The sequence below is a fragment of the Thalassospira povalilytica genome, from assembly GCF_002844235.1.
Classification (GTDB): domain Bacteria; phylum Pseudomonadota; class Alphaproteobacteria; order Rhodospirillales; family Thalassospiraceae; genus Thalassospira; species Thalassospira povalilytica.
In genome coordinates this window covers 1-380,674 of sequence record NZ_PGTS01000005.1, presented here as the reverse complement: position 1 = coordinate 380,674, position 380,674 = coordinate 1, and the positions used below count along the sequence as shown (strand labels likewise).

The following is a 380,674-nucleotide window of genomic DNA, read 5'->3' as shown; positions in this document are numbered from 1 at the left end:
GGTTGCCCGAAGAAGACTGAACAGCCAGCGTTTTCATACGAACCAGGATGTCATCGATGGTTGCCATGCCGCCATCGGCGATCTGGAGCATCGAGTTGGCCTGACCAACGTTAACCGTTGCCGTTTTAAGTGCCTGGGTGGTTGCGTTCAGACGTGCGCCGATGGCCATGGAGGCGGCATCGTCACGTGCGGAAACAACACGGGTACCAGAAGACAGTTTCGACAGCGAACGGGTCGCCATCTCGTCAGATGCGGAAAGGTTACGGTGCGCAACGTTTGCAGCGTAGTTCGAAATGATATTAAGAGCCATTTTATCTCTCCTACTTGGATAGCTCATAGTGGCATTGCCACCATAAATTTTCGGCCTCTTGCCGAAAGCGGACTTGAAGATCTTCCTGATCAGACGGGTCCATTCGAGTAGCCTTAATATACGTAAGTATGTGTATCCTGTCCAGAAGATTCTTTAGTGTAATCTAATGTAATAATTTCAAATGGTTATTATGATTTTTGCAGTCTTGCCTTTCGGGGCTGCAGTTGTTTGTCGCCCGAAATAGCAAGGGCGCCTTCAATTTGGCGAATCCATTTTTCGGCTTTTCATAATGAAAAAGGCGATCCGAAGACCGCCTTTTATCAATGCATTTCAAGTCGCCAGGATTACTGGAGCAGACGCAGCAGGTTCTGCGGCATCTGGTTTGCCTGTGCGAGCATGGCCACACCGGACTGAACCAGGATCTGCTTGGAGGTGAAAGCGGTCATTTCCGCAGCCACGTCAAGGTCCAGCAGGGTGGAACGTGCCGATTCAGTGTTTTCCTGCGTGGAAGCAAGGTTCTGACCAGCAAAGTCCAGACGGTTCTGCGAGGTACCAACCGCAGCACGTGCGCGCTGCAAGTCGTCAATCGCACGGGTAACAACTTCAACAGTGTTCTGGGCAGCAGCAGCGGTTGCAATGTCAACAGTTGCGTCATTCAGAGCTGTTTCAGTGCCACCAACGCCGGTTCCAAGGGATCCGGAGTCAACAGATGTCAGACTGATCGACAGGCGGTCGTTTGCGGTGTTACCGCCACCAACCTGGAACTCGATGCTGTTTGCCAACTGCTGACCGTTGTCGGCTGCCATGGTGACGACGTTACCAGCAGCAGAGTCAAGGCCCGAGCCATTGAAGTCCGTGTCGGTGCCGAAGTCGGATGCGCCGGTGTTATCGGCGCGGATTGCAGCGACCGAAGCCGAGAAGTTGGTGTTAACCGTGAAGCTCAGACCAAGTTCGTCAAAGTTCAGGGTTGCACTTTCGCCTGCGCCAATCGCCGTGGTGCCGGACGTCCGGAAGTCGGTCACGTCGATCGACTGGGTACGGTCAGCGGCGCCATCAATGGTGCTGGTGACGGTCATGATGACCTGGTCGCCGGCGCCGTAATTGATGTTCACGGTGAAGCTGTTATCGGTCACACCGCCTGCGTTGGCATCCGTTGCCCAGTAGTTGTTGTCGGTGATGGCAAAGTTGTCAAAGCCGTTCACGGCAACAAGGGCTTCGCCGCCCTGACCGGCAGCAAGGTCGCCGAACTCGATAGCGACATCGCCACCGTCACCCAGCAGCTGAATGCCGTTGAAGTTGGTGGAAGATGCGATACGGTCGATCTCGTCACGCAGTTCGGTGAATTCGTCGTTCAGGAAGCCGCGTTCGGTATCGGACAGGTTGCCCGAAGAAGACTGAACAGCAAGTGTCTTCATACGAACCAGGATGTCATCGATGGTTGCCATGCCGCCATCGGCGATCTGGAGCATCGAGTTGGCCTGACCAACGTTGACCGTTGCCGTTTTAAGTGCCTGGGTGGTTGCGTTCAGACGTGCGCCGATGGCCATGGAAGCGGCATCGTCACGTGCGGAAACAACACGGGTACCAGAAGACAGTTTCGACAGCGAACGGGTCGCCATCTCGTCAGATGCGGAAAGGTTACGGTGCGCAACGTTGGCAGCGTAGTTCGAAATGATATTGAGAGCCATATTGTAACTCCTACATGGATAGCTCTGGTGGACATGTCCACCAAAAGAGTCTGGCAAGCGCCAGTGCTGCAATTGCAGCCTGCGCAGTCATCCTGACTGCACTAAGCAAAGCCTAGCTTTATCATGCTATACTTAAGGTTGATGTGTTGTCTATGAAAAACTTAAGCAACCATTAATGGGTACTTTTGATCATTAATCATGAAAATGAAAAAGGGGGCGGTTATGACCGCCCCCTTTGTAAGGTCGATTAAGACTAAGTACGATGTTATCCCTGAAGCAGACGCAGCAGGTTCTGCGGCATCTGGTTTGCCTGTGCGAGCATGGCCACACCGGACTGAACCAGGATCTGCTTGGAGGTGAAGGCGGTCATTTCCGCGGCCACATCAAGGTCCAGCAGGGTGGAGCGTGCCGATTCAGTATTTTCCTGCGTGGATGCAAGGTTCTGACCAGCAAAGTCCAGACGGTTCTGATAGGTGCCGATATTGGCGCGCGCGCGTTGCAGGTCGTCAATTGCGCGTCCGATAACTTCAACAGCACTTTGTGCATTTGCAGCAGTATCGATCGCGTTGTCGGTAAGATCTGCAATAGAGTCCTGTGTGCCGGCGGAACCGGATCCAAGAGTCTCAGAGTCGACCGCGGTAAACGAAATTGCCAGACGATCATTTGCCGTATTGCCAGCGCCAACCTGGAAGTCGACGGTTTGTTGCAATTGCTGGCCGTTGTCGGCCGCCATGGTGACGACGTTGCCAGCAGCAGAGTCAAGGCCCGAGCCATTGAAGTCCGTGTCGGTGCCAAAGTCGGATGCGCCGGTGTTATCAGCGCGGATTGCAGCGACCGAAGCCGAGAAGTTGGTGTTGACCGTAAAGGTCAGGCCGAGTTCATCGAAGTTCAGTGTCGCATTGTCACCGGCACCGATCGCGGTCGTTCCACCCGTGCGGTAATCAGTGATATCGATCGACTGGGTGCGATCAGCGGCGCCATCAATGGTGCTGGTGACGGTCATGATGACCTGGTCGCCAGCGCCGTAATTGATATTGACCTCGAAGCTGTTATCGGTCACGCCGCCTGCGTTGGCGTCCGTTGCCCAGTAGTTGTTGTCGGTGATGGCAAAGTTGTCGAAGCCGTTCACCGGAACAAGGGCTTCACCACCCTGACCGGCAGCAAGGTCGCCGTATTCAAGCGCAACGTCACCACCATCACCGAGCAACTGAATGCCGTTGAAGTTGGTGGAGGAGGCGATACGGTCGATTTCCTCGCGCAGCTGAACGAATTCGTCGTTCAGGAAGCCGCGTTCGGTGTCCGACAGGTTGCCCGACGATGCCTGAACGGCCAGCGTTTTCATACGCACAAGGATGTTGTCGATGGTTGCCATACCGCCATCTGCAATCTGCAGCATCGAGTTGGCCTGGCCGACGTTAACCGTTGCCGTTTTAAGCGCCTGTGTCGTTGCATTCAGTCGGGCGCCAATCGCCATCGACGCTGCATCGTCACGTGCGGAAACAACACGGGTACCAGAAGAAAGCTTTGCAAGCGACCGTGTCGCCATCGTGTCCGAATTGGTCAAGTTGCGATGGGCGACGTTCGCTGCATAGTTGGAAATAATATTGAGAGCCATTTTTTTCCTCCTACACGGATAAGACTGAATGGCCCGGCCATTCGATCTCTCGGCTACATTGCCTTGTGGAACATCAAAGCAATGCGCGTGCCAGTTATGCTAGGCAAAAATTACAGGTCATGCTGCACGGAGTATTTCTCGTTCGGCAGAATATGCTGCCAGGCGACCTGACGGCCGGTATCGACAAGAATGGGGGCGCGCAGGTTGGTTGACATCGTGATGCCCTGGCCACCCGGTGCGCTGCGGATCGTCACAACCATCAGAATGGCCATGTCCGCGCTGTCAATCGCCAGGCTTTTTTGCGCATTCGTAAGGTCTTTTTCTGCGTAGACGCCGCTTTCCATATTATAGGGTGCGACGATGAAGGACAGATTGGCGTCCGTCAGGCTTTGATACAGTTTGAACTGATCAAGCGACGTGTTCGGGATATTCGCCAGACCGAAGACATGATGTTCAGGAAAGCCAAGAAGGCCAACCGGCATATAAATGCCCTTGTCCCAACTGAATTCGATATCGCCAAAGCGTGTTTCCACTGTGACGGATTCAGGTGTTCCGTTTTCGGCGACGTTTTCGGTATCCATTCCCGTTATACTCCGGCGGTCGAAAAGTTCTGTCTGCTTGCACGTTATGCGCTATTAAGCGGACAAAACAGTTAAAGAAGCAATTAAATATCGAGGCCCAGCCCCCATTAACATGCTTGCAATGGCAGATCAGAATTCAAAAGATGCTTCAGGCAAGATATCAGAAAGATCGCATTCTTTCAAAAACTTGCAATTGAATGTTCCCCGAATTCCCCGTCATCTCAAAGAACAACCGCACTTTTCGAAACCTTTGCCACCATCCGTGAACCCGGAATGATCGCCCGGATGCCGTGAAACGGTGCCATGTTTTCGAAAATAGCGGTTGTCATCACATTCATGTTAATGAGGTCTGACCCGTTGAATAATCAACGCAAATAGTTAGCCAAAGATAAATCTGACGCCCGCGAAATGGCAATAAAGCTTGCCTGCAGGGCAGTTTCATACTGCGACAGTTCGGCAAGGGTCAGCGGCACGTCAACAGTTTCAATGTCACTGATCGCCTGGGCAGCAAAAACCTTGAAGTCCTGATGGCGTGTTTCAAACCGTTCGACATTGGCGATATCAAGCCCGATCTGGCCCTGGACGTTGGGCAGGTCGTTGATGGCTTCGTTGATAAAGCCGATCGCAACCGTCATTGCATCCTGATCTTCGGTGCCGGCGGCAATGCCAAGCCCCTGGATCAGTTTCTGGAATGCAGGATTGTCGGCCAGAATGCCATAAGAGACATTGTATTGTTCATCGACACGCACTTCGAGGATTTGCTTGTCACCGTCATAATAATCGGCATCCGGACGCGGGTTCGGGATCTTTTCCATCCCCAGTTTGGTCAGGAAATCACCCGCACCGCTTTCGGTGATCGTGATTGTCCCGTTGCCGACATTTTCGATATTGAGCAACGGATTGCCTTCACCGCCAAAACCGCGCAGCGATGCAATCGCGCCATTGGTCGTGACACTGTTGATGGCATCGAGAATATCGTCAATGTCATCGGTCGCAGCGTTATAGTTGACGTTGGTTGTTACACTGTTGCCGTCAACATCGGTGCTAACGATCTGAAGCTGTCCGGTGGTAACGCCAAGTGCGGCAAGGGTCGTCGTGCCGGTCAGCGCGACGTCAAGGTTGCTCATATAGTTGTCGGGCGCGCCGATCTTGTCGATATCGACAGCCGGGTCTTCGGAACGGCCACCGGCAAACAAATAGCGCCCGTCAAGATTGGTGTTGAGCAGGTTGGCGATCTGCTGCAAGGCCTGTTCGGCCTCGTCCATGATGTTGACGTCGTCGGCCTGCTGGGCCGAACTTGCCTGAATAAGCAGCGTCTTCATCTGGGTTGCAATTTCCAGCATGCTGTCAACAGCTGTTTCCATGCTTTGCAAACGCAGCTTGGCCTGTGTCGTGTTGCGCAGATACTGCTCGGTACGGGTATATTCGCCCTCAAGATTGAGCAGGCGCTGCGCACTGTCGGCAATACCGGCATAGTCGCGCGATTTATAACCGCTCGATGCCTGGTTCTGCAAATCCGTTACCTTGGCCGCGTTCCGGATGGCCAGATCCGACAACAAGGTATGGTTTGTATAGGTTGCGACACGAGATACCATGATATCCTCACTTCATAAGCCGCAGTTTAAACTGCATTGAGCAATGCATCAAACATTTCATCAACCGTAGAGATCACCTGGGCTGATGCTGTATAGGCGCGCTGGAAGATGATGAGGTCTGACATCTCTTCATCAAGGTTGACGCCTGCTTCGTTCTGGATGCGGGTGCTCAGATCCGTGACCAGTCCGGACTGGAATTCATAGGAGCTTGCAGCCACCTTGGTCTTGGTCGCAGCGGTTGCAACGATGCCGGCTGCATAATCGGTCAGCGACGTGCGTTCACCAGACAGACCGTCGGTTGCTTCGAAATCGATATCGGTGCGTTCAAAGGCGTGGCTTAGCGAAAGGGCCGCGCTGTTGTCGCCTTCATGGACACCGAACTGAATGCCAAGCCCAAGCACCGTGGTCAGGGCGTCCGCATTCGGCAGGCCGCTGTCGGTGAAATAGAATGCATCGCCATCTGCATCGGTGACGCTGAGCTTGTAGCCGCCGATCTGGCTGTCAAACACGACTTCGGCGGTAATGTTGTTATCGGTCAGGGTCGCGCTGTTATTGATCGCATCGGCGATATCCTGAAGCGATGAGGTGCTGTCATAGGTGATGTTGACATCGGTGAACTCGCCACTGACCGTAAGGGTATAGTTCAGGGGCGGCGGCACCAGCGGACCCAGGTTGGGAATGGCATTGTCCGGATTGACCACTGCGGTCGTGGTTTCATAGGTGTCGGCATTCATCTGACCGCGCACAATACGTGACGGGTCGTTCTGAATGGCCGAGGAAACGCTCATATTCCCGGAAAGGTTCGGCTGGTCCTCTGTCAGGCCAAGCTTGCTTGACAGAGCACCGGAATCGGTAACCGTCAAGTTGGCGTTATATTCAATGACAAGACGATAGCGATCACCATCCTCGACGATAAAGGCTGTAGACTCTGAATCCGCGACGGTCATGCCGGCCCCCTGCAGGGCCGTACGGATATTGTCACGGATGTCTTCAAGGGAATCTGTTGCCGTGTAATTGACGGTGACCCCGCCAACCAGCACGCCGGACCCTGCCGAGATCGTAAAGGAATTGGCCGTAATATTCAGCGCGTCGGTCGAACTGCGTTGTGCGGACGTCGTAATGGTGTCCGACTGCTTGACGGTCGCGATAAAGTCGTTCAGGCCGAAATAGTGCGACATGCCCTGTTTGCGACCGTCACCGGTGGTGATCTGACTGTCCATTTCGTTGATGGCAACACGGTTGCCATCTGTGCCTTCGATGACAAGCTTGTTGTCAATCAGCGACGCCGTCAGATAGCTGCCTGCATCAGAGTTGTTAATGGCATCAACAATGCCCTGAACCGTCGCCGGGGTCGTCGGCAATGCGATATCGGCCCAGCTGTCACTTGCGACAAGCTGCCCGTCGGCATCCAGTGCCGCCACACGAAACGCACCGGTTGCAGTCAGCGGATCACTGGCTGCGACGATACGGTTACCGGAAAGGTTGGCCGGGGGCGGGAATGCGGTGCCTTTGTTATGCTCTTCATTCAGGGCATCGCGCAATTCGCCGGCAAGTTCGTTCACCTGATCGTTGATTGCCGGGATTTCAGAATCACGCATTTCAAACAGGCCCTTCAGCGTACCGGTGCGCAGGGTGTCCGTGATGTCTTCACCATTTAGGGTGATACCAGAACCACCGGTTCCAGGTTCGAAGCCGGCCGTTTGGGTAAAGGTCAGTTTGTTGGGCGTGCGATCAAGCAGGGTATTTGCACCCGCAGCCGAATAAATCACCATCGAACCGTCGCTGCGGCTAAACGTGGTGATGTCAATGATCTTGGATAGCGCGTTGAGTTTCTGGTCGCGCTGGTCTTCAAGCTCGGTGGTCGGCTGCCCAAGGTTCTTGAGGCGGATGATGCCGGTATTCAGATCGGCAATCTGACTGAGCAGCGTATTGGCGGAATTGACCTCGTCCGTAATCTGGTCGTCGATGTCATCGCGCATATCCTGAAGCTGACTTGACAGTTTCTCGAAGGATTCAACAACCTGAATGGCGCTTTCGATGGCCTCGATCCGGGGGGAGTTCTGGTCCGGGGTGACGCCAAGCTGTTCAAACGCATCGGCAAGATCGTTGATGCGCTGACTGATCGCTGCATCAGACTGAACCGTGCCAAACAGCGTCTGGACACGCTGGAAAAACTCGTAGCGCGCTTCTTCGCGACCGGCTTTGCCCAGTTCACCGCGAACTTCGCGCAGAAGGCCTTCATTGACGTTGCGATAGATGTCGGCGATCTGGGATCCGGCACCCGTGCCATCGAGTGTCAGGGTTTCCTGCCCGGCAATCTTTTTGGAATAGCCTTCGGTATTCACGTTCGAAATGTTCGAAGACGTGATGGCAATGCGTGCCTGGGCCGTGTTGAGGCCGGAAATCGCAGTATTGAGTGCCTGGGTCAGTGACATGATACGCGCCTTTACACTTAGAGCGTTTCATTGACGCTGTATGCGCCGCCGGATTTGTTTAACGTACGCCCGTAACCGCCAAGCGATGCCTTGCTGGTTTTCGCCGACCGGTTATAGGTGGTGCAGTCTTCCTTGGCCTTGTCATTTACAGCGCGGACAATGGCCTGAACGACACGTTCATTGGTCGCCTTGGCTGCCTGGAGTGCCGTCATGTTGCGACGGGCGGCTTCCTGGAACTCGGCCTGGAGTTCACGCAGTTCAGCGCGGTCTTCTTCGGGCATGGCACGAAGTTCTTCACCGCGGCCGCGCAATTTCACGACCAGCTGCTCATACTGCATCGACAGGGCAGATTTTTCCGACAGGAACTGCTCATATTCGCCGCGTGACAGCGTCCGCAGTCCCGTGGTTTCACGTTCCAGCAGGGACATGAGGTCATAGGTGACGCTTTTCAGTTCTGTAACCAACTCTTGAGTGGTCATTTTTTACCCCTCCTGGATTTTGAGGATCTCGCGTGTGACAGCATCTGCAATTCCGATGCCACCTGCGCGGGTCATTTCTTTGGCATATTCATCAACCAGCATGGAGCGCATCATCGTTTCGCCGTGACCACCACCAAACATTTCGTTGGTTTCGATCCCGGAAAACATGTGGCTCAGCATCTGGCCGAGGAACATGGATTCAAATTCTTCACCGGCTTTGCGGGCTTCGGCTTCGGTCTTGATGTGACCATCCGTAAGCGAATTCATCCGCGCGGCCATATTGTTCTGGGTGCCGTATTGTGCGCTGGCCTGGGCCTGCGCCATCAGGGCAGTTGCGCCGTCGGTCATCATCACATCACCTCGATTTCAGCCTGAAGGGCGCCCGACGTCTTGATCGCCTGCAAGATGGTGATCATGTCGCGCGGCCCGACGCCAAGGCTGTTAAGGCCATTGACCAGTTCCTGAAGGCTGACACCGCCGTCCATGATGCCAAGCTGATTGTCTTCGCCTTCGTCAACCGCAACATTGGTGCGATCAACCGTCTGGGTGGTGCCGGTCTGCGAGAAGGGCGACGGCTGGGACACCTGCTGGGTTTCGGTGACCCGGATGGTCAGATTGCCCTGGGCAATGGCAACGCGGTTGATCCGGACATTTTCACCCATGACAATGGTGCCGGTATTTTCGTCAATCACCACGCGGGCAATCTGGTCGGGTTCAACACGCAGCTGTTCGATATCGGTCAGCAGCGAAACCACATTCTGATTATAGCGTTCCGGGATGCTCAGTCGCACGGTGCCCGGATCGCTCGGACGGGCGGCGACTTCGCCCAGATAGGCATTAATTGCATCTGATACGCGGCGCGCAGTGGTAAAATCAGGGTTGCGCAAGACAACAGACATGTCCTGCATGGAATTCAGGTTGAAATCGATTTCGCGTTCAACAATCCCGCCATTGGCAATGCGGGCCGAGGTCGGAACACCTTTGACAACCGTTTCGGCATTGCCGCCGGCCGAAAAGCCGCCAACCGCCAGATTGCCCTGGGCCACGGCGTAAACTTCGCCGTCTGCACCAACCATCGGGGTCACAAGAAGTGTACCGCCCTGAAGGCTTTCAGCCGTACCGATTGCGCTGATATTGACGTCGATGCGCGATCCCTGACGGGAAAATGGCGGCAGGGTCGAGGTCACCATAACAGCTGCGATATTGTCAGAATCAAGGTCGTCGATCTGATCGCGCACATTGATGCCAAGACGTTCAAGCATGGCCACAAGGCTCTGACGGGTGAAGTCGGCATCGCCAAGATCATCACCGGTGCCGTTCAGGCCAACCACAAGACCGTAACCAACCAGCATGTTGTCACGTACGCCTTCGAAATCGGCGATATCCTTGATACGTGACTGGGCCTGTGCCGGTGCAGTGCCAAGCTGCAAGACGGCGAACAAGCCAAGTGCGACGACCATTGTCGCTTTGCGTGCTGTTTTGCCAAGACCTGTGATCATATTCTCAATTCCGCTTTGACGTGGGATGCAACTGCATCCGGCAAATGGTGCGATTGAAGATGTGAACCGCGTTTGTCAGCTGTTTTGCGAAAATCATGCCAAGTGAGGCTTTCCGCGACCTGTCGGACCAAGTCCGCAGAAAATGGCGGCAAAACATGTTCATATGCAGATATGGGCGTGCACCGGGGCGATTGTTTCGTCCAACCCGGCATTTTTTTCCCGTTGCGCGCTTTCCGCGATTGAGGGAGACTCCACTTTTCCAGTGAACTGAACGGTAAACGGTTATGTTCAGTCTGGCGAACAGGGCGCGCAAAGCCGACACGGCAGAAACCGGGTGCCTGTTTGCGATAGTGAATATGATCTTACCACAACGAGACGGATACGGGTCATGAAGGTTAGCGGGTCCAAAGCAACCGGGACGAGCGGAACATCACGCAAAAAGGCGTCAGGGTCATCTGGCGGCAGCGGTTTTGCCGATACCATGCGTTCGCTTGACTCGTCGGGCGATGCCGGTGGTTCTGTCGGTGTCCACAGTACGGGCAGTGTCAGTGCCCTTGATGCCCTGCTTGCGCTTCAGCAAAGCGGAGATGCATTGGACTCCCCGCGCAAGGCCGCCGTGCTGCGTGCCAAAAGTCTGCTGGAACAGCTTGAAGCTGTTCGGGACGGTTTGCTAAGCGGGGCGCTTTCTGGTCCGCGTCTCAAGCAACTTGTCGGTCTGATGGATCAACAGCGCGAAATGATTGATGATCCTGAACTTTCCGCGGTTCTCGACGAGATTGACCTGCGGGCACGGGTCGAACTTGCAAAACTTGAGGTTTCAGGCCTGATCTGACTGTTTAATTTACAGTATTTTTCAGCTGAAAATCGCAGTTTTCTGCCCGTTTGGTGGCAATTTACGATTTATTTGTTCAATCGGCTTGCACCACCCGCTGGCTCCCTCTATATTGCCGCGCGATCGATGAGTCCTGTATAGAGGGCATACATGACTATCACACTACCACCTGACTATCGTCCTGCTGAGGACGAAGAGTTCATGAACCCGCGCCAGCGGGAATATTTCCGGCAGAAACTTCTGACCTGGCGGGCAGAACTTCTGCACGAATCTTCGGAAACATTAGCGAACCTGCAAGATGGCGGGCTGCAAGAACCTGACCTGACCGACCGTGCGTCGGCTGAAACGGACAGGGCGCTTGAGCTTCGCACTCGTGACAGGGCGCGCAAGCTTATTTCAAAAATTGATGCTGCTTTGCGTCGAATTGAAGACGGGTCATATGGTTACTGCGAAGAAACCGACGAGCCGATCAGCTTGAAAAGACTTGAAGCTCGTCCAATTGCAACCCTGAGCATTGAAGCCCAGGAACGCCACGAACGGATGGAGCGCACGCGTCGCGACGACTGATCGCGCCGGGTGACCAAAAGATCAGGAGCCGCAAAGTCGGCCCTTACCATGTAACATCATGGTCTTGTGGGAGATTACTGGTTAGGGATAACCAAATTCAAAAGCCCGGCCCTTTGGCCGGGCTTTTCCCGTTTTTGGACCGGACACAAAAAAAAGACCGCCGGCAAGGGGCGGTCTTTTCGGATGTCCTGGTCGTCTTTTGTATCCTGTCTGACAGGAACCCGGGAATGCGGATCAGACAGGGATCATAGACGCTGCCTTAGAACGGCAGAATGATATCAAGCACTTCGCTGCCATAGCGCGGCTGCTGGACATCGGAAATGGTGCCGCGTCCGCCGTATGAAATGCGGGCTTCGGCGATCTTGTCATAATTGACTTCGTTGGCCGAACTGATATCGGCAGCGCGGATGACCCCGGCAATCTGGACTTCACGGACTTCGCTGTTTACCCGGATTTCCTGACGCCCGTGGATGACATAGTTTCCGTTGGGCAGGATCTGGATCACGATGGCCGCAACGCGAAGATCGATGGCTTCGGTTCGGTCAAGCGACCCGGTACCACGGTTGGACGTGTTGCTGTCCATATTGAACATGTTGCTCGGATCAATTGTCTCGGGCAGAACTTTGGTGAATTCGGACTCAAGCCCGAACAGGTTCGGCACTGCCAGGTCTTCGCTGTTGGTGCGCGACCGGGTTGTGGTGTTGGCCAGTGCCGCACTGTCAGACATGTCGACAACAACGGTCAGGATGTCGCCAACCTGATTGGCGCGCTGATCCTTGAAGAATGACCGTGCCCCGGCCCGCCACAGCGAGTTCGGGTTGCTTTCGGCAAGTTGCGGTGCAGGCATCGGCAGGCTGACCGGACGATAGCTTTCCGACTGGGTCGGATTGTCGATCGAGGACAGTTTCGGCGGTTCGCCGACTTCCGAAAGACGTTTCATCGCATTGCAGCCCGAAAGCAGCGCTGTTGCGCCGATCAGGCCGGTGACAAGCGCAAGGCGCCGCCAAGAATTCTGTGTGGTTTTACTAGGCATGGGGTCCTCCTGGGTTCCTGCGCCTATTTACGCAAGGATCATGCCAGTTCGGATGCCCTGATCTGGGAAAAGCTTGCCGGGTGGTGCGGGGCAACGGGGCAGGACACGACACGACGGGACGGGACGGGGAGTGCGGAGCAGGTGCGCCTTATTGCGACATGGCGGGCAGGGCGCGGACTTCGTTTTCGGCGACAACTTCAACCTGGATGGTTTTGTTGCTTGACTGATTGACCACGCGGATCACGTCCCCTTTTGACCCGTTTTCAAGCGCCTTGCCGCGTGCGGTCAATGACATGTTGGCCGTCACCAGCCGGATGGTGACCAATGCACCGCGGCGCACCAGGATCGGATTGGTCAGATCGCGGAACAAAAGCGGCTCGTTCGGTGTGCCGGCCCGCACAACTTCCTTGCCGATCACATCATTGATATCGCGGATCGCCCCGGACGGAACGCGTTCGGATCTGAAATCACGATATTCGACCTGGTCGGGGCGGATGATCTGGCCGCGTGACACCGGTTCGACCAAAACCGGCACGGATGACAGCGGGTAATATTTGCCGCTGATGCGATATGTGCGTTGCTGGGCGGTTTGCGCGGCCGCCGTGACGCTGGCAACAAAACGCTGGGTGCGCGAATTGACTTCAAGTGCGGTCACATCAACATTGTTCAGCGCATCAACCGGCAGATGGATCTGGAAATTCTCGCTCGACAGGTCAACGGTGAATGGGCGCTGGATGCCATGGTCAACCAGGGCGATTTCAACCGCATCGCGGATTTCATCAATGGTGATGATCTGGCTTGCGCGTGTTACCAGAACCTGATCGGCGGTGGTGCGCGGACGCCAGTTGATGTTGTGGCGCTGGGCGATGCCATAAAGCCAGCGGTAATCAAGAACAACCTGCTTGCCCGGTTGCGGCGCATGGGCAACGGCGATATCGGCCTGTTGCGGATCAATGCCGGTAAACAAATCCCCCAGCGTCACATACTGTCCTTCGACCAGCGCATCTGGTTTCAGAAGGATGTTGGCTTCGAGTTGCTGGCTGTTATTGCGCGAATTGCCACCGTTCGAGGATTGCGCAAAGGCCGTCCCGACCGGAACAATAAGCGACATAATCGCGAGCGAGAGGATTATTTTCTTTATTTTCATGCGCCTAGGGTCAGGGCCTGTTTGTTTTCGTGTGACAGTCAATCAGGTTTGCGCTGACTTAAAAAGCAAAACCGCAAAAAAGATATGAACTTTCGGGATCTTGCGACCAGTCAACTTGTACCGATCCGACCGGCTTTGCAGACAGCCATTATGTTTGAAAACCCGGTTTTGTGGCGTATTCGGGGCGTTGCAGGGCAACGTACCCGGGGCTTGCAAACATAACGGTTGCCATTGCATCGGATGGCATCGGATCGGGCCACTATAGCATGGAACAGTATACGTGGCGTAAATACAGTTTGCGCAAGTACGCGATGGATCAGACCGCGACTTGCGCACACAAACTGCATTACCGATATCGCGAAATTAACGCAGGTTACTGACTGCGCTCATCATTTCGTCGGTAGTGGAGATGGATTTGGAATTCATTTCATAGGCACGCTGTGCCTTGATCAGGTTGGTGATTTCCTGAACCACGTTGACGTTCGATGATTCAAGATATCCCTGCTGAACCGTGCCATAACCGACATCACCCGGTGCGCCGGTATTGGCCTGACCCGATGCCTCGGTTTCAAGGAAAAGGTTGTCACCCAGCGCATCAAGACCGGCCGGGTTGATAAAGGTCGCAAGCTGGATCTGACCCAGATTGGAAAGCGCGACCTGACCATCGATCTCGGCATAGACTTCGCCGTTGGTGTTGATGGTCACGGATGTTGCGTTGCTGGGCACGGTGATGCCGGGCTGAACCGCATAGCCATCCTTGGTGACCAGCGCGCCATTGGCATCAAGTTTCAGCGTACCGTCACGGGTATAGGCGGTTTCACCACTTGGCAGGTCGATCTGAAGATATCCGCGGCCCTGAATGGCGATATCAAGTTCGTTTTCCGTCAGGGTCAAAGTGCCCTGACCCATATAGCGGCCGATTGCCGCGGTCTTGACACCCAGACCAACCTGAACACCGGTGGGCACAATGGTGCCGGTATCAGATGACGGTGAACCGGCGCGGCGCAGATCCTGATACAGCAAGTCCTGGAATTCGGCGCGCTGGCGTTTATAGCCGGTGGTGGTCATGTTGGCGATGTTGTGCGATGTGACGTCCACGTTGGTGGACTGGGCCTGCATCCCCAAAGCACCGATATCAAGTGACCGCATCTGTCTTCTCCTTGGCTTGCGCTGTTTGTGCGCTTAATTTCCGTAAAAGGGGTTCAGCGACCGGATCAGGCGCGAACATCCCCGAGTTTGCTGATCATGTTACGCATGCGCTCGTTCTCGCTTTCCAGAGAGCGGGTAACAGACTGATAGGTCCGCAAAACGTCGATCATCTGCGTCATGGCGCTGATCGGATTGACGTTTGATTTTTCAAGTGCACCCTGAACAATGCCGGCATTGTCGACCTGTTCGATGGTGACTTCCTGGTCATCGCCAGCTTGCAGGCTGGGGGCACGATAAAGGGTGTTTCCGGTAACCACCATGCGCTGGACGTTATCAACCGATACGACCTGCAATTTGCCGATCTGGCCGATATCGGTCGAAACGGTGCCATCGCCCTTGATTTCAATCTGGCCATCCGCCTGATTGAAGAAAAGCGGCTGACCGGCATCGCTCAGAACAGGATAGCCGTCATTGGTGATCAGCTGCCCGCCCGGATCCAGCGTGAAATTGCCGTTGCGCGTATATTGAACGCCCGACGGGGTTTCGACGGCAAAGAACATGTCCGGCTGGCTGAGTGCGACATCAAGCGGGCGGTTGGTATGTTCAATATTGCCGACCGTTGTATTGCGATATTGGGAAATGTCCTGAACAAGGGAAATTTCACGTTCGCCGCGGAACGGAGCGTCTTTGTTTTTCGCAATCCAGTCGGTGAACATCATGCGCTCTTCTTTGTACCCGGTCGTGTTCATGTTCGCCAGGTTCTGCGAAATGTTGTTCATCATGCTGCGAAGTGTCTTCTGACGAGACAGCGCGATATATGAAACGTTTTCCATAGTCAGTATCCCATTTGGGGGCAGTGATTTGCCCAACACAAATGCGAAAGCCGTGCCAGAGTTGTTAAGTAGATGAAAAATAACAATTAAATTTGAATTCGGCATTTGTTGCCGGGGGGGGATTTCACCATGTCTGGCAGAAACTGCCGTGATCAGGACGACAAGCAGGGACAAAGTTTTCCGGGTGGCTGCGCGGCAGTTCTTTCCGATGTCGCCCGGATGTCGCCCGGAAAGGGGCAGGAACGGGATCGGGAACGGGGATTTGTTTATCCGGGCCCGCTCAAATCAGCAGGAACGCATGCCCATATTGATGGTAGCGGCCAGACGGCGCGGCCAAATGGCGTGGTAAGACTGCGCGGTAAGGCGGGCCGGGTGTCGCGTTGGGCGACCGAACGCAGGTGTGATTATGGCATCGTCCCTTACGGCGTCGTGGTCGATTGATGGTCCTATGGTCGCCATCAGGTCATCGGGGCGCCGGGGCGGGATGGCATGGAATTGTTGGTCGGTATGCGTAGCCTTTTGGCGATGGCAGTGACCGATCGGAAAATTTCACCTGATGACGGCTTTGACAAGCTAAATGACAAAGCCGAACCATGGGGCCAAACCATGGTGCCAAACCGTGATGCAACTCATGGTCTAAGCTATGGGAAACGAAACGGATTTTTAACGTGATAGCGTTATGGCTGGTATTCCGGCACAGTGTTTGCTGGATATAACGGCATAACTTCAAGCGCAGGAATTTGCGAAGCTATGGGCGACGACGTCGACGAAATCGATATGGATGAAGGTGGCGGTGGCCGCAGCAAGAAGATGCTTGTTGTGGTGATCCTGCTTGTGTTGCTGCTTCTTGGTGGTGCGGCGGCGGCCTATTTTACCGGGCTGCTTCAGCCGGTGATTGATATGCTGACCGGCGGTGACGGCGCGCAGACCGAAGAAGTGATTTCCGAAGATTCCATCGAAGAAGCACCGGGCGTTCCCGAGAATGTCGGCTTTGTGGATTTGCCGGAAATTCTGGTCAACCTCAATACTGGCGCAGGCAAGCAAAGCTATCTGAAAATTCGTGTCAGCCTTGAAGTTGCCGATCAGGCAATGCTGCCGCAGGTCGAACAGATGATGCCGCGCATTGTTGACAATTTTCAGGTCTATCTTCGGGAATTGCGGCCCGAAGATCTGTCGGGCTCCGAAGGCATGTTCCGGTTGCGTGAAGAGTTGCTGATCCGGGTCAGTGCGGCGGCAAAGCCTGCAAAAATTAACGACGTTCTGTTTAAGGAAATGCTGGTACAATAAGCCTGTACCGGCGCGAATGCCAAAATCAGGAAGCAATCGCTGATGGCTGATGAAGAAGATGATGATGCACTCGCCGCTGAATGGGAAGCCATGGCGGGTGGAGATGACGAGGGTGGAGACGACGGCGGCGAGGATATGGCCGCCGAATGGGAATCCATGCTCGGCGATGACGATGAAGACGACGGTGGCGGCGATGACATGGCCGCCGAAATGGGCGGCGGTTCTGCGCGTGTTCTGAACCAGGACGAAATCGACAGCCTGCTTGGCTTTGACGATGGTTCTGGTGCGGGTGACCAGTCGGGCATCCAGGCGATCATCAACTCGTCGATGGTGGCCTATGAACGTCTGCCGATGCTCGAAGTCGTCTTTGACCGCCTTGTGCGTATGATGTCGACATCGCTTCGTAACTTCACATCCGACAACGTCGAAGTGTCGCTTGATAACATCCTGTCGCTGCGCTTCGGTGATTATCTGAACTCGATCCCGCTGCCTGCGATGCTGGGTGTGTTCAAGGCGGAAGAATGGGACAACTACGGGCTTCTGACGGTTGACTCGGCCCTGATCTATTCGATCGTGGACGTGCTGCTGGGCGGGCGTCGCGGTACGGCGGCAATGCGTATTGAAGGCCGCCCCTATACCACGATTGAACGCAATCTTGTCGAACGAATGATCCATGTGGTCCTTGGGGACCTTTCGGCTGCGTTCGATCCGCTAAGCCCGGTGACCTTCCGGTTTGAACGACTTGAAACCAATCCGCGTTTTGCCACCATTGCCCGTCATGCCAACGCCGCCATCGTGGCCAAGTTGCGCATCGATATGGAAGACCGTGGCGGGCGGCTTGAACTGCTGATCCCGTATGCGACGCTCGAACCGGTTCGTGAACTTCTGCTTCAGATGTTCATGGGTGAAAAGTTCGGCCGTGACTCAATTTGGGAAAACCACCTCGCAAACGAACTGTGGCAAACCCATGTTAACCTGTTAGCAGTGCTGGACGAACAGGTGATGTCACTTGGGGATGTGCTCAATCTTGAAGTTGGCAACCGTCTGGTTCTTAATACCAGTCCGACCTCGCCGGTTGAGGTTCGGTGTGGCGATGTCCCTTTGTTCAAGGGCATGATGGGACGTAAAGGTGATCGTATCGCCATTCAGGTGCGTGATCGTGCGCGCATAACCGAGGAAGACAAGTGATGGACTTCGCGTTCTACCTGGATCTTTTGATGATCGTCCTGCTGGTGGTGACGATCGTCTATGCGATCATTTTGAACCGCAAGCTCGCGGCATTCCGCCGCAGCCGTGAAGACATGCAGAATTTCCTGACCGCCTTTAATGCGGCCAATGAACGGGCTGAAAGCTCGATCACCGCCCTTAAGGACATGGCTGAACAGTCCGGCGAAAAACTGCGCGAAAATATCGAAAAGGCCAGCGGCCTGAACGAAGATCTGAGCTTCATGGTCGATCGCGGCGAAAGCATTGCCAACCGTCTTGAAAAGGCCGCCAGTGACGCCAACGCGGTTCGCCGGTCCGGTGTTTCGGGGGCGGCGGCTTCTGCCGGTGCAGGGGCTGGTGCATCTGATGGGGCGCGTGCCGGCAAGTCTGGCGGTGCCGGGCTTGGGGGCATGATGGGCGGTGGTGCGGATCGTCCTGATGTGATTGATGATCGTGATCGTGTCGGTGTTGAAACGCGCGCCGAGGAACTGGCTGCGCGCATGGTTGGCGAATTTGAACGCAGCGGCAATGCCATGGCCGATCGTGATGACGGATCGCGTCCGGCATCGGCTGGCAATGGTTCGGGAAGTTATGGCGACGGCAATGGCGGGTCTGATCTGTATGATCAGGACGAGGATGCCGGTCGTTCAGAGGCCGAGCGCGAGCTTCTCGCAGCATTGCGCTCGGTTCGATAAGAGACGGAATTTGGCCGGGATTGCGGTTCCGGTCTTGAGATCATGACATTTCTTTATATCTAAAGAGTGATCGGTCATTCTGACAGAATAAAGATAGTTCGAGCGTGAAGGAGCATGGGCACAAGGTGCCGCATTGCTTAGGTGAATAGATGTCTGGTGTGCGTATCTTGCCATTGGTTGTCCTGGTTGGGCTGATGGTGTTGTCAATGCGGGTGGTAAACCTGTTTTCCGGCGGCGGGGAAGTTGCGGCAACTTCTGAGTCCCAGCCTGCTGGTGTCAGCATGGTCCAGATGGCACAGGCCCAGGCACCGGCGCCGACCCCGGGCGCAACCCCGGAAGGCCAGGGGGCAGATGTGTCTGCTGCTGGTCCGGGGTTGGATGATCCGGCCGGACTGACGATGGAAGGAACCCCGCTTGAAGGTGAAGGCGGCCCGAACGATATCGCGCCGACCCTTGGCGGTGACCCGACCCTGTTCACCCAGGAAGAGATTGATCTGCTTCAGAATCTGTCGGTGCGTCGTGGCGAGCTTGACCGCAAGGAACAGCGTCTTGATGAACGCGAAAGCCTGATTGCCGCCGCCGAAGCCCGGATTGATGCCAAGATCGAAGAAATGAAATCCTTGAAAACGGCCATCGAAGGACTGGTCGAAACCAAGGAAGCCCAGGAAGATGATCGGATCAAGAAACTGATCAGCGTCTATGAAAAGATGAAACCCAAAGACGCGGCCAGGATCTGGAACGATCTGGATATGGATATCCTGTTGCAGGTGGCCCTTGGCATGCGCGAAGCCAATACTGCGGCGGTTTTGTCGCAGATGACGCCGGAACGCGCGCGGGCGTTGACAGCCGAACTGGCATATAAGCAAGATATCAATATGCTGCCATTGCAATAGGGCAAACGAGAAGACGTTGGGGTGGATCTTCGCCTGTTTCAAGTGAAGAACCAGCCAAAATTTCGAGAATAGTCAATGTGATGAGATGATTTGATCTCTGGTTAAAAACCTTGATTAACCAATATTAAATATGTACATCACGATTATTAGGGGCCTTGTCTGTATTCGTAGGAATATGCGGCAAGGGTGGGAGATCAGATAGCTGATGGAGTTGTGAATGGCCGTCGATCCGAATATGCCGATCCTGATTGTGGATGATTACAAAACGATGTTGCGTATCATCCGTAACCTTCTGCGGCAGCTCAACTTTACGAATATTGAAGAAGCGACCGATGGTAGCATGGCGCTTCGTAAGCTGCGTGAAGCTCCGTTCAGTCTTGTGATTTCCGACTGGAACATGGAGCCGATGACTGGCCTTCAGCTGTTGAAGGAAGTCCGTGCCGATGCCAAGTTGAAGGATATGCCCTTCATCATGATTACCGCCGAAGCCAAGACCGAAAACGTCGTTATGGCGAAAAAGGCCGGTGTCTCCAATTACATCGTGAAGCCGTTCAACGCTGAAACGTTGAAAGGCAAAATGAAAACGGTTATTGGCGATTTCTGATCAGGAGCGCGGGGCCTGTGTCCCGCGATACCGCTATGTCCAAAGCGTCCAAGGACGAACTCCGGAAGTTGCTTAACGATCTTCGTGCGCGCCTTGATGGTGACGATCTGAAGGTCGAGCAACTGTCTGATTTGATGGATCAGCTGTCCCGCTTTATGGGGGATGCGCCGTCCGACGATCAGAAACGTCTGTTTGGTGAACTTGATGAATTGTCGGGCATCATCCGCAAGATGAAGTCCGAAATCGCATCGCTTCGTCCCGATGACATCAAGGCCGAATATATCCCGAACGCCACCGATGAGCTTGATGCCATCGTGGATGCGACGGCCGGCGCCACGCATGAAATCCTTGACGCCATGGATGCGCTGGAAGAATTCGCCACGACCTTGCCGCCCGAGCAGGCCAAAGTCGTTACAGATGCGACAATGCGTGTCTATGAAGCCTGTAACTTCCAGGACATCACCGGTCAGCGCACGACCAAGGTGATCAAGGCGCTGAAATCCATCGAAGAACGGGTTGAGGGTCTGGTGACCGCATTTGGCGACGAAATTGCCAAATATGCCGCCGCCAATCCAAAGCAGAAAAAAGAACCGGAAGGCGAAGAAGCATTGCTCAACGGGCCGCAGCTTGAGGGCAAAGGCGTTTCGCAGGCTGACATCGACGCGATGTTCAATTAAGTGGCGTTGACATGGCGGAGATAGAGGACGACGGACCAACACCACCATCCCCCCCTGCGAACGGGGCGGTGGCGCTGTTTCTGGCTCTCTATCTTTTGCTGCTTGCCTTCTTTATTCTGCTCAATACCATTTCGACCTTTGAAGAGGTCAAAACCCGCGAGGTGCAGGAAAGCCTTTCCTCTGCCTTTGCGGCCATCCTGCCACCAACCACCAGCCTGCAAACCGTGACTTCGATCGAAGGTCCGGTTGTTGCCGCAGAGGATGTGCAGGAAAAGCTTGGTCAATTGTTTGAAACCGCCATCAAGGTTGTCCGGGTTGAAGTCATTCAGCCCGGCAAACTGATGGAAATTATCATGCATGTCGATCAGCTGTTTGATCCCAATTCCATTCTGATCCGCGAACGCCAGGCAAGCTTTATGAAACAGCTTGCCGCGGTTCTGGCTGATGATGAAGGCTATGCCTCCTACGAGATGGAAATGGTGATGGGCAGCCAGATCGAATCAAAGGGCGTGATTGAAATCGACAACAATCTTCAGATCGCGCGGGCCGGATCGTTTGCCCGCGAACTGATTGATGTCGGCGCGCCCGAAGATCATCTTTATGTCGGCATTGATCCGGGGGCGGACCCGTTCATTGTCACATTCCGTTTCTTCTGGAATTTCGGCCCGAAAGAGCCGCCAACGCCGATTGAACGCACCAATGCCAATGGCTCGGACCTGCCTGCCGGGTCGGGCAACGGCAACGGTTCGTCAAACGGTGCAGGCAACGGTGTGCCAAGCGGTACACCGGGTCAGATGATGATCCCGCCGAAAATGGCCATTCCGCTGCCGGGTAACAATCAGCCCGCCGTGAACCAGCCTATTCCGCTTGGACCGCAGGCCGGAGGAGGTGGCTGATGAGCGATGAAGTCAAAAAGGATACCGGACCCAACGGGCCACCGGTCTGGATGCTCAGCCTTGCGGATCTGATTTCGCTGCTGCTGACATTCTTTGTGATGCTGTTTGCCATGTCCAAGGTCAAGATCGACCGTTGGGACGAGGTTGTTGATGCGCTGTCGCAAAGCATCAAGCCCGCCCCGAAGGAAGAAAATGACGAGCCGATGGCAAGTCTGAACATCCCGCGTGTTTATCGCAAACCGGCGATGAACCTTGATTATCTCAGTGCGGTGATTGACGACGCGATTGATGACAACCCGGTACTTGGCGATGCGCGCATGTCGCGCGATGCAGACAAACTGGTCATTTCCCTTCCTGGGGATATTCTTTTTGTTTCGGGCAGTTCGGATATGACCCCCAAGGCAAAGCAGGCCTTGTTCGTGCTTGGCGGTGTTTTGCGCAATATCGGCAACCGCATCGGTGTGCAGGGCCATACCGATCCGCGACCGCTAAGCGGGCGGGGGCAATATGCCTCGAACTGGGAACTGTCACTGGCCCGTGCCGGGGCAGTCGCCAACGAGTTGAAAAGATCGGGCTACACAGATTACATAAATATTTACGGATTTGCGGCATCAAGGTACGACCAGCTTCCGAAGCTGCTTGATGAAGAGGCGCGCTTTGTGATGGCGCGACGCGTTGATATTGTCATCGAGCCGCATGGTGGAAGCGGTATCGGAGGCACGTAAGTATGGCAAAATTTGCCGTGCGCGTCCTGCTGGCGGTTGTAGTCGCGACCACCACGGCAATGTTGTTGCCCGTTAGCGGAATGCGCCCTGCAATGGCCCAGGTAGTGGATCCTGTTATCATCCGCTCCGGGCTGCATAGCGGTTATGGACGAATTGTTCTGCAATGGAACAAGCCGGTCAATTACAGCGCTGAAATCATCGGCAACCAGCTTGTCGTGCGTTTCGACGAACCGCTTGTGGCATCCTTGCGCGGGGTTTTGAACCCGGTTTCCAAATATGTTTCGGACGGCTTTTTTGATCCGGATGGCCGGACCGTCGCCTTTGTGCTGAGTGACGATTACGAAGTGCGCGCCTTTAATGTCGGCAGCAACGTCGTACTCGATATTCTTGACAAACCACAGGCTGCACCAGCCCCGACCCCCACACCGCCAACCCGGCCCGGTCCCGATCAAACACCGCAAATTACCCCGGCCCCGGTCAGTCCGGTTGAAACCGTTGCGACCGAAAATACGGCACCGGCGGCATCAGACGCGGCGGAGAACCTTCTTGATGTGCGGGTCGGCCGCCATCCGACATTTTACCGGCTGGTATTTGACTGGCCAAACCGGACCGATTACGCCCTTGAAGGCGATCAGGGGGCGGAAACCATTGCTTTTGACGCCGCGGCACGGATTGATGCCACCGGTTTGTCACGCCGTCTGCCCGAAGGTGTCCGCATCCGTCAGGCTGCCACCAACCCGCTTGATGTTGTGATTGAAACAAATCCGGCCCGCCCACTGCGCCATTTCCGGTCGGGCAACAAGGTTGTGGTCGATATCATGGGCGCGCAGCGCGCCCCGGCGGCAGAAACGGCACAGACGCGTCCGACAAACCAGACGCGCGGCAATAATGCGGCGACCGGGACGGATGCACCAGCCGCCCCTGCCGCACCAAACGCACCGGCACCACAACCGACCACCCAAACCGCCTCAGAGAATGCGACAGGGACCGGCACAGCTACATCAGATACCGCCGAAGCCCCCGACGAGGCACAGGCAGCCGATGCGGGACAGACCGCCACCCCGGGCGCAAATGGCGAACCACAACAACAGGCAAGCATTGGCGACCTGTCGGTAACGGTCGAGCAGACGACAACGGAAATGACCCTTGGCTTCCCGTTCGGGCAGCAGGGTGGGGCCGCTGTCTGGTCGCGCGCCGGGTTCCTGTGGATGGCCTTTGATGTGCGGGCAAATCTTGATCTTGATACCGTCCGTCAGGAAGCCGCCCAGATCATCGGCGTGATCGAACAGATCGACAGCCCCTATGCCACGGTATTGCGCATGACCATCCCTGACGGGATTGGCCTTTATACGACACGAACCCCGACCGGGGACTGGCGCGTGACCCTGCAACAGGGCACGATGCAGCCGGTTGAAAAACTTGGCCCGTCGATCGAACTTGATGACCAGACCCGGGCGCGCCTGATTGTGCCGCTTGAAGATGTCGGACCGATCATTCCGATCGATGATCCCGAAGTCGGCGACACCTTGCGGGTCGTGACCACCACGCAATCGGGTTACGGCATTGAAGTTGCCCTGCGTTATCCGGAATTCGAAGTCCTGCCATCGGTGCAGGGCGTGGTCGTTGCCCCGATGAATGAAAGTGTCCAGGTTGCCGATCGCGACGATGGGCAGGCGGTTATTGTGACCGCGGCCGATGGTTTGAACATTTCGCCCGAAGGCGCACGGTTGCTGGCATCGGCCACCGGGGTCCGCGCCAGCACGGGTGACGGGCGCGAAGGTCTGATCTTTGATCTGGATACGTGGCGCCGGGGCGGACTTGACAATTTCAATAAATCGATCCGCAAGTTGCGCCGTGAAATTGCAGAAAGCGGGGATGAACACCGCAACAAGGCCCGCCTTGATCTGGCGCAGTATTACATGGCCAATGGCCTTGGTCCCGAGGCCGACGCGGTTGTATCGGCCATGGAAGGTGACGATCCGCTGATTGCCCAGAAATTGCAGTTCCGCGCCCTTAAGGCCGCGGTCAAGTTCCTGGATCGGGATTATGCCGAAGCCGCCCGGTTGCTTGAAGATGAGCGCCTGCGTGCCATTCCGGAAATGAAGCTGTGGCGGGCGGTGACCCTTGCGGCCCTTGGTCGTCCCAACGAAGGGGCGCGTGACCTGCTTGAAAGTTTCCATATTCTTGATTTCTATCCGCCGGAATTGCTGTCGCGGCTGGGGCCGCTTGCGACCGAACAGGCGCTTATTGTCGGCAACCCGGATGCGGGTATGGATCTGATTGAAAAGATGCTGGTGACCGATGGACTGTCAGAATCCAAAATCATGGATGTGCAGTATCTCAAGGGGTTCTTCGAAGAAGAAGCCGGCGAACTTGAACAGGCCGTCGCGACCTGGGACCAGGTGGCCGAAGGCGACAACCGCAAAGCCCGCGCCCATGCGATCTTTGACCGCACCGAATTGCTGATGCGCTTGCAGCGCCTGACGGTGGAAGACGCGATTGAACAGCTTCAGCAACTGCGTTTTGCATGGCGTGGTGACGGGTTCGAAATGGCGTTGCTCAAACGGATTGGTGAACTTCAGATCGAGAACAAGGATTTCCGCGACGGGCTGAATACGCTTCGTCAGGTGGCGATCTTCTTCCCGAACAAGCCGGTCGCGGCCGAGGCCACCGACCTGATGCACAAGACGTTTGAAAATCTGTACCTTGGCGAGGACATCAACAATATCTCGGCGATCAAGGCGGTTGCCCTGTATGACGAGTTCCGCGAATTGACCCCGGCTGGCGACAAGGGCGATGAACTGATCCGGCGTCTTGCCGATCGCATGGTTGATGTCGAACTGTTTGAACGCGCCGAAAGCCTTCTGGAACATCAGGTCGATTTCCGCCTTCAGGGGGTGGAAAAGGCCCGGGTGGGCGCGCGCCTTGGTCTTGTCTATCTGCTTGACAGCAAACCCGAAGAAACCATTCGCGTCATTGATAACACCGACGATCCGGCGATATCCGAAGAACTGGCAACCCAGCGCCGCCATCTTAAGGCGCGTGCCTTGCTTGATACCGATCGCGGGGCAGAGGCCATCGCATCGCTTGACGGTGATTTTTCCAAGAATGCGGAATTGCTGCGCGTCGATTATTACCGCCAGACCCGCGACTATATGTCGGCGGCCGAAACCTTCCAGCGTCTGGTTGGCGATGATGAAAAAAGCCCGACCGGCGAAATCAATGACGAACGGGCGCGTTATCTTTTGAACTGGGCGGTCAACCTTGCCATGGCGGGGCAGGAACGCACGCTTAACATGCTTAAACGCCGCTATGGCGAAGGCATGGCACAAAGCCCGTTTGCCGAGGCATTCAACCTGATCACGTCATCACCAACGCAGGGGTTGATTGACTATCGCACCCTTGCCGACAAGGTGGATGAGGTCGAAAACTTCCAGGGCTTCCTTGCGACCTATCGCGATCAGTTGGAAAAGTCGCAGCTTAGTGCTATAAATTAACGTTCGATAAATCTGTAACGTGGGTGAGCTTCGCCAAACTGTGGAGTTTGCGCCCGTTTTCTGCTGGTTTGAACGTGTGATTGCGAGTGTCGTGCTGTGATGGATCGTGCTCTTAAAATGGTCTATTACGATGAGGCGAATGTCGAAAAGGACATTTTCGCGCAGCTTTCGCTTGCCCAAAAGCATTTTCAGGGCGATGGCATGCCGCGTGACGAGTCCGCGACCCGTCGTATTCTTGACCAGATTCACCGTCAAAGCCGTGCGTTTGCCGCCGTTTGCTATGGCTATATGCGCAGCAAGGGACTCGGGGTTTCCGAAGACCTTGGCGAAGGCCAGCAATGGTACCGCGAAGCGGCTTACTGGTTCCACGAAGAAGCATCATCGGGCGAACCGATTTCGGCCAACAATCTTGGCTATCTTTATGCCAAGGGCCTTGGTGTTCAGGAAAATGCCGAAACCGCCGCGCACTGGTTCGAAGAAGCCATCGAATACGGATCGGTTGCAGCCCTTTATAATCTTGGTGTTTGCTATCTCAATGGCTGGGGCGTTGCCCAGGATGATGAAAAGGCCATCGAATATTTCGAGCGCGCAAGCGATCTGAACGATCCGTCCGCGGCCAGTGTTCTTGCCTATCTTTATCTTGAAGGGCGCGGTGTGAACCGTGATCCGGCCAAGTCATTTGAATTCAACATGCGTGCCGCCCGTGCCGGCAGCATTGAAGCCGCATCCGCCCTTGGCTATGCGCTGGGGGTCGGGCTTGGTGCGGAACGCAATATTGCCGAAAGCATCAGCTGGTTTGAACTGGCCGCAAGCGAAGGCGATGCCTATGCGCAGGCCAATCTTGCGATGTATTTCTGTCATTCCCCGGAACTGAAACTGTTCAACCGGGGCTGGACGATGTTGATGAATGCCTGTGATCAGGGCGATGCATCTGCGAAATATCAGATGACGCAAATCCTGATCTTTGGGGTGCCGCACCGCGAACCCGATTATGCTAGTGCGCTTGATCTTGCCATGGATCTTGCCGAACTTGGCCATCCGGGCGGCTATCACCTGATCGGGGTCATGTATGAACATGGCCTTGGTGTGCCGGTCGATATGGCGCGATCTGCAAGCTGGTATGAACGTGCCGCGCGTAAGGGATCGTCGAATGGTCAGGCCGCACTTGGTCGGCTTTATGCGATCGGAAGCGGTGTCGAGCAGGATAATATTCTGGCTTATTACTGGCTGCGCATGTCCTCACCGACCGAAGGCAGTCAGGCCCAGCGTGAAATGGGCGCGATCCATGCCCGCATGACCGAACGCGAACGCCAGATCGCCGAAAAGTTTGTTGCCGACAACCCGGGTCCGCGCCGGGGCAGCTTTGGCCTGAAGCCGCTTGAACAGGATGTGTTCAAGGCTGCAAAACGGCGGTCCTGACAGGTTTCGCACACTGACGTTGTGCGCACCGCCATCTGGCAAAAGCCGGAGTGCCTGAGTCTAGGGAACCAATGGGCAAAGCCCGTAAAAAAGCCGCCAGCTTGTGCTTGGCGGCTTTTATAATTCCGGTTCTTGTCTGTGGTTGGCAGGGGCTATGCGCCCGCTAACGGCCGAAACTTTCGACCAGCGATCCGGCAATCAGATACCAGCCATCAACCATCACAAAGAAAATCAGCTTGAAGGGCAGGGAAATGATGACCGGGGGCAACATCATCATGCCCATCGACATCAGGATACTGGCCACCACCATATCGATGATCAGGAACGGGATGAATAACAGGAAGCCGATTTCAAAGGCGCGACGCAATTCACTGATCATGAAGGCCGGGATCAGCGACCGCAACGGAATGGTTTCGGGTGTCGTGACTTCAACCCCGGCCAGATTGACAAACAGCTGAAGATCGCGTTCGCGAACTTGCGTCATCATGAAATCATGAACCGGTTTGACGGACCGTTCGAACCCTTCGAATTCGTCAATATTGCCATTGATCATCGGTTCCAGCCCCTCGTCCCAGACGCGTTCAAGGGTCGGCATCATGATGAACAGAGTCAAAAACATCGCCAGACTGATCAGAACCTGGTTGGGCGGGGATTGCTGAATACCCAATGCCGTTCTGAGCAAACTCAGGACCACGATGATACGGGTAAAGGACGTCACCATCATCAGGATGGCCGGGGCGATGCTCAGAACCGTGATCAGGCCGATCAGCTGGATCAAGCGCCCGGAGGATGTAACCCCCGGTCCATCGCCCAGATCAAAATTGAATGTCTGGGCCTGAACCGTGTCGCCACCGGCAAGCAATGCGATCATGGGGATCAGTGACCAGATCGCACACAACGTCAACCAGCGCGGCGCGCGCCATCCGGTTTTGGCCGGACGCGGGGCGGGGGTTGACTGGGAATGTTGCTCGGTGCGGTTCATGCAGGGTTTTTCCTGTCGTTGGGATCGGAATCCTGTGTGCTGTTGCTGTCGGTGGTGTGATCGGGGGCTATGTCGCTATCAATCAGATCGACAAAATGTGTGCCGATATTGCGTTCAATTACGGTATCGCCTTGTGGGCCAAGCATCACCAGATGTTCGGTGTCATCACGCCGCAACAGAACCAGTCGTCTTTTGGTATCAACGGGAACAACTTCGACCACCGAAAGCCGGCGCTTTGCCCCGCGCCGGTTGATGTTACGCGCACCGGGGATGATGCGCCGCGCCACCAGCGCGAATATACCGATAATCCCCAGCACAAAGACCAAGGCGGCAACAAACCGGTAATAGGCGCTTAATTCCATCAGGTATCTTTCCCCGTCAACACCCTGTAAAGGCCATCAGGCCCGGCAGCCGGGCCATATCATGACCATTGGCAGCCTTTGATCATTCTGTTTACCGTGCCCCTTGCACGCAGGCAAGTTGCCATCGGCACAAATGGCTTGGCCGGGCCGTTTGAAATCAGTCCTTTGGCGGACTTTTCGCGGCCTGATAGCGGTTATTTCGTGCGTGCAGCCTGTGCATAGGCATTTGTTGCCTGTGCGGTGTTGCTGATGCCGCGCAGCTGACGTTGAATATCGGAATATTCCTGCTGCATGTTGCTTTCGAGCTGGCCCAGTTCATCGGTCAGAGCCGCCAGCAACGGGGCAATTTCACGGCGTTGCTCGGTTCCCATCGCGCGGGCCTGATCACACAGATCGGCAATCCGGTGTTCAAGGGCCGAAAGTTCGACAACCTTGCCGTCTTCCAGATAACGCTGCCCGGTCCGGATCAGGGACAGAACGCGCTTGAGATCTTTCTTGAACTGATCGGGCTTGAATTGTTCAGGGCTCATGATTGGCCTTCCCCGTTGCGATCAAATGATGTCGTTGCCGCGACCTCGTCTTTCGGCTCGGTCTGGCTGCGTGACGAACCACCGTAAATGCGGTTGATCCGGTAAATATAGTTCAGAATTTCCGCGACCGCGGCAAAGGCCTCCAGCGGGATTTCGCTGTCGACATCCACGGCCATCAGAATTTCCGTCAGATCCGTATCCTTGCGGACCTTGATCCCGTTGGCAAAGGCGACTTGCAAGATCTGTTCCGCAACGCTGCCTTCGCCCTTGGCACTTAATATGGGGGCATTGTCACGCCCATGGGCATACCGAAGTGCGACGGCCTTCTGGCCGTGCTCGCCCGGTGCGGCAAGATTTTCCGTCTTGCTTGCCGGTGTATCGGTAATGTCATAGGTGGGCTTTTTCCCGCTCATAAGGCCCTTCAATTCAGGACACAGGTGCCTGGCTGTCATGATCAAGCGTCGACCATAGATCAAAGATGGTCAACAAATCGTTGTCGGCACAGCAGATCGCCAGCCACAACAAAATCAGTGATAAATGCCAAGTGAGAGCGAGATGAAGGTCAATATCCGGGCTACCTGCCTGGAAGATGACGGTGCCTGAAATCAGGCGATATGTTTGTCTTGCGCGCCGGACATCCCGGCATTGCGTGGATTAATCAGCTGTTACCAACATTCTCGTCGGTATCTGATTCCTTGTCGCTGCTGCCCTTGGCAGGACTGTTTGATCCTCCGAGATGGCGGATGATGTCTTCGCTGACCGCAGCCGAACGGTTTTCTTCCTGAATACGGTCATAAAGTTCGCGTCGAAGAACCTGAACATCTTCGGGGAAAGTAAAGCCAAGCTTGACGGTCTTGCCACGGACCTCAACGACGGTGACTTCGATATTGTCGTCAATGACAACGGAGTCGCCGACTTTTCGTGTGAGATAGAGCATACAGTGTCCCGGTTTCGATAGATGGCAACCTCAATTTGCCAGATCGGTCACAATATGCCTGCTTTCAAACGCGGGGTCTAGTACCCGCCGTCAATTGCCCGCAATCCGGGGGATTTCAAAGCACTTTCATTCTTTGGCACGCTTCATGCATTTCATTTGGCAGGATCATCAGGGGCGGCAAAATCAACCGTCCGGGCGATCGGGCCCCGATCAGGGCGATGGCGTTAACGTCGGCTTTACCCGCGCGATCAATACTCGAAAGCGCAGACAAGGAGCAGGAAATGGATATCGGCAAACTTGGCATGTTCGCCAATCTCAAGGAAAAGATGGACTGGCTCACCCAGCGCCAGGAAGTCATTGCGCAGAATATCGCCAACTCCGATACGCCGAACTACCGCGCCAATGATCTCAAGAAATTCGATCCGGACAATATCGGCCGTGACCGCCAGTTCATTCTGGCCATGCAGGCGACCACGCCGGGCCACAGCCAGGGTCTGAACAAACCGCAGAACTTCAAGGACGAGGAAGTGCGCAAGAACTACGAAGTCGCACCGGGCAAAAACGCCGTCATCCTTGAAGAACAGATGGTCAAGATGAACGAGAACCAGGTCGATTATCAGACCATGACCCGTCTGTATGCCAAACAGAAATCAATGTTCATTTCGGCCCTTGGCCGCGTGTAATCCAAGCATAGAGAGTTAGAAACATGGAACTTTACAAGGCTTTCAAAATCTCTGCTGCTGGCATGCGTGCCCAGGGTACCCGTCTGCGCATTGCAGCGGAAAACGTTGCCAACGCCGACAGCCTTCCGACCGCACCGGGCCAGGACCCGTACCGCCGCAAGCTTCTGACGTTCAAGAATGTCATGGACCGCGAAGTCGGTGTTGAAATGGTCAAGGTCAATAAGGTAATGCCAGACCGTTCCGATTTTGGTATGAAATACGAACCAAGCCATCCGGCAGCCAACGATCAGGGCTATGTTCAGACCCCGAATGTTGAAACGCTTGTCGAAATGATGGATATGCGCGAAGCCCAGCGGTCTTATGAGGCCAACCTCAATGTGATCCAGTCATCGCGCAGCATGTTGCTCAAGACCCTTGATATTCTGCAGTAAGCACGCGATATCAAGCAGGACTGAAGAAGTTTAAGGATTGATACTCATGGTCTCCAGCTTCAACGATGCCATTTCTGCCTACCGCAATGCGGCTGCGGGCAAGACCAATACCGTTGCGGAAACCGTAACCGGCACCGGCACGAAGGTGAACCCGGGGGAAAGTTTTGCCGACATGGTACGCGGTGCGGCACATGATGCCCACGCAACCATGGTCAATAGCGAACAGATGACCCAGAAGGCCATTACCGGGGATGCGGAACTTCATGAAGTGGTGACCGCCGTTTCGGCCGCCGAAGTCACCCTGCGCACGGTGGTCTCGGTCCGTGACAAGGCTGTGGAAGCATATCAGAGCATCCTGAACATGCCGGTCTGATCCCTGTGATCCCGGCCTGATAACGAAACCGCACGTCATTCGTGCGGTTTTTTGTTTGCCGATACCGGTTTGCCGATCAGGAAATCATGGCAATGGCCTTGCCAAATCCTGTATGAATAACAGTGGTACTTCAAGGTACTGCGTGAATGTGAAGGCGGGAAGACCAATGGATCAAGCTGAAATCATGGATGTGGCCTATGATGCAGTATGGACGCTGCTGAAGGTGACCACACCGCTGATGTTGATTGCGCTTGGGGTTGGTCTGATCATCGCGCTGTTTCAGGCCCTGACACAGATTCAGGAAATGACCCTGACCTTCGTTCCGAAAATCCTTGTGATTTTCATTGCACTTCTGGTGTTGCTGCCCTGGATGATTACGGAAATGACCGAATTCATGGGGCGTATGGTGGACCATTTCATTGGCCTGCCCAATTAGCGGCGAAACGCCGGGCTGACGCGTTGATGTAAGGCGGTCGAAGACATATGGATCTTCAGGAGATTCTTACTCTTAATGTCTATGTTGTCCTGATGGCATTTGCCAGGGTCGGGGCGGCCTTTGCCTTTATGCCGGGCATCGGGGCACGCACGGTTCCGGCGCGCGCGCGGTTGATTTTCGCCTTTTGGGTTGCGGTGGTCATCTCGCCGCTGGCAGGGCCGCTTTTCCCGCCGCAACCGGCCGATGCGCCGTCGCTTTTGCTGTTTATCGGTTATGAGGTTACGGTGGGCTTGTTCTTTGGCCTGTTTGGTCAGGTCATGATGGCCGGGCTTCAGACTGCCGGGTCGATCATTGCCTATTTGTCATCAATGGCAAACGCCTTTACCGCCGATCCGTTATCGGGGGCGCAAAGTGCGGTAACCGGCAATTTCCTGATGCAGGTCGGGCTGGTTTTGCTGTTTGCGACCGGGATGGATCATCTGATGATCCAGGCGGTTTTTGAAAGCTATTCACTGTTTCCGCCGGGCGGGGTGCTGCCGGTCGGGGATATGAGCGAATTTTTCGCCAATGCGCTCAATGACAGCTTCATCATCGCCGCCCAGTTATCCGCGCCGTTTCTGATTGTGGCGATCTGCTTGCAGATTGCGCTCGGCTTGCTGAACAAGCTGATGCCGCAATTGCCGGTATTCTTTGTGGCCATGCCGATTCAGATCGCGCTGGCCTTGCTTCTGTTGACCTTGGCCCTGCCATCCATGATGATGGTCTATCTCGGTTATTTCGAGAACGGGCTTGAGGCGTTTCTCAATCCCTAGGGCGGTGATGCGCAGCAAAGCGCGACTGTCCGCCAAGCACGGGTTAGCCAATGGCAGAAGAAGACGACAGCCAAAAGACAGAAGACCCCACAAGTAAAAAGCTTGAGGATGCCCGAAAAAAGGGTCAGGTGCCGGTTTCCAAGGAAGTCGGCAACTTCATGCTGTTGTTTGGTGGTGGTCTGGTTACGGTGATGATGGGCCCGACCATGGCCGAAAGCGTCCGTGATCTTGCCGTCGGTTTTATCGAACATCCGCACATGTATGATGTGTCGGATGCCGGGCTGCCTCTTTTGTTCAAGGATATCATTATCGGCATGCTCTGGGTGCTGGGCATTCCGTTTGTGCTGCTGGTGTTTTTTGCCGCGGCCGGGCATCTGGTGCAAAACGGCATCGTTGTTGCGGTTGAACGTATCGAACCCAAACCCGACAAGCTCAATCCCCTGAACGGGCTGAAAAACCAGTTTTCTCTCAAGACGCTGGTCGAATTTGTCAAGAATGTCAGCAAGATCGTTCTGGTCGGGGTAGTTCTGGCATTGGTCATCATGCCAGAAATGCTTGATATCGAACTCTATCCCCAGATGTCGCTGGGGCTGACCCTTGAACGGCTTTACGACATGATCGTGATCCTGCTGATCGCGACGATTTCACTGACGGCGGTGATTGCCGGGCTCGATTTCGCCTATCAGCGATACGAGTTCAACAAACAGATGAAAATGTCCAAGCAGGAGATCAAGGACGAATACAAGCAGACCGAAGGTAGTCCCGAGATCAAGGCGAAGGTCCGCCAGATCAGGATGGAGCGCGCCCAGCAGCGCATGATGTCAAGCGTGCCCAAGGCCGACGTGGTCATCACCAACCCGACGCACTTTGCCGTCGCCCTGCAATATGACATCGATACCATGGGTGCACCGATGTGCATCGCCAAGGGGCAGGACAATGTCGCGCTTAAAATTCGTGAGGTCGCCGAAGAACATGACATCACGATCATGGAAAACCCGCCGGTAGCCCGTGCGCTTTTTGCAACCGTCGAGATTGATCAGGAAATCCCGCCGGAACATTACAAAGCGGTTGCCGAGATCATTTCGTTCGTGTTCCGCCAACGCGGCAAAAAACTGGGATAATTGGCTTCTTTAGCCGAATAAATCCCGCAAAACACCCCATTGAAACCTTTTAATAATTTTTGATTGCAACGATCTAGATCAATATGCAACTGCCGCTTTGGTAGTATTTTAAAATTAATGGTTCCCATTACGTGTTACCGACACTATACGTATGGCGATTCAAGTTTGATCCAGTCTTTTATATCTTTGCTTTTGCGAATAGGAATACCTTGATGAAATTGAGGATTGCCGGGCAGATCGCCCTTTCAAATGCGATCATCGTCGTCATGCTGATTGCTGTGGCCGTTGGTATAGGTGTGGTCAATAGTCAGAGTCGGCAAGCGACTCACGAGGCTGCTCAGATCGGTGTTGTGGTCAGTACGGATGTGCCGAATCTCATCAAGGCGATTGAGCGTGCGCGCTACAACGTCATTCAGGTGCAGCAATGGCTGACCGATATTTCGGCAACGCGCGGGCTTGATGGACTGAATGATGGTTTTGACGAGGCCGAAGCCGCCGCGCAAGGTCTTGCCGAAAACCTCGCAACTTCAAAGGCGCTCAGTAAGAAGCTTGGTCAGACCGAACTTCTGGCCGCCCTTGAGCAGATTGAGGCCGCATTCCCCGATTATTACGCCACCGGCAAAAGAATGGCCCAAGGCTATATTGATGGTGGCCCGGAAGTCGGCAACAAGATCATGGGTGACTTTGATGCAACGGCAGCCCGTCTTGCCGACGCACTCGAGGCAGCGGTCGAACTTACCGATACCTATAGCCGGTCTATTGAAACCACCCTTGTTGACAAGCTGAAGGGGCTTGAAAGCAACGTTGAGTCGGTCTTTGTGCTGACCACTGCGGTGACGATTGCCTCTATCATCGTTTGCGCATTGATTGCCTGGGTTATGCACCGTCGCATTTCGGCGCCAGTGGCCGAAAGTGTCACTACATTGGCGCAACTGGCTGACGGCAAGTTTGATGTCAAACTGTCAAAGTCTGAGCGCAATGACGAAGTCGGCGATCTGGTGCGTGTCATGCATGTGTTCCGCGAGACAGGCTTGAATAACCTGAAAATGCGCGAACAGCAGGAAGCCGATCGACTGGAATCCGAAGAACAGCGTCGTAAATCGCTGCGCGAGATGGCGGAGCGGGTTGAAAGTGAAACCCGTCGCGTTGTTGATACCATTTCGGGTCAGACTGGCGAACTCGCCGAAGCCGCCCAGCGGATGTCGAGCTCTGCTGATCTTGTTCAGGGCAATTCCCAGACCGTGGCTGCTGCGTCCGAGCAGGCATTGGCTACCGTTGAGGCAGTTGCCGGTGCGGGTGAAGAGCTGAATTCTTCACTTGGTGAAATCAATAATCAGATTTCGCGTGCCAACCGGGTCAGCGAAGATGCCGTTGAGGCCAGTCGTTCGACGGAAGCGACTGTTTCGCAACTGGCTGACAGCGTGCGCGGTATCGGCGAAGTGGTTGAACTGATTTCCGGCATTGCCGAACAGACCAACCTGCTTGCTCTTAACGCAACCATCGAGGCCGCCCGTGCCGGTGACGCCGGTAAGGGCTTTGCTGTTGTGGCGCAGGAAGTCAAAAACCTCGCGACCCAGACCAGCCGTTCGACCGATGAAATCACCCGCCAGATTGCTGAAATTCAGGCGGTGACGGATTCTGCCGTGACCGCAGTGGCAACAATTGCCGAGAAAATCCACGAGATGGATGAAGTCTCGACCGCGATTGCCGCTGCTGTTGAAGAACAGAGTGCTGCGACCTCTGAAATCGCGCGTAACGTGAATGAAACGGCGGCTGCTTCCCGTGAAGTTTCCAGCCGGATTAACGAGGTGTCCGAAGAGGCGTCTGGAACCGGTCGTTTGGCTTCCGAAGTCGGTACGCTCTCCGAACAGGTTGCTGTTGCCGTCCGTGATTTGCGTAATGTACTGGTTGAGGTTGTCAGGACTTCGACCGCTGATGTTGATCGCCGTAGCTCAAAACGTCATCCGTCTTCGCAGGAAGTTTCCGTCCGGTTTGGTGGCAAGGCGTCAAAAGCACGTCTTGAAAACATTTCGGAACGCGGGGCGATGCTTGTGTGCAATGACAGTATCGCTTCGGGTACGAAGATCGAGGTTGAACTGCCCGGCATCAATAGCCCCGTGCGCGCAATCGTCCGCAATGTCAGCGAAGAAGGCGTCAGTGTCGAGTTCGATGGATCCAAGCTTGACGAAGCGCAGGTCAAACGTCTGAGCCGTTAAGCCGGCTTCAAATGACTGGCGCCCGATAAATGCGCCTGGATTTACGTTGTGAAAGGCAGGGCCAATTCCGGTTCCTGCCTTTCACGTATCTGGCGGGAATTGCGGGCTGTTTTGTCGCGATTGCCGGGCGGCGTGATGGACGATAAACTTGCCGGTAGCCAGTCAGGCGATAAGCAGCTAAAAGTATAGACTATTTTGTTAAGTTATTGTCGTTAAAGGCGGTCGCGTGCTGTTTCGGGGGCTCATCCTTGCTGTAAGTGTCGCATTCGTTGCGTTTGTCTTCGTCCTGATGGACGTGTTGGCAAAGGCAGGGCTTGATGCGCGCCTGATGTGGATCATCGGGGCTATGGTCACCGGTGTGGCCGTGGTCGCCGTGGCATCGCTTACGCTTTCGGCAAAGCTTCGCAATGGTGGGCATGATGGCCTTGGTCCGCTGATTTCCGGGTTTGCCAATTCCGATATCGGCGTTGCGCTGATTGATGCCTATGGCCGGACGATCTATGCCAATCCGGCCTTTTCATCCAAACTTGGTATCGAAGCCGGATCGGACATGCTTTCTGCGCTGGAAGCGCGCCTGTCCTTCCTCGGCATCGGCAGTGAAGAACTTGCCGAACTGCGCACCCGTGCGATGCGCGGTGAAGGCGGGCAGATGTTTGTCGATCTGTCGCGTTCTGAAAAATTTGCAAGCCAGCCCGATGGTGAAACGCAAGCCCCGGCAACTGACGGGGCCGAAAATCCCGCCCCCGGTGATGACGCGGCTTCGGATGATAAAACATCATCCCGGGCAACCTGTTTGCGCATTTCCGTGGCCGAGGCCAATGCACGTGCCGGTCAGATGTTATGGACTGTTGACGGTGTTGATCCGTCCGTAATGGCGGATGCCGATGCATCGATGTTGTTGCCATCGGGTGAAAGCCCGTCTGCATTCGCGCTTTCGGCACCGGTGGCACCCGACCTTGTTGCCAATCTTCCGGTTTCGGCGGCCGCTGGCGGCTTTGAACATGCCGATCAGATGATCGAACGGCTGCCGGTCGGGGTCTGTGGCCTTGATGAAGAAGGCCGTATTCTTTATCTCAACCGCCGTCTGGCAAGCTGGCTTGGCGGTGAACCCGAAGACTTCAATAACGGCACCGTGGAACTGGCCGACCTTATCGTTGGTGACGGTATCAATGGCGAGGTCAAATTCAAGGTTGCCGGGGGCGAACCGATCCGGTGCTTTGTCACCCATTCGATCAATGCGCCGGGCACTGGTCCGGTCCGCAGTCAGGCCGTGATCTTCCCTGATCCGATGCCCGCTCATGAATGGGAACATGCGCTGGCCGAAACCGAACGCCGGGTGCGCTGGTTCTTTGATGAAAGCCCGCTTTCGATTGTTCTGGCCGACATGTCGGGCACAGTTACCGATGCCAACCGCGCCTTTATCGAAACCGCCGGGCAGAACCATGCCAATGTGGTCGGGCGTTCGATCCTTGAACTGATTGTTCCCGAAGACCGTGACGAAGTGGCGCGTTATCTGTCCAAGGCCGTGATGGGCATGGGCAAGGGCGGTCAGATCGAAGCCCGTCTTGCCGGCGCGCGCGGCGTTGCGGCCCAGATTTATCTGCAACGGGTTGCGGGTCGTTCGGGCGAAGCAGGCGCGTTGCTTCTGAACTTCCTTGATACGACCGAACAGAAGAATCTTGAGGAACAATTTGCCCAGTCCCAGAAAATGCAGGCTGTCGGTCAGCTTGCCGGCGGGGTGGCGCATGATTTCAACAACCTTCTGACGGCGATGATCGGGTTCTGTGATCTGTTGTTGTCGCGCCACGGGCCGGGTGATCCGAGCTTTGCCGACATCATGCAGATCAAACAGAATGCCAACCGTGCTGCCAACCTTGTCCGGCAGCTTTTGGCGTTCTCGCGTCGTCAGACCCTTCAGCCGAAAATCATCAATATCACCGATGCACTGGCTGAAATGTCGAACCTGCTGCGCCGCCTGATCGGCGAGAAGATCGATCTCAAGGTCAGTCACGGGCGCGATATCGGTCTGGTAAAGGTCGATCCGGGCCAGCTTGATCAGGTGATCATTAACCTTGTCGTCAATGCGCGCGATGCCATGGCCGGCGAAGGCGGGACTTTGACGGTTCAGACCAGCAGCGAAATTGTTGATGAACCGACCGCAACCGGCACCGAAATCATCCCGCCGGGCGATTATATCGGCATCAAGGTCACCGATACCGGCATCGGTATCCCCAAGGACAACCTGACGCGGATTTTCGAACCCTTCTTCTCGACCAAGCAACGCGGCGAGGGAACGGGTCTTGGTCTTTCGACGGTTTATGGCATCGTCAAACAGACCGGCGGCTTTATTGCGGTCAACAGCGAAGAAGGCAAAGGCACGACCTTTACCATCTATCTGCCGCGCTATGAGGCAACCGAACAGGAACTTGCCGAAACCCAGGCCGTCACCGAAGAAGCCCCGTCACGCGATCTGACCGGAACCGGTGCGATCCTTCTGGTCGAGGATGAGGATGCCGTGCGCACATTCGGCGCGCGCGCCCTGCGCAGCAAGGGCTATGACGTGCTTGAAGCCAATAACGGCGACAACGCGCTTGAGGTCCTGAATAACACCGACAAGACGATTGATCTGGTGATTTCCGATGTCGTAATGCCGGGTATCGATGGCCCGACACTTGTGCGTATGCTGCGCGAAAAGAAACCCGAACTCAAAGTCATCTTCATTTCCGGTTACGCCGAAGATACCTATCGCGACGAACTGGACGAAGAAAACGGTGTTCACTTCCTGCCCAAGCCCTTCTCGCTCAAGGATCTGGCGACCAAGGTCAAGGAAGTCCTGTAAGGTTTTGGCCGACCAGGCGGCATTATTGTCGCTGGGTGACCGGATGATCATCCCGCAAGATAAAATGCCGACGCCCCGTAAAGGGCCAGTACCACAAAGCTTTCCCAGCCGATATTGGCAATGCCGCGCCGTTCGCGGTTGAGCATCCCCAACAGCAACACCCCGCTCATCAATATGACCAGTGCGATGGTAAAGACGTGCTGTTGGCTAAAGGCCGCATAGATTGATCCTTCGCGATAGGCGATGTCTGATGCCGCCAGAAACAGCACGTCAAAGGCGTTGCCGCCGATAATGTCCCCAACCGCCAGATTGACCGCCCCCATGCGAACCGCGGCAATTGCAGAGACAAATTCCGGGAAGGACGTTGAAATTGCGGTCAGGAAGGTGCCAACAGCGGTTTCGCTGATATCTGTCACGGCAACAATCGCAAGCCCGGCCTGACCGATAATGTGGCCGGCAACGGCTGTTACAAGCGCAAAGGCAAGGAATTCGCCCCACAGTCGCGCGGTGCTTTCGGGGTGGGTATCGGCGCTGTCATGTTTGGCGTCTTCTTCGGTCAGATCGGTTTTCTTGGGAAGCCACATCGGTTCATCACGGATCGCCGATAAAAGATTAAGGCCAAGCGGATAGATCACCAGAAGCAGGATGGATGCCGGGTGAATGTGAAAAATCATCCAGTCCGGCCCGGCATAGGCCAGAAGCGGCAAGGACAGCATGCTGAGCAAAAGGGTGGTCTGGGCAAGGCCGGTGGCGCTGGCCGCGGCATGTTCAAGATTGCCTTTGCGATAAAACAGATCGGCAATCGCCAGAAACGTCGTCTGGGCAGCAATCCCGCCAAGCGCATTGCCAATGGCAAGATCGGTATGTCCCTGCCAGGCGGTGGTCACAGATAACACGCTGCCCGGCAGGCTGGTGGACATGCCAACAAACAGGGCACCGGCGATGATTTGTCCCATGCCGGTGCGTTCAGCCAGTTTGACGGCAATGCTGGCCAGTCGGGTACCGGCAAAAATGATGATCAATGTGCAGACCGTAAAGGTCGCGACAATAACGCCGAGCGACTGCTGACCAAGGTCAAAGGGCATGCAATGCTTTCCGTGATCAAAGAAGACTACAATGTGTAACTTCCGACAGGGTAGCTTGTTCCCCGGCTGCTCTCTTTGCGTTGGCTCAGGGGATTTCAGGAACGCTTTGCCGCGGCCGCATCCAGGCCGGTAAAAGATTAAGAACAAGCGCACATCCGGCCATGATCGTGATCCCGCCGACAAGCTGCATGGCCGAAAGCCTTTCGCCCAATGCCGTGGCACCGATCAGCACCGCAATCACGGTAACCAGAAATTCGACACTGATCGCGCGGGTCGGGCCGATTGATGCCACCAGCCGGAAATAGACGATATAGGTGCAAACACTCATCAAACAGGCGGCAATGACCAGATATAAATAGTCCATGGCAACCGGAATGCGTTCAAGTGGCACGGCAAAGATCATCGGCAAGGTCACAATCCCGCCAAACAGAAATGCACCGATTGTGGTTTCCCAGTTGCCGCTTTGGCGCAAATGACGGCTGGCATAATTGCTGCCAAAGGCCGCGCACAGGGCCGACAGGATCGATGCCACGCAGCCAAGGACAAATTCCGGTGTGACGGCAACCGCGGGAAACCCGACCAGAAGCACAATCCCGCCAATGCCAAGTGCCAGACCGGCGAAACCTTGTTTGCTTGCGCGTTCAATGCCCCAGAACTGGCTGATGATCATGGAAAAAAGCGGAATAGCCGCAACAAATATCGCCGTCATCGCCGTTCCGATGCGCGGTGCTGCATAGGACAACCCGATCAGCTGTCCGGCAACGGTGGTCGCTCCGACAATGGCAAAGGGCCGCCAGCCCGCACTGAAATCAAGTTTGCGGCGGCAAAGCCTCGCAACCAGGTAAAGCGACCCGGCCGCAATCAGGGCGCGGAATGTTACCGCCCCGACCCAGCCAAAGGCATCAACAACCTTTACGACGACAAGAAACGAAAGTCCCCACACGACGGCAAGGAACAGATAGCGGGCGATATCCCCTGGTTTCATTTGTGATGCACTTAAAACGGGGCGTGGGCATCCTTTGTTGATGCGCAGGCGATGTTGACGGGAAATCGGGTGGTGGCAGGTAGCAGGTGGCAGCTGGCGCGGGGCCCGATATTCCGGCTGACCGCGGACCTGATGGTGCGACCGGCCTCGTTTCCGGTCAAGCGCGAAATGCACGTCCGGGATGCAAAAGTTCCCTTAAGCCTATAGGCAAACCGGGCAATCCTGAGTATCGTTTCAGACAACAGACCAAAAAGGTCTGACAAACAAGGTTTTCATCCGGAATGGAAACCGATTGCGGAGTGGGCGGCATACCGGTATCGGGTGCCGTAATGGGAATTTATGGCAGTCGTCATTTGCGATGGGTCGCATCGACCTTGGGGCTTGTGCGCGCATCTTTTGCGCGGATTTATCCTGTCCGTTCTTTTGGTCCCGTCCGTGCAGGCAAAGGATGCCTGTCTTCGGATTGCAATGCCCGAAATTCATGTCAGCCCCGAAAATATGGCGCAATATCGCCGCGTGATGGCGGATGCCGGACTGTGTGTCGAACCCGCATCACTGCCACAGATCCGGGCGGTTGCGGCCTTGCGGGCGGGTAAGATTGACGGGGTGTTTGCCGGACAGGATGATTTTCCCGAACTTGTTGATATCCCGGTCGTGCCGGGCGAAGTCATCCTGGGGAAATTGCCGGGACTTCTGATTGTGCGCAAAGGCCCGGTCACCGGTTTTGATAATTTGACCAATGAAGTTCTGGGTGTGCCGCTTGGCGCGACCTGGCCCAGAAAGCTGATTGCGGGATATGCCAATATTGTCCGGGTGCCGCGCGGGGCGGAAATGTTAAAGGAAATGCTTCGCGAAGGGCGGATCGATGCGATGTTGCTTGATGGCTATTCCCTGAACTGGGCCGGTGGGGTGCCTGATGGCTATAACGCCATACCCGTGGCAACGATCACGGTTCACAGCTGGCTGCGTGCGGAATTTGCAGAACATATCCCGAAATTCGATCAGGGAACGCGGGCCTATCTCAAGGCCGTGCAGGAAGAAGAATAGGCAGGGCCATGCGTGATGTGAAAAAACCGGACCGGATCACCAGAATGCAAGAAATGCCGCCCGCGTGCCGGTGTTTGACGCCGGGCATATTTGCGGAAAATACAAAAAGCCGTGGGGGGGATGAATGGCGCGTGATCTGAATTTCAGGGTGTTCAGGGCCTGTTTGTTTGCCATCTGCGTCGGGTTGGCCGGGCTGAGCAGTTTGTTGGTGTCATCCGGTGCGCGGGCTGATGAATTCTGTCTTCGCATGGCGATGCCCGAGGTCACCCGCGATGCCGTTGGTGTCGAAGCCTATCGCCGGGCCATGGCCGATGCCGGGCTTTGTATTATTCCGGTATCAATGCCCAATGCGCGTTCCGTGGTTGCCATGCGCAATGGTGAAGTCGATGGTGTATTCGCCGGTCTTGATGATTTTGCCGAACAGGTCGGTCGTCCGCTGATCCGTGGGGATCTTCCGGTCGGGGCGGTATCCGGCGTGCTCGTTGTACGCGACGGCGATATCAAATCGCTTGATGATCTGACCGATCAGGCGGTGGGGATCTGGCTTGGTTCAAGCTGGGCTGAAAAGCTGATGGCGGGGTACCCCAATGTGATGCGCTGTCCGGCCGGTCCCGAAATGATGCAGGAACTGATGCGTGCCGGGCGGCTTGACGCCATGCTGATCAATGAATTTTCGCTGATCCTGACAGGCGGCTTGCCCGATGGCTTTGTGTCGATCCCGGTGATGGAACTTGAAGTCTATACATGGCTGCGTGGCGAATTTTCCGGCTATTTGCCACTTATTGAAAAAGGCAATCAGGCCTATGTCGATATCCTGAAGAAATGGCGGAAAAAGGCATCATGATGCCCGGCGCGTGACGGGGACGAAAAATTCGAAAATGTTTGTTTAGATTTCTTGCATATGTCTTTTCTTTTTATCTATAGTTGATCAGCACAGCAGACGGAAAAACGGTGGCTGTGCGTTAAAATGAACAATGAAGAATTCCGGTCATGACAAGGTGACTGGCACAACAGGCGAGGCCCGGTATCGGCACAAGGTTCATCAAAGAATCAGGCGTGATATCGGCTTGGGGGTTTGAATGGTAAAACGCAAATCAACCGGGATCGTGCGATCCTGTATGGTGGTTGCTATTTTCGTGACGGCATTGCTGTTGTCATTTGAATTGCTGCCCTCGGCCCAGGCCGATGCCGCAAACCAGCATGCAAAAACCATTACCTGGGTTCAGAAATAACTGCCGACGGCCTGCATTGGGAAATCGGTTATCGCCAACAGGACAAAGCACCAGGGACCTGGCACCTGACACCTGGCACTTGGCACTTGGCACCTGGCACTTGGCACACAGCCTGTGTGTGATCAGACCTTCCTGGATCAAAGGTCTGTCTTGTCCGGTGTCTGGACGTGGGATTCAATGGCCTGATCCGATCCCAGATGGGTGATGTCGATCGGCGTGTTTGTATCCCGGTTGGCATAGACGCGCCCGAAAAAGTCCGACAATTTCTTGGCGACATCTTCGGGCTGGCTGACCTGATGCAGGGTGAATTTGTGGCCGATGCGATCGGTAATATGAAGATCGCCATAATCAAAGATATTGCCAACGACACTTTTGCTGATGCGGGTTGATTTGATGGCTTCGAACCCGCGATCATCCTGATCCTTGCGCAGGACGCCGCTGCGCGTGATGATGCGGTTGCTGGTAATCACGCGTTCAAAAAAGAACAGATCGCGGATCGCAGTCAGCGGCAAAAGAAGACTGTCCTTTGCTGCGCGTGTCGATGCGCCAAGCACACGGCGCAGAAGGCTCCAGACAATCGAAATCGCTGCGAGGATCAAGCCGATCAGCGCAAATGAAAACACGAATTCATACTGTTCCCAGATTTCATCAAGGGCTGAAAAGGCTTCGGGGCCGGTCAAAAGATTTCGAAATTGCGGCATCAGGAAATTGTAAATTTCGCGCCAGTGATAGGATGCGTAAATCAGGGCCGCGATCCAGACAATCTTGATCAGGCCGGGCACCAGCACCGATACCGGGGCAATCGGCAAATCCATGATCACCACTTCACCATCCTGAAGATAGCGGCGAATTCCCTTGAACGGTTTGCCGTTATTGTCGGTCTGCTGGGCCTTGGTCATGCCGGTTTCCTTTTGCACGCAATTTCATGAACATACGGTGCGGGCAAAAAATCGCAAGCAGTTGCAAATTTTCGAATTCTGACCGGCGATAATTCTGATTACAAACGCCTGAAAATTTGCGCTTATAGATTTATTGGCCACGCCACCATGGCCACAAACCGGTACATCGCCGGAACAACAACAATGACAGGAAATGCGCCCCATGATCCCCCTGTTTGGTGAGGCCGCCGCCTTTACCGCCGCCCTGTGCTGGGCAACATCAAGCATGATCTTTTCCAATATTGGCGGCAAGGCCGGTGCGCAGACGGTCAATCGCGGGCGTCTGGCCTGTTCGATTTTTTGTCTGACGGTTTTGCACTGGCTTCTTTTGGGAACACCTTGGCCCGAATCAGTTACCTGGGAACAGCTGGGCTGGCTTAGCCTGTCATCGATTGTCGGGCTGGTGATTGGTGATGCCATGCTGTTTCAGGCCTTTGTCCTGATCGGGGCACGGTTGTCGATGTTGTTGATGTCGACAGTGCCGATCATGGGGGCGGTACTGGCATGGGTGCTGTTTGATGAAACGCTCCGCCCGATTGAAATTCTGGGCATCGCCTGTGGGGTGAGCGGGGTCCTGATTGTCATTCTGGGTAAAAAGGGCCGCCCGGTCGGGCTGGTCGGACGCAATTATGTGATCGGCATCCTGTTCGGACTGGGTGGTGCCATCGGTCAGGTTGCCAATCTGATCACGGCGAAATATGCGCTGATTGATGGCTATTCCGCATTGTCCGCGACCTGGATCCGTACCCTTGTTGCGGTGATTGCCATGTGGGGAATTGCCCTTGTCTTCGGGCGGGTGCGCCGCACGGTGACGGCGTGCCTTGCCCCGGATGTCGGCAAGTGGCTGTTGCTGGGGGCTTTGATCGGGCCTGCGGTCGGGGTCTGGCTTTCGATGTTGGCGGTTCAGAATGCCAATGTCGGGATTGCATCGACCCTGATGGCCTTGCCGCCGGTTTTGCTGATTGTCTATGAAGGCGCGATCCTGCGCCGGCCTGTGGGCTGGCAGGCCGTTATCGGGACCTGCCTTGCCTTTGCCGGGGTGGCGTTGCTGTTCCTGCATTAGGGATCAAAAGATCAAGGTGTTTAGGCATTTAGGCAACTAGGACTGATGTGCCTTTCGCATGCGTCCCCACAACAGCAAACCGCCATAAAGGTTCGCCAGCAAGCTTAACCCGAACAACATCCCCGCCCAGACCGGCAAATCAAACATTGCCGTCGTGCCACGCATTGTTGTGTTGGCAACTGGCGCGGTCGGGGTAGTCGGGTCTGGTGGGTCGGACGTTATGTCGGGTTTGCTCTGATGGGTCAGTTGCACCACATGCCCCATGCCATCATCCACCCGGATGTGCCAGTTTTGCGGTTGTGTCATGTCAAGGCCCGGCTGATCCGGGGCAAAGGCAAAATGGCCGCTGCGGTCGGTGCGCGCCTTTTGCCAGATCTTGCCATCAGGGGCGGTGACGATGACTTCGGCAAATCCCATGGGGCTGCCGTCGGTATAGCCAAACCGGTATCGAACCGTATTCTCATTGCCAACAGCCTGCCAGCCAGCCCCGTGGGCACGGGCATCTGTCGGTTCCGATACGATCAGAACCGACAACGCCACAAGAAGCATGATAACCGGCACCCGGCTGATATCCGCTAGATGCATTTTCCTAGCCGTCCACATGGAAGCTTAGCGTCGCACGAAGGTTATGAACCCGTACCCCGTCTGCGGCATCGGGGATATCGGTTGCAACCCGCACGATCCACAGGCCGGGTGCAGAAATGCGGACCTTGGCAATGGCACTGCCGCGGTCATCGGCAAGGGTTTCGGTATAATAGGCCCAGGAAGACGGGGTTTGGGTAAACCCGGCATAGGTCGCAAGAACGGTGGTGGTCAAAGGCTGCCCGTCAAGCAGGATGCGGAATTCGGCGTCCGTGCCGATTTTGGTCCGCCGCGGATCGCCAAGCGGAACGATTTCAAGCCGATCACCAAGCGGGGTTGTGACCACGGTGTTATCATCAGATGGCTGCGGGCCGATCAGATGTTTTGCAAATTTCTCGTAACGCGAAGCGGTCAGGGCAGCGGGATGCTGTTCAAGCCCGCCTTCCTGCCAGCCATCGGGCGTCTGTGACCAGACAACCGGCAAACGGTGGGCAGCAATCCAGCCGGTTTGCGCATGATCATCAACAGATGCAACAAGGTTCGGGGCGTTCGGATTTGGTGTGACATCAAGTTCGGTCTGCCCGGCATCGGTGATCAGGCGGGCGCGCACATTTTCGATGGCTTCGGCTTCTTCAGGCGCGCCGAACTGATGGGTCGAATCAAGAAATATCGATGCGGGTTGGTCCGGCGTAATGGTGCTTTGTGCGGTGCTGGCGATGAATTCATGGGCGGTTGTCGCACTGCTGATCAGGCACCCGGTCATGCCAATTATCAGGGCGCGTGCGAACTTTGATTGAAACATCTGCTATCCTTTGGGAAATTAGGTCTATGAAATGGCGGTATGAACTTTTCAAAATTGTTCATACGAGTCAAGCTGATGATTCTGAAAGGGAATTGATATGACCCGCGTGACGGTATCAATCGAAGATGATCTGATGGAAGCGTTCGACACCTTCCTTGAAGGGCGGGGCTATACCAACCGGTCCGAAGGATTCCGTGATCTGATCCGTGAAAAGCTTCAGAATGCCAAGCTTGACGAAGACCCCAACGGGGTGGGAATTGCCGTTCTGAATTATGTCTATGACCATGAGGAACGCATGCTGGCATCGCGTTTGATGAGCACCCAGCATGAACATCACAATCTGACAGTCTCGACCGTGCATTTCCACATCGATCATGACACCTGTCTTGAAAGCGTGACCCTGCGCGGGAAGCTTGCCGAAATTCGCGCCTTTGCCGACAAGGTCCTGGCACAGCCCGGTGTGCGCCACGGGCAGCTTTATTCCGTTCCGGGGGAACTACACATTGAATCCCATCATCACGGGGATGAAGACCACGGCGCGGCCCATACCCACGAACATCTCAAAATTACCACCTGATAAAATTGCCGTTCGGTACGGAGCAGCCCGGTCCGGACAGGGCCGGGCTGTTGTCGTTTGAAAACGCGATTTTTGTTCTCGGGAACGAGAACAAACTTGCAACATCCAAAATTTTATGACAGTGTTCGCATTATGTTCTCAATTCGGCTGCTGACGTGAACAGGGAAACTATTCTGTCTGGGCAGCAGGTTCTTCAAGCGGTGGCGTTCCGCATTTAGGTCCGGGGAACCGCCTGCGTTGCATCCTACCCGGCCCTGTGGAATAAGAGAGTTCGAGCAATGATTCAGACCGCGCTGCATTTGGTGGATAAGGATACTATGGATAAGCAGAAGGCACTCGAAGCCGCCCTTGGGCAGATCGAACGGGCATTTGGCAAAGGTTCGATTATGAAGCTGGGTCAGCGGGAAAGCGCCGTTGACATTTCAGCCATTTCAACCGGATCACTCGGTCTTGATATCGGACTTGGTATTGGTGGTCTTCCGCGTGGCCGTATCATCGAAATCTATGGTCCGGAAAGTTCCGGTAAAACGACCCTGGCCCTGCACACCATTGCCGAGGCACAGAAACTTGGCGGGACCTGTGCATTTGTCGATGCCGAACATGCGCTTGACCCGGGCTATGCCCGCAAGCTTGGCGTGAATACCGACGAACTTCTGATTTCGCAGCCCGATGCCGGTGAACAGGCACTTGAAATCGCCGATACGCTGGTGCGTTCCGGTGCGATTGATGTTCTGGTCGTTGATTCGGTCGCGGCCCTTGTTCCGCGGGCCGAACTCGAAGGTGAAATGGGCGATACCCATGTCGGTCTTCAGGCCCGCCTGATGAGCCAGGCCTTGCGTAAACTGACCAGCTCGGTGTCGCGGTCGAACTGCATGGTGATCTTCATCAACCAGATCCGTATGAAAATCGGTGTGATGTTCGGCAGCCCGGAAACCACCACCGGTGGTAATGCGCTTAAATTCTATGCGTCTGTTCGTCTGGATATCCGCCGTATCGGCCAGATCAAGGACCGTGACGAAGTCGTGGGTAACCAGACGCGCGTCAAGGTCGTCAAAAACAAGATGGCCCCGCCGTTCAAACAGGTCGAATTTGACATCATGTATGGCGAAGGCGTTTCCAAGATGGGTGAAATCCTTGATCTTGGTGTCAAGGCAGGCATCGTTGAAAAGTCCGGTTCCTGGTTCTCCTATAATTCGACCCGGATCGGTCAGGGCCGTGAAAACGCCAAGAACTTCTTGCGCGAGAATCCGGAAATGACCCAGGAAATCGAAAACAGCATTCGCGAAAGTGCCGGCCTGATCGCCGAAAGCATGACGAATATGAGCGAAGATGACCCGGTCAATGATGATTGATCGCGCTGTTTTTGCACGATGATTTTAAAAAGGCGGGCCGTGATTTCGGTCCGTCTTTTTTGTTTGGCCATCAAACCCTTCACCCCGTTCAAAGGTGCAGCCATGATTACCTGCTATTTGAAATACATAATCGACAGTCACAAAATTCCCGAGTTCGAGGCATATGCCAAACGCTGGATTCCGATTGTCAATCGTATGGGCGGGACCCATCACGGCTATTTCCTGCCCCATGAAGGGGCGAGTAACGTTGCCTATGCGCTGTTCAGTTTTCCAAGCCTTGCCGAGTATGAAGATTACCGCAATCGCATGGCTGACGACCGCGAATGTCAGGATGTTCTGAATATGGAAATCCGCAATCGCAGCATCATTTCCTATGAACGGAGTTTCATGCGCCCGGTCCTGGACTAGGGGCGGGCGGGGCTATGATCCGCGCCGCGTTGCGGTCGTCGCCACTGCCGCTGCCGGGATTTGCTGCTGTTGCCACTGGCTGGGTGTTTGGCCGGTAATGCGCAGGAATTCGCGATTGAAATTCGACTTGGTGTTAAAGCCGCTTGCTAGCATGGTGGTTGTGACATTCTGTCCGCGCGCAAGTTCTTCGCAGGCATAATCAATCCGGAACCTGTTGATATAGCGTGACACATTTTCCCCGGTACTTTGATTGATCGCTGTGGATACCTGTTTCAACGGATAGCCCAGCCGCCGCGCAATCCGCGCCAGCGTCAGATCGGGATCAAGAAACAGCTTTTGACCACTTATAAGCTGCTCAACTGCCGCCATGATTTCATCGACCGGGATATCGGGCGTATCGGGCGCGGTTTTGTCAGGCGCGCTTGACGGTTCGATATCATCAACCCCGTTGTCATCATCGCCCGATCCGATGGCAAGATCGGGCGAAAGTGCCAGAAACCCGATGGTCAGCACCGCCAGCGACGAAAAGATGCTTAAAATCACACCGGTTGCGCCTTCTGCCCTGAATTGCAGGGCTGCTGCGATCAAAAGATCACTAAAGGCCGACACAATCAGCGCAATGGCAATCACCCGCCAGATCAATGCCGGTACATGCCCGGATGCCAGACGCGAATGGGCCAGATCATTGCCCTGACGATGCAGGGCAATCAGGATGGCAGACGCATAGCCGACAAACAGCCCGCCAAGCAGGGCATCAATCAGGACCGGCATGGCAAGGATCACGATCACCATCACCACCGGGGCCAGAAAATGGCAAAGATCGGTGCCGACAAGGCGCGACCGCAAACTGCTTTGCAAAAAGGCCATCCAGGCCAGCGCCGGGATCATTGATGCCATGACCGGCTGCAACAACCGGATGGCATCAAACCCGTAATAATGAACAAGCGACACCGTCACACTCTGACAGGCGCAGGCCAGCAGCAAGGCAGCAAGCAACCGGCTGGTCTTTTCAAACAGGATTGCCCGCAAAAACAGATAACCCAGCAACAGGGCGACGATCATGGGTACGGGAAGTGCGATCATGTTTTGTGGCGATCCGATCATAAAACGTCCGAAAACCGGTTTTGCACGTCCTATAACCGGTTCAAGGACGCCAGCCCCCAAAATCAGGAGCAATTTCAACCCGGTGAAGATTAAAACACGGATTGAAATCATGAAACATGTAACTTCTGCGGCCCTTCTTTCACTTGGTCTTGCCAGCGTTCCTTGCATCGCGTCCCCGTCTGCGGCACAGGAACTGGCGGGCTATGACCGGTTCGATGTCACCGCATCACACAGATCCATGCCGCTTTCTGCGTCCATCTGGTATCCGGCCGGGACTTATATCTATCGTGCGCCGGTCACCAAAAGCGCGATCTGGCAAAGCACCGATGCCTATATCGGGGCGGCGATTGCACCGGGAAAACACCCGCTGATCCTGCTCTCGCACGGATCGGGCGGCAATATGGATGCGCTGGGCTGGCTGTCATCGCAACTGGCACTTCGCGGGGCAATGGTGCTGGCGGTCAATCATCCCGGCACGACATCGGGGGATTCATCGCCCCGGCGCACCATTCATTTGGCGCCGCGTGCGGCCGATATCACGGCCCTGCTTGATCAGGTTCTCGCCGATCCGGATTTTGCCCCCTATATCGACCGGGACCGGATTTCGACGGTCGGCTTTTCGTTGGGGGGCACAACGGTCCTTAATCTGGCGGGGGTGCGATTTGATGGCGACCTGTATCGTGATTTTTGCAAGACACATGGCGATGCGATGCAGGATTGCGCCTTTTTGAAACGTGGCGGGGTCGATTTCGATCATCTGTCTGATGACATTGCCATCGATGCCAAGGACCCCCGGATTTCGCGATTTGTCGCGATCGAGCCCGGCATGACCTATGCGGTTGATGACAACAGCCTGAAAAACACCGATCAGGATTTGATGTTCATCCGGCTTGGCAAAGAACATGGCTGGCCGGCTGCTGATCTTGAGGCGACCGGAAGCAACTTGTTGGGCAAGCTTGATCATCCGGCCTATGCGGTTTTTGCCCCGGCCAACCATTTGACCTTTCTGGCGGAATGTGTGCCCGGTGCGGCCGAACTTCTGGCGCGGATGGATGACGATCCGGTCTGTTCGGACCCGGCGGGGACCGATCGCGGTCATATCCACCAACAGATCATTGATGAAATCAGCGGGTTTCTCGACCTTGGCGCGTCGCCATCCTGATTGGCGCATATGATGGCGGATATCACGGATCATCCCCCGGAAAGCGGCCCGGTTGACGGGTTTCTTTCCGGTGCCCCAAAATGATCACGATTTCGCATAACTATATGAAAAATATGTCATTAAATAGTGTCGAATGGGGTGAAAAACAGCCTTTAGTGATATGGGGGCGGAACAATTTTGAGTTGTCCCCGTTTGATATCCTGTGAGCAACACATCACGAGCAAACAGGAGAACAAACATGTCAGACCTGATGAAAAAAATTCTCGCCGTTCTGATGATTGGTGGTCTTGGTCTTGGCCTTGCGGCCTGCGAAACCGCCGAAGGTTTCGGCGAAGATGTCGAAGATGCCGGTGAAGCCATCCAGGACAGTGCTTCGTGATCCGGGCTGATTAAACAGGTCGCTTTACCCTCAAAGCACCCAATAACTGCAGGAGAATTCCCATGATTGGTTGGGCCGTATTCTGTCTGATCCTTGCCCTGATTGCCGCCGTATTGGGTTTTGGCGGCTTGGCCGGGACTTTCGTTGGCATTGCGAAGATTCTGTTCTTTGTCTTCATCGTGCTGTTTGCCGTTTCACTTCTGGTGAATGCATTGCGTGGCCGCCGCCCGCCGATGTAACCGGCAACGAAAGACAAAAAGGGTTGGGATAAAAACCGAACCGACGAGCACACAAAAGGGCGCCATATTGGCGTCCTTTTGCTGTGTCTGGATGGGGCCGGGCAATGGCGATATCGGTTGCAACCAAAAACCGGTCGCGCCAAAATGGCGTATATACTCAAAGGCGGTATCCGAACCGCACAGCGTTGGAGCATTCAACAAACATGGTAACGATCACAAAACGTCTGTTGGCAGTTGCGATGGTTCTTGGCTTTGGCATGGCGTTGTCGGCCTGCGAAACCGCCGAAGGATTTGGCCGCGATATGGAAAAGCTGGGTCAGCAGATCCAGGAAAGCGTGAATGAGTAACCGATCAAGCGCCCTTGCCAGCCAACGTTTATATTATGCCCCGGTAAAGGTCGCCGATATTGGCGACCTTTTTGTGTTTCTGGGGGATGCTGCGGCAATGCGCTTTACCCATTGCGATCAATCGCTTGAAGATTGCCAGAACAGATTGCTGGCCTTTGAAGCACGTCGCAATCAGGATGGCTTTGCCCCCTGGGTCGTACGGCACAGGGAAACAGACAGAATCATCGGATGGGGCGGGCTTTATATCGACCCGTTCGATCCCGACTGGGGACCGGAAATCGGTTATTTCCTTCATCCCGACCATCATGGTCGCGGCTTTGGCCGTGAACTTGCCGAAACTGCCATCGCCTTTGCGCGGGCCCGAACATCCTGCCGCATGCTGGGTGCCTTTGCCCATCCCGACAATCATCCATCGGCCAAGCTATTGTCCCGATTGGGGTTTGTGCAGATCGGTTTTGTCGCGTCAATGAACCGCAACCGGTTTCGCCTGATGATTGACCGGGCCTAGCGCGCGGCGATTCTTGCCTTGTTGCAATCACGCAATTCATAAAACTTGATACATTTGCGGCCCAAGCCCTTCGCCTGACTGGACAGGGCAGGGCCGAGCCGCTAAATAGGGCAGTCCGTCCGCCAACATGGCGGATGAATTTGTTCCGCGTTTTCCGGGTTGGAGAGATATGCAGACCGTTAACGATATCCGCACCACGTTTCTGGAGTTCTTCCGCAAGAACGGCCACGAAGTCGTTTCCTCCAGCCCGCTGGTGCCGCGCAATGACCCCACCCTGATGTTTACCAATGCCGGGATGGTCCAGTTCAAGAACGTTTTCACCGGTCAAGAGCATCGCGATTATTCACGCGCGACCACCTCGCAGAAATGCGTGCGTGCCGGTGGCAAACATAACGATCTTGAAAATGTCGGTCATACCGCCCGCCATCACACCTTCTTTGAAATGCTCGGCAACTTCTCGTTTGGCGATTATTTCAAGGAAAACGCGATTGAATTCGCCTGGAACCTGATCACCAAGGAATATGGTCTTCCCAAAGACAAGCTTCTGGTCACGGTTTATCACACCGATGACGAAGCCCATGGTCTTTGGAAAAAGATCGGCGGTCTGTCTGATGACCGCATCATCCGTATTCCGACCTCCGATAACTTCTGGTCGATGGGCGATACCGGTCCGTGTGGTCCGTGTTCGGAAATCTTCTTTGACCATGGCGATCACATTTGGGGTGGGCCTCCGGGCAGTGCCGACGAAGACGGCGACCGTTTCATTGAAATCTGGAACCTCGTCTTCATGCAGTATGAACAGATGGCAAATGGCGATCGCATTGATCTGCCCAAGCCGTCGATTGATACCGGCATGGGTCTGGAACGTATTGCCGCTGTCCTTCAGGGCAAGCACGACAACTATGACATCGATCTGATGCGCGCCCTGATCGAAGCATCGGCCGATGCCACCAACACCGATCCGGATGGTCCGCATAACGTGTCGCACCGTGTGGTTGCCGACCATCTGCGTTCGACCAGCTTCCTGATTGCTGATGGTGTTTTGCCGTCCAATGCCGGTCGCGGTAACGTTCTGCGCCGTATCATGCGCCGCGCGATGCGTCACCTGCACATGGTCGGCACCCAGGATCCGGTCATGTATAAACTGGTCCCGGCACTCGTCCGCAAAATGGGCGGGGCGTTCCCGGAACTGGTCCGTGCCCAGGCACTGATCGAAGAAACGCTCAAGCTCGAAGAGCAGGGCTTTAAAACCATGCTTGATCGCGGTCTCAAGATGCTTGATGACGCGACCGACGGCATGAATGAAGGTGCCACCCTTTCGGGCGAGGTTGCCTTCAAGCTTTACGACACCTATGGCTTCCCGCTTGATCTGACGGCCGATGCGCTCAAGGCACGCAAAATCGGCATTGATGAAGACGGTTTTACTTCCGCCATGGAAGAACAGAAGGCCAAGGCACGTGCCGCATGGTCCGGTTCGGGCGAAGCAGCCACCGAAGAAGTCTGGTTTGACATCAATGATCGTGATGGCGCGACCGAATTCCTTGGCTATGAAACCGAAACCGCCGAAGGTGTTATCACCGCCCTGATCAAGGATGGTGCCGAGGTCAAAACCGTATCAAAAGGTGACGAGGTTGCCGTTCTTGCCAACCAGACCACCTTCTTTGGTGAGTCCGGTGGTCAGCAGGGCGATGCCGGTGTGATCAAAACCGAAAAGGGTGCGATCATTGAAATCACCGACACCCAGAAAAAGCTCGGCGCGCTGCATGTGCATCTGGGCAAGGTTGTCGAAGGCGACGTTTCGGTAGGCGATGCGGCTGAATTCCGTGTTGATCATGCCCGCCGTTCAAGCTTGCGTGCCAATCACTCGGCAACCCACCTTCTGCATGCGGTGATGCGCAAGCATCTTGGCGATCACGTCACCCAGAAGGGCTCGCTGGTCGCACAGGATCGCCTGCGCTTTGACGTTTCCCATCCCAAGGCCGTAACCGCCGAAGAAGCCGCAATCATCGAAGCAGACGTCAACCGTCTGATCCGTGAAAACAGTGAAGTCACCACCCGTCTGATGACCCCGGACGAGGCGATTGAACTGGGTGCGATGGCGCTGTTTGGCGAGAAATATGGGGATGAAGTCCGCGTTGTTTCCATGGGCCTTCCCGAAAGCAACGAACATGCCTACTCGCTTGAGCTTTGCGGTGGTACGCATGTCAAACGCACCGGTGACATCGGCATGTTCAAAATCGTGTCCGAAGGTGCGGTTTCAAGCGGGGTTCGCCGTATCGAAGCCCTGACCGGTGCCGATGCTGCCAATTACATGGCAGCCCGTGAAAACGTGCTGGCAACGGTTGCTGCCGACCTTAAGGCCGTCCCCGAAGATGTCCCGGCACGCGTCAAGGCGCTTCAGGAAGAACGCCGTCGTCTGGAACGCGAGGTTTCCGACCTGCGCAAGAAACTTGCGACTGCCGGTTCCGGTGGTGCGTCGGGCGGTGATGCCTTCAAGGAAGTCAATGGCGTAAAACTGGCCCTGCGTTCGCTTGACGGCATTCCGGCCAAGGAACTCAAAGGCATGGTTGACGAACTGCGTGACCAGATGGGTTCTGGCATTGTTGCCCTTGTTTCGGGTGATGGTGGCAAGGCATCCATCGTGGTTGGCCTGACCGAAGACCTGACCGCGAAATTCAGCGCGGTTGACCTTGTTCGTATCGGGGTTGAGAAGCTCGGCGGCAAGGGCGGCGGTGGCCGTCCGGATATGGCGCAGGGCGGCGGTTCCGACCCGTCGCAGGCCGATGCCGCACTGGCCGCGATCGAGGCACATATCGCCGGCTGACGCGATCCGCGATCAAAAGTATGACGAATAAAAAGGGCCCCGACCGGGGCCCTTTTGTTTTGTCTGATGATTGCGATTTGGGCAGGGATTGTCGGGGATTGTCAGGGCGCCACATTGCGTTGTGAGCGAGGGCGGATGATTTGCCAGCCAAGGTTCATGCCTGCTGCGGCAATCAGGATGGCTATGGCGCCGATGATCTGAGCGGTATCGGGGCGATAGCCAAAAGCGATCAGGTCAACAATGATCGCCACCACCGGATAGATGAAGCTGAGCGATCCTTGCAGATGGGTCGGCAATTTCTGAACTGCGCCATACATCAACACATACATGATCCCGGTATGGACCACCCCGACCGTGATTAGCGAACCCCAGCTGATTGCCGTGATTGGCAGGTTTTCAAAATCGGCAAATGGCGCAAGCATCACAATACCGATACAGACCTGAACAAGCGCGATCAGATGGGGCGGGGTGCCTTTGAGCTTTTTGGTGATGATCGCCGCTGTCGCCCAGAAAAACGCCGCCCCAAGCGCCATCAGAATGCCACCGGCATAATCCGATCCGCCAAGGCCGCCCCGGGGTTTGCCAGAAATGATCAAAAGCAGACCGGCAAAGGCAATGCCAAGCCAGACGAATTTGTTGATGGTCAGTTTTTCACCGAAAAAGGCCGCACCAAACAACACCAGCATAAAGGGCTGGGTGTTATAAACCGCGGTCGAGACCGAGATTGAGGCCATCGAATAGGACTGAAACAGCATGTACCAGTTGGTGACGATGGCAACCCCGCCAAGGGCGGCCCAGCCCAGCATGCGCACATTCAAAAGCCCGCGCAAAAGCCCCATGGTCGCACAGATTACCAAAAGCGAAAGCGCCCCAAAGAAGCAGCGCCAGAAAACCACATCCATGGCCGGGCGGTCCGCCATCACAACAAACCAGCCAATGGTGCCCAAAATTGTCATGGCAGCCGTCATTTCGATCGTGCCGCGGACTTGTTCTTTCATCGGAAAGCTCCGTTCAGGAAATCATTTGATGGGATTACTTTCCGCTTTTTGGGCCGGGTTTTATATGGCTTGTGAAAGGTGAATTTGGCATGTAGCCTTTTTAATCAAGGCCGGATCGCCAATTTTGTGGAATTTGTAAAGTTATGGATGAGATCGATCAGAAGATTCTGAAAATCCTGATGCGTGATGCCCGGATTTCGCAAAAGGAACTGGCCGCCAAGGTCGGACTTTCCGCCCCCGGTGTTGCCGAGCGTGTCCGGCGGCTTGAAGAACGTGGGGTCATTCGTGGTTTCACCATTGATGTCGATCCCGAAGCCCTGGGATATCCGTTGCAGGCGATTGTGCGCATTCGGCCCTTGCCCGGAAAATTGCATATCGTGCAGCAACTGATTTCCGAAATTCCCGAATTTGGCGAATGTGACAAGGTGACCGGCGATGATTGCTTTGTCGCACGGCTTTATATTCGGTCGATGAAGGAACTGGACGGGTTGCTTGACCAGATTGTCGACAAGGCCGAAACCAACACTGCCATCGTCAAATCCAAGCCGGTCGAACGCCGGATGCCGCCACTTTCGCCGAAATGAGTGTGCGGCCTTGCACGAGGCATCCGGTGCCATACGCTAAACGCTAAACGCTAAACGCTAAACGCTAAACGCTATACGTCATGCGTCATGCGTCACGTGCGATGTGTGATGCCCACGGGTTGCCTGTGCGCACGGTGTTCTATGCCAGTGGCAGCAGGATATCGGTAACGGCCTGATGGTCCGGGACGTCGGGGAAAAAGGCGACGCGCTGGAAAACAAGCGGGAAGTCGCCGGGCGTTTCACCGCTTTGTGGCAACCAGTCGCGATAGAGCGCAAGCGCGCTGTCACCAAGTGTCTGGTCGCTTCCGACATGACGCAATTTCGCATATCGCCCGGCCGGAATTATCAGGGAATAAAGACCGGCTTTTTCATCCTCGGTTGTCAGGGGCCGTGTTGTGGCAACGCAAAGCCCCATGCGAAAATCATCGGGCGGCGTATCATCGGGATTGCACCAGACAATATTGAATGTCGCGTGTTTTGACGGATGCAGATGATGGATTTTGCGCCAGGCAATAAAACGTTGAATGGTTTCGCCGATGCGCGCAGGCGGGCCAACATGATCCAGACAGGCGGTGGGTGTTTCCGGGAATTCGATGATTGAAACGGCAGTGTGATCAGGGCTGGTCATCGTGTTTCTCCTGATTGTCTGCAACCCGTCATAAGGGGCCTGCCAATTGTCCCAATCGGTGGATTTGCGAAAGTCGCGCGGGGCGATCCCGTGGATCTGGCGAAAGGCGCGGGCAAAGGATTCCGGCCCCTCGTACCCGGCATCAAGGGCGATTTGCAAAACCGGGACATCTTGGCGAAAGGCCAGCATATGGGCGGCACGGCGCATCCGGATCAGGCGAATATATTGCCCGACATTCATCCCGTAAAATGCCGCAAATTGCCGATGGAAATGAAAGACCGAAAAGGCAGCAATGCCGGCCAGGGTTTCAAGCGACAGGGCCTTGTCATCCCGAATTTCGGGACTGGCATCAAGGCCGGTATCAAGACAGGTATCAATATGGGCAATGACCCGGTCAAAACGGCGGGCGATGTCTGATTTTGCCGGGACATTCATGATGGCGTGGCCTGACGGTTGCGATTTCTGATTACGGGCTTGATCCTGTGCCATCATGCACAAATCCGATGACCAATACCTGACCGATCTTGCGGATTTGTTTCGGGTGTTCGGAGATACGGGAATGTGGTCCTGTGCCGAGCTGACTGCATGTTGGTCGGGATGCTTCAGGAAACCGAATAATCATCTTTGGCCTGTTGTTGGCGCAAGACGCGGTTAACGGCGCGTTCGACGGCCTTGCGGTCAGTGGCGTCCGCAATATCGCGCGCAGCGGCCCGACCGATCAGGCGCGCATGTTCACGCAGGATTTCCAGATGTTTTGGATGTTTGGCAAGGCCGGTCAGGCTTTCAAGGACCTCTGCCATCGGCAACAGGACGTCGGGTTTGGCGCTGGCCGATTGGCGGATCTGGTTGAAGGCGGCGTTCATCATGCCGCCGAAATCCGACAGATGGGCGCAGATGCGTTCCTGTCCCTGATCATCGCGCCACAGTCCCATCGGATAATGGAAATCCATCGCCTGTGGCAAGGCACGACCGAGCCGATGGATCACGGCAATCGCGGTGAACGGATCATTGATCCCGGGGGAAAGGGCGCGCAAGGCGACCTCGACCAGTTGTCGCAGGGCAAATTCGATATCAAGCATGGCGGTGCGCTGACTGCCGATCATGATCTGTTGGGCGATGGCGTCATGTATTGCATCTGGTCGGGTGTCAGTAGGCTCGGTGTCGGAAGGCCCGGTGTCAGAGGGCTTGGTGCCGTTGTTTTCATCCTTGCCGATTTCACCGATAATATCACCGGCAATCACATGCTGTCCGGCGCGGACAGTCAGTGCGACACGAATATTGTGCTTGATGGCAACTTCAAGCAGGTCGTCATAATCAATGCCCTGCACATAGCCCGATTTTGCTGCCGTGATCGTGCGATCCGACGTGTTGGCACCCGCATCGGGCAGGGTGCAGCTTTCCGTGGCGGCATTGTCGATCGGCCCTGACAGGGTTTCAAGCGACGAGGAAATCGTTTCTTCAAGATTGGCGCCGACCTTCTGGATCACGTGATCGGCAACGATGGAACGTCCCAGATGATGGACAAACAAAATCAGCACAAACAGACTGACGACAAAAAGCGCAATGCCGGTCATGGCGGCGATCTGCGGGACCGCGCCATCATCGGTCTGCCCGCCCATCAGGACCAGGCCTGTAATCAGAAACAGGATCGTGCCGACGAAACTGCCCAATGCATTTTGGGTTTTGGGATCGCCCATGAAGTTGCGAATGGTGCGCGGCCCCAGCGACCCGGCCGCAAGGGTAAGCACCACCATGGTGACCGACAGCGCAAAGGTGGTCATCGTCACAAGCGTCGCCAGCAGCGTCGATGTCAGATCCTGGACCGTTTCAACCGTTTCAAAGCGCGGCCAGAAATCGGGCAGGCTGGCAATGATATCTTCGCCCGGTAACCGGATGGCCAACAGTGAAAGCACCGCACCGCCAATCGCATAAAGCAACGGGGTGAACCACAGGCTGTGGCCGACAAATTCCCATATTCGGATAAAGCGGTGAAACATGTGCCGTGATCCTGTTGTGAATGCGTGCCCGGGCGACAAATGCCGCCCGTCGGCAAAACCGGACCGGGACAGCGATCAACATATAAACGTCTGGAACTGTGGCCGGTTCCCGGTTTGCTGTTGTGCTGGTCCGGGTCGATATCGCGCAGATCATTTTTGCCGGTTATTGCGGTCAATGTCTCCTGACTTTTTGGGGGAATGACACCTATGCAAAAATCACGATTGCCCGTGTTTGAAAAATGAACCAAATTCGATTTTACGTCAAAAATGATCCAACGGGTAGAAGGCCGCATTGGCATGGTTGCGCAAAACCGCATGGAAAAACGCCAGCAACGCGAAGAAATGATCCTTGATGCCGCCGGGAAACTGATTTCAGAAGTCGGCTTTTTCGAGCTCAAGATGTCGGATATTGCGCGGGCCTGTGACATTTCGGTCGGTACCCTTTATGGCCATTTCGCCAGCAAGGAAGATTTGCTGATCGGGCTTGCGGTCATGGCCGGTGCCAAACGCGCCGAAAAGTTTGATATCGCGCGCAATCATGATGGCAGCGCGATTGAAAAATACATCATCGCCAATCTGCTGGATCTGGGTTTTTCCATCGATCATCCGCAATTGTTCGAGGCCGAATATCTTGCCCTTGCGCCGTCGGTCTGGAAACGCGCAACCCCGGCCCGCCATCAGGCCCAGCTTGATCAGATCAATGCCATCACCACGATGTTTCAGACCTTCCTGACCGAGGGGGAGGATGAACTTGGCATTGCCCCGGATATGACCAGCCGCAGCCGCAACCTTAACCTTGGCAGTTGGGGGCTTGGTTACGGGATCAATGTGCTGGTTCTATCTGAAATCACCGACCGTCATTATGGACAGGAACTGCGCAAGAATGCGGTCAGTATCCTGTGCGACGGTCTGGCCGATCTTATGATCGGGGCGGGTTGGCAAGTCGATGATGCCAGGGCCAAGGTCCGTGCCCTTGCCGCCACCTATGTCGATGCCCCCGGTTTTGACCAATGAATTGAACTAACTTCTATCGCCCTTTTGCCCACCAATAGCCCCTAACAATTGTCGCTTACCAGCGCAGCGCCCCACGGAGTTCCCCATGTCGCAAGAAAACAAGGCAATGTCGGCGGTCTTTTTGACCGTGCTGTTCGGCTTTGCCGGGTTCAGTTTGCCCTATCCGGTCTTTGGACCCATGTTCCTGAAACCTGAACTTGGTTTTCTTGATCCATCCATTCCCGAACAATATCGCACCATCCTGTTGGGTGTGGCCATGGCGCTTTATCCCATCGGGCAGTTTATCGGTGCGCCATGGCTTGGCCGGTTGTCAGACCGGGTTGGCCGCAAACCGGTTTTGATGGCATCGCTGTTCGGGGCGGCCAGTGGCTATATCGTTGTTGCCATCGGGGTGGCGAGCGCCAATTTGCCGCTGGTTCTGGTCGGGCGGTTTGTATCGGGCCTGTGCGAAGGCAATATGGCAATTGCCCAGTCGATTGCATCGGATATCAGCACCCCGGCAAACAAGGTCCGCAATTTCGGCCTGATCACGGTGGCGATCAATGTCGGCTGGATCGTCGGGCCGTTGATGGGGGGCTTTTTCTCGGACCCGTCCATTCATCCGTCCTTTAACGTGTCCTGGCCGTTCTTCTTTGCCGCAGGCATGTACGGCTTCAACCTTCTTGTCGTTGCGGTGGTGCTGCATATTCCGGAATATGCCCGCCGTCGCGGACGGACCAAGGATGATCAGGCGATTGCCGGACGAACTGTCTGGGCGACCCTGACCGATCCTGTGCTGTTGCCGGGCTACGCGGTTTCATTTGCCAGCTATTTCGCGATCTATCTGTTTTTCTGCTTCTTCGGGGTTTACCTGGTACAGACCAGCGATGTGACCAGCAGTTTCCTTGGCATGTGTTCGGCGATCATTTCGATCCCGCTTATTCTGGCCGGATTGACTGTGGAACGTGCGCAGCGCCCCTTGGGCCTTCGCGGGGTGGCGGCCCTTGGGCATATGTTGCTGGCCATCGGTTTGATTACCTTTGTCCTGCCTGACGGGCTGGTCTGGGTGTTTGTGCCGATGTGCATTGCTGCCTTCGGGATTGCATGGTGCGAAGTTACCACCAGCCTGTTCATTTCAAACGGGGCCGGTGCCCACGAGCAGGGGCAGGCATTGGGCATTTACCGGTCCGTGCACGTTTTGGCCGAAGCCGCAGCAGTTTTGACCGGCGGGGTTCTGGCCGGGCTTGATAATACATCGCCCTTTATGGTCGGCGGGATCGCGGCATTGATTTGCGTGATCGGCATTCTGGGCTGGGTGAAATCATCCGCCCTGATCCCGGCCCGTGCGGATGGCGCAGCCGAATAGACATCCGGAAAATGAAACGCCCGCATATCAATGCGGGCGTTTCCCATCAGATATCGGTCGGATCATGCGGGGCCAGTGCCGCACGCCGGATCAATGCCTGTGCAGTATCATTTTCCTGACGGTTTTTATCGGGCAGCTTTGCCACCTGATCGGCAAGGGCGCGGATATCGTCCAGATCTTCCATATCGCCACAGATTTCCATGACCCGCCCCCAGATCGCATCATGATCCATGCCGCCCATCACGGTAAGGGTGATGGCGCGGTTAAGGGTGGCTTCGCGGTGTTCGGGATCTTGCGACAGGATTTGTTCAAAGGTTTCAAAACCTGCGATCAGGTGACCTTCGCGCAGATTGATCACACCAAGATCGTTTGATGCGGTCAGTGATGATGGATCAATGCGCAGCAATTGTTCAACAGCGCGTCTTTCCCCTTCAAGATCGTCACTGGCGCGATAGCACGCCGCCATCAGCCGGTGAATGGTTTCCGATCCCGGACTGTGATGTGCCGCGGTCTGAAGGGCAGAAAGGGCATTGTCACTTTGATCAAGTTCAAGCAATGCCTGCGCGCGCAGGGTCAGAAGTTCCGGGTCGGTCGGTTTGGCGCGCAAAACGATGTCGACATGATTAAGCGCGTCGCGCGCATCACCGTTTTCAAGCAGGGCGCGTGCAATGTGATAGAGGCAATCGGCATTGTCCCCATCAGATTGCAGCACCGTGCGATATTCGCCGAGTGCTTCGGTAATCGAACCTTTTTCATGTAGGGCACGGGCCAGACCAAACCGTGCCTCAAGATTGTCCATATCTTCGCCAAGTGCCTGACGAAGCATATTGATGGCGGCGTTATATTGCCGCCTTTTCAAGGCAGCAAGCCCCATGTCAGCAAAGGACATGGCATTCATTTTTCGTCTCCTAATCCATACGAAATCCGTTCCCCGGATCATCAGATTTATCGATTTACGATGGGATTATAATGGCCGGGCCGGGCATTGCCACTATTATGTCATTTGGGAACTTTTTACGGCGATGGCACCTGCTGGTTGCAAAAAAGACAGGGCCCCGGAATTGTCCGGGGCCCTCCGCGATGTGCCATGTGAAATGTGCAATGTGCCGGAATGCGTGCCGGGCAGATCACGGCTTATGCAGCATTTTGATTTCCATGAAATCTTCAAGACCAAACAGACCGCCTTCGCGCCCGATGCCCGATTGCTTATAGCCGCCAAACGGGCTTCCCGGGCGGGGGAAGGCACCGTTGATACGGATCATGCCCGCACGCAGTTTGCGGGCAACGCGGTCGGCCTTGGCATCATCGGGGGTCTGGATATAGGCCGCCAGGCCATAGGGCGTGTCATTGGCAATTTTGATGGCTTCTTCCTCGGTGTCGAACGGGATCATGGCGACGACCGGGCCAAAGATTTCTTCGCGGGCGATGCGCATAGTGTTGTTCACATCGGCAAAGATCGTCGGTTTGACGAAATAGCCTTCATTCACCCCGTCGGGTTTGCCAACCCCGCCAGCCAGAAGGGTTGCACCTTCGTCAATGCCGGCCTGAATAAGGGTTTGCACCCGGTCAAACTGGATGTGGCTGACCAGCGGGCCGATATGATCGCCTTTGACCCGCGGATCGCCGACCTTGGCAGCATCGCCGACACGTTTGGCAACCTTGACGGCTTCGTCATAAATCGATCGCTGAACCAGCATGCGGGTCGGTGCATCGCAGGTCTGGCCGGAATTGTTGAAAACATCAAGAACGCTAAACGTGATGCGGTCTTCGACATCCACATCGTCAAACACGATGTTTGGCGATTTGCCACCCAGTTCCAGGGTAACGCGTTTGACGTTTTCAGCCGCATCCTTGGTGATGGCCTTACCCGCGCGGGTCGATCCGGTAAAGGACATCATCGCGATATCGGGGTGGCGTGAAAGTGTCGCACCGGCCACCGGACCCGCGCCCTGCACAAGGTTGAAAGCCCCGGCGGGGAAGCCTGCCTCGTGGATCATTTCGGCATAAAGCGTTGCATTAAGCGGGGTGAATTCGGATGGTTTGAGAACACAGGTGCAGCCAGTTGCAAGAGCCGGGATGACTTTCAGAACGATCTGGTTGATCGGCCAGTTCCAGGGCGTGATCAGGCCGCAAACCCCGATCGGCTCACGCAACAGCGTTTCCCCGTTATGCAGGGTTTCTTCTAGTTTGAGTTTTCGCAAAACATCAATGAAATCGGCAAGATGGTCGGTTCCGGCCGCGGCCTGCTGTTCATGGGCCATGGTTGTGGGCGCGCCAAGTTCGGCGGTGATGGTATCGGCGACCTCAGAATAGCGGCGCTTATAGATCGCAAGCAGATTTTCAAGCCAGCCAAGGCGCTGTTCGATGCTGGTCTGGCTATAGGTTGCAAAGGCGCGTTTGGCCGCGGCAACCGCAAGATCGACATCTTCTTCGCTGGCGAGCGTGATTTGGGTGATGACTTCTTCGGTGGCCGGGTTGATCACATCCATTTTCTCGGACGAAATCGGATCAATCCATTTGCCATTGATGTAAAATTTGCCTGCGTTTTCCATAGGAAGCCTTCCTGATCGTATGGGTGTATCTGGCGCGGTCTGATGCGGTCGGCATCAAACCGGTATCTTCAGGTCCGTTCCCTCAGCCAGCTTTTTATAATCTCGCGGTGGCGTTCGCCGCTGTAACTGGCAAAATGTCCGCCATGGACGACACGAACCGGCAAGTCATAAAGCCGTTCCATCGATCGCACGTAATCCTTTGCATTCGCATGATAAGTGTCTTCGATCAAAGGTCCATCATAAACAATATCGCCCGAAAACAGGATGCCGGTCGATGCTTCCCAAAGGGCAATGCCGCCCGGCGAATGGCCCGGTGTGTGGATGACTTCGAAATGCCGGTCGCCAAGATCAATCACGTCGCCATCTTCGACAATCCGGGTCGCCGGGGCGGCCTTGACCGCATAGGTGGTCGAGGCATAGGGAAGCGGTGGCAATTTGGTAAAGATCTCGTCCGTGACATAGGGATCGGCAAGGGTGTTTTGGCGCGTCGGGTTGGCAAGAAGGTTTGCCTCGCAGCGATGGCAGATGCGGTTTTCAAATTCGTGATGGCAGCCGATATGGTCAAAATGCGTATGGCTGGCGACCGCCTGAACCGGGCGTTCGGTGACCAGCGGTACCCAGTCGGTCAATGACACCACACCCATGCCGCTATCAACCAGCATGTCACCATCGCGCCCGCGAATGTGCCAGATATTGCAGCGATAAAATTCCTCGATAAACGGTTCACCGATATAGGTGACATCATCGCCAACGGATTTGGTGCTGTACCAGTCTTCGGGTTTGGCATGTTCAAGGGTCATGATGCCACGGTCTCCTGCGGCCGGGCGGGGGTGGCGTGACCGGGCAGAATTACCACCGATGACGGATCAATGGTCAGGTCAATCCATGCGCCGGGCTCGATCATTGCCGATTGCGGCATATGGGCGGTGATCGTCATGTTGGGATAATCAGCCGGACTTAGATGCGCACGGTGATGGGTGCCAAAAAACGACCCGTCTTCGACCTTGGCAGCGCCAAGCATGATGCGCGGGCCGGCCCCCGTACTGGCGCGGAAATGTTCGGGGCGAATGGCCAGGGTGATTTTCTGTCCGGCGGAAATGGCCGGATCGGCCAGTGCCGTTTCGGGCAGTTTGACCGCGCCCAGAACCGTATTGATGTGAATGCCGTTATCGGTTTTGGCATCAACCGTGCCGGGAATGAAATTGACCTCGCCCATGAAGCTTGCCGAAAACACGGTTTTGGGCCGCATATAGATTTCTTCGGGACGACCGACATCTTCGATCTTGCCTGAATTCATCACGACAATGCGGTCGGCAATTGCCATGGCTTCTTCCTGATCATGGGTAACATGAACAAAGGTGGTACCAACGCGTTTCTGGATGGCTTTCAGCTCATCCTGCATCTGGCGGCGCAGTTTCAGATCAAGCGCGCCAAGCGGTTCATCAAGCAACAGCACATCTGGTTCAACCGCAAGCGCACGGGCAAGGGCAACGCGCTGGCGCTGCCCACCGGAAAGCTCGTGGGGCTTTTTGGATGCCGACGCCTTAAGCCCGACCATCTCAAGAAGTTCTTCGGCCCTGGCATGGCGTTCGGCCTTGCCGACCTTGCGCATTTTAAGGCCAAAGGCGACATTGTCGCGCAAGGTCATGTGCGGAAACAGGGCGTAATCCTGAAACATCGTGGTGGTCGGGCGTTTGGATGGGGCCACGGACCCCATATCGCGCCCGTTAATTTCAATCACCCCGCGGGTTGGTGACAGAAACCCGCCCAGAAGCGACAGCAAGGTGGTCTTGCCACAGCCCGACGGGCCCAGAAGAACGATGAATTCACCCGCCGCGATTTCAAGGCTGACGTCATCAAGTGCTGTAAAATCGCCAAAGGTTTTGGTGGCATTGCGAATGGAAACAGAGGCGGTCATTTCTTTGCCGTCCTTCTAAAGACAATCAGTTCAAGAATAAGCAGCAGCGCAACCGATACCAGGAAGACAACGCTTCCGACCGCGTTGGTTTTCGGGTTCAGGCCCGATCGCAGCATGCTCCAGATTTCAACAGGCAGGGTGACGTCAAACCGTGACAGCAGAAACGCGATGATAAATTCGTCCCAACTGAACGTGACCGACAGGAAAAATGCCGCCAAAATCGATGGCATCAACATCGGGGCAGATACCTGTGTCATCACCTGCCATTCAGCCGCCCCAAGATCGCGCGCGGCCCGTTCGATGTTTTTTTGATGATCGCCCATCGATGCATAAATGATGGCAAAGCACAGCGGCAAATTGATCACCACATGCCCGATGCCAACCGTCCACAGCGACAGGGAAACCCCCACCCAGTTAAAGGTCGACAGCAAACCAAGGGCGATGATCAGGTAGCTGACCGTCATCGGTGCCACCAGAAGCCCGCGCTGAAGCCGGGATGCCGGAAGAACAAAGCGCGCCAGCCCGTAAGCGGCACAGAAACCGAGCACACAGGCAACAAGTGACGACCCGATGGCCACCATCAAGGAATTGCCAAGGGCGGACATCAGTCGACTGTCAGCAAAAACCTCGCCATACCATTTAAGGGTCGCGCCGTTAAATGGCGGGACGGGAAGGCGCCCGTCCTGAAATGAAAACAGCACAAGGACCGCGACCGGCAAAAAGATAAAGCCGTAAAGAACCGCCAGATATGCCCAGGAAGCGATTTTGGAAATGCGTGAAGAGATCATTTTATGTTCTCTCCATCTTGAGCCAGCGCGCACAGGCAATATAGGCCAGCGTCACCACCGCCATCAGAATGATCGACAGCGTTGCCGCCATCGGGAAATCGGCCCGTCGGCCCAGTTGCAACATGATGACCTGTGGCAGGGCCAGTTCATTATTGCCGCCCAAAATCTGGGGCGTGATGTAATCGCCGATACACAGCACAAATGTCAGAAACGCGCCAACCATGATGCCCGGCAAGGTCAGCGGCAAGACCACATGCCAGAAAACCTGAAACCCGTTGGCGCCCAGATCGGCCGCCGCCCGGCGATAATTTGGCGGCATCTGCACCAGATTGGCATAGATGGTCAGGGTCAAAAGCATGACAAAGAAATGCACGAACCCGATCACGGTGGCGGTGCGCGTGCTGGCCAGTTCAAGCGGTTCGGCAATCAGGCCGATATGCAAAAGCGCGTTATTGATCACGCCGTTTTTGGCCAGAACCAGAAGCCAGGAATAGGACCGCACCACATAGCTGGTCCAGAATGGCAGGATCGCCAGAATCAATGCCATGCGCTGCCATTTTTGCGGGACGCGCTCGGCAATGATCCAGGCCAGCGGATAGGCAAGGATCACGGAAATGATGGTGACGGTAAACGTAATTTCCAGCGAGACAAAAAGCCCCTTGAGCAGATGGGCCTTTTCAAAAAACGTAATGTAATTATCCAGATTCCAGGCCATCACGATGTCGCGGCCCTTGCGGGTGGCAAGGCTGATCGCGGCCATGACAACAAACGGAATGACGAAAAACGCGACCGTCCACAAAAGTGCCGGGGTGACAAATCCCCATGCGCGGCGATTTTCGCGTGTTTCAAGGGTGGCTTGGGCCATCACGGTGTCCTTTGTCGCAACACAGGCAGTTTGCCCGGTTACCGGTCTTGGTGTCGTGGAAGGTTGGTCGCCGTTTTGGCAAGCTTAGCAGAACCATTGCCCCGCAAAAAGCGGGGCAATGGCGGGTGGCAATAAGCAAGGGATGCTTACTGCTGGAGCATCTCGACCCAGGCATCCTGCATCTGGGCGTCCAGATCGGCATCCGGGATCGGATAAAGCTGCGAGTTTTTCAGATATTCGGGCTGATCATCCCAGCGAAGGGCTGCTTTTTGCGCATCGGACAGGTTTTCCCCTGCCTTGGAATTGGCGGGCATGCCCCAGTAACAGGACGATGTCGCAAGACGCGCCTGACCTTCGGGGCTCAGGATGTATTGCACGAATTTCAGCGCCAGGTCGGGCTTGGCAGATTCCTTCATCACGCCGATCGACTGGGCCCAGCGCAGGCCGCCCTGTTTCGGGATGACCCAATCAAGGTTCGGTTTGTCTTCGGACAGAACCGCCGTGATCCATTCACCACCACCCACAAGGATATCGACCTCACCCGTGGCCAAAGCCGTCTGGGAGGAAACCACTTCGCCAACCTGTTTGGAGACCTTTTTCATCGCAAACAGCTTTTCCTTGATGGCGTCCATATCGTCCGCCCCAAGATCGGCCGTATCAATGCCAAGTCCCAGCCCGACAAGGCCGATAACCGGCAGGTAATAATCATAAATCGCGATGCGTCCGGCATATTTGTCCGACCAGATCACGGACATATCTTCCATGTCCTTGGGGTCGACCTTGGTCTTGTCGAACGAAATGGTGTTGTAGCCGAACTTTTCGGTAACGGCATAGGTTTTGCCATCAACCACATTGTTTTCGGCCATCACGACTTCCGGGAAAAGATCGGAAGTCGGAAGGGCATCGGCCGGAATTTCGGCCAGAAGATCCATTTCAACCGCACGATGGACATCAACGCCGTCAATCACGAACACGTCCCAGTCCCCCGGGCGGGATTGTTCGATGATCGAAAGGCCCGCACCCGTGCCTTCATATTCCTTCAGATTGACTTTGACGTCGTATTTCTTTTCGAACGGTTCGATCAAGGCCGGGTCGGTATGATCGCACCAGACAAGCGCGTTGAGTTCTTCTGTGGCCTGTGCGCTGTTTGCAACGGCAATGGCACCAAGCAAAAAGGTTGCGGCACCGCCTAAAAGCTTATTGCGGGTTTTCCCCGTGGAAACGTGACGAAACATAGGCTCTCCCTGATTTCATATTGAGGCCTCCCTTTTATTGGGTAACTCGGCACTCATTCTGGCACCGTTGAAAAAATATTGAACGCGTTCATTTTTTGAGTCAATGTAATTTTTGAACCCGTTCAGTTTTCCGGAGTGACCATGTCAGGTCTGCGCGCCCAGAAAAAAGCCGATAAAAACCGCCGTATTCTCGAGGCGGCGACAACGCTGTTTCGCAAGGTCGGCTATGACAGTGCCCGCATCGAAGACATTGCCGAAATGGCCGGGGTATCGGTCGGAACGTTTTATAATTACTACAAAAACAAGGGCGACATGCTGATGGCGACGGTCTCGATGGAGGTCGAGGAAGTGCTGGCAGCGGGCGAGGGGATCATTGCCAAAAAGCATGATCAGGTCGCATCGGCCCTGTTTGATCTGATCGGTAAATATTACGACCATTCCCTGACCTATCTGTCCAAGGAAATGTGGCGAACGGCGATGTCGCTTTCCATTGCTCAGCCCGAAACCCCGTTTTCCAAACGCTATACCGCGCTTGATCACCGGCTTTCCAAACAGGTCTGCGACCTTTTTCGGTCGTTGCAGGATCGCGGCATTGTTCGCAAGGATGTCGATTGCATGGCACTGGGCGAGCTTGTCTTTAACAATGTGAACATGATGTTCATCGAGTTTGTCAAAGACGAGGACATGGATGTTGATGGCCTGAAGGCAAGCGTGGCAAAGCAAAATTTGCCTGTGGCATCGCTGATATCTGTTGGTGCGCACTGACCTGCCATTAAGTTTGTCCGGTAAATCATCTGCCTTCTCCAATGCATCGCATTGGCGGATGGGCGCAGATTTCCATACCGATTTCGGTGTTATCCGCGCCTGACCGGAAAATTTTCGCTAAATCAATTCGTTATCCCGGCCTTCGGAGCACAGCCAATTTCCTTTGCATGTTTTGCGCGAAATCGTGAATTATCTTGCTAATATAAATAGTTGCCCCTAAAAAATAGATATTATTCAAGGGGGTACTTATGCAATGTCTCTTTTGGCAGTTGTAAAAGAGCATGTTGTGCGTCGCGTGAAAGCGGCATCATGCATGCAAAGCATGTCCGGTCGCGGTGGGGATTTCGTCCGGAACTTGTTTGTTCTGACAATATTTTGTCTTGTTGCCGACCTCGGCATGGCGCCAAGCAGCGTTCATGCCGCAACCGTTACTTGCACCGGTGCCGCGGCCGATAACCCGTCAACCGTAACATCTGTTCTTTATTCTGCTGCGGGCAAGACGTGCACCATTGCCAATACTACGCAAACCCAGAACACAGGTGATATTCTGTTTGTGTCATCTGGCGGAGTCAATAACGCCCAATTCTTTGGCGATAGCAGTTTAGATGGGATACCGCAGCTTACAGATCATCTCGGATGTACCATCGGTGATTTGGGTACGGTTACGGCCGGCGGGTCATGTAATGACGGGTCTGTGGCCAATGGAACCTATGCAAACACTCTTAAGGCCAATGTTTCCGCCGGTGTTGTCGCCACAATGACGGTAAACTTTACGGTTTCCGGGACTGACGTTGATATTACCTCTGCCAGTGTTTCGCTCCCTGATGACGAATCATCATCTTCGTCATCGAACGAATCTATATCCCACGAATTGCAGGCTTCTGTGTCGCGGTCTCAGGCGACGGTTGTTGGCAAGAATTTCGAGGCACGCGTTCTTGCCATTTCGCGGGCCTCCGCCACGGGTGGTGTCGCAGCACCCAATACGGGTGGTGTGCCTGCTCCGACGACCGGTGATCAACCTTCGTCCAGCAGTTTCTCGGGCCATACCGGTTCGACGACCCTGGCCAAGCCAGCGATGGTCATGAAGTCGCGTGGCACCTCGCTGCGTGAATTGGCCATGCAGGCCTCATTTGACAGCTCGCAAACCACGCTGTCAGCGGCCGGTGATGCAAACGCGGGCGATGATCCGCTGCGCGGGATCGAGCAAAGCCTGGGTCTGCTGGCACAGCAGGGTTATACGGTCTGGGGACACGGGTCTTATACCTCGGTTAACAATGACCGGAACAATGCCACGGGCGACAGCCGCTATGACGGGGATGTGTGGGGCTATAATCTGGGGTTTGATGTGCGTTTGCGCCCGGAACTGGTCGGCGGTATCTCGATGGGATATTCGCAAACGGCCCTGACCACGACCTATAATTCCGGTTATTACGATGAAACCAACTGGACGCTTTCGCCCTATATTGTCTATCAGCCGGCCGCAGGCGTGACGCTTTCGAGCATTATTGGCTACAGCCTTGGCGATATTGACCTTAGCCGCGATAGTTCGGTCACAGGCGATACAGAGTCAGATATGTGGTTCGGGTCGCTCAGCGGGGCATATGCCATGCGTCCGTCAGAAGCATTGCCACTGGATGTGACCGTTAATGTCAGCTTCTTGGCGGCGCGCAAAACCGTTGATGCCTATACCGAAAGTGACAGCACACAGGTTGGCAAAACCGTGTCCAACACCCGCCGCCTTAAACCGGGGATCGAGGCGGCCTATAGCTTTGATGCCGCAGAGACAATCTTGCAACCATTCGCCAAAACAGATTTCGTCTATGACATGACCGACGAAACAAACGGGGACAAGACGGCATTCAATCTGGGCGGGGGGCTTCGCATCATATCCGGTGCAACCGGGCTTTCCGGTTCTATCGAAGGTGAACAGCAATTGGGCACCGATGATTATAGCGAATACACCATTGGTGGCCTGATCGCGTATGCATTTAGCGTCAATGGCAGCGAGGGCGCTTCACTTGGTGTCGTTTCGCCCTATGTTCGCAGCAACTTCACCCCCGACAGCGGTCAGACATTCGGGACCGGTTTTACCTTCACCGCCGAAGATGACGCATTTAGCACCGAAGTTAACCTGACCCACACCAATGCGGTTTCGTCTCGCGAAACAGTCGCAGAGATCAATATCACTCTTGCATTCTAGGGGCGGGGCATCTCAAACCGGTATGTTTGATACAGACGCATCTTTGACACCGGCGGCGTGAAATACGTTGCCGGTGTCAGCAAGATGATTGCGCGCCGGGGGCTTTTGAGTGCGCACACATCGCACAGCCACACAACTGCGCGCAAACACCTCCGAGGTTAACCTGACCTGATTTATGACGCTGGCAATCCGATACATGGCCTTGGGCCGAAGTCGCCCGTCAGAATGCGCTGGCGGTTGTGGTGCCGGTTTCACGCGGTGGTGGCGTGGATTGATCAGGGTTAAAAGCGTTACGTGAATACAGGCAGCGGCTTTCGTTTTTATCCCCTGATCCTAGTCGAGAAATTCCGTTTCGATCCGTTCGGCATTGGCCCGTGCCCAACGAATAACAGCTTCAGCATTTTCGGTTTTCTCTTTGGGAGAGAATGCGCGCGGTAGCGAGATTTCTTCGCCTGTTTCATAGCCAGGTGCCATTTCGGCGGCGTCCTGCCGGTAGTCAAAGCCATACTCGACAACCAGGAATTTATTGCGCCGTGTGATGCGGAATTCGGCGCTGATCATGTCATAGGGGCGATCAACATCCATCGCGTAAAGATTGCTTGTGCCGACTTTCACAAAATCATCGAAATTGGCAAAGGCACTGATGGTTTTCTTTTTGACGCTAAAGCAGCTCTGATTGCCCAAATCGACATTGGCATTGGTCTGGTGATACAGCAAAGTCACATTTGGATTACAGAAGGACGAAGAATAGAACGAATATCTGATCGGAACGCTGAGCGGGCTGGAGATGGTGATAAAACCGCGCAAAAACTTCTGATCGTCAATCCGGCCCAAAACCATGTTTCCGAAAGGATGGTAGTTGTTGTTGCGGTAAAGTTCGTTGGCAAGAACAGTCCAGTCACCGGGCGGCAGTACCACATCGCCTTGTGGCATGGTTACTTTGTCCTGCACCACTTTCCCGACTGGAAAATCGTTCTGGAACTGGTTGTCGACTGTAGCAAGGCAGGCTGAAAGCAGCATCGCAAGCCCGATCGCCAGTAATTTCGTTTGCATCGTTTGTTGTCCCCTGATCCTGTTTTCCCAGATACTAATGCCATGAAAAGAAATAAAAAACTGTCCAAACGGGCAGGGTGAAGACAGGTGTATTGTCGTCCGGGGAACATGGAACGCTGATGCTTGACGTGACAGTAGTCACAAGTAACCCTGTCCGGGAATGATAACAACATCAACAATATGATCGTTTGGCACGTATGTGATCTGGCGACAATTTTGGTAAGGACAGGTTGGGGATGGGACGGATGGACGAACAGGCCGGAGACGGTTTTGGCTTTGTATCGGGCCATGAACCGGATGCAGATATTGGTGAGCTACGTCTTGCCGACGGGGATTTGTTCGAATTGCCCGGTGTCAGCGGGCGTCTTGAACGCATTGATTTTAGCAATGGCATTTGTTTGCACCGTGCGGAGCTCAATGTCCGCGATGATTCCAGATTTGATGTGCAAAATGCCTTGCCACCCGGATGGCTGGCGGGGTCGGTTAACATTCTGGGGCGTCACGATTTTGAATGTCCGGATGGCCAGAAACAATCCATGTCGCCCGAAACCGGATTGATGATGCGGGTAGACCCGCCCGGCACCCGATATTTCCTACCCGGTGGGCAATTGATCCGCCATGCCGGGGTGACCATTGACCTTGATGCATTACGTGCCCGATTTGGTGACGGGATGCCAGATGCCTTAACGCCGTTTCTTTCTGATAGTCACGATGTAATTGATGTCAGACCGCTTGCCCTGAACAACAAGATCAGAAGTATCGTCAGTGCAATGTTCTCGGCGCAAATGACCGGTTTGGGCCGCAAGTTCAAGCTTGAAGGTTTATCGACCCTGTTTCTGGCTGAGATGATTGATGCCTATTGCCTGCTGTGCGAAGGCAGTGAAAAGACGCCGGAACCAAGTGTTCTTGAGCAGACCGTCACGGAAGAGGCAATTTCAAAGATCACCAATGATCTGGCCGCACCGCTTTCCGTTGCGCAACTTGCAATTGCCGCAGGCATGACCGAAAGCCGGTTGAACAGCTTGTTCAAGTTGGAAACCGGCAAGACATGCGCTGATTTCGTCCGTTCCAAACGTATGGAGCGGGCCAAGGAGCTTCTGGCAACTGGTGATAGCAACGTCAAACAGGTCGCAGCCGCTGTCGGGTTTAACCATGTCAGCAATTTCTCACGATCCTATCGTGACTGGTACGGCGAAAGCCCCGCTCAGGCACTTAACCGCAGCAGCGGGTGATTGTGGTTCTGGGGTTCCCGCATATCTTTGCCCTCTTGCTCAAGTCGCTTTAACCCCCTAGGTTAACGTAAACGTCAACTTATGTTGCAGGGCAAAAATGAAGTTTCAGGGTACGGAAAATTACGTCGCAACCGAAGATCTGATGGTGGCGGTCAATGCCGCGATCACGTTGCAGCGTCCGCTTTTGGTCAAGGGTGAACCCGGTACCGGCAAGACGGTGCTGGCCGAAGAAATTGCCAAATCACTTGGCAAAAAGCTGATCACCTGGTCGATCAAATCCACCACCCGCGCCCAACAGGGGCTTTATGAATATGATGCGGTTTCGCGTCTGCGCGACAGCCAGTTGGGCGATGAACGCGTTCATGACATTGCCAATTACATCGTCAAGGGCAAGCTGTGGGAAGCATTCGAGGCCGAGGGTGAAGCGCCGGTTCTGCTGATTGACGAGATCGACAAGGCCGATATCGAGTTTCCCAACGATCTGTTGCAGGAACTCGATCGCATGGAATTCTTTGTTTACGAGACCCAGCAAACGGTCAAGGCGACCAATCGCCCGATCGTGATCATCACGTCAAACAATGAAAAGGAATTGCCAGACGCGTTCCTTCGGCGTTGCTTCTTCCATTACATCCGCTTCCCTGATGCCGATACCATGGCCGAGATTATCGAGGTTCATTATCCCGGCATCCGGAAACGTCTGGTCGCCGAGGCGCTTAACCTTTTCTATGACATCCGCGAGGTATCGGGGCTCAAGAAAAAGCCGTCAACGTCCGAGCTTCTGGACTGGTTGAAGCTTCTGATGGCCGAGGACCTTCCGCCCGAGGCCCTGCGCGCCAAGGATGCCAAAACAGCCGTGCCGCCCCTTCATGGGGCGTTGCTTAAAAACGAGCAGGATGTGCATCTGTTTGAACGGCTGGCCTTCATGGCGCGCCGCGAAGGACGTTAGATGCAGGGTGGTTCCCGGCCTTAATAAGCAGGGAAGGTCGCCTTCATTGCCGCTTCTTCCGCCCGAATACGACGCCACAGGATGGCGGCGTAAACCGGCAAACCGACAATGAGTGTTCCCCATGCCTGAAGGGCCAGGCCAAAGCCGATCAGCTCAGGGGCGATATTCAGGAAGTAATTGGGATGCTTGCAGATTTTATAAAGGATGCTGGTGCGGATCTCGTGATTGGGCGAGATGAAAAGCTTGACCGTCCAAAGGTCACGCAGCGTGGCAATCACGCCTGCAAGCATGATGATCGAAACCGTCCAGATTGCGATACCGGCATAGGTCATGGTGCTGATCGGGGCTGCTCTGAATTCGCTTTCGATCATGCAGGCAACATAAAATCCAACATGCGCGATGGTCAGAATACGTGTGGTGGCAACATCATATTCGGTGGCACCGGCCGCGCGCAAACGCGCTTCGTTTCGTTTGGAAATGGCCAAGGAAACCAAGCGGGCAATGATGGCAATGGCAACAAAGCCATACAGAAAATCAGTCATGAAAAGAATGCTCGTGCGTTTGTTTTTGATAAGCCGCGGCAATCACGCCCGGTATGTGCGGGCGCAAAGTGCCCGATGGGGACTGACTTGTCCAGAAGCTGGTTGCATGGATTGATGTTTTGTATCGCAAAAGTTTCAGTTGTGCCTTTTGCTTCTGCTGGATCGGGGTGTAAGTAATGTTCACCGGCTTCTTCTATAAGCTCAAGGATGTCCGTATCCCGGTTTCACTGCGCGAATATCTGACGCTGCTTGAGGCGGTGGAAAAGGGACTGGCGGGCTATTCGGTCGAGGATTTCTATTATCTGGCGCGCGCGGCCCTGGTGAAGGACGAACGCCATCTTGATAAGTTTGACCGGGTGTTTTCCGAACATTTCAAAGGCATTGCCGATCTGGCCGCGGGCATGGACGAAGTTGCCCAAACTGATATCCCCGAAGAATGGCTGCGCAAACTGGCCGAAAAATTCCTGACCGACGAGGAAAAGGCCGAAATCGAAGCCCTTGGCGGTTGGGAAAAACTGATGGAGACGCTTAAACAGCGTCTTGAAGAACAAAAGGGCCGCCATCAGGGCGGCAATAAATGGATCGGCACGGCCGGAACATCGCCGTTTGGTGCCTTTGGCTATAACCCCGAAGGGGTGCGGATCGGACAGGACAAATCCCGGCATCGGCGCGCGGTCAAGGTCTGGGACAAGCGCGAATTCAGGAACCTTGATGACAGTGTCGAAATCGGTACGCGCAATATCAAGGTCGCCCTGCGGCGTTTGCGTAAATGGGCGCGGACCGGGGCGGCAGACGAGCTTGATCTGCCCGGTACGATCACATCAACCGCACGTCAGGGATGGCTTGATGTGCAAATGCGCCCGGAACGCCATAACGCGGTCAAGGTGCTGATGTTGTTTGATGTCGGCGGATCAATGGATGATCATATCAAGGTCTGCGAAGAACTGTTTTCTGCGGTCAAAACCGAGTTCAAGCATCTTGAATATTATTACTTCCACAACTGCCCCTATGAGGGGCTTTGGAAAGACAATGCACGGCGCTGGAACGAGCAGGTTTCGACATGGGATGTGATCAATACCTATGGCGCGGATTACAAGCTGGTGATTGTCGGGGATGCAACCATGAGCCCCTATGAAATCACTTATCCCGGCGGGGCGGTGGAACACTGGAACGAGGAAGCCGGTGCGGTCTGGATGCAAAGATTGCTTGAACATTTCACCCATGCGGCCTGGATCAACCCGCAACCGGAAAACTGGTGGCGTCATCATCAGTCGATCCAGATCATGCATAAACTGATGGAAGGCCGGATGTTTCCGCTGACGCTTGATGGATTGGATCGCATGACCGGGGAACTTAACCGCTAGGCCCGCGTTACCCGGATAGAGTAACAGTTTCATGAAGATTGTCTCGGGATGCCCGACAGGGATTTCTGAGCCGTGAAACCGCGCCTATAGTCCAGAATCCCCGAAAAAGGGGCCGTGATAAAAAGGAAATCTGGGATGCCGGTGAAAAATTTGATCAAGTCGAGTGTTCTGGCCGTCGGGCTGTTGATGGCTGGTTCTGTCAGCCTGGCCCAGGCGCAGGATATTCAGGCCGAGCAGGTCGTGATCGCCCATCGCGGGGCATCGGGATATTTGCCCGAACATACACTTCCGGCCAAGGCGCTGGCCTATGGCATGGGGGCTGATTACATCGAACAGGATGTGGTGCTGTCCAAGGACGGGGTCCCTGTGGTTCTGCATGATATTCATCTTGATACAACCACCGACGTTGCCCGCAAATTCCCCGATCGCAAACGGGATGACGGGCGCTATTACGTGATTGATTTCACCCTGGCGGAGCTCAAATCCCTGACGGTGACCGAACGGTTCAAGGCCGATAGTGGCAAGCAGGTCTATGAAAACCGCTTCCCCGGTGATTTCGCCATGTTTGAAATCCCGACCCTTGAAGAAGAAATCAAACTTATCCAGGGTCTTAATCATTCGACCGGCCGCGATGTCGGCATTTATCCGGAAATCAAGGACCCGGCATTCCATCGTGGCGAAGGTCAGGATATTGCCAAAACCGTGATCTCGGTTCTTGAAAAATGGGGCTATAACAACCCGAATTCGAATTCGTTTGTGCAATGCTTTGACTGGGCCGAGACCCAGCGCATTCGCAACGAACTGCATTACCAGGGCAAGCTGGTGCAGCTTCTGGGCGAGAACCGCTGGGGCGCACCGGCGGGAACCGATTATGACTATCTGAAATCGGGCGAAGGCATTGTTGAAATGGCCAAGGTGGTCGACGGTATCGGTCCGTGGTTGCCACAGGTGATTTCAGGCCTTGGTGAAAATGGCAAGGCCACCATGACCCCGACCTTGATTGCCGCCCAGCGCGCGCAACTGCTTGTTCATCCCTATACCCTGCGTGCCGATCAGCTGCCCAAATGGGCCGGGGATATGAACATTGCCCTGACGGCGATTTTTGACGATGCCGGGATCAATGGCATTTTCACCGATTTCCCTGATCAGGTTGTCCAGTTCCTGGCGCGCAATCCGGCATCCTGACCGGTCGGAGCGCCGGTTCGCTCGATATTTTCGATTTTCGAAGCAGTCTGTTTCCAATCTGAGCGTTATCAGACAGGCACAGGCAAGTCATCATTGCTGTTCATGAAATTCAACCAAGGAGGCAGAAATGGCAAAGGTACTGGTTCTTTATTATTCGATGTATGGTCACATCGAAACCATGGCAAATGCCGTGGCAGAAGGCGCACGTGGCGTTGCCGGAACGCAGGTCGATGTCAAACGCGTCCCTGAAATCATGCCCGAAGATGCGGCCAAGGCCGCCGGCGCGAAACTTGATCAGGTGGCACCGGTCGCATCCGTTTCCGATCTTCCGGAATATGATGCCATCATCTTTGGCGTGCCGACCCGCTTTGGCAATATGTCCGCCCAGATGCGCAATTTCCTTGATCAGACCGGTGGTCTTTGGGCCAAGGGTGCATTGATCGGCAAAATCGGTTCGGTGTTTGCATCGACCGGCACCCAGCATGGCGGTCAGGAAACCACCATCACCTCGACCCATACGACGCTTTTGCATCATGGCATGGTGATTGTCGGTGTGCCCTATAGCTGTTCGGGGCTGACCAATATGGACGAAATTACCGGTGGTTCGCCCTATGGTGCAACAACGCTTGCCGGGGCGGACGGATCGCGTCAGCCGTCTGAAAACGAACTTGATATTGCCAAGTTCCAGGGCAAACACGTTGCCGAACTCGCTGCCAAACTGGCGGGCTGATTTTCAGGCTTTATCACGATCAAATGGCAGTGCCGGTTTCCGGTGCTGCCATTTTTTTGTTGCCGCCTGGTAAACAATCAGATGCCTGATTACGTCTTGTTTGGCGACAGTTTTGTGCGACAGTGATGGATATGAAATTCACCCGGTGGCTGCACCGGCACGCACAGGAGATTTGACATGTCTGACACAGTGGCAAATGCACGCGCCGTCAAACGGGTTTTGCGCGCCATGGATACATCCGATGGTGCGGGGGTGTCGCTGAAACGGTCAATCGGAACGCCGCAGCTTGATATGCTTGATCCGTTTCTGATGCTTGATTCCCTGTCGACCGACAATCCCGATGAATATATTGCGGGCTTTCCCGAACATCCCCATCGCGGCTTTGAAACCGTGACCTACATGGTCGAAGGGGCCATGCGTCACAAGGACAGCATGGGCAATGAAGGCATCCTGCGGTCGGGCGGCGGACAATGGATGACAGCCGGCAGCGGCATCGTCCATTCCGAGACCCCCGAACAGGAAAATGGTCTTTTGCAGGGTTTCCAGCTTTGGATCAACCTGCCGGCCAAGGACAAGATGATTGATCCGCGCTATCAGAATATGGAACCCGATGAATTACCGGAAATCGAACCGGTGGCGGGTGCGCAATTGCGCTTGCTTGCGGGATCGATGCATGGGGCAACCGGGCCGATCAACGGCATTTCGACCGATCCGGTCTTTGTCGATGCCAAACTTGATGCCGGGGCCGAAGTCACGGTGCCGCTACCCAAAGGGCACACTGCGGTGGTTTATGTCTTTATCGGCGATGCGGTGGTTGGCGGCAAGGATGTGCCGACCCATCATCTGGCCATTCTTGACGATGGTGATGGCGTGACCCTTAAGGGCGGCTCGGACGGCGGGCGCATGCTGGTGATTGCAGCCCGTCCGATCAATGAACAGGTGGTCCGCTATGGCCCGTTCGTCATGAGCAGCAAACAGGAACTGATGCAGGCCTTTGACGATTATCAGCGCGGCACTTTCGTGCGCAAGGCGGCATCGTGATGATGCGGTGATCGAAAAAATTTCCCGATGAATTCAACGCAAAACGCCCTGATTTTCGTGATCAGGGCGTTTTGCATGCGGCTAAAGGATAGCATCGGGTGCGGGGCTGTTGCCTTGAAACCGTGCCTCTGCTGTCTAACCTGTAAAAGGAACGCAACAAAAGGATAGCGATCCGCATGAACAGGTCGCACTGGCGCGCATTGAAATGGGTTTTGATCCTTTGGGGGAGCATCCTTGCCGTCTCCGCCCAGGCCAGGGAGTTGCGCTTTGTCACCGGCGATGCCTTTCCCCCCTTTACCGACCGCGATATTGCCGGTGGCGGCATTGTTACCGAGATCGTGCGCACGGTGTTCGAACGCGCCGGGTATGAAACCGTCACCATCATCTGGCGTTCATGGCTTAAGGGATATGAATTGACGGTCGAGGGAAATGTCGATGGCACATTCCCCTATGCCTTTACCCGTACCCGCGCCAAATCGGTGCTGTTTTCCGACCCGATCACAAGCCTTAAGGCCTATGGCTGGTATTCGCGCAACGGGGTACGTTTTGATGACAAGGTCGATCTTCTGGGCAAAAGCCTGTGCCTGCCGCTGGGCTATGCCGAACTTGGCTATGCCGGGCGGCTTTTTGGCAATGGACAGGCAAAACGCGTGTCGCCACCCGATATGAAAACATGTTTCAAACTGCTCGATGCCGGGCGTGTTGACAGCGTCATCAGCCCGATCCCCGAAGCCCTGGGCGCAATCCAGGCCGCCGGACTGCCCTTTGACGATTTCGGCCATATCGAAGAAGGCCTGTCGGACATGCCACTTCACTTCATTGTTGGCAAAAACAATGCAGATGCGGCAAAAATCATCGCCGAATTCAATGTTGGCTTGTTGCAACTACGTCAAAGCGGCGAACTGGACAGCATCCTGGCCACGGCGGAATATTGACGGGCAGGACAGTCGAAACTGCGCCGGATCCGGTTTGCATCCAGTTTAAGGCACCGGCCGATTTCACATCTCTGTTGTCTTGACTTCAGCAACCTGATCTTCAATCACCCAACCCGTTTCCGTACGGCACGCCGATTTGACCTGTTGGCTGGTACGTTTGCGGGCGGTCAATTCTTGACGATACGTTCTGCACCAGATGCCTTTGTCGGTTTGAACGGTTTTGATGGGGGTGACCACAATCTCGATTGATCCGGCATGCGTTTTTTCTGCGTCGCCCGAGTTATTGTTCTCAAGTGCGGTTTGAACTGTTTTGGCCAACTGTTCTTGTGCGTTTTTCGCTATTTTTGTTGGTGCGGGGCCATAGGTCAGAAGTTCCTCGCTATGATCGGTTCCCGAGTTCCAGGAACGATCACGTTTGACATAAAAGCCGATCTCGGGCGCGTACCACCATTTGGTGGTTTGCATCCACCACTGCTTATAATAGCGCGAACATTCGATGACATAGGTGTCAAAGGTGCCGGCAGGGACTTCGATCCGTTCGGTTGCGGGCACCTTGCAGGTCAGCCACTGGTCATAGCTGTTGACCTTGCCGGTGTCAGGATCGATGTTTTCGGACTTGGTCGAAATCCGAACCATCTTGTCATATTCAAGTGGCCACAGGGATTGCGAGCCCTCCTTGATGGTTGTGGTGCCCGACCGTTTGCGGTCTTCCTTGTCGGTATAGGACCATTCCAGATTGGGGCCGGTGAAATCGGCACTGGTTTCAAAGCGATAGTCGCCACCACCATTCCAGACAAAGTTATCGCCGCTTATTTTTTCGACATAGATGGCACGACCACTGTCAAAGACAAAGGCATCACCAATTCCGAAATCGGGGAGGGTGGCGGGCGCCAGTTCGGGACCGGTATTTACCGTCTTCTCGGCATATTGCCCCATGCCGTCATTCAGTTCATTCAGCTTGGCACCAAAATCATCAAGGGTCTGACAGGCCCCCAATGATGAAAGCGCCAAAACGCATGAAAGCGCCCCGAAGTGACGCGAAAGTGTCGGCATCTTCATAGTCCTGATCCTGCTTATTCTTTTTGGTCGATATTTGCGTCGTGTTTTTTTGTTGTGTCGTTGAGCATGACAGACAAGGACGAAGCCCGGCCTTCGTCCCAACCGGGCAATTACAATTTATGATCTGGTGCGGGCGGTTCCAGATCAGGCAAATCAACGCCCGGGATCAGGCGATAAACCGTTTCCCATTGACCTTCGCCGGTACGACATGCCCGCCCGTAGAACGCTGTTTCACTGCCCGTTATCTGGTCAGTAGCGAAGCTGACCTGGTATTCGCGGCAGAAACGGCCTCCTTGTCTGAAGGTTCGAAGGGGCTCGATCAACGTTTCGGAACCGCCTTTCTGGTCGCTATCCAGCGCTACATGGCGAATTTCACCGCTGAGTGTCTTTTCCAAAGTCAGGCTGATTTCCTGATCAAGAACCGGATTGCCGATCGGGGAAAAGGCCGTCATTTGTGCCGCGTTTTGTGATCCGCTTGCCTGCGGGTCATTGACAAGATTTTCGTTAAACCAGTTACCACCAACGAATGCGATCAGGACGGCGGCGGCCGCACCGATACCGGTCCAGATTGCATTATTGTTGTTCGCGGCACGTGGTCCCGTATGCACATTGCCTGCGTCATGCATGGTGCCACGTTTTTCAACCGGCTTCTGATCAAGGATATCCTGGATGCTTTTGCTCAGCTCCGGATAGACGTGATCATCAAGAAGTCGATTGGACTGGTTGCGCAGAACAACTGCCTGTCCGGCCATGATATTGAACTGGCGGCTCAGCTCCGGGCAATTGGCGATCCGGTCTTCAAGCTTGCGGCACTCGGCCGGTGCAAGTTCGCCGTCGATATAGGCTGACAACAGAATGTAGTCCTGTTCCATAAGTTCAGTGGTCATGGCGAACCTCTTTGGATGCCGTCATTATTTGTCAAATTGCTATCATCGTCATGCAGGGCGGCCAGTGTCTTGCGGGCCCGTGCAACGCGGCTCATCACGGTTCCATCGGGCACGCCCAGAATGTCAGCAGCTTCGCGATAGCTGTATCCTTCAATCAAAACCAGTGTCATGGCCGCACGCTGATCTTCGACCAGTGATGCCATGGCAGATTGCAAAAAGATCCGGTCGGTTCCGCCATGTTTTTGCATGGGCATGACGGTGTCACGGGCATCTTCAAATGAAACAACATTGCCGCGTCTTTGGTCGCGACGTTTCTCATCGATCCAGCTTGTCTGGATGATGCGATACAGCCAACTGTCAAGCCGGGTGCCAGGCTCAAACTGATCAATACGTTCGACGGCCTTGATATAAGCAGTTTGCACCAGATCCTCTGCTGCCACCGTATCGCGAGTCAGAGACCTTGCAAATCGCATGGCACGCGGGAGTAGGCCGGTCAATTCTGAGCGAAGTGCAGTCTCCAAACCAAAAGTTCCATTTCCGAATTTGTGGTCCTGTTGTCTAGATAACGCCTGCATGTGGCTATTTCTTCCGTCACAGATGAAAAAAATATTTGGAAATTATTTGCCGGGGTGCGGAAGAAATTGTTCAGCCGGTGCGTTGTCCCTGCAAACAATGCGAAATCCCGGACAATGGACAGGAGCCTGAAGATGACGACCGAAATGAAAAAATCACTTCGCACCAAGATTGTGACGGCCGGAATCCTTGGTTTTGGCGCTTTTGCGTTGATTGCCGCGCCGGTCTCTTTTGATCTCTCGAAAATGGATCTGACCGATAACGCAGCCTTTGCGCAAGGTAATGGCAATGGCGGCGGCAACGGTAATGGCGGTGGAAACGGAAACGGTGGCGGCAATGGCAACGGTAATTCCGGTGGCAATGGCGGCGGCAACGGAAATGGTAATGGTGGCGGCAACGGCGGTGGCGCGAATGGCGACAGCGGTTCTGGCGGCCCTGATGGTCCGGGTAACAGCGGCAATGCTGGTGGCAATGGTAATGGCGGTGGTAACGGAAATGGCAATAGCGCGGATGGTCCGGGCAACAGTGCCGCTGCACGGTCCAATGCAAAGAGCCTGGGTCTTCAGTCCAATGGTTTAGGTCGTAGTGCTGCGACAACCGACGAAGGTGAAGAAGGCGAGGAAGCCGAGCTTAATGGAAAATCGATGCCACGTGGCATTACCAACGCACCGGGTCTTGCGGGTGCGCTTCCTCCCGGTATCCAGCGGGTCTTTGGCGCACCGGCTGGTCCTGACGTTGATCCTGATGTCGAACAGGAAATCATTACCCATGGCTGGAAAGAACTGACCCGTCCCGACGCTGGTGATGATGTCGATACGCCAGACGATGGCGAACCGAACACTGGTGATACGGGTGACACCGGCGATACTGGAGATACTGGCGATACCGGTGGCACGGGCGACACGGGCGATAGCGGTGACACCGGAGATACCGGCGAAACTGCCGCATAATAATCCCATTCAAGGCAGCTGATCCTGCTTTGACCGCCGCGGCCCGTATCGGGGTCGCAAAACTGGAAACCCCGTCAGGTCCCCCGGCCGACGGGGTCCTTTTTGTTCGGACCAAACAGACAGAACCGGATTGATCAGACCTCTACTGCTGCCGGACGTTCATCCAGTTTGTCGATGGACCAGTATAAGTTCAGCCATTTTCAGGTTGGGTTGATCTGCAATTGGGTAATGATTTTGTTGACAATAAATTGGTTGGAAACACCGCACCTAGTCCTTGGCGCGTTTTGCATCCGTATTGCTGTTGGTATCTGTGATCCAGGGGCGGCCATCGGAAAGCACGTCGACCTTGTCGGCATTGATGTTGTTGACCTTGTCAAACGAGCTGTTGGTGGCATTCCATTTTTTCAGCACATACGCGTTCCCATCCAACACCGTGACATAGATGCTGCCGTCCGACCCGGCGCCGATATCCTCGATCTTGGTGCTTTGGCCCAACGGGCGGTTTTCGAACCTGGTTCCGGTAAATTGCTGTACGATGTTGTTGGCATCGGCAATCCACAAATCACCAGCGCGGCCAACGGCAACCTTGCGGACATCATCATTGTTGAATTTGGTAAACGCGTTTGTTCCCGGTTTAAGGTGATAAAGCCTGTCGTCAATAACGACATACACCGTGCCATCCGACCCGATCGAAAGGTCTCTGATATTGCCTGATGTGACGGAATAGGTGCGCTGGACAGTGCCGTTCGATGACAGTCTGTAAATCGAACTCGAACTGTTTCCATTGGTCCAGATGCTGTCATCGCTTGCCACGTCGAACACGATCAGGTCCTGACTGAATGACAGGGAAACTTGCTCAAACTTTTTGGTCTTGGTGTTGAACTTCAATAACTGTTTCGCCCCTTGCGAAAGTGGCGAGCCAAATATGTAGAAACCGTCATTTTGTCCGACGGTCATTGCGTCAACCGTATTCAGGTTCGTGGTAAATGTTTCAAAGGTTATGTTTTTTGAAAATGTAAAAGCGTTGTCTGACGGGATATCGACAACGGCGGCTGTATTGCCGCTGCCGGTGGTATCCCCGGCGGTGGATGCGGCAATGCGACGGTCTGCCTGTTCGTCCCGGTCAAAGAATTTCGAGGCCAGAACATGGGTATCTTTGGTTACTACCCAGGGAAAGCCGTTCGGTCCGACCGCGGCACTTTCCGGAATATGGCCCGGTGTCAGAACAACTTCAAAATCTTCGCCATTCGCAGCCAGTCGCATCAGAAACTGGGTATCTGACACCACATAGACGCTGCCATCCGGACCGATCGAGATGCTTTTGGCCCGCTGCCGGATGATCTTGCATGGCGATGTATCGCATCTTTGTACCAGCCCGTCAGAACGGATGGTCCAAGGGGTTCCATCGGGGGCAACCGCAACCGAAATACCCTGGCCGGGAATGCGATCGAACCGGGTCATTGTGTCATTCAGTTTGGATAAATTGCCGCTGGCATCGGCGATCACCACCGATCCGTCCCCGCCAATCGCGATGTCTGATCCGGTCGCACCGGGAATTTGTTTCCAAAGATTTCCTGTATGGCGAAATACCCGGCCCAAGGTGGAAATGCCCCACGGGTTGCCATCGGCATCAACAGCGATGCGCACCAGCGTTCCCGGAAAATCTTCAAACCGGCGACGACTGTTGGACCAGCGATAAATGCTTCCGCCAGCATCAAGACCAAACACACTTCCGTCCCGTCCGATTGAAACGACCTTTGCGGTCTGCCGGGTATCGGTAAAGGTAATATCTTCACTGGTTGTGATGGTTGCAGGATCAAGCACCGGATCATTGCCGCCTGACGGGGCGACTGTTCTGCTGCTGGCCTGACTTGCCCCATTTCCAGTGGCATCGGCGGACACACCAGATGCGCTTACGATGCCAGGGACCGGAACAGGGGCACTTGACGGTGCCGCGACAGCCGGGGGCGGGGGCACGGCACCTGGTGGTGATATTAGTGTTGCGGCAACCCCGGATGCGACGGCTGCGGGGGCGTTTTCGACAGGGGCAACGGCCTGGGGCGCTCTGCTTTGCGGGGCGCGGCCTTTTTCGGTTTTGATCTTTTCGGGGGCGACCAGCAAGGTTGTCGCCATGATGGCACCGCCTTCGATAACGGCCCATGGGCCACCATCTGGGGCGGCGGCGGTGGCTTTTGCGCCATTGACCCCGGCGACAATACGCCAACTGCGTCGCGCTGGGTCCCATATCCTGATCTGGCCTTCGGCATCGACGATCACCACTGCATTGTTGCCGCCAATTGCGATGTCGGTTGCGCGGCCGGGCAGGGTGATCCAGTCCTTGCCGTCAAAGGAACGAACCCGCCCGTCCCGGGCAACTGCCCAGGGATTGCCGGTCATGTCGAGCGCAATGCGATACGCTGTTCCGTCAACCTGTCGCCATTCGCTGCGCAACGGGTTCCATTTTTTGAGCGCACCATCAACCTTGGCAATATAGACATTGCCAAGCGTATCGGCGGCAACATCCACAACGTCGGTATCCTTGTTTTCCCACCACAGCCCGTTATAGCGATAAACAACGCCGTCAGAACTGACAGCCCAGGGCCGGTTTCCTTCTGCGGCGGAAATCCGGACGAAATCCCCCGACATTTTACGCCAGCGCTGTTCCTCGGCATCCCAGCGCCATGGTGTGCCATCCGGGGCAACGACATAGGCCTGCCCGTCGCTGTTGATCGATATATCGACAGCTGTGCCCGGCAAACGGGTCCAGTTTTGGGATGCGGGGCTGTTTTGCGCATGCAGGTGCGATATCGGATGAATGGTCGCAAATGCGATACAAAGCAGAACAACACAGGACCGCATGATCAGCAGCGTCATTGGGTAACCTCGCATCACCGTTTTCGAAAACAAATGCTATTCACCAAGCAATCGGTTCTGCACCATCGCGATGTGTTTCTGGTTGCTGGCGTCATTTTGCCAGGAATGAACTTTGACGTCCCCGGACCGGAATTCTTCGAAGAATTCGCGGCCTTGCAGTTTTTCGATCACTTCGTTGAACGTTGCACGCGGGGTGAACCAGTCCTTGTGGCGATGCTGAAGACGTTCGATGTCGCGTTCAAGATCCGACATTTCCTCGATCGTGACATCGCGATCTGCCTGGGCCCGGCGGGTGTAATGGGGACGGCGCGGGGTCATCAGGATAAGGACCGACCGTTCGAACTGGCGTTCGACACGCTGTGAAAACAACAGATTAAGGATCGGCACATCCATCAATCCCGGGACACCGTCCGCAGATTTCGATGTTTCGCGTTCACTCAGTCCGCCCAGAACAAGGGTTTCACCGAATTTCATCGTGACGGTGGAATTGACATTGGTTTTGGTGGTGTCGAGACGAAATTCAAACACAACCGAGTTGGACGGGTCCGTCAGGAAGGTCCGTTCCGCGACCACATGCAACCGGATCATGTCATCGGGCAGAATTTCCGGCGTCACCGCCAGTTTGACGCCGACCTCCTTTTGCACCGAAACACTGTCACCATTCCCCCCCGAAACCGCAGCGGCCAGAATTTCCGTGCCAGAGAAAAATTCCGACGTTTGTCCGGCCTGGGCCACCAAACTCGGCTTTGCCAGAACCTGATTGTTGGCATCGGCGGAATTGGCGATATTCAGTGAATATGTGACGGCGGGAATGCTGATGGCCCGGGTGATTGTCTGGGTGCTTTGTTCAAGCCCGGTATCAAGATAATCCTTGGTTCTGGTTGATCCATAACCAAAACCGGCGGTCCCGGTCAGCGGATCCCCGAATTGCAGCTGCAAACCGTTCAGAAGGTTGATGCCGCGTGAATTGCGCACGTCTTCCTGTGTGCCGATCAGAACGACATCCACCACGACCATGCTGGAATCGGCAAAGCCCTGCTGCATCGGGTCGTTGGCGTTATATTGCCCGGGTTGTGGTGCGCTATAGGGATCAGATGACGATCCATAGGGATCCGCGCCATACGGGCTGCTTTGACCATATGGGTTGCTTGATCCGTAAGGATCGCTGCCATACGGGTCACTGCCATACGGATCATTCCCGTACTGGGCCATCAGAATTTTGGCGTCGCTGTCATAAAACGACTGCCAGCCCTGAATACGACGTTCAAGATAGGCAACGCTTTCCGGTCCCATGACTGCGTCGCGATAGGCCGAGACAAAGGCCGATGCCCCGGCACGATCATCCATTGCCGCCAGGGACAAGGCCGTCGCCTTGAGAATTTCGGGCTGTTGTCTTGCTTCCGGTGCGACTGCAAGCAATCGTTTCAGGGCAGCTTCCGAAGTTCTCGGGTCCCGGGCGTAATAGGATGCAGAGGCCAGGCTATAGAGAACGGACGGGTCGTCATCGCGATGAAGGGCGACCGCTGCGAAATATCTCTGTGCCAGGCCATAGCGCCGCTGATCCATATAGAGAAGGCCCAGCTGATATGTCGCCGAAAGATTTCCCGGATCAAATTTCAGCGCCTGCTTGTAACCCTGTTCTGCCAGATCAAACTTGCTGGCGTCACCCTGAACCCCCATCAAATGGTAAGTCAGTCCGTTCAGAAACTGCAAATCCGGGTTGGTGACATCAAGCTTCAGGGCCAGATTGATCAGCCGTGATGCTTCATCCATCTTTCGGGCTTCCAGTGCCTCGATACTTTGGCGTACCAAAACCTGAACGGCATCTTGCGAGGCAGCTGATTGTGTAAAGGATGATTGTTGCGTGCTGTCATGCGTCGATGACGCAGCCGTGCCGAACCCCACAGAGCGATCCGGTGTCAAACCCGCAGTTTGACACCCCGCGACCAGAATTGTTGATAAAATCAATGCGCCGCGAAGCGATGTCCCAAGCAACTGGCTTCGCTTGAATTCTTTCGTTAAGTCCCGCAACCGTCATTTCCCCACAAAAATCAGACGATGTGTGATCAAAACCGATGTGCCCCGATCAATTGTTCCGGATATCGCCGATGTCAGACGCACTGCCTTTCGGTGAAAGCAGGCAATCCGCACCGCATGATCCAAAAATGTAAAGTTGAAAACCGGCAAGAGTGCCAAAGCCGAGATCGCGTCGGCACTCTTGCCGGTGGTCGTCAGCGCAGCCGATAAATGTCGTTATTTTTGGTAACCCGCCATACCTGTCCACCACCGGCACCGATTGCCAGGGCATCCTTTTCCCGGGAAGTCGCAACCCAATTTCGTTTGGCGCCGTCAAAGACAAATGTGTTGCCATGCTTATCGATCGCTCTGGCCTGACCAGGGACGTCTATCGCGATGTCGATGCCCTGACCGGGTACTTTTTGCCATCTTTGATCGTTGCCATGGACCCAGATATCTCCCTGCTCGCCGATTGCCCAGGGCCGACCATCCTGATCAATGTCGATGCGCGAAGCCGTCCCGGGAATGTTTTTCCATCCATTTCCTTCGCGTTTATGGATTTTCCCTTTGAAATCGACGATCCACACGCCTTTGGCGCTGGCACCGATATCCTTGGCTTGCGGGCCTCGAACAATTTGCCAATCGGAACCGGACAGGGAGTAGATCTGACCGCGGAGATTGATAACCCAGGCCGTCGTATCTGAAACAGCAATCCGGTATCCGGCCCCTGGAAGTTTGGTCCATTTATTCGCCGCGCTCTCGCGTTTATATATCTGATAGCCGCTTCTGTTGGCTTTGGTCGGGCTAATCACATAGGCCGTGCCATCGGTGCCGATGGCAATGTCGGTAGCTTTGCCTGACACGCTTTCCCAACCATCGCTAGCATTTGCACCGGCGGTGGTTGTCGTCGTGATTGCATTAATCTGCGCCATCGGGATGACCGGGATATCGGGCGCGCCTACGATCACTTTTTCACCGTTAAGAACAACCCGTGACTCAGTCGTCGAGGTCTCGCTCGGCATCAGGCGTGCCCAAAGCGCTGTATTCGGCTTGATTGGCTCCTGGGTCATCATAGCCCAGTTGTTTGCAATTTCGATCCGGCCTTCTTCGGTCATTATCAATCGGCTCAAATTTACCGGACGTTGCGCAACAATCAGTGCATCGTTGACGATGGCGTCCTGTTTGTTTTGCTCCAGTGCGATGTCGGTTGCCATCGAGAAAATGACCGAAGAAACAGCCAGCGATGCAAGTGGGGCAGCAAGCGGCCCCATACCGGTGATGGGTGAGGCCGCAGCCTTGGCTAAGCTGCTTGCACCCTGAGATAGTATTTTGTTGGCGGAGTATATGACATGACTTACTTTATGGGCGATGTGAGCGACTGTGTTCGAGGCAAGAGACCCTCCATAGCCGCCAAGAAATGTCAGGGCCATAATGCCAGCAGGTGCCAGATGCATCGCGTCGGCCACCATCGTTTGGATCTTGGGTGGGGCAACGCCGGTATCATGTGTATTTGCCCTTGTGCTTCCGAATTGTGTCTTCCAGGCGGCTCGGCCGCGCTTCCAGCTTTCCCATACATCTCTCATTTCATTTGCAAGAAATTGGCGGGACTGTTGTACATACACCGCGAGATAGTTAAGCAGGTCGCGGTCAGCTTTGGTTTTTGCGCCATTTTTGATCGCATTGAAAATATGCTCGAAGACGACCGCCTTCAAAATCGGCGAGTTTTCAGGTGTCTTGTTAATCACTATCCAGGAATCGGTCGCAAATTCTTCGCCTTCGGCTTTGTTGAGCTTATTTTCCGATATGAATTTGGCGATCATGGCATCAATGCCGGTGCGGGCCTTGATAACCTGTGCTGCGATTTCCGGGGCGCCGGGTAAAGCGAATAAGCCATTTGGGGTTCGTTTGGCCGATACCCAACGCATGGTCGTGTATTCGCAAGCTTTGTCGGTCCTGACATCATAGACCGATCTTACCGCGTCTTCCGGGCACGTCCAGCAGGTGCCGCCGTCAATGAAGTCGAAATGTTCACCGGGTTTACATGTCAAAGCCGCTGTTTTTTCAGCAGGCATCAAGCTTTCGTTTCGGAAACAAGCATTGCCGGCAGTCACAGCAGCAGCTGTACGGCGAAAACCTTCGGGACAGGTATAGCAACTGCCATTGAGATCGGTAATCGTGCCGTCTGGACACACGCGACTAATAAATTCTGCACGACGGGCGGTTTGGCCAGCTTTGCCACAGGCATCCCATGCATCAACAGCCGACCAGGTGCGGCCAAAGCCAGCCGGGCACGACCAGCATTCGCCGCCATTGCGCGGGTCTCTGAACGAACCGGACGGGCAGGATCTGTGTGAGCCAACACGCGTGGCCGGTTTGTATTGGGCTGATACCTGCTTTGAACAGGCCATGGGCGTATCCACGGCAAAACCGGTCCGGTTATAGCCGGCCGGGCATGAGAAGCACGACCATGTCCCGATATCAAAGAATGATCCCCGCGGGCACTCGCCAACGGCCTTGCCGGTTTTGGTGGCGCTGCTGAAACTGCATGGTCCCAGAAGCTTGTTTGTGCGCAAATTCAGCGCGCCGCAAATGGGGTAACCCGGCTCTGTGAAGGCTGCTTGGGTTTGTTGCGCTGCTGCATTTGATGAACTTGCCAGAATGCTGGCGGCAAACACAGTTACAAGAAGCAATGCCCGCCACACTATGTGGCCAGACTTGAAACAGCTTTCCATGGATTCATCCTCAAGCAAACAACGCGCGCGATATCACTGTTGTCCCCTGACTGCGGTCAAAGCAGACAAGGTCACGGTGCAAATGCCATAAGGGCTGCCCTATGGTTTGCATTGGGGATGAGAAGGCGTTCCACGTCAGGTTTTCTGGTCTGACGGCGCCATCAGACTGCGACATCCCAGGGTTTTTCAAACCCCGGTCAACGCAGAAATGAGCGCCGTCAGACACGTCTTTGTTGATGCTTCAACTTCCGTCAAGCAAAGACACCCCAAGACCGGTCAAAGACCGATCAAACCTTTGAATGAACAAAAGATGCCTCAACCCCCGCACCGAGAATTGAACAGCATCATCGAGAATGGAATACGCAAATCAGCGCCGTCATACGTTTGATGCGCTTTGGGGATATGCCGGACGTTTTTTGGATATAGCGGAATGGTTCTAGACGTATTTGCGAATTGTCTCGGATGGAAGTTCGCCAAATTCCCGCTGATAATCCTTGGCAAATCGTCCCATATGCGAGAAGCCCCATTGTCTGGCGACTTCTGCGACGGTTTTTCCGTTCAGCTCCGTCTTGAGAATGGTCCTGACGCGTTTTAACCGAACGGTTCGCAAATAGGCAATCGGGGGCTTGCCATAGGCATCCATGAAGCCCTTTTGCAATCCTCGATACCCGCATCCGGCGGCTGCCGCGATGTCGGCAAGGCCGAGTTTTTTGTGTGCATGGGCATGGATATGGTCGCGCGCGCGTTTGACGTAATAGGGAACGATTTCTGTTACCGCGCGCCCGTTCATGACATCCTGATAGCTGTTGGGCAACAGGCTCAGGCACTGGGTGAACAGCATGTCTTTCATCTGGGTGGTTATGAACGGGTTTTGCACATCGCGTAACGGCCCATCAAGATTGTGGGCCACATAATCAACTGTGTGACGAAACACATTCCATCCCGGTGTCGCCGGATCAATGACCGGATTGAAACGCAATCCTTTCAAATCGACATCGTCGCCAACCAGCGAACGGGCATGGTTTTTCAGTTTGTTCTTGGAAAGGCGCAGGACCACTGCGCCAAAATCGTCTTCTGTGGCGCTGACCGGCACAGCCAGATCACGCATGAAGCCAGCATTGGCGGAAAATTCCAGATCTTCGCCGCAATGTTGTGCGACACCCGTACCACTGGTGACAAGATAGAGTAACAGGCCGTCATCATCTTCTTCGGAGGATTCGACACTTAGTCGTGCATTGCCAAATGTGACATGCATCAGATTGATGTCGTCACGTTCCACCGCGGCAACACGCGCATGAAAGTCCGCCTGCCGTCCCTTGACGTCAAGGTCGTGTCGCGCGGCAAGGTTCTTTATCGACTCACGAACCTCGTCAAGATCGCCCGAAGACAAAATCGTATGATTTTGCAGATAGGTCATCGTCGTCCCCCGACGTCCATACCCCAAAACAATTGTTCATCATGCCAATGACAGCGCATTCAAGGCTCGTGTTGCCCGTCGATGAACATATGCGGATGATAGTCTTTCGTAACGTAATAATCTATTGTTGATTGATTTTATGAATGACGCAATCGCTTCGTTCCGCCATTGCGGGCAAACGTACTTGCTGCAAGCGTGGCCGGAGTGGGGGCCGGGTCTGGGTCTGGGACTGAGGCTGAGGCTGAGGCTGAGGCGCGCAAGACGACAAGACAAAGAAAAAGCCCCTGCCGGTTTCCCGGCAGGGGCTTCTTTATTTTGGCAAACTGCCAGTCTGATCAGATGGATCAGGCCATTGCAGCTTTCAGACCTTCGTCCAGTTTGTCGAGGAACTGGGTGGTGGTCAGCCATTTCTGGTTCGGGCCGATCAGCAGGGCCAGATCCTTGGTCATGAAGCCGGCTTCGACGGTGTCTACGCAAACTTTTTCAAGGGTTTCGGCAAACTTGACGACTTCCGGGGTGCCATCGAATTCGCCACGGTACTTAAGACCCTGGGTCCAGGCAAAGATCGACGCAATCGGGTTGGTCGAGGTTTCTTTGCCCTGCTGGTGCTGACGGTAGTGACGGGTCACGGTGCCGTGTGCAGCTTCTGCTTCGACGGTCTGCCCATCCGGGGTCATCAGAACAGAGGTCATCAGGCCGAGCGAGCCAAAGCCCTGTGCGACGGTGTCGGACTGAACGTCGCCGTCATAGTTCTTACAAGCCCAAACGAAACCACCGTTCCATTTCATCGCACATGCAACCATGTCGTCGATCAGGCGGTGCTCGTAGGTGATGCCAGCAGCTTTGAACTTGTCGGCGAATTCTTCCTGGAAGACTTCTTCGAACAGGTCCTTGAAGCGGCCGTCATAGGCTTTCATGATGGTGTTCTTGGTCGACAGGTAAACCGGCCAACCGAGCGACAGACCATAGTTCATGCAAGCCCGTGCAAAGCCCTTGATGGAATCGTCAAGGTTATACATCGACATCGCAACGCCCGAAGACGGGAAGTCGAAGACTTCGTGTTCGATGGCTTCACCGCCGTCTGCCGGCTGGAACTTGATGGTCAGTTTACCTGCGCCCGGAACCTTGAAGTCGGTCGCACGGTACTGGTCACCGAATGCGTGACGGCCAATAACGATCGGCTGGGTCCAACCCGGAACCAGACGCGGAACGTTCGAGCAAATGATCGGCTGACGGAAAACGGTACCGCCGATGATGTTACGGATGGTGCCGTTCGGCGACTTCCACATCTTTTTCAGGCCGAATTCTTCGACGCGCTGCTCATCGGGGGTGATGGTTGCGCATTTGACGCCAACGCGGTGTTCCTTGATGGCATTTGCCGCATCAATGGTGATCTGGTCGTCGGTCTCGTCACGTTTCTGAACCGAAAGATCGTAGTATTTCAGGTCAACGTCGAGATACGGCAGAATCAGTTTGTTTTTAATGAAGTCCCAGATGATCCGGGTCATTTCATCGCCGTCAAGTTCGACGATCGGATTCTTAACTTGAATCTTGCTCATAGAATACTCCCTTGCTGGCCGCTGCCGACTTGCAGCGCGGCTGCCATTCAAGATGGTTAATCTTTGTCTTCCGGCGCGCGAGGGAGCGCCCTGGCCGCGTCGGGAGCCCGCAACATACAGGAAGCCACCAGAAAATCAAAGAGGGCGACGCAACATCATTACTTTCTTTGATGAAATCGCCGCTTTCTGCGCGCGGAAGCGCCGGTTTTGCGCGCTTTGAGCGTGTGAAAAAGGGTAAGTTTGTCCGTGATTTACGCGGTTCTTTTTCAAAAACCGGTTCGGGGGATTTGAAAATGTGTCGTGCAATCATTTTCACGCCCCCTGTGATCAGGATCAAGGAAGCCGTCCTTTAAACAGGTCTAAAGTGATGGCGTGACGGGAAACAGACCAAGACTCCGATATCGTCACATCAGAAAAAAGGGGATAGACATGATCATGACGACCGAAAACATCATCATTCTTGTCGTATGTGTGATCGGCTTTTGTCTGTTGGGGTTCGGCTTTAACAACCGCAATCAGAATTGGGGCGTTGCCCTGATGTGGGTTGGGGTTGTCACCATGCTGGGTCCGATTGCCTATCGCTTGCTGACCTTGTTCTGAGCCGGACAGCCCGCAAGGAACAATCAGCCAGGCACAATCAGAAAAAGGGCACACAACAGATGGCAAAACAGGGTCGGGGGGCCATGTTGCCGGATGTCTTGGCCCGAATGTCAAACCCGCAATTGGGGTTATTCCATTTTTTGGGGATCAAGCCCGTAACCGCGCAGGAACATGTCAACTGCGGCAATCACATGGGCATGCAAATCCTTGGCCTGCGGTTCCCAGCCGACATAGGTCATCTGCCGGAAATCGTAATCCGCCTTGAGCAGACTGGTAAAGAACACAGCCGCCTGTTTCGGATCGTTTTTCGGAAAATTGCCTTCTGCCATCTGGCGTTCGAAAAAGGATGTGATGATCCGCCGACCGGTCATCAGGCCGCTTTCATAAAACACCTTGCCCAGATGCGGGAAACGCGGAACTTCCGATAAAAACAGCCGCATATACCGGATGGTGTCGGGCGTGGTCAGAAGCGTCATCAATGTTTCGCCAAAATGGATCAATGCCTGGCGCAGGGGTAATTGCGACAGTTCCAGATCCGCCATGATCGATGTGACTCGCCCCGTGCAATCGCGAATGACCGCTTCAAACACACCGTCCTTGTTGCCAAACAGCTCATAGATCGTGCGACGTGACCCGCCGGCCTCGGCCGTGATCATTTCCAGTGTCGTCCCGGCAAGCCCATGTTCGCAAAACAATTCCCGCGCGGCCTCGATCATGGCTTCGCGGCGTTTGAGCGTTCTGGGATCGATCTTTTTGGCTTCAGACAAACGTTTGTTCCAATTCGGTACTTGACGGTTGGTACTGATTGGTACCATAAAGACACAAATGGTACTGATCAATACCAAAAGGATTTACCAAGACGATGAGTGTGAAGAAAATCATTCTGCCCCTGATCGCAGCGGCGATTATCGGTGGCGGTGGATATTACGGGTTCTATTGGGTGACCGAGGGTCAGTACTTCGAAGGTACCGACAATGCCTATTTGCAGGCCGATGAAGTCGCCATTTCCCCCAAGGTATCGGGCTATGTCGGTGAGTTGGCGGTTGCCGAAAACCAGCCGGTGCGCAAGGGCGACCTGTTGCTGACCATCAAGGACGAAGATTACCGGCTTGAAGTTGCACAGGCGACTGCAACGCTTGAAGCCCGCCAGTCTGCGGTGACGACCATGGATGAACAGATCGCCTTGCAGGAAGCCGCGATCTCGCAGGCCGAAGCCAATCTGCGCATTGCCCAGGTCGAACTCGACCGCACGACAGAAGATTACGAACGCTACAAGGATCTTGTGCAAAAGGGTGCGGCCAGCCGTCAGAAATTCGACTATGCCAAGGCTGATCGCCAAAAGGCACAGGCACAGGTTGCGGCTGCCAATGCGACCCTGTCGGTTGAAAAAGGCCGGCTTGGTGTGCTGCGCGCACAAAAGATCGAGGCCGAACGCGCGGTAACCCAGGCCAAGGCCGCCCGCGATGTCGCGATGCAGGCCCTTGAAGATACCAAAATCTATGCACCGTTTAACGGGGTTGTCGGCAACCGGTCGGTTCAGACCGGCGCGCTGGTGCAGCCGGGGGAACAGCTTCTGGTACTGGTGCCGCTGCCCGGTGTGTATGTGGTTGCCAATTTCAAGGAAACCCAGATCGAACACATGGCCCATGGCCAGAAGGTCAAGGTATCGGTTGATGCCTTCCCCAATGCCGATATCACCGGCACGGTCGAAAGCTTTGCCCCGGCAACCGGTGCGCAATTCAGCCTGCTGCCCCCGGAAAATGCCACGGGCAACTTCACCAAGATCACCCAGCGCGTGCCGATCCGTATTTCGCTTGATGACAGCAAATGGGCGGCTGCCCTGCGTCCGGGTCTTTCGGTGGTGGTCGATGTCGATACCCGCGATCCTGACGGGTCGCAGCATGTGGCGGGCAGCGGTCTTGCGCAGAATGTGCTTCCGGCAACGGAAGTATCGGAGCTTAACTGATGAGCAGCGCCACCAATACCGGTAACCCGACTGCCATGCCCCAGGCGGGCGATCATGCCGGTCATGTCGACCGGGCCAAGCTGATTGGCTGGGTGGCAATGGTTGTCGGTATGTTTCTGGCGATCCTTGATATCCAGATCGTGGCAAGTTCGCTTGAAAACATTCAGGCCGGCCTGTCGGCAAGCCCCGATGAAATCGGCTGGGTTCAGACAAGCTATCTGATTGCCGAAGTCGTGATGATCCCGCTTTCGGGGTTCTTGTCGCGGCTGATGTCGACGCGCTGGCTGTTTGTTATTTCGGCCATCGGGTTCACGGTGATGTCGGTGGCTTCGGCCTTTGCCTGGTCGATTGAAAGCATGATCTGGTTTCGCGCAGCCCAGGGGTTCCTTGGCGGGGCGATGATCCCGACCGTGTTTGCGACAACCTATATCATTTTCCCGCCCGAAAAGCGGAACACCGCATCGGTGATGATCGGGCTGATTGCCACCATGGCGCCGACCATCGGTCCGACCCTTGGCGGGTTTTTGACCCAGTCACTTTCATGGCACTGGCTGTTTCTGATCAATGTGTTGCCCGGCCTTGCGATTGCCGCTGTGGTGGCGATGACGTTGCGCGTTGACCGCGGGGACCGGTCGCTTCTCAAGGGGTTTGATCTTTGGGGGCTTCTGGCGATGGCGGTGTTTTTGGGCAGTCTGGAATATGTTCTGGATGAAGGCCCGAAAGATGACTGGTTTGATGAAACTGCGATCATTTATGGCACCATCGTTTGCGCGATTGCCGGCATCTATTTCTTCTGGCGGATGTTTACCTATGACAAGCCGATTGTTGATCTGAAATCCTTTGCCGATCGCAATTTTACCATGGGCTGCGTGTTCAGCTTTACACTCGGCGTCGGGCTTTATGGCAGTGTCTATATCATGCCGCTGATGTTAAGCCGTGTGCGCGGCTATGACAGTCTTGAAATCGGCATGATCATGGCGGTGACCGGGATTGCGCAGTTCCTGTCGGCACCGATCGCCGGGAAAATGACAGCCAAATATCCGCCACGGGTGGTTCTTGGCATCGGGCTTGGTCTGTTTGCCACCGGTCTTGCCATGCATGGTTTCAATAACAGCGAAGTGTCATTCAATGAATTGATCCTGCCGCAAATCGTGCGCGGGGCTGCTTTGATGTTCTGTATGTTGCCGGTGACCAATCTGGCCCTTGGGACCTTGCCGCCCGAAAAGATCAAAAATGCCAGCGGGCTTTATAACCTGATGCGCAATCTTGGCGGGGCTATCGGGATGGCGGCGATCAATACGTTGCTTGATAAGCGCATTGATTATCATTTCTCGTTACTGTCCGAACATATCAATCCGGCCAGCACCGCCTTCAAGGAATATCTGGCCACCATGATGGCGCGTTATTCGGAAATGGGCATCGCCGATCCCAAGGCCGCTGCAATGAAATTCATCGTCAATCTGGTGACCCGCGAAGCATCGATCATTTCATTCAACGATATCTATCTTGCGATGGCGGCCACCTTCTTTATTGCCTTTTTGCTGTTGCCTCTTGCCCGTCCGCCACGGGCAACTGCGGGTGGCGGTGGTGACGCACACTGATCACAAAGGATCCAAAAAAGCCGAAATCAGGCCGCACAAGCATTCCCCCGACCCCGCGAGCTTTTCCCGCTCGAGTGTGGCCTGGCCGGTCCCCGTCCCCCGGGGACCGGCATTTTTGTTCTGGAAATGGAAACACCCGGGTGGGGACCCGGGCGTTTCGACCTTTCGGGGGAGACTCCGAAAGGGACAAGATGCGATTGGCACGTAACGACCGGGGAAGTCGTTTGGTGCCACCCTGGGACAAGGCGATACGCATCTTGCAGGGATCGACAACACAAAAAGCAACAGGTCAAAACCGCGCCAAAAGCCGTGCCAAAAAATGCGCCAAAAATGCAAAGGGATCGGGCCCCGGCATTTTGAGACTAGCCTGCATTTTCCGGTGTTGCGGCCGCCGCCGCGATCCGGTCCCGTGCCTTGCGTTTGGCCGCATGACGATGTTTCGATACTGTTATCTGAATAATCCCGATCATCACCAGAAGGGAAGAGATCCAGAACACACTGTCATGGGTCGGCATCGGGGTAAGCCCGAACTGTGCCGCGACCATTTCAAGGCCAAGCAGCACAAAGGGCAGAACGCTGGTCGACAGGATGTATTTTTCAATGCCGGCGGTTTTGATTGATCGGAGCGACAGCACCATCGCCGGTCCACGAAACAGGATCCCGATCAGAAGTCCGGCAATCAGCGTTTCGGTGCCAAACAATCCGCTGGTCGAAATATAGGGGATCGGCACCGGACTGATCAGCGCGATCAGGGGCGGCACAATCAGAAAGATCGATGCGGTAATCAGCAACAGCACCCCGGTAAAGCGCAGATGCGCCCAGGTATCCTTGATCTGGTTGTCGGGATGAAGTTCGGCCAGAACCGATGATGAAATCGCCGTGACCTCGGATGCCAGCATCAGCAATACCGCCGGATTGCCAAACCCGCCCGGCAGATGCCAGGCCAGCCAAAGCGCCCCGCAAATCAGGGTCGCATGACCAAACCATTCATATCGCCCGGGCGCCCGGCCCAGAACAAAGGTCGCGGCAAGGGCGGCCAACGGCATCCCGGTCTGGGACAAAATGCCGCTTTCCGGTGCGCTGATATATAAAAGCGACGCCGTCCAGGTAACCCCGGTCATGACACGCAAAAATCCATATGCCCAATTGATCGGCAAGGTGAATTGCCGCCACGGGATGCTGCGCCCCGGTGCCAGAAGCACAAGCGCGATCCCGCCAAAGACCAGCTGCCAGCAGGTCATGGCATAGGGATCAATATCAAAACTGGTAAGGGCAATGCGGTTGCATACCAGAAGCATGGCCCAGATGAATGTGGTGCCAAACAGCAGGAACAGGACAGGCATATGAAGAATTCTTAAAAATTATGATGGCGAGGGTCATGATGCATGAATTACACGTTTTTGACGACGGAAATTTAACCCGACCAGAAGTCCGGCCAGAATCCTGTGGCGCAAAACGATGCCGCGATCAAAGCAAACCCCGCCGCGGCTTGGGGACGCGACGGGGTATTGTGTCCTGATTGTTTGACGGGGTCGGGGGAACAGGCCCCCTTACCGGATGCCTGCACGCAGGAAGGCCTGGATAAACTGGCGCTGGAAAATCAGAAAGGCGATCAGAAGCGGCGCGATGGTCATGATGGTCGCGGCACTGATCACTGAAATATCGACCCCGGTTTCCGGTGCCCCGAACAGGGATAAGCCGACGGTCAGGGGCCGGGTGTCGGGTGAATTGGTGACAATCAGCGGCCACAGGAAATTGTTCCAGTGCGTGGCGATCGAGACCAGCGCATAGGCGAGATAGACCGGCTTTGCCGCCGGGACATAGACCTTCCACAAAACGCCCATCCAGCTGCATCCTTCGATCCGGGCGGCTTCTTCAAGTTCGACCGGGACTGATTTGAAGGCCTGTCGCAACAGGAAAATGCCAAAGGCACTGGCCATGTAGGGCAACCCGATGCCAAGGGCGGTGTCAAACAGGCCAAGCTTGGAAACGATGGCATAGTTTTCGACAATCAGGACTTCGGGCAGGATGAAAAGTTGCAGCAATACGAGGATAAAGATCGTATCGCGGCCCCTGAATTCAAAGCGCGCAAAGGCAAACCCCGCCAGCGTGCAAAGAACCAGCTGCCCGGCAAGGATCAGGGTAACCAGAATGACCGTATTGGTGAAATAGCCAATCCACGGCACCGCATTCCAGACATAGGTAAAGTTCTCGAATGTCAGCGGATTGGAAAAATCCAGACCAAGTGCGGTGCCCGATGGCTGCAAGGCCGCCCATGTCGCAAACAGAAGCGGCGAAATCCAGACAATCGCCAGAACCCAGGCGCCAAGGGCATCGAGAACCTTGTCAAAATCGGGCAGGGCGCGTTTGGCATGATGCGAGGCAAATGCAGTATTCATCGGTAATGGGTCCGTTTTTCAACCAGTCGGAACTGCGCAACGGCAACAAGGCCAAGTGCCAGAAGAACAAGGATGGTCATCGCAGCCGCATGCGGGCTGTCGAAATAGGCAAATGCCATTTCCCAGATCCAGTAGAGGATCAGTTTGGATGCATTGTTCGGCCCGCCCTTGGTCAGAATGAACAGATGGTCGATCAGTTTGACCGAATTGATCATCGCATTGACGAACACAAAGATCGTGGTCGGCATCAAAAGCGGTAAAAGCACACGGCGCGTATAGGTCCAGCGACCAGCCCCTTCGATCCGGGCGGCTTCACGCAAATCAGGCGGAATGGTCTGAAGGGCTGCCAGGTAAAAGATCATGAAAAACCCGGCCTCTTTCCAGATCGTCACCACAATCACCGAGGCAAGGGCGGTATCGGGCTGCCCCAGCCAGTTGGTCGGCGACGCCCCGAAAAAACCGGTGATCTGATCAATAACCCCAAGATCGGGCGTATAGAAAAACAGCCACAAATTGGCCGCGGCAATCATCGGCAGGATGGTCGGGGTGAAATAGGCACTGCGCACGAATGATCGGGCGGGAATATGGGCATTGGCCCACAGCGCCATGATCAGCGCAAAGATGATCGAGACCGGAATGGTCACCCCGGCATAGATCAGATTGTTCCACACCACGGTCGCGAATGTCGGATCGGCAAACAGGTCTTGATAGTTTTCAAACCCGGCAAAAACCGACGGGCGGCGCGTCGTGCCCCGGGTAAACAGGCTGTGCCAGAATGTTGCAATGGCCGGGTAAAAGGCAAACAGGCTCATCAATGCCAGGGCCGGTGCCGCAAGCATCCAGCCATAAAGCGCAAGCCTTTGTTTTTGAAGTCTTGCCATGTCATTCATGGTCGGCACGTCCGTCAAAATGGATTAAGCAAAATCACAAACAAAAGTGCCGAAGCAGGCATTGGGGGCCTGCTTCGGCGTGCAGATCGGGTTAGTGGAACGCCCGAAGAAGACGGTTTGCTTCGGCCTGTGCACCTTCAAGGGCTTCTTTCGGTGATTTTTCACCGGTCAAAGCCGCCTGAATGGCGTTGTTCAGACCTTCGCGGACGCGTGCCGTGTCATAGGTCGAAAATTCCGGGATCGCGACTTCAAGCTGATCACGGGCAACAACGGCCTGCGGGAATTCGGCCGCATAGGATTTCAGCGCATCGGTTTCATAGGCGTCCGGCGTGACACCGACATAGCCCGTGGCAATCGACCATTCCGCCGCACGTTCCGGCGCGGTCATGTATTTGATCAGCGCAAGGGATGCTTCTTTCTGTGCATCGGTCGAGTTTTTGAACAGATAGAAGTTGCCGCCACCGGTCGGAGAACCGGGCTGTTTGTGTTTCGGAAGCATCGCAACGCCGAAATCAAATTTGGCTTCGCGTTTGACAGCCGACAGGTTGCCGGTCGAATGCCACATCATCGCGGTCTGGCCCTGAACAAAGGCCTGACGCAGCGTACCCCATTCAATCGTGCCTTCGGGCATGATCTGTTCTTTGGTGGCAAGGCCGCGCCAGAATTCAAGCGCCTCGATCACGGCCGGATCATCGAAATAGGTTTCCGTGCCATCCTTGCTCATCAGTTCCTTGCCATTCTGGATGGCAAAGCACTGGAACATCCAGTACGGATAACCGGTCGACGGCACCATAAGACCCCATTTGCCGTCTTTTGAAAGGGCCTTGCCAGCCGAGACCAGTTCTTCCCAGGTGGCCGGTGCGTGTTCCGGATCAAGACCGGCTTCGCGGAACATGTCCTTGTTATAGTACATGACGATGGTTGAACGCTGGAACGGGATGCCCCAGGTTTTGCCATCAACTTCACCATTGGCCATCAGGGCCGGATAGAACGAGTTGAGCCATTCCTTGTCTTCGGCGGTTTTGACAACGTCATCAAACGGTACAATCAGATCCTGTTCGATCAGGTCATAGACATCGATCGAGAACATGACCGAAAGCTGTGCGGGGTCGCCGCTTTTAAGGGCGGAAACCGCACGCAGACGGGTATCGTCATAGTTGCCGGCATAGATGGCATTGACTTTGACATCCGGGTTTTCGGATTCAAAACCTTCGATCATGCCGTCAATGACGTCGGTCAGCGGGCCGCCAACCGCGATCGGGTAATACATGGTCAGTTCGGTTGCGGCAAAGGCCGGTGATACCGCCGTTGCCATCAGTCCGGCCGCAAAGGCGGCACTGGTTACGATGTTCCGCATGGATTTGTTTTCCCTGTTACAAACTCGGAATTGCAGTGTCAGTTTCGAAGGAGGTATTTGGTTCGCGCGCTGCTTCGCGGGTCGCCGTCGGTGCAAGACGTTGACCGTCTTCGCCAAACCAGTGGGCCGCAGCGCCAGCCCAACTGAGCGAAACCTGTGTGCCCGGTGCGATATGGACCTGACCGGGCAGGCGGGCGGTGGCCCCGGATGTTCCGGGGATCGCGACATAGACAAATGTCTCTGCGCCCAGAAATTCACTGCCGGTCACCGTGGCGGAAATGCCCCACGCCTTCGTGCTGGTGTCTGTGCTCAGAACCAGGTCTTCGGGGCGGATGCCAAATGTCAGGCGCCCGGCATCGGTTTTTGGCGGGATAACCGCATCGGGAAGTGCAGAGGCCGGAAGCAACGCCATGGGCGGGCTTCCGACAAAACCGGCGGCAAAGGCCGTGGCCGGTTGCAGATAAAGATCGGCCGGATTGCCCGCCTGTTCGATACGGCCATCCTTCATCAGGATGACGATATCGGCCATGCTCATGGCTTCGGTCTGGTCATGGGTGACATAGACAACCGTAATGCCAAGGCGCTGTTGCAGATCGCGGATATCCTTGCGCACCGAATGGCGCAATTTGGCATCAAGATTTGATAACGGTTCATCCATCAGACACAGCGGATGCCCGGCAACAATGGCGCGCGCAAGGGCAACGCGCTGGCGCTGGCCACCGGAAAGTTCGGCCGGTTTGCGGTCTTCATATCCCTCAAGCCCGGTGACATTCAAAGCCTCGGTCAGGCGGGACTTGATTTCGTCCTTGCCGGTTTTGCGGACCTTGAGGCCAAAGATGATGTTTTCGGCAACGCTCAGATGCGGGAACAGCGCATAGGATTGAAACACCATCGACAGGCCGCGTTTGGATGGCGGAACGTTTGTGACATCCTTGCCATCAATGGCGATTGTGCCGTGATCGGCGGTTTCAAGACCGGCAATCAGACGAAGTGTCGTTGATTTGCCACAGCCCGACGGCCCCAGCAACACGACAAAACTGCCGCGCGGAATGTCGATGGACAGATCATGGACCCCGTTGCCGCCATTAAAAACACGCGAGACGGACCTGATCTGGATGAAAGGCGTTTGGGCAGTCATTTTGAAGTTTCGCTTTTTGCAATTTGCAGACGGGCGCGGACGTCCTGACGGTTGAACAGCGGGTCGAACACCCCGCCGGGGATGCCATCGACAACAATCACGTCCGGGTCGGTGATGTGTCCGCCCTTGGCCGGGGCCGGGCGGCCGAATTTCGATTGATCGGCAACAAGGATGGAATTGCGGCAATTGCCGGCAATGGCCTGACGCAACGAGACTTCGCGATGGTCAAAGTCGGTCAGCGTGCCATCGGGTTCGATGCCGCCAACCCCGAACAGGCCGTAATCGACCTTGTAATTGTTGAACATCGTTTCGGCATCCGGGCTGATGACATCACGGTCAGGCAGGCGCAGCGTCCCGCCGGGAATGACGATCCGGTTGCCGGTATTGTTGCCAAGGGCCATGGCCGCATTGAGATTGTTGGTAATCACCGTCAGATGACGATGTTCAACAAGGTTCAGTGCGACGAGTTCCAGCGTGCTGCCAATCCCGATCAGGATCGATGCCCCGTCCGGGATCATATTGGCGACATGAAGCGATATGGCGTGCTTGGCGGCGATATTGGTGACCTGGCGACTGTCATAGGACAGGTTCATGCCCGGTTCCCCGGCATATTCAACACCACCATGGCGGCGGCGCACCAGATTGGCATCGCTCAGCATATTGACGTCGCGGCGGACCGTTTGCGGCGTCACGTCAAAATGGGCCGCCAGCTTGTCGATCGAGGCAAAGCTGTCACGGCGCAGGATGTCGATGATGTCGCGTTGTCGTGCAGAAATATTCATTTGATCGTTCAATTTGTTGCTTTGAACATAAAAACGATCATACGCGGCTTCGTTGTCACTAAGATTTCAGAAGCATGACATTCATATGAATGTTGCCAGAGCCCGTTGAATTGGCGGAATTATGCGGATTTTTGATGCCTGTTGTGCAAATGCGCCCGCCGATTGTGCGGGTGAACATAAAAAAAGGCCGCCTTGCTGCGGGCGGCCTTGAGGTTGCCGGATCGGATGACAACCGATCCGGGCTCTGGGGGACGTGATGATCAGTTCGCGATCATCGCTGCGGGTTTCGGGGTTGTCGGGCTGCTGACCGGCAAAACCGGATATTCAACGCTTGGCGTTTCCCCGGTCAGGGTATGCAGGAAGGCAGTAATGGCCTGGACTTCGGCATCATTCAGTTCCGTGCCCAGCTGGGACGAACTCATGATTGCGACCGCCTGTTCAAGGTTCCAGACCTTGCCGGAATGGAAATAGGGGGCGGTCAGGGCAATGTTACGCAGTGGCCCGGCACGGAAGACATAGTCATCGGTCGCCGTCTGGGTAACTGCAAACCGTCCCTTGTCATCGGGCGGCAGGATTTCGGCCCCGGGCTGTTCGACAACGCCGAACGGATAATAACCGGTGCCGCCGACATTCACCCCGTTGTGACAGGATGCGCAGCCGGTATCGATGAACAGTTCAAGCCCGGCCAGCTCGGTTTCGGTCATTATGGTGTCATTGCCTTCGAGGAACTGGTCAAACCGTGATGCCGGGGTGATCAGGGTTGCCTCGAATGCTTCGATCGCCATTGCCATATTGTCAAAGGTGACCGGGTCGTTTTGCCCGGGGAAGGCGGCATTGAACTGTGCGACATATTCGGGCATCGAATTCAGAACCGTCACAACCCGTTCGGGTGTGCTGGCCATTTCGACCCCGGCCTGAACCGGGCCCTTGGCCTGTGCTTTGAGGTCTTCGGCACGACCGTCCCAGAACTGGGCTTCGTTAAAGACGGCGTTGTAAACGGTCGGGGCGTTGCGCGGGCCTTTCTGCCAGCCATGCCCGATCGATGTTTCAAGATTGTCATCGCCGCCCATGCCAAGATTGTGACAGGTATTGCACGAAATGATCGCGCTGGCCGACAGGCGCGGATCAAAAAACAGCTTCTTGCCCAGATCGACTTTTTCGCGGGTCACGGCATTTCCGGCGATGGCGGGAACCATCGATGGAATGACTTCGAAATAGTCTTTGGCACTTTCGCGGAGCTGGGCGGGATCAACGGCAAGTGCGGCATTGCTGATGCCAACCAGTGTGCCGCCAGATATCAGGATCGTCGCGAGAAATTGATGCGGTCTCATGTTCTCTCTCCCAATTGGTGGAGAAAGTACAAGATCAAATTCTACGTCGGCGTGTGGTGATTTACATCAAGATTCAAAAAAATATTTAATATCAACAAGTTAGTTGAAATTTGACTAAATCGAGATTTTACGTCTTGTTCTTGTAATATCACGGATATTGCCAATGGACCGCAAACGGCCCATTGGCATGACCGGATCAGAAAAGCTTTTCGCGCGGGTCGAATTTCGGTGCCGGTTCGGCGGAAAGTTGTTCAAAGATTTCATCAAGCGTGTTGGCGACGGTATAAAGATTCTTGTGGCTTTCGCGGGCAAAGCCTTCGTCAATGATGCCGTCAATCATGTCAAAGCACTTGTCCCAATAGCCAAGCGCATTCAGGAACACCATCGGTTTGTCATGAATGCCAAGCTGACGCAGGGTCATGGCTTCGAATGCTTCATCAAGGCTGCCAAGACCGCCGGCCAGCGTCACAAAGGCATCGGAACGACGGAACATTTCAACTTTGCGCTGATGCATGGATTTGCAGACAATCAGTTCCGAAAGCCCGGTATGACCGACTTCGATATCATGCAGATGTTCGGGGATGATCCCGATCACTTCGCCGCCATTTTTCATGACGCCATCGGCAACAGCCCCCATAAGGCCGATACGGCCCCCGCCATAAACCAGCGCGATGCCCCGTTCAGCCATCATTTTGCCAAAGGTGATGGCATTTTCCATATGCTGGGGATTTTTCCCGTTCGAAGCGCCGCAGAATACACAGATTGATTTTACTTTAGTCATGGCGACCTGCCTTTTGTTTCTTATTTCGCAGGTAGCGGGGCGATTTTGGTGCTGTCGCCCCGTACGGAATTTGAACATAGCCGATCAAATCGCCAAGAGGTCAGGAATTTCCGCATGACAGCAATTTAAATTTCAATGACGCTATTGCGCCGTATTTCCGTTGCTTTTGTTTGTCACAACGGCCCGGCCATCCGGCAATCTGGTGAAACGATCCGGCGATCGGGCGAAACCATCCAGCGTAACGAGCTGATCGCGCGCGCTGCTTGTTCTGTGCGGAATTCGCACGAGAGTTAACAAGTTATGAACCTGATTGTGGGATGGGTAATGCTGTGCACATCATCGTGCCCGGCAAAAGCAACAGATAACCAACCAACGAAAAGAAGGCAGGATCGCCCACCGTGTTTGTCGACAATCCCTTATTACTTGCCATTCTGGTGTCGGGCATTATTGCCGCGGTTCTGATGCTTGCGCTGTGGCTTGGCCTTGAACGGGCGGTGGCGCGCCGTCTTGTTCTGGGCGCGATTATTCCGGCAGTCGCGGTTGCCGTGCCAGCCGCAATCGGTCTGCCCGATACTGCGCGCGGGGGTGTCGGGGCGGCGTTGCTGATGCTGGTTCTGGGCGGTGTCTGTGGCGCGATCCTTGATTTTTCGCGATTGTCCGAACGGGTATGTCTGGTGGTTTCGGCGGTATTGCTGCTGTTGGGGGCATGGCTTGTGCTTGCGGCCCCGATCAGCGGGCTTTCCTATCATCCGGGCGGGATCAAGATCCTGGCATGGTTGGCCTTTCTGATTATTGGCGGCTGTTTCCTGTGGGTGACACGCCCGGACTTTGATCAGGATGACGACCCTTCCGACAAACCGGCAAGGGGCAAAAAATCCAAGACGGCCAAAACCCGAAATACCAAATCATCCACCCAGGATGCCGGTGCGGGACCCGCGGGCGATGCCAAGCCTGGCCCGGTTGCCATGCTCATGACGCTGGCATTGGGGCAGGGGATCATTGCCCATCAATTCGGCCTTGGCCAGCATGTGGTGTTTCAGGCCGCCCTGTGGATCGCACTGGTGGTTGCACTGGTGTCGGAAAAGGCCGCCCCGCAATATCGTGCGACGGTGTGGCTGGGCGTTGTCGGGGCCCTGATGGCCAGTGCGGCGGCGATGATGATCCTGATGCCGGCATCATGCTTTGCCTTTGCGGTGTTGTTGCTGGTGGTGTCGGCCGGGCGCGGTGCGGCCCGGATTGGCGCATTGGTGCCCGATGCCAATCCGGCACAGGCCGTGCTGGTGCGCAGCGTGATCCGGTTCGGGGTGCTGGTTCTGCCCCTGATCATGACGGCACTGGTTGCCTATGTCGCAGCCCAGATGGCCAGCAGCCTGTAATCCGGATCCGGGCGGTGGCGCGTGACCGGCGATTGATGATTGCTGTGGCGATTTGACTGATTAAGCATTCTGTTATTTAAGCAAACAGACTGATTCTATTCATCTTTACCTAACGGTTGCGCGATATCGTTTGTTCGTTACGTTATGGAAACTGTGATCTGAAAGTAGTACAAGTTTCTAATTAACGCGTCCAAAGGGGTTGTTTGAGGGGAATATGGCAAGCAATTCCAACGATTTGGCCGCGACCATGGGGGTAAAACCCTGATAACATAAACATCGTTCAAGGATATTTCCGGTGAAACGACCCTATATCCTCGTCATTGTCGGCGTTGTACTGATCATTGCGGCGATTGCGCTGAATTACATGTTGACCCAAAGTGCAGATGAAGACACTGCGCCGGTCACACAGGCGCCCGCGGTTACGACCACAGATACCTCTGAGGTCAAGGCTCCGGAACCGGCAGCATCGCCGGAATCTTCGGCACCGGAAATCACCAATCCAAGTTTTGATGTTGTGCGCATCGGTCCGGACGGCAATGCCGTGATCGCCGGTCGTGCCGCCCCCAACAGCAAGGTCCGCATCCGCGAAGGCGAAGAAGTCATCGGCGAAGCAACAGCTGACGAGCGTGGCGAATGGGTCGTTCTGCCGGGCAAACCGCTGGCAAGTGGCGACCGCGAACTTTCCCTTGAATCCGAAGATGCCAGCGGCACGGTTGCCAAGGCCGACGACAAGGTCGTGGTGCTGATCCCCGATGCCAAACCCGATGCCGCAACGGCGGACGGTGCATCGGAAGGTAACGCTGAAACGGCGGAAACCAAGGAAGAAAGCGCACCGATCATCGCCCTTAAGGTTCCATCCGAAGGCGACGGTGCCGCAACCGTACTTCAGGGCCCGGCCAAGCTTGAAGAACCGGTCGATGCCAAAAGCGAAGATGTCGGCACTGACGAACCGGGCATGCCGCGCCTGTCGATCGATGTTGTCGATTATGACGAACAGGGCCGCGTTGCCATGTCGGGCAAGGCTGACATGAACCACAGCGTTCAGGTCTATCTTGATAACCAGCATGTCGGGACCGCCCCCGCCGATGAAAACGGCAACTGGGCGCTGACCATTGGTGAGCCGATCGAACCGGGCAATTACACCATGCGTGCCGATCAGCTTGATGATACCGGAAAGGTGACGGCACGTGTTGAAATTCCGTTTGAACGTGCCCGCCCTGATGAAATTCTTGAGCCGGGGTCACGCTATGTCGTTCAGCCGGGCAACAGCCTATGGCGGATTGCACGGCGCACCTATGGTGACGGTTTGAAATACTGGGTGATCTATCACCAGAACCGCAAGCAGATCCGCGATCCTGACCTGATCTATCCGGGCCAGATTTTCGCCCTGCCCAACGAAGAAAAAGCTCAGTAAGCATCGCTTTTCTTTTCGAGGCGCAAAACACATGATAAGTGTGTTTTGCGCCTTTCGATTTTTTGGCGAACAGTTTTGTCGGGTTGCGTTGCCCTTTGTCATCACTAGATGCTAAGAACGCGCCCGCATGATACCGATGGTATCGATTTGATATGCCCGATCCATGGCAACCAGGGAATTAAGACTTTGAAATCCGTTCTTGTACCGATCAATCCTGAAGGCTGGAAATTCGTTGCGATTTTCGCGGCAATTACTGTGGGCTTGTTCCTGATTGCGGAACCATTGGGCTGGATCGGCGTGATCCTGACGCTGTGGTGTGCCTATTTCTTCCGTGATCCGGACCGCATCACCCCGACCGATGAAAATCTGGTGATTTCGCCGGCCGACGGGCGTGTCTGCATGATTTCGCAGGCGCCGCTGCCCAAGGAACTGGAACTTGACGACAAGACCCCGCGCACCCGCGTTTCGATCTTCATGAACGTTTTCAATGTCCATGTGAACCGTTGCCCGGTGAATGGCGAAGTCGTTGGCGAGGCCTATGTTCCGGGCAAATTCGTCAATGCCGAACTCGACAAGGCATCGGAAAACAACGAACGCCAGATCCTGCTTGTCCGTGACAAGGAAGGCCGCGAATTCGGTGTTGTCCAGATCGCCGGTCTGGTCGCGCGTCGTATTCTGTGTGATGTCGGTACCGGATCCCAGCTTAAGGCTGGTGAGCGTTTCGGCCTGATCCGCTTTGGCTCGCGCGTTGATGTCTATCTGCCCGAAGGTGTGTCGCCGAACGTGATTGTCGGTCAGACCACGATTGCCGGTGAAACTGTTCTTGCCGATGTTTCGGTCAAGGGCAAGGAAGCCGCCGTCGGGGAGATCCGCTAATGGCTGGCGGCATCGAACCGACCCGTCGTCCGCGTCGTTTCAAGGCGATGTCGCTTACGCGGCTGGTGCCCAATGTGGCGACGATCATGGGTATGTGTGCCGGTTTGACCTCGATCCGCTTTGCGATGCAGGATCGGTGGGAAGCCGCGGTTGCCGCCATTCTGATTGCCGGGATCATTGACGGCCTTGATGGCCGTCTGGCCCGGATGCTTAACGCGTCAAGCCGCTTTGGCGGCGAACTCGACAGTCTGTCGGATTTTGTCTGCTTTGGCGTCGCACCGGCGATGATGCTGTATTTCTGGTCGCTTCATGAATTCGGTGGCATCGGCTGGGCTTTGTCGCTGCTGTTTGCGGTTTGCATGATGCTGCGTCTGGCACGGTTTAACACCCAGATGCTGGGTGAACCGGAATTGCCGACCTGGGCTTATCGCTTCTTTACCGGGGTTCCGGCCCCGGCGGCAGCCGCCCTTGCCATGTGGCCGATTGTCCTGACTTTCCAGTTTGGCGAAGGCATCTTTGACAGCCCCTATATCGTTGCACCTTATGGTGTTCTGATTGCCGGTCTGATGGTGTCGCGCCTGCCGACCTTCAGCTTCAAGAAGGTCAAGGTCCCGCGCGCATGGGTATTGCCGTTGATGCTGGCCTTCGGGGCGTCGGTGGCGTTTCTGGTGTCCTCGCCGTGGCTGACGCTTTCGGCGATTGCCGCGATCTATTTCATCACCTTCCCGCTATCCTATCGTTCCTATCGCCGCATGGGTGTCGAACATCAGCAGGAACAGGATACCCCGGACGAAGAAGATGATGATGGCGAACCCGATGATGATCCCGACGAGGGGCTTAATCGCGTCCATCAGAACTGATCCGAATTGATCCGCAAAAAGCCGACAGTCTTGTCGGCTTTTTTTGTTTGTGACGGCTGGGAAGGTTGTGCTGGCTGTGAGGGAAGGCGGAAACGTATCGGGACGCAAAGGCGTCATCCGGCTTACTGATCAATCACCTGTGACAGGCTTGATCCGGGTGCACGTTGATAGTTGCGCAGTTTCTGCTGATAGCGGATCTGGTCCTGTTCGGACAGGGACGAGGCATAAAACCGGGTCCAGGGCATGTCGGGATTGTCTTTGACCAGGGTATTGATCGCGGCAACAATCGCATCGCCGACCACGGTTTTGCTGCATGCAATCGATGCCGGCATCAGATAGTCATTGCCCGCGATATGCCAGCTTGAAAAGATTTCACCGGGCAGTTTGGTGCGGCGGTAATATTCTGCTTCGGCGGGCAGATACAGCGTCCAGTCCAGCCGGCCAAGCGCAATAAGCTGCAAGAAATTGGCGTCATTGCCAATAAAGCTTAGGCCCGGATTGTTGATGTTTCGCCGCAGGATTGCGTCAATCGTCGCCCCGTAGGAACGCTGGGAGCGCAAGGCACCATTAAGCTTGCCAAACGTGATCATGCGTTCAAGATCGATTTCCCCATCCGGATTGAGAAACGGCTTGATCTGTTCTTCGCGGTGCGGGCTTGTGATCAGGCTGACCGGAAGGTGTGGGAGCACCGCTTCGCTGAAATGCAGGAACTTTTTGCGTTCTTCGGTCGGGTTCATGCCGATATTGCAATAGGTGCCCGGCCCGGTAATGGTTTTGACCAGCCGGGGCAGGGGAATGATTTCCTTTTGATGCTGATAGTCGGGAAGGCGGGCGGCAAACCAGTCCAGAATGTCCACCCCGTAACCGACAATCGCCCCGTCCTTTTCGAGCATCGCGGGCGGCAGGGGTGTCAGCGCCCAGGTGACGGGTTGTTTGGTCTGGGCATGGGCGGTCATTCCCGCCCCGACCAAGGTCAGGCAGATTGCCAAAAACAGCACAGCAAAACTGGATCGCGCAACCCGGCGCACATGACGGTTCCCGATGGGGCGCATTATCATTTCTCCCCGTTCAAGCAGGAAATTCAACTGCTTACTTATAAGGGAATTCGGGGCGCTAAATGCAAATATTTATTGGTGAAATTCTATTTTTCCGGCCGGTGATGATATTGCAGCCGGGCTTCGAACTGGTTGGGATTGATGAATTGGTCGCGCGCGGCCTTGAACCAGTCGCGGTCCTGCGGGCTTAGCCATTCGGCATAGAAATCGGTCCAGGGCATGGACGGGTGATCATCGATAATCCTGTTGATTTCGGCAATGGCTTTGCGTCCGGCCGGGGTGTTGGCACAGCCGATGGTCGCTTCGAGCAAGGTGGTGCTGCCGGCAATCGGAAGCGCCTTGATTTTTAGCTCCGGGGTCTGGTCGCGGCGGTAAAATTCGGCCTCTGACGGGAAATACAGCGTCCAGTCAATGCGATGAAGTTCAAGCATGCGCAGGAATTTGGTGTCATCGGCGACCTGCATGACATGGACATCATTGCGATGGGCCATCAATTGTTTGTCGACCTGGGTGCCATAGGCCCGGCCGATGCGGATCGCCGTCGTAAGATGCTGATCCGAGACAAGACGCGACAGTTCGACATGGCCGGCATCATCAAGATAGGGCGCAAACAGGTCCTGGTCTTCGACCCGGATGACAACCGAAATCGGCAGATGCAAAAGGATCGTCTTGGCAAAGGTAATATATTCGCGGCGTTCCGGTGTGGGGATCAGGGTCGCCGAACAGCGCAATTCGCCATCGCCGCTTTTCATTTCGGCCAACAACCGGGCAAGCGGTACTTGCAGGATTTCGTGATGATAGTGCGGAAGACGCTGGGCAAACCAGTTCTGGGTATCGGCGGCGTATCCGGTCAGTTCGTCCTGATCTGTGATAAAGGCCGGGGCAAAGGGCGGCACAGCCCATGTGAATGTCGGACTGTTTTGCGCCCGAACATCACCGGATGCCAGCAATATGCACAGCCATGCTCCAGCCAGCAGGCACAAGCTGGTCGGGCCGAGTTTACCCCTCGCCATTGCAATCCCCTGTTCCCGATTACGAATTCTTTTTTGTATTTTGTTTAACGATACACGCAACTTCCTTAGCAAAGTGTGTATTAGCTTTGCCCGGCATTGCATTGCAATAACGGCCTGTCTACGCCTTTTGTCGAAGGCAGAACGCTGATTGCGCATGTGAATTCGTTTATACGTATATTTAGATATATTGTCTTGAAGGCAAATGGTTAGGGTCCCTGTTTTCTTGGCCGGAAAATAAATCACCAAAATAAATTACCAAAATAAATCACCGGCCCCCGGGGAAGGGGGCCGGTGTAACCGCGCGGCGGGGTCGGGGGAAAAAGTCGCGCGGCTATGGTGATCAGGCCGTCGGGCCGGACTGATTTTTGGGACCACGACCAAGCCAGGTCGCACTGACCGATTTCACCCACGGGCCAAGATGGCGGAACTTGCCACCAAGCTTGTGACGCATCATCAATGCGCAGGGCGTAAAGATCAGGGTCAGGGCCGTGGCAAAGGCCAGACCGAATGCGATCGAGGTCGAAAGCTGTACCCACCACTGGGTTGACGGTGCGCCGATTGAAACATCCCGGGCGGCAAAGTCGATATTGATCTGAAGCACCATCGGCACCAGACCAAGAATGGTGGTCACCGTGGTCAGCATCACCGGGCGCAAACGCTGTGCACCGGTTTGCAGAATGGCGGCCTCGATGCTTCCGGCGGTGTGTTTAAGCCGGTCAAAGGTATCGATCAGAACAATATTGTTGTTCACAACAATCCCGGCCAGTGCGACGACGCCAATACCGTTCATCACGATCGAGAAGGCCTGCCCGGTGATCATAAGCCCCAGGAACACACCCGCCGTCGACATGATGATCGCGATCATGATCAGAAGCGAGCTCGAGATGCTGTTGAACTGCGTTACCAGAATGATGAACATGATGAACAGCGCGACCGTAAAGGCATTCATCAGGAAGTCCGCAGACTTTTTCTGTTCTTCGTCCTGTCCCTTGAATTCGACTGAAATTCGCGGATCGATATCAAGCGTCTTCATCCATTCCTTGACCTCGCCCAGTTTGGTATCAACCAGCACCCCGTCCTGAACGTCGGCCTTGACCGTCAATGCACGACGGCTGTCCACACGGGTCAGGGTCCCGGTTTTGGGTTTGGGAGTACGTGTGATGAAGTTCGACAGCGGCACCAAACCCTTGTCGGTCACGATCTGAAGGTTTTCAAGTTCATCAAGCGACCGGTACTGTGCGGGATAGCGCCCGACAATATCGATTTCCTCGGTTGAATCATCCGGACGATAGGTCGAGAAATTGATGCCGTTGGTCACCAGTTTGACGACATTGCCGATCTGGTTGATATCGGCCCCGAATTTAAGCGCCTGGGCACGGTCAACCGTATATTCCCAGTCAATGCCCGGGGGCGATTTGCCGTCTTCGAAGTTATACATGCCGCCCATTTCCTGCAAACCGTTGACCAGCATGGTCGCGGTTTCATCCAGAAGTTCGGGATAGAAGGAACGCAGCTGTATCTGGATGTCCTTGCCCTGGGGCGGACCTGCTTCCTGGGCGCGGACTTCGACATGGATCCCGGCAAGATCGGCCGTTTCGGCCAGAATGCGTTTTTCGATCTCGGTTGCCTTGGGGCGGTTCTGCCAGTCGGCATATTCAAGCTGCACGACACCGATCACATCTTCGGAGGCCTCATTACCACCGGCATTCTTGCCCGACCGGGCATAGACCGTATCAAACCAGTGTTCGCCTTCGTGACGGGCATCAAGGTCAAGAATGCGGTCTTCGACTTCCTTGAGCAACGCATCCTGTTCATAATAGGACAGGTTGCCGCGCGCACGGACCTGGACAACGGCGACTTCCGGTTCAACCGCCGGGAAGAATTCCACACCCTTGCCCAGCACGCCAAACGCACCCCAGACCACAATCAGAATGACAAAGGCCGCAGGCACCACCAGCCAATAGAAGCGAAGTGACGTCCTGAGCATCCGGACATAAAGCCCGGTGCCGCCCTTGACCTTGTGAATGTCATCGGCATGGTCGGCAGCAATGGCTTCTAGGCTTTCATTGCTTTCACTGCCCGGTTTGCCAAACCATGCTCCGACCGTCGGGACAAAGATCAGCGCCATGACAAGCGATGCCGACAGGGTAAACAGAACCGTAATCGGCAGGAATTTCATGAATTCGCCGACGATGTCGGGCCAGAATGCCAGGGGCAGGAAGGCCGCAAGCGTGGTGGCGGTCGATGCAATGATCGGCAATGCCATGCGTTTTGCCGCAAGCGGATAGGCTTCCTTGCGATGCAGGCCGTCAATCATTTTACGATCGGCATATTCGGTGACAACAATGGCGCCATCCACCAGCATCCCTACCGCAAGGATCAGACTGAACAGAACGACGATATTGACCGTCATGCCCAGCGCCCAAAGGATCAGGATCGCCGTCAGGAATGACCCCGGAATGGCCAGCCCGACCAGAAGTCCCGACCGCCAGCCCAGCGACCAGATCACCACCACCATCACCAGCAGGATCGCCAGGATCACACTGTTCTGAAGATCGGTCAGCATGGTGCGGATGTCGGATGACTTGTCCTGTGAATAGCTGACCGTCAGGTTGGGCGGAAAGGCTTGCTGTGCCTCGGCCGTGGTGGCCTTGATCGCATCGATGACCTCGATGATGTTTTCACCGACACGTTTGGAAACCTCGATCGCGATTGCCGGTTCGCCATTCAGGCGGGCAAAGCTTTCGGCATCCTTGAAGGTTCGGCGCACATCGCCGATATCCCGGAACCGGATGACGGAATCCCCGTCAACAATCAGCGGCATGTCAAGAATGTCGGACACGCTTTCAAACAGGCCGGGCACCTTGATGTTGAACCGTCCGGTGCCGGTATCGACCGCACCGGCGGCGACAAGCGCGTTGGAATTGCGCACCAGCGATACGATATCGATGCCGTTCAGGCGATAGGCCTCGACCTTCATCGGGTCGATGACAAATTCGACAAGTTCTTCGCGGTCCCCGGCAAGATTGGCTTCGAGAACCGCCGGGATGCCTTCGATTGAATCCTTAAGGTCGCGGGCCATGCGCAGAAGCGCACGTTCGGGCACATCCCCCGAAAGGGTCACGACCAGAACCGGGAACAGCGACAGGTTCACTTCGTGAACTTCGGGATCGTCGGTATCTTCGGGCAGTTCGGATTTGGCGATATCGACCCGTTCGCGGACATCTGCCAATGCCTCGTCGATTTCAACATCGGAATAGAATTCAAGCGTCACCGATGCCCCGTCCTGATAGGACTGGGAGCTCATTTCCTTGACACCTTCGATCGAACGCAATTCCTGCTCCATCGGGCGCAGCAACAGCCGTTCGGCATCTTCGGGCGAAACACCGTCATGATGCATGGTGACATAAAGAACCGGGATCTGGACGTCCGGATCGGCTTCTTTCGGGATGGTGTTATAGCCAACCCAGCCCGCCGCCAGCAGCAGGATCAGAACAAGGATAACGGTTCGCGACCTGTTTAACGCGTGATCAATCAGGGACATTTTCTATCTCCTCATGCACGCGCTTATTGCGCGGTCCGTTCCGAAAGTGTCGTGGCGGTATCGGCATTGCCGGTCGCGGATGCCGCCGCCGGTGCCGGTGCAATCGGAAGACCGTTTTCATCGGTTTCCAGATGCACAACATCGACAATCGCACCTTCCTTGACCCAGTCATGGCCAACCACGATCAGCTCGAACTCCTGGGGCAGGCCGCCGATCCAGACGCGGTCACGCGATCCGCCCTGCAATTCTGCGGGCAGGAAAACGACCTTGTTGCCGTCGGTCACGGCCCGCACACCAAGTTCACCGGCATCATTAAGGGTCAGAACCGATGGCAAAACCTGATGGGCGCGCTTGGTGCCGACCGGGATTTGCAGCTCGGCCGTCATGCCGTCAGGGATATGCTGATCGCGATTGTCGATTTCGACTTCGACCCGGAATGTGCGGGTATTGTTGTCAGAAACCCGCGCGGTATAGCGCACAATGCCATCATGACGGGTGCCGTCATAAAGCGTCACACTGGCAAGCTGGCCCAGTTCGATGGCACCGATCGAATGTTCGGGAACCTGTGCAACCACCAGCATCGGGTCCGTCTGGATCAGGGTCGCAACCGCATCGCCAATCGACAAAAGATCGCCGACCTCGGCCGGGCGCGTTTCGACGATACCGTCAAACGGCGCGCGGATTTCAGTATTGTTCAGCTCGGTCCGTGCAATGGTCAGATCGGCCTTGGCTTCTTCAAGCAATGCCAAAGTCTGGGCAACACCGGTTTTGGAGCGATAGTTCTTTTCGGCCAGACTTTTGGCCGCCGAGTGTTCAAGTTCGCGCTGGGCGACAAGGGCGCGCGCCTTTTCGACCCGTGCCAGCCGGTCATCAACGGCAAGTTTGGCAATCAGGTCGCCCTTTTTGACAGCCTGGCCTTTGGTGGCGCCGATTTCGATTACGCGGGCTTCGGTTTCTGCGCGGATATCAACGGAAATGACCGCTTCGGTCCGCCCGGAAATGCGCAGATAATCGACATGATCGACCGCCTTGCTGGTAATGGTGCGGACAGAGGCGCGCGGTTTGGCGGTTTCCTCGGTCGCGTGTTGTTCGGACGGGTTTGCGGCCTCTGCGGAATCTTCACCGAGATAGGCGCTGCCGATCCAAATAACGGTCCCCAAGACCAGTAAAATTGCGATCAGGCGTGAAGCGTTCATGTTCTTGTTCCCTCAAATATTCCGGTGACGGAATGCGTCCTTGGCACTTGGCAGGCACGTCTTTTTGCGTCAATTCGCAGCAGGTCGGGCTGTTTTCCGATCAGATATGGCGATCAGGGTTTCCGCGCCTTGAAGTTTCGCAATTCATCAAGCAGGCCCTGTTTGTTTTCCCGGATGAATTTCAACGTCGCGTCGCACATCGCCTGTCCCAGTCCGGCAACAAAACAGCATCCCGGTTTGGGATTGCCATTTTCATCACGGCCATAAGTTGACGGGCTTCCTTGCTTGTCTTCGTTATCCGGATCGATCTGGTGGCTCATCAATTCATGACGGGCGGCAAATTCATCAATCAGGGCTTCGGTCAATTCGATCGGCATTTCTTCGGCAAAGGTCAGCATGAACAGAATGTCCGAACGATAACGATCCTCGGCCGGGCGCGTTTGCAGCAGGGTACGCAGGAATGTCCGTCGGCCTTCCTGGGTCAGTTGATAGACCTTCTTGTCCGGGCGGTTTTCCTGTTCATGTTCGACAAACGTAACCAGGCCATCCTGCGTCAGTTTGGTCAGGGCCGGATAGATCGAGCCAAGGGATGCGATTTGAAAATGGCTGAAAGTGCCATCCTCGAACATCTTGCGAATTTCATATCCCGTTGCCTCGCCACCCATCAGGGCGCCCAGACAGAGTGTGCGTACGTCCATCTTCTGTTCTGTGTCCTTGTTTCTTCCCCCGGACTGATCACGACATGGCGGGGGAAGGTGCCAAAATCGTTATATCAGTCCGATATATGTCGGACTATCATATATCAGTTCGATACAGTCAATCGAATATGATAGAAATTTTTATGACACGGACTCTACCTGGACGATTGGTGCGGGCGATCTGTTACATAACAGGATCGCGCATCAACCGGCCGCATCGGGTTGGTGTCTGTTCGGGAATGTGACGCAAAGCGGTGTGCGATGCGTCCGTCTGTGCATAGTCGGACGCCTTTTGTGTCCGATTGTGTCTATTGAAACGATATAGTCGGTTTGTGCGGTAAGCTTGCACCAAACCCGGATAACAGCAGACCGCAGCAAAGATCAGGAGCACACCGGAATGACCGGTTGGACGGAATATATAAGTATCACCGTGGCCGTCGTTGGATTGATACAGGCAGTTTTCCTGTGTCTTATTCTGCGTTCGGAAGGTGCGCGTGCCTTCGGGGCGAACCGCTGGATGATGATTTTCATCTTTGCGATTGCCTGCAACCTGATCGAAGACGTTATCGAACATTTTGTCTCTCCCGATGTCGATCGGGCGCTTGAACTGTTTTTCGGTCCGATCAATTTTGTCATCGCCCCGGCGATCTATCTTTATTTCCGCGAAATTTCGGGCAAGCCATCGCGGCGGCCATGGATCCATGCGATTTTGCCGATGGTGGTGTTCAACCTGATTGCCTGGATCATCACCCATGATGGCGGGCGGACCATTGCCCTTGATGGTGGCTATACGGTGCGGCAACTGATTGCCGTGTTCTGCTGGACGGCGATTTTTGTCCAGATATCACTTTATATTGCGCTGCTGTGGCGTGTCGCATGCCGCTATTTCCAGCAAACCCAGGAACAGCTCGGGGCTGACCGTGATCTGATGCGGCGCTGGATCGGGGTTATTCTTGGCGGTTTGACGCTTGTTTTTGTCACGGTCGCGATTGGCAAGATTGTGGGTCTTTATCTGCCGCGCAGTACCGAAATGTTCGGCACTGAAATGGCCTTTGTCGCGGTTCTGTTTGCCATGACATATGAAATTGCCACAAGGCCGGCCCTGTTTGTGATGGCCGACTGGCCATCCGATACCGATATCGATGATGCCGATGACGGGCCTGTCATCATCCGTCAGGACCGCTTCTTGCGATCCGGCCATCCCGATCCGGTTCCGGCATCGACACAGGTATCGCCATCGGCACCTGCATCGGAACAGGGGCAGACCGCCCGAAAAACCGATGGCCCGGTCACCAACCCGGTCACAAGCCCGGTCACCAGTCCGGTGCGTCCGCTTCTTGACGAGGAGGGGCTGGCACGCGCCATTGCCCAGTTAACGGACATTCAAAATCGCGGTGACATATTGCTTGATCCGCTGGTTTCCCTGCCAAAGCTTGCGCGTGCGGTCGGGGTGACCCCAAATCAGCTGTCCTATGTTCTGAACCATCATATCGGGCAAAGCTTCTTTGATTTCGTCAATGCGGCGCGCATCGCCGAAGCGCGGTCTGTTTTGTTGCTCGAACCGGATCGCACCATTCTTGATATCGCGCTGAGTGTCGGGTTCAATTCGAAATCGACCTTCAATCTGGCCTTCAAGAAAATCACCGGCGAAACGCCAAGTGCATTTCGCGAAGCCGGGCGCGACAATGCTGTTGCGTCTCCCGCGGATCAGCCCCTCGATCAACCGGCTGATCAGCCAGCCGCGACCAAGATTGCCGCGTCACTGGCCCAAAAGGCGGCCGTGCTTGCCAATCCCGGTTCCGGCCCCAATCCTGGCAACGGGGGCACAGCACAAGGTGCAGTTGGCAAATCATGAGCAACGGGGTGCTGGATTATCTTGATGTGACAATTGCCGTGGTCGGGCTGTTGCAGGGCGGGTTTTTGTGCCTTTTGCTCAGATCCGAAGGCGTGCGCGCACTTGCCGCCAACCGGTGGATGATGCTGTTTCTGTGTTGCCTGATGCTCAATCTTCTGGCCGATGTTGGCGACACATTCGGATCCGATCAGGTGCAGGACCTGATTGTTCTGTTTTTCTTTCCATCCAATTTCGTGATTGGTCCGGCGATCTATCTTTATTTCCGGGAACTGTCCGGAACGCCGGATCGTCGTGCGTGGGTGCATTTTGTTCCGGCCGCGGTGATTTTCAATCTGCTGGCCTGGCTGTTCACCATTGATGGTTTCGGGGCGGTTCCGGCGACAAACGAACAGTCGGTGATTGTTGAAACGGTCAAGGCGGTGTGCTGGTTGGCGATTTTTGTGCAGGCGGCGTTTTATATCCATCGCCTGTGGCGGTTGTCAGAAACCTATTTCCGTCAGACCCAGCAACAGCTTGGCGCAGACCGCCGGGCCATGCGGCGCTGGATTGCCGTCATTCTGGGCGGTGTTTGCCTGATTTTCGTGACCGTCCTGTTGAGCCGCATCATCGCGTTTTACATTCCTGAACCCATGGCAATGACCGGGACCGGCCTTGCCTTTGTGCTGGTTCTGTTTGCCATGACCTATGTGATTGCCACCAGACCGGCGCTGTTTGTCATGGCCGACTGGCCCGATGGTGACGCAGGCAAAACCGCATCTGCACGCGCAACCACACCAGCAATCCCCGCAACCACCGGCCGGGCACAAGCCGCATCGCCAAACCCGGTTAATAATCAGGGCGATGACGCCGGGGATGAGGTGCGTGACAGCCCGGATGCTGGCCTGCATGGTGGCCTGAATGGTGGCCTGAATGGTGGCCTGACTGGTGGACCGGAACGTGCGACGGCATCTGACGTCCGGCCGACACCTTTGGACGCCGCACGGTCGCTGCTTGATGATGACGGGGTGGAACGCGCACTTGCCAAGCTGGCCGATATCCGGGCACGGCGGGAATTGTTGCTTGATCCGCTGGTATCCTTGCCAAAGCTTGCCCGTGCGGTCGGGGTGTCACCCAATCAGCTTTCCTATGTTCTGAACCGGCATCTGGGGCAGAATTTCTTTGATTTCGTCAATCAGACCCGGATCGAAGAAGCCCGTGCAGTGCTTGTGCTGGAACCGGAAAGAACGATCCTTGATATCGCGCTGAGCGTCGGGTTCAATTCCAAATCGACCTTTAATCTGGCATTCCGGAAATTTACCGGCGAAACGCCAAGTGCGGTGCGCGATGCCGCTTTGAACAACACCGCCGGATAACGCTGTCCGCCCCAAAAAAGGCGGCGGTGATGTTGGCGGGGAAATCCGCAGTCAACGCCATTGCCTGCGACCGAACCGGCATCCGAACGACCGGATACGCAGCACCGGACGCCAGATGGACCGGGCAGGGGATAGGGATTCTGTGTCACAAATTTACAGGAGCCCGCAAATGTCCCCGGCATCATTTTACCCGCCGTCATTTTCCCCGGTCACAACCGACGCATGCGCACAAGCCTTGTCGTGCCAAACGCCATTGCCGTTACCACCCATTGCCCGCTGCGATGCCCATCACCGCGAAATGACAAACCGATCCGCCGGGGACGCCGATTTGCAACGTCTTCAGCGCCGGCGCAAAAAAGTGATCCGGGTCGGGATTGGCGGGCTTTTGCTGCTTGTGTTGCTGAGCCGGTCTGTCCTTCCGGTGGACAGTCCCGCCCATGACGGGGTCGAGGCCATCGGCCTTGCGGCCATTGCGATCTGTATTTTCGGGCGGGGGTGGTGTTCGCTTTATATTGGTGGACGCAAAAAGAACGAGCTGGTGACAACCGGCCCTTATTCGATATGTCGCAATCCGCTGTATCTTTTCAGCATCATCGGCGCGTTTGGCATTGGTGCTCAGACCGGAAGCCTTGTGATCGCGGTGCTGTTTGCGATTTTGTGCTGGCTGGTATTTCGGGCGGTTGTCCTGCGCGAAGAAGCCCATCTTGCCGCCCGGTTCGGGGTTGCATTCACGCGCTATAAAAACCTTGTGCCGCGGTTTCGCCCGACCTGGCATCGCTGGCGTGACGAGGCCGATCTGGTGTGTCGGCCATCGCTTTTTCTAACGACCACGCGCGATGCGCTTTGGTTCTTGATGGCAATACCGGTGTTTGAAGGGATCAAGGTTTTGCAGGATCACGGCTGGATCGTGCCGGTCATTCATGTGCCCTAGGGGGAGGGCGGTTTTGGACCGGTAAAGTCCGAAAACTCGGAAAAAGGCCAGAAATGACTGTGAAAAATCAGCCGGGATGCGCCGGGACGCGATGGCGCAGTTTTCAATGATGATGGCGATGGCGCGATAGGCTGTATCGTGCGGGCGTGTTACGCCGCGTCATTTTCGGGCAATCCGCCAAATGATTTGATCATCTTGTTGCGTTCATCTTCGCGCAGCGGATCGGAATCAAGGGCCAGGGCCGCCTCAAGGTCACGCGGATTGACCGTCAGGACCTTTTCGCCCTGATCCTGCTTTCCGGTGCGCCTGGTGTCGCCATCCGACCAAAGATGCAGGTGGCATTCCAGTTTGATATAGCTGCGCGTTGCGGCCTCTGTATCAAGCTTTTCAAGTGTATCGACGTCATATTCACCCGCCGGCAGCAATCCGTCATGGCAGGACAGATGGAACGGATGAAAGAACGTCACCGTACGATGGGTTGTGCGGGTAATGCTCATGATCATGGCTCCTTCGAGCATCCGGAAGATGACCGCGTGCGGGGCTGATCTGGTTTTTATTGTGAATGCGCCCCCTTGCGGGCGATCAGGGTCCGGCAATGAAACCGGGTGCTGTGACCGTCCGGCTGCTCAAACCGTCGGGCTGATGATAAAGCACCTGCAAGACCCGCGCACCGTTCCGGCACAACCGGGCTTGCATATTATATATGGTATGGTGATTGCCAAAACGCAAACCAGCACTTTGGTGTTGCCAAGCCCAAGCCCAAGCCCAAGCCCAAGCCCAAGCCCACGCCCAAGCCCACGCCTACGCCCCAAGCACGATGCCCCATGCGCGATGCTGATGCCTCCGCCATCGTTTGCTGAGATCCAGCAAGTGTCCCGTGTGCTGTGTGCTGTATGCCGTGTCTGTGTATCCGGTGCCGAGTGCCGAGTGCCGAGTGACAAGTGATAAGTGACAAGTGACAAGTGACAGATGCCGGGCTTGGTGTACCGCGTTCGTTGCGCCGTTTCCAGGCACAGCACGGTGGTCACAAGTTGCCGGCTTATACCCCGCGCAGATTGCCCCAGACATGGACGTGCCATTGCGGCAAGACACGCACATCAAACCACTGGCGTTTGGCGATTTCATCGACCAGCCAGCGATAGCGGGCGGTCAGGTCCTCGATATCAACGCCGTCTTTGCCATCCGGGTGCGGTTCGGCGGGGGTTGTGTTGACCGGCTGCACACAGACCGGAATACCAATGTGAAGGTTCCTCACATAATCGGCAAACATCAGGTCGGCCTCGTCACGGACCGGGAATTTCAACGTAATTGCAGGACCATCGAGCATCCCGCGTGACTGCGCGGCTTCAATGCAGGCGGTCAGGGCATCGGCATCAAAACTGGTTGAGGCGCTGGGCGGTTTCGGGCTGATTGTCAGGTAGTTAAGGTCGGCAAACCAGTCCTTGGCGATGCTGCCCTGGGTTTCGATGGCAAAGGTGAAACCTTCCTGCTTGCCCATGGCAATCAGTGCGCCCAATGGCTGGATCGCCGGGTTGCCGCCCGACAGGGTGATCAGGATCGGCTTGCCACCTGAAAGCTTTTTGACGTCCTCAAGAACCTCGGCCGCAGTCATCGGTTTCCAGTCAGCCCGAAAGGCCGGATCAACCGCATAAAGCGTATCGCACCAGGAACAGCGAAAATCACAGCCACCGGTGCGCACAAATACGGTCGGCACCCCGATCAGCGCGCCTTCGCCCTGAACGGTCGGGCCGAAAATCTCGGATATGCGGATTTTACCGCGATGCTCGGCCGGGTCCGACATGGCTGCCAGAGTGCGATCAATCACCGTCATGGACGATATTCCGCCCAGGTTTTCGGTGTTTCGGAAACGCGCACTGCGCTGACTTCGGGCCAGCGATCATGGGCCCATTCATAAAAGAACAGGGCAAGCTTTTCGGCGGTCGGGTGATCATGGCCCAGAACTTCGTTCAGGTGACGATGATCAAATTCATCATCAATCAGACGTTTAAGCGGCCCGAGTTCACGGTAATCGCGCACAAAACCACGTGCGTCAAGGTTTGCGCCTTTAAGTTCGACCTCGACGATATAGTTATGGCCATGCAGGCGCGAACAGGGGTGATCTGCTTCCAGTCCGGCCAACTGGTGGCTGGCGGAAAAGGCGAATTGTTTGGTGATGGTGAACATCAATCTGTCTTTCATGGCGCTACAGGCCGGGTGCGAGCCGGATGGAAATCCATCGGCGCAAGCCCGGTCAAATCACGGTATTTCAGGAATTATTCGGCGGCGTTATTGGATGCAGATGCCGTTTCATGTGCGGCAAGCTGACGCGCACGGTGATCGGCGCGGGCCTGTTTCCAGTATTCGCGATCGACATAAACGGTCGGGTCCTTGACCCCGGCCAGTTCAAGGGCCTCGCGCCGTTCGACACAGGTGCCGCAACGACCGCAATGGGTTTCCCCGCCCTTGTAGCATGACCAGGTCAGATCGACCGGCACGCCAAGCCGACCGGCTTCAAGCGCGATGTCGGCCTTCGAGACATTGACAAACGGGGTATAAAGGGTGACGTCGCGAACCCCTTCAAGGGCGTGGTCCTGCATGGCCTGGAACGATTTGATGAAATCGGGACGGCAATCGGGATAGATGAAATGATCCCCGCCATGAACGGCCGCGGCAACCGCATCGGCCCCGGCACTGGCCGCCGCCCCAAAGGCCACCGCCAGCATGATGGCATTGCGGTTGGGCACGACGGTGACGCGCATGGTTTCTTCGGCGTAATGGCCATCGGGCACATCGATATCATCACTGGTCAGTGACGATCCGGTCAAAAGCGCACCAACCGGTGTCAGATCAACAATGTGATGTTTGACGCCAAGATCGCGTGCAGTGCGCGCGGCAAAATCGAGTTCCTTTTTATGGCGCTGGCCATAATCGAACGAAATCAGGGAATGCAAATTGTGCTCGGCTGCAACCTTATAGGCCAGCGTGACGGAATCCAGTCCGCCAGAGCAGACGACAATCGTCTTCATAATCATATGTCTTTCGTGTTTTTAACCTGGTGCTACGACAGGGAAGCAATCATCGCTTCAGGGCGGGCATGTGCCATGATGGCCGCCAAAAGGCAAGCAAAAATCACCGCATGCAACCATGCGTTTGGCGCAGGAATGCTGCGATTTTGGCCTTGTCATGTGATGGGAGGCGGGTGTCTGTCAGGCCCGCTTGCCACTAAGCACATGAAAACAAATCGGAACCTGAAAATGGCCGTCTTCGATATAGGGTGAAAGTGTTTCAAACATCGCCGCATCAATCGCGCCGCGATCCATATCCGATGCATCGCGCAGAACATTGCCAAACAGCATGTCCATTTGCGGTTTCCAGAACGCGACCTTTTCGGGGATGCGTCCGGCCGGGCTGTGGGTGGTGGCAGTAATGCCGGTAAAGCCCGCCGTTTCCATCCGGTCCATGGATTGATCGATATTGCCAAACGAAAACGGATCAAGTCCGGCCTGATCAAAGCCGATGCCCAGTATATTGCCCAGAACCGCATCCATCGCGGCAAAAAGCGGGTTATCAACCATCGGTGCCCAAACCATGTAAACCGCGCGCCCGCCGGGCCGCAAAACCCGGTGGCTTTCCCGTAATGCCCGATCCGGATCATTGCAAAACATCACGCCAAACCGACATGACACGACATCAAAGCTGTGATCGGAAAATGGCAGATTTTCCATATCGGCCGGGATTACGGAAATATTGGCGATGCCTTCTTCTTCAGCCCGCGCGGCCAGCCCGTCACACATTTCAGGCACGATATCGGATGCGGTTACATGCCCTGATGGGTGGGGCGTGTTAGCGCTAACATCATTGCTGTTCGCCGGTCCTGCGTCATTAGCAGCCCCGCCACCCGTCGCCGTTTCGCCGGTCGGTGCCGCGAGTGCACGGGCAAAGGAAAAGGCCGGTTCCCCAACCCCGGATGCCAGATCAAGCACATCAAGCGGCGCATCACCGCGCAACCGCGCCAGGGTCTCGAGATCCGCGGCCTCGATCATATGGCGGTTGATTTTCTCGGCTGCCGGGGCAAGCCGGTCGGCCCAGTTGATCCAGTCAGAAGAAAGGTGCTGCCAGGTGTTCGGGGAATTGTTGGTCATGTCGATCCGGTCTTTTTCTGATTGTGGTTTTGACAATAGGATCAAATCCTGCCGGACGCAAAGCCCGCAACGGGATTTTTGTGCCCTCACAAGCATTTCGCCTGTCCGTCGATAAAAGGTTCGCAGCGATGGCAGGTAACAGATGGGTCAGGCACAAGAGGATGGTTTCAATATCTGGAGAATGGCCGGATCGATCATTCTGATCGCGCTGACCAGCGCCTTTTATTTCGGCTTTGTGATTACGCTTTTTGCCGGGTTTACCGCCGATATTCAGCGCGATGCACTGCGCCGGGAATTGGGGGCATCGTCCCCGGGGACGCTGGAACGGCTGGTGCTTCAGGCCTATCACGAGGCCGTCGCCCTTGAGGAACAGGCAAGATTGCGTGCCAGCATCCGCGAACTTGACGCCCGCGCCCTTCAGGACACACGCAACGGCCTGATCATGCAAAAGGACGCGGTACTGGCCTGGTGGGAAGCCTTTGACGGCTATTCCCGACTGGCCGCGACCGTGACAAAACACCGGGCATCCTTTGATGGCGACTTTACCGCAGTCTTTTCCGATGTCATGAATTCCGCCTATCAGCTGGTGTCGGACCAGAAAACGGCCGTCACCATGGACGGGGCGCCCACACCGCAAAACAGGGCCAATAGCAGCGGCATTACCGGGAATGCCGGCAATCCTTTTGCTGCTGGTGGTGCTTCTGATGCGGGTGGCGTTGGTGGTGCTGGCATTGGTGGCGCTGGCGTTAGTGATGCTGATAGTGCGGGCAGTAGCGATCAATCCGGCGGCGATGTGGCACCACCGGATTTTCTGGTCGATGAAATCACAACCGACACAACGCGCCAGGCCGAGGCCGCCGAAGTCATGGCCAGTTTGCATGTGCTGCTTGATAAGCCGAAATTTACCAAGGATGCCTCACCAGCCCTTGTCGAACAGGTCAATCTGCAAGTCGATGCCATTCGTGCCGCGATGATCCGTTATGACGAGAAAAATGCCCGCGCACAGGTCGAATGGGCAAATATTCATTCCGAAAACCGGCATGCGGCACTTTTGCGCAAAAGTCTGGAAAACGAACTTGAAGAAACACAGGCGCAATTCATCCATCAAGGCGATGATCTGCGTCTTGAAATGCAGTCGCTTGTCGCGCTGTTTCAACATCCGGTCGGGCGTATCCTGTCCTATCTGATCCAGCTTCCGACCATCATGCTGACCTTGCTGGTCACCGTGGCCGCAGGCGGGCTTGGTGCTGTGGTGGCCTTTACCCGGCAGAATTTCGGCCGCCCGATCACGCCATACCCCGCCGGTCCCGGTGCGGGGCAGGATGAAAGTATCGGTGATGCCAATGCCCGTAATCCCGATGCCCTACATGCCAATACGGGCCGAACGGATGTGCAAAGACAGGGCTGGACACATCTGGGGGAACGGGTGTTGCCCGCCGCCCGATTGTTTGTCATGACCGGAGAAGGTATAGCCGCCGCCATGGCCATTTTCCTGTGTGCGGAGGCCGGGATGCTGATGGTCAGTCAGGGCGGACCGGACGGCACCGGACAGATTGATATCAGCCCGTTTCTGGTGACCTTCATGGCGTTTGTTTCGGGCTTTATGGCCGAGGATGCCTTTGCGCGCATCCAGTTTGCCGGCAAAAAGATCTTTCGCATGCCCGGTGACGAAGGCGATCACGATCCCAAAAAGCCCGATGCGCCAACGCCATAAGCCAAAAGAAAACCGGCGTGCAATGACGCCGGTTGAAGTTTCGTTGGATAAATGCAGGCACGCTTTAACGGGGCGAGAAACCGGTCGAAAAACGGCGCGATCAGCCTTGCAGCAGGCGCAAAAGATTTTGCGGCATCTGGTTGGCCTGGGCCAGCATGGCAACGCCGGACTGCACCAGGATCTGCTTTGATGTGAAGATCGTCATTTCGGCCGCGACATCCAGATCAAGCAGGGTAGAACGGGCTTCTTCGACATTTTCAAGCATGGTGGCAAGGTTCTGTCCCGCGAAATCAAGCCGGTTCTGATAGGTACCGACATTGGCACGCGCGCGTTGCAGATCGTCAATCGCGCGGGTGACGACCTCGACCGCGTTCTGGGCCGATGCCGCGGTTGAAATGGCATTGACGCCAAGATCATCAAGCCCGTCTTCGGTGCCGGCCGCCCCGGTGCCAAGGGCGGCACTGTCAACCGACTGAAACGAGATCGCCAGCCGGTCATTGGACGTATTGCCCGCCCCGATCTGGAACGAGATATTGGCTGGCAGTTTCTGTCCGTTATCGGCCAGCATGCGCACGGTGCTGTTATCGCCGGGCGTCGCACCGCCACCAATCACCTGTGCGGTGGCAAAACCGTCCGCCCCGGCCCCGTCGGAACCAAGTGTGATGGTGTTGGCGATGATGGTGCTGATATTGTTGTTAAGATCAAAGCTTAACCCCAGCTCGTCAAAGGTCAGTGTTGTCTTTTCACCGGCCGACAGGGCCTTGGTCCCGCCGGTGGCAAAATCGGTGACATCAATGCTTTGCACCCGGTCATTCACGCCATCAATCGTCGTGATGACATTGATCAGTGCCGAATTCCCGACCTTGACGAAATGAAGCTTGAATGAGTTGTCATTGACGCCGTTATTGTTGGCATCCGTCGCCCAGTAATTGTTGTCGGTAATCGCAATGCCATCAAACCCGTTGGCCGGCGAAATATCTTCGCCCTGGTTGCCGGAATTCAGGTTGGCATAGTCAAGCGACACATCGCCGCCATCGCCCAGCAATTGAATACCGTTGAAATTGGTCGAGGACGAGATACGGTCGATTTCGTCACGCAGCTGGGTGAATTCGTCATTGAGAAAGCCGCGTTCGGTATCGGAGAGGTTGCCCGACGATGCCTGCACCGCAAGCGTCTTCATCCGCACCAGAATATCGTCAATGGTCGCCATGCCGCCATCGGCGATCTGCAACATCGAATTGGCCTGACCGACATTGACGGTGGCTGTTTTAAGGGCCTGGGCCGTGGCATTCAGGCGCGCGCCAATTGCCATCGAGGCCGCATCATCACGCGCGGAAACCACACGCGTTCCCGAAGAAAGTTTGGCAAGCGAACGGGTTGCCGCAGCATCGGACGCCGTAAGGTTCCGATGGGCAAGGTTCGCCGCATAGTTTGATATTATATTCAAAGCCATGACGCAGTTCCTACCTGAACAAGCAAGGCGTAAAGAAGATTACGATAAATAACGCGCAACGCCCTACATGAGCGTTTTCGCATCTAGACCCTACGTGACTTTGTTCGGGAATACAAGTGTATAGGGTTTCAAAGGTGTCAGTATAAGGGTGTGATTTTTAACGATTTAAGTCAGGGCTATCCTTGAGTGTAGGCCGTGTGAAATCAGTAATTCCCACAAAAAAAACCGGTGACCATGGTCACCGGTCTTGTGTTTTGCAGAAGGTGGTCTGTCCGGGGTGATTATCCGGAGGAATCATTGCGCGGTGGTACAGGTTCCCAGATGTGCACAGACTTCATTCTTCGCGTCATTTTTTTAGTTTTGAGACGATCGCGAAAATCTCTTCCAAGTATACTGTATGGGTGGGGGATGTTTTCACCCGGTCCACTCCAGATACTTTCATTTTATAGTCTTCGTGAGAGGTGATTTTCTGATCTAGAAATGTCGCGAGCATCGTTTTGCGCAAAATTCCCTTGGACGGTTCGACATCTGGATGATTATTCGCGATTTTTGTACGGAGATTTATCAGCTCCTGGCGCACTTCAGCCACTGATGCTGACTGATGTGCTGCCCTCGGCGCAGCTTTTCGGCTTGCGGAGGAATGCTTCGGCTTCATTCTTGAGCGGGGTTTAGAGTTCCGTCTAAGGTCTGTGATTGTTGAACGCACTTCAGGCTTGACGTGCATGTGTTTGTGCATTGGTTGTTCAGCATGGCAGAGTGCACAGAGTACTTCGAGGTTTGACGGAGAGTTGTCGCCCCGTACACCGTTCTTGTGATGCACGTGAAGCAGTTTTCTGTTCTCCGGCGCAGAGCAATCAACGTGACATGATTGGCAAGTCCAGCCTGTCTTTCTTCTTAGCTCTGCAGAGAGATCCTGCCAGTCCTCAGAGTAACCAATAGGAGGAGCTGTAACGTCGCTATATTTTGGTTTCGACTTGAAGAGCGAACGGTATTCTTCGAAGAACTCCGCGATGTCAAAATTGGCGACTAACTCGTTTCGGGCACGTTGCTGCAAGCTGTTGTAGTTTTTGTAGTTCAGTTTCTTCATACAGTTCTTGCAAGCATGAAGATCTGCTTGGACGCGTCCCTTTCTGGGAGGATAGTCTTCTTCAAACTCTACATTGAACGTGCCAGATGTATTGGATGTGACTACGTATCGATCAAATCTTCCCTGGCCACGCATTTTGTCGAGTGTTGAACACTCTGCGACGTGAAATTTCGGGGAGTTTTCCGGTTCGTTTAGCAGTGTGTATTCTGATCGTCTCGGTTGAAGAATGTAAAGTATAACTTGCTCTCCTTTGTAGGTCAGAAGACCAAGCGGTCCAGTTTCTACTTCTTCGATATTAACTTCGAGACTTTGCCAGAGTATTTGACGAATATCAGGTGCCGCAAGTTTTGCTGCATTGCTTGACCATTTGATAGCGGTAGCACCCATCCTACGAACGAGGGCATCAAGTTCCGGAAATTTGATGTCTAGTTTCATTCGCTTGCCTGCAGGATATTCACGATCTTCTGTTCAGCATTGGTTCTTACGCGGAACTCTACACGACGGGACAAGTCGGCGAGTTCTTCACCTTGTTCATCCAAAATTGGATTGCTTGACGAGAGGCCATTCGCGGTGATGTTCGCTATCGCCCAAGTCCGGTATGCCGCGATCTCGGGAAGTTCGAGCACGAACTGCAGGACAGACCGTGTTCTGCCTTGCGACAGTTCCATGTTCTTGAAATAGGCGTCGATTGGGCTCGTTGCTCCGTTCCATGCAGAGGAAGTATGACCTTCGATGCGTACCTCCGCTAACTCGTTTCGGTATTGGTCGAGCACAGCTAGGTAGCGCGGGAAGAAGTCCCGCAGGATGTCTTTGAATTGATCGTTTAATACAGCCTCACCCGATGAGAACAGAACACTTGGTTCCTTGAACCGGATAGACAGAGTTTCTCGATCTAGCGAGGCATCCCACTTGGGAAGATCGTCTGAAAACTCCTCGCTGAGGTCATTATACAGCGCGTTCTGCGTCTCGTTCCAAGTGACGGCAATAGCCTCGATACGCTCTTTCTCGGTGACGATATCTTTCATGTAACTAATAGCGATGAAAAGGAAAACCACCATAAGTCCAGCCATCAGGTCTGAAACGGAGATCCAATGGTCTTCGTCGTTTTGACGGCGATTTTGGAAAAGATGATTGATTGCCATCGTTTACGCTCGCGACGGTGCTCTTGAGGCGACATTAACCAGTTCGCGAAGTTTTTCAGTTAACGGCGCGTAGTCTTGCACAAACTGATTGGAGAGAGAGGTAAGATGACTGCCCATCGCCTCAATGGTTTGTTTGATCTCTTCTTGCATCTGGTGGTCAAAGGTACTGAATGATTCTTTGATGACTCCATTCGTCTCTGACATGTTTGTGACCACACTTTCTTGCAGTGAAGTGATGGTCTTGCGCATTTCTCCAGTTTGCTCTGTGATTGCCCGTGAAAGTTCTTCTGAGAGTTGGGTTCCGATTTTCTCCACAGTGCTGTGTAGTGCTTGGGCAGATTGATCGAGTGCAGAGGGAAGGGCGGTCATTTGAGTTTGAAGATTTTCAAGTGCTTCTTCGTATTTTTCTGTTGTTTGTTTGAAAGCGCTTTCTGATGTTTCGATTGCGCGGGTGATGGTTTCTGTCTGGCGCGACAGTGTCGAGGCGGTAGTTTCAGCAGCCTCCGTTACTGCATTACTGAAGTCGACGGTTAGTTTTGAAACTGTATTCTCGATCTGCGGCAAGGCCTCAACTGCTTGGTTGCGAATTTCAGCAAAGGAAGACAGGTGATCTTCAAGTTGGTTTAGCTGGGTTGCAGTAAGGCCGATCACTTCCTTCAGATTATCCATTGAGTTCGGAATTTCTTCGGCAGATTCCCGGATGGCGACAAGAGACGTTTCCGATTTCGAAATGGCTTCCTGTGACAGTTCAATTTGGGAGATCAAGTCGCTCATTTGTCGCTTGTGCTCATCTTGCCAGGCGAGCAAATTGCCGACTGCCTCATTGAGGTGTTTGAAGTTTTCGCCAAATTGTTCCGTGATCTTGTCGTTAAAGTCGCGAATGACGTTATTTAGGGCCTCGATCAGTTTCTCGGAACCGTCCTCGGCTACCTTCTCTGCAAATGCCTTAAACTCCGCCGCCAGTGTTTCAAAACCGGCATTGATGGATTTCACCTGATCGCTGCTTGTATCTTGAACGGATGTTCTCAGTTTTTGTAGCTGTGTGATCAACGAGCTGTCTGCATCGCCGACAATAGCGGATTTAAGTTCATTAAGGTTGCCGTCAATCTTGGAGTTGCCCGTCTTCGTTTCGGTAAGAAGATCATGCAATACCGCGATAAATGCAGCCGCAGAAACGTCAGAGGGGGCTGTCTTTCTGAACTCAACGGTTTGGGATAGTTTTAGAACAACAGCAAGAAACATCCCCAAAATGCTTGTGGAGAAGGCAATCTTCATTCCAGAGAGTAGAGCAGGAACGCTTTCGTCAATGTTTTGGACGTCAAACTGAACCAAGCCGATGTAAATGCCGGTGAAAGTGCCGATCACACCAATTGTGGTCAGCGCGTTTGGTGCGTAGCGCGCAAATCCCTGAAGTCGCTCAATTTTGAAGGCCCCTGATACAAATGCGATTACAAAAATCGCAAGCATTGTAAGGATGAACTTGAACGACACAGGATCGTCGATTGGCGCAAGAACATAAGAGAGCATGTTGTTCCCTCAATTCGGTTTATCAGTAGTTCAGATTTCATACATAAACCGACCTTCTAAGATTGAAAATAGCTCCGTTGCTGCTCGTAAGGGTAGGTGTTTGTTGCGTTTAGTATATCGGGTTTAGTCATTCATCGCGGAGCAATGGATTGAGGTGCTTACACCCTATTATGCATGGCTTTTAGATGAGGCCTATCAATGTCGGGATGTGGCAGCAGTGAAATTTGCCAGGCCCAGTGATATTTGGCGCCAGAGTCTTCAGTTCCATTTGCGCTCTCACTGCTTCTCGGCATAGCCGCTCATATTCAGCAGGATCTGCTTGGTCAGAGGGCTGGCGTTCGACCAAACGGAAGTCCTGGGCCTGTCTAACCTTGAGGGGATAGCCGAAGCCGGGATGCGCGAGGAATTGGGGGGCTGCTCTATGACATCCGGAAAATTGTTGAAGTCTTACGACCCATCAACTTGTGGAATCTGTTCCGTATTATCTGAAAAATAAAACCGGCGAAACATGTCGCCGGTTTTGTTCTTTTAAGATGTCTTATGGAGAGATGTTAGCCAGTGGTGCCGTAGCGCGGGGAGTTGCGCTGGGCGCTGGTGCCGGCTTCGGCGTAGGCCTGGCTTGCCTGAGCGGTCTGGGTGATCTGCGATTGCAGGACCTGTTCATCGCGTTCAGGGGTTATGGATTCGGCGGCTTCTTCTGACGTGCTTGAGTTATAAAGCTCGGTCAGGCGCTGCTCGATCGATTTGAGGCCTTCATTCAGGCGTTCTTCGGTCTCGGTGATGTTGCCGTTGATTTCTTCGTTAAGGGCGCCAAGACCCTCAAGGAATTCGCGGGCGTCATCAAGACCCTTTTGGATGCCTTCGCTGGCCTTGTCGAAAATCTCGCGGGCTTCGGCTTCTGAATCGGCGTTTGATGCGATCAGGTCGCCAACGCGGGCAAGAATGCGGTCGGCCACGGCTTCGGGGGTGTATTCGCCCGGATCGACATTGCCAATTGAAATGCCGGTCGAAGACAGGCTTTCATTAATCGCAGAGACGATCTGATCCGTGGTCAGGCGGTTGGCCGACCCGGATGACAGGGAAACCGACGTTGCCGCAGCAAAGGCCGAGGTTCCGTTATTGCCGGTTTTTTCAGAATCACTCTGACCGGGAACAAAGGATTGGGCCGAGCGCACCGAGTTTCCGGACTGGGCACCCGATTGCTGGGACGTGAGGCCGCCAATGGTGATATCCATAATCGTCCTCCCTGGACGAAGTCTTTTGAGAGCTGTGCTGGCAATCAGCACTTTTGCCAGACAGAAAATGCACAATTTTTCATGCGCGATCAGCTGTCTGGCGAATTTCACCCCCTAATATGGCATGGTATGGGTGAAAAATCCAGTCCTGACACACAAGTCGGGGTTGATGGGGGCGCAAGGGAGCTGTGCAGATTGTCATGGCAGTTGCGCGAAAATCGTCTGCATTTCCGCTGATTTCAGTCGATCTGATGTTGCACAGTGATCAAAGCGCGCTTATGAACACTGCTGAGGGCGTAAACTTATTCACATGACGGCTGCGCAAACGGATCGGCATCATGTGAAAGAGTTTGGCACCCAATATTATTTTAAAACCCGGTTCGGGATGGCGGGCGCGATGTGAAGCGGTGCCCGGGCCACCGACGGGTGTGACAGGCAGGAGTTGAGAGAGCGTGGCGAACTATCAGGAAAGTGCGCGGGAATTTGAAAAGCGCTGGCAGGAATATTGGCGGGAAAACGATACCTATCGTACCCCCAATCCCGGTGATGCCGACTTTGATGCTTCGAAAAAGAAAAGCGTCATCCTTGATATGTTCCCCTATCCAAGCGGGGTTGGCCTGCATATCGGCCATCCGCTGGGCTATATCGCGACCGATGTAAAGGCGCGGTTCGAACGCATGCGCGGGCACAATGTTCTGCATTCCATGGGCTTTGATGCCTTTGGCCTGCCGGCAGAACAGTTCGCCATCCAGACCGGTCAGCATCCGCGCATCACGACCGAAGCCAATATCGAAAATATGCTGCGTCAGCTTCAGGTGATTGGTCTTGGCCATGATCCGCATCGCCGGTTCGCCACCACCGATGTGGATTATTACAAATGGACGCAGTGGATTTTCCTTCAGCTTTTCAACAGCTTCTATGACCCGACTGTCGAATGGAAAGGCCCGCAGGGGCAGACCATCACCGGCCGCGCCCGCCCGATTGCCGAGCTGCGCCCGCTTCTGGAAAGTGGCGAATGGTTGCTTGACGAAGATGGCGTGCCGCAGCCGAAATCCGTGATTGGCGAAGGTGTCAAAGCCGAAGGCAAGGAGATCGACCGGGCGATTGATCGCGGGCGTCTGGCCTATGTCGATGAGGTGCCGGTCAACTGGTGCCCGATGCTGGGTACGGTTCTATCAAACGAGGAAGTCACCAACGAAGGCAAGTCCGAACGTGGTGATTATCCGGTTTACAAGCGTCCGCTGAAACAGTGGATGTTGCGCATTACCGATTATGCCGATCGTCTGGTGGCCGACCTTGAAGGGCTTGATTGGCCCAATGGCGTGGTCGAAATGCAGAAGGGCTGGATTGGTCGTTCTGTTGGCGCGCGGGTCAATTTCCCGGTCACGACTGTCGATGGTGCGGACGAGAAAATCGCGGTTTACACCACCCGCCCGGATACGATTTTTGGTGCGACCTATATGGTTCTGGCACCCGAACATCCGCTGGTGGACAAGCTGTGTGCCGAGGATAAAAAAGGCGATGTTGCCGCCTATCGCGCGCAGGCGTCCGAGCTTAAGGCCGTTTCGGCCAAGGATGATGCCGAACGCGAAAAGACCGGTGTATTTATCGGCGCATATGCGACCAACCCGGTGACGGGTGAAGAAATCCCGGTCTGGATTGCCGATTATGTCCTGATGGGCTATGGCACCGGGGCGATCATGGCGGTTCCGGCCGGCGATCAGCGCGACTTTGAATTTGCCCATAAATTCGGCCTGCCGATCAAGGCAACCACCAAGCCGTCCGAGGGTTGGCTTAAGGATAATGCACCGGCCGATGCGGGTGATCTTGACGGGCCTGCGTTGGCAGCCCTTTATGAAGCAAATCCGGGCAGCTTCAAAACAGCCCAGACCGAAATTGGCGAGACGATCAATTCCGCCAATGACGAGGTTTCGATCAACGGTCTTTCGACCCCCGATGCCAAGGCCAAAATCATCGAATGGATGGAAGCCAAGGGTATTGGTCGCGGTCGCGTGCAGTATAAATTGCGTGACTGGCTGTTTTCGCGCCAGCGTTATTGGGGCGAGCCGTTCCCGGTTTTGTTTGATAAGGAAACCGATCAGGTTCACGGCATTGCCGAGGCAGCGCTTCCGGTTGTTCTGCCGGAAATGACCGATTTCAAACCGCAATCGAACGAAGACCCGAATTCCGAGCCGGAGCCGCCATTGGCACGTGCCAAGGAATGGATGGAAGTCACCGGTATTGTCCTTGGCGATGGTTCGGTTCTTCCGGTTGATGCGGCGGTTGGGTCAAAATACGCCCATGACGGTGCGGAATATGAAGTGCGTGCGTTCAAACGCGACGCCAACTCCATGCCGAACTGGGCGGGGTCGTGCTGGTATTATCTGCGCTATTTCGATGCGAAGAACGATGCGAAATTTGCATCAGACGATGCGGCGGCCTATTGGGCGAACAGCACCGACAAGGATGGCAAGGCGCTTCCGGGGGCGGTTGACCTTTATGTCGGCGGAGCGGAGCACGCAGTACTTCATCTGCTGTATTCGCGTTTCTGGCACAAGGTTCTGTTTGATCTTGGCTATGTCGCAACGCCCGAGCCGTTCCAGAAGCTGTTTAACCAGGGCATGATCACGGCTGATGCCTATACCGATGCGCGCGGTGTTTATGTCGACATTCATGATGTCGAAATGCGCGATGTCGATGGCAAGAAAGTCCCGTTCAATGCCAAGACGGACGAACAGCTGACGACCGTGCCGGGCAAGATGGGCAAACGTTATAAAAACGGCATCCCGCCCGAGGAAATCTGCGACCAGTACACCATCGATACGTTCAGAACGTACGAGATGTATATGGGCCCGCTTGACAGTTCCAAGCCGTGGCAGTCCGATGCGATTGTCGGCATGATGCGGTTCCTGTCCAATGTCTGGAAAGTTACCACCCAGATGGAACGCACCGACAGCGTTGATGGCAAGATCGAAACGCTTGTGCACAAGACGATTGCCAAGGTGACGGGCGATATTGCCGATCTTCGTCTGAATACGGCGATTGCCGCCTTGATCGAACTGACTAATGCGCTGACCAAACAGAATGCGGTTCACGATGACCATGCCAAGGCTTTGGCCTTGATGGTTGCACCGTTTGCGCCGCATCTGGGCGAGGAACTGATGAGCCGGATGGCTTCGGATGAATTCGGCGCCAAGAAGTCGGTGATCAAGTTCGACTGGCCAGCATTCGATGCCGAAAAGGCCAAGGATGACGAGTTCGAAGTCCCGGTTCAGGTCAATGGCAAAAAACGCGGTTCTGTCATGGTGGCCGCCGATGCCGATCAGGCAACGGTCGAAGCCCTTGCCAAGGCGGACCCGAATGTTGCGCGCCATCTTGAAGGCATGCAGATCGTCAAGGTGATCTATGTCGCCAAGCCGACACCGAAACTGGTCAATATTGTCGTGAAGGGTTAAGTCCCGTTCACGCAGCGATTTCAAGGCAGGGCATCAGAAATTCTGGTGCCCTGTTGCTTTTTGATCTCGATTATTGACGGTCGGGATGGGGCTGGCTAGAAGTCAGTTCAGCGTATCTTAGTAAGGGTTGAGCAATGAGCCACGGGCGCAAGATTTCTGTTATCGGTTTGGGCTATGTCGGGTTGCCGGTTGCGGTTGCATTCGGAACGTCGACAGGTCGGACCGTGGCCTTTGATATCAACAAGGCCCGTATTGCGCAGCTCAAGGCCGGACATGATGCGACGGGCGAAGTCGATGATCACGAACTGGCAGCAGCCGACCTGTTGTTAAGTGACAATCCCGAAGATCTGCGCCAGGCCGATTTCCATATCGTCACCGTGCCGACCCCGATTGACAGTTCAAACCGCCCGGATCTTTCGCCGTTGCGTTCGGCATCGAAAACCGTTGGGGCCGTCCTGAAAAAGGGTGACATCGTGGTCTATGAAAGCACGGTCTATCCCGGGGCGACCGAAGAGGTTTGCGTTCCGATCCTGGAACAGCTTTCGGGTCTTAAGGCCGGGACCGATTTCACGGTCGGCTATTCCCCCGAACGCATCAACCCGGGTGATCGCGAACATCGTTTCACCACCATTACCAAGGTCGTATCGGGTCAGGATCAGGCGACCCTTGATATTGTCGCCGAGGTTTATGGCAGTGTCGTCACCGCAGGCATTCACAAGGCGCCGACCATCAAGGCCGCCGAAGCCGCCAAGGTGATTGAAAACACCCAGCGTGATCTCAATATCGCGCTGATGAACGAGCTGTCGCTGATCTTTGACCGGGCGGGCATTGATACCCGTGATGTGCTCGAAGCAGCCGGGACCAAGTGGAACTTCCTGAAGTTTACCCCGGGTCTGGTTGGGGGGCACTGCATCGGTGTCGATCCCTATTATCTGACCCACAAATCAGAAGAGCTTGGCTATTACCCGCAGGTGGTTCTGGCCGGTCGTCGCGTGAATGACGGCATGGGCGAAGTTGTCGCCAACAAGGTGATCCGGGCATTGCTGCGCGAAGGGGCTACCAAGAACCCGACCGTGACTGTGCTTGGCCTGACCTTCAAGGAAGATGTTCCTGATATCCGCAATACCCGTGTGATTGACATCATCCGGTCGCTTGAAGATGCCGGGATCAATGTTCAGGTCCACGATGTTCATGCCGATGCCGAGGAAGTCACCCACGAATTTGACGGTTTGAAACTGTGTGGTGATGATGATCTGAAACCGGCAGATGCGCTTGTCCTTGCCGTGTCGCACAAGGAATATGTCACCAAGGGCTGGCCGCTGGTTTCGGGGCTTCTGAAAGACGGCAAGGGCTTTGTCGCCGATGTGCGCGCGGTTCTGCCGCGTGACGCGGTTCCGGCCGGTATTGATCTCTGGCGTCTGTAAGCCCGGCTTTAATCAGCTTCATCCTGATAAAGATCAAGCTCGCGCTGCATTTTCTTCGTCAAACCCTTGGCGACAATGCGGTGCGAGCTTTTTATATGATCGCAAAGATCAGCATCGCCAAGACCCGGCACATCATGATGCTGGATCCATTTCATTCCGCGTGATGCCAGATAGGGGGCAGGGCGCAGACCCGGCATTTCCTTGAGCACCTCATAGCCGATTTCAGATGTCTTGAAGGTGATGCCAAGGGTCTCGTTCCGGGTCCATCCGGCAATGGCAAAGACCTTGCCGCCAACCTTCCATACATCGGCACCGCCCCATTGCACGACATGCGTGGTGTGGGGCAGTGATTTGCAAAAGGCATTGAATTCTTCGCGGGTCATTTGCGGTCATCCGGATTGGGGTTCCCGGCATTCTGATGGGTGGCGCCGGTGATGGGAAGTGTGTTTTGCAAAACATCCATAACCGTCATTTGGATTTGATCGGCAAACCGCGCGCGGTGAAAACGGTTCTGACACATCGTCCGGGCATTTCGACGGATCATGTCGGTGCGGGCGGGATCACGGGTCACGTCGATGATAGCACGGGCAAGCAGATCGGGATCGTCTGGCGGGCATAGCCAGCCGGTTTGACCCGGGATGACAAATTCCGGCAATGTGGCGATATCGCTGGTAATTACGGGAATGCCCGCTGCCATGGCCTCAATCACGACTAGCGGCTGCGCTTCGTTGCCATAATTGGTTGGCAACACAAACAGATCGCAGTTTTGATAAAGGGCCGTGCGCGCATTTGGGGCAATCGGACCGACATAGTTGGAAAATGTTCTGATGCCACAGGATGCCAAAAGGGTGTCGAGTTCGACCGTGGTTATATCACCCGGTGCCCCGGCAATGGTCAGGTTAAAGGAAACACCACGTTTACCGAGCAGCGCGCACGCCGCGATCAGGGTTTCAATCCCCTTGGCGCGAAACAGATTGGACAGCCATAAAATGCGCACAGGCGATGCCGGATACCAATCAGGGCCGAGCGACCTGGCAAAGGCATCATCATCCAGGCAATTGGCAATGATAACGGACCGGCAATCCAGACCGGCAATTTCAGAGCGCAGCGTTTCGCCAAGCAAAATGGCGGTCTGGCCAGAAAAGACCCGTTTTTGAAACCATGCTGACCCCGCGGTTTGGCGCATGGCGCAAAGACCACGGCCATGCAGATGGATGATGGCGGGAACGCCAAACAATCTGGCCAGCAAGACATAAAGGCAATCACGGTAATAGGCCCCGCCCGTCGGGGCAAAGCAGATATAAAGGACATCCCGACCGGGAAGGGCAAAAACAAGCCGGATGGCAAGCCAAAGCGCACGCAGGACTTTCGCGACAGTTGGTCGGGAAATGTCTGAAAGCTTGTTGGCAAAGCGCATTTCGATGACACGCGTGTCGAACTTTTCCGATAGCGCATCAATCGCATGCCGGTTCATTTTGGCTGCCCCGTGCATGGGCGGGGGCAATTGAACCATGGCAACAAGCCGGTTGCGTTTTGTCATCATCCGGTCCCCCGCGCAATGCCAAGTTTTGTGCGCATCATGGCCAGAATCATCCAGTGTGAAAAGCCGACATCGGCCCGATAACGGTCCAGAACAGTTTGCAAGGTCGCCCGATAGATATCAGACGGGATCGCGGCATAAAAACGTTCGGCCGGATCAAGGTTGCGGGCAATGAATGGGGTGTCGAGCTGCCAAAACGATGCGCCAGCCCGGCAGGCCGCGCGCAAATAGAAATCAAGATCGATACAGCACGGAAGGTTGGTGTCATAGCCGCCTGCACCCACCCAGATATCGCGGTGAAACGCCAGGGATGAGTGATGGAACGGATTACTGACATAAAGGCGGGACGGGGCAATTTTCCGTGATCCTTTGCGGCAGATGACTGGCCGGTCCGATTGCGCCGGGGTGAATGACAGCGCGTCCGGTCGGGCGGCAAGAAAGTCCGCCTGTGCGTCGAGACGACCGGGAAGTGAAAGGTCGTCGATGTCCTGAATGGCAATCAGGCCGTTTTTGCAATTGCCGATCGCCAGATTTAAGGCCGCCCCGCGCCCAAGCCGTTTGGCTGTGATCAGCTTTATTCGGGCATCTGAACGAAGGATGTCTGGTAGTACAAGCGGCGAATTTGATCCATCATCAAGCAGGATGGCGCGATCTTGCGCACGCAGTGTTTGAACAAGGTTGCGGGCAAATCCGTCGATAAAACGCGATCCGTTATAGATGGTTGTGATGACCGTGACCGGATCAGTCATTTTGCCTGTTCTCCCACCGGATAATAAGGGTTGCCTTGTTTGTCTTCGGGGCCGTGATGCGCTGGGCCGGGCCCGCAACCGTAATCGCGTCATTGTCATCAACCACGATCGGCTGATCGCACATCAAAAGAATGCCGGTGTGTGTGATGGACAGTTCGGTATCGGAAACGCGGTTCAGCTTTGCATCCGCGGTGGCAAGAACGCGCAGCAAATCGGGTTTTGGTGAAAGACGTGCATCGCAACTGTCTGTAATCCGGATTTCGGTATCGTCAAAATCAATGATCCGCTGCCCTGTTGTTCCCTCTAATTGAAAGGTTACAACAACCCGCCGGTCCGATTGGCACGTGGCAGTGATAAAACGTGCGACCGTGCCATCCCGGGTCGCCGGAAGCGGTATGGTTGCCGGGACATACAGGCTTGGCTGATCCTGTTCACCGCCGGTTGGCGGGAACAGTATCATCGCACCGCTCCCCTTTCCCGATACAATGACAGGGGCGGGCGTTACATCAAAAATCCGGGCGCCTGAAAGAAGCATCTGTGCGTCATAATGTGCCGATGTGGTGGTAAAAAGCATCCGGGATTGGTGTGGATGATTGGTCGGCGTGCTTTGCGGCGTTTCTGGTGAAAGTCCGGCTGCCTGCAACAGCCAGTAACCGCCAAAAGCCAGATAATCGTCATGACGGTTATAACCATACCAGCCCGGTGTTAAGCGGTTTGTCGGACCGGGATTTTCGGGAACGGGGCACGGTGCAAGAAGATTGAGTGGCAAGGTCGCGGCATTTAGCATGGCATCTTCGATGCGATAAAGAACCGCATCGGCCGCGTCATGAAAACCGTATTTCAACAGAACATAAAACGCACAGACCGCCCCGAAGCTTTGCCCCGCACCACGACCGGCCAAATTCGCATATCCGTGGTTTTGGCATATGGTGGCAATCAGGTGCGTTGCCTTGCGTGCCAGTGCCTGATCGGTCCGGTTAGCGCTTTGCGAGAGCAGGGCCGCGCAAAAGGCATGATATTGCGCGGAAAAGCATCCGGGTCGATCAAGCAACAGATCGGATCGCCAATAACGCATGCGAATAAAGCAGCGATGCAAGGAAGCAGACAACCGGCTGAATGCGCCCGAATTTTTTGCCTGACGGTTGCGCAATTGCAGGATCTGCCAGTTTGCAACATCGGGATTTTGATTGCGGGAATTTTTCAGGATGGCGCGACGGGCGGTTGCCGGCATGCCCGGCATTGAAAACAAGGCATATTCGATGAATTCACGGTGATAGGTTTTGTCGGGAATTTCGCGTTGAAGGGCGGTTTGTGCGCGGGCGATCTGTCGATGATACTGATCGTGATCAAGCCCGGACCAAAGCGCGCAGGCAAAGGCCTTGCCGTAAAAATCGGGAAGCACGAAATCGCCATCCGGTTTCTGACGGCGAACCAATTCATCGGCAATGATTTTTGCCAGTCTGAGACAGCGGTCGGTCATCCCGGCATGGGTCAGTGGAAGTGACATGTGACCTCCATCCCGAGTGTCTGACCAGCCGTGAGCCGGTTGAGCGGTACGGCTTGAATTTCCGGAAAATGTCGGCCCCGACGTTCGCGAAGCCGCCATAAAAATCGCCGAACCGGTCCCATCCTCCAAAGTCGTTTGGTAACCCAATCCGGGGCGGAAAGGGTAAAGAACCGGTTGGCCCAGCGCAGCCAGACCTGATCAACCGGACCGGAGGGTAATAGACGGGCATGAATGATCCAGTGATCATCGCGATCACGCAGATAAAGATACGGATCAAAGCGCCCCGCGCCATCGGATCGGGTCAGGGTAAGGACTGCCCGATGGTTGGCATGGCTGACCAGTTCGGCCTGTCTGACAGGGTAAAGACGGTATTTGTCGCTATTGGCATGTTTAAACGATTGATCGGCAATTATGCCGTGATCAATGCCGGTTTTGGCAAAGACAAACCGGATCACCGCATCCTGAAGCATGATGTCATCGAGCGCAGTGAAACTTGCCGACACGGCAAGGCATCGGGGGGCCACAAGATGCGTTTTCAGATCAATCTTTAACCGCCCGCCCGACAGATGCCAGATATTGCCGGTGTTATGGGCATTGCGCGGGGTATCGGTCAGGGTGACAAATGAATGCCGATCCGAACATTCAATGCCCCAACCGGCAAACGAGATATCGCCAAATTGGCCATCCATAACCCGGTTATCGGTAATCGAAACGTCGAGTTTGCTCATGTGCGCACATCCTTGCGCATCAGACAGACCTGGCAGCCCGCCAGTATGACGCACAACACACCGAGCCTGATCTGGGCAATGATCATAAGGTTTGCCAACAAGCCCGGTGTTTTCATTGGTTCGGAAAACAGCGGAAGCGTTACAAACAACAAGATCAGAAGAAGCCACCCCAGCCAGATCACCCGACCGCTTTCCTGCAAGACAAGGCATTGGCGAATGATGATGGCCAAAAGAAGCGGCCAGAACGCGCCGGTGCGCAGGATTGCGACAAGATGCGTGTCCGGTGCTGCATAGATCAGATGTGCGATCAGGTCGGGGAAAAACAGCAGCAACATGGTGACAGATGCCATCGGTACAACCAGCCAGAATTCCCGTATCAGCCCTTCCTGGCGTTTGGCAAACAGGGTGGCCGCAATCGCAGTTATCAAACCGGCACAAAACAGAAAAACACGTTGCGCAAGGAACAACGCGTGCGATCCATCCCCCAACAACACAAAATCAAGGTTGGGCAGGAAACCGGCCAGAAGCGTAAAGCCGATCAGGCCGCATATCTGTTTGATATCAGGTGCAGGCGCGACCATAGATGTCTGCGGTTTGCTGCGCAAGCGCGCTGCAAAGCAGATTGATGCAATAAAGGCCGCGATCGAGATCGCCGGTGCGATGGTAAACAAAATAAAATTGTTGTTCGTTGCGACGGCCAAAAATGCAGCCCCGATACCGGCAAGCTGGGCGATCACGGCAATCTGGCCAAGATGGGAAAATGCGGTCCGGGCGGTAATGATCCAGTCGGGCGACAGGGCCGCAGAAATCGGCATGATCACGAACGGCCAGTGGATTGGAAGATCAAATTCCGACCGGGTCACAAGCAGCGCAATCGCGGCAAAAGCGACCAAAAGCCGGAATGTGATAATGAAAACAGCGGTGGTGTGCGCCCCGGTCTGAACCAGCCGGATCAAAAGCGGGCCGGTGCCCGCCTGTGTTGCGGTAACGGCAAGTCCGGTCATTGCCAGCATCGCAAAATACCCGCCAAGGATATCGGGGGCAAAACCATGCCCGATCAGCAAAAGAATGATCATGCCGCCCAGTCTGGCGATCAGGTTCGCCGCGACCATCCATAACGGAAACAGATTGGCCGTTATTGCCAAGATGATTTTATCAATGACTTTATCGCTAGCTTTATCCATGGCGTGACAACACGGCTTCATAGGCCAGATCAACCCGATTGCCATAGCCGGTGACAAGATCCCGGCTGATCTGGTCCCGGGCGGCGTGCGACAGGTTTTTGCGCATGGCCGGATTTTCAATCAGGGCCGACAGGGCGGTTGTCATTGCATCGGCATCACGTGGCGCAATGATCAGGCCGCTTATGTGATTTATTACCGGGCTTCCGGCATCAAAGGTGGTGACAATGGCGCAACCGGCTGCCATGGCCTCCATCACGGCAAGGCTGCTGCCTTCTGACAGGCTGGGAAACACAAAGATGTCAGAGCCCAGCATCCGGTCGGCGACCACGGTTCGAGGTTGGGGACCAAGCCATTCACAGCCGTCTGGCAGGTTGGCCAAAAGTGGTCTGGCACAAGGTTGCGCAGGCCCGATCAGGGTCAGGCGGACACGCAGGCGATATTTGGCCCGAAGGGTCGACCAGGCGCGCAGAAGATGGGCAATCCCCTTGGCCAATGACAGATTGCCAACATAAAGCAGCCGGATAACCGTCCCGGTACGACCGGTGCGGGCGCGGTGGACCAGTTCCTGGCATTGCGGGGATATGAAGGGCACCAGATAAATCTTGTCCGGATTGATGCCACATGTTTGCAGACCGTATGCGACCGCATCGGATGGTGCCAGAACCGCATCGGCAAACTGTGCTTCGAAGGTTCTGCGACGGGCAAGGAATGCGGAAATTTCGCGATATGTCAGACCATGTGACTGATATTCCGTGGCGAGTTGGCAATGCCGGGTCGGGGCCAGTTGGCCGGTAATATCGGCAATGGTCACCATACCGCGTGCCTTGGCGCGGCGCATGGCAGGAAGGCTGTAATTGCCCTGACCGTGGAAAATATCGGCCTTGGGATTGTGAAGCGATGCCAGAACCGACAACGGAATGTCGGAATAAAGGTTGGCGGCGGGCAGGCGCAATTTGCGGGCGATCTGCCCCATAAGATCGGGCATCAAATGCCGACCGGGAATTTGTGCAAGGACGGGGTCGGTCGCGCGCGATGGCGGGGTTGGAAAGCCATGCCCGTCATGGCGCCAGAAACTGTCCCAACGGATCAGGCGGTTCTGCCGGGCAAGGTAACCTGCCAGAATTGCCGACTGATCAACCCGGCTGACCATCCACACAGATGGGCCGGTTTTGGACGATGTCGGAACCGGGTGGATCAATTCCATTGGCAATGACCCCGGTTCCTGGCGATGCCGTGACAAACGGCCTGCCACAGAGTGTCGGCATGATGTCGGGCGGTGTTGGCGGTAATCCGGCTTGCCTGTCTTTGCCGGGTTTGACGCCAAAGATCAGGATTGCGCAGAAGGTTTGAACAAGCCGATACCCATGCCGATGGCGCGTTCGTCAAAAGGGTATCATCGGGATCGAGTATATCGGGGGCACACCCGACAGCATCACTGGCAAGTGCGACCGCGCCACATGCAATCGCCTCAACCACGCCAAGGCCATAGGCATCATTGTGGCTTGGAAACAGGCAAAGCCTGGCCGCACCAAGATGTGCGGGAAGCTGTGGCGGGGGAAGTTGACCCCATGTTTGGGTGATGTCTGCAAGACCTGTACGGCGAAGGCGATCCTTGATCTTCCCGGTATCGGTACATCCGACAATGCCGATCTTGTGCACAATGTTTGATCGCACCAGTGTTGCGGCAATTTCAAGGAAGGTGTCGAAGCCCTTGCGACGGGTTGTCCGACCACACCACACAAGGTCAAAGGGGCGTTCGAAAAAGCCGCGATTGGAAAAGGCGACCGGGATTGCATCATTGCCAAAGGACACGGGTATCGGCGTAACAAAGATATCTTCGGTTTTGGCGCCGTGGGTGGCAAACCAGTCTTTGCCGCGTGTGCTGGCAGCAATATGGCCATCAGCCGTGCGGACCATCTGGCGGCGGATGAAACGACGTACCGGATTGTCATAAAGGGCGTCCGATGCGGACCATCCGTCAAACTGGACAATGACGGGAATGCCGGATTGTGCGGCGAGATTTCGCGCCCGCCATTGCGCCATGCCAAATCCGGCAAGGATCAGGATATCGGGCCTTGTTTTCCGGATGGTCTTTGTGACGCCAACCGGGAAAGTCAGATTGCGGTTTTCACCGAGATATAGATTCAAACCGGCAAGATTGATCTGCGCAAAGGGGGGCGGACGGTCGGGCCAGTTGCGTTGCGGTTCGGTGCGGTTGGTGCAAATGACGGTCAGGCCGCCACCGGCGTTTCGGGCGTGGTGATGCAGGGCGCTGTAACTGTCAAACCGGTACGGCGCAACAATGTTGGTCAGCAACGCTATTTTCACCAGAAGCTCATCCGTGGATGCTGTTGTTGCTGTTTAATCAATCATAAGTTACCTTTTCCATCAACGATACAAAAGTGCAGCCATGGGCATAAGTATCTATGGATGCTGAAAAAAATGTGATCTGGTTGGATTTCCGGGCAGTTGGTTCTGGACTGGCGGGGACGATGAATGCGACAGGGGAAAGCTGCGATTTTCGGGTTGCGTCTTGATCTCAGGCAGCGCGAAAAACTATGCGCAGATATCTGTAATTGGCTGGCATCTCGTGACCGGTATGCCAATGGTCCCTGTTTTCGACAGCAATCCCTGAATGCATTGAAATTGCCACAGGCACGCGACGATGTCCGGTTGTTTCGGGCATTGGCAAATGCCGACAGCCTGAATGCCGATGGCATGGGCATTGTTTGGACCGCGCGGCTTTTGGGCATCAAGGTGCCCGAACGGGTGACCGGCATTGACGTCATGACCGCATTGTTGCCCCGGTTTGAAAAACAGGGGGTGCGGATTTTCCTGCTTGGGGCGCGCCCCGATGTTGTGCGCGAACTTCGGGCGCGCTTGATGCGCCGTTATCCCGATCTTCAAATTGCCGGCATTCATCACGGATTTGATCCCGATGACGCCAAACTGGCCGCGATTGTCCGGCAAAGCGGGGCGGACGCGGTCTTTGTTGCCCTGCCATCGCCGCGCAAGGAGATCTTTGTTGACCGGTTTGGTGAACAGACCGGGTGCGGCTTTATCATGGGGGTTGGCGGGGCATTTGATGTTCTGTCGGGCCGAATAAGGCGGGCACCGGTTGTCATGCAAAAGGCCGGGCTGGAGTTTTTGTGGCGGATTGCCTGTCAGCCCCGATACATGTTGCCGCGTTACGGGCGCGGGCTTTGGGCATTTGCGCGGCTGGTGATGCCGAAAATCATTGCCCATCGCGTCGGGCACATGCCCGGTTGGGTCAGGCTGGCGGCAATGATCACACTGGCAACACCGGTGATCCTGTTTGCGCGTGATGGCGGTTCGCAAGTCATCACACCTGCCGCCGATGCACCCCCGGCTGTGCCCACCGATGCGCGCCCCGGGATTGAAACCCCGGATATGCGCACGCAGATCGCAGAAAAGATCAGCGCCCTTACCACCCCGCAGGACGTCCGGGACATGATTGATCGGCTGCTTGATCTGGCGCTGTTTGGCGAGACGGCGGAAATGACCGATCAGGCCGATGCCCGTCAGACCGATAACCGTCAGATCGATTGGCAGAGTGCGGATGCAACGATTTCGGCGGTGCTTAAAATGATGGAGGTGATCCTGAGTGCTGCGGGGGGAAACGGTTTTTTGGTCGAGGCGGTTTTTGGCGGCGTGTTAAAGCAGCTTCTTGGTCTGCATCCGGAACCAAGCCGCCTGACCCGCATGATTGAAAATGATGTGCCGACCCTTGCATCACGCTTTTTCGGTGACGGGGCCGTTCGGTTTGTGCCGGGGGATGACCGGTTTGATGATGATATCGCGGTTGTCGAAACAGGGATAAGCACCCCGTCATCGGGCATAACCGTTCCGCCCGCCCAAGTCCGACAGGCGGTTTCCTATGACGTGATTTACCGCGTTGTGCAGACAGGCGGGCAGGCCAGCCCGGTCTGGCAGGATCTGGTGGACGAGCTTGGTGATGCGACATTTCAGCAGGAGGATGTCAGTCCAAGATGACGGGCCCATCATTTGAACAGTTTGACCCGTCCTTGCGTGAACTGGTTGCGATCTTGTGGCGGCGACGTGGCGTCGCAATTCTTGCCTTTGTCATTGTGCTGTTGGCGCTGCTTGGCGTGATTGCCAACTGGCAGCCGGGATATCGTGCGACGGCGGAAGTTGGCCTGATACCGGTTGTCACGGCGTCTGGTGATCGCGCCAGTGACGGCGCAGGCCCCCGCGCCGGTGAATTGACCGCCCAGCAAATCGAAACCGTGATTGCCGAAATGCGCAGCGAGGAAACCCTGGCGACCGCCCTGGCGGTCCTGCGTGGTGCGGGTATCGGTTTCGATCCGGGTGGTGTCGAAAACAGTTTGGCAAATGGTCCTGCGCCCCGAACAGGGACATCTGAAACGGATGCAATCAACTGGTTGCGTGCCCGGTTCGGGGCCGAACGGATCGGTCATTCCGCCGTGATTGAGGCAAGCTTTGTCACAACGGATGCGACCGTCAGTCAGGCCGCACTTCAGGCAATTGTCGAAAGCTATGTCTGGCAGCGCGAAGATCGCCAGAAACATGTCATTCGATCCCGTCTTGAGGATACGGACAATCAGCTTGCCACCGCCCGAGGCGACCTTTTTGCCCGCGAAGGTGATTTGCTGGCCTGGCAACAACAGGCCGGGATGCTTGATCAGGAAGAAGGCGCATTGATGCTTGAACGGGTCTATGCGCTTGACGAGCAGGCCGAAAAAATCGGTCAGGAGGTTGCAACCCTTGAACTGGCGGCCCGTCGCCGGGCAATGGCAAACGGGCTTGATGATCTTTTGGCCATTCCTGATATCGCCGGGCATCCGATGGTCGCACAGCTTTCGCAACGCTATGAAACCGAACGTCAGGAGTTTGACAGGCTTGACCAGCGTTACGGACCCAAACACCCGATAATGCAAGGCCGCCAGAAGGTGCTTGATGATCTTTATGCGCAGTTGGTGGATGCGGCGATGACGGTATCGGGGCAGATGGGGGATGCGCTTGCCAGTGCGCGGGAAAGGCTTCGTCTGATCACCGGGCAACGTGATCTTTGGCAAAGCCGATTGAATGACCGCCATGCCCGTACACAAGGTCAGGGTCAATTGCAGCGTGCGGTGGCACTGGCGCGTGACAATGTCGATCAACTTTCCCGGCACGTTCAGACATTGCGTCGTGAACTGGCATCCTTTCGCGGCGATTTTGAAATTCTGCAATCACCGACCCTTCCGGTGTCGGCGGAATTTCCGGCCAAACGCGATCTGATGGCGCTGGCCATCATGGTGGCATTGTTTGCCGCGGTGATTGCCGCTTTGTTGCGGCACTATTTCGATCAAACCATTGCCGATGATTTCGAACCGCAAGACGTTTTGGGCGTGCCGCTTTATGCGCGCATCCCCGCCCGCAATATGACGGATGGCAGGGGCCTTGCGACGGATGGCGGGGGTGATGAAGCAATCGGCCATCTGGCGGTTTTGATGCGCATCGTTGATCAGAACCGAAAACCCCCGCCAACCGGATCAACCGCACAGATCATTGCCATCGGATCGGCACAAACCGGCGAAGGCAAAAGCCACATCGCCCACGCGCTTGCATCATGTTTTGCCGGGCTTGGTCACAAAACCCTGCTGATTGATGGTGACCTTCATGATCCGACCGGCGGGGAAAATACCAACCGTGTCTTTGCCGATCTGGTCGCCCTTCTTTCCGGCGAGACGGATGTGACCGGATTTAAAGACACCGCTGCCAAGGCCGACGGGCACACCGGGCAATATTGGCATCTGGGGGCAAGGATGGCGGTGCCCGGATCCATCGCGACCGGACTGATTGAGCGACATCTGAGACCGCTTGTTGATCAATTGCGCAATCAGTTTGATTACATCATCCTTGATACGCCGCCGATCCTGTCGGTTGCGGACGGGCTGGTGGCCATGGGGCTTGCCGATGTCAGGCTGTTTGTTTTGCGACACGGATCAAGCAAAAAGCGCGACGCCAAGGACGCGCTTGATCGTCTTGCCACGGCGGGAATTGTTGCCAGCGGCATCGTCTTGAATGGCGGCCCGGCGCGACCGGCCTATGGACGGGCCGATATGCCCCAAACGATGGGGGGCCGGGTATGATGCGGGGCATGATGCGGGGCATTGTGATGGCCGGGGCACTGGCCGTGATCCTTTATGCCGGCTGGCAACTGGCGACAGAAGCGGCCGCATTGCGCAAACTTGATGACCCGCGTGCCGGATTTGCCAATGCAAACGGATTTGAAGCCGCCCTTCGAACAGAGGCATTGCACATGGCACTGACGACTGGTGACCCGAAAATCCTTGATCAAACCATCACCGATCAGCGCAGCCATGCCCCGTTCGATCCGTTTTTGATGGCGGTTTCCGCCCTGTCGGGGATGGTTAGGGATGACCGTGATCTGCAACGGCGTACGGCCCTGTTTGACCGGGCCTTGTTGCTTGCCCCGCATGACCGGCGGATAAGGAAGATGCGCGATGCCGGGCAATTGATGCTTCAAACCCGGCCCCAGAATGGCGACAACCGGCAAAATCAGGGCCGGAAGCCCGATGACCCAGTCAAATATCGTGCTTGTCAGAAACAGACTGATCACGGCTATCACAAGCCCCCGAAATGGCTGGTTCCATGTGGCGCGCATGATCAAGGCTGCACTGAAAATCACGGCAATTGCCAGTGCCAAAACGACCGGCACCCCAAAGACAATTGCACCATCAAGCCACAGGTTATGCGTACTGAACCAGTTGGCATCTTTATTGAGTTCCGGGGTCGCAAAATGACCCATGACAAGGGCAATGCTGTCTGGTCCAAAGCCGGTGAATGGTCGATCGGAAATGGCCCGAAGGGCCGTCGCCCAGGCATCATCGCGCTGGATCAGGTCAAAGCGCGTCAGATCATGAAACCGCGATACCAGTTCAGGCACACTAACCGATGCGACAAGCCCGATGCCGACCACCCAGAAACCGGCAAAAAGCAGCTTTCCCCAATGCCATGCGCGCGTCGATCTGCCCGGATGCCGGGCAAAGCCGATCATGAAAAAGGTCGCGATCAGAACCAGGGCAAATGCCAGGCGCGAATGGCTTTGGGTCAGGGCTGCGACAAACAGAATGGCAAGTGCAAGATAGCCGCCCGACTGATCAAGGCGTCGTCCAATCGGCACATGATGACGGGCACCAGCATCAGCGCCAGCATGACGGTAATTGGTATGGGGGACCATAAACAGATAGATGCTGGCGATATATCCGATCCCCATCAATCCGCCAAACGCACTGCGATTGGCAAGGCTTCCGGTCCAGTCCCCGATATGGGCGGTCTTGGCAAACCAGAATGTTGTTTGTGCGTCAAAAACCGCATTGCCAAGCGCCAGCACCATCTGAAGGGTGCAAGCAATGATGATGGCATGCAAAATTGCCAAAAGCCCGCCATTGGGGGCCTTTTGCGCGATCAGGGATATCAGGGTGACGGTCGCGCAAAGCCAGATGATATCAAAGGTCTGTTTGATCCAGGCCGCGGGATACAGGGCAACAAATGGAACATCAAACGGAAAGGCTTGATCAGGCCAGACCGGGGATGCCTGTGTGATCATCCAGATGACGATAATGGCGGCAAACAGCCAGACACCGATCACGTAGCGGGGCAGGGATATGGTGTGCATTCGCCAGCATATGGCGATCAACCCAACCCCGGTCAGGATGGCGAGAACCGAAATTGCCCAAGGCCGAGCCCCGCCCAGCATCACGGGGGCAAGAATGATTTCCGCCATCAGACAAAACTGCGCCAGTCGCACCATCGACCTGTGCCAATCTGCTTTGAAATGAAGGAGATGACCCTAGCCCAATTTGATCGGCCTGTCGCCAGCCAAACCGGCAATCCTGACCACAAGCAGCGTGGGGATAGCCATGAACGGGAATAGGACGACGGCATCATTTGCCAAACCGGGAATTGGCAAACCACACCTTGGTAAACCGCACCTTGGCAAAACCGATCGGCGTTCCGGCCAGAATGCCCGGCGTCGATTGCCGATATGGGTGGTGATTGCTGGCAACGGGGTGATGGCAACATCATTCTGGTTGCTGGGAGCCGGGGGGATGTTGGCCAAGCTGGTTTTGCTGGTCTTTTGGGTGCTGATGGTGGCGGGTTCGCTCCGCACGATCCGGCTTGGCCCCGGTTTGCTGACCGGTTTGCTGGTCCTTGCCGGATTGACCGGGCTGATCATGTTCGGGAATGGCGCAGGTGATGAAAAGATCCGCCTGATCGGCAATCTGATGATGGTGCCGGTCGGGCTTGTGGCCGGGGCGGTGATCGGGCGTGATTGTTTGCGCATCCTGATGCCCGCCATGCTGTTTTACCTGATCCTTTCAAGTTCGTTTTATCTGACCCATGAAGGGGCGCGGCTTAATCACGCCTTTTTGTTTCTGGGATTTTTTGCGCTTTGTTCTGTTTGCAATTTCGGCCATCGGCGCTGGTTGATGATGGCGACTGCGGGTGCGGTTTTTCTGTCCCAAACCCGGATTGCCGTGATTGCGATGCTGATCAATGCCATTGGCATGATCCGGTTTTCACGGGCGATGACGTGGATTGCGGGCTTGATCGGTGCCGGCATCGTGGTCGGGGGTGTGATGGCGTATCTGCCCCGTCTTGTGATGACCCATGACAGCGGGCGGCTGGCATTCTGGAAGATGTTTGCCGAAATCTGGCGTGACGGATCAGACGGCCAAAGGTGGCTGGGCTTCGGGGCCGGGTCGGTGGAAGAAATCCTGTCTCAGACCGCATCGTTCGGATCATTTGGCGCACTTCACAACGATCATTTCCGTATTCTGTTTGAAACCGGGATTGTCGGCGCGCTGCTGTGGGGGACGGGATGGGCTGTCGTGATTTTGATCGTGCGCCAGACGCGGTTGGCGGTTTGTATTTTGCTATCGGTTTTCGTCACCATGATTACGGACAACAGTCTGAATTACGGGCATTATCTGATCTGTTGTGCCATTGCGGCCGGGATCAGCGCGCAAGAAGGAAAGAATGGTGAACCGGTCCGAAATGATTGATATCCGCGATCGGGTTTTGGCCAGAATGGCGCAAGACGATTTTGCCGGTGCCGATCCGTTTGACGGGCTTGAAAGCCGCCTGTTTGCAGCAAGCGGGCTTGGCCGGTTTCGGGCATGCCGACTGATCTGGCTTCAGGCAATCAAGCGCGGACCACGCTTTTTGCGCCGGTTGGCCGATATTGCCCCGATGATCAATCCCAAGACATTGGCATTGCTGAACGGGGCAGGCGAGGGGATCAGGCTTGGTGATTTTTCAGACCGGTTGCGTTCCATGCAACAAGCCGATGGCGGGTGGGCTTATCCATTTGAATGGCAGGCGCGCGCCTTTCACGCCAAGCGACATCAAAGCAACGCAATCGTTACAAGCTTTGTCATGGACAGCATCATGGATGGCATCTGCAAGGGCGCCGTCACCCCCGATGACCCCGCCCTGATCCGGGCCGCAGATTTCATCGAACGGGATCTTTGGCGGGATGGGTATTTCGCCTATTTCGCCGATGATGATACTGAAATCCATAATGCCAGCCTTTGGGCGGCCTTTGCCCTGAACCGCATCAGGCCGGGAAATGCGAAATCGGAAAGGGCGTTGCACCGGGTTGTCGACGCCCAAGGAGCTGACGGCAGTTGGGTTTATGGCACACGCGGGCATCATGGCTTTGTTGACGGGTTTCACACCGGCTATGTGCTTGATCTTTTGGGCCGGTTTCGGGCGGCGGGTGTGGACGGCCTTGATGACGCGATTGCACGCGGATGGGCATTTTATCGCAAAGCCTGTTTTGACGATGCTGGCATCCCGCGCAGCTATGCCGGCCGGGGCGGATATCTTGATGCCCATGCGGTCGCACAGGCAATGGCAAGCCTGTGCAGGTTTGGTGATCTTGGGGGGGCAATCCATGTGGCAGAATGGGCGGTGCAGACCCTTTATGATCGCAAACGCGATGTGTTTTATGCCGGGATTGGACGGTTGGGGCGCGATAGGCGCGTTTATATGCGATGGACACAGGCCTGGATGGTCTGGGGGCTGTCAATCGTGATAGAAGCAATGAAACCCACGCAGCAAGAATGACCAATGCCGGAATTTGATCCAACCGCACCGCTTTCATTTTCCCATCCCGATCCGGACCGCCCGGCAAAGGAGGCGGCTTTGCGGGCCTTGTCCGAGGATGCCTTTCGCACCCTTTATGCAATCACGCGGGCCGAGGCCACGCGCATGAAAGCCGCCGGTGATATGGAAGCCCTTTATGGCCTGACCCGCGGGATGAAGACCCTGCAACGGATTGGCGGGGAACGCGGGATCATTCTTAAAGCAACCCGCATCGGCTTTCTGGAGGGGGCGGGGATTGAAGTGCCCGGTGATTTTGATCAGATGGGGCAAGCCGAAACCCTCAAGACGTTTGAAGGCGGAAACTAGTCCCGCGCGCTGATATTGCGGGTAGGGCGGCTTTGCGTCATAAACAGCCAGAACCCTGCTGACTGATGAAAGCCAACATGCCCGAATTTCCAGCCCTTCCGATTGACACCGTCCTGCCCGATCTGTGTGCGGCGCTGGAAACCGGGACCAATGCGGTTTTGCAGGCCCCGCCGGGCGCGGGTAAGACGACCAAGGTGCCCTTGGCGTTGCGTAATGGTGGATGGCTTGGTGATCAGAAGATCATCATGCTCGAACCCCGAAGGCTTGCCGCCCGTGCGGCTGCGCGCCGTATGGCGCAGCTTTTGGGCGAAGGTGTTGGTGAACGGGTTGGCTATCGCGTTCGGTTTGACAGCAAGGTATCGGCAAAAACCAAAATCGAGGTCGTGACCGAGGGTATTCTGGTCCGGATGATCCAGGACGACCCGGAGCTTTCAGGGATTGGTGCGATCCTGTTTGATGAATTTCACGAACGATCCCTTGATGCCGACCTTGGATTGGCACTGGCCCTGGAAACCCAGGGCGCGCTTCGTGATGATCTGCGCATCCTTGTGATGTCGGCAACCCTTGATGGCGGGCCGATGGCATCGCTTATGGGTGATTGTCCGGTAATCACGTCCGAAGGGCGCGCCTTCCCGGTCGAAACCCGGTATTTCCCACCCAAGCCCGATAAATGGGGCAATATCCGCATTGACGGGGAAATGACCGCCGCGATCAAAACCGCCCTTCGCGAGGAAAGCGGATCGATCCTTGCCTTCCTGCCCGGACAGGGGGAAATCACAAGGGTCGAGGCAGCACTTAAGGAAGCGGTCGGCAGCGATATCATCATCGCCCCGCTTTATGGCGCTATGGATGCCAAGGCACAGGATATCGCGATCCAGCCCGCACCCGATGGTAAGCGCAAGGTGGTTCTGGCAACCGCGATTGCCGAAACGTCGCTAACCATTGATGGCATTCGCGTTGTGGTCGATAGCGGGTTGCAACGCCTCCCGCGTTTTGATCCGGCATCGGGCATGACCCGCCTGATCACGGTGAAATCATCACAGGCAAGTGCCGAACAACGCCGTGGTCGTGCCGGACGTCTGGAACCGGGTATCTGTTATCGTCTGTGGGCGGAAAATGAACAACGTGCCCGTGCGCCCTTTACCGCGCCGGAAATTGCCGAGGCCGATCTGGCACCATTGACGTTGGAACTGGCGCGTTGGGGTGTCACCGATCCCAAAAGCCTGCCGTGGCTTGATGTGCCCGAAGCCGCCAAAATTGATCAGGCCCGCGATATTCTGCGCGGGTTGGAAGCGATTGATCATGAAAATCGGATTACCGCGATGGGGACGGCGATGGCGGGCATACCGGTCCATCCCAGACTGGCGCACATGATGTTGCGCGGGGCGGCATTGGGGCTCGATCAGGTTGCCTGTGCCTTGGCTGCCCTTCTTTCGGATCGGGATTTCATGCGCGGGCGCGGGGCGGATTTGCGGTTGCGGATTGACGCCATCCTGCGCGGCCATGCACCCAAAATGATCAGCGAGGCCGCCAAGCAGCTTGCGCGCAGGCTTGGCGATGTCATGCGTCAGGCCAACCTTCCAAAAGGCAAAAATACAAAGGTTGATCGCGCTGACGAGGTCGGGTTGCTTCTGGCCTTTGCCTATCCCGACCGGATTGGGGAACGGCGCAAGGGGGCCGATGCCCGTTATCGCCTGTCGGGCGGGCGCGGCGGCGTTTTGCCCAATGAAGACAGCCTTGCGAATGAAGCCTATATCGCCGTTGCCGAACTGGACGGGCAGGCACGTGAGGCCAAGATATATCTTGCTGCCCCGGTGGCGCGCGCAACCCTTGAAACCCATTTCGCCGATCAGATTTCCGAAGGCACCGAGGTTTTCTGGGACATGCAATCAGACGCGGTACAGGCCCGTTGGCAACGCCGGATCGGTGCCTTGGTGCTGGATGAAAAGGCCACCCATGACGAAGCCGATCCCGATGCGATTGCAACCGCGATGATCGAAGGCATTCGCAAGATCGGCCTGCATTGCCTGCCATGGGACAAAGCATCGGAAGGCCTGCGCCAACGGTTATCCTTCCTGCATCGGGTCGATGGCGATCATTGGCCTGATATGTCTGATGACGGGTTGATGGCATCGCTTGAAGACTGGATCGCGCCCTATTTGACCGGGATTACCAAACGCGGGCAGCTTAAACAGATCAATCTGTCCGAGGCACTACTGGCCGGGATCGACTGGAACCAGCGTCAGGAACTGGACCGTTTGGCACCCACTCATTGGCAAGTGCCGACCGGATCAAATATCCGCATTGATTATAGCGGTGAAACCCCGGCCTTGCCGGTGCGGATGCAGGAAATGTTTGGCGCGACCGAAACGCCAAAGGTCGCTGGTGGCAAGGTTGCCGTGACCTTGCATCTTCTGTCCCCGGCCCAGCGCCCGATCCAGGTCACAAGTGATCTGGTGGGCTTCTGGAACGGGTCTTATGCACAGGTCAAAGCCGAGATGAAGGGACGTTATCCCAAACATTACTGGCCCGATGACCCGCTTCAGGCGGAACCCACACGCCGGGTTAAAAGCCGGATGTAGGTTCCTGCCCGAAATCAGAGATGACGGGAAATCCAGTCCGCCGCCTTAAGCATGCGGGCATCATCGCCAAAGCGGCCAATCACCTGCAAGCCGACCGGCATGTTGTTCGGGCCAGACAGGCCCGGAACGTTGATGCAGGGCACGCCAGAGAATGTCCAGATACGGTTAAACACCGGATCACCCGTGGCGTTCAGGCCAAGCGGGGCCTCGCCCGGGGCACTCGGACAGATCAGGATGTCATAATCGCCCATGGCATCGGCAAGGGCCGTGCGGCTTTGCTTGGCCTGATCCAGTGCCTTGTCATAATCAGATGTCAAAACCTTCATCCCGGCATCAAACCGTTCGCGGAACTTTGCGCTGACCTGACCCGGGTGGTTTGAAACATCATAAAGACCGGTGAAGCTGACTTCGTAATCCATAGCCAGGCCATGGGAATTGGCAAGCGTTTCAAAGATTTCGGGCAGGGCAAAGCTGGAAAGTTTCGCACCGGCATTGCCCAATCTGGTTGCGGCATCTTCAAGAAGCGACTGTGTCGATGTCTCGGCCGCGTCCCATTGCGGTGTCTGGCAAAAACCGATGGTAGGGACGAAATCATCGCTATCCTGATGAATGGCGAGTTCGGGGCGACGCCCAAGGATAGAAGCAAGGAAACCGGCATCCTTCACCGTGCGGGTCATAACCCCGAGGTGATCCATCGATGGCGCGAGGGGACGGATGCCGGTTAGCGGCAAGAAGCCGTAACTGGGTTTATAGCCAACAACCCCGCAATAGGATGCGGGACGAATGATCGAACCGGCGGTCTGGGTGCCCAAGGCAGCCGGAACATGATAATCGGCAACGGCCGCGGCCGAGCCACTTGATGACCCGCCCGGTGTGCGGCCAAGGTCATTGGGATTGGCCGTTTTGCCAGGCTGGAAATAGGCAAATTCCGTCGAGACAGTTTTGCCAAGAACAATCCCGCCGGCATTGCGGATGGCTGCAACGCATGCGGCGTCCTGTGCCGGTTGATGGCCGTCATAGATCGATGATCCATAGCCGGTGGGCATATCGACGGTATCAATCAGGTCTTTGATCCCGAAGGGAAGACCCGAAAGCGGGCCGGTCGCAGGATTGCAGGCCCGTGCCTTGGCGCTGTCGGCGTTAATATGCATCCATGCGCCAACATCGCCTTCACGTTCGGCAATGCGGTCAAGGCAGGATGCCAAAAGCGTTTCGGGCGTCAATTGACCGTCGGAAATCGCACTGGCCGCATCCAGAAGCGACAATCTGTTTGGCTGTGACATCATTGATTGTTCCAGTTTTCGGCCAGTGTGCGGTAAATGCCAACCGCCTCTTCGATCCGCGAGACATAGCAAAACTCGTCGGTCTGATGGGCCATGGCGGCTTCGCCCGGGCCAAGAATGACGGTGGGGGCAAAGTCATAGGCACGGGTGAAAATCGACGCATCGGTGAAATAGGCCGCGGTCTTGTTGACAATGGGATCGTCATGAAGCGGTGCAACCACCTCGAACACTGACTGCATCCACGGATCTTCCGGTGACGTCCAGACCGGTTCCAGATTGACCGTCGGGGTCAAGGTCACCTCATCCCCCAGATAGGAAGCGAGCTGTTTCAAAATGACATCATTATCCTGACCGGGGATGGTGCGCACATCGATGCCGATTTCGGCCCGGTTGGGTACGGAATTGACGTTGATACCGCCATCAACCGTCCCGACATTCAGGGTCGCAGGCCCCATGACCGGATGGCGGGCAACATTGAAGTCATAGTCTTCAAGCTTGGTGATCGCACGCGATGCCTTATAGATGGCATTTACGCCAAGTTCGGGCATCGAACCATGGGCGGTAACACCATCAGTCACGGCCTTCATCCACAAGGCCCCCTTGTGCCCGACATAGGGATAATTCGATGTCGGTTCGGCGACAACGATGGCACCGGCCTTGCCAATTACATCGCCAAGGCCCGCGATATAGGCTGCACCTTCGCACCCGGTTTCCTCGCCGGCAGTAATCAAAAGAACCACACCGGGACCCTTGGCCAGATCAGAAGCAATTTCAATCACGGCGGCGACAAATGCCGCCACACCCGATTTCATGTCGCTTGATCCGCGACCATAAAGTTTGCCGTCCGCAATATCGGCACCGAATGGCGCCATCGACCATTCGGTGTGACCAAGCGGGACGGTATCAAGATGGCCGGTAAAGCAGATCGGCGGATGGGTTGCCGACCCGCCGATCCGGGCAATCAGATTGGTTCGACCCGGTGCGAAGTCATGGTAGGAAATGTCAAAACCGTTTTCGGCCAAAAGCTTGCCGACATATTCGACGCAATCCTTTTCGGGATTGACCGGATTGATGGTTTCAAACCGGATCAGTTGACGGGTCAGTTCGACCGCATCAATTTTGGTGTTGGGCACGTTGTTTCCTCTGCGTTCTTTGGGCGCTGAATTTCGAATTTGGATCAGCCGAAATAAGCCTCGTGGACTTCCTTGTTTTCCGACAGTTCCTGTGCCGTACCTTCGGCGACAACGCGCCCCTGCGACATCACATAGCCGTAATGGGCGATGGCCAGCGTCTGGTGCACATTCTGTTCAACAAGGAACACGGTGATGCCCTGATCGTTGATCCGTTTGATGATGTTGAAGTTTTCTTTGACGAACAGCGGCGACAAACCAAGGGACGGCTCATCAATCAACAGGACCTTGGGGGCCGCCATCAGGCCGCGCCCGATGGACACCATTGCCTGTTCACCACCCGACATCGTCCCGGCCAACTGATTGCGGCGTTCCTTGAGACGGGGGAAAATCCCGAACACCTGATCCATGCGATCACGCAGGACGGCTTCGGTATTTTCTTGATAGCCGCCAAGACGCAGGTTATCGACCACCGTCATTTTCGGAAATACCTTGCGGCCTTCGGGAATGCAGGCGATGCCCGCTGAGATGATCTTGTGGGTCGGAAGCCCGATCAGGCTTTGGCCGTCAATCTGGATGTCACCGGAACGCGGTGGCGTCAGGCCAAGAATGGCGCGAATGATGGTCGATTTACCCGCACCGTTTGATCCCAGCAGGCAGGTGATTTTGCCTGCTGGAACCTTAAGCGACACGCCTTCGAGAACGTCGGCGGAATCATAGGCCGCATAGATGTCTTTGACTTCAAGTGCACTTGCCGTGGCCATGATTATTCTCCCCCCAGATAGGCTTCCTGGACAAGCTTGTCCGAGGCGACGTCACGATAGGCGCCTTCACAAATTTTCTGTCCGAAGTTCAAGACAATGCATTTGTCTGTGACACGTTCGATCATGCCCATTTCATGTTCGACCAGAATGATCGAAAGACCGTCGATCATTTCGCGGACTTCAAGAATATCATCCATCAATTCGCGGGTTTCTTCGTGAGTCATGCCAGCGGATGGTTCATCAAGAAGCAACAGGCGCGGGTGACTGATCAGGGCACGGCAAATTTCAATGCGGCGACGATCAATCATGCGCAGGCTTCCGACCGGATCGAACATCTTGTCGGCCAGGGCCGGATCAAAAATCTTAAGAAGCTTGCGGGCTTCTTCGTGATTTTCCCGGATCTGTTCGCGAAGGGCCTTGCGCTTGAAAATGTTGAACAGCAATCCCTGATCAAGGCGCTTGTGATTGCCGATCATGATGTTGTCAAAAATCGACAATTCAAGGCACAGGCGCGAACGCTGAAACGTGCGGGCAACGCCAGCTTCGTAGACTTTCTGGGCAGGCCAGCTTGTGATGTCCTGTCCGAGAAATTCGATGCTGCCGCCATTGGCTTCATAGATGCCGGTCAAAACATTGAACGACGTGGTTTTACCCGATCCGTTCGGCCCGATCAGGCCCAGGATCTGGCCATTGGTAAGTTCCATGTCGAACTTGTTGAGTGCGACGACACCGCCGAAACGCCGGGTCAGTTCGCGAAAGGCCAGTACGGTTTCTTGTTGCTGGGCCATATCAACCTCTCCAGCCTGGAATATATGCACGCAAACCACGCGGAAGGATGCCCTGCGGACGGAACAGCAGGATCAGGATCATCACCACCGCATAGATCAGGAACCGGTATTCCTGAATGACCTGAAGCTTTTCAGGCAGCAGAACGACAAGACCGGCAGCAAGGATCGTGCCCCACAGGCTTCCCATCCCGCCAAGCAGAACAATCGAAACCAGAATAAGGGAGTCCGAAAATGCAAAGTTCGACGGTGCAATAAAGCCAAGCATCATGGCGTAAAGCGCGCCAGCGGTTCCGGCCAGGAAGTTGCCAAGGGTAAAGGCAACAATTTTCCAGCGTTTGATGTTGATGCCAAAACAGGCAGCAGCAGTTTCATCAAGACGCACGGCATCGAAATTCAACCCGATCCACGACCGTTCGATACGACGCATCAGAACAAATGTCAGAATGACCATGACAAGAGCCAGGATCACGTAGTTCAGATAGAATGAAAGTTCGATGTTTTCGGTGATTTCGATGTTGTTGTTGAAATCCCAACCAAACAGGTTCATGCCCGAAACGCCCAGTCCCTGCGGACCACCAAGCGTGTCATTGACTTCAAGGAAGGTGCGGAACAGAAGCCCAAAGGCAATGGTGACAACTGCCGCATAATGGCCACGTGTACGCAGAACCGGAATAATCAGCACCGATCCGACAATGGCGGCAATGACGCCCCCCAGAATGATGACCAGCAAAAGCGGAATGGATGTATCGCCAAGAACCGCGGCGGTATAACAGCCAACCCCGAAGAAGGCCGCACCGGCAAAGTTAACGACACCGGTATAGCCGAACTGCATGTTCAGCCCGCAACAGGCAATCACGTAAAGCATGACAGTCGCGATCATCAGCAACGGGAAATGGTCTTCGCGGAACCAGAAAATAACGACCAGGGTTGCGGCAATCACCGCCACATTCATCAGCCGTTCATTGCGCGAAAGCGATTGAGCGATTGACCGGGTAAAGCCGAACTTTGCACCGGCAAAGACCAGGGCAGCGGCGAATAAAATCAGTGCGAAAATCTCGGCCTGTTCTTCGATGGCGATGAATGTGATCGTGAACGCCGCCGCAGCAGCGGCCAGCAGAACAATCACGGCCTTGTCTTTAAACGATTGCGTCATTGATCAGACCCTTTCGCTTGTTTTTTCGGCGATCAGGCCGGTCGGGCGCCAGGCTATGATGGCAATGACCACTGCAAACGCGAAAACGTCTTTGTACGCACTGGCAAAGGGCAGGGCGACGGCACCAAGGGTCTGCAATCCGGCAAACAGGAAGCCGCCAAGAATGGCGCCATAAATGTTGCCAAGACCACCAACGATGGCGGCACTAAAGCCGATCACGCCAAGCAGAAGGCCCATGCCGAAGTTGATTTCATTGTAGTAAAGACCGTTCATCACCCCGGCAAAGGCGGCAACACCGGACCCCAGCGCAAAGGTTAGAAGCACGATCATCTTGAAATTGATGCCCATGCATTTGGCGGTTTCTTCATCCTGTGCCACAGCACGGATCGCCAGACCAAGACGGGTGCGATTGATCAGCACATTCACGCCAATAATGACCAGAAGTCCGCCAATCAGAAGGATCACGCTGTCCGCGCGCAATGTGAAGGATCCCAAAGACCAGGATTCCGTCGGCAACAGCGACGGGAAGTGTTTGGGGTTGGAACCGTCGGGATAAAACAGACGGATCGCTTCGCGCAGAACGGTGCCAAGCATAAGTGTCACCAGCAGCGTATTCAGCGGCGGTGCCGATTTAAGCGGAAGCACAAGATAACGTGCAATAATGGCCCCGAGAATGGCCATCGACCCGACGGCGATCACCAGAACACCGACAAGCTGAATGAACGCGTTATCGATCCCGATCGCGGTCATACCGAGATAGGTCGAAAAACCCGCAAAGGTGCCGACCATCAGGACATCACCATGAGAAAACTTGATGACATCAAGCACACCGAAAAACAGCGTGAAGCCAACAGCAACAAGGGCATACATCATGCCAAGCATCATGCCGTTAACAACAAACTGACCGAGAAGGCCCACATCCATGGCCAACCTACCTCTTTGATTTGATTAGTTGAGTTTCTTGCGAAGAAAACAGCCCGTCCTTCCCCGTCAGGAACAACCCGACAGGGAAGGGAGCGTTTCAACCGGCTTATTTGCCTGCGAGCTTGCGCTTGCCTGTTGCGTATTCGCTGTCTTCCCAGACAACCCATTTGCCGTCCTGGACGACATATTTGGTGATGGCCGCAACGGTGTTCTGACCGTGATCGTCGAACGAGATTTCGCCGACAATTGACTCATACCCATGGATGTCACCAAGGTATTTGGTCAGTTTTTTGCGGTTCGGGCCGACTTCCTCGATACCATCAAGGATCAGGTTCATCGCCGCAAATGCAAACGGTCCATAGGCTTCTTCGGACTCAGCAAAACCGGCTGCCTTGTATTTTTCGGTGAAATACTGGCCACCTGGCAGTTTGTCGACCGGTGCACCTTCGAGGAAGCTTACCACGCCTTCGGACAGGTCGGCACCGACACCGTCAATAAAGGAGTCAGACTTGATGCCCGAAACGCCCTGGAACTGTGCAGTGATGCCAAGTTTTTCCATCTGGGCACGGATGCGCACGCCAAGCGGGGTCAGACCGCCGAAATAAATGACATCCGGGTTAAGCTGCTTGGCTTTGGTCAGTTCGGCGGTAAAGTCCTGCTGATCGGCCGGAACACCGAAATCAGCAAGGATTTCGCCACCGTTCTGGGTGAGGTATTCAGAAAAATACTTGTCGTGGCCTTTGCCGTAATCGGTCGTGTCATGAATGATGACCCAGGTTTTGTAACCCTGTTCCGTCATGAACTTTGCCGCAACATCGTTCTGGTTGATCATCGTGCCGTTGACACGGTGAATTTCCTTGTAGTCATTGCCATAGGTGACATCTGGCAGAACCGCACCCCAGACCGACATTGGCAGGTTGAATTTGTGATAGATATCAACCGCGCCCATTGCGACCGCCGAACAATAATGTCCGACAAGGCCAATGATCGATCTGTCTGCGGCAATCTTGGTTGCGACCTGAACGCCAACGTTCGGTTTGCATTCGGAATCCATTGCAACCAGCTCGTACTCGTATTTGGCATTCGGGTCGGCATTGCGAAGCTGAACTGCCAGTTCTGCCGAGTTACGGCCACCCACACCCACTGCGGAAACACCGCCGGTCAGCGGGCCGATAAAGGCAACTTTTACCTTGTCTTTGGCGTCGGCGAAATGCGCGCCAGCGGTCAGCGCCATCGAGAATGCAATCGCAGAAACAGCCGATTTGCTTAGAAATTTCATAAAGATAAGCCCCCTGTTGGCTTTTTTGAAAACAGCCCGGAAAGACCCTTTGAAAAGGGTTCCGAGGTTTCGCCAGCCACATCGATGCGAGAGTTATGTTTCTTCCCGAACCTGGGTCATTTTGACCTGGCCACCTTGTGTGCGGTGGGTTTGCGAGTTAGCCAGCAGGGGGCATACTGACCAAGTCTTTCCTATTGGTCAAGTCACTTGCCTAATACGCAAGTAATTTTACTTAGGCCTGAAAAATCAGAAGGTCGGCGGGGTGTTGACCCAGAGAACCCGGGTTTCCTTATCCGTCGGATTGCGATAGCCATGTGGCATTCTGGACGGGAAGAAGAATGAGTCGCCCGGCATCAGATGGTATTCGACGCCATCGACATTCAGATCAAGTTCACCTTCGAGCACATAGCCAAGTTCTTCGCCTTCGTGAACGATGGTGCCCGAACTGCCGCCACCGGCGCGGACAATATGGATTGTGCCAAACAACAGATGCCCCGATGACGGGGAAACCAGCGTTTCAAGGCTGACACCTTCGCCCGGACGGATGTTGCTGGTATGCAGCACCTGTCTTGTTCCCGCACGCGAAACGATGCTGTCACTGGCTTCGCTGAACAGGGCGCTGATGGATGTTTCCAGTACCGCGACAATGCGATGCAACAGTTGCAGTGACGGTTTGACCTTGTCGTTTTCAAGTTTTGACAGGAAGCCTTCGGAGCATTCGACCTGATCGGCAAGATCGCACAGTCTCATTCCTTTGAGCTTGCGTGCATGGCGCAGTTTCATGCCAATCGGGAACGTAGAATCACTCATTTTCAATTTCCGGCCGTTTTCTTGAATGTCGATAAAGTTCGTCAGAAATCACGTATTTCGGGGGAAGCAATCCATCTTCAATCCGCCGCGTTTTACGACCCAATCATGGGCGCGAATTGATTGATTGCGCAAGACTTCTCAGCACAAATTGTTTCGTCCTGTCCGCCAAAGTAACGATTTGACGTCCATTCATGACGCCTTTTTCTGACAAAAGATATGCAACTTTTGCCAGAAAAAGATGCCGGGAAAAGCGGCCTGAAAAAGCTGCCAGAAAAGCTAGAGGCTGAACATGGGCCTGCATGTGCCGATTGCGGGCAATTGATGCAGGAATTCTTGCCGGTCAGGCAGGATAGCGGATATCGAGGATTTCGAGTTCGTCCTCGCCAGCCGGGGTGCGGACCGTTACGACATCGCCGACACCCGATTTCATCAGGGCGCGGGCGACCGGGGAAATCCAGCTGATCTTGCCATTCAGGCTGTCGGCCTCGTCCTCGCCGACGATGCGGATGGTTTTTTCCTCGTCACGGGAATTGACGTAAGTCACCGTCGCGCCAAAGAAAATACGGGAATGATCGGGCTGTTCTTCGGGGCGGACAACCACCGCATCCTCGATCCGTTTGCGCAAATAGCGCACCCGGCGGTCAATTTCGCGCAGGCGCTTTTTGCCATAGATGTAATCGCCATTTTCCGAACGATCGCCATTGCCCGCCGCCCAATGCACAACGGCAACCACTTCGGGCCGTTCCTTTTTCCAAAGGTGGTCGAGTTCGGATTTAAGGGCGTCGAGGCCCTCGGGCGTGATGTAAATCGGTCTGTCCATGACCGGCTTTTACCCCAAAGAACCTGACACGAAAAGACCGTAAAAAAGGGGCGACCTGCCAAAACAGATCGCCCCGGTTTTCAGATATTCGGACAGCGATCAGGCCGCTTTGGCCGTGCTGCGCAATTCCTTGTCATCAATCGGCATATGGACAAGGGCCGCAAAGATGCCAAGCGCAACCGATGCCCACCAGACCGCATCGAAATTGCCGGTCAGGTCATAGACAATCCCGCCCATCCACGCGCCAAAGAACGCCCCGATCTGATGGGACAGCATGACGATGCCAAACAGGGTCGCCATATAGCGCGGGCCGAAAACCTGTGCGATCAGGCCACTGGTCAGCGGCACGGTCGAAAGCCACAATGCCCCCATCGATGCCGAAAACAGCAAGATGGTTTCAGATGTTTTGGGCGCAAAGATAAAGGCGACAATCACAAGGGCCCGCATGCCGTAAATCACCGACAGGCCATTTTTCTTGCGCCATTTGCCACCGGCCCAACCGGCCGTCAGGGTGCCAAAGATGTTAAACAGCCCGACCAGTGCCAGACCTTCGGCGGCGACAGAACGCGGCAAGCCGCACAGTTCGGTAAAGGTCGGAAGGTGGGTGGCGATCACGGCAATATGGAAACCGCAGACAAAGAACCCGGCATTCAAAAGCAGGAAGCCGCGATGTTTGCGGGCCTCATGAAAAGCCGCGGCCAATCCTTGCGGGCCAAGATCGGGGGCCGCGGTCGGGCTGTTGCCTTCGGCCTTGCCGGTCAGCGCAAAGGCGACCGGAACGATCAGCATTGAAATCGCGGCAAGAATGGCAAGGGTCGTGACATAGCCAAGCGATCCGTTAAGCGCCTGTGCAGTTGGGGCCATGATGAACTGGCCAACCGAACCACCGGCCGATGCCAGGCCAAGGGCGAAGCTTCGGCGTTCCGGGCTGAATACCCGGCTGATGGCAGCAAGGATCACCGGGAAACTGGTGGCACCAACCCCGGTCCCGATCAGGAAGCCCGCGGTCAGGTGCAATTCGCCGGGCGATGATGACGTGCCCATCATATAAAGGCCAAGACCATATAACACTGATCCGCCAATCAGGGTACGCGTGGTGCCGAACCGGTCGGCCAGCGCCCCGGCGATCGGGGCCGAAATCCCCCACATCAGGTTCTGGATGGCAAAGGCCAGACCAAAGGTGGCAGCATTCCAGCCGGTATCATTGAGCATGTCGGGAATGAACAGGCCAAGCGACTGTCGCACGCCAAGGTTCAGCGACAGAACAAGGCAGCCGCAAAGCAGAACCAGCCACGGGAACCATTTGGTCGCGCGCATGATGGTCATGCGTCCCGGACTGTTTTGCGGGCTTTGGGTGGGGCTCATCAGGTGTCCTCCGAAAGGCAGATTGCAAGTTGGTGGCGATTGTGGCGGCGGATCGTCAATGCGTCCAATTCATTCGGTTCATAATGCTGATAACATTCGTGCATGATCGAGGTTGGACATCTCGCCGGCCCGAATGACGATTTCACCAACCTTGTCGATAATGTCGTTAAGATCCCCGCTGGAGGCCCGCCTAATCAGCGTGATTGCCATGCCCCAGTTCATGCCGGGAATGTCAAGAATGCGGATGCGGTCATGGGCGGGACTGTGCATGCAAAAACGCCGTGCCATGATGCCATAACCGGCCCCGGCGGCGACCATTTCGATTTGCAGTTCAAGTGCCGATACTTCCAGAACGGAATTGAATTCGACCCCGTTCTTGTGGGCCCAGGCATTCCCAAGGGCGCGAAAAGTGCAACCTTCGGGCATCAGCACCATCGGGTGTCTGGCAAGTTCGGCGATGGTGGTCGGGTGCTGACGCGCCGATTTCGGGCCGATGGCAACGATATGATCATCAAGCAGGGTTTCCGGCAGCAAGCTTGCCGGAAGGTCGCGGCTTTGAACACCGCCGACAATGCCGTGCGGCCCATCAAGCGACAGCATGGCATCGATTTCACCCCGGCGCAAAAGCGGCAGAAGTTCGGCTGACCAGCCGCTTTTGATCGTCAGCGACATGTCGGGGAATGCCTGATGAAGATCGCGCAATTCGCGGGCGGCAAGCAGCGGGGCGGCACCGTGACTGACGCCCAGGCGGAACGGACCATGACAGCGCGCCATGCCGGTAACGGAATCACTGAACCCGTCGAGCCTGCGCAACAGATCGCGCGCCTCGGTCAGGGCACGATGACCGGCCGGGGTGGGTTGCAGCGGCTTGGTCGAACGGTCAAACAGCGATGTGCCGATGCGTTCTTCAAGGCGTTGAATACGCCGGGTCACCGCAGGCTGGGTCAGGCCCAGCCGGTTTGCCGCCCCGTGAAAGGATTGGGCATCGGCAACAGCAATCAATGCTTCGAGTTCGCGGGTATCCATGATCCATATCCACAGCTGCCAAGGGTCGCGACAGTGTCATGGATTTTTTATCGCGATGCAATCAATCTATTGGTTCGAAATGATTGATGCATTTCATGCATGTTATGCAGGGTCGGCATTGGGAATTTTGGCCTTATAGGCCGATGCGGCGGCAGTATAACCGCCTTCGCCGCCATCCAGAAAATGGAAATGGGCATCATTGGTGATGGACGGCACGATACAGGTCATGATTGCAGTGCGCTGACGATGAAGGCCAAAGCGGATATCACCGCGATCTTCGGCAGCCCGCAAAAAGGCATCGATTTCTTCGCTACGCTGTACCGTGCAATTGACGGTCATCCAAAGACCATCCCCGAACTTGCGAAAATCGGTGTTGTAGCCGGTAAAATCGCGATAGCGTTTGGGGTCAAAATCCCCCAGTTTCCAGCCGGTTTTCATCAGAACCAGCGCAATCAGCGAAATATAAAGTGCCTTGAGCCAGGCCTTGATATAGCCGCCTTCCTTATGCTGGGTCGCCAGGGCTTCGAGTTTCAGGCCCTTGGGAGGAAAGGAAAAGTCGGGACCACGCGCCGGGATCGGGCTGCTTTTGCGCGGGCTGTCATCGAGAATGTCAAAAAGACCCGTGACAACATGATCAAACCGGGCGCGGTCATCGGCGGGATGAACAATGATCGACAGGATATGGTCGCTGCCGGTTGCGCGGATCGGTGACCAGCGACAGGACAGACCCGACAGATCGGGCCGTGTGCCCGCCGGGGCTGGCGGGATCATGTTATGGCCTGATTTCATCTGGTCTTCGGCCCATCTGAGGCCGCGACCATTGAACATGGCATAGGATACCGGCGGTGAAACGGCAAAGCGTGCCACCCGCACATCGCGGCCGGTCGCGCGGATATCGGCAATCGGCACAAGCGCGATGCGCAACTCAAAGCCAAGGGTTTCACGCGCCCATGTTGCGGTTGCCGCCATTGCGTCACGGACCGCATCAATGCGGTCGGGCGCACAGGCAAAACTTGCGCCATCGCCGCCAAACATGAACGGATAATCGGAATGGCCCAGGGCATTGCCAACCGCACAGATCACCGATGCCCCGACCATATTGACATCCTTGAACCGGCCCGCGGCAATGGCCCCGGTCGATCCGACTATATCGGATGTGCCAACCCACCAGTCATCGGGAATGGACCGATAGACAGACCCGTCAAGAACCTTGGCAAAGTCGTCAAAGACGGGAATGTCGAGATAAGGGTTGGCGTTGGGGCTGGTCACGTCTTTCTCGCAAACTCGGTGGCGGGGCGCGATCAATCAGGGCACAGCCAAAAGATCGCGCGATACGAAGCCCGTCCTTAATAATGGGGCGGCGGGGCGTCGTCTTCGGGGGCTGTACGCAGAAAATCGATCATGCGCTTAATATCAGAAGACATCAGTTTGTTCTGACGTTCGAGAAGATCGATGCGGTCCCACTGGGATTTGATCATGTCAGAAAGGTCGCTTACCACGGAATCCATGTGGGCGAGCTGGGTTTCAAGTTCGGTGATGCGGTTTTCCGTATCGTCGTTATGCATGCTTGTATCTTCTGGATTTGGATGCCGCCATATGGCAGGACTGTGATTGAACCTGGGTCGGAACCTATGGCGGACAGTAACATATTTCGCGGATATATGACGGATTTATCGGTACTTGTTTTTGTTGTGATCATTCTGGCGCTGATTGCGATCTATTCGGTTCGCCTGCAATCGGTGCCGATGCCGACTTTGCGTTCTGCGGCTGATGAAATTATCGCCTATATCCCCGCAGATATCCGGTCGGTGACCGATTTCGGATCGGGCTGGGGGGATCTGGCGATCGCGATTGCGCGGGCCCGTCCCGATATTTCGGTCACCGGGATTGAACTTTCGCCCGTTCCCTATGCGATCAGCCGGATGCGCGCGGTTCTGGCGGGCAAGCCGAACCTGCGTTTTATCCGTGGCGATTTTCGCAAACTTGATCGTGATCCCGGGGATGTTGTGGTGTGTTTTATTGATCCGCGTGTGATGAGCGATGTCGCCGATGTCTGTTCGCAGCGCCTGCGTGACGGGGCGATTGTCATATCGCGCGGCTTTGCCATTCCCGGATGGCAGGCGTTTGGCGAAGTGCCGATGAAAACCAGCACCGATCGCCTTTACCTGTATCGGTTCGGCAAACATAAACCGGCCTGATTATCGTTGGGGAAAATCGTGCGACAGCCTAGTCGTGCTGTGGAACAGCCGACGGGGTCGGGGCGCAGCAATCGGCATGTTTGCCATGCAGCTGTACCGGCGGGCAGGGGACGGTGCCGTATGAGCAATACACACAGCAATCCCCCGGAAGCGGGCGCAAAACCGCACCGCATCCCGTGCAGTCATAGAAATACTGGCAGGCGTCGGTCGGCATGGTTTCGGTACTGACATGACCGCATTCCGGACAGGTCAGTACCGATGTCAGTTCGATGCGGTTTTCGTCAGTCTTCTTCATAGACTTTGATCAGGGCCGAATGATCCAGGTCACCGTCCCCCATGGCGATGACTTCGTCATACAGTTCCATCACCAGACGGGTGATCGGCAATTCAAGGCCAAGCTCGCCTTCGGAGAAATCAAGCGCCTGATACAGGTCTTTGCGCTGGGTAACGACCTTGCCGCCCGGTTCGAAATTGCGTTCGATCATGCGTTCGCCATGTTTCTGCAAGATCGCAGAATCAGCAAAGCCCCCGGTCAATGCCGAGCGCAGCTTGCCAAGATCGACACCGGCTTCATCAGCCATGGAAAAGGCTTCGGCAACAGCGCCGATGGTAATGCCGACAATCATCTGGTTGGCGGCCTTGGCGATCTGACCCGATGTGACATCGCCAACATGGGTCACGCGGGCGCCCAGAACTTCAAAGACGCGGTGGGCGCGTTCGAAATCTTCGGGATCAGCACCGACCATGATCGACAATGTGCCGTTTTCCGCACCATGGGTTCCGCCCGATACCGGGGCGTCGATCCATTTGCCACCGGCATCTTCGACCGCATCGGCAAACCGGCGTGTCGCATCAACTGCCGTGGTGCCCATATCGATGACGATTGTGCCTTCTTCCATGCCGTCAATGACCCCGTCTTCGCCCAGAAGGACGTTTTCAAGGGCCGGGGTGTTGGCAACACAGATGATGACGATATCGGCATCGGACACGGCATCGGCCGGTGTGCCGGCCGTTGCAATACCAAGATCTTCAAAGGCATTGAGCGTTTCGGGATTGCGGGTATTGACCGTCAGGTGGGCACCCGCCTTTTCAAGGTTCAGCGCCATCGGGCGCCCCATCAGTCCAAGTCCGATAAAGGCAATCTTTTCCCCGGAAAGAGCAGTCATGACAGCAGTCCCTTTTTGGCGGTGGGCGAAAACAGTTACGTCGATACGCAACCGCACCTGCGCCTGACGGGCACATGTGCGGCAAAACATGTTGGCAAGGCCATATCACATTGCGGCATGGATGAAAGCTGCGATTTCAAGGGGACCATGCCCGAAATGCGCTTGTTATGCCACAACTTCAATCAGACGGGGCCTCGTTCTTTCAGGTAATGCTGATTTATAATGTTGTGTTTTGTATTGTCCCGTGCGGGACGGTTACGGTCGGCAGAGCCGGACGATCCGGACCATACATTGAGCATAACAGTGAGCATACAGTCTGGTGTGCCGGGTCGGACTTAAAAATCGCCGGGGCGGACATAGCGGGCGGCCATGGCCCGTTCGATTGCCGCACCCACAAGCCGATCGATATCAAGCCGGTGACGCAGGAGTTCAAGGATACGCAATTCTTCCTGGCTGATTTCACCGTCAGATAAAACAATTTCGCAGGCAAAGACATAGGCGGTCTCGCGCAATTTGCGCGGCAGGGCGTCGCGAATCATCGTCAGGGCACGGTCCATCCCGTCTTCTTCGCCAAGCAGACTTGCGCAATCGCGGGCAACCGTGGTCACCCCGTCATTGTCAAACCCGGCAAAAATCGGAAGGTAACGCACCCGGCGTCCCATCGCAGAAAGTTCGGCATCGGTAATGTCGTTATCGGCGGCCGAAACCATAACCATTGTGTAGATCAAGGCGTCCTGATGCGAAATCACGTTGGTTACTCCTTTCCAATATGGGTGTCAGAAACGCGTCTCTGCGGACATTTGACGGGGATACCGCCAAACTGTGACAACCATTAGGCGTTCAAATGGTAAGCTGATAACAATTTACGGGCAACAGTTAAGCAATTAAATTTTTTGGATTTTAATGATTGCGTAGGAAAATCTGGCGCAATCTGTTTGCGCCGGTCACGCGGGGGTTAAAAATGCGTCGAATGACGCACGTGTCTCGGGCAAAATAAAAAAAACACGTCGGATCAAAATAATAGCGAAATAAAATGGCTGCCTGCTCTCTTTGGGGAAAAATTGCCTTTGCAGTGCATGGGGTAGCAGTTATGGTCTCGCAGCGATAACGAATATGACGATTAAAGCGGATATGGGAGACATCAAAGCAATCAATTCCGTCGACACATTGGCGGCATTGATCAGCCACCTGCGTATGCCGGCTGGATTGTTTGATCCTGTCCGCAAGCGACTTCTTGTCAATTCGTTATGGATTCCCTGGTTCGACAAGGCCCTGGAAGAGTCCGAATGGCACAAGATCGATGATCTTGGCTGCCTGGCGCAACTGTTGCCCGATCTGGCAGACGAAATCCTTGAAAAAGGCGGTTATCACAGCCGCACATCAGAGGTCAAAGGCACCGACAGGGTTCTGTTTGGCTGGAAATTGACCGTGGGCGGACAGGATTATATCCGTTTGCTGGTGATGGATGATGATGTGTCTTCGGGCATGGGCAGCCTGATATCGCCGCAACCGGTTTTGATTTTCGAACGTGGCGGTGCGTTGCGCTGTGCCAACAGTGCGGCCGAACAGGTTGCGCTTGAAATGGGGTTTGTCACCCCGTTTGCCTTGGCCCATCCCAGCGATCAGCGCGCCCTTGTCGATCATGACGGACCGCAATTTGATGCGGAAAATTCGCGCACGGTCCATTACGGACAGCGTTTCTTCCAATGGCAATGCATGCCGTTGTTCGGGGCCGATTTCGTGGTTCTGTTCGGACAGGAACGCACCCGCGAGGAAAGCTATCGCCGTGCACTCGAACATGCGGTTCACGGGATCATTGAACTGAGTGCCGATGGCACCATTACCAGTGTGAACGAAGAAACCGCGAGCCTGTTTAATTATGATTCCGTGCGCGAGGTCATGCAGGCCTATTTGCGCCGTCCGGAATCCTTCTATGCCCAGGACAGCGACCGCATCCAGTTGCGCCGTGATCTGGCGAACGGCATCGGTGTTCAGGCCCGCGATATTGAAATGCGCCGCTCGGACGGCAGTCAGATCTGGGTGCGCTTCAACGCAACCGAAATCCGCGGCGAGGGCGGCGGGCTTCTGGGATATAGCGTCACAATTACCGACATCACCAAAAGTCGGCAGGCGGAATATGATCTGCGTCGTCGTCAGGAACGCTATCGTGCGCTGGTTCAGACCGCGGGCAGCGTGATCCTGTTTTTGGATTCCGAAGGACGCATTCTTGAATATAACCGCGAATGTGAATGGACCTTTGGCTATTCCTGGATGGAGGCCGCCGGTCAGAACTTCTTTGATTTTCTGTTGATCGAAAGCGACCGTGCGCGGGTGCGCATGGCTGTGCGCCGCCTGTTATCGGGTGAAATCATCAAGGATGAAGTGTTTTCGTTCAAACGGCGCGACGGGGAAATCCGCCTGTTGCAGTGGAATGCGCGTGCGCATTTCGGCGAGGATGGTGATGTTGCCGGTGTGATCTGTATCGGGCAGGACGTGACCGAAAAGCTTGCGGTTGAACGCGCGTTGCGTCATGCCGAGGAAAAATTCCGCGGGATTTTCGAAAACTCTGCCGAAGGTCTTTATCAAAGCCGGCCACTTGGCCCGGTCCTGTCGGCCAACCCGGCCTTTGTGTCGATCCTGGGATATGAATCCGTTGATGAATTGATGGCCCAGGGTGAGGAACTTCAGCATCATTACCTTAATCCGGTCAGCCGGCTGCGCCTGACGGGGCGGTTGATGCGCGATGGCGCGATCCACGGTTTTGAAACCGAACTGCGCCGCACGGATGGCAAGATCATCTGGGTCGAGGAAAATGCCCGTCTGGTCCGCGATGAAAAGGGCCGGCCGAGCCTGATCGAAGGATCGATCACTGACATTACCGACCGCAAACGCAGCGAAGCCCGCATTCAGTTTTTGGCCCATCATGATGGGTTGACGGGGCTTCCCAACCGCACCCTGTTCCAGGAACGCCTTGCCGCGGCGGTCGAACGGTCCAAACGCGAACGGCGCAATTTTGTGCTGATGATGTTCGATCTTGATAACTTCAAGGATATCAACGACACGCTTGGTCATCCTATCGGCGACCTACTCTTACAGGGGGTGGGGGAGCGCATGCGCGTCTGTCTGCGCAACGAGGATGTGGTGGCCCGGCTTGGTGGTGACGAATTTGCGGTTCTTATCCATGAACCGGGTTCGGTCGAGGAAGTTACCTTTGTCGCCCAGCGTCTGATTGAACGGGTTTCCGAACGCTTCATGCTTGATGGCAACGAGGTGCAGGCATCGACATCGGTCGGGATTTGCATGTATCCGCAAGATGGTCGCGACGAAAAGGACCTTTTGCGCAATGCCGATCTGGCGCTTTATTGCTCCAAGGCCGAAGGCCGCAACCGGTATCATTTCTTTGAACCGAAATTGCAGGTCGAAGTCCAGGAACGCAAGGCGATGGAACGCGATCTGAGCCATGCGATCGAAAATGATGAACTTGAACTGTTCTATCAGCCGATCATTGATATGGGCGGGCATCGCATCATCGGGATGGAGGCACTTGTACGCTGGTTCAGCCCGTCGCGCGGGCCGGTCAGTCCGGTCGATTTCATTCCGGTGGCCGAACGCATGGGCATTATCGGCGATATCGGCAAATGGGTTTTGACCCGTGCATGTGAACAGACCCGCGCCTGGCGCGATGACGGATATGGCGACTTGACGATTTCGGTCAATCTGTCGCCGCTTGAACTGGCCCGTCATGAAGATCTGATCGAAAGTGTCGGCGAAGTTCTGTCGCGGTCGGGGCTTAATCCGCGCCAGCTGCAATTCGAAGTCACCGAAGGTGCGGTGATGGATAACCCGCGCGAAGCCGCCATTACCCTTGGCATTTTGCGTAATCAGGGCATCCGGATCGCGATTGATGATTTCGGTACCGGCTATTCGTCGCTGGCCTATCTGAAACGGTTCCCGGTCGACAAGATCAAGATCGACCGGTCCTTTATCATTGATATCGACAGCTCAGACGGCAATGCCGCGATTGTGCGTGCGGTGGTGTTCCTGGCGCGGTCATTTGGCATGGCGGTCAATGTCGAAGGCATCGAAACCGAAACCCAGCTTGAACATATTGCGTCCGAGGGTGTCGACGAAGTTCAGGGCTTCTATTTCAGCAAGCCGGTTTCGGCAACCGATATGGAAGCGTTGCTCAAGGCCAACAAAATCGCGCCGACCCACTTCCCGCTTAGCGGTCATGGCAATACCGCCCACTAGCCCGTTAGCCTGCCAAGCCAATAGTGCCGCGGGCCATTTCCCGAAAAACCATGAAAAAGGTGCATGACACAATGCCATGCACCTTTTGGTTTGACCGGATCGGCCTGAATCGCCCGGATCGGCATTTTAGGCCAGTGTTTCCGGCAGGCGGTTCAGGCCGCAGACTGTTGCGGGGCTTCGCCCGCCCCCTTGCAGAGTTTGTCACGATTGATCTGCATGACGGTCGGCAAGGCCGGGCTTTTGGAAATGGCCCCTTCACGTTTGAGATTGGCGATCATGCGACTGGCCGTTTCGGTCGTGGTCGCAATGATATTGCCAAGCTTTTCGCGGTTGGGCAGGGCAACCTGATCCTTGTGCGACGCCCAAAGCAGGAACCGGCAGATGCGCCGCATCGCCGATCCGGTGCCGAAGCTTATTTTAAGCTGCTGGGCGTCCATGACTTCGGTCGCAAGCAGTGACATGACCGCGGCCTGTATATGCCGATCCTTTTGCTGGGCGGCTTGCACCCGCTGGATCGGCAGGCGTTTGATGATCGATGGCGCAATGGTTTCGATCACCAGTGACGGATCACTGACTGCCAGCATTTCAAGCCCGATAAAGTCACCTGGGCGATAAACCCGGCAGACCTGTCTTTCGCCGTCTTCTGTATATTTGCACCGAAGTGCAAGGCCGCTTGCCAGAAGATAGATATAGGTCTGATCTTCGGCATGGTGGCCGATGCTGGCATCTGCGGGCAGATTAAGAGCTGCCGGTTCCGCCAGTTTTTCAAGCAGTTCAAAGGCGTCTTGTTTGTTCATGGGTTGTCCCCCATTGGCAAAATCAGGATACGCGGCAAGTGCGGGGTCGCGTATCGACACCAGTCTTTTGACCCGGCATGGCATCCGGGATGGCCCGATTGGATGGGCAAGGACAACTGTTTCAGGCACGGATTCCGGGCGTCTGGATACATCAGTGGCGCAAAACCGCCCAACGCAGCCGAAACAAAATCAGATCAAAGCGGGCGGGGCGCGCGGTGATGCCGCAATCGGGCAGAAATCATGCAGGCGGGCCGTAATATGAAGGGCCGTAACCTGATTTGACAGCCGGATGCGGTGAACTTGCGGAAGTTCCGGTTCGACGGGCATGCCCACGGCATGATTGCCAAGGCCGCAACTGGCGCACTGAAAGCCTTCATAAGCGTCCGAGCTGTGCGGCGATGTGCCGCCATCCTTGGCGATCTCGGCGGGAACCGAAATGGTTTTGATGCCGTTTGCCGTACAGATGATCAACGGCACATAGGTCACATCGGAAGTTTCAATGCCGCTTGGAACCGATGCAAGGGCGACAGGCGCATGCATGAACCCGAACATCAGGGCATTCACCAGCAACAGCCACCCGACAAAGAGTGACAGTGTGCGTCGAACGACCGGTATGGTGTTTCGGGTGGTTCTCACGGCTTTCTATCCAGATTGGAAAGATACGGATTTTCAATAGACCTTTGAAACCGGCCTGTCAAAGCCTGCATTTGTGAACCAGTTATCACTATTTCTTTATAATACTTCCAGAAAGGCCCGCAATGGCAGGCCACCCGTAGCCTGTGCATCCGCATGACCATCAGACGGCGCAAAACGGGGGTGAAATTTTTTCGCCAAAGGCCGGGTTTCAAGACCTTGCCGGGGCGGTTTCAGGGCCGGTTTTTCACCCCGGTTTTGGTTGGGAACACCGCCAATCACAGCTTCCCAACATATTGCAATTCATAAACTTTTGTATTCAGTCGGAACAAAATGAACTATTTTGAGTTGAAGCTGTTGATACAAACCGCAGTCAGGCAGGAGCAAGCCAATGACCCAGATCGTAAATGACGGCACCCCGGAAATGCGCGGACTTCTTGACAAGGGCCGCAAGCGGCTTCGCAATATTGGCGTGGTCATGCTGGTGCTGGGGATCCTTGCGGTGGCGTTTCCGTTTGCGACCACGATTGCGTTCAAGACGATCATTGGCTGGCTGTTTATCATCGGCGCACTTGGCCACTTTTACGGGGCCTGGAATGCAGATACCCCGACGCGCCGCGGTGTTGATATCATTCAGGGGCTTGTATTTGGCGTGATCGGTGTGTGGCTGGCGTTCCTGCCGCTTGGCGGGATTGTGACGCTTACCGTGTTGCTGGCGATCGGCTTTATCCTGCATGGCTTGTTCGAGCTTGTCATGGGGATGTGGCTGCAACAGTTTCCCGGCTGGAAATGGATGCTGTTTTCAGGCGCGATCGCCATTCTTGCCGGTATCCTGATCTTTGCCGAATTGCCAAGTTCGGCCACCTGGGCGATCGGATTGCTTTTGGGCATCAATCTGTTGTCTTCGGGCTTCAGCTATTTGATGGTGTCGATGGCAATGGGCAAGGTCGCGCGCGTCTGACCGGGATTTGATCGGTCTTTGATCCGTCTCTGACCGCCTTTTTGCTGTTTCCTGAACGCTGGCGTTATCATTCATTTTACGCCATGATAATGTAATGATGTTCGGAGGCGGCATGACGGATCACGCGATTGACAGGGTTCTTGTGCGGATTGATGACGCCCTGTCTGCGCCCGCGCTGAACCGGGCCATTCTGGCGGTGACGCTGATTGCCATGGCGGGGCATTTTGTCCTGATGTGGGGCGCACCCGAGCAGATCGGGGCATATCGAACGGCCGACATTCCACTTTTTATCCTGTTTGTATTGGGCGGCTTGCCGATCCTTGGGCAGCTTGCCATCAAGTTGCTCAGACGGGAAATGGGGGCGGATTTTCTGGCCGCGATTTCCTTTGTCACGGGCATTGTGCTGGATGAATATCTGGCGGCCAGTCTGATCATTCTGATGCTGACCGGCGGGCAGGTTCTTGAAAGCTTTGCCATGCGCAAGGCATCCTCGGCCCTGAATGCGCTGGCACGTCGCATGCCCAGTGTCGCACATCGCAAGAATGCCGATGGCGATATTGCCGACATTGCCCTTGATGATATCGCAATCAATGACCTGATTGCGGTCTTTCCCCATGAAACCGCCCCGGTCGATGGCACGGTTGTCGACGGGCATGGCACGATGGATGAAAGCTATCTGACGGGGGAACCCTATGTCGTGTCAAAGGCACCGGGAACGGCAGTCCTTTCAGGTGCGATCAATGGCGAGGCGGTCCTGATCATCCGGGCGGAAAAACGCGCACGTGATTCCCGTTATGCCCAGATCATGAATGTCATGGCCGAGGCCGAACAAAAACGCCCGCATATCCGCCGCCTTGGCGATCAGATCGGGGCGTGGTTTGCCCCGGCGGCTTTGTTGTTTGCCATTATTGTCGGGTATTTGAGCGGGGATTCATCGCGGTTTCTGGCGGTCCTCGTGGTGGCGACACCCTGTCCGCTTCTGATTGCCATTCCGATCACGGTGATGAGTGCGATTTCGATTGCAGCACGGCGGGGCATTGTCATTCGCGACCCGACCGTGCTGGAACGATTGCCGACCTGTCAGACCGCGATTTTTGACAAGACTGGCACCCTGACCTATGGCCGACCCGAACTGGTCGATGTTTTGGCGGGGCCGGATTTTGATGCCGATCTGGTGTTGCGTTTGACGGCCGGGCTTGAACGTTATTCCAAGCATCCGCTGGCATCGGCGGTTCTCAAAGAAGCCCGGCTTCGCAATTTGCCGCTTGATGAAGTCTCCCACGCATCCGAAAAACCCGGACAGGGTCTAAGCGGGCAGGTCGACGGCCATGATGTGGTGGTGACCCATCGCAACAAGCTGGTGAAATCCGATCCGAAAATCGCGGCCCTTCTGCCGGAAACGGCGGCGGGGCTGGAATGCGTGGTGCTGATTGACGGGCAATATGGCGCGACTTTCCGTTTCCGCGATACCCCTCGGGCCGAGGGCGAAAATTTCGTCGGGCACCTGGGCGCGATCCATCATTTCAAAAAAGTCATGCTGCTGTCGGGCGATCGCGAAAGCGAGGTCAGCTATCTTTCCGACCTTCTTGGCATCCGCGACAGCCTTGCCTCGCAAAGTCCGGAACAGAAAGTCGCCATCGTCCGGGCCGAGGCTGCCAAGGCTCCGACCCTATTCATGGGCGATGGCATCAATGACGCCCCGGCATTGGCGGTCGCCACGGTCGGCATTGCCTTTGGCAAGGAAAGTGCGGTGACCGCCGATGCGGCCGGGGCGGTCATCCCCGAAGCATCACTTGTGACCGTCGACGAGCTTCTTCACATCAGCATGGCAATGCGCCGCATCCTTTTGCAAAGCGTGATTGGCGGTATGGTTTTATCCATCCTTGCCATGGGCTTTGCCGCCGCAGGCCACATCACCCCGGTCGCCGGTGCGCTGTTGCAGGAAGGCATTGACGTGATCGCGATCCTTAATGCGCTAAGGCTGGCGATCCGGCACGATATTGATGCGGATATTGTCGAGGAAACCAGGTTTTGATGATGTCGATGCGCAGCCCGAGTGTGACCCGGGCTGCACCATTATTTCCGAATTTCCGATCAGGCCCGAGCAGCACGCATTTTGCGTTGCGGACGGACAACGAACAGGTAATCAAGCAGCCAGATCACAATCATTGATGCGCCGACCATCGGATAGATGATCCCGCCAATGGCAAGGATCGCGGTCACGACCGTGAGGTTGCGGGTATCACGCGGCATCGGCGGGACGCCAAGGGCACCAACGGGGCGGCGTTTCCACCACATTACGCCCGCAGATACAGACATGAAAATGATCAGGGCACAGATCACCAGCAACAGGATCTGGTTGGCGATACCAAATTCCTGTCCCAGATGGACATTGATGCCAAATTCCATGATTTTTCCAAACGGCCCATAATCGTCATATCCCATGTCGATCAGTGGCCGCCCGGAATATTGATCAAGGTGAATGACCCGTTGCAGGGACAGATCATCAGGATAGATCGAAGCGGAATAAACGCCGGTTTCCCCGCGCGGGAGCGAGATGGCATAGCCCGGTGTCAGGCCCATTTCGTTAAAAATCGACATCGCACGATCAATGCCAATCGGGCCCGGATTTGCGGTTTGTCCAATCCCGCCATCAACCGATTGCGGCAGCGGGATGTTTTCATTGGTCCAGCTGGTTTCGCCAAAGGCCTCGATCATGGGGATGGTCGAAAGCGGCACGTCAACCCGCACCCCGGATGGGTAGCCATTGGGCGTGCCATTGGCAAATTCGTTGGCATATTTGCCCCAGAATACCGACCAGAACATGCCGGTTGCGGCCATGAAGATGATGAAAATGCCGATGAAAATGCCGGTCACCGCATGGGCATCACGCCACCAGCGCCGACGTTTGGGCGTGTCGCGCAGTGTGACAACACCGCCTTTCTGATCACCACGCGGCCACCACAAATAGGTGCCGGTCAGCACAAGCAGGATGGCCCAGCCCGATGCAATTTCAATCACATAGTTCGGGATGGTGCCGAATTCGGCCAGACTGTGGATACGTCGAACCACCCACATCAATGTGGTGCGATCCGGCATATGGCCAAGCACATCCCCGCGATAGGGATCAATATAGACCGCCTGACGTCCGCCAGCATCGGCGGCAATGACGATCTCGGTGCTGCGCGTCGGATCGGCGGGCGGAAGAACCTTAACCGGGGTGCCCGGAACGGGAAGAAGGGCCGCGTCGATCTGTGAACTGATTGGAAGGACGGCATTGCCGGATGCCTCAACAAATTTAAGATCGGCGTGATACCAGTCGTCAATTTCATCGCGATAAATATAGGCCGCGCCGGTGACCGCCATCAGGATCATGAAGGGCAGGATCAAAAGACCGGCATAGAAATGCCAGCGCCAGACAGCGCGATAGAGGCTTGTATTCCCCTGATTTTCAGGGGATCGGGAATTGTTGGTCATGTTTCTTGTCCAGATGCGTGCATTCCCGGTCGAAACTTTGTCGACCCGGCAAAGGCACTTGAATTTCAGGAAAAGCAGACCGGAAAACGCCAGGACCGATGGATCTGGTCCGATCGGGTGCGTTTTCTCAGACGTGCTTGGTCACAGGACAGGAAACAGCAGGCGGGGCACGCGGTGACGGGGCAATGGCGCAAAAGCCATGCATTGTCGCGGTGATATGAAGGGCGGTAACGGCGTTGCTAAGCTCGATCACGGCAAGCTTGGGTAATTCCGGTGCGACGGGCATGCCAAAGGCATAATTGCCCAAACCACACAGCGCGCATTCATAACCATCTGGCGTATCGGCATTTTGGGCCGGTTCATCTGGCAGGCCGTCGGCACGGACCAGAATGGTTTTGAAGGTGGAGCCGGTACAGATCACAATCGGAATGCGGACCACGCCATCCATCATGGATGCCAGCGACGCCCCGTTGGCCTTGGCCATCGGAATATGCATGAAGCCGAACATGATGGTATTGGCCAGGAACAGGACGCTGACCAGCGCCAAAAGGCACTGTCTGCAGATCAGGCTGATATGCCAGCAGCGTCGCACGTATCGCGTTCCATCACGGTTTGACCATGATGCTGTTTATGGGGTTTGGGCGCTGCTGTCAAAGGCTTGCAGTCCGGGTGTGGTCGGTTTCTTCGACCGCACGGGTGATTTCGGCAATTGCTGTGTTGATCCCGTCTTGGGCAGCAATCCTGCCCGCGAGATGTTGGGCATTGGTGCGATAGGACGGCGTTTGAAGAACGGTCTTGATCCGATCTGCCAGAATTGCGGCATCGAGTTTTGCCGGCTTTATCGGCTTTGGTGCAACGCCCAGCGTCCAAAGGCGTTTGGCCCAGAATGGTTGATCGCCAAAAAACGGAATGATGATTGACGGGCGTCCGGCGCGAAGGGCCGCCGCACAGGTGCCAGCGCCGCCGTGATGAAGAACGATTTTGACCTTGGGAAACAGCCAGTCGTGGGGGACCTCGCGCACCGCAAGGATATTGGATGGCCAGTCAATGTTATCCATGCCACCCCAGCCGGTTGCGACAATGGCTGCCAGATCGGATTTGCCGGTTTGTGCAACGGCATTTGAAATCATCTGTGCCATTGCGGTCGGATCATTGCCATGCATCGATCCAAACCCGATATAAATCAGGTTCTTGTGGCGTTCGACAAAGTCTTGCAACGCGCGATCGGGAATGCCGGTTTGCGGATCTGTATCGAGAAACCAGTACCCCGTGACACTGGCATGTTCCGGCCAGTCGGACGGGCGCGGGATCACGGCGTTGCCAAAGGCATGAGTGATCCGGAGGCCACCGGACTGGCATGATTTCACGATGTCCAAAGACCTGCCATCAATGCCGTTCTTGCGTCGGGCCGCCCAGCGACAAAATTGCCGACGCAATGTTGCGTTCAACAACCTGTAAACAAGCTTGCCGGTCAGACGGTTATAGCATCGTGCGAACCGGTTTCGCAGACCAGTATCGGGGACGCCCATATGGGGATAATCGCCGGTCGGGATAAAGCACGGGATCAGTTGCGCCATGACCACCGGAATGCCGAAATGATTGGCAATCGGAAATGCGCCAAAGGTCTTGGGATGAAACACAATGACGTCGGGTTTGTTCTGATCAATTGCGCGGAAAATATCATCGATCAGCCCGTCCTGAAGTCCGCGCGCCTTTCTGCCAATCGCAAACAGAGAAATCAGTTTTTGCAACCATGATGCTTTGGGATCGGACGCCCGGCCAAAGTGCGGATCATCCATAAGCGCGATCAGCGCATCGCCAAGGGCCGCGAATTCAAGATCGTGACCCGTAACAAAACCGGCAAAGCGTTCAGGGGCGGCAAGTGTGACCCGATGCCCGTTTTCGATGAGACCACGGCCAAGGGCGACAAAGGGCTGCACATCACCGCGTGTCCCATAGGTCATCAGCATGACATGCATGATCTATCCTTTTTGCCGTTCGCAAAAGCGGTTCACGGATCAGAAGCCTGACAGACTTTAATGCGCAATTCCGGCAGTGAAAAGGCGGTCGGACGGATGATCAGTTTTCGCTGTTCTGCACATTGCCAAGGAAAAGACGGGTCTGTTCAATCGCCTCGCGCAGGCCAACACGCTGGACTTCGACATCTTCGGGGAAGGCGCCCAGAAGCCGTGATGGCATGCGGTTATCAAGAAGGACAAACACACCGCGATCTTCGGCACGGCGGACAAGGCGGCCAAAGGCCTGCTTCATGCGCAGGCGTGTAAGCATGTCGTCATAGCGTGCGCCGTGGAAGGCCGATTTGCGCGCACGATGCAGGATATCGGGGCGCGGCCATGGCACGCGGTCAAACACGATCAGACGGAGGCTGTCGCCCGGAACATCGACCCCGTCACGCACCGCATCGGTCCCCAGCAGGCAGGCATCGCGTTCAACCCTGAAAATATCAATCAGGGTCGAAACATCCATGCCGTCAATATGCTGGGCCAGCAATTGCAGGCCGGCATCATCCATCGGCCCGGTCAACCGTTCGTAAATCGCGCGCAAGCGTGAAATCGCGGTAAACAGGCCAAGTGCGCCACCGCCGGAGGCCAGAAACAGTTCGCGATAGGCCGCGGCAATATGGTCCGGGTTATCGCGGCCCAGATCATTGACGATGAAAACGCGGGTCTGTTCGCGGTAATTATAGGGGCTTTTCATCGCCGCCCGGATGGCCGGAAGCGGCATGTGCGATGCCCCGGTGCGGTCTTCAGCCACGGCCCAGTCAAAATCTTCGTCCCCGGTGCCATCGCGAAGGGTGGCCGATGTCACCACCATGCCATGCGCGGTGGGGGCCAGTGCCGATGTCAGCGGCAATGTCGGGTCAAGATAATGACGATGCATGCCGACATCAAAATCCCGGCCAAACTGGCGTTCAATCGCAAACCAGTCGACAAAGGTTGGCGGCGTTTCTTCGACCAGGGATGCCAGCATTTCACGCCATGCCGCGACCTGCATGATTGCACGGCGTTCAAGGGATCGGATCGCGGCATCAAGGCGCTGGCGTTCGGCACTGTCAAGTTCGTCGGCCTTTTCATCAAGCATATGGGCGATGATCTTGATCAGCGATCTGGCCGGCTTTTCCATGGCTTCAAGCGCACGGTCAAGGTCGGCCGCACTGGCCAGGACTTCGTTCAAGGCCGGTTTGCAATCGGTTTCAATCGAATAGCCACGATCCCCATCGGCGGACCGTGCCATCACCTGTGCACGCACATGGGCCAGAAATACTTCTGCCGGGCCTTTGGCATGTTGCGATCCGTCGTGAATACGGCCAAGCCATCCCTGTTCGGGAAGGCATTGGGCCGCAACGATGACCGCATTGACCGCATCGCGCAATTCATCGCGATCATGGATCAGGGTTTCAAGCCGCTGCTTAAGACCACGCGCGCGCGATGATCCCTTTTGCTCGGCCCCCAGCAGCCAGCGGCGCAATTCCTGTCCTTCCTGCCCGGTCAGGTGGGATGAAAATGCCTTATCCGCTGCATCAAACAGATGATGGCCTTCGTCAAAGACGTATCGCGTCGGCATGGAGCTGTCATCAAGCCCGCCAAGGGCCGCCTGCACCATGACGAGGGCATGGTTGGCGACCACGATTTCAGCGGAACGGGCGCGACGCACGGTCTTTTCGATAAAGCATTTCGAATAATGCGGGCAGGCGGCATAGATGCATTCGCCGCGCTGATCGGCCAGTGCCCCGGTAAAGCGATTGCCCAGAAGTTCGGTCAGCCAGGCCGGAAAATCCCCGCCGACCATATCGCCATCGCGCGTGGTCGATGCCCATCTGGCAATCAGGCCAAGCGGGGTGGCCTGATGGGGTTGCTGGGCCAGCGGCCTTTGGGCTTCTTCGAAGTTCAAAAGACAGAAATAGTTTTCCCGACCTTTACGCACCACGGCCTTAAGGCGCTTGTCATTGGGGTCGTCATAGAGGCGATCAAGTTCCTGATCGATCTGACGTTGTAGGTTACGGGTATAGGTCGAAATCCATACCGCCCCGTCATTTTTCTGAGCCCAAAGCGATGCCGGTGCGACATAGCCAAGCGTCTTGCCGGTGCCTGTTCCGGCCTCGGCCAGAACGATATTGGGGGCACCATCATGCAGGCGCGGGCCAAAGGCCGAACAGACAGACGATGCATAATCGGCCTGTTGCGGGCGTTCTTCGGCTCCTTCGCCCAGAAGTTCTTTCAGGCGCTTGCGGGCATCCTTGGGATCAACCGGATAATTGGCGGGCGGTGGCGGCGGGGCATGTTCGGCCCATTCGCCGAGCTTTTTCCAGACCTTAAGCCCTTCATACACCGCATAGCGATGCGGGCCATCCCCATCCGCGCCAAGGGCGGCCAGAACCGAAACACCCCACGGCCAATGACCACGCGCCATCGGCCACGCGATGGATAGGGCCGGGCCGCGCTTGTTACGATGAAGGGTGGCAAGTTCCTGCAAAAGGCGTTTCATGGCTTCTGCAAGGGCCTCGGCCTGACCGATCAGGTCATCGGCCGGTTTTTGCCCGGTGGCAAGCGCAATGCCGCGCGGGGTCGGTACGCAAAACTGTGCCGGACGCACAAAGGCAAACAGTTCAAGCAAATCATGCGCTGCAAACGGATCAATTTTCAAACGCCGCGCACAGGCCGGGGTATGGACCAGAATGGGCCGCGTTGCGCGTGCCCGCTTGGCCGCCGCCCCGTGCGGCAGTTCCTCGATCTCGCCATCGGGTGACAGAAACACAGCATGGCGCAATCCAACGACCATGACAGGTGCATTGGGCGGCATGAAACGCGGCTGGGCTTCTTCGGAACGATCATCGAACATTTGGGGCACTATAAGGGCGCACGTGCAGTGGCGCTACCGGGGAAATTGACCTATCTTGGAATTTATCGAGCTTGACTGTAATCGCAAGAAGATCACACCGCATGAGTGCCCCCAACACCCGCAATCAGCATTTCTGGCGCGACCCGGCTTTGCCGTTTGTCGAATTGCGGCGAGTGGCGGACGGGCATGCGGTTTGTTACGAGCGCCACAGCCACGATACCTTTTCGATCGGCACGGTGAAGGACGGTTACAGCACCTATTGGAACCGTGGCAAAACCCATGAAACGCAAGAAGGATCGGTGGTGATCCTTAATCCCGAGGATGTTCATGGCTGCAACCCGGTCAAGGGGGCGGACTGGTGCTATGACATGCTGTTTGTTGATCCGGACTGGCTTTTGGATTTGCAGATCGAAAACGATGCCGATGCGGCCGGCAAGTTTGCGATGTTTTCCGATACGCTAAGCCATGATCCCCATCTTTATGGCGGGTTGCTTGATCTGGCCGATACGCTGGTCAATGCGGATATTGATATTCTTGGCAAGGAAACGGCACTGGTGTCGTTCTTTGGCGATCTGCATGTGCGGCTGAACCGGCGCGGGGTGCTGGACGGATCGGGCAGGACGGGTGGGTCGGTGCATGACCGCAAAATGATCCGGGTCGGCGATTATATCCAGACCCATTATGCCGAAACAATCAGTCTGGATGATCTTGCCGATCTGGCGGGCTATTCGCGGTCCTATCTGGTGCGGGCTTTCAAAAAGACCTTTGGCATGACGCCCTATGCCTATCTGATCAATTGCCGGGTGCAGCGCGCCCGTCATGCACTCAGGCGCGGGGAAAAGATCGTTGATGTCGCGCTTGAAACCGGCTTTGCCGATCAGGCGCATTTTCAACGCATGTTCAAACGCCTGATGGCAACCACACCACGCCAATATGCGCGCGTGCAGGCCGCCTGATTTTCGTGATCTTCGTCCTCCATGGCCCGTTGATCCGGCACCCGGTCAAGCCCGGTGCGCGTTTGTGTGTTCGTGTGTAATCCGATGTGGCCCGGCGATCCGGGATGAGGCCGGTTTGGCGAGGTGGTGTCTGGGTGCCTGTCTGATGCCGGTCGTGGGGCGGCGCGGATGCGGTCAGGGTCGGGTTCAGCGTTTGGTTGGTTTTGATTTAAATCTACTTGATCTTAATCAACCAAAACGTGTTTCATTTTAGTTATTCTATTTTAAAGAAGGGGCGAACAGATAAATCGGGTGCGGCTTTTGGTATGGATCGGGGTGCCAAAACCAGCCGCGCCGAAAAGGAGACCGTTTGGAATGATTTCCTGTGTCAGGGCCGGTTTTGGTCTTCAGTCCTTATTGCTGGTGGTTGCAACAATCAGCATTTTTGCTGGCCCGTCGCGGCATGCCATGGCCGAGCGGGTGTTTGCCCTGATCACCAAGAATGTCGGTGATCCCAATTTCATCGAGGCCTGGCGCGGATGCAATGATGCTGCGCGCATCAAGGGGGATCGGTGTGTGCATCTGGGCGGCGACAATCTGGGATATTTCAGGGCCCAGAACCGCGCGATCGAAGATGCGGTTGGCGAAGGTTATAGCGGGGTTGCCATTTCGGTCACCAAATCGGAATTCATTGCTGAAAACGGGCTGCCCAAGCTGATTGAAACCGGTGTGCCGGTCATTACGTTTGATTCCGATCTGATTGCGCCGTTTCACCATCTCAGACAGGCTTTTATCGGTGTGGAAAACCATCTGATCGGGCGGATGCTTGCCCGTGAATTGCAAAACCGCCTGCCATTTGGCGGGAATGTCTGTTTGATGAGTGCCGGGCCTTATGACCCCAATCTGAATGAACGGATCAACGGGTTTCGAAGCGAAATCAGAAAGACGTCCGATCTGGGCAGTCAGCCGCCGTTAAATGGCAGTGGCGGCTGGTTCGAAAGTCCGCGCTGTCCGTGGTTCAACAAGGACAATCTTGATCTGGCAATGACGCAGTTCCGCCAAAGCATGCTGGATGACAGGCTTGATGCCTTTATCACGGTCGGATCATGGCCGTTGCATGATCCGCAGCGATATGTGCAGACCTTTCGCAATTTACCGGCAGACGCACGCCAGAACCGGCCGTTGATCCTGATTGGCGGGACAGGCGCGCCAACACCCGAACATGTGTCGATCCTGCGCGATAAAATGGTCGACGGGCTGGTGGCGATTGATTTCTATAACCTTGGCAATGTTGTCTATCACTATCTGGTGTCGCTAACCCAGGACAAGGTGCTGGGCGATCTGCCGATTGTTCAGCCGCACTTTATCGGGGAGGATGCCTACAGCAACAAGGACGACACCCAGTAATCGCACGGTCGGCTTATAGTGTCAGATAGATCGCACTTGCCGCCAGCAGGGCCGCCATGATGCGGTTAAAGATGCGGATGCGGGCAGGATCCCCCAAAAAGCGTGACAAAAACGCCCCGGCATAGGCCCAGCAGGCAACAGAAGCAAAACAGATCACGAAATAGATCGCGGTAAATTCCCAGATCAGGGTCGGCGCACCGGACGCGGCATAGGCGCCCATCCCGGCGATTGATGCCAGCCAAGCCTTGGGATTAAGCCATTGCATCACGGCACCGGTCATGACCGACGGGCCCGTGCCGGCATCGGATTTTCCCAACTCGCCATTTGATGAAAACAGCTTCCAGGCCATGAATAGCAAGAAGGCAACACCGGCCCACTGAATGATCGTGGTCAGCTGCGGAAAGGTTTCAAGCAACTGATGCAGGCCAAGCCCGATCAAAAGCAGCAAAAGGCAAAAGCCCGCCGTCGCCCCGAAGACAAGACGAAGCGAAGGGCGAAACCCGTACTGGACGCCGGAACTCAGCACCAGAATATTGACCGGGCCCGGCGTGATCGAGGCGGCGAGCGCGAAACTTGCCATGGAAAGATAAAGGCTGAGGGTGGCGGTCATCGGATGTTTCCTGCTGGCTGGTGTCCGCTTTGTGGGGCCGGAGCGGTTAAATTGTTGGAGGCAGGATGAGACCGTTTTGCCGTGATTTATTGAACGATATTGTCCTGTCGGGAATTTTGCCCCGGCGGATGCAGTGCCCAAGCGGATTGCCCGTGCCGACTGCCCAAGCAGATTGCTCAAACCGGTGGCCCAAGCCGATGGTTTGTATCAGTGCAGGGTGTGCCGTGATGGCATTATGACAGCATCGATGCCAGTGCCGATGCCCCGCCGGCAATCATGGCATAGCGCGCGGCCTTGCCAATGGTGACCAGGATCAGAAACGGGACGAAACGGACCCGCATCACCCCGGCAAACAGGGTCAGCGGATCGCCAATGATCGGAAGCCACGCCAGAAGCAGCGACCAAAGCCCGTATTTCGAAAACCATCGTGCCGCACGATCAAGTGCCGCGCCCGATACCGGGAACCAGCGACGATCGCGAAACCGGTCGATAGAAAGGCCAAGCGCCCAGTTGATGATCGATCCGATGACATTGCCCGCAGTCGCAATCATGACAAGCAGCCAGACCGCGTGATCCCCCTTGGCGACAAGGGCGCCCAGTGCCGCCTCGGACGTGCCGGGCAGGATGGTGGCCGAGGTCAGGGCAGAAAAGAATAACCCGGCAAAAAGGGCGATATCGGTTGTCATCGCACCGGATTAGCCTGCTTTTGCGGCGCGGTCCAGCATCGAAGACATAAAAAAAGCCCGGCTCATTGACGCCGGGCTTTGGTCGGTCCACCCCCAGAAGCGATAATCTGAAAAACAGATTATGCCGCAGGACCGATAGCGCGATCATTTGGTGCCAGCTGAACCCCATAACGGATGGCCGCGATCAGGCTTTCGTAACGGGCAATGCCCTTGCCGGCGATGTCGAATGCGGTGCCGTGATCGACCGACGTGCGGATAATTCCGCCCTTAAGACCGACGGTGATATTCACACCTTCGTCAATCGACTGCACCTTGACCGGGCCGTGACCCTGATCGTGATAGCAGGCCACCACGACGTCAAAATCACCGCGTGTCGCACGGTAAAACAGGGTATCGGCCGGAAGCGGGCCCTGAACATCAATGCCTTCCTTTTGGGCGCGTTCGATGCCGGGGATGAGTTTTTCCTCTTCCTCGCCCTCGCCAAACAGGCCGTTTTCACCGGCATGCGGGTTGATGCCGCAAACGGCAATGCGCGGTGATGTCTGACCGGCCTTGGACAGGGTGTCATGGGCCAGCCGGATCACCTGATAGGTCCGTTCCGGGTTGATGCGGCGGATGGCTTCGATCAGACCAACATGGGTGGTCAGATGAATGACCTTCATCTTTGGGGTCGCCAGCATCATCGAATAGCTTTCGGTCCCGGTCAGTTCCGCCAGGATTTCGGTATGGCCGGGGAAGATATGGCCACCGGCATGCAGGGCTTCCTTGTTGAGCGGAGCGGTGACAATTGCTGCCACGCGCTCTGCCTTGGCCATATCGATGGCGGCACTCAGATATTCAAAGGCGGCATGACCGGCCTTGGCATTGACTTCGCCAAACGGAAGATCGGCAAGATCAAAGCCCGGATCGGCACAAAGAACGGTGCCCATTTCCGGTTCTTGCGGAACCGGATCGGTTGGCAGGAACGTCTTGATGTCGAATTTTGCACCGACGATATCGCGGGCGACGGCCAGTTTGCCTGCATCGCCAATAACGATCGGGCGGGCCATTTCGTAAGTTTGCGGATCGGCAACGGTGCGTGCAACGATTTCCGGACCTACGCCGCAAACATCGCCCATGGTGATTGCTACGATCGGTTTCATGTTTTTACCTTCTTTTATCTGCGTGCCGGGTGATCAGGCGGTGGTTTCGCCCGACCCGGTTGTGGTTTCTGCCTGCTGGTCGGTCATCCCGGTCAAGTCGGTGCGGCGAACAAGGAACGAGATATAGATCGGCAGCAAAATGGCCGTTGTCACGGTCGATGCCGCGACCTGAACGGTTGCAAGATCGGCCAGCTGGCCAAACAGCGGGTTGGCCGCCGCAATCGCCATCGGGGTGGCAACAGCGTTACCGGCGGTCGATCCTTCGGATGCGCCGACAATCGGGTTCCATTTCATGACACGGAACACGATATAGCCCGCAGTACCGGTAACAAAGACCGTCAGGATACCGATCAGAATGCCGGCAAGGCCGCCTTCGATGATGGCCTGGAAATTGATGCCCATGCCAAGCGCAAAGGCAAAGAACGGGATCAGCATGTCGCTGCCCTTGGCAAGGAATGCGCGCAGTTCATGATCAAGGTTGCCAAGCACCATGCCAACAACAATCGGCAGCAGCACGGCAACAAACGAAATGATCGAGAAGAAGCCTTCGACAAAGCCCATCGCACCAAAGACCGTCAGCGCGATCATGGTCAGGAAAGGACCGTCATTCAGGGCAAGGATTGAATAGGCAGCCTTGTCATCGGCGCGTCCGTACTGACCGACAATCGCGACATAAAGTCCGCCGTTCGAGTTGGTCATTGCCGCGATGATGGCAATCGGCACCATGCCAAAGAACAGACCGCCACTATCGGCCATGGCATAGGCCAGAAGACCGACCGCAGCACCGGCAATCCATTTGACAACCAGAAGGGTCGCGCCCTTGGCCGCCGCCGTTCCGACATTTGACAGGGTGATCTGTGCACCGGCACAGAGCAGGAAAAGTGCGATCAGTGCGCCAGCACTATTGACGAACAGGGCTTCGGTGAAATTGCCGATGCGCAGCAAGTCCGGCGCAAAGGTATTGATGGTCGCGCCAAGCAAAAGCGGGACAATCATCATGCCGCCAGGAATGCGTTCGAGTGTGTGTTTGATTTTCATGGGTTCCTCCCGAAGGACCGCTGTGGGGAAATTAATTTCCCGATTGATTTTGATTGATCGTGGGAGAAATTGACACTAAATGGAATTTATTGGAAGAAAATATTCATAAAAATATCCAAAATTTGTATCCGTTGGGTGATTTTGGAAGATATTGGCTCGTCTTGGCGTGCGGAGATGTGCTAACACAAAGAAAAAACCAAGGAGGCGTTCATGTTGCCAGCCAAGCGACGTGCCAGAATTATCGAATTCCTGCGCCGGGAGGAAATGGCGTCACTCAAGGAGCTGGCCGAACGGCTGGACATGTCGGTGTCCACGATCCGGCGCGATGTGGAATATCTGTGTTCCACCGGGCATCTGACACGCACCCATGGTGGGGCGATGATGAATGTCAGCGACCGCAAGGGATTCGAACCCGAAGCCGCGATTTCGTCCGAACTGGAAAGGGATGCCAAGAACCGCATCGGCCAACGCGCGGCTGCACTTATTCAGCCCGGTCAGACCGTTTTGGTAGATAGTGGAACAACCACCCTTGCCGCGGCACATGCCATGGTCGAACGCGATGTGCCTTTCACCGCCTTTACGAACGATCTTTCGATTGCGTCGGTTTTTTCCCAAAGCAACACGATCAATACCTTTGTCGCGGGTGGAAATGTGCGCCCCGGGTCATCGACATTGCTGGGGGCGTCGGCTGTGCGCATGATCGAACAGCTTCGCGCCGATGTCGCGATCATCGGGGCCCACGCGGTTTCAAACGATGGTCTTTCCGACAGTTCAATCGAGCTGTGCGAAGTCAAACGCGCAATCATTTCGGCGGCGGAATTCGTGGTTCTGCTGGTCGACAGCAGCAAATTTTTCAGCCGCAGCTTCAGTCTGTTTGGCGGTCTTGAGGAAATCGGACTGATCATTACCGATGACCGGATCAGCCCGGACATGCTCAAAGAACTGAAACAAAGAAACATACCGGTCGAAACGGTATCGCAAGAGGTGCCCAATGAGTGACGTGCGTATTCTGGCCGATGATTTGACCGGTGCACTTGATGCCGCTGCCCCGTTTGCGTCGCCTGATGCGCCGGTGCGCCTGATTTTGTCGGATGGCGGAATGCTTGGCGCCAAGGTGACGATCAGCAGCGAAAGCCGCGATCTGCCCGAAGATCAAAGCCGGGCAGCGGTCGGGCGAGCCTTTCAGTTGCTTGGCGATGGCGGGGATAATGTGAACCGCACGGCTCAGGATCGGGCCTTGTGGTTTAAAAAGGTCGACAGTGTCCTGCGCGGCAATTCGATCCTGGAAACCATCGAGATGATGCGATGCGGGGCGTTTTCGACCTGTATCTTTGCGCCGGCCTTTCCCGAAATGGGACGCCGGACACGCGATGGCATGCATGAAGTACGGTCCGGCAATGACTGGGAACCGGCATCGGTCCATGATTTGCGCCAGGCGTTTGCCGATTTTGGTGTCGAAGCACAGATATTTTCACCCGAGAACCCGGTCAAAGGCGTTGTGATCGGCAATGCGGTGACGCAATCAGATCTTGATGTGCTGGTGGCGCGCTGTCGCGATGTGCCCGACATCCTGTGGGCGGGAAGTCGCGGACTTGCACAGGCACTGACCCCGGAATTCACAAGCCGCCCGCAACCGCGGTTATCCGTCATTGTGGCCGGTACGGCCCATCCGGTGACCCGAAAGCAGATTGCAAATGCCGTGCGTCACGGTCTTGGATCCGTCGCGAACGGGCCGGTCCTGCTTGATCCGGTGCCGACGGCAAAAAACGCCGAGGAAACAGTCGCCGCACTGATGGAAGAAGTCCCGAAACTTTCGGTGCATCCGGGAACCGGGCTTATGGTGATTGGCGGGGATACATTGTCGGCCATTCTTGCGGCCAGCGGCGCACAATCGATGGAATGTTTTGGCGAAGTCGGACCGGGATTGCCGGTGTCGCGCATTCTGGGCGGGCAGTTTGACGGTGTCGATATCGTGACGAAATCCGGTGGATTTGGCGACGAAGCATTGATCGAACGCATGATCGCCTGAACACGTCATAAAAAAGGCCCGGTGCGGGGGACACCGGGCCTTGCAACGCCGATCAGCTTTCGGGGGGGAGTGCCGATCAGCAGGGGGGGGCCTTGTGATCAGGCAATGACCGATTTGACATCGACATTGCCGCGCGTTGCATTCGAATACGGGCAGATCTTGTGGGCTTCTTCGACCAGTTTTTCGGCCTCGGCCTTATCAAGGCCCGGAAGCGAGACGGTCAGGGTCACGGCAAGGCCAAAGCCGCCGGCCGAACGCGGGCCGATCCCGACATCGGCGGTTACCGAAACATCGGCCGGGATTTTCGGGCCGCCCTGGGAAGATACGAATTTCATCGCACCGATGAAGCAGGCGGAATAGCCCATGGCAAACAGCTGTTCGGGGTTGTTGCCGTCGCCACCCGCACCGCCAAGTTCCTTGGGCGTGGTCAGCTTGACATCAAGCGAGCCATCAGCCGTTTTGGCGCGACCATCGCGGCCACCGGTTGCAGAAGCTTGTGCGGTGTATTTGACATCTACAGACATGGTTTTCATCCTTTGTTTGAACCGTATTTCAGTTCTGGTTGACGACCCGGCTGTCCATCGCATCTTCTTGCATATGTCGCCGGGGGTGGGCAGGCGCAACCGCGCCTACCCGAAAGAGAGTGTGAAGGTTTCGTGTCAGACCGGGTGATCAGTTGCCATGAAGGGCCGTGTGCAGGTACTGGGCTGCCTGGGCAATCGCGCCTTTGGCGGCCGGGGTATCGGCAAGGGCATTAAGCATGACAAAATCATGGATCGTTCCGTTATATCGGGTGACCGTGACATCGACGCCAGCCTGGGACAGTTTGCGGGCATAGGCTTCGCCTTCGTCACGCAGCACGTCATTTTCAGCGGTAATCACAAGAGCAGGTGCCTGTCCGGAAAGCTGTTCGGCGCTGGCATGGATCGGGGTTATTTTCGGGTCCTTACGATCAACGCCTTCGGGCAGGTACTGGTTCCAGAACCATTCCATTGCCGGTTTGGTCAACCATGGGCCATTGGCAAAGGCACGATAGGAGCCATTGTCAAAATCGGCATCAGTCACCGGATAGAACAGGACCTGGGCTGTGATCGCCGGGCCTTTGCGTTCCTGGGCCAGAAGCGAGACCACCGCGGTCATGTTGCCCCCGACACTGTCACCGGCAATCGCAAGACGGGTTGGATCGATGTTAAGCTGTTCACCATGTTCGGCGACATATTTGGTCACGGCGTAATCCTGTTCGATGGCGATCGGATAACGCTGTTCGGGTGAACGTTCGTAATCGACAAAGACAAGGGCGGCATTAGCGCGCACGGCCAGTTCACGAACCAGGCGGTCATGGGTGCCGGTATCGCCCATCACCCAGCCAGCGCCGTGGAAATAGACAATCGCAGGCAGGCGATCCTGATTTCCGGCCGGGCGGATGATGCGGACTTTAGTCTGGCCGGTCGGACCGACGCCAAAGACGGTATCGGTAATATCGACTGCCGGTTTGGCAATTTTGCCGGACTGGGCACCGGACAGGACATTGCGGGCCTCGGTCGGGGTCAGGGTATAGATCGCCGGGCCGCCCGATGCTTCCAGGGCATTGATGAAGTTCCGGGTGGTCGGTTCAAGAACCGGTTCAGCAAAAGCAGCAGAAGAGGCAATCTCGGTCGAAAAGGCCAGTGCGGCAGATACTGCGGCGGTGGCAATTTTTGATTTCAATGGGCTCATGAGTCTGTTCCTTTGATCGGCCCGGTAGCGGGCGCTGTGTGTCTGTGTGGAATTATGTATCGCACACAATTTAATCGTACACGATATAAAAAACGAAATAGCAGACATGCAAATGAATCGCTTGTAATTAAATCGTGCGCGATATAAATTGTTGGGCTTTGTGTTTCACGCCGATCCGGATTGCGCCGAAAGTTTCGTGAAGCAAACGGCAGAAAGCTTAAGAAAAAAGCAGAAAAACCCGCAGGAAACCGGCAGGAAAGCCGAAAGTGATCCTGCTACGTCGCCCAAAGGTCGGGCCGCGGGTTTGACCATAACCGCCGCCCGATATATGTCAGGGCACCATATATACAGATGTCAGGATACCGTGTGGTGATCTGACAAAGACGCGATGCCCGACAGTTTCAGACAGGATGAACCGATGAAAGACACGTCAAAGGAAGACTTTTTGCAGCTTGAAAAGTTTCTGTGCTTTTCGGTTTATTCGGCAAGCCATGCCTTTAACCGGATCTATAAGCCGCTGCTTGACCAGATTGGCCTGACCTATCCGCAATATCTGGTGATGGTCAGCCTGTGGCAGGAAGACGACCAGTCGGTTCGCAGCATCGGCGAAAAGATGTATCTGGAATCCAGCACCCTGACACCGTTGCTTAAACGGCTCGAAGCCAATGGTCTGGTCATGCGCAACCGTGATCCAAATGATGAACGGTCTGTGCGCATCCGCCTGACAGAACAAGGCAAGGCATTGCGCGAAAAGGCCGAAGAAATTCCGACCTGCATTCTTGAGGCCACCGGCCTTGATATTGAAACTGCCAAGCGCCTTAATCGCGATTTGCGGGCATTGCGCGATCAGATCGAAAAACCGCGCCGCGCCTGATCATCTGGTCTGCGCAAGTGTCGGCACACCAAAACGGGGCGGTCATATGACCGCCCCGTTTCACCACCACTCCCAATTCATTTTATGATTATGCAGCCTGTTTGTTGTGTGTGGTGAGTGTATCGATATGGGCGCGCATCACCGCAAGATGGTCACCATCAAGCGGGAATTGCAGAATGCTGTGTCCGTCTTCATGGCGGGCAACACGGGCATTGATCGGCTGGTTGATGCCATCAATCACCAGTTCGACCACTTCGCCCGGGCGCAGATCCGGTGACGGCGAAATCCGGACATGGGCACAGGAAATTTCCGACAGGGTGATGTTCATCGCCTGTTCGCCAAACGTGATCCTGCCGCCGACATTAATGTCATGGACGCTGTAGGTATCGTCATGAATGTCGGAATTCTGCACCGCAGCCAGGAAAATATCGACCTCGCGGCTCAGAAGGGCAGCTTCTTTGGCGGTGGTTTCCGCAACGGTGTGGACTTCGGAGGCATTGCCGCTGACATCTTCGACCTGACCGCGGATTTCACCCATATTGCCGGCCACCCGTGTCGCGCTTTCCGATACAAAGGTCACGTTGCGCGAAATTTCGCGGGTTGCGGCATTTTGCTGTTCGACGGCCCCGGCGATCCCGGTGACATATTCATCGATGCTTTCGATCACGGCAGCAACATCGCCAATCGCACGGGCCGAACGGTCGGCGACTTCCTGAATGCGGGTGATGCGCTGGGCGATTTCATCGGTGGCGTTTGATGTTTGTTTGGCAAGGGTTTTGACCTCGCCTGCGACCACGGCAAAGCCTTTGCCCATTTCACCGGCACGGGCGGCTTCGATGGTGGCGTTGAGTGACAGCATGCTGGTCTGTTGCGCGATCGAGGTGATCAGGCTGACCACTTCGCCGATTTCGCTTGCCACTTCCTGAAGGTTTTTCATTTCTTCGCGCGAGACTTCGGAATGGCGCACGGCATCACGCGACACATCGGTAAAGTTCGAAACATGGTTCGAAATTTCTTCGATCGATGCCACCATTTCCTCGACCGCGGAACTTAGCGAACTTGCATTGCCCGACGATTGTTCGGCTTCGGTCGCGACCGTCAGGGCCAGGTCATAGGTCCGGCCCGAATTGTCACGCACACCGCTTGCACGGTTTACCATGCTTTCGGAACTGTTGAGGATACGGCCGAAAACCGCACCGATCGAGGACCCGAAGACGCTGACCAGATGGTTGCGTTCATCCTGGCGGCGCATTTGAAGGGCATCGATTTTCTTTTGTTCTTCTTCAAGTTCGCGGGCGCGGATCATGTTGGCCTGGAACACTTTCATTGCATCGCCGATATCGGCAACCTCGTCGCGATACTTGCTGGCCGGGATCGGGGTATCGAGTTTGCCATCAGCCAGCGCACCGAGTGCCGACGTCAGGTTCTTCATCGGGCCGGAAATGCTGCGTCCCAGCAGAACCGACAAGATGATGGCAAGCACGGTCGCCGCACTTGAAAGGATGGCGATCATGGTCTGACCGCGAATTTCATCCTGAAGGGCAACTTCCATCGAGGCACGGGTAAAGGCGGAAACTTCCGAAAGAAGGGCTTCGACTTCGTGATCAAGGACGCTTTGTTCTTCCTCGACCTTGATGACGGCCTGCTCGAACGTGGCGGCGTCATAATTGCCGGTGGTGACCTGATCAAAGATTTCCTCGATATGAAGTTCATAATCGAGATGTTCTTTTTCGATCCGTTCAAGCGCGATCAGGACTTTTTCAAATTCCGTGCGCGCCGCATCACTGAGATCACCGGCCAGGAAATCCTTGACCATCTGATGGGCGGTGGCGATTTCGTCGTCGGTCAGGTGGGCGACTTCGGTGAAATGCGCGCGCACGGACTCAAAGGTTTCGCTTTTGTCATGGGCGGAAATATTGGCGATCCGCAATGCCTTTTCCATCAGGATGGCCTGTTCAAGCTGATGCTGCGTGATTTTTTCCAGAATACCATTCAGCGGCAGGTCGCGATGGGCGACTTCTTCGAGCTCATGCCCGATAACCGACATGGTATAGACACCCACGGCACCCAGAATGCCGATGAACACGACCAGCATTCCAACCAGACTGTAAAGCCGGTGCGAAATACGTAAATTCCTGAAAACGCTTGGCATTGACCTTTATCCCCGATGTAGTTCTATCTGTAAAAGTATAGGAAACTACCCATAGGTATATAATACCATAGAATAGGAATATACCCTCATATGGGGAGGTATTTGTCCGCACTCATACAACCACGCACCGCCATCGCGCGGCACACGGGCGTTTCAGGGGTATTTCAGGCGTTTTTTTTGGGGTGTTTTTTCAGGCTGATTTTTTTTAAACCGGCTGTATGTCGCGCCATCAGGCGCGCTTTTTGCGGTCCAGATGATAGGTCAGCGCCCATCCCAAAAGGGTTCTGATCGCATTTTCAGGAAGCGGCTGATCAAGGGCGAAGATGACCGCGCGATTGCCCGAACAGGTCAGTTCGGGGTGCAAAAGGCTGCGGGCGCGGTCAATCAGGTCGGTTTTGCAATCCAGGAAGATCATCACCTGATCGGGTGTCTTTTCCTTCCAGTCGGCACGAATGGTGGTGCCCGATCCCGATATCGGGCGCCAGGCCGGTTCCCCCCATTTCAGGCTTTCCTCAATCGCACCAACCCCGTCCAGCCCGGCAGCCAGATCATGGATCATGTCGCGGATCCGGCTGATCTTTTCGCGGGCCGGGTCGGGGAAATGCGCGATTTTTGCCGTTATGGCGGGCGATTTTTGGTCAATACCCATCACATGCCAGCAGCCATGGTCAGATTGCCAAATGTCTGAACCAGCAACCAGACACCGCAAATCACCATGGTGGCATGTTGCATCACCATGGCCGGCGGGATCAGCCGTTTGCTTGACCAGTTAAGGGTCCCGATTGCATGCATGATGCGCGCGGCAATCAGAATGATCGCAACCACCCAGATAATGTCAGACGTTGCCAGAACGGCCTCAAGCGCAAGCACAAGCAGGGTGCAAAGCGGTGCATTTTCAATGAAATTGCCATGGGCACGAATGCGCCGGCGCAGGATGCGGTCATCGCCATCACCGGTCGCGATCCCCAGATCACGGCGGCGCAGCGACACAAACAAACTCAGCCCCGTAAGCATCAGGGCGAAAATCGCAACGGTACAGACGGTCACAGGAAGGGGCAGCATTGGCAAATTCCTTGTCTGATGGCACAGGATGCAAAGATCACGTCCCATACAACCATGCATTCGGATTGCTATCAACAAAATGCCGGTATCGGGACGCTGATCACCCCGAAAAGATCGGGGCTTTGCAATGATCTATCGGGGATGTGCGGCAATTATCGGGCAGGTTTGGCAAAGCCGGGCCGATGTGGCTGTAGCGCCCGGGGCCGGGCGGGGTTGGTGCGTGGCAGGGACGGGGCAGGGATGGGGCAAACGGGTTTGCATGAGGTCGCAGGCATGACGAATTCCGCGATTATTTGGCAGCCATGCGCAACAGATGCTTGATCTTGGGCGGTGGTGAGGTATAGCTTCGCGCACGCACGCGATCCGGGTGATCTGCCGTGCATTGGTTTTCCACGTTAATTTAACGATCCAACTCACAAACAAGGTTTCAAAAATGACAGCCGATCTTCGAGATGCCGCACTTAACAGCAACGTCTGGGCTTTTCAGGAAGCCAGCAAGCTGGTCAAGCGGTATAAACAGAAGGCGCCTGAAAAGGGCTATGTCCTTTTTGAAACCGGTTATGGTCCGTCGGGTTTGCCCCATATCGGCACCTTTGGCGAAGTCGCGCGCACAAGCTATGTCCGCCGCGCGTTTGAAACCATGTGCGATATCCCGACCAAGCTTTTCTGCTTTTCCGATGATATGGATGGCCTGCGCAAGGTGCCCGACAATATCCCGAACAAGGACATGGTCGCCCAGCATCTTGGCAAGGCGCTGACATCCGTTCCGGACCCGTTTGGCACCCATGAAAGCTTTGCCCATCATAACAACGCCAAACTGCGCGAATTCCTTGACGGTTTCGGGTTTGAATATGAATTCAAATCTTCGACCGAATGCTATCGTTCGGGCATGTTTGACGATGCATTGCTGCGCGTTCTGGAACGCTATGACGCGATCCAGAAAATCATGCTGCCGACCCTTGGCGAAGAACGCCGTGCGACCTATAGCCCGTTCATGCCGGTCGAACAGGACACCAACAAGGTCCTGATGGCCAAGGTCACCGAACTGAAACCCGAAAGCGGCACCATCGTTTACGAACATCCCGAAACCGGCAAGCTGGTCGAAACCCCGGTCACCGGCGGTCATTGCAAATTGCAGTGGAAGCCCGACTGGGCGATGCGCTGGTATGCGCTGGGTGTGGATTACGAAATGGCCGGCAAGGACCTTATTCCGTCGGTTGAACTTGGCAACAAGATCGTCAAGGCGCTTGGCGGTACCCCGCCGGAAGGCTTCAATTACGAGCTGTTCCTCGATGAAAATGCCCAGAAGATTTCCAAATCCAAGGGCAATGGCCTTTCGGTTGAAGAATGGCTGACCTATGCGCCGGAAGACAGCCTGTCGCTGTTCATGTTCCAGAAGCCGAAAACCGCAAAGCGTCTTTATTTCGATGTCATCCCGAAAACCGTGGATGAATATCTGACCTTTGCCGAGAAGCTCAAAACCGAAACCGATCCGGCCAAAATCCTTCAGAACCCGGCCTGGCACATCCATGCCGGTACGGCCCCGGATCGCGACATTCCGCTGTCGTTTGGCATTTTGCTGAACCTGGTTTCGGTGTGTAACACCGATGACCGTGATCTGCTGTGGAAGTTCATTTCGCGCTATGCCACCGGTGCAACCCCGCAAAGCGCGCCGTATCTCGACAAGCTGGTCGGCTATGCGATCAACTATTATCGCGACTTCGTCAAACCGACGAAGAAATACCGTCCTGCCACCGAGGCCGAGCAAGCAGCCCTTCGCGATCTGCGCGATGCGCTGTCGAAAATCGAACCGGGCACCGATCCGTCAGACATCCAGACCGAAGTCTTCACGGTTGGCAAAAACCACAATTACGAGAACCTGCGTGACTGGTTCAAAACGCTTTATGAAATCCTGCTGGGTCAGGAACAGGGCCCGCGCATGGGCTCCTTCATTGCCCTTTATGGTCTTGAAGAAAGCGTTGCCCTGATCGACCGTGCATTGGCCGGCGAAGATCTGGGGGCCTGATTTCAGGTTGACCGTTACCAAACATGACAAAGGCCCGCATCGTTGTGATGCGGGCCTTTTTGTTTCGGGGCGCTGGTTTGCCGCTTGTTGTTTGTTACCTAATGCCAATTGTTTTCAGGTGTGGCTGTCAACACCGGGCGAATTCGGCGATCAGTTCATTGGTTTCCGGTCTTGATATCTGATGGCGATAGCGCAGGGCGACCACATCGCGCGTGATTTCCATATCGCGGATCGGCAGCGATACCAGATCGTCCCCCGCCGGAATTGCCGTTGCAGGCAAGATCACGGCCCCGGATCCCTGACGGGCCAGTTCAATCAGCCAATCCACCCGATTGGAACGATAGGCCGCATACAGCACATGCCCCTGATCGGCACAAGCGGCATGAAGGGTATCGCGCATTTCGCAATTGGGCCGGTCCAGCATGTTGATACTGGCAAGATCGCCAAGTGAAACGCCATCGCACCGGGCAAGCGGATGATGGGGGGCGACGACAAGTTTATAGTCCTCACGATAGAGAGTATCTATGCGATACAGGGTCGGACTTGCCGGTTGGGCGGTGATGACAATGTCAAATTCACCATCTCGCAGCCCGGAAAACAACCTGTCAGCCGGTGCGATGATCAGTTCGATTTCGGCCTGTGGGATGCGCGTTCTGAACCGTTCGACCGCCCTGGAAACCCAGCTATGGCCGATGGTTTCGCCGATGCCGATGCTGATCGGGACCCTGTCTAATCGCGTATGGCGGATGGCGTCGGCCTTGGCTTCGATCGTTTCGGCAAGAACCCGGGTCAGGCGCGGTTTGACCAGTTTGCCAAGGGGTGTCAGCCGGCACCCGGCCCGATCGCGGATAAACAGAGGACCGCCCAATTCATCTTCAAGCTTTTTGATCGCAGTGGTCAGGGACGGTTGCGACACGTTCGATGCATTTGCCGCATGGGTGAAGTTGCGATGTTCGCATACCGCCAGAAAATAGCGGATCTGGTTCATCTCCATGACTGTCTCCCGGTATTGTCACCTTTGACAGGGTCTTCCGATCAATATCCATAGTCAATGGCTATCGTAAAATAGGGCATCGGAATTGGCGCAAACCCGGCACGTCATGGGACAAGTGTGGCACGGGATATGCCCCGGTTGACCACCAATATTCAGGAGATCTGACCATGAAAGCTGCCATCCTTCCAATCGTTTCGGCTTTGGCCTTTGTTGTGGCCGGTATGCCGGTTCGGGCACAGGAAAATGCCGCCGATCACCGTACCGCCAGCTTTATCGAAATGCCGGCCGCACCCGGTCAGGCCGATGCCTTTGCCGAATTTCTGGCCGATGCCGCGCCACTGGTGAAACAGAGCGAACCGGGAACCGCCCTTTGGTTTGCGCTTAAGGCGCAAGACACACCACAAGACAAGTCACAAGGCAGGCCACAAGACAGGCTGGCAATCTTTGATGTCTTTGTTGATGCATCGGCGCGCGATGCGCATTTTGCCGGTGCTGTGGCCGCGGCGCTCAAAGACAATGCTGACAATCTGGTTGCGGGTGGCTGGGATCGCGGGGTTGTTGCCAATATCCGCAATGCCGACGTGCTTTCGACCAAGGATGCCACCGATCTTTACAGCGCAAAAACCGCAACATTCATCATGATCGAAGCAGCACCGGGGCAAAGTGACCAGCTGGCGGCTCTGTTGCGCGCGGCCGGGCCGATTGTTGCGAAAACCGAACCGGGCACCTTGTTCTGGGCGGGGCTGCAGATCGACAAGACGACCTTTGCCATCTTTGACATTTTCGCTGATGAAGCCGGCCGTGCGGCGCATTTTGACGGGCAGGTTGCGGGACTGCTGATGGAAAAGTCGGGCGATCTTGTCCGGGGTGGCTGGACGGACGGGGTTGTCGCCAATGTCCGGAATTATGACATCCTGGCGATCAAGTGATGCCGCTTTGCCAATCGGGATCACGATATACCAGATAACAAAGGCCCGCTTCATGATGAGGCGGGCCTTTGGTTTGCAATGCCTAACTTGGCGGAAGATAGCGCCGCCAGGCATGGGTTTCGAACGGGGCAAGAATGGTCTGACGGGCCTTTTGCCAGCCAACGCCAAATGCCATGACCAGCCCGCCAATGATAAAGCAGACCAGAACAATGGTGATCGACGGATCGATGGAAACGCCTTCGAACCCGGATTGCAGCAAGTAGCCGACATAGATCAGCGCGCTGATGATCGGGGACCGGCGATCAACAATCAGCGAAAACAGCATGGCAAGAACAATGACCGGCACCATCACCCAGGGCGACGCGTCAAAGGCAATGGCGACCGAATGGATGGTCATCGGTGCGCCCATGACATAAAGCCAGAATGCACATTCCGCCCAGCCATTGATGCGATCGGGATCGCGACTGTCGATGAAAACCCCAAGCCCCAAAAGCAAAAGCCCGGTTGCGGTGATCAGGTAATGCAAATAGCTGCTAATGGCCGGGCCGACGGCGGCGGTCAATGCCGACCACAGGACGCCAAGGATGCCTGCGGCAATCAACGCAAAGGAAACCGGCAACCGGTAACGCAGGAAAAAGCCGACCTGAAAGGCAAAGCCGATCACCGAAACCACAACAAGAACATTGATCGACCGTTTGCCGAAATCAACGACATCATCCAGCCCCGACATTTGATCGGGCGTGCTGGTCAGTGACATATAGATCGCAACCGCATACAGCATGATGGTCACGCCAAGCGATGCCATGATCGCAATCGATGGCAGGGCCGCCTTGAGCTTGCCGGCGATATATTCTGCCAGCACCACGTAACCGGCAATCGCGACAAGCGGTGCCACCCAGAATGTCGGACTTGCGGCAAGCATGCCCCAAAGAATGAACCAGCCGATGCTGAGTGCGACGACGCCAAGGGCGATGAAAATGTCATTCATGCCGCGAAACAGGGTGAATTTCTCGGTCTCGGCGGCTTCGTGCGATTGCGCAATCAGAAAGCTTTCCAGTCTGGCAAAGGATTCTTCGCTGATGACGCCAGCCGCGATGGCGTTCCTGATTTCAGCGATGGAAAATTGTCGGTTTTTCATGGGGCGCGTGGTTCCGTTGTTTTTTAAAGTCCGGACGCCTTGTTGATAGCGTCCAATGCCGACGGGATCAATTTTTACGAAATATCAGAAAAATCGCAATTTCACGTGATGCGGTTCCGCTGTGGTTGCTGTGCGGTTTTGCCACAACGCCGGGTGGGGCCTGGTTTCCCAATCATCGCGAAGGGAACATCGTCGCCGGGGTGCCGTCTCCGGGGGCGTCCTCGGGATGTTCTTTCCGGCACATCGTTTCCGGAGCACCGTGTTCGGAACACCGTGATGGGGGCATCGTTTTTGGGTGCCGTCTTTTGGGCGTGGTTTTCAAAGGCATCGTCTTTGCGGCCGTTTGGGGAGCGCGTCATCGACCAATCCCCGCTGCGTCGCGCAACCGGATGGTCGGCATTGACGATTTTTTATTGATTTCGTGCATAAGTCAGTTAACTGACTTTTATGGGGCGGGATTGATGGCAGGCAAATTGACTTCCTGGGAAAAGCGCCAGAAACTGGCGCGTGCGGCGATGAATGTGATTTGGCGTGACGGGTATCACGCCGCCACCATCCAGGCCGTCGCCGACGAGGCGGGCCTGCCAGCCGGGGGCGTGTTTTATCGTTTTCCCAAAAAGCACGATCTTGCCCAGGCCGCCCTTGAAACCATGGAAAACGAGTTCACGCCGCTTTTGGCCAGCATCGCGCCCAATGGCACGGTGCGCCAACGGCTGTCGATCTTTTTTGACTATTTGGACGCGATGACCCCACGCCGGGTCAGCCATGGCTGCCCGCTGGCAAGATTGATGCTTGATCTTCCGGCTGACGGGGCCTTTGACCCGGCGCGTCAGACCGGGCAGGCGGTATTTGACGGTTTGATCAATTGGGTCGCCGGGCAACTCGCCAAGGCCGGTTTGGCCGATGAACGCGCAAGGACCGAAGGCCGCCGGATGATCCTGCGCTGGCAGGGGGCGATCATCCTTGCCCATTCCATGGCCGACCGCGCGATCCTTGATGATGAAATCCGTGACCTGCGCGATACCGCCAACCGGCTGATCGACGGGGCGTAAATGGGCAGGTAAACGCGGCAGGTTACTGTTGAAGGATACCGACTGCCGGGGGCGTAGTGCTGCGGAGCATCAGCGCCACGGGACCTTGGCACCACCGCACCACCGCACCACCGCACCTCAGCAGCACAGCACCGCAACGCAACGCCGCAGCGTCTCCATCCCCTGAGCCAAGACGGCGAAGTGGCCGGGGATGGCCTGCACAGCACACCGGGCGGCTACAGCCGGTTGGATCCCGCGCACCGATTATGTCGGATTCCCAAGCCCAAGCTCACGTCCACGCTCAAAGCTCGCCGTCGGAAGCGCGAAGCCAGAAGTTTGAAACCCCACGCTCCACGCCCAAAGCCTCACGCCCCACGCCTCACGCCCCACGCCCCACGCCCCACGCCCCACGCCCCACGCCCCAAGCGTGCGCCCGTATGGCCGGATCAGGCAAGTTCTCTATGACTGCGCCTGTCGCCCGGCTTGCCGATTGGCATCAAGCCCGGGCGATGGCAGGGCTGTTGGGCGGGCGCGTTGAAGCGGGCGCAATTGATCGAAAAACACATACTGTCAGCATGCGCTTACCATTATTTTGGCAATTTATGATGGTGTAATTCCTGTTGTGAAACGTCATAGTAAGTAGCCAGAAAAGGCCGCAACAGGACAAAGGATACGGGACATGACAAAGATGAAACTTGTCATCGCGGGCGTGATGGCCCTGATGCTTTCGGCATGTGCCGCAAGTGGTCCGCGGATTTATACCGATGTTGATCCGGCTGCCGATTTCAGCCAGTTCCGCACATTCGCCTTCATGGAAGAAGCGGGCAAAAACGCCGAGGCCCAGTATCAGACCCTATCGGGGCAGCGGATCGAGGATGCGATCAGCACCGCCCTTGAGGCGCGCGGTTATCGGGTGGATATTCACAATCCCGATATCCTGATCAACTTCCATCTCAAAACCCAGGAAAAAACCCGAAGCTCCCCGCCGGTTTATGTTGGCGGGTATTACGGATATCGCAGCGGCATGTATGTCGGCTGGCCGGGCTATGTCGAGCCAGGCTATGTCGATACCTATACCGAGGGCACGCTGACGGTTGATATGGTCAATCGCCGTACCAATCAGATGGTCTGGGAAGGCACGGCTGTTGCGCGCGTCACAAGTTCGGTGCGCGAAGCCCCGAACGAAACGGTGCGCAACGCCGTGGCATCGATCTTTGCGCAATATCCCTATGTCGCGGGCAGTGGCGTTGCCGTGCCACCGGTACAGTAATCCAACTGTTCGCCGACAAATTTCCAAGAAGAACCACCAAACAGAAAAGGGCCGGAAAACCGGCCCTTTTTTTGTCGATACCGCCTTGTGGTTAGTCGGCGCTTGATGATCAGTCAGCACTGGCGGCGGTAAAGGCCATGTAAAGGTCCTGGGCGCGCCGCGTGATCGGGCCAGGTTGCAGGTTGCGATCATCAAGTTTGACGCATGGTGCGACCTTGTAATAGTTGCCGGTGCCAAAGATTTCGTCGGCGGCTTCGAGTTCCTCGTATTTGCAGGTTTTCTCGACCACCTCGACGCCGTCTTCACGCAAAAGCGTGATCACGCGCTGGCGGGTCAGACCATTGAGGAACGTACCATTGATCGCCGGGGTATAAACCGTGCCATTCTTGGCAAAGAACAGGTTGGCATAGGAAAATTCCGCAACATTACCAATCGGATCAAGCATCACGCCGGTGTCAAAACCGGCATCGGTGGCCTCGGTCACAGCGCGGCCGACGTTCGGATAAAGACAGGCGGCCTTTGCCTCGGTCGGTGCACTTTCGGGTGACGGGCGGCGGAAGCTTGATTTGCGCGCGGTAAAGCCGGTTTCGATGGCGGCCGGGATTTCGGATACCGAAATGCACAGAACGAATTGTGCGCTATCAGGGTTCGGGGCCAGGAACCCGTCGCCACCATAGACAATCGGCTTGATATAAAGGGCCAGTTCCGGATCAAATTTCTGAACGCCGTCCTTGACCAGGGCAACGATTTCATCGGTGGTGATCGACGGTTTAAGCCCCATCAACTGCGCCGAACGCAGCACACGCGCACAATGCGGATAAAGATCGGGCATCTTGCCATTCATGCGGCGCGCCCCGTCAAACACGGTCGATGCCATCCACACACCATGGGTCTGCGGCCCCATGATGTTGGGGTTACCTTCGTACCATTCGCCGTTATACCAGGTCCAGGTGGTGGGGGTGCTGTCTGTGGTGGCGTGACCCATTCTTGTACTCCTGATTATTCTTGGTGGGAGCCGGGGACTGGCCCGGCTTTGCCTGTGGGGCGGTCAAATCCGGGCGTCAGAATAGGGTTTTTGCCCAAGGCGGGTCAAAGAAAACCTTGCGTGCGAATGGCTGCTATTCGTCTTGTGAGGACAGTGCTTCCCGGCGGCGGATCAGCATTCGGCTTTCGAGGCGCATCAGTTCGCGGTTGATTGCCTTGATATCAAGCGGTTTGGTGCAGTGGGCGTCAAAGCCCGCTGCCCGGAATGTCGCCAGATTGTCGTTGGAAATATCGGCCGTCAGCGCAAGGATCGGGATGGTTGCCTTGACCGGGTCTTCAAAGGCCCGGACCTGGCGGGTGGCTTCGACACCGTCAAGAACGGGCATGTGAATGTCCATCAGGACCGCGTCAAAATCATCTTGTGCCAGTTTTTCAAGCGCATCCTGCCCGTTGGCGGCCGGGGTGATGGTGTGGCCCTGCTGTTCAAGGAGCTTCTGGGCCAGAATGCGGTTGATTTCGATATCTTCAACCAGAAGCAGGTTCCAGCCGATCACGCGTTCCTTGTCCTGACCGTCAATATCCTGATCTTCGGTTTTTTCGATGGCGGCGACCGCCTCGGCCGAGCTGCGCGGAAGCGTCAGTTCGAACCAGAATTCACTGCCGCGGCCTTCGATACTTTCGGCTTTGATCTTGCCACCCATGGCCTTGACCATGCGCTGGCAAATCGCCAGTCCAAGCCCCGTGCCGCCATAGCGCCGCGAGGTCGATGTATCGACCTGGGCGAAGGCTTCGAAAATGGTTTCAAGCTTGTTTGACGGAATGCCGATGCCTTCATCACGCACGGAAATGCGGAATGACAATTCATCATCGGTCACCGATTTCGGGGTCACGGTCAGATGGATGTTGCCGAACTTGGTGAATTTGATGGCGTTGGAAACAAGGTTGGTCAGAACCTGTTTGAAGCGGACCGGATCGCCAATCACCCAGCGCGGAATGTCTGCGGGGATTTCCAGATGCAGCTGGTTTTCCTGTGCCCGTGCCGGGACAAGCATCATCGAGGTGACTTCTTCGCAAATCCGGTGCAGATCAAAGGGCACTTCTTCAAGAATAAGACGCCCGGCCTCGATCTTGGAGATATCAAGAATATCACCGATCAGCGACAGCACATGCCGCCCGGCCCCGCGAATGGTTGCCAGATAATCACGCAGCGTATCGACCGAGAAATCCTTGTCGAGATTGTCACTGGCAAGCTGGGTATAGCCAAGGATAGAGGTCATCGGCGATCTGAATTCGTGGCTCATATGGGCGATGAATTCGGATTTTGCCCGGTCGGCCTGCTGTGCCTGGTTCATGGCCCGTTCGGCGGCCTCGCGGGCGTCTTCAAGTTCCTTGGTGCGGCGTGCGACCAGATCAACGACATATTTTTCCGTGCGGTTGAGCGAGCGCAGATAAATCAGCAACAGGATGCTGACCATGCTGCCAAAGACAAAGATCGCCCAGGGCTGCCAGTAATACAGGCTGGCAAATCCGCTATGGGACGGATGCAGGACAATCGTCCAGTCGCGATAGCCGAATGTGAAGTTCGAGACATTCGGATTGAACGGGGTTTTCAGTTCCGAGCGGATATGCTCCGCGGCGTAATCGGGCTTACGGTTGGTATAGATCAGCTGATCGTCGCCTTCGGATTTCAGGTCAGCCAGATGAATTTCAAAACCAAGCGGGATGCGTGCAACCCGGGCCGCGCGGGTGATCATATCGGTCAGGCGCAATACCCCAATCGCCAGCCCAAGCGCCGGGCCATTGGGGTTGCGGCGGTTTTCCACCGACAGGAATGCAAGCGATGTGACAACCGCCGATGACGATTGCACCAGCCGGACCGGTTCGGTCAGGGTGACATTGCCGGTATGAAGGGCGGTTTCAAGCGCGCGCCGGCGGGTCGGTTCGCTGGCAAGATCAAACCCGACGGCGGCTTCGTTGCCCGAACGCGGAAAAACAAAGAATATCGGGTAATAACCGTCGCGCTGTGCGGCAGGTTGCATTTCGCCGTCAACTTTTTCGCGAATGGCAAAATTTTCAACCCCGCGCAGTGCCGCGTTTTCTTCGATCAGGGCGCGTGCCCGGCCTTCGATAAACGGCGCCCATTCAAGGGCGGCTACACCCGGACGGCGATTGATCCAGGGCGCGATCATCGCATCAAAGGTATTGGCAGACACACTGCCATGCACATCAAACAGCGTCTTGACCGCAATCAGCGCATCGGTCGCCCGGCCCAGTTCCTCGCGCAGGGATGCTTCAAATGCCAGACGGTATTGTTCGGTCGAAATGCGATCGGCTGTGACAAGCTGGTTATAGGTGTACCAGGATGCCAGACCCGAAACGCCAAAACCGATCACCCCGATCACCACCGACAGGGTGCGGCGCATGCGATGCACATCATCAGACAGCCGCCCGTCACGGGCCCGGGTGGTGACCGATGATATTCGCTCCATCCCCCCGGCAAGGAACAGGGTGCCAACCGAGATCGCAATCACATAGCCATACAGATTGCGCAGCCCGGCATTGATGCCCACCGCGGCAAAGGTGTTGTTGCCCAAGGCGGCAAAAACGATGATATCAGCGACAATGATCGCATTGATCAATGTCGCGCCCAGCAACCCGAACCGGGTCGCACCCCAGATGACAAAGGGCAGGGAGACAAAGATAAACAGAAATTCCGGCTTGGAAATCAGCGGCGTGGTCTGAACCGCAGAGGCAATGACAATGGACGCGATACAGATCAGCGCCAATTCCCCGTATTGCGACATTGAGCGTGGCGATGTCCGCCACTGCATCAAACGCATGACAAGTGGCCCGACAACAATCGCCCCAACCAGATCGCCCAGGAACCAGCCCTGCCAGATATCGGTGAATTTGTTGAAATCGCCAATGACCACAAGGCTGAGCGATGTGGTGCCAAGCAATGCCGACAAGGCCGGGCTGCACAGCCCGCCAAGCACAAGGAACACCACCATCTTGCGGAACTGGTCAAGCGGATAGTTGCCGCAAATCTGGCGAATGATCAGCGCCGGACCAAGGGCGGCAAGCGTATTGCCCGCGGCAATCAGAATTGAAACGGTCACTGACGGCGACGTTGCCAGATTGACCAGAAGGGCACCGATAAACACCGCAGGCGCATAGCGCCAGCCCCAGACAATCAATGCGGCAAGCGCGATGCCCGATGGCGGCCAGACAAGCGTGACACTGCTGCCAAAGAATGGCAGTTGCAAACCGGCATAGCCTGTCAGGAAATAGCCAAGTGCAATCACCAAGGTGCGTAAAATATACTGGCGTTGCAGCGTCAAACGATGTTCCTTTTCCCCATAAGGGGCACGTATGTGTGCCTTTTGCCATAATGTAAGGACGTGCAACGCGAATTTGAAGACGACCTTTGTGTAATCAAAGGTCTTTTTCCTGCAACCATGTGGTGCGGATCACGCAAAAGAGACCAAACCCGGCGTTTGACGTGACCCCGCCAAACATCCGGGACGGACATATCGGGAAAGCCGGCTCTACTGGCTGCACCATAAAACACGCGCCACCCAGTCAATCTGATCAGCCGGGACAAAACGGTCCTCATAGGCGGGATTGAATGATTTCAACTCAACGCCAAGTGCGCCGCGCCGTACCAGTTCCTTGGCCATGACTTCGCCTTCGATCGTTTTGACAACCACGCGGTCATGGGGGCGGATATTTGATGCCGGGCTGACAATGATCAGATCGCCGTCACGGAAAACCGGGGCCATTGAATCACCTGAAATGCGAAGGCCATAGGCCGTCGGATCATGCAGGGCCGGAAAGGTGATATCTTCCCACGATCCGCCAACCGGATAACCGGCATCGTCAAAAAATCCCTGATTTCCGGCCTGGGCAAAGCCGATCACCGGAATGCGTCCGGCCCCATTGCCATCGACCAGTTCGGAGAATTCGCGAAAACTGACATCGGTGACCGACAGTACCTTGGAAATGCTTTCGGTCGACGGCCAACGCGCCTTGCCTTGCGATGTGGTGCGTTTGGACCGGTTGAATGTGGTCGGGTCAAGCTGCGCCAGTCGCGCCAGTCCCGACGGGGTCAAACCGTGGTCTTCGGCAATCTGGTCAAGGGCGGCCCATATTTGTTGATGTCGGATCATGGCCCATCCTAACAGGGGATCAGCATCGCGTCGAAGGAATTTATTCCTGATTTCACGGGCGTTTCGCGGCTAGGCGCGGGCGGTGGCAAGACCGGCGACATTATCAAAAAGACCGGGTTTTCCCATCTGTCCGCCTTTGAGCAGCATGGGCAGCTGATCAAGGTTTTTCTGATCGGCATGGGCGCGGATAATCGGTGCGCCGGCATCGAAATCCGCCACAAAGGACAGGCTTTCAATACCCAGTGCCTGTACCGCCAGGCTTGATGTATCGCCCCCGGCAATCAGCAAAAATCCAAGCGATACCGACCGGCTGATATCGGCAATGAACTGTGCGCTGGCACGGGCAAGATCGTGGCTGCTGATCTGGTGGTTGCGATCATCGGACACCGCAACCAAAAGGTTCTTGCCAGCTTCAAGGATCGACAGGCAGTCGGTCCGGGCGCGATTGCGGGCATCGCGGTCCCCAAGATCGGATGGCGATATTTCGATCTTTTCATATCTGGTGGCCAAAGCGACTTGTTCGGCGGTCAGGGGCGATCGGCTTCCGGCAAAGGCAAAGACCGGGCCATCGCGGCGAAGCGCCCTGGTCGACGGTGGTGTCGGGGCAAAGGACGGGAAAAGAGCCTGTGCGACACTGCTCGCACCAATGCACAGGATCACCTCGGACCGGGCGATGTCACGCAGGGCTTCGCCAATGGTCAGAAGATCGTTTTCAGTGGTGACATCAAACAGGGTTTCGGTTTCCCCGTCGGCGATGCGGCGTCTGATTTCGGCAATCAAGGCCACGCGCCCCTGCGCGATGATGGTGAAATCAATCAGCCCGACTTTTGCCCAGCCCTGATTGGCCAGATGGCGTGGCAAATCGGCTTCGCGCATCGGGGTGACCGGGTGGTTCGCCATCACCGGATGGCGGTCGATGCGGTGGATCTGTCCCGATCCCATGGCGGCAAACAGGTTGCCCAAAAAGCAATAACGTCTGAGTGACGGCTGCCCGCCAATGATTGCCTTCCAGCTTGCCCCGACCGATTGCGCATAGCGATCGGCAATGGCCGCGATATTGCCGGTTTCGGGCGCACTGTCAAAGGTCGAGCAGATCTTGAAATGATAGAGGCCGCAATCGGCTTTTGCCAACTGACCGGCAAGTTCGCCGATGGTGGCAACGCCGTCTTCGACCCCCATAGCACGAAGCGACGTTGCAACACCAAAGGCATCAAGGCTGTCCGGGTCAGAACCCGACGACCCGTGACCATCATCGTTTTTGTGGTCAGACATATCGGGCGCATTCAGATACAGACGCGCAGAAAGCCCCGCACGGGCAAGCGTTGCCAGCGTATCGGACGCCCCGGTAAAATCATCGGCACAGAAAACGAGTTTGGTCATTGTCAGCCTCGTGCCCCGTAAAATGCCAGTGCTTCTGACAGGGCCGGGTTGGTTTTGGCATGTTGTTCGAGGCTGATACCGGCTTCGCAGGCTTCCCATGCCTGACGCAGGCTGGTGATGCCAGCCGCCGGGCCGGACGGATGGGCAAGAATGCCGCCGCCGGCCAGGAACATGAAATCGGCCGACCCGACGGCCTTGTATGTGGCTGGAACGGTGCCAGCCCACTGACCTGATGAAAAGACCGGAAGAACACGGTCTTCATCGCCGTTGCCAGCGGCAAGCGGTTCGCCGCACAACTGGGCCGAAGATGCGACTTCGCTGTCCTCGTCAAAGAATTTGCCGCCCATGCCATGGACATGCATGTGGTCCATCCCGGTCAGACGATACAGCGTCTGATAGGCCGGAAACGCCGTGCCGATCATCGGATGACGCGACAATGCGCCAAACCCGTTGCGATGGCCATGCAGGACAAGGCTTGTTGATTTGCGAAGGGTCTGAAGGGCCGAAAGACCGGCCCAGTTCATGCTGACCATGGCGCATGATCCGCCTTCTTTTTCAATCAGGTCGGCATGGCGGCGCATGGCATCGGTTTCATCGGTGATGTTAAAGGCGATCATCACATCGCGACCGGTACGGTCCCGATACCGGCGCACCCGGTCCATGACGGCGGGAATGCGTTCCGCAAGCGGCGCCGATGCCGGATTGGCGCAAACTTCGTCATCCTTGATGAAATCCACACCGGCTTCGCAAAGCTGATCGACCAGATTGGCGATATCGTCACTGCGCAGGCCGACATTCGGCTTGATGATGGTGCCAAAGAACGGGCGGTCCTGCACATTCATGCGATCGCGCGTGCCCTTGGTCCCGGCAACCGGATAATCATATAGATCGCGATAGGCCTTGGGCACTGTGACATCAATCAGTTTAAGCCCGGTAACTTCGCCCAGATCATAAAGATTGCCCGACACCGTTGCTGCGAGTGTCGCAAGGTTATGACCGATATTGCCGGTCGGGAACCCAATGCGGATTTCAGCCCGGCGATACGGGCCGGTGACGCCACGTTCTGCCAGATAGGCGCTATGCAGGCTGGGATGATTGACCGGGGTCAGTTCGCGGATCGACAACACGCGTGCCGCACAGCGTTCGCGCAATTCATCGGTTTCACCAGCCACGCGCACGAATGTCCCGCTGCTTTGTTCGCCAGCCATGATGGTGGCGATCTTTTCAGGGTCCATCGGCGTTTCGATAAGATAGCGGGCTTCGATCAAATCCATGGCTCAGATTTCCGAAAGCGACGGGAAAGGACGGATCGGATCGGAGCCATCCCAGTCAATCGAGGCTTCGTAGATCGACTTGAACAGGCGGCCTTTCGGGCCGACCACCTCGGACAGTTCGATCACGGTGCCCGGATGCATTTCCTTGTCGAAATAGACAAAGCGACCATTGTCACCGACCTTGCCGCTCATTTTGACGTTGAAGCCCTTGCTTTCCATCAGGGCAAGGTCGTCATCAAACTTTTCGGTCCAGTAGGCAACATGTTGCAGACCGGTGTGACCGGCTTGCAGAAAGTCGCGATACATGGACGGTGCGTCATTGCGGGTCTGGATCAGTTCGACCTGGACATAGCCGGAATTGGCAAGTGCGACCGAGTTGTGAACATCATGGGACTTGCCGTCATACTGATAATCCTCGATCGGCACGCGCGGGTTATAATACCAGGGGCCGACACCCATGGTCGTCGACCAGTATTCCATGGCCGCTTCGATATCGGGTACGACATAACCGAGCTGGCGAATTTCGCCGAGAAATCTGCTCATGTTTCCTCACTTAATCCAGAAGGTTGGGCAACCACACAGAGATTGCCGGTATGCAGGTCACTGCGAGCAGCGACAAAAACAGCGGTAACAGGAAGGGCAGGGCACCCCGGATCACCCGGTGCAGCGGCATCTTGGCGATGATGCTGACCATATAAAGGCTCATGCCGACCGGCGGGGTCAGAAGCCCGATCATCAGGTTGAGAACAAACACAATGCCAAGCTGAAGCGGGTCAACACCGGCGGCCGTCATGGCAGGTGTAATGATCGGTGCAATGATCAGGATGGCGGCAATCGATTCCAGGAACATGCCGACCACCAGCAACAACACATTGACGATCAAAAGCAAAACCAGCGGATCGCTTGACAGGCCGAGCAGGAATTCACTTGCCGTCGCGGGCAGGCGATCCATGGTCAGAACCCAGGCAAACAGGGCCGCAGTGGCAACAATAAACAGAACATTTCCCGTGGCATCGACACTGTCGCGTGCCGCGGTCAGAACCCGTTTGAGATCAAGCTGGCCATAGATGAATTTGCCGATCAGAAGCGCATAGGCCACCGTCACGCCCGCAACTTCGGTCGGGCCGAAATAGCCCGATACCAGACCGCCGATCAACAGAACCGGGGCGGCAAGGGCGGGCAGCGAAATCACGAATTTGCGCGCAAAGGCGGCAATGTTGAATTTGACCTCGTCACGCGGCAGCTTGTAGATGCGCGCCATGACCGCAACCTGCGCCATCAAAAGAATGGTGATCAGAACGGCGGGCACGATCCCGGCAATCAGCAGCTTGACCGCCGATACGTTGGAAACGGATGCAAAGATAATGATCGGAATGCTGGGCGGGAAAATCGGGCCGATGGTCGCAGCCGCCATGGTGATGCCCGATGCAAATTCGGCGGAATAGCCCTGTTTGCGCATCATCTTGATCTGAACCGCACCAAGCGCCCCGATATCGGCAAGGGCCGCACCCGACACGCCCGAGAAAATCAGACTGACCAGAACGCTGACCTGTGCGGTGCCACCCCGGATCCAGCCGACCATCATGCGCACCAGTTCAAACAGATGGTTGGTCACCCCTGACAGGCTTAAAAGATTGGCCGCAAAGATAAATAGCGGCACGGCCAGAAGTGGAGTTGAATCAAGGGCATTGACCGTGCGCTGGGCCAATACCGCCATTGGCAGGTTGAACAGGATCATGACAACCGCCGATGACAGGCCAAGACAGACCGCAATCGGCACCCGGATGATCATGAGTGCGAGAAACAGGATAAGAAGGGTTGCACTCATCATTTGCGGGAATCCCCAGAAGGCGTACTCGCCGAAACGTGATCGGCCATTTCTTCGGCGATGGCATCGGCAATCGGGTTGCTTGCGTCTTCGGTTTCATAATCGGTTGCCGGTTCGGTGCGCGTGACCAGACGATAGATCGCAATCACCAGCAGCAGCACAATCGCAACCAGAACCGGGGCATAAACCGCATAGTTCGACAGTTTGAGCGACGGGGTGGAAAATTTGCCCGCACGGATGAGAAACTTGTAAAGACCGAATGTGAAAATCGCGGCAAACAGGGTGATCAGCGCATAGTTCGAAAACCGCAGGATCGCCTTTCCGGCCGGGCGCAGCGCACTATAAAGCAGATCAATCGCGATATGGCGGTTGTGCAGCATCAGGGCCGGAACGGCAAAGAACACCAGGGCAATATTGGAAATGCGCGACAGTTCATCCGCCCAGGGCAGGCCAAGATCAAACAGATTGCGCAAGATCACCTGACCGACCACCAGCACTGCCATCAGACCCAGCATCAGCATGGACAAAGCGGTCATGATGCGACAGATGCGGTCCAGTCCCCGGTAGATCGGGGAATTCCTGTACGGCATAACGATACCTGAATAAAAGCGGGAAAAGGGCGGGCGACATCCTTGAACACAAGGTTCCCTGACGTCGCCCTGATCGTCTTATTTTACAGCAGCGATTTCTTCGAAATATTTGCTGTATTTTTCGTCAAAGCGCTCGTGGACGAGTTTCTCCACACCTGCGCGGAAGGCTGCAACATCAAGCCCGTCATCCGGACCAATGATGGTCATGCCGGCATCTTTCAGCTTCTGAAGATCGCTTGCCTCGTTTTCGAGGATCATTTTCGATGCTTTCTGACGGACGGTTTCGGCCGCCTTGTTGATGGCATCCTTGATGTCTTGCGGGAAGCTCTGCCACAGGTCTTCGTTGATCACGACGATTTCGGCCGCCGAAATATGGCCGGTCAGCATCATGTGTGTCTGAACGTCATAAAGTTTGTGGTCAACCGCAACGTTTACCGGGTTTTCCTGGCCCTGAACGATGCCGGTGGCAAGGGCGGTCGGGACTTCCGACCAGTCAACCGGAACCGGTGCCGCACCCAGACCTTCGACCGCGGTCAGGTAAACCGGGGACGGAATGGCGCGGATTTTCACACCCGACAGATCAGCAGGCGTCTTTACCGCCATATTGGCGGTCAGCTGACGGGTGCCGAAATAAAACGCATACAGAACGCGCATGCCGGTATTGTCGATCAGACCCTGATTGAGGTCGGCCATCACCGGGGAATTGATATCGACCACTTTCATCAGGTGATCGTAATCGCGATAGAGATACGGGGTATCAAGAACGCCGAAATCCTCGTAAAGCGAGCTGATCGCACCAGCCGTATTGTGCGACAGCGCGATCGAACCCATCGAAACGCCTTCGGCCAGTTCCTGGATTTTGCCAAGCTGGGACGACGGATAGACATCAATCTTGACCGCGCCATTGGTGTTTTTGGCGACTTCTTCGGCCAGCCAGTCAGCCTGCATGCCGACAACACTGGTCGGGGAATTCATGTGGCCGTAGCTCAGTTCATATTCCTGCGCCTGAGCGGCATGTGCCATGACCGTAAAGGATGCGGCAGCCGCAAGGGTCGTGGCGAGATGGCGAAACTTTTTCCGGATGACCATGGTTTCCTCCCGTGATGGTCTATGAGTGCTTTTAACCTGAATCTGCTCGGGTGTGTTTTTGTTTTCCCTTGAATAGTTGCAGAATACGTGAAACATTTTGCCTCATCAAACATCATAAAATGATGCGTTTTGATGTTTTTGAGGATGGAATGCCAAAGACAACCGGACCTGTAATCAAGGATATTGCTGACCTTTCCGGTGTTTCACCGGCAACGGTGGACCGCGTTTTGAACAAACGACCGGGGGTGCGTGAACGCACGGCAAAACGGGTTTTGCAGGCCGCAAGCGAACTTGGCTATTTGCCCGAAAATGACATGGCCGAAGTGTTCCGGCCCAAACCGATGCGCGTGGTGTTTCTGTTACCGTCGGGTACGAACCCGTATCTGCAATTGCTGGGCGACCGGATCAAGGCCGCGGCCGAGGCAACGACGGGCTATAACATCCGCGCAAAGTGCTTTTTCATCGACAGTTTCAATCCGCAACTTCTGTCCGAGGCACTCCGCCAACATGGCGAAAAGGCCGATGGCATTGCCTTTATGGCGATTGATCATCCGTTGGTGCGTGAAACCGTGTCCGAACTTCAGAATGCCGGAAAGCATATGATCACGGTGGTTTCCGACATTTCGGGCGTGCCGCACGCGGCCTATGTCGGGCTTGATAACCGTGCGGTGGGGCGGACAGCCGGGTATTTGCTGGGCCGTTTTAACGGCCAGAAACGCGGACGGGTGGCAATGATTGCGGCCAGCCGCACCTATCGCGCCCATGAAGAACGTGAAATGGGCTTTTTAAGCCTGATGGAAGAAGAATTTCCCGAACTGCGCGTGGTCGCGGCCCGCGAAGGCCATGATGATCGCAGCGAAAACTACCTGCACACCAAATCCCTGCTTGAAGAATATCCTGATCTGGTCGGGATTTATAACGTTGGCGGGGCGTCGGACGGGGTGGCGCGCGCCTTGCGCGAAAGTGGTCGGGGGCGCGATATTGTCTTTATCGGTCATGGGCTTACACCCGATACCCGCCGCTTCCTGCTTGAAGACATCATGGATGTCGTCATCACCCAAAGTCCGGGTGTGATTGTTCAGAATGTGCTGCGAATCTTTGAAAACCTGCGCGCCGGCCATCCGGGCGACCGCGACGTCGCCAAGCTGACCATGGAAGTGGTGGTCAAGGAAAACCTGCCGTGATTGCCAGCGATCCCGCGTGAAACTGCTGGCCCTTACCTAATCACAGAAAAAGCTGGTCCTGCGATATCCATCGACAATGTAGTCTTCCCCGACTTTCCGTGCGGTCAATGTGTGGATACACGAATCCGAATACGGGACATAGGTTGTTGTGCCTGGCCCTGACACCGGGACATAGCCGCTGGTGATCACATTCCACTGATAGGCGCGTCGCCCGTCGTCAAGTTCCAGAATATTTATCGGCGGCCCGTAATCAAGAATCGGTTCTGTGATCGAACCGCCAATGTAACCGTTCATGGCCTGGCTGGTACAGCTTGCCAAAGCCAGGAGTACAACAAAGACGAATGCTTTCATAACTGCCCCGCCTGACATGGTTTCCCACGCAAGTGTCGCATACAAGCTACATCAAATCGAGATTTAGAAGGCGACGCCCAGCCCAAGCTTGCAGATCCGCAAGCCGGGTTTGATTGCCTGTGCCGCACCTGTCTGTACGAATGTCCGATATGATGCCTTTCCTTGCCTTTCTTTGGGTTTTTGGCGGAGCGGGAAATTTCATCTTGATTTCAACAGGTTGATGGACTTGCGGGCGTCGCTATTTCCGATCCGGTAGTGGAGTCTGTTCTTTTGAATAGGAAATTAATCCTTTACAATGAGAACAAAAAGGGATTATAGCTTGTGCATCAACACCGGAACTGCATCCAGAAATAGGGGCTGAACTGTCGATCTGACGGACAGGGGCAGCTTTGAAAATGCAACGGGCTTGAACCGTTGCCGGAATTGGGCGGTTTGACCGTCTGTGGGGAAATCACAAACCTGTATCCATCGATGCGACGCGCACGTTTTGTGCGTGCGATGGGATGTCTTTGCCTTTTTCAGGCCGGTTACGGCCCGATCAGGGGTTCGGCACGGGTCTGGGACGGCACCCGGGGGATTGCATGGTCGGCGTTGCAAGGAGAATTCAGCAAGCAGGAGGGCGACGTGACCGAACAACGACTTTTTCCCAAACCATTGTCAGAACGTGAAATTACGCCCTTTGCCAGTGCCCGGCAGGCGTGGTTCTGGTTCGTGCGATGTCAAACCGCACGGATCGAAGGGGCGCGCGTGGTGGCCGATGCCGGCGAGGTGGTCCGTCCATGCGATCCCGATGATGTCTATAATGCGGTGATGCGTCTGAAACAGGCCGGAACATTGACCGACCGGCATTTGCAGGTGCTGGAATATTTCGGGCTGGTCGAACGCGAACCCGATCCCCGTGATCCACGCGAAAAGGGCAAGGATGGTCTGTGGCGCCATGCGATGGCGGCGCTTGAAAATGTGCTGATCAGCCGGGGCATTGTGACGCGCCGCCGGGATGAGGATTTCCATCATGACGAGGTGATGGTCGAACTGGGCGGGGATTTGTCACCATGCGGGATCTGATTTTTGAACAGGCCCGGACGGCCGGGATGTCCGGCGCGTCAATTGACGGGCGCGCAGATGCGGGAACGCCGCTTGATCAATGGGTTAGCCAATCCACATCCGAGCGCGAAGTATCGGTTCTGGTGGTGTTTGCCGATGCCCCGGAAAAGCGGTTCTTGCGGATGCTGAAACCCGGATTTCGCCATTGTTTCGTTCTGGTATCGGGGCTGCGGGCCGGGGAATGGATCTGTCTTGATCCGCAAAGCCACCGGGTGAAATGCGAAAGCTGGTGCTATTCCCCGATCTTTGATCCGGCAGCCTATTACCGCGGGATCGGGCATCATTGCATCTGGGCGCATTACCCGCAAATCGTCACACGCAAGGTCCGGTTCGGCCCGATGAGCTGTGTGGAGCTGGTCAAGCGGTTGCTGGGCATTTCGGCCTTCTGGATTGTCACGCCCTGGCAGCTTTACCGATATCTGTTGCAACAAGGTGAACAGGCGGCCGGAACGGGGCAGGTTTATTTTTCTGAAAAATGTTCTTGATTTGTTCTTTCTGTGGTGCTATAAGAAACAAATCAACGCCAGAACTGCGCCCGCAGGGTTCCGACCCTTGCGGGCGTTTTTGTGTTTGGCCGCATGCTTTTGGCTGCAAGATTTTGGTCACAAGATTCTGGATCGGGCTTTGCTCCTTTGCGGGCGGGTCTTCGTTCCCTTCGCGCAACTGTTTTGGGCGCGCTCATCCCCGCAAACGCTGGGGACGGTGCAACATGCATGTTTGCAACCATCACCAAACTTCAAAATCCGGAGACCGCAATGGGAAGCCTGTTTTCAACGCCAAAGCCAACAGCGTTTGGCAACCCGGTCGCAGCAACCAGCAGTGAAACCGGGACCGATACGCAAGCCAGTGCCGAAACAGCGGCCAGCGACGCCCGCAAGGAAGCCCTTGAACGGCGGCGATATGGGCGTTCGAGCCTGATCACTACAAGTTTTCGCGGTCTTTTGAATGACCGGATCAGCGGGCTTGGTGGTGGCAAAAATCTGTTGGGGGAATAGGGATGGCAAAAAGATCGCGACATGTAGGACGGCGGGCCCGGGCGGTGCCGCCAGCCACGCACAGCAACGCAACCGCGAATGCCGGTTTGGCCGATGACCCGGGCCTGGGGCATATGTCCGGGGCCGGTTCGGATGCGGGTAACAACGGCGGCGGACAGATCAGTATTTCCGGCCTGCGCAACCGGTATCAGAAGGCGGTGGCAAGACGGCGCAACTGGTTATCCCATTGGCAGGAATGTTATGAATTTGCCCTGCCGCAACGCAATGGCGCGGCCGAACAGACAAGCGGGGGCAAGCGCCTTGACCGGGTTTTTGATGCAACTGCTCCCGACGCAGTCGAACAGCTTGCCGCAAGTTTGATGGCCGAAATCACCCCGCCGGCCGGTGGCTGGTTTGATCTGGAACCGGGGGGCAATGTTCCCGGTGATGATCGACAGGTTCTGACCGAACAGCTTGGCCGCGCGGTCCGTATTCTTCAGGGGCATTTTGACCGGTCAAACTTTGCGGTCGAAATGCATCAGGCCTTTCTGGATCTGGTGACGGCGGGAACGGCGTGCCTGCGCCTTGAAAAGGCCGATCTGCACAGCCCGTCGGCCTTTCGCTTTACCGCAGTACCGTTGCGCGATCTGGCGTTTGAAGAACGATCAGATGGCAAGATGGATGCGGTATTTCGCAAATTGTCACTGACCCGCGACGAAATCAGAACCAACTGGCCCGATGCGGTAAATATGCCCGAACGTGAAACCGCGCGGGACGATGCCGACAGCCAGAAACGCTTTGCCGTGATCGAGGCGGTTATTCCGGCAGCAACCGGGCAATCGGGATACGATATTTGTGTCTTTCGCGAAGAAGGCGGCGCATCGCACGGTGATCTGATCTATCGCGGGCAGTTTGATGTATCGCCCTATATCGCCTTTCGCTGGATGAAGGCCCCGGGCGAGATTTATGGCAGATCGCCGGTGATGAAGGCGCTTCCTGATATCAAGACCGCGAACAAGGTGGTTGAGCTGGTGCTTAAAAACGCGTCGATCGCGGTGACCGGCATCTGGCAGGCCGATGATGACGGGGTACTTAATCCCGCCACCATTCGCCTGATCCCCGGAAGCATCATCCCCAAGGCCGTCGGGTCAGCGGGCCTTAAGCCGCTTGATGCGCCGGGCCGGTTTGATGTGTCCGATCTGGTGTTGTCGGATTTGCGCGATCGCATTCGTCGATGCCTTCTGGCCGACCGGTTGGGACAGGTAGGTCAACCGGGCATGACCGCGACCGAGGTGCTTGAACGGGCATCGGAAAATGCCCGGCTTCTGGGGGCGACCTATGGCCGGTTGCAGGCGGAACTGCTTTATCCGTTGATCCGGCGGGCGCTTTATATCCTGACCCGAACCGGGGAATTGCCCGACATTCCGATTGACGGTGATGTGGTGGTTTTGCGCCATTCCGCACCATTGGCACAATTGCCAAGACGGGTGCAGGCTGGGCAGGCGCTTGACTGGTTATCGCGGATCGCAACCCTTGGCCCCGATGCGCTGGGCGAGGTCGATCTGCCGGTGATGGTGCGCTGGCTTGCCGATCAGTTTGGCGTGCCCGACCATTTGTTAAAGCCTGCCTTACCCGCGCTTGTGACGGAGGAACTGGTATGAGCCGCCTCAATGGCTGGGACTGGTTCGAACCGCAAGATGACGGATTGGCAGAAGATGGGCGCGATCACTGGCAATCGTGCTTTGCCTGTGACGCCGGGCAAAAGGTCATCCGTGAACTTGAACGTCAGATCCTGCAAACCGCCCTTGGCCCGGATGCACCGGCCAGTGCGATCTGGATGCGCGAAGGACAAAGGGCACTGGTCTTGCAGATCAAACGTCTTGCCAGGACCGAGATAAAAGGGGGAAATCGCAGATGACTGACGCAGCATCACACACCCGGATGCCCGAAAGGAATGATGTTTCCGATAACGGTTCGGATGCCGGTTCCGGCGCAACCGACGTTTCCGCATCACAAAGTTTGAGCCCGCAAACAGACCCGGCCAATGCGGGGCTATTGGTGGATGGACCGCAAGATTTGCCCGATGGGTCAGGTGTTCCGGATGTTCCTGCCAGTGCCGAGGATTATGTGATTTCGGTCGATGATGTGCTTGGCGGTGTGGATGCCGATCTGAATGCGCGATTGCATGCGGCCGGGTTCAGCAATGATCAGGCCCAGCTGGTTTATGATCTGGCTGGTGAAATCCTGGGTCCGATGATGGCCGATATGGATCAGGCAACCCGGCGGGCAGCCGATCGCGCGGCCCTTGCCCAGCAATTTGGCGGTGCGGCGCAATGGCAAAAGCTGGCCCCGCGGATCGAACAATGGGGGCGGGCCAATTTGCCCGATGCGGCATTTGATACGCTCTGTCAGACCCGTGACGGGGTGCTGGCCCTTCATCGCATGATGACACAGGCCGGTGAGGCCCGTCTGGGACAGGGGGGCGGCGATGGTGATCCGTCCGATTTGCGATCGGAAATCCGGGCCAAGATGAATGATCCGCGCTATTGGCGGGATCGTGATCCGGCCCTGATTGCCGAAGTCCAGGCGGGGTTCGCCCGTCTTAACAATACCTGATCAGTTACCTGCTTTGACGGGGGTGAAAACAACATCACGGGCAGATGCCTTTGGTGATCGGGGCCGTGTGTCCCGATCATGAATTCCACGGATCCTGTTTTGGGATATCTCACATTTGATACAGGGGGTTAGTGATAATGAGCGATACGATCGATCAAAGTTTCATTGATCATTTTCAGGCCGATGTGCATCAGGCCTATCAGCGCATGGGCTCGAAACTGCGCAATACGGTGCGGGTCAAGAACGCGGTCAAAGGCGCCACCACGGTTTTCCAGAAAGTTGGCAAGGGCACGGCAACCACCAAGGCCCGCCATGGCAAGGTGCCGGTGATGAATGTCGATCACGAAGCGGTGCGCTGCGATTTGCGTGATTACTATGCCGGGGACTGGGTTGATGCGCTTGATGAACTTAAAATCAACCATGATGAAAAGATGGTTCTGGCCAATGCCGGGGCCTATGCGCTGGGCCGCAAAACCGACGAACTGATCATCAATGCCCTGGTGCAGACCGATGATCTGATCCCCGATAATGCCGAGGGCATGACACTTGAAAAAGTCATGATGGCATTCGAAGGCCTTGGCGAACGTGATGTCCCCGATGACGGGCAGCGTTATGCGATTGTCGGCTGGAAACAGTGGTCGGAACTGCTTCAGATCGATGAATTTTCCAATGCCGATTATATCGGGGATGATGACCTTCCGTGGAAGGGGACGCAGGCCAAACGATGGCTCGGGACACTATGGATGCCGCATTCGGGCCTTCCGGTGGCAAGCGGCATTCGGTCCTGTTTCTGGTATCACCGTACCGCGATTGGCCATGCCATCGGGTCCGAAGTGCAGTCCGATATCACCTGGCATGGCGATCATGCGGCCCATTTCGTCAATAACTCCATGAGCCAGGGAGCGGCCCTTGTTGACGGGGATGGCGTGACCTGCCTGCAGGCCAAGGAATAGGTCGTCAGGTGCGTTAGCAACCTTAACTTTTCTTACCATTGAAAAACACAGGAGCCCCTGAATGGCAGAAGGTTTCAAAGCCAGAAACCTCAGTGTTCTGGCCTATGCCAACGGTTTTACCCTTTGGCATTACATCACCCCCGATCTTGCCGCCGATGTTGATACATCGGGCTATTTTGCCGATGCGCGCGACATGCTGCGCGTCGGCGATTTCATCATCGCCAACACCAATCGCGACGCCACCATGTCGGGCGGCCTGTTCGTGGTCGCAAGTTCCGGTGCGGCGGGCGTTGATGTCCGTGACATGACCGCGGTCGGCACGTCCAATACCGACTGAGCCAACATCTTTTTCCATCTTCCTCCCTCGACGTGACCCCGGTGGTATCGGCCATCGGGGTTTTCTTTTTCCAAGCAAGGAGACTGCCCATGCAGGGTACTACCCCGGTCGAATGTGAAATCCTCAATGTCATTCAGGGGGCCGGCATCTGGCCCGATTGCGATGACAAAACCCAGCTGCTTCAGGCGATCAATACCCTGATTTCCGGCGACGGCAATGGCGGTGGTAACACCGTTATCATTGGCAGCGAAATCGGCACGGTCTCGGCATTCGCCATGCCGACGGCCCCGGAAGGCTGGCTGGTCTGTGATGGCTCGGCCATCTCGCGCACCGACTATGCCGATCTGTTTGCCGCGATTGGCACCGTCTGGGGTGCCGGCGACGAGATTTCCACCTTCAATCTCCCGGATCTTCGCGGCGAATTCGTCCGTGGCTTTGATGATGGTCGCGGTGTGGATGCGGGTCGTGTGTTTGGGTCAGCACAGACGGCAACTGGTCTTAACCGAATGGTGACTTCGAACCTTTGGGTCAATGTACAGGACGCTGACGAAACGTATTCGTGGTCCACTAGTACCAACTATTCCGGCAATGACTATTCAAATTCAAACAGCACGGCTTATCGTTTTCGTCCGCGCAACGTGGCGATGACCTATGCGATCAAGGCGTTCTATCCGACGGCTGCGACAAGTCAGTAAGCGTCGGTCTTCAACTTTTCCCGCCCCGGCAGGCGTTGCTTGCCGGGGTTCTTTTTGCCCCACGATTGGAGAATTCATATGCAGTGTTTGAGCCCGGTTGAAAGTGAAGTTCTCAATGTCGTTCTGGCCGCGGACATTGTTCCTGACCGCATGGATGACACCCAGCTCTTGCAGGCGCTGGAAGCCCTGTTTGGCGGTGGTATGTCGGGTGGCGGTTCGGTTCCGGTGGCGACGGTGTTGCCGTTTGCCGGAGCTGTAGCGCCGGATGGATTTTTGATCTGTGACGGTTCCGAATTGCTGGCAAGCGAGTTCGAAAACCTGTTTTCAGCGATCGGTATTACCTATGGCACCGGTCAGGCAGCCGGCAGTTTCAAGCTTCCCGATCTGCGTGGCCGCGTTCCGGTCGGTGCCGGTCAGGGCGATGGCCTGACGGAGCGTGTCATCGGTTCGGCTGATGGTGCGGAGCTGCATCAGCTGAGTGTCGATGAGATGCCATCGCACACCCATGATTTGCCGGTGCCGATGGGCGTGTATGCGAATGGCGGCAATACCCAGTTCAACTTCAACACGAGCGGCACGGTCAAGACAGTTAAATCAACCGGCGGCGATCAGCCGCACAACAACATGCAGCCGTTTGTGGTGATCAATTACATCATCAAGGTGTGATTGTCGCACGACAGTGACAAGCCTTGCGGGGCCCGGATTTCCGGGCTCCGTTTTCTTTTGCGGAGGTTTTTTCATGGCACTCGGTGATATCGCACTTTGCGCGCGCGCCATGGTGATGATCGGGGCAAGTCCGGTCTCATCCTTTGACGAAGACTGTGCCGAGGCCGAAATTGCCCGGCTGCTCTATCCGACGATCCGCGACGGGATGCTGGCAAGCTATCCGTGGCGGTTTGCCGCACGCGGCGCGTGGCTTGCGCGATTGGCAACGGCGAATGACGGGCGCGATCCCGGCGATGGCAGCGCGTTGTTTGCCCTGCCACGCGATTTCATCCGGTTGCTGTCACTCGAAAATGAGGGCGGGAAAATCACCCGGTTTGAACTGCGCGATCGGGCCGTGCTGTGTGCGGGGGAAACGGCGCATCTTTCCTATGTCGCCCGACTGGCCGAGGGCAGTTTTCCACCGTGGTTTGATCTGGCCCTGATTGCGCGGCTGGCAGCGGAATTTTGCCTGCCACTGACCGAAAGCAGTGCCAGGGCGGAATATCTGTTCAAGCGATCAGAAGAGCAGTTTCGCGAAGCCCGCCTTGCCGATGCCCAGCAATCCACCCCGCATGCGATTGATGATTTCTCACTGATATCGGCCCGCGGATAGGCCCTGGGGAAAAGCAGGCACGGATCGCTTTCGCAGCGATGACAGGGGCCACAACCGATACATGGGGCCAACGTCGATCCCGCACTGGCGGGGATTTTGATCCGCAAGTTCATCATCACACGCGACAGTCAAGCAGGGAGCGGCCAATGGCCCGCAGGGTTCTTGAGAAAAACACCTTTTCGACCGGGGAGCTGGCGCCGGAATTGTGGGGGCGTTCGGATCTGAATGCCTATGCCAACGGGGCGGCACGTTTGCGCAATGTGTTTATCGAGCCGTCCGGCGGGGTAAGACGCCGTCCGGGCACGCGCCTTGTTGGCGAGCTTGACGGGCCGGTGCGTCTTGTTCAGTTCGAATTCAATACCGAACAGACCTATATCCTGGCCTTTGGCGATCAGAAGGCCTTTGTGTTTGAAAACGGGGTCAATACCGTGTGGTTTGAAACCCCGTTCGGGCCGGAACATCATGATCTTTTGAACTGGACGCAAAGTGCCGATACGCTTTTGGTGGTTCATCCCGATGCCCCGCCGGTGCGTATCAGCCGCACACAGGCCGGAAGCTGGCAGGTGACGTCCTGGGCCTGGCGGGCAACCGATCTGGTCACAAGCCAGCCGTTTTACAAGTTCATCGACCCGGCAGCGACCATCACACCATCCGCCACCAGCGGATCGGTGACCCTTGTTGCCAGCATGGATATGTTTGACGCCAACCATGTCGGGACCCTGTGGCGGATTGCCGGGGTTGAGGGCGAAATAACCGCCGTTGGCGACGTCCAAACCGCGACCATGACCCTTAATGGCAGTCTGGCGGATAGCAATGCCACGGTCGATTTTGCCGAGCAGGCCTTTTCGGATGTGCGTGGCTGGCCGCGCAGCGTGACATTTCATCAGGATCGGCTGGTGATTGGCGGGTCACGTGATTTGCCCAACCGGCTGTGGATGTCGCATTCGGGCGATCTGTTCAATTTCGAACTGGGCGAGGGGCTGGATGACGAGGCGATTGAATTCGCCCTTCTGGCCGATCAGGTCAATGCGATTACGGGGATTTTCGCCGGTCGCCATCTTCAGGTCTTTACCAGCGGATCGGAATGGATGGTGACGGGGGATCCGTTAACGCCCGCCAATATTCAGGTCACCCGCCAGACCCGTATCGGCAGTCAAAGCCATCGCACCGTGCCATTGGTCAATATTGACGGGGCGACGGTATTTGCCGGGCGCAGCGGGCGCGAAATTCGCGAATTCCTGTTTACCGATGTCGAGCAGGCCTATGGATCGGCCGATCTGGCATTGCTGTCACGTCATCTGGTCAAGGACCCGATTGATCAGGCCTTTGATGCCAATCGACGGTTGTTGCATGTGGTGATGGCAGATGGATCGCTTGCCACCCTGACCCTTTACCGGTCCGAGACCATCACCGCCTGGTCGGCACAGCAGGTGGCGGGGTGTGATTTTACATCGGTCGCGGTGTCGGGCGGGGATGTCTATATCAGCCTGAAATGCGGGGATCGATACTTCCTGGCCCTGTTTGATGAGGCATGCGGGTTTGACCTGCAAATCAGCCAGTCGGTCCAAACGGGCGATGAACCGCGCCGGCATTGGGGGCAGCTCGGCGCGCTTGAAGGGATGGAAATCAATGCCTGGGGCGATGGTATTCTGATTCCCGGGCTTGCGGTGGCGGGCGGCACGGTGACGTTACCCGGCGATGTCGGGGCAGTCACGACACTTGATGCCGGTTTGGCCTTTACCCATGAAATCTTTGCCCTGCCACCGGCGGCATCGGATGGCAGCCGCCCGCATGGGGGCAATGCGGTGCGTCTGGTGTCGCTGACCTTGCGGCTGCAACAAAGCGGGCAGCTTCGTGTGGATACCGGGCGCGGTCTGCGCGATGTTGCATTGCCGGTGGCGCCGGTGTCGCCGGTGTCGCCGGATGATCCGGACGGGCTTTATAGCGGGGATATCACATTGCGAAGTCTTGGATGGCGGCGCGGAAGCGGGGGAACCATCCATTCGGGTTTATGGCGGATTGCCGGGGATTTTCCCCGGCCTTTTTTATTGCTGGGATGTGCATCGGAAATGGGGGTGAATGACTGATGGGTGGCTTTACATCAATCGTGCCGATGGCGGCATCGGCCTTGCAGACCGGACAACAGATCCAGGCCAATCAGGCCAGTACGCAAAGCCGGATTGCCATGCTTGATGCTGATCGCAAGGCGGAACTGGCCGACATTGACGCAAACCAAAAACAAAAGGATGCCGATCGCCAAGATGCCCTGCGCCGCAGGCAGGCGACCCTGCGCGCCAGACAGGGGGCATCGGGACTGATGGCCGGTGGCAGCGGATCTGCCAGTGCGGTTCTGGCCGGTTATGAAAAGGCCGCACGCCACGATCAGCAGGCAGATGCGTCCGAGGCCAGTCGCAAACGCAATCAGATCAATGCCAGTGCCAGCTGGCGCGAAAAGTCGCTGTTGCGCACTACACAGGATGATACGACCGCCCGGCTGAGTGCCTGGTTCGCGCGGCGAGACGGGTTGGGGGGATAAGGATATGGGAACGGTCTTTACCAATCAGATGATCGCATCACGCCAGTTCGAAGGCGATGGGGCGCGCGATGAATTTCCATTCGATTTTGACGTGTTTGACAGCAGCGATGTCGCAATCAGCCTTGATGGCAAAACTGTCGAGACCGGGTTTCACGTCGCCCTTGGCCGATCCGGGACGGGGGCGGGATCGCCGGCGGCCAGGGGGGCGGCCAGGGGGGCGGGCGGTATCGTCAAATTTGAAACCGCACCGGCATCGGGTGTTCGGGTCGATATCGTACGGTCCTTGCGGTTGCGCCGACTGAGTTCCTATGACGCCATGTCGGTACCGCGCGGCGATGCGATTGACCGTGATCTTGATTTTGTGACCGTGGCAATCGGCGATATTGACCGGGCCCTTTCGGGGGCCTTGCACCTTGATGCGGCCGATCGCGATCAGGCATCGGCAAAACTTCCGGCGATCGCGCCGGGGCGTGTTCTGATCTGGAATGACGAGGGGGATGGTCTTGTCAATGGCCCGGATGCCGGGGATATCGCCAATGTGGCCGGCAACGCGACCCTTGCCCAGGCGGCGGCCAATCGGGCGGAGGCCGCCGATGCCCGGTCGCAAACAGCCCTGGCATCCTTTGGGCGTGATCATGCCGGTGCGATGCTTGATCTTGATTTTCGCAGCGGCAATGCCCTGAGCTGGGAGGATGAGCGCCGCCAGCCGGTGATTGATACACCCTTGAACCGGATCATGGATATCCGTGAAACCGGCGCATTGGTGCGATTGTCAAACGGGGCGCGCGTGACATTGCCCGACGCATCGATTGCACGCAACGGGGTGCGTTATCGCCTGTTTAACGGGGATGGCACACAGGTCGATATCGCAGCGGCCAGCGGGGATGTGATTGCACCGGTTCATGGCGGGGCAGAAGGCGGGATTTATCCGCTGCCGATCCGGGGGGATATGGTTGATGTTGTCTGTGACGGGATTACCGGCGGGCGGTGGTTTGCCTGTCCGGTGCGCGAAAGCGGACCGGTCGTCAAACTGTTGCGTACCGCATCGCAAGGCATCCCGGCCGGGGGTGCCTTCCTGATTGAATGGGATCAGGTGGTCGAAGACAGCCACGGGCTTTATGACGCCGCCAGTCATGGTCTGACCGGGATGGCGCCGGGATTTTACCATATCGATGTCGGGGTGAGTTTCCCGGTCACCAGCGAAGCGGTGATGACCACCCTGTCACTTGAACGGTTCAATGGCACGGACTGGAATATCCATCTGCAATCAAATGACATTACCGCGACCGGAAGCGGCGCCAATCACAGCTTGCGGCTTGGCGGTGTGGTGCGCATTGCCCCGGGCGGGGCAAGCGGGCTCAGGATCCGGTTGCGCCACAGCGATGATGTGACCCGCATGATCGCGGCCAGTGATCTTCTGAGCTGGTGGCATCTGCACCGCATTGGCGGGTAGCACAGCCTGTATGGCGTGACTGCTTACTTGCTTACCTTCTTACCTGTTTGCCTGGGGGCGGGCAGAAATTCCTGATTTGATTTCAAGGAGATGCATCCAATGGGATTGCGGTATCAGCCGCTTGCGGCCGCCATGACGGTGGCGCGGGCATCAAGCAAAATGATCGGCGGTGAAAACGGATTGATCACGACCCTTGGCAATGATCAGCCGGGGTTCGATCATGACCGGCTTGGCCGGCGCAAGGGGCTTTTGATTGAGGGGGCGGCAACCAACTTGCTGCGCTATTCCCGCGATTTTTCCAATGCACTTTGGGAAAAGAACGCCGGTGTAAGTGTTGCACCAAGTGCGGTTGCCGCCCCGGATGGCAGTTCGGACGCCATGTTGCTTGACCTTCCGGGCGGGGCGGATGGCCTTTATCAGAATGTCGGATCGCTGATCAGTGGGGATGTCTATTGTTTTGCCATCTGGATGCGCGCGGTTTCGGGAACGGTTGATGTCACACTTGGCGGGATCAACGGGCCATCAAGCCATAACATCAGTCTTGATGAAACCTGGCAACGTGTGTGGATCTCTGAACCGGCATCGGGCACCACGCGCTATCCGAAAATCAGCACGGCGATCTCGAACCTTCCGGCATCGGTGCTGATCTGGAATGGGCAGCTTGAAGCCGGACCCGCGCCGACATCCGATATCATCAGCAACGGCATCCCGGCATCGCGGGCCGCCGATAATGTGACGCTTGATCCGGCTGACTGGTTTGCCCAAGGGGCCGGGACAATGGTGTTTGATCTGCATACTGCCCCGGTATGGGCTGGCATTTGGCGGATCGCACAGCTTTATTCCGGCAGTCTCAATGATGATCATCTTGATCTTGGCTATGACAGCGATGCCGGTCAGTTGCGCATATCCTTGCGCCGGGATGGTGTGCCGATCGTTACCCAGTCGCTTTACGGGGCGCTGTCACCAGATACCCGCCATCGCATTGCGCTGGCCTGGGAGGATGATGTTATTGCCGTGGCCCTTGGTGGCAGCGTTCTGAAAACCCCGTCGGGCTTTGCCATGCCGCGCAATTTTTCCAATATCGTGCTGGGATCCTTTGGCGGAACGGACAAGCATATCAACGGCTACCTGCGCAATCTGGCCTATTGGCCGGAACGTCTTTCGGATGCGCGGTTGTCATCTTTGTCGAATTTTTTCTCTTCTTAAGGTAGAAATTGTCTAGTTCTACAATTTTATTGAGCGAGAAGATGGATACTTTCTTTATTCGGCACGGGGCGAAGTTAGATATTAGTGACAGTACTTACCGCTTATTAATCGAACACGAGACCAAGAAGATTGCAATTCACTATCCACATGATCGCTACACTAGAGGTACAGGGATAGATAGTGAAAGTCTTGATGTTTCGAACTACGAGGGAGCCGCTGCGAAAAGCCTAAAAGCCTTAAATACCTTGGCTAAAAAGGGTGGATACGTTTGCGCAACCTATAAGTTCGGCAATACTTGCATTGTTGGGCGCGTGGAGCCCGGTTCCTCAATTGAGCTTCTGCGCGGCAAATGGCGCACCCAAGCGGATCGTCAAGCAGTTCTGAAGTCAGTCGAACTGTCGAACGCCTATGTTTTACCGCCTGAGAAAATGATCAACTTGTTAGCGTCCCGACCGCAACAAGGAACTATCTGTCGCTGGCGAGCGGTCGGAGATCAAGTGATGAGACTTGTTGAGAAGTTGCCGGTGAAAGCAGAGGCTTCTGTTCTCAGCCCAACTCTTCAAGAAGTTATGGTTTCTGAGACTCTTCGTTCTGACCTTGGAGGAGGGCTACCTCAGATTGAGTCTCTTTTGATGCCTGTAGGGCGTACGCTGAAAGATGTCGACATATTCGCGCGTACAGTCGATGGAAAATACCTGCTAGTTCAGGTCACAAATTATAGGAATGGCAGTGATAACTACTCCTCGAAAGTTAAGCGCCTGAAAAAATATACTAAGAAAAACATTGATCTAATCGTTGTCGGGTCCGGCTCTAAGCAACCATTCTATGATCAGGAAACCGGCGTAACACATGTTGGTCTGCAATACTTGTTCGAACGGTACTTAGCCACACATCAGGGAGCAAGGTGGTGGGAAGTATTGAAGACAATGCTTGGTGAGTCAGATGGGAATAAAAGAGATGCGGAGCCAGATTGATCAGATAAAAAGAGATTTTCTCAAGTACTTGCCTGACGATATCGCCCTCGCGCGTGACACATACAAGCGCCTCGCTGCCGATGCCGCCGGGATCATGGATGCCAAGGAATTTTCCGCCCATCAGGGGGCTTGCAAGGCCGCCCTTGGTCATCTTGAAAGCCTGATCAAGTTGCTGCGCTGGGCGTGTGATGGGGCGGAGCAGGCGGGAGGTGATGAATCTGGCGATACGGAAAGTGGCAGCGCGGTCGAAAACCTGATTGCCGAGGCTCGGCGCACGCTTAGGCCATCGTGATCATCTGCGCTGCTTGTGGGGTATCCGTGGGATTGGAGGGACGAGGCAAGATGGGCTCCCGCCGTCGCGGGAGCGAGACGGGGTGATTTCCACACGCGCGATATAATATCGCGATTGCAGAAACGGCTGATACCAATATATAATACATATTGGTATCAAGGAGGTCGATCATGGCGCGCAATACATCAGTTTCGCTGGGTGAGCACTTTAACGGTTTTATTGACGGACAGGTCAAATCGGGGCGTTACGGGTCTGCCAGTGATGTTGTGCGGGCGGGATTGCGACTTTTGGAAGAGCATGAGGCGAAAGTTAAAGCCTTGCAAGAAGCCTTGATCGATGGCGAACAATCCGGGCCCGCCAAACCGTTTGACGGGGATGCGTTTCTGGCCCGTATGAAAGCCGAGCATGGCGGTTAATGCGGGGGGTCGCCTTACACCGCGGGCGGAGGCCGATCTTGAAGATATCTGGCGATACACGCATCGACGCTGGTCGGTGACGCAGGCCGATAAATATATCCGCGATTTCCTGGGTGTGTTTTCTGAGCTGGCTGCATCAAAGCGCATCGGGCAGAAATGCGATGTGCGAGACGGCTATTTCAAAATCCCGGTTGGGGCGCATGTGATTTATTACCGGCAGGCAAGTGATGCCATTGAGGTTGTCCGCGTTCTGCATGGGCGGATGGATGTAAACCGGCATCTTTGACCTTTGATTGCCGGTCAGTTTTTCTCAGAAAATTCAGATATTGCTGCCTCCGAGAGGCAAGGTCACCGGCCAGTTGAGCCGGCGGCGTGATTGGTCATGGCTGTTTGCCGGGCGCGCGATAGACGCTCTGATTTTATAGTGCCGACAGGAGGGCGGGATGATACCAAGTACTCAAACTGCCCGCTTTGCCGAGTTCGTCTGGATCTGGGATCAGGTTCTGGGGCTTGGCTTGCCATCCCATCATCGGAAAATGGCCGACTGGCTGGAGGAATGCTGGAACGCCGGGCGGCGCGAGATGTTGCTGATGGCGTTTCGCAATTCCGGGAAATCAACCATTGTCGGGCTGTTTTGTGCCTGGTTGCTCTATCGCGATGCCGATTTGCGCATTCTGGTTCTGGCGGCCGACCTTGATCTGGCCAAAAAGATGGTGCGCAACGTCAAACGCATTGTCGAACGCCACCCGTTATTGGCGGGGCTTGTGCCCGACCGTCTGATCGACTGGGGCAGTGAACGGTTCACCGTGGCGCGGCCCGGTGTGTTGCGCGATCCGTCCATGCAGGCTGTTGGCATTGGCGGCAATATCACCGGATCGCGCGCCGATATCGTGATTTGCGATGATGTCGAAGTTCCCAAAAACAGCGATACGGCCCATAAGCGCAACGAGCTTCGCGAAAAACTGTCCGAGATTTCCTATGTCCTGTCGCCCGGCGGCGCACAGCTTTATGTCGGAACCCCGCACAGTTACTATTCGATCTATGCCGATGAAATGCGCCCGGAAACCGGCGAAGTCGCGCCATTTTTAAATGGTTTCTCACGTTTTGTGCTGCCCATCGTCAATAAGCATGGGGCATCAAACTGGCCCGAACGGTTTGATCAGGCGGCAATCGCCGCGATCAGGGCGCGCACGCCAGCCCACAAGTTTCAAAGCCAGATGATGCTGGAAATGGTTGCCCCCAATGCCGGGCCGTTTGATCCGGCGCGTTTGCATTATTACGACGATCTGGCCGAAATCGAATATGCCAATGGCCGGATGCGGCTTGGCATCGGGGATCGCACCATGGTCGCCAGTGCCTGCCACTTTGATCCGAGCTTTGGCGCGGCCAAGGGCGACGGGGCGGTGGTGGCCTGCGTCTATATTTGTGATCAGGGGGAATACTGGCTTCATGATATCGCCTGGTTGCGGGCAACCAGCCCGCTTGAGGGCGGGCAAAAAGGCGATGCCCCGTGGCGTGACGAGGCAAGCCAGCTTTGTGCACAGGTCGGGGCATTCATGGCGCGTAACCATCTGCCATCGGTGCGGATCGAGACCAATGGCATCGGGCGGTTTTTGCCCAATATCCTGCGGCGCGAACTTAAAGCGATCGGCTGGGCGGCAAGCGTCGTAGAACATTATGAAGCCACCAACAAGGTGACCCGGATCGAGGATGCCTTTGGCGCGGTGATGGGGGCGGGGCTGCTTCATGTCGGGGCGGCTGTGGTCAAAACGCCGTTCCTGCGACAGTTGCGCGAATGGCATCCCGCCAGTTCTGGTCATAACAGTGCCGGTCATAACATTGCTGGGCATAATCGTGTTGGCCATGATGACGGGCTTGATGCGGTGGCGGGATGCATTTTGGCCGAGCCGGTCCGTTTGCCGCGGGTCGACATGCCGCTGCTTCGGGCCGACTGGCGGAGAAATGGCGGGGCTTTCCGGGCGGAAAACCGTTTCAATCCGTAAAGGTCGGCTTGGAAACCCTGACGGGAGAAAAAAACTTTCTCGCAATGCCAAGTAGTTAGCCCGGCGGTGTATCACATTTGTGAAATATTCATGGAATTTTCAGCTTTGATCCCTACGTTTATTATATGAAAGAATAGTAGAGAGTTTTTAAACCTATACCAAAGCGTAGAGTGCGCCGCGCAAAACAAGTTTATAAACCCGGAAACGGCCAGATCGATTTGTTGATCAATTTAGCAGTCCAGGACAACAAGACGCCCCTGTGGGCGCACCTGACTGTCAGGAGGCCTGACCATGTGGAAGAAACTAAGCTTGATGGCTGTAATGGCAGGTGCCGTTGCAGTTGCGATCCCGGAAACACAGGCGTCTCCGGTTTGTGGTGACCGCAGCAAGGTTATCGACAGCCTGAGTGCCAAATATTCCGAGGAACCGGTTGCGGTTGGCGTGACCTCGAACGGTGGCGTGATCGAGGTGCTCAAGGCGCCGGACGGGCAGACATGGACGATCCTGTTTACCTATCCGTCCGGGCCAAGTTGCCTGGTGGCCTCCGGCGAGGCCTGGCAGGATCTTGAAGCAAAGATCAAGGGACCTGCTGCCTAGGACTGCCTTGCCTTTCGGGGCCGTGATGAACGGTCTTCCTTGGCTTGGGAACCGGTCACGGTCACTGGTACGGGCACTGGTACTGGTACTGGCACACGCACAGGAATGGCGCCGGATGGCGCCCGGGTGATGCCACAACGGGACAGAGACTGCGCATGGATGGTGCGGCCTGATCGGTGCACCCCGCCTATACAAGTTTTATGCCGATCATCTAAGCCGGGGGTGTTGCCCCGGTCGTGATGACCTCCTTGAACTGACCTGCAAACCAACCGGTTTGCGGGTCTTTTTTTTATCGAAATCACGAGGCCCCGGAACATGACCGAGCTTGCCCAGCCTGTCGATGTGATCTGGTGGATCACCGCGGTCGAAATTCCGGCTGTGGCCAGCCTGTTCTGGCTGCATTGGCGGATGCGATCGGAATTGCTGACCCGGATCGAGGATCAGCGCAGCCGCCATGACGCCGATTGCGGCGATCTGCGCGCCGATCTTGCCGACTTCAAGCTTGATGTGGCGCGCAACTATGTCTCGATCCCGTATCTCAAAGACATTGAAAAACGCCTGACGGGGCATTTGCTCCGGATCGAGGCCAAACTTGACAGCCCGCTTAAAAAGGAACCGGTCCATGACTGATCTTATGACCCGCCCGATTGTTGAACCCGAAACATTACCGGATGCCGAAATCCTGGCCCGAACGCTTTATGGCGAGGCCCGCGGCGAAGACCTTGCCGGGATCGAGGCGGTGGCATCGGTGATCCTGAACCGTGTGGCCTTTGCGCGCAAACGCGGGCGCTATTGGTGGGGCAATGACATCAGATCGGTGTGCCTTAAACCCGGTCAGTTTTCCTGCTGGAACGCCAATGATCCCAACCGCAAGAAATTGCTGGCGATCAATCCGCGCGATCCGGCCTATCGGTTGTGCAAGCGCATTGCCAAACGGGCAGTGACTGGCGCGCTTGCCGATCAGACCGACGGGGCGACGCATTATCACACCCATGCGGTTGATCCCTATTGGGCGCGCGGGCAGGTGCCGGTTGCAGAGATCGGCCATCACATATTTTACAAGAATATCGGATAGGGGAGGTATCACGTGATCCCGGCATTGCTTGCCCAGATCGGCCTGCCGCTTTTGATCAAGGCGGTGGGTGCGGGGCTTGATCATATCGACAATCCGATTGCCAAGACGGCGGCCGAAGGCCTCAAGCAGGTCGAACAGGCCGTCAGCAAAGGCGACGTCACACCGGCCCAAATCCTTGAAGCCAACCGCCACACCGAACGCATGGCCGAAATCGAATTGGCCCGCGATACCGAAACGCTGAAATCGGTCAATCGCACCATCCGGGCCGAGGTCGCCAGCGAAGATGCGTTTGTCAGGCGCTGGCGGCCAAGCTTTGGCTATGCCGTCGCACTCACCTGGATCATGACCATGGGCGCCATCGCCTATGCGATCATCTTAACGCCACTCCAAGCCCCGGCGATTATCGCCGCACTGGTCAATACCAGCCCGATTTGGGGCATCGCGCTTGGGGTTTTGGGGGTGAGTGTTGTGAAGCGGAGTGCGGATAAGAAGATTACGTGATTTCGAATATTTCGATTGTTTCGAATATTGCGTTTATGAGGGGCTTGTCTTATATATTGGGCACCCCCTTTGACCAGAGGAGGAGGAGGGGGATGTCGCGGGAAATGGAGAATGCGCAATGTCGGCAATACGAAAAGATGATTTTGGTGGCCGCTTGCCAACGCAGATCGAAAGCGCAACAGCCGACCAGCTTCGCCAAATTATTGCCTCTCAGGCAAAGGAGGGCGAGGATACCAAGCTGACTGTGATGCGTGGAGAGGGCGGGGCGGAAACCATCACCCTCAGCCCGGCCCTGACCGAAAGCCTGATGAATTTGTTGCGCCTTGTTTCTGGCCGTCAGGGTTTTCAGATGATCCCGCTGTCGGCGGAGCTGACGACACAACAGGCGGCAGATCTGCTGAATGTGTCCCGGCCCTATTTGATCAAGCTGCTTGAAGCGGGCGATATCCCGTATGCGACCGTTGGACGGCATCGCCGGATCAAGGCAGAGGATTTGTTTGCCTATAAAGCCCGGCGGGATGCAGAGCGCGACGAGGCTTTGTCTGAGTTGGCGAAGATGGACGCAGAGCTTCTTCTGAAAGGATACTGAGCGCGTATGACATATCGGGCAGATCATTTTACAGCTCTTCTTGATGCCTGTGTTCTGGCCGATGTGTTCAAGCGGAACTTGCTACTCAGTCTGGCGCGAGCTGAGCTTTTTCGTCCGCGCTGGAGCCCCCAAATCCTTGATGAGACCGAACGGGCGATCCTGAAAATTACCAAGGGTGAAGCTGATGGCAAAAAGCAGCGTGCGGCAATTGAGCGGGCATTTCGGGATGCCTGCGTGACCGGGTATGAAGCGCTTATCCCGGCGGTGACGTTGCCAGATGCAGATGATCGCCATGTTCTGGCAGCGGCAATTCACACCAAGGCGCAGGTTCTGGTGACAGATAACCTCAAGGATTTTCCGCCCGATGAACTGGCAAAGTTCGGAATCGAGTTAAAGTCATCTGACGAATTCATCGCGGATACGATCACACTTCATGAACAGACAGCGTTCGGTGCGATCAAAGCCATGCGGGCGCGCTACCAAAACCCGGCCCTTACGACAGGGAAGATCATTCAGTTTGCGGAAAGCCGTAGTCTGCTGTCGACGGCGCTCTTGCTCAAGGAATATGAGCAATATTGGTGATCGTCACGCAGGTCATCTGGTGTGCTTTAGAAATGTGTCAATATCTTCGGGTGCATACCCCAAAAGTTCGCCCATCCGTGCTGAATCTGCGTCGTGATCCTTGACCGTTCCGGCGCATAAATTGCGCGACATGATCAGGGCTTCTTCGATCCGCCATTCTTCGCCGGGCAGGGCGAAGAACAGGTGGCGCATTTCAAAGGGCGGGCGCGGGATGATTTCTTCAACACGGATGATGGTGCCTGCTGCGACATGCGGGGCGAAATCGGCGTCGGGGAAATAGTCGCTGACATGAAGCGCGTCTGAAAACATTGCCATCGGCTTGGTGCCGGCCAGCATCAATTCCAGTTCGCGGTCATTATGCGGGCCGATGCCCGGCGGTAATGTCAGTTCATCATCCATCATGCTTGTCCGCATTGTGTCAGCCAATCGTCGCAGCGGCGTGGGGCGTCGTCAACGATGATGTCCTGTCTTGGGCTGTTGGCGTCGCCATCAGGTTTACCTGTGGGTAAATATTTGCTGCTTGTGGCTTGGTTTCTGGAGTTTGTTTACCGTTGGGTAAAATGCGGGTGCTTCCACGATGGCAGAAGCACCCGGGATGGTGGGCAGATCAAAGGGTGATGTTCAGGCTTTTCATCACCTTGCCCTGACCGCCGGCCAGAAGGCCGGTGATGCGGCCGTCTTTGAGGTTCAGCGTAACCTTGATCTGGCTTGGTGAGGGTTGGGCCATGAATGCGCCCTGGGCGATCAGGAAGGTGTCCTTCTTCATGTCCAGAAAATCATACAACACACAGGCAAGCGGGCCGGCGGCCATGCCGGTGGCGGCTTCTTCGGCGATGCCATAGCGTGGGGCGAACATGCGGGTGGTGGCATCGATATCGGCATCACCGGTTTCGGTGGTGAAGATGTAATAGCCGATCAGATCAAGCTTTTCGCTGATGTCGTTAATGACGTCCTGATCGGGGGTGATGTTTTTAAGGGTGGCTTGGTCCCTGACCGCCAGCACGATGAAATTATTGCCGGTATTGACCAGAACCGGGCGGGTGCGTTCATCAAGATCATCACTGGCAAGGCCGAGTGATTTCAGAACATCGCAAAGTGTGACGCCCTTATCAGACCAGTTGGCTGCAGGGGTGTAGGTCGGTGCAAGCTGTTCCATATAGGCCATGCCGCGATCAAGGATGATCTTGCGCGGGCCATCGACAGTTTCCTTGGATGTTTCGCCATCGCCAAAGCGTTGAAGTTCGGCCAGATAGGAAAAGGTCGCGATGGTGGCGTGACCGCAATGGGCGATGCGTTTGGTCGGCGTAAAGAAATCAAGCCTGATGCCGCAGGTCTCGGATTTCGAGACAAAAGCGGTTTCCGAAAGCCCGACCTTTTGTGCGATCAAAAGCTTTTCATCGTCACTATAGCGGTCGGCATCCAGAACGACCCCGGCCGGGTTGCCGCCCGCGCCATCTTTGACAAAGGCATTGACGATCTGAACCGGGATGGTCCGGGTGATTTCTTGATGTATGCTCATAACTATTTTCCTGCTAAAATCTTTGTTAAACCGATTTTAGGCACAAATTCACAGATTATGAATTCATATATAAATGAAGAAATCTCATGAAATGTCGCGTGCAGGCCTGATGGCCAAGGCCAATCAAAATGCCCCGCTTTTGGCGGCGATTGCGCGGGAAAACAGTTTCAGCAAGGCCGCCGAAATACTGGGCGTGCATCAATCGGCAATCAGTCACCGGGTCAATCTGTTGGAAGAGGCACTTGGCTTTTCGCTGTTTGAACGCACCACGCGCCAGATCACCCCGACGGCATATGGGCGTATTCTTTGTGTCGCGGCGATTGAGGCCATGGCGGTCTGGGATGGGGCGTTTGATCGGCTCGAAAAGTTCGAAAACCGGGGGGCGGTGCGCTTGTCGGTGTCGTCGTCGCTGGCGATGAAATGGGTGTTGCCACATTTGGGACGTGCGGCGGAGGCGGGGCTTGAAATCGCGCTTGATGTCAATGATCGCCCGGCTGATTTCCGGGCGGGCGTGATTGATGCCGCCATCCGTTTTGGTGTCGGGCCTTATCCGGGGCTGCATTCGACCCTGCTTAAAAGGGCCGAAATAATGCCGGTGGCCCGGCCGGGATATTGTGAAGCCGGTGCAGACCTTGAAATGATTGCCGGTTTGCCATCGACCACATTTCTTAAAGACGTCGCGGGCGAGCGCGATGATACCGATTTCAGTTGGGCCTATTACAAGGATCAGGCGGGGCTGAGCATTGAGACGGATGCGCGGCACATTGCCTTTGATCGCGCCGATCTGGTGTTGCAGGCCGCAATCAACGGTATGGGCATCGGGCTTGGCCGGACCCTGTTGGTCGAGGGCGATATTGCCCAGGGCTTCCTTGTGCCGGTCGGGCCATCGGTTGTGATGAAGTCGGCCTATTGGCTGGTGTGTGGTTCCGATTTTGCGGGGACGGAGCGCTATGCGATGCTTCTGGGCTGGCTTAAAAGCCAGATGAAATAGGCTTGCCGTTTTGGGCGGGCCTGCCTAAATTCCGCGCATGACAAATACAGAACATGAAATCATTTACCGCGTGCTGGGATCGGATGAATGGGCGGAAGCCCTGGCATCCGGGCAGTATGCCGGTGCGCCGCACGATATTGCCGATGGCTTTATCCATTTTTCGACCATTGATACGCTGGCGGCAACACTTGCGCTGCATTACACCAAGCGCGACGGGTTGAAGCTTTTGCATGTGCCGGTCGCACCGATCAAGGCCAAGCTGAAATGGGAACCGGCCCGTGGGGGTACGCTGTTCCCCCATCTTTATGATGTGCTGGCCGTTGCCCATGTGACGCGGGTTGATGATTTGCCCCTTGATGCGAACGGTGTTCACATCCTGCCCGAAGATCTGCAACAGACGCAGTGATCAGACGATCATAGGGCGTGAAAATGCGCCAAAAGCAAACGGGCAGTGCTGTGATCAGCACTGCCCGTTCTGTCTTGTGTTCAGTTTGCGTCGTATCGTTTTTACGTTGGTCGTTTTTATTTTGGTATTGGACTAGCCGTTCAGCAGTGTCGAAACTTCAAAGCAGACCCCGGCCAGGATCACCAGCACGGTGACACCCGACAGGGTAAAAGCCGCAAGATTGGGAAAAGGGCTTCTTTTCAGGCGGTTTTGATATTTGGTGTCGTCATCAACAAGAATGTTGGGGCCACGCAGCATAACGCTCGGCTTTTCGACCTCATCATTGGAGGCCCAACGATGCCGGTTTTCCGGCAGATAAACGCGGTTGCGTTCTTTGGTATTTTCCGGGTTTGCCATGTTTGTCTTCATGTCCATCAACTTCTTTTTATCGGTTCCCAGCCCGTTCCGGCGGCTGTGATGATTGCTGTTCCTGATCTATGGAATACCAAATACTATCCCAAAGATCAAGAAAACTATACCAATGTATATTTATAAAAATTAAAGTTCGCCCAAAAATCGCAGTTTTCTGCGGATTTTGTGATGGTATAGGGTGATGTCGATGAGGATAGGTATAGTGCCGTCAGGCCCCGAAACAGGGGTGAGAAGAACGAATCCGATGGATGGAAGCCGCAGTGATGGCTGCATTCAAAAAGACCGGGCAGCGCCGATGATGGCGCTGCCCGGTTTCTTTTTGCGTATGGGGGATACGCATATGCGGGGTCGGGGGATGTTTTGATCAGACCAGTTCGGCCAGGGCCGCAGGATTGAAATCCTCAAGCTCGTCAAACGCACCCTTGGCGACCTTGTTGGGCCACTGGGCATCCGTGATCAGCGCACGGCCAACCGCAATCAGATCAAATTCGCCGCGTTCCATGCGTTCGACCAGACCATCCAGGTTGGATTTTTCGGATGCTTCGCCCGAAAACGCGCCGATGAAGTCCGATGAAAGCCCGACCGAGCCCACCGAAATGGTCGGTGCACCGGTAAGCTTTTTGGCCCAACCGGCAAAGTTAAGGCCCTTTTCACCGTCAATTTCGGGGAATTCCGGTTCCCAGAAACGACGCTGGGACGCGTGGATGATATCGACGCCGGCCTCGACCAGCGGGGCCAGCCAGGACGTCATTTCATCTGGCGTGGTTGCAAGGCGGGCGGTGAAGTCCTGTTGCTTCCACTGGCTGACGCGCAGGATAATCGGGAAATCCGGACCAACGGCGGCACGCATCGCAGCCACGACTTCGCGGGCAAAGGTTGCACGTTCGGCAATGGTTTTACCGCCAAAGCGATCGGTACGCAGGTTCGTCTCCGACCAGAAGAACTGATCAATCAGATAGCCGTGTGCGCCATGGATTTCAAAGGTGTCAAAACCGGCATTCTTGGCATCAAGGGCGGCCTTGGCAAAGGCGGCAATGGTATCGGCAATATCGGCATCGGTCATGGCATTGCCGCGCGGCTGATCCGGGGCCAGAAGGCCCGACGGGCTTTCGACCGGGGCATCGGGTTCCCATTCGGTAAAGGCGCGGGTTGAACCGGTGTGCCAGATTTGCGGGCCCATTTTGCCGCCTGCGGCATGAACGGCATCGGCAACCGATTTCCAGCCGGCAATTGCCGCATCACCATGGAAAAACGGAATGCCCGGATCATTGCGCGACGCCGGACGGTCAATCACCGTGCCCTCTGACAGGATCAGGCCAACGCCGCCTTCGGCGCGCTTGCGGTAATATTCGGCATTGATCGCACCGGGAATGCCGTTTTCGGCCTTGGTGCGGGTCATCGGAGCCATCACGATGCGGTTGGGAAGCTCAAGGGTTTTAAGCTTGAAAGGCTGAAACAGAACATCTGTGTTGGTCATGTGCGGAAATCTCCGTCTTTTGAAAGTCTATGATGGTGACTAGATATATGATATATACCTGGTGTCAATGAGGCACCTGAACGAAACCAGGTATACTCAAGGAAACCGCACATCCCCGGTTGAGCCGCAAAAAGTTGAACCGCAAAAACCGGTGCCGGAAGGGTATTCCGGAAAGAACAAACAAAAAGGGACGGGAAAAGGACAGGTCATGGAAATGAAGGAATGCTCGATCAAGGAATTCCGCGCCGATTGCCCGTGTCGCGGCCTGTTTGATCAGATCGCCGATAAATGGTCGATGATGATCCTGGCGGTTCTGGCCGATGGGCCATTGCGCTTTAACGCGATCAAGCGCGGGCTTGAGGGCATTACGCAAAAGGCCCTGACCCAGACATTGCGCAAACTTGAACGCAACGGCATTGTCGCGCGCAATGTGATTGCGACATCACCCGTCGCAGTCGAATATGAAATCACCCCGCTTGGCCGCACCCTTATTGGCCCGTTCAAGGCGCTTTATCTTTGGACCAAGGAAAAGATGCCCGAAGTCGAAGCCGCCCGGGCGGCGTTTGACGAACGGATGAATGAGGGCGTCTGACCAACCCGGCCGGTATGGTTGATGCTGCATTGATCCTTGCCCATCGGGGCCGGGGCGCGTAAGAACAGGACAGGTTGTCAAACGCAAAAGGAGCCTGTCGCGTGGGGTGGTACAAGTCACTGGTTTTGCCGATTGTCCGCTGGATCGATGCAGAGACCGCACATGGTCTTGCCATATGGGCCTTGAAAAACAATCTGGTGCCGCGTGCGGATGACGCAACGGACGCGACCCCGATCCTTGAAACCGAAGTTTTCGGGCGCAAATTTGCCAATCCGGTCGGGCTTGCTGCGGGGTTCGATAAAAATGCCGAAGTCCCCAATGCCGCCCTTTCTCACGGGTTCGGATTTGTTGAAATCGGATCGGTGACACCTTTGCCGCAACCGGGCAATCCCAAGCCGCGCCTTTTCCGTCTTTATTCCGACCGGGCGGTAATCAACCGCATGGGCTTCAATAATGACGGGGCGGAGGTCGTGGCAAACAGGCTGCGCAAACGTGCGCGCCGTGGCATCCTTGGGGCCAATCTTGGCAAAAACAAATATTCCGAAGATGCCGCCGATGATTACGCCAAGGGGGTAAAGGCACTTGGCCCCTATGCCGATTACCTTGTTGTCAATGTATCATCGCCCAATACGCCGGGCCTTCGTGCCCTTCAGGGCCGGGCCCCACTGGAAAAGCTTTTGAAATCGGTGCTGAAGGCCCGCGACAAATTCGCCAAGGGTGTGCCGGTGTTGCTTAAGGTTGCACCGGACCTGACCGATGAAGACAAATCCGACATTGCGAGCGTGGTGCTTAAGGTCAAGATCGATGGCATGATTGTCTCGAACACGACGATTGACCGGCCGGTCGGGCTTAATTCCTATGACCAGGATGAAAAGGGAGGTCTTTCCGGCCCGCCTTTGATGGCCCCATCGACCAAGGTTCTTGCCGATTTTTACCGCCTGACCGAGGGCAAGGTGCCGCTGATCGGGGTTGGCGGGATTGCATCGGGCAAGGATGCCTATGAAAAGATCCTCAATGGCGCATCCCTGGTGCAGCTTTATTCATCGCTGGTCTATCACGGGCTTGAGCTTGTTACCGAGATCAAGGAAGACCTTGCCCGCAGGCTGCGCAAGGATGGCTTTGCCAATGTGTCTGACGCGGTTGGTGCCGCCTTCCCGGAAATTTCGGGCAAGGGCATCCCGGTCGATGAAGCGCGTGCTGCACGAGAAGCCGAGGCCGCCAAGAAAGATTGAGCCAGAGGATCGAGGTTCCCGCCTGCGCGGGAATGACCGGTGCCATATCAAATTACCTTGTTAAATTGCCGTCACCCCGGCGCAGGCGGGATTCCATCTAGGCAACTGCACCACACTATTCTTATTGAACTGGAGATCTGAATGCGAACCGCCCCCTATGAAATGATCAATGGCCTTTCTGAAGTGATCGGCAAATATGATGCCGTGATTCTTGATCTGTGGGGGGTGGTGCATGATGGGGTTAAGGCCTACCCAAATTCTGTTAACGCATTGGAAGCACTCAAAGCTGCTAAGATTCCAGTTGCACTATTATCAAATGTGCCAAGACGTTCATCAGTTGTTATCGAGCGAATGGAAAATATGGGAATTGCGCGAGATCTGTATAGCGTAATTGCGGCCTCTGGAGACATAGCCTATCGGCACTTGGTGGATAGGGTCGACCCTTGGTACGCAGCCTTGGGAAAGCGAGTTTTTAGGGTCGGTCCGGTAAGAGATATGTCGATGTTTGAAGGGCAAGACATCGAAATCGTGTCGAGGTTAGAAGACGCGGAATGGATGCTTGTGACAGGGCCAGATGATGATTTCGACCCCTTGTCAAAGTACGAAAACATGCTCCATGCTGCCAAAACGCTTGAATTGCCGATGCTTTGTCCGAACCCGGACCGAGAAGTTGTGCGAGACGGGCATCAAATCATCTGCGCAGGTGCTCTGGGGGGGCGCTATGAAGAACTGGGCGGTGATGTTCGCTGGGAAGGCAAACCGTTCGCCAGTGCCTATGATTTCTGTCTTCAGATGTTTGACAAAGGCCCGGATGCCAAATTGCTCGTCGTCGGCGACAGCATATCGACCGATATTGCCGGATCGAACAATGCCGGGCTTGATGTCGCCCTTGTGACCGGGGGTATTCACGCTGCTGAACTGGGCGCACCGCGCGGCACCCTGCCCGAACGTGAAAAGCTTGATGCCCTTCTGGCGGCGACGGGCCGTCACATCACCTATGCGATCGGGGATTTTTGCTGGTGAGTGAATGGGTGGCAATACGGAGCACAAGATTTGAATAGACCGTATGGGGCAAGCTAGGGGTGTGTTCAGTGTTTCCGTGCTTAACTTGAGGGGTGCAAGTGATGAAACTAGATCGTGAGCTGGTTTTGTCCTCTGGGGGGTGGCTTGAAGCAGGCACTGTTCAAAGTTGTCCTTGTTGCGATTTTTGTTATGCACTCTTTTGCCTTTCGTGTGTCTGCGCAAGACGCAAGTAAGGCAAATAATCTGACCAGCGCTCAGCTCGATGAGTACATTCAAGCGGCAGGTTACATTGATCGAAGGAAGATTGAACAAGCAAGACCTTTGCTGACTCAGTTGAGTAAAGAGGGGCACTTGTTTGCAGCCGAGCTATTAGCTTTAGCCGAATGGGCGTCAAAAAACAGGGGAAGCAGACTGCCAGCTCCAGATACCAATCTCAAATTGCGTATCATTGATGCTTGGAAAGACTCAGAGCTTGTACCGCCGACCTCAGCAGGAAACTCTACTGTATTTTCCGCACTTCAGGGGATTCCCAGAGAATATGATGCTGCCGTTATTGATTGGATATCGCGCAACTATCAGGAACAGTCGCCAACAATTACATTTGAGAACGTAAGAAGACTAGTTTCTACAGATATTGAAGAAGCGCTCTACTGGCAAGCCGTGAGTTTAATGCGCATCCGGTACGAGGTCGCTCGCTGTGACGATGTGTCGTTGAGCGACTTACCATTGCTCTGGCGTGGATATATCTCCGGTGCACTTCGTAAACTTGGTTTGGAAAATAAGGAAAAGTTCCAAACATTATATAGTTCAGGTCTGAAACGCGTCTTGGAAAACTGGGATGAAGTCGTTCCATTTGATATGAAGGTCTGGCAGGGGTGTCGCGGGAATGAGTCATTCGTTCGAACAGGGCGTGTACCTGAGAAGGAATGGCGGGCTGCCAATTTGGAACTCCGAGAGAAGTTCAAGGGTGCTCTTGCACAATTGAAAAATTAGACTTCCCATTCGGGGTTTCGCAAAGATTTCCGGTGGGAGCGGGCGGAGGCTTCAAAATATGAAAAAATGCTTGCATGCTCAGTGATGAAATCCGTGATTATGCCAACCGCGCGGTCCTGTGCTGGTTGGCGACCAGCTCCGCGGACGGGCCGTCGGTCAGCCCGAAGGAAATCTTTGCCTGTTATGGCGAAGACCGGATTATCATTGCCAATATCGCATCCCCGCAATCGGTTCGGAATGTTGCACGCGATCCGCGTGTTTGTGTCAGTTTCGTTGATGTGTTTTCACAAAAGGGCTGGCAGCTTTATGGCGAGGCCGTGCTGATGCGCCCGCGTGATGAGGGCTATGACCATCGCCATGCCATCTTGCAAGGCATGGCAGGTGATGCGTTTCGGGTTGGATCGCTGATCGATGTGCGGGTGACGAAGGCTAAGGAAATCCTTGCGCCGAGTTATCGCTTTAACCCCGATATGGACGAGGCCGCCATGCGGGCCGGTGCGATGATCAGTTATGGCGTAAAGCCCCGCGATTAGCGGCTGCGCCAAGGCGGGGCCTTACAAGATCAGCTTTCTGCCACGCGCTTTTCACGGAAGATGATGAAGATGCCGCTGGCCGTAATGATTGCCGCCCCGACAAAGGTCAGAAGATCGGGTGTTTCGCCCCAGAAGAACCAGCCAAGCCCGGTTGCCCAGACAAGGGCGGTATAGTCAAAGGGGGCAACAGTCGGGGCATCGGCAACCCGGAAAGCCTGGGTGATCATGGTCATGCCGCCGGTGCCGACAAAGGCAATGGCGATGAAAAGCCCGATATCCTCGACCCGGATCGGGGTCCAGAAATACCAGACGACCGCACCGCTTAAGATCGTGCTGGTGAAGCTTAGATAAAACAAAAGCGTCCACATGCTTTCGCGGGCATCAAGCAAACGGGCGCTCAGCATCAAAAGCGCATAGGTAAAGGCCGTGGCGACGGGTAAAAGCGACACCGGTTCAAACGTTGCCGCCCCCGGGCGGACAATCACCAGAACCCCGATGAACCCGACCATGACGGCCAGCCAGCGCCGCCAGCCAACGCGTGCAATCAGCACCGATGAAATGGCGGTGATGAAAAGCGGGGCGACAAAGGCCAGTGCCGTTGCCTCGGCCAGGCCCATCAGATGGATGCTGGTAAAGAACATGATGGTGGCGGTGATCCAGATGACGGTGCGCATGAAATGCACGCCAACCCGGTTGGACCGAAGCCCGCCAAACCCGACCATCCTGATGGCAAGCAGGGTGGCAAAGGGAAGGGCAATCGAATTGCGCATGAAGATGATCTGGATCGGCGAATAATGATCCATCAATCCCTTGGCCAGGGCGTCATTGACGCAAAGCAGGGCGACACCGGCACACATCAGGATGATGCCGGTCATGTTATGTTGGGGCTGTTGAGCATTCATGGTTGGTGGCGCTTTCCCTTTTGATGGCATGTTTGTTGGGGCGTTTTGCCATCTGTCTTCGAGTGTTAGGGGAAAAGGACAGGTTAGGCCACAAAGAAAAACGCCGCCCGGTTGCAGGCGGCGTTTGCGTTGGGACGCAGATGTAGGAGCCGATCAGAGCGCGGTGGCGCGGTTGGCTTCGATGTAAATCTCGCGCAGGCGCTTGGCGATCGGGCCGGGAACGCCATCGCCGATTTTCTTGTCATCGATTTCAACCACCGGGCAGACAAAGGCCGAGGCCGAGGTCGAGAATGCTTCTTTTGCATTCTGGGCTTCTTCAATCGTGAAGTGGCGTTCTTCGATCTTGAGCTGCAATTCCTCGGCACATTTCAGAACCGATGCGCGGGTGATGCCATGCAGAATGTCGGTCGAAAGTTCGCGGGTTACAATCGTGCCGTCCTGGGTCACGATATAGGCGTTGTTTGACGATCCTTCGGTGACAAAGCCATCGAGAACCATCCATCCATCATCCGCCCCCTTGGATGCGGCTTCGGTTTTGAGAAGCGACGCATAAAGCAGCTGCACGGTCTTGATGTCGGACCGGCGCCAGCGGATATCAGGGAAGGTGACGATTTTCTGTCCACGTTCGGCCAGGGCTGATTTGATCAGCGATTTGCTTTGCGTGAACATAACGATGGTCGGCGTGGTTTCCGGGTTGATTGCGAAATCACGATCACCAGCCGACCCCCGCGAGACCTGAAGATAAATCAGGCCTTCGGTGATGTCGTTGCGCTTTACCAGCTCGCGGTGGGCTTCAAGCAGCTGATCGATATCAGGCTTGAAAGCAAATTTGAGTTCGGAAAGCGAGCGTTCAAGACGCTTCATATGACCCATGAAGTCAATCAGTTTGCCATCAAGCACCGAGGTCACTTCATACACGCCATCGGCAAACAAGAAGGATCGGTCAAAGATCGAAATCTTGGCTTCGGTTTCCGGCAAAAATTCGCCGTTCACATAAACAGTACGCATGGCAACTTTCCTGGGTCAGGAACGGATATGGCTATCCGTCTTTGTTTGATATGGCGACGTTTCCATCGGTCTGCCCGGACGTTTTCCGTGGTGGGGTGATCCCGGCGACCGTCTAAAATCGATTTAGTTACTGATTATCACAGGATGAGGGGCGCTGTCGTGCAAAAGCTGTGGATCATGCGTCTAATTGATTGATTGTTGCTTGTATGGGGCGGCTATGGCCGGTCATTGTTGTGATGTGGTCCCGAATATCGTCATATTGTCGAAGATTGTTCGATTTCGGTGCCAAAAAGCAAAAAGACAATTTTTTCCTTTTGACCTTAACATTGGTTGAGATTCTATCGTCCTGTTCCATGAGATGAAAATATCATCAGGAATATGGAGCCGATTGATGAACAGTCCCCAGCCAATAAGCCGTGACGTCACACCCGCCAATGATCACAATTTTTTGCAAAGCCGGGTCAATGCCAGTTGGGCAAAGCCGGTCTGCATACCGGTTCAGGAAGTCGATCTTGATGCCTATTTCGCCCGGATCGGTTATGACGGCCCGCGCGAAGCGACCCTTGAAGTCTTGCAAACCCTGCATGCCCTGCATCCGGCCAATATCCCGTTCGAAGCGATTGATGTGTTCAATGACAAACCCATCAGCATCGCGCCCGAAGATGTGGATCAGAAACTGATCCATGACGGGCGGGGCGGATATTGTTTCGAACAGAATTCCCTGTTCCGCCGCGTGTTGCGCAGCCTTGGTTTTGCGGTCGAAGGTCTGGCCGGACGGGTGTTGTGGGGGTATGGCGAAAATGATCTGCCACGCCCGCGCTGCCACATGGCCAACCGGGTGACCATCGATGGCGAGGCATGGCTGGCCGATGTCGGTCTTGGCGGATGTGTGCCGACCGCGCCCTTGCTGCTTGATACCGCCATGCCACAGGTCACCCCGCATGACACCTATCGCGTGACCAAGGGTGAGCACAGCTATTTTGTCGAACTTGAACGTGATGGTGTGTGGAAGGCCGTGCATGAGATCGATATCGCACCGGTGGCCGACATCGATTACGAGGTCATGAACTGGTACGCATCCGATCATCCCGACAGCGGGTTTTGCAAAACCCTGATGGTGGCGCGATCCGCCCCGTTTGCGCGGTTCACACTTCTGAACAATCGTCTGACCATCCGGCTTGTCACCGGCGAGGAAGAGCAACACAAACTCGCCGTTGGCGACATTCCCCAGACCTTGGCCGACATTTTCGGCATCGCGCCCAAGGAAAGCTGGAAAATCGCCTTTTCGCGGTTGATATAGCGCCCGAAACCGCGGGCGGATGTGCGGTGTCTGCGGTTTGGCGTTGAAGCGTGGCAGGGGACCCCGGTTCCCTGCCGCTGCTATTCTAATAGCGCATCACCAGACCATATTTCTCCACCAGCCGGGCGAAGGTGCCGTTTTGATGGATGGTCTGAAGGGCTTTGTTGAACCGCACCAGCCAGGTTTCTGTATTCGGATAGTCCTTTGACGTCATCAGATGCAGCGGCGCATTGGCAACCAGCGGCGGATCAAGGGTTCGGAAATTGCGGGCGACTTCGGCGGGAAACATCTGATTGATCAGATGCCACCCCACCGTGGTTGCGGCCGGAAAAAGGTCAATCCGGCCCAGCATCAGCCGTTCAAAATTCTGCCTCTCGCTTAGGGCATAGTCGGTGTAAAGGCCGGTCTGCGCAAAAAGCGGCTCGTAATAATATCCCTGAATGCCGCCGATGATCCAGGGTTTGAGGTCCGATAGCTGGTCATAGGTTTCGGGCGGCTGGTTCGTTTTGTTTTCATTTGGATCGTGATAGGCAAAAAACCGGGATTCCGAAAAATAGATCGGGTCGGAAAACAGGAACCGCGCATCGCGTTCGGGCGTGCGGGTATAGGGAAAGGTGCCCCAGGCCTCAAGATCGGCGACCGATTGTTCGCAGCGTTTCCATGGCTGAATATTCAAAACAAATGTCACCCCCATTTCCTTGCCGATTTCTTCAAAAAGGGCAGGCAGGAAGCTTTCTTCGACATCGTCGCGCACATAGGGCGGATAGATGTTGGTGGTGATGACAAGCTTGTGGTTCGCCCCGGCAATGGTCGGGGCAAACAGAGCTATCATCAAAACAACTGCATATCGGATAAGGGAGATCATCAGCATGTCTCAAACACAACGCGATCTGAAACATATGGCCGCTGCCCGGTGCAATTTCACCGGTGCGTTGCGGTAAAATTGCGCGTGGGTTGAAAATCTTTGATCAATTCCCGTGTGTCAAAGCCGGTGTCGGTGTCGGTGTCGGTGTCAGTGCCGGTGATACGGCCCGGGCAAAGGCAGAGCTATAAGTAAAGGGCGGGGAACTTGGTTCGCCCGCCCTTTGTCTTTAGCGGTGCCAGATCGTTGGTTGATCATTGACCGGCATGATCACCATGCGGTTCGCTTGCCGGGGGAAGGCGCTTTTCCGATGCGCTGTCAAAGACATGGACCTTTGCCATGTCAAAGGCGATATGGATGAAGCTGTCAACCGCATAGGCCGGGCGATCCATGGTGAAAATCTTGATCGGTTTGCCCGCCAGCGTCACGTGGACCAGGGTCGACAGGCCCATCGGTTCGATCAGTTCAACCTTGGCCGGAAGGCCGTTTTCCCCGTCAGAGACGATGGTGATATGTTCCGGGCGCGCACCCAGTGTCACCGGCTGATTGTGTTGGGCATCGCGCGCGGGCAAAACCGGTACCAGCGCACCGTCAGTCAGGCGGATGCCCGCACTGTTTTCCCCGACCTGTTCATAGCTTCCTTCCAGGAAGTTCATGGCCGGTGAGCCGATGAAGCTGGCAACAAAGATGTTGGCCGGCCGGTCATAGATTTCGACCGGGCTTCCGACCTGCTGAATGATGCCGTCATGCATGGCGACAATCCGGTCGGCCATGGTCATGGCTTCGATCTGATCGTGCGTGACATAGACCGATGTGGCGCCAAGTCGGCGATGCAGTTTGCGGATTTCGGTGCGCATCTGTTCGCGCAGGCGCGCATCAAGGTTCGATAACGGTTCGTCAAACAGAAACGCCTGGGGTTTGCGCACAATCGCACGCCCCATGGCAACACGTTGACGTTGCCCGCCGGAAAGCGCCTTGGGCCGGCGTTCCAGAAGGGCGGTCAGGCCAAGAATTTCGGCAACGCCTGAAATCGCATCGGCGATTTTTTCCCTGGCGGTTTTGCGCAAGGTCAGGGCGTAGCTCATATTTTCGGCAACCGACATGTGCGGATAAAGGGCATAGGACTGAAACACCATGGCGATGTCGCGGTCCTTGGGTTGCAATTCATTGACCACGGTTCCGGCAATCGAAATATCGCCCGATGTGATGTCTTCAAGTCCGGCAATCATGCGCAGCAACGTCGATTTGCCACAGCCCGACGGACCGACAAGGACGATGAATTCCCCGTCCGAAATATCAAGATCAATGCCGTGCAAAACATCGACCGCGCCATAGCTTTTGCGCGCATTTGCAATTTGAATGGAAGCCATATGAAACGTCCTCTTATCCTTTGACCGCGCCAGCCGTAAGCCCCTGCACCAGATAACGCTGGATCAGCAGGAAGAACAGACAGGCGGGAATAAGTGCCAGCACACCGGCAGCCATCATCTGGCCGAAATCGACACTGAATTTTGAAACGAATGACAGAAGCCCGACCGGGAAGGTCGATGCGGACTCGCTGCTGACCAGCATCAGGGCAAACAGAAGTTCGCTCCAGGCGGCGGTAAAGACAAAGCCAAGCGTCGCCGCCACACCCGGAAGTGTGAGCGGCAGGATAATGGCCCGGAATGCTTCAAACCGGGTATTGCCATCAATCATCGCGGCTTCTTCAAGATCCTTGGGGATGCCGTCAAAGAAGGACTGCATCAAAAAGGTCGCAAATGGCACATTGAACGCCGTATAGACAATGATCAGCCCGGTCAGGCTGTCGGTCAGGCCAAGCGGGGCCAGAATTTTGAAGATCGGCGCAATCAGCATCACCAGCGGGAACATCTGCGTAATCAGCATCAATGCGACGATGATCACCTTGCCGCGAAAGGCAAAGCGCGAAAACGCATATCCCGTAAGGGCGGCCACCAGCGTTGTGACAATGGCGGTCGTGCCCGCGACAATCACGGAATTCAGGAAATAATGCGGAAAGTTGCTTTGGGTCAGAACGAATGTGTAGTTCTCCCAGGTGGTGCGCGACGGCCACATCCGGACCCCTTCGGTATAAAGGATGTCGTTGGGCGTCACCGAAACCTTGAGCAACCAGTAAAGCGGAAACAGCGCAAAGATCACAAAGGCGGCAATCATCAGATAATGACTGCCCCAATAGAGCCATTTGCGCGTTGAAGTTTGTCCGGTCAGGGTCATGGGGCGGGGTTCCTAACTATCGGCATGGGTCATGGCACGGCGCAGCGCGATCACACTGAGCGCATAGGCCAGCAACAGAACCAGAAGCACCGCAGCAATCGCCGAGGCATAGCCGAAATCAAGCCGGCGGAAGGCCTGGGTAAAGATGTAGGAGGCAACGATCTGGGTGGAATCTGCCGGGCCGCCATTGGTCATGACGACAATCAGATCGGCGAAATTGGCAATCCAGATGGTGCGCAACATCAGCGTGATGGCAATGGTGGGCGCAAGGAAGGGCAGGGTGATGCTGATGAATTGCTGTCGGGTGGTTGCGCCGTCAATGGACGCTGCCTCGTAGAGTTCCTTGGGGATCGATTGCAGGGCGGCCAGCATGGTGATGGCAAAGAACGGAATGCCAAACCAGATATTGGCAATGATCGGCCCCCACATCGCAAGGTCGGGATCAGACAGGATATTGAACGGTTCGGCCATCAGGCCAAGCGACGTCATCCAGTGCGGCAGCGGGCCGACCACCGGGTTGAACATCCATGCCCAGTTCAGACCCGACAAAAAGGTCGGCACCGCCCATGGCAGGAACACCAGTGCCTGCACCAGTCGACGGCCCAGAAACTGCCGGTTCAGCAAAAGTGCCAGAATAAGGCCAAGGCTGAACTGAAACAGCAGGGATCCGAATGTCCACCATGCGGTATTGGCAAGCGCGCCCAGAAAAGCCTGATCGGAAATCAGGGCTTCGAAATGGGCCGTGCCGACAAAACCGCCGCTGAACGGATTAAGGATGCGGATGTCGCGAAAGGCGTAGCTCAGTCCAAGGATCAGCGGCATCAACATTACCGCGATGATCAGGACAAGGGCCGGCGAGACATAAAGATATGGTTCGATAATCCCGGAAATCTTCCGTGAGAAGCCCCCCCGTCTTTCGACGGGGAGTTTTCCGGTTTGGGTTACAGTGGTCACTGATTTGCCTGCATCCAGTTTTTCTGTGCCGGGGTCAGATATTCTGCCCACTGATTGGCCAGTTCTTCCGGGGTGATCCGGCCCAGCATGGCTTCCTGACTGGTGCGGATGACCAGGCTGTCCTTGAAGAAGGCAAATTCTTCAAGATGGGTCGGCATGACGGTCGGGTGAACATCCGGGTCGGACAGTTCGGCGAACCATCCGGCAAATTGCGGGCTGGCAAAGAACGGATCGCTTTCGGCACCGTTATGGATCGGAAGGGCACCGATGCGCTTGTTCCAGGTCAGGTTGCTGTCCTTGGATTCAAGATGGGCAATCAGTTTCCAGGCTTCGTCTTTATGTTCACTGTTTGAGAATATCGACCAGCCGGCATAACCGATGGTCGGAAATGCCTTGCCCGACGGGCCTTTTGGCATGGTGGTCACGCCAAAATCTTCTTCTTTCATGCGGCTTGAAATGGCGATCAGGGCGTCGGGGTCCTGATCAAGCATCGCACAGGTACCCGAATAGAAACCGGCCACAATTTCGTTAAAGCCCCAGTTCAGGCTGTCTTTGGGTGCCAGGCCGTCCTTGTAGATATCGACCAGATATTCCAGACCATTTTTCCAGCCATCGGAATTGAAGGTGCTTTGACCGTCTTCGGTAAAGAAGTCGTTCGAACCGGCCATGGCCGCGCCAAACATCACCCAGCCATTCAGTCCACCCGGACCGCCGCGCATGCAATAGCCGTATTTGCCCGGAAGATCCGATACCTTTTGGGCCGCAGCGCGGAAATCTTCGAGGGTTTCGGGGACTTCGGTCACACCGGCTTCTTCGAACAGTTTCTTGTTATAGAACATCGCACGAAGATAGAAACCATAGGGCAGCATATAGGCCGTATTCCCGGCCGAGCGCGCAAATTCCAGGGCGCGATCATTCAGCGTTTCCGCGCCGTCCCATTTCGCCAGATAGGGTTCAAGACTTTCAAGCGCGCCATTATTGGCATAAAGCGTCAGCCAGGTGTCGGGCATCTCGACAATGTCGGGGGTCTGACCGGCCGAAACCATGGTGGCGAATTTTTCGAATGCCTGCCCCCAGGGCAGGGACGTGATTTCAACCGTCACACCGGGGTTGGCGGCCTCATATTCCGCGACCAGCCCTTTGAGGGTTTCGGTGCGTTCCGGGCTGGTGATCACTTCGACCAGCTTCAATGTGGTGTCGGCATAGGCCTGACTTGTTAGCGCAATAGTCGTTACACCTGCCAGTAGCGTTGTTTTCCAGTTCATGGTGAAGTTCCCTGTTTTAAACGATAGTGTTCTTACTTCAGGCTTGCCTCGATTGCGGTCGCTAGGTCAGACCAGAGGTCGTCGGCGCTTTCGAGACCGATATGCAGGCGGACCAGATTTTCGGGCACGCCAAAGCGCATCGCCGAATTGGGCCCGCCCACTTGCGCCCGCGTAACCAGTGCGGGGACAATCAGGCTTTCATGTCCGCCCCAGGACACGCCGATCTTGAAAAAGCGCAGCGCATCAACAAAGGTCGGGATGTCGACCTCGGGGGCGAATTCGAATGAAAAAAGTCCGGAAGAACCGCTTAGTCCCGGGGCGGCCGGATCCATCAGGCCGGGATAGTGAACAGCGGTTACTTTGGGATGATCGGCAAGTTTGCGGGCAATGATCATGGCCGAGCGTTGATGTTCGCGCATGCGTGCCGGAAGCGTGCGCAATCCGCGCAACAGCAACCACCCGTCAAAGGCCGACAATTTCGCCCCGAGATAGGGCAGGATCGTTGATCGCACCCGACCGATGAAATCGGTGCTTCCGGCAATGACACCGGCCACCACATCGCTGTGCCCGCCGATATATTTCGATGCCGAATGAATGACTACGTCACAGCCAAGGGTGGCTGGCTGACAAAAGACCGGGGATGCCCAGCTGTTATCAATCATCGAAACCGCACCATGATCGCGCGCGATCTGGCACAGGGCCTTGATATCATGGGTGTGGAAGGTCCAGCTGGTCGGGCTTTCAAGATACAGCACCTTGGCCCCGGGCAGAATGGCGCGCACCGCATCAAGGTCGCGGCCGTCGACGTAATCGACGCTGACATTCATGTCGCGCAGGAACATTTCGAAAAACCGGAACGCATCGGGATAGCAATGTTCGACCGACACAATCCGGTCGCCCGGTTTCACCACCGACAGAACAGCCGATGAAATGGCGGCCATGCCGCTTGCCAGACCAAGGGCGTCCTCGGTCTTTTCAAGGGCGGCGATCTTTTCTTCGAAGGCACGGACCGTCGGGTTGAGCCCACGCGAATAGACCGGTCGGGTTTTGCGCCCGGCATAGGTTTCGACCATTTCGTCGAAATTCTCGAATGTGAACAGAGAATTCTGGAAAATGGGCGGCACCACGGCATTTGCGAAATGTTCCGCGTCATAGGCCACGACGCTTTCGGGGCTGCTGACAGTTTGCTTGTGATTGTTCGGATTATTGTTGTTCTTCATCAGACATTCTCACGATGTCGTTCTCGACGACTTCAAGGATGGCAAGGGTGTGCTGGCGGGCCAGTTCGGTATCGCCGGCAACGATGGCGTCAAACAGCATGCGGTGAAATTCAAAGGATGAACTTGCGAAATCGGGGCGGTTGAACGGCTGGGCAAAGAAGCTTTCGAATGCTTCGCGCATTTGCCCCAGAAGCTGTTCGAATAACGGATTGCCCGATGCTTTGTAGATCGACAGGTGAAACACCAGATCGGCCTCGCCAGCGGTGCCGAATTCAAGATGTTCGGCCTCCATCGCATCAAGGGCGGCGCGCATTTCATCAATGTCCTGTGCGGTGGCGCGTTTGGCGGCCAGCATGCTGGCTTCGACTTCCAGCCCGCGGCGCACTTCAAGGGTTTGCAACAACCCGTCGCGCTGGGTGGCGATCGAAAGCGGCATGAACAGGGTCTTTTCACTGACTTGCCGCTTCAGATAGGTGCCCGATCCCCGCCGGATTTCGACAACACCCAATGCCTGCATATGGCCAATGGCTTCGCGGATGCTTGACCGGCCGACTTTCAGGCCCGCCATCAATTCGCGTTCGGGCGGCAACCGGTCACCCGGTGCCAGTTTGGAACTGACGATGAAATCGGTCAGGGCTTCAAGGATCGCATCACGGCGTCCCGATGTTTCAATGGGTCGAATGGTCGCTCCGTCCGCGTGCGGCACATCACACCTTCTTGTTTGTCATCACAGGTCCGGACTGCCGGGGTGAACTGTTCAATCTGGTCAGTCATCAGACGTCAGACCAATTTTTGCGTTGAATCGGTTCAAGTCAAGTTCAAATTCAACCAGCCGGTGATTTGTTGGGGGATTTATGGGGTGATTGTTGGCCGGTTTGTGCAGGCGCGAAATTGCGAAAATCGCCGGTTTTCAAAGGGTGGGGCATGATGGTCGCCCCGCACATACGCACACGCATTCAGGTTTGATCATGCGCCGGATTTTTAAGGCCTTCGGGGACGAAACCGGCGGGGAATCGGGCGGGTTTGGTCCAGCAATGATAAGGCGGGATGACGGCCAGGATGAAATGCGAGATGACAGCGCGGGTCAGGAGCGCGGTTATTTTCCGGCTTTGGCGCGCGCTTCCTGGCTTAAGGATTCCATATAGACCAGAAGATCGGCGATGCTTTCCGGTGTCAGGGTGAATTCCGGCATCGTCATATTGTCATGCGATACGGTGATGCCTTCTGCCAGTGCTTCTTCGAGGTTTTCAAGCGGCCAGCGCAGACCGAAACTTGCCAGGGACGGCGCATCGGTAACGGCCGGATCCGGGGTCGGGTCGCCGTCAAACTTGGTGTGACACCGCAAACAGGTCTGCTCGGCAATGGATTGGCCACGCGTGACATCGCCATGTTCTTCGCCCTTGCGGCCCAAATAGTCACCAATGCCCCACATTCCAGCCGCGACAATGCCGGTTACCAGAATGATAAAGCTGGTTTTCTGCATGGTGAGCTCCCCAAAGGCGGTGTTTTTATCGATTACCTTGCACACTAGACGATCAAGGTAACCAATTTCCTAAAGTATGACCGCTGCATTGTGATGGCGCTATGGGGAAATTTATACGCGCCTTACTTGTTTGGGTGCTGGCGTGACAGCCACAGCTGGTTTGTGCGTTGCCGGCTTCCTGATGGGTAATGATCATTCCATCCGACCGGCGCTGGACGCTTAAAAAAAAGGGTGGCACAAAGCCACCCCATTTCGTTTCAAGGATCCGTTCAATTAAGCGGTATATCAAGCCCCACCCTGAATGTGCTTGTCTGGGTGGCATTCATTGCCTGATTGAAGGATGATTTGAATTGCGTATTGTCCGGCAGGAAACCCAATGTGACGGGTGTATTGGCAATCACTTCGAAGCTATGTGACGAGTAGTTCGCCAGACCAATACCGTCATAGGCATATTTGGCATAGATGCTGCCGCCATCGGCGAATGTGATGTCGCCGCCAAACTCGGCTTTGGCACGTAATTTTTCGGTATCTACTTGGCTGCCATCCGCGTGCTCAATTGGCGGTGCCTGGAAATCCCAGATGCCGCGAAGGGCCACGAATGGGCGATAGGTCGGGCCATCTTCCACTTTCAGGACGCGCACAATTTCCGGGCCGAATGTAAGGTTTCCATAAGATATGGTCTGGGAGTCGATCCGTTCTCCGCCGAAATTGGTGTACGACTTCTGTTCTTCACGGAAGTAGTTAAGGCCGATCTGAGGATAGAACTCCCACTCATCGGTGCGGATGTCGCCGGTTAGATTGGTCTCCACTTGCGAACGTTCACCATCATATTTGTCCCAACCGCGACCGACCGGATTGATCTTGTTTTTTGACCTGCCCCAGGCAACACGTCCATCCCAGATCAGGTTTTCATCCAGTCGCGACACCATATAGGGTCCAACCATCCAGCCATGTCCCTTGCCTTGGCTGTTTTGGCCGGTGGCCGTCGATTTATAAAGGTCATACTGGCCAAGCACGCCAATCATGGTGTTTTTGTTAAGACGATAATCTACGCCGGTCATAAACAGACCGAAATCGCTGTCCCCGGTCGTGCCGCCCCGGCTGTCAGTAATGCCTTCCCATCTGCCCTTGACCCAAAGGTTCATGGGACTTTCAAAATTGGAAAACTGGCTGGGCGGAAGGCCATTTGTATTTTGCTCTCCGGCAGCGAGTTCGCCGGTCCAATTCATCACGCTGTTGAGGTTGGCCGCAAAGCTGCCCCGTCCTTCGTTTAACTCCATATCAACAGGCAATGTCAGGCCCGTCGATTCTGCCAAGGCATTTCCGAATGCGGCATTGTCGCCAAACAGGCCGCCAAGGCTGCCGCCGCCACGACCAAATCCGCGTCCGGTCAAAAGCCCGGAAAGTCCGACACTTTGCGAGGTGATGTTTCTGATATGGGTGCCGATAACGCTTTTAATTGCTGACTGCGACTCTTCAAGGTCGCCAGCCGGGGCAAGCGTATTGTCAAACAGCTTGTGTTTTACCGTTGCCTTAAGCGTGCCGCCAGAGTCGCGCAAGGTGAAAGTAATAAAGATATCGCGCCCGGCAATCTGGGGAAGATTGAAGTTTGTATTTTGGCCTGCAAAGGTGTCGCCGCTTAGGACCAAGCCGTCAAATAGCGCAAATGATGCCGGGTTCGTGCCTTGTTTGATTGTAAGGCTGATCGATGACTTGCCTTGCGGAGAACCCGAAAAGGTTACCCAAGTCAGATCTCCGTTACCTGCGCCACCGTGCATGCCTTCAAAGACCATATTGGCATCAGCAAAAGTCGCCCCGCCACTCAATGAAATCTCTAGCGTGTCACCTGCGGCAAAACCGGCTGGGGCCGGATTGGCGTCATGAAAAAACGCGATCTCATCACCGCCAAATGTTCCGATGGCTTCGTTTGTAATCGTCTTTGTTGTCGCTGCAGTGCCATTGTCGTCCGTTACGCTATAGGCATATGCGCTATGGGCGGTGACAAGCAAAAACAGTGCTGCAATACAAAGCCCCACGGCGTGGTTTTTTAACTTGGTCGCCGAGTTTGTTGCTTTACATCGCGTTACTTTGAAGTTTTTAACTATTCTAGCTGTTTCATTGACAACTCTGCTTGTCCCGCGTCTCACACGCACTTCCCCCACAATTTCATGATCCCTCAACCACTTGATATTGTTTTGTAATCTGCGAGAGGAAATGTCAACAAACTTAAACGCACAGGTTGTGTTTTGACTGTGTGAAACTATTGTTTCAACCTTCGCCTGATAAGTGAAAACCGTGGTTCGGGACACTGGGAGTTCAAACATGAACCTCAGAAATCAAGCGTGTCGTGAATGTCGACGTTTGCCTAAGTCGCGTAATCTGTCCTCGGTTGACGGGGAGGGTACAAAATATAGTATTGATAATCAGTATCATTTGCGATAATCGTGATGGCCCGCGCGGACCCGATCCTGTCTGATCCTGTCCGCTTGCCGCAAAGGACGTTCGGATTGCCCGGAAACGCGACTTCAAACGCGACATCACTGGTTTTGTTCATGCGCCAACGACCGGCGCTTGTGAACTATGCCAGTTCGATCATCGGTAACCGTGTGTTGGCCGAAGATCTGGTGCAGGAAGCCTGGTTGCGGTTTGACGAGGCGTCCAAAGGCCGGTTTCTGGAAGACGCGACCGGGTATCTTTACCGGATCGTGCGCAATCTTGCCCTTGATAGCAAACGGCGTGATGCGCAGGAAAGCCGTGTTACCGGGGCGGTTGACTATGAAGTGATCGCCAATATTTCACCCGCACAGACGCCGGACCCGGAAACCATCGTTCTTTACAAGGATGACTATGCCACCCTGATGCAGGCCTTGGCCGAGCTTCCCGAAAGAACGCGGATTGCCTGCGAAATGCATCGCTTTGGCGGGGCCAAGCTGCGCGAGATTGCCGAATTCCTCGATATTTCTGTTCCGCTGGCCCACAAGCTGGTGGCGGACGGTATTGACCATTGCCGCGAACGTCTGGGCGGTTGGCCATGAAGGTAATGCATGACCCGGTCATTCTTTTCAGTGTAGAAGATCGCATTGCCGCCCGTCTGGGTGGTGATCAGATGCGATTGCTGACAAGATATGTCCGTGGCACGGCCGATCAAATTGTGCGCCCGGACGGTGAAATGGTGTGATGACAGGGATGACAAACCCGGCGCAAGCCAAGGCAGCAAAAGAAGCAACCGACTGGATTATCCGGTTGCACGAAGCGCCCGAGGACCGCGAACTCAAGGCAGAATTTGATGTCTGGTGCGCGCAGGATCCGCTGCATCTTGATGCCTGGAATGCGACCAGACGCACCGCTGATCTGATGGCGGGGATCGCACCGCTTGGGGCGGATCAGGCCAAAGACGGCAAAGCCGACTGGCAGCGTTTTCTGGATGCCAGACGCGCATCCGAAGACGATCTGGCTGATGTCAGAACCGCTGCTGGCGAAGATGCCATCGCAGCCCGGGCCGAAGAAACCGCCAAAGTCATCGCCGCCCAAAGCCGGTTTAAAAAACGCGGCAATACATCCTGGCGCGGGATTGGTCTTGGCGGGATTGCCATTGCCGCATCGCTGGTCGCAGCAATAATCGGGCCGCGGATTGCAACCGAAATGCAGGCTGATCATTTCACCAAGACAGCCGAAATTACCACGGTGACGCTGGCCGATAACAGCACAGTGACCCTTGCACCTGAAAGCGCGATCAAGGTGCGGATGGATGGCACCACCCGGTTTGTTGAATTGCTAAGCGGGGAGGCGTTTTTTGAAGTCACCCCCGATCCGCAAAAGCCGTTTACCGTCGGTGCCGATGCCGTGACCGTAACCGTGCTGGGCACCGGGTTTGATGTGTCTGATACTGCGGGTCGGTCGAGTGTCGCAGTTGAACATGGGCTGGTGCGTGTTGAAAATGCCCCGACCGTGCCACCGGTGTCGGAATTGCTTGAAGCCGGACAACAGGCCCGGGTCAGCCGCGACGGACAGGTCCGCCGGTCAACCGCCCCGGCAAGCCAGATCGCCGCATGGCGCCACAATCAACTGATTGCCCAAGATCAGCCGCTGGGTGAAATCGTTGACCGGTTGCGCCGGTACTATACCGGCACCATCGTCATTACCGATGCAGAACTGTCCCGTCAGACAGTGACCGGGGTTTATCGTCTTGATGATCCGATATCGGCCCTGCGCGGGATGGCCCGTGCGCAAAAGGCAACGGTGCGTGAAATCACCCCATGGTTGCTTGTCGTGTCGCCATCCTGATCAAATCAGGATCATGAAACGCGCCGGGAAATTTGCGTGAAACCGGCGCTTTCAGGCCGATTTTGAATTTTCTGAAACTTTTTTTGAAAAAACACTCAGCCGATCCGTTTTGTTTCATATCTCGCCATTGAGAAGCGTTTGCATTCTCAGTCTGGTTGGGGCATATGACGTAAAACGGAGATTAAGACGAATGAAGAGTGGGGGTGCAGACACGCTGCGTAATCGTGGACGTGTTGCAGTTATAGCCAGTGCCTTGATGATGACGACCGCCTTGGCGCCCGTCATGTTTGCAACCGATGCGACCGCCCAGGTCGCGGCAAACGGCATTGATGGTCAATATGCCTTTGACATTCCGGCCCAGTCGCTGACCAGTGCGCTTGCGCAATTCGGTGTTCAGACCGGGCTTCAGGTGACTGTGGACGGCGCGCTTGCCCGTAATGTGCAGGCCAGTGCCGTTTCCGGTACCATGCGTGCAGATACGGCACTTGAAGCATTGCTGCGCGGAACCGGACTGAGCTACGACATCACCGATGACGAAACCGTGGTGATCGAAGCGGTCAATACCGGCGGGGCCGCACAGGGCGAAGTTCTTGACCCGATCCGGGTTGAGGCGAATGGCGCAGAAGCATCGGGTCCGGATGTTGCCATTACCGAAAGCTTTGTCGCATCGCGCAGCCGCACGGCATCGAAAACCGACACGCCAATTCTTGATGATTCATCGGCCGTGTCCGTGATCACCCAGAAAGAAATGGAAACCCGCAACGTTCAGGACATCCAGCAGGCCGTTTCCTATACCGCCGGTGTCCAGGCCGCGGAATACGGGTCGGATTATCGCTATGACTATGTGCGTATTCGCGGCTTTGGCCAGACGTCGCTTAGCAGTTATCGCGATGGTCTTCCCATTCGTATCTACAACTTCACCAACAGCCGTCCCGAACCGTATGGTTTGCAGCAGATCGATGTGCTTAAGGGATCGACATCAAGCCTGTTTGGCCTGAATGGTCCGGGCGGTCTGGTCAATATGACGACCAAACGTCCCGAAGACGAAGCGGGCGGCGAAGTCTTTACCACCTTTGGTGAAAATCACCTGCGCGGTGGCGGGGATGTTACCGGCCCTGTGGTCGAAGGGAGCAACTGGACATACCGTTTGACCGGCCTTTGGCAGGATGCCGAACGCAGCCAGGATTATTCGCAGGATGACCGTCTTTATATTGCGCCTGCCTTTACCTACAAGCCCAAGGCAGGCACCGAAGTTACCCTTCTGACAAGTTACAGCGAACGCGACAGCGGCCTTGGCTATGGCTATCCGATCGGGATCGAAACCAGCCGCGATGCATTCTTTGGGGAACCGGATTTCAACAATTTCGACACCGAAGAAACCAATATCGGTTACGCGCTTTCCCACCAGATTACCGACAAGCTCGAATTTCGTCAGAACGCGCGTTACACCCATGTCGATCTGACCTATGAAACCATCTATCTCAATGACAGCACGCCGCTTGGCAATCGTAATGCCTTTGCGATTTATGGTGAACTTGACCGCTTCGGGATCGACAACCAGCTGCAATATGACACGGCGATCAACGATACCTTTGACAGCAAAACGCTGATGGGGATCGATTTCAACCGTGACCGGAACCGCGAATTCCGCCGCGACGGTACGGCATCGGCAATTGATCCGTACAACCCGTCCTATTGCGGGCTTTCCTGCATCACATTCACAAGCAGTTCCGACACCGAAATCACCCAGTCGACCTATGGTGCCTATCTGCAGGAACAGCTGACCATTGCCGATGACTGGATTGCGACGGTTGGCGGGCGTTTTGACTATGTTCAAAGTGACACCGACACCATCAGCAGCGGCACCACGGCCGAACGCGATGATCACAAATTCACCTCGCGCCTTGGTCTGACCTACAAGGCGACCAACGAAGTTTCGATTTACGGCAATTATTCGGAATCCTTCCAGCCGGTCTATTCCGGTCTGGCGTCGCGCCCCGACGGGGTCAAGCCACAGGAAGGTACGCAATATGAAATCGGCGTGAAATATCAGCCCGAAACCTTTGATGCGCTGTTTACCGCGGCCCTGTTTGATCTGACCCAGGAAAACGTGTCGCAGTGGAATTCAAGCACCAGCAGCTATAAGCAGATCGGCGAAATCAATTCGCGCGGGCTTGAGCTGGAAGGCAAGATGTCACTTGATGAACAGACCAACCTGACGCTTGCCTATACCTATCTGGATGCGGAAATCAAAGACGACATTACAGCAGCCAATATCGGTAACAGCCCGGCAAACGTTCCCGAACATCAGGCATCCGCATGGCTTGATTACACCATTCCGGGGCAGGGCTGGTTTGGGGATCTGACCCTTGGCGGTGGCATGCGCTATACCGGCGAACGTGCACGTAATGACGGCAATACCGAAACGCTTGGTGGATACACCCTGTTTGATGCCGCGGTCATTTATGCGGTGACCGATGATGTCAGCCTGTCGGTCAATGCCACCAACCTGACCGACCGTGAATATGTGTCTTCCAATACCTTTGGCAGCCGCTATTACGGTGATGGCCGCACGGTTCTGGCGACCCTTAAATACAGCTGGTAACAGCTGATCCAATCTATCTTCTGGCAAAAGGGCGGGGCATTTTCCCCGCCCTTTTCGTTTGGGATATTGGCATCGATCTGTTCGTATGATAATTTTTAAAAACTTCATAAGTTCGAGTTTCAGATCATACAGGAGATTTCAGAATGCGGCATTCATCGCTTGTTGCCTTTGCCATGGCGGTTTTGGCGGCAACGCCGGCACTGGCCCATACCGGGGCGGGGACGGTTTCGGGTTTTGCATCGGGTTTCGGGCATCCGATCGGTGGTCTTGACCATTTGCTGGCGATGGTTGCGGTCGGCATTCTGGCCTCCCAGCAAGGGGGCAAGTCGGTCTGGCTTCTGCCATTGTCCTTTGTCGGCATGATGATTGTCGGCGGCATTCTGGGCATTGCCAATGTTGCCCTGCCGTTTGTTGAGCTTGGCATTGTCGGTTCGGTGATTGTGCTGGGCGCGGTTATTGCCCTTGGCAAACATCTGCCGACCGGTGCGGCGATGGCGCTGGTTGGTCTGTTTGCGGTTTTCCATGGTCATGCCCATGGCACCGAAATGCCGGCAACCGCCAGCGGCATCGAATACGGGATCGGCTTTGCTGTTGCGACGGCGGCACTTCATGCCATCGGACTTGGTCTTGGCATGTCGGTTAAAAAGCTGGCCGAAAAGGCCGCCCCGGTTGCCGTGCGTGCCGGTGGCGGTGCCATCGCAGCAGCGGGTGTTTTCCTGCTTGCGGCGTGAATGCTGCCCACGATGAACTGATATGAAAAACGGCCGCCGTTCCGGATGGGAAGGGCGGCCGTTTTGTTTTCAGACCGATTGCATAGTAACGCAGACCGGGCGAAGGCTATTCGCGCAATTTCTCGCGTGCGGGTGCGCCGCCGCGTCCGCGCTTCAGGCTGGGCAGGGCCAGCATGGCCAGAACAAACAACCCGGTCGCCAGTTTAAGATCGGGCGGTGGCATGCCTGCCGCCAGACAGAGCGACACCAGCTGATAATAAATGATCGCCCCGACAAACGGCGCCAGAAGCTGGCGAAACACGCTTTGTTTGCCGACGACCGCCTCGCCGATCATCAAGGCGGCAAGACCGTTGATCAGAATGCCAAGCCCCATATTCACATCGGCAAAGCCCTGTGACTGGACCATCAATGCGCCACTGGTCGCCGAAAAGGCACTGGCAAGACCGACACCGACAATGGTTGAAATCCAGACCGAAATGCCCTGTGCCTCGGCCATGGCGGGGTTGGAGCCAACCGCGCGAAGGGCCGTGCCCTTTTCGGTTTTGAAAAACCAGTTCAGGGCCAGAAACACAGCCGCACCAATGATCCCGGCAATGATGATCTTGCTGACCGGGAAGCCCGGGGTAACGAACGGTGCCCAGTTATAGACACTGTCCGAGCCAAAGATCGACAGGTTGGATTTGCCCATGATGCGCAGATTGATGCTGTAAAGCATCGTCATCATCAGGATCCCGGCAAGCAGGGTGTGAATGCGGAACCGCAGGTGAATAAGCGCCGTACAGCAACCGGCCAGAAAACCGCACAACAGGGCCACAATGATCGCAAGCGCCGGGTTCATGCCCGCGGCAATCAGAACACCGCATACGCACCCGCCCAGCGGATAGGCGCCCTCGCTGGTCAGATCGGGGAAATGCAGGGTGCGGAACGGGATCATGATGCCCAGAACCACAAAGGCCAGAATAAGGCTTTGGGCAAGGGTCACCGGTACAAGGGCGACATAGCTGGTAAAGGTCGAAGACAGAAATTCCATAGTATTCTTAAGCCCCCAACATCATCGCATCGGTCTTGACCGCGAAATGATCGACCAGTTTTGCCACGGTGATATTTGCTTTTTCTTCGCCACCGATCTGAAGTTTGACGCGGCCGGCATCAAGCATGATGACGCGATGCCCGTAATCGACAGCGTGCTGCATATTGTGGGTCACCATCAGTGTCGTCAGTTTCAGGCTGTCGACCGCACGAACGGTTGCCTGCATGACAAGGTCCGCGGTGCGCGGATCAAGGGCCGCAGTATGTTCATCCAGCAACAACAGATCGGGCGATCCGCCAACCGCCATGATCAGCGACAATGACTGGCGCTGTCCGCCAGACAGAAGTTCCACCTTGGTGTTCAGGCGGTTTTCAAGACCAAGCCCCAGGGTGGATAACCGTTCCTTGTAATCGGCAAGCCGTTTGGCATTCAGTCCGCGCGCAAGGGTGCGTTTTTTGCTGCGCAATTCGGCCAGAAGCATGTTTTCGGCAACCGTCATGCTGGCCGCAGTCCCCAGCATCGGGTCCTGAAACACGCGCGCAATCCGGGTGGCGCGTTTATGAACCGGGGTGTTGGTGACGTCATCCCCGTTAATCAGGATTTGACCGCTATCAAGGGGAAGCGCGCCAGACACGGCGTTCAGCATCGTGCTTTTGCCTGCCCCGTTTGATCCGATGACCACACCGAATTCGCCGGTTTGCAAGGTCAGGTCAAGATTATCAAGTGCCACCTTTTCGTCGGGTTGTCCGGCGTAAAAGGTTTTGCGTGCAGATCGGATTTCAAGCATCCGTCTTCTCCTTGGGCCATGTGTGACATGGCGAAATGGCATTGGCGCCGAAGGGAATGACCACTTGCGGCGCCAATGTGTGTTCAAGTCTGGACGAAATTATTCGACGATGCAGCCGCAATCGTTGAATTCAGCCGGAATTTCGATCCCGAAGGCCGCAGCAGCCGATTTTGAAATCATCGGTGCATGGGTTTCATAGGACGGGGCGGACGGCGGAATGTCAGCGGGTGATTTGCCCTTAAGGATTTCGGCTGCGATCTTGCCGGCATTCAGGCCGACCTGGCTGTAATCAACCGAGAAGCTGGCCGGAACGGTGCCATTGGCAACAGCCGAACTGTCAGAGTTGACAATCGGAACGCCGATCTGGCGCGCTGCGGCCGACACGGCGGCAATGGCTGGCTGGATCAGGTTAGATGCCGGGGTATAGATGACGTCTGCCTTGCCTGCGACCGATGTGATGCGCTGCTGGATGTCATTGACGTTATCAATGCCGACCGCAACGACCGAGAAACCGGCAGCCGGTGCCAATGCTTCGACCTTTTCAAGAAGGGCAACGTCATTGGCTTCGCCCGGGTTGTAGGGCAGGGCAAGGCGCTTGGCATCCGGAAGAAGCTTGCGGGTGAATTCCAGAACCGCTGCGATATCCTGAAGATCGGATGCGCCGGTCATGCCTTCGTCACCGGCTTCCCATGACGGGACCAGCTTGGCGGCAACCGGATCGGTCACAGCCGAAAAGACGATCGGAATGCCCGACCCTGCCAGCGCCTGTTTGGCGATCTGCGAAACCGGGGTGGTGATCGTATAGATCAGCTTCGGATTCTCGGATTGCAGCTTGGTGATCATCTGGGGCACCAGGGATGCGTCAAAGTTGGTGTGGCTTTCGGAATAGGAAACGTCTTTGCCCTCAACAAAGCCGTTTTCAGCCATGGCTTCCTTGAAGCCTGCAATCGCCGCATTAAGCTGCGGATGTTCGCCGAAATTGGCGATACCGACCTTGATTTCCTCGGCCGATACGCTTGAGACGGACGCAAAAAGGCTGCCTGCCAGGACCAGTCCGGAAAGAAGGCCCGATTTGTTCATTTTCATTACCTGAAACTCCCTGATTCTTTTGGGCCGGCATTCGCTGCGCCGACCTTGAATGCGGATCATGCGAAGTTCCGAGATGAACGTCAATAATATGTATTTTTTCGAACCAACGCGGCCGTGAAAATCTGCATGAATGTGCAGCAATCACAGAACGGGGTTCCAGGCCACAGAGTAGGGTCGTGTTGGAAATGCAGACTTGTTTCGATCCATGGTTTGACCGAAAAGCCGATCAGCCTGTGCAAAAGGCCCTGCTTGATATGGAAACCGAATTTTTCGCCGGGTCTTTGAGATTGGCAAACTGATAGTTATCGGCCTCATGGACCGGGCCGACAGTCAGTCCGCCAGCAAGCAGATGGGCGCGAAACGCGACAACATCACGCACGTCAAAGACCAGCTTGATAAGAGCCTGACCTTCTTTCTGCCCCTTGCTTGCCGGATGCAGCATCAGGATCAATCCGCCATCCGCCCGGCGCAATTCGGTGATACGATCTTGTGGTCGTGCAACGACCTGATATCCGAAATAGGTGCTGTAAAATGACACCATTGCCTCGATATCCCGGCAATAGATCACAATACGATTGCACGGCCCGGAAACAAGGTCCGACGGGGCGGAGGCAGATGGTGCATTCATGGTCTAACTGCCATCGGCTGTGCGATAGACTGTCAGGCCGTTAACCACGATCCGGCCATCCGGAAGCAACTGACCGTCATATTCGGTTGTGCCTTGCGGGCCGGGGCGGCCAACCGCAAGGCCGTTCACCGCAAAGGGCAGCAAGGCGCCAAGAAGGGTCGGGCTGTCAGGGGTGCCCAGCAGGTCAACCAGCTTGTCCTGGCCCAGCAGTTTGAAATCAAAATCACCGGTAAAGCCATATCGTGCGGCGGCCTGGGCCATGAATTCGCCGGAGCCAAGGGCCTCAAGCCCGCGGGATTCAACGTAGAATTCCTCGACCTTGACCGGGGCTCCGTTCTGGGCGGCCTTTTGCCAAAGCGCATCACCGATCTGGCGGCGGGCAAATCTGGGGGCGGTGCCGGTCAGAATATCGTGGAAGCCTTTTTCAATGATCGGTTTGGCTTCGCGCCAAGGCAGGCCGGTGCTGCTGCTTTTGACGCGCATGGTGCGCGGCTGGAACAGGCTGGGCAGCCATAAACCGTCATGGGCGTAATCAAGATGGGTTTCACCGTTTTCACCGGGATAAAGGGTAAAGCTTGCCGATTTGACCGCCCCCATTTTTTCGCGGTTGGGGCCGGTCCATTCGGCACCCTGCCAGGCAATGCGGGCCAGTTCCGGCAGCCACTGGATCATCAGGCCATTCATCATCCAGTGTTTGCGCGTCACCGGTTCGTCACCGATCAGGAAATCGGCAAAGCCGTCAAAGGTCACCGGGATGTTGCGCGCAGTGTCCCAGCGCAGATAGCCCCCCGCATTGCGCATGGTCAGATCACGCTGGTCACTGGTGGCTTCGGCTTCCATGCGGGCGCGTTCGGGCAATTTGACATCAAGATCAATCTGATCGGTTTGATCGGTGTCGCGCACCGTAACCGTGACCCCGTCCATGGTCAGTGCGCGGTCGGTCGAATAGCCGCGAAGATCAAGATAGACGCCATCATAGGTCAAAACCACGCCATCGCCGTCAACCGTGCGGGCATCGCTTTCGGTTGCCGTGATGCCCGATTGCATCAGGATTGCTTCAACGGCGGTGCGGGCCTTGTCGACCGTAATGGCCTGCGCACGCGGGGCAAGCGCAAGCATCAAGGTGGCGCACAAGCCAAAACCGACAAAAACACGACGTCCGGGCATCAGAAAACCCCTGCTTCTGGAATGGTGACAAACGCGACCCTGTTGCATTCAGTTTACATCGGTTTTGCGCATCTTTGGTGAACTGTTTGGAACGGTTGCAATCAATCACGGGGCATGCCCCGATTGCGGCACCGCAACGCCGGTTCGCCAAACACGCATCCGATGGCGCGCAACATCACACATGTCGCGCCCTGCCAAAGCAACCGGATCCGGTCTTGTCAGGCATCCTGAAGGTCAATTTTGGTGAAGTTAGGGCGCCGTTTGGCGCGTTTACCATCCGGTCACCCGGATTGCTGACAGGATGCTGTCAGGAGGGGCAGGTTACAAGTAGCTGACTTTCATCGCAAAGCCATCGTGATCAACTGTCACATCCGACCGTTTGGCGATGTTCGTCGGTGGTGATGCCACACAGGAAAATCTGCACAGCACGCGACACGCGGTCTTCAATCTCGCGGTCGGTCATCGGGGGTCTTGGATGATGTTTCATGATGCGTGATTGCCAGTCGCCAATCACCATGGCTTCGAACATTTCAGCGGCATGGTCGGGATCGTTGATGCTGATGCGGCCAAGCTTTTGCTGGCGCGAAAGGTAATCGGCAAGATGTTTGCGTGTGCTGTCGGGACCGACTTCAAAGAATTTTTCGATCAGGGGTAGAAAGTGCTGGCCTTCGGAATACAGAATTTGAGTGAAGCGGGCGACTTCCTCGGTTACTATCTTGTGCGCCAGTTTGGTGCCGAAGTCCGTCAGTGCGTGACGAGGAGGGAGATCGGTTTCCAGCGAGATGTGTAATTCCGCGGAGAATTCCTGACAGCGTTCTTTCATGACAGCTTCAAGAAGGCCGTCCTTTCCGCCGAATGCTTCGTAAAGGGTTGTACGGGAGCCACCCGATTGCGAAATGACATCATTAAGTGTGACGCCAGCGAACCCCCGCTCCAGCAAAAGTTTCCAGGCCGCATCCATCATGGCGCGCCGTCTTGCAGACCCGCGAGTGGATTGTTTTTCAAGCTTTTCTGGCGTTTCACTCATGATTCTTGATTCTGTTGTTTTTGGCTCTTGATCGTGCAGTGCACAATGTGTACTGTACCGTACAGTATTTCGAAAAGCAATGACAAAGCGTTCCCGTTTTCATTGCTCGGGACTTAGAAGGAAAAGCAATTTGTCCATGCGATCTTGTTTGAAATTTGCCGGTGTGGCAGCACTTGCCTTGATGGTCGCTGCCTGCAGCGAGCAGAATGAAGGCGCTGAAAAACAGGCCGCTGCACCGCAGCAACAACCTGCAACCCAGGTTGGCACCGTTACTCTTGAAGCCCAGACCGTCGGTCTTGTCGAAGAAATGCCCGGGCGTACGATTGCTTTCCGTCAGGCGGATATCCGTCCGCAGGTCGACGGGATCATCAAGGAACGCAACTTCACCGAAGGCACCTTTGTTGAAGCCGGTCAGCAGCTTTATATGATTGATCAGGATGTCTATCTGGCCAAGGTCGATGCCGCACAGGCCGAACTTGCCCGTCAGATCGCCACCTTTGATCAGGCCACCAAAACCCGCAAGCGTTACGATCCGCTGATCAAGTCGCAGGCCGTGAGCCAGCAGACCTATGATGATGCAGTCGCCGCCGAAGCACAGGGCAAGGCCGCTGTCGCAGCAGCCCGCGCCGAACTGGAACAGGCCCGCATCGATCTGGCTTACACCACTGTTACCGCACCGATTTCCGGTCAGATCGGATCATCCGATTTCACCGAAGGCGCGCTGGTAACTGCCAACCAGACTGCGAAACTGACCACGATCACCCAGCTAGATCCGATCTATGTTGATGTCACCCAGGCCGGGGGACGTCTGATGAAGATCAAGCAGGCCATCCAGAATGGCCGCATCAAGGGTGTTGAAAACGGTCAGGTCGAAGTTTCCCTGATCATTGACTCGACCGGTGCCGAATATCCGCACAAGGGCACGCTGCAATTCTCGGATGTGACGGTCAATGAAACCACCGGCACCATCCGGTTGCGCGTGGTCTTCCCGAACCCGGACGGAACGCTTTTGCCGGGCATGTTCGTGCGCGGTCAGGTCCGTCAGGGCCATCTTGAAAACGCATTCCTTGTGCCGCAAAAGGCCGTGATGCGTCGTCCGGATGGATCGGCTTATGTCTATGTCGTGGTCGATGGCAAAGTGGCGTCAAAAGACATCACCATCGAACAGTCCCAGGGACAGAACTGGCTGGTTTCGGCTGGCGTTGAAGATGGCGATCAGCTGATCGTGGATGGTCTTCAGCGTATCGGGCCGGGCGCACCTGTTGCAGCCCAGCCTGTCGAAACCGCCAAAGCCGCCGAATAAGGGTTTATTCAATGGCAAAATTCTTTATTGACCGCCCCGTATTCGCCTGGGTTGTTGCCCTGGTGATTATGCTGGCGGGGGGACTTTCCCTGTGGCAGTTGCCGGTGGAACAGTACCCGTCAATTGCACCGCCATCGGTCGAGATTTCGGCTTCCTATCCGGGCGCGTCCGCGCAGACGGTGGAAAACACCGTGACCCAGGTCATCGAACAACAGATGAACGGGCTGGATTACCTGCGCTATATGTCATCGAATTCGTCGTCAAACGGTCAGGCATCGATCAAGCTGACCTTTGAACCCGAAGCCGATCCCGACATCGCACAGGTTCAGGTACAGAACAAACTGCAAGCTGCAATGTCGTCGCTTCCGACCGAAGTGCAGCAGCAGGGCGTGACTGTCAGCAAGTCATCGGGATCGTTCCTGATGGTTGTCGGCTTTGTGTCGGCTGATGGTTCGATGAATGCCGAAGATCTGTCCGACTTTGTCGTCTCCACGGTTGAAGATCCGCTCGGGCGTGTGAATGGTGTCGGTTCGGTCACCGTGTTCGGTGCGCAGCATGCAATGCGCATCTGGCTCGATCCGAACAAGATGCTGTCCTATAACCTGACGGTTTCCGATATCAGTTCGGCTGTCGAAGCCCAGAACACCGAAGTCACCGCCGGTCAGATCGGTGGTGCCCCGTCGGTTCCGGGCCAGCAGATCAACGCGACCATCACCGCCCAAAGCAAATTGCAGACGGTTGATGAATTCGCCAACATCCTGCTCAAGGTCGAAACCGATGGTTCGCAGGTCCGTCTTGGCGACGTGGCCCGCATCGAAATCGGTGGCGAAAGCTATGACGTGGTGGCCCGCTATAATGCACAGGCTGCAACGGGTATCGGTATCTATCTTGCGACCGGGGCCAACGCACTTGACACCGCCGAGGCCGTAAAGGCCCGTCTGGCGGAACTCAAGCCGTTCTTCCCGCAAGGGCTTGAGATCGTCTATCCGTACGACACCACCCCGTTCGTGCAGGTATCGATCGAAGAAGTGGTTCACACCCTGTTTGAGGCAATCGTTCTTGTCTTCCTGGTGATGTTGCTGTTCCTGCAAAACTGGCGGGCGACCCTGATCCCGACGATCGCGGTGCCGGTGGTTCTGCTCGGGACATTCGGTATCCTTGCCGCATTCGGCTATTCGATCAACACGCTGACCATGTTTGCCATGGTTCTTGCCATCGGTCTTCTGGTCGATGACGCGATTGTCGTGGTCGAAAACGTCGAACGTGTGATGCATGAAGACGGGCTTCCGCCGCGCGAAGCAACGCGGAAATCCATGGGGCAGATTACCGGGGCGCTGATCGGTATTGCGCTGGTTCTTTCGGCGGTGTTTGTGCCGATGGCCTTCTTTGCCGGATCGACCGGGGCGATTTATCGCCAGTTCTCGATCACGATTGTGTCGGCGATGGCGCTTTCGGTGGTTGTGGCAATCGTCCTGACCCCGGCACTGTGTGCCACCATGCTCAAGCCGACCCATACCGACCCGCTTGCGAAAAAAGGTCCGTTCGGCTGGTTCAACCGCGGCTTTGACAAGACCAACCGGTTCTATCAGGGCAGTGTTGATCACGTTGTTCATCGCAAATGGCGTTACCTGTTTGTGTACGGGATCCTTGTCGGCGGCCTTGCGGCCTTGTTCTTCCGCCTGCCGGGCTCGTTCCTGCCAGACGAAGACCAGGGCATCATGTTCTCGATGGTTCAGCTTCCGGCTGGAGCCTCGCAGGAACGCACGGTCGAGGTTCTCAAGAAGCTGGAAACCCACTTCCTTGAGAATGAAAAGGAAAACGTCCAGGGTCTGTTCACGGTTGCCGGCTTCTCCTTTGCCGGGAGCGGCCAGAACGCCGGTATCGCCTTTGTCAACATGAAGGACTGGTCGGAACGTACCCGCCCGGATCAGGCTGTTGGTGCGGTGATCGGTCGTGCCTATGGTGCCTTTGCCCAGATCCGCGAAGCCATGGTCTTTGCCTTTGCCCCGCCGGCAATTATCGAGCTGGGCACTGCAAACGGCTTTGATCTTCAGCTTGTGGATCGTGGCGGCAATGGTCACGACGCCCTGATTGCAGCCCGTAACCAGCTTCTGGGGATGGCGGCACAGGATCCGCGCGTGGCCGGTGTGCGTCCGAACGGTCTGAATGACATGCCGCAATTCAACATCAATATCGATCAGGAAAAGGCAAGCGCGCTTGCTGTCGACCTGGCGGATGTGAACCGCACCCTGGCTGCGGCCTGGGGGTCAAGCTATGTCAATGACTTCATCGAAAACGGCCGTGTCAAAAAGGTCTATATGCAGTCGGATGCGAAATACCGCATGATGCCTGAAGACCTTGATCACTGGTATGTCCGTAACGGTCTTGGTGAAATGGTGCCGATTTCGGCATTTGCCACCACGAACTGGGATTACGGTTCGCCGCGTCTGGAACGCTTCAACGGTCTGGCATCCGTCAATATTCAGGGTGCGTCGGGACCGGGCGTTGCGTCGGGTGATGCAATGGCGGCCATGGAAGAAATGGTTGCGAAACTTCCGGGTGGCATCGGCCTTGAATGGCAGGGGCTGTCCTATGAGGAACGCGAAGCAGGCGAACAGGGACCGGCATTGTATGCGCTGTCCATGATCGTGGTCTTCCTGTGCCTTGCGGCCCTTTATGAAAGCTGGGCGATCCCGATTTCGGTCATGATGGTGGTTCCGCTGGGTGTCCTTGGTGCGGTGCTTGCAGCCTTGCTGCGTGATCTGCCTGATGACGTTTACTTCCAGGTGGCCATTCTGACCACGATCGGTCTGTCGGCCAAGAACGCCATCCTGATTGTCGAGTTCGCCCGCGAACTTTATGACCAGGGCATGGGCCTTCTTGAAGCCACGGTGGAAGCCGCCCGTCAGCGTTTGCGTCCGATCATCATGACGTCGATGGCCTTCACCCTTGGCGTTGTGCCGCTGGCGATTTCGACCGGTGCCGGTGCTGCTGCCCGTGTGGCGGTGGGGACTGGTGTGATGGGCGGGATGATTGCGGCGACCGTGCTTGCGATCTTCTTCGTGCCGCTGTTCTTTGTTCTGATTGTTGGCACCTTTGCCAAGAACCGTTCAAAGCGCGGTGACGTCAAGGCCGCCCACGAACATCCGGCTGAGTAACCTGAACAAACAAGGCCGGTCCAAACCGGACCGGCCTTGTAAGGCATCGTGCTCGTGGCGGTGCAGAAAATGAATATCTTCTGCATGATCCCCCGACCCCGCCGTCGCGCGTGCGTAAGAAAGGGCCGATGCTTTTGCATCGGCCCTTTTGTTTTGACCCTAACCAAAAGTTGCGTCAAGCGCCTTTTGGTTAGGGCGTCCCGCGAACGGGGCAGGGGGAAAGAATTCTCAGCCGTGTTTGGCCCCCGGATTGCTCATGGCATCAAGGGCCTGGCGATGGGCATGCATCTGATGGAAAATGGCATAGCGCCGGTCGTGATCGGCCTTGGCTTTTTCATCGGGGGCATGCAGGGTTTCCTTGCCCGCCATCTGGCGCGCAGCACGGGCCAGACCGCCATCGGCATCAAGTGCCCCGGCCGCAAGCATTGCCGAACCCAGCAGAACCGGCTCCTCGCAATCGGACATCACAACGTGACAGCCGGTGACATCGGCATAAAGTTTGACCAGCACTTTGGATGCGGTATGGCCGCCACTCAGATGAATGTGGGTGATGTCATATCCGGTATCATTCAGCGCATCGATGATATGACGCGTGCCATAGGCAATCGCACAGGCAGTTGCCCAGTAAAGTTTCAGGAAGCTTTCCTCGCTCTGATCAAGTGTCAGGCCGGAAATCACCCCAAGGGCCTCGGGATCGGCAAGCGGGGACCGGTTGCCATGAAAATCGGGAAGAACATGCAGGCGCGGTGCAAGGTCGGTGGTATCAGCCATCAGTGGCAAAAGCTTTTCCCCGGCAAGCTTGTGGGCATCGCGGCCCATGCCGTTGGAAAACGGATGCATGGCGACAACATGGTCAAGCAACGCACCGGTTGCCGACTGCCCGCCTTCATTGAGCCAAAGCCCCGGCGCAATCGCCCCGAAATACGGACCCCAGATGCCCTTGATGAAACGCGGTTGCTTTGACAGGGTCATATGACAGGTCGATGTGCCGGCAATCATCGCGAAATGCTGATCCAGATTGCCATCCAGATATTCGCCAAGGGTGCCAAGCGCACCGGCATGGGCATCAATCAATCCGGCCCCGACCACGCAATCGGTGGTCAGGCCAAGATCAGCCGCACCTTGTGCATCAAGGGTGCCGATGCGTTCGCCAACCGCCAGTGCAGGATCATGCATATTGATCTTGTCATTAAGGTCTTCCATGCCGATCAGCGACAGGAAATCACGATCCCACGGTTCGTCCTGATGGGCGAGATACGTCCATTTGCAGGTGACAGTACAGCAGGACCGGGCATTGCTGCCGGTTGCGCGGAATGACAGGAAGTCGGCCAGATCATAAGCCGCCCCCATCTTGTCCCAGGCCGGTTTGTTATGGCGTTTCAGCCACATCAGTTTGGGCATTTCCATTTCCGGGGACATGGTGCCGCCGATAAATTCCAGAACCCGCGATCCGGTCGCGGTGCATTCTTCGGCCTCGCGCACGGCACGGTGATCCATCCAGACAATCACATCCCAGTTATCCGCCCCGCCCGGGGTCACGCCCAGTGGACGGTTGTCCTGATCGCGGATGACCAGCGAACAAGTGGCGTCAAAACCGATGGCGGCGATTTTTTCGGGGGCGACAGCGGATTTTTTCAACGCATCGCGCACCGACTGGCAAACCGACTGCCAGATATTTTCCGAGTCCTGTTCGACAAAATCGGGTTTGGGACGGTTCATCGCAATTGCATGGGCGGCACTGCCAAGCAGCTTGCCATTGGCATCAAACACGCCAGCGCGCGCACTGCCGGTGCCAACATCCACGCCGATGAAACAGGTGTCTTGGGGACTCATGGTCGGGTTTTCCTCCGCATTTCCCCGGCTTTGCAGATGGGACCGCGACTGCCGGATGTTGTTTTGAATGGTCTGATTGATCGCGATTTGATCAAAAGTTCAATAGCTGGTCAAATGTTCATTTTTGTTGACGCTGAAACATGTGATTGGCTAGGCTGCTTTCATCAGACAAATGAAACAAGCCAGGTTCAACATGGCCCAGGAAAACGAACAAGAAAACGAACAAGAAAACATAGATGGAAACGAAGCCAGCAACAAAGATGGACGCTTTGCCGGAAACGAAGACCAACGCCGCCCGGAACAGGGGCCAGCGTCACCTTCATCAATAGCCAAGCTGTTTGACGGCTGCAAGGTTGTGTTGTTTGACTGTGACGGTGTCCTGGTCGATAGCGAACCGATCTCGCTTGCGACCCTTGTGGATGTTCTGGATCATTTCGGCGCCCCCTTATCGTTTCGCGAGGTTGCCGACCGGTTCACCGGCCGGTCAAGTTCGGCCCCGATCGATCATATCCGCAGCCAGACCGGCACCGATATCAGTGCCGAATTCAAACCGTTCTTTTATCAGAAACTGTTTGCGCGCTATGACACGGAACTGGCCAAGATCAGTGGCATTGATCTGGTGCTTTCGGCCCTGCGCAGCCGTGATCTGGCCTTTTGCATTTCATCAAGCAGTTCGGTAGAACGGTTGGAAAAAACCATGGTGGTCACCGGCCTTGGCCCGTGGTTCTCAGAACGGATCTATAGTGCCGATTTCGTCAAAAACGGCAAACCGGCCCCGGATCTGTTTTTGCATGCCTGTGCCGATATGGGCTTTTCGCCGTCATCAACCATCGTCATCGAAGATTCCGTTGCCGGTGTCACCGCGGCGGTGTCAGCCGGAATGAAATGTATCGGCTTTGTCGGTGGCGGCCATTATGCCGGTCAGGAAACCGACGCAACCAACCGGCTTTATGATGCCGGGGCCGATATCGTGATTTCCGACATGACGGTTCTGACCGCGGCTCTGGCCGACTGAGTGGATCGGGTCTGACCAGACCAGACCAGAGCGCCCTGACCGGACCAGATCGGACGGGACCGGACCGCTCAGGCTACCCGCAGCTCCGATGATTTCCTGACGGCCGGACAACGGGTTGGCTGATAGTGGCGATGTTTGCCAAATGCCGTCATGCGTTCTTCGGCCCCCGAACCGCTGATGCCCGGGACACATAAATTGCACCCCGGTTACACAGCGGCCGGGCAAGGTTTGATCGGAATTTTCTGACCGTTTGCAAAGGATCGCGTTGGTGATGCCTTGCATCAGGTTGCCTGCGCTTCATTCATTCGCTGACCCATCGACGGATGCGTGTGGTCGTTGATCGCGCGACCTTATCCAGTGGTGCCAAATCGTTTGATGACGCGCAGTTGATCGGCTTATCGCTGGGTTAGCAGTTTCTGATAGCGGGTCTGGCTCAGGCTAAGGTGATCGCGCATGGCCTTGCGGGCGGTGTCATCGTCGCGGGCGGCGATTGCATCATAGATGCGCCGATGTTCACCCAGGATCATCTGCATATAGGATTTCTGGTCTTCGGCTTCTGGCGGGCGGCGGCGAAGCTGCGCCCGCGGGATGGTCTTGTCGCCCAGATGTTCGAGAAATTCGGCATAGCGGCGGTTATTGGTGGCCGCGGCAATCGCGCTGTGGAATTCGAAATCGGCCGGGGCGGTGGGTTCCCCTTTTTCCAGGGCACGTTCCATTTTTTCCATTGCTTCGAAAATCTTGGCCTGCTGGGCGACGGAACTGCGCATACAGGCAAGACCGGCGGCCTCGATCTCGACGGCCATACGCAATTCAAGAATTTCCAGAACGTCCGATACCTGGGCGTAATCGACTTCGAAAATCGATTTGTCATTGCTTCGGGTTTCCGGGGCCAGAACAAACACACCGGCCCCCTGACGCGGTTCAAGAAGCCCGTCGGCCTTAAGGGCTGCGATGGCTTCGCGAATGACGGTGCGGCTGACACCGAACCGCTCGGTCAAAACCGGTTCGGTTGGCAATTTGCTGCCCGGTTCGCGCTGTCCGCTTTCAATTTCGGAACGCAGGCTTGCAATCACCTTTTCGGTCAGGGAAACTTTGCGGGGCGTATTTGACGCACTGGTCTTGTTCATTTTGCGTGTCCGATAAATCCGGTATAAAACAACCGGATATAAAAAAGATGCTCAGTGTTAAAGTTTAATTGGCGCTTTGGGCGACACCATCTTCAAATCGTCGTATGAGGATGGTGTGCGGGTCAGGTTTCATTATTTTGAGTAGTCATCGAATTCAAGTTAATGAAACCTGATCCTAAAGTCATCATATGATTTTGGTTGGAATTGAGGCACCTGCTTATGTCCAAAAAGGGCGAACCGGAATACCGCTGGAACAGCGGCCCATTTCAGATTGGCATTGTTCCCCAGGGCGGGGCGATATCGCGGATCGACTGGATCCGTCCCGATGGCAAAGGCACCATCAATCTGTTGCGTCCGGTCACCGAACAGGCGCTGAAATCGGGAAACCCGTCAAGTCTTGGCTGTTTTCCGATGGTGCCGTTTGCCAACCGGCTGGCCTTTGCCGAGTTCGAATTTGACGGCCGCATCGTCAAGGTGCCGGCCAACCGCCCGCCCAGCCCGCATGCGATCCATGGTTTTGGCCGGGCTGCGGAATGGACAATTGAACGTCCGACCGTCGACAGTCTGCGCTTCAATCACAAGCATGACGACCCTGAAAGCGGCTTTGTCTATGTCGCCTGGCAGGAATTCAAGGTCACGCCCGATGATGTCACCATTGAAATCGGTGTGCGCCATCTGGGTCGGACCCCGATGCCCTATGGCATCGGATTGCATCCGTGGTTCCCGGGTGGGGATGATGTTTCGGTCTCGTTTATTGCCACCGACTGCTTTGGCACGGACGAGGACATGTTGCCGACCACGCGCACGGTCATTGATCTTGGTCGGGACTTTTCCGATGGCAAGATGATCCGTCATAACCGCGGGCTTGATGTGCATTATACCGGCTGGCACCGCGAAGCAGACATGGTCTGGGAAGATGCGGGTTACAGTCTCAAGATGCTGGCAAGTGACCGGTTCTCGAACCTGCAATTCTATATCCCCGAAGACGGCAAGACATTCTGTGTCGAACCGGTAAGCCATGTACCAAACGTCCATAACCGTCCGGAATTCAAGGAATTCGGTGATTTGCTGGTGCTCGATAAAAATCAGACCCTGTCTGGCACCATGACGCTGATCCCGACCCTGCTGGCGCAGCCTGACAGTGGTCTGGTCGATGATGACGAAATCATCACACCGCAAAGCCGCGACTATTCACTGGTTGATTGATCCAGCCATTTTCAAGCCGCGATCAGCCCCCGATCCGTGATCGGTTCGGGGGCTTTACCCGTGCGGGAATAGTCGATAAAACTTACAAGTAAGTTTTACAAGATGACAAGTAATCACAGCGTCCGGGGGACGGGATGACCGAATTGCTGCTTAAGGTCCAGAAGCGCGAAAAACTTGCTGATCAGCTTTATGGTCAAATTCTTGAACAGATCGTCTCGGGCAATCTGGGCGAGGGGACGAAACTGCCCTCCGAGAACGAGATTTGCGCATCCTTTGGCGTGTCGCGACCGGTCGTACGCGAGGCCTTGCGAAAATTGCAGTCCGACGGGCTGGTCTATGCGCGCCAGGGCGTTGGTTCCTTTGTGAAAAAACGCCCGCCCCAGGGGCTGATCGAATTTGGCGGGGTCAATGATGTGGCCGGGCTTTTGCGGTGTTTTGAAGCCCGTATCGCGATCGAGGGGGCAACAGCACGCATGGCGGCCGAACGTGCGAGTGTGCGTCATCACCGTGAAATCGAAAATGCCCTGAAAACGCTTGAAGACGGGGTGGCTGCCGGTGACATTGCCGATAAGGCCGATCTTGATTTTCACATGGCAATCGCGCGCGCCAGCGGCAATGAAATCTTTCTGACCATTCTGAATTCGCTGCATGGGGTAATGCAGAAATCGATGAATGTGGCGCTGAATATCACCCGGTCCGGGTCGGCGGACCGCGCCAAACGCGTGCTTGCCGAACATCGTCAGATCTATGATGCGATTCTGGGCCGGGATGGCGACAGTGCCGAATTGATGATGCGTTATCACCTCCATCAGGCCCGCCAGCGTGTCACCGACCACGCCCGCGACATGTAAAATTTTCCTGCCCGATTGCGATCTGCCGGATGGCCGGTTTCTGGCGCATACCGGTCGTCTGCACTGCTGCATCAACGCATCACAGGTGATCGGGGTACCAACCCGGCTGGCAAATAATGTTGACAAGCACAGCCCCGGATGGGCACACCAGTATTCATTGAAATTGATCATATGAATTTTAAGGGGTGACAATGTCGGGCAATGATCAGGTGCTGTATCAGCCGGAAATCCTGCTGGATGAAACTTTTACCTTGGCGGAATGTCCCAATTGGGATGCCCGGAATAACCGGCTTTACTGGACCGATATCCTGAATTGCAAGCTGCATGCCCTTGATGTCGCATCGGGGCAGCGCCGTGTCTGGGAATTTGACAGCGAACTGGGCTGTTTCGGCCTGACCGATGCGGGGCGCATTATTGTCGCCCTGCGCAAGGATATCCTGTTCCTTGATCCCGAAACCGACGAACGTGTTGCTTTGTGCCGGATCGAAGATGGCATCAAAAGCCGCACCAATGACGGCAAGATCGGCCCGGACGGGGCGTTCTGGGTCGGTACGATGGATGACAATCCCGACAAGCAGCCGATCGCATCGCTTTATCGGATTACGCCCGATGGCGTGATTGATCAAAAGGCAACCGGCTTCAAGATTTCCAACGGCATCGCCTGGTCGCCGGACGGGGCGCAGATGTATCATTCTGATTCACGCGGGCCCTGGGTCAATCGATGGGATTTCGATGTTGCCAGTGGTGACATTTCCAACTGTACGCGGTTTCTTGATCTTGATGATACGCTGGGCCGCCCGGACGGGGCCGCGGTCGATATGGATGGCTGTTACTGGTCGGCCGGGGTGTCGGCGGGCAATCTGAACCGCTTTGCACCCGATGGCACTTTGTTGCTGTCAATTCCGATGCCGATGCCCAATCCGACCATGCCATGTTTTGGCGGGCCGGATATGAAAACCCTTTATGTCTCCAGCCATCAGGAAGGCTATAGTGCGGAAAAACGCGCCGAATTCCCCCATGCAGGCAAGCTGGTGTCACTGCGCGTCGAGGTTCCCGGCGTTGCGGTTACGCGCTTTCGCGAAAAGGGCTGATGCCCGGTCTTTGACGCCATGAACCGATAAAACAAAAGCCATGCAGGTCGCCCCGCATGGCTTTTTCTGTACCGGGTCGTGATCTCGCGATCAGACCTTTTTGATCTCGGCGGTCACCGTGCCCAACCCGTCAAAGATCGCTTCGATCTTGCCATGCGGGCTGATGGTCGGAAGCGCGCAGGCCCCGGTGGTGATCACATCGCCGGCCTTAAGGCTTTTGCCCCGCTTGGCCAGAAAGCCGACCAGATATTCCAGCCCGCCAAAGATTTCCGGCCAGGCATCGGGATCATCATTGCTGGCAAGGATTTCGCCGTCGCTTTTGGTGGTGACCTTGCCACCGATAAAGCCAAGATCACGCCAGCCTTCGATTTCCTGGCCCAGCACGAAATAGCCGGTGGAATTCAGATCCGCCAGCGTCTGGATCGGATCCTGCTTTTCATGATAGCGCCGGTCGGCGATTTCGATCGCAAGATGCATTGATCGGATGTGATCAAGAATGTCACTTGATGTGGCATCCGGGGCCGGGGTGCTGTCCATGACCACGGCAATTTCGGCCTCGATATTGGGGAAATGCAGATCATTGGTGGTCAGTTGCGCCCCGTTCGAAAGAATGCGGCCATCCAGAAGCGGCCCGACCAGCGGCCCGTCCGCGCCGATTTTTTCCTGTGCCGCGCGGGTGGCAACCGCAAGCTTCCATCCCGCCTGTTTTGCCCCGCTCAGTGCAAGGGTGGCGTCCTGGATTTCATAGGCCTCGTCAAAGGCGGTCGGCGCGACGTCAGCAGGCAGCGGATCAATCAGGCGGTGATTGACAAAGGCATCGGCCAGAATGCGGCTGGCAGCAGAAATATCGGTCATTCCCGGTCTTCTTGGTTGTGAGTGTAAGGATCTGATAACCCGACCCTAATCGGCTTTGGGGGTAAAGTCATCATATCAATTAGTGCGATTCGCGCGGAATTACTGAAAATCGAAGTCGTCATACCAAAGTTCAGTGGTTCTAATATAACTCTAAAACCCTTGTGTTCCGCAGTTTTTATGGGCTTCGAGTTGAGTTATGTAATATGTTTGACAAAATAATATGATGAATTTATAGAGTCATCATAGTTGTTGTGACCTATTTAAGACTTGAAGGACGCTTGATGCATTATCTTGAGATGAAAAAGGCCATTGGTGCCGGGTTGCTGTCATTCCCGGTGACGCCTTTTGATGCCGAGGGCAAGCTTGACCTTGATGCGTATCGCGCGCATGTCGGCTGGCTGTCGCAATATCCCGCAACGGCATTGTTTGCAGCAGGCGGTACCGGGGAATTCTTTTCCCTGACCCCGGCCGAAGTCGTTCAGACTGTGCGTGCGGCCAAGGAAGTCGCCGGCGACACCCCGATCATTGCCGGGTGCGGTTACGGCACCGCCATGGCGGTTGAACTGGCCCGCGAATGCGAGGCCGCCGGTGCGGACGGTCTGCTTTTGTTGCCGCAATATCTGGTCGGGGCCGAACAGGAAGGTCTGTTTGCCCGGGTCAAGGCTGTCTGTGATGCGGTCGAGATCGGTGTGATTGTCTATAACCGTGACAATTCGATCATCACCGCCGAAACCCTGGCCAAGCTGTGCGATGTTTGTCCGAACCTGGTCGGGTTCAAGGACGGTCACGGCAATATCGAAATGGTGACCAAGGTTTGCACGCTGATCGGTGATCGCCTGTCCTATATTGGCGGCATGCCGACCGCAGAAGTCTTTGCCAAGGCCTACAAGGCGGCTGGTGTGACCACCTATTCATCGGCCATTTTCAATTTCCTGCCGCAACAGGCACTTGATTTCTATGACGCGCTGACCCGTGACGATGACGAAACCATGAACCGGGTGCTCAAGGAATTCTTCTATCCGTATCTCGATATCCGCAATCGCGGCAAAGGATACGCCGTTTCCATCGTCAAGGCGGGAATGCGCGTGATCGGTCGCGATACCGGTCCGGTGCGCAGTCCGCTGACCGATTTGACCGACAAGGAACACGACATGTTGGCAGAGGTCATCCGCAATGCCTATGGCGATGGTGCGTTGCGTATGGCCTAGGCATGGCGGTGCCTTTCACGGCCTGCCAGATATCCCGGCAGGTGGTTCTGCCGGGATCCTTATTCGCGACGCCAAAATAAAAATCGGGCGCGCACTGGACCGGAAGGTCTATTAGACTAGTTGTTAACTAATCTTACAGTTGTCCTTACAAGTTGGGAATTGTAAGATTATACGACAATAAGAAGTTCCCATCAGGGAAAACAAGGCTTTAACGCAAGTGACAAAATGTCTCGGGAGGACTCCAAATGAATAACTTTCTCAAAACCACGACACTGACGATTGCAGCGGCTGCTGTGTCGGTGGCGCTGGCATCGGGCGCACAGGCAAAAGAATGGCGCGGCTGGAACATCCATCCGCCGGAATATCCGGTTTCGACCGGCATGGAAGAATTTGCCAAAATCATCAATGAAAAATCCGGCGGCGAACTTGAAGCCAAGGTTTATCATGGTGGTGTTCTTGGCGATCAGCCTGATGCGATCCAGCAGGTCCGTCTTGGCGGTCTGGACTGGGCTGTGTTCAACCTCGGCCCGCTTGGTGAAGTTGCTCCCGAGGCGAACGTTGTTTCGCTGCCCTTCATCTTCAAAAACGTCGATGCCATGCACAAGGTCATGGACGGCCCGGCCGGTCAGCAGATCGCCGATGGCCTGATCAAGGCCGGTCTTCAGCCGCTTGGCTGGTATGATTCCGGTGCGCGTTCCTTCTATAACACCAAGCACCCGATCAATACCCCGGCCGATCTCAAGGGTCTGAAGTTCCGCGTCATGAGCAACGATCTCTATGTTCAGATGGTCGCAGCCCTTGGCGGCAACGCCACCCCGATGGCCTATGGCGAAGTTTACCAGTCGCTGAAAACCGGCGTGATTGACGGTGCGGAAAACAACTATCCGTCCTATGACAGCTCGGGCCATTTCGAAGCGGCGAAATACTATTCGGTGACCCAGCACCTGATCCTTCCGGAATGCCTGTGCATCAACAAGGCGCTTTATGACAGCCTGTCGGATGACGAAAAGAAAATCGTCCACGAAGCAGCTGATGCATCGGTTGAAGTACAGCGTGCCGCATGGGCCGCACGTGCTGAAAAATCCAAGGAAAAAGTCATTGCTGCGGGCATCGAAGTCAACGAGATCGCCGACAAGCAGGCTTTCCAGGACGCAATGCAGCCGGTCTATGACAACTTCCTGAAGTCCAACCCGGATCTGGCCGATCTGGTCAAAGCCATCCAGGATGCGCAGAAATAAAATATGAATGATTGAAAGGGCGGCGATGATATCGTCGCCCTTCTTTCTGTCTGTGCTACTTTCATATCCGGCTTGGATACGGATTAATCAATTTCTGGCGGCGCATAGATGTTTTCCAGCTTTATCAATTTGATCGACCGTCTGGGCGGCGGGATAGCCGGGGTTCTCAACCTGATCGGCGGTTTGGCGCTTGTGGCGCTAATTCCCAGTTTCGCCTGGCTGGTTTTCGGACGGTATGTTCTTAATGAAACGCCGACCTGGGTTGAACAGATCTCTCTGATCCTGATCGTTCTGATTACCTTTCCTGTGGCGGCAGCCGGGATGCGCGACAACAGCCATCTTTCGGTATCGTTCTTTCGCGATGCGTTGCCTCCGAAAATTGCCGCGATTGTCGCCGCCATCAGTTATGCGGCCATGGCGTGGTTCGGATACTGGATGCTGATGGGCGGTATGGATCTGGTGGCGTTCAACTGGGCCAAGAAAATGCCGATCATCCATATTTCCGATGGCTGGCGTTCGGTGCCGATGGCGGTGTGCGGGGCGGGGATCGCATTTTTCAGCGTTCTTCACATCCTCAAGATCATTACCCGCTGGAAAACCATTTCCAATGCGCGTTTTTACCACGACGATTTGCTGAACAAGGACGTTGAATAAATGGGCATGACCATTCTTCTTGGCGTATTTGCCATCGGTATCCTGATTGGCATGCCCGTTGCCATTGCACTTGGCATCGCAGCCCTTGGGGCCTTCTTTTTCGAAGGTCTGCCAACCCTGATCGCCTTTCAGCGCATCGGGTCGGGTATTTCGGCCTTTTCGCTTCTGGCCATTCCGTTCTTTATCTTTGCCGGCGAGCTGATGCTTCATGGCGGGATCGCGTCACGGCTGGTGCAGTTTGCAACCGCCCTTGTCGGAAGCCGACGCGGCGGCCTTGGCATTGTGAACGTATTTTCATCGATGCTGTTTGGCGGTATTTCCGGATCGGCCGTTGCCGATACATCCGCCCTTGGTTCGATCCTGATCCCGGTGATGAAAAAGGAAGGTTACCGCGCCGATTATGCGGTCAACGTCACCGTGACCTCATCGATTGCCGGCATCATGATCCCGCCAAGCCACAACATGATCCTGTATGCAGTGGCCGCGGGCGGGGGGATTTCGATTTCCAAATTGTTTATGGCCGGTGTGGTGCCGGGCATTATCATGTGCCTGCTGCTTGGTCTTGCCACCTGGCTTGTCGCGATCAAGCATGGCTATCCGGCTGAACCGTTCCCGGGCTGGCGGGTGGTCTGGCAGACTGCGGTGCGGGCCATTCCGGGCTTCTTTACCGCCGTGATCATTGTTGGCGGGGTTCTCAGTGGCGTGTTCACTGTTACGGAATCCGGTGCAATCGGGGTTGCCTATGCGCTGATCATTACCGGGCTTGTCTATCGCGAACTCAGCTGGGCCGGGTTTGTTGCCGCGGTCAAGCAATCGGCCAAAACCACCGCGCTTGTCATGTTGCTGGTCGGCTGTGCATCGGCCTATGGCTATATGCTGGCCTTCTATCAGGTGCCCGATGCGCTGGCCGATGCGATTACCGGGATTACTGACAATCCGATCATGGTGTTGTTGCTGATCAATGTCATGTTGCTGATTGCCGGCATGATCATGGACATGGCGGCATTGATCCTGATCTGTACGCCAATCTTCCTGCCGCTGGCGGTTCAGTTCGGCATGGATCCGATCCAGTTCGGCATGGTGCTGATGATGAATTTGGGCCTTGGCCTGTGTACGCCGCCGGTCGGGTCGTGCCTGTTTGTCGGGTGCGCGATTGGCGGGGTGAAAATCGAAAAGGCGGTTCAGTCGATCTGGCCATTCTATCTGGCGATCTTGAGCGCGCTTTTGCTGACAACCTATATTCCTGCGATTTCGATGACGCTGCCCAATCTTGTATTTGGCGCCAATTGATCGCGGACAGACACGCATATCAAAGAGGATAAAGATGAAACGTTTGCTGATTACCGGTGCTGGTGGCAACCTTGGGAAAATCTGCCGCGAAGGGCTTAAGGGCTATGCCGATGTCATTCGCCTGTCCGATATTTCCCCGATGGACCCGGCCGGCCCGAACGAGGAAGTCGTGCAATGCGACCTGTCTGACCGTGCGGCCGTGATCGAACTGACCAAGGATGTCGACGGTATCATTCATCTGGGCGGAATTTCGATCGAGGCGGCCTTTGATGATCTGCTTCAGGCCAACCTTGCAGGCACCTATAACCTGTATGAAGGGGCGCGTCAGAACGGGGTGGGGCGCATCATGTTTGCCAGCTCCAACCATGCAATCGGTTTTCACAAGCGCACCACCAAACTTGATGACAAATCCGAACTGCGCCCCGATAGCCTCTATGGCGTGACCAAATGCTATGGCGAGGCCGTGGCAAGCTATTACTACGACAAGTTCGATGTCGAAACGGTATCGGTTCGTATCGGGTCGTGCTTTGAAAAGCCGCGCGATCGCCGCATGCTGTCGACCTGGCTCAGCCCGCGTGATTTCCTGTCGCTGATGAAGGCGATCTTTGATGCCCCGATGACCGGTCATCTGGTAGTGTACGGGGTATCGGACAACAAAACCAAATGGTGGAGCAACGATCACGCCGATTTCCTTGGCTGGAAACCGCAAGACAGCTCCGAACAGTTCCGCGCGGAAATCGAAGCCGCCTTTGGCCCCGAAGACCGCCACGATCCGGCGGTGATCTATCAGGGCGGCGGCTTTGCCGCCAAGGGCCATTTCGAAGACTGATTTCGCGTCATCTTCGATCATTTTCCTTTTGGCAAAAGGTCCGCAATTGCGGGCCTTTTTGCTTTTGGCATTGACGGCGTGCCGGATCGAAGATAATCAAAGATGAAAATGATAACGGTTATCATTATCGGAAATCAGGTGCGGAAAAATGGCGGTCGATGACCGTTTTTGGGATTCCATCTTTCAGCAATATCATGATCGTTTGTTGCGTCAGGTTCAGAAATACCTGCCGACGCGCGACGAAAGCCATGACGTATTGCAGGATCTTTATGTGCAGCTGCGCCATCGCAATGTCGATCCGGCCCAGATTGCCAACCCGCCGGCCTATATGATGCGCATGGCGACCAATCTGGCGATTGATGCGCTGCGTCGTCATAAACGCAATCCGCTTGAATTCACCGATCCGGCCGAAATCAGCGACATGGAAGGGGCCGGGGCACAATCGGTCACCCCTGAACAGATCAGTGCCGATCGTCAGCGTCTTGATATCGTCAAGGCCGCGATTGACGAGTTGCCACCCCGGTGCCGCGAAGTATTTTTGCTGTGCAAGCGTGACCATCTGAGCCCGACCGAGGCCGCCGAACAGCTTGGCGTCAGTCGCAATATGGTCGAAAAGCATTTGCGTCAGGCGCTTAGACATTGCAAACAGGTGTTGGCGCGCCATGAAAACTGAACATCCTCAAATGACTGCGTTAAACGTCATCAAGATAACAAACCACGCAGCCAGAAGCCGGGTATCGACTTTGCCATGACAGAATTCCGCTATCCCGAAGACTGCCAAAGCAATGAAGACATTGCCGATTACTGGGCGGTCCGCCTTGATCAATCGGATTTGACCCCGGCCGAGGAAGCCGCCTTCAGCGCCTGGCAGGATGCCGATCCGGGCAATCCGCAACGCTTGGTGCGGGCCTGCCAGATCTGGCAAAGCATGGAAATCGCCGCAGCCGAGGACGGCGCGGCATTATCCGATAGCGCCACCCGTGACACCCGTGCCTCCATCGACACCCGCGCTGATGAACCGAAGACGGTCGATCTGGCCGGTGTGCGCCGTGATCTTGAACGGTTGGGCGCGCTGGAAGGCGGCAGTGGACGGTTGCCGGGCATGCGATCGGCCAAACGGCCATTCCGCCCGGTTCTGGCAGTGCTGACCTGTCTGGTGCTGGTGGTGCTGTTTGGCTATTCGGCCTTTCAGCCCGATCCCGATCTGGTCGCAGCAGCAGACGCATCGGTGGTTGGTCAGATGCATGACTTGCCCGATGGATCGAGCATCTGGATGGAGCCCGGAACCCGGGTTGCCCTGAATTACAGTGACGCCCTGCGCGATATTACCGTTCTGGAAGGCGGCATTTTCATCAAGGTCGCAAAGGATGCATCACGTCCGTTGCGCATTCACCTTAACCAGGTCACAGCGATTGCGGTTGGCACCGCCTTTAGCGCGTCGAAATGGGGCGGGCATGCGCGGGTCGAAGTATCCGAAGGCACGGTCGATCTGGAAGACCGCAAGATGCGCTTGGCACGCCTGGTGGCCGGGCGGGCGGCATGGCAGGACGCTGACGGGGACCTTCATTTTGCCGAAGTCGCCCCCGAACGTGTTGCGCCATGGCGGGGCGGGCGCTGGATTGTTGATGATATGCCGATTGATGAATTGCTGGCGCGGATTGCGCCGCTGATGGGGGATCTGACATTTGTTCGCGATCCGCGTCTGGGCGATATCACCGTATCGGGCAGCTTTGATATCAGCAAACCGCACAGCGCACATGATGCCTTGCTGGCAGCTTACGGTCTTGAAGAACGGGCGTTTCCCGTCGGTTTCAGAATAATTTCAAGAAAATAGAAAAAATGTGCTCCTCAAATCGGAACCCGGTTCGTCATGAGGGTAATAGTGATTTGCATTATTATCTTCGAACGATGGGGGTAAGCTTTGAAAGCTGAGAATTCTGGAATGTCGCGTCTTTGGGGAACCACGGCACTTGTCGCGACCTTGATGATGGCAACCGTGCCGATGGCATCGGCACAGGAAGGCACAACAACAGCGCAACAGATCACGATTGCGGCGGGCGATCTGCGCGGCGCGCTTGATCAGCTGGCCGATCAGTTTGGTCTGCAACTGATTGTTCAGGGTGATCTTTCGGGTATGAGCAGCGGCGATGTATCCGCAACGCTTGACGCGCGTGATGCCTTGCAATTGCTGCTGACCGGAACCGGGTATCAATTTGAATTCATCACCGATGACAGTGTGCGTATCGCACCGGCAAGTTCGGGCGCGCTTGAAAATGGCGGTGCCACGGTCCTGCCCGAAGTGGTGGTCAGTGCCACCCGTTCGCGCCGGTCGATCAAATCCATGTCGCCATCGGTTGTGGTGATCGGTCGGGATCAGATCGAAACCCAGATGGCCAAAAGCAGCGACATCACAAATGTCATCCGCAACACGGTGCCGGGTTTCATGTTTGATGATCAAAGCCTGATTTCCAGCACGGAAACCTTCCGCGGGCGTGATGTCCAGGTGCTGGTTGACGGGGTATCGCGCAACACGCCGCTTCGAAATACCAGCCGTATCCTGTCAATGATCGATATCGCCCAGGTCGAAAGCATCGAAGTCATTCCGGGGTCGAACGCGCTGAACGGGGATGGCGCGACCGGGGCGACCATCAATATCATCACCAAAACCGGCGAAGTCGGAAATAACAGCTTTGTCGTTGACGGGCATGTCACCAGCTATACCGACGATATTGATGACAGTTTCTCGCCGTCGCTGACATTGTCGGGCAGTGGGGGTGTCGGTGCAGTCGATCTTGCCGCAAGTGTCACGGCATCGAAATCGGGTGATGCCTTTGACGGTTATGGCAATCAGGTGCCGTCGGATGCGATGCTGGGGCAGGGCGGATTTGACAATGCCGAAGACCTCAACCTGTTTGGCAAGGCGGGGCTGACCGTTGCCGAGGGTCATCGACTGTTTCTGTCGTCCGAAGTCGTCCGGTTTCGTCAGGACATCGAATATTATCCCGACCTGACCACCGATCCGGTCTCAGTGGATTATGACAATCCCTATCTTGCCCAGCCGCTGGAAGATGAAAGCCAGTATTTCACCGGCGGATATGAATATGATTTCGGCAAGATCGGGACGGGCGATCTTAAACTGTTTTACAATGACAGCTACAAACAGGCCGCACGCGCCGATTACCATGCCAGCTACAACCCGGCACTGGTCGCATTGGCCAATAGTGGCGCTGTCGAAGACCCGCTGGGCCAGTCGGTAATTGATACGGTCAAATATGGTGTGAAGCTTTCGACCGATACCAGCCTTGATCCGGTTTATGACGGCCTGACCCTGACCTGGGGTGGGGATCTGACCCATGATGACATCAAATACCGCACGATCAGTGGCCGCGATATCGGCGCACCGATGGAACAGGATGGCAAGGCTGTCTTTGCACAACTCAGCGCACCGGTTACGCAGTTTGTCGATCTGTCGGGCGGGGTGCGTTATGAAAAATATGATCTGACGGTCAAGGATTTCCTGCGTCCGAACTATATGCGCTATAACGCCGGTGTCGGTCAGGCGATCCTTGCCGCTGCGCAATATACCGGTGGCAACACAACCTATAGTGCGGTGACCTATAACGCATCGGCGGTGGTGCACTGGACCGACCGGATCGATACGTCACTTAGTTATAGCGAAGGTTTCTCTGTACCCGATGTGGGTGCCTATACCCGCCGTGCCGGTTTCAACGGCGTTCCGATGAATTTCAGCGCCCTTGATGTCGAAGCATCCAAGGTCAAGACCTATGAACTGGCGGCACGCTATAACGGGCCCGATTTCCGCACGACTGGTGCCGTTTACATGAGCACCAATGAACGCGGCGATACGTTCGATGCCTCCACCAATGCGCTTAGCCAGCAAAAGGAACGCATCATCGGTGCCGAACTGACCGGTGAATATGATGTGACCGAAGATACCTATGTCGGGGCCTTGGCATCCTATGTCGAAGGTCGTTACGACAGTAACAAGAATGGCGATCTTGACAGCTGGTTGCCCAATAACCGCATCCCGTCCCCGTTCCGCTTTACCGGCTATGTCGACAGCTATGTCTGGGGCGATCTCAATATGCGTTTTGACGGCACCTATACTGCGCCACGCACCAAGATCGACAACAAGAAAGTCAAATCCAGTCTGGTTTTCAATCTGATGGGCAACTATCCGGTGCTTGGCGGCACGGCGCGCTTCGGGGTCGAGAACATCTTTGATGCCAGCTATGAAAACCCGGCGGCATCGGCCCTTCGCGGCTATTCGGTTGCCGGGCACGGACGCACAGTGACCATCGGTTTCCGGCGCGAATTCTGATCGCGACCGGTTACGGCAAAATTTGACCTTTACGGCCTGGCGGGATACCCGCCGGGCCCTTTGCACAAGGAGACCGGCGATGTTTCGTTCAAGCCAGCCCGCAGCCGACATCGTGCTGTTTGAAATGGTTGATCGGCAAAGTGATGCGGACGGGCAATCCTATCTGGCAGCCTTGCACGACCTTGCCCGGCGTCAGGACCCGGCGATCCTGATCCTGCGGGTTGCGGGCATGACCGAACAGGATCACGAAACCCGCAAACAGGCCGCTGCCTGGTTCAAGGAAAATCGCGACCGGCTTGGCATGTTCGCCAAGGGCCTTATTCGCGTCGATGAAGGCCATGACCATGGCGACGGGCATCTGCATGTTGATGATGCCCATGACGTCGAAAACAGCAACTTTGCCCGCATGCTGCCATTCCCGGTCAAACATGTGACAAGCCTTGATCAGGCATTTGCACTGGCGCAAAACTGGCCTCCCGAACCCGGTTGATATTACCCGTTCCGATGCGTGTGATGTCGCGGTGATTATCGTTTGCGCACAGCCAGAATCATGAAATAGCTGGTTCCGATCAGGGCCGCGATCAGTCCGGTCGGAAGCTGTGCCGGATAAATCAGGTTACGGGCCAGCCATTCGGCCACCATCATCACATTGACCCCGATCAGGACCGCACCCAGCAAATGCCCGCCCGCCAGCCGATACCCGGCAACGCGGGCCAGATGCGGGGCCATCAGCCCGACAAAACTCAGCGGTCCGACAAGCAGGGTGGCACTGGCCGCAAGGATTGCCGCCAGCAGCATCATGGCAAACTGGAACCCCGAAATGCCAAGCCCCAGCGAAACCGACTGATCGGTGCCAAGGGACGCCAGTTCAAGCGGACGGCGAAGGGCAATGGCAACAATCAGCAACACCGCCGTTACCCCGGCAACGATCATGACCTCGTTCATATTGGTGAAATAGGTCGTCCCGGCCAGCCATGACATCAGCATGGTGGTCTGGGTGCCGCTTCGGGTCAGCACAATGCGCACGATCGCCCCCAGAATGGCGGTCAGCGCCAAACCGTTCAGCAACATGTAATGCGGCGCATGGGTAAATTTGCGACACAGAACAAGCAGCACCAGCAACGATACAATGCCGCCTGCCGCCCCGATCACCATCAGTTCGGCACGCTGTGCGAAGCCGAAAATCGCAAGTGCGATGATCATGGCAAGGGCGGTGGCCGAACTGACCCCGGTGATTTCCGGGCTTGCCAGCGGATTGCGCCCGACCCGCTGAATAAGCGTGCCCGAAACCGCAAGTGCGGCCCCGCAAATCATCGCGGCAAAGGTACGTTCCGAACGGCCCAGCAGAATGTCGTAACTGTCACCATCAAGACCAAGCACCGCAAAGCCGTTGCCATCGAGCGAAATGAACAGCGAGAAACCGATACCCAGAACAAGCGTGATGCCCAGAATGATCGACAGGCCCAGCTTGGAAACGATTTCCTGATCGCTGTGCTGGTCTTCGCTTTGGGTACCGGGCATGATCCGTGCCTTGCGCAGGATCAGGATGATGAACGGTGCCCCGAACAGCGCGGTCGCAGCCCCGGTCGGCAACACATCCCCGCCAAGACCGTTAAACTGTCGCACGATGAAATCAATGATCATCAGCACAAACCCGCCGGTCAGCACCGAATAGATCATAAGATCACGTGACCGGGTCAGTCCTGCGATCCGCAGGGCGGCGGGCACGGCAAGACCGACAAAACCGATCAAACCGGCAGCTGAAATCACCGATGCGGTGATGAAAACCGCAAAACCAAGGATCAGCAACCGCAACACCGTGACCTTGGCCCCCAGCGAATTGGCGGTGTCATCGCCCAGTGCCAGCAAATCAAGCGGCCGCGACAGGGCCAGCACCGCAATCATGCCAATGATCACGCGCGGCAGGATAAATTGCGTGGCTTCCCAGCCATTCTGGGCGAGATCACCCGCCCCCCACATGAAGACCGATTGCAGATATTGTTCGTTAAACAGCAACACGATCTGGGATGCGGACTGCAACAGCAGATTGACAATCATGCCCGCCAGAATAAGCCACAGCGTCGCATTGCCGCGTTTTGATGCAATCAGATAGACCGCACCAAGCGCAATCATCCCGCCTGCCAGGGCAAAGGCTTCCTGAAAGATGGCCATTGATGCCGGCGCGACAAGCAGGAAAATGGTCAGGGCAAATTCAACGCCGGCCCCGACGCCAAGTGTCGTTGGCGATGCCAGCGGGTTGCGCAGAACAGTCTGGATCGCCGCCCCGGCCAGAGCAAGACCCGCCCCGCACAGAAACGCCATCACAAGGCGGGGCAGGGTGCTGTAATGAAACAGGATCTGGTCAAAGTCGGTTTCATCGGGGCTGAACATGACCTGCGTTGCCAGTCCTTTTTGCAGGAACGGCCAGAAATCAGCGATCAGGATACCAATACAGGACAGACCAAGCGCGACCAGCAAAGCAGCCGGAATGTTCGAACGGGTGTTGGTCATTGATGCGGGCCGTTCTCGATGCTTTCGGTCAGAAGTTTCGCAAAGCGAAGTGATGACGGAACCCCGCCATACATCCAGACAACCGGAAGTTCATAGACGCGGTTGTTGCGCGTGAAATCCATGAATTTCCACATCGGGGATGCGAACATCTTGTCCAGAATGGCATCGGGCACCGGGTTGGTATAGACGACACTTTGCTTGGCATAAGGGGCAATCAGTTCAAGACCGCCACGGGCAAAGCCCCATTTGTTGACTTCGCCGTGAAAGGCCATCGGCACATTCATTGCGGCCATCACCGAACCGGGCAGGCTGGTGTCGCCAAACATGCCGATCGTGCTTTCATCAAAGAAATAGATGATATTAAGTTGCTGATCAGGGCCAAGGGCCGCACGGGTGCGCGCCCCATATTCGGCCAGTTTCGCATCGACATCGGCCAGATAGGCCGCACCCTCGGCTTCGCGACCGGTGGCCTTGGCGATTTTGCCAAATACTTCGCGTGCGGCCTGGAATGCCGGACGGTTTTCTTCAAACATCCGCAATTGCAAAACCGGCGCAATTTCTGACAGTTTCTCATAATTGATCCCGATATCGGGAATGGTAATGATCAGGTCGGGCTTTGCCGCACGCAGGGCTTCAAGATTGGGCGATGATCGTTGCCCAAGATCGACAAATTCATCGGGCAATGCCGGTTCTTCGACCCATTCGACATAATCAACCGGATCTGCGACCGCCACCGGATCAAGGCCAAGTGCAATCACGGTTTCGGTAAAGGCCCAATTGATGGTGGCAACGCGCTTTGCCGGCCCCGGCAGTTCAAGCGTTCCGCGTTCATGTTCAATGCGGATCGGATCAGCATAGGCCGATGTCGCACTTACGACGCAAAATGTTGCGGCAACTAAAAGCCCGCTCAGAACAGTACGCAACAAAGCCATGGTTTATGATCCGCTTGCGGTGGTCGGGGTGCCGGTTACGGCATCGGCCAGCAGTTCGGCAAAGCGTGCCGCTGACAGAACTCCGCCAAAGGTCCAGCTTGATGGCACGGTATAAACATGACCATTGCGTGCAAACGGCATTGCCTTCCAGATCGCGGTGTCAAACAGGCGGCTTTGGACGGTCGGGGCAATCGGTTCGACATAGGCAAAATGAACATCGCCAAGTTTGGCCAGATCGGAAACATCGCCGTTATGGAATGCCCAACCATTGACCTCGCCATCCCAGGCATTGGCAAATCCCATCCGTGCCAAAACCGACCCGAACAGTGATGTGGTGCCGTGAATGCGGAAATGGGCTTCGTCAAGGATACGGACAACTGCGAATTTGGCATCATTGCCGACCTTGTCGCGGATGCGTTTGGCCGCGGCATCAATCCGGGCATTGACCGATGTGATGACTTCTTCGGCCTTCTCGGATTTGCCCGCCAGCTTGCCAATATTGCGCAACAGCGTTTCGGCCCGCTCAATGGCGGGTTCGCTGCTTCCGGTATTATAGATCGAATAGACCAGTGTCGGCGCAATGGCCGAAAGCTTGTCATAGGCCATCGCCACATCGGCACTGATGACAATGGCGTCTGGTTTGGCTTCGCGCAGGGCTTCGAAATTGGGTTCGCGCCGGGTGCCAAGATCGGCAAATTCGGCCGGAAGTTCCGGTTCAACCACCCACACGCGATAGCCGTCCGCTTCGGGAACGGCAACCGGATCAATGCCCAGTGCCAGGAAACTTTCGGTCAGCGCCCAGTTTGATCCGGCAAAACGGGTCGGCGTGCTGTCAAAGGTGACGTCGCCCATTTCATGGGTCATGGTCTGGGCGGTGGCGCCCATCGATGACATGGCGGCAATCGTTACAAGACAGCTTGCCGCAAACTTGCAAATCAGACGGGTGCGCATATGAATGTTCCTGATCCCTGTTGGCTGATCCGTAACCCTGTCGTCACAGCGCACTAGGCGACATAACTGACGAAACGGTCATGGTCCGGCAGATGGATGACATCAATGTCGGTTTGGAAAATGTCGCGAAGTGTTTCGCCCTGCATGAAATCGCGTGCGTTGCCCTGCCAGCAGGTCCGCCCGCCGCGCAATGCGACGATGTGATCGGCAAAACGCCCGACCATGTCGATGTCATGCAAAACGGCAATCACGGTCAGATTGTTCTGATCTTTCAGATTGGCAACCAGTCGCAGAATGTCGCGCTGATGGCCGACATCAAGGGCCGATGTCGGCTCGTCCAGCAACAGCACCGGCGCATCCTGGGCAAGCAGCATGGCAAGCCACACACGCTGGCGTTCGCCGCCCGACAGGCTTGCGACCAGACGGTCGGCAAAGCCGGTGACATGGGTCAGTTCCATCGCCTGATCAATCTTGGCATGGTCTTCGTCGCGGTAACGGCCAAATGCCCCGCGCCAGGGATAACGACCAAATGCCACCAGTTCGCGCACACTCAGATGCGGCGGCACTACCGGATTTTGCGGCAAATAGGCGACCTTGCGGGCAAAATCGCGCGTGCCATGATCTTCAAGAACCGCATCATCAAGGGTGATGGTGCCGGCATGCTTTTTGTTCTTGCGCGCCAGAAGCTTCAAAAGCGTACTTTTGCCCGATCCGTTATGGCCCACAATGGCGCTGAACGCACCGGTCGGAAAATTGACCGTAATGTCATCAAGCAGCGTTTTGGGATTTTTGCCGTCACTCTTGAAGATGACGTCTTTCAGATCGAACATGTGCTGAAAACTCGTAAAAACTGTAATCGGGCCGAAGTCCTTGAACCTGCTGGCCGGGATATCGACCCGGGACAACTGAAAACAATCGTCCCAATGTGAGAATGCCTATCAATTACTTGCAGAAAATGCAACCGAGTTGCGATTGCATTTGTTCAAAATCTTCGCGGCAAATTAAATCATCATACAAAATGACTTTTCAGAAGTTGCCATTCCGGGTAGCAATATGGATCAGGTATTTCCGGTATGGGGGAAGGGGCTTGCACACAGCCCGCCTTTACCGGAACAAAGCGGAAAACCGCATGAAATATCAGGGAGAAACCATGGCCAACGTGAAAACCGTCTTGCCAAACCTGCGCTGCACGCTGGGCGAAGGTCCGCATTGGGATGCCAAGGATGGCGTGCTGTACTGGGTGGATATTGTCGGAAAGACCGCCTTTGCCCTGCGTCCAAGTGATGGCGCATCGCGCAGCTGGACATTCGATCAGCCGGTTGCGGCAATTGTCCCGCGCGAAAATGACGGGCTTCTGGTTGCCCTTGCTGATGGTTTGGCGTTTCTTGATGCCGAAAGCGGGGAAACAACCCCCTTTGTCGCACCAGATCGCGACCATGCGGGCAACCGGTCCAATGAAAGCCGGGTGGATCCGGCGGGGCGGTTCTGGCATGGCACCATGCAAAACAATATCGGCCCGAATGGCGAAGACCTTCCTGTGACGGTTTCGACCGGGACACTCAACCGGGTGGGGCCGGACGGCGAGACAACCCGTTTCCTGTCTGATATCGGGATTTCCAATACGCTGCTTTGGTCGGCCGACGGCAAGAAGATGTTCTTTGGCGACACCATCAAGGATACGCTGAATGTCTATGACTATGACATGGCGACCGGGGTTCCCAGCAATCCGCGCGTGTTCTTTGGCCCGCAAGACCGCGGCAATATGGACGGATCGGCGATGGATGCCGATGGCTATATCTGGAATGCGCGCTGGGGCGGCAGTTGCCTGATCCGCTTTGCCCCGGATGGCAGTGTGGACCAGATCATTGATCTTCCGGTGACCCAGCCGACCAGTTGCGTGTTTGGCGGCCCGGACCTTAAGACGCTTTATATTACCTCGGCCTCGGTTGGGCTCGATGGCAATGGCAACGAACTGGAAGGCGCGCTGTTATCGATCCGCACAGATGTCGCCGGTCAGCCCTGCACGCGCTTTGCCGGATAGGGGCCGCGACGTTTTCCTGCTAACTCATCCTTTGGCATCCCGGATTTTCAGCATGTTCTGAAAGTCCGGGACCAGTTCATGATAAATCGGCAAGGCCGCAGCACCCATCGCCGCTGACAGCAGGTTGCCGACGCCTGCCTGCACCGGAAGCGCATTGCCAAGCGGGGTGCGACTGCCAGCAGATTCAAGACGGCCAAGCTCAATAAGTAACGCATCAAGGATTGACGCGGGCAACAAACCGCCCAGCATGACGGCCTGTGGATCAAGCATGCTGCCAAGGATTTGTACCGCCGTTGCCAGATGCGGCGCGGCCTGTTTGATCCAGCGTTTGACCGGTTCATCATCGGGTGACAGCTGTGCCAGACGATTAAGTGTCGTATCATTCAAAAGCGCGTCGCGATCGGCCGCATCAAATTCATCATACAGCGCCAAAAGAGACACATAACGTTCAAGGCATCCCTTGCGTCCGCACGGGCAATCGCGCCCATGCGGTTCGACCGGCAAATGACCGATTTCACCAGCCGCCCCGTTGGTGCCGTGAATGATCTGGTTGTCCATGAAAAGACCGGCACCCAAGCCATAGCCGATAAAGACATAGACGAAATTTTCCAGTGTTCTCGCATTACCATACAGCTTTTCGGAAATCGCGGCGGCATCGGCGTCATTTTCGGCAAATACCGGGCAATCGATCTTTTCCGACATGGCGGCAACAATATCGAAATTTTCCCATCCAGGGGCGATGCCGGTCGGACCGGCAATGCCGACGGGGCCCGGCATCGCAATGCCGATCCCGATATTGCGTGCCGGATCAAGTCCGCAATCGGCAATGATTTTGCGGGTTGCCTCAATCAGCAATTCGACCGCGCGTTCGGGATTGGGATGGTTGAATTGCTGGCTGATGCGCGCACGTTCCTCGCCCAGAAGATTGACCAGTACGGCGTCAAACTGTGTTCCGGTCAGCTGAAATCCGATGGCATAACCGCCATCCGGGTTCAGGCGATAGGGGCGGGCAGGCTGACCACGTTTTTGACGAATCGGTTCACCAGCCAGAAGAAGTCCCGTTTCTTCGAGTTCCCCGACCAGGTTCGAAATCGTCTGGGCCGACAGATTGGTGATGCGCGTAATATCTGCCCGTGACAATCCGTCATGGCGTCTGACCGCGTCCAACACCGCACGTCTGTTGTGGTTCTTGGCGTGTAAAAGGTTGGTTCCCGTGACGCTCTTTGGTTGTTTTTTCATCTTTGCCATTGCCGCCCATTTTCTTTTGACTTATTAATTACATCAAATTGAATTAATAATAAAGCCTGTCCTCAATCAGGCTTGTCGTCTATCCAAGTCGTATCCTATGTATCAGGGAGATATAAATCATGAATATCAAGAATATCATGACGGGTGCTGCGATCGGCGTGCTGGCCGCATCGGGCGCCGCGCATGCTGATGTGACCCTCAATGCGCTGTTCATGGCGCAGGCTGCCTATAGCGAAGATGACATTCGCAACATGACGGCCGAGTTCGAAGCCGCCAATCCCGGCATCAAGGTCAATGCCGAACTGGTTCCATACGAAGCCCTGCATGACAAGATCGTGCTGTCGCAAAGTGCCAATGGCTATGACGTTGTTCTGTATGATGTGATCTGGCCGGCGGAATTTGCGCAATATCAGCTACTTGAAGATGTCACGTCACGCATTGATGACAAAACCCGGTCAGGCATTCTCGACGGTGCGTGGACCACGGTGGAATATGATGGTGCGCTGTATGGCATGCCATGGATCGCCGATACCAAGTTCCTGTTCTATAACAAGGACATGCTCAAAGCTGCCGGTTTTGACAATCCGCCCGCAACCTGGGAAGAACTGCGCGCACAGGCCGCAGCCATCAAGGAAAAGGGCATTGTTGACTATCCGCTGGTCTGGTCCTGGTCGCAGTCCGAAGCCGCCATTTGTGATTACACCACCATCCTTTCGGGCATGGGCGGTGAATTCCTTGATGCCGATGGCAAACCGGCCTTCAATACCGGTGGCGGTCTCAAGGCGCTTGAATATATGGTTGGTACCCTTGATGACGGCCTGACCAACCCGAATTCCCGTGAATATCTTGAAGAAGACGTTCGTCGCGTATTCTCCAGCGGCCAGGCGGCTTTCGCGCTGAACTGGGGCTATATGTATAATCTTGCCAATGACCCGGCCGAAAGCCAGGTTGCCGGCAAGGTCGGCATTGCGCCGGCACCGGGGACCGATGGTGTTTCGAAGGCATCAGCTGTCAACGGTTCGATGGGCCTTGGGATCCCGACCAAAAGCGGTCACAAGGAAGAAGCCTGGAAATATATCCAGTTCCTGACCTCGCAGAATGTGCAGGACAAATTTGCCAAGCTCAGCCTGCCGGTATGGGAAGCATCCTATTCCAATCCGGATGTGATCAAAGGCCAGGAACCGTTTGTCGAAGCGGCCAAAACCAGCCTTGCCGTCATGGCACCGCGCCCGACCATGGCGTCCTATCAGGAAGCCTCATCGGTTCTGCAAGAAGCCCTTCAGAACGCGATGCTTGGTTCGGTCAAACCGGCTGATGCCCTGAATGACGCAGCCGAGACCATCTCGGACATGCAATAAGCGCGAAAGCGTCTTTTCGATCCAGAACCCGGACTTGTGTGATCCTCCTCCATGCTTGTCCGGGTTCAAACTCCGGAGCCGAATGCACCGCTATGATTTCCTATCGTAAAACGGTGACGGCGTGGCTTTTACTGACCCCGATGATCGTGATCATCGTCGGGGTCAGTGGCTACCCGCTGATCAAGACGATCTATTACAGCCTGACCGGTGCGAAACTGATTGCGCCCGATGTCACCAGCATCTTTGTCGGCTTTGACAACTTTGTGCGCGCGCTGTCTTCTTCCAAGTTTCTTGAAGCCATCTGGCACACCACCTATTTCGCCGTCACTTCCGTCGGGGCGGAAATGGTGATCGGTGTTCTGGTTGCGCTGCTGTTGAACGAAGCCTTTGCCGGGCGGACCCTGTTGCGCGCCATGCTGATTTTGCCGCTTGCGCTGCCGACGGTGGTCAACGCCATGATGTGGCGGCTGATCTATAACCCGGATTTCGGGGCGCTGAATGCGCTTCTGCTCCAGATCGGGATGCTTGATGCCTATCGCTCCTGGCTGGGGGACCCGGCAACCGCCCTTGATATGGTCATTCTGGCTGATGTCTGGAAAAACTTCCCGCTGGTGGCCCTGATTGCGCTGGCCGCCCTTCAGACCGTGCCCAAGGATTTGTATGAGGCCGCGACCCTTGACGGGGCAGGGGTGTGGAACCGGTTCTGGCGCATTACCCTTCCGGCCATTCTGGGGCCGCTTAGCGTCGCACTGGTTTTGCGCACGATCGAGGCCTTCAAGGTCTTTGACATCATCTATGTCATGACCCGCGGTGGCCCGGCCAGCAGTACCAAGACCGTCAGTTTCTATGTCTATCAGGAAGCGTTTGCCTATATGCGCGTCGGTTCCGGGGCATCCTATGCGCTGATTGTTGTTTTGATCAGTGCCTGTCTGATTGCCGGATACATGTATCTGATCCGCAAGCAGGGAGAAGTGTGATTATGAAGGCATCCCTGACAAAAAAGATCTGCATCTATCTGGGGGCACTTGTTCTTGCCACCGTGATTGCGGTGCCGGTTTTGTGGCTGTTTATCATGAGCATCAGCTCATCCACCCATCTGACCACCTTGCCGTTGCAATGGTGGCCGGATGCGCCGACCTTTGAAAATTATCGCAATCTTTTGGTGTTTGCCGAAAACAGCCCGTCGGCCAGTTTCCTCTATGGTATTCGCAACAGCATCATCATTGCCTTTGCCGCGACCGGTCTTTCGATCATTGCTGCCATTCCGGCGGCCTACAGCTTTTCGCGTTTGCCCGGACCGCGGCGCAAGAACCTGCTTTATGCGGTGATTGCGATCTTTATGTTGCCGCCTGTGGCCATCGTTTTGCCGCTCTATACGGTGATGAGTGCGCTTGGGCTTCTCAATACCCACTTTGCCCTGATCATTGTCTATTGCTCAATCCTGCTGCCCTTCACGACCTGGCTTCTCAAAAGCAACTTTGACACCATTCCTGGCGATCTTGACGAAGCCCCGATCATTGATGGTGCCAACCGCTTACAGGCCATCTGGTATGTGATCCTGCCGATTGCCCGTCCGGCCCTTGGGGCGGCGGTGATGATGGCGGTGTTGCTGGCATGGGATGAATTTTTCTACGGGCTTTTGTTCACCAATGACATTCGGGCCAAAACCATCACGGTGGCGATTGCCGATCTGGCGGCCGGGCGTGTGGCGGATTATGGCCTGATTTCAGCAGCCGGGATTCTGGCGGCGGTACCCCCGGTCATTCTGGCCTTCTTCATGCAGAAAACCCTGGTGTCCGGACTTGCAAGCGGCAGTGTAAAGGGATGAATGCCATGACAAAATCACATCCGGGCATTCGTCCTGATCCGATACGTCCGATCATATCGATTGGCACGATCAATGTGGATCAGCTGATGGGCCCGATCGCCGATTGGCCGCAACCGGGGACCGAGACCGTCTATCCCGATTATGAAATGCGGATCGGCGGGGGATGCGGCAATTTTGGGGCGGCTTTGATGGCGCTTGATGCCCATCAGCATATTGTCGTCAATGTCGGCAAGGACGCCATGGGCGACTGGCTGTGCGAACAGTTCGGGCCGCTTGCCGATCACTGGCATCGCAGCGATACCGTGACCTCGGTGACGTTTGGCCTGACCCATCCTGATAAGGAACGCACGTTCCTGTCAAACGAAGGGCACAGTTCGATCTTTGACGCGAAGATGGTGCGCGAAATGCTGTCGGAAACCCGGGTTGATGGTGCGATTGCACTGTTTGTCGGAACGTTTCTGATGCCCGGTCTGTTGCCTGATTGCGCCAGCCTGATGAAGGAGCTGCATGACAGCGGCGCGATTGTTGCCCTTGATACCGCATGGCCGACCGGCGGATGGAGCGATGATGTCCAGACCCATCTTGAAAGCTGGTTGGGCTATGTGGATATCCTTCTGATCAATGATGCCGAGGCATCGGGCATTCTGGGCATTGCACAAACCGAATTTGCCCGCGATATCGAAACATATCTGGCCCGTATTGCCGATAAACTGCCATCCGATGCGATTATTGTGGTCAAACGCGGGGCGGCGGGGGCGACGGCTTTTGCCGGTGGCAATATCCTGCATGTGCCCGTACCCGGACCGGTCGATGTTGTCGACACCGTGGGGGCAGGGGATTGTTTTAACGCGGGCTTTTTGATGGCGTTGCAGATGCAGGCCGCTTTGCCCGATGCATTGCGCGCCGGGATCGAAGTCGCCGGCAAGGCCATTGCCAGCAACCCGCGCAAATATCCCGAAATTTCCGATCTTTGCCCTGATGTCGCAGCGGTCCTGTCCGCGCCAGTGCCGACCGGCGAAGAAATCATGACATTCGACCAGGTGGAGAATAGCTGAAATGTCGTCTGTATCTTTGTTCAATGTCACAAAGTCGTTTGGCACAGCCGACATCATCAAGGGCGTGGATCTGTCGATCAGGGACGGGGAACTTGTGGTTTTTGTCGGCCCGTCGGGCTGTGGCAAATCCACATTGCTGCGCATGATTTCCGGGCTTGAAGAAATCACTGCTGGTGAAATTCATCTGGGGGATAAACGTGTTGATCATCTTCCGGCGTCTGATCGCGATATTGCCATGGTGTTTCAGTCCTATGCGCTTTATCCGCATATGACAGTCGCGGAAAATATCGGCTTCCCGCTTAAGATGGCGGGGTGGTCGAAATCCGATATGGATGCCAAGACCCGCGAAATCGGCGATGTTTTGCAATTGCTTCATCTGTTTGATCGCACCCCCAAACAGCTTTCGGGCGGACAGCGCCAGCGTGTTGCGATTGGCCGGGCCCTTGCGCGGGATCCCAAAATCATTTTGCTTGATGAACCGCTTTCAAACCTTGATGCGGCACTTCGCGTCGATATGCGGATGGAGCTTGCCCGTCTGCACCGCGAACTCGGGGCCACCATGATTTACGTCACCCACGATCAGGTCGAAGCCATGACCATGGCAGACCGGATTGTTGTGTTGCGTGACGGGATTGTCGAACAGGTGGGAACGCCGCTTGATCTTTATCTGCAACCGGCCAACCGGTTTGTTGCCGGATTTATCGGATCACCCAAGATGAATTTCTGGGATGCACGCAGTGACGAGAACGGGCGTGTTGTGATGCCATCGGGGCTTGCGGTGGCGATGGGCGATCATGTTGCCGCCAACCGGTCCCTGACGGTGGGGGCGCGTCCCGAACATCTGGTTCTGTGCGACGAAGACAATGCTGCATTAAAGGGCACGGTCTTGGCGGTCGAACATCTTGGATCGGATACGTTTGTTCAGCTTCATTGCGGGATTGGCGATCCGTCACAGATGGACGTCAATGTGCGTCTGGCGGGCATTGTCCGGGTTTCGATCGGCGATCAATTGGCCCTGACGATTGCCGATCAGGACAACTGGCATCTTTTTGATGGTGACGGCATTCGTCTTGATCCGCCTGCTGACAGGGTAGCCTGAACGCAAAACAGCAGCAAATAACGTGCCTTGCCCCTTTTTGGCCTTGGTTTTAGGTATTTTTGGCGGCAACATTGTGCGCATATAAATGCACAATCCAAAAAACGAGCAAACCGGGGTCTCAATGAACTCAATATCGTCCGCGAAAATGTGGGTAAGGACGTTACTTGCCATTGGCATGGTCACGTTGTTATCGGCCTGTGCGGCATTTCAAACCAGCACGACCAGGGTCACCGGTTCGGTGACCTATCGCGAACGGATTGCGCTGTCGCCTGATAATGCGTTTCTGGTTGTCAGGCTGCGGGATGTCTCGCGTGCCGATGCGCCGTCAGTGGAAATCGCATCCCTGCGTCAGCCGGTGTCAAACCCGCCGATGGTTTTTGTCCTGCCCTATGACGGATCGAAAATCGATCCGCGCATGACCTATGCACTTGAAGCCGAAATCGTCAATTCCGACGGTGATACGCTGTTTCGCAATGATCAGGTCTATCGGGTGCTGACCGGTGATGCGCCAAATGACGTGGAAATTACGGTGCGTCCGGTGTCACATACCCAGTCTGACGGGGCGCGCAAATTTGACGGTGCCGATACCGCGCGCGACATTGCCGCAATCGAAGCCCGCCTGCCATCCTTGCGGGTTATTCCCGGTCAGTATGTCGCATCCGATCATACCGTGACCTACAAGGCATATGTCTCGCCCGAAGGCGAACCGATGATGGTGGACGAGCATCGCGACCTTGGTGATTACGGCACCTCGGATGTGAAGCTTTATTACCGCAATGGTCAGTTGTTGCGGTTTTCGGAAAATGCCACGCGCGTCAATTATGACGGGGCGCAAAGCGACGCGCCGCTGGAATACAGCTTGCAGCTTGATTTCGCGCAAGGCCGCTTTTCATCGGGGACCAAGACCGTCAATGGCGTGCAAAGCAATCCCGACGAACATGAAGTCAGCGGCGCCCTTGCCCAAAGCAAGGTGGCATTGAGCCGCATCGACGCGATGCTGGCCCAGATGAACAGCGATACCGCAAAACTTGGCGGGTCCAAGGTCTTTGTCTGTGACGACCAAAGCCGTTTTTCGGTGACCTTCGAGCAGCGCATTGACCGCGCCACCGTCGAATTCCCCGGTCGCGAACCGTTATCGTTGGCCCGTATTCCGACCGGGTCGGGATATGGCTATGCCAATGATCTGTATGAACTGCGCGGCAAGGGCGAAGATGCGATCTGGCAAACCCCGTCTGGTGAAACCCATTGTGCCGTGTCTGCCGCACCGGTCGGCCTGGCATTGCCGCCGGGCAACTTCCCGGTGGTAAAGCTCGATGAGCTGAAATCATCAGGCAAAGGTATCTGGACCGAATATTTCGCCGATCTGCAACCGGCGATTACGGCCTGCCTTGCGGAAAATCCGGGCGATCTGGTGTCGGTTCTCAAGGCCTGGCCGATGAACCACGGTATGGTCGGGGTGCGGACGGTGAATGGCAATGGCGGGCGTTATGACTGTCTGGTTCCGGCCGATGGCATGGGCACGGTTCATACCGAACTGGTGGAAACCACCACCAATATCCTACCGGGCGAGGACGAAGTCCGCTTTACCCCGGCCAGCAGCGCCTATCCCGACGGAAAATGTTTCAGCCATCAACGGCTCGAAGATGGCGCGGTCTTTCTGGGCTGGTTGTCAAAGGATTCCTGTTCATAGGAAATTGTGATCCAGCTGGTCGCTCCCGACATTTCAAAAAGACGCTACGACATGCTCGGGCGTCTTTTTTTGTTTGGCCATCAATGGCCTTCATCGCAAAGTAAAACTACTCTTATGAGTGACTTACAATAGGTTGGTGCTGTATCTATATACACCCAAAGGAACAATTTATCGCGAAATAATGTTTCCAGGGTTGTGTGCCTGGGGGAGTTAGTTGATGTCGGAAGATATGAAGCCGGACAAAGCTATGATCAGCGTGTGTGTTGTGATTGTCGCGCTGACTGGTCTGGGCTCATATGTGGTTGGACTTCCCGTTGTGAATGAAGTTCTGGGCGGTTGTGTCGTTCTTCTGACGATACTGGCATTTTACTGTATTTTCCGGAATACGACCCAAAGTGCGGAACGGGAACACAAAGACACACGTTCGGTTTTGCAGCGTGAGCTGGTCGAATGTATTTACATGCTTCCGGTCCCGGCATTGGCGATTGACAGCAATCATAAAATCATCGGCTGTAACGGTCATCTGCGTGAGATCATCGGGCTTTCAAGCGAAACGATATCAGGGCTGAAACTTGATCTTCCTTCAAACGGAAAAGAAGGCGGGGCGAGCGATCAGGACGACGATGAATGGCCAAACTGGCTGGTTTCGGAACGCCAGTCCCTGAAAATTGGCAGGCACACGATATCGGGGACAGTAATTCTGGTTCCGCTTCGCAGCAGCACGGGCGAGGGGAGCGATGCGCTGGTCATCATCCGGCCGGAAGAAGACCTGGGCAGCATCCGCGAACCTGTTTCGATCGGTGTTCAGGGCAGCTTGAAGCTGAATGATGATGACCGGATGTTGTTGCGTGAACTTAGTCACGACATGCGGTCGCGCTTTCAAAACGCGTCAGGCATTCTTGATCTTGCAGAAATGAGCGCCGTCGGTCCCGATGCCCAACGCTATTTCTCGGGGTTGCAGAAAATATACCGCGAAGCAGCAGACCGCGCAGATTCCGTGATTTCATTTTTTGAACTGGATTTTCAGGTCAAGGAAGGCAGTTACGAGACATTCGGTATCGATGAGCTGTTAAACGATATTTCTTTCGCGCTGGGACAGCGCAAGGATATCGAAGATAACGAAATCCTGTTTGATACCGATCTCAGTGTCGAAAAGGCGATCAAATACCACAAAAAGCTGGTTGCAAAGCTGGTTTGTCATCTTGTTTTGCATGTCATTGGCGGTGAAGTCGGCAAAACGGTGTTGATCCGTGTTCGAATGACCGACAGTGAGGACAAACTCCCCGAACTCAGTGTCGAAGTATTGACCAAAGACAAGATTGGTGGTGGGGCGTCCGGCGGAATTCACCTGGATCTCGAAATTGCCCGGCGTATCGCCCCGGCGATTGGTGGTGAATTGTTCCTTGATCATCAAAATCTGGAAATGACGGGTCTTCATTTCCAGGCAAGTGTCGAAGGGATTGACAGTTTCAGATCCGGCTTTGTTGTCCCGGCACATCTTAAAAACCTTCAGGCACTTATTGTTGATGATAATGAGACATCCCGAACCGTGTTTGAGCAGCTGACATCTGCACTTGGCTGGACGGTTGATGTTGCGGCGTCAGGCGAAGCAGCAATGCATATGATCCGGTTCAAACAAGGCATGCGGGAGTCATATGACGTCATTCTGATTGATTGGCGCATGCCTGGTATGGATGGCTGGCAAACCAGCGAGGAAATCAGAAAGCTTCAGAATGGTGGCAAGGTGCCGATCATTGTTATGATATCCGCCCATAACCGGACATTCCTGTCCAAAAATATCCAGGACCGCGGGCGGGTGTTGAATGGCTTCCTGACCAAACCGGTGACACTCAGCATGTTGCTTGACGCGGTTGCCGATGCAACCGCCCATGTCCAGGAACCGGTCACCGATAGGGATAACCGGGGAGCCAATGTCGAATCACTTTCGGGCAATACGGTGCTGATCGTTGATGACAACCAGATGCACCGTGAAGTCGCCAAGGAATTCATGATCCGCAACGGGGCACAGGTCTATACCGCTTCGGGCGGTTATGAAGCGATCAGCAAAGTGCAGAATTACCGCGACGAGATCGATATCGTTCTGATGGATGTGCAAATGCCTGACCTGAACGGGTTCGACGCGGTCAAACGTATCCGCGAACTGGGCTATCAGGATATTCCGGTCCTGATGATGACAGCCAACAGCACATCCGAACTTCATCACCGAAGCCTTCAATCGGGTGCCAACGAAGTGGTGATCAAGCCGTTCGTAATGCGCGAAATTGTCATGGCCATGTCCAAATATGTTGGCAGGGCCCGAGAATTCAGGAACACAGATAAAAACGCCAGACATTCGGTAGAGGCATGGAAGGTTGGTCGGGATCTTGGTTTCAATGCTGATGTGATCGAACAGCGCTTTGACGGACAATCGTCAACCTACGTCAATTCGCTCAAGACATTCGTCCGTGATGCTAAACGGTTGACCCACAAGCTTGAAATCGATCATGGACGCAAGGTCTGGGAAGACATCGTGCGTGAAACGACTGCGCTGGGTGGATTGCTGTCTGTGGTGGGGGCGGTGGAAGATTCCCTTAAATTCAAACAGCATGCCGAGATGCTGCAAAAAATCCAGAGGGGCGAAACTGTCGGGCCAGCCAATATCGACAATGCCTTGCAGGATGTTGGACGCGGCCTGGTTGATTTGCTTAATGCCCGGATCGCGGCAACCGAACAGTTCCTTGAACAGTTGGAAGAAGAAGCGGGCGATGAAGGGGACAATGAAGGGGGCAAAGAGGCCTGAATATCAGGCCGTCTGATCGTCCCCTTCGGTCAATTCATTCCACTTCATTCCCTGCATTCCTTGTATTCCCCGGGGCGGCGATTATCCTAGCTGGATGTTTCGTCGCCCTTGGTGGCAAGGATCGCCAACGTCTCGTCCAGAACACGGTCAAATTCGTCCAGCATTGCCGCAACCTTTTCGATCTCCCCGTTATGGGTCAGTCGTTCCATTTCAGCAGACATTTTTGAAATTCGGGTTGCTGCGACCTGCGACGATGACCCCTTCATGATATGAAGCTGCTCGCTCAGGGTTTTGGTTTCGTTATCCTTGATCGCCTGATGGATTTGCGTCTGGCAGTCGCGTGCTTGCGGGTCATAGAGTTTGCACAGGCGATGATACAGATCGACACTTCCTGCTGTCAGTTCAATTGCAAGCTTTTCCTCATGCAGCGGGAAATCATCCCATGCCGATCCCGTCGCCTGTTGAGCCGGAATGGCAGGGGCATCGGCGGGACTGCTGTCGGCTGACGACACCGTTTCGTCAGCCGGTTTCGGGGCTGGGTTGCTTCTGTTTGATTTTGAGCCGACCCGCACATGTTTCAGGATTTTGGACACAATCAGTTCGAAATCAAAAGGCTTGCCGACAAAGTCATTCATGCCCGCTTCGCGGCATTTATGCTGTTCATTTTCCAGAACGCCAGCCGTTAATGCGATGATCGGCAAATCAAGATCGGGATAGGATGAGCGCAGGCGTTCCGTTGCCTCAAGCCCGGTCATTTCGGGCATCTGCACATCCATCAGGACGATATCAAATGAATGTTTTTCGACTGCCGCAACGGCCTTGATGCCATTATCCGCAATATGGACCTTGGCACCCAACGAGGTCAGCAAATCCTTTGCCACCTGCTGGTTTACAATGTTGTCCTCGGCCACCAGAACCTTCAATCCGGCAAGGGCATTGTCGGTGATCTTATAGGCCGGGGCACAGCCAGGACGGATTGCCGCACTGGCATCGCTGACGGATGTAATCGCATCCATGAATGATGATCCGGTTACCGGCTTGGTCAGCAATTCGTATTTTTCGGCATTTTTGGTTTGCGACAAAAGATCGCGTTCATAGGCCGTGACCATGATGATTGCCGGCATTTTTTCAAGCTTGTCGGCCGGAATGCGTTCAATGGTCTCAAGGCCATTCAGCCCGGGCATCTGCCAGTCAATCATCAGGATGTCATAGGGCACCTTGGCATTAAGCAGCATGTCAATCGCCGTCTGACCGTCCGGTGCGGTGTCGGCCTTGACATAAAGCGAATGGGCAATGGTCTGAAGCGCTTCGCGGGTTGGTTCCTGATCATCGACGATCAGAACTCGCAGATTGTCGACTTTTTCGAAATAAAGTGGCGGTGCAATGTCATTGGGACCTACCCGCAGCGGTATTTTCAACGTGAAGGTCGATCCGCGTCCCGGGCTGCTGCGCAGGGTAATTTCACCCCCCATCGCAGTTGCCAGCCGGTTGGAAATCGCAAGTCCTAACCCGGTTCCGCCATATTTGCGTGTTGTTGACGCATCGGCCTGGGTGAACGGGTTGAATATCGTGGCTTGCTGATTTTCGGGAATGCCGATACCGGTATCCGTGACCTGGAAACACAGGATCGGTTCGGGTGCATGTTCCTTGTGAACATCAAGGCGCACGGTTCCGGCATCGGTGAATTTGATCGCATTGCTGATCAGATTGACCAGAATTTGTTGCAGGCGCTGGGAATCCCCGATGATCGAACGTGGCACATCCGGGGCGACATCAATCACCGCTTCGATGGCCTTGTCATTGACCGACATCGACATGATCGACCCGACATTGTCGATCACATCGGGCAGGACAAAGGGTTCCTGATCCAGAACAAGTTCATTGGCCTCGATCTTGGAGAATGTCAGGATTTCGTCAATTACGCCCAACAGGAATTTGCCCGAAAGCCCGATCTGGCGAACATATTCACTTTGTTGCTGTTCAAGCGGGGTGCGTTTCAAAAGCTGCGTCAGCCCGAAAATCGCATTCATCGGGGTTCGGATTTCGTGGCTCATATTGGCCAGGAAGTCATCCTTGATCCGTGCCAGTTTTTCGGCGTCATTGCGCGCGATTTCAAGTTCGCTGTTAATGGTTTGCAGCTTCTTGTTATAGCGCTGTGTGGCCAGTGCCCGCAGGTTGATCGTCCAAAGAATGCCGATCATGAACACCAGCAAAATCACCGATGCAATGGTGATACCGGTCGAAAATACGTTCCAGTATTGCATCGCATAGTCATAGGGACGCGATGTCGAAATCACCAATGTGTCGTGAAAGACCCGCTCGGCAACACCAAACCGGGCCTGACCGGTAAAGACATTGGAATAGACATTGGCAACGATCCGCTCGGACGAGTTGGCAACATCGGTATAAATCTCGGCATCGGCCATGGATTTCGAGATCATCTCATCCTTTGCCGGCTTGCGTGCAACCAGATTGAAATTGCGGTCCAGCAGGGTGACATAATCGACCGGGATTGTTGATTTGGCGATACGTTCAATCATCGTACCCGGATCGATCACAGTCGAAATCACACCGACCAATTGGCCGTATGGGTTGCGGATAGCCCGCGCGAATGAAAGTTGCCAACGGCCATCAACAAGGTTCTTGACCGGTCCTGACAGGAACCGCGGCGCATCTCCGCCCTTCAGGAAATACTGCACATAATCACGCCCGGATAAATCGACATCGGGTGCCGGGAAACTGCGCGATGAATGGATGATGCGGCCATTTATGTCGGTAACACCGAACACGCGGACAATATCGAGTGCGTCGGCGGCCTGCTTGAGCAGAAGATGCTTTTCGCGTGCCGAGTACCGTTCGTCATAAATGATGCTGCCAAGCGCGGTCAGGGTGGTTTCCACCCCGATCATTTGTTCTTCGACCTGACTGGCATAGCCATCAAGGAGATTTGTCAATGATCGCAGTTCGCGCTGCTCGGCATTTTCACTGAGCGGGAAATGCACATAATAGTTGAATCCGAGAACCAGAAGGGTGATTGCCGCTGCAGCAAGGGTGACGGGCATGCTGCTGCGACGGAGGAGTGCCTGTTTCAAACCTTCAAGCATAAAGTCATCCCGGGTCATTCGTGTTTCAAAAGCGAAAGCATCAGTTCGGCTTAGGATCAACGCATTACAGGTCGTGTGTGGGGTCTCAACTTGCAATGCAATTGCAAAAATCTTCTCTGTGCAACCAGAACGTCCACTATGAATTGTCAGTAGATTTAAGACAAGACTGTTTTGTTTTTCAGTAGTTTGCAAGTGAACAGGCACAAAAAAATCCCGCAGCATTTACCGCGGGATTTTGAAGTTTTATTCTGGCTTGCCTTAGTGGGTACGCTGGCCTGTGGCATAAAGCATGCCGTGCGTGCCGCTCAGGACATCTTCATTGCCAAGATTGATCGCCTGGAACCGGTGTCGATCAAAATGGCCGGGCATCAAAAGCCCGTTGGCGGGGGCTGCCTGGAAGCCAAAGCGCGCGTAATAGTCCGGGTCTCCGACCAGAAGAACCGAACGGTGACCGGCCGATTGCGCAGCGTTAAGGGCTGCGTAAACCAGACCGGCACCAACGCCCGATCCGCTATAGATCTTTTCGACCGCAAGCGGACCCAGCAACAGCGCGCTACCGCCGTTGCCCGCATTGACATTCCACAACCGGACAGTGCCGATCAGTTGTTTGCCGTCGTGGGCGACAAACGCAAGACCGTCCGCCGGAAGCCGATCACGGCGCAGGATTTCAGACGATTTCTGAAACCGCGCCGGACCCATGACGCGATCAAGCAGCTTTTCACGTTCGACGTGGTCAAAGCGGCCTTCGCGATCAATCGTGATCACTGATCTGTCTTTCCCGAACAGGGTCAGATGATATAGGCGGTCAGCGGCGAGAAGCCGTTAAACGCCACAGATGCATAAGTGGTGGTATAGGCGCCGGTTGCTTCGATCAGAACCTCGTCACCGATGGTCAGTGCGACCGGAAGGTCATAAGGTTTTTTCTCGTAAAGCACGTCGGCAGAGTCACAGGTCGGACCGGCCAAAACGCAAGGAGCAACATCGCCACCGTCATGAATGGTCGTGATCGGGTAACGGATTGCTTCGTCCATGGTTTCGGCAAGGCCACCGAATTTACCGATATCAAGGTAAACCCAGCGCACCGGATCATCTTCGTGTTTGCGCGAAATCAGCACAACCTCGGCTTTGATCACGCCGGCATCACCAACCATGCCGCGGCCCGGTTCGATAATGGTTTCGGGCATGTGATTGCCAAAGTGGGTGTGAAGCGCGTCAATGATCGCCGAGCCATAAGCTTCGGTCGCCGGTACGTCACGCAGGTAACGGGTCGGGAAACCTCCACCCATATTGACCATGCGAAGGACGATGCCTTTGTCAGCCAGGGTACGGAAGATCATCGAGGCTTCTGCCAATGCGGTGTTCCAGGCATCAAGGTTGCACTGCTGCGAACCAACATGGAACGACACGCCATAGGCATCCAGACCCATGTGATGGGCATGTTCAAGAACTTCGAGCGCCATGGAAGGCGCGCAACCGAATTTGCGCGACAGCGGCCATTCTGCGCCAACGCCATCGGTCAGGATGCGGCAGAAAACACGCGATGCCGGTGCAACACGGGCAATTTTTTCGACTTCTTCGACGCAATCAACGGCGAACAGGCGAACACCCATTTCATAAGCGCGCGCAATGTCGCGTTCTTTTTTGATGGTGTTGCCAAACGAAATGCGGTCCGGGGTGGCACCAGCGGCCATCGCCATTTCGATTTCGGGCACGGATGCGGTGTCGAAGTTGCTGCCAAGATCGGCAAGCAGGCTCAGAACTTCCGGGGCCGGGTTTGCTTTGACCGCATAGAAAATGCGGGAGTCAGGAAGCGCACGGGTAAAGGTCTCGTAGTTGCGCTGAACAACATCAAGATCCACAACAAGGCACGGGCCTTCCGGTCGGTTCTGTGCGAGAAAATCAATAATACGCTGAGTTGCCATTGGGGCGTTCTCCCATTCCACGAATATGGCAGCGTGCATGTACCTGATGCGTATGAGCGCGGTGGAGGCGCGTGACGCGGACTACCTGCGTGCTGATAAGCTCCGGGGCCAACCGGAACTGCGAAGTTAAGTCTGCCTCGCTATGGAATGGGATTTCCCGTTCCGCACGTGGGCAATGATGGTGTGCCTCTTTAGTGTCGGTGGATTTGGACGCCACCTGAGACCAAAAAAGCCCTACACCGTCGTTGCTTTAAGTAAGTCCTACGGGTTCCAGTAAGCAGGACCACCACAGGCACGTGCGACTTTGGGCAAGGCGGGATTTACGCCTGTTGCTTTCCCGGCGCAAGTGAAATTTTCATCCCTTTTGTCCTGAAACAATCGCAGGATCGTCGAAGAACATATGCCGCAACGCAAAAAATGGCTCAAAAGGCCGTGTTTTTACCGGGCCGGGGCATGAGTTAACGCATTTTGGTATGGGGCATTGCAATTTGTGCATATCCTGTCACCCGATTGATCGTGTCCCGAGACCGGTTTGACGATACATATCGCTTTGAATTGCGCACGCGTCGCGCATCCATTTGAACAGGATGGCCTGGTGTGGACTGGTTGATTATTGCTGTATTCGGGGGAGTCTATTTCGGTATGGCGCTGGGGCGCTGGCCGGGACTTGCGATCAATCGTACCGGCATTGCCGTGATCGGGGCGCTGATCCTGTTGCTGGCCGGGGCGATTGATGGTGATCAGGCCCTTGCCGCGGTGGATTTTGCCACCCTGTCGGTTTTGCTGACCCTGATGGTGTTGTCATCGCAATATGCCGCCAGCGGCTTTTTTGACTGGATCGGGGATCGCATCATTCATCTTGATCTGACGCCGCGCGGGTTGCTTGCCGGTGTGATCATGGTATGTGGCGGCCTGTCAGCCGTGATGACCAATGATGTGGTGGTCTGGGCGGTCACACCGATTCTGATTGCCGGGGTGGTGGCACGCGGTCTTGATCCCAAACCGTTTGTGATTGCGGTTGCCTGTGCGGCCAATGCCGGATCGGCCGCGACCCTGATCGGCAATCCGCAAAACCTGATGATTGCCGAATTCGGCCAGCTTGATTTCATGGCCTTTCTGCTGGCCTGCGGCGTGCCGGCGCTGATCGGGCTTGTGGTGGTTTATCTGGTGCTGGTTTACGGGCCGGCCACGCGCGACCTGTTGCGCTTTGCCAATCCCGGGCCCCGTATCGATGCGGATCAAACAATTACCCTGAACCGTGCCATGCTGACCAAGGCGGTGGTGGCAACGATTGCGGTGATCCTGATCTTTGTCTTTGTCGAAGAACGCGCACTTTGGTGTTTGCTGATTGTTGCGATGCTGTTGCTCAGTCGCAAGCTTGGCACCGATCAGGTGTTGGGGCGTGTTGACTGGCATTTGCTGGCGCTGTTTTGCGGCCTGTTCATTGTCACCGGCGCGATGTCGGGCGATGACGTGATTGCCGGTTTCTTTCGCGATCTGCTGATTGGTCTTCGGGTTGATCAACCTGCCGTCCTGCTTGGTGTGTCGCTGGCGGGATCCAATACCATCGGCAATGTGCCGCTGGTGATGATGTTGCTTTCCCTTGGACCGGACTGGTCGCGAAGCATGTTGCATGCCCTGGCGGTTTTCAGCACATTGTCGGGTAATTTTCTGATTGTCGGCTCGGTTGCCAATATCATCGCCGTTGAACAGGCTGCCAAGGCCGGCACGGTGATTTCCTTTGCCGATTACGCCCGCATCGGCGTGCCCGTCACCCTGATCAGTCTGGGGATGGCGCTGGGCTGGATATTATTGATTGCGTAGGACCAAACATGACCAAGATTAAAATCACCGCTGGCCCGTTTACCTTTGACGGTGTGCTTGAAACCGCCAAGGCCCCTGAAACCTGCAAGGCGTTTCTTGAACGCATGCCGTTCGAAAGCAAAGCCGTCCATGTCCGCTGGAGCGGCGAGGGCGTCTGGATGCCGCTTGGCGATTACCAGTTCGGCGTTGGCTATGAAAACCACACAAGCTTCCCCGCACCGGGGCAGATCATCCTCTATCCCGGCGGGATCAGCGAAACCGAAATCCTGCTGGCCTATGGCGGGGTTCATTTCGCCTCAAAGGTCGGCCAGCTTGCCGGCAACCATTTCATCACCGTGACCAGCAATCTTGATGACCTTGAAAAGCTCGGCAAGATGACGCTCTGGGAAGGGGCGCAACCGATCCGGTTTGAAGTGGCCTAAAGATATACTGTGAACCGGCACACTCGCCTCTTGAGGTCGATTGACCTAGAAGGCTTTCAATCTTCATCATTCAGGCGGGTTTGCCGTGTTCGAGACAATCAATCTGTGGATTCAGGATCACCAGCAACTGGTCTATAGCCTGATCTTTACCTATTGCGTGAGCAAGGCCAGCATCCTGCCGGTTTTCGTCGGTGTGTTTGTGGTGTCTGAAAGCCTGCTTTTGGGGCCATCGATGATCGCGATGATTTCCGGGTCTGTGGCCGGTGATCTTTTGCGGTTCTGGCTGGGGCGCAAATATGGGGATGCGATTGTCCGCAAAATGCCCGACGCCCTTTCGAAATGGATGGGCAAGACATTGCGCCTATTCGAACATTATGGTGTCGCCTATATCCTTTTGTGCCGCTATCCCAACACCATCCGATCGATCAGCGTGTTTCCGGTCGGCATGAGTTCGATGTCATTCATGCGGTTCCTGCCGCTCAGTATCGCATCGATCCTGATCTGGATCGGGATCTATTTTGCGCTGGGTTATGTGCTGGGCGAAGGGATGTCGGAACTGCTTGAACGCAATCTGACGCTGTTAAGCCCGGTCTTGCTGATTGTGTTCCTCGGGCTTGGCTGGTTCGGGCTTAAACGCATCGACAAGCTTGAACAGCAGGCCGAAAAGGCGATCAAATAATCAAACAAAAACGGCAGCCCCATGGGGCTGCCGTTTTTCATGTTCGGGCATCAGGGCTGCTTATTCAGCAGCAATCGTCTTGCCGTCTTTTTCAAGCATCTCGCCCTGTTTGCGTTTGGCAAGGATTTCACGGGCCTTGGCATAGGTCGGGTCGTGCCAGAAGATCAGGCAACCGTTGCAGCCACGGCCACAGCACCCCTTGGTGCCGACACGCGGGGTGCGGAACGAACGTTCTTTCTGGCGGTCATCAAGGGCGGTCTGAAGCGCTTCGCGTTTCGCGTCATAGCGGTCTTCGTTGCCTTTGCCCATTTCGATCTTGTGGCCTTCCTGATCAAGTTTCAGGCGCTGCCATTCATCCTCAGACAGGGCCTTTTCCTTGCGCACGATGGTCATCGGAAGCACTTCACGACGCAGGAATTCCGGGTCTTCCTGTTCAAACAGGCTGAACGGAAGACGGATACGCGGATGGGTGTTGGCATGAACCGCTTCGCCGACCTTGCCGGTTTTGGCATCGATGAATTCATACATGCGGATGAAAATGGTCTGGCGTGACCGCGGCGGGACGATTTCAATCACGTCACCGGGCAACATGCGGTTTTTGACCGACATGATAAAGGCGTCGTCTTCGACTTCCTCGATCATTCCTGCAAATTCCCAATCCGACACGTTGGTGTTGCTGTCATAGCCGTGCGCATAATTGGTCAGGCGGCCATCATGGAAGGCCAAGGTGTAACCCCGGTTCGGAATGGTTGCCAGTTCCTTCATATATTCTTCGGCAGACCAGTTTTCCGGGTCTTCATACCAGTCATCAATTGCCATGCGGTACGCACGGGCAACCAGACCGGCGTAATAGGGGCTTTTGCCGCGGCCTTCGACCTTGAGGCTGTCGACACCGATTTTCAGGTAATCTTCCAGCTTCGGCATGATGCAAAGATCACGCGAATTGAGGATATAGGACCCGCGTTCGTCTTCCTGAATTTCCATCAGTTCGCCCGGACGCATGTCTTCTTCAAGGAAGAAGTCAAACATCTCAAGGTTTTCTTCGGTCAGGTGCAATTCCTTGACCGTACCGTCCTTAAGCTTCATGTGGACTTTGTATTTCCAGCGGCACGAGTTTGCACACGCCCCCTGGTTGGCACCGCGTTCGGCCATGAAATTCGACAGAAGGCAACGACCGGAATAGGTCATGCACATCGACCCATGCACGAAGGCCTCGATCTTGATATCGGGGCATTTTTCACGGATTTCGGTCAGTTCGGCATAGGAAACCTCGCGGCCCAGCACCACAAGCTTGGCGCCGATGCTTTGCCAGAATTTGACTGACTGCCAGGAACAGACATTGGCCTGGGTCGATACATGCAAATCAAGTTCCGGGGCATGTTCGCGCACAAACATGAAAACGCCCGGATCTGCAACGATCAGGCCATCGGGCATGCATTTGCGCACGGTATCGACATATTCCGGAAGCTTGTCGATATCCTTGTTATGCGAAAACAGGTTCAGCGTCAGATAAACGCGAACACCGTGGCTGTGGGCAAATTCAATGCCTTCGACCACGTCTTCAAGCGACATCTGGCTTTTGACCCGCAATGACAGATCGGGTGTGCCCATATAGACGGCGTCCGCGCCATACAGCACGGCAACTTTCAGCTTTTCGAGCGAGCCTGCGGGCATCAGCAATTCGGAACGGCGCGATTGATCACTCATCACTTGCGGGTCTTTTCTATTTGGTCGTCTGCGGGAAATCTCTCTGGCGCGGCTTCTATCACAGCCTGCTGCCTGTGCCGATTAAAATCGCATATTTGCCCCTGCTTGCATAGAGACCCGTGATGATCAGCAGCCATGTCATTGCCGCAGGGCGGGGATGATGGCAACTGACTTGAAGTCATCAAGGTGATATAGTATATATTGCTTATTATATATCAACCATGCGACTTTGACAGAGTTGGCGAATGCCAAAATTCACCGATCCCAAACAGAATATCGGCTTTTTGATGAAGGACGTGACCCGTCTGATGCGGCGCAATTTCATGCGTCACGCGGACGAATTCGGCCTGACCCAGGCCCAGATGCAGGCGCTTGTCTATGTCGCGCGTGGCGAAGGCATGCGTCAGGTTGCCTTGGCGGAAATGCTTGAAATCCAGCCGATTACAGCCGCACGCCTGATTGACAAGCTTGTCGAGGAAGGGCTGGTCGAACGCCGGCCCGATCCCGATGACCGGCGCGCCTTTCAGCTGTATGTCACCGATGCGGCCAAACCGCTGCTTGATCGCATTTATGTGGTTGCGGCTGCGGCGCGCGAAGATGCCATGACCGGGATCTCCCCGGATATGCAGCAGATGCTGATTTCTGTTCTGGGCCGGATGCATGACAACCTGACCGCTGTCGAACAGGGCAGCAAGCATACCGACACCGACGCGCCAACCGACCCAAAGCCAGCCAGCTCAAAGCTAGACAGCTCAAAGACCGCATAAATCAAGGCCCCGAAAATCATGTCAGATCAAAATCAGAATGCTGCCCCGTCGGCAGCGAACGAAAATCCTGTGTCAAAACCAAGAAAACGCTGGTTGCGTCCGGTGCTGTTGCTGGCCGGGCCGCTTGCCGTGGTGGTGGGCGGGGCCTACTGGTATTATACCGGCGGGCGGTTTGTCAGCACCGAGAATGCCTATGTCCATGCCGACATGGTGGCCATCGCACCGGAAATTGACGGACCGGTCAGTGAAATTCTGGTCGATGAAAACCAGCAGGTCCACAAGGGCGACGTGCTGTTTCGCATTGATCCGCGCCCCTATCAGATCGCGGTTGAACGCGCCCATGCCAATCTGAATGCGATTAAACAGGAAGTCGACGCCCTGCGCCACAGTTATGACGAACTGGCAGGCAGCCTTGAACTGGCCAAGATCAATCTCGATTACGCCCAGAAGAAATTTGATCGGCAGCAGGCGCTGCGTAAAAGCAATGTGGCATCACAAGCAGCACTTGACGAAGCCCAGAACAACCTTCTGGCCGCCAAGCAACGCATCGTCCTTAATCAGCGGGCAATGAAAACCACCCTGTCAAAGCTGGGCGGGGATGCCGATACCCCGATTGAAAATCTGCCGCAATATCAGCAGGCAAAATTTGATCTGGCCCGTGCCGAGCTTGATCTGAAACACACCGAAATCATTGCACCGTTTAATGGTGTGCTGAGCAACAAGCCCGAAGAAGGCGCCTATGTCAAAGCCGGTTCGGCGATGGCAAGTCTGGTTTCAAGCGACGTTCAATGGATTGACGCCAATTTCAAGGAAGTCGAACTGACCCATCTTGAACCCGGGCAGGAAGCCGACATCAAGGTGGATGCCTATCCCGATCATGTATGGCACGGGGTTGTGCATTCCGTAGCACCGGCGACCGGCGCGGAATTTTCCGTGATCCCGGCGCAGAATGCGACCGGCAACTGGGTCAAGGTGGTGCAGCGTGTTCCGGTACGCATCGCAATCAATCGTGATGATGATCTGCCGCCGCTGCGCGCCGGCATGAGCACCGAAGTCGAAATTGACACCCATCACCAGCGCGAAGTCCCGGCATTTGCCGCCACCATGATGTCATGGATTGGCATCAATCAGGCCGAGGCCGGAACTGAAACCGGAACCGGAACCGGTCATACGATGCCCGGGGCCGCACAATGAGTGCTGCCGCCACGGCGGCCAGCGAGACAACGCCGCTTGAACGCGGTCTGACCACCGTTTCGATCATGCTTGCAACCATCATGCAGGCACTCGACACCACCATTGCCAACGTTGCCTTGCCCCATATGCAGGGCAGCATGGCCGCGACCCAGGATCAGATTTCCTGGGTGCTGACATCCTATATTGTGGCGGCTGCGATCATGACGCCGCCGACCGGTTTTCTGGCCGCGCGCTTTGGCCGCAAGAAGCTGTTTCTGGTCTCTGTTACCGGCTTTACCATTGCCTCCATGCTGTGCGGGGCGGCCGTATCGCTTGAAGAAATGGTGGCGTTCCGTCTGTTGCAGGGCGCGTTTGGGGCGGGGCTTGTGCCGCTGTCACAGGCGGTGCTGCTTGATACCTACCCCAAGGAAAAGCATGGCTCGGCCATGGCGATGTGGGGGATGGGGGTGATGTTGGGGCCGATTTTGGGTCCGACACTGGGCGGTTATCTGACCGAATTTTATAACTGGCGCTGGGTGTTTTACATCAACCTTCCCATCGGTTTGATGGCGCTGTTTGGCATCATGGCCTTTGTGCCCGAAACCGATAAAAGACCCGGTCTGTCCTTTGACTGGTTCGGCTTTGCATTGCTGAGCCTGTCGATCGGGGCGCTTCAGATGATGCTGGATCGCGGCGAAAGCCAGAACTGGTTTTCATCGTGGGAAATCATCATTGAAACGGCGCTGGCGGCGGTGTGTCTTTATATGTTCATTGTCCATATGTTCACCGCAAGAAACCCGTTTCTGGAACCGGGTCTGTTTGCCGACCGCAATTTTGTCGTCGGGCTGTTTTTCATCTTTGTGGTTGGCGTGGTGTTGCTGGCGACTTTGGCATTGTTGCCGCCATTTTTGCAAAACCTGATGGGATATCCGGTGGTAACCGCGGGCATGTTGCTGGCCCCGCGCGGGGTGGGCACCATGATTGCCATGATGATGGTCGGGCGACTGGTCGGGCGGATTGATACCCGGCTTCTGATCCTGTTTGGTCTGTTTATGACGGCCTTGTCACTTTACGAGATGATCGGATTTACCACCGATGTCAGCGAGTTCGTGATTATCCGGACCGGCATCATTCAGGGGATCGGGCTTGGTTTCATTTTCGTGCCGCTTAGTACGATTACCTTTGCGACCCTGAACCCGCATTACCGGACCGAAGGCACGGCGATGTTCAGCCTGATGCGCAATATCGGATCAAGCATCGGCATTTCGGTCATGACCACCATGCTGACCCAGAATACCCAGGTGGTGCATGCAAGTCTGGCCGAAAAGCTGACCCCGTTCCGCATGGCCCTGCAAAGCCCGTGGTTGCCCGATCTTTGGGACTGGCACACACAGACCGGGGCGGTGATGCTTAATAAGGTTGTCACAGCACAGGCCAGCACGATTGCCTATCTCAATGATTTTCAGGCGATGATGTGGATCGTGATCGGGGTGGTGCCGTTGCTGTTGCTGATGCAGGGGCCTAAACGGGCCAAACCAACTGATGACGAACATATGGAAGTCATGGAATAGCGTTCCCGATATTCCAAAACAAAACGCCCGCAAGCAATGATTTGCGGGCGTTTTTATTGTTCGTACTGGTTCAGGCGGTTGGTGTTTCGGGCTCCGGATCAATCGGGCGCGGCCGACCCTCGTCATCAAGTGCGACAAAGGTAAAGACGCCTTCGGTGACTTTTTCCGATGTTTCTTGGAACCGGGTCTGGCGCCAGGCTTCGACATTGATGCGAAGCGACGTACGGCCTTCATGGATGATTTCGGTAAAGAAAGAAACTTCATCCCCGACATGGACCGGGCGCAGGAACGACATGGTATCGACAAAGACCGTGGCGGTTCTGCCCTTGGCGCGGCGTGCCGCCGCGGTCCCGGCCGCCAGGTCCATTTGCGACATCAACCAGCCGCCAAAGATATCACCGCTCGGATTGGTGTCCGATGGCATGGCAACGGCCCGAACCGATGGTTGACGATCGGGAAGGGTGTCCGTGGCAGTTTCGTTTGATGTCATCACGCGCGATCCGAAATGGGCTTATGACATAACGTTACTTTAGTTCATCGGGTTAAAGCCAGCGTAAAATATCGCCAAATCAATGTGATGGCGGATGTTCGAGACCAGTAAGAAATCCAAGCGCCAGCTGGTTGCAGATGGCGGTTTCCGTGGGGAAATCAGCCGTTTTGACGCAGGAATAACAATTCGGATTTTTAATCTTGACCAAATGATCAGGATTGGACATGCTGTAACCGTCAGAGAGAGGCATCTGTACGTGTAATCAACCGGGGATAACCCCGAAATCATAACCGCACGACAGATTAGATACTGGGAAACAGTTCAGCATTTGCTGAACGGATACGCCAAGAATGTTCAGAACAGAAAGACCCAGAGTTGGTCGGGTCCGCCCCGTCCGCGCACGCCATAATTCCATCTTCAATCCCGATACGGGATTACCGTGCCGATAACGGTCAGACTGTTTTTGCATTCTTGTTTTGTCTCTCGACGACATCAGGAGAGGACGCCTTTTTGGCAGGGAGACAAAACCAATGACCACCTTGCAGGCCAAGCAAGTTTCCAAATCCGGTGCCCATCATGGCGGCATCGGCCACAATGACGCAGATGACGGTTTTTCCGATCTGCATCCGCCATATTCCACCCTTCAGGCAATGGCAGAAAGCAACCGCTGTCTTTATTGCTATGACGCCCCTTGTGTCACCGCATGCCCGACATCGATTGATATCCCGACCTTCATCCGCAAAATCAGCACCGGCAACCCGGATGGTGCGGCAAAGACCATTTTGTCAGCCAATATCATGGGCGGCACCTGTGCCCGTGCCTGTCCGACCGAAGTGCTGTGCGAAGAGGCCTGCGTACGTAACGTTGCCGAAGACACGGCTGTTGAAATCGGAAGTTTGCAACGTTTTGCTGTTGATCATTTGATGGCGCGCGATCTGCCCCATCCGTTCAAGCGTGCGCCTGAAACCGGCAAATCGATTGCCGTGATCGGGGCCGGTCCGGCGGGTCTTTCATGCGCGCATCGCGCGGCGATGCTGGGCCATAATGTCACGGTGTTTGAAGCCAAGGCAAAACCGGGCGGTTTGAACGAATATGGTTTGGCCGCCTATAAGATGACCAATGACTTTGCCCAGCGCGAAGTTGAATTCCTGCTTGGCATCGGTGGTATTCGCATCGAATACAACAAGGCGCTTGGCCGCGATATCAGCATCGAGGCGCTGAAAGATTCCTATGACGCCGTGTTTGTCGGTGTCGGTCTTGGATCGACCAACAATCTTGGCCTTAAGGGCGAAGAATTCCCGGGCATTGATGACGCCATCAGCTTTATCGAAAAGCTTCGTCAGACCGAACCGAAAACCGACATGCCGGTTGGTGACAAGGTGATTGTCATTGGCGGTGGTAACACCGCAATCGACGCCGCGGTTCAGGCCAAGCGCCTTGGTGCCGAAGAAGTCACCCTGGTGTATCGCCGTGGTGCCGAACATATGTCGGCCACCGAATTCGAACAGGATCTGGCGAAAACCAATGGTGTGGTTGTCCGCTATTGGGCAAAGCCGGTCGCGATCAAGGCCAATGGCAAGCTGATTGGCATGGAGTTCGAAAAAACCGAACTTGATGCCAGTGGCAAGCTGGTTGGCACCGGCGAAACTTTCGAAGTGCGCGCCGATCAGATTTTGAAAGCCATCGGACAAAAAATCAAAACCGATGACCTTGCCGGGATGGAGATCGCCGGCGGCAAAATCGTGGTCGATGAAAACTATCAGACAACAGCCCCGGGCGTGTTCGCCGGTGGGGACTGCATCAAAAGCGGCGAGGACCTGACGGTTCAGTCGGTCGAGGACGGCAAACAGGCCGCCATTGCCATTGATGCATTCCTGAAATCCGCTTGAACCGTAAGCCAAAGGGAGAGAGAAAAATGGCTGATCTAAGCTGCAAAATCGCCGGGATTGATTCGCTAAACCCGTTCTGGCTGGCATCTGCACCGCCGACCGACAAAAAATACAACGTCGTTCGCGCCTTTGAAGCAGGCTGGGGCGGGGTTGTCTGGAAGACGCTGGGCATTGATCCGCCCGTGGTCAACGTATCGTCGCGCTATGGTGCCCATCATGACCAGAACCGTCGGTTGCTTGGCATCAACAATATCGAACTGATTTCCGATCGTCCGTTGTCGGTGAACCTTCAGGAAATCCGTGAATGCCGTGCGGAATATCCCGATCACGTCATTATCGGATCGATGATGGCCCCGATCGAGGAACGCGCCTGGAAGGACCTTGCCCAGCAGATCGCCGAAAGTGGCGTGCATGGCATCGAACTTAACCTTGGTTGCCCGCATGGCATGTGCGAACGCGGTATGGGTTCGGCGATCGGGCAGGTGCCGGAAATGGTCGAACAGGTCACACGCTGGGTCAAGGATGCGGTCGATATTCCGGTCTTTACCAAGCTGACACCGAACATCACCAATATCCTGTGGTCGGCCGAGGCCGCCTATAAGGGCGGGGCGGATGCGGTATCGCTGATTAACACCGTTAACTCGATCATTTCGGTCGATATCGATCAGATGGTCCCCGAACCGATGGTCGATGGCAAGGGAACGCATGGCGGGTATTGCGGATCGGCGGTCAAGCCGATTGCACTGAACATGGTGGCTGAAATTGCCCGCACGCCGGAAACGAAGAACCTTCACATTTCCGGAATTGGCGGCATCACCACCTGGAAAGATGCGGTCGAATTCATGGCGCTGGGCTCCAACGCGGTTCAGGTTTGTACCGCTGCCATGATCTATGGTTTCCGCGTGGTTGATGATCTGATCGACGGCATGAGCCAGTGGATGGATGACAAGGGTTACACCAGTGTTGAACAGTTCACCCGTGCCGCCGTGCCGCAGGTGGCGAACTGGAACGAGTTGAACATGAACTTTGACACCAAAGCCGTGATCAACCCGGATAACTGCATCGAATGCGGTCGTTGCCACATCGCATGTGAGGATACCTCACATCAGGCGATCACCATGACCAACAAGCCCGAAGGCGGCCGCCTGTTTGAAGTTGTCGACGAGGAATGTGTTGGCTGCAACCTTTGCTATCACATTTGTCCGGTGCCTGATTGCATCACCATGGAACCGGTCAAAACCGACAAGCCGCCCATGACCTGGCCGGAACATCCGTTGAACCCGATGCGCCTTGCTGCGGAATAGGCCACCAACCAAAAGGACTGAATAATGACTCTTCAACCCAGTGTCCGAAATCTGTCAATTGATGGTGACCGCCTTTGGGACAGCCTGATGGAAATGGCCAAGATCGGCAAAACCGCAAAGGATGGTGTGTGCCGTCTGGCGTTGACCGATCTTGACCGCGAAAGCCGCGATCTGTTCATCAAATGGTGCAAGGCCGAGGGATGCTCGATCCGGATCGACAAGATGGGCAATATCTTTGCCCGTCGCGAAGGCCGCAATCCCGATCTTCCGCCTGTGGTGATGGGAAGCCATCTTGATAGCCAGCCGACCGGCGGCAAATATGATGGTGTTTATGGCGTGCTTTCGGGGCTTGAAGTGATCCGGGCGCTTAATGAAGCCAAATACGAAACCGAAGCCCCGCTTGAAGTCGTGTGCTGGACAAATGAGGAAGGCTCACGTTTTGCCCCGGCGATGGTTTCCTCGGGCGTTTTTGCCAAGGTGTTTGACCTTGAATACGGTCATTCGAGGGCTGACGTCGATGGCAAAACCATGGGCGAGGAACTGAAACGGATCGGCTATATGGGCCCGGACGAGCCGACCATTGATGCCCATCCGATGGGGGCCTATTTCGAAGCCCATATCGAACAGGGCCCGATCCTTGAAGATGAAGGCAAGGATATCGGTATTGTCACCGATGCCCAGGGGCAGCGCTGGTATGAAATCAAATTCACCGGTGTCGAAGCCCATGCCGGTCCGACACCGATGAAAACGCGCAAGGATGCGCTTCTTGGGGCGGCGCGTGTGATTGATCTGGTCAACAAGATCGGTCTGGATCGGTCGCCGCTGGCCTGTGCCACGGTGGGCATGATGCAGATTCATCCGAATTCCCGCAACGTCATCCCGGGCGAGGTCTTCTTTACCGTCGATTTCCGCCACCCCGACGATGCGGTTCTGGCCGATATGGACAAGGCCCTTCGTGCCGGTGTTGAAAAGATCGCCGCTGACATCGGCCTGAAAACCGAGTTGGAGCAGATTTTCTATTATGCCCCGGTGCCGTTTGATCCGTCCTGTGTCGATGCGGTGCGCAAGGGCGCGGAACTTGGCGGGTTCTCGGCCCGCGAAATCGTATCGGGGGCGGGGCATGATGCCTGCTATCTCGCACAGGTCTGCCCGACCGCGATGATCTTTATCCCGTGTGTGGACGGGATTTCGCATAACGAAATCGAAGAAGTCCACAAACACTGGTCGGATGCCGGTGGTCAGGTGTTGCTGCATGCGGTTTTGGCCAAGGCCGATGAAACTGTGATGCAGAAATCGGACTAGGCATCGATCCGTTACAAACGGTCACACAATCAAAGCGGGCACTGACCATGCAGTGTTCCAGGGCGGGGCAGGGTATCTTGCCCCGCTTTTTTGTTTGTGGCGCGGTCGGGAAGTTTGGTTGTTGCGGTTCGCGGGTATTGCAATGATTGCGGCGGGCGTTTGCGGATGTGCGTCAGGTCCCGCTTTCCTTGTCACTGGCAAGTTTGTGCAGATGTGCCGATGTCATGCTGGCAAGGGTGCCGTTTTCTTCAAGTTCGGTAATCAGCAGATTGATGGCGGCAATATCGTCAAGACACGGGGTTGTGCGCGAAAACATCAGTCTTACGTCATTGCGCACCAGCGGCGGTTCGACGGCAAAAACTTCGTTTTCAAGTTTGTCGCGATAGATATTGGTCAACCCGTCATAGCGCCCCAGCAACACATAGGTCACCCGTTCGGTCAAAAGAACATCGAAAATCTTGTTGCCGGTTGGCGAATAGATCATGTCGAGATGATCGCGCGCATAGGTGTCGACAAAGTCGCCATAACTGCCCCCCTGCGGGCGGGCTCCGCGCCGGTTTACCAGATCCTCGATCCCGGAAAAGGCAAATTGCCGGTCCTTGTGCTGAAAGACCATGACCTCGTCATAGGCAAACGGGATGCTGTATCGGAAAAGATCATTGCGTTCTTCGGTGAAATAGGCCCCGGCAATGACATCAAGTTCGCCTTTTTCAAGCATCTGCAAGGACCGGGTCCAGGGGATATCAAGATGCAATTCAAGACGAAAGCCATGCTTGCGGGCATATTCCTGAAGGATGTCGATCCCAAGCCCGACCTGTCGCCCGTCCTTGTCGATATAGGTAACGGGTTCCCAGCCATCCGCCCCGCCGACCGATATGCTTTTGCATTCATCGCTGGCAGACACGCCTTGTGCATTGGCGCGATCATCGACCGACGCAAGCAGTAATCCAGATGTCAGCAATGCAGCAAACACGTTAGAGACGATGCGCACGCTGTGCGTGATGCGTATCATTTCCAGCCTCAGGCGATAACAGTGACCCAGTTTCTTAAGGTTTGATTTTATATTAGGGAATGCAACTATCCGAAGGAAGGGGAATATCAGTTAAGTCCGACACCCTTTAGAATAATTCTAACAACATTTTCCTTGGCCTCGGCGAATTGTTGTTCGCTAAGCGGCTGGTTGTCGTTGAATATCTCGATCTGGCGACCAAAGTCCGCATAATGCTGCGTGGTGGCAAAGATCATATACATCAGCGAATAGGGTTCGATGTCATCCATCTTGCCTTCGGCAATCCAGCCGCGGATCACGCCGACACGGGTATCCAGCCAGTCCTTGACCGTGGTTGAAATATAGTCCGACGAGAATTTGGCACCACGAATGATTTCGTGGGCCCAAAGCCGCGACCCATAAGGCCGGGCACGCGACAGATCCATCTTGGCTTCGATATAGCCGCGCAGGATCACTGCCGGGTCGGCACTGTTGTCAAAGGTCATTGCCGCTTCAAGCCAGTGGTCACAGACATCTTCCATGATCCGGCGATAAAGGGCCTCCTTGGTGCTGAAATAATAATGCACGTTGGCTTTTGGAACTTTGGCGATTTCGGCGATGCGGGCGGTGGTCGCCCCCTTGAAGCCGTAATCGGCAAAAACCCGTTCGGCAGCGGCCAGAATTTGTTCTTCGTTTTCCTGCCTGATTGCGGCCTTGTGTGCCCCGTTTGCTGCGGGTTTCGCACCAAACTGATTGTCCTGTTTAGAGCCGCTTTTAACTGAGGTCATTCATGCTCTCTGATTTGTGTCATTTATCTTGACCGTTTGGTCAGGTTAAAATAACCTCTACCATAAATATGCAAAAGAAACTTTTTTATGCGCGTCGTTCTTGATTGCGGTCAAGAGTCGGTTTTGTCCGAAATATCGAACAGCACCGGTGAAAGATAAACAGAAAATAGACGCCGTAAATAAAAATCAGGGTCGCTGAAATGGTGTTTGACGGTCGAATATTCGAAACAATTCCCCGGTGGTGTTAAAGCTCTAGTGCATGGGCGTGTCTCATGCTAACGATTTTTGCGTGCCTGTGAAACGGGCCGTTCCGGGTGTTGAATGTGCGACATATTGGTCACTTGATCGGACCTGCCAGACGATGCCGGAATGAAAGATGTCAGATGCCGGAAAAAGGGGTGCCCGCCACCCGACCGGTGTCAGGGAAGCAATAAAAAAGGTACGGGAGACCTTTTATGACAGCCACCACGAAAATCAGCCGTCCAAACGATCTTTCGGCGTTCTGGATGCCGTTTACGGCCAATCGCCAGTTCAAGCAGACCCCGCGCATGCTGGTTTCTGCCGATGGCATGTATTACAAAACCGATGATAATCGCGACATTCTTGACGGGACTGCGGGGCTTTGGTGCTGCAATGCCGGTCACAAGCGTCCGAAAATCGTCGAAGCCGTCAAGGCACAGATGGACGAACTGGATTATGCCCCGGCATTCCAGATGGGCCATCCCAAGGCGTTCGAGCTTGCAAGCCGTCTGGCGCAGCTCATGCCCGGCGACCTGAACCATGTTTTCTATACCAATTCGGGTTCTGAATCGGTTGAAACCGCGCTCAAGATCGCGCTGGCCTATCACCGTGCACGCGGCGATGGCCAGCGCACCCGCCTGATCGGTCGCGAACGCGGCTATCACGGTGTTAACTTTGGCGGCATTTCGGTCGGTGGCATTTCGGGCAACCGCAAAACATTTGGCCAGATGCTGGGTGGTGTTGATCATATCCGCCATACCTATTTGCCAGAAGAAAACGGTGTCACCCGTGGCATGCCCGAACATGGTGCGTTCCTGGCCGATGATCTTGAACGCATTTGCGCATTGCATGATCCGTCAACCATTGCAGCCGTGATTGTTGAACCGGTTGCCGGTTCGACCGGCGTTCTGATCCCGCCAAAGGGCTATCTTGAACGTCTGCGCGAAATTTGCACCAAGCACGGCATTCTTCTGATCTTTGATGAAGTCATCACCGGTTTCGGTCGTCTTGGCGCCCCGTTTGCGGTCGACTATTTCGGTGTTCAGCCCGATCTGGTCACGACGGCCAAAGGCCTTACCAACGGGACGATCCCGATGGGGGCAGTGTTCGCGACCGATGCAATCCATGATACCTTCATGACCGGTCCTGAAAACATGATCGAGCTGTTCCATGGCTATACCTATTCGGGCAACCCGGTTGCCTGTGCGGCCGGCCTTGCGACCCTTGAGACCTATGAAGAAGAAGGTCTTTATGAAAAGGGCAAGGAACTTGGCCAGTATTGGGAAGATGCGGTTCACAGCCTGATTGATCTGCCGCGTGTGAAGGATATCCGGAACCTTGGCCTGATCGGTGCGATCGAGCTTGAAGGGATCGAAGGTTTCCCGACCAAACGTGCGTTCAGTGCCTTCCTCAAGGCGTTTGAAAAAGGCATCCTGATCCGCACAACCGGCGACATCATTGCGCTTTCTCCGCCGCTGATCATTGAAAAATCACATATCGATCAGCTGTTCGGAACGCTGCGCGAAGTGCTTAAAGAGATCGACTAACATCGATGACTGATACCCCTTCGCCCCTGGGGGCGAAGGGCGGCTTGCCGGACTGATAAAAACCAAATGGTCCGGCAACGCCACGGAGGAAACATCTGTTTCGCGATTTTTTCGATCGCGTCCCTTCTGGGAATAGACCCGCATAAAACAAAACAGGGTCTTTGGGGGCGCGTTCGGACATAAGTCCGTCAGACCACAAAAGTGGCAAGGACATAAAATATCAGATCAAGGAGGTATCTCGGATGTCGATGCTGAGAGGCGGCCTGATTCAAATGAGCCTTAAGGGTTCAACCGATCAGGCGCCTGAAGAAATCCGCAAGGCCATGATCGAGGCACATCTGCCCCTTATTGAAGAGGCGGGCAAAAAAGGTGTGCAGGTCCTGTGTTTTCAGGAAGTTTTCACACAGCCCTATTTCTGTCCAAGCCAGGACAAGAAATGGTACGCCGCGGCGGAGAAAATCCCCGATGGCCCGACCACACAGCTGATGTGCGAACTGGCAGCCAAATATAAAATGGTGATCGTTGTTCCGATCTATGAGGAAGACATTACCGGGGTGTATTACAACACCGCTGCCGTGATTGACGCCGACGGTACCTATCTTGGGAAATACCGCAAAACCCATATCCCTCATGTCGCCGGTTTCTGGGAGAAATTCTTCTTCAAGCCGGGGGCTTCGGACTGGCCGGTCTTTGAGACCCAGTATTGCAAGCTTGGCGTCTATATCTGTTATGACCGCCACTTCCCGGAAGGCTGGCGGGCGCTGGCACTCAATGGGGCGGAATATATCGTCAACCCGTCAGCCACGGTTGCCGGGGTTTCGGAATATATCTGGAAACTCGAACAGCCGGCATCGGCGGTGGCCAATGGCTGCTTTATCGGGGCGATCAACCGGGTCGGGCGTGAACAGCCATGGGATATTGGCGAATTTTACGGCCAAAGCTATTTCGTCAATCCGCGCGGCGAAATCGAGGCCCAGGCATCCCGCGACAAGGATGAATTGCTGGTCCATGACATGGACATGTCGATGGTGCGCGAAATTCGCAATAACTGGCAATTCTTCCGGGACCGTCGGCCGTCGACCTATACGCGCCTGACGGACGGAAACTGATTTCATGATACCGGCGAGCGGGCAAAGGCCTGCTCGCCGTTTTGCTTTGACCGACCGGCGGGCAATGTCCCGCAATCCCGGCAATGACCGGGCAGACGCAACACATCCGTCTGATCAGATGTCGGCAAGGTTCAGGGCAACGTCCCTGAGGGAGGCTTCCGTAAAGTTGTTCCAGAAGAGACATTTCTGGTTCCGAGAGAGACATACGATCAGGGGAAACCCCATGACGCTAAAACAAGTCGTCAATAATGTTGCCGAGATGCCCGCATCAAAGGACGCCGTTGTTGATATCAAAAATCTGTCGCTGACATTCCAGACGGCCGATGGTCCGGTTTATGCGCTTTCCGATGTTGATCTGACGATCAATGAAGGCGATTTCGTTTCCTTTATCGGCCCGTCGGGCTGTGGCAAGACCACGCTGTTGCGCGTGATTGCCGATCTGGAAAAGCCGACCGGCGGCGATATTTCCATCAATGGTGTTTCGCCCGAACAGGCGCGTGAAAACCGGGCTTATGGCTATGTGTTTCAGGCCCCGGCACTTTTGCCGTGGCGCTCGATTGAACGCAATGTGACCTTGCCGCTGGAAATCATGGAGATTTCCAAGGAAGAGCGCATCAAGCGTGCGCATGACGCGCTTAAACTTGTTGAATTGAACGGCTTTGAAAAGAAATTCCCCTGGCAGCTTTCCGGCGGGATGCAGCAACGTGCATCGATTGCGCGCGCGCTGTCATTTGATGCCGATCTGCTGTTGATGGATGAACCGTTTGGCGCGCTTGACGAAATCGTGCGTGACCATTTGAACGAGCAGCTTCTGAAATTGTGGGCGCGCACCAACAAGACGGTGGCCTTTGTGACCCACTCGATCCCCGAGGCGGTCTATCTGTCGACCAAGATTGTCGTCATGTCACCGCGTCCGGGGCGGATCATTGATGTGATCGAAACCGATTTCCCGCGTGACCGCAGTCTTGATATCCGTGAAACACCGGAATTCCTCGAAATTGCGCATCGGGTTCGCGAAGGTTTGCGCGCGGGGCACAGCAATGACGAGTAACACCGCCACCATGACCGGGTCCCTTGCCGGACCGTCGATCTGGTCGCGCATGATGGCGGGACAGACCGGTCCGGTCTGTGTTGTTCTGATTGCGCTGTTTGTTCTTTGGTATGTCGGGGCGGTCTTCATGAATGCACCGACCCAGATCGACAAATATAACCGTGCCGATCAGACCTGGACCACCAGCCAGCTGATCGAAGATACCCTGGCACAGGAACGTCCGATCCTGCCGGCCCCCCATCAGGTGGCCCAGGAAATGTATAAAACCATCTTTGCCACCAAGATCACGTCAAAGCGCTCGCTGGTCTATCACAGCTGGGTAACGCTTTCCTCGACCCTGCTTGGTTTTGGCATTGGCACCATTCTTGGCATCGTTCTGGCGGTGGGCATTGTTCATGTCATGACGCTTGAAAAAAGCCTGATGCCATGGGTGATTTCATCGCAAACCATCCCGATCCTTGCCATTGCCCCGATGATCATCGTGGTTCTGGGCGCCATCGGGATCAAGGGCGTGGTGCCCAAGGCGGTGATTTCGACCTATTTGTGCTTTTTCCCGGTGACCATCAGCATGGTCAAGGGCCTGCGGTCACCACAAGTCATCCAGCTTGATCTGATGCGGACCTATAATGCTTCGAAATGGCAGACCTTCTGGCAGCTTCGTCTGCCATCGGCGATGCCATACCTGTTTGCCAGCCTGAAAGTGGCGATTGCCATCAGTCTGGTCGGGGCCATTGTCGGTGAATTGCCGACCGGCGCACAGGCGGGGCTTGGGGCGCGTTTGCTTGCCGGCTCCTATTACGGACAAACCATTCAGATCTGGTCCGCCCTACTGACCGCGGCCTTTGTTGCGGCGATGATGGTGGTGATTGTCGGGTGGTTTGAACGCCGGGTTCTGGCCCGCATGGGGGTAAAGTCATGACCCCGATGAAACTTGACAAATTCTGTCTGGTCGGCGCGATTGCGGCCCTTCTGGCGCTGATCTTTCCGCTGGCCGGGATTGATCCCGATACCGGAAAACAGGTTGCCTTTGTCGGCGATATTCCCGGTCTTGCCATTGCCATGGCGCTGTGTGTGATTGCCGGTGCGGCTTTCACATGGCTTGGCGTACGCACCGTCATCAGCGGGGCGGTCATTCTGGCGGTGGCGGTATTTGGGTGCAGCCAGGCGATCGCGACCCTGTATGATTACGGGGTGGCCGGATATGCCGGAACCGGGTTCTGGTTGTTCATCATTTCGCTGTGGGCTTTTGTCTGGCGCGGGATTGATGTGATTGCCAATTACCGTTCGCTTGAAATGGCCAAACAGCAGGCGGCCAATGTGATTGTGCCGGTGGCCTTCGGGGTCTGGTTGCTGTTTGTCTGGGAAGTTGTGGTATCGGGCTTTGGCGTGCCACAGGTTCTGTTGCCCCCGCCCAGCATGATCGGGGTCCGGTTTGTGACATCGACCGATATCATGGCGGCGGACTTCTATCAGACCTTTGTGAAGGCGGTGCTGAGCGGCTATGTGCTTGGTTGCGGGTCGGCCTTTGTCATGGCGATTGCCGTTGACCGTGTGCCGTTCCTCAAACGTGGTCTGTTGCCGCTGGGCAATATGGTTTCGGCCCTTCCGATCATCGGGGTCGCCCCGATCATGGTGATGTGGTTCGGCTTTGACTGGCAATCAAAGGCAGCGGTCATTGTGATCATGACCTTCTTCCCGATGCTGGTGAATACGGTGACCGGGCTGAATGCGGCGGGGAAACTTGAACGCGACCTGATGGCGACCTATGCGTCGGGCTATTGGTCGACCCTGTTCCGGTTGCGGTTGCCCGCGGCCATGCCGTTTGTGTTCAACGCACTTAAAATCAATTCCACGCTTGCGCTGATTGGCGCAATCGTCGCCGAATTTTTCGGCACCCCGATTGTGGGGATGGGCTTCCGCATTTCGACCGAGGTCGGGCGGATGAACATCGACATGGTCTGGGCAGAGATCGCTTTGGCGGCCCTTGCGGGGACCGTCTTCTATGGGGCCGTGGCTTATATTGAGAGAAAAGCGACGTCATGGCATCCATCATTCCGGGTACGTCGCCATTAAAGGCACAATCAAAGACGACCCGCCGGGAGGACTTGACTACAACCTGAGGAGACATCGACGAATGAAGAAATTGTTTGCGACTGCATTGGGGTTGAGTTTTGGTCTGACATCGTTTTCGGCGATGGCAGCAGATGAAGTAACCTTGCAGCTTAAATGGGTCACACAGGCCCAGTTTGCCGGGTATTACGTGGCCCTTGATAAAGGTTTCTACGAAGAAGCCGATCTTGACGTGACCATCAATCCGGGCGGCCCGGACATCGCCCCGCCACAGGTGATTGCCGGTGGTGGTGCCGATGTGATCATTGACTGGATGCCATCCGCACTTGCATCGCGTGAAAAGGGTGTGCCGCTGGTCAATATTGCACAGCCGTTTGCCAAATCTGGCATGATGCTGACCTGCCTTAAGGAAACCGGTGTCGAAAGCCCCGATGACTTCCCGGGGCGTACCCTTGGTGTCTGGTTCTTTGGCAACGAATATCCGTTCCTGAGCTGGATGTCGAAACTTGGCATTCCGACCGATGGCGGGGATAAGGGCGTTACCGTCCTGAAACAGGGCTTTAACGTTGATCCGCTGCTTCAGAAGCAGGCCGATTGCATTTCCACCATGACCTATAACGAATACTGGCAGGTGATTGATGCCGGTATTTCGGCAGACGACCTTAAGGTCTTCAAATACGAAGACCAGGGCGTCGCCACCCTTGAAGACGGCCTTTATGTTCTTGAAGACAATCTCAAGGACCCGGCATTTGTCGACAAGATGGCGCGTTTCGTTGAAGCCAGCATGAAGGGCTGGATGTATGCGAAAGAAAACCCGGAAGAAGCTGCCGGCATCGTTCTGGACAATGATGCAACCGGTGCGCAGACCGAAAAACATCAGGTCCGCATGATGACGGAAATTGCCAAGCTTCTGGGCGATAGTGCAGCCCTTGACGAAGCAGCCTATCAGCGCACCGTCGACAGCCTGCTGTCGGGTGGGTCTGACCCGGTCATCACCAAGGAACCGGAAGGTGCCTGGACCCATGTCGTAACCGACAAGGCGTCGATGTAATCCGATCATGATCGGCCCGGCGGCGATGTGTGACCCGCCGGGCTGACCTCCCGATTTTGTGTTTGAACAAGGCCCGGACCCGTCCGGGAAAAGGGTGAAATGCCGGGATGGCCCGCAACTTTTCGCCAAACAGACAGACAAGGAGCCACCCATGTCCATGGTTATTCGTGGCGGAACCATTGTTACCGCCGATCTGACATACAAATCCGACATCCTGATCGAAGACGGCAAGATTGCCGCGATCGGGGACAATCTGACCGGGGACAAGGTGATTGACGCCGATGGCTGCTATGTGATGCCCGGCGGGATTGATCCGCACACCCATATGGAAATGCCCTTTATGGGGACCTATTCCGAAGACGATTTCGAAAGCGGCACCAAGGCCGCGGTTGCCGGTGGCACGACCATGGTGGTGGATTTCTGTCTTCCGGCCCCCAATCAGTCGCTGCTCGAAGCATTGCAGGCCTGGGACAACAAATCTTCCAAGGCGGTATGTGACTATTCCTTCCACATGGCGATCACCTGGTGGAGCGAGCAGGTCTTTGACGAAATGAAGACCGTCGTGCAGGAAAAAGGCATCAACACCTTCAAGCATTTCATGGCCTATAAGGGGGCTCTGATGGTGGATGATGACGAGATGTTTGCATCCTTCTCGCGTTGTTCGGAACTGGGCGCGATGCCGCTTGTTCATGCCGAAAACGGCGATGTGGTCGCCACCCTTCAGCAGAAATTGCTGGCCGAAGGCAATAACGGCCCCGAAGCCCATGCCTATTCCCGGCCTGTGGATGTCGAGGGCGAGGCGTGCAACCGTGCGATCATGATTGCCGATATGGCCAATGTGCCGCTTTATATCGTGCATGTATCGTGCGAACCGGCCCATGAAGCCATCCGTCGCGCACGCGCCAATGGCAAGCGCGTGTTTGGCGAACCGTTGATCCAGCACCTGATCCTTGATGACAGCGAATACAAGAATGCCGATTGGGATCATGCCGCACGCCGCGTCATGTCCCCGCCATTCCGCAGCAAGGAACATCAGGACGGGCTTTGGAATGGTCTGGCATCGGGCAGTTTGCAGGTGGTGGCGACCGACCATTGCGCTTTCACCACCGAACAGAAACGCATGGGTGTAGGCGATTTCACCAAAATCCCGAACGGTACCGGCGGTCTTGAAGACCGCATGCCGCTTCTGTGGACTTATGGGGTCAATACCGGTCGTCTGACCATGAACGAGTTTGTTGCGGCAACCTCGACCAATATTGCCAAGATCCTGAACATCTATCCGCGCAAAGGCGCGGTTCTGGTCGGGGCGGATGCCGATCTTGTGGTCTGGGATCCCAAGGCCTCGAAAACCATTACCGCCGAACATCAGCAATCGGCAATCGATTACAACGTGTTCGAAGGCATCGAGGTCACTGGTCTTCCGCGCTATACCATCAGCCGCGGGCGCATTGCCGCCGAAGAAGGCGTGGTTCTGGCCAAATGCGGCGACGGCGAATTCATCGCCCGCGAACCTTATCCGGCGGTCAACAAGGCCCTTTCCAAATGGAAAGAAATCACATCCCCGCGCAAGGTCGAACGCAAAGGCATCCCGGCCGGCGTCTAGGCCGCGATTGGGCAGGTTGAAACAGAAACGGGGCAGCCAGTGGCTGCCCCGTTTTGCATGTATCGAAAATGAATGTGCTGATGGCGACCGCGATCAGGCCGGGCTGAACAGTTTCAGCATCACGATCCCGCCAAGGATCATGCAGATCGCAATCAGGCGACCGACATTGGCAGGTTCACCGACCATGAGGATGCCAAAGATTACGGCACCAGCGGCACCTATACCGGTCCAGATCGCATAAGCCGTTCCAATCGGAATGGAACGCATGGCGATTGAAAGTAGCCAGAAGCTGGCTGCAATCGCGGTAATGGTCAGGGCGCTTGGGATGAGCTTGGTGAAACCTTCAGTGTATTTCAGACCAATCGCCCAGCAAATTTCCAGAAATCCGGCAATAACCAACGCTGTCCAGGCCATGGGGGCCTCCTGTCTTGCGGGGCCGTCCCCATTGATTGGATCAGGAATACCGGTCGTCCGGTATCGAGGTGGAAAGTCGAACTATCTGTAACCAGTCTAATTCAATGACTGCAGTGCGACAATTTAAAAATGATGCGATGCAGCATTGTTGTTTAGTCATGAATGTGCCTTTGTCACAATACGAAAGATGCATGCTGCCAAGCTCTGGATTATGATGAGGTCATCAAATTAATTGCCCCAATTCAAAGGTTTGCTGACGTTGTGACGAAATCTGATCAAACCCGCTTTTCTATGATCGCGATCGCCGGTCTTGTTCTGGCCGGTGGGGAAGGGCGGCGTATGGGGGGGGACAAGCCGTTTCGCCAGATTGGCGGGCGCCCACTGATTGCGATGGCCGTTGAAAATGCCGGGCGGCATTGTGACCCCGTGATGATTTCATCAAACCAGCCGCCCGAAGCATTTGCCGCATACAAAGCAAATGTGGTGGCCGATATCCCCAAGGCCGGGCAGGGGCCGCTTGGCGGGGTTCTGGGCGGTTTGACGGCATTGCCCGACGGGGTCGACTGGCTGGTGACTTTTCCGGTTGATTGCCCGGTGGTGCCTGATGATATGGCAGCCAAGCTGGTATCGGCGGCCCTTGATGCCGGGGTTCGGGCGGCTTTTGCCCGGCATGGCGATCGTGATCATTATCTGTCATCGGCCTGGCACCGTGAAAGCGCGCCGGTGATTGCAAAATTGCTGGCTGATGATGATCGCCGGGTGCGTGCCCCGTTGCAGGCACTGGACGCGGTTGCGGTGACATTTCCCCGTCAGGCAAGCGATCTGGCTATGTTTGCCAATGCCAATACGATTGATGATCTGGCCGAACTTGAAAAGATGCTGGCAGCCCGGCCGTCAAAAGGTATGTGATCTTAATGTGCGGGTTCTGACCAGCGGGTATAGAAAGCGTGAATTTCGCGGCGATTTTCCGGGTTGGACAGCAACAGATTTACCGCATCAATGATCTTTCGGGCCTGCTGTTTGTCGCCGCTGCATGACACCGGCAGGGGGCGGCGCGGCACCCCGACAATCGGCACTGCCACAGTGTCACGGTCAAGCTGAGCAGTTTCGCGATAGTAATTCACATTGACCTCATAGGCGATGAACCCGTCAATGCGGCGGACATCAAACAGCCGAACAACCATTTCGGTCGTGCCGGCACTTTGGGTCATATGGGCGTTTAAAAAGTCATTGATGCCGGGCACCAGTCCCTCGTCAAAGCGATAGCCCACCGATATGCCGATCGACAGTTTGTCCTGACCGGCCAGAAGGCCCAGATCAACCGCCCCGTCACGCATGGCAAAGCGCAAATCAGGCAGCTTTTCTGGGGCGATGAACAAGTGGATCGGATGCAATTCCATCACCGGGTCGGAGAACAGCATATATTCGCTGCGTAGTGCACTTTCGAACAGAAAGTTCGAACAGATGAATTGCCCCTTGGCCATTTCATCAAGGACCTTGGGCACCGGCATTACACGTATCTCGTGGTGAAATTCGGGAAGATGGCTGATCAGCCAGTCGGTCGTGCGCTGCAAATAGCCTTCGCCAACGGACGGGCCTTCGGTGATCACTGCAGGGGCAGAGGGCACCTGTTGCCAGATGATTTCAAGCGGAACGTGATCGGATGCCTTGGCATCCGGGCTTGAAACTGCACAGCTCATTGCCAACAAAAGACAGATCGCAGTCCATCTGAAAGTTACAATAAATCGTGCAAACCGTTCCACACCACATCCCCGGATAAATCTACCCGAAGTATGTGTGGATTCCGGTCATTTTATCAAGACAAGAGATGCCCGCGCCCCGACAAATTTACCTTACGGCACAGGGCTTCCACGGGGTCCATGGCTGATAGTTTTCAAAGAAGGTCGCAAGGAACTGGTCGACCCGTTCGCGGTTGGCTGCGCGGTCCTGTTCGCCAAGGTCCTTGTCAAACTTTGCGCAGTTCTTTTCAACCGCATCCCCGATGGATTTCCAGTCGACATGTTCGTTATGACCGGGAAGGCCGGTGGCAATCGCACACCAGCCAACGGCCTCTGCGGTATCGTCAACCGACCGTGCTTCTTCGGCAAGATAGGCCGCGGCCCGCATTTCACCACGCTGGGCGGCAGAACGAAGATATTGATACCGGCCGCTGTCGGTTTTGGTGAAACGGTTGGCAAGAAGGGTTGCCGCACGCGGATCGCCAAGTTCCCACGCCTTTTCAAGTAGGGCCTTGGCATCGTCCGGTTTACCCTGATCAAGCGCGTCAAGGGCCAGCCAAAGCATGGCCTGTGTTTCGCCCTGATCTGCACTTTGTTGATAAAGCGCCCGGATCTGGTCGGTCGGGGCGCCGGATGCTTCGAGTTTGCGGGCCATGATGATGCTGGCATCTGGGTGCCGGTTGTCGGTGGCCTGTTGCATCATGTCCCAACCGGTTGCCTCATCGGCACTGACACCCGCCCCGTTGATCATCTGACAGGACAAAAGATATTGCGCGGTGGCATCGCCGTTCCGGGCAAGCGGGGTAAAAATTTTCGCCGATTTTTCGAAGTTGCCGTGGCGATAGGCCGAAACACCTTCATCAAGCATCGACCCGGCAAATGCCGGTGCCGACAGGGTCACGTGTCCGGCAATAACAAGCACCAAAGCACGCAGGGATCGGCGCAACAGTTTGGTTTGCGGCATCTTTGAAAAAGGATCGGTCAGATATGTCATGAAGGTCGGGACCCTGTGCCTTGTTTGCAAATCCGGGCGGAAAAAGGCGGGACCGGCTTTCCGCCAAAAGGGGAAAGTCAGTCCCGTAAGGTGCGCTCATTGCAGGGAGGTAAAAAGCATTGGAAATGTGAATGTGATGAAATGGATGGCTGAAAATCGATCAAACAATAAAGCGATATCGGGGACGGCCGGGGATGAAAAACACCCCCGGCACCCCCAGTAGTGTGGCTCCTAGTTTTTCTGAGCCGCACGCCATTCCGCGATCAGATCGTCATATTTGACGGTCTCACCCTGCGGTTTTTCGTTTGCGAGTTTCGCTTTCGGTGCACCGGGCTGGTCGAACCAGTATTGTGCATCACGTTCTTCGTTCAGTTTCGGTGCGCATTCGCCACCGATGCCTGCACGTTCCAGACGCTGAAGAACACGGTCCATCGAGGTCGCAAGGTTATCCATTGCTTCCTGCGGGGTGCGTTCGCCGGTTACAGCTTCGGCAACGTTCTGCCACCAGAGCTGAGCCAGTTTCGGATAATCCGGAACGTTGGTACCGGTCGGCGACCACTGGACACGGGCCGGGGAACGATAGAATTCAACCAGACCACCCCAGTTCGGTGCGATATCGGTCATTTCCTGGGTGTCCAGGTCAGACTGACGGATTGGGGTCAGACCGGTCAGGGTCTTTTTCAGCGATACGGATTTCGAGGTTACGAACTGCGCATAAAGCCATGCAGCTTTGCGGCGCTCAAGCGGGGTGGACTTCATCAGGGTCCAGGAACCCACATCCTGATAGCCAAGCTTCATGCCTTCTTCCCAGTACGGGCCGTGCGGGGACGGTGCCATACGCCATTTCGGCGTGCCATCGTCATTCACAACCGGGGTGCCTTTTTTCGCCATGTCGGCGGTAAAAGCGGTGTACCAGAAGATCTGCTGTGCGATCTGGCCCTGTGCCGGAACCGGACCAGCTTCGCCAAAGGTCATGCCAGCGGCTTCTGCCGGGGCATAGGCCTTGAGCCAGTCGATATATTTGGTCAGGGCGTAAACAGCCGCCGGGCCGTTGGCCGCACCACCACGGGTCACGCTTGAACCGGCCGGTGCGCAGCCTTCAACGCGGATGCCCCATTCGTCAACCGGAAGACCGTTCGGAAGGCCCTTGTCGCCAGCACCTGCCATCGACAGCCACGCATCGGTAAAGCGCCAACCTAGCGACGGGTCCTTTTTACCGTAATCCATGTGGCCATAGACTTTCTGACCGTCGATTTCACCGACATCGTTGGTGAAGAATTCGGCGATGTCTTCATATGCCGACCAGTTGACCGGAACGCCAAGGTCATAGCCGTATTTGTCCTTGAACTGCTTTTGCAGGTCTTCACGCTGGAACCAGTCATAGCGGAACCAGTAAAGGTTCGCGAACTGCTGGTCAGGAAGCTGATAAAGCTTGCCATCCGGGCCGGTGGTGAAAGACAGACCGATGAAATCTTCAAGATCAAGGGTTGGGGAGGTAACGTCTTTGCCTTCGCCGGACATGAAGTCGGAAAGCGGCACAACCGCGTCATAGCGCGAATGGGTACCGATCAGGTCCGAGTCATTGATATAGGCGTCATAGATGTTACGGTTCGACTGCATCTGGGTTTGCAGTTTCTCGATAACGTCACCTTCACCAATCAGGTCGTGGGTCAGGTTGATCCCGGTGATTTCCGAGAAAGCCTTTGCCAGAACCTTGGATTCATATTCGTGCGTGGTGATGGTTTCGGACACCACGTTGATGTCCATGCCACGGAACGGCTCGGCTGCCTTGATGAACCATTCCAGTTCGGCCATCTGGGCATCCTTGCTCAGGCTCGACGGCTGAAACTCGCTGTCGATCCATTTCTTGGCCGCGTCAGTATACTGGTCAGCCATGGCCGGGTTGGCCAGTACAGCAAGACCAAGAGCGACTGCAACGGCACTGCCTTTAACAACGCTCGAAGCGCCTTTGGCTTTAACGATCATGTCGTTTTCTCCCTGGTTGTCTTCCTTTTTGCTCATCCGGATCAAACCCGGTCATCAACGGCAGGGGAAGACAGACAACCCGCCGCGACGAATATCAAGGGAACGGCACTGCGACAGATCACAGCGCCGTTCCCCGGGATCATCCCCAGCGCATCACAATGATGAGCCAGGCCAGTGCGATCACCGAACCGACCCAAAGGGCGATGTCGGTAAAGGCCAGCCATCCAAGATGGATATAGGCCGCACCCAGTAGACTGATGAAAAGGCGGTCACCGCGCGTGGTGGTCAGCGGCAAGAAGCCGCGCCGCGGGACGGTTGGTGATACCGCCTGCCAAATTCCCATTCCGATCAGCATCAAGATGATGCAGCTGAAAAACACAGCGGTAATCGGGGTCCAGGCCATCCAAGACATGTTGATATTCCTCCTGTTTGCCGATTACACGCGACCCATCGCGAAACCTTTGGCGATGTAGTTGCGCACAAACCAGATCACCAAGGCCCCCGGGACGATTGTCAAAACACCCGCTGCTGCCAGCACACCCCAATCAAGGCCCGATGCCGAAACCGTACGGGTCATGGTGGCCACGATCGGTTTTGCATCGACCGAGGTCAGGGTGCGGGCCAAAAGCAGTTCAACCCAGCTGAACATGAAGCAGAAGAAGGCGGTCACCCCGATGCCCGACCGGATCAGCGGAATGAAGATTGTGGCAAAGAAGCGCGGGAACGAATAACCGTCGATATAGGCGGTTTCATCGATTTCCTTGGGAATGCCCGACATGAAGCCTTCCAAAATCCACACCGCCAGCGGCACGTTGAACAGGCAGTGCGCAAGGGCCACGGCAATATGGGTGTCAAACAGGCCGACACTTGAATAAAGCTGGAAAAACGGCAACAGGAACACGGCCGGCGGCGCCATGCGGTTGGTCAGAAGCCAGAAGAACAGATGCTTGTCGCCGGTAAAGTTGAACCGCGAGAATGCATAAGCCGCCGGAAGGGCCACAACCAGCGAAATGATTACGTTGATCCCGACATAGATCATCGAGTTGATATAACCCGAATACCATGCCGGATCGGTCAGGATCGTCGCATAGTTCGCCAAGGTCGGATTATCCGGGAACAGGGTCATGGCCCCCAGGATTTCCGTATTGGTCTTGATCGACATGTTGAACAGCCAATAGATCGGCAGCAACAGGAACAGGATATAAAGAAGAAGTCCGATATGACGTTTCTGGAAGTGCATTTTATTGTTCCTCCCGCTTTCCGGCGTTCATCACGACGGTATAGAAAACCCAGCAAACCAGCAGAATGATCAGGAAGTAGACCAGCGAGAAGGCCGCAGCAGGCCCAAGGTCAAACTGGCCGACCGCCATACGGGTCAGGAACTGGCTAAGGAAGGTTGTGGCATTACCCGGTCCGCCGCCGGTCAGGACGAACGGTTCGGTATAGATCATGAAGCTGTCCATAAAGCGCAGCAGAACACCGATCACGAGAACCGACTGCATTTTCGGAAGCTGGATAAAGCGGAACACGGCCCAGCGCGATGCGCCGTCAATTTTGGCCGCCTGATAATAGGCATCCGGGATCGAACGCAACCCGGCATAGCACAGCAGAACAATCAGGCTGGTCCAGTGCCATACATCCATGACAAGAACCGTGACCCATGCATCCATCGGGTTCTGGGAATAGTTATAGTCAATGCCCAGAAGATTGATGACATAACCGCCAAGACCAATATCGGCACGGCCGAAAATCTGCCAGATGGTGCCAACCACGTTCCAAGGAATAAGCAGCGGCAAGGCCAGCAGAACCATCGATGCCGAAACGCCCCAGCCCTTGCGCGGCAGGGTCAGCGCAACCGCAATCCCCAGCGGGATTTCGATGAACAGAACGCTGAGTGTATAGATGATCTGACGGATCAGCGCATCATGCAGGCGGCTGTCGCCCAGAACCTGTTCGAACCATTCGGTGCCGACAAAGAACCGGGTTTGCGGATCAAAAATGTCCTGAACGGAATAGTTCACAACCGTCATCAGCGGAATGATCGCACTGATGGCAACGATGAAGAACACTGGCAGGACGAGGAACCAGGCCTTGTTGTTGGTAATCTTGTTCATTTCCCCATCCCCCCTTACGCGACCAACTGACTGTCGGCGTAAAGCTTTGTCCATTCAGGCGCAAAGCGCAGGATGCCGGACTGTCCGATCACCTGTTCGTCTTCGCCAAGCTTGACCTTGATTTCGGATGCGCCAAACCGGGTGGTCGCGATCTTGTACTGACCAAGGTCTTCGACCTTGATGATGTTGACCTCAACACCATCGGCTCCCTTGGCAGCAGTGCCGGTTTCAAGGGTCAGGAATTCCGGACGGATACCGAGTTCGATCTTGCCGCTCTGTTTGGAAACGGCATCAAGGTGACGGTCCGACAGTCCGATCCGTTGCCCGTCAATCCAGGCCGCACCATCATCGATCTTGCAATCCATGATGTTCATGCCGGGGCTTCCGATGAAGTACCCGACAAAGGTATGGGCCGGATTTTCAAACAGTTCCTGCGGGGTGCCCAACTGCACGACCTTGCCGCCATACATGACGACGACCTTGTCGGCAAAAGTCAGGGCTTCGACCTGGTCATGGGTGACATAAACCATGGTCGGGCGCAGTTTGTTGTGAATTTCCTTAAGCTTGCGGCGCAGAACCCATTTCAGATGCGGGTCAATCACCGTCAGCGGTTCGTCAAACAGAATGGCCGAGACATCATCACGGACCAGACCACGGCCAAGCGAGATGGTCTGTTTTTCATCCGCACCAAGGCCGCGGGCCTTTTGTTTGAGCTTGCCGGTCAGGTCCAGCATCCCGGCGATTTCGCGCACACGCGCATCGACGCGCTTTTCATCGACGCCACGGTTTCGCAGCGGGAAGGCGAGGTTTTCGTAAACCGTCATGGTGTCATAGATCACCGGGAACTGGAAAACCTGTGCGATGTTGCGGTCTTCCGGGGCCAGATGGGTGACATCCTTGCCATCAAACAGAACCTGCCCGTGCGAGGGCGTCAGAAGGCCGGAAATGATGTTGAGCAATGTGGTCTTGCCACAGCCCGACGGGCCCAAAAGGGCATAGGCGCCGCCATCTTCCCAGACATGTTCCATGCGGCGAAGGGCATAATCCTCGTCCGATTTCGGATCGGGGAAGTATGAATGCGCAAGGCTTTTAAGATCAATACGTGCCATTTTTCTAACTCACCTCACGCCGCTTTGCCGTTGGAAATCTCGACCGGCGGGGCGGCCACGAGTTTGCCGTTTGCATCAAAGGCAAACAGACGTGTCGGATCGACATAGAAGGACGTGGCTTCGCCCAGACGCGGGTTGTGAACGCCTTCTTCCTGAATGACCCAGGAAACATCATTGAAATGCACATGGACAAAGGTTTCCGAACCGGTGATTTCGGCCAGTTCAACCTGTCCCTGCATGGCGATCGTGTTATCCCCGGTCGGATCAACCGAAAGGTGGTTGGCACGGATGCCAAGGGTGTATTTGCCGTTCGAAAGCCCCGACAGATGACCGGCAAGCGGCACCTGATGACCCGATTTCATAAAGATCGCGCCATCGCGGACTTCGGCATCGACCAGATTGATCGGCGGATCGGAAAAGATCAGGCCGGTCTCGACAAAGGCCGGGTTGTGGTAAACCTGTGTGGTCGGACCAAACTGGGTGACGCGACCTTCATGCATGACCGCACATTTCCCACCCAGAAGCAGGGCTTCCATCGGTTCGGTCGTGGCATAGACAACAATGGTGTCGCGTTCCGCCAGAAGGTTCGGGATTTCTTCGCGCAGTTCTTCGCGCAATTTGTAGTCAAGATTGACCAGCGGTTCGTCAAGCAACAGCAATTTGCAATCCTTGACCATGGCGCGTGCCATGGCGGTGCGCTGTTGCTGGCCACCGGAAAGTTCCTGTGGCAGACGATCAAGCAGATGTTCGATATGCATCAACTCGGCGGTTGAACGCACACGCTTGTCGATTTCGGCCTTGGCGACACCCTGAAGCTTCAGGGGGGATGCGATATTGTCATAGACATTCATCGACGGGTAATTGATGAATTGCTGATAGACCATGGCGACATTGCGCTTCTGGACGGCCATGCCGGTCACATCAACATTATCGACCAGAATGCGCCCGCTGCTTGGCGGTTCAAGCCCGGCCATAATGCGCATCAGTGTCGTCTTGCCGGCCAGGGTCCGCCCCAAAAGGACGTTGAATGATCCCGGTTCCAGCGTCATCGACACATCGTCGATGTGGGACTCCCCTCCCACGGTCTTGGATATGTTTTCAAGCGTAAGGGTCATTTTCCACTGTTTCCTTCGCCCGTTTTCACGGTGTTTCTTGATTTCGGTTCCGTTGCGAACCATTGGACAATGGCATTACGCGTCTCATCCGATACATGCAGCCCCAGCTTGGAGCGGCGCCACAAAACGTCCTGGGCTGTTTTGGCCCATTCACAATCCACCAGATAGCGCAATTCACATTCATAAACGTCATCCCCCAGATGCCTGCCAAGCCCCTGAAGATCAGACGCATCACCAACAATTCTGTTGGTGAGTGTGCCGTAGTTTTGCACGTAACGGTAGATTTGTGCGTCGGGAATCCACGGAAATTTCTTGTGCATCGCGGTAAGATACCGCTCGAAATCCGCGTCCGGCATGTCGCCCCCCGGAAGCGCGCTTGTCGCGGTCCAGCGGGTGTCTTTCTGCCCCAGCAAAGGGCAAAGCTTGGTCATGGCTGATTCAGCAAGCTTGCGATAGGTCGTGATCTTGCCGCCATAGATGTTTAGAAGCGGTGCACCATCCTGTTGCAGATCACCGCGATCAATTTCAAGAACATAGTCGCGGGTGACCTGTGATGCGTCTTCGCTGCCATCGCCATAAAGCGGGCGCACCCCGGAATAGGTCCATACAACATCATCGGTGGTGATTTTCTTTTCGAAATAGCTGTTGGCAAGATCACACAGATATTGCGTTTCCTCGTCGCTGATCGCGACCTTGGACGGGTCCCCATTATAATCCCGGTCCGTCGTGCCGATCAGGGTGAAATCCTGTTCATAGGGGATGGCAAAAACGATGCGCCCGTCCGGGTTCTGGAAGATATAGCAATATTCATGGTCAAACAGTTTGGGCACCACGATGTGGCTGCCCTGAACCATGCGGATACCCTGTTTCTTTTTGGCCTCGACCCGGCTTTCAAGCAGTTCCGCACACCATGGGCCTGCGGCATTGACCAGTGATCTGGCCTTTATGACCTGTTCACTGCCATCATCAATGTTGCGGATCGTAACATTCCAAAGATCGCCGTCGCGTTTGGCCGACACACATTCGGTTCGTGTGCGAATATCGGCACCCTTGTCTCGTGCGTCCATGGCATTAAGAACCACCAGACGGGCATCCTGCACCCAGCAATCGGAATAGACGAATGCCTTGTCCATGCCCTTGACCAAGGGCTGGCCAGCCGGATGGGATGCAAGACGGATGCCCTCCGATCCCGGAAGTGTTTCGCGACCACCAAGATGGTCATATAAAAACAGACCCAGACGGATCATCCATGCCGGGCGCAGACCCTTGACATGGGGCAGCACAAAACGCAGCGGCCAGATGATATGCGGGGCAGCGCGCAGCAACACTTCGCGTTCAATCAATGCCTCGCGGACCAGCCGGAATTCATAATGTTCAAGATAGCGCAGGCCGCCATGGATCAGTTTGGTACTGGCCGATGAGGTGGCGCTGGCAAGGTCGTCCTTTTCACACAAAAAGACACTCAGCCCGCGGCCCGACGCGTCGCGCGCAATGCCCGTACCATTTATGCCACCTCCAATGATGGCAATGTCGAATGTTTCTGAACTGAGCAACCGTTGCCTCCCTGGTGCTCTTATTTGTGACGGCTATTCTCAGATGCCGTTCCGTTATTTCACAAACGTTACGAGTGGCTAAAAATAATTGCAAGCGAAAATTATTACCGGGTTAAATTTTCGATAACGAACTTAATAGTTCGAAAGATAACGGTTTGTTATTGCGTGATGTTTTTGCGTGTTGAGCATGTCAGGCCAGCTTGAATTCGATTTTTTCAATAAGGCATGCTCCGCCCGGAATGCTCAGAATCGGTAAAAAGTGAAAATCAGGTCAGAAGCGGCTGTAAAGGCGCAAAGCCCGGTGGTTGTTACGATTTCCAAGAGGAAATGGGGTGCGTTTATTTGCAATTGCAAATTATTATCATCATTGATAGGTTGCGTGGGCTGGCCGTCGGGGGGGCGCCGGTGCGGTTCGCAATGATGCCTTTAGGCAATCCTTGGGGGAAATCCGCGAGGGCATTCAATGCCATGCGATGGCGTTAACATCTGAACATGAAGTTCTGAACATGAAGTTCTGGCAAAACAGGCTTGCAAAGCTGTTTGAAGATCATCGGCGACAGTTGGTTTCAATTGTCACGCGCCGGATCAGTGATCGCGAAACCGCGGTCGAACTGGTGCAGGATGTCTATGCCAGACTGATGAAGGCCGGTGACCGCGGCACCGAGGAAGAAAATACCAAAATCCTTTATGCGTCGGTGCGCAATGCGGTGATTGACTATCATCGCAGCAATGCCGGACGGGCCAATGTCATGAACGGGATTTTGCCCGTGCAGCTTTGGCAGAACGAATCATCATCGCCACAGGATCATGCAGAATCCCGTCAGGCGCTTGGTGCGCTAGATCAGGCATTGCTGGAACTGACCCCGAAAGCACGCGAGATGTTTCTTCTGCATCGTATCGAGGGCATTTCGAACGCCAAGCTTGCCAGGAAATACGGCATTTCGGTCAGTGCGGTGGAAAAACAGCTGGCACGCACCATGCGCCACTGTCAGGAACGATTGGCGGCCTATCGTGATCCCGAATGAAATGATCGGCCCCGGTCCTGAGGATGTTTCTTCCTCATTCGTTATTGTTTATAGAGATGACTTCACAACCGGGATGGCGTCATCCCCGCTGACCATGAGTGGACACCAGTAAAACCGATGCAAGGCCAACACATACCGACCGACGCGCAGAAGGATGAGGCGGCACTCTGGCACGTGAAACGGGCTGGCGGGTCCATGTCTGTCGCACAGGAAGGCGAATTTGACGCCTGGATCAATGCCGACCCGGGCAACCGGCTGGCATATGACCAGATGCGTGTGCTGTGGGCCCAGGTCGAAGAACCGGCACGTCGTATGTCCACCGCAATGGCTGGTGAAAAGCCCCGGTTTGACAAGGTCAGACAATGGTTTTCCCCCGGCCGGGCCTTTGCCGGGGTTGCCGGTGCGGTGGCGGTTGGCGCATGTGTGTTTTTCTTCAATCCCGATATGGTCGAAAACATCCGGGCTGACATCGTGACTGAAAATGAAACGGTCACGGATGTCACGCTGACTGACGGATCAATCGTCCATCTGGCCGCCAACAGCGCCATTGCGACCGATTTTGCCGACGGTCGACGGGATGTGGAACTTTTGCGCGGGCAAGCCTTTTTCGAGGTAACCCATCGCAATGGCGACCGGTTCCGGGTTCATGCCGGCCCGGCAATGATCGAGGTGGTCGGCACGCGCTTTAATGTCGATTACCTTAGCCGCAATACAGAAATCGCTGTCGAAGAAGGTGCTGTCCGGGTTTCAAGCAATGACAACCCGCAAGGTGTCCTGCTGGGGGCAGGGGACCGGGTGGCGGTCAGCACAGCGGCATCGCTGGGTGACGTTGAAAAGACCGACCCGACAGCAATTCACGGCTGGATGCAGGGGCGGTTAAGTGTTCGCAATGTCACTGTCGGCGATCTTGTTGCGCGTCTGGACAATTTTGCGAGCGGTCGTCTTGTCGCACTTGGCGATGTTTCCGAACGAACCATTTCCGGCAGTTTCCCGACCACCGATGTGGTTGGATCGCTTGAAACTGTCGCGGCTGCTGTTGGTGCAAAAGTGATCAGAACGTCGCCCTGGTTAACCGTAATCTATTAGGATTTGATCTGAGATTGCGAAAAATTCGCAAAAAAGACGATCTTGATGTGAGGTGTTTTTCTTCCCGCACGTTTGTCCTTTCAGAAGCAGGGGGACCTGCCTGAATGAAAAGACGCATCATGGAGCGGGAAGTTGCATTCCAAACAGGCAATATCAAAAAAGAACGGCTTTATTTCGGGGTTGTTGGTGTCGTCATCGATTGCGATGTCGGGCTGTTTTATCACCACGATCGCAAGCGCCCAGGACCAATCAAACGATCTGGCCGGGCAGCAGGTCGAAATCGCCCAGGCACTTTACGACTTTGATCTGACGGTCAATTCGATTGCCGACGGCGTGGTCCGGATCGGGGACATATCGGGTTGGCGCATTGCCTATGCGGTTGATCTGCCCGATCTTGACGGTGCCCGCGAAATCCGCGGCACGATGTCGGTTCCGGCCGCAATTGAAATCCTGATCCGTGGAACGGGTCTTGCCTATCGCGATGCCGGCAATCAGTCACTGATCCTGGTGGCAACGGGTGCAGAAACCGGTGAAAACGGATCAATCGCCCTGGACCCGGTGTATGTCGAGGCGATGAATGCGAACGCCGACCTTCCGGCTGCCTATGCCGGGGGGCAGGTTGCCTCGGGCGGGCGTCTGGGGATGCTTGGCAATACCGACATCATGGACGCCCCGGTCAGCATCACCAGCTATACCGCCGAACGTATTGCCGACCAGCAGGCCGAAACAATTGCCGATGTCTTGCAATATGATCCGTCCGTACGGTCGCCCAATGCCGAAACCGCCAATCTGGACACCTATCAGATCCGCGGGTTCGGGGTGAACCTGTTCAATACGGGGGAGGTATCCTTTAACGGTGCATACGGGGTTGCGCCGACCTATCGCGTGATGTCGGGTCTTGCCGAACGGATCGAGGTTGTTAAAGGTCCCAACGCACTTCTCAACGGTATGTCGCCGACCGGTGCGGTTGGTGGTGCCATCAATATCGTTCCCAAACGCGCCGGTGACGAGGATTTGAACCGGGTCAGTCTTGATTACGGGCGTGGCGAACAGGGTGGTGGCAATGTCGATTTCAGCCGTCGCTACGGCGCGGAAGATGAATTCGGTGTGCGCTTTAACGGGGGCTATCACAACGGGGATACCTTCCTTGACCGTCAAACGCGTGAAACATCGCTGGGTGCGCTTGCCCTTGACTATAAGGGGGATCGGTTCCGGGCATCGGTCGATCTGATTGATCAGCGCGAAAACCTGAATGCACCGGCCCGTGAATTTCGCTTCAGTTCCGGTTTTGCCATTCCTGATGCACCGGACGGATCAACCAACCCGATCCAGGAATGGGAATGGTCCGATGCGGTTGACCGTTCCGGGATGATCCAGGCCGAATATGACCTGATCAAGGATGTTACCGTGTTTGGCAGTTTTGGTGGCGGGCGCACGGAACTTGATCGTCTGTTCGGAACGCCGACGGTTCAGAACGCGGCGGGCGATTATACCGATAGTGGCCTTTCATATCGCCGGTTCCAGACTGATCGCTGGTCGGCAAGTGGTGGTGTCCGCACCGAATTTGAAACAGCCGAGATCAAGCACAAGGTAACCTTCGAAGCGACCCGTTACGAAGACGAACTGCGTCAGGGGATCAGCAACGCGGCATCAAGCCCGTCGGCCAACATCTATACGACCCTTGCTGTGGCCCCGATTGCGGTCAGTGCCCCGACGAGCAAGCCGAAAACGTCTGAATCCCAACTGACCGGCTATGCGCTGGCCGATACATTGGGCTTTCTGGATGATCAGGTTCTGGTAACGGTTGGTGCGCGCCATCAAAGCATTTCTGTTGATAACTACAGCAGTGGTACAGTCAGCAGCAGTTATAATGATGACGTGATTTCACCGATGGCCGGTGTTGTGTTCAAGCCGGTCGAAACGGTTTCGCTTTATGCCAACTATATCGAAGGCCTTAATCAGGGCGATATTGCCCCCAACACGGCGGCCAATGCCGGGGAGGCAATGGAGCCCTATGTCGCCAAACAGATCGAAGCCGGTGTGAAACTTGATTTCGGTACCATTGGCGGTTCCGTTGCGGCCTTCCAGATTACCCAGCCGGACGGTGAAACCGACGGGGCAACCAATATCTTCCGTGCTGACAATGAACAGCGCAACCGCGGGCTTGAACTTAACGTCTTCGGGCAGGTGACCAACGATGTTCGTCTGCTTGGCGGTGTGATGTTCCTTGATTCCGAAATCACCAAGGCGGTATCGGCAAGCAGCAAGGGCAAACGTCCAGTCGGCACACCGGAAATGCAGATCAACCTTGTCGGCGAATGGGACACGCCCTTTGTCGATGGTTTGACGCTAAGCGGCACGGTTACCCATACCTCCAAACAGTTTGTTGATACGGCCAATACCCAGACCATTCCAGATTGGACGACGCTTGATATTGGCGCACGTTACAAGACGGAACTGTATGGAACGCCGGTTACCGTGCGGGCAACCGTACAAAACGTGACCGATGAAAAATACTGGTCGGGTGTCAACCAGTGGCGGTTTGTGTCACTTGGTGCACCGCGCACAGCGCTGTTGTCTGTGACTGCGGACTTCTGATGTGACAGCCCCGCGCTGGCAAATCCATCTGCTTTTTGTCACCCAGCTTGTTGCGATGGGGGCAATGGAAATGAGCGGGCCGTTCTGGCCCGTTCATTTGCGCATGTTGGTCAATTCTGATGATCTGTTCAGCTTTGCCAGTGTTGCGGTCTATGTCGGGCCGATGGTTGGCATCATGCTGACCAGCACATTCTGGGGGCGGATGGGTGACCGGTTCGGGCACAAATCCATGATGCTGCGCGCGCTTTTTGGGCTTGCGGCAACCCAGATGGCTTTGGCCTTTGCCGGGGATGTCTGGTCGATCCTGATCTTGCGGTTCTTACAAGGAGCGTGCGCGGGTTATATCGCGCCAGCACAGGCTTATGGCGTCAGTATCGAAAGCCCGGCCAACAGAACAAAGCTTTTTGCCTATTTGCAGATATCAACCAATGTCGGGTCACTTGGCGGGGCCGTGGTCGGGGGCGTGATACTCGATCATGCCAGCTTTTTCTGGATCAACTTTACGGCGGGTCTTCTGTGTTTTGCCTGTCTGTTGCCGGTTGTGATTTTCCTGCCGTCGGCAAAGCACCGGCTGCCAGATACCCGGTTGTCTGATGCGGGGAATGCACGAAACCGGCAAGCACGCCCTGCTGACCCATCCCGGATTGCCGTGGTCCTTCTGATATTGGGGGTGTTGCTTCTGGCCCGCATGGTGACCCAATCGGGCTTTTCATTATTCGTGCTGGGTCGTTTCGAGGTTGAAAACTGGGTGGTCGGGGCCTGTTACGGGTTGCTTGCACTTGGCTTTGTTACCGCGGCATCGTTTTGGGCACGCTATTTCGAAGCCCGAAGCCCCCGGGACATATTGAAACGCATGTGCCTGGTCATTGGTGGATGCGTCATCGTGACCCTGATGGCCGGGGCGACCGGGTAGATTTTCGTGTTTGCCGGAATGTATTTCGTCTGGGGCGGTTTGTTGGGTGCAACGACCCCGGTTCTGACGGCGCTGATATCGCGTGTTGCCCCGGATCAGCAACAGGGGCGTGTTCTGGGACTGGCACAAAGTACGGCACAGATGTCAGCGATTTGCGGCATTGCGCTTGGTGGCTGGTTCGCGCAGGTCGCGGGACTTTCGAACATCTATTTCCTTGTCGGCCTTGTCTATCTGGTCGGGTTGTTTGCATGCACATTTGGGTATGTGCGCATGCGCCCGCTGACACGGCCTGTTCAACATTCAGGAGACTGAAATGAAGCTGAAAATGACGGTTCAGTGGTTCATTGCGATGATTGCAGCCATGAGCCTGTATCATTCGGCGATGGCCGAAACCATCACCGTAACCGATATTGCCGGGCGTCAGGTTGACGTTACCGTACCGGTCAAGCGTGCTGTTTTGGGCGAAGGACGTCAACTTTATATCATTGCCGCCCTGGACCGTGAAAACCCGGCCGAACATATTGTTGGCTGGCGCAAGGATTTGATCGAAGCCGATCCGGCAACCTATCAGGCCTATCTGGAAAAGTTTCCGGCATTTGGCAAAATTCCGGCCTTTGAAGGATTGGAACAAAGCCTGATTGATATTGAAACCACCATCGCCCAGAAGCCCGATATCGTCTTTCTTAATCTTGAAACCAAGCGCGCGGTCGAAGAAGCGGCCTATATCGAAAAACTTGGCGGATTGAATATTCCGGTGGTTTATGTTGATTTCCGCAATGATCCGGAAACCAATACCGAACCGTCGATCCGCCTGTTTGGCAAGCTGTTTGGCAAGGAAGATCGTGCCGAAGAATTTATCGATTTTCGTGCAGCTGAAATCGCCAAGATCACAGACCGGCTGGCAGCGGAAAACCCGCAACGTCCGAAAGTTTTCATCGACCGTGCTGCCGGGTTCTATGAGGATTGTTGCCACTCATTTGGCAACAGCAATTTCGGCGCGATGGTCGAGTTTGCCGGTGGCAATAACATCGCCAAGGACCTGATCCCCGGAACATTCGGTCAGATCAATGCCGAACAGGTGATTGTTTCAAGCCCGGATCATATCATCATCACCAGTGCAATGTGGGATGCCTACGTACCGGGGGGGCGATGGGTTCCGGTCGGGCCGGGCGCGGATCGCGATGAAATTCGCCAGAAACTGAAATTCTATCCGACACGGGCGGCCTATCTTGGCATCGCGGCACAGAAAACCGGGGCGTTTCATGCCGTCTGGCATCAGTTTTACAACAGCCCCTATCAGTTCGTTGCCATTCAGCAAATGGCAAAATGGTTCCATCCGGACCTGTTTTCCGATGTCGATCCGGATGAAACATTCCGAACCCTGCATGATCGCTTTTTGCCAATCGACTATCAGCCGGGATATTTCGGGTCGCTTTCGGAATAACGGATCGCGTGAAACTGTGACCGCATTTCGCGGACAGTCGTGATGATAATCGGGGACGGGAACCGCAAAGCGGTTTCCGTCCCCTTGTTTTTGCAAGGCAGGTGGCGGCGCCAAGCCGGCCGGTGAAATTGATGGTAACTGGCTGGGGAGACGGCCAAATATCGCATTTTCTGCCAAAAGATTCGGTCAATGGTGGATCGGTTGCAATCTTCTGGCAAAGGGCGTGGTCATGGTTGTTTGCGATTGCCAAGGCAGAAATATCTCGCGAAGATGTGGCATTGATCCCGGAGCAGACTAGATGTGGGATATCCGATCGAGTTGCTCCCAATAAAGAATTCCGGAGGCACTAAAATGATATCGCTTAAAGACCCGTCACTTTTCACCCAGCAGGCCTATGTCGGCGGGGAATGGGTCGATGCCCCAGACGGGAAAACCGAACAGGTCACCAACCCGGCCACCGGTGAAGTGCTTGGCACTGTGCCGGTCCTTGGCCGCGATGCGGTTGCCCATGCGGTCAATGTTGCCGAAAAGGCCCAGAAGCTTTGGAAAAAGCGCACGGCGAAGGAACGTTCGGCCATTTTGATGAAATGGTACGACCTGATGATGGAAAATCAGGATGATCTTGGTGCCATCATGACCGCCGAACAGGGCAAGCCGCTTGCCGAGGCCAAAGGCGAAATCGCCTATGCGTCAAGCTTCCTGCAATGGTTCGCCGAAGAAGGCAAACGTGTTTATGGCGATGTGATCCCGACCTTTGCCGAAGGCCGCCGTGTGATGGTTCTGAAAGAACCGGTCGGTGTTTGTGCTGCGATCACGCCGTGGAACTTCCCGACGGCAATGATCACGCGCAAGGCGGGCCCGGCACTGGCGGTTGGCTGTGCGATGGTGGTCAAACCGGCAATGGAAACGCCCTATTCCGCACTGGCCATGGCGATCCTGGCCGAACGTGCCGGCCTTCCCAAAGGGCTGCTGTCGATTGTTACCGGTGAAGCGGTCGAAATCGGTGCGGAAATGACCGAAAACCCGAAAGTCCGCAAACTGACCTTTACCGGATCGACCCCGGTCGGGCGTTTGCTGATGCGTCAATGTGCCGATACGGTCAAGAAAATCAGCCTTGAACTTGGCGGCAATGCGCCGTTCATCGTCTGTGAAGATGCCGATATCGATGCCGCGGTCGAAGGTGCGATTGCATCGAAATACCGCAATGCCGGTCAGACCTGTGTCTGTGCGAACCGTCTGTTTGTCCATGATGCGGTCTATGACGAATTTGCCGAAAAATATGCCGCCAAAGTCGCCGAAATGCCGGTCGGTAACGGTTTTGAGGACGGCGTGGTCATTGGTCCGCTGATCAATGAGAAGGCGGTGGCAAAGGTTGAAAACCAGGTTGCCGACGCTGTGTCCAAAGGTGGCCGCATCCTGACCGGTGGCAAGCGCCATGAACTTGGCGGGTCTTTCTTCCAGCCGACGGTGATTGCCGATGCCAATCGTGACATGACGGTCTTCCGCGAGGAAACCTTTGGCCCGATGGCGCCCCTGATCCGTTTCCACAGCGATGACGAAGTTCTGGAAATGGCCAATGATTCCGAATTTGGCCTGGCGTCATATTTCTATTCGCGTGACATTTCGCGCATCTGGAAGCTGGCCGAAGGACTTGAAAGCGGTCTGGTCGGTGTGAATGTCGGCGTAATGGCGACCGAAGTCGCACCGTTTGGCGGTTTCAAACAGTCCGGTGTTGGCCGCGAGGGTTCGAAATACGGCGTCGAGGATTATCTCGAAGTCAAATATGTCTGCATTGGCGGGATCGACGACTGATCCCGAACAGGGCACGCATGCAAAAGGGCGCTGCAAACCGCAGCGCCCTTTTCGTTTGTAAATTTGCTGGTCTGTCGCCCGGGATGATCAGGCCGAAAACAGATCTTTTCGTGCGCCCGACGTCTGGGGATCGTCTTCTTCACCGGTGATGGATTGTGACGATCCGGCCGGCAGTTCCGATTGCAGTTCGGTAAAGACGTCAAACATGCGCGGGTTAAAGGCGATCTGTGCCTGCATCCGGTCGCGGCGTTCGCTTTCGGATTCCTTGCCGTCATTCTTACCGAGTTCCGCATTGGCAAGTGTGTTGCCATTAAGCTGCTGTTCGATGGCATCAGCGATGGTTTTTTCGACCGCCTGACGATCTTCGGCATCCATTTTGGCCAATGCTTCTTCGTCCAGCCCCATGCTTTTAAGGATTTTGGCGCGCAATTCTTCGATTTTGCGTTCCTCGATTTCCTTTACATAGGTGGTGAAGCCGTGTTCGCGGATATAGGCCAGCTCGGTATTTTCTTCCTTGTCGTCATCAGGAAGCGGCTGACTGTTTGAGGCAATCGTCATGCCCTGCGAAGCCGCACTTTTGGCGCTATAGGCGGTTTTGGTGACGCTCAGCAATGTGTCATACAATCCCATAAGAGCCCTCCATGGGAAAAAGATGCCGGTTGGAATTCATTCTTGCCAGATTTGTTGCAATTCGCGTGCCGCGCGAAAACCGGCCATTTTTGCCGCATGCAACGTGTGATACGCTCTCGCCCAACAGGGCTTTGCTAGAAAATCGGTGAAAAATTTTCGAAAACGAATTGTTTTTTGGTGCGATTTTTTTCTAAATAGAGCGATAAAGCCAACCGCCCGGTCGCAAAGACGGGCAAAACGCATGGCATCATGCAGGGTCAGAGGGCAGGGAAACTGCCGGCTCGGGAGGAAAACACAAATGACCGATACGCGTTACATCCTTGCCATTGATCAGGGAACGACAAGTTCACGTGCGATTGTTTTTGATGAAAACGGCCGATCCGTTTCCGTCGCACAACAGGAATTCCCCCAACATTTCCCCAATAGCGGCTGGGTCGAACATGACCCCGAAGATTTGTGGAACACGGTTGTTGCCGTCTGCAAAGAGGCATTGGCGCGCGTTGATATCAAACAGGTCGCAGCCATTGGCATCACCAACCAGCGTGAAACCACCGTTGTCTGGGATCGCAAAACCGGCAAGGCGATTTACAATGCCATTGTCTGGCAGGACCGCCGCACCGCATCGCTGTGCCATGATTTGAAAAAACGTGATCCGGGGCTTGAGGATGCGGTCAATGCACGTTCGGGTCTTTTGATTGATCCGTATTTTTCGGCCACCAAGGTTGCCTGGATCCTTGACCATGTATCAGGCGCACGGGCACGGGCCGAGCAGGGCGATCTTGCGTTCGGCACGGTCGACAGTTTCCTTTTGTGGCGTTTGACCGGTGGTAAATCCCATGCGACCGATGCCACCAATGCCGCACGCACCAACCTGTTTAACATTCGTGAAAACGCCTGGGACGATACGCTATGCCAAATCTTCCGGGTGCCGCAAACCATGCTGCCCGAAGTCGAGGATTGTGCGGCCGACTTTGGCGCAACCGATCCCGATCTGTTCGGGGCCGAAATCCCGGTTCTGGGCATGGCGGGCGATCAGCAGGCGGCGGCCTTTGGCCAATGCTGCTTTGAGCCGGGCGATATCAAAAGCACCTATGGCACCGGCTGTTTTGTGATCCTTAATACCGGGGACGAGGCGGTAACATCCCGGCACCGTCTTTTGACCACGGTCGGGTATCGCATCAATGGCAAGACAAGCTATGCCATCGAAGGGGCGATCTTTGTCGCCGGGGCGGCGGTGCAATGGTTGCGCGATGGTCTTGGCATCATCAAATCGGCGGCCGAAACCGAAGGATTGGCAAAATCCCTTGATGGCAATCACGGGGTTTATCTTGTCCCGGCCTTTACCGGACTTGGCGCACCCTATTGGGACCCGGATGCGCGCGGCGCGATTTTTGGCCTGACGCGTGATACCGGCCCGCGTGAATTTGTCCGTGCCGCGCTTGAAAGCGTTTGTTATCAGACATTTGACCTGTTTGAAGCCATGGCCGCAGATGGTGTGTCGCCCAAGGCGGTGCGTGTTGATGGCGGCATGGTTGCCAATGACTGGCTGTGTCAGATGCTGTCGGACGTTTTGGGTATTTCGGTCGAACGGCCCGAAGTCACCGAAACCACGGCCCTTGGTGCGGCCTATCTTGCCGGTCTTCAGGCGGGGATTTACCGCGATCTAGATCATATTTCCGCCAACTGGCATCTGGATGCCAGTTTCGAACCGAAGATCGAAACATCGCGCCGTGATGGTCTTTTGGCAGGGTGGAAGGATGCGGTTCGCCGGGTTCAAACCGATCCCGAGGCCTGACGCGCATAGCTGCATTGTCCGGCATTCGTGCCGTAACACTGGTAAGCATTTAAATTGCTTTGTACTATTTCAGGACGGTATCGCTGATGCCGTCCTTTCTTTTTGCGCGATTTATGGAATTTGGGGTCTGTTATCGCGCCTTGATTTACAGGGGTGTCGGGGGGAATATGCTTGATCTGATCGTTGGAAAAGTTGGTCCTGTCTTTTTGACGATCATGTGCGGCTTTGTGCTGACCCATATCAAGATCATCTCCCGCCAGGGTATTCCGTTCCTTGCCAAAATCGCGATGAATGCCTTTATCCCGGCCATGCTGTTCCAGACTTTGTCGCAATCCGACATCAGTGCGCATTTCGATTTGCGCCTGTGGGGCAGCTATTATTCCGGTGTGTTTTTGAACTTTGCGGTGGTGTTTGTCATTGCGCGTTTGTGGCTTAAGGCCAGAACAGATGAATCCGCCGTGACCGCGATGGGCGGGGTGTTTTCCAATATCGTTCTTCTGGGCATTCCGCTGGTGCAGGCCGTTTATGGCGAAGAAGGTCTGGTGCCGGTTCTGATCATTTTGTCGATCCATCCGCTCAGTCTTCTGGGGATGACGATCATGATCGTCGAAGGATCGCGCAGTGGCGGTGACGGGCACTGGTTGCCGAAAGTCCTGCGCAGCGTTTTGCGGGTTTTGAAAAACCCGATCATCATCGCGATTATTCTGGGTGTGCTGGCATCCCTGCTTAAGATCCGGATGCCTGAAATGATCGACGGCACCTTTGAGCGGTTCCGCACAGCCGGACCAACCATTGCGCTTTTGCTGGTTGGTGCGGGGCTTTACGGGCAGTCGGTGCGCGGCAATCTGAGTGCCAGCTTGCTCTGTACGGTGGCCAAGATGTTTGTTCAGCCGCTTCTGGTCTTTTCGGTCGGGCATTTCATCTTTGATCTGCAGCCCTTGCAACTGACCATCCTGACCCTTGTCGCCGCGCTGCCATCCGGGGCGAATGTGGCGATCATTGCCGGCAGTTATAATGTTTGTATCGACCGGTCGGCCACGACCATTCTGATTACCACCGTGATCAGCATGATCACCTTGCCGTTGATTGTTCTTTATGCCGGCGCCTTCTGATCAATAACCGGCGGCATTGATCACGAGTGCCATCAGTTTGATTTCATCTTCAAGGCCCGGCATCAGCCGATCCTGCCTGCCGGATGCGATGGCATCGACAAAGGTTTCAATAGCCGATCTTTGGCCTTTGTCCTGGCCAAAATATGTACGCATTACGGTGTGTCCATTGATCGAAAGTTTGCGCCAGTCGGTCAGTTGCGCATCAAATCCCGGTGCATCGATCTGAAGGATTTCCTTGGGTTCGCGACGTGTGCTGTGCTGATAGCTGATGTCACCTTGTGATCCGTCCTCGAACCGGATTGTCCAGATGCTGTCACCGGCGCGGCGATCAAGCCACTGGCAACGGATATCACTGATTTCGGTCCGGTTCAGACAGGCGATCAGGTCAATGAAATGGGTGATCTCGCCAATTGTGCGCCCGCCCTGTTCCGGATTGTTCAGCCAGTGCCGATCGGCAAGCGGGGTGACGCGCACCCGGTAACGGAAATGCTTTGGCCCGTCGGGCAGGGCGTCTTTCAGTTTTGCGGTCATGGCGGCATAGCGGCGATTATGCCCGACCATAAAGATCGCATCAGGCGCCATTACCGACTGGCAATCGTGCAAAAGTGCAAGCTCGTCGCGGGTTATGGCAACCGGTTTTTCAAGCCAGACATGTTTTCCGGATTTCAGTGCGTCGGCGGCAAGGGCTGCGTGGCTGTCATGGCGGGTGGCGATCATGACGCTGTTGATCGCGGGGTTTTCGAAAATCTCGTTGGCAGATGTCAGCGCGCGGGCATTGCCAAATTTGCGCGCAACCGCCATCGCAGACAGCCCGTCACGGGAACAGCATGCGACAATATCGGCATTGCCGCAGTTTTTCAGATACGGGACCAACTGACTGCCAAGGTAATTTCCTGTGCCGATCAGACCAAGGGTTACGAGGCTTGCTTTGCGTGTTGGTGGTTGTTGCTTGGAAGGTTGACGGGACTTTGGGATTAAGTGCGCCCGGGGATCGGTTGGCGGGGTTGGCGGGGTTGGCGGGATTGGCGGGGTTTGCTCGGTCGGCTGCGATGCGATGTCATAACTTACCAGTGTCGCCAACTGATCCTGCGACGGACCTTTTGCGAAATGATTGGCGATATCGGCAAAGGTGATCTTGTTTGTGATCAGGGGGGATGGATCAAGTTTGCCATCCGCCATCAAATCAAGGGCAGCCTGCATATTGCGTTTGATTGTCCAGCGCACATAGCCCAGCGGATAGTCATGGCCCAGTTCTTCATAGGCGGGGTCATAGCGGCCCGGCCCGTATGAGCGGACCTGATGAATGCTGATTTCCTTGTCATAAAGGGTTTTGCGGCGCGCACTGATATTGACATCGCCAACGCAAATGATTGTGCCGCGATCCCGGCACATGCGTGCTGCCTGGTCGATCAATGTATGCATGCCGTGCGCGGCAGCACAGATATAAACAGCATCAAAACTGTTGTCGGGGGCGTGGCGGCAATGATCGACACCGCCATGGGCACCGTTTTCCTGCGCAAGTTGCCGGCGCAACGGATTTGGTTCGATGATCGTGGTGCGCGTGCCGCTTGCGTGGGCCGCTTGCACAAGCAACTGGCCGATCAGCCCCGCACCGATAATCGCGATCTTGTCGCCAATGGTTGTTTTCCCCTGTCGCAAGCCATGCAGTGCAAGGGCATAAAGGGTGGCAAAGGCCGCCTTGTCGTCCGGGACGCTATCGGGAACCGGGCAGGCCAGATTGACCGGAACACGGTTCCATTGGGCATGGCTGGCATGGCCCATTCCGGCAATCGCCACCCGTTGACCAAGATAAAAGCCGTCCGCCTTGGCACCAATGCGTTCTATCCGCCCGATTGCCGAATATCCCAATGGCATCGGACGGCCAAGCTGATTGGTGACGCGCGAAGCGGTGGCCTTTGCACCGCTGGTTGCCAGTGATTTCAACGTCAGTGCAACAAGATCGGGGCGTTGCCATGCCTTTTGCCACAGCGGTGCTGTTGTCTGACGCACCTGGGTGAATTCCGTGCCCGGGCTGATGACGCTAAAGCATGTTTCAACAAGGATGTCATGGTCACCCGGGATTGGAACCGGACAGTCGGCAAGGACGACTTTGCGCTCGCCAGGAAATCGCAACAGGGCTTTCATCTCTGCCATGATCATCCTTTTTCGATAACAGGTTGAATATCATTGGGAATATTAAACCACATGCGGGCCGGGTTGGTCGATCCGTGATTGACGCGGGCACGGTGCAGGTTTAGCAAGATGGCAGACTTCAATTTGGAACCGCTTATCATGCAACAATCTGTCCCGGCGCGGCATTGGCGCGACACTGTGCTTGGCCTTGCCGCTATCCTGTTTGGTCTTTCTGCACCGCTGTTTTTCTTTGGGCGGACGGCCTTGGGGATCGGGCTTGGACTGTCGCTGATTGCAGCACTTGCGTCTGCTGATCATGGTGAAGCCTGGCGCAAAATGCGTGCTGATATTGCGACGCCTATTGGCTTGCTTGTCTGCGCGGCACTGGCGGCCTTTTTCGTGTCTGCTGCTTGTTCGATCATGCCGGGAAAATCGCTTGAAACCTGGACCGGGCGTTTCGCAATGATGGCGGGTATCTGGTATCTGATGCGCCTGATCGAACCAAAAGCAAGGCTTGCGTGGGATGCATGTATATATGGTGCGGTTGCAGTTGTCGGTTACTGCATGTTTTCCATTCTTGTGTATCCGGAATTATTATCGCTCAAGGCGCTGCGTGAACCGGACTTTGCGTTCGACATCACCCGTCGCCTCAAACCGCTTGGCAGTTTCCTGATTTTTGGGGCGATGATGCTGGTCATTGATGCCATCGACCATAAGGGATTGCGTCGATATGTTTCGGTGCTGGCGGCAATCTGCATTCTTCCGATCCTTGAGGTGTCGCATGGTCGTGCCAATGTGGCAGCGATGATGGCTGCGGCCTGTGCGGTTGGTTTTTGTGCGGTGCTTCTGATCAAGTCCCGCGTCCTTAAAATCGGTGTGTTGGTCGGAGTGGCCGGTATTTGCGTCATTGCCCTGACATGGTTGAGTGGGGTGACAAGCAATTCAAGCAGCCTGATGGGCTTTGACACCTATCTGCCGACCTGGCTTGTTGATATTCACCGTCAGATGATCTGGAAATTTGCCTTTAGCCACGTCTTTGATCATCCCCTGATCGGCTATGGGATCAATGCATCGCCCTGGGTTCCCGGTGCCGATGAAATGGCGGGAACATCCAGTCAATCTGTGTTGCCCGGACATCCCCATAGCTGGTTCATGGAAATCTGGCTTGAAGTCGGGCTGGTGGGGCTTGCTGTCGTTGTGCCGCTGGTGCTGTTAATTGCAAAGACCGCGATCACGGATGTGTATTGCAACGGGCTAAGGGCGGCGGCTTTGCCGCTCATGATGCTGGCCGCATACTGGTTTGCTGGACTGTTCAATTACTCGTTCTGGACGTCATGGTGGTTCGGGGTCTTCCTGTTGTCATTGTCGTTGGCGCTGTTGCGCCGTGAAGCGCTACTTGCGACAAGAAACCCCAAGTCCCGCCGCAAAACCATGATTGTCTGTGCTGAAGACTGGTCTTTCGTCTCGCACCGGATCGGATTGGGGCGGGCGGCATTGGTGCGTGGTGACGAGGTTGTCGTTGCCTGCAATACCGGGGCCGCGACCGAGGCCCTGCGTGCCGAAGGATTCCGTGTGGTCAATATTCCGATTGCGCGTGGCGGGCTAAGCCCGCTCAAGTCGCTTAAAACGGTTAAGGCATTGGCTTGTCTGATCCGCCGCGAAAACCCGGACGTGATCGTCAATGTTGCCATTCAATGTGTTGTTCTGTCGGTATGCGCCGGCATGCTGGTTGGTGCAAGGCGGTCGGTCAATATGGTAACCGGGCTTGGCTTTCTGTTCGTTTCGGGCGGGGCCAAGGCAAAGGTTGTTCGTGCCATCGTCTCGATGATTTTGCGGGTTTATGCCCGCTTTGGTTCTGTTCATATAATCGTGCAAAATCAGGATGATCTTGCTCTGATGAAGGGGCTCGGTTTTAAGGAAAACCGTATCAGTCTGGTGCGGGGATCTGGTGTTGATATTTCGGCATATACCCCGTCTGACAAGGTGCCCGGTCATCCCAAAACGGCGATTTTTGTGGCCCGCATGTTGTGGTCAAAGGGGCTTGCAGAACTGATTGAAGCGGCCCGCATGCTTAAATCCCGCGGTCGTGATTATCGTATTCTTTTGGTTGGCGATGTTGATCCGGCCAATCCCGACAGTGCGAATGAGGCTGACCTTGTCAGTTGGCAAAAAGACGGGCTTGTCGAATGGCTTGGTAAACGAAGCGATGTTGCGTCGCTTCTGCGCGATGCGGACCTGGCTGTCCTGCCGTCCTGGCGTGAAGGATTGCCAAAGGCATTGCTCGAAACAGCAGCTTGCGGGCTTGCGATGGTTGCAACCGATGTGCCCGGCTGTCGCGAAATTGTCCGCGATCAGGAAAACGGAATTCTGGTACCGCTACGTGATGCAAACGCATTGGCCAATGCCATCGAAACGCTGATGGAAGATGACGCAAAGCGTGCAGAATTTGGCAAAGCCGCCAGAAAGCTGGTGGAGAATGAGCTGTGCGATGGCGTGATCATTGCCAAAACACTTGCTGTCGTGACCGGCGAACCAATGCCGCCGCGGGTTCAGAAATTGCCATTCTTTGCCTGATATTATGCAGACATCACCACCAACCAAAGGGCCCGATTTCGGGCCCTTTTCTTTTTGCGGAAGAAACCCGTTGCACCTGTGTTTTTAATTTTGTATACAATATACATGAATTGCATTTGGTCCCATGACCAAACCGTTTGAACATTCATGGCGGGGTAGGTGAATTATCCAGCCATATCAGGAGGTTACTTTCCCATGCAGGTAAACTGGACTGGCGTTTTCCCCGCCGTTGCAACCCAGATGAACGAAGATGGCTCTATCGATTTTGATATGACCGCAGAACAGATCGAAGCCCTGATCGAGGCAGGCGTTGACGGTCTGGTGATGCTGGGGTCGGTTGGTGAAAACACCGCCCTTGATCCCGAAGAAAAAGTTGCCGTTCTGAAGCTTGCTGTGGAAGTCACCAAGGGCCGCATTCCGGTTCTTTCCGGTGTTGCCGAAAGCTCCACCCGCGCTGCGATCCGCTATGTCCAGGAATGCGAAAAAATCGGTGCCGATGGCCTGATGCTGCTGCCGGGCATGGTTTACACCGCCGATCCGCGTGAAAATATCGAACATTTCCGCACGGTTGCCAATGCAACCAAGCTGCCGATCATGATCTATAACAACCCGGGTGCCTATCGCATCGACATCAAGCCCGAAGAATTCAATCAGCTTGCCGATGTCAAAAACCTGGTCGCGATCAAGGAAAGCTCGGGCGACCCGCGCCGTATCACCGACATCTATAATGCCTGTGGTGATCGTTTCGTTCTGTTCTGTGGCATGGATGACCTTGTCATGGAAACCCAGGTTCTTGGTGCGGTTGGCTGGATTTCCGGTTTCACCGATGCCTTCCCGAAAGAATCGGTCGCACTGTGGAAGCTGCTGTCTGAGGGCAAATACAAGGAAGCTCTTGAAATCTATCGCTGGTTCACCCCGGTTCTGCACATGGATGTTCATGCCAAACTGGTGCAATACATCAAGCTGGCACAGGAAATGACCGGCGTTGGCAAACCGCATGTGCGTGCCCCGCGCCTGCCGCTGGTGGGGGAAGAACTCGAAACCATCAAGGCAACCATTCAAAAAGCCATCGACACGCGCCCGTCGCTCTAAGGGCCTCGTTCCTGGTCCTTTGTAACGACCGCAATCACACCTCTCGCACCCGAAAACCGTGATTGCATTCAGGGTCGGTTTGATGAAACAGTAAGCTCCCCCGTGGCTATTCATGGGGGAGTTTCCTGCCATCTGGCGACCATTTCACGACAAGAAACCAAACGCGCACCACATCAGGCGAGGCCCCGAAATGACCAATACCAAACCCGATACCAATACTCCGGCAAGTGATGGCAAAAAGGCCGTCGTCATTGGTGCTGGCATTGTCGGGGTGAATGTCGGTCTGGCTCTTTTGAAAAAGGGCTATGACGTTACCATTCTTGATCGCGGGGAGCCGGGCAGGGGGACTTCCTTTGGCAATGCCGGCGGGATTGCGGTTTCCGAATGTGCGCCGATCGCGATGCCCGGAACGCTGCTGAATGTGCCGGGCTGGTTGATGGACCCCTATGGTCCGCTTTCGATCCGCTGGACCTATTTGCCCAAAATGATGCCCTGGCTGTTGCGCTTCATTGCCGCAAGCTCCAAAAGCCGGGTTGAACAGATCAGTACCGAGCTGGCCGCGATCCTTAATCGCGTCTGGGAAGATTACGAACCGGTAATTGCCGAGGCTGGCCTAAATGACGCAGTCTTTAAAAAGGAAGGCGCGCTTGGCGTCTATCGCTCGGAAAAGACCCGGCGTGATGCTGAATACGGCATTGATTTGCGCCGGCGCAAGGGCATTAAAATCCGCGATATCACACGTGACGAGATCATGGATCTTGAACCTGATCTGGCGCCGATCTTCCCGTGTGGTGTGATCGAAGAAGACTGGGGCCGTGTGCTTGATCCCTTCAAGATCGTGACCGGTCTGTATAAGCATTTCATCGAGCGCGGCGGAAAATTCCAGACTGCAGATGTCACCGATTTCGTCTATCGCGACGGGCAACCACGTGCGGCCATGACCACATCTGGCGATCAGATTACCTTTGACACGCTGGTGGTTGCCTGCGGCGCGTGGTCGAAAACGCTGGCCAAACGTCTGGGCTCGCCCGTGCCGCTTGACACAGAGCGCGGCTATAACACCACCGTTCCCTATCATGATGTCAAACTGTCACGCACCATCATCAGTGCCGATGACAGTATCATCCTGACACCGATGGAGATGGGCATTCGCGTTGGCGGTGCGGTCGAACTTGGCGGGCTGATTGCCCCGCCCAACTATGACCGTGCCAAGGCCCTGTTTGCCAAGGGCAAGGAAGTCCTGCCGAAACTCAATGCCGAAGGCGGCACCGAATGGATGGGCTTCCGGCCGTCGATGCCGGATTCAAAACCGGTCATTTCCAAAAGCCCGAAACACCGCAATGTCTTCTTCTCGTTCGGTCATGGTCATCTTGGCCTGACCATGGGGGCGACCACCGGTCGTTTGATTTCCGATCTTGTCACCGGATCGCAAACGCCGATCGACATGACGCCCTATCGTATCAATCGCTTCTGAGTGCAGGCCCCATAATGGCGAAAAACAGCTTCTTTTGCATAGACGGTCATACCTGTGGCAATCCGGTTCGTCTGGTTGCAGGCGGTGGACCAAAACTTGAAGGTGCCAACATGCTCGAAAAGCGTGCGCACTTTCTGGCTGAATATGACTGGATCAGAACGGGTCTGATGTTTGAGCCGCGCGGCCATGACATCATGTCGGGCTCGATCCTCTATGACCCGACTTCTGATGATTATGATGTTGCGGTGCTGTTTATCGAAACATCGGGATGTCTTCCGATGTGCGGTCACGGCACCATCGGGACTGTGACCATGGCGATCGAGGAAGGTCTGGTAAAACCGAAAACCCCGGGGCGTCTGCGTCTTGAAACCCCGGCCGGTCTGGTGATTGCCGAATATAAGCAGGTCGGCGATTATGTTGAATCAGTCAAGCTGACCAATGTGCCATCCTTCCTTTATAAAACCGATATCGAGGTCGATTGCCCTGATCTTGGTCCGATCAAGGTCGATGTTGCCTATGGCGGCAATTTCTATGCGATTGTCGAACCTCAGGAAAACTTCCGCGATATGGCCGATTTCACCGTGGGGGATCTGCAACGCATCAGCCCGGAATTGCGCCGGCGCCTGAATGCGGAAAACACCTTCGTTCATCCGCTCCATCCCGATATCAAGGGACTTTCCCATATTCAGTGGACCGGCAAACCGACCCAACCCGAAAGCACCCATCGCAATGCGGTGTTTTATGGCGACAAGGGTATTGACCGTTCACCTTGCGGCACCGGCTCCTCGGCCCGTCTGGCGCAATTGGTCGCCAAGGGGCAGTGGGATCCGGCCGACGAGCTGGTACATGAAAGCATCATCGGGTCACAATTCCGCGTTTCCGTGGTCGAGAAAACCAAAGTCGGCGAATTTGATGCAGTGGTGCCGGGCATCGAAGGCTGGGCGCGCAAGCACGGCTATAACACCATCTTTATTGATGACCGCGATCCCTATGCGCATGGTTTCATTGTGAAATAATCGGATTGCGATGGCGTTTGTGACAAAGGGGGCTTTATGCCCCCTTTGTTGTATTTCGCCCGATCATGGGAAATTATACAGTATGCAATTATATTGCGACTTGCATGGGCCAGCGTTATGACTATTACCAGACGGGCTTGGCCCGTCTGGGCGGCACATCGACCCGCACGCCATGATTTCGGGTAACAGATTATAAAGAGCTGAAATGACCGCATCACCGCGATTTACCCGCCGTACCATCACCGATCAGGTGACCGAAGACCTTCGGGCACGTATCCTTTCGGGCGATTTCCCCGCCGGCTTCCAGTTGCGACAGGATGCCATTGCCGGTGAATATAACGTATCGCGTATTCCGGTCCGCGAAGCTTTGCAGCGCCTTGATGCCGAAGGGTTGGTAACGTTTCAGCCGCACAAGGGTGCAATTGTTTCCCAGCTTTCGCTTGATGAAATCGAAGAACTGTTCGAAGTCCGCAAGCTCCTTGAATGCGAATTGCTCCGTCATGCGGTGCCGCGTCTGACCCCGGCCGATCTCAAATCGGTCGAAGACATCCTGCTGGTCTATGATGAAGCCTTCCGGTCGGGGGATGTTGCCAGATGGGGCGAGCTTAACCGTGAATTCCATGATCGGCTTTACCGGGCATCGAACCGTCCCAAGACGCTCGAAATCATTCGCATGATCGGCAACAACACCGTGCGCTTTACCCAGGCGCAGCTTGCCTTGTCCGGTGCAACCGATCGGGCCGAACGCGAACATCATCAGATATTCGAAGCCTGCAAGGCCGGCAATACCGACGAAGCGGTCGAACTGCTTGCTGATCACATTCAAAGTTCGGCCGACAGCCTGATGGAATGCCTGCGCAAGGCCCGTGAATAGGCGATCATCGCACAGATTTCGCCAAGATATCGCAAAGATATCGCAAAGATAGAGTCCGATAACTAAAAAGGGATGCCATATGCGGCATCCCTTTTTTGCTGTGATGGGCTCTGCGGCCTAGATGGGCTCAAGGACCTATCGGACAATAAATCCTTGCCCGACATCATCACCATCCTCATACCAGAAACTGGCCTTGCCACTGTAATGGGCCTGGCCGCTGACCGATGCGATGATTGCGGCGTGCGGACCGCAATTGGTGACATCGGCGACCGATCCTTCAAAACCTGATCCGATCACGCTTTCAAATGGCCGCGTTTGACCGGGTTTGATCAGGTCCTTGGCATGCTGGATGGCAAGACGCGCACTCACACCTGATCCGGTCGGGCTGCGATCGACCTGGTTTTTGGCAAATACACATATATTACGTGTTGGTTCGGGGCTGAACGCGTCGCGCCCGTCGGTCAGGATCGCGCCATACAGAAATGCCAGATCATCATGATCGGGATGGGAAAGCGTGATGCTGTCATTCACCGCCTGACAAATCTGTTCCGAAAGGGCGGTCAGACGGCCGACATTGTCAGGCGTAATCGCCATGTCAAACTGCCCGGCATCAAGGATCGCATAAAACGCGCCGCCATATCCGATATCGGTTTTAAATGCCCTGCCATCGGGCAGGCAAAGCGCAAGATCGCTGGCAAACATGAAGGATGGTACGGATGAAAACCGCACCTTGCCGGTTTTGCCATTGGTAACCTCGACCTCGGCGCGGACCAATCCGCACGGGCATTCGATATTGACCGGGGTGACGGGTTCGATTGCTTTGACCAGGCCGTAATCAATCGCATAACGACCAAGTGCCAGAATCGCATGGCCGCACATGGTCGAATAACCTTCATTATGAATGAACAAAACCGCCAGATCGGCCTCGGGCAGGCTGGGCTCGACCAGTATCGCGCCATACATGTCGTAATGACCACGCGGCTCGAACATCAAGAACCGGCGCAGATGATCAAGATGGTCACGCGCATATCGGCGTTTGGCAAGAATGTCCTCGCCCGGAATGGCGGGATAGCCTGACGTAATAATCCGAAGCGGCTCGCCGCCGGTATGCATGTCGATCACCTCGATCGGTGTCGCCTGATCGGGAAATGTCGGGGCATTTTGCGAATCAGGTCGGGCTTTTTTGCGGTGGGGCATGGTCGCCATCGGGGTCCTCGGTGGTTTTTCGGCCTTTTTTAAGGCCGGGATTCTCATTTTGCAGGCGGTGTATGGTGGTTTGGCGCGAACATCTTAGTCTCATTCTCGCGCCGGGCAATATTGGCGGGCTGGAATTTTGGGTCGGCGATGCCCTTGCAGGTCATAAAAGTGAAACCTATATATGCTTTCGCGCAAAAATTTTGCGTAACGGCATTTCTGTCATTTTTTTGCAAAAAGGT

General features: G+C 55.5%; 346 protein-coding genes. 175 read left to right on the top strand and 171 right to left on the bottom strand.

The features are described from left to right. The 9 genes from CU041_RS15420 to CU041_RS15380 form a co-directional block, all read right to left on the bottom strand. On the bottom strand, window positions 1-310 hold a 310-nt coding region (locus CU041_RS15420), incomplete at its 3' end, for a flagellin (protein ID WP_456154836.1). A 344-nt stretch (window positions 311-654) separates the two neighbouring features. After that, complete coding sequence (locus CU041_RS15415) at window positions 655-1,998, bottom strand: flagellin N-terminal helical domain-containing protein (RefSeq protein ID WP_101247574.1); 1,344 nt, start codon at window positions 1,996-1,998, stop codon at window positions 655-657. Window positions 1,999-2,263: 265 nt separating this feature from the next. Further along, window positions 2,264-3,613 (bottom strand): flagellin N-terminal helical domain-containing protein, encoded by a 1,350-nt coding sequence (locus tag CU041_RS15410; RefSeq protein ID WP_101247573.1) that lies wholly within the window; start codon window positions 3,611-3,613, stop codon window positions 2,264-2,266. Between the two features lie 110 nt (window positions 3,614-3,723). After that, window positions 3,724-4,194 (bottom strand): flagellar assembly protein FliW, encoded by a 471-nt coding sequence (gene fliW, locus CU041_RS15405; protein WP_068517440.1) that lies wholly within the window; start codon window positions 4,192-4,194, stop codon window positions 3,724-3,726. Between the two features lie 365 nt (window positions 4,195-4,559). Next, complete coding sequence (locus CU041_RS15400; RefSeq protein ID WP_068517441.1) at window positions 4,560-5,789, bottom strand: flagellin N-terminal helical domain-containing protein; 1,230 nt, start codon at window positions 5,787-5,789, stop codon at window positions 4,560-4,562. Window positions 5,790-5,815: 26 nt separating this feature from the next. Further along, a complete protein-coding gene (flgK, locus tag CU041_RS15395) occupies window positions 5,816-8,224 on the bottom strand; it encodes a flagellar hook-associated protein FlgK (protein ID WP_101247572.1) in 2,409 nt (802 codons plus the stop codon). Between the two features lie 17 nt (window positions 8,225-8,241). Next, the gene (locus tag CU041_RS15390; RefSeq protein ID WP_156480807.1) at window positions 8,242-8,703 is read right to left on the bottom strand and encodes a hypothetical protein; all 462 of its coding nucleotides are present in this window, start codon (window positions 8,701-8,703) and stop codon (window positions 8,242-8,244) included. 3 nt (window positions 8,704-8,706) lie between these two features. Then, complete coding sequence (locus CU041_RS15385) at window positions 8,707-9,051, bottom strand: rod-binding protein (protein ID WP_231856664.1); 345 nt, start codon at window positions 9,049-9,051, stop codon at window positions 8,707-8,709. Between the two features lie 2 nt (window positions 9,052-9,053). Beyond that, complete coding sequence (locus CU041_RS15380) at window positions 9,054-10,202, bottom strand: flagellar basal body P-ring protein FlgI (RefSeq protein ID WP_101247570.1); 1,149 nt, start codon at window positions 10,200-10,202, stop codon at window positions 9,054-9,056. Window positions 10,203-10,590: 388 nt separating this feature from the next. Between CU041_RS15380 and CU041_RS15375 the strand changes: the two genes are divergently transcribed. After that, the gene (locus tag CU041_RS15375) at window positions 10,591-11,034 is read left to right on the top strand and encodes a flagellar assembly protein FliX (protein WP_068517445.1); all 444 of its coding nucleotides are present in this window, start codon (window positions 10,591-10,593) and stop codon (window positions 11,032-11,034) included. 150 nt (window positions 11,035-11,184) lie between these two features. After that, a complete protein-coding gene (gene dksA, locus CU041_RS15370; protein WP_008890403.1) occupies window positions 11,185-11,601 on the top strand; it encodes an RNA polymerase-binding protein DksA in 417 nt (138 codons plus the stop codon). Between the two features lie 259 nt (window positions 11,602-11,860). On the opposite strand, the gene flgH is transcribed toward dksA, so the two are convergent. The 4 genes from flgH to flgF all read right to left on the bottom strand — a co-directional run bounded on the left by flgH (window position 11,861) and on the right by flgF (window position 15,763). Next, on the bottom strand, window positions 11,861-12,634 hold the full coding sequence (flgH, locus tag CU041_RS15365) for a flagellar basal body L-ring protein FlgH (RefSeq protein ID WP_068517446.1): 774 nt from the start codon (window positions 12,632-12,634) through the stop codon (window positions 11,861-11,863). Between the two features lie 148 nt (window positions 12,635-12,782). Continuing rightward, window positions 12,783-13,745 (bottom strand): flagellar basal body P-ring formation chaperone FlgA, encoded by a 963-nt coding sequence (gene flgA / locus CU041_RS15360; protein ID WP_068517447.1) that lies wholly within the window; start codon window positions 13,743-13,745, stop codon window positions 12,783-12,785. Between the two features lie 399 nt (window positions 13,746-14,144). Further along, window positions 14,145-14,930, bottom strand: a complete 786-nt coding sequence (gene flgG, locus CU041_RS15355) for a flagellar basal-body rod protein FlgG (RefSeq protein ID WP_068517449.1) — start codon at window positions 14,928-14,930, stop codon at window positions 14,145-14,147. Between the two features lie 65 nt (window positions 14,931-14,995). Continuing rightward, entirely contained in the window at window positions 14,996-15,763 is a 768-nt protein-coding gene (gene flgF / locus CU041_RS15350) for a flagellar basal-body rod protein FlgF (RefSeq protein WP_101247569.1), read from the bottom strand. Between the two features lie 129 nt (window positions 15,764-15,892). Between flgF and CU041_RS15345 the strand changes: the two genes are divergently transcribed. The 12 genes from CU041_RS15345 (at window position 15,893) to CU041_RS15295 (ending at window position 27,662) form a co-directional block, all read left to right on the top strand. Then, window positions 15,893-16,204, top strand: a complete 312-nt coding sequence (locus CU041_RS15345) for a hypothetical protein (protein WP_101247568.1) — start codon at window positions 15,893-15,895, stop codon at window positions 16,202-16,204. A gap of 48 nt (window positions 16,205-16,252) precedes the next feature. After that, complete coding sequence (locus CU041_RS20685; protein WP_170310266.1) at window positions 16,253-16,435, top strand: hypothetical protein; 183 nt, start codon at window positions 16,253-16,255, stop codon at window positions 16,433-16,435. Window positions 16,436-16,513: 78 nt separating this feature from the next. Continuing rightward, entirely contained in the window at window positions 16,514-17,050 is a 537-nt protein-coding gene (locus CU041_RS15340; protein ID WP_068517452.1) for a flagellar basal body-associated FliL family protein, read from the top strand. A gap of 42 nt (window positions 17,051-17,092) precedes the next feature. Beyond that, window positions 17,093-18,238 carry a flagellar motor switch protein FliM gene (gene fliM / locus CU041_RS15335; protein WP_068517453.1) on the top strand — a complete coding sequence of 382 codons (1,146 nt, stop codon included), beginning with the start codon at window positions 17,093-17,095 and terminating at the stop codon, window positions 18,236-18,238. Then, window positions 18,238-18,951: a DUF6468 domain-containing protein gene (locus CU041_RS15330; RefSeq protein WP_101247567.1), complete on the top strand. Its 714-nt coding sequence runs from the start codon at window positions 18,238-18,240 to the stop codon at window positions 18,949-18,951. Before fliM ends, CU041_RS15330 begins: the two co-directional genes overlap by 1 nt. 149 nt (window positions 18,952-19,100) lie before the next feature. Beyond that, a complete protein-coding gene (locus tag CU041_RS15325; RefSeq protein WP_101247566.1) occupies window positions 19,101-19,844 on the top strand; it encodes a MotE family protein in 744 nt (247 codons plus the stop codon). A gap of 217 nt (window positions 19,845-20,061) precedes the next feature. Continuing rightward, window positions 20,062-20,448: a response regulator gene (locus tag CU041_RS15320; protein WP_008890394.1), complete on the top strand. Its 387-nt coding sequence runs from the start codon at window positions 20,062-20,064 to the stop codon at window positions 20,446-20,448. 17 nt (window positions 20,449-20,465) lie between these two features. Then, window positions 20,466-21,125 carry a protein phosphatase CheZ gene (locus tag CU041_RS15315; RefSeq protein WP_233433127.1) on the top strand — a complete coding sequence of 220 codons (660 nt, stop codon included), beginning with the start codon at window positions 20,466-20,468 and terminating at the stop codon, window positions 21,123-21,125. A gap of 11 nt (window positions 21,126-21,136) precedes the next feature. Further along, the gene (locus CU041_RS15310) at window positions 21,137-22,021 is read left to right on the top strand and encodes a flagellar motor protein MotB (protein WP_082817696.1); all 885 of its coding nucleotides are present in this window, start codon (window positions 21,137-21,139) and stop codon (window positions 22,019-22,021) included. After that, complete coding sequence (locus tag CU041_RS15305) at window positions 22,021-22,746, top strand: OmpA/MotB family protein (RefSeq protein WP_068517457.1); 726 nt, start codon at window positions 22,021-22,023, stop codon at window positions 22,744-22,746. The genes CU041_RS15310 and CU041_RS15305 overlap by 1 nt, the downstream gene beginning before the upstream one ends. 2 nt (window positions 22,747-22,748) lie before the next feature. Further along, a complete protein-coding gene (locus CU041_RS15300) occupies window positions 22,749-26,243 on the top strand; it encodes a tetratricopeptide repeat protein (protein WP_101247565.1) in 3,495 nt (1,164 codons plus the stop codon). A 99-nt stretch (window positions 26,244-26,342) separates the two neighbouring features. Beyond that, entirely contained in the window at window positions 26,343-27,662 is a 1,320-nt protein-coding gene (locus tag CU041_RS15295; protein ID WP_068517459.1) for an SEL1-like repeat protein, read from the top strand. 163 nt (window positions 27,663-27,825) lie between these two features. On the opposite strand, the gene fliP is transcribed toward CU041_RS15295, so the two are convergent. From fliP to csrA, 5 genes are all read right to left on the bottom strand, one after another. After that, window positions 27,826-28,533: a flagellar type III secretion system pore protein FliP gene (fliP, locus tag CU041_RS15290; RefSeq protein WP_068517636.1), complete on the bottom strand. Its 708-nt coding sequence runs from the start codon at window positions 28,531-28,533 to the stop codon at window positions 27,826-27,828. A gap of 107 nt (window positions 28,534-28,640) precedes the next feature. Next, window positions 28,641-29,006, bottom strand: coding sequence for a FliO/MopB family protein (locus CU041_RS15285; protein WP_068517460.1), 366 nt, complete (start codon window positions 29,004-29,006; stop codon window positions 28,641-28,643). A 194-nt stretch (window positions 29,007-29,200) separates the two neighbouring features. Next, a complete protein-coding gene (locus tag CU041_RS15280) occupies window positions 29,201-29,536 on the bottom strand; it encodes a hypothetical protein (RefSeq protein ID WP_068517461.1) in 336 nt (111 codons plus the stop codon). Continuing rightward, complete coding sequence (locus CU041_RS15275; RefSeq protein ID WP_068517462.1) at window positions 29,533-29,949, bottom strand: EscU/YscU/HrcU family type III secretion system export apparatus switch protein; 417 nt, start codon at window positions 29,947-29,949, stop codon at window positions 29,533-29,535. The genes CU041_RS15280 and CU041_RS15275 overlap by 4 nt, the downstream gene beginning before the upstream one ends. A gap of 245 nt (window positions 29,950-30,194) precedes the next feature. Next, window positions 30,195-30,473, bottom strand: a complete 279-nt coding sequence (gene csrA, locus CU041_RS15270; protein WP_068517463.1) for a carbon storage regulator CsrA — start codon at window positions 30,471-30,473, stop codon at window positions 30,195-30,197. Window positions 30,474-30,754: 281 nt separating this feature from the next. Here csrA and CU041_RS15265 point away from each other — a divergent pair, with 281 nt between their 5' ends. From CU041_RS15265 to CU041_RS15230, 8 genes are all read left to right on the top strand, one after another. Beyond that, complete coding sequence (locus tag CU041_RS15265) at window positions 30,755-31,156, top strand: flagellar basal body protein (protein ID WP_068517464.1); 402 nt, start codon at window positions 30,755-30,757, stop codon at window positions 31,154-31,156. Window positions 31,157-31,179: 23 nt separating this feature from the next. Beyond that, window positions 31,180-31,587, top strand: a complete 408-nt coding sequence (flgC, locus tag CU041_RS15260; protein WP_044829525.1) for a flagellar basal body rod protein FlgC — start codon at window positions 31,180-31,182, stop codon at window positions 31,585-31,587. Window positions 31,588-31,633: 46 nt separating this feature from the next. After that, window positions 31,634-31,960, top strand: a complete 327-nt coding sequence (gene fliE, locus CU041_RS15255; protein ID WP_068517465.1) for a flagellar hook-basal body complex protein FliE — start codon at window positions 31,634-31,636, stop codon at window positions 31,958-31,960. A 166-nt stretch (window positions 31,961-32,126) separates the two neighbouring features. Further along, window positions 32,127-32,396, top strand: coding sequence for a flagellar biosynthesis protein FliQ (gene fliQ / locus CU041_RS15250; protein ID WP_068517466.1), 270 nt, complete (start codon window positions 32,127-32,129; stop codon window positions 32,394-32,396). A 47-nt stretch (window positions 32,397-32,443) separates the two neighbouring features. Then, window positions 32,444-33,208, top strand: a complete 765-nt coding sequence (gene fliR / locus CU041_RS15245; RefSeq protein WP_101247564.1) for a flagellar biosynthetic protein FliR — start codon at window positions 32,444-32,446, stop codon at window positions 33,206-33,208. A 50-nt stretch (window positions 33,209-33,258) separates the two neighbouring features. Beyond that, the gene (flhB, locus tag CU041_RS15240) at window positions 33,259-34,329 is read left to right on the top strand and encodes a flagellar biosynthesis protein FlhB (RefSeq protein WP_101247563.1); all 1,071 of its coding nucleotides are present in this window, start codon (window positions 33,259-33,261) and stop codon (window positions 34,327-34,329) included. Between the two features lie 212 nt (window positions 34,330-34,541). Next, a complete protein-coding gene (locus CU041_RS15235; RefSeq protein WP_101247562.1) occupies window positions 34,542-36,545 on the top strand; it encodes a methyl-accepting chemotaxis protein in 2,004 nt (667 codons plus the stop codon). A 226-nt stretch (window positions 36,546-36,771) separates the two neighbouring features. Further along, the gene (locus CU041_RS15230) at window positions 36,772-39,384 is read left to right on the top strand and encodes an ATP-binding protein (RefSeq protein ID WP_101247561.1); all 2,613 of its coding nucleotides are present in this window, start codon (window positions 36,772-36,774) and stop codon (window positions 39,382-39,384) included. Between the two features lie 47 nt (window positions 39,385-39,431). On the opposite strand, the gene CU041_RS15225 is transcribed toward CU041_RS15230, so the two are convergent. Together CU041_RS15225 and CU041_RS15220 are read right to left on the bottom strand one after the other, a co-directional pair. Beyond that, on the bottom strand, window positions 39,432-40,469 hold the full coding sequence (locus tag CU041_RS15225) for a sodium:calcium antiporter (protein ID WP_101247560.1): 1,038 nt from the start codon (window positions 40,467-40,469) through the stop codon (window positions 39,432-39,434). 85 nt (window positions 40,470-40,554) lie between these two features. Then, the gene (locus tag CU041_RS15220) at window positions 40,555-41,454 is read right to left on the bottom strand and encodes a DMT family transporter (RefSeq protein WP_101247559.1); all 900 of its coding nucleotides are present in this window, start codon (window positions 41,452-41,454) and stop codon (window positions 40,555-40,557) included. A 468-nt stretch (window positions 41,455-41,922) separates the two neighbouring features. Between CU041_RS15220 and CU041_RS15215 the strand changes: the two genes are divergently transcribed. The 3 genes from CU041_RS15215 to CU041_RS20680 all read left to right on the top strand — a co-directional run bounded on the left by CU041_RS15215 (window position 41,923) and on the right by CU041_RS20680 (window position 43,733). Beyond that, the gene (locus CU041_RS15215) at window positions 41,923-42,501 is read left to right on the top strand and encodes a substrate-binding periplasmic protein (RefSeq protein ID WP_212733810.1); all 579 of its coding nucleotides are present in this window, start codon (window positions 41,923-41,925) and stop codon (window positions 42,499-42,501) included. A 124-nt stretch (window positions 42,502-42,625) separates the two neighbouring features. Then, a complete protein-coding gene (locus CU041_RS15210) occupies window positions 42,626-43,345 on the top strand; it encodes a type 2 periplasmic-binding domain-containing protein (RefSeq protein ID WP_101247557.1) in 720 nt (239 codons plus the stop codon). Window positions 43,346-43,580: 235 nt separating this feature from the next. After that, the gene (locus CU041_RS20680; protein WP_170310263.1) at window positions 43,581-43,733 is read left to right on the top strand and encodes a hypothetical protein; all 153 of its coding nucleotides are present in this window, start codon (window positions 43,581-43,583) and stop codon (window positions 43,731-43,733) included. 137 nt (window positions 43,734-43,870) lie between these two features. Here the strand turns inward: CU041_RS20680 and CU041_RS15205 are convergent, their stop codons facing one another. Continuing rightward, on the bottom strand, window positions 43,871-44,632 hold the full coding sequence (locus CU041_RS15205) for a PH domain-containing protein (protein ID WP_170310262.1): 762 nt from the start codon (window positions 44,630-44,632) through the stop codon (window positions 43,871-43,873). A 202-nt stretch (window positions 44,633-44,834) separates the two neighbouring features. Here CU041_RS15205 and CU041_RS15200 point away from each other — a divergent pair, with 202 nt between their 5' ends. Further along, window positions 44,835-45,734 carry a DMT family transporter gene (locus CU041_RS15200; RefSeq protein WP_101247607.1) on the top strand — a complete coding sequence of 300 codons (900 nt, stop codon included), beginning with the start codon at window positions 44,835-44,837 and terminating at the stop codon, window positions 45,732-45,734. 36 nt (window positions 45,735-45,770) lie between these two features. On the opposite strand, the gene CU041_RS15195 is transcribed toward CU041_RS15200, so the two are convergent. Continuing rightward, the gene (locus CU041_RS15195; protein WP_170310261.1) at window positions 45,771-46,319 is read right to left on the bottom strand and encodes a carboxypeptidase-like regulatory domain-containing protein; all 549 of its coding nucleotides are present in this window, start codon (window positions 46,317-46,319) and stop codon (window positions 45,771-45,773) included. Window positions 46,320-46,323: 4 nt separating this feature from the next. Next, window positions 46,324-47,118 (bottom strand): DUF4198 domain-containing protein, encoded by a 795-nt coding sequence (locus tag CU041_RS15190; RefSeq protein WP_101247554.1) that lies wholly within the window; start codon window positions 47,116-47,118, stop codon window positions 46,324-46,326. Window positions 47,119-47,215: 97 nt separating this feature from the next. Here CU041_RS15190 and nikR point away from each other — a divergent pair, with 97 nt between their 5' ends. The 3 genes from nikR (at window position 47,216) to CU041_RS15175 (ending at window position 49,455) form a co-directional block, all read left to right on the top strand. Then, window positions 47,216-47,695: a nickel-responsive transcriptional regulator NikR gene (nikR, locus tag CU041_RS15185; protein ID WP_068517479.1), complete on the top strand. Its 480-nt coding sequence runs from the start codon at window positions 47,216-47,218 to the stop codon at window positions 47,693-47,695. Between the two features lie 278 nt (window positions 47,696-47,973). Next, window positions 47,974-49,047 (top strand): recombinase RecA, encoded by a 1,074-nt coding sequence (gene recA, locus CU041_RS15180; RefSeq protein WP_068517480.1) that lies wholly within the window; start codon window positions 47,974-47,976, stop codon window positions 49,045-49,047. A gap of 102 nt (window positions 49,048-49,149) precedes the next feature. After that, window positions 49,150-49,455, top strand: coding sequence for an NIPSNAP family protein (locus CU041_RS15175; RefSeq protein WP_101247606.1), 306 nt, complete (start codon window positions 49,150-49,152; stop codon window positions 49,453-49,455). A gap of 12 nt (window positions 49,456-49,467) precedes the next feature. Here the strand turns inward: CU041_RS15175 and CU041_RS15170 are convergent, their stop codons facing one another. After that, window positions 49,468-50,538 carry a helix-turn-helix domain-containing protein gene (locus tag CU041_RS15170; protein ID WP_101247605.1) on the bottom strand — a complete coding sequence of 357 codons (1,071 nt, stop codon included), beginning with the start codon at window positions 50,536-50,538 and terminating at the stop codon, window positions 49,468-49,470. A 130-nt stretch (window positions 50,539-50,668) separates the two neighbouring features. Between CU041_RS15170 and CU041_RS15165 the strand changes: the two genes are divergently transcribed. The 6 genes from CU041_RS15165 to alaS all read left to right on the top strand — a co-directional run bounded on the left by CU041_RS15165 (window position 50,669) and on the right by alaS (window position 56,018). Beyond that, window positions 50,669-51,721, top strand: a complete 1,053-nt coding sequence (locus CU041_RS15165; RefSeq protein ID WP_101247553.1) for an alpha/beta hydrolase family protein — start codon at window positions 50,669-50,671, stop codon at window positions 51,719-51,721. 238 nt (window positions 51,722-51,959) lie between these two features. Then, on the top strand, window positions 51,960-52,100 hold the full coding sequence (locus tag CU041_RS15160; RefSeq protein ID WP_068517483.1) for an entericidin A/B family lipoprotein: 141 nt from the start codon (window positions 51,960-51,962) through the stop codon (window positions 52,098-52,100). Window positions 52,101-52,162: 62 nt separating this feature from the next. Continuing rightward, window positions 52,163-52,339, top strand: coding sequence for a DUF1328 domain-containing protein (locus tag CU041_RS15155; RefSeq protein ID WP_082817698.1), 177 nt, complete (start codon window positions 52,163-52,165; stop codon window positions 52,337-52,339). 203 nt (window positions 52,340-52,542) lie between these two features. After that, the gene (locus CU041_RS15150) at window positions 52,543-52,686 is read left to right on the top strand and encodes an entericidin A/B family lipoprotein (RefSeq protein WP_068517484.1); all 144 of its coding nucleotides are present in this window, start codon (window positions 52,543-52,545) and stop codon (window positions 52,684-52,686) included. Then, window positions 52,679-53,194, top strand: a complete 516-nt coding sequence (locus CU041_RS15145) for a GNAT family N-acetyltransferase (RefSeq protein WP_101247552.1) — start codon at window positions 52,679-52,681, stop codon at window positions 53,192-53,194. Before CU041_RS15150 ends, CU041_RS15145 begins: the two co-directional genes overlap by 8 nt. A gap of 169 nt (window positions 53,195-53,363) precedes the next feature. Further along, window positions 53,364-56,018 (top strand): alanine--tRNA ligase, encoded by a 2,655-nt coding sequence (gene alaS / locus CU041_RS15140; protein WP_101247551.1) that lies wholly within the window; start codon window positions 53,364-53,366, stop codon window positions 56,016-56,018. 101 nt (window positions 56,019-56,119) lie between these two features. Here alaS and CU041_RS15135 read toward each other — a convergent pair whose 3' ends face one another. After that, a complete protein-coding gene (locus CU041_RS15135; RefSeq protein ID WP_101247550.1) occupies window positions 56,120-57,016 on the bottom strand; it encodes a DMT family transporter in 897 nt (298 codons plus the stop codon). Window positions 57,017-57,159: 143 nt separating this feature from the next. On the opposite strand from CU041_RS15135, the gene CU041_RS15130 reads away from it, so the two are divergent. Further along, the gene (locus CU041_RS15130; protein ID WP_068517488.1) at window positions 57,160-57,600 is read left to right on the top strand and encodes an Lrp/AsnC family transcriptional regulator; all 441 of its coding nucleotides are present in this window, start codon (window positions 57,160-57,162) and stop codon (window positions 57,598-57,600) included. A 139-nt stretch (window positions 57,601-57,739) separates the two neighbouring features. Here CU041_RS15130 and CU041_RS15125 read toward each other — a convergent pair whose 3' ends face one another. Further along, window positions 57,740-58,717 carry an AraC family transcriptional regulator gene (locus CU041_RS15125; protein ID WP_233433126.1) on the bottom strand — a complete coding sequence of 326 codons (978 nt, stop codon included), beginning with the start codon at window positions 58,715-58,717 and terminating at the stop codon, window positions 57,740-57,742. 113 nt (window positions 58,718-58,830) lie between these two features. Beyond that, a complete protein-coding gene (locus CU041_RS15120) occupies window positions 58,831-60,225 on the bottom strand; it encodes a DUF2254 domain-containing protein (protein ID WP_101247549.1) in 1,395 nt (464 codons plus the stop codon). A gap of 267 nt (window positions 60,226-60,492) precedes the next feature. Here CU041_RS15120 and CU041_RS15115 point away from each other — a divergent pair, with 267 nt between their 5' ends. Together CU041_RS15115 and CU041_RS15110 are read left to right on the top strand one after the other, a co-directional pair. After that, entirely contained in the window at window positions 60,493-61,239 is a 747-nt protein-coding gene (locus CU041_RS15115) for a TetR/AcrR family transcriptional regulator (protein ID WP_101247548.1), read from the top strand. An 85-nt stretch (window positions 61,240-61,324) separates the two neighbouring features. Further along, window positions 61,325-62,584 carry an MFS transporter gene (locus CU041_RS15110; RefSeq protein WP_101247547.1) on the top strand — a complete coding sequence of 420 codons (1,260 nt, stop codon included), beginning with the start codon at window positions 61,325-61,327 and terminating at the stop codon, window positions 62,582-62,584. A gap of 46 nt (window positions 62,585-62,630) precedes the next feature. On the opposite strand, the gene CU041_RS15105 is transcribed toward CU041_RS15110, so the two are convergent. The 7 genes from CU041_RS15105 to CU041_RS15075 form a co-directional block, all read right to left on the bottom strand. After that, complete coding sequence (locus CU041_RS15105) at window positions 62,631-63,482, bottom strand: tetratricopeptide repeat protein (protein ID WP_101247546.1); 852 nt, start codon at window positions 63,480-63,482, stop codon at window positions 62,631-62,633. Between the two features lie 229 nt (window positions 63,483-63,711). After that, complete coding sequence (locus CU041_RS15100; protein ID WP_101247545.1) at window positions 63,712-65,136, bottom strand: aldehyde dehydrogenase family protein; 1,425 nt, start codon at window positions 65,134-65,136, stop codon at window positions 63,712-63,714. 68 nt (window positions 65,137-65,204) lie between these two features. After that, window positions 65,205-65,936, bottom strand: coding sequence for an MBL fold metallo-hydrolase (locus tag CU041_RS15095; protein WP_101247544.1), 732 nt, complete (start codon window positions 65,934-65,936; stop codon window positions 65,205-65,207). Continuing rightward, window positions 65,933-67,054 carry an ABC transporter ATP-binding protein gene (locus tag CU041_RS21075; protein WP_101247543.1) on the bottom strand — a complete coding sequence of 374 codons (1,122 nt, stop codon included), beginning with the start codon at window positions 67,052-67,054 and terminating at the stop codon, window positions 65,933-65,935. The genes CU041_RS15095 and CU041_RS21075 overlap by 4 nt, the downstream gene beginning before the upstream one ends. Then, window positions 67,051-67,842: an ABC transporter permease gene (locus tag CU041_RS15085; protein WP_101247542.1), complete on the bottom strand. Its 792-nt coding sequence runs from the start codon at window positions 67,840-67,842 to the stop codon at window positions 67,051-67,053. The genes CU041_RS21075 and CU041_RS15085 overlap by 4 nt, the downstream gene beginning before the upstream one ends. A 1-nt stretch (window position 67,843) precedes the next feature. Continuing rightward, window positions 67,844-68,707: an ABC transporter permease gene (locus tag CU041_RS15080; RefSeq protein WP_101247541.1), complete on the bottom strand. Its 864-nt coding sequence runs from the start codon at window positions 68,705-68,707 to the stop codon at window positions 67,844-67,846. Window positions 68,708-68,853: 146 nt separating this feature from the next. Next, window positions 68,854-69,942, bottom strand: coding sequence for an ABC transporter substrate-binding protein (locus CU041_RS15075; RefSeq protein WP_101247540.1), 1,089 nt, complete (start codon window positions 69,940-69,942; stop codon window positions 68,854-68,856). A gap of 141 nt (window positions 69,943-70,083) precedes the next feature. Here CU041_RS15075 and CU041_RS15070 point away from each other — a divergent pair, with 141 nt between their 5' ends. Both CU041_RS15070 and CU041_RS15065 read left to right on the top strand, forming a co-directional pair. Then, window positions 70,084-70,707 carry a TetR/AcrR family transcriptional regulator gene (locus CU041_RS15070; protein WP_101247539.1) on the top strand — a complete coding sequence of 208 codons (624 nt, stop codon included), beginning with the start codon at window positions 70,084-70,086 and terminating at the stop codon, window positions 70,705-70,707. 397 nt (window positions 70,708-71,104) lie between these two features. Continuing rightward, window positions 71,105-72,907, top strand: a complete 1,803-nt coding sequence (locus CU041_RS15065; protein ID WP_170310260.1) for an autotransporter outer membrane beta-barrel domain-containing protein — start codon at window positions 71,105-71,107, stop codon at window positions 72,905-72,907. 333 nt (window positions 72,908-73,240) lie between these two features. Here CU041_RS15065 and CU041_RS15060 read toward each other — a convergent pair whose 3' ends face one another. Continuing rightward, entirely contained in the window at window positions 73,241-73,960 is a 720-nt protein-coding gene (locus CU041_RS15060; protein WP_068517501.1) for a hypothetical protein, read from the bottom strand. Between the two features lie 245 nt (window positions 73,961-74,205). On the opposite strand from CU041_RS15060, the gene CU041_RS15055 reads away from it, so the two are divergent. Both CU041_RS15055 and CU041_RS15050 read left to right on the top strand, forming a co-directional pair. Further along, window positions 74,206-75,192 carry a helix-turn-helix transcriptional regulator gene (locus CU041_RS15055; protein ID WP_170310259.1) on the top strand — a complete coding sequence of 329 codons (987 nt, stop codon included), beginning with the start codon at window positions 74,206-74,208 and terminating at the stop codon, window positions 75,190-75,192. Between the two features lie 97 nt (window positions 75,193-75,289). Next, window positions 75,290-76,138: an AAA family ATPase gene (locus CU041_RS15050; RefSeq protein WP_101247536.1), complete on the top strand. Its 849-nt coding sequence runs from the start codon at window positions 75,290-75,292 to the stop codon at window positions 76,136-76,138. Window positions 76,139-76,158: 20 nt separating this feature from the next. Here CU041_RS15050 and CU041_RS15045 read toward each other — a convergent pair whose 3' ends face one another. Beyond that, window positions 76,159-76,680 carry an isoprenylcysteine carboxylmethyltransferase family protein gene (locus tag CU041_RS15045; RefSeq protein WP_170310258.1) on the bottom strand — a complete coding sequence of 174 codons (522 nt, stop codon included), beginning with the start codon at window positions 76,678-76,680 and terminating at the stop codon, window positions 76,159-76,161. Window positions 76,681-76,856: 176 nt separating this feature from the next. Between CU041_RS15045 and CU041_RS15040 the strand changes: the two genes are divergently transcribed. The 5 genes from CU041_RS15040 (at window position 76,857) to CU041_RS15020 (ending at window position 81,935) form a co-directional block, all read left to right on the top strand. After that, window positions 76,857-78,044, top strand: coding sequence for a vWA domain-containing protein (locus CU041_RS15040; protein ID WP_101247534.1), 1,188 nt, complete (start codon window positions 76,857-76,859; stop codon window positions 78,042-78,044). Between the two features lie 135 nt (window positions 78,045-78,179). Further along, on the top strand, window positions 78,180-79,229 hold the full coding sequence (gene glpQ, locus CU041_RS15035) for a glycerophosphodiester phosphodiesterase (RefSeq protein WP_101247533.1): 1,050 nt from the start codon (window positions 78,180-78,182) through the stop codon (window positions 79,227-79,229). Between the two features lie 127 nt (window positions 79,230-79,356). Then, the gene (gene wrbA, locus CU041_RS15030; RefSeq protein ID WP_068517507.1) at window positions 79,357-79,959 is read left to right on the top strand and encodes an NAD(P)H:quinone oxidoreductase; all 603 of its coding nucleotides are present in this window, start codon (window positions 79,357-79,359) and stop codon (window positions 79,957-79,959) included. A 177-nt stretch (window positions 79,960-80,136) separates the two neighbouring features. Further along, entirely contained in the window at window positions 80,137-81,000 is an 864-nt protein-coding gene (locus CU041_RS15025) for a pirin family protein (protein ID WP_068517508.1), read from the top strand. A gap of 176 nt (window positions 81,001-81,176) precedes the next feature. Beyond that, window positions 81,177-81,935, top strand: coding sequence for a substrate-binding periplasmic protein (locus tag CU041_RS15020; RefSeq protein ID WP_101247532.1), 759 nt, complete (start codon window positions 81,177-81,179; stop codon window positions 81,933-81,935). A 63-nt stretch (window positions 81,936-81,998) separates the two neighbouring features. On the opposite strand, the gene CU041_RS15015 is transcribed toward CU041_RS15020, so the two are convergent. The 3 genes from CU041_RS15015 to CU041_RS15005 all read right to left on the bottom strand — a co-directional run bounded on the left by CU041_RS15015 (window position 81,999) and on the right by CU041_RS15005 (window position 84,456). Beyond that, complete coding sequence (locus CU041_RS15015; protein ID WP_101247531.1) at window positions 81,999-82,994, bottom strand: TapB family protein; 996 nt, start codon at window positions 82,992-82,994, stop codon at window positions 81,999-82,001. Between the two features lie 110 nt (window positions 82,995-83,104). Beyond that, window positions 83,105-83,881, bottom strand: coding sequence for a zf-HC2 domain-containing protein (locus CU041_RS15010; RefSeq protein ID WP_101247530.1), 777 nt, complete (start codon window positions 83,879-83,881; stop codon window positions 83,105-83,107). Continuing rightward, window positions 83,878-84,456 (bottom strand): sigma-70 family RNA polymerase sigma factor, encoded by a 579-nt coding sequence (locus tag CU041_RS15005; protein WP_101247529.1) that lies wholly within the window; start codon window positions 84,454-84,456, stop codon window positions 83,878-83,880. Before CU041_RS15005 ends, CU041_RS15010 begins: the two co-directional genes overlap by 4 nt. Before the next feature lie 132 nt (window positions 84,457-84,588). Between CU041_RS15005 and CU041_RS20825 the strand changes: the two genes are divergently transcribed. Beyond that, window positions 84,589-85,404, top strand: coding sequence for a hypothetical protein (locus CU041_RS20825; RefSeq protein WP_101247528.1), 816 nt, complete (start codon window positions 84,589-84,591; stop codon window positions 85,402-85,404). Window positions 85,405-85,671: 267 nt separating this feature from the next. Here CU041_RS20825 and CU041_RS14995 read toward each other — a convergent pair whose 3' ends face one another. The 5 genes from CU041_RS14995 to CU041_RS14975 all read right to left on the bottom strand — a co-directional run bounded on the left by CU041_RS14995 (window position 85,672) and on the right by CU041_RS14975 (window position 96,002). Further along, window positions 85,672-88,278: a tectonin domain-containing protein gene (locus CU041_RS14995; protein WP_101247527.1), complete on the bottom strand. Its 2,607-nt coding sequence runs from the start codon at window positions 88,276-88,278 to the stop codon at window positions 85,672-85,674. Window positions 88,279-88,314: 36 nt separating this feature from the next. Beyond that, complete coding sequence (locus CU041_RS14990; RefSeq protein ID WP_101247526.1) at window positions 88,315-90,051, bottom strand: hypothetical protein; 1,737 nt, start codon at window positions 90,049-90,051, stop codon at window positions 88,315-88,317. 458 nt (window positions 90,052-90,509) lie between these two features. Further along, window positions 90,510-93,026 (bottom strand): tectonin domain-containing protein, encoded by a 2,517-nt coding sequence (locus tag CU041_RS14985; RefSeq protein WP_170310257.1) that lies wholly within the window; start codon window positions 93,024-93,026, stop codon window positions 90,510-90,512. A 436-nt stretch (window positions 93,027-93,462) separates the two neighbouring features. Next, entirely contained in the window at window positions 93,463-94,443 is a 981-nt protein-coding gene (locus tag CU041_RS14980) for a helix-turn-helix domain-containing protein (protein WP_101247524.1), read from the bottom strand. Between the two features lie 344 nt (window positions 94,444-94,787). Then, the gene (locus CU041_RS14975; RefSeq protein WP_101247523.1) at window positions 94,788-96,002 is read right to left on the bottom strand and encodes an NADP-dependent isocitrate dehydrogenase; all 1,215 of its coding nucleotides are present in this window, start codon (window positions 96,000-96,002) and stop codon (window positions 94,788-94,790) included. Between the two features lie 11 nt (window positions 96,003-96,013). On the opposite strand from CU041_RS14975, the gene CU041_RS20670 reads away from it, so the two are divergent. Both CU041_RS20670 and CU041_RS20665 read left to right on the top strand, forming a co-directional pair. Then, a complete protein-coding gene (locus CU041_RS20670) occupies window positions 96,014-96,355 on the top strand; it encodes a hypothetical protein (protein WP_170310256.1) in 342 nt (113 codons plus the stop codon). A gap of 76 nt (window positions 96,356-96,431) precedes the next feature. Continuing rightward, on the top strand, window positions 96,432-96,602 hold the full coding sequence (locus CU041_RS20665) for a hypothetical protein (RefSeq protein WP_170310255.1): 171 nt from the start codon (window positions 96,432-96,434) through the stop codon (window positions 96,600-96,602). 128 nt (window positions 96,603-96,730) lie between these two features. Here CU041_RS20665 and CU041_RS14965 read toward each other — a convergent pair whose 3' ends face one another. Continuing rightward, window positions 96,731-97,369 carry a TetR/AcrR family transcriptional regulator gene (locus CU041_RS14965; protein WP_068517641.1) on the bottom strand — a complete coding sequence of 213 codons (639 nt, stop codon included), beginning with the start codon at window positions 97,367-97,369 and terminating at the stop codon, window positions 96,731-96,733. A 95-nt stretch (window positions 97,370-97,464) separates the two neighbouring features. Between CU041_RS14965 and CU041_RS14960 the strand changes: the two genes are divergently transcribed. Beyond that, the gene (locus CU041_RS14960; RefSeq protein ID WP_068517516.1) at window positions 97,465-98,568 is read left to right on the top strand and encodes an HlyD family secretion protein; all 1,104 of its coding nucleotides are present in this window, start codon (window positions 97,465-97,467) and stop codon (window positions 98,566-98,568) included. Continuing rightward, window positions 98,568-100,169 (top strand): DHA2 family efflux MFS transporter permease subunit, encoded by a 1,602-nt coding sequence (locus tag CU041_RS14955; RefSeq protein ID WP_324789716.1) that lies wholly within the window; start codon window positions 98,568-98,570, stop codon window positions 100,167-100,169. The genes CU041_RS14960 and CU041_RS14955 overlap by 1 nt, the downstream gene beginning before the upstream one ends. A 362-nt stretch (window positions 100,170-100,531) precedes the next feature. Here the strand turns inward: CU041_RS14955 and CU041_RS14950 are convergent, their stop codons facing one another. The 8 genes from CU041_RS14950 to CU041_RS14915 all read right to left on the bottom strand — a co-directional run bounded on the left by CU041_RS14950 (window position 100,532) and on the right by CU041_RS14915 (window position 108,847). Next, entirely contained in the window at window positions 100,532-101,512 is a 981-nt protein-coding gene (locus tag CU041_RS14950; protein ID WP_101247521.1) for an EamA family transporter, read from the bottom strand. Window positions 101,513-101,719: 207 nt separating this feature from the next. After that, a complete protein-coding gene (locus tag CU041_RS14945; RefSeq protein WP_101247520.1) occupies window positions 101,720-102,568 on the bottom strand; it encodes a carbohydrate ABC transporter permease in 849 nt (282 codons plus the stop codon). After that, window positions 102,565-103,449: a carbohydrate ABC transporter permease gene (locus CU041_RS14940; protein ID WP_456154835.1), complete on the bottom strand. Its 885-nt coding sequence runs from the start codon at window positions 103,447-103,449 to the stop codon at window positions 102,565-102,567. Before CU041_RS14940 ends, CU041_RS14945 begins: the two co-directional genes overlap by 4 nt. Before the next feature lie 100 nt (window positions 103,450-103,549). Then, entirely contained in the window at window positions 103,550-104,815 is a 1,266-nt protein-coding gene (locus tag CU041_RS14935; protein ID WP_101247518.1) for an ABC transporter substrate-binding protein, read from the bottom strand. Between the two features lie 16 nt (window positions 104,816-104,831). Beyond that, complete coding sequence (locus CU041_RS14930; RefSeq protein ID WP_101247517.1) at window positions 104,832-105,953, bottom strand: ABC transporter ATP-binding protein; 1,122 nt, start codon at window positions 105,951-105,953, stop codon at window positions 104,832-104,834. Continuing rightward, window positions 105,950-106,735 (bottom strand): DeoR/GlpR family DNA-binding transcription regulator, encoded by a 786-nt coding sequence (locus tag CU041_RS14925; RefSeq protein ID WP_068517523.1) that lies wholly within the window; start codon window positions 106,733-106,735, stop codon window positions 105,950-105,952. Before CU041_RS14925 ends, CU041_RS14930 begins: the two co-directional genes overlap by 4 nt. 260 nt (window positions 106,736-106,995) lie before the next feature. Further along, a complete protein-coding gene (locus tag CU041_RS14920; protein ID WP_101247516.1) occupies window positions 106,996-108,066 on the bottom strand; it encodes a cytochrome-c peroxidase in 1,071 nt (356 codons plus the stop codon). A gap of 196 nt (window positions 108,067-108,262) precedes the next feature. Further along, window positions 108,263-108,847 carry an LOG family protein gene (locus CU041_RS14915; RefSeq protein WP_068517525.1) on the bottom strand — a complete coding sequence of 195 codons (585 nt, stop codon included), beginning with the start codon at window positions 108,845-108,847 and terminating at the stop codon, window positions 108,263-108,265. A 398-nt stretch (window positions 108,848-109,245) separates the two neighbouring features. Here CU041_RS14915 and CU041_RS14910 point away from each other — a divergent pair, with 398 nt between their 5' ends. The 4 genes from CU041_RS14910 (at window position 109,246) to pssA (ending at window position 113,373) form a co-directional block, all read left to right on the top strand. Further along, the gene (locus CU041_RS14910) at window positions 109,246-110,223 is read left to right on the top strand and encodes a hypothetical protein (protein WP_101247515.1); all 978 of its coding nucleotides are present in this window, start codon (window positions 109,246-109,248) and stop codon (window positions 110,221-110,223) included. A gap of 295 nt (window positions 110,224-110,518) precedes the next feature. After that, window positions 110,519-111,637, top strand: a complete 1,119-nt coding sequence (locus CU041_RS14905; RefSeq protein ID WP_101247514.1) for an Ig-like domain-containing protein — start codon at window positions 110,519-110,521, stop codon at window positions 111,635-111,637. Between the two features lie 177 nt (window positions 111,638-111,814). Beyond that, window positions 111,815-112,513, top strand: coding sequence for a phosphatidylserine decarboxylase (locus CU041_RS14900; RefSeq protein WP_068517643.1), 699 nt, complete (start codon window positions 111,815-111,817; stop codon window positions 112,511-112,513). Then, window positions 112,513-113,373: a CDP-diacylglycerol--serine O-phosphatidyltransferase gene (gene pssA, locus CU041_RS14895; RefSeq protein ID WP_068517528.1), complete on the top strand. Its 861-nt coding sequence runs from the start codon at window positions 112,513-112,515 to the stop codon at window positions 113,371-113,373. Before CU041_RS14900 ends, pssA begins: the two co-directional genes overlap by 1 nt. A gap of 122 nt (window positions 113,374-113,495) precedes the next feature. On the opposite strand, the gene CU041_RS14890 is transcribed toward pssA, so the two are convergent. The 5 genes from CU041_RS14890 to CU041_RS14870 form a co-directional block, all read right to left on the bottom strand. Beyond that, window positions 113,496-114,425, bottom strand: a complete 930-nt coding sequence (locus tag CU041_RS14890; protein WP_101247513.1) for a hypothetical protein — start codon at window positions 114,423-114,425, stop codon at window positions 113,496-113,498. An 89-nt stretch (window positions 114,426-114,514) separates the two neighbouring features. After that, window positions 114,515-115,441 carry a TIGR02285 family protein gene (locus CU041_RS14885; protein WP_101247512.1) on the bottom strand — a complete coding sequence of 309 codons (927 nt, stop codon included), beginning with the start codon at window positions 115,439-115,441 and terminating at the stop codon, window positions 114,515-114,517. 340 nt (window positions 115,442-115,781) lie between these two features. Then, the gene (locus CU041_RS14880) at window positions 115,782-118,985 is read right to left on the bottom strand and encodes an efflux RND transporter permease subunit (protein ID WP_101247511.1); all 3,204 of its coding nucleotides are present in this window, start codon (window positions 118,983-118,985) and stop codon (window positions 115,782-115,784) included. 23 nt (window positions 118,986-119,008) lie between these two features. After that, window positions 119,009-120,181 carry an efflux RND transporter periplasmic adaptor subunit gene (locus CU041_RS14875; protein WP_101247510.1) on the bottom strand — a complete coding sequence of 391 codons (1,173 nt, stop codon included), beginning with the start codon at window positions 120,179-120,181 and terminating at the stop codon, window positions 119,009-119,011. Between the two features lie 113 nt (window positions 120,182-120,294). Beyond that, window positions 120,295-120,879 (bottom strand): PadR family transcriptional regulator, encoded by a 585-nt coding sequence (locus CU041_RS14870; protein ID WP_068517533.1) that lies wholly within the window; start codon window positions 120,877-120,879, stop codon window positions 120,295-120,297. 397 nt (window positions 120,880-121,276) lie between these two features. Here CU041_RS14870 and CU041_RS14865 point away from each other — a divergent pair, with 397 nt between their 5' ends. The 3 genes from CU041_RS14865 to CU041_RS14855 all read left to right on the top strand — a co-directional run bounded on the left by CU041_RS14865 (window position 121,277) and on the right by CU041_RS14855 (window position 125,017). After that, window positions 121,277-122,734: a helix-turn-helix domain-containing protein gene (locus tag CU041_RS14865; RefSeq protein WP_101247509.1), complete on the top strand. Its 1,458-nt coding sequence runs from the start codon at window positions 121,277-121,279 to the stop codon at window positions 122,732-122,734. Beyond that, on the top strand, window positions 122,731-124,086 hold the full coding sequence (locus tag CU041_RS20950; RefSeq protein ID WP_233433125.1) for a helix-turn-helix domain-containing protein: 1,356 nt from the start codon (window positions 122,731-122,733) through the stop codon (window positions 124,084-124,086). Before CU041_RS14865 ends, CU041_RS20950 begins: the two co-directional genes overlap by 4 nt. 328 nt (window positions 124,087-124,414) lie before the next feature. Further along, window positions 124,415-125,017: a methyltransferase family protein gene (locus CU041_RS14855; protein WP_233433124.1), complete on the top strand. Its 603-nt coding sequence runs from the start codon at window positions 124,415-124,417 to the stop codon at window positions 125,015-125,017. A gap of 149 nt (window positions 125,018-125,166) precedes the next feature. Here the strand turns inward: CU041_RS14855 and CU041_RS14850 are convergent, their stop codons facing one another. The 5 genes from CU041_RS14850 to CU041_RS14830 form a co-directional block, all read right to left on the bottom strand. After that, window positions 125,167-125,514, bottom strand: coding sequence for a hypothetical protein (locus CU041_RS14850; protein WP_068517535.1), 348 nt, complete (start codon window positions 125,512-125,514; stop codon window positions 125,167-125,169). 542 nt (window positions 125,515-126,056) lie between these two features. Beyond that, entirely contained in the window at window positions 126,057-126,848 is a 792-nt protein-coding gene (queE, locus tag CU041_RS14845) for a 7-carboxy-7-deazaguanine synthase QueE (RefSeq protein WP_233433123.1), read from the bottom strand. Next, entirely contained in the window at window positions 126,845-127,201 is a 357-nt protein-coding gene (gene queD / locus CU041_RS14840) for a 6-carboxytetrahydropterin synthase QueD (RefSeq protein WP_068517537.1), read from the bottom strand. The genes queE and queD overlap by 4 nt, the downstream gene beginning before the upstream one ends. Before the next feature lie 89 nt (window positions 127,202-127,290). Next, window positions 127,291-128,043, bottom strand: coding sequence for a 7-cyano-7-deazaguanine synthase QueC (queC, locus tag CU041_RS14835; protein ID WP_068517649.1), 753 nt, complete (start codon window positions 128,041-128,043; stop codon window positions 127,291-127,293). Between the two features lie 180 nt (window positions 128,044-128,223). After that, window positions 128,224-129,195 carry a class I SAM-dependent methyltransferase gene (locus CU041_RS14830; RefSeq protein ID WP_233433122.1) on the bottom strand — a complete coding sequence of 324 codons (972 nt, stop codon included), beginning with the start codon at window positions 129,193-129,195 and terminating at the stop codon, window positions 128,224-128,226. Between the two features lie 106 nt (window positions 129,196-129,301). Here CU041_RS14830 and CU041_RS14825 point away from each other — a divergent pair, with 106 nt between their 5' ends. Beyond that, window positions 129,302-130,873: a hypothetical protein gene (locus tag CU041_RS14825; protein ID WP_170310254.1), complete on the top strand. Its 1,572-nt coding sequence runs from the start codon at window positions 129,302-129,304 to the stop codon at window positions 130,871-130,873. 100 nt (window positions 130,874-130,973) lie between these two features. Here the strand turns inward: CU041_RS14825 and CU041_RS14820 are convergent, their stop codons facing one another. The 5 genes from CU041_RS14820 to CU041_RS14800 all read right to left on the bottom strand — a co-directional run bounded on the left by CU041_RS14820 (window position 130,974) and on the right by CU041_RS14800 (window position 137,317). Then, window positions 130,974-132,326, bottom strand: coding sequence for a flagellin N-terminal helical domain-containing protein (locus CU041_RS14820; protein ID WP_101247506.1), 1,353 nt, complete (start codon window positions 132,324-132,326; stop codon window positions 130,974-130,976). Between the two features lie 346 nt (window positions 132,327-132,672). Continuing rightward, window positions 132,673-133,848, bottom strand: coding sequence for an HNH endonuclease (locus CU041_RS14815; protein WP_101247505.1), 1,176 nt, complete (start codon window positions 133,846-133,848; stop codon window positions 132,673-132,675). Then, complete coding sequence (locus CU041_RS14810; protein ID WP_101247504.1) at window positions 133,845-134,555, bottom strand: OmpA/MotB family protein; 711 nt, start codon at window positions 134,553-134,555, stop codon at window positions 133,845-133,847. The genes CU041_RS14815 and CU041_RS14810 overlap by 4 nt, the downstream gene beginning before the upstream one ends. A 3-nt stretch (window positions 134,556-134,558) precedes the next feature. Beyond that, window positions 134,559-136,082, bottom strand: a complete 1,524-nt coding sequence (locus CU041_RS14805; protein WP_101247503.1) for a hypothetical protein — start codon at window positions 136,080-136,082, stop codon at window positions 134,559-134,561. Between the two features lie 551 nt (window positions 136,083-136,633). Next, window positions 136,634-137,317, bottom strand: a complete 684-nt coding sequence (locus CU041_RS14800; protein ID WP_101247502.1) for a DUF5610 domain-containing protein — start codon at window positions 137,315-137,317, stop codon at window positions 136,634-136,636. A 452-nt stretch (window positions 137,318-137,769) separates the two neighbouring features. Here CU041_RS14800 and CU041_RS14795 point away from each other — a divergent pair, with 452 nt between their 5' ends. Beyond that, the gene (locus CU041_RS14795; protein ID WP_101247501.1) at window positions 137,770-140,772 is read left to right on the top strand and encodes a leucine--tRNA ligase; all 3,003 of its coding nucleotides are present in this window, start codon (window positions 137,770-137,772) and stop codon (window positions 140,770-140,772) included. Window positions 140,773-140,906: 134 nt separating this feature from the next. Continuing rightward, on the top strand, window positions 140,907-142,196 hold the full coding sequence (locus tag CU041_RS14790; RefSeq protein ID WP_101247500.1) for a nucleotide sugar dehydrogenase: 1,290 nt from the start codon (window positions 140,907-140,909) through the stop codon (window positions 142,194-142,196). An 8-nt stretch (window positions 142,197-142,204) separates the two neighbouring features. Here CU041_RS14790 and CU041_RS14785 read toward each other — a convergent pair whose 3' ends face one another. From CU041_RS14785 to CU041_RS14750, 8 genes are read right to left on the bottom strand one after another with little or no spacing between them, the layout of a single operon-like run. Continuing rightward, window positions 142,205-142,579 carry an MmcQ/YjbR family DNA-binding protein gene (locus CU041_RS14785; protein WP_101247499.1) on the bottom strand — a complete coding sequence of 125 codons (375 nt, stop codon included), beginning with the start codon at window positions 142,577-142,579 and terminating at the stop codon, window positions 142,205-142,207. Then, window positions 142,576-143,736, bottom strand: a complete 1,161-nt coding sequence (locus CU041_RS14780; protein ID WP_170310253.1) for a glycosyltransferase family 4 protein — start codon at window positions 143,734-143,736, stop codon at window positions 142,576-142,578. Before CU041_RS14780 ends, CU041_RS14785 begins: the two co-directional genes overlap by 4 nt. Next, window positions 143,736-144,485, bottom strand: a complete 750-nt coding sequence (locus tag CU041_RS14775) for a glycosyltransferase family 2 protein (protein WP_170310252.1) — start codon at window positions 144,483-144,485, stop codon at window positions 143,736-143,738. Before CU041_RS14775 ends, CU041_RS14780 begins: the two co-directional genes overlap by 1 nt. Further along, the gene (locus CU041_RS14770; protein ID WP_101247496.1) at window positions 144,478-145,992 is read right to left on the bottom strand and encodes a hypothetical protein; all 1,515 of its coding nucleotides are present in this window, start codon (window positions 145,990-145,992) and stop codon (window positions 144,478-144,480) included. Before CU041_RS14770 ends, CU041_RS14775 begins: the two co-directional genes overlap by 8 nt. Further along, window positions 145,977-146,720 carry a hypothetical protein gene (locus CU041_RS14765; protein WP_101247495.1) on the bottom strand — a complete coding sequence of 248 codons (744 nt, stop codon included), beginning with the start codon at window positions 146,718-146,720 and terminating at the stop codon, window positions 145,977-145,979. The genes CU041_RS14770 and CU041_RS14765 overlap by 16 nt, the downstream gene beginning before the upstream one ends. Further along, window positions 146,717-147,904 carry a hypothetical protein gene (locus tag CU041_RS14760; RefSeq protein ID WP_101247494.1) on the bottom strand — a complete coding sequence of 396 codons (1,188 nt, stop codon included), beginning with the start codon at window positions 147,902-147,904 and terminating at the stop codon, window positions 146,717-146,719. Before CU041_RS14760 ends, CU041_RS14765 begins: the two co-directional genes overlap by 4 nt. Continuing rightward, on the bottom strand, window positions 147,897-149,108 hold the full coding sequence (locus CU041_RS14755; RefSeq protein ID WP_101247493.1) for a glycosyltransferase family 4 protein: 1,212 nt from the start codon (window positions 149,106-149,108) through the stop codon (window positions 147,897-147,899). Before CU041_RS14755 ends, CU041_RS14760 begins: the two co-directional genes overlap by 8 nt. After that, complete coding sequence (locus CU041_RS14750) at window positions 149,099-150,232, bottom strand: glycosyltransferase family 4 protein (RefSeq protein ID WP_101247492.1); 1,134 nt, start codon at window positions 150,230-150,232, stop codon at window positions 149,099-149,101. The genes CU041_RS14755 and CU041_RS14750 overlap by 10 nt, the downstream gene beginning before the upstream one ends. A gap of 168 nt (window positions 150,233-150,400) precedes the next feature. On the opposite strand from CU041_RS14750, the gene CU041_RS14745 reads away from it, so the two are divergent. Continuing rightward, complete coding sequence (locus CU041_RS14745; RefSeq protein ID WP_101247491.1) at window positions 150,401-151,918, top strand: WecB/TagA/CpsF family glycosyltransferase; 1,518 nt, start codon at window positions 150,401-150,403, stop codon at window positions 151,916-151,918. Continuing rightward, window positions 151,915-154,041, top strand: a complete 2,127-nt coding sequence (locus CU041_RS14740) for a GumC family protein (RefSeq protein ID WP_101247490.1) — start codon at window positions 151,915-151,917, stop codon at window positions 154,039-154,041. The genes CU041_RS14745 and CU041_RS14740 overlap by 4 nt, the downstream gene beginning before the upstream one ends. Here CU041_RS14740 and CU041_RS14735 read toward each other — a convergent pair. Then, entirely contained in the window at window positions 153,996-155,699 is a 1,704-nt protein-coding gene (locus CU041_RS14735) for an O-antigen ligase family protein (RefSeq protein WP_170310251.1), read from the bottom strand. The genes CU041_RS14740 and CU041_RS14735 overlap by 46 nt on opposite strands. Before the next feature lie 136 nt (window positions 155,700-155,835). Here CU041_RS14735 and CU041_RS14730 point away from each other — a divergent pair, with 136 nt between their 5' ends. The 4 genes from CU041_RS14730 to hrpB all read left to right on the top strand — a co-directional run bounded on the left by CU041_RS14730 (window position 155,836) and on the right by hrpB (window position 160,974). After that, a complete protein-coding gene (locus CU041_RS14730; protein WP_170310250.1) occupies window positions 155,836-156,981 on the top strand; it encodes an O-antigen ligase family protein in 1,146 nt (381 codons plus the stop codon). Continuing rightward, entirely contained in the window at window positions 156,959-158,047 is a 1,089-nt protein-coding gene (locus tag CU041_RS14725) for a terpene cyclase/mutase family protein (RefSeq protein WP_170310234.1), read from the top strand. Before CU041_RS14730 ends, CU041_RS14725 begins: the two co-directional genes overlap by 23 nt. A gap of 3 nt (window positions 158,048-158,050) precedes the next feature. Beyond that, window positions 158,051-158,392: a hypothetical protein gene (locus CU041_RS20820; RefSeq protein WP_212733809.1), complete on the top strand. Its 342-nt coding sequence runs from the start codon at window positions 158,051-158,053 to the stop codon at window positions 158,390-158,392. Window positions 158,393-158,469: 77 nt separating this feature from the next. Then, window positions 158,470-160,974, top strand: coding sequence for an ATP-dependent helicase HrpB (gene hrpB / locus CU041_RS14720; protein WP_101247600.1), 2,505 nt, complete (start codon window positions 158,470-158,472; stop codon window positions 160,972-160,974). Window positions 160,975-160,988: 14 nt separating this feature from the next. On the opposite strand, the gene CU041_RS14715 is transcribed toward hrpB, so the two are convergent. The 13 genes from CU041_RS14715 to CU041_RS14655 form a co-directional block, all read right to left on the bottom strand. Further along, complete coding sequence (locus CU041_RS14715) at window positions 160,989-162,260, bottom strand: amidase (protein WP_101247487.1); 1,272 nt, start codon at window positions 162,258-162,260, stop codon at window positions 160,989-160,991. After that, a complete protein-coding gene (locus CU041_RS14710; protein WP_212733808.1) occupies window positions 162,257-163,390 on the bottom strand; it encodes a M20 family metallopeptidase in 1,134 nt (377 codons plus the stop codon). The genes CU041_RS14715 and CU041_RS14710 overlap by 4 nt, the downstream gene beginning before the upstream one ends. A gap of 44 nt (window positions 163,391-163,434) precedes the next feature. Then, on the bottom strand, window positions 163,435-164,151 hold the full coding sequence (locus tag CU041_RS14705; protein ID WP_101247486.1) for an ABC transporter ATP-binding protein: 717 nt from the start codon (window positions 164,149-164,151) through the stop codon (window positions 163,435-163,437). Window positions 164,152-164,153: 2 nt separating this feature from the next. After that, complete coding sequence (locus CU041_RS14700) at window positions 164,154-164,939, bottom strand: ABC transporter ATP-binding protein (RefSeq protein WP_068517566.1); 786 nt, start codon at window positions 164,937-164,939, stop codon at window positions 164,154-164,156. 1 nt (window position 164,940) lies between these two features. Next, window positions 164,941-166,092, bottom strand: a complete 1,152-nt coding sequence (locus CU041_RS14695) for a branched-chain amino acid ABC transporter permease (protein WP_101247485.1) — start codon at window positions 166,090-166,092, stop codon at window positions 164,941-164,943. A gap of 3 nt (window positions 166,093-166,095) precedes the next feature. Continuing rightward, entirely contained in the window at window positions 166,096-167,016 is a 921-nt protein-coding gene (locus CU041_RS14690; RefSeq protein ID WP_068517571.1) for a branched-chain amino acid ABC transporter permease, read from the bottom strand. Window positions 167,017-167,122: 106 nt separating this feature from the next. Further along, complete coding sequence (locus CU041_RS14685) at window positions 167,123-168,295, bottom strand: branched-chain amino acid ABC transporter substrate-binding protein (RefSeq protein ID WP_068517573.1); 1,173 nt, start codon at window positions 168,293-168,295, stop codon at window positions 167,123-167,125. A gap of 246 nt (window positions 168,296-168,541) precedes the next feature. Continuing rightward, window positions 168,542-169,105 (bottom strand): cupin domain-containing protein, encoded by a 564-nt coding sequence (locus CU041_RS14680; RefSeq protein ID WP_197460770.1) that lies wholly within the window; start codon window positions 169,103-169,105, stop codon window positions 168,542-168,544. A gap of 340 nt (window positions 169,106-169,445) precedes the next feature. After that, a complete protein-coding gene (gene greB / locus CU041_RS14675; protein ID WP_068517575.1) occupies window positions 169,446-169,925 on the bottom strand; it encodes a transcription elongation factor GreB in 480 nt (159 codons plus the stop codon). Window positions 169,926-170,024: 99 nt separating this feature from the next. Then, window positions 170,025-171,290 carry an MFS transporter gene (locus CU041_RS14670; protein ID WP_233433121.1) on the bottom strand — a complete coding sequence of 422 codons (1,266 nt, stop codon included), beginning with the start codon at window positions 171,288-171,290 and terminating at the stop codon, window positions 170,025-170,027. A 78-nt stretch (window positions 171,291-171,368) separates the two neighbouring features. Then, window positions 171,369-172,316, bottom strand: a complete 948-nt coding sequence (locus tag CU041_RS14665; RefSeq protein WP_101247484.1) for a LysR family transcriptional regulator — start codon at window positions 172,314-172,316, stop codon at window positions 171,369-171,371. A 102-nt stretch (window positions 172,317-172,418) separates the two neighbouring features. Beyond that, the gene (locus tag CU041_RS14660) at window positions 172,419-173,585 is read right to left on the bottom strand and encodes a DUF3095 domain-containing protein (RefSeq protein WP_101247483.1); all 1,167 of its coding nucleotides are present in this window, start codon (window positions 173,583-173,585) and stop codon (window positions 172,419-172,421) included. Between the two features lie 77 nt (window positions 173,586-173,662). After that, window positions 173,663-173,881 carry a SlyX family protein gene (locus CU041_RS14655; protein ID WP_068517582.1) on the bottom strand — a complete coding sequence of 73 codons (219 nt, stop codon included), beginning with the start codon at window positions 173,879-173,881 and terminating at the stop codon, window positions 173,663-173,665. A 96-nt stretch (window positions 173,882-173,977) separates the two neighbouring features. On the opposite strand from CU041_RS14655, the gene CU041_RS14650 reads away from it, so the two are divergent. After that, window positions 173,978-174,514, top strand: a complete 537-nt coding sequence (locus CU041_RS14650; protein WP_101247482.1) for an SAM-dependent methyltransferase — start codon at window positions 173,978-173,980, stop codon at window positions 174,512-174,514. A 28-nt stretch (window positions 174,515-174,542) separates the two neighbouring features. Here CU041_RS14650 and CU041_RS14645 read toward each other — a convergent pair whose 3' ends face one another. The 3 genes from CU041_RS14645 to CU041_RS14635 form a co-directional block, all read right to left on the bottom strand. Then, window positions 174,543-174,809: a GDCCVxC domain-containing (seleno)protein gene (locus CU041_RS14645; RefSeq protein WP_101247481.1), complete on the bottom strand. Its 267-nt coding sequence runs from the start codon at window positions 174,807-174,809 to the stop codon at window positions 174,543-174,545. Beyond that, the gene (locus CU041_RS14640) at window positions 174,796-175,770 is read right to left on the bottom strand and encodes an NAD(P)-dependent oxidoreductase (protein ID WP_101247480.1); all 975 of its coding nucleotides are present in this window, start codon (window positions 175,768-175,770) and stop codon (window positions 174,796-174,798) included. Before CU041_RS14640 ends, CU041_RS14645 begins: the two co-directional genes overlap by 14 nt. Window positions 175,771-176,015: 245 nt before the next feature. Next, window positions 176,016-176,429, bottom strand: coding sequence for a tellurite resistance TerB family protein (locus CU041_RS14635; RefSeq protein ID WP_082817709.1), 414 nt, complete (start codon window positions 176,427-176,429; stop codon window positions 176,016-176,018). 364 nt (window positions 176,430-176,793) lie between these two features. Here CU041_RS14635 and CU041_RS14630 point away from each other — a divergent pair, with 364 nt between their 5' ends. After that, window positions 176,794-179,931 (top strand): sensor domain-containing protein, encoded by a 3,138-nt coding sequence (locus CU041_RS14630; RefSeq protein WP_231856672.1) that lies wholly within the window; start codon window positions 176,794-176,796, stop codon window positions 179,929-179,931. A 152-nt stretch (window positions 179,932-180,083) separates the two neighbouring features. Here CU041_RS14630 and CU041_RS14625 read toward each other — a convergent pair whose 3' ends face one another. Beyond that, window positions 180,084-180,728, bottom strand: a complete 645-nt coding sequence (locus CU041_RS14625) for a Crp/Fnr family transcriptional regulator (RefSeq protein WP_101247479.1) — start codon at window positions 180,726-180,728, stop codon at window positions 180,084-180,086. 189 nt (window positions 180,729-180,917) lie between these two features. Then, a complete protein-coding gene (locus tag CU041_RS14620) occupies window positions 180,918-181,364 on the bottom strand; it encodes a DUF2946 family protein (protein WP_068517587.1) in 447 nt (148 codons plus the stop codon). A 388-nt stretch (window positions 181,365-181,752) separates the two neighbouring features. Here CU041_RS14620 and CU041_RS14610 point away from each other — a divergent pair, with 388 nt between their 5' ends. Continuing rightward, window positions 181,753-182,322, top strand: coding sequence for an HdeD family acid-resistance protein (locus CU041_RS14610; protein ID WP_068517590.1), 570 nt, complete (start codon window positions 181,753-181,755; stop codon window positions 182,320-182,322). A 112-nt stretch (window positions 182,323-182,434) separates the two neighbouring features. After that, window positions 182,435-184,357: a heavy metal translocating P-type ATPase gene (locus tag CU041_RS14605; RefSeq protein ID WP_101247596.1), complete on the top strand. Its 1,923-nt coding sequence runs from the start codon at window positions 182,435-182,437 to the stop codon at window positions 184,355-184,357. 59 nt (window positions 184,358-184,416) lie between these two features. Here CU041_RS14605 and CU041_RS14600 read toward each other — a convergent pair whose 3' ends face one another. From CU041_RS14600 to CU041_RS14585, 4 genes are all read right to left on the bottom strand, one after another. Next, window positions 184,417-185,799, bottom strand: a complete 1,383-nt coding sequence (locus CU041_RS14600) for a PepSY-associated TM helix domain-containing protein (protein WP_101247477.1) — start codon at window positions 185,797-185,799, stop codon at window positions 184,417-184,419. 127 nt (window positions 185,800-185,926) lie between these two features. Further along, window positions 185,927-186,346 carry a DUF2946 family protein gene (locus tag CU041_RS14595; RefSeq protein ID WP_101247476.1) on the bottom strand — a complete coding sequence of 140 codons (420 nt, stop codon included), beginning with the start codon at window positions 186,344-186,346 and terminating at the stop codon, window positions 185,927-185,929. Between the two features lie 103 nt (window positions 186,347-186,449). Then, entirely contained in the window at window positions 186,450-187,778 is a 1,329-nt protein-coding gene (locus tag CU041_RS14590) for a glycosyltransferase (protein WP_101247475.1), read from the bottom strand. A gap of 100 nt (window positions 187,779-187,878) precedes the next feature. Next, window positions 187,879-190,659: an ATP-dependent DNA helicase gene (locus CU041_RS14585; RefSeq protein WP_101247595.1), complete on the bottom strand. Its 2,781-nt coding sequence runs from the start codon at window positions 190,657-190,659 to the stop codon at window positions 187,879-187,881. A gap of 101 nt (window positions 190,660-190,760) precedes the next feature. Here CU041_RS14585 and CU041_RS14580 point away from each other — a divergent pair, with 101 nt between their 5' ends. Both CU041_RS14580 and CU041_RS14575 read left to right on the top strand, forming a co-directional pair. Then, entirely contained in the window at window positions 190,761-191,615 is an 855-nt protein-coding gene (locus CU041_RS14580; protein WP_101247474.1) for an AraC family transcriptional regulator, read from the top strand. Between the two features lie 354 nt (window positions 191,616-191,969). Beyond that, the gene (locus tag CU041_RS14575; RefSeq protein ID WP_101247473.1) at window positions 191,970-193,001 is read left to right on the top strand and encodes a substrate-binding domain-containing protein; all 1,032 of its coding nucleotides are present in this window, start codon (window positions 191,970-191,972) and stop codon (window positions 192,999-193,001) included. Window positions 193,002-193,014: 13 nt separating this feature from the next. Here the strand turns inward: CU041_RS14575 and CU041_RS14570 are convergent, their stop codons facing one another. The 4 genes from CU041_RS14570 to CU041_RS14555 all read right to left on the bottom strand — a co-directional run bounded on the left by CU041_RS14570 (window position 193,015) and on the right by CU041_RS14555 (window position 196,477). Next, window positions 193,015-193,611 carry a LysE family translocator gene (locus tag CU041_RS14570; RefSeq protein ID WP_101247472.1) on the bottom strand — a complete coding sequence of 199 codons (597 nt, stop codon included), beginning with the start codon at window positions 193,609-193,611 and terminating at the stop codon, window positions 193,015-193,017. A 233-nt stretch (window positions 193,612-193,844) separates the two neighbouring features. Further along, on the bottom strand, window positions 193,845-194,297 hold the full coding sequence (locus CU041_RS14565; protein ID WP_101247471.1) for a YqaA family protein: 453 nt from the start codon (window positions 194,295-194,297) through the stop codon (window positions 193,845-193,847). Window positions 194,298-194,416: 119 nt separating this feature from the next. Beyond that, window positions 194,417-195,439: a 4-hydroxythreonine-4-phosphate dehydrogenase PdxA gene (gene pdxA, locus CU041_RS14560; protein ID WP_101247470.1), complete on the bottom strand. Its 1,023-nt coding sequence runs from the start codon at window positions 195,437-195,439 to the stop codon at window positions 194,417-194,419. Between the two features lie 33 nt (window positions 195,440-195,472). Further along, window positions 195,473-196,477, bottom strand: a complete 1,005-nt coding sequence (locus CU041_RS14555) for a 2-keto-3-deoxygluconate permease (RefSeq protein WP_068517605.1) — start codon at window positions 196,475-196,477, stop codon at window positions 195,473-195,475. A gap of 210 nt (window positions 196,478-196,687) precedes the next feature. Here CU041_RS14555 and CU041_RS14550 point away from each other — a divergent pair, with 210 nt between their 5' ends. Together CU041_RS14550 and CU041_RS14545 are read left to right on the top strand one after the other, a co-directional pair. Next, on the top strand, window positions 196,688-197,476 hold the full coding sequence (locus CU041_RS14550; protein ID WP_068517607.1) for a DeoR/GlpR family DNA-binding transcription regulator: 789 nt from the start codon (window positions 196,688-196,690) through the stop codon (window positions 197,474-197,476). Next, the gene (locus tag CU041_RS14545; RefSeq protein WP_101247469.1) at window positions 197,469-198,506 is read left to right on the top strand and encodes a four-carbon acid sugar kinase family protein; all 1,038 of its coding nucleotides are present in this window, start codon (window positions 197,469-197,471) and stop codon (window positions 198,504-198,506) included. The genes CU041_RS14550 and CU041_RS14545 overlap by 8 nt, the downstream gene beginning before the upstream one ends. Before the next feature lie 98 nt (window positions 198,507-198,604). Here the strand turns inward: CU041_RS14545 and CU041_RS14540 are convergent, their stop codons facing one another. Both CU041_RS14540 and CU041_RS14535 read right to left on the bottom strand, forming a co-directional pair. Then, on the bottom strand, window positions 198,605-199,030 hold the full coding sequence (locus CU041_RS14540) for an organic hydroperoxide resistance protein (protein ID WP_068517610.1): 426 nt from the start codon (window positions 199,028-199,030) through the stop codon (window positions 198,605-198,607). Window positions 199,031-199,178: 148 nt separating this feature from the next. Further along, window positions 199,179-200,222, bottom strand: a complete 1,044-nt coding sequence (locus CU041_RS14535) for an alpha/beta hydrolase (protein ID WP_101247468.1) — start codon at window positions 200,220-200,222, stop codon at window positions 199,179-199,181. A gap of 418 nt (window positions 200,223-200,640) precedes the next feature. Between CU041_RS14535 and CU041_RS14530 the strand changes: the two genes are divergently transcribed. Then, window positions 200,641-201,096 carry a MarR family winged helix-turn-helix transcriptional regulator gene (locus tag CU041_RS14530; protein WP_082817715.1) on the top strand — a complete coding sequence of 152 codons (456 nt, stop codon included), beginning with the start codon at window positions 200,641-200,643 and terminating at the stop codon, window positions 201,094-201,096. Window positions 201,097-201,184: 88 nt separating this feature from the next. Here the strand turns inward: CU041_RS14530 and CU041_RS14525 are convergent, their stop codons facing one another. The 3 genes from CU041_RS14525 to CU041_RS14515 form a co-directional block, all read right to left on the bottom strand. After that, complete coding sequence (locus tag CU041_RS14525; protein WP_082817710.1) at window positions 201,185-203,248, bottom strand: methyl-accepting chemotaxis protein; 2,064 nt, start codon at window positions 203,246-203,248, stop codon at window positions 201,185-201,187. A gap of 229 nt (window positions 203,249-203,477) precedes the next feature. Next, complete coding sequence (locus tag CU041_RS14520) at window positions 203,478-203,897, bottom strand: DUF1801 domain-containing protein (RefSeq protein WP_101247467.1); 420 nt, start codon at window positions 203,895-203,897, stop codon at window positions 203,478-203,480. Further along, window positions 203,897-204,310: an MAPEG family protein gene (locus tag CU041_RS14515; RefSeq protein ID WP_101247466.1), complete on the bottom strand. Its 414-nt coding sequence runs from the start codon at window positions 204,308-204,310 to the stop codon at window positions 203,897-203,899. The genes CU041_RS14520 and CU041_RS14515 overlap by 1 nt, the downstream gene beginning before the upstream one ends. A 433-nt stretch (window positions 204,311-204,743) precedes the next feature. Between CU041_RS14515 and CU041_RS14510 the strand changes: the two genes are divergently transcribed. After that, window positions 204,744-206,336, top strand: coding sequence for a lysine--tRNA ligase (locus CU041_RS14510; protein WP_101247465.1), 1,593 nt, complete (start codon window positions 204,744-204,746; stop codon window positions 206,334-206,336). 127 nt (window positions 206,337-206,463) lie between these two features. Here CU041_RS14510 and CU041_RS14505 read toward each other — a convergent pair whose 3' ends face one another. Then, window positions 206,464-207,330, bottom strand: coding sequence for a LysR family transcriptional regulator (locus CU041_RS14505; RefSeq protein WP_101247464.1), 867 nt, complete (start codon window positions 207,328-207,330; stop codon window positions 206,464-206,466). A gap of 167 nt (window positions 207,331-207,497) precedes the next feature. Between CU041_RS14505 and CU041_RS14500 the strand changes: the two genes are divergently transcribed. Continuing rightward, window positions 207,498-208,259: a hypothetical protein gene (locus CU041_RS14500; RefSeq protein WP_101247463.1), complete on the top strand. Its 762-nt coding sequence runs from the start codon at window positions 207,498-207,500 to the stop codon at window positions 208,257-208,259. 82 nt (window positions 208,260-208,341) lie between these two features. Here the strand turns inward: CU041_RS14500 and CU041_RS14495 are convergent, their stop codons facing one another. Next, a complete protein-coding gene (locus CU041_RS14495) occupies window positions 208,342-209,397 on the bottom strand; it encodes a hypothetical protein (protein WP_101247462.1) in 1,056 nt (351 codons plus the stop codon). Between the two features lie 461 nt (window positions 209,398-209,858). On the opposite strand from CU041_RS14495, the gene CU041_RS14490 reads away from it, so the two are divergent. After that, the gene (locus CU041_RS14490) at window positions 209,859-210,449 is read left to right on the top strand and encodes a TetR/AcrR family transcriptional regulator (RefSeq protein WP_170310249.1); all 591 of its coding nucleotides are present in this window, start codon (window positions 209,859-209,861) and stop codon (window positions 210,447-210,449) included. 658 nt (window positions 210,450-211,107) lie between these two features. Continuing rightward, window positions 211,108-211,698: a DUF4136 domain-containing protein gene (locus CU041_RS14485; RefSeq protein ID WP_068517631.1), complete on the top strand. Its 591-nt coding sequence runs from the start codon at window positions 211,108-211,110 to the stop codon at window positions 211,696-211,698. 109 nt (window positions 211,699-211,807) lie between these two features. Here CU041_RS14485 and CU041_RS14480 read toward each other — a convergent pair whose 3' ends face one another. From CU041_RS14480 to CU041_RS14440, 9 genes are all read right to left on the bottom strand, one after another. Then, window positions 211,808-212,683: a branched-chain amino acid aminotransferase gene (locus CU041_RS14480; RefSeq protein WP_101247460.1), complete on the bottom strand. Its 876-nt coding sequence runs from the start codon at window positions 212,681-212,683 to the stop codon at window positions 211,808-211,810. Window positions 212,684-212,816: 133 nt separating this feature from the next. Next, entirely contained in the window at window positions 212,817-216,023 is a 3,207-nt protein-coding gene (locus tag CU041_RS14475; RefSeq protein WP_233433120.1) for a CHASE domain-containing protein, read from the bottom strand. 207 nt (window positions 216,024-216,230) lie between these two features. Continuing rightward, window positions 216,231-216,851, bottom strand: a complete 621-nt coding sequence (locus CU041_RS14470) for a S24 family peptidase (RefSeq protein WP_068518747.1) — start codon at window positions 216,849-216,851, stop codon at window positions 216,231-216,233. A 69-nt stretch (window positions 216,852-216,920) separates the two neighbouring features. Next, window positions 216,921-218,231, bottom strand: coding sequence for a four-carbon acid sugar kinase family protein (locus CU041_RS14465; RefSeq protein WP_170310248.1), 1,311 nt, complete (start codon window positions 218,229-218,231; stop codon window positions 216,921-216,923). Between the two features lie 2 nt (window positions 218,232-218,233). Beyond that, window positions 218,234-219,505, bottom strand: a complete 1,272-nt coding sequence (locus CU041_RS14460; protein WP_101247458.1) for a ribulose-bisphosphate carboxylase large subunit family protein — start codon at window positions 219,503-219,505, stop codon at window positions 218,234-218,236. 3 nt (window positions 219,506-219,508) lie between these two features. Next, window positions 219,509-220,048: a VOC family protein gene (locus CU041_RS14455; RefSeq protein ID WP_101247457.1), complete on the bottom strand. Its 540-nt coding sequence runs from the start codon at window positions 220,046-220,048 to the stop codon at window positions 219,509-219,511. Between the two features lie 10 nt (window positions 220,049-220,058). Next, window positions 220,059-221,336, bottom strand: a complete 1,278-nt coding sequence (locus CU041_RS14450; RefSeq protein WP_206927895.1) for a TRAP transporter large permease — start codon at window positions 221,334-221,336, stop codon at window positions 220,059-220,061. After that, a complete protein-coding gene (locus CU041_RS14445; RefSeq protein WP_212733807.1) occupies window positions 221,333-221,869 on the bottom strand; it encodes a TRAP transporter small permease in 537 nt (178 codons plus the stop codon). The genes CU041_RS14450 and CU041_RS14445 overlap by 4 nt, the downstream gene beginning before the upstream one ends. A gap of 132 nt (window positions 221,870-222,001) precedes the next feature. Then, complete coding sequence (locus CU041_RS14440) at window positions 222,002-223,012, bottom strand: TRAP transporter substrate-binding protein (RefSeq protein WP_101247455.1); 1,011 nt, start codon at window positions 223,010-223,012, stop codon at window positions 222,002-222,004. A gap of 149 nt (window positions 223,013-223,161) precedes the next feature. On the opposite strand from CU041_RS14440, the gene CU041_RS14435 reads away from it, so the two are divergent. Beyond that, window positions 223,162-224,196: a LacI family DNA-binding transcriptional regulator gene (locus tag CU041_RS14435; RefSeq protein WP_101247592.1), complete on the top strand. Its 1,035-nt coding sequence runs from the start codon at window positions 223,162-223,164 to the stop codon at window positions 224,194-224,196. A gap of 36 nt (window positions 224,197-224,232) precedes the next feature. Here the strand turns inward: CU041_RS14435 and CU041_RS14430 are convergent, their stop codons facing one another. Further along, a complete protein-coding gene (locus CU041_RS14430) occupies window positions 224,233-224,547 on the bottom strand; it encodes a hypothetical protein (protein ID WP_212733805.1) in 315 nt (104 codons plus the stop codon). Window positions 224,548-225,171: 624 nt separating this feature from the next. On the opposite strand from CU041_RS14430, the gene CU041_RS14425 reads away from it, so the two are divergent. The 26 genes from CU041_RS14425 to CU041_RS14300 all read left to right on the top strand — a co-directional run bounded on the left by CU041_RS14425 (window position 225,172) and on the right by CU041_RS14300 (window position 244,768). After that, window positions 225,172-225,612 (top strand): hypothetical protein, encoded by a 441-nt coding sequence (locus CU041_RS14425; RefSeq protein WP_101247590.1) that lies wholly within the window; start codon window positions 225,172-225,174, stop codon window positions 225,610-225,612. Then, window positions 225,600-226,136, top strand: coding sequence for a hypothetical protein (locus CU041_RS14420; protein ID WP_101247454.1), 537 nt, complete (start codon window positions 225,600-225,602; stop codon window positions 226,134-226,136). The genes CU041_RS14425 and CU041_RS14420 overlap by 13 nt, the downstream gene beginning before the upstream one ends. 270 nt (window positions 226,137-226,406) lie before the next feature. Next, complete coding sequence (locus CU041_RS14415; protein WP_101247589.1) at window positions 226,407-226,646, top strand: hypothetical protein; 240 nt, start codon at window positions 226,407-226,409, stop codon at window positions 226,644-226,646. Window positions 226,647-226,690: 44 nt separating this feature from the next. Continuing rightward, the gene (locus tag CU041_RS14410) at window positions 226,691-228,286 is read left to right on the top strand and encodes a portal protein (protein ID WP_233433119.1); all 1,596 of its coding nucleotides are present in this window, start codon (window positions 226,691-226,693) and stop codon (window positions 228,284-228,286) included. Then, a complete protein-coding gene (locus CU041_RS14405; protein ID WP_101247453.1) occupies window positions 228,283-228,543 on the top strand; it encodes a Bbp19 family protein in 261 nt (86 codons plus the stop codon). The genes CU041_RS14410 and CU041_RS14405 overlap by 4 nt, the downstream gene beginning before the upstream one ends. Further along, window positions 228,540-229,241 (top strand): capsid assembly protein, encoded by a 702-nt coding sequence (locus CU041_RS14400; RefSeq protein ID WP_170310247.1) that lies wholly within the window; start codon window positions 228,540-228,542, stop codon window positions 229,239-229,241. Before CU041_RS14405 ends, CU041_RS14400 begins: the two co-directional genes overlap by 4 nt. A gap of 137 nt (window positions 229,242-229,378) precedes the next feature. Then, complete coding sequence (locus CU041_RS14395; protein ID WP_068517872.1) at window positions 229,379-230,194, top strand: phage capsid protein; 816 nt, start codon at window positions 229,379-229,381, stop codon at window positions 230,192-230,194. Window positions 230,195-230,255: 61 nt separating this feature from the next. After that, on the top strand, window positions 230,256-230,531 hold the full coding sequence (locus CU041_RS14390; protein ID WP_101247451.1) for a hypothetical protein: 276 nt from the start codon (window positions 230,256-230,258) through the stop codon (window positions 230,529-230,531). An 89-nt stretch (window positions 230,532-230,620) separates the two neighbouring features. Further along, window positions 230,621-231,226, top strand: a complete 606-nt coding sequence (locus CU041_RS14385; protein WP_101247450.1) for a tail fiber protein — start codon at window positions 230,621-230,623, stop codon at window positions 231,224-231,226. Window positions 231,227-231,304: 78 nt separating this feature from the next. Further along, window positions 231,305-231,892, top strand: a complete 588-nt coding sequence (locus tag CU041_RS14380; protein ID WP_101247449.1) for a phage tail protein — start codon at window positions 231,305-231,307, stop codon at window positions 231,890-231,892. 73 nt (window positions 231,893-231,965) lie between these two features. After that, window positions 231,966-232,544: a hypothetical protein gene (locus tag CU041_RS14375; RefSeq protein ID WP_101247448.1), complete on the top strand. Its 579-nt coding sequence runs from the start codon at window positions 231,966-231,968 to the stop codon at window positions 232,542-232,544. A 146-nt stretch (window positions 232,545-232,690) separates the two neighbouring features. Then, window positions 232,691-234,631, top strand: coding sequence for a hypothetical protein (locus CU041_RS14370; protein ID WP_101247447.1), 1,941 nt, complete (start codon window positions 232,691-232,693; stop codon window positions 234,629-234,631). Continuing rightward, the gene (locus tag CU041_RS14365) at window positions 234,631-235,080 is read left to right on the top strand and encodes a hypothetical protein (protein ID WP_101247446.1); all 450 of its coding nucleotides are present in this window, start codon (window positions 234,631-234,633) and stop codon (window positions 235,078-235,080) included. Before CU041_RS14370 ends, CU041_RS14365 begins: the two co-directional genes overlap by 1 nt. A gap of 4 nt (window positions 235,081-235,084) precedes the next feature. Continuing rightward, window positions 235,085-236,533 carry a hypothetical protein gene (locus CU041_RS14360; RefSeq protein ID WP_101247445.1) on the top strand — a complete coding sequence of 483 codons (1,449 nt, stop codon included), beginning with the start codon at window positions 235,085-235,087 and terminating at the stop codon, window positions 236,531-236,533. Between the two features lie 99 nt (window positions 236,534-236,632). Continuing rightward, entirely contained in the window at window positions 236,633-237,739 is a 1,107-nt protein-coding gene (locus CU041_RS14355; RefSeq protein ID WP_101247444.1) for a phage head spike fiber domain-containing protein, read from the top strand. Between the two features lie 41 nt (window positions 237,740-237,780). Further along, window positions 237,781-238,713: a hypothetical protein gene (locus CU041_RS14350; RefSeq protein WP_101247443.1), complete on the top strand. Its 933-nt coding sequence runs from the start codon at window positions 237,781-237,783 to the stop codon at window positions 238,711-238,713. 28 nt (window positions 238,714-238,741) lie between these two features. Further along, window positions 238,742-239,005 (top strand): hypothetical protein, encoded by a 264-nt coding sequence (locus tag CU041_RS14345; protein WP_101247442.1) that lies wholly within the window; start codon window positions 238,742-238,744, stop codon window positions 239,003-239,005. 170 nt (window positions 239,006-239,175) lie between these two features. Next, window positions 239,176-239,421: a type II toxin-antitoxin system ParD family antitoxin gene (locus CU041_RS14340; protein ID WP_101247441.1), complete on the top strand. Its 246-nt coding sequence runs from the start codon at window positions 239,176-239,178 to the stop codon at window positions 239,419-239,421. Further along, complete coding sequence (locus CU041_RS14335) at window positions 239,411-239,707, top strand: type II toxin-antitoxin system RelE/ParE family toxin (RefSeq protein ID WP_101247440.1); 297 nt, start codon at window positions 239,411-239,413, stop codon at window positions 239,705-239,707. The genes CU041_RS14340 and CU041_RS14335 overlap by 11 nt, the downstream gene beginning before the upstream one ends. A gap of 157 nt (window positions 239,708-239,864) precedes the next feature. Then, the gene (terL, locus tag CU041_RS14330) at window positions 239,865-241,424 is read left to right on the top strand and encodes a phage terminase large subunit (protein WP_101247439.1); all 1,560 of its coding nucleotides are present in this window, start codon (window positions 239,865-239,867) and stop codon (window positions 241,422-241,424) included. 291 nt (window positions 241,425-241,715) lie between these two features. Beyond that, window positions 241,716-242,021 (top strand): hypothetical protein, encoded by a 306-nt coding sequence (locus CU041_RS14325; protein WP_068517887.1) that lies wholly within the window; start codon window positions 241,716-241,718, stop codon window positions 242,019-242,021. A gap of 315 nt (window positions 242,022-242,336) precedes the next feature. Next, complete coding sequence (locus tag CU041_RS14320) at window positions 242,337-242,651, top strand: hypothetical protein (RefSeq protein ID WP_068517888.1); 315 nt, start codon at window positions 242,337-242,339, stop codon at window positions 242,649-242,651. Next, window positions 242,644-243,096, top strand: coding sequence for a cell wall hydrolase (locus CU041_RS14315; protein WP_101247438.1), 453 nt, complete (start codon window positions 242,644-242,646; stop codon window positions 243,094-243,096). Before CU041_RS14320 ends, CU041_RS14315 begins: the two co-directional genes overlap by 8 nt. Before the next feature lie 12 nt (window positions 243,097-243,108). After that, complete coding sequence (locus CU041_RS14310; RefSeq protein ID WP_101247437.1) at window positions 243,109-243,597, top strand: 3TM-type holin; 489 nt, start codon at window positions 243,109-243,111, stop codon at window positions 243,595-243,597. A 118-nt stretch (window positions 243,598-243,715) separates the two neighbouring features. Beyond that, window positions 243,716-244,186 carry a helix-turn-helix domain-containing protein gene (locus CU041_RS14305; RefSeq protein WP_101247436.1) on the top strand — a complete coding sequence of 157 codons (471 nt, stop codon included), beginning with the start codon at window positions 243,716-243,718 and terminating at the stop codon, window positions 244,184-244,186. A 6-nt stretch (window positions 244,187-244,192) separates the two neighbouring features. Then, entirely contained in the window at window positions 244,193-244,768 is a 576-nt protein-coding gene (locus CU041_RS14300) for a PIN domain-containing protein (RefSeq protein ID WP_101247435.1), read from the top strand. Window positions 244,769-244,780: 12 nt separating this feature from the next. Here the strand turns inward: CU041_RS14300 and CU041_RS14295 are convergent, their stop codons facing one another. Continuing rightward, window positions 244,781-245,167, bottom strand: coding sequence for a hemin receptor (locus CU041_RS14295; RefSeq protein WP_101247434.1), 387 nt, complete (start codon window positions 245,165-245,167; stop codon window positions 244,781-244,783). A gap of 208 nt (window positions 245,168-245,375) precedes the next feature. Continuing rightward, window positions 245,376-246,287 carry a PhzF family phenazine biosynthesis protein gene (locus tag CU041_RS14290; protein WP_101247433.1) on the bottom strand — a complete coding sequence of 304 codons (912 nt, stop codon included), beginning with the start codon at window positions 246,285-246,287 and terminating at the stop codon, window positions 245,376-245,378. Between the two features lie 73 nt (window positions 246,288-246,360). On the opposite strand from CU041_RS14290, the gene CU041_RS14285 reads away from it, so the two are divergent. Together CU041_RS14285 and CU041_RS14280 are read left to right on the top strand one after the other, a co-directional pair. Next, complete coding sequence (locus CU041_RS14285; RefSeq protein ID WP_212733804.1) at window positions 246,361-247,278, top strand: LysR family transcriptional regulator; 918 nt, start codon at window positions 246,361-246,363, stop codon at window positions 247,276-247,278. A 37-nt stretch (window positions 247,279-247,315) separates the two neighbouring features. Further along, the gene (locus CU041_RS14280) at window positions 247,316-247,684 is read left to right on the top strand and encodes a DUF952 domain-containing protein (RefSeq protein WP_101247432.1); all 369 of its coding nucleotides are present in this window, start codon (window positions 247,316-247,318) and stop codon (window positions 247,682-247,684) included. 132 nt (window positions 247,685-247,816) lie between these two features. Here CU041_RS14280 and CU041_RS14275 read toward each other — a convergent pair whose 3' ends face one another. Further along, window positions 247,817-248,092, bottom strand: a complete 276-nt coding sequence (locus tag CU041_RS14275) for a hypothetical protein (RefSeq protein WP_101247431.1) — start codon at window positions 248,090-248,092, stop codon at window positions 247,817-247,819. A gap of 367 nt (window positions 248,093-248,459) precedes the next feature. Further along, entirely contained in the window at window positions 248,460-249,572 is a 1,113-nt protein-coding gene (locus CU041_RS14270; protein ID WP_101247430.1) for an NADH:flavin oxidoreductase, read from the bottom strand. A gap of 208 nt (window positions 249,573-249,780) precedes the next feature. Between CU041_RS14270 and CU041_RS14265 the strand changes: the two genes are divergently transcribed. The 5 genes from CU041_RS14265 to CU041_RS14245 all read left to right on the top strand — a co-directional run bounded on the left by CU041_RS14265 (window position 249,781) and on the right by CU041_RS14245 (window position 253,945). Beyond that, window positions 249,781-250,164: a winged helix-turn-helix transcriptional regulator gene (locus tag CU041_RS14265; protein ID WP_101247586.1), complete on the top strand. Its 384-nt coding sequence runs from the start codon at window positions 249,781-249,783 to the stop codon at window positions 250,162-250,164. Between the two features lie 101 nt (window positions 250,165-250,265). Next, the gene (locus tag CU041_RS14260; RefSeq protein WP_101247429.1) at window positions 250,266-251,396 is read left to right on the top strand and encodes a quinone-dependent dihydroorotate dehydrogenase; all 1,131 of its coding nucleotides are present in this window, start codon (window positions 250,266-250,268) and stop codon (window positions 251,394-251,396) included. 141 nt (window positions 251,397-251,537) lie between these two features. Further along, the gene (locus CU041_RS14255) at window positions 251,538-252,419 is read left to right on the top strand and encodes a TIGR01459 family HAD-type hydrolase (protein ID WP_101247428.1); all 882 of its coding nucleotides are present in this window, start codon (window positions 251,538-251,540) and stop codon (window positions 252,417-252,419) included. Between the two features lie 144 nt (window positions 252,420-252,563). After that, window positions 252,564-253,412, top strand: a complete 849-nt coding sequence (locus CU041_RS14250; RefSeq protein ID WP_101247427.1) for a hypothetical protein — start codon at window positions 252,564-252,566, stop codon at window positions 253,410-253,412. A 74-nt stretch (window positions 253,413-253,486) separates the two neighbouring features. After that, window positions 253,487-253,945, top strand: a complete 459-nt coding sequence (locus tag CU041_RS14245; protein WP_101247426.1) for a pyridoxamine 5'-phosphate oxidase family protein — start codon at window positions 253,487-253,489, stop codon at window positions 253,943-253,945. 29 nt (window positions 253,946-253,974) lie between these two features. On the opposite strand, the gene CU041_RS14240 is transcribed toward CU041_RS14245, so the two are convergent. Continuing rightward, the gene (locus tag CU041_RS14240; protein WP_101247425.1) at window positions 253,975-254,847 is read right to left on the bottom strand and encodes a DMT family transporter; all 873 of its coding nucleotides are present in this window, start codon (window positions 254,845-254,847) and stop codon (window positions 253,975-253,977) included. Between the two features lie 153 nt (window positions 254,848-255,000). Continuing rightward, window positions 255,001-255,855 (bottom strand): D-amino-acid transaminase, encoded by an 855-nt coding sequence (locus CU041_RS14235; RefSeq protein ID WP_101247424.1) that lies wholly within the window; start codon window positions 255,853-255,855, stop codon window positions 255,001-255,003. Between the two features lie 391 nt (window positions 255,856-256,246). Here CU041_RS14235 and CU041_RS14230 point away from each other — a divergent pair, with 391 nt between their 5' ends. Continuing rightward, window positions 256,247-257,155, top strand: a complete 909-nt coding sequence (locus CU041_RS14230; RefSeq protein ID WP_170310246.1) for an arylamine N-acetyltransferase family protein — start codon at window positions 256,247-256,249, stop codon at window positions 257,153-257,155. Window positions 257,156-257,240: 85 nt separating this feature from the next. Here CU041_RS14230 and CU041_RS14225 read toward each other — a convergent pair whose 3' ends face one another. From CU041_RS14225 to CU041_RS14180, 9 genes are all read right to left on the bottom strand, one after another. Continuing rightward, window positions 257,241-257,987, bottom strand: a complete 747-nt coding sequence (locus CU041_RS14225) for a substrate-binding periplasmic protein (protein WP_170310245.1) — start codon at window positions 257,985-257,987, stop codon at window positions 257,241-257,243. A gap of 284 nt (window positions 257,988-258,271) precedes the next feature. Next, on the bottom strand, window positions 258,272-259,387 hold the full coding sequence (locus CU041_RS14220; RefSeq protein WP_101247421.1) for an ABC transporter ATP-binding protein: 1,116 nt from the start codon (window positions 259,385-259,387) through the stop codon (window positions 258,272-258,274). A gap of 13 nt (window positions 259,388-259,400) precedes the next feature. Next, the gene (locus CU041_RS14215) at window positions 259,401-260,252 is read right to left on the bottom strand and encodes a carbohydrate ABC transporter permease (RefSeq protein WP_101247420.1); all 852 of its coding nucleotides are present in this window, start codon (window positions 260,250-260,252) and stop codon (window positions 259,401-259,403) included. Between the two features lie 12 nt (window positions 260,253-260,264). Continuing rightward, window positions 260,265-261,206, bottom strand: a complete 942-nt coding sequence (locus CU041_RS14210; protein ID WP_068517908.1) for a carbohydrate ABC transporter permease — start codon at window positions 261,204-261,206, stop codon at window positions 260,265-260,267. Next, the gene (locus CU041_RS14205) at window positions 261,203-262,471 is read right to left on the bottom strand and encodes an ABC transporter substrate-binding protein (protein ID WP_101247419.1); all 1,269 of its coding nucleotides are present in this window, start codon (window positions 262,469-262,471) and stop codon (window positions 261,203-261,205) included. The genes CU041_RS14210 and CU041_RS14205 overlap by 4 nt, the downstream gene beginning before the upstream one ends. 32 nt (window positions 262,472-262,503) lie before the next feature. After that, window positions 262,504-263,691: a PLP-dependent transferase gene (locus tag CU041_RS14200; protein WP_101247418.1), complete on the bottom strand. Its 1,188-nt coding sequence runs from the start codon at window positions 263,689-263,691 to the stop codon at window positions 262,504-262,506. Further along, window positions 263,675-264,397 (bottom strand): FadR/GntR family transcriptional regulator, encoded by a 723-nt coding sequence (locus CU041_RS14195; RefSeq protein WP_101247417.1) that lies wholly within the window; start codon window positions 264,395-264,397, stop codon window positions 263,675-263,677. The genes CU041_RS14200 and CU041_RS14195 overlap by 17 nt, the downstream gene beginning before the upstream one ends. Window positions 264,398-264,787: 390 nt before the next feature. Next, entirely contained in the window at window positions 264,788-265,174 is a 387-nt protein-coding gene (locus CU041_RS14185) for a c-type cytochrome (RefSeq protein ID WP_101247585.1), read from the bottom strand. A gap of 269 nt (window positions 265,175-265,443) precedes the next feature. Beyond that, the gene (locus CU041_RS14180; protein WP_101247415.1) at window positions 265,444-267,498 is read right to left on the bottom strand and encodes an autotransporter outer membrane beta-barrel domain-containing protein; all 2,055 of its coding nucleotides are present in this window, start codon (window positions 267,496-267,498) and stop codon (window positions 265,444-265,446) included. Window positions 267,499-267,621: 123 nt separating this feature from the next. Between CU041_RS14180 and CU041_RS14175 the strand changes: the two genes are divergently transcribed. The 5 genes from CU041_RS14175 to CU041_RS14160 all read left to right on the top strand — a co-directional run bounded on the left by CU041_RS14175 (window position 267,622) and on the right by CU041_RS14160 (window position 272,794). Further along, window positions 267,622-268,209, top strand: coding sequence for a sigma-70 family RNA polymerase sigma factor (locus CU041_RS14175; protein ID WP_228194171.1), 588 nt, complete (start codon window positions 267,622-267,624; stop codon window positions 268,207-268,209). Continuing rightward, window positions 268,206-268,352: a hypothetical protein gene (locus CU041_RS20655; RefSeq protein ID WP_170310244.1), complete on the top strand. Its 147-nt coding sequence runs from the start codon at window positions 268,206-268,208 to the stop codon at window positions 268,350-268,352. Before CU041_RS14175 ends, CU041_RS20655 begins: the two co-directional genes overlap by 4 nt. Continuing rightward, window positions 268,352-269,458: a FecR family protein gene (locus tag CU041_RS14170; RefSeq protein WP_101247414.1), complete on the top strand. Its 1,107-nt coding sequence runs from the start codon at window positions 268,352-268,354 to the stop codon at window positions 269,456-269,458. The genes CU041_RS20655 and CU041_RS14170 overlap by 1 nt, the downstream gene beginning before the upstream one ends. Before the next feature lie 190 nt (window positions 269,459-269,648). Beyond that, window positions 269,649-272,063, top strand: a complete 2,415-nt coding sequence (locus tag CU041_RS14165) for a TonB-dependent siderophore receptor (RefSeq protein ID WP_101247413.1) — start codon at window positions 269,649-269,651, stop codon at window positions 272,061-272,063. A 143-nt stretch (window positions 272,064-272,206) separates the two neighbouring features. Further along, window positions 272,207-272,794 carry a HupE/UreJ family protein gene (locus CU041_RS14160; RefSeq protein WP_101247412.1) on the top strand — a complete coding sequence of 196 codons (588 nt, stop codon included), beginning with the start codon at window positions 272,207-272,209 and terminating at the stop codon, window positions 272,792-272,794. A 106-nt stretch (window positions 272,795-272,900) separates the two neighbouring features. Here the strand turns inward: CU041_RS14160 and CU041_RS14155 are convergent, their stop codons facing one another. The 6 genes from CU041_RS14155 to CU041_RS14125 form a co-directional block, all read right to left on the bottom strand. Further along, entirely contained in the window at window positions 272,901-273,824 is a 924-nt protein-coding gene (locus tag CU041_RS14155; RefSeq protein ID WP_101247411.1) for an ABC transporter permease, read from the bottom strand. Window positions 273,825-273,831: 7 nt separating this feature from the next. Next, a complete protein-coding gene (locus CU041_RS14150; RefSeq protein WP_101247410.1) occupies window positions 273,832-274,611 on the bottom strand; it encodes an ABC transporter ATP-binding protein in 780 nt (259 codons plus the stop codon). A gap of 99 nt (window positions 274,612-274,710) precedes the next feature. Then, window positions 274,711-275,697, bottom strand: coding sequence for an ABC transporter substrate-binding protein (locus tag CU041_RS14145; protein ID WP_068517920.1), 987 nt, complete (start codon window positions 275,695-275,697; stop codon window positions 274,711-274,713). A 229-nt stretch (window positions 275,698-275,926) separates the two neighbouring features. Further along, on the bottom strand, window positions 275,927-276,328 hold the full coding sequence (locus tag CU041_RS14140) for a VOC family protein (RefSeq protein ID WP_101247409.1): 402 nt from the start codon (window positions 276,326-276,328) through the stop codon (window positions 275,927-275,929). Between the two features lie 3 nt (window positions 276,329-276,331). Then, window positions 276,332-277,495, bottom strand: a complete 1,164-nt coding sequence (locus CU041_RS14135) for a hypothetical protein (RefSeq protein WP_101247408.1) — start codon at window positions 277,493-277,495, stop codon at window positions 276,332-276,334. A 358-nt stretch (window positions 277,496-277,853) separates the two neighbouring features. Next, window positions 277,854-278,522: a TetR/AcrR family transcriptional regulator gene (locus tag CU041_RS14125; protein ID WP_068517925.1), complete on the bottom strand. Its 669-nt coding sequence runs from the start codon at window positions 278,520-278,522 to the stop codon at window positions 277,854-277,856. A 136-nt stretch (window positions 278,523-278,658) separates the two neighbouring features. Between CU041_RS14125 and CU041_RS14120 the strand changes: the two genes are divergently transcribed. Beyond that, window positions 278,659-279,825: an efflux RND transporter periplasmic adaptor subunit gene (locus CU041_RS14120; RefSeq protein WP_068517926.1), complete on the top strand. Its 1,167-nt coding sequence runs from the start codon at window positions 278,659-278,661 to the stop codon at window positions 279,823-279,825. A gap of 11 nt (window positions 279,826-279,836) precedes the next feature. Next, window positions 279,837-282,983 (top strand): efflux RND transporter permease subunit, encoded by a 3,147-nt coding sequence (locus CU041_RS14115; protein WP_068517927.1) that lies wholly within the window; start codon window positions 279,837-279,839, stop codon window positions 282,981-282,983. Between the two features lie 228 nt (window positions 282,984-283,211). Here CU041_RS14115 and CU041_RS14110 read toward each other — a convergent pair whose 3' ends face one another. Beyond that, window positions 283,212-284,816, bottom strand: a complete 1,605-nt coding sequence (locus CU041_RS14110) for an FGGY-family carbohydrate kinase (RefSeq protein ID WP_101247407.1) — start codon at window positions 284,814-284,816, stop codon at window positions 283,212-283,214. A gap of 193 nt (window positions 284,817-285,009) precedes the next feature. Here CU041_RS14110 and CU041_RS14105 point away from each other — a divergent pair, with 193 nt between their 5' ends. Then, window positions 285,010-285,831, top strand: coding sequence for an HAD family hydrolase (locus tag CU041_RS14105; RefSeq protein WP_101247406.1), 822 nt, complete (start codon window positions 285,010-285,012; stop codon window positions 285,829-285,831). Between the two features lie 395 nt (window positions 285,832-286,226). On the opposite strand, the gene CU041_RS14100 is transcribed toward CU041_RS14105, so the two are convergent. Next, complete coding sequence (locus CU041_RS14100; RefSeq protein WP_068517929.1) at window positions 286,227-286,958, bottom strand: FadR/GntR family transcriptional regulator; 732 nt, start codon at window positions 286,956-286,958, stop codon at window positions 286,227-286,229. 219 nt (window positions 286,959-287,177) lie between these two features. On the opposite strand from CU041_RS14100, the gene CU041_RS14095 reads away from it, so the two are divergent. The 3 genes from CU041_RS14095 (at window position 287,178) to CU041_RS14085 (ending at window position 290,106) form a co-directional block, all read left to right on the top strand. Next, entirely contained in the window at window positions 287,178-288,164 is a 987-nt protein-coding gene (locus tag CU041_RS14095; RefSeq protein WP_068517930.1) for an aldose 1-epimerase, read from the top strand. A 134-nt stretch (window positions 288,165-288,298) separates the two neighbouring features. Beyond that, a complete protein-coding gene (locus CU041_RS14090; protein ID WP_068517931.1) occupies window positions 288,299-289,015 on the top strand; it encodes a FadR/GntR family transcriptional regulator in 717 nt (238 codons plus the stop codon). A 191-nt stretch (window positions 289,016-289,206) separates the two neighbouring features. After that, entirely contained in the window at window positions 289,207-290,106 is a 900-nt protein-coding gene (locus CU041_RS14085) for an SMP-30/gluconolactonase/LRE family protein (RefSeq protein WP_101247405.1), read from the top strand. A 90-nt stretch (window positions 290,107-290,196) separates the two neighbouring features. Here the strand turns inward: CU041_RS14085 and CU041_RS14080 are convergent, their stop codons facing one another. Further along, on the bottom strand, window positions 290,197-290,961 hold the full coding sequence (locus CU041_RS14080) for a 2-keto-4-pentenoate hydratase (RefSeq protein WP_101247404.1): 765 nt from the start codon (window positions 290,959-290,961) through the stop codon (window positions 290,197-290,199). A 281-nt stretch (window positions 290,962-291,242) separates the two neighbouring features. Here CU041_RS14080 and kdgD point away from each other — a divergent pair, with 281 nt between their 5' ends. The 9 genes from kdgD to CU041_RS14035 all read left to right on the top strand — a co-directional run bounded on the left by kdgD (window position 291,243) and on the right by CU041_RS14035 (window position 301,012). Beyond that, the gene (gene kdgD / locus CU041_RS14075) at window positions 291,243-292,169 is read left to right on the top strand and encodes a 5-dehydro-4-deoxyglucarate dehydratase (RefSeq protein ID WP_068517934.1); all 927 of its coding nucleotides are present in this window, start codon (window positions 291,243-291,245) and stop codon (window positions 292,167-292,169) included. A gap of 245 nt (window positions 292,170-292,414) precedes the next feature. After that, window positions 292,415-293,407 carry a TRAP transporter substrate-binding protein gene (locus CU041_RS14070; RefSeq protein WP_068517935.1) on the top strand — a complete coding sequence of 331 codons (993 nt, stop codon included), beginning with the start codon at window positions 292,415-292,417 and terminating at the stop codon, window positions 293,405-293,407. Between the two features lie 108 nt (window positions 293,408-293,515). After that, a complete protein-coding gene (locus CU041_RS14065) occupies window positions 293,516-294,061 on the top strand; it encodes a TRAP transporter small permease (protein ID WP_101247403.1) in 546 nt (181 codons plus the stop codon). Then, window positions 294,062-295,351, top strand: a complete 1,290-nt coding sequence (locus CU041_RS14060) for a TRAP transporter large permease (protein ID WP_068517937.1) — start codon at window positions 294,062-294,064, stop codon at window positions 295,349-295,351. Between the two features lie 34 nt (window positions 295,352-295,385). Next, on the top strand, window positions 295,386-296,180 hold the full coding sequence (locus CU041_RS14055; RefSeq protein WP_068517938.1) for an NAD-dependent epimerase/dehydratase family protein: 795 nt from the start codon (window positions 295,386-295,388) through the stop codon (window positions 296,178-296,180). Between the two features lie 148 nt (window positions 296,181-296,328). Continuing rightward, on the top strand, window positions 296,329-296,853 hold the full coding sequence (locus tag CU041_RS14050) for an RNA polymerase sigma factor (RefSeq protein ID WP_068517939.1): 525 nt from the start codon (window positions 296,329-296,331) through the stop codon (window positions 296,851-296,853). A gap of 75 nt (window positions 296,854-296,928) precedes the next feature. After that, window positions 296,929-298,014 carry a FecR family protein gene (locus tag CU041_RS14045; protein ID WP_101247402.1) on the top strand — a complete coding sequence of 362 codons (1,086 nt, stop codon included), beginning with the start codon at window positions 296,929-296,931 and terminating at the stop codon, window positions 298,012-298,014. 108 nt (window positions 298,015-298,122) lie between these two features. Further along, window positions 298,123-300,522, top strand: a complete 2,400-nt coding sequence (locus CU041_RS14040; RefSeq protein ID WP_068517941.1) for a TonB-dependent receptor — start codon at window positions 298,123-298,125, stop codon at window positions 300,520-300,522. A 79-nt stretch (window positions 300,523-300,601) separates the two neighbouring features. Continuing rightward, window positions 300,602-301,012, top strand: a complete 411-nt coding sequence (locus CU041_RS14035; RefSeq protein ID WP_068517942.1) for a hypothetical protein — start codon at window positions 300,602-300,604, stop codon at window positions 301,010-301,012. A 35-nt stretch (window positions 301,013-301,047) separates the two neighbouring features. On the opposite strand, the gene fhuB is transcribed toward CU041_RS14035, so the two are convergent. The 4 genes from fhuB to CU041_RS14015 are packed head-to-tail and all read right to left on the bottom strand — an operon-like array spanning window position 301,048 to window position 305,746. After that, on the bottom strand, window positions 301,048-303,033 hold the full coding sequence (fhuB, locus tag CU041_RS14030; protein WP_101247401.1) for a Fe(3+)-hydroxamate ABC transporter permease FhuB: 1,986 nt from the start codon (window positions 303,031-303,033) through the stop codon (window positions 301,048-301,050). Then, window positions 303,030-303,965: an ABC transporter substrate-binding protein gene (locus CU041_RS14025; protein WP_101247400.1), complete on the bottom strand. Its 936-nt coding sequence runs from the start codon at window positions 303,963-303,965 to the stop codon at window positions 303,030-303,032. Before CU041_RS14025 ends, fhuB begins: the two co-directional genes overlap by 4 nt. Before the next feature lie 3 nt (window positions 303,966-303,968). After that, window positions 303,969-304,916 (bottom strand): iron-siderophore ABC transporter substrate-binding protein, encoded by a 948-nt coding sequence (locus CU041_RS14020; RefSeq protein ID WP_101247399.1) that lies wholly within the window; start codon window positions 304,914-304,916, stop codon window positions 303,969-303,971. A 53-nt stretch (window positions 304,917-304,969) separates the two neighbouring features. Then, on the bottom strand, window positions 304,970-305,746 hold the full coding sequence (locus CU041_RS14015) for an ABC transporter ATP-binding protein (RefSeq protein WP_068517946.1): 777 nt from the start codon (window positions 305,744-305,746) through the stop codon (window positions 304,970-304,972). A 299-nt stretch (window positions 305,747-306,045) separates the two neighbouring features. On the opposite strand from CU041_RS14015, the gene CU041_RS14010 reads away from it, so the two are divergent. Next, window positions 306,046-306,957, top strand: a complete 912-nt coding sequence (locus CU041_RS14010; protein WP_233433118.1) for an SMP-30/gluconolactonase/LRE family protein — start codon at window positions 306,046-306,048, stop codon at window positions 306,955-306,957. Window positions 306,958-306,981: 24 nt separating this feature from the next. On the opposite strand, the gene CU041_RS14005 is transcribed toward CU041_RS14010, so the two are convergent. Continuing rightward, window positions 306,982-308,196: an ROK family transcriptional regulator gene (locus tag CU041_RS14005; RefSeq protein WP_170310243.1), complete on the bottom strand. Its 1,215-nt coding sequence runs from the start codon at window positions 308,194-308,196 to the stop codon at window positions 306,982-306,984. A gap of 128 nt (window positions 308,197-308,324) precedes the next feature. Between CU041_RS14005 and CU041_RS14000 the strand changes: the two genes are divergently transcribed. The 7 genes from CU041_RS14000 to CU041_RS13970 all read left to right on the top strand — a co-directional run bounded on the left by CU041_RS14000 (window position 308,325) and on the right by CU041_RS13970 (window position 318,035). After that, entirely contained in the window at window positions 308,325-309,563 is a 1,239-nt protein-coding gene (locus tag CU041_RS14000; RefSeq protein ID WP_068517948.1) for an extracellular solute-binding protein, read from the top strand. 92 nt (window positions 309,564-309,655) lie between these two features. Beyond that, window positions 309,656-310,540 (top strand): carbohydrate ABC transporter permease, encoded by an 885-nt coding sequence (locus CU041_RS13995; RefSeq protein WP_170310242.1) that lies wholly within the window; start codon window positions 309,656-309,658, stop codon window positions 310,538-310,540. A gap of 2 nt (window positions 310,541-310,542) precedes the next feature. Beyond that, window positions 310,543-311,391: a carbohydrate ABC transporter permease gene (locus tag CU041_RS13990; protein WP_068517950.1), complete on the top strand. Its 849-nt coding sequence runs from the start codon at window positions 310,543-310,545 to the stop codon at window positions 311,389-311,391. A 5-nt stretch (window positions 311,392-311,396) separates the two neighbouring features. Next, complete coding sequence (locus CU041_RS13985; RefSeq protein WP_170310241.1) at window positions 311,397-312,446, top strand: carbohydrate kinase family protein; 1,050 nt, start codon at window positions 311,397-311,399, stop codon at window positions 312,444-312,446. A 1-nt stretch (window position 312,447) separates the two neighbouring features. Continuing rightward, complete coding sequence (locus CU041_RS13980) at window positions 312,448-313,545, top strand: ABC transporter ATP-binding protein (RefSeq protein WP_101247396.1); 1,098 nt, start codon at window positions 312,448-312,450, stop codon at window positions 313,543-313,545. 121 nt (window positions 313,546-313,666) lie between these two features. Further along, complete coding sequence (locus CU041_RS13975) at window positions 313,667-315,235, top strand: YbaY family lipoprotein (protein ID WP_101247582.1); 1,569 nt, start codon at window positions 313,667-313,669, stop codon at window positions 315,233-315,235. A 217-nt stretch (window positions 315,236-315,452) separates the two neighbouring features. Then, on the top strand, window positions 315,453-318,035 hold the full coding sequence (locus tag CU041_RS13970) for a response regulator (RefSeq protein WP_101247395.1): 2,583 nt from the start codon (window positions 315,453-315,455) through the stop codon (window positions 318,033-318,035). 86 nt (window positions 318,036-318,121) lie between these two features. On the opposite strand, the gene CU041_RS13965 is transcribed toward CU041_RS13970, so the two are convergent. The 3 genes from CU041_RS13965 to CU041_RS13955 form a co-directional block, all read right to left on the bottom strand. Further along, entirely contained in the window at window positions 318,122-321,139 is a 3,018-nt protein-coding gene (locus tag CU041_RS13965) for a hybrid sensor histidine kinase/response regulator (protein WP_170310240.1), read from the bottom strand. A gap of 258 nt (window positions 321,140-321,397) precedes the next feature. Continuing rightward, a complete protein-coding gene (locus CU041_RS13960; protein ID WP_082817733.1) occupies window positions 321,398-321,904 on the bottom strand; it encodes a GNAT family N-acetyltransferase in 507 nt (168 codons plus the stop codon). A 23-nt stretch (window positions 321,905-321,927) separates the two neighbouring features. Next, window positions 321,928-323,061 carry a type III PLP-dependent enzyme gene (locus tag CU041_RS13955; RefSeq protein WP_101247393.1) on the bottom strand — a complete coding sequence of 378 codons (1,134 nt, stop codon included), beginning with the start codon at window positions 323,059-323,061 and terminating at the stop codon, window positions 321,928-321,930. 597 nt (window positions 323,062-323,658) lie between these two features. On the opposite strand from CU041_RS13955, the gene CU041_RS13950 reads away from it, so the two are divergent. The 3 genes from CU041_RS13950 (at window position 323,659) to CU041_RS13940 (ending at window position 325,986) form a co-directional block, all read left to right on the top strand. Further along, window positions 323,659-324,885, top strand: coding sequence for an SLC13 family permease (locus CU041_RS13950; RefSeq protein ID WP_101247392.1), 1,227 nt, complete (start codon window positions 323,659-323,661; stop codon window positions 324,883-324,885). Between the two features lie 8 nt (window positions 324,886-324,893). Further along, on the top strand, window positions 324,894-325,307 hold the full coding sequence (locus CU041_RS13945) for a DUF3830 family protein (RefSeq protein WP_101247391.1): 414 nt from the start codon (window positions 324,894-324,896) through the stop codon (window positions 325,305-325,307). Window positions 325,308-325,392: 85 nt separating this feature from the next. Beyond that, the gene (locus tag CU041_RS13940; protein ID WP_068517960.1) at window positions 325,393-325,986 is read left to right on the top strand and encodes a DedA family protein; all 594 of its coding nucleotides are present in this window, start codon (window positions 325,393-325,395) and stop codon (window positions 325,984-325,986) included. A gap of 60 nt (window positions 325,987-326,046) precedes the next feature. On the opposite strand, the gene CU041_RS13935 is transcribed toward CU041_RS13940, so the two are convergent. After that, the gene (locus CU041_RS13935) at window positions 326,047-327,693 is read right to left on the bottom strand and encodes a U32 family peptidase C-terminal domain-containing protein (RefSeq protein WP_101247390.1); all 1,647 of its coding nucleotides are present in this window, start codon (window positions 327,691-327,693) and stop codon (window positions 326,047-326,049) included. A 245-nt stretch (window positions 327,694-327,938) separates the two neighbouring features. Between CU041_RS13935 and CU041_RS13930 the strand changes: the two genes are divergently transcribed. From CU041_RS13930 to CU041_RS13920, 3 genes are all read left to right on the top strand, one after another. Further along, window positions 327,939-328,460: a MarR family winged helix-turn-helix transcriptional regulator gene (locus CU041_RS13930; RefSeq protein ID WP_101247389.1), complete on the top strand. Its 522-nt coding sequence runs from the start codon at window positions 327,939-327,941 to the stop codon at window positions 328,458-328,460. A gap of 69 nt (window positions 328,461-328,529) precedes the next feature. Then, window positions 328,530-329,654 carry an HlyD family secretion protein gene (locus CU041_RS13925; protein ID WP_170310239.1) on the top strand — a complete coding sequence of 375 codons (1,125 nt, stop codon included), beginning with the start codon at window positions 328,530-328,532 and terminating at the stop codon, window positions 329,652-329,654. Then, window positions 329,651-331,204, top strand: coding sequence for a DHA2 family efflux MFS transporter permease subunit (locus CU041_RS13920; protein WP_101247387.1), 1,554 nt, complete (start codon window positions 329,651-329,653; stop codon window positions 331,202-331,204). Before CU041_RS13925 ends, CU041_RS13920 begins: the two co-directional genes overlap by 4 nt. Window positions 331,205-331,274: 70 nt before the next feature. Here the strand turns inward: CU041_RS13920 and CU041_RS13915 are convergent, their stop codons facing one another. Continuing rightward, window positions 331,275-331,694: an acyl-CoA thioesterase gene (locus CU041_RS13915; RefSeq protein ID WP_101247386.1), complete on the bottom strand. Its 420-nt coding sequence runs from the start codon at window positions 331,692-331,694 to the stop codon at window positions 331,275-331,277. Between the two features lie 530 nt (window positions 331,695-332,224). Here CU041_RS13915 and CU041_RS13910 point away from each other — a divergent pair. The 3 genes from CU041_RS13910 to CU041_RS13900 are packed head-to-tail and all read left to right on the top strand — an operon-like array spanning window position 332,225 to window position 336,189. Further along, on the top strand, window positions 332,225-333,583 hold the full coding sequence (locus CU041_RS13910; RefSeq protein WP_101247385.1) for an NAD(P)-dependent oxidoreductase: 1,359 nt from the start codon (window positions 332,225-332,227) through the stop codon (window positions 333,581-333,583). A 26-nt stretch (window positions 333,584-333,609) separates the two neighbouring features. Next, window positions 333,610-334,887, top strand: coding sequence for an NAD-dependent dihydropyrimidine dehydrogenase subunit PreA (preA, locus tag CU041_RS13905; RefSeq protein WP_068517967.1), 1,278 nt, complete (start codon window positions 333,610-333,612; stop codon window positions 334,885-334,887). Window positions 334,888-334,911: 24 nt separating this feature from the next. Continuing rightward, window positions 334,912-336,189 carry a Zn-dependent hydrolase gene (locus CU041_RS13900; RefSeq protein ID WP_101247384.1) on the top strand — a complete coding sequence of 426 codons (1,278 nt, stop codon included), beginning with the start codon at window positions 334,912-334,914 and terminating at the stop codon, window positions 336,187-336,189. Window positions 336,190-336,361: 172 nt separating this feature from the next. Here CU041_RS13900 and CU041_RS13895 read toward each other — a convergent pair whose 3' ends face one another. Both CU041_RS13895 and CU041_RS13890 read right to left on the bottom strand, forming a co-directional pair. Next, window positions 336,362-337,201, bottom strand: a complete 840-nt coding sequence (locus CU041_RS13895; protein ID WP_101247383.1) for a substrate-binding periplasmic protein — start codon at window positions 337,199-337,201, stop codon at window positions 336,362-336,364. 86 nt (window positions 337,202-337,287) lie between these two features. Beyond that, window positions 337,288-337,965 carry a TetR/AcrR family transcriptional regulator gene (locus CU041_RS13890; protein ID WP_101247382.1) on the bottom strand — a complete coding sequence of 226 codons (678 nt, stop codon included), beginning with the start codon at window positions 337,963-337,965 and terminating at the stop codon, window positions 337,288-337,290. Between the two features lie 455 nt (window positions 337,966-338,420). Between CU041_RS13890 and CU041_RS13885 the strand changes: the two genes are divergently transcribed. The 7 genes from CU041_RS13885 to hydA all read left to right on the top strand — a co-directional run bounded on the left by CU041_RS13885 (window position 338,421) and on the right by hydA (window position 346,636). Then, complete coding sequence (locus CU041_RS13885; protein ID WP_068517971.1) at window positions 338,421-339,752, top strand: aspartate aminotransferase family protein; 1,332 nt, start codon at window positions 338,421-338,423, stop codon at window positions 339,750-339,752. Between the two features lie 242 nt (window positions 339,753-339,994). Next, window positions 339,995-340,861, top strand: coding sequence for a nitrilase-related carbon-nitrogen hydrolase (locus CU041_RS13880; RefSeq protein ID WP_101247381.1), 867 nt, complete (start codon window positions 339,995-339,997; stop codon window positions 340,859-340,861). 259 nt (window positions 340,862-341,120) lie between these two features. Beyond that, on the top strand, window positions 341,121-341,912 hold the full coding sequence (locus CU041_RS13875) for an ABC transporter ATP-binding protein (protein ID WP_101247581.1): 792 nt from the start codon (window positions 341,121-341,123) through the stop codon (window positions 341,910-341,912). Continuing rightward, window positions 341,902-342,831: an ABC transporter permease gene (locus tag CU041_RS13870; RefSeq protein ID WP_068517973.1), complete on the top strand. Its 930-nt coding sequence runs from the start codon at window positions 341,902-341,904 to the stop codon at window positions 342,829-342,831. Before CU041_RS13875 ends, CU041_RS13870 begins: the two co-directional genes overlap by 11 nt. Continuing rightward, entirely contained in the window at window positions 342,828-343,985 is a 1,158-nt protein-coding gene (locus CU041_RS13865) for an ABC transporter permease (protein ID WP_101247380.1), read from the top strand. The genes CU041_RS13870 and CU041_RS13865 overlap by 4 nt, the downstream gene beginning before the upstream one ends. A gap of 61 nt (window positions 343,986-344,046) precedes the next feature. Further along, window positions 344,047-345,033 (top strand): ABC transporter substrate-binding protein, encoded by a 987-nt coding sequence (locus CU041_RS13860; protein WP_068517975.1) that lies wholly within the window; start codon window positions 344,047-344,049, stop codon window positions 345,031-345,033. Window positions 345,034-345,184: 151 nt separating this feature from the next. After that, the gene (gene hydA, locus CU041_RS13855) at window positions 345,185-346,636 is read left to right on the top strand and encodes a dihydropyrimidinase (RefSeq protein WP_068517998.1); all 1,452 of its coding nucleotides are present in this window, start codon (window positions 345,185-345,187) and stop codon (window positions 346,634-346,636) included. Between the two features lie 93 nt (window positions 346,637-346,729). Here hydA and sugE read toward each other — a convergent pair whose 3' ends face one another. Next, window positions 346,730-347,050: a quaternary ammonium compound efflux SMR transporter SugE gene (gene sugE, locus CU041_RS13850; RefSeq protein ID WP_101247379.1), complete on the bottom strand. Its 321-nt coding sequence runs from the start codon at window positions 347,048-347,050 to the stop codon at window positions 346,730-346,732. A gap of 261 nt (window positions 347,051-347,311) precedes the next feature. On the opposite strand from sugE, the gene mobA reads away from it, so the two are divergent. Continuing rightward, entirely contained in the window at window positions 347,312-347,959 is a 648-nt protein-coding gene (mobA, locus tag CU041_RS13845; RefSeq protein ID WP_233433117.1) for a molybdenum cofactor guanylyltransferase, read from the top strand. 2 nt (window positions 347,960-347,961) lie between these two features. Here the strand turns inward: mobA and CU041_RS13840 are convergent, their stop codons facing one another. The 9 genes from CU041_RS13840 to glpD form a co-directional block, all read right to left on the bottom strand. Then, window positions 347,962-348,813: a hypothetical protein gene (locus CU041_RS13840; RefSeq protein ID WP_170310238.1), complete on the bottom strand. Its 852-nt coding sequence runs from the start codon at window positions 348,811-348,813 to the stop codon at window positions 347,962-347,964. Between the two features lie 85 nt (window positions 348,814-348,898). Then, a complete protein-coding gene (locus CU041_RS13835) occupies window positions 348,899-349,783 on the bottom strand; it encodes a tetratricopeptide repeat protein (RefSeq protein WP_233433116.1) in 885 nt (294 codons plus the stop codon). 231 nt (window positions 349,784-350,014) lie between these two features. Then, entirely contained in the window at window positions 350,015-351,769 is a 1,755-nt protein-coding gene (locus tag CU041_RS13830) for an ABC transporter substrate-binding protein (RefSeq protein WP_101247579.1), read from the bottom strand. Window positions 351,770-351,908: 139 nt separating this feature from the next. Beyond that, window positions 351,909-352,181, bottom strand: coding sequence for a DUF2160 domain-containing protein (locus CU041_RS13825; RefSeq protein WP_068517979.1), 273 nt, complete (start codon window positions 352,179-352,181; stop codon window positions 351,909-351,911). Between the two features lie 24 nt (window positions 352,182-352,205). Further along, on the bottom strand, window positions 352,206-353,009 hold the full coding sequence (locus CU041_RS13820; RefSeq protein WP_068517980.1) for a carbohydrate ABC transporter permease: 804 nt from the start codon (window positions 353,007-353,009) through the stop codon (window positions 352,206-352,208). A 1-nt stretch (window position 353,010) separates the two neighbouring features. Continuing rightward, window positions 353,011-353,883 carry a carbohydrate ABC transporter permease gene (locus CU041_RS13815; RefSeq protein ID WP_068517981.1) on the bottom strand — a complete coding sequence of 291 codons (873 nt, stop codon included), beginning with the start codon at window positions 353,881-353,883 and terminating at the stop codon, window positions 353,011-353,013. A gap of 14 nt (window positions 353,884-353,897) precedes the next feature. Continuing rightward, window positions 353,898-354,992: an ABC transporter ATP-binding protein gene (locus tag CU041_RS13810; protein ID WP_101247376.1), complete on the bottom strand. Its 1,095-nt coding sequence runs from the start codon at window positions 354,990-354,992 to the stop codon at window positions 353,898-353,900. A 14-nt stretch (window positions 354,993-355,006) separates the two neighbouring features. After that, window positions 355,007-356,107: an ABC transporter ATP-binding protein gene (locus CU041_RS13805; RefSeq protein ID WP_101247375.1), complete on the bottom strand. Its 1,101-nt coding sequence runs from the start codon at window positions 356,105-356,107 to the stop codon at window positions 355,007-355,009. Further along, window positions 356,104-357,660: a glycerol-3-phosphate dehydrogenase gene (glpD, locus tag CU041_RS13800; RefSeq protein WP_101247374.1), complete on the bottom strand. Its 1,557-nt coding sequence runs from the start codon at window positions 357,658-357,660 to the stop codon at window positions 356,104-356,106. The genes CU041_RS13805 and glpD overlap by 4 nt, the downstream gene beginning before the upstream one ends. A 473-nt stretch (window positions 357,661-358,133) precedes the next feature. Between glpD and CU041_RS13790 the strand changes: the two genes are divergently transcribed. The 7 genes from CU041_RS13790 to CU041_RS13765 all read left to right on the top strand — a co-directional run bounded on the left by CU041_RS13790 (window position 358,134) and on the right by CU041_RS13765 (window position 366,538). Next, entirely contained in the window at window positions 358,134-358,685 is a 552-nt protein-coding gene (locus CU041_RS13790) for an RNA polymerase sigma factor (protein ID WP_233433115.1), read from the top strand. A gap of 117 nt (window positions 358,686-358,802) precedes the next feature. Further along, the gene (locus CU041_RS13785) at window positions 358,803-359,771 is read left to right on the top strand and encodes a FecR family protein (protein WP_101247372.1); all 969 of its coding nucleotides are present in this window, start codon (window positions 358,803-358,805) and stop codon (window positions 359,769-359,771) included. A 186-nt stretch (window positions 359,772-359,957) separates the two neighbouring features. After that, on the top strand, window positions 359,958-362,369 hold the full coding sequence (locus tag CU041_RS13780) for a TonB-dependent receptor (RefSeq protein ID WP_233433113.1): 2,412 nt from the start codon (window positions 359,958-359,960) through the stop codon (window positions 362,367-362,369). 1 nt (window position 362,370) lies between these two features. After that, complete coding sequence (locus CU041_RS13775; protein ID WP_233433112.1) at window positions 362,371-363,282, top strand: MFS transporter; 912 nt, start codon at window positions 362,371-362,373, stop codon at window positions 363,280-363,282. A gap of 6 nt (window positions 363,283-363,288) precedes the next feature. Then, window positions 363,289-363,594, top strand: coding sequence for an MFS transporter (locus tag CU041_RS20945; protein WP_233433111.1), 306 nt, complete (start codon window positions 363,289-363,291; stop codon window positions 363,592-363,594). A 1-nt stretch (window position 363,595) separates the two neighbouring features. Next, window positions 363,596-364,726 carry an ABC transporter substrate-binding protein gene (locus CU041_RS13770; RefSeq protein WP_233433110.1) on the top strand — a complete coding sequence of 377 codons (1,131 nt, stop codon included), beginning with the start codon at window positions 363,596-363,598 and terminating at the stop codon, window positions 364,724-364,726. A 351-nt stretch (window positions 364,727-365,077) separates the two neighbouring features. Beyond that, entirely contained in the window at window positions 365,078-366,538 is a 1,461-nt protein-coding gene (locus CU041_RS13765) for an NAD-dependent succinate-semialdehyde dehydrogenase (RefSeq protein WP_068517985.1), read from the top strand. A gap of 87 nt (window positions 366,539-366,625) precedes the next feature. Here the strand turns inward: CU041_RS13765 and CU041_RS13760 are convergent, their stop codons facing one another. Further along, the gene (locus tag CU041_RS13760) at window positions 366,626-367,168 is read right to left on the bottom strand and encodes a hypothetical protein (protein WP_068517986.1); all 543 of its coding nucleotides are present in this window, start codon (window positions 367,166-367,168) and stop codon (window positions 366,626-366,628) included. A gap of 36 nt (window positions 367,169-367,204) precedes the next feature. Continuing rightward, entirely contained in the window at window positions 367,205-367,411 is a 207-nt protein-coding gene (locus CU041_RS20650) for a hypothetical protein (protein ID WP_170310237.1), read from the bottom strand. Between the two features lie 55 nt (window positions 367,412-367,466). On the opposite strand from CU041_RS20650, the gene glpK reads away from it, so the two are divergent. Together glpK and CU041_RS13750 are read left to right on the top strand one after the other, a co-directional pair. Next, window positions 367,467-368,963: a glycerol kinase GlpK gene (gene glpK / locus CU041_RS13755; RefSeq protein ID WP_101247370.1), complete on the top strand. Its 1,497-nt coding sequence runs from the start codon at window positions 367,467-367,469 to the stop codon at window positions 368,961-368,963. Window positions 368,964-369,130: 167 nt separating this feature from the next. Further along, window positions 369,131-370,075, top strand: coding sequence for an AEC family transporter (locus CU041_RS13750; protein ID WP_101247576.1), 945 nt, complete (start codon window positions 369,131-369,133; stop codon window positions 370,073-370,075). Here the strand turns inward: CU041_RS13750 and CU041_RS13745 are convergent, their stop codons facing one another. Continuing rightward, complete coding sequence (locus CU041_RS13745) at window positions 370,076-372,229, bottom strand: bi-domain-containing oxidoreductase (RefSeq protein ID WP_170310236.1); 2,154 nt, start codon at window positions 372,227-372,229, stop codon at window positions 370,076-370,078. 138 nt (window positions 372,230-372,367) lie between these two features. Here CU041_RS13745 and CU041_RS13740 point away from each other — a divergent pair, with 138 nt between their 5' ends. The 5 genes from CU041_RS13740 (at window position 372,368) to CU041_RS13720 (ending at window position 379,238) form a co-directional block, all read left to right on the top strand. After that, window positions 372,368-374,782: a glycosyltransferase gene (locus tag CU041_RS13740; RefSeq protein WP_170310235.1), complete on the top strand. Its 2,415-nt coding sequence runs from the start codon at window positions 372,368-372,370 to the stop codon at window positions 374,780-374,782. A 195-nt stretch (window positions 374,783-374,977) separates the two neighbouring features. Then, a complete protein-coding gene (locus CU041_RS13735) occupies window positions 374,978-375,874 on the top strand; it encodes a dihydrodipicolinate synthase family protein (RefSeq protein WP_068518479.1) in 897 nt (298 codons plus the stop codon). Window positions 375,875-376,064: 190 nt separating this feature from the next. Then, window positions 376,065-377,348: an NAD(P)/FAD-dependent oxidoreductase gene (locus CU041_RS13730; RefSeq protein ID WP_101247367.1), complete on the top strand. Its 1,284-nt coding sequence runs from the start codon at window positions 376,065-376,067 to the stop codon at window positions 377,346-377,348. A gap of 14 nt (window positions 377,349-377,362) precedes the next feature. Then, complete coding sequence (locus CU041_RS13725; protein WP_101247366.1) at window positions 377,363-378,364, top strand: 4-hydroxyproline epimerase; 1,002 nt, start codon at window positions 377,363-377,365, stop codon at window positions 378,362-378,364. A 205-nt stretch (window positions 378,365-378,569) separates the two neighbouring features. Continuing rightward, complete coding sequence (locus CU041_RS13720) at window positions 378,570-379,238, top strand: GntR family transcriptional regulator (RefSeq protein ID WP_101247365.1); 669 nt, start codon at window positions 378,570-378,572, stop codon at window positions 379,236-379,238. A gap of 135 nt (window positions 379,239-379,373) precedes the next feature. On the opposite strand, the gene CU041_RS13715 is transcribed toward CU041_RS13720, so the two are convergent. Both CU041_RS13715 and CU041_RS20815 read right to left on the bottom strand, forming a co-directional pair. Continuing rightward, entirely contained in the window at window positions 379,374-380,444 is a 1,071-nt protein-coding gene (locus CU041_RS13715; RefSeq protein ID WP_233433109.1) for a proline racemase family protein, read from the bottom strand. A 44-nt stretch (window positions 380,445-380,488) separates the two neighbouring features. Further along, a partial coding sequence (locus tag CU041_RS20815; RefSeq protein ID WP_212733803.1) for a hypothetical protein occupies window positions 380,489-380,674 on the bottom strand: 186 nt, incomplete at its 5' end.

Bases quoted from the DNA above. Each gene is read 5' to 3' on its own strand.
- CU041_RS15415 (WP_101247574.1), bottom strand. From the start codon at position 1,998: ATGGCTCTCAATATCATTTCGAACTACGCTGCCAACGTTGCGCACCGT.
- CU041_RS15410 (WP_101247573.1), bottom strand. From the start codon at position 3,613: ATGGCTCTCAATATTATTTCCAACTATGCAGCGAACGTCGCCCATCGC.
- fliW (WP_068517440.1), bottom strand. From the start codon at position 4,194: ATGGATACCGAAAACGTCGCCGAAAACGGAACACCTGAATCCGTCACA.
- CU041_RS15400 (WP_068517441.1), bottom strand. From the start codon at position 5,789: ATGGTATCTCGTGTCGCAACCTATACAAACCATACCTTGTTGTCGGAT.
- flgK (WP_101247572.1), bottom strand. From the start codon at position 8,224: ATGTCACTGACCCAGGCACTCAATACTGCGATTTCCGGCCTCAACACG.
- CU041_RS15390 (WP_156480807.1), bottom strand. From the start codon at position 8,703: ATGACCACTCAAGAGTTGGTTACAGAACTGAAAAGCGTCACCTATGAC.
- CU041_RS15385 (WP_231856664.1), bottom strand. From the start codon at position 9,051: ATGACCGACGGCGCAACTGCCCTGATGGCGCAGGCCCAGGCCAGCGCA.
- CU041_RS15380 (WP_101247570.1), bottom strand. From the start codon at position 10,202: ATGATCACAGGTCTTGGCAAAACAGCACGCAAAGCGACAATGGTCGTC.
- CU041_RS15375 (WP_068517445.1), top strand. From the start codon at position 10,591: ATGAAGGTTAGCGGGTCCAAAGCAACCGGGACGAGCGGAACATCACGC.
- dksA (WP_008890403.1), top strand. From the start codon at position 11,185: ATGACTATCACACTACCACCTGACTATCGTCCTGCTGAGGACGAAGAG.
- flgH (WP_068517446.1), bottom strand. From the start codon at position 12,634: ATGCCTAGTAAAACCACACAGAATTCTTGGCGGCGCCTTGCGCTTGTC.
- flgA (WP_068517447.1), bottom strand. From the start codon at position 13,745: ATGTCGCTTATTGTTCCGGTCGGGACGGCCTTTGCGCAATCCTCGAAC.
- flgG (WP_068517449.1), bottom strand. From the start codon at position 14,930: ATGCGGTCACTTGATATCGGTGCTTTGGGGATGCAGGCCCAGTCCACC.
- flgF (WP_101247569.1), bottom strand. From the start codon at position 15,763: ATGGAAAACGTTTCATATATCGCGCTGTCTCGTCAGAAGACACTTCGC.
- CU041_RS15345 (WP_101247568.1), top strand. From the start codon at position 15,893: ATGTCTGGCAGAAACTGCCGTGATCAGGACGACAAGCAGGGACAAAGT.
- CU041_RS20685 (WP_170310266.1), top strand. From the start codon at position 16,253: ATGGAATTGTTGGTCGGTATGCGTAGCCTTTTGGCGATGGCAGTGACC.
- CU041_RS15340 (WP_068517452.1), top strand. From the start codon at position 16,514: ATGGGCGACGACGTCGACGAAATCGATATGGATGAAGGTGGCGGTGGC.
- fliM (WP_068517453.1), top strand. From the start codon at position 17,093: ATGGCTGATGAAGAAGATGATGATGCACTCGCCGCTGAATGGGAAGCC.
- CU041_RS15330 (WP_101247567.1), top strand. From the start codon at position 18,238: ATGGACTTCGCGTTCTACCTGGATCTTTTGATGATCGTCCTGCTGGTG.
- CU041_RS15325 (WP_101247566.1), top strand. From the start codon at position 19,101: ATGTCTGGTGTGCGTATCTTGCCATTGGTTGTCCTGGTTGGGCTGATG.
- CU041_RS15320 (WP_008890394.1), top strand. From the start codon at position 20,062: ATGGCCGTCGATCCGAATATGCCGATCCTGATTGTGGATGATTACAAA.
- CU041_RS15310 (WP_082817696.1), top strand. From the start codon at position 21,137: ATGGCGGAGATAGAGGACGACGGACCAACACCACCATCCCCCCCTGCG.
- CU041_RS15305 (WP_068517457.1), top strand. From the start codon at position 22,021: ATGAGCGATGAAGTCAAAAAGGATACCGGACCCAACGGGCCACCGGTC.
- CU041_RS15300 (WP_101247565.1), top strand. From the start codon at position 22,749: ATGGCAAAATTTGCCGTGCGCGTCCTGCTGGCGGTTGTAGTCGCGACC.
- CU041_RS15295 (WP_068517459.1), top strand. From the start codon at position 26,343: ATGGATCGTGCTCTTAAAATGGTCTATTACGATGAGGCGAATGTCGAA.
- fliP (WP_068517636.1), bottom strand. From the start codon at position 28,533: ATGATCGCATTGCTTGCCGGTGGCGACACGGTTCAGGCCCAGACATTC.
- CU041_RS15285 (WP_068517460.1), bottom strand. From the start codon at position 29,006: ATGGAATTAAGCGCCTATTACCGGTTTGTTGCCGCCTTGGTCTTTGTG.
- CU041_RS15280 (WP_068517461.1), bottom strand. From the start codon at position 29,536: ATGAGCCCTGAACAATTCAAGCCCGATCAGTTCAAGAAAGATCTCAAG.
- CU041_RS15275 (WP_068517462.1), bottom strand. From the start codon at position 29,949: ATGAGCGGGAAAAAGCCCACCTATGACATTACCGATACACCGGCAAGC.
- csrA (WP_068517463.1), bottom strand. From the start codon at position 30,473: ATGCTCTATCTCACACGAAAAGTCGGCGACTCCGTTGTCATTGACGAC.
- CU041_RS15265 (WP_068517464.1), top strand. From the start codon at position 30,755: ATGGATATCGGCAAACTTGGCATGTTCGCCAATCTCAAGGAAAAGATG.
- flgC (WP_044829525.1), top strand. From the start codon at position 31,180: ATGGAACTTTACAAGGCTTTCAAAATCTCTGCTGCTGGCATGCGTGCC.
- fliE (WP_068517465.1), top strand. From the start codon at position 31,634: ATGGTCTCCAGCTTCAACGATGCCATTTCTGCCTACCGCAATGCGGCT.
- fliQ (WP_068517466.1), top strand. From the start codon at position 32,127: ATGGATCAAGCTGAAATCATGGATGTGGCCTATGATGCAGTATGGACG.
- fliR (WP_101247564.1), top strand. From the start codon at position 32,444: ATGGATCTTCAGGAGATTCTTACTCTTAATGTCTATGTTGTCCTGATG.
- flhB (WP_101247563.1), top strand. From the start codon at position 33,259: ATGGCAGAAGAAGACGACAGCCAAAAGACAGAAGACCCCACAAGTAAA.
- CU041_RS15235 (WP_101247562.1), top strand. From the start codon at position 34,542: ATGAAATTGAGGATTGCCGGGCAGATCGCCCTTTCAAATGCGATCATC.
- CU041_RS15225 (WP_101247560.1), bottom strand. From the start codon at position 40,469: ATGCCCTTTGACCTTGGTCAGCAGTCGCTCGGCGTTATTGTCGCGACC.
- CU041_RS15220 (WP_101247559.1), bottom strand. From the start codon at position 41,454: ATGAAACCAGGGGATATCGCCCGCTATCTGTTCCTTGCCGTCGTGTGG.
- CU041_RS15215 (WP_212733810.1), top strand. From the start codon at position 41,923: ATGCCCGAAATTCATGTCAGCCCCGAAAATATGGCGCAATATCGCCGC.
- CU041_RS15210 (WP_101247557.1), top strand. From the start codon at position 42,626: ATGGCGCGTGATCTGAATTTCAGGGTGTTCAGGGCCTGTTTGTTTGCC.
- CU041_RS20680 (WP_170310263.1), top strand. From the start codon at position 43,581: ATGGTAAAACGCAAATCAACCGGGATCGTGCGATCCTGTATGGTGGTT.
- CU041_RS15205 (WP_170310262.1), bottom strand. From the start codon at position 44,632: ATGACCAAGGCCCAGCAGACCGACAATAACGGCAAACCGTTCAAGGGA.
- CU041_RS15200 (WP_101247607.1), top strand. From the start codon at position 44,835: ATGATCCCCCTGTTTGGTGAGGCCGCCGCCTTTACCGCCGCCCTGTGC.
- CU041_RS15195 (WP_170310261.1), bottom strand. From the start codon at position 46,319: ATGCATCTAGCGGATATCAGCCGGGTGCCGGTTATCATGCTTCTTGTG.
- CU041_RS15190 (WP_101247554.1), bottom strand. From the start codon at position 47,118: ATGTTTCAATCAAAGTTCGCACGCGCCCTGATAATTGGCATGACCGGG.
- nikR (WP_068517479.1), top strand. From the start codon at position 47,216: ATGACCCGCGTGACGGTATCAATCGAAGATGATCTGATGGAAGCGTTC.
- recA (WP_068517480.1), top strand. From the start codon at position 47,974: ATGATTCAGACCGCGCTGCATTTGGTGGATAAGGATACTATGGATAAG.
- CU041_RS15175 (WP_101247606.1), top strand. From the start codon at position 49,150: ATGATTACCTGCTATTTGAAATACATAATCGACAGTCACAAAATTCCC.
- CU041_RS15170 (WP_101247605.1), bottom strand. From the start codon at position 50,538: ATGATCGCACTTCCCGTACCCATGATCGTCGCCCTGTTGCTGGGTTAT.
- CU041_RS15165 (WP_101247553.1), top strand. From the start codon at position 50,669: ATGAAACATGTAACTTCTGCGGCCCTTCTTTCACTTGGTCTTGCCAGC.
- CU041_RS15160 (WP_068517483.1), top strand. From the start codon at position 51,960: ATGTCAGACCTGATGAAAAAAATTCTCGCCGTTCTGATGATTGGTGGT.
- CU041_RS15155 (WP_082817698.1), top strand. From the start codon at position 52,163: ATGATTGGTTGGGCCGTATTCTGTCTGATCCTTGCCCTGATTGCCGCC.
- CU041_RS15150 (WP_068517484.1), top strand. From the start codon at position 52,543: ATGGTAACGATCACAAAACGTCTGTTGGCAGTTGCGATGGTTCTTGGC.
- CU041_RS15145 (WP_101247552.1), top strand. From the start codon at position 52,679: ATGAGTAACCGATCAAGCGCCCTTGCCAGCCAACGTTTATATTATGCC.
- alaS (WP_101247551.1), top strand. From the start codon at position 53,364: ATGCAGACCGTTAACGATATCCGCACCACGTTTCTGGAGTTCTTCCGC.
- CU041_RS15135 (WP_101247550.1), bottom strand. From the start codon at position 57,016: ATGAAAGAACAAGTCCGCGGCACGATCGAAATGACGGCTGCCATGACA.
- CU041_RS15130 (WP_068517488.1), top strand. From the start codon at position 57,160: ATGGATGAGATCGATCAGAAGATTCTGAAAATCCTGATGCGTGATGCC.
- CU041_RS15125 (WP_233433126.1), bottom strand. From the start codon at position 58,717: ATGGCACAGGATCAAGCCCGTAATCAGAAATCGCAACCGTCAGGCCAC.
- CU041_RS15120 (WP_101247549.1), bottom strand. From the start codon at position 60,225: ATGTTTCACCGCTTTATCCGAATATGGGAATTTGTCGGCCACAGCCTG.
- CU041_RS15115 (WP_101247548.1), top strand. From the start codon at position 60,493: ATGATCCAACGGGTAGAAGGCCGCATTGGCATGGTTGCGCAAAACCGC.
- CU041_RS15110 (WP_101247547.1), top strand. From the start codon at position 61,325: ATGTCGCAAGAAAACAAGGCAATGTCGGCGGTCTTTTTGACCGTGCTG.
- CU041_RS15105 (WP_101247546.1), bottom strand. From the start codon at position 63,482: ATGAATGCCATGTCCTTTGCTGACATGGGGCTTGCTGCCTTGAAAAGG.
- CU041_RS15100 (WP_101247545.1), bottom strand. From the start codon at position 65,136: ATGGAAAACGCAGGCAAATTTTACATCAATGGCAAATGGATTGATCCG.
- CU041_RS15095 (WP_101247544.1), bottom strand. From the start codon at position 65,936: ATGACCCTTGAACATGCCAAACCCGAAGACTGGTACAGCACCAAATCC.
- CU041_RS21075 (WP_101247543.1), bottom strand. From the start codon at position 67,054: ATGACCGCCTCTGTTTCCATTCGCAATGCCACCAAAACCTTTGGCGAT.
- CU041_RS15085 (WP_101247542.1), bottom strand. From the start codon at position 67,842: ATGATCTCTTCACGCATTTCCAAAATCGCTTCCTGGGCATATCTGGCG.
- CU041_RS15080 (WP_101247541.1), bottom strand. From the start codon at position 68,707: ATGGCCCAAGCCACCCTTGAAACACGCGAAAATCGCCGCGCATGGGGA.
- CU041_RS15075 (WP_101247540.1), bottom strand. From the start codon at position 69,942: ATGTTTCGTCACGTTTCCACGGGGAAAACCCGCAATAAGCTTTTAGGC.
- CU041_RS15070 (WP_101247539.1), top strand. From the start codon at position 70,084: ATGTCAGGTCTGCGCGCCCAGAAAAAAGCCGATAAAAACCGCCGTATT.
- CU041_RS15065 (WP_170310260.1), top strand. From the start codon at position 71,105: ATGGCGCCAAGCAGCGTTCATGCCGCAACCGTTACTTGCACCGGTGCC.
- CU041_RS15060 (WP_068517501.1), bottom strand. From the start codon at position 73,960: ATGCAAACGAAATTACTGGCGATCGGGCTTGCGATGCTGCTTTCAGCC.
- CU041_RS15055 (WP_170310259.1), top strand. From the start codon at position 74,206: ATGGACGAACAGGCCGGAGACGGTTTTGGCTTTGTATCGGGCCATGAA.
- CU041_RS15050 (WP_101247536.1), top strand. From the start codon at position 75,290: ATGAAGTTTCAGGGTACGGAAAATTACGTCGCAACCGAAGATCTGATG.
- CU041_RS15045 (WP_170310258.1), bottom strand. From the start codon at position 76,680: ATGACTGATTTTCTGTATGGCTTTGTTGCCATTGCCATCATTGCCCGC.
- CU041_RS15040 (WP_101247534.1), top strand. From the start codon at position 76,857: ATGTTCACCGGCTTCTTCTATAAGCTCAAGGATGTCCGTATCCCGGTT.
- glpQ (WP_101247533.1), top strand. From the start codon at position 78,180: ATGCCGGTGAAAAATTTGATCAAGTCGAGTGTTCTGGCCGTCGGGCTG.
- wrbA (WP_068517507.1), top strand. From the start codon at position 79,357: ATGGCAAAGGTACTGGTTCTTTATTATTCGATGTATGGTCACATCGAA.
- CU041_RS15025 (WP_068517508.1), top strand. From the start codon at position 80,137: ATGTCTGACACAGTGGCAAATGCACGCGCCGTCAAACGGGTTTTGCGC.
- CU041_RS15020 (WP_101247532.1), top strand. From the start codon at position 81,177: ATGAACAGGTCGCACTGGCGCGCATTGAAATGGGTTTTGATCCTTTGG.
- CU041_RS15015 (WP_101247531.1), bottom strand. From the start codon at position 82,994: ATGAAGATGCCGACACTTTCGCGTCACTTCGGGGCGCTTTCATGCGTT.
- CU041_RS15010 (WP_101247530.1), bottom strand. From the start codon at position 83,881: ATGACCACTGAACTTATGGAACAGGACTACATTCTGTTGTCAGCCTAT.
- CU041_RS15005 (WP_101247529.1), bottom strand. From the start codon at position 84,456: ATGCAGGCGTTATCTAGACAACAGGACCACAAATTCGGAAATGGAACT.
- CU041_RS20825 (WP_101247528.1), top strand. From the start codon at position 84,589: ATGACGACCGAAATGAAAAAATCACTTCGCACCAAGATTGTGACGGCC.
- CU041_RS14995 (WP_101247527.1), bottom strand. From the start codon at position 88,278: ATGACGCTGCTGATCATGCGGTCCTGTGTTGTTCTGCTTTGTATCGCA.
- CU041_RS14990 (WP_101247526.1), bottom strand. From the start codon at position 90,051: ATGGATGAAGCATCACGGCTGATCAATCTGGCCCTGAAGCTTGATGTC.
- CU041_RS14985 (WP_170310257.1), bottom strand. From the start codon at position 93,026: ATGGAAAGCTGTTTCAAGTCTGGCCACATAGTGTGGCGGGCATTGCTT.
- CU041_RS14980 (WP_101247524.1), bottom strand. From the start codon at position 94,443: ATGACCTATCTGCAAAATCATACGATTTTGTCTTCGGGCGATCTTGAC.
- CU041_RS14975 (WP_101247523.1), bottom strand. From the start codon at position 96,002: ATGAGCAAGATTCAAGTTAAGAATCCGATCGTCGAACTTGACGGCGAT.
- CU041_RS20665 (WP_170310255.1), top strand. From the start codon at position 96,432: ATGATCATGACGACCGAAAACATCATCATTCTTGTCGTATGTGTGATC.
- CU041_RS14960 (WP_068517516.1), top strand. From the start codon at position 97,465: ATGAGTGTGAAGAAAATCATTCTGCCCCTGATCGCAGCGGCGATTATC.
- CU041_RS14955 (WP_324789716.1), top strand. From the start codon at position 98,568: ATGAGCAGCGCCACCAATACCGGTAACCCGACTGCCATGCCCCAGGCG.
- CU041_RS14950 (WP_101247521.1), bottom strand. From the start codon at position 101,512: ATGCCTGTCCTGTTCCTGCTGTTTGGCACCACATTCATCTGGGCCATG.
- CU041_RS14945 (WP_101247520.1), bottom strand. From the start codon at position 102,568: ATGAATACTGCATTTGCCTCGCATCATGCCAAACGCGCCCTGCCCGAT.
- CU041_RS14940 (WP_456154835.1), bottom strand. From the start codon at position 103,449: ATGGCAAGACTTCAAAAACAAAGGCTTGCGCTTTATGGCTGGATGCTT.
- CU041_RS14935 (WP_101247518.1), bottom strand. From the start codon at position 104,815: ATGCGGAACATCGTAACCAGTGCCGCCTTTGCGGCCGGACTGATGGCA.
- CU041_RS14930 (WP_101247517.1), bottom strand. From the start codon at position 105,953: ATGACTGCCCAAACGCCTTTCATCCAGATCAGGTCCGTCTCGCGTGTT.
- CU041_RS14925 (WP_068517523.1), bottom strand. From the start codon at position 106,735: ATGAATATTTCTGCACGACAACGCGACATCATCGACATCCTGCGCCGT.
- CU041_RS14920 (WP_101247516.1), bottom strand. From the start codon at position 108,066: ATGAGACCGCATCAATTTCTCGCGACGATCCTGATATCTGGCGGCACA.
- CU041_RS14915 (WP_068517525.1), bottom strand. From the start codon at position 108,847: ATGACTAAAGTAAAATCAATCTGTGTATTCTGCGGCGCTTCGAACGGG.
- pssA (WP_068517528.1), top strand. From the start codon at position 112,513: ATGGCTGGCGGCATCGAACCGACCCGTCGTCCGCGTCGTTTCAAGGCG.
- CU041_RS14890 (WP_101247513.1), bottom strand. From the start codon at position 114,425: ATGCGCCCCATCGGGAACCGTCATGTGCGCCGGGTTGCGCGATCCAGT.
- CU041_RS14885 (WP_101247512.1), bottom strand. From the start codon at position 115,441: ATGGCGAGGGGTAAACTCGGCCCGACCAGCTTGTGCCTGCTGGCTGGA.
- CU041_RS14880 (WP_101247511.1), bottom strand. From the start codon at position 118,985: ATGTCCCTGATTGATCACGCGTTAAACAGGTCGCGAACCGTTATCCTT.
- CU041_RS14875 (WP_101247510.1), bottom strand. From the start codon at position 120,181: ATGAACGCTTCACGCCTGATCGCAATTTTACTGGTCTTGGGGACCGTT.
- CU041_RS14870 (WP_068517533.1), bottom strand. From the start codon at position 120,879: ATGGACGTACGCACACTCTGTCTGGGCGCCCTGATGGGTGGCGAGGCA.
- CU041_RS14865 (WP_101247509.1), top strand. From the start codon at position 121,277: ATGACCGGTTGGACGGAATATATAAGTATCACCGTGGCCGTCGTTGGA.
- CU041_RS20950 (WP_233433125.1), top strand. From the start codon at position 122,731: ATGAGCAACGGGGTGCTGGATTATCTTGATGTGACAATTGCCGTGGTC.
- CU041_RS14850 (WP_068517535.1), bottom strand. From the start codon at position 125,514: ATGAGCATTACCCGCACAACCCATCGTACGGTGACGTTCTTTCATCCG.
- queE (WP_233433123.1), bottom strand. From the start codon at position 126,848: ATGACGGTGATTGATCGCACTCTGGCAGCCATGTCGGACCCGGCCGAG.
- queD (WP_068517537.1), bottom strand. From the start codon at position 127,201: ATGTTCACCATCACCAAACAATTCGCCTTTTCCGCCAGCCACCAGTTG.
- queC (WP_068517649.1), bottom strand. From the start codon at position 128,043: ATGAAGACGATTGTCGTCTGCTCTGGCGGACTGGATTCCGTCACGCTG.
- CU041_RS14825 (WP_170310254.1), top strand. From the start codon at position 129,302: ATGGGTCAGGCACAAGAGGATGGTTTCAATATCTGGAGAATGGCCGGA.
- CU041_RS14820 (WP_101247506.1), bottom strand. From the start codon at position 132,326: ATGGCTTTGAATATAATATCAAACTATGCGGCGAACCTTGCCCATCGG.
- CU041_RS14815 (WP_101247505.1), bottom strand. From the start codon at position 133,848: ATGAAACTAGACATCAAATTTCCGGAACTTGATGCCCTCGTTCGTAGG.
- CU041_RS14810 (WP_101247504.1), bottom strand. From the start codon at position 134,555: ATGGCAATCAATCATCTTTTCCAAAATCGCCGTCAAAACGACGAAGAC.
- CU041_RS14805 (WP_101247503.1), bottom strand. From the start codon at position 136,082: ATGCTCTCTTATGTTCTTGCGCCAATCGACGATCCTGTGTCGTTCAAG.
- CU041_RS14800 (WP_101247502.1), bottom strand. From the start codon at position 137,317: ATGGATATCACCATTGGCGGCCTCACGTCCCAGCAATCGGGTGCCCAG.
- CU041_RS14790 (WP_101247500.1), top strand. From the start codon at position 140,907: ATGAGCCACGGGCGCAAGATTTCTGTTATCGGTTTGGGCTATGTCGGG.
- CU041_RS14785 (WP_101247499.1), bottom strand. From the start codon at position 142,579: ATGACCCGCGAAGAATTCAATGCCTTTTGCAAATCACTGCCCCACACC.
- CU041_RS14780 (WP_170310253.1), bottom strand. From the start codon at position 143,736: ATGACAAAACGCAACCGGCTTGTTGCCATGGTTCAATTGCCCCCGCCC.
- CU041_RS14775 (WP_170310252.1), bottom strand. From the start codon at position 144,485: ATGACTGATCCGGTCACGGTCATCACAACCATCTATAACGGATCGCGT.
- CU041_RS14770 (WP_101247496.1), bottom strand. From the start codon at position 145,992: ATGTCACTTCCACTGACCCATGCCGGGATGACCGACCGCTGTCTCAGA.
- CU041_RS14765 (WP_101247495.1), bottom strand. From the start codon at position 146,720: ATGAGCAAACTCGACGTTTCGATTACCGATAACCGGGTTATGGATGGC.
- CU041_RS14760 (WP_101247494.1), bottom strand. From the start codon at position 147,904: ATGGATAAAGCTAGCGATAAAGTCATTGATAAAATCATCTTGGCAATA.
- CU041_RS14755 (WP_101247493.1), bottom strand. From the start codon at position 149,108: ATGGAATTGATCCACCCGGTTCCGACATCGTCCAAAACCGGCCCATCT.
- CU041_RS14745 (WP_101247491.1), top strand. From the start codon at position 150,401: ATGCGACAGGGGAAAGCTGCGATTTTCGGGTTGCGTCTTGATCTCAGG.
- CU041_RS14740 (WP_101247490.1), top strand. From the start codon at position 151,915: ATGACGGGCCCATCATTTGAACAGTTTGACCCGTCCTTGCGTGAACTG.
- CU041_RS14735 (WP_170310251.1), bottom strand. From the start codon at position 155,699: ATGGCGGAAATCATTCTTGCCCCCGTGATGCTGGGCGGGGCTCGGCCT.
- CU041_RS14730 (WP_170310250.1), top strand. From the start codon at position 155,836: ATGAACGGGAATAGGACGACGGCATCATTTGCCAAACCGGGAATTGGC.
- CU041_RS20820 (WP_212733809.1), top strand. From the start codon at position 158,051: ATGCCGGAATTTGATCCAACCGCACCGCTTTCATTTTCCCATCCCGAT.
- hrpB (WP_101247600.1), top strand. From the start codon at position 158,470: ATGCCCGAATTTCCAGCCCTTCCGATTGACACCGTCCTGCCCGATCTG.
- CU041_RS14715 (WP_101247487.1), bottom strand. From the start codon at position 162,260: ATGATGTCACAGCCAAACAGATTGTCGCTTCTGGATGCGGCCAGTGCG.
- CU041_RS14705 (WP_101247486.1), bottom strand. From the start codon at position 164,151: ATGGCCACGGCAAGTGCACTTGAAGTCAAAGACATCTATGCGGCCTAT.
- CU041_RS14700 (WP_068517566.1), bottom strand. From the start codon at position 164,939: ATGGCCCAGCAACAAGAAACCGTACTGGCCTTTCGCGAACTGACCCGG.
- CU041_RS14695 (WP_101247485.1), bottom strand. From the start codon at position 166,092: ATGACGCAATCGTTTAAAGACAAGGCCGTGATTGTTCTGCTGGCCGCT.
- CU041_RS14690 (WP_068517571.1), bottom strand. From the start codon at position 167,016: ATGGATGTGGGCCTTCTCGGTCAGTTTGTTGTTAACGGCATGATGCTT.
- CU041_RS14685 (WP_068517573.1), bottom strand. From the start codon at position 168,295: ATGAAATTTCTAAGCAAATCGGCTGTTTCTGCGATTGCATTCTCGATG.
- CU041_RS14680 (WP_197460770.1), bottom strand. From the start codon at position 169,105: ATGAGTGATTCTACGTTCCCGATTGGCATGAAACTGCGCCATGCACGC.
- greB (WP_068517575.1), bottom strand. From the start codon at position 169,925: ATGGACAGACCGATTTACATCACGCCCGAGGGCCTCGACGCCCTTAAA.
- CU041_RS14670 (WP_233433121.1), bottom strand. From the start codon at position 171,290: ATGAGCCCCACCCAAAGCCCGCAAAACAGTCCGGGACGCATGACCATC.
- CU041_RS14665 (WP_101247484.1), bottom strand. From the start codon at position 172,316: ATGGATACCCGCGAACTCGAAGCATTGATTGCTGTTGCCGATGCCCAA.
- CU041_RS14655 (WP_068517582.1), bottom strand. From the start codon at position 173,881: ATGCATAACGACGATACGGAAAACCGCATCACCGAACTTGAAACCCAG.
- CU041_RS14650 (WP_101247482.1), top strand. From the start codon at position 173,978: ATGACGGATTTATCGGTACTTGTTTTTGTTGTGATCATTCTGGCGCTG.
- CU041_RS14645 (WP_101247481.1), bottom strand. From the start codon at position 174,809: ATGAAGAAGACTGACGAAAACCGCATCGAACTGACATCGGTACTGACC.
- CU041_RS14640 (WP_101247480.1), bottom strand. From the start codon at position 175,770: ATGTTTTGCCGCACATGTGCCCGTCAGGCGCAGGTGCGGTTGCGTATC.
- CU041_RS14630 (WP_231856672.1), top strand. From the start codon at position 176,794: ATGACGATTAAAGCGGATATGGGAGACATCAAAGCAATCAATTCCGTC.
- CU041_RS14625 (WP_101247479.1), bottom strand. From the start codon at position 180,728: ATGAACAAACAAGACGCCTTTGAACTGCTTGAAAAACTGGCGGAACCG.
- CU041_RS14610 (WP_068517590.1), top strand. From the start codon at position 181,753: ATGACCCAGATCGTAAATGACGGCACCCCGGAAATGCGCGGACTTCTT.
- CU041_RS14605 (WP_101247596.1), top strand. From the start codon at position 182,435: ATGACGGATCACGCGATTGACAGGGTTCTTGTGCGGATTGATGACGCC.
- CU041_RS14600 (WP_101247477.1), bottom strand. From the start codon at position 185,799: ATGACCAACAATTCCCGATCCCCTGAAAATCAGGGGAATACAAGCCTC.
- CU041_RS14590 (WP_101247475.1), bottom strand. From the start codon at position 187,778: ATGCATGTCATGCTGATGACCTATGGGACACGCGGTGATGTGCAGCCC.
- CU041_RS14585 (WP_101247595.1), bottom strand. From the start codon at position 190,659: ATGTTCGATGATCGTTCCGAAGAAGCCCAGCCGCGTTTCATGCCGCCC.
- CU041_RS14580 (WP_101247474.1), top strand. From the start codon at position 190,761: ATGAGTGCCCCCAACACCCGCAATCAGCATTTCTGGCGCGACCCGGCT.
- CU041_RS14575 (WP_101247473.1), top strand. From the start codon at position 191,970: ATGATTTCCTGTGTCAGGGCCGGTTTTGGTCTTCAGTCCTTATTGCTG.
- CU041_RS14570 (WP_101247472.1), bottom strand. From the start codon at position 193,611: ATGACCGCCACCCTCAGCCTTTATCTTTCCATGGCAAGTTTCGCGCTC.
- CU041_RS14565 (WP_101247471.1), bottom strand. From the start codon at position 194,297: ATGACAACCGATATCGCCCTTTTTGCCGGGTTATTCTTTTCTGCCCTG.
- pdxA (WP_101247470.1), bottom strand. From the start codon at position 195,439: ATGAAACCGATCGTAGCAATCACCATGGGCGATGTTTGCGGCGTAGGT.
- CU041_RS14555 (WP_068517605.1), bottom strand. From the start codon at position 196,477: ATGAAAATCAAACACACACTCGAACGCATTCCTGGCGGCATGATGATT.
- CU041_RS14550 (WP_068517607.1), top strand. From the start codon at position 196,688: ATGTTGCCAGCCAAGCGACGTGCCAGAATTATCGAATTCCTGCGCCGG.
- CU041_RS14545 (WP_101247469.1), top strand. From the start codon at position 197,469: ATGAGTGACGTGCGTATTCTGGCCGATGATTTGACCGGTGCACTTGAT.
- CU041_RS14540 (WP_068517610.1), bottom strand. From the start codon at position 199,030: ATGTCTGTAGATGTCAAATACACCGCACAAGCTTCTGCAACCGGTGGC.
- CU041_RS14535 (WP_101247468.1), bottom strand. From the start codon at position 200,222: ATGAGCCCATTGAAATCAAAAATTGCCACCGCCGCAGTATCTGCCGCA.
- CU041_RS14530 (WP_082817715.1), top strand. From the start codon at position 200,641: ATGAAAGACACGTCAAAGGAAGACTTTTTGCAGCTTGAAAAGTTTCTG.
- CU041_RS14525 (WP_082817710.1), bottom strand. From the start codon at position 203,248: ATGCCAAGCGTTTTCAGGAATTTACGTATTTCGCACCGGCTTTACAGT.
- CU041_RS14520 (WP_101247467.1), bottom strand. From the start codon at position 203,897: ATGGGTATTGACCAAAAATCGCCCGCCATAACGGCAAAAATCGCGCAT.
- CU041_RS14515 (WP_101247466.1), bottom strand. From the start codon at position 204,310: ATGCTGCCCCTTCCTGTGACCGTCTGTACCGTTGCGATTTTCGCCCTG.
- CU041_RS14510 (WP_101247465.1), top strand. From the start codon at position 204,744: ATGACAGCCGATCTTCGAGATGCCGCACTTAACAGCAACGTCTGGGCT.
- CU041_RS14505 (WP_101247464.1), bottom strand. From the start codon at position 207,330: ATGGAGATGAACCAGATCCGCTATTTTCTGGCGGTATGCGAACATCGC.
- CU041_RS14500 (WP_101247463.1), top strand. From the start codon at position 207,498: ATGAAAGCTGCCATCCTTCCAATCGTTTCGGCTTTGGCCTTTGTTGTG.
- CU041_RS14495 (WP_101247462.1), bottom strand. From the start codon at position 209,397: ATGAAAAACCGACAATTTTCCATCGCTGAAATCAGGAACGCCATCGCG.
- CU041_RS14490 (WP_170310249.1), top strand. From the start codon at position 209,859: ATGGCAGGCAAATTGACTTCCTGGGAAAAGCGCCAGAAACTGGCGCGT.
- CU041_RS14485 (WP_068517631.1), top strand. From the start codon at position 211,108: ATGACAAAGATGAAACTTGTCATCGCGGGCGTGATGGCCCTGATGCTT.
- CU041_RS14480 (WP_101247460.1), bottom strand. From the start codon at position 212,683: ATGGGTCACGCCACCACAGACAGCACCCCCACCACCTGGACCTGGTAT.
- CU041_RS14470 (WP_068518747.1), bottom strand. From the start codon at position 216,851: ATGATCCGACATCAACAAATATGGGCCGCCCTTGACCAGATTGCCGAA.
- CU041_RS14465 (WP_170310248.1), bottom strand. From the start codon at position 218,231: ATGACCAAACTCGTTTTCTGTGCCGATGATTTTACCGGGGCGTCCGAT.
- CU041_RS14460 (WP_101247458.1), bottom strand. From the start codon at position 219,505: ATGGATTTGATCGAAGCCCGCTATCTTATCGAAACGCCGATGGACCCT.
- CU041_RS14455 (WP_101247457.1), bottom strand. From the start codon at position 220,048: ATGAGCAGATTTCTCGGCGAAATTCGCCAGCTCGGTTATGTCGTACCC.
- CU041_RS14450 (WP_206927895.1), bottom strand. From the start codon at position 221,336: ATGATGAGTGCAACCCTTCTTATCCTGTTTCTCGCACTCATGATCATC.
- CU041_RS14445 (WP_212733807.1), bottom strand. From the start codon at position 221,869: ATGACCGCTTTGTCCATGCTGATGCTGGGTCTGATGGCAGTGCTGGTG.
- CU041_RS14440 (WP_101247455.1), bottom strand. From the start codon at position 223,012: ATGGTCATCCGGAAAAAGTTTCGCCATCTCGCCACGACCCTTGCGGCT.
- CU041_RS14435 (WP_101247592.1), top strand. From the start codon at position 223,162: ATGCCAAAGACAACCGGACCTGTAATCAAGGATATTGCTGACCTTTCC.
- CU041_RS14430 (WP_212733805.1), bottom strand. From the start codon at position 224,547: ATGAAAGCATTCGTCTTTGTTGTACTCCTGGCTTTGGCAAGCTGTACC.
- CU041_RS14420 (WP_101247454.1), top strand. From the start codon at position 225,600: ATGCGGGATCTGATTTTTGAACAGGCCCGGACGGCCGGGATGTCCGGC.
- CU041_RS14415 (WP_101247589.1), top strand. From the start codon at position 226,407: ATGGGAAGCCTGTTTTCAACGCCAAAGCCAACAGCGTTTGGCAACCCG.
- CU041_RS14405 (WP_101247453.1), top strand. From the start codon at position 228,283: ATGAGCCGCCTCAATGGCTGGGACTGGTTCGAACCGCAAGATGACGGA.
- CU041_RS14400 (WP_170310247.1), top strand. From the start codon at position 228,540: ATGACTGACGCAGCATCACACACCCGGATGCCCGAAAGGAATGATGTT.
- CU041_RS14395 (WP_068517872.1), top strand. From the start codon at position 229,379: ATGAGCGATACGATCGATCAAAGTTTCATTGATCATTTTCAGGCCGAT.
- CU041_RS14390 (WP_101247451.1), top strand. From the start codon at position 230,256: ATGGCAGAAGGTTTCAAAGCCAGAAACCTCAGTGTTCTGGCCTATGCC.
- CU041_RS14385 (WP_101247450.1), top strand. From the start codon at position 230,621: ATGCAGGGTACTACCCCGGTCGAATGTGAAATCCTCAATGTCATTCAG.
- CU041_RS14380 (WP_101247449.1), top strand. From the start codon at position 231,305: ATGCAGTGTTTGAGCCCGGTTGAAAGTGAAGTTCTCAATGTCGTTCTG.
- CU041_RS14375 (WP_101247448.1), top strand. From the start codon at position 231,966: ATGGCACTCGGTGATATCGCACTTTGCGCGCGCGCCATGGTGATGATC.
- CU041_RS14370 (WP_101247447.1), top strand. From the start codon at position 232,691: ATGGCCCGCAGGGTTCTTGAGAAAAACACCTTTTCGACCGGGGAGCTG.
- CU041_RS14365 (WP_101247446.1), top strand. From the start codon at position 234,631: ATGGGTGGCTTTACATCAATCGTGCCGATGGCGGCATCGGCCTTGCAG.
- CU041_RS14360 (WP_101247445.1), top strand. From the start codon at position 235,085: ATGGGAACGGTCTTTACCAATCAGATGATCGCATCACGCCAGTTCGAA.
- CU041_RS14355 (WP_101247444.1), top strand. From the start codon at position 236,633: ATGGGATTGCGGTATCAGCCGCTTGCGGCCGCCATGACGGTGGCGCGG.
- CU041_RS14350 (WP_101247443.1), top strand. From the start codon at position 237,781: ATGGATACTTTCTTTATTCGGCACGGGGCGAAGTTAGATATTAGTGAC.
- CU041_RS14340 (WP_101247441.1), top strand. From the start codon at position 239,176: ATGGCGCGCAATACATCAGTTTCGCTGGGTGAGCACTTTAACGGTTTT.
- CU041_RS14335 (WP_101247440.1), top strand. From the start codon at position 239,411: ATGGCGGTTAATGCGGGGGGTCGCCTTACACCGCGGGCGGAGGCCGAT.
- terL (WP_101247439.1), top strand. From the start codon at position 239,865: ATGATACCAAGTACTCAAACTGCCCGCTTTGCCGAGTTCGTCTGGATC.
- CU041_RS14325 (WP_068517887.1), top strand. From the start codon at position 241,716: ATGTGGAAGAAACTAAGCTTGATGGCTGTAATGGCAGGTGCCGTTGCA.
- CU041_RS14320 (WP_068517888.1), top strand. From the start codon at position 242,337: ATGACCGAGCTTGCCCAGCCTGTCGATGTGATCTGGTGGATCACCGCG.
- CU041_RS14315 (WP_101247438.1), top strand. From the start codon at position 242,644: ATGACTGATCTTATGACCCGCCCGATTGTTGAACCCGAAACATTACCG.
- CU041_RS14305 (WP_101247436.1), top strand. From the start codon at position 243,716: ATGTCGGCAATACGAAAAGATGATTTTGGTGGCCGCTTGCCAACGCAG.
- CU041_RS14300 (WP_101247435.1), top strand. From the start codon at position 244,193: ATGACATATCGGGCAGATCATTTTACAGCTCTTCTTGATGCCTGTGTT.
- CU041_RS14295 (WP_101247434.1), bottom strand. From the start codon at position 245,167: ATGGATGATGAACTGACATTACCGCCGGGCATCGGCCCGCATAATGAC.
- CU041_RS14290 (WP_101247433.1), bottom strand. From the start codon at position 246,287: ATGAGCATACATCAAGAAATCACCCGGACCATCCCGGTTCAGATCGTC.
- CU041_RS14285 (WP_212733804.1), top strand. From the start codon at position 246,361: ATGAAGAAATCTCATGAAATGTCGCGTGCAGGCCTGATGGCCAAGGCC.
- CU041_RS14280 (WP_101247432.1), top strand. From the start codon at position 247,316: ATGACAAATACAGAACATGAAATCATTTACCGCGTGCTGGGATCGGAT.
- CU041_RS14275 (WP_101247431.1), bottom strand. From the start codon at position 248,092: ATGAAGACAAACATGGCAAACCCGGAAAATACCAAAGAACGCAACCGC.
- CU041_RS14270 (WP_101247430.1), bottom strand. From the start codon at position 249,572: ATGACCAACACAGATGTTCTGTTTCAGCCTTTCAAGCTTAAAACCCTT.
- CU041_RS14265 (WP_101247586.1), top strand. From the start codon at position 249,781: ATGGAAATGAAGGAATGCTCGATCAAGGAATTCCGCGCCGATTGCCCG.
- CU041_RS14255 (WP_101247428.1), top strand. From the start codon at position 251,538: ATGCGAACCGCCCCCTATGAAATGATCAATGGCCTTTCTGAAGTGATC.
- CU041_RS14245 (WP_101247426.1), top strand. From the start codon at position 253,487: ATGCTCAGTGATGAAATCCGTGATTATGCCAACCGCGCGGTCCTGTGC.
- CU041_RS14240 (WP_101247425.1), bottom strand. From the start codon at position 254,847: ATGAATGCTCAACAGCCCCAACATAACATGACCGGCATCATCCTGATG.
- CU041_RS14235 (WP_101247424.1), bottom strand. From the start codon at position 255,855: ATGCGTACTGTTTATGTGAACGGCGAATTTTTGCCGGAAACCGAAGCC.
- CU041_RS14230 (WP_170310246.1), top strand. From the start codon at position 256,247: ATGAACAGTCCCCAGCCAATAAGCCGTGACGTCACACCCGCCAATGAT.
- CU041_RS14225 (WP_170310245.1), bottom strand. From the start codon at position 257,987: ATGATAGCTCTGTTTGCCCCGACCATTGCCGGGGCGAACCACAAGCTT.
- CU041_RS14220 (WP_101247421.1), bottom strand. From the start codon at position 259,387: ATGGCTTCCATTCAAATTGCAAATGCGCGCAAAAGCTATGGCGCGGTC.
- CU041_RS14215 (WP_101247420.1), bottom strand. From the start codon at position 260,252: ATGACCCTGACCGGACAAACTTCAACGCGCAAATGGCTCTATTGGGGC.
- CU041_RS14205 (WP_101247419.1), bottom strand. From the start codon at position 262,471: ATGAACTGGAAAACAACGCTACTGGCAGGTGTAACGACTATTGCGCTA.
- CU041_RS14200 (WP_101247418.1), bottom strand. From the start codon at position 263,691: ATGAAGAACAACAATAATCCGAACAATCACAAGCAAACTGTCAGCAGC.
- CU041_RS14185 (WP_101247585.1), bottom strand. From the start codon at position 265,174: ATGCAGAAAACCAGCTTTATCATTCTGGTAACCGGCATTGTCGCGGCT.
- CU041_RS14180 (WP_101247415.1), bottom strand. From the start codon at position 267,498: ATGTTTGAACTCCCAGTGTCCCGAACCACGGTTTTCACTTATCAGGCG.
- CU041_RS14175 (WP_228194171.1), top strand. From the start codon at position 267,622: ATGGCCCGCGCGGACCCGATCCTGTCTGATCCTGTCCGCTTGCCGCAA.
- CU041_RS20655 (WP_170310244.1), top strand. From the start codon at position 268,206: ATGAAGGTAATGCATGACCCGGTCATTCTTTTCAGTGTAGAAGATCGC.
- CU041_RS14170 (WP_101247414.1), top strand. From the start codon at position 268,352: ATGACAGGGATGACAAACCCGGCGCAAGCCAAGGCAGCAAAAGAAGCA.
- CU041_RS14165 (WP_101247413.1), top strand. From the start codon at position 269,649: ATGAAGAGTGGGGGTGCAGACACGCTGCGTAATCGTGGACGTGTTGCA.
- CU041_RS14160 (WP_101247412.1), top strand. From the start codon at position 272,207: ATGCGGCATTCATCGCTTGTTGCCTTTGCCATGGCGGTTTTGGCGGCA.
- CU041_RS14155 (WP_101247411.1), bottom strand. From the start codon at position 273,824: ATGGAATTTCTGTCTTCGACCTTTACCAGCTATGTCGCCCTTGTACCG.
- CU041_RS14150 (WP_101247410.1), bottom strand. From the start codon at position 274,611: ATGCTTGAAATCCGATCTGCACGCAAAACCTTTTACGCCGGACAACCC.
- CU041_RS14145 (WP_068517920.1), bottom strand. From the start codon at position 275,697: ATGAAAATGAACAAATCGGGCCTTCTTTCCGGACTGGTCCTGGCAGGC.
- CU041_RS14140 (WP_101247409.1), bottom strand. From the start codon at position 276,328: ATGAATGCACCATCTGCCTCCGCCCCGTCGGACCTTGTTTCCGGGCCG.
- CU041_RS14135 (WP_101247408.1), bottom strand. From the start codon at position 277,495: ATGCCCGGACGTCGTGTTTTTGTCGGTTTTGGCTTGTGCGCCACCTTG.
- CU041_RS14125 (WP_068517925.1), bottom strand. From the start codon at position 278,522: ATGAGTGAAACGCCAGAAAAGCTTGAAAAACAATCCACTCGCGGGTCT.
- CU041_RS14120 (WP_068517926.1), top strand. From the start codon at position 278,659: ATGCGATCTTGTTTGAAATTTGCCGGTGTGGCAGCACTTGCCTTGATG.
- CU041_RS14115 (WP_068517927.1), top strand. From the start codon at position 279,837: ATGGCAAAATTCTTTATTGACCGCCCCGTATTCGCCTGGGTTGTTGCC.
- CU041_RS14110 (WP_101247407.1), bottom strand. From the start codon at position 284,816: ATGAGTCCCCAAGACACCTGTTTCATCGGCGTGGATGTTGGCACCGGC.
- CU041_RS14105 (WP_101247406.1), top strand. From the start codon at position 285,010: ATGGCCCAGGAAAACGAACAAGAAAACGAACAAGAAAACATAGATGGA.
- CU041_RS14100 (WP_068517929.1), bottom strand. From the start codon at position 286,958: ATGAACAAGACCAGTGCGTCAAATACGCCCCGCAAAGTTTCCCTGACC.
- CU041_RS14095 (WP_068517930.1), top strand. From the start codon at position 287,178: ATGTCCAAAAAGGGCGAACCGGAATACCGCTGGAACAGCGGCCCATTT.
- CU041_RS14090 (WP_068517931.1), top strand. From the start codon at position 288,299: ATGACCGAATTGCTGCTTAAGGTCCAGAAGCGCGAAAAACTTGCTGAT.
- CU041_RS14085 (WP_101247405.1), top strand. From the start codon at position 289,207: ATGTCGGGCAATGATCAGGTGCTGTATCAGCCGGAAATCCTGCTGGAT.
- CU041_RS14080 (WP_101247404.1), bottom strand. From the start codon at position 290,961: ATGACCGATATTTCTGCTGCCAGCCGCATTCTGGCCGATGCCTTTGTC.
- kdgD (WP_068517934.1), top strand. From the start codon at position 291,243: ATGCATTATCTTGAGATGAAAAAGGCCATTGGTGCCGGGTTGCTGTCA.
- CU041_RS14070 (WP_068517935.1), top strand. From the start codon at position 292,415: ATGAATAACTTTCTCAAAACCACGACACTGACGATTGCAGCGGCTGCT.
- CU041_RS14065 (WP_101247403.1), top strand. From the start codon at position 293,516: ATGTTTTCCAGCTTTATCAATTTGATCGACCGTCTGGGCGGCGGGATA.
- CU041_RS14060 (WP_068517937.1), top strand. From the start codon at position 294,062: ATGGGCATGACCATTCTTCTTGGCGTATTTGCCATCGGTATCCTGATT.
- CU041_RS14055 (WP_068517938.1), top strand. From the start codon at position 295,386: ATGAAACGTTTGCTGATTACCGGTGCTGGTGGCAACCTTGGGAAAATC.
- CU041_RS14050 (WP_068517939.1), top strand. From the start codon at position 296,329: ATGGCGGTCGATGACCGTTTTTGGGATTCCATCTTTCAGCAATATCAT.
- CU041_RS14045 (WP_101247402.1), top strand. From the start codon at position 296,929: ATGACAGAATTCCGCTATCCCGAAGACTGCCAAAGCAATGAAGACATT.
- CU041_RS14040 (WP_068517941.1), top strand. From the start codon at position 298,123: ATGTCGCGTCTTTGGGGAACCACGGCACTTGTCGCGACCTTGATGATG.
- CU041_RS14035 (WP_068517942.1), top strand. From the start codon at position 300,602: ATGTTTCGTTCAAGCCAGCCCGCAGCCGACATCGTGCTGTTTGAAATG.
- fhuB (WP_101247401.1), bottom strand. From the start codon at position 303,033: ATGACCAACACCCGTTCGAACATTCCGGCTGCTTTGCTGGTCGCGCTT.
- CU041_RS14025 (WP_101247400.1), bottom strand. From the start codon at position 303,965: ATGGCTTTGTTGCGTACTGTTCTGAGCGGGCTTTTAGTTGCCGCAACA.
- CU041_RS14020 (WP_101247399.1), bottom strand. From the start codon at position 304,916: ATGCGCACCCGTCTGATTTGCAAGTTTGCGGCAAGCTGTCTTGTAACG.
- CU041_RS14015 (WP_068517946.1), bottom strand. From the start codon at position 305,746: ATGTTCGATCTGAAAGACGTCATCTTCAAGAGTGACGGCAAAAATCCC.
- CU041_RS14010 (WP_233433118.1), top strand. From the start codon at position 306,046: ATGAAATATCAGGGAGAAACCATGGCCAACGTGAAAACCGTCTTGCCA.
- CU041_RS14005 (WP_170310243.1), bottom strand. From the start codon at position 308,196: ATGAAAAAACAACCAAAGAGCGTCACGGGAACCAACCTTTTACACGCC.
- CU041_RS14000 (WP_068517948.1), top strand. From the start codon at position 308,325: ATGAATATCAAGAATATCATGACGGGTGCTGCGATCGGCGTGCTGGCC.
- CU041_RS13995 (WP_170310242.1), top strand. From the start codon at position 309,656: ATGATTTCCTATCGTAAAACGGTGACGGCGTGGCTTTTACTGACCCCG.
- CU041_RS13990 (WP_068517950.1), top strand. From the start codon at position 310,543: ATGAAGGCATCCCTGACAAAAAAGATCTGCATCTATCTGGGGGCACTT.
- CU041_RS13985 (WP_170310241.1), top strand. From the start codon at position 311,397: ATGACAAAATCACATCCGGGCATTCGTCCTGATCCGATACGTCCGATC.
- CU041_RS13980 (WP_101247396.1), top strand. From the start codon at position 312,448: ATGTCGTCTGTATCTTTGTTCAATGTCACAAAGTCGTTTGGCACAGCC.
- CU041_RS13975 (WP_101247582.1), top strand. From the start codon at position 313,667: ATGAACTCAATATCGTCCGCGAAAATGTGGGTAAGGACGTTACTTGCC.
- CU041_RS13970 (WP_101247395.1), top strand. From the start codon at position 315,453: ATGTCGGAAGATATGAAGCCGGACAAAGCTATGATCAGCGTGTGTGTT.
- CU041_RS13965 (WP_170310240.1), bottom strand. From the start codon at position 321,139: ATGCTTGAAGGTTTGAAACAGGCACTCCTCCGTCGCAGCAGCATGCCC.
- CU041_RS13955 (WP_101247393.1), bottom strand. From the start codon at position 323,061: ATGGCAACTCAGCGTATTATTGATTTTCTCGCACAGAACCGACCGGAA.
- CU041_RS13945 (WP_101247391.1), top strand. From the start codon at position 324,894: ATGACCAAGATTAAAATCACCGCTGGCCCGTTTACCTTTGACGGTGTG.
- CU041_RS13935 (WP_101247390.1), bottom strand. From the start codon at position 327,693: ATGAGTGATCAATCGCGCCGTTCCGAATTGCTGATGCCCGCAGGCTCG.
- CU041_RS13930 (WP_101247389.1), top strand. From the start codon at position 327,939: ATGCCAAAATTCACCGATCCCAAACAGAATATCGGCTTTTTGATGAAG.
- CU041_RS13920 (WP_101247387.1), top strand. From the start codon at position 329,651: ATGAGTGCTGCCGCCACGGCGGCCAGCGAGACAACGCCGCTTGAACGC.
- CU041_RS13915 (WP_101247386.1), bottom strand. From the start codon at position 331,694: ATGACATCAAACGAAACTGCCACGGACACCCTTCCCGATCGTCAACCA.
- CU041_RS13910 (WP_101247385.1), top strand. From the start codon at position 332,225: ATGACCACCTTGCAGGCCAAGCAAGTTTCCAAATCCGGTGCCCATCAT.
- preA (WP_068517967.1), top strand. From the start codon at position 333,610: ATGGCTGATCTAAGCTGCAAAATCGCCGGGATTGATTCGCTAAACCCG.
- CU041_RS13900 (WP_101247384.1), top strand. From the start codon at position 334,912: ATGACTCTTCAACCCAGTGTCCGAAATCTGTCAATTGATGGTGACCGC.
- CU041_RS13895 (WP_101247383.1), bottom strand. From the start codon at position 337,201: ATGATACGCATCACGCACAGCGTGCGCATCGTCTCTAACGTGTTTGCT.
- CU041_RS13890 (WP_101247382.1), bottom strand. From the start codon at position 337,965: ATGACCTCAGTTAAAAGCGGCTCTAAACAGGACAATCAGTTTGGTGCG.
- CU041_RS13885 (WP_068517971.1), top strand. From the start codon at position 338,421: ATGACAGCCACCACGAAAATCAGCCGTCCAAACGATCTTTCGGCGTTC.
- CU041_RS13880 (WP_101247381.1), top strand. From the start codon at position 339,995: ATGTCGATGCTGAGAGGCGGCCTGATTCAAATGAGCCTTAAGGGTTCA.
- CU041_RS13875 (WP_101247581.1), top strand. From the start codon at position 341,121: ATGCCCGCATCAAAGGACGCCGTTGTTGATATCAAAAATCTGTCGCTG.
- CU041_RS13870 (WP_068517973.1), top strand. From the start codon at position 341,902: ATGACGAGTAACACCGCCACCATGACCGGGTCCCTTGCCGGACCGTCG.
- CU041_RS13865 (WP_101247380.1), top strand. From the start codon at position 342,828: ATGACCCCGATGAAACTTGACAAATTCTGTCTGGTCGGCGCGATTGCG.
- CU041_RS13860 (WP_068517975.1), top strand. From the start codon at position 344,047: ATGAAGAAATTGTTTGCGACTGCATTGGGGTTGAGTTTTGGTCTGACA.
- hydA (WP_068517998.1), top strand. From the start codon at position 345,185: ATGTCCATGGTTATTCGTGGCGGAACCATTGTTACCGCCGATCTGACA.
- sugE (WP_101247379.1), bottom strand. From the start codon at position 347,050: ATGGCCTGGACAGCGTTGGTTATTGCCGGATTTCTGGAAATTTGCTGG.
- CU041_RS13835 (WP_233433116.1), bottom strand. From the start codon at position 349,783: ATGACATATCTGACCGATCCTTTTTCAAAGATGCCGCAAACCAAACTG.
- CU041_RS13830 (WP_101247579.1), bottom strand. From the start codon at position 351,769: ATGATCGTTAAAGCCAAAGGCGCTTCGAGCGTTGTTAAAGGCAGTGCC.
- CU041_RS13825 (WP_068517979.1), bottom strand. From the start codon at position 352,181: ATGTCTTGGATGGCCTGGACCCCGATTACCGCTGTGTTTTTCAGCTGC.
- CU041_RS13820 (WP_068517980.1), bottom strand. From the start codon at position 353,009: ATGCACTTCCAGAAACGTCATATCGGACTTCTTCTTTATATCCTGTTC.
- CU041_RS13815 (WP_068517981.1), bottom strand. From the start codon at position 353,883: ATGAACAAGATTACCAACAACAAGGCCTGGTTCCTCGTCCTGCCAGTG.
- CU041_RS13810 (WP_101247376.1), bottom strand. From the start codon at position 354,992: ATGGCACGTATTGATCTTAAAAGCCTTGCGCATTCATACTTCCCCGAT.
- CU041_RS13805 (WP_101247375.1), bottom strand. From the start codon at position 356,107: ATGACCCTTACGCTTGAAAACATATCCAAGACCGTGGGAGGGGAGTCC.
- CU041_RS13790 (WP_233433115.1), top strand. From the start codon at position 358,134: ATGGCGTTAACATCTGAACATGAAGTTCTGAACATGAAGTTCTGGCAA.
- CU041_RS13785 (WP_101247372.1), top strand. From the start codon at position 358,803: ATGCAAGGCCAACACATACCGACCGACGCGCAGAAGGATGAGGCGGCA.
- CU041_RS13770 (WP_233433110.1), top strand. From the start codon at position 363,596: ATGAAGCTGAAAATGACGGTTCAGTGGTTCATTGCGATGATTGCAGCC.
- CU041_RS13765 (WP_068517985.1), top strand. From the start codon at position 365,078: ATGATATCGCTTAAAGACCCGTCACTTTTCACCCAGCAGGCCTATGTC.
- CU041_RS13760 (WP_068517986.1), bottom strand. From the start codon at position 367,168: ATGGGATTGTATGACACATTGCTGAGCGTCACCAAAACCGCCTATAGC.
- CU041_RS20650 (WP_170310237.1), bottom strand. From the start codon at position 367,411: ATGCGTTTTGCCCGTCTTTGCGACCGGGCGGTTGGCTTTATCGCTCTA.
- glpK (WP_101247370.1), top strand. From the start codon at position 367,467: ATGACCGATACGCGTTACATCCTTGCCATTGATCAGGGAACGACAAGT.
- CU041_RS13750 (WP_101247576.1), top strand. From the start codon at position 369,131: ATGCTTGATCTGATCGTTGGAAAAGTTGGTCCTGTCTTTTTGACGATC.
- CU041_RS13745 (WP_170310236.1), bottom strand. From the start codon at position 372,229: ATGGCAGAGATGAAAGCCCTGTTGCGATTTCCTGGCGAGCGCAAAGTC.
- CU041_RS13740 (WP_170310235.1), top strand. From the start codon at position 372,368: ATGCAACAATCTGTCCCGGCGCGGCATTGGCGCGACACTGTGCTTGGC.
- CU041_RS13735 (WP_068518479.1), top strand. From the start codon at position 374,978: ATGCAGGTAAACTGGACTGGCGTTTTCCCCGCCGTTGCAACCCAGATG.
- CU041_RS13730 (WP_101247367.1), top strand. From the start codon at position 376,065: ATGACCAATACCAAACCCGATACCAATACTCCGGCAAGTGATGGCAAA.
- CU041_RS13725 (WP_101247366.1), top strand. From the start codon at position 377,363: ATGGCGAAAAACAGCTTCTTTTGCATAGACGGTCATACCTGTGGCAAT.
- CU041_RS13720 (WP_101247365.1), top strand. From the start codon at position 378,570: ATGACCGCATCACCGCGATTTACCCGCCGTACCATCACCGATCAGGTG.
- CU041_RS13715 (WP_233433109.1), bottom strand. From the start codon at position 380,444: ATGGCGACCATGCCCCACCGCAAAAAAGCCCGACCTGATTCGCAAAAT.